The organism is Streptomyces sp. ID05-26A (genome assembly GCF_033794685.1).
Lineage (GTDB): Bacteria > Actinomycetota > Actinomycetes > Mycobacteriales > Pseudonocardiaceae > Lentzea.
Genome location: NZ_JARAYZ010000001.1, coordinates 1 through 457,705 on the forward strand (window position 1 = coordinate 1; position 457,705 = coordinate 457,705).

Annotated in this window: 445 protein-coding genes, 1 tRNA gene, 2 pseudogenes and 3 riboswitches (1 of these 451 cut by a window edge); of the genes and pseudogenes, 170 read left to right on the forward strand and 278 right to left on the reverse strand. The window is 69.0% G+C overall.

Annotated features, from left to right (window positions below):
• Positions 1–535: 535 nt before the first annotated feature.
• Positions 536–1,810 carry a tyrosine--tRNA ligase gene (tyrS, locus tag PV646_RS00005; protein WP_500339363.1) on the reverse strand — a complete coding sequence of 425 codons (1,275 nt, stop codon included), beginning with the start codon at positions 1,808–1,810 and terminating at the stop codon, positions 536–538.
• Between the two features lie 137 nt (positions 1,811–1,947).
• Here tyrS and PV646_RS00010 point away from each other — a divergent pair, with 137 nt between their 5' ends.
• Complete coding sequence (locus PV646_RS00010) at positions 1,948–2,340, forward strand: hypothetical protein (protein ID WP_500339364.1); 393 nt, start codon at positions 1,948–1,950, stop codon at positions 2,338–2,340.
• Between the two features lie 12 nt (positions 2,341–2,352).
• A complete protein-coding gene (locus PV646_RS00015; protein WP_500339365.1) occupies positions 2,353–3,396 on the forward strand; it encodes a toll/interleukin-1 receptor domain-containing protein in 1,044 nt (347 codons plus the stop codon).
• A 19-nt stretch (positions 3,397–3,415) separates the two neighbouring features.
• On the opposite strand, the gene PV646_RS00020 is transcribed toward PV646_RS00015, so the two are convergent.
• From PV646_RS00020 to argC, 9 genes are read right to left on the reverse strand one after another with little or no spacing between them, the layout of a single operon-like run.
• A complete protein-coding gene (locus tag PV646_RS00020; RefSeq protein WP_500339366.1) occupies positions 3,416–4,024 on the reverse strand; it encodes a DNA-3-methyladenine glycosylase in 609 nt (202 codons plus the stop codon).
• Positions 4,014–5,405, reverse strand: a complete 1,392-nt coding sequence (gene argH / locus PV646_RS00025) for an argininosuccinate lyase (RefSeq protein WP_500339367.1) — start codon at positions 5,403–5,405, stop codon at positions 4,014–4,016. Before argH ends, PV646_RS00020 begins: the two co-directional genes overlap by 11 nt.
• Before the next feature lie 29 nt (positions 5,406–5,434).
• Positions 5,435–5,707 carry a hypothetical protein gene (locus PV646_RS00030; RefSeq protein ID WP_500339368.1) on the reverse strand — a complete coding sequence of 91 codons (273 nt, stop codon included), beginning with the start codon at positions 5,705–5,707 and terminating at the stop codon, positions 5,435–5,437.
• The gene (locus tag PV646_RS00035; RefSeq protein ID WP_500339369.1) at positions 5,694–6,179 is read right to left on the reverse strand and encodes an arginine repressor; all 486 of its coding nucleotides are present in this window, start codon (positions 6,177–6,179) and stop codon (positions 5,694–5,696) included. The genes PV646_RS00030 and PV646_RS00035 overlap by 14 nt, the downstream gene beginning before the upstream one ends.
• Positions 6,176–7,108: an ornithine carbamoyltransferase gene (argF, locus tag PV646_RS00040; RefSeq protein WP_500339370.1), complete on the reverse strand. Its 933-nt coding sequence runs from the start codon at positions 7,106–7,108 to the stop codon at positions 6,176–6,178. The genes PV646_RS00035 and argF overlap by 4 nt, the downstream gene beginning before the upstream one ends.
• Complete coding sequence (locus PV646_RS00045) at positions 7,105–8,238, reverse strand: acetylornithine transaminase (protein WP_500339371.1); 1,134 nt, start codon at positions 8,236–8,238, stop codon at positions 7,105–7,107. Before PV646_RS00045 ends, argF begins: the two co-directional genes overlap by 4 nt.
• A 20-nt stretch (positions 8,239–8,258) precedes the next feature.
• Positions 8,259–9,128, reverse strand: coding sequence for an acetylglutamate kinase (gene argB / locus PV646_RS00050; protein WP_500339372.1), 870 nt, complete (start codon positions 9,126–9,128; stop codon positions 8,259–8,261).
• Positions 9,125–10,297: a bifunctional glutamate N-acetyltransferase/amino-acid acetyltransferase ArgJ gene (gene argJ / locus PV646_RS00055; RefSeq protein WP_500339373.1), complete on the reverse strand. Its 1,173-nt coding sequence runs from the start codon at positions 10,295–10,297 to the stop codon at positions 9,125–9,127. Before argJ ends, argB begins: the two co-directional genes overlap by 4 nt.
• Positions 10,294–11,322, reverse strand: coding sequence for an N-acetyl-gamma-glutamyl-phosphate reductase (argC, locus tag PV646_RS00060; RefSeq protein ID WP_500339374.1), 1,029 nt, complete (start codon positions 11,320–11,322; stop codon positions 10,294–10,296). Before argC ends, argJ begins: the two co-directional genes overlap by 4 nt.
• A 115-nt stretch (positions 11,323–11,437) precedes the next feature.
• On the opposite strand from argC, the gene PV646_RS00065 reads away from it, so the two are divergent.
• From PV646_RS00065 to PV646_RS00075, 3 genes are read left to right on the forward strand one after another with little or no spacing between them, the layout of a single operon-like run.
• On the forward strand, positions 11,438–12,934 hold the full coding sequence (locus PV646_RS00065) for a sensor histidine kinase (protein ID WP_500339375.1): 1,497 nt from the start codon (positions 11,438–11,440) through the stop codon (positions 12,932–12,934).
• Positions 12,931–14,400 carry a sensor histidine kinase gene (locus PV646_RS00070; RefSeq protein ID WP_500339376.1) on the forward strand — a complete coding sequence of 490 codons (1,470 nt, stop codon included), beginning with the start codon at positions 12,931–12,933 and terminating at the stop codon, positions 14,398–14,400. Before PV646_RS00065 ends, PV646_RS00070 begins: the two co-directional genes overlap by 4 nt.
• A gap of 10 nt (positions 14,401–14,410) precedes the next feature.
• Positions 14,411–15,052 (forward strand): response regulator, encoded by a 642-nt coding sequence (locus tag PV646_RS00075; RefSeq protein WP_500339377.1) that lies wholly within the window; start codon positions 14,411–14,413, stop codon positions 15,050–15,052.
• Here the strand turns inward: PV646_RS00075 and sthA are convergent, their stop codons facing one another.
• Positions 15,053–16,468 (reverse strand): Si-specific NAD(P)(+) transhydrogenase, encoded by a 1,416-nt coding sequence (gene sthA, locus PV646_RS00080; protein ID WP_500339378.1) that lies wholly within the window; start codon positions 16,466–16,468, stop codon positions 15,053–15,055.
• Between the two features lie 52 nt (positions 16,469–16,520).
• Positions 16,521–17,522, reverse strand: coding sequence for a hypothetical protein (locus PV646_RS00085; RefSeq protein WP_500339379.1), 1,002 nt, complete (start codon positions 17,520–17,522; stop codon positions 16,521–16,523).
• A gap of 146 nt (positions 17,523–17,668) precedes the next feature.
• Between PV646_RS00085 and PV646_RS00090 the strand changes: the two genes are divergently transcribed.
• Positions 17,669–18,337, forward strand: a complete 669-nt coding sequence (locus tag PV646_RS00090; protein ID WP_500339380.1) for a DNA alkylation repair protein — start codon at positions 17,669–17,671, stop codon at positions 18,335–18,337.
• 217 nt (positions 18,338–18,554) lie between these two features.
• On the opposite strand, the gene PV646_RS00095 is transcribed toward PV646_RS00090, so the two are convergent.
• The 7 genes from PV646_RS00095 to pheS form a co-directional block, all read right to left on the reverse strand.
• A complete protein-coding gene (locus PV646_RS00095) occupies positions 18,555–19,052 on the reverse strand; it encodes a hypothetical protein (RefSeq protein WP_189159646.1) in 498 nt (165 codons plus the stop codon).
• 283 nt (positions 19,053–19,335) lie between these two features.
• Positions 19,336–19,698 (reverse strand): hypothetical protein, encoded by a 363-nt coding sequence (locus PV646_RS00100; protein WP_500339381.1) that lies wholly within the window; start codon positions 19,696–19,698, stop codon positions 19,336–19,338.
• Entirely contained in the window at positions 19,695–20,156 is a 462-nt protein-coding gene (locus PV646_RS00105) for a hypothetical protein (RefSeq protein ID WP_500339382.1), read from the reverse strand. The genes PV646_RS00100 and PV646_RS00105 overlap by 4 nt, the downstream gene beginning before the upstream one ends.
• On the reverse strand, positions 20,153–20,542 hold the full coding sequence (locus tag PV646_RS00110) for a hypothetical protein (RefSeq protein WP_500339383.1): 390 nt from the start codon (positions 20,540–20,542) through the stop codon (positions 20,153–20,155). Before PV646_RS00110 ends, PV646_RS00105 begins: the two co-directional genes overlap by 4 nt.
• Positions 20,543–20,545: 3 nt before the next feature.
• Positions 20,546–20,986 carry a hypothetical protein gene (locus PV646_RS00115; protein ID WP_500339384.1) on the reverse strand — a complete coding sequence of 147 codons (441 nt, stop codon included), beginning with the start codon at positions 20,984–20,986 and terminating at the stop codon, positions 20,546–20,548.
• Between the two features lie 221 nt (positions 20,987–21,207).
• Positions 21,208–23,685, reverse strand: a complete 2,478-nt coding sequence (gene pheT / locus PV646_RS00120; RefSeq protein WP_500339385.1) for a phenylalanine--tRNA ligase subunit beta — start codon at positions 23,683–23,685, stop codon at positions 21,208–21,210.
• Between the two features lie 5 nt (positions 23,686–23,690).
• Positions 23,691–24,758, reverse strand: a complete 1,068-nt coding sequence (pheS, locus tag PV646_RS00125; RefSeq protein WP_439660556.1) for a phenylalanine--tRNA ligase subunit alpha — start codon at positions 24,756–24,758, stop codon at positions 23,691–23,693.
• A 122-nt stretch (positions 24,759–24,880) separates the two neighbouring features.
• Between pheS and PV646_RS00130 the strand changes: the two genes are divergently transcribed.
• The 3 genes from PV646_RS00130 (at position 24,881) to PV646_RS00140 (ending at position 29,952) form a co-directional block, all read left to right on the forward strand.
• A complete protein-coding gene (locus PV646_RS00130) occupies positions 24,881–26,662 on the forward strand; it encodes an HSP90 family protein (protein ID WP_500339386.1) in 1,782 nt (593 codons plus the stop codon).
• Positions 26,663–26,664: 2 nt separating this feature from the next.
• Positions 26,665–29,367 (forward strand): hypothetical protein, encoded by a 2,703-nt coding sequence (locus PV646_RS00135; protein ID WP_500339387.1) that lies wholly within the window; start codon positions 26,665–26,667, stop codon positions 29,365–29,367.
• A gap of 156 nt (positions 29,368–29,523) precedes the next feature.
• The gene (locus tag PV646_RS00140; RefSeq protein WP_500339388.1) at positions 29,524–29,952 is read left to right on the forward strand and encodes a hypothetical protein; all 429 of its coding nucleotides are present in this window, start codon (positions 29,524–29,526) and stop codon (positions 29,950–29,952) included.
• Positions 29,953–29,997: 45 nt separating this feature from the next.
• Here PV646_RS00140 and PV646_RS00145 read toward each other — a convergent pair whose 3' ends face one another.
• From PV646_RS00145 to infC, 5 genes are all read right to left on the reverse strand, one after another.
• Positions 29,998–30,882 carry a S41 family peptidase gene (locus PV646_RS00145; protein ID WP_500339389.1) on the reverse strand — a complete coding sequence of 295 codons (885 nt, stop codon included), beginning with the start codon at positions 30,880–30,882 and terminating at the stop codon, positions 29,998–30,000.
• Between the two features lie 36 nt (positions 30,883–30,918).
• Positions 30,919–31,761 carry a TrmH family RNA methyltransferase gene (locus PV646_RS00150; RefSeq protein ID WP_500342209.1) on the reverse strand — a complete coding sequence of 281 codons (843 nt, stop codon included), beginning with the start codon at positions 31,759–31,761 and terminating at the stop codon, positions 30,919–30,921.
• Positions 31,758–32,147: a 50S ribosomal protein L20 gene (gene rplT / locus PV646_RS00155; protein WP_090067920.1), complete on the reverse strand. Its 390-nt coding sequence runs from the start codon at positions 32,145–32,147 to the stop codon at positions 31,758–31,760. Before rplT ends, PV646_RS00150 begins: the two co-directional genes overlap by 4 nt.
• A gap of 79 nt (positions 32,148–32,226) precedes the next feature.
• On the reverse strand, positions 32,227–32,421 hold the full coding sequence (gene rpmI / locus PV646_RS00160; RefSeq protein ID WP_086663968.1) for a 50S ribosomal protein L35: 195 nt from the start codon (positions 32,419–32,421) through the stop codon (positions 32,227–32,229).
• A 50-nt stretch (positions 32,422–32,471) separates the two neighbouring features.
• Positions 32,472–33,083, reverse strand: coding sequence for a translation initiation factor IF-3 (infC, locus tag PV646_RS00165; protein WP_500339390.1), 612 nt, complete (start codon positions 33,081–33,083; stop codon positions 32,472–32,474).
• A gap of 282 nt (positions 33,084–33,365) precedes the next feature.
• Here infC and PV646_RS00170 point away from each other — a divergent pair, with 282 nt between their 5' ends.
• Positions 33,366–33,707, forward strand: a complete 342-nt coding sequence (locus tag PV646_RS00170; protein WP_090067916.1) for a DUF1844 domain-containing protein — start codon at positions 33,366–33,368, stop codon at positions 33,705–33,707.
• A gap of 19 nt (positions 33,708–33,726) precedes the next feature.
• Here PV646_RS00170 and PV646_RS00175 read toward each other — a convergent pair whose 3' ends face one another.
• The 5 genes from PV646_RS00175 to PV646_RS00195 form a co-directional block, all read right to left on the reverse strand.
• Entirely contained in the window at positions 33,727–34,383 is a 657-nt protein-coding gene (locus PV646_RS00175; RefSeq protein WP_500339391.1) for a hypothetical protein, read from the reverse strand.
• Positions 34,380–34,970, reverse strand: coding sequence for a hypothetical protein (locus PV646_RS00180; RefSeq protein WP_500339392.1), 591 nt, complete (start codon positions 34,968–34,970; stop codon positions 34,380–34,382). Before PV646_RS00180 ends, PV646_RS00175 begins: the two co-directional genes overlap by 4 nt.
• Before the next feature lie 77 nt (positions 34,971–35,047).
• Positions 35,048–35,428, reverse strand: coding sequence for a RidA family protein (locus PV646_RS00185; RefSeq protein ID WP_189159655.1), 381 nt, complete (start codon positions 35,426–35,428; stop codon positions 35,048–35,050).
• An 11-nt stretch (positions 35,429–35,439) separates the two neighbouring features.
• Positions 35,440–36,186, reverse strand: coding sequence for an IclR family transcriptional regulator (locus PV646_RS00190; protein ID WP_500339393.1), 747 nt, complete (start codon positions 36,184–36,186; stop codon positions 35,440–35,442).
• Complete coding sequence (locus PV646_RS00195; RefSeq protein WP_500339394.1) at positions 36,187–37,152, reverse strand: sugar kinase; 966 nt, start codon at positions 37,150–37,152, stop codon at positions 36,187–36,189.
• A gap of 97 nt (positions 37,153–37,249) precedes the next feature.
• On the opposite strand from PV646_RS00195, the gene PV646_RS00200 reads away from it, so the two are divergent.
• The 4 genes from PV646_RS00200 to PV646_RS00215 all read left to right on the forward strand — a co-directional run bounded on the left by PV646_RS00200 (position 37,250) and on the right by PV646_RS00215 (position 43,716).
• Positions 37,250–38,530, forward strand: coding sequence for an amino acid deaminase (locus PV646_RS00200; RefSeq protein WP_500339395.1), 1,281 nt, complete (start codon positions 37,250–37,252; stop codon positions 38,528–38,530).
• A gap of 13 nt (positions 38,531–38,543) precedes the next feature.
• Positions 38,544–40,127, forward strand: coding sequence for an N-acyl-D-amino-acid deacylase family protein (locus tag PV646_RS00205; RefSeq protein WP_500339396.1), 1,584 nt, complete (start codon positions 38,544–38,546; stop codon positions 40,125–40,127).
• Entirely contained in the window at positions 40,124–41,527 is a 1,404-nt protein-coding gene (locus PV646_RS00210; protein ID WP_500339397.1) for a GntP family permease, read from the forward strand. Before PV646_RS00205 ends, PV646_RS00210 begins: the two co-directional genes overlap by 4 nt.
• 98 nt (positions 41,528–41,625) lie before the next feature.
• Positions 41,626–43,716, forward strand: a complete 2,091-nt coding sequence (locus PV646_RS00215; RefSeq protein ID WP_500339398.1) for an alpha-galactosidase — start codon at positions 41,626–41,628, stop codon at positions 43,714–43,716.
• A 45-nt stretch (positions 43,717–43,761) separates the two neighbouring features.
• On the opposite strand, the gene PV646_RS00220 is transcribed toward PV646_RS00215, so the two are convergent.
• Together PV646_RS00220 and PV646_RS00225 are read right to left on the reverse strand one after the other, a co-directional pair.
• Complete coding sequence (locus PV646_RS00220; protein WP_500339399.1) at positions 43,762–44,922, reverse strand: hypothetical protein; 1,161 nt, start codon at positions 44,920–44,922, stop codon at positions 43,762–43,764.
• Between the two features lie 73 nt (positions 44,923–44,995).
• Entirely contained in the window at positions 44,996–46,150 is a 1,155-nt protein-coding gene (locus PV646_RS00225; protein WP_500339400.1) for an FAD-dependent oxidoreductase, read from the reverse strand.
• Positions 46,151–46,225: 75 nt separating this feature from the next.
• On the opposite strand from PV646_RS00225, the gene PV646_RS00230 reads away from it, so the two are divergent.
• Genes PV646_RS00230 through PV646_RS00240 form a run of 3 tightly spaced genes read left to right on the forward strand, consistent with a single transcriptional unit; the run spans position 46,226 to position 49,309 of the window.
• Complete coding sequence (locus PV646_RS00230; RefSeq protein WP_500339401.1) at positions 46,226–46,822, forward strand: TetR/AcrR family transcriptional regulator; 597 nt, start codon at positions 46,226–46,228, stop codon at positions 46,820–46,822.
• Positions 46,823–46,856: 34 nt separating this feature from the next.
• Positions 46,857–48,104: a hypothetical protein gene (locus PV646_RS00235; RefSeq protein ID WP_500339402.1), complete on the forward strand. Its 1,248-nt coding sequence runs from the start codon at positions 46,857–46,859 to the stop codon at positions 48,102–48,104.
• Entirely contained in the window at positions 48,101–49,309 is a 1,209-nt protein-coding gene (locus PV646_RS00240; protein ID WP_500339403.1) for a vWA domain-containing protein, read from the forward strand. The genes PV646_RS00235 and PV646_RS00240 overlap by 4 nt, the downstream gene beginning before the upstream one ends.
• Here PV646_RS00240 and PV646_RS00245 read toward each other — a convergent pair.
• From PV646_RS00245 to uvrA, 3 genes are all read right to left on the reverse strand, one after another.
• Positions 49,306–49,770 carry an SRPBCC family protein gene (locus PV646_RS00245; RefSeq protein WP_500339404.1) on the reverse strand — a complete coding sequence of 155 codons (465 nt, stop codon included), beginning with the start codon at positions 49,768–49,770 and terminating at the stop codon, positions 49,306–49,308. The genes PV646_RS00240 and PV646_RS00245 overlap by 4 nt on opposite strands.
• Before the next feature lie 130 nt (positions 49,771–49,900).
• The gene (locus PV646_RS00250) at positions 49,901–50,083 is read right to left on the reverse strand and encodes a hypothetical protein (RefSeq protein WP_189159666.1); all 183 of its coding nucleotides are present in this window, start codon (positions 50,081–50,083) and stop codon (positions 49,901–49,903) included.
• Positions 50,083–52,962, reverse strand: coding sequence for an excinuclease ABC subunit UvrA (gene uvrA, locus PV646_RS00255; protein ID WP_500339405.1), 2,880 nt, complete (start codon positions 52,960–52,962; stop codon positions 50,083–50,085). Before uvrA ends, PV646_RS00250 begins: the two co-directional genes overlap by 1 nt.
• A gap of 225 nt (positions 52,963–53,187) precedes the next feature.
• Between uvrA and PV646_RS00260 the strand changes: the two genes are divergently transcribed.
• Entirely contained in the window at positions 53,188–53,940 is a 753-nt protein-coding gene (locus PV646_RS00260) for a maleylpyruvate isomerase family mycothiol-dependent enzyme (RefSeq protein WP_500339406.1), read from the forward strand.
• 47 nt (positions 53,941–53,987) lie between these two features.
• Here the strand turns inward: PV646_RS00260 and PV646_RS00265 are convergent.
• Positions 53,988–54,947 (reverse strand): annotated as a pseudogene (locus tag PV646_RS00265) (acyltransferase family protein); the annotation flags it as partial.
• 139 nt (positions 54,948–55,086) lie between these two features.
• On the opposite strand from PV646_RS00265, the gene PV646_RS00270 reads away from it, so the two are divergent.
• Entirely contained in the window at positions 55,087–55,764 is a 678-nt protein-coding gene (locus PV646_RS00270; RefSeq protein ID WP_500339407.1) for an MBL fold metallo-hydrolase, read from the forward strand.
• A gap of 48 nt (positions 55,765–55,812) precedes the next feature.
• On the opposite strand, the gene PV646_RS00275 is transcribed toward PV646_RS00270, so the two are convergent.
• From PV646_RS00275 to PV646_RS00290, 4 genes are all read right to left on the reverse strand, one after another.
• Positions 55,813–56,217, reverse strand: a complete 405-nt coding sequence (locus tag PV646_RS00275; protein ID WP_500339408.1) for a type II toxin-antitoxin system VapC family toxin — start codon at positions 56,215–56,217, stop codon at positions 55,813–55,815.
• Positions 56,210–56,488 carry a type II toxin-antitoxin system Phd/YefM family antitoxin gene (locus PV646_RS00280; protein WP_500339409.1) on the reverse strand — a complete coding sequence of 93 codons (279 nt, stop codon included), beginning with the start codon at positions 56,486–56,488 and terminating at the stop codon, positions 56,210–56,212. The genes PV646_RS00275 and PV646_RS00280 overlap by 8 nt, the downstream gene beginning before the upstream one ends.
• 215 nt (positions 56,489–56,703) lie before the next feature.
• Complete coding sequence (locus PV646_RS00285; protein WP_500339410.1) at positions 56,704–57,849, reverse strand: HIRAN domain-containing protein; 1,146 nt, start codon at positions 57,847–57,849, stop codon at positions 56,704–56,706.
• Between the two features lie 126 nt (positions 57,850–57,975).
• Positions 57,976–58,557 carry a DUF7711 family protein gene (locus tag PV646_RS00290; RefSeq protein ID WP_500339411.1) on the reverse strand — a complete coding sequence of 194 codons (582 nt, stop codon included), beginning with the start codon at positions 58,555–58,557 and terminating at the stop codon, positions 57,976–57,978.
• Between the two features lie 10 nt (positions 58,558–58,567).
• Between PV646_RS00290 and PV646_RS00295 the strand changes: the two genes are divergently transcribed.
• The 5 genes from PV646_RS00295 (at position 58,568) to rnhA (ending at position 61,725) form a co-directional block, all read left to right on the forward strand.
• Positions 58,568–59,518, forward strand: coding sequence for an amidase family protein (locus tag PV646_RS00295; protein WP_500339412.1), 951 nt, complete (start codon positions 58,568–58,570; stop codon positions 59,516–59,518).
• On the forward strand, positions 59,515–59,835 hold the full coding sequence (locus PV646_RS00300; RefSeq protein ID WP_500339413.1) for a hypothetical protein: 321 nt from the start codon (positions 59,515–59,517) through the stop codon (positions 59,833–59,835). Before PV646_RS00295 ends, PV646_RS00300 begins: the two co-directional genes overlap by 4 nt.
• 100 nt (positions 59,836–59,935) lie before the next feature.
• Positions 59,936–60,589, forward strand: coding sequence for a hypothetical protein (locus tag PV646_RS00305; RefSeq protein ID WP_500339414.1), 654 nt, complete (start codon positions 59,936–59,938; stop codon positions 60,587–60,589).
• A 60-nt stretch (positions 60,590–60,649) separates the two neighbouring features.
• A complete protein-coding gene (locus tag PV646_RS00310; protein WP_500339415.1) occupies positions 60,650–61,015 on the forward strand; it encodes a DUF1801 domain-containing protein in 366 nt (121 codons plus the stop codon).
• An 11-nt stretch (positions 61,016–61,026) separates the two neighbouring features.
• The gene (gene rnhA, locus PV646_RS00315) at positions 61,027–61,725 is read left to right on the forward strand and encodes a ribonuclease HI (RefSeq protein ID WP_500339416.1); all 699 of its coding nucleotides are present in this window, start codon (positions 61,027–61,029) and stop codon (positions 61,723–61,725) included.
• 55 nt (positions 61,726–61,780) lie between these two features.
• Here the strand turns inward: rnhA and PV646_RS00320 are convergent, their stop codons facing one another.
• Positions 61,781–62,917, reverse strand: a complete 1,137-nt coding sequence (locus PV646_RS00320; RefSeq protein WP_500339417.1) for an aminotransferase-like domain-containing protein — start codon at positions 62,915–62,917, stop codon at positions 61,781–61,783.
• A gap of 62 nt (positions 62,918–62,979) precedes the next feature.
• On the opposite strand from PV646_RS00320, the gene PV646_RS00325 reads away from it, so the two are divergent.
• Both PV646_RS00325 and PV646_RS00330 read left to right on the forward strand, forming a co-directional pair.
• Positions 62,980–63,291, forward strand: coding sequence for an ArsR/SmtB family transcription factor (locus PV646_RS00325; protein WP_189159674.1), 312 nt, complete (start codon positions 62,980–62,982; stop codon positions 63,289–63,291).
• 2 nt (positions 63,292–63,293) lie between these two features.
• On the forward strand, positions 63,294–64,175 hold the full coding sequence (locus PV646_RS00330; protein WP_500339418.1) for an SRPBCC family protein: 882 nt from the start codon (positions 63,294–63,296) through the stop codon (positions 64,173–64,175).
• Between the two features lie 47 nt (positions 64,176–64,222).
• Here PV646_RS00330 and PV646_RS00335 read toward each other — a convergent pair whose 3' ends face one another.
• The 4 genes from PV646_RS00335 to PV646_RS00350 form a co-directional block, all read right to left on the reverse strand.
• The gene (locus tag PV646_RS00335; protein WP_500339419.1) at positions 64,223–65,815 is read right to left on the reverse strand and encodes a hypothetical protein; all 1,593 of its coding nucleotides are present in this window, start codon (positions 65,813–65,815) and stop codon (positions 64,223–64,225) included.
• Positions 65,816–66,104: 289 nt separating this feature from the next.
• Complete coding sequence (locus PV646_RS00340) at positions 66,105–66,959, reverse strand: helix-turn-helix domain-containing protein (protein WP_500339420.1); 855 nt, start codon at positions 66,957–66,959, stop codon at positions 66,105–66,107.
• 181 nt (positions 66,960–67,140) lie between these two features.
• Positions 67,141–67,320, reverse strand: coding sequence for a DUF397 domain-containing protein (locus tag PV646_RS00345; protein WP_500339421.1), 180 nt, complete (start codon positions 67,318–67,320; stop codon positions 67,141–67,143).
• A 226-nt stretch (positions 67,321–67,546) separates the two neighbouring features.
• Positions 67,547–68,374 (reverse strand): hypothetical protein, encoded by an 828-nt coding sequence (locus PV646_RS00350; protein ID WP_500339422.1) that lies wholly within the window; start codon positions 68,372–68,374, stop codon positions 67,547–67,549.
• A gap of 45 nt (positions 68,375–68,419) precedes the next feature.
• Here PV646_RS00350 and PV646_RS00355 point away from each other — a divergent pair, with 45 nt between their 5' ends.
• Complete coding sequence (locus tag PV646_RS00355; RefSeq protein ID WP_500339423.1) at positions 68,420–69,154, forward strand: class I SAM-dependent methyltransferase; 735 nt, start codon at positions 68,420–68,422, stop codon at positions 69,152–69,154.
• Here the strand turns inward: PV646_RS00355 and PV646_RS00360 are convergent.
• On the reverse strand, positions 69,133–69,345 hold the full coding sequence (locus PV646_RS00360; RefSeq protein WP_500339424.1) for a hypothetical protein: 213 nt from the start codon (positions 69,343–69,345) through the stop codon (positions 69,133–69,135). The genes PV646_RS00355 and PV646_RS00360 overlap by 22 nt on opposite strands.
• A gap of 28 nt (positions 69,346–69,373) precedes the next feature.
• The gene (locus PV646_RS00365) at positions 69,374–70,435 is read right to left on the reverse strand and encodes a DNA polymerase IV (protein WP_500339425.1); all 1,062 of its coding nucleotides are present in this window, start codon (positions 70,433–70,435) and stop codon (positions 69,374–69,376) included.
• A gap of 26 nt (positions 70,436–70,461) precedes the next feature.
• Between PV646_RS00365 and PV646_RS00370 the strand changes: the two genes are divergently transcribed.
• Positions 70,462–70,908, forward strand: coding sequence for an NUDIX hydrolase (locus PV646_RS00370; RefSeq protein WP_500339426.1), 447 nt, complete (start codon positions 70,462–70,464; stop codon positions 70,906–70,908).
• On the opposite strand, the gene PV646_RS00375 is transcribed toward PV646_RS00370, so the two are convergent.
• The 3 genes from PV646_RS00375 to PV646_RS00385 all read right to left on the reverse strand — a co-directional run bounded on the left by PV646_RS00375 (position 70,895) and on the right by PV646_RS00385 (position 73,774).
• Positions 70,895–72,052: an endonuclease gene (locus PV646_RS00375; RefSeq protein WP_500339427.1), complete on the reverse strand. Its 1,158-nt coding sequence runs from the start codon at positions 72,050–72,052 to the stop codon at positions 70,895–70,897. The two genes, PV646_RS00370 and PV646_RS00375, sit on opposite strands and share 14 nt — an antisense overlap.
• A 71-nt stretch (positions 72,053–72,123) precedes the next feature.
• The gene (locus PV646_RS00380) at positions 72,124–73,029 is read right to left on the reverse strand and encodes an NADP-dependent oxidoreductase (protein WP_500339428.1); all 906 of its coding nucleotides are present in this window, start codon (positions 73,027–73,029) and stop codon (positions 72,124–72,126) included.
• A gap of 244 nt (positions 73,030–73,273) precedes the next feature.
• Positions 73,274–73,774 (reverse strand): DinB family protein, encoded by a 501-nt coding sequence (locus PV646_RS00385; protein WP_500339429.1) that lies wholly within the window; start codon positions 73,772–73,774, stop codon positions 73,274–73,276.
• Positions 73,775–73,868: 94 nt separating this feature from the next.
• Here PV646_RS00385 and PV646_RS00390 point away from each other — a divergent pair, with 94 nt between their 5' ends.
• From PV646_RS00390 to PV646_RS00400, 3 genes are read left to right on the forward strand one after another with little or no spacing between them, the layout of a single operon-like run.
• Positions 73,869–74,534 carry a YqeB family protein gene (locus PV646_RS00390; RefSeq protein WP_500339430.1) on the forward strand — a complete coding sequence of 222 codons (666 nt, stop codon included), beginning with the start codon at positions 73,869–73,871 and terminating at the stop codon, positions 74,532–74,534.
• Positions 74,522–75,118, forward strand: coding sequence for a TetR/AcrR family transcriptional regulator (locus PV646_RS00395; protein WP_500339431.1), 597 nt, complete (start codon positions 74,522–74,524; stop codon positions 75,116–75,118). The genes PV646_RS00390 and PV646_RS00395 overlap by 13 nt, the downstream gene beginning before the upstream one ends.
• Positions 75,119–75,122: 4 nt before the next feature.
• Complete coding sequence (locus tag PV646_RS00400) at positions 75,123–76,265, forward strand: cysteine desulfurase-like protein (protein WP_500339432.1); 1,143 nt, start codon at positions 75,123–75,125, stop codon at positions 76,263–76,265.
• On the opposite strand, the gene PV646_RS00405 is transcribed toward PV646_RS00400, so the two are convergent.
• Positions 76,258–77,871 carry a hypothetical protein gene (locus tag PV646_RS00405; RefSeq protein ID WP_500339433.1) on the reverse strand — a complete coding sequence of 538 codons (1,614 nt, stop codon included), beginning with the start codon at positions 77,869–77,871 and terminating at the stop codon, positions 76,258–76,260. The two genes, PV646_RS00400 and PV646_RS00405, sit on opposite strands and share 8 nt — an antisense overlap.
• 83 nt (positions 77,872–77,954) lie before the next feature.
• On the opposite strand from PV646_RS00405, the gene PV646_RS00410 reads away from it, so the two are divergent.
• Positions 77,955–78,140, forward strand: a complete 186-nt coding sequence (locus PV646_RS00410; RefSeq protein WP_500339434.1) for a hypothetical protein — start codon at positions 77,955–77,957, stop codon at positions 78,138–78,140.
• Entirely contained in the window at positions 78,127–79,047 is a 921-nt protein-coding gene (locus PV646_RS00415) for a YihY/virulence factor BrkB family protein (protein ID WP_500339435.1), read from the forward strand. The genes PV646_RS00410 and PV646_RS00415 overlap by 14 nt, the downstream gene beginning before the upstream one ends.
• On the opposite strand, the gene PV646_RS00420 is transcribed toward PV646_RS00415, so the two are convergent.
• Positions 79,018–79,383, reverse strand: coding sequence for a hypothetical protein (locus tag PV646_RS00420; protein WP_500339436.1), 366 nt, complete (start codon positions 79,381–79,383; stop codon positions 79,018–79,020). The two genes, PV646_RS00415 and PV646_RS00420, sit on opposite strands and share 30 nt — an antisense overlap.
• A gap of 103 nt (positions 79,384–79,486) precedes the next feature.
• Here PV646_RS00420 and PV646_RS00425 point away from each other — a divergent pair, with 103 nt between their 5' ends.
• Positions 79,487–80,203: a GNAT family N-acetyltransferase gene (locus PV646_RS00425; protein ID WP_500339437.1), complete on the forward strand. Its 717-nt coding sequence runs from the start codon at positions 79,487–79,489 to the stop codon at positions 80,201–80,203.
• 56 nt (positions 80,204–80,259) lie between these two features.
• Entirely contained in the window at positions 80,260–81,015 is a 756-nt protein-coding gene (locus PV646_RS00430; RefSeq protein WP_500339438.1) for an EI24 domain-containing protein, read from the forward strand.
• Here the strand turns inward: PV646_RS00430 and PV646_RS00435 are convergent.
• Together PV646_RS00435 and PV646_RS00440 are read right to left on the reverse strand one after the other, a co-directional pair.
• On the reverse strand, positions 81,005–82,960 hold the full coding sequence (locus PV646_RS00435; protein ID WP_500339439.1) for a beta-propeller domain-containing protein: 1,956 nt from the start codon (positions 82,958–82,960) through the stop codon (positions 81,005–81,007). The genes PV646_RS00430 and PV646_RS00435 overlap by 11 nt on opposite strands.
• Before the next feature lie 55 nt (positions 82,961–83,015).
• On the reverse strand, positions 83,016–83,828 hold the full coding sequence (locus tag PV646_RS00440) for a S1 family peptidase (protein WP_500339440.1): 813 nt from the start codon (positions 83,826–83,828) through the stop codon (positions 83,016–83,018).
• A gap of 163 nt (positions 83,829–83,991) precedes the next feature.
• Here PV646_RS00440 and PV646_RS00445 point away from each other — a divergent pair, with 163 nt between their 5' ends.
• The 6 genes from PV646_RS00445 to PV646_RS00470 all read left to right on the forward strand — a co-directional run bounded on the left by PV646_RS00445 (position 83,992) and on the right by PV646_RS00470 (position 91,517).
• Complete coding sequence (locus PV646_RS00445; protein WP_500339441.1) at positions 83,992–84,366, forward strand: FKBP-type peptidyl-prolyl cis-trans isomerase; 375 nt, start codon at positions 83,992–83,994, stop codon at positions 84,364–84,366.
• A gap of 144 nt (positions 84,367–84,510) precedes the next feature.
• Positions 84,511–85,074, forward strand: a complete 564-nt coding sequence (locus tag PV646_RS00450) for a YbaB/EbfC family nucleoid-associated protein (protein WP_500339442.1) — start codon at positions 84,511–84,513, stop codon at positions 85,072–85,074.
• Between the two features lie 35 nt (positions 85,075–85,109).
• Positions 85,110–85,415: a type VII secretion target gene (locus tag PV646_RS00455; protein WP_500339443.1), complete on the forward strand. Its 306-nt coding sequence runs from the start codon at positions 85,110–85,112 to the stop codon at positions 85,413–85,415.
• On the forward strand, positions 85,415–89,605 hold the full coding sequence (locus tag PV646_RS00460; RefSeq protein WP_500339444.1) for a DUF8616 domain-containing protein: 4,191 nt from the start codon (positions 85,415–85,417) through the stop codon (positions 89,603–89,605). Before PV646_RS00455 ends, PV646_RS00460 begins: the two co-directional genes overlap by 1 nt.
• Before the next feature lie 22 nt (positions 89,606–89,627).
• Positions 89,628–90,488, forward strand: a complete 861-nt coding sequence (locus PV646_RS00465; protein ID WP_500339445.1) for an immunity 49 family protein — start codon at positions 89,628–89,630, stop codon at positions 90,486–90,488.
• Positions 90,489–90,629: 141 nt separating this feature from the next.
• Positions 90,630–91,517 carry a hypothetical protein gene (locus PV646_RS00470; protein ID WP_500339446.1) on the forward strand — a complete coding sequence of 296 codons (888 nt, stop codon included), beginning with the start codon at positions 90,630–90,632 and terminating at the stop codon, positions 91,515–91,517.
• On the opposite strand, the gene PV646_RS00475 is transcribed toward PV646_RS00470, so the two are convergent.
• Entirely contained in the window at positions 91,501–92,034 is a 534-nt protein-coding gene (locus PV646_RS00475) for a hypothetical protein (RefSeq protein ID WP_500339447.1), read from the reverse strand. The two genes, PV646_RS00470 and PV646_RS00475, sit on opposite strands and share 17 nt — an antisense overlap.
• Before the next feature lie 53 nt (positions 92,035–92,087).
• On the opposite strand from PV646_RS00475, the gene PV646_RS00480 reads away from it, so the two are divergent.
• A complete protein-coding gene (locus PV646_RS00480) occupies positions 92,088–92,633 on the forward strand; it encodes an HdeD family acid-resistance protein (RefSeq protein WP_500339448.1) in 546 nt (181 codons plus the stop codon).
• Here the strand turns inward: PV646_RS00480 and PV646_RS00485 are convergent.
• The gene (locus PV646_RS00485; protein WP_500339449.1) at positions 92,575–93,744 is read right to left on the reverse strand and encodes a glycosyltransferase 87 family protein; all 1,170 of its coding nucleotides are present in this window, start codon (positions 93,742–93,744) and stop codon (positions 92,575–92,577) included. The genes PV646_RS00480 and PV646_RS00485 overlap by 59 nt on opposite strands.
• 156 nt (positions 93,745–93,900) lie before the next feature.
• Here PV646_RS00485 and PV646_RS00490 point away from each other — a divergent pair, with 156 nt between their 5' ends.
• From PV646_RS00490 to PV646_RS00500, 3 genes are all read left to right on the forward strand, one after another.
• The gene (locus PV646_RS00490) at positions 93,901–94,485 is read left to right on the forward strand and encodes a hypothetical protein (RefSeq protein ID WP_500339450.1); all 585 of its coding nucleotides are present in this window, start codon (positions 93,901–93,903) and stop codon (positions 94,483–94,485) included.
• Between the two features lie 27 nt (positions 94,486–94,512).
• Complete coding sequence (locus tag PV646_RS00495) at positions 94,513–95,169, forward strand: RES family NAD+ phosphorylase (RefSeq protein ID WP_500339451.1); 657 nt, start codon at positions 94,513–94,515, stop codon at positions 95,167–95,169.
• A gap of 100 nt (positions 95,170–95,269) precedes the next feature.
• Positions 95,270–95,731, forward strand: coding sequence for a hypothetical protein (locus PV646_RS00500; protein WP_500339452.1), 462 nt, complete (start codon positions 95,270–95,272; stop codon positions 95,729–95,731).
• Positions 95,732–95,776: 45 nt separating this feature from the next.
• On the opposite strand, the gene PV646_RS00505 is transcribed toward PV646_RS00500, so the two are convergent.
• Complete coding sequence (locus tag PV646_RS00505; protein WP_500339453.1) at positions 95,777–97,636, reverse strand: S9 family peptidase; 1,860 nt, start codon at positions 97,634–97,636, stop codon at positions 95,777–95,779.
• A gap of 89 nt (positions 97,637–97,725) precedes the next feature.
• On the opposite strand from PV646_RS00505, the gene PV646_RS00510 reads away from it, so the two are divergent.
• A complete protein-coding gene (locus PV646_RS00510; RefSeq protein WP_500339454.1) occupies positions 97,726–98,928 on the forward strand; it encodes a metal-dependent hydrolase family protein in 1,203 nt (400 codons plus the stop codon).
• On the opposite strand, the gene PV646_RS00515 is transcribed toward PV646_RS00510, so the two are convergent.
• Positions 98,929–99,933 (reverse strand): TerC family protein, encoded by a 1,005-nt coding sequence (locus PV646_RS00515; RefSeq protein WP_500339455.1) that lies wholly within the window; start codon positions 99,931–99,933, stop codon positions 98,929–98,931. It lies immediately after the preceding gene.
• A gap of 529 nt (positions 99,934–100,462) precedes the next feature.
• Between PV646_RS00515 and PV646_RS00520 the strand changes: the two genes are divergently transcribed.
• From PV646_RS00520 to PV646_RS00530, 3 genes are read left to right on the forward strand one after another with little or no spacing between them, the layout of a single operon-like run.
• A complete protein-coding gene (locus PV646_RS00520; RefSeq protein ID WP_500339456.1) occupies positions 100,463–103,135 on the forward strand; it encodes an alpha/beta fold hydrolase in 2,673 nt (890 codons plus the stop codon).
• Positions 103,128–103,316 carry a hypothetical protein gene (locus PV646_RS00525; RefSeq protein ID WP_500339457.1) on the forward strand — a complete coding sequence of 63 codons (189 nt, stop codon included), beginning with the start codon at positions 103,128–103,130 and terminating at the stop codon, positions 103,314–103,316. The genes PV646_RS00520 and PV646_RS00525 overlap by 8 nt, the downstream gene beginning before the upstream one ends.
• A complete protein-coding gene (locus PV646_RS00530) occupies positions 103,313–104,239 on the forward strand; it encodes an ABC transporter permease (protein ID WP_500339458.1) in 927 nt (308 codons plus the stop codon). The genes PV646_RS00525 and PV646_RS00530 overlap by 4 nt, the downstream gene beginning before the upstream one ends.
• A 1-nt stretch (position 104,240) precedes the next feature.
• On the opposite strand, the gene PV646_RS00535 is transcribed toward PV646_RS00530, so the two are convergent.
• The gene (locus PV646_RS00535; protein WP_500339459.1) at positions 104,241–104,633 is read right to left on the reverse strand and encodes a VOC family protein; all 393 of its coding nucleotides are present in this window, start codon (positions 104,631–104,633) and stop codon (positions 104,241–104,243) included.
• Between the two features lie 56 nt (positions 104,634–104,689).
• Here PV646_RS00535 and PV646_RS00540 point away from each other — a divergent pair, with 56 nt between their 5' ends.
• Positions 104,690–105,070, forward strand: coding sequence for a VOC family protein (locus PV646_RS00540; protein ID WP_500339460.1), 381 nt, complete (start codon positions 104,690–104,692; stop codon positions 105,068–105,070).
• Here PV646_RS00540 and PV646_RS00545 read toward each other — a convergent pair.
• The 4 genes from PV646_RS00545 to PV646_RS00560 all read right to left on the reverse strand — a co-directional run bounded on the left by PV646_RS00545 (position 105,067) and on the right by PV646_RS00560 (position 109,641).
• The gene (locus PV646_RS00545) at positions 105,067–105,402 is read right to left on the reverse strand and encodes an MmcQ/YjbR family DNA-binding protein (protein ID WP_500339461.1); all 336 of its coding nucleotides are present in this window, start codon (positions 105,400–105,402) and stop codon (positions 105,067–105,069) included. The genes PV646_RS00540 and PV646_RS00545 overlap by 4 nt on opposite strands.
• 23 nt (positions 105,403–105,425) lie before the next feature.
• On the reverse strand, positions 105,426–105,857 hold the full coding sequence (locus PV646_RS00550) for a MarR family winged helix-turn-helix transcriptional regulator (protein WP_500339462.1): 432 nt from the start codon (positions 105,855–105,857) through the stop codon (positions 105,426–105,428).
• Positions 105,858–106,309: 452 nt separating this feature from the next.
• Positions 106,310–108,472, reverse strand: a complete 2,163-nt coding sequence (gene uvrB / locus PV646_RS00555; protein ID WP_500339463.1) for an excinuclease ABC subunit UvrB — start codon at positions 108,470–108,472, stop codon at positions 106,310–106,312.
• Positions 108,473–108,528: 56 nt separating this feature from the next.
• A complete protein-coding gene (locus PV646_RS00560) occupies positions 108,529–109,641 on the reverse strand; it encodes a DUF5685 family protein (protein WP_500339464.1) in 1,113 nt (370 codons plus the stop codon).
• 50 nt (positions 109,642–109,691) lie between these two features.
• Between PV646_RS00560 and PV646_RS00565 the strand changes: the two genes are divergently transcribed.
• Positions 109,692–110,201 carry a ribonuclease FAU-1 family protein gene (locus PV646_RS00565; RefSeq protein WP_500339465.1) on the forward strand — a complete coding sequence of 170 codons (510 nt, stop codon included), beginning with the start codon at positions 109,692–109,694 and terminating at the stop codon, positions 110,199–110,201.
• A gap of 88 nt (positions 110,202–110,289) precedes the next feature.
• Positions 110,290–110,808 carry a ribonuclease FAU-1 family protein gene (locus tag PV646_RS00570; protein ID WP_500339466.1) on the forward strand — a complete coding sequence of 173 codons (519 nt, stop codon included), beginning with the start codon at positions 110,290–110,292 and terminating at the stop codon, positions 110,806–110,808.
• Here PV646_RS00570 and coaE read toward each other — a convergent pair.
• The 5 genes from coaE to rpsA all read right to left on the reverse strand — a co-directional run bounded on the left by coaE (position 110,784) and on the right by rpsA (position 117,303).
• Positions 110,784–111,932 carry a dephospho-CoA kinase gene (gene coaE / locus PV646_RS00575; RefSeq protein ID WP_500339467.1) on the reverse strand — a complete coding sequence of 383 codons (1,149 nt, stop codon included), beginning with the start codon at positions 111,930–111,932 and terminating at the stop codon, positions 110,784–110,786. The genes PV646_RS00570 and coaE overlap by 25 nt on opposite strands.
• 10 nt (positions 111,933–111,942) lie before the next feature.
• Positions 111,943–112,413: a hypothetical protein gene (locus PV646_RS00580; RefSeq protein WP_500339468.1), complete on the reverse strand. Its 471-nt coding sequence runs from the start codon at positions 112,411–112,413 to the stop codon at positions 111,943–111,945.
• A 202-nt stretch (positions 112,414–112,615) separates the two neighbouring features.
• Positions 112,616–114,901 carry a CHAT domain-containing protein gene (locus PV646_RS00585; RefSeq protein ID WP_500339469.1) on the reverse strand — a complete coding sequence of 762 codons (2,286 nt, stop codon included), beginning with the start codon at positions 114,899–114,901 and terminating at the stop codon, positions 112,616–112,618.
• A 1-nt stretch (position 114,902) separates the two neighbouring features.
• Entirely contained in the window at positions 114,903–115,562 is a 660-nt protein-coding gene (locus PV646_RS00590; RefSeq protein WP_500339470.1) for a DUF6338 family protein, read from the reverse strand.
• Between the two features lie 250 nt (positions 115,563–115,812).
• Positions 115,813–117,303 carry a 30S ribosomal protein S1 gene (gene rpsA, locus PV646_RS00595; RefSeq protein ID WP_189159748.1) on the reverse strand — a complete coding sequence of 497 codons (1,491 nt, stop codon included), beginning with the start codon at positions 117,301–117,303 and terminating at the stop codon, positions 115,813–115,815.
• A 178-nt stretch (positions 117,304–117,481) separates the two neighbouring features.
• Between rpsA and PV646_RS00600 the strand changes: the two genes are divergently transcribed.
• The 6 genes from PV646_RS00600 to PV646_RS00625 all read left to right on the forward strand — a co-directional run bounded on the left by PV646_RS00600 (position 117,482) and on the right by PV646_RS00625 (position 122,994).
• Positions 117,482–118,315: a class I SAM-dependent methyltransferase gene (locus tag PV646_RS00600; RefSeq protein ID WP_500339471.1), complete on the forward strand. Its 834-nt coding sequence runs from the start codon at positions 117,482–117,484 to the stop codon at positions 118,313–118,315.
• Between the two features lie 11 nt (positions 118,316–118,326).
• Positions 118,327–119,247, forward strand: coding sequence for a GNAT family N-acetyltransferase (locus tag PV646_RS00605; RefSeq protein ID WP_500339472.1), 921 nt, complete (start codon positions 118,327–118,329; stop codon positions 119,245–119,247).
• A 79-nt stretch (positions 119,248–119,326) separates the two neighbouring features.
• Positions 119,327–119,974 (forward strand): ATP-binding cassette domain-containing protein, encoded by a 648-nt coding sequence (locus tag PV646_RS00610; protein ID WP_500339473.1) that lies wholly within the window; start codon positions 119,327–119,329, stop codon positions 119,972–119,974.
• The gene (locus PV646_RS00615) at positions 119,971–121,887 is read left to right on the forward strand and encodes a YhgE/Pip family protein (RefSeq protein WP_500339474.1); all 1,917 of its coding nucleotides are present in this window, start codon (positions 119,971–119,973) and stop codon (positions 121,885–121,887) included. Before PV646_RS00610 ends, PV646_RS00615 begins: the two co-directional genes overlap by 4 nt.
• Positions 121,884–122,459, forward strand: a complete 576-nt coding sequence (locus PV646_RS00620) for a TetR/AcrR family transcriptional regulator (protein WP_500339475.1) — start codon at positions 121,884–121,886, stop codon at positions 122,457–122,459. The genes PV646_RS00615 and PV646_RS00620 overlap by 4 nt, the downstream gene beginning before the upstream one ends.
• Before the next feature lie 67 nt (positions 122,460–122,526).
• Entirely contained in the window at positions 122,527–122,994 is a 468-nt protein-coding gene (locus PV646_RS00625; RefSeq protein WP_500339476.1) for a hypothetical protein, read from the forward strand.
• Between the two features lie 3 nt (positions 122,995–122,997).
• On the opposite strand, the gene PV646_RS00630 is transcribed toward PV646_RS00625, so the two are convergent.
• From PV646_RS00630 to PV646_RS00645, 4 genes are all read right to left on the reverse strand, one after another.
• Entirely contained in the window at positions 122,998–123,510 is a 513-nt protein-coding gene (locus tag PV646_RS00630; protein ID WP_500339477.1) for a hypothetical protein, read from the reverse strand.
• Positions 123,507–124,079 carry a P-loop NTPase family protein gene (locus PV646_RS00635; RefSeq protein WP_500339478.1) on the reverse strand — a complete coding sequence of 191 codons (573 nt, stop codon included), beginning with the start codon at positions 124,077–124,079 and terminating at the stop codon, positions 123,507–123,509. The genes PV646_RS00630 and PV646_RS00635 overlap by 4 nt, the downstream gene beginning before the upstream one ends.
• Positions 124,080–124,154: 75 nt before the next feature.
• A complete protein-coding gene (locus PV646_RS00640; RefSeq protein WP_030476842.1) occupies positions 124,155–124,358 on the reverse strand; it encodes a cold-shock protein in 204 nt (67 codons plus the stop codon).
• 170 nt (positions 124,359–124,528) lie between these two features.
• Positions 124,529–125,044, reverse strand: coding sequence for a hypothetical protein (locus PV646_RS00645; protein WP_500339479.1), 516 nt, complete (start codon positions 125,042–125,044; stop codon positions 124,529–124,531).
• A 137-nt stretch (positions 125,045–125,181) separates the two neighbouring features.
• On the opposite strand from PV646_RS00645, the gene PV646_RS00650 reads away from it, so the two are divergent.
• Entirely contained in the window at positions 125,182–126,744 is a 1,563-nt protein-coding gene (locus PV646_RS00650; protein ID WP_500339480.1) for a hypothetical protein, read from the forward strand.
• Between the two features lie 4 nt (positions 126,745–126,748).
• On the opposite strand, the gene PV646_RS00655 is transcribed toward PV646_RS00650, so the two are convergent.
• Both PV646_RS00655 and PV646_RS00660 read right to left on the reverse strand, forming a co-directional pair.
• A complete protein-coding gene (locus tag PV646_RS00655) occupies positions 126,749–127,795 on the reverse strand; it encodes a Gfo/Idh/MocA family protein (RefSeq protein WP_500339481.1) in 1,047 nt (348 codons plus the stop codon).
• Between the two features lie 167 nt (positions 127,796–127,962).
• Complete coding sequence (locus PV646_RS00660; protein ID WP_500339482.1) at positions 127,963–129,228, reverse strand: Gfo/Idh/MocA family protein; 1,266 nt, start codon at positions 129,226–129,228, stop codon at positions 127,963–127,965.
• A gap of 63 nt (positions 129,229–129,291) precedes the next feature.
• Between PV646_RS00660 and PV646_RS00665 the strand changes: the two genes are divergently transcribed.
• Complete coding sequence (locus tag PV646_RS00665) at positions 129,292–130,197, forward strand: nucleoside hydrolase (RefSeq protein WP_500339483.1); 906 nt, start codon at positions 129,292–129,294, stop codon at positions 130,195–130,197.
• Between the two features lie 57 nt (positions 130,198–130,254).
• On the opposite strand, the gene PV646_RS00670 is transcribed toward PV646_RS00665, so the two are convergent.
• Positions 130,255–131,721, reverse strand: a complete 1,467-nt coding sequence (locus PV646_RS00670; RefSeq protein WP_500339484.1) for a DUF8189 domain-containing protein — start codon at positions 131,719–131,721, stop codon at positions 130,255–130,257.
• 151 nt (positions 131,722–131,872) lie between these two features.
• A complete protein-coding gene (locus tag PV646_RS00675) occupies positions 131,873–132,382 on the reverse strand; it encodes a GNAT family N-acetyltransferase (protein ID WP_500339485.1) in 510 nt (169 codons plus the stop codon).
• A gap of 77 nt (positions 132,383–132,459) precedes the next feature.
• On the opposite strand from PV646_RS00675, the gene PV646_RS00680 reads away from it, so the two are divergent.
• A complete protein-coding gene (locus PV646_RS00680; protein ID WP_500339486.1) occupies positions 132,460–132,906 on the forward strand; it encodes a winged helix-turn-helix transcriptional regulator in 447 nt (148 codons plus the stop codon).
• Between the two features lie 9 nt (positions 132,907–132,915).
• Here PV646_RS00680 and PV646_RS00685 read toward each other — a convergent pair whose 3' ends face one another.
• Entirely contained in the window at positions 132,916–133,515 is a 600-nt protein-coding gene (locus PV646_RS00685) for a TetR/AcrR family transcriptional regulator (RefSeq protein WP_500339487.1), read from the reverse strand.
• 63 nt (positions 133,516–133,578) lie between these two features.
• Between PV646_RS00685 and PV646_RS00690 the strand changes: the two genes are divergently transcribed.
• Entirely contained in the window at positions 133,579–134,025 is a 447-nt protein-coding gene (locus PV646_RS00690; RefSeq protein WP_500339488.1) for a DUF1453 domain-containing protein, read from the forward strand.
• Complete coding sequence (locus tag PV646_RS00695; RefSeq protein WP_500339489.1) at positions 134,012–135,229, forward strand: aminotransferase class V-fold PLP-dependent enzyme; 1,218 nt, start codon at positions 134,012–134,014, stop codon at positions 135,227–135,229. The genes PV646_RS00690 and PV646_RS00695 overlap by 14 nt, the downstream gene beginning before the upstream one ends.
• Here PV646_RS00695 and PV646_RS00700 read toward each other — a convergent pair.
• The 5 genes from PV646_RS00700 to polA all read right to left on the reverse strand — a co-directional run bounded on the left by PV646_RS00700 (position 135,210) and on the right by polA (position 141,829).
• Complete coding sequence (locus PV646_RS00700) at positions 135,210–136,271, reverse strand: Hsp70 family protein (RefSeq protein ID WP_500339490.1); 1,062 nt, start codon at positions 136,269–136,271, stop codon at positions 135,210–135,212. The genes PV646_RS00695 and PV646_RS00700 overlap by 20 nt on opposite strands.
• Before the next feature lie 41 nt (positions 136,272–136,312).
• Entirely contained in the window at positions 136,313–137,059 is a 747-nt protein-coding gene (locus PV646_RS00705; RefSeq protein WP_500339491.1) for a hypothetical protein, read from the reverse strand.
• Positions 137,056–137,682: a SecDF P1 head subdomain-containing protein gene (locus PV646_RS00710; protein WP_500339492.1), complete on the reverse strand. Its 627-nt coding sequence runs from the start codon at positions 137,680–137,682 to the stop codon at positions 137,056–137,058. Before PV646_RS00710 ends, PV646_RS00705 begins: the two co-directional genes overlap by 4 nt.
• Positions 137,683–137,723: 41 nt before the next feature.
• Positions 137,724–138,881, reverse strand: coding sequence for a glycosyltransferase (locus PV646_RS00715; RefSeq protein ID WP_500339493.1), 1,158 nt, complete (start codon positions 138,879–138,881; stop codon positions 137,724–137,726).
• Positions 138,882–139,048: 167 nt separating this feature from the next.
• Positions 139,049–141,829 carry a DNA polymerase I gene (polA, locus tag PV646_RS00720; protein WP_500342211.1) on the reverse strand — a complete coding sequence of 927 codons (2,781 nt, stop codon included), beginning with the start codon at positions 141,827–141,829 and terminating at the stop codon, positions 139,049–139,051.
• On the opposite strand from polA, the gene PV646_RS00725 reads away from it, so the two are divergent.
• Positions 141,828–142,187: a hotdog fold thioesterase gene (locus PV646_RS00725; protein WP_500339494.1), complete on the forward strand. Its 360-nt coding sequence runs from the start codon at positions 141,828–141,830 to the stop codon at positions 142,185–142,187. The genes polA and PV646_RS00725 overlap by 2 nt on opposite strands.
• Before the next feature lie 76 nt (positions 142,188–142,263).
• Positions 142,264–143,436 (forward strand): alpha/beta fold hydrolase, encoded by a 1,173-nt coding sequence (locus PV646_RS00730; RefSeq protein ID WP_500339495.1) that lies wholly within the window; start codon positions 142,264–142,266, stop codon positions 143,434–143,436.
• A gap of 523 nt (positions 143,437–143,959) precedes the next feature.
• On the opposite strand, the gene PV646_RS00735 is transcribed toward PV646_RS00730, so the two are convergent.
• From PV646_RS00735 to PV646_RS00755, 5 genes are all read right to left on the reverse strand, one after another.
• Positions 143,960–144,676 carry an ABC transporter ATP-binding protein gene (locus tag PV646_RS00735; protein ID WP_500339496.1) on the reverse strand — a complete coding sequence of 239 codons (717 nt, stop codon included), beginning with the start codon at positions 144,674–144,676 and terminating at the stop codon, positions 143,960–143,962.
• Positions 144,673–145,491 carry an ABC transporter ATP-binding protein gene (locus tag PV646_RS00740; RefSeq protein ID WP_189158544.1) on the reverse strand — a complete coding sequence of 273 codons (819 nt, stop codon included), beginning with the start codon at positions 145,489–145,491 and terminating at the stop codon, positions 144,673–144,675. Before PV646_RS00740 ends, PV646_RS00735 begins: the two co-directional genes overlap by 4 nt.
• On the reverse strand, positions 145,488–147,203 hold the full coding sequence (locus PV646_RS00745; protein ID WP_500339497.1) for a branched-chain amino acid ABC transporter permease: 1,716 nt from the start codon (positions 147,201–147,203) through the stop codon (positions 145,488–145,490). The genes PV646_RS00740 and PV646_RS00745 overlap by 4 nt, the downstream gene beginning before the upstream one ends.
• Positions 147,200–148,114, reverse strand: a complete 915-nt coding sequence (locus PV646_RS00750) for a branched-chain amino acid ABC transporter permease (protein WP_500339498.1) — start codon at positions 148,112–148,114, stop codon at positions 147,200–147,202. Before PV646_RS00750 ends, PV646_RS00745 begins: the two co-directional genes overlap by 4 nt.
• Before the next feature lie 78 nt (positions 148,115–148,192).
• Positions 148,193–149,419, reverse strand: coding sequence for a branched-chain amino acid ABC transporter substrate-binding protein (locus PV646_RS00755; protein WP_500339499.1), 1,227 nt, complete (start codon positions 149,417–149,419; stop codon positions 148,193–148,195).
• A 450-nt stretch (positions 149,420–149,869) separates the two neighbouring features.
• Here PV646_RS00755 and PV646_RS00760 point away from each other — a divergent pair, with 450 nt between their 5' ends.
• Positions 149,870–151,276, forward strand: a complete 1,407-nt coding sequence (locus PV646_RS00760; RefSeq protein WP_500339500.1) for a hypothetical protein — start codon at positions 149,870–149,872, stop codon at positions 151,274–151,276.
• 1 nt (position 151,277) lies between these two features.
• On the opposite strand, the gene PV646_RS00765 is transcribed toward PV646_RS00760, so the two are convergent.
• From PV646_RS00765 to PV646_RS00780, 4 genes are all read right to left on the reverse strand, one after another.
• Positions 151,278–151,889, reverse strand: a complete 612-nt coding sequence (locus tag PV646_RS00765) for an ANTAR domain-containing response regulator (protein WP_500339501.1) — start codon at positions 151,887–151,889, stop codon at positions 151,278–151,280.
• Between the two features lie 42 nt (positions 151,890–151,931).
• Complete coding sequence (locus PV646_RS00770; RefSeq protein WP_500339502.1) at positions 151,932–152,753, reverse strand: hypothetical protein; 822 nt, start codon at positions 152,751–152,753, stop codon at positions 151,932–151,934.
• A gap of 204 nt (positions 152,754–152,957) precedes the next feature.
• Positions 152,958–153,362: a signal protein gene (locus PV646_RS00775; RefSeq protein WP_500339503.1), complete on the reverse strand. Its 405-nt coding sequence runs from the start codon at positions 153,360–153,362 to the stop codon at positions 152,958–152,960.
• Between the two features lie 194 nt (positions 153,363–153,556).
• Complete coding sequence (locus tag PV646_RS00780) at positions 153,557–153,913, reverse strand: PLDc N-terminal domain-containing protein (RefSeq protein WP_500339504.1); 357 nt, start codon at positions 153,911–153,913, stop codon at positions 153,557–153,559.
• Between the two features lie 432 nt (positions 153,914–154,345).
• Here PV646_RS00780 and PV646_RS00785 point away from each other — a divergent pair, with 432 nt between their 5' ends.
• The 5 genes from PV646_RS00785 (at position 154,346) to PV646_RS00805 (ending at position 158,950) form a co-directional block, all read left to right on the forward strand.
• Positions 154,346–155,932 carry a thiamine pyrophosphate-binding protein gene (locus PV646_RS00785; protein ID WP_500339505.1) on the forward strand — a complete coding sequence of 529 codons (1,587 nt, stop codon included), beginning with the start codon at positions 154,346–154,348 and terminating at the stop codon, positions 155,930–155,932.
• A 29-nt stretch (positions 155,933–155,961) separates the two neighbouring features.
• On the forward strand, positions 155,962–157,341 hold the full coding sequence (locus PV646_RS00790; protein ID WP_500339506.1) for an ArnT family glycosyltransferase: 1,380 nt from the start codon (positions 155,962–155,964) through the stop codon (positions 157,339–157,341).
• Positions 157,342–157,450: 109 nt separating this feature from the next.
• Positions 157,451–158,284, forward strand: coding sequence for a helix-turn-helix domain-containing protein (locus tag PV646_RS00795; RefSeq protein ID WP_500339507.1), 834 nt, complete (start codon positions 157,451–157,453; stop codon positions 158,282–158,284).
• A gap of 13 nt (positions 158,285–158,297) precedes the next feature.
• Positions 158,298–158,468, forward strand: coding sequence for a DUF397 domain-containing protein (locus PV646_RS00800; protein ID WP_500339508.1), 171 nt, complete (start codon positions 158,298–158,300; stop codon positions 158,466–158,468).
• Complete coding sequence (locus PV646_RS00805) at positions 158,465–158,950, forward strand: DinB family protein (RefSeq protein WP_500339509.1); 486 nt, start codon at positions 158,465–158,467, stop codon at positions 158,948–158,950. The genes PV646_RS00800 and PV646_RS00805 overlap by 4 nt, the downstream gene beginning before the upstream one ends.
• A gap of 3 nt (positions 158,951–158,953) precedes the next feature.
• Here the strand turns inward: PV646_RS00805 and PV646_RS00810 are convergent, their stop codons facing one another.
• Positions 158,954–159,175, reverse strand: coding sequence for a hypothetical protein (locus PV646_RS00810; RefSeq protein WP_500339510.1), 222 nt, complete (start codon positions 159,173–159,175; stop codon positions 158,954–158,956).
• Positions 159,176–159,240: 65 nt separating this feature from the next.
• Complete coding sequence (locus PV646_RS00815) at positions 159,241–160,158, reverse strand: LysR family transcriptional regulator (RefSeq protein ID WP_500339511.1); 918 nt, start codon at positions 160,156–160,158, stop codon at positions 159,241–159,243.
• Positions 160,159–160,239: 81 nt separating this feature from the next.
• On the opposite strand from PV646_RS00815, the gene PV646_RS00820 reads away from it, so the two are divergent.
• From PV646_RS00820 to PV646_RS00845, 6 genes are all read left to right on the forward strand, one after another.
• Positions 160,240–161,724, forward strand: a complete 1,485-nt coding sequence (locus PV646_RS00820) for an aldehyde dehydrogenase family protein (protein WP_500339512.1) — start codon at positions 160,240–160,242, stop codon at positions 161,722–161,724.
• Between the two features lie 43 nt (positions 161,725–161,767).
• Positions 161,768–162,865 (forward strand): NAD(P)/FAD-dependent oxidoreductase, encoded by a 1,098-nt coding sequence (locus PV646_RS00825; RefSeq protein ID WP_500339513.1) that lies wholly within the window; start codon positions 161,768–161,770, stop codon positions 162,863–162,865.
• 5 nt (positions 162,866–162,870) lie between these two features.
• Positions 162,871–163,992 carry a Glu/Leu/Phe/Val family dehydrogenase gene (locus tag PV646_RS00830; protein WP_500339514.1) on the forward strand — a complete coding sequence of 374 codons (1,122 nt, stop codon included), beginning with the start codon at positions 162,871–162,873 and terminating at the stop codon, positions 163,990–163,992.
• A 265-nt stretch (positions 163,993–164,257) separates the two neighbouring features.
• Positions 164,258–165,343, forward strand: coding sequence for a CaiB/BaiF CoA transferase family protein (locus PV646_RS00835; protein ID WP_500339515.1), 1,086 nt, complete (start codon positions 164,258–164,260; stop codon positions 165,341–165,343).
• A gap of 1 nt (position 165,344) precedes the next feature.
• The gene (locus PV646_RS00840) at positions 165,345–166,505 is read left to right on the forward strand and encodes an acyl-CoA dehydrogenase family protein (protein WP_500339516.1); all 1,161 of its coding nucleotides are present in this window, start codon (positions 165,345–165,347) and stop codon (positions 166,503–166,505) included.
• A 103-nt stretch (positions 166,506–166,608) separates the two neighbouring features.
• Complete coding sequence (locus PV646_RS00845) at positions 166,609–167,151, forward strand: TetR/AcrR family transcriptional regulator (RefSeq protein ID WP_500339517.1); 543 nt, start codon at positions 166,609–166,611, stop codon at positions 167,149–167,151.
• Between the two features lie 10 nt (positions 167,152–167,161).
• Here the strand turns inward: PV646_RS00845 and PV646_RS00850 are convergent, their stop codons facing one another.
• From PV646_RS00850 to PV646_RS00865, 4 genes are read right to left on the reverse strand one after another with little or no spacing between them, the layout of a single operon-like run.
• The gene (locus PV646_RS00850) at positions 167,162–167,857 is read right to left on the reverse strand and encodes a peptidylprolyl isomerase (RefSeq protein WP_500339518.1); all 696 of its coding nucleotides are present in this window, start codon (positions 167,855–167,857) and stop codon (positions 167,162–167,164) included.
• 59 nt (positions 167,858–167,916) lie between these two features.
• The gene (locus PV646_RS00855) at positions 167,917–168,249 is read right to left on the reverse strand and encodes a hypothetical protein (RefSeq protein WP_500339519.1); all 333 of its coding nucleotides are present in this window, start codon (positions 168,247–168,249) and stop codon (positions 167,917–167,919) included.
• 60 nt (positions 168,250–168,309) lie between these two features.
• Entirely contained in the window at positions 168,310–168,978 is a 669-nt protein-coding gene (locus PV646_RS00860) for a response regulator (RefSeq protein ID WP_500339520.1), read from the reverse strand.
• A complete protein-coding gene (locus PV646_RS00865; RefSeq protein ID WP_500339521.1) occupies positions 168,933–170,006 on the reverse strand; it encodes a sensor histidine kinase in 1,074 nt (357 codons plus the stop codon). Before PV646_RS00865 ends, PV646_RS00860 begins: the two co-directional genes overlap by 46 nt.
• A 108-nt stretch (positions 170,007–170,114) precedes the next feature.
• Between PV646_RS00865 and PV646_RS00870 the strand changes: the two genes are divergently transcribed.
• The 5 genes from PV646_RS00870 to PV646_RS00890 all read left to right on the forward strand — a co-directional run bounded on the left by PV646_RS00870 (position 170,115) and on the right by PV646_RS00890 (position 175,732).
• Positions 170,115–170,798 (forward strand): ABC transporter ATP-binding protein, encoded by a 684-nt coding sequence (locus PV646_RS00870; protein WP_500339522.1) that lies wholly within the window; start codon positions 170,115–170,117, stop codon positions 170,796–170,798.
• Positions 170,795–172,570 carry an FtsX-like permease family protein gene (locus PV646_RS00875; protein WP_500339523.1) on the forward strand — a complete coding sequence of 592 codons (1,776 nt, stop codon included), beginning with the start codon at positions 170,795–170,797 and terminating at the stop codon, positions 172,568–172,570. Before PV646_RS00870 ends, PV646_RS00875 begins: the two co-directional genes overlap by 4 nt.
• Positions 172,571–172,624: 54 nt before the next feature.
• Entirely contained in the window at positions 172,625–172,819 is a 195-nt protein-coding gene (locus PV646_RS00880; protein WP_090067680.1) for an antitoxin, read from the forward strand.
• Between the two features lie 125 nt (positions 172,820–172,944).
• Positions 172,945–174,981 carry an NACHT domain-containing protein gene (locus PV646_RS00885; RefSeq protein WP_500339524.1) on the forward strand — a complete coding sequence of 679 codons (2,037 nt, stop codon included), beginning with the start codon at positions 172,945–172,947 and terminating at the stop codon, positions 174,979–174,981.
• Positions 174,982–175,033: 52 nt separating this feature from the next.
• A complete protein-coding gene (locus PV646_RS00890; protein WP_500339525.1) occupies positions 175,034–175,732 on the forward strand; it encodes a hypothetical protein in 699 nt (232 codons plus the stop codon).
• Between the two features lie 9 nt (positions 175,733–175,741).
• On the opposite strand, the gene recQ is transcribed toward PV646_RS00890, so the two are convergent.
• Positions 175,742–177,718 carry a DNA helicase RecQ gene (gene recQ / locus PV646_RS00895; RefSeq protein ID WP_500339526.1) on the reverse strand — a complete coding sequence of 659 codons (1,977 nt, stop codon included), beginning with the start codon at positions 177,716–177,718 and terminating at the stop codon, positions 175,742–175,744.
• 39 nt (positions 177,719–177,757) lie between these two features.
• The gene (locus PV646_RS00900; RefSeq protein ID WP_500339527.1) at positions 177,758–179,608 is read right to left on the reverse strand and encodes a Xaa-Pro dipeptidyl-peptidase; all 1,851 of its coding nucleotides are present in this window, start codon (positions 179,606–179,608) and stop codon (positions 177,758–177,760) included.
• Between the two features lie 101 nt (positions 179,609–179,709).
• Here PV646_RS00900 and PV646_RS00905 point away from each other — a divergent pair, with 101 nt between their 5' ends.
• The 4 genes from PV646_RS00905 to PV646_RS00920 all read left to right on the forward strand — a co-directional run bounded on the left by PV646_RS00905 (position 179,710) and on the right by PV646_RS00920 (position 186,752).
• Positions 179,710–180,648: a maleylacetate reductase gene (locus PV646_RS00905; protein ID WP_500339528.1), complete on the forward strand. Its 939-nt coding sequence runs from the start codon at positions 179,710–179,712 to the stop codon at positions 180,646–180,648.
• A gap of 91 nt (positions 180,649–180,739) precedes the next feature.
• On the forward strand, positions 180,740–182,038 hold the full coding sequence (locus PV646_RS00910) for an alpha/beta hydrolase (protein ID WP_500339529.1): 1,299 nt from the start codon (positions 180,740–180,742) through the stop codon (positions 182,036–182,038).
• Positions 182,035–184,485 carry a bifunctional lysylphosphatidylglycerol flippase/synthetase MprF gene (locus PV646_RS00915; protein ID WP_500339530.1) on the forward strand — a complete coding sequence of 817 codons (2,451 nt, stop codon included), beginning with the start codon at positions 182,035–182,037 and terminating at the stop codon, positions 184,483–184,485. Before PV646_RS00910 ends, PV646_RS00915 begins: the two co-directional genes overlap by 4 nt.
• 119 nt (positions 184,486–184,604) lie before the next feature.
• Positions 184,605–186,752: an ATP-binding protein gene (locus PV646_RS00920; RefSeq protein ID WP_500339531.1), complete on the forward strand. Its 2,148-nt coding sequence runs from the start codon at positions 184,605–184,607 to the stop codon at positions 186,750–186,752.
• Here the strand turns inward: PV646_RS00920 and PV646_RS00925 are convergent.
• The 3 genes from PV646_RS00925 to PV646_RS00935 form a co-directional block, all read right to left on the reverse strand.
• Entirely contained in the window at positions 186,749–187,357 is a 609-nt protein-coding gene (locus PV646_RS00925) for a LysE family translocator (RefSeq protein ID WP_500339532.1), read from the reverse strand. The two genes, PV646_RS00920 and PV646_RS00925, sit on opposite strands and share 4 nt — an antisense overlap.
• Before the next feature lie 19 nt (positions 187,358–187,376).
• Positions 187,377–187,985: a LysE family translocator gene (locus tag PV646_RS00930; protein WP_500339533.1), complete on the reverse strand. Its 609-nt coding sequence runs from the start codon at positions 187,983–187,985 to the stop codon at positions 187,377–187,379.
• Positions 187,986–188,047: 62 nt separating this feature from the next.
• Positions 188,048–188,575, reverse strand: coding sequence for a DUF4232 domain-containing protein (locus PV646_RS00935; protein WP_500339534.1), 528 nt, complete (start codon positions 188,573–188,575; stop codon positions 188,048–188,050).
• A gap of 135 nt (positions 188,576–188,710) precedes the next feature.
• Here PV646_RS00935 and PV646_RS00940 point away from each other — a divergent pair, with 135 nt between their 5' ends.
• Together PV646_RS00940 and PV646_RS00945 are read left to right on the forward strand one after the other, a co-directional pair.
• The gene (locus PV646_RS00940) at positions 188,711–189,301 is read left to right on the forward strand and encodes a PadR family transcriptional regulator (RefSeq protein ID WP_500339535.1); all 591 of its coding nucleotides are present in this window, start codon (positions 188,711–188,713) and stop codon (positions 189,299–189,301) included.
• On the forward strand, positions 189,298–190,425 hold the full coding sequence (locus PV646_RS00945) for an FAD-dependent oxidoreductase (RefSeq protein WP_500339536.1): 1,128 nt from the start codon (positions 189,298–189,300) through the stop codon (positions 190,423–190,425). Before PV646_RS00940 ends, PV646_RS00945 begins: the two co-directional genes overlap by 4 nt.
• On the opposite strand, the gene PV646_RS00950 is transcribed toward PV646_RS00945, so the two are convergent.
• A complete protein-coding gene (locus tag PV646_RS00950; RefSeq protein WP_500339537.1) occupies positions 190,410–191,081 on the reverse strand; it encodes a response regulator in 672 nt (223 codons plus the stop codon). The genes PV646_RS00945 and PV646_RS00950 overlap by 16 nt on opposite strands.
• Positions 191,078–192,586 carry an ATP-binding protein gene (locus tag PV646_RS00955; RefSeq protein WP_500342212.1) on the reverse strand — a complete coding sequence of 503 codons (1,509 nt, stop codon included), beginning with the start codon at positions 192,584–192,586 and terminating at the stop codon, positions 191,078–191,080. The genes PV646_RS00950 and PV646_RS00955 overlap by 4 nt, the downstream gene beginning before the upstream one ends.
• Positions 192,587–192,790: 204 nt before the next feature.
• On the opposite strand from PV646_RS00955, the gene PV646_RS00960 reads away from it, so the two are divergent.
• From PV646_RS00960 to PV646_RS00970, 3 genes are read left to right on the forward strand one after another with little or no spacing between them, the layout of a single operon-like run.
• Positions 192,791–193,765: a Bug family tripartite tricarboxylate transporter substrate binding protein gene (locus tag PV646_RS00960; RefSeq protein ID WP_500339538.1), complete on the forward strand. Its 975-nt coding sequence runs from the start codon at positions 192,791–192,793 to the stop codon at positions 193,763–193,765.
• Positions 193,762–194,253: a tripartite tricarboxylate transporter TctB family protein gene (locus PV646_RS00965; protein WP_500339539.1), complete on the forward strand. Its 492-nt coding sequence runs from the start codon at positions 193,762–193,764 to the stop codon at positions 194,251–194,253. Before PV646_RS00960 ends, PV646_RS00965 begins: the two co-directional genes overlap by 4 nt.
• Positions 194,246–195,742 (forward strand): tripartite tricarboxylate transporter permease, encoded by a 1,497-nt coding sequence (locus PV646_RS00970; RefSeq protein WP_500339540.1) that lies wholly within the window; start codon positions 194,246–194,248, stop codon positions 195,740–195,742. Before PV646_RS00965 ends, PV646_RS00970 begins: the two co-directional genes overlap by 8 nt.
• On the opposite strand, the gene PV646_RS00975 is transcribed toward PV646_RS00970, so the two are convergent.
• Positions 195,739–196,329 carry a TetR/AcrR family transcriptional regulator gene (locus tag PV646_RS00975; protein WP_500339541.1) on the reverse strand — a complete coding sequence of 197 codons (591 nt, stop codon included), beginning with the start codon at positions 196,327–196,329 and terminating at the stop codon, positions 195,739–195,741. The two genes, PV646_RS00970 and PV646_RS00975, sit on opposite strands and share 4 nt — an antisense overlap.
• 10 nt (positions 196,330–196,339) lie before the next feature.
• Entirely contained in the window at positions 196,340–197,131 is a 792-nt protein-coding gene (locus tag PV646_RS00980; RefSeq protein WP_500339542.1) for an SDR family NAD(P)-dependent oxidoreductase, read from the reverse strand.
• A 110-nt stretch (positions 197,132–197,241) separates the two neighbouring features.
• Between PV646_RS00980 and PV646_RS00985 the strand changes: the two genes are divergently transcribed.
• The gene (locus tag PV646_RS00985; RefSeq protein ID WP_500339543.1) at positions 197,242–200,241 is read left to right on the forward strand and encodes an AfsR/SARP family transcriptional regulator; all 3,000 of its coding nucleotides are present in this window, start codon (positions 197,242–197,244) and stop codon (positions 200,239–200,241) included.
• Here PV646_RS00985 and PV646_RS00990 read toward each other — a convergent pair.
• On the reverse strand, positions 200,213–200,950 hold the full coding sequence (locus tag PV646_RS00990) for a hypothetical protein (protein WP_500339544.1): 738 nt from the start codon (positions 200,948–200,950) through the stop codon (positions 200,213–200,215). The genes PV646_RS00985 and PV646_RS00990 overlap by 29 nt on opposite strands.
• A gap of 78 nt (positions 200,951–201,028) precedes the next feature.
• Positions 201,029–201,832: a calcium-binding protein gene (locus PV646_RS00995; protein ID WP_500339545.1), complete on the reverse strand. Its 804-nt coding sequence runs from the start codon at positions 201,830–201,832 to the stop codon at positions 201,029–201,031.
• A gap of 143 nt (positions 201,833–201,975) precedes the next feature.
• On the opposite strand from PV646_RS00995, the gene PV646_RS01000 reads away from it, so the two are divergent.
• On the forward strand, positions 201,976–202,323 hold the full coding sequence (locus PV646_RS01000; RefSeq protein WP_500339546.1) for a helix-turn-helix domain-containing protein: 348 nt from the start codon (positions 201,976–201,978) through the stop codon (positions 202,321–202,323).
• Here the strand turns inward: PV646_RS01000 and PV646_RS01005 are convergent.
• The 8 genes from PV646_RS01005 to PV646_RS01040 all read right to left on the reverse strand — a co-directional run bounded on the left by PV646_RS01005 (position 202,320) and on the right by PV646_RS01040 (position 207,748).
• Positions 202,320–202,910, reverse strand: a complete 591-nt coding sequence (locus PV646_RS01005; RefSeq protein ID WP_500339547.1) for a ClpP family protease — start codon at positions 202,908–202,910, stop codon at positions 202,320–202,322. The two genes, PV646_RS01000 and PV646_RS01005, sit on opposite strands and share 4 nt — an antisense overlap.
• Positions 202,907–203,521, reverse strand: a complete 615-nt coding sequence (locus tag PV646_RS01010) for a ClpP family protease (protein ID WP_500339549.1) — start codon at positions 203,519–203,521, stop codon at positions 202,907–202,909. The genes PV646_RS01005 and PV646_RS01010 overlap by 4 nt, the downstream gene beginning before the upstream one ends.
• Positions 203,522–203,578: 57 nt before the next feature.
• On the reverse strand, positions 203,579–204,409 hold the full coding sequence (locus PV646_RS01015) for an SMP-30/gluconolactonase/LRE family protein (RefSeq protein WP_500339550.1): 831 nt from the start codon (positions 204,407–204,409) through the stop codon (positions 203,579–203,581).
• Positions 204,406–205,311 (reverse strand): sugar kinase, encoded by a 906-nt coding sequence (locus PV646_RS01020; protein WP_500339551.1) that lies wholly within the window; start codon positions 205,309–205,311, stop codon positions 204,406–204,408. Before PV646_RS01020 ends, PV646_RS01015 begins: the two co-directional genes overlap by 4 nt.
• Complete coding sequence (locus PV646_RS01025) at positions 205,308–206,075, reverse strand: hypothetical protein (RefSeq protein ID WP_500339552.1); 768 nt, start codon at positions 206,073–206,075, stop codon at positions 205,308–205,310. Before PV646_RS01025 ends, PV646_RS01020 begins: the two co-directional genes overlap by 4 nt.
• 75 nt (positions 206,076–206,150) lie before the next feature.
• Positions 206,151–206,906, reverse strand: coding sequence for a cellulose binding domain-containing protein (locus PV646_RS01030; protein WP_500339553.1), 756 nt, complete (start codon positions 206,904–206,906; stop codon positions 206,151–206,153).
• A 435-nt stretch (positions 206,907–207,341) separates the two neighbouring features.
• Positions 207,342–207,415: transfer RNA gene (locus PV646_RS01035), tRNA-Leu, on the reverse strand.
• 51 nt (positions 207,416–207,466) lie between these two features.
• Positions 207,467–207,748: a metal-sensitive transcriptional regulator gene (locus PV646_RS01040; protein WP_045314461.1), complete on the reverse strand. Its 282-nt coding sequence runs from the start codon at positions 207,746–207,748 to the stop codon at positions 207,467–207,469.
• A 324-nt stretch (positions 207,749–208,072) separates the two neighbouring features.
• Here PV646_RS01040 and PV646_RS01045 point away from each other — a divergent pair, with 324 nt between their 5' ends.
• Positions 208,073–208,414, forward strand: coding sequence for a histone-like nucleoid-structuring protein Lsr2 (locus PV646_RS01045; RefSeq protein ID WP_093597089.1), 342 nt, complete (start codon positions 208,073–208,075; stop codon positions 208,412–208,414).
• Between the two features lie 99 nt (positions 208,415–208,513).
• Here the strand turns inward: PV646_RS01045 and pabB are convergent, their stop codons facing one another.
• The 3 genes from pabB to PV646_RS01060 form a co-directional block, all read right to left on the reverse strand.
• Positions 208,514–210,499 carry an aminodeoxychorismate synthase component I gene (pabB, locus tag PV646_RS01050; RefSeq protein WP_500339555.1) on the reverse strand — a complete coding sequence of 662 codons (1,986 nt, stop codon included), beginning with the start codon at positions 210,497–210,499 and terminating at the stop codon, positions 208,514–208,516.
• A gap of 94 nt (positions 210,500–210,593) precedes the next feature.
• Positions 210,594–211,448 (reverse strand): hypothetical protein, encoded by an 855-nt coding sequence (locus PV646_RS01055; protein WP_500339556.1) that lies wholly within the window; start codon positions 211,446–211,448, stop codon positions 210,594–210,596.
• A complete protein-coding gene (locus PV646_RS01060) occupies positions 211,445–211,942 on the reverse strand; it encodes a SigE family RNA polymerase sigma factor (protein WP_500339557.1) in 498 nt (165 codons plus the stop codon). Before PV646_RS01060 ends, PV646_RS01055 begins: the two co-directional genes overlap by 4 nt.
• Before the next feature lie 90 nt (positions 211,943–212,032).
• Here PV646_RS01060 and PV646_RS01065 point away from each other — a divergent pair, with 90 nt between their 5' ends.
• The 4 genes from PV646_RS01065 (at position 212,033) to PV646_RS01080 (ending at position 215,767) form a co-directional block, all read left to right on the forward strand.
• Complete coding sequence (locus PV646_RS01065; RefSeq protein WP_500339558.1) at positions 212,033–213,217, forward strand: metallophosphoesterase; 1,185 nt, start codon at positions 212,033–212,035, stop codon at positions 213,215–213,217.
• 108 nt (positions 213,218–213,325) lie between these two features.
• Positions 213,326–214,492 carry a type III PLP-dependent enzyme gene (locus PV646_RS01070; RefSeq protein WP_500339559.1) on the forward strand — a complete coding sequence of 389 codons (1,167 nt, stop codon included), beginning with the start codon at positions 213,326–213,328 and terminating at the stop codon, positions 214,490–214,492.
• Between the two features lie 34 nt (positions 214,493–214,526).
• The gene (speD, locus tag PV646_RS01075) at positions 214,527–214,922 is read left to right on the forward strand and encodes an adenosylmethionine decarboxylase (RefSeq protein ID WP_500339560.1); all 396 of its coding nucleotides are present in this window, start codon (positions 214,527–214,529) and stop codon (positions 214,920–214,922) included.
• Positions 214,919–215,767 carry a spermidine synthase gene (locus tag PV646_RS01080; RefSeq protein ID WP_500339561.1) on the forward strand — a complete coding sequence of 283 codons (849 nt, stop codon included), beginning with the start codon at positions 214,919–214,921 and terminating at the stop codon, positions 215,765–215,767. Before speD ends, PV646_RS01080 begins: the two co-directional genes overlap by 4 nt.
• Positions 215,768–215,820: 53 nt before the next feature.
• Here the strand turns inward: PV646_RS01080 and PV646_RS01085 are convergent, their stop codons facing one another.
• The 3 genes from PV646_RS01085 to PV646_RS01095 form a co-directional block, all read right to left on the reverse strand.
• Complete coding sequence (locus PV646_RS01085) at positions 215,821–217,869, reverse strand: S9 family peptidase (RefSeq protein ID WP_500339562.1); 2,049 nt, start codon at positions 217,867–217,869, stop codon at positions 215,821–215,823.
• Positions 217,870–218,082: 213 nt separating this feature from the next.
• Positions 218,083–218,853 (reverse strand): DUF1295 domain-containing protein, encoded by a 771-nt coding sequence (locus tag PV646_RS01090; RefSeq protein ID WP_500339563.1) that lies wholly within the window; start codon positions 218,851–218,853, stop codon positions 218,083–218,085.
• On the reverse strand, positions 218,850–220,076 hold the full coding sequence (locus PV646_RS01095) for a class I SAM-dependent methyltransferase (protein ID WP_500342214.1): 1,227 nt from the start codon (positions 220,074–220,076) through the stop codon (positions 218,850–218,852). Before PV646_RS01095 ends, PV646_RS01090 begins: the two co-directional genes overlap by 4 nt.
• A 154-nt stretch (positions 220,077–220,230) precedes the next feature.
• Here PV646_RS01095 and PV646_RS01100 point away from each other — a divergent pair, with 154 nt between their 5' ends.
• Entirely contained in the window at positions 220,231–220,905 is a 675-nt protein-coding gene (locus tag PV646_RS01100; protein ID WP_500339564.1) for a COG4315 family predicted lipoprotein, read from the forward strand.
• 168 nt (positions 220,906–221,073) lie between these two features.
• Here PV646_RS01100 and glyA read toward each other — a convergent pair whose 3' ends face one another.
• The 8 genes from glyA to PV646_RS01140 all read right to left on the reverse strand — a co-directional run bounded on the left by glyA (position 221,074) and on the right by PV646_RS01140 (position 227,984).
• On the reverse strand, positions 221,074–222,339 hold the full coding sequence (gene glyA, locus PV646_RS01105; RefSeq protein ID WP_500339565.1) for a serine hydroxymethyltransferase: 1,266 nt from the start codon (positions 222,337–222,339) through the stop codon (positions 221,074–221,076).
• 13 nt (positions 222,340–222,352) lie between these two features.
• Positions 222,353–223,447 (reverse strand): glycine cleavage system aminomethyltransferase GcvT, encoded by a 1,095-nt coding sequence (gene gcvT / locus PV646_RS01110; RefSeq protein WP_500339566.1) that lies wholly within the window; start codon positions 223,445–223,447, stop codon positions 222,353–222,355.
• 96 nt (positions 223,448–223,543) lie between these two features.
• Positions 223,544–223,635: riboswitch (glycine riboswitch) on the reverse strand.
• Positions 223,636–223,726: riboswitch (glycine riboswitch) on the reverse strand.
• 45 nt (positions 223,727–223,771) lie between these two features.
• Complete coding sequence (locus PV646_RS01115) at positions 223,772–224,074, reverse strand: DUF3817 domain-containing protein (protein WP_266041676.1); 303 nt, start codon at positions 224,072–224,074, stop codon at positions 223,772–223,774.
• 14 nt (positions 224,075–224,088) lie between these two features.
• Positions 224,089–224,457, reverse strand: coding sequence for a hypothetical protein (locus PV646_RS01120; RefSeq protein ID WP_500339567.1), 369 nt, complete (start codon positions 224,455–224,457; stop codon positions 224,089–224,091).
• A 98-nt stretch (positions 224,458–224,555) separates the two neighbouring features.
• On the reverse strand, positions 224,556–225,047 hold the full coding sequence (locus PV646_RS01125; protein WP_090012227.1) for a transcriptional regulator: 492 nt from the start codon (positions 225,045–225,047) through the stop codon (positions 224,556–224,558).
• Positions 225,048–225,211: 164 nt separating this feature from the next.
• Positions 225,212–225,391 carry a hypothetical protein gene (locus tag PV646_RS01130; RefSeq protein WP_030476968.1) on the reverse strand — a complete coding sequence of 60 codons (180 nt, stop codon included), beginning with the start codon at positions 225,389–225,391 and terminating at the stop codon, positions 225,212–225,214.
• A gap of 335 nt (positions 225,392–225,726) precedes the next feature.
• Entirely contained in the window at positions 225,727–226,851 is a 1,125-nt protein-coding gene (locus PV646_RS01135; RefSeq protein ID WP_500339568.1) for a CaiB/BaiF CoA transferase family protein, read from the reverse strand.
• Complete coding sequence (locus PV646_RS01140) at positions 226,848–227,984, reverse strand: acyl-CoA dehydrogenase family protein (protein ID WP_500339569.1); 1,137 nt, start codon at positions 227,982–227,984, stop codon at positions 226,848–226,850. The genes PV646_RS01135 and PV646_RS01140 overlap by 4 nt, the downstream gene beginning before the upstream one ends.
• Positions 227,985–228,090: 106 nt before the next feature.
• Here PV646_RS01140 and PV646_RS01145 point away from each other — a divergent pair, with 106 nt between their 5' ends.
• From PV646_RS01145 to PV646_RS01155, 3 genes are read left to right on the forward strand one after another with little or no spacing between them, the layout of a single operon-like run.
• Positions 228,091–228,525: a GNAT family N-acetyltransferase gene (locus tag PV646_RS01145; RefSeq protein WP_500339570.1), complete on the forward strand. Its 435-nt coding sequence runs from the start codon at positions 228,091–228,093 to the stop codon at positions 228,523–228,525.
• Positions 228,526–228,580: 55 nt separating this feature from the next.
• Positions 228,581–229,783 (forward strand): acetyl-CoA C-acetyltransferase, encoded by a 1,203-nt coding sequence (locus tag PV646_RS01150; protein ID WP_500339571.1) that lies wholly within the window; start codon positions 228,581–228,583, stop codon positions 229,781–229,783.
• A 3-nt stretch (positions 229,784–229,786) separates the two neighbouring features.
• Positions 229,787–231,814 (forward strand): 3-hydroxyacyl-CoA dehydrogenase NAD-binding domain-containing protein, encoded by a 2,028-nt coding sequence (locus PV646_RS01155; RefSeq protein ID WP_500339572.1) that lies wholly within the window; start codon positions 229,787–229,789, stop codon positions 231,812–231,814.
• Positions 231,815–231,995: 181 nt separating this feature from the next.
• On the opposite strand, the gene PV646_RS01160 is transcribed toward PV646_RS01155, so the two are convergent.
• Both PV646_RS01160 and PV646_RS01165 read right to left on the reverse strand, forming a co-directional pair.
• Complete coding sequence (locus PV646_RS01160; protein WP_500339573.1) at positions 231,996–232,931, reverse strand: AraC family transcriptional regulator; 936 nt, start codon at positions 232,929–232,931, stop codon at positions 231,996–231,998.
• Positions 232,932–233,161: 230 nt separating this feature from the next.
• Positions 233,162–233,686: a DM13 domain-containing protein gene (locus PV646_RS01165; protein WP_500339574.1), complete on the reverse strand. Its 525-nt coding sequence runs from the start codon at positions 233,684–233,686 to the stop codon at positions 233,162–233,164.
• Between the two features lie 62 nt (positions 233,687–233,748).
• Between PV646_RS01165 and PV646_RS01170 the strand changes: the two genes are divergently transcribed.
• A complete protein-coding gene (locus PV646_RS01170; RefSeq protein ID WP_191302757.1) occupies positions 233,749–234,099 on the forward strand; it encodes a hypothetical protein in 351 nt (116 codons plus the stop codon).
• A 10-nt stretch (positions 234,100–234,109) separates the two neighbouring features.
• Here the strand turns inward: PV646_RS01170 and PV646_RS01175 are convergent, their stop codons facing one another.
• From PV646_RS01175 to PV646_RS01185, 3 genes are all read right to left on the reverse strand, one after another.
• Entirely contained in the window at positions 234,110–234,619 is a 510-nt protein-coding gene (locus tag PV646_RS01175) for a hypothetical protein (protein WP_500339575.1), read from the reverse strand.
• Positions 234,620–235,098: 479 nt separating this feature from the next.
• Complete coding sequence (locus PV646_RS01180; protein WP_500339576.1) at positions 235,099–236,130, reverse strand: LacI family DNA-binding transcriptional regulator; 1,032 nt, start codon at positions 236,128–236,130, stop codon at positions 235,099–235,101.
• Between the two features lie 72 nt (positions 236,131–236,202).
• Entirely contained in the window at positions 236,203–237,225 is a 1,023-nt protein-coding gene (locus tag PV646_RS01185; RefSeq protein ID WP_500339577.1) for a GNAT family N-acetyltransferase, read from the reverse strand.
• A gap of 72 nt (positions 237,226–237,297) precedes the next feature.
• On the opposite strand from PV646_RS01185, the gene PV646_RS01190 reads away from it, so the two are divergent.
• Positions 237,298–238,491 carry an esterase-like activity of phytase family protein gene (locus PV646_RS01190; RefSeq protein WP_500339578.1) on the forward strand — a complete coding sequence of 398 codons (1,194 nt, stop codon included), beginning with the start codon at positions 237,298–237,300 and terminating at the stop codon, positions 238,489–238,491.
• 78 nt (positions 238,492–238,569) lie between these two features.
• On the opposite strand, the gene PV646_RS01195 is transcribed toward PV646_RS01190, so the two are convergent.
• From PV646_RS01195 to PV646_RS01245, 11 genes are all read right to left on the reverse strand, one after another.
• Positions 238,570–239,991 carry a GH1 family beta-glucosidase gene (locus PV646_RS01195; RefSeq protein WP_500339579.1) on the reverse strand — a complete coding sequence of 474 codons (1,422 nt, stop codon included), beginning with the start codon at positions 239,989–239,991 and terminating at the stop codon, positions 238,570–238,572.
• A 36-nt stretch (positions 239,992–240,027) separates the two neighbouring features.
• Complete coding sequence (locus PV646_RS01200; RefSeq protein ID WP_500339580.1) at positions 240,028–240,852, reverse strand: carbohydrate ABC transporter permease; 825 nt, start codon at positions 240,850–240,852, stop codon at positions 240,028–240,030.
• Positions 240,853–240,856: 4 nt separating this feature from the next.
• Positions 240,857–241,837, reverse strand: a complete 981-nt coding sequence (locus PV646_RS01205; RefSeq protein ID WP_500339581.1) for a carbohydrate ABC transporter permease — start codon at positions 241,835–241,837, stop codon at positions 240,857–240,859.
• Entirely contained in the window at positions 241,834–243,096 is a 1,263-nt protein-coding gene (locus PV646_RS01210; RefSeq protein WP_500339582.1) for an ABC transporter substrate-binding protein, read from the reverse strand. The genes PV646_RS01205 and PV646_RS01210 overlap by 4 nt, the downstream gene beginning before the upstream one ends.
• A 498-nt stretch (positions 243,097–243,594) precedes the next feature.
• Positions 243,595–246,111: an ABC transporter permease gene (locus tag PV646_RS01215; protein ID WP_500339583.1), complete on the reverse strand. Its 2,517-nt coding sequence runs from the start codon at positions 246,109–246,111 to the stop codon at positions 243,595–243,597.
• Between the two features lie 7 nt (positions 246,112–246,118).
• The gene (locus PV646_RS01220; RefSeq protein ID WP_191302766.1) at positions 246,119–246,871 is read right to left on the reverse strand and encodes an ABC transporter ATP-binding protein; all 753 of its coding nucleotides are present in this window, start codon (positions 246,869–246,871) and stop codon (positions 246,119–246,121) included.
• Positions 246,872–246,990: 119 nt separating this feature from the next.
• On the reverse strand, positions 246,991–249,963 hold the full coding sequence (locus tag PV646_RS01225) for a helix-turn-helix transcriptional regulator (protein WP_500339584.1): 2,973 nt from the start codon (positions 249,961–249,963) through the stop codon (positions 246,991–246,993).
• 11 nt (positions 249,964–249,974) lie between these two features.
• A complete protein-coding gene (locus tag PV646_RS01230; protein WP_500339585.1) occupies positions 249,975–250,136 on the reverse strand; it encodes a hypothetical protein in 162 nt (53 codons plus the stop codon).
• 90 nt (positions 250,137–250,226) lie between these two features.
• Positions 250,227–253,061 carry an AfsR/SARP family transcriptional regulator gene (locus tag PV646_RS01235; protein WP_500339586.1) on the reverse strand — a complete coding sequence of 945 codons (2,835 nt, stop codon included), beginning with the start codon at positions 253,059–253,061 and terminating at the stop codon, positions 250,227–250,229.
• Between the two features lie 321 nt (positions 253,062–253,382).
• Positions 253,383–253,574, reverse strand: a complete 192-nt coding sequence (locus tag PV646_RS01240; RefSeq protein WP_500339587.1) for a DUF397 domain-containing protein — start codon at positions 253,572–253,574, stop codon at positions 253,383–253,385.
• 21 nt (positions 253,575–253,595) lie between these two features.
• A complete protein-coding gene (locus tag PV646_RS01245) occupies positions 253,596–254,444 on the reverse strand; it encodes a helix-turn-helix domain-containing protein (RefSeq protein ID WP_500339588.1) in 849 nt (282 codons plus the stop codon).
• A gap of 148 nt (positions 254,445–254,592) precedes the next feature.
• Here PV646_RS01245 and PV646_RS01250 point away from each other — a divergent pair, with 148 nt between their 5' ends.
• Positions 254,593–254,910, forward strand: coding sequence for a hypothetical protein (locus PV646_RS01250; protein ID WP_089917134.1), 318 nt, complete (start codon positions 254,593–254,595; stop codon positions 254,908–254,910).
• 398 nt (positions 254,911–255,308) lie between these two features.
• The gene (locus PV646_RS01255; protein WP_500339589.1) at positions 255,309–257,522 is read left to right on the forward strand and encodes a SulP family inorganic anion transporter; all 2,214 of its coding nucleotides are present in this window, start codon (positions 255,309–255,311) and stop codon (positions 257,520–257,522) included.
• Between the two features lie 55 nt (positions 257,523–257,577).
• Here PV646_RS01255 and dacB read toward each other — a convergent pair whose 3' ends face one another.
• Positions 257,578–259,107, reverse strand: coding sequence for a D-alanyl-D-alanine carboxypeptidase/D-alanyl-D-alanine endopeptidase (gene dacB / locus PV646_RS01260; RefSeq protein ID WP_500339590.1), 1,530 nt, complete (start codon positions 259,105–259,107; stop codon positions 257,578–257,580).
• Positions 259,104–260,534 (reverse strand): NADP-dependent phosphogluconate dehydrogenase, encoded by a 1,431-nt coding sequence (gnd, locus tag PV646_RS01265; protein WP_500339591.1) that lies wholly within the window; start codon positions 260,532–260,534, stop codon positions 259,104–259,106. The genes dacB and gnd overlap by 4 nt, the downstream gene beginning before the upstream one ends.
• A 121-nt stretch (positions 260,535–260,655) precedes the next feature.
• On the opposite strand from gnd, the gene PV646_RS01270 reads away from it, so the two are divergent.
• Complete coding sequence (locus PV646_RS01270) at positions 260,656–260,958, forward strand: DUF2218 domain-containing protein (RefSeq protein WP_189158634.1); 303 nt, start codon at positions 260,656–260,658, stop codon at positions 260,956–260,958.
• Here PV646_RS01270 and PV646_RS01275 read toward each other — a convergent pair.
• On the reverse strand, positions 260,941–261,534 hold the full coding sequence (locus PV646_RS01275) for a LysE family translocator (RefSeq protein WP_500339592.1): 594 nt from the start codon (positions 261,532–261,534) through the stop codon (positions 260,941–260,943). The two genes, PV646_RS01270 and PV646_RS01275, sit on opposite strands and share 18 nt — an antisense overlap.
• Before the next feature lie 60 nt (positions 261,535–261,594).
• Here PV646_RS01275 and PV646_RS01280 point away from each other — a divergent pair, with 60 nt between their 5' ends.
• A complete protein-coding gene (locus PV646_RS01280; RefSeq protein ID WP_500339593.1) occupies positions 261,595–262,101 on the forward strand; it encodes an Lrp/AsnC family transcriptional regulator in 507 nt (168 codons plus the stop codon).
• A gap of 203 nt (positions 262,102–262,304) precedes the next feature.
• On the opposite strand, the gene PV646_RS01285 is transcribed toward PV646_RS01280, so the two are convergent.
• The 4 genes from PV646_RS01285 to pyk all read right to left on the reverse strand — a co-directional run bounded on the left by PV646_RS01285 (position 262,305) and on the right by pyk (position 265,989).
• Positions 262,305–262,826 (reverse strand): Uma2 family endonuclease, encoded by a 522-nt coding sequence (locus PV646_RS01285; RefSeq protein WP_500342215.1) that lies wholly within the window; start codon positions 262,824–262,826, stop codon positions 262,305–262,307.
• A gap of 63 nt (positions 262,827–262,889) precedes the next feature.
• Positions 262,890–263,447 carry a Uma2 family endonuclease gene (locus tag PV646_RS01290; RefSeq protein ID WP_500339594.1) on the reverse strand — a complete coding sequence of 186 codons (558 nt, stop codon included), beginning with the start codon at positions 263,445–263,447 and terminating at the stop codon, positions 262,890–262,892.
• A 105-nt stretch (positions 263,448–263,552) separates the two neighbouring features.
• On the reverse strand, positions 263,553–264,461 hold the full coding sequence (gene tesB / locus PV646_RS01295; RefSeq protein ID WP_500339595.1) for an acyl-CoA thioesterase II: 909 nt from the start codon (positions 264,459–264,461) through the stop codon (positions 263,553–263,555).
• A 103-nt stretch (positions 264,462–264,564) separates the two neighbouring features.
• Positions 264,565–265,989 carry a pyruvate kinase gene (pyk, locus tag PV646_RS01300; protein WP_500339596.1) on the reverse strand — a complete coding sequence of 475 codons (1,425 nt, stop codon included), beginning with the start codon at positions 265,987–265,989 and terminating at the stop codon, positions 264,565–264,567.
• 64 nt (positions 265,990–266,053) lie between these two features.
• Between pyk and PV646_RS01305 the strand changes: the two genes are divergently transcribed.
• Positions 266,054–266,398: a VanZ family protein gene (locus PV646_RS01305; protein ID WP_500339597.1), complete on the forward strand. Its 345-nt coding sequence runs from the start codon at positions 266,054–266,056 to the stop codon at positions 266,396–266,398.
• On the opposite strand, the gene PV646_RS01310 is transcribed toward PV646_RS01305, so the two are convergent.
• Positions 266,346–266,993 carry a DUF2461 domain-containing protein gene (locus tag PV646_RS01310; protein ID WP_500339598.1) on the reverse strand — a complete coding sequence of 216 codons (648 nt, stop codon included), beginning with the start codon at positions 266,991–266,993 and terminating at the stop codon, positions 266,346–266,348. The genes PV646_RS01305 and PV646_RS01310 overlap by 53 nt on opposite strands.
• A 76-nt stretch (positions 266,994–267,069) precedes the next feature.
• On the opposite strand from PV646_RS01310, the gene PV646_RS01315 reads away from it, so the two are divergent.
• The gene (locus PV646_RS01315) at positions 267,070–268,989 is read left to right on the forward strand and encodes a helicase-associated domain-containing protein (protein ID WP_500339599.1); all 1,920 of its coding nucleotides are present in this window, start codon (positions 267,070–267,072) and stop codon (positions 268,987–268,989) included.
• 80 nt (positions 268,990–269,069) lie between these two features.
• A complete protein-coding gene (locus PV646_RS01320) occupies positions 269,070–271,934 on the forward strand; it encodes an NACHT domain-containing protein (protein WP_500339600.1) in 2,865 nt (954 codons plus the stop codon).
• On the opposite strand, the gene PV646_RS01325 is transcribed toward PV646_RS01320, so the two are convergent.
• The 7 genes from PV646_RS01325 to dctA all read right to left on the reverse strand — a co-directional run bounded on the left by PV646_RS01325 (position 271,924) and on the right by dctA (position 283,559).
• Entirely contained in the window at positions 271,924–272,736 is an 813-nt protein-coding gene (locus PV646_RS01325) for a DNA/RNA non-specific endonuclease (RefSeq protein WP_500339601.1), read from the reverse strand. The two genes, PV646_RS01320 and PV646_RS01325, sit on opposite strands and share 11 nt — an antisense overlap.
• Before the next feature lie 131 nt (positions 272,737–272,867).
• Positions 272,868–274,196, reverse strand: a complete 1,329-nt coding sequence (locus PV646_RS01330; RefSeq protein WP_500339602.1) for a SulP family inorganic anion transporter — start codon at positions 274,194–274,196, stop codon at positions 272,868–272,870.
• A 13-nt stretch (positions 274,197–274,209) separates the two neighbouring features.
• A complete protein-coding gene (locus tag PV646_RS01335) occupies positions 274,210–274,782 on the reverse strand; it encodes a carbonic anhydrase (RefSeq protein ID WP_500339603.1) in 573 nt (190 codons plus the stop codon).
• A 58-nt stretch (positions 274,783–274,840) separates the two neighbouring features.
• Entirely contained in the window at positions 274,841–275,158 is a 318-nt protein-coding gene (locus tag PV646_RS01340) for a hypothetical protein (RefSeq protein WP_500339604.1), read from the reverse strand.
• A gap of 475 nt (positions 275,159–275,633) precedes the next feature.
• A complete protein-coding gene (locus tag PV646_RS01345; RefSeq protein ID WP_500339605.1) occupies positions 275,634–277,139 on the reverse strand; it encodes a glutamate synthase subunit beta in 1,506 nt (501 codons plus the stop codon).
• Positions 277,132–281,655, reverse strand: coding sequence for a glutamate synthase large subunit (gene gltB / locus PV646_RS01350; protein WP_500339606.1), 4,524 nt, complete (start codon positions 281,653–281,655; stop codon positions 277,132–277,134). Before gltB ends, PV646_RS01345 begins: the two co-directional genes overlap by 8 nt.
• Before the next feature lie 545 nt (positions 281,656–282,200).
• Complete coding sequence (gene dctA / locus PV646_RS01355) at positions 282,201–283,559, reverse strand: C4-dicarboxylate transporter DctA (RefSeq protein ID WP_189158652.1); 1,359 nt, start codon at positions 283,557–283,559, stop codon at positions 282,201–282,203.
• 110 nt (positions 283,560–283,669) lie between these two features.
• Between dctA and PV646_RS01360 the strand changes: the two genes are divergently transcribed.
• Positions 283,670–284,569: a TAXI family TRAP transporter solute-binding subunit gene (locus tag PV646_RS01360; protein WP_500339607.1), complete on the forward strand. Its 900-nt coding sequence runs from the start codon at positions 283,670–283,672 to the stop codon at positions 284,567–284,569.
• On the opposite strand, the gene PV646_RS01365 is transcribed toward PV646_RS01360, so the two are convergent.
• Genes PV646_RS01365 through lgt form a run of 3 tightly spaced genes read right to left on the reverse strand, consistent with a single transcriptional unit; the run spans position 284,538 to position 287,665 of the window.
• Positions 284,538–285,911, reverse strand: coding sequence for a sensor histidine kinase (locus PV646_RS01365; RefSeq protein WP_500339608.1), 1,374 nt, complete (start codon positions 285,909–285,911; stop codon positions 284,538–284,540). The genes PV646_RS01360 and PV646_RS01365 overlap by 32 nt on opposite strands.
• A 49-nt stretch (positions 285,912–285,960) precedes the next feature.
• Positions 285,961–286,617, reverse strand: a complete 657-nt coding sequence (locus PV646_RS01370; protein WP_500339609.1) for a response regulator transcription factor — start codon at positions 286,615–286,617, stop codon at positions 285,961–285,963.
• Positions 286,618–286,627: 10 nt separating this feature from the next.
• Entirely contained in the window at positions 286,628–287,665 is a 1,038-nt protein-coding gene (gene lgt, locus PV646_RS01375; RefSeq protein ID WP_500339610.1) for a prolipoprotein diacylglyceryl transferase, read from the reverse strand.
• A gap of 846 nt (positions 287,666–288,511) precedes the next feature.
• Here lgt and PV646_RS01380 point away from each other — a divergent pair.
• Positions 288,512–289,660, forward strand: a complete 1,149-nt coding sequence (locus PV646_RS01380; RefSeq protein ID WP_500339611.1) for an FAD-dependent monooxygenase — start codon at positions 288,512–288,514, stop codon at positions 289,658–289,660.
• Here the strand turns inward: PV646_RS01380 and PV646_RS01385 are convergent.
• The 6 genes from PV646_RS01385 to PV646_RS01410 all read right to left on the reverse strand — a co-directional run bounded on the left by PV646_RS01385 (position 289,657) and on the right by PV646_RS01410 (position 295,526).
• Entirely contained in the window at positions 289,657–290,217 is a 561-nt protein-coding gene (locus tag PV646_RS01385; RefSeq protein WP_500339612.1) for a Uma2 family endonuclease, read from the reverse strand. The two genes, PV646_RS01380 and PV646_RS01385, sit on opposite strands and share 4 nt — an antisense overlap.
• 394 nt (positions 290,218–290,611) lie before the next feature.
• Entirely contained in the window at positions 290,612–291,400 is a 789-nt protein-coding gene (gene trpA / locus PV646_RS01390) for a tryptophan synthase subunit alpha (RefSeq protein WP_500339613.1), read from the reverse strand.
• Positions 291,400–292,620: a tryptophan synthase subunit beta gene (gene trpB, locus PV646_RS01395; protein ID WP_500339614.1), complete on the reverse strand. Its 1,221-nt coding sequence runs from the start codon at positions 292,618–292,620 to the stop codon at positions 291,400–291,402. Before trpB ends, trpA begins: the two co-directional genes overlap by 1 nt.
• Before the next feature lie 35 nt (positions 292,621–292,655).
• Complete coding sequence (trpC, locus tag PV646_RS01400; RefSeq protein WP_500339615.1) at positions 292,656–293,465, reverse strand: indole-3-glycerol phosphate synthase TrpC; 810 nt, start codon at positions 293,463–293,465, stop codon at positions 292,656–292,658.
• Positions 293,466–293,596: 131 nt separating this feature from the next.
• Positions 293,597–293,998, reverse strand: a complete 402-nt coding sequence (locus PV646_RS01405) for a Trp biosynthesis-associated membrane protein (RefSeq protein ID WP_500339616.1) — start codon at positions 293,996–293,998, stop codon at positions 293,597–293,599.
• Positions 293,988–295,526 carry an anthranilate synthase component I gene (locus PV646_RS01410; protein ID WP_189158662.1) on the reverse strand — a complete coding sequence of 513 codons (1,539 nt, stop codon included), beginning with the start codon at positions 295,524–295,526 and terminating at the stop codon, positions 293,988–293,990. Before PV646_RS01410 ends, PV646_RS01405 begins: the two co-directional genes overlap by 11 nt.
• A 46-nt stretch (positions 295,527–295,572) precedes the next feature.
• Between PV646_RS01410 and PV646_RS01415 the strand changes: the two genes are divergently transcribed.
• The gene (locus PV646_RS01415) at positions 295,573–296,175 is read left to right on the forward strand and encodes a TetR/AcrR family transcriptional regulator (protein ID WP_500339617.1); all 603 of its coding nucleotides are present in this window, start codon (positions 295,573–295,575) and stop codon (positions 296,173–296,175) included.
• On the opposite strand, the gene PV646_RS01420 is transcribed toward PV646_RS01415, so the two are convergent.
• The 5 genes from PV646_RS01420 to hisF are packed head-to-tail and all read right to left on the reverse strand — an operon-like array spanning position 296,172 to position 300,174.
• Positions 296,172–298,331 carry a caspase, EACC1-associated type gene (locus tag PV646_RS01420; protein ID WP_500339618.1) on the reverse strand — a complete coding sequence of 720 codons (2,160 nt, stop codon included), beginning with the start codon at positions 298,329–298,331 and terminating at the stop codon, positions 296,172–296,174. The genes PV646_RS01415 and PV646_RS01420 overlap by 4 nt on opposite strands.
• The gene (locus PV646_RS01425; protein ID WP_500339619.1) at positions 298,328–298,681 is read right to left on the reverse strand and encodes a hypothetical protein; all 354 of its coding nucleotides are present in this window, start codon (positions 298,679–298,681) and stop codon (positions 298,328–298,330) included. The genes PV646_RS01420 and PV646_RS01425 overlap by 4 nt, the downstream gene beginning before the upstream one ends.
• 31 nt (positions 298,682–298,712) lie before the next feature.
• On the reverse strand, positions 298,713–299,063 hold the full coding sequence (gene hisI, locus PV646_RS01430; RefSeq protein WP_189158664.1) for a phosphoribosyl-AMP cyclohydrolase: 351 nt from the start codon (positions 299,061–299,063) through the stop codon (positions 298,713–298,715).
• The gene (locus PV646_RS01435; protein WP_500339620.1) at positions 299,060–299,419 is read right to left on the reverse strand and encodes a hypothetical protein; all 360 of its coding nucleotides are present in this window, start codon (positions 299,417–299,419) and stop codon (positions 299,060–299,062) included. The genes hisI and PV646_RS01435 overlap by 4 nt, the downstream gene beginning before the upstream one ends.
• Complete coding sequence (gene hisF / locus PV646_RS01440; protein ID WP_500339621.1) at positions 299,416–300,174, reverse strand: imidazole glycerol phosphate synthase subunit HisF; 759 nt, start codon at positions 300,172–300,174, stop codon at positions 299,416–299,418. The genes PV646_RS01435 and hisF overlap by 4 nt, the downstream gene beginning before the upstream one ends.
• Before the next feature lie 45 nt (positions 300,175–300,219).
• Between hisF and PV646_RS01445 the strand changes: the two genes are divergently transcribed.
• Positions 300,220–300,600 (forward strand): PPOX class F420-dependent oxidoreductase, encoded by a 381-nt coding sequence (locus tag PV646_RS01445; RefSeq protein ID WP_500339622.1) that lies wholly within the window; start codon positions 300,220–300,222, stop codon positions 300,598–300,600.
• 373 nt (positions 300,601–300,973) lie between these two features.
• Complete coding sequence (locus tag PV646_RS01450) at positions 300,974–301,675, forward strand: Clp protease N-terminal domain-containing protein (protein ID WP_500339623.1); 702 nt, start codon at positions 300,974–300,976, stop codon at positions 301,673–301,675.
• Here PV646_RS01450 and priA read toward each other — a convergent pair.
• The 6 genes from priA to PV646_RS01480 form a co-directional block, all read right to left on the reverse strand.
• Complete coding sequence (priA, locus tag PV646_RS01455; protein ID WP_030477030.1) at positions 301,641–302,372, reverse strand: bifunctional 1-(5-phosphoribosyl)-5-((5-phosphoribosylamino)methylideneamino)imidazole-4-carboxamide isomerase/phosphoribosylanthranilate isomerase PriA; 732 nt, start codon at positions 302,370–302,372, stop codon at positions 301,641–301,643. The two genes, PV646_RS01450 and priA, sit on opposite strands and share 35 nt — an antisense overlap.
• A complete protein-coding gene (locus PV646_RS01460; RefSeq protein WP_500339624.1) occupies positions 302,369–303,913 on the reverse strand; it encodes a hypothetical protein in 1,545 nt (514 codons plus the stop codon). The genes priA and PV646_RS01460 overlap by 4 nt, the downstream gene beginning before the upstream one ends.
• A gap of 42 nt (positions 303,914–303,955) precedes the next feature.
• Entirely contained in the window at positions 303,956–304,591 is a 636-nt protein-coding gene (gene hisH / locus PV646_RS01465) for an imidazole glycerol phosphate synthase subunit HisH (RefSeq protein ID WP_500339625.1), read from the reverse strand.
• A 10-nt stretch (positions 304,592–304,601) separates the two neighbouring features.
• Positions 304,602–305,414: a hypothetical protein gene (locus PV646_RS01470; protein WP_500339626.1), complete on the reverse strand. Its 813-nt coding sequence runs from the start codon at positions 305,412–305,414 to the stop codon at positions 304,602–304,604.
• 211 nt (positions 305,415–305,625) lie between these two features.
• The gene (locus PV646_RS01475) at positions 305,626–306,519 is read right to left on the reverse strand and encodes a transketolase family protein (protein WP_500339627.1); all 894 of its coding nucleotides are present in this window, start codon (positions 306,517–306,519) and stop codon (positions 305,626–305,628) included.
• On the reverse strand, positions 306,519–307,184 hold the full coding sequence (locus PV646_RS01480) for a thiamine pyrophosphate-binding protein (protein WP_500339628.1): 666 nt from the start codon (positions 307,182–307,184) through the stop codon (positions 306,519–306,521). The genes PV646_RS01475 and PV646_RS01480 overlap by 1 nt, the downstream gene beginning before the upstream one ends.
• Positions 307,185–307,257: 73 nt before the next feature.
• On the opposite strand from PV646_RS01480, the gene soxR reads away from it, so the two are divergent.
• Complete coding sequence (gene soxR, locus PV646_RS01485; RefSeq protein WP_500342216.1) at positions 307,258–307,704, forward strand: redox-sensitive transcriptional activator SoxR; 447 nt, start codon at positions 307,258–307,260, stop codon at positions 307,702–307,704.
• Here soxR and PV646_RS01490 read toward each other — a convergent pair.
• Positions 307,648–308,109, reverse strand: coding sequence for an alpha/beta fold hydrolase (locus PV646_RS01490; protein ID WP_500339629.1), 462 nt, complete (start codon positions 308,107–308,109; stop codon positions 307,648–307,650). The genes soxR and PV646_RS01490 overlap by 57 nt on opposite strands.
• A 455-nt stretch (positions 308,110–308,564) precedes the next feature.
• Between PV646_RS01490 and PV646_RS01495 the strand changes: the two genes are divergently transcribed.
• Positions 308,565–309,089 carry an RNA 2'-phosphotransferase gene (locus tag PV646_RS01495; RefSeq protein ID WP_500339630.1) on the forward strand — a complete coding sequence of 175 codons (525 nt, stop codon included), beginning with the start codon at positions 308,565–308,567 and terminating at the stop codon, positions 309,087–309,089.
• Positions 309,086–309,691: a class I SAM-dependent methyltransferase gene (locus PV646_RS01500; RefSeq protein WP_500339631.1), complete on the forward strand. Its 606-nt coding sequence runs from the start codon at positions 309,086–309,088 to the stop codon at positions 309,689–309,691. Before PV646_RS01495 ends, PV646_RS01500 begins: the two co-directional genes overlap by 4 nt.
• Here PV646_RS01500 and PV646_RS01505 read toward each other — a convergent pair.
• From PV646_RS01505 to hisD, 4 genes are read right to left on the reverse strand one after another with little or no spacing between them, the layout of a single operon-like run.
• Positions 309,688–309,843, reverse strand: a complete 156-nt coding sequence (locus PV646_RS01505; protein ID WP_170176337.1) for a CG2302 family histidine operon protein — start codon at positions 309,841–309,843, stop codon at positions 309,688–309,690. The genes PV646_RS01500 and PV646_RS01505 overlap by 4 nt on opposite strands.
• The gene (gene hisB / locus PV646_RS01510; protein ID WP_090067543.1) at positions 309,843–310,442 is read right to left on the reverse strand and encodes an imidazoleglycerol-phosphate dehydratase HisB; all 600 of its coding nucleotides are present in this window, start codon (positions 310,440–310,442) and stop codon (positions 309,843–309,845) included. The genes PV646_RS01505 and hisB overlap by 1 nt, the downstream gene beginning before the upstream one ends.
• A complete protein-coding gene (locus tag PV646_RS01515) occupies positions 310,439–311,545 on the reverse strand; it encodes a histidinol-phosphate transaminase (RefSeq protein WP_500339632.1) in 1,107 nt (368 codons plus the stop codon). The genes hisB and PV646_RS01515 overlap by 4 nt, the downstream gene beginning before the upstream one ends.
• Positions 311,542–312,858, reverse strand: coding sequence for a histidinol dehydrogenase (gene hisD, locus PV646_RS01520; RefSeq protein WP_500339633.1), 1,317 nt, complete (start codon positions 312,856–312,858; stop codon positions 311,542–311,544). Before hisD ends, PV646_RS01515 begins: the two co-directional genes overlap by 4 nt.
• 132 nt (positions 312,859–312,990) lie before the next feature.
• On the opposite strand from hisD, the gene PV646_RS01525 reads away from it, so the two are divergent.
• On the forward strand, positions 312,991–314,286 hold the full coding sequence (locus PV646_RS01525; protein WP_500339634.1) for a M14 family metallopeptidase: 1,296 nt from the start codon (positions 312,991–312,993) through the stop codon (positions 314,284–314,286).
• On the opposite strand, the gene PV646_RS01530 is transcribed toward PV646_RS01525, so the two are convergent.
• Positions 314,270–315,391, reverse strand: a complete 1,122-nt coding sequence (locus tag PV646_RS01530; RefSeq protein ID WP_500339635.1) for an aminotransferase class V-fold PLP-dependent enzyme — start codon at positions 315,389–315,391, stop codon at positions 314,270–314,272. The two genes, PV646_RS01525 and PV646_RS01530, sit on opposite strands and share 17 nt — an antisense overlap.
• A 27-nt stretch (positions 315,392–315,418) precedes the next feature.
• Here PV646_RS01530 and PV646_RS01535 point away from each other — a divergent pair, with 27 nt between their 5' ends.
• Both PV646_RS01535 and PV646_RS01540 read left to right on the forward strand, forming a co-directional pair.
• Positions 315,419–315,907 carry a hypothetical protein gene (locus PV646_RS01535; protein WP_500339636.1) on the forward strand — a complete coding sequence of 163 codons (489 nt, stop codon included), beginning with the start codon at positions 315,419–315,421 and terminating at the stop codon, positions 315,905–315,907.
• Between the two features lie 10 nt (positions 315,908–315,917).
• Positions 315,918–316,409 carry a hypothetical protein gene (locus tag PV646_RS01540; RefSeq protein ID WP_500339637.1) on the forward strand — a complete coding sequence of 164 codons (492 nt, stop codon included), beginning with the start codon at positions 315,918–315,920 and terminating at the stop codon, positions 316,407–316,409.
• Between the two features lie 4 nt (positions 316,410–316,413).
• On the opposite strand, the gene PV646_RS01545 is transcribed toward PV646_RS01540, so the two are convergent.
• Positions 316,414–317,913 carry an ABC transporter substrate-binding protein gene (locus PV646_RS01545; protein ID WP_500339638.1) on the reverse strand — a complete coding sequence of 500 codons (1,500 nt, stop codon included), beginning with the start codon at positions 317,911–317,913 and terminating at the stop codon, positions 316,414–316,416.
• Between the two features lie 25 nt (positions 317,914–317,938).
• Between PV646_RS01545 and PV646_RS01550 the strand changes: the two genes are divergently transcribed.
• On the forward strand, positions 317,939–318,718 hold the full coding sequence (locus tag PV646_RS01550; protein ID WP_500339639.1) for a carbon-nitrogen hydrolase family protein: 780 nt from the start codon (positions 317,939–317,941) through the stop codon (positions 318,716–318,718).
• A 22-nt stretch (positions 318,719–318,740) separates the two neighbouring features.
• Positions 318,741–319,166 (forward strand): hypothetical protein, encoded by a 426-nt coding sequence (locus tag PV646_RS01555; RefSeq protein ID WP_500339640.1) that lies wholly within the window; start codon positions 318,741–318,743, stop codon positions 319,164–319,166.
• Between the two features lie 13 nt (positions 319,167–319,179).
• On the opposite strand, the gene nadC is transcribed toward PV646_RS01555, so the two are convergent.
• From nadC to nadA, 3 genes are read right to left on the reverse strand one after another with little or no spacing between them, the layout of a single operon-like run.
• Positions 319,180–320,028, reverse strand: a complete 849-nt coding sequence (gene nadC / locus PV646_RS01560; protein WP_500339641.1) for a carboxylating nicotinate-nucleotide diphosphorylase — start codon at positions 320,026–320,028, stop codon at positions 319,180–319,182.
• Positions 320,025–321,638, reverse strand: coding sequence for an L-aspartate oxidase (locus PV646_RS01565; protein WP_500339642.1), 1,614 nt, complete (start codon positions 321,636–321,638; stop codon positions 320,025–320,027). Before PV646_RS01565 ends, nadC begins: the two co-directional genes overlap by 4 nt.
• Positions 321,638–322,657 carry a quinolinate synthase NadA gene (gene nadA / locus PV646_RS01570; protein WP_500339643.1) on the reverse strand — a complete coding sequence of 340 codons (1,020 nt, stop codon included), beginning with the start codon at positions 322,655–322,657 and terminating at the stop codon, positions 321,638–321,640. The genes PV646_RS01565 and nadA overlap by 1 nt, the downstream gene beginning before the upstream one ends.
• Before the next feature lie 73 nt (positions 322,658–322,730).
• Between nadA and PV646_RS01575 the strand changes: the two genes are divergently transcribed.
• From PV646_RS01575 to PV646_RS01590, 4 genes are all read left to right on the forward strand, one after another.
• Positions 322,731–323,426 carry an NUDIX hydrolase gene (locus PV646_RS01575; RefSeq protein ID WP_500339644.1) on the forward strand — a complete coding sequence of 232 codons (696 nt, stop codon included), beginning with the start codon at positions 322,731–322,733 and terminating at the stop codon, positions 323,424–323,426.
• A gap of 10 nt (positions 323,427–323,436) precedes the next feature.
• Positions 323,437–324,117 carry an LON peptidase substrate-binding domain-containing protein gene (locus PV646_RS01580; RefSeq protein ID WP_500339645.1) on the forward strand — a complete coding sequence of 227 codons (681 nt, stop codon included), beginning with the start codon at positions 323,437–323,439 and terminating at the stop codon, positions 324,115–324,117.
• 689 nt (positions 324,118–324,806) lie between these two features.
• Positions 324,807–326,051, forward strand: a complete 1,245-nt coding sequence (locus PV646_RS01585; protein WP_500339646.1) for an MFS transporter — start codon at positions 324,807–324,809, stop codon at positions 326,049–326,051.
• The gene (locus PV646_RS01590; protein ID WP_500342217.1) at positions 326,015–326,770 is read left to right on the forward strand and encodes a putative hydro-lyase; all 756 of its coding nucleotides are present in this window, start codon (positions 326,015–326,017) and stop codon (positions 326,768–326,770) included. The genes PV646_RS01585 and PV646_RS01590 overlap by 37 nt, the downstream gene beginning before the upstream one ends.
• Positions 326,771–326,791: 21 nt before the next feature.
• Here PV646_RS01590 and PV646_RS01595 read toward each other — a convergent pair whose 3' ends face one another.
• The 4 genes from PV646_RS01595 to bioD all read right to left on the reverse strand — a co-directional run bounded on the left by PV646_RS01595 (position 326,792) and on the right by bioD (position 329,402).
• The gene (locus PV646_RS01595; protein ID WP_500339647.1) at positions 326,792–327,385 is read right to left on the reverse strand and encodes a DUF2567 domain-containing protein; all 594 of its coding nucleotides are present in this window, start codon (positions 327,383–327,385) and stop codon (positions 326,792–326,794) included.
• A 13-nt stretch (positions 327,386–327,398) separates the two neighbouring features.
• Positions 327,399–327,596, reverse strand: coding sequence for a biotin synthase auxiliary protein BsaP (bsaP, locus tag PV646_RS01600; RefSeq protein WP_500339648.1), 198 nt, complete (start codon positions 327,594–327,596; stop codon positions 327,399–327,401).
• Entirely contained in the window at positions 327,596–328,612 is a 1,017-nt protein-coding gene (gene bioB, locus PV646_RS01605; protein WP_189158691.1) for a biotin synthase BioB, read from the reverse strand. The genes bsaP and bioB overlap by 1 nt, the downstream gene beginning before the upstream one ends.
• Before the next feature lie 70 nt (positions 328,613–328,682).
• Positions 328,683–329,402 (reverse strand): dethiobiotin synthase, encoded by a 720-nt coding sequence (gene bioD / locus PV646_RS01610; RefSeq protein WP_500339649.1) that lies wholly within the window; start codon positions 329,400–329,402, stop codon positions 328,683–328,685.
• Between the two features lie 36 nt (positions 329,403–329,438).
• On the opposite strand from bioD, the gene PV646_RS01615 reads away from it, so the two are divergent.
• On the forward strand, positions 329,439–329,681 hold the full coding sequence (locus PV646_RS01615; RefSeq protein WP_500339650.1) for a glutaredoxin family protein: 243 nt from the start codon (positions 329,439–329,441) through the stop codon (positions 329,679–329,681).
• On the opposite strand, the gene PV646_RS01620 is transcribed toward PV646_RS01615, so the two are convergent.
• The 5 genes from PV646_RS01620 to PV646_RS01640 form a co-directional block, all read right to left on the reverse strand.
• Positions 329,654–330,856, reverse strand: coding sequence for an adenosylmethionine--8-amino-7-oxononanoate transaminase (locus PV646_RS01620; RefSeq protein WP_500342219.1), 1,203 nt, complete (start codon positions 330,854–330,856; stop codon positions 329,654–329,656). The two genes, PV646_RS01615 and PV646_RS01620, sit on opposite strands and share 28 nt — an antisense overlap.
• 227 nt (positions 330,857–331,083) lie before the next feature.
• On the reverse strand, positions 331,084–332,289 hold the full coding sequence (locus tag PV646_RS01625) for a cytochrome P450 family protein (RefSeq protein ID WP_500339651.1): 1,206 nt from the start codon (positions 332,287–332,289) through the stop codon (positions 331,084–331,086).
• Between the two features lie 36 nt (positions 332,290–332,325).
• A complete protein-coding gene (locus tag PV646_RS01630; RefSeq protein WP_500339652.1) occupies positions 332,326–332,730 on the reverse strand; it encodes a VOC family protein in 405 nt (134 codons plus the stop codon).
• 1 nt (position 332,731) lies between these two features.
• Positions 332,732–333,376 (reverse strand): SDR family oxidoreductase, encoded by a 645-nt coding sequence (locus PV646_RS01635; protein WP_500339653.1) that lies wholly within the window; start codon positions 333,374–333,376, stop codon positions 332,732–332,734.
• A complete protein-coding gene (locus PV646_RS01640) occupies positions 333,373–334,212 on the reverse strand; it encodes a DUF427 domain-containing protein (RefSeq protein WP_500339654.1) in 840 nt (279 codons plus the stop codon). Before PV646_RS01640 ends, PV646_RS01635 begins: the two co-directional genes overlap by 4 nt.
• Positions 334,213–334,296: 84 nt before the next feature.
• On the opposite strand from PV646_RS01640, the gene PV646_RS01645 reads away from it, so the two are divergent.
• Entirely contained in the window at positions 334,297–334,773 is a 477-nt protein-coding gene (locus tag PV646_RS01645) for a CGNR zinc finger domain-containing protein (RefSeq protein WP_500339655.1), read from the forward strand.
• Entirely contained in the window at positions 334,773–336,365 is a 1,593-nt protein-coding gene (locus PV646_RS01650; RefSeq protein ID WP_500339656.1) for an MOSC domain-containing protein, read from the forward strand. Before PV646_RS01645 ends, PV646_RS01650 begins: the two co-directional genes overlap by 1 nt.
• 6 nt (positions 336,366–336,371) lie before the next feature.
• Here PV646_RS01650 and dnaE read toward each other — a convergent pair whose 3' ends face one another.
• A complete protein-coding gene (gene dnaE / locus PV646_RS01655) occupies positions 336,372–339,929 on the reverse strand; it encodes a DNA polymerase III subunit alpha (RefSeq protein WP_500339657.1) in 3,558 nt (1,185 codons plus the stop codon).
• A gap of 242 nt (positions 339,930–340,171) precedes the next feature.
• Between dnaE and PV646_RS01660 the strand changes: the two genes are divergently transcribed.
• Positions 340,172–341,011 (forward strand): Lrp/AsnC family transcriptional regulator, encoded by an 840-nt coding sequence (locus tag PV646_RS01660; protein WP_500339658.1) that lies wholly within the window; start codon positions 340,172–340,174, stop codon positions 341,009–341,011.
• A 160-nt stretch (positions 341,012–341,171) separates the two neighbouring features.
• Here PV646_RS01660 and PV646_RS01665 read toward each other — a convergent pair whose 3' ends face one another.
• Positions 341,172–341,975 (reverse strand): inositol monophosphatase family protein, encoded by an 804-nt coding sequence (locus PV646_RS01665; RefSeq protein WP_500339659.1) that lies wholly within the window; start codon positions 341,973–341,975, stop codon positions 341,172–341,174.
• A gap of 24 nt (positions 341,976–341,999) precedes the next feature.
• Between PV646_RS01665 and PV646_RS01670 the strand changes: the two genes are divergently transcribed.
• Positions 342,000–342,896: a LysR family transcriptional regulator gene (locus PV646_RS01670; RefSeq protein WP_500339660.1), complete on the forward strand. Its 897-nt coding sequence runs from the start codon at positions 342,000–342,002 to the stop codon at positions 342,894–342,896.
• On the opposite strand, the gene PV646_RS01675 is transcribed toward PV646_RS01670, so the two are convergent.
• The 5 genes from PV646_RS01675 to PV646_RS01695 all read right to left on the reverse strand — a co-directional run bounded on the left by PV646_RS01675 (position 342,885) and on the right by PV646_RS01695 (position 348,360).
• On the reverse strand, positions 342,885–343,475 hold the full coding sequence (locus PV646_RS01675; RefSeq protein ID WP_500339661.1) for an NAD(P)-dependent oxidoreductase: 591 nt from the start codon (positions 343,473–343,475) through the stop codon (positions 342,885–342,887). The two genes, PV646_RS01670 and PV646_RS01675, sit on opposite strands and share 12 nt — an antisense overlap.
• 73 nt (positions 343,476–343,548) lie before the next feature.
• The gene (locus tag PV646_RS01680) at positions 343,549–344,433 is read right to left on the reverse strand and encodes an RluA family pseudouridine synthase (RefSeq protein ID WP_500342221.1); all 885 of its coding nucleotides are present in this window, start codon (positions 344,431–344,433) and stop codon (positions 343,549–343,551) included.
• A gap of 100 nt (positions 344,434–344,533) precedes the next feature.
• Positions 344,534–345,313, reverse strand: a complete 780-nt coding sequence (lspA, locus tag PV646_RS01685; RefSeq protein WP_500339662.1) for a signal peptidase II — start codon at positions 345,311–345,313, stop codon at positions 344,534–344,536.
• Positions 345,314–345,336: 23 nt separating this feature from the next.
• Positions 345,337–346,668 (reverse strand): aminotransferase class V-fold PLP-dependent enzyme, encoded by a 1,332-nt coding sequence (locus PV646_RS01690; protein ID WP_500339663.1) that lies wholly within the window; start codon positions 346,666–346,668, stop codon positions 345,337–345,339.
• A 34-nt stretch (positions 346,669–346,702) separates the two neighbouring features.
• Positions 346,703–346,817: riboswitch (SAM riboswitch) on the reverse strand.
• Positions 346,818–346,890: 73 nt separating this feature from the next.
• On the reverse strand, positions 346,891–348,360 hold the full coding sequence (locus PV646_RS01695; protein ID WP_500339664.1) for a potassium/proton antiporter: 1,470 nt from the start codon (positions 348,358–348,360) through the stop codon (positions 346,891–346,893).
• Positions 348,361–348,507: 147 nt separating this feature from the next.
• Between PV646_RS01695 and PV646_RS01700 the strand changes: the two genes are divergently transcribed.
• A complete protein-coding gene (locus tag PV646_RS01700; RefSeq protein ID WP_500339666.1) occupies positions 348,508–349,440 on the forward strand; it encodes a M28 family metallopeptidase in 933 nt (310 codons plus the stop codon).
• Here PV646_RS01700 and PV646_RS01705 read toward each other — a convergent pair whose 3' ends face one another.
• On the reverse strand, positions 349,441–349,974 hold the full coding sequence (locus tag PV646_RS01705; RefSeq protein WP_500339667.1) for a TetR/AcrR family transcriptional regulator: 534 nt from the start codon (positions 349,972–349,974) through the stop codon (positions 349,441–349,443).
• Positions 349,975–350,036: 62 nt separating this feature from the next.
• On the opposite strand from PV646_RS01705, the gene PV646_RS01710 reads away from it, so the two are divergent.
• Complete coding sequence (locus PV646_RS01710; RefSeq protein WP_500339668.1) at positions 350,037–350,495, forward strand: SRPBCC family protein; 459 nt, start codon at positions 350,037–350,039, stop codon at positions 350,493–350,495.
• Here the strand turns inward: PV646_RS01710 and PV646_RS01715 are convergent.
• Positions 350,482–351,420, reverse strand: coding sequence for a hypothetical protein (locus PV646_RS01715; protein WP_500339670.1), 939 nt, complete (start codon positions 351,418–351,420; stop codon positions 350,482–350,484). The genes PV646_RS01710 and PV646_RS01715 overlap by 14 nt on opposite strands.
• Before the next feature lie 124 nt (positions 351,421–351,544).
• Positions 351,545–354,649: an isoleucine--tRNA ligase gene (gene ileS, locus PV646_RS01720; RefSeq protein ID WP_500339671.1), complete on the reverse strand. Its 3,105-nt coding sequence runs from the start codon at positions 354,647–354,649 to the stop codon at positions 351,545–351,547.
• Between the two features lie 249 nt (positions 354,650–354,898).
• Between ileS and PV646_RS01725 the strand changes: the two genes are divergently transcribed.
• From PV646_RS01725 to PV646_RS01740, 4 genes are all read left to right on the forward strand, one after another.
• Positions 354,899–355,243, forward strand: a complete 345-nt coding sequence (locus tag PV646_RS01725; protein ID WP_500339672.1) for a DoxX family protein — start codon at positions 354,899–354,901, stop codon at positions 355,241–355,243.
• Positions 355,240–356,388, forward strand: coding sequence for an AfsR/SARP family transcriptional regulator (locus tag PV646_RS01730; protein ID WP_500339673.1), 1,149 nt, complete (start codon positions 355,240–355,242; stop codon positions 356,386–356,388). Before PV646_RS01725 ends, PV646_RS01730 begins: the two co-directional genes overlap by 4 nt.
• A 75-nt stretch (positions 356,389–356,463) precedes the next feature.
• Positions 356,464–356,937 (forward strand): hypothetical protein, encoded by a 474-nt coding sequence (locus tag PV646_RS01735; RefSeq protein WP_500339674.1) that lies wholly within the window; start codon positions 356,464–356,466, stop codon positions 356,935–356,937.
• Positions 356,937–357,389, forward strand: a complete 453-nt coding sequence (locus PV646_RS01740) for a hypothetical protein (protein WP_500339675.1) — start codon at positions 356,937–356,939, stop codon at positions 357,387–357,389. Before PV646_RS01735 ends, PV646_RS01740 begins: the two co-directional genes overlap by 1 nt.
• 6 nt (positions 357,390–357,395) lie before the next feature.
• Here the strand turns inward: PV646_RS01740 and PV646_RS01745 are convergent, their stop codons facing one another.
• From PV646_RS01745 to ftsZ, 7 genes are all read right to left on the reverse strand, one after another.
• A complete protein-coding gene (locus PV646_RS01745; protein ID WP_500339677.1) occupies positions 357,396–357,884 on the reverse strand; it encodes a hypothetical protein in 489 nt (162 codons plus the stop codon).
• Positions 357,885–357,899: 15 nt separating this feature from the next.
• Entirely contained in the window at positions 357,900–358,715 is an 816-nt protein-coding gene (gene wag31 / locus PV646_RS01750) for a DivIVA-like cell division protein Wag31 (RefSeq protein WP_500339678.1), read from the reverse strand.
• 48 nt (positions 358,716–358,763) lie between these two features.
• Positions 358,764–359,048: a YggT family protein gene (locus tag PV646_RS01755; RefSeq protein WP_500339679.1), complete on the reverse strand. Its 285-nt coding sequence runs from the start codon at positions 359,046–359,048 to the stop codon at positions 358,764–358,766.
• 9 nt (positions 359,049–359,057) lie between these two features.
• Positions 359,058–359,711 (reverse strand): cell division protein SepF, encoded by a 654-nt coding sequence (locus PV646_RS01760; protein ID WP_500339680.1) that lies wholly within the window; start codon positions 359,709–359,711, stop codon positions 359,058–359,060.
• 67 nt (positions 359,712–359,778) lie between these two features.
• On the reverse strand, positions 359,779–360,477 hold the full coding sequence (locus tag PV646_RS01765; protein ID WP_500339681.1) for a YggS family pyridoxal phosphate-dependent enzyme: 699 nt from the start codon (positions 360,475–360,477) through the stop codon (positions 359,779–359,781).
• Positions 360,474–361,178: a peptidoglycan editing factor PgeF gene (gene pgeF / locus PV646_RS01770; protein WP_500339682.1), complete on the reverse strand. Its 705-nt coding sequence runs from the start codon at positions 361,176–361,178 to the stop codon at positions 360,474–360,476. Before pgeF ends, PV646_RS01765 begins: the two co-directional genes overlap by 4 nt.
• A gap of 649 nt (positions 361,179–361,827) precedes the next feature.
• Positions 361,828–363,150: a cell division protein FtsZ gene (gene ftsZ / locus PV646_RS01775; protein ID WP_500339683.1), complete on the reverse strand. Its 1,323-nt coding sequence runs from the start codon at positions 363,148–363,150 to the stop codon at positions 361,828–361,830.
• Positions 363,151–363,482: 332 nt separating this feature from the next.
• Here ftsZ and PV646_RS01780 point away from each other — a divergent pair, with 332 nt between their 5' ends.
• Complete coding sequence (locus PV646_RS01780) at positions 363,483–364,370, forward strand: RICIN domain-containing protein (RefSeq protein ID WP_500339684.1); 888 nt, start codon at positions 363,483–363,485, stop codon at positions 364,368–364,370.
• Here the strand turns inward: PV646_RS01780 and PV646_RS01785 are convergent.
• Together PV646_RS01785 and crtI are read right to left on the reverse strand one after the other, a co-directional pair.
• Positions 364,367–364,861, reverse strand: coding sequence for a DinB family protein (locus tag PV646_RS01785; RefSeq protein ID WP_500339685.1), 495 nt, complete (start codon positions 364,859–364,861; stop codon positions 364,367–364,369). The genes PV646_RS01780 and PV646_RS01785 overlap by 4 nt on opposite strands.
• A 28-nt stretch (positions 364,862–364,889) precedes the next feature.
• Positions 364,890–366,305, reverse strand: a complete 1,416-nt coding sequence (gene crtI, locus PV646_RS01790; RefSeq protein WP_500339686.1) for a phytoene desaturase family protein — start codon at positions 366,303–366,305, stop codon at positions 364,890–364,892.
• Positions 366,306–366,400: 95 nt separating this feature from the next.
• Between crtI and PV646_RS01795 the strand changes: the two genes are divergently transcribed.
• Both PV646_RS01795 and PV646_RS01800 read left to right on the forward strand, forming a co-directional pair.
• On the forward strand, positions 366,401–366,526 hold the full coding sequence (locus tag PV646_RS01795; protein ID WP_500339687.1) for a hypothetical protein: 126 nt from the start codon (positions 366,401–366,403) through the stop codon (positions 366,524–366,526).
• 217 nt (positions 366,527–366,743) lie between these two features.
• Complete coding sequence (locus tag PV646_RS01800) at positions 366,744–367,145, forward strand: hypothetical protein (RefSeq protein ID WP_500339688.1); 402 nt, start codon at positions 366,744–366,746, stop codon at positions 367,143–367,145.
• On the opposite strand, the gene PV646_RS01805 is transcribed toward PV646_RS01800, so the two are convergent.
• From PV646_RS01805 to PV646_RS01840, 8 genes are all read right to left on the reverse strand, one after another.
• The gene (locus PV646_RS01805) at positions 367,142–367,891 is read right to left on the reverse strand and encodes a cell division protein FtsQ/DivIB (RefSeq protein ID WP_500339689.1); all 750 of its coding nucleotides are present in this window, start codon (positions 367,889–367,891) and stop codon (positions 367,142–367,144) included. The genes PV646_RS01800 and PV646_RS01805 overlap by 4 nt on opposite strands.
• On the reverse strand, positions 367,888–369,255 hold the full coding sequence (gene murC / locus PV646_RS01810) for a UDP-N-acetylmuramate--L-alanine ligase (protein ID WP_500339690.1): 1,368 nt from the start codon (positions 369,253–369,255) through the stop codon (positions 367,888–367,890). Before murC ends, PV646_RS01805 begins: the two co-directional genes overlap by 4 nt.
• On the reverse strand, positions 369,252–370,355 hold the full coding sequence (murG, locus tag PV646_RS01815; RefSeq protein WP_500339691.1) for an undecaprenyldiphospho-muramoylpentapeptide beta-N-acetylglucosaminyltransferase: 1,104 nt from the start codon (positions 370,353–370,355) through the stop codon (positions 369,252–369,254). Before murG ends, murC begins: the two co-directional genes overlap by 4 nt.
• Before the next feature lie 33 nt (positions 370,356–370,388).
• Positions 370,389–371,855 carry a putative lipid II flippase FtsW gene (gene ftsW / locus PV646_RS01820; protein WP_500339692.1) on the reverse strand — a complete coding sequence of 489 codons (1,467 nt, stop codon included), beginning with the start codon at positions 371,853–371,855 and terminating at the stop codon, positions 370,389–370,391.
• Positions 371,856–371,922: 67 nt separating this feature from the next.
• Positions 371,923–373,296, reverse strand: coding sequence for a UDP-N-acetylmuramoyl-L-alanine--D-glutamate ligase (murD, locus tag PV646_RS01825; protein WP_500339694.1), 1,374 nt, complete (start codon positions 373,294–373,296; stop codon positions 371,923–371,925).
• A gap of 4 nt (positions 373,297–373,300) precedes the next feature.
• Positions 373,301–374,386: a phospho-N-acetylmuramoyl-pentapeptide-transferase gene (gene mraY, locus PV646_RS01830; protein ID WP_500339695.1), complete on the reverse strand. Its 1,086-nt coding sequence runs from the start codon at positions 374,384–374,386 to the stop codon at positions 373,301–373,303.
• Positions 374,383–375,843, reverse strand: a complete 1,461-nt coding sequence (locus tag PV646_RS01835; RefSeq protein ID WP_500339696.1) for a UDP-N-acetylmuramoyl-tripeptide--D-alanyl-D-alanine ligase — start codon at positions 375,841–375,843, stop codon at positions 374,383–374,385. Before PV646_RS01835 ends, mraY begins: the two co-directional genes overlap by 4 nt.
• The gene (locus tag PV646_RS01840) at positions 375,840–377,366 is read right to left on the reverse strand and encodes a UDP-N-acetylmuramoyl-L-alanyl-D-glutamate--2,6-diaminopimelate ligase (protein WP_500339697.1); all 1,527 of its coding nucleotides are present in this window, start codon (positions 377,364–377,366) and stop codon (positions 375,840–375,842) included. The genes PV646_RS01835 and PV646_RS01840 overlap by 4 nt, the downstream gene beginning before the upstream one ends.
• Positions 377,367–377,642: 276 nt before the next feature.
• Here PV646_RS01840 and PV646_RS01845 point away from each other — a divergent pair, with 276 nt between their 5' ends.
• A complete protein-coding gene (locus PV646_RS01845) occupies positions 377,643–378,392 on the forward strand; it encodes a universal stress protein (protein ID WP_500339698.1) in 750 nt (249 codons plus the stop codon).
• Here the strand turns inward: PV646_RS01845 and PV646_RS01850 are convergent.
• The 5 genes from PV646_RS01850 to mraZ form a co-directional block, all read right to left on the reverse strand.
• Positions 378,389–379,576, reverse strand: coding sequence for a putative glycoside hydrolase (locus PV646_RS01850; protein ID WP_500339699.1), 1,188 nt, complete (start codon positions 379,574–379,576; stop codon positions 378,389–378,391). The genes PV646_RS01845 and PV646_RS01850 overlap by 4 nt on opposite strands.
• 160 nt (positions 379,577–379,736) lie before the next feature.
• Positions 379,737–381,638, reverse strand: coding sequence for a peptidoglycan D,D-transpeptidase FtsI family protein (locus tag PV646_RS01855; protein WP_500339700.1), 1,902 nt, complete (start codon positions 381,636–381,638; stop codon positions 379,737–379,739).
• Positions 381,638–382,216, reverse strand: coding sequence for a cell division protein FtsL (gene ftsL, locus PV646_RS01860; RefSeq protein ID WP_500339701.1), 579 nt, complete (start codon positions 382,214–382,216; stop codon positions 381,638–381,640). The genes PV646_RS01855 and ftsL overlap by 1 nt, the downstream gene beginning before the upstream one ends.
• On the reverse strand, positions 382,213–383,166 hold the full coding sequence (rsmH, locus tag PV646_RS01865) for a 16S rRNA (cytosine(1402)-N(4))-methyltransferase RsmH (RefSeq protein ID WP_500339702.1): 954 nt from the start codon (positions 383,164–383,166) through the stop codon (positions 382,213–382,215). Before rsmH ends, ftsL begins: the two co-directional genes overlap by 4 nt.
• Positions 383,167–383,331: 165 nt before the next feature.
• A complete protein-coding gene (gene mraZ / locus PV646_RS01870; protein ID WP_030479478.1) occupies positions 383,332–383,763 on the reverse strand; it encodes a division/cell wall cluster transcriptional repressor MraZ in 432 nt (143 codons plus the stop codon).
• Positions 383,764–384,380: 617 nt separating this feature from the next.
• Here mraZ and PV646_RS01875 point away from each other — a divergent pair.
• Genes PV646_RS01875 through PV646_RS01885 form a run of 3 tightly spaced genes read left to right on the forward strand, consistent with a single transcriptional unit; the run spans position 384,381 to position 389,126 of the window.
• On the forward strand, positions 384,381–385,382 hold the full coding sequence (locus tag PV646_RS01875; protein WP_229693250.1) for an AAA family ATPase: 1,002 nt from the start codon (positions 384,381–384,383) through the stop codon (positions 385,380–385,382).
• Between the two features lie 2 nt (positions 385,383–385,384).
• Positions 385,385–386,650, forward strand: a complete 1,266-nt coding sequence (locus tag PV646_RS01880) for a DUF58 domain-containing protein (protein WP_500339703.1) — start codon at positions 385,385–385,387, stop codon at positions 386,648–386,650.
• 1 nt (position 386,651) lies between these two features.
• Positions 386,652–389,126, forward strand: a complete 2,475-nt coding sequence (locus PV646_RS01885; protein WP_500339704.1) for a transglutaminase TgpA family protein — start codon at positions 386,652–386,654, stop codon at positions 389,124–389,126.
• 72 nt (positions 389,127–389,198) lie between these two features.
• Here the strand turns inward: PV646_RS01885 and PV646_RS01890 are convergent, their stop codons facing one another.
• Positions 389,199–389,594, reverse strand: a complete 396-nt coding sequence (locus PV646_RS01890) for an SCO2097 family morphological protein (protein WP_329789677.1) — start codon at positions 389,592–389,594, stop codon at positions 389,199–389,201.
• A 282-nt stretch (positions 389,595–389,876) separates the two neighbouring features.
• Here PV646_RS01890 and PV646_RS01895 point away from each other — a divergent pair, with 282 nt between their 5' ends.
• On the forward strand, positions 389,877–390,383 hold the full coding sequence (locus PV646_RS01895; RefSeq protein ID WP_500339705.1) for a phosphoesterase: 507 nt from the start codon (positions 389,877–389,879) through the stop codon (positions 390,381–390,383).
• On the forward strand, positions 390,383–391,921 hold the full coding sequence (locus tag PV646_RS01900; RefSeq protein WP_500339706.1) for an alkaline phosphatase D family protein: 1,539 nt from the start codon (positions 390,383–390,385) through the stop codon (positions 391,919–391,921). The genes PV646_RS01895 and PV646_RS01900 overlap by 1 nt, the downstream gene beginning before the upstream one ends.
• A 43-nt stretch (positions 391,922–391,964) precedes the next feature.
• Here PV646_RS01900 and PV646_RS01905 read toward each other — a convergent pair whose 3' ends face one another.
• Positions 391,965–395,123: a S8 family serine peptidase gene (locus tag PV646_RS01905; protein ID WP_500339707.1), complete on the reverse strand. Its 3,159-nt coding sequence runs from the start codon at positions 395,121–395,123 to the stop codon at positions 391,965–391,967.
• Positions 395,124–395,388: 265 nt separating this feature from the next.
• Here PV646_RS01905 and PV646_RS01910 point away from each other — a divergent pair, with 265 nt between their 5' ends.
• Together PV646_RS01910 and PV646_RS01915 are read left to right on the forward strand one after the other, a co-directional pair.
• Positions 395,389–396,894 carry a M48 family metalloprotease gene (locus PV646_RS01910; protein WP_500339708.1) on the forward strand — a complete coding sequence of 502 codons (1,506 nt, stop codon included), beginning with the start codon at positions 395,389–395,391 and terminating at the stop codon, positions 396,892–396,894.
• An 18-nt stretch (positions 396,895–396,912) separates the two neighbouring features.
• Entirely contained in the window at positions 396,913–398,013 is a 1,101-nt protein-coding gene (locus tag PV646_RS01915) for a hypothetical protein (protein ID WP_500339709.1), read from the forward strand.
• 650 nt (positions 398,014–398,663) lie between these two features.
• Here PV646_RS01915 and PV646_RS01920 read toward each other — a convergent pair.
• The 3 genes from PV646_RS01920 to PV646_RS01930 form a co-directional block, all read right to left on the reverse strand.
• Positions 398,664–399,323, reverse strand: a complete 660-nt coding sequence (locus PV646_RS01920) for a hypothetical protein (protein ID WP_500339710.1) — start codon at positions 399,321–399,323, stop codon at positions 398,664–398,666.
• A gap of 85 nt (positions 399,324–399,408) precedes the next feature.
• Positions 399,409–400,683: a DNA polymerase IV gene (locus PV646_RS01925; protein WP_500339711.1), complete on the reverse strand. Its 1,275-nt coding sequence runs from the start codon at positions 400,681–400,683 to the stop codon at positions 399,409–399,411.
• Positions 400,684–400,718: 35 nt separating this feature from the next.
• The gene (locus tag PV646_RS01930; protein WP_500339712.1) at positions 400,719–401,813 is read right to left on the reverse strand and encodes an amidohydrolase family protein; all 1,095 of its coding nucleotides are present in this window, start codon (positions 401,811–401,813) and stop codon (positions 400,719–400,721) included.
• A 12-nt stretch (positions 401,814–401,825) separates the two neighbouring features.
• Here PV646_RS01930 and PV646_RS01935 point away from each other — a divergent pair, with 12 nt between their 5' ends.
• On the forward strand, positions 401,826–403,136 hold the full coding sequence (locus PV646_RS01935) for a type I glutamate--ammonia ligase (protein WP_500339713.1): 1,311 nt from the start codon (positions 401,826–401,828) through the stop codon (positions 403,134–403,136).
• Here PV646_RS01935 and PV646_RS01940 read toward each other — a convergent pair.
• The 6 genes from PV646_RS01940 to PV646_RS01965 all read right to left on the reverse strand — a co-directional run bounded on the left by PV646_RS01940 (position 403,117) and on the right by PV646_RS01965 (position 407,377).
• Positions 403,117–403,836, reverse strand: coding sequence for a sigma-70 family RNA polymerase sigma factor (locus PV646_RS01940; RefSeq protein WP_500339714.1), 720 nt, complete (start codon positions 403,834–403,836; stop codon positions 403,117–403,119). The genes PV646_RS01935 and PV646_RS01940 overlap by 20 nt on opposite strands.
• Positions 403,837–403,841: 5 nt before the next feature.
• A complete protein-coding gene (locus PV646_RS01945; protein WP_500339715.1) occupies positions 403,842–404,519 on the reverse strand; it encodes a sigma factor-like helix-turn-helix DNA-binding protein in 678 nt (225 codons plus the stop codon).
• Between the two features lie 103 nt (positions 404,520–404,622).
• A complete protein-coding gene (locus PV646_RS01950) occupies positions 404,623–405,189 on the reverse strand; it encodes a sigma-70 family RNA polymerase sigma factor (protein ID WP_500339716.1) in 567 nt (188 codons plus the stop codon).
• Positions 405,190–405,274: 85 nt separating this feature from the next.
• Positions 405,275–405,946: a class I SAM-dependent methyltransferase gene (locus PV646_RS01955; protein ID WP_500342226.1), complete on the reverse strand. Its 672-nt coding sequence runs from the start codon at positions 405,944–405,946 to the stop codon at positions 405,275–405,277.
• Between the two features lie 41 nt (positions 405,947–405,987).
• Positions 405,988–406,557, reverse strand: coding sequence for a sigma-70 family RNA polymerase sigma factor (locus PV646_RS01960; protein WP_500339717.1), 570 nt, complete (start codon positions 406,555–406,557; stop codon positions 405,988–405,990).
• Between the two features lie 100 nt (positions 406,558–406,657).
• Positions 406,658–407,377, reverse strand: a complete 720-nt coding sequence (locus PV646_RS01965) for a class I SAM-dependent methyltransferase (RefSeq protein WP_500339718.1) — start codon at positions 407,375–407,377, stop codon at positions 406,658–406,660.
• Positions 407,378–407,410: 33 nt separating this feature from the next.
• Here PV646_RS01965 and PV646_RS01970 point away from each other — a divergent pair, with 33 nt between their 5' ends.
• The 4 genes from PV646_RS01970 to PV646_RS01985 are packed head-to-tail and all read left to right on the forward strand — an operon-like array spanning position 407,411 to position 411,295.
• Positions 407,411–408,256: a ParA family protein gene (locus PV646_RS01970; protein ID WP_189153631.1), complete on the forward strand. Its 846-nt coding sequence runs from the start codon at positions 407,411–407,413 to the stop codon at positions 408,254–408,256.
• A 31-nt stretch (positions 408,257–408,287) separates the two neighbouring features.
• Complete coding sequence (locus tag PV646_RS01975) at positions 408,288–409,139, forward strand: DNA-formamidopyrimidine glycosylase family protein (RefSeq protein WP_500339719.1); 852 nt, start codon at positions 408,288–408,290, stop codon at positions 409,137–409,139.
• Positions 409,042–410,280, forward strand: coding sequence for a cytochrome P450 family protein (locus PV646_RS01980; protein ID WP_500339720.1), 1,239 nt, complete (start codon positions 409,042–409,044; stop codon positions 410,278–410,280). Before PV646_RS01975 ends, PV646_RS01980 begins: the two co-directional genes overlap by 98 nt.
• A 37-nt stretch (positions 410,281–410,317) precedes the next feature.
• Positions 410,318–411,295 (forward strand): quinone-dependent dihydroorotate dehydrogenase, encoded by a 978-nt coding sequence (locus tag PV646_RS01985; protein WP_500339721.1) that lies wholly within the window; start codon positions 410,318–410,320, stop codon positions 411,293–411,295.
• A gap of 4 nt (positions 411,296–411,299) precedes the next feature.
• On the opposite strand, the gene PV646_RS01990 is transcribed toward PV646_RS01985, so the two are convergent.
• From PV646_RS01990 to PV646_RS02030, 9 genes and pseudogenes are all read right to left on the reverse strand, one after another.
• Complete coding sequence (locus PV646_RS01990) at positions 411,300–412,487, reverse strand: uracil-xanthine permease family protein (RefSeq protein ID WP_500339722.1); 1,188 nt, start codon at positions 412,485–412,487, stop codon at positions 411,300–411,302.
• 236 nt (positions 412,488–412,723) lie between these two features.
• Entirely contained in the window at positions 412,724–413,545 is an 822-nt protein-coding gene (gene pspM / locus PV646_RS01995; protein ID WP_500339723.1) for a phage shock envelope stress response protein PspM, read from the reverse strand.
• Positions 413,546–413,670: 125 nt separating this feature from the next.
• Positions 413,671–414,438 (reverse strand): annotated as a pseudogene (locus tag PV646_RS02000) (PspA/IM30 family protein); the annotation flags it as partial.
• Between the two features lie 357 nt (positions 414,439–414,795).
• Entirely contained in the window at positions 414,796–415,218 is a 423-nt protein-coding gene (locus PV646_RS02005; RefSeq protein ID WP_360048063.1) for a helix-turn-helix domain-containing protein, read from the reverse strand.
• A 105-nt stretch (positions 415,219–415,323) separates the two neighbouring features.
• Entirely contained in the window at positions 415,324–415,800 is a 477-nt protein-coding gene (locus PV646_RS02010) for a CinA family protein (RefSeq protein WP_500339724.1), read from the reverse strand.
• Positions 415,797–416,375, reverse strand: a complete 579-nt coding sequence (gene pgsA / locus PV646_RS02015) for a CDP-diacylglycerol--glycerol-3-phosphate 3-phosphatidyltransferase (protein ID WP_500339725.1) — start codon at positions 416,373–416,375, stop codon at positions 415,797–415,799. Before pgsA ends, PV646_RS02010 begins: the two co-directional genes overlap by 4 nt.
• The gene (gene rimO, locus PV646_RS02020) at positions 416,372–417,784 is read right to left on the reverse strand and encodes a 30S ribosomal protein S12 methylthiotransferase RimO (protein WP_500342230.1); all 1,413 of its coding nucleotides are present in this window, start codon (positions 417,782–417,784) and stop codon (positions 416,372–416,374) included. Before rimO ends, pgsA begins: the two co-directional genes overlap by 4 nt.
• Before the next feature lie 30 nt (positions 417,785–417,814).
• Positions 417,815–418,369: an RloB family protein gene (locus PV646_RS02025; RefSeq protein WP_500339726.1), complete on the reverse strand. Its 555-nt coding sequence runs from the start codon at positions 418,367–418,369 to the stop codon at positions 417,815–417,817.
• Complete coding sequence (locus tag PV646_RS02030) at positions 418,356–419,567, reverse strand: AAA family ATPase (protein WP_500339727.1); 1,212 nt, start codon at positions 419,565–419,567, stop codon at positions 418,356–418,358. Before PV646_RS02030 ends, PV646_RS02025 begins: the two co-directional genes overlap by 14 nt.
• 200 nt (positions 419,568–419,767) lie before the next feature.
• On the opposite strand from PV646_RS02030, the gene PV646_RS02035 reads away from it, so the two are divergent.
• From PV646_RS02035 to PV646_RS02065, 7 genes are all read left to right on the forward strand, one after another.
• Positions 419,768–420,277 carry an amino-acid N-acetyltransferase gene (locus PV646_RS02035; RefSeq protein ID WP_500339728.1) on the forward strand — a complete coding sequence of 170 codons (510 nt, stop codon included), beginning with the start codon at positions 419,768–419,770 and terminating at the stop codon, positions 420,275–420,277.
• Positions 420,278–420,340: 63 nt separating this feature from the next.
• The gene (locus tag PV646_RS02040; protein ID WP_500339729.1) at positions 420,341–421,192 is read left to right on the forward strand and encodes a MerR family transcriptional regulator; all 852 of its coding nucleotides are present in this window, start codon (positions 420,341–420,343) and stop codon (positions 421,190–421,192) included.
• Positions 421,176–421,970 (forward strand): hypothetical protein, encoded by a 795-nt coding sequence (locus PV646_RS02045; protein WP_500339730.1) that lies wholly within the window; start codon positions 421,176–421,178, stop codon positions 421,968–421,970. Before PV646_RS02040 ends, PV646_RS02045 begins: the two co-directional genes overlap by 17 nt.
• Positions 421,971–422,064: 94 nt before the next feature.
• Positions 422,065–422,475, forward strand: a complete 411-nt coding sequence (locus PV646_RS02050; RefSeq protein ID WP_500339731.1) for a hypothetical protein — start codon at positions 422,065–422,067, stop codon at positions 422,473–422,475.
• Positions 422,472–423,626 carry a YcaO-like family protein gene (locus PV646_RS02055; protein ID WP_500339732.1) on the forward strand — a complete coding sequence of 385 codons (1,155 nt, stop codon included), beginning with the start codon at positions 422,472–422,474 and terminating at the stop codon, positions 423,624–423,626. The genes PV646_RS02050 and PV646_RS02055 overlap by 4 nt, the downstream gene beginning before the upstream one ends.
• A gap of 5 nt (positions 423,627–423,631) precedes the next feature.
• On the forward strand, positions 423,632–424,285 hold the full coding sequence (locus tag PV646_RS02060) for a nitroreductase family protein (protein ID WP_500339733.1): 654 nt from the start codon (positions 423,632–423,634) through the stop codon (positions 424,283–424,285).
• Positions 424,286–424,368: 83 nt separating this feature from the next.
• On the forward strand, positions 424,369–424,836 hold the full coding sequence (locus PV646_RS02065; RefSeq protein ID WP_500339734.1) for a phospholipase: 468 nt from the start codon (positions 424,369–424,371) through the stop codon (positions 424,834–424,836).
• A 1-nt stretch (position 424,837) separates the two neighbouring features.
• Here the strand turns inward: PV646_RS02065 and PV646_RS02070 are convergent, their stop codons facing one another.
• Entirely contained in the window at positions 424,838–427,099 is a 2,262-nt protein-coding gene (locus PV646_RS02070) for an FtsK/SpoIIIE family DNA translocase (protein WP_500342231.1), read from the reverse strand.
• Between the two features lie 235 nt (positions 427,100–427,334).
• Here PV646_RS02070 and PV646_RS02075 point away from each other — a divergent pair, with 235 nt between their 5' ends.
• On the forward strand, positions 427,335–428,108 hold the full coding sequence (locus PV646_RS02075) for a lysophospholipid acyltransferase family protein (protein ID WP_500339735.1): 774 nt from the start codon (positions 427,335–427,337) through the stop codon (positions 428,106–428,108).
• On the opposite strand, the gene PV646_RS02080 is transcribed toward PV646_RS02075, so the two are convergent.
• On the reverse strand, positions 428,005–428,685 hold the full coding sequence (locus PV646_RS02080; protein WP_500339736.1) for a hypothetical protein: 681 nt from the start codon (positions 428,683–428,685) through the stop codon (positions 428,005–428,007). The two genes, PV646_RS02075 and PV646_RS02080, sit on opposite strands and share 104 nt — an antisense overlap.
• Before the next feature lie 48 nt (positions 428,686–428,733).
• On the reverse strand, positions 428,734–431,538 hold the full coding sequence (locus PV646_RS02085) for an AfsR/SARP family transcriptional regulator (protein ID WP_500339737.1): 2,805 nt from the start codon (positions 431,536–431,538) through the stop codon (positions 428,734–428,736).
• A 104-nt stretch (positions 431,539–431,642) separates the two neighbouring features.
• Here PV646_RS02085 and PV646_RS02090 point away from each other — a divergent pair, with 104 nt between their 5' ends.
• Complete coding sequence (locus PV646_RS02090) at positions 431,643–432,257, forward strand: class I SAM-dependent methyltransferase (protein ID WP_500339738.1); 615 nt, start codon at positions 431,643–431,645, stop codon at positions 432,255–432,257.
• A gap of 11 nt (positions 432,258–432,268) precedes the next feature.
• Here PV646_RS02090 and atpB read toward each other — a convergent pair whose 3' ends face one another.
• The 4 genes from atpB to PV646_RS02110 form a co-directional block, all read right to left on the reverse strand.
• Positions 432,269–433,015, reverse strand: coding sequence for a F0F1 ATP synthase subunit A (gene atpB / locus PV646_RS02095; protein WP_500339739.1), 747 nt, complete (start codon positions 433,013–433,015; stop codon positions 432,269–432,271).
• Between the two features lie 159 nt (positions 433,016–433,174).
• Positions 433,175–434,854 (reverse strand): ribonuclease J, encoded by a 1,680-nt coding sequence (locus PV646_RS02100; RefSeq protein WP_500339740.1) that lies wholly within the window; start codon positions 434,852–434,854, stop codon positions 433,175–433,177.
• Positions 434,851–435,747 carry a 4-hydroxy-tetrahydrodipicolinate synthase gene (gene dapA / locus PV646_RS02105; protein WP_500339741.1) on the reverse strand — a complete coding sequence of 299 codons (897 nt, stop codon included), beginning with the start codon at positions 435,745–435,747 and terminating at the stop codon, positions 434,851–434,853. The genes PV646_RS02100 and dapA overlap by 4 nt, the downstream gene beginning before the upstream one ends.
• A gap of 19 nt (positions 435,748–435,766) precedes the next feature.
• Positions 435,767–436,378 (reverse strand): TIGR03085 family metal-binding protein, encoded by a 612-nt coding sequence (locus PV646_RS02110; RefSeq protein ID WP_500339742.1) that lies wholly within the window; start codon positions 436,376–436,378, stop codon positions 435,767–435,769.
• Between the two features lie 54 nt (positions 436,379–436,432).
• On the opposite strand from PV646_RS02110, the gene PV646_RS02115 reads away from it, so the two are divergent.
• Complete coding sequence (locus PV646_RS02115; protein WP_500339743.1) at positions 436,433–437,107, forward strand: Crp/Fnr family transcriptional regulator; 675 nt, start codon at positions 436,433–436,435, stop codon at positions 437,105–437,107.
• On the opposite strand, the gene PV646_RS02120 is transcribed toward PV646_RS02115, so the two are convergent.
• From PV646_RS02120 to thyX, 6 genes are all read right to left on the reverse strand, one after another.
• Positions 437,089–437,532, reverse strand: a complete 444-nt coding sequence (locus PV646_RS02120; RefSeq protein WP_500339744.1) for a hypothetical protein — start codon at positions 437,530–437,532, stop codon at positions 437,089–437,091. The two genes, PV646_RS02115 and PV646_RS02120, sit on opposite strands and share 19 nt — an antisense overlap.
• Positions 437,533–437,571: 39 nt before the next feature.
• Positions 437,572–438,207, reverse strand: coding sequence for a hypothetical protein (locus PV646_RS02125; RefSeq protein ID WP_500339745.1), 636 nt, complete (start codon positions 438,205–438,207; stop codon positions 437,572–437,574).
• A gap of 55 nt (positions 438,208–438,262) precedes the next feature.
• On the reverse strand, positions 438,263–438,676 hold the full coding sequence (locus PV646_RS02130) for a hypothetical protein (RefSeq protein ID WP_500339746.1): 414 nt from the start codon (positions 438,674–438,676) through the stop codon (positions 438,263–438,265).
• A gap of 2 nt (positions 438,677–438,678) precedes the next feature.
• The gene (locus PV646_RS02135; protein ID WP_500339747.1) at positions 438,679–440,121 is read right to left on the reverse strand and encodes a serine/threonine-protein kinase; all 1,443 of its coding nucleotides are present in this window, start codon (positions 440,119–440,121) and stop codon (positions 438,679–438,681) included.
• Between the two features lie 71 nt (positions 440,122–440,192).
• Positions 440,193–440,594, reverse strand: a complete 402-nt coding sequence (locus tag PV646_RS02140; RefSeq protein ID WP_500339748.1) for an ACT domain-containing protein — start codon at positions 440,592–440,594, stop codon at positions 440,193–440,195.
• Between the two features lie 4 nt (positions 440,595–440,598).
• Positions 440,599–441,303 (reverse strand): FAD-dependent thymidylate synthase, encoded by a 705-nt coding sequence (gene thyX / locus PV646_RS02145; protein ID WP_500339749.1) that lies wholly within the window; start codon positions 441,301–441,303, stop codon positions 440,599–440,601.
• 68 nt (positions 441,304–441,371) lie between these two features.
• Here thyX and PV646_RS02150 point away from each other — a divergent pair, with 68 nt between their 5' ends.
• Both PV646_RS02150 and PV646_RS02155 read left to right on the forward strand, forming a co-directional pair.
• A complete protein-coding gene (locus PV646_RS02150) occupies positions 441,372–441,884 on the forward strand; it encodes a toxin-antitoxin system HicB family antitoxin (protein ID WP_500339750.1) in 513 nt (170 codons plus the stop codon).
• Between the two features lie 5 nt (positions 441,885–441,889).
• Positions 441,890–442,816 (forward strand): DUF4097 family beta strand repeat-containing protein, encoded by a 927-nt coding sequence (locus PV646_RS02155; protein ID WP_500339751.1) that lies wholly within the window; start codon positions 441,890–441,892, stop codon positions 442,814–442,816.
• A 29-nt stretch (positions 442,817–442,845) separates the two neighbouring features.
• Here PV646_RS02155 and PV646_RS02160 read toward each other — a convergent pair whose 3' ends face one another.
• Genes PV646_RS02160 through PV646_RS02170 form a run of 3 tightly spaced genes read right to left on the reverse strand, consistent with a single transcriptional unit; the run spans position 442,846 to position 444,956 of the window.
• Entirely contained in the window at positions 442,846–443,340 is a 495-nt protein-coding gene (locus tag PV646_RS02160; RefSeq protein ID WP_500339752.1) for a hypothetical protein, read from the reverse strand.
• Positions 443,341–443,358: 18 nt separating this feature from the next.
• Positions 443,359–443,976 carry a TetR/AcrR family transcriptional regulator gene (locus PV646_RS02165; RefSeq protein ID WP_500339753.1) on the reverse strand — a complete coding sequence of 206 codons (618 nt, stop codon included), beginning with the start codon at positions 443,974–443,976 and terminating at the stop codon, positions 443,359–443,361.
• Positions 443,973–444,956 carry an aldo/keto reductase gene (locus PV646_RS02170; RefSeq protein ID WP_500339754.1) on the reverse strand — a complete coding sequence of 328 codons (984 nt, stop codon included), beginning with the start codon at positions 444,954–444,956 and terminating at the stop codon, positions 443,973–443,975. Before PV646_RS02170 ends, PV646_RS02165 begins: the two co-directional genes overlap by 4 nt.
• A 128-nt stretch (positions 444,957–445,084) precedes the next feature.
• Here PV646_RS02170 and PV646_RS02175 point away from each other — a divergent pair, with 128 nt between their 5' ends.
• On the forward strand, positions 445,085–445,627 hold the full coding sequence (locus tag PV646_RS02175) for a helix-turn-helix domain-containing protein (RefSeq protein WP_500339755.1): 543 nt from the start codon (positions 445,085–445,087) through the stop codon (positions 445,625–445,627).
• Positions 445,624–446,499: an SRPBCC family protein gene (locus PV646_RS02180; RefSeq protein WP_500339757.1), complete on the forward strand. Its 876-nt coding sequence runs from the start codon at positions 445,624–445,626 to the stop codon at positions 446,497–446,499. Before PV646_RS02175 ends, PV646_RS02180 begins: the two co-directional genes overlap by 4 nt.
• A 171-nt stretch (positions 446,500–446,670) precedes the next feature.
• Here PV646_RS02180 and PV646_RS02185 read toward each other — a convergent pair whose 3' ends face one another.
• Both PV646_RS02185 and PV646_RS02190 read right to left on the reverse strand, forming a co-directional pair.
• Entirely contained in the window at positions 446,671–447,177 is a 507-nt protein-coding gene (locus tag PV646_RS02185) for a hypothetical protein (RefSeq protein WP_500339758.1), read from the reverse strand.
• A 21-nt stretch (positions 447,178–447,198) separates the two neighbouring features.
• A complete protein-coding gene (locus PV646_RS02190) occupies positions 447,199–447,741 on the reverse strand; it encodes a GNAT family N-acetyltransferase (protein WP_500339759.1) in 543 nt (180 codons plus the stop codon).
• A 70-nt stretch (positions 447,742–447,811) separates the two neighbouring features.
• Here PV646_RS02190 and PV646_RS02195 point away from each other — a divergent pair, with 70 nt between their 5' ends.
• Positions 447,812–449,017, forward strand: a complete 1,206-nt coding sequence (locus tag PV646_RS02195) for a winged helix-turn-helix domain-containing protein (RefSeq protein WP_500342232.1) — start codon at positions 447,812–447,814, stop codon at positions 449,015–449,017.
• Positions 449,018–449,239: 222 nt separating this feature from the next.
• On the opposite strand, the gene PV646_RS02200 is transcribed toward PV646_RS02195, so the two are convergent.
• From PV646_RS02200 to PV646_RS02240, 9 genes are all read right to left on the reverse strand, one after another.
• Positions 449,240–449,677: a hypothetical protein gene (locus PV646_RS02200; RefSeq protein WP_500339761.1), complete on the reverse strand. Its 438-nt coding sequence runs from the start codon at positions 449,675–449,677 to the stop codon at positions 449,240–449,242.
• The gene (gene dapB / locus PV646_RS02205) at positions 449,674–450,411 is read right to left on the reverse strand and encodes a 4-hydroxy-tetrahydrodipicolinate reductase (RefSeq protein WP_500339762.1); all 738 of its coding nucleotides are present in this window, start codon (positions 450,409–450,411) and stop codon (positions 449,674–449,676) included. The genes PV646_RS02200 and dapB overlap by 4 nt, the downstream gene beginning before the upstream one ends.
• Positions 450,408–451,811 carry a M16 family metallopeptidase gene (locus PV646_RS02210; protein ID WP_500339763.1) on the reverse strand — a complete coding sequence of 468 codons (1,404 nt, stop codon included), beginning with the start codon at positions 451,809–451,811 and terminating at the stop codon, positions 450,408–450,410. Before PV646_RS02210 ends, dapB begins: the two co-directional genes overlap by 4 nt.
• Positions 451,808–454,048 carry a polyribonucleotide nucleotidyltransferase gene (locus PV646_RS02215; protein ID WP_500339764.1) on the reverse strand — a complete coding sequence of 747 codons (2,241 nt, stop codon included), beginning with the start codon at positions 454,046–454,048 and terminating at the stop codon, positions 451,808–451,810. Before PV646_RS02215 ends, PV646_RS02210 begins: the two co-directional genes overlap by 4 nt.
• A gap of 247 nt (positions 454,049–454,295) precedes the next feature.
• The gene (gene rpsO, locus PV646_RS02220; protein WP_045318466.1) at positions 454,296–454,565 is read right to left on the reverse strand and encodes a 30S ribosomal protein S15; all 270 of its coding nucleotides are present in this window, start codon (positions 454,563–454,565) and stop codon (positions 454,296–454,298) included.
• Positions 454,566–454,852: 287 nt separating this feature from the next.
• Positions 454,853–455,356 carry a helix-turn-helix domain-containing protein gene (locus PV646_RS02225; protein ID WP_500339765.1) on the reverse strand — a complete coding sequence of 168 codons (504 nt, stop codon included), beginning with the start codon at positions 455,354–455,356 and terminating at the stop codon, positions 454,853–454,855.
• Between the two features lie 61 nt (positions 455,357–455,417).
• Positions 455,418–456,350 (reverse strand): bifunctional riboflavin kinase/FAD synthetase, encoded by a 933-nt coding sequence (locus PV646_RS02230; protein WP_500339766.1) that lies wholly within the window; start codon positions 456,348–456,350, stop codon positions 455,418–455,420.
• A gap of 65 nt (positions 456,351–456,415) precedes the next feature.
• The gene (locus tag PV646_RS02235) at positions 456,416–456,649 is read right to left on the reverse strand and encodes a DUF7683 domain-containing protein (RefSeq protein ID WP_500339767.1); all 234 of its coding nucleotides are present in this window, start codon (positions 456,647–456,649) and stop codon (positions 456,416–456,418) included.
• Positions 456,649–457,705, reverse strand: the 3' portion of a protein-coding gene (locus PV646_RS02240) for a colicin E3/pyocin S6 family cytotoxin (RefSeq protein ID WP_500339768.1). It continues 8,063 nt past the right edge of the window; 1,057 of the gene's 9,120 nt are visible here — the last part of the coding sequence; its start codon lies off the right edge, out of view; its stop codon occupies positions 456,649–456,651. Before PV646_RS02240 ends, PV646_RS02235 begins: the two co-directional genes overlap by 1 nt.

Genomic DNA, 457,705 nt, shown 5'->3' on the forward strand with positions numbered 1-457,705 from the left:
AATCTAGTCTTGCCTCAAAGGAACTACCTCGACGAGGAGGTAATTCATATATTACTGGCTGTGTTTCGGCACGCTGTTGAGTTCTCAAAGAACACGCGCACACCGTAGCTAATCTCCGAAGAGACGTCGCTTCCGGGGCTGTGTCGTACTTAAGCTTGTATTTGAAACTTCCGACGCCCTTGGCCTCTGAGCTCAGAAGAGCTACCGGCTGGGTCTTCGTCGTTTCCAGGTCACCCACTCTACCACAGTCCGTGGAAGCTTGGTTCGTGATCTGTGTCGCGCTCCGTTCCGGTGTTCCCGGCCCGTTCCTCGCTGACATGGAGAAAGTTACACGCACGCCAACGCAGGGTCAAATCGGGGGCATCGCGGTCACCCACGGTTAAGAAACCGCAGGTCAACAGCCCCGTACAGGACCCATGAACAAGCTATCGCAGCCCCCACGCGTGCACACTGTGACCGCGATCACACGGATAAACACCGAAGGCCGCCGGCCCCGAGAGGGACCGACGGCCTTCCAGCACCAGGAACGTGCAGGTCAGAGCTCTACGTGGACGCTTGCGTTGTTCCGCTTGCCGCGCCGGAGCACCAGCCACTTGCCGTGGAGCAGGTCGGACGCCGCCGGCTTCCACTCCTCGTCGGTCACCTTCGCGTTGTTCACGTAGGCACCGCCCTCGTTGACCGTCCGCCGCGCGGCACCCCGGCTCTCGGCCAGGCCCGACGCGATCAGCAGGTCGACGATCGTGGGCTCGTCCGCCAGCCTGACCTGCCCCTTGGGGGCCTCGGCCAGCGCCGCTTCCAGCACCGGTGCGTCGAGGTCGCGCAGCTCGCCCCGGCCGAACAGCGCCGACGACGCGAGGATGACCTGCTGCGTCGCGCGCTCCCCGTGCACCAGGTCCGTGAACTCCTGCGCGAGCCGCTTCTGCGCGGCCCGCTGGTGCGGGGCCTCCGCGGTCTGCTTCTCGAGCTCGTCCAGTTCCTCACGGGTGAGGAACGTGAACAGGCGCAGGTAGTTGAGCACCGTGACGTCGTCGACGTTCACGAAGTACTGGTACCAGGCGTACGGCGAGGTCATCTCCGGGTCGAGCCACACGCTGCCGCCACCGGTGGACTTGCCGAACTTGCGGCCCTCGGCGTCGGTGACCAGCGGCGCGGTCAGGGCGTGCACGTGCTTGCCCTCTACCCGGCGGACCAGGTCGACCCCGCCGACGATGTTGCCCCACTGGTCCGAGCCGCCGACCTGAAGCGCGGTGCCGTACTTGCGGTTGAGCTCGAGGTAGTCGTTCGACTGCAGCAGCAGGTAGCTGAACTCGGTGTAGGACATGCCGTCGCCCTCGAGGCGGCGCTTCACCGTCTCCCGCGACAGCATGACGTTGATCGAGAAGTGCTTGCCGACGTCGCGCAGGAACTCGAGCGCGCTGACCTGGCCGGTCCAGTTGAGGTTGTTCTCGACGATCGCGCCCGTGGGCGAGTCGTCGAAGTCGACGAAGCGCTCCAGCTGGCCGCGGATCCGGTCGGCCCACTCGGCGACGGTGTCCAGCGAGTTCATCGTGCGCTCACCGGTGTCGCGCGGGTCGCCGATCATGCCCGTCGCCCCGCCCGCCAGCACGATCGGCCGGTGGCCCGCCTTCTGGAAGCGCCGGAGCATGAGCAGCGGGACCATGTTGCCCGCGTGCAGCGACTTCGCCGTCGGGTCGAAACCGCAATAGAGGGTGAGCGGGCCGGCGTCCAGGTCCTTCCGGAGTGCGTCGAGGTCGGTGGACGTCGCGATCAGGCCGCGCCAGGCAAGTTCGTCAAGGATGTGCTCGCTCACGGCACTCATCATCCCCTACCTGGTCCAACAAGTTTCGACCTGGTACTCGGACGGGTACGCACGTGGACATGACGGACCCACGTGATGCGGAGTTACGGCGGCCTACGGAACACATGCCGCGCGTCAACGAGCCCCCTATGCCGCGTGTGAACGAGCCGGTGGTCGAAGAGGTCGTCCAACGCGACGACGACTACCGCAGGGTGCGGACGGTGCGGACCGTCTGCGCGATCATCGACATCGTGTGCTGGACCTTCGCCATCGTGCTGTTGGTGCACATCTTCCTGGTCATCGCGGGTGCGAACGCCAGCAACGGCTTCTTCCAGTTCGTCGCCGGCTGGGCGGACGGGATCACCCTCGGCCTCGACGGCCTCTTCACACCGGACAACGCCTCGCTGGCGACGCTCCTCAACGAGGGCCTGGCCGCTCTCTTGTGGTTGGTCATCGGAGCGTTGCTCACCAACCTGATCGCTCGCGTCGCACTGCCCTCGGGTCACCGGCGTGCCTGGTACCGCAGGACGGTGCGTCACTAGAACAATGGCGGGGTGGCCGAGTACGAGTTCGACGTCGCCCCGTCCTTCGCCGAGGAGGATCGGGAGCGGGTGCTCCCGATCGTCCAACGTTTGAAAGAGCTGGACGTCAAGGTCTTCTACGACGAGGACCAGGTGGTCGAACGGTGGGGCCTCGACCTCGTGGCACACACCTCGGACACCTACAGCCGTCGGGTCCGATACGTGCTCTTGTTCGCGTCTAAGGACTACGTCGAGCACCGGTGGGCACGGCTGCAACGTCAGGCCGCGCAGGCCCGTGCGCTGGAGCAGCAGTCCGAGTTCCTGCTGCCCGTCAGGATCGACAACACGGAAGTGCCCGGTCTGACGCCGACCATCGGATACCTGGACCTGCGCGTCCACGACGCGGACACGATCGCGGACGCTGTCGTGCAGAAGCTGGCGCAACACCGCGCGGAGTTCACCGCCCACACTCCGATCACCCCCAAATCGGTGGCCGCGCTGACGCGCGAGAAGCCTCAGGGCTGGGAGTACCTGCTCTACGTGACCGTTGTGGCGCAAGGGCTGACGGAGCTGGAACCGAAGTACTGGGAGCACTTCCTGCGGTACGCGCCCCGCAACGGGCTCGTCGAGCACGGCAACGGCATCGACCTCATCCGCGATCGCAACGTGCTGCTGAGCGAGATCATCAAGGTCGCCGTGGACGCCGTGTTCACCTCACGCACGCAAGAGGCCGCGTTCGGGAGTCCCGGAGCGCACGGGCACGCGGACCGGATCGTGCATCTCGGTCAGCTGTTCGTGCGCACGTTCGACGAGATCCTGGAGTGGGCGCGGGAGATCCGCGGCACGAGCTACGCCAACGAGCACGCCCGGACAGCCGCGCTCGTGCAGGCCCAGTTCGCTGACCAGCAGCTCGAGGCCATGTACGAGGTCGCCCGGGCACTGCGCGAGGTCGCGGACACCCTGGTCGAGCGCCTGGCCGCCCGTGAGCAGATCAACCTGACCGTGCCCCTCGTCTTCGAGGTGGACCCCGCCCTGGAGCGCGAGTTCCGGACCGCGCTCGACAAGTTGACCAGATGAGTGGTGCGGATCGGCCTGGTCAAGCGGCGCCGGTGGGGCGTCGCTTGCCGCCTCTCTTGTAGGTCGACACGGCCGGGGAGTCGATCCAGAACCGCCACGGCACATCCATCGCCACAGCGACACCGACGCGTGGCCCCGCGTGCACCTGCGAGACGGGATCACCGGCGTAGAGACGCACGGGCGAGGAGGCGGACGTCAGGTCGACGCCGTTCTGCGAGCGGTCGAGCCCGAGGACCTTGCACAGCCGTGCGGGTCCCTTGCCCAGCTCGGCCGCGGAACGCGAAGCAGGACGGCGAGAGAAGGCGATGTCCTCACCGGAGACAACCTCGCCCGCGCGCAACAGCACTGCACCGGGCACGCCGTCGGTCAGCGTCACGACGTTGGCGCAGAAGTGCATGCCGTAGACGAAGTAGACGTACAGGAACCCGGCCGGGCCGAACATGACCTCGTTGCGCGGGGTCTTGCCGCGGTAGCAGTGCGACGCGGGGTCGTCGCCGCCCCGGTACGCCTCCACCTCGACGATGCGCACGCGCACACCGCCTGCCTCCAGGTACGACCCGAGGAGGAGCCGGGACGCATCGACCGGGTCGATGGCCAGCTCCTCCCTGGTCAGCAGCCTAGAACTCACGCGCTGAGGCAGCCTTCGCGACGAGTGCGTCCAGCTGTTCGCGCACGCGCACGGGTGCGGTGCCGCCGTGGGCGTCGCGCGAGGCGATCGAGCCCTCGACGGTCAGCACCGAACGGACCTCGGCGGTCAGCGAGGGCGAGATCGCGAGGAACTCCTCGTCGGTCAGGTCCTCCAGGCCGACGCCGCGGGACTCGGCCGCGCGGACGCACGCGCCGGCGGCCTCGTGCGCCACGCGGAACGGAACGCCTTGGCGCACAAGCCATTCCGCGATGTCGGTGGCCAGGGTGAAGCCGGCGGGAGCGAGCGACGCCATGCGGTCGACGTCGAACTTCAACGTCGCCACCATGCCCGCGAACGCCGGGAGCAGGAGCTCCAGCTGCCCGACGCCGTCGAACAGCGGTTCCTTGTCCTCCTGCAGGTCGCGGTTGTACGCCAGCGGCTGCGCCTTCAGCGTCGCGAGCAGGCCCGCGAGGTTGCCGATGAGGCGGCCCGACTTGCCGCGCGCCAGTTCGGCGACGTCCGGGTTCTTCTTCTGCGGCATGATCGAGCTGCCGGTGGACCACGCGTCGTCGAGCACCGCGAAGCGGAACTCGGCCGTGGTCCAGATGATGACCTCCTCGGCCACGCGGGAGAGGTTCACGCTGATCATGGCCAGCACGAACGCGATCTCGGCGGCGAAGTCGCGCGAGGCCGTGCCGTCGATCGAGTTCTCGACCGGGGCGTAGAAACCGAGGTCCGCGGCCACCTTCGCCGGGTCCAGTCCCAGGGACGACCCGGCGAGAGCACCCGAGCCGTACGGCGAGAACGCGGCGCGCTTGTCCCAGTCGTGCAGGCGGTCGACGTCGCGCAGCAACGCGTGGGCGTGCGCGAGCAGGTGGTGAGAGAGCAGCACGGGCTGTGCGGACTGCAGGTGCGTGCGGCCCGGCATGACGGCACCGAAATGCGTCTCGGACTGCGCGGCCAGGGCGTCGACGACGTCCAGCACACCGGCTGCGACCCGGCGGGCCGCGTCGCGCAGCCACATGCGGAACAGGGTCGCGACCTGGTCGTTGCGGGACCGGCCCGCGCGCAGCTTGCCGCCCAGCTCGACGCCGGCACGGTCGATCAGGCCCCGCTCCAGCGCCGTGTGGACGTCCTCGTCCTCCAGCACCGGGGTGAACGCGCCGGACTCGACGTCGGCGAGCAGCTCGTCCAGCGCCTTCTGCATGCCGGCGAGCTCTTCGTCCGTCAGCAGACCCGCGGCGTGGAGCACACGGGCGTGCGCGCGCGAGCCCGCGATGTCGTACGGCGCCAGCACCCAGTCGAAGTGCGTCGACAACGACAGCCGTGCCATCGCCTCGGCCGGTCCCGACTCGAACCGGCCACCCCACAAAGAACTCATTGCTGCGCAACCTTCATTTTGGCTAACTCTCAGCTAGCGAAGTCGTAGAGCGATTCTTCCGAACGGGCCACCAGCCCGACGACGCGCCCCTCGTACAGCGCGACGTCGACCTCGCCGGACCCCGACGGCAATGCCATCCGCGCGACCCGCACGGCCACCGAGCCCAGACCGGACCTGACCACACCGGCGCGGAAGTTGAGCTCGCGGACGGCCTCGGCGACGGAGACGGTCTCGCCGTCCACCGCCACGGCCACACCCGCGTCGAACGTCAGAACGGCGTGCACGGGCTCATTCATCGACATCGCCCGAGGCGAGCGCGGTGATCCGGTCGGCGAGCTCGGCACCGGTCATCGGCTCGCGGGCGACGACCAGGATCGTGTCGTCCCCCGCGATCGTGCCGACGACCTCGTGCAACGCGGCGCGGTCCAGCGCGGAGGCCAGGAACTGCGCGGCGCCGGGCGGAGTCCGCAGCACCGCGAGGTTGCCGGAGAAGTCCGTCGAGACCAGCAGTTCGCCCAGCACGCGGACCAGGCGCGTGGTGCCGCCCTGGACACCGCGCACGGGGCTGCCGTCCTCCGGGATCACGTAGACCGGCGCACCGCCGTCGGGGCCGCGCAGCTTGACCGCGCCCAGCTCGTCGAGGTCGCGCGACAACGTGGCCTGCGTGACGTCGATGCCTTCCGCAGCAAGCAGTTTCGCGAGCTCGGACTGGCTGCGCACGGCCTGATGGGACACCATCTCGACTATGCGGCCCTGACGAGCGGTGCGGGTCATGACGACTGCTCCAGCAACCAGACGAGCAACGCCTTCTGCGCGTGCAGCCTGTTCTCCGCTTCCTGCCACACGAGTGACTGCGGGCCGTCGAGCACGTCGTCGGTGATCTCCCAGCCGCGGTGCGCGGGCAGGCAGTGCAGCACCGTCGAGTCCGGCTTGCCCGTCGCCTCGAGCAGAGAGGCGTTCACCTGGTACGGGCGGAACGGGCCGACGCGGTCCTTGCCGTCGTTCTCCTGTCCCATCGACGTCCAGGTGTCGGTGACCAGCACGTCCGAGCCGTCGACCGACTCACGCGGGTCGCTGATCAGCGCCACCGAGCCACCGGTCTCGGCGGCCCGCTTCTTGGCGTCCTCCAGGAACTGCGGGTTCGGCACGAAGCCGCGAGGCGCGCCGATGCGGACGTGCATACCGGCCGTGGCACCACCGAGCATCAACGAGTGCGCCATGTTGTTGGCGCCGTCGCCCAGGTACGTCAGCGTCAGACCGGCCAGCTTGCCGTAACGGCGGCGGATCGTCTGCAGGTCCGCGAGCACCTGGCACGGGTGGAACTCGTCCGTCAGCGCGTTGACGACCGGAATGCGCGACACGGAGGCCATGGCCTCCATGCGTGCCTGCGCGAACGTCCGCCACACCACGGCGTCGACGTAGCCGGAGAGGATCCGCGAGGTGTCCTCGATCGTCTCCTCGCGGCCCAGCTGCATCGACCGGCCGTCGATGATCACCGGGTTGCCGCCGAGCTGCGCGATGCCGACCTCGAACGAGAGCCGGGTGCGCGTGGAGTTCTTCTCGAAGATCACGGCGACGGACTTGGGGCCCGCCAGCGGCTTCGCGGTGAACCGGTCCGCCTTGTACGCGTCCGCCAGGTCGAGGACGGCCGCCTGCTCCTCGGTGGACAGGTCGTCGTCGCGCAGGAAGTGCCTGAGGCTCACGGCGTCTCCTCGAAGAAGGTGGGGAGCGCGGCGACGAAGGCCTGCGCGTCGGACTCTTCCAGAACCAGGGGCGGAGCGAGTCGCAGCACGTCGGGCTGGATCGGGTTGATCAGGTAGCCGGCCTTCTGCGCGGCCGCCGCGGCCTTCGCCGAGACCGCCTCGCGCAGCGTGATGCCGAGCAGCAGGCCCGCTCCCCTGACTCCGGAGATCATGGGGTGGTGCAACGCCTCCACACCCGTGGCGATCTCCTTGCCCACGGACGAGACGTGCTCCAGCAGGCCTTCCGAGGCGATCGTGTCGAGCACGGCGAGACCGGCCGCGCAGCACACCGGGTTGCCGCCGTACGTCGTGCCGTGGTGGCCGGGCTTGAACAGCTCCGCCGCCGCGCCGAAGCCGATGGTGGCGCCCAGCGGCAGGCCGCCGCCGATGCCCTTGGCCAGCGTCATCACGTCCGGCACGATCCCGGCCTGCTGGAACGCGAACCACGTGCCGAGGCGGCCGATGCCGGTCTGCACCTCGTCGAGGATGAACAGCGCGCCGTGCTCGGAGGTGATCCGGCGGACCTCCTGCAGGTAGCCCGCGGGCGGCACCATGACGCCCTGCTCACCCTGGATCGGCTCGACGATGAACGCCGCCGTGTCGTCGTCGATCGCGGCCTCGAGTGCGGCGACGTCACCGAACGGGACGTGCGAGACACCGGGCACGAGCGGCTCGAACGGCGCGCGCTTGGGCTCCTGGCCGGTGAGCGTCAGCGCGCCCATCGTGCGGCCGTGGAACCCGCCGAGCGTGGAGATGATCTTGGTGCGGCCGGTGAGGCGCGCCATCTTCAGCGCCGCCTCGTTGGCCTCGGCGCCGGAGTTGCAGAAGAAGACCTTGCCGGGCTCCCCCGCGAGGTCCAGCAGGCGTTCGGCGAGCTTCAGCGCGGGCTCGTTGACGTACAGGTTACCGGTGTGGCCGAGCTTCGCGATCTGGGTCGAGACCGCCTCGACGATCGCCGGGTGGGCGTGGCCGAGGGCGTTGACGGCGAGGCCGGTCAGCAGGTCGACGTAACGGTTCCCGTCCGCGTCCCAGACGTGCGCGCCCTCACCTCGCTCCAACTGCAACGAAGGTGTGCCGTAGTTGTCCATCATGGACTGTTGCCACCGCGTGGTCACTTGTCCCCCAAGACCATCGTTCCGACACCTTCAGTGGTGAAGACTTCGAGTAGAACGCTGTGGGCCAGCCGGCCGTCGATCACGTGCGCCTGCGGGACCCCGCCGCGCACCGCGCGCAGGCAGGCCTCCATCTTCGGCACCATGCCGCTTTCCAGGTCCGGCAGGATCTTCTCCAGCTCGGAGGCGCGGATCTGGTTCAGCAACGACGTGCGGTCCGGCCAGTTCGCGTAGAGACCTTCGACGTCCGTGAGCACGACGAGCTTCTCCGCGCCGAGAGCGACCGCGAGAGCGCCGGCCGCCGTGTCCGCGTTCACGTTGTGCGGCACGCCGTGGATGTCCGGCGCGACCGACGACACGACCGGGATGCGGCCCGCACGCACGATGTCGAGCACCGCGTCCGGGTTGACCTCGGTGATGTCGCCGACGAGGCCGATGTCGACCTCCTCACCCTCCACGATCGCGCCGCGGCGGGTGGCCGTGAACAGGTGCGCGTCCTCGCCGGAGATGCCGACGGCGTACGGACCGTGCTGGTTGATCAGGCCGACGAGCTCACGCCCGACCTGCCCGACCAGGACCATCCGCACGACGTCCATGGCCTCGGGCGTCGTGACGCGCAGGCCGCCGCGGAACTCGCTGTGGATGCCGAGCCTGTCGAGCATCGACTTGATCTGCGGGCCGCCGCCGTGCACGACGACCGGGCGCAGGCCGCACAGCCGCAGGAACACCATGTCCTCGGCGAACGCCTTCTTCAGCTCGTCGTCGACCATGGCGTTGCCGCCGTACTTGACGACCACGAGCGCGCCGCGGAAACGCTCCAGCCACGGCAGCGCTTCGACGAGGACTGCCGCCTTTTCTTGTGCGTTCATGAGGAGTACGCGCTGTTCTCTTCGACGTAGTCGTGGGACAGGTCCGTGGTGAGCACGGTGGCTTCGGCCTCGCCGACGTTGAGGTCGATGACGATCTCGATGTCACGGCCCGACAGGTCGGCCTCGCCGCGGTCGCGGTCGCGGGTTCCGTTGCGGTAGAGCGACACTCCGTTGATCAGGATCTGGAGCACGTCCGGGTCGATCTCGGCGTCCGCGCGGCCCAGGGCCATCGCGATGCGGCCCCAGTTCGGGTCACTGCCGAACAGCGCCGTCTTCACCAGGTTGTCCTCGGCGACCGTGCGTCCGATGTGGACGGCCTCGGCCTCGGTGGCGGCCTGCCTGACGGTGATGCTGATTTCCTTCGTCACGCCCTCGGCGTCCCCCTGGAGCTGCTTGACCAGGTCACCCGCGACCTCGGTCAGCAACACGACGAAGTCGTCGAACGAGGGCTCGACACCCGAGGCGCCGGAAGCCAGCACCAGCACGGTGTCGTTGGTGGACGTGCCGCCGTCGACGTCGAGCCGGTCGAACGTCCGCGAGGTGGCCAGGCGCAGCGCCTTGTCCAGCGCGTCTCCGGAGATCTTGGCGTCGGTCGTGATGACCGACAGCATCGTGGCCATGTTGGGGGCGAGCATGCCCGCGCCCTTCACGAACCCGCCGACGGACCAGCCCTGCTCGGAGGCCTTCCACGACTGCTTGGGGCGGCTGTCCGTGGTCATCACGCCGGTGGCGGCGTTCAGGCCGGCCTCGACGGACGAGTCCAGCTCCTTCGCGACGTTCTCGACGCCGGTCAGGATCTTGTCCATCGGCAGGCGCTCGCCGATCAGGCCGGTGGAGCAGACCGCGACGTCGACCGCGCCGGTGCCGAGCACCTCGGCGACCTTCTCCGCGGTGGTGTGGGTGTCCTGGAAGCCCTCGGGGCCGGTGCACGCGTTGGCGCCACCGGAGTTGAGCACGACCGCGGTGAGGCGCCGGGACTGGATGACCTGCTGCGACCACAACACGGGCGCGGCCTTCACCTTGTTCGTGGTGAAGACACCCGCGGCGGCGTCGGACGGCCCGTCGTTGACGACGAGGGTGAGGTCCAGCGCGCCGGATTCCTTGATCCCGGCGGCGATCCCGGCGGCCCGGAAGCCCTGGGGTCCGGTGACGCCCTTGTTGCGGTTCACGGAGCGACTCCAACGGTCGAGAGGCCGGTCGTTTCCGGCAGTCCGAGAGCGAGGTTCATGCACTGGACAGCGGCACCGGCGGTGCCCTTGGCCAGGTTGTCGACGGCGGCCACGACCACGAGCCGGCCCAGGTCCTCGTCGACGGTCACTTGCAGTTGGACGGCGTTCGACCCGAGCACGGCGTTCGTCGTCGGCCAGAGGCCTTCGGGCAGCAGGTGCACGAACGGCTCGTCCGCGTACGCCTTCTCGTAGGCCGCGCGAACGTTTGCTGTGACGTTCAAAGCGGCTGTTTTGAGCTGGGCCGAGCAGGTCGCGAGGATGCCCCGCGACATCGGCGCGAGCACCGGCGTGAAGCTGACCTTGATCGGCCGGCCCGCCGCCGCGGTGAGGTTCTGGGTGATCTCGGGCGTGTGCCGGTGCGCGCCGCCGACGCCGTACGCGCTGGCGGAGCCCATGACCTCGGAACCGAGCAGGTTCGTCTTCAGCGACTTGCCGGCGCCGGACGTGCCCGACACGGCGACGATGACGACCTCGTCCTCGATCAGGTCGACGGCCGGTGCGAGGGCCAGCGAGGAGACCGTCGGGTAGCAGCCGGGCACGGCGACGCGGCGGGCGCCGACGAGCGCGTCCCGCCCGTTGGGAAGCTCGGGAAGTCCGTACGGCCAGGTGCCGGCGTGCTCACCGCCGTACCACCGCTTCCAGTCGTCCGCGCTGGTCAGCCGGTGGTCGGCGCCGCAGTCGATCACGACCGTGTCGTCGCCGAGTTGCTCGGCGAGCGCGGCTGAGTGACCGTGGGGAAGTGCGAGGAACACCACGTCGTGGCCCTTGAGGGTCTCGACTGTGGTGTCTTGTAGGTCTCGGTCGGCGAGCGGCAGGAGGTGCGGCTGGTGCTTCAGCAACTTGTCACCGGCGCTGCTGTTGGCCGTCAGCGCGCCGATCTCGATGTCCGGATGGCCCAGTAGCAGGCGGAGCAGCTCGCCACCCGCGTACCCGCTGGCGCCCGCGACCGCGATCCTCACTGTCATACGCATGATTATGCACGGTCATGCAAACTCACTCAACCGAGTATGGCCACCTGGCCACCCGATCGGGGCCACCTGGCGCTGGGGAGGGTGAGCGGGGTCGACCATGATGATCAGCGTGAACGTGAAGGTGCGCGACGGGCTGTGGGCGGCGGGCGTCCTCCTGTTGGCGCTGGTGACGCTGGCGGCACCGCTGGGCAGGCCCGCCGCACCGTGGCTGATCGTGCTCTCGGCGCTGTGGGCGGCGGCGCTCGTGCCGATCAGCGCACGCTGGCCGAAGTGGGCGATCGTGCTCACAGCTCCCCTCAACGGGGTCAGCAACCTGCTCGCGATCGCCCCGACGTCACTCGTGATCTTCCGCTCGACCCGGTCGATCCGGTCCCAGGGGCAGCTGTGGGCGCTGGTGGGCGTCACCTCGGCGCTGCAGGCGGCGTTCGGCGCGCTGCACTCGTGGCGTGCCGGGGACAGCCTGCTCGAGTACGTCCTCGGCACCGCGTTCTCGATCGTGTTCCTGCTGGTCTTCCCCGCCGTGTCCGGGGCGCTGATCGGGCGGCGCAAGCCGTTGACGCAGGTGCTGATGGAACGCAACGACTACCTGGAACACGCGCGCGCGTTGACCGCGAGCACTGCCCGGTCGGCTACGCGCGCACACATCGCCAGCGAGATGCACGACATGCTCAGCCATCGGCTCCGGCAGCTGACCGCGCACGCGGGCGCGCTGGAGCAGTCCGCTGCCGAGCAAGCCCCTGAGCTGCGCGAACAGGTCGAGCTGATTCGCAAGACGTCCGCGGTCGCGATGGAGGAACTGCGGGAGATCCTGGGTGTGCTCGGTGCTTCCTCCGAACACGACGAGGACGCCGGTACGCGCGCAGACGTCGAACGGCTCGTGGCGGCGTCTTCTGCTGCCGGCCTCTCCGTCTACCTCGACTGGTCCGGCGCTGATCTGGCCGATGCCGACGCACGCCTTCGCAGGGCGGTGCACCGGGTCGTGCGTGAAGCACTCACGAACGTGCACAAGCACGCGCCGTCGGCTCGCACGCAGGTCTCCGTGGCCGTGGCCGACCGGGTGCGCGTCGAGGTCGTCAACGGTCCCAGCGCCGCGCCCCGGGGTGCCGGCACCCGTCGCGGGCTCATCGGCCTGGAGGAACGCGTCGAGCTGATCGGCGGGTCGTTCCTCGCCGAGGTGCCGACCGGCGAGGGGTTCCGGGTCACGGCCAGCCTGCCGTTGCACCCGGTCGTGCAGGAGGAGACCGGCGCGGCGGGTGCCGTGACGGAGGCACCTCCGCCGATCACCGCCGAGGTCCTGACCGTGCCGCGCGTCGTCGGCGGCGGTTGTCTGGCCACGCTCTCGCTCGTTCCCGCGCTCGGCACGGCGCTCGTGCTGCTCGTCGTCGCGGTCTTCGGCCGCCAGGAGGTGAGCCAGGAGGAGTTCGACGGGTTCCAGCTGTCGGTCACGCACGAGCAGGAAGTCACCGAGACGTTCGGCTTCGGTGTGCCGTCGGACAACGGCGGGTGCTTCCGCTACCACGTGCGCGACTCGGACGACCGCGACTTCGAGTTCTGCTTCGACCGGAACTCCGGCCTGATGACCGCGAAGAAGGAGCTCGCCCGATGAGGTTCGTCTGGCCCGCGCTCGCGTTCCTCGTGGGCCTCGTGCCGTTGATCGCCCCGCTGGCACCGACGCCGCACCCGCTGCTGACCACCGCCAGCGCGCTGTGGGTCGCCGCGCTCGTGTGGTTCGCCCCGCGCAGGCCGGAGTGGGTGTTGCTGCTGACGGCGCCGCTCTTCGCGGTCAACAACCTCTGGGCGATGGCCACCACGATGTTCGTGGTGTTCGCCGCGTCCCGGAGCATTCCCCGGCTCCGGCGGTTGTGGGCGTTGCTGGGCGTGACCACGCTCCTGCAGACCGCCTTCGGCCTCTTCCAGGTCCACGAGGCGATGCCGCTGTGGGAGAGCCTGGCCGGCGGGATCCTCGGAGCGGTCTTCTTCGTGGTGTTCCCCGCCGTCTCCGGCATGCTGCTCGGCCGCCGCAGGCCGATGGTCCGGTTGCTGCAGGAGCGCAACGAGTACCTCGAACGCGCCCGCGCCCTCACCGCCGCGTCGGCCCGGTCCGACGAACGCGCGCACATCGCCGGCGAGATGCACGACATGCTCGGCCACCGGCTCAGCCTGATCTCCATCCACGCCGGGGCGCTGGAGCTGACCACCGCGAAGAAGGCCCCGCAGCTGCACGAGCAGGCCGAGCTGATCCGCACCACGTCGTCGCTCGCGATGGCCGAACTGCGCGAGATCCTCGGCGTGCTGCGGACGAACCCCGAACCCGAGTCGCTCGACGAGGACACCGGCACCCGGTCCGACATCGCCGCGCTGGTCGAGGGTTCCGGACTCGCCGCGACGCTCGACTGGTCCGGGGACGACCTGCACGGAGCCGACCCGCGCACCCGCCGCGCGGTGCACCGGGTGGTCCGCGAGGCCCTGACCAACGTCGGCAAGCACGCACCGTCCGCACGCGCTCGGGTGCAGGTGGCGGTCCAGGGCGGCCGGGCGCGCATCCAGGTGCTGAACGGGCCTACGTCCGCGGTCGAGGGCAAGGGCGCCCGGCGCGGTCTGATCGGCCTGGAGGAACGGGTCGGCCTGCTCGGCGGGTCCTTCAGCGCGGGCCGTCCGGTCGAGGGCGGGTTCCGGGTGGCGGCGGACGTGCCGCTGCACCCGCCCGCCCAGGCCGACCAGGCGGCCGCCGAGGTCGGCGAGGTGCCTCCGCCGCTCGCCGCCGAGGTCCTGACCGTGCCGCGGGTGCTCGGCGGCGGCTGTCTCGGTCTGCTGGCGTTGCTGCCGATCAGCGGCGGTCTGGTCGTGCTGCTGCTGTTCGCGTTGTTCAACCCGACGCAGATGAACGCGCCGTACTTCGACTCGCTGCAGGTGGGCGTCACGCCCGAGGGCGAGGTCATGGAGCAGTTCGGCGTGGGGCAGCTCGGCATCGACGGTTGCTCGCGGTTCCAGACCTCGCACAGCCCCGACCTCGTCTACAAGCTCTGCTTCCGCGAGGGGAAGTTGGACTCGAAGGAGCAGGAGAGGCCGTAGGGTGCGGGGCGTGATCCGAGTGCTCATCGCCGATGACGAAACGCTCATGCGCGCCGGCATTCGGCTGATCCTGGAGAACGATCCCGAGATCACCGTGGTCGCCGAGGCCAGCGACGGCAGGCAGGCCGTCGAGCTCACCCTCAAGCACACGGTCGACGTCGCGTTGCTCGACATCCGCATGCCGGGCGGTGACGGGCTCAAGGCCGCCGAGCAGATCGCGTCGAGGGCCCACGTCGTCATGCTCACGACGTTCGGCGAGGACTCCTACGTGGCGCAGGCGATGAAGGTCGGCGCGACCGGGTTCCTGCTCAAGGACACCCCGCCGCAGGAGCTGATCAACGCCGTCCGCAAGGCCGCGCGGGGCGAGCCGATCCTGGCGCCGCAGATCACCAAGCGCCTGATCGAGAAGCACCTCGCCGCACCGGACGACGGTTCGGCGGCGCGCCGCAAGATCGACGCGCTCACCGAGACCGAGCGCAACGTGCTCAAGCTCGTGGGCGAAGGCCTGTCCAACACCGAGATCGGTGAGCAGCTCTTCATGGCGACCGGCACGGTGAAGGCGCACATCAGCCGGATCCTGCCCAAGCTGGAGGTCACCAACCGCGTGCAGGCCGCCATCGTGGCCCACGACGCCGGACTCACCCGGTCGTGATCACCGGGTCGTGAAGCGGTCCAGCGCCCGGATCTTGTTGGTGGCGTCCAGTGCCGCGATCTTGTAGGCCTCGGACAGCGTCGGGTAGTTGAAGACCGTGTCGACCAGGTAGTCGACCGTGCCACCGCACCCCATCACGGCCTGGCCGATGTGCACGAGGTCCGTGGCGCCGGTGCCGAAGACGTGCACACCGAGGATCTTGCGGTCCACAGTGGACACCAGCAGCTTCAGCATGCCGTACGCGTCGCCGATGATCTGGCCGCGCGCGAGTTCGCGGTAACGGGAGATGCCCACCTCGTACGGCACCGCGGACGACGTGAGCTCGGTCTCCGTCGCGCCGCAGTACGAGATCTCCGGGATCGTGTAGATGCCGATGGGCTGCAACGCCGTCAGGTCGTGCACCGGCTCGCCGAACGCGTGGTACGCGGCCAGGCGGCCCTGGTCCATCGACGTCGCGGCCAGCGCCGGGAAGCCGATCACGTCACCCACGGCGTAGATGTGCTCGACGGGCGTGCGGTAGTGCTCGTCGACGCTCAGCCGGCCGCGGTTGTCCGCCTCCAGCCCGGCGGCGGCGAGGTCCAGCTTCTCCGTGGTGCCCTGGCGGCCGGCCGAGTACATGACTGCGGCGGCCGGGATGCGCTTGCCGGAGGCCAGGGTCGTGATGGTGCCGCCCTGGGAGACCTCGACGTTCACGACCTTCTCGCCGAAGCGGAACGTGACGGCCTGGTCGCGCAGGTGGAACTTGAGCGACTCGACGATCTCCGGATCGCAGAAGTCCAGCATCCGTTCGCGCTGCTCCACGACCGTGACGCGGGTGCCGAGGGCGGCGAACATCGACGCGTACTCGATGCCGATCACGCCGGCGCCGACCACGACCAGCGACGACGGGATCTCGGTGAGCGCGAAGACCTCGTCGGAGTCGAGGATGCGTTCCTCGTCGAAGTCCACGACGGACGGACGCGCCGGCGTCGTGCCCGTCGCGATCACGATGAACTCGCCGGTGATCGTCGTGTGGTCGCCGCGGTGGGCCCCGTCGACCGTCACGGTGTGCTCGTCGACGAACCGGCCGAAGCCGTTGAGCAGATCGATGCCGTTGCGGTGCAACTGCGCGCGCACGACCTGCACCTCGCGGCCGATCACGTGCTGTGTGCGGGCCATCAGGTCGTTGATCGTGATGTCCTGCTTGACGCGGTAGCTGGCGCCGTACAGCTCGCGCTGGCTCATGCCCGTCAGGAACATGACGGCTTCGCGCAGCGTCTTCGACGGGATGGTTCCCGTGTTCGCGCAGACGCCACCGACCATCTCCTGCTTGTCGATGATCGCCACGCGCTTGCCCAGTTTCGCACCCGCGATCGCCGCTTTCTGGCCGCCAGGACCAGAGCCGATGACGATCAGGTCGTAGTCGTACGGCGTCATGGTCGACAGCCTACGTCGCGGAATGCGATTCCACGGCTGAACGAAAATGAACTCAGCGAACTCCGGCCCTGGCCTCGCCGCTCCGGAACGGCAGCAGGTCGAGCAGACGGCCGGTGGCGCGGTAGTCCGCGACCCGTTCGGCGAACGGCCGCTGCACGATCCGGTGCACGGCCTCCTTGCTCAGCCGCTCGTAGGCGGGAACCGTGTCGTTGCCCAGGAAGTCCCAGCGCGCCACCCGGTCCGCGTAGTTGAACGCGGGCAGCGGGCCGCCGAACAACGGCCGGTACTGCGCGGGGGTCTTGCCTCCCGGCACGGGCATCGGCCCGGCGACGGTGATCGCGTACGTGACGATCTCGCCGGGCGGCAGCAACCGGGACCGCATCCGGTCGAACTGACCGGCGATCACCAGGTTCTGCTCGCGGGACGAGAACTCGAACACGGCCTGCGCCGGATCCGCCCACGCCGCCGTGGTGTCCGGGTCGATGATCCCCGCGTCGCGCAGCTCCTGGACGGCTGCGATCCCGCCGTGCAGGTAGGCGGCGTGCATCGCGCCCAGGTCCATGAAGATGTGCTTCTGCATCGACATCAGCATCGACGAGAACCAGCGCAGCTCCGGGATCGAGCCGAGGTCGAGCATGCCGGCGGCGAACGCGGGCGCGCCGATGTTCGCGAAACCCATCCACCGCAACGTGTCCGGGTACGTGAGGTAGAGCTTCGCGTAGAAGTCGTAGACGGCGAAGATCACCGCGCGGTTCGACTCGGCGGAACGCTGCGGGTCCCACTCGGACAGGTTGACGCCCGCGTCCTCGGCGGCGCGGACGATCCAGTACTGCCACAGCAACGCCTTGAACCTCGTCGGCGCGAGGCCCCTGGCCCGGTAACCGGCGAGCGCGGCCTCGATCGTGGCACGGTCGGACGGCAGGTCGGGGTGCACTCCACCCCGCTGTTCGCCGTTTCCGTTCACCAGCGGCAGATCCAGGTAATCCACCGTGTCCGCTTTGGTAGCACCCATGCTGCCGAGCACGAGCGCCGCCACGACCATGAGCACGCGCATGAACGCGAACTGTATCCGGATCAAGCACCCTTTCCGTTCACAGGAGCACCCGGTCAAGTGATGTTTTGCGGGTTCGTTAGCACTTTCGGCACCAAAGGGGCCATCAATCTCAACAGGGCTACTCCTAATGCCTATACCGTTTGGGTGTGAGTCTTAAGGTTTCCTTGATCGACGCGGTTCGAACGGGACTCGAGGAGCTCGCGGATCCGGTGAAGGCACTGGAGATGCAGGCGTACATGAAGTCCGACATGCCGTTCCTGGGCGTGCAGAAACCGGGACGCGTGACGTTGCTGAAGTCGCTGCCGCAGTTGCACGACCGGGACGAGTGGCTCGACGCGATCCAGGCGTTGTGGCGCGAGGCGACCTATCGCGAGGAGCGCTACGTCGCGTTGTCACTGAGCGGTGATCGCCGATTCCAGTCCGTCGCCCTGATGCCGTGGTTCGACGAGATGATCGTGACCGGCGCCTGGTGGGACTACGTCGACGAGATCGCGTCGAAACGCGTCGGACCACTGCTGCGTTCCTCACCGGAGGTGGTGCGGCCGTTGATGCTGCGGTGGTCCGTCGACGGCGACAGGTGGCGGCGGCGGACGTCGGTGATCTGCCAGCTCGGGTTCAAGGGCGCCACCGACGCGGACCTGCTCACCGCGTGCGTCGACGCCAACGTGGACGATCCCGACTTCTTCCTGCGCAAGGGGATCGGCTGGGCACTGCGCGAGTTCGCGAAGACCGAACCGGGCTGGGTGCGCTCGTTCGTCGAGGCGCGGCCGGGGTTGTCGCCGTTGTCACGGCGCGAAGCGTTGAAACACCTTTAGCGTCAGTACACATGAGGGGGAAACTCGTAAAACTCGAACCGCCCGGCGGCATGCGTGGATTACCGAGGCTTTGGCTTCACGCGAGGCGTTCGCACAAATCGAAGTCTCTTCGGGACGAGTGGGACGGCACGGCGATCAACCCCGGAGCCAAACTGCTGTTGCTGACCGAGGCCTTCGACGTGCGCGGCGCGTTGGGGTGCTGCGCGCGAACGACTCGCTAGCCGTGTTTCGCGCGACCTGAGTAGGTGAGCGGGAAGACGAGCTCGGCGCACGCCGCCGGAACGTCCTGGGCGACCTCGACCCTCATGGCGACCTCGACCGCGCCACCGGCGGGGATGTCCACGATGTCGGTGAGCGGCACGACCGTCAGCACACCGGACGGACACCCCTCGACGCGCTGCTGGGTGGCGTCGAGCGGCTGACCGGGCACCGCGGACAGGCTCTCGACGATGATGCCGACGGGGTTGGGGTTGGACAGCCGCACCTTGCGCTCACCCACGGCACCCGGCGTGAGCTCCACGGGAGCGCCGGAGATGTCGTTGATCTCGAACGGCTTGAGCTGCTGCATGCCCGACTCGCCGCTGCTCACGGAGTAGGCCATCGCCGGCGTCACCGGTTCCGGCCACGTCAGGTGCATGGCCGCCACGACCGCCGCGCCGACCATGAGGATCGTCAACGACACGGCGATCTCAAGGCGCGGACCCAGACTACGCATGGCGCAACTCTCCAGAGTCGTTGCTCCCAGGCGGTGGGTTCGCCTCTAGCTCCCCACCGGACCGGCGACCATACTCGCCCGGTGGTTCATCGCTTCGCCCCTCGGCCCTAGCGGGCCGCGTCGCCAATCTTGGAGAAGCTTCACGTACTGCGCAAGCGTCCGACGGGCGCCGATTTCCCCTTGTAATGAGGGACCTTTGGCACCTTGACAGCTACGCAGGGCTACCACCTGCTGATTTGATCCCAAATCCCAGTTCGGGGGATTCAGCCGATCGAGCGAACTTTCATGGGCAATTTATCTGCGTGTAGCTCGTGAGCCAGCTGCCGACCGTGGCCTGGACTCGAATGCGGTCGATCGAAGCGGTCACGCCGTACGTCAGGGAGGAGGTCGTGGCGCTCCGGTTGAAGTCGGCACCGGCCCCGTTTCCCTGTTGCCACAATACTGTGTACATAGTGGCGCCCGGCACCGCCTCCCACTTGACGACGGTGGTGCCGCCCTTCACGCACGACGTGATCACCAGCGGCTGGACGGTCCCCGCCTTGGCCGTGGCCACACCGTTCTTGGAGGTCTGCCACGCCGCTGACGCGGGCTGTGCCGCCACCACGAGCAGACACAGCGCCGCGGCGGCGGTCACGTAGCGCTTCATGCCCCGGTCCCGCTCGCGATCGTCACGGTCACCGGCACGTTGATCGTCGCGCCCTGGCAGGTGCTCGGCGCGCTCGCCGCCATCGACACGGTGATCTTGATGGACGTCGCGGCGCTCTGTGCCGGCAGCTGGACGCCGGGGTTCGACGCGATGGCCGTGACCCCGCAGTCGCTGCCGTTCGACGTGATCGACGTGACCGTCACCGGGTAGGGGTTGGGGTTCTGGACGTTGACGAACGCGTCGGCGCTGAGGCCGGGGTAGAGAAGGCCGGTGGGGACCGCGCCGCCGGTCACCACCGGAGCCTGTGCGGTACCGGCCTTGGTGGTCGCGGTACCTGTTCCGGAGCTCGTCCAGGCCGCGTAGGCGACGCCCGAGCCGAGCACCGCCGTCGTGACCGCGAGGACGATGACACCCCTGCGGACGTACCGCCGGCGGACGAGTTCCCTGAAGCTGATCATGGCTTGATCGCCGTTCCCGAGTAGGTGAGGGGGAAGGTGAGGTTTTTGCAGGCGTCGGGCGCGGACGCGGCCATGCGGACGGTCAGCGCCACTTCGGCGGAGCTGTTCTTGGCGACGACGACCGGCGCCGCGAGAGGGGCGACGGTCACGGCGTTCGCCGGGCAGTTCGGGGAGGGCCTGCCGACCGAGGTGTCCAGCCGGGAGACCTTGATGTCCTGGTTGTTGGGGTTGGTGACCCGCACCTTGCGGGTCACCGTCCCACCGGGGACCAACCCCGTCGCTGTGCCGGCGTCCGCGATCGTGAAGGCCTTGCCGGGGCTGTCCGCCGCGCTGCCGACCGGGGAGAGGGCCAGCAGCGCGACGAGCACGATCAGGGCGCGGCGCACGACTCAGGCAGCCGAGACGAGCGTCGCGGTCAGCGGCAGGGTGAACACCTTGGCCTGGCACGCGTCGCCGGCGTTGGCGTTCATGGTGGCCTGCAGCACGTAGGTGCCGGACTGACCGGTGGTGATCGTGCCGGCCGGGCTGCTCACGGCGACGCTGGTGACCGAGCCCTCTGCGCAGCCTTCGATCTCCGCGGACGCGCCGGCGCTGATCGAGGTGACCTTGACGGGGTAGCCGTTCGGATTGTTGATCGTCACCGAGAAGCTGACGGTGTTGCCGGGGTACAGGCCGCCCGCACCGTTGACCGGGCTGATGGTCGAGTTGACGCTCGTGGTGGAGCCGATGGTGCCGGAACCGGAGCCGTTGCTCGACCACGCGGCGTAGGCGATGCCGCCGCCCAGGGCGACGATGGCGACTGCTGCGATGAGGGCGGTGCGCTTGCGCATGTGGTTCTCCTGGGGTGGTGCTCGGTGGGTACGGCACCAAGTTTGGAGAACGCTCAACCACTACACAGCGTGCACAAGACATGAGAACGAGGGCCCTGGCGGCACTGTTGTCAACCAGCATGGAACCGCTACACGCACACGCGGACTACAGGTCAGGACTGTCCTTACGCGAAAAGGCCCGGGATTCTCAAAGAATCCCGGGCCTCACCAAGTGTAACCGATCAGGCGCGCAGAGCCGCGCCCACGCGTTCGCCGGCGGCGGCGACGGCGGCATCGCGGGCCGAGGTCGCCTCCTCCACCGTCAGCGTGCGATCCGCCGCGCGGAAGCGCAAGGAGTACGCGAGCGACTTCTTGCCCTCGCCCACCTGCTCGCCCGTGTAGACGTCGAACAGGCGAATGTCCTCGAGCAGGTCGCCCGCGGACGCGCCCAGGACCTCGGACACCGACTGCACCGGCACGGAGTCGTCGACGACCAGGGCCACGTCCAGCAGCACCGGCGGGTACGCCGACACGATCGGGGCCGGGCGGTGGTCGTCGAGCGGCAGCGCGTCGAGGTCGAGCTCGAACGCCACGGTCCGCTTGGGCAGACCCAGCTTCTCGACCACCTTCGGGTGCAGCTCACCGGCGTGGCCGACGGGCCAGTCGCCGACGCGCAGCTCGGCACAACGGCCGGGATGCCACGGGAGCAGGTCCGACGCCACGACGCGCAGCGTCACGCCGTACGCGGCACCGACGCGGCGGGCTGCCTCGACGGCGTCCGACCAGCCGGCGATGCGGCCCTTGCCCCACCAACCGGCCAGTTCGCGGTGACCCGTGAGCACACCCGCGACGTGCAGCGGCTGGTGCGGCAGCGAGGCCAGCAGCGAGGCCAGTTCGGCCTCGGTCGGCCGGCGGTCGACGCCCAGCGCCGGCACCGGGACCTGCTGCGCGCGCGGCAGCGTCACCTGGGCGATGTTGTAGAGCGAGACGTCCTTCGCACCGCGGGCGAGGTTGCGCTGCACCGTCTCCAAGAGCCCCGGCAGCAAGGTCGTCGCGAGGACGTTCTTGTCCGCCTCCAGCGGGTTCAGCACGCCGACGGTGTTGCGGCGGATGTCGTCCGCCGCGAGACCGAACGCGTCGAACACCGACGGGTCGATGAACGGGAACGGCTTGACCTCGACGAAACCGTCCTCGGCGAGCGTGCGCCACACCGTGCGGCGGCGGCGCTGCTGCTCGGTCAGGCCGCGGCCGGCGGGAGCGGGCGGCAGCACCGACGGAATCGTGTCGTAGCCCTCCAGGCGCAGCACCTCCTCCACCAGGTCGGCGGGCTGCACGAGGTCGGCACGCCACGTCGGCGGCACGGCCGTGACGATCGTCTGGCCCTCCTCCGACGTCGTCACCGAGACCTGGCAGCCGATCTGGCCGAGCCGCCGCGCCGTGACGCCCCGCGCGTAGCGGACGCCGGCGACGCGGTCCGGCAGGTCGATCGGCATCGACACCGCCTCGGGCAGCGTCGGCACGCCCACGTCGGTGCGGCCGGGCTTGATCTGGCCCTCGGCGTAGTGGTTGAGCAGCTTCGCGGCGCGTTCCAGCGCGACCGGGGCCAGCGCCGGGTCGACCGTGCGCTCGAAGCGCTTCGCGGCCTCGGACGGCAGCTTGTGGCGGCGGACCGTGCGCGCGATGGACGCCGGGTCCCAGTTCGCCGCTTCCAGCAGGATGTCCGAGGAGGTGTCGCCGACCTCGGTCGACGCACCGCCCATGACACCGGCCAGCGAGATCACGCCGGAGTCGTCCGCGATCACGATGTCGTCGACGTCGAGGGCGCGGACCTGGTCGTCGAGCGTCGTGAGCTTCTCGCCCGCGAGCGCGCGGCGGACCGTCAGCGCGCCGGACAACGCCGAGGCGTCGAACGCGTGCAGCGGCTGGCCCAGTTCGAGCATCACGTAGTTCGTGACGTCGACCGGCAGCGAGATCGAGCGCATGCCCGCGAGCATCAGGCGGCGGCGCATCCACCACGGCGTGGGCGCGGTCGGGTCGACACCGGTGACCCGGCGGGCGACGAACCGCGAGCAGCCGGGACGGTCCTCGATGTGGACCGGCCACGCCTCGCCCTCGGGCTCGGGGACCTCGACCGTGCCGGGGTCGCCGAACGGCACGTCGAGCGCGCAGGCGATCTCCCGGGCGAGGCCGCGGACCGAGAACGCGTAACCGCGGTCCGGGGTCGGCGCGAGCTCGAGGACGCTGTCGTTCAGGCCGAGCAGCTCCATGGCGTCGTCGCCGGGCTGCGCGGTGCCGGTGGGCAGCACGAGGATGCCGGAGTGGTCGTCGCCGATGCCGAGCTCGTCGGCGGCGCAGATCATGCCCTGCGACACGCGGCCGTACGTCTTGCGCTCGGCGATCACGAAGTCGCCCGGCAGGACGGCGCCGGGCAGCGCGACGACGACCGAGTCGCCCTCGACGAAGTTCGTGGCGCCGCAGATGATCTGGTTGACCTGCTCGGGGCCGACCTCGACCTTGCAGTAGCGGATCGGCTTCTTGAACTCGGTGAGCTCCTCGATCTCGACGACGCGACCGGCGACGATCGGGCCGGTCACCGGTCCGAGCGGGGTCACCTCCTCGACCTCGATGCCGATGCGGGTGAACGCCTCGGCGAGCTCGTCGGGCGTGGGGACTTCGTCGAAACCGAGGTGTTCGACCAGCCAGCTGACCGGGACGCGCATCCGGATCAGGCCTCCGTTCCGAAAGGCTGGGTGAAGCGGACGTCGCCCTCGACCATGTCGCGCATGTCGGGAAGGCCGTTGCGGAACTGCAGGGTGCGTTCCAGGCCCATGCCGAACGCGAAGCCTGAGTAGACGTCCGGGTCGACGCCGGTGGCGCGCAGCACGTTGGGGTTGACCATGCCGCAGCCGCCCCACTCGACCCAGCCGGCGCCGCCCTTCTTCTCCGGGAACCACACGTCGACCTCGGCCGACGGCTCGGTGAAGGGGAAGAAGCTCGGGCGCAGGCGGGTCTTCGAGTCCTCGCCGAACATCGAGCGCGCGAACGCGTCGAGCGTGCCCTTGAGGTGGCCCATGGTCAGGCCCTTGTCGATCGCGAGGCCCTCGACCTGGTGGAACACCGGGGTGTGCGTCGCGTCGAGCTCGTCGGTGCGGAACGTGCGGCCGGGACACACGACGTACACCGGCAGCTCGCGCTCCAGCAGCGTGCGGGCCTGCACGGGCGAGGTGTGCGTGCGCAGGACGAGCTGCGAGTCACCCGGCGCGATGTAGAACGTGTCCTGCATCGAGCGGGCCGGGTGGTCCTTGCCGAAGTTGAGCGCGTCGAAGTTGAACCACTCGGTCTCGAGCTCGGGGCCTTCGGCGATCTCGTAGCCCATGGCCACGAAGACGTCACCGATGCGCTCGGCGAGCGTGGTGATCGGGTGGCGCGCGCCGCGCGGGAAGCGGTCCCAGGGCAGCGTGACGTCGACGGACTCCTCGCGCAGCACCCGCTCGTCGCGTTCGACCTGGAGCACGGCGAAGCGTTCGTCGAACGCGGTCTTGATCGCGGACTGCGCCTCGTTCACCCGCTTGCCGGCCTCGGCCTTGGCCTTGGGGGGCAGGGCGCCGATCTCGCGGCGGGCCAGCAGGACGGGAGACCGGTCACCGAGGTGGCCGGGCTTGACCGCGGCGAGCGCCTCGAGGTCGGCGGCTCCGGCGAACGCCTCGCGCGCCTTCTGCACGGCCGCGTCGAGGTTCTCGGCCGACAGCGCCGCGACCTGCTTCGGGTCGTACGGGTCGTTGGCTCCGGACATGGTTGTAGTACAGCTCCCGTCACGGACATCAGTAATGAACAGGCCGATCCTAGTCGGTGCGCTGGTGACCGCTCCGGAGCGTTCCGTTAAAGGGCGGCACCGGCTCCCGTGTCGTCTCTAGGATGGGCGGCATCATGGGGCACACCTTCCGCGTCGACCTGCGCGGCATCATCGACCTGCTCAGCCACCACCTCTACAGCAGCCCTCGCGTCTACGTACGTGAACTGCTGCAGAACGCCGTCGACGCGATCACGGCCCGGCGGGAGCTCGACCCGTCCTGTCCCGCCGACATCACGATCACCTGCGGTCCGGCGCTGACGATCACCGACACCGGCGTGGGGCTCACCGAGGCCGAGGTCCACGAGCTGCTGTCCACGCTCGGCCGCACGTCGAAGCGGGACGACCTGGGGTTCGCCCGCGAGGGGTTCCTCGGCCAGTTCGGCGTCGGCATGCTGTCGTGCTTCCTCGTCGCCTCGTCCGTGACGGTGATCACGCGGTCCGCCCGCGGTGGTCCGGCCGTGCGCTGGGAGGCGGACTCGTCGGGCAACTACACGGTGTCCGAAGTGGACAGCGCGGACGGCGTGCCGGTCGGCACGTCGGTGCGGCTGAGTGCTTCACGCGGCAACGACCACTGGCTGGAAGCCGACGTCGTGCGGCCGCTGGTGAGCGACTACGGCGATCTGCTGCCGGCCGTCGTGACGCTGGACGGCACCCAGGTCACCCGTGGCGTGCGCCCGTGGGACGGTGTCGAGGACGGAGAGGACGCGGACCTTTCCGAGTACTGCGAGCAGGTCTTCGGGTTCACGCCGTTCGAGTCGATCCCGATCGAGGTCGAGGCGGCGGGACTGACCGGTGTCGCGTTCGTGCTGCCGTCCGGGGTGCATCCGGGCACGCGCCAGACGCACCGGGTGTACCTCAAGCGGATGCTGGTCGGCGACAACGTCGAGGGCCTGCTGCCGGACTGGGCCTACTTCGTGCGGTGTGTGGTCGACGCGTCCGCGATCAGGCCGACGGCGTCGCGCGAGTCGCTCTACCAGGACGAGATGCTGCTGGCGGTGCGCGAGGAGCTGGGTGAGCAGATCCGCGACTGGCTGATCAGGCTGGACGCGATCGAGCCGCGCCGGGCCGGTGAGCTGCTGGCCGCGCACCACCTGGGCATCAAGTCGCTGGCCCGCTCGGACGACGAGATGCTGCGCCTGGTCGAGCGCTGGCTGCCGTTCGAGACGACCGAGGGCGCGATCCCGCTGCGGCAGTTCAAGCGCAAGCACGGCGCGATCCTCTACATCCCGGACGTCGACGAGTTCCACCAGCTCGCGCCGGTCGCGGCCGCGCAGGGGCTCGGGCTCGTGAACGCGGGCTACGCCTACGACATGGAGCTGCTGAACCGGCTCAGCGCGCTGGACGGCCCGGCCGTCGCGCGCCGGGTCGCGCCGTCGGAACTGCTGGCGGCGCTGGCCGATCCGGAGCCGGACGTCGAGACGGCGCTGCGGCTGCGGCTCTCCGAGGCCGCGGCGGTGCTGGACCGGCACGACTGCGACGCGGTGATCCGCGACTTCGACCCGGTCTCGTTGCCCGCGCTGCTGATCAGCAACGCGGAGCAGCAGCGCAAGCTCGACACCGAGCAGACCGCCGAGGAGGTGACGGACCCGTTGTGGGCGGAGCTGCTCGGGCAGCTGACCGCCGGGTCCGACTCGTCGCGCGCCGAGCAGCTGGTCCTCAACTGCCGCAACCCGCTCGTGCAACGGCTGGCGCGGCTGGGCGACCCGTCGCTGGTGGAGCTGACGCTCGAATCTCTTTACGTGCACGCCGTTCTGCAGGCTCGGCGGCCGATGCGACCGAAGGACACGGCGGCGCTGAACCGCTCGTTCCTGGAACTTCTCGACCGCGCCGTTGGGGGCAAGTGAACATGGCCGACTTCACCGCCGAGGACGCGGAACGGGCGTTCCTGGAGGCGTACAACATGCCCACGGGCATGCCGAAGCACGAGGCGCTGGAACGGGCCGCGCGCATGTCGGACGCGCTCGGGCACCTGCCGCTCGGCGTCTCGTGCCGGACCGCGCTGATCGACTCGGCGTACTACCTGTCGCGCTACGACCTGATGCTCGCGCCGTTCGCGTGGGTGCGGGCCGCGGAGGAGAAGGACCCCGAGGCGTTCAACGAGTACGAGGTCCACTCGCTGAACTGGGCGCACAAGTGGATCGCGACGGGGCTGCGCCGCGACCCGAAGTTCTCGCTGGAGCAGCTGCAGGCGGTGATCGGGCAGCTCGCGGACCGCTACGGCAGGCTCGGTTTCTCGGTGCAGCCGGTGCACGGCGCCCGCGCCGAGTACGCCTACCACGTCGGTGACATGACGGGCCTGGCCGAACAGCTCGGGCGTTATCTCGCCACGGAACGCGGGCCGATGGCGGACTGCGAGGCCTGCGTGATCGAGGAGCAGGTCTGGATGCTGGCGCGGCTCGGCCGTCACCAGGAGGCCGCCGCGCACGGCTGGGAGGGCCTGTCGGGCAACACCGGCTGCGCGACGCAGCCGCAGGGCATCCTGTCCGCGCTGCTGTGGCCGTTGCTGGAGACCGGCGAGCTCGAGAAGGCCGCGCACGCGCACACCACGGCGTACCGGTTGATCAAGGACGACGAGATCACCTCGTACGTGCACGAGCACATCCGGTTCTGCGCGTTGACGGGCAACCTGTCGCGCGGCGAGGACATCCTGCGCCGCACGCTGCACAAGGTGAAGGGCGTGCAGCTGCCGGCCGACGAGATGTCGTTCGCGGAGTGCGCTTCCGTGCTGTTGCAGCGACTTCCGGCCGACACGGTGTTCGAGGTCCCCGCGGTCGGCACCCGGACGGCCGCCGAACTGCTCGACCGGCTGTCGAAGCGGGCCCTGCAGCTCGCGCGGCAGTTCGACGAGCGCAACGGCACGGCCGCGTGGGTCGACCGGATCACGAAGTCGCTGGAGCAGAAGGACTACCCGCTGGTCGAGCTCGCGGTGCCGGCCGCGCCGGTGGTCGCGGTGCCCGAGCAGTCGGTGCTGTTCGGCGACCCGGTGGAGATCGCCGAGTCGATGGTGGCGCTGTACGACCAGGGCGACTTCGTGAAGGCGCGGCGGATGCTCGACTCGCTGCCCGCGGACATGGACTCGTTGCTGCCGCCCGATCTCGCCGCGCACGCGGGCATCCGGCGGATGACGACCGGGCTCGTGCCGTTCGACCCGGAGGTGTTCGACGGACTGCTGGCGGCACTGCCCGCCGACCTCGCGCTGCGCTACCAGGCACGGCTCGCGATGGGGCTCCCGGCAGGCCGGGAACTCGCCGAACGGTGCCTGGCCGAGGCGACGACGGACTACACCCGGACGGTCGCGGCGCTGACGCTGGCCGAGCTGTACGACGACGCGCACGAGCACGAGCGCGGCAACGAGATGATCGCGCTGGCGTCCTCTTTGGACGTTCCGGAGCTGCGCGGCCGGGTCGCGGTCGAGACGGCGGAGCACAAGGCGAGGCAGCAGGACCTCGACGGCGCGTACGCGGACGTCCTGACGGTCCTGGCGGGTGAGCTGCCGCTGAACGCCCGCTTCGAGGGTTACCGGCTGCGGCTGCGGCTGGAGACGTTGCTGCGCAAGGTTCCCGAGGCGGTGGCGACGGCACGTGAGTTCGTGTCGGCGTTCCCGCTGCCGGAAGCCGCGGAGGCCCGCTGGTACCAGGTCGCGACGATCCAGGAACTCGACCAGGAAGGCGCCTGCCTGGGTGATCTGCGCGAGGCCGTGGCGATCTCGCGCGTGCACCTCTCCCCCGGCCACACCGCGCACTTCTGCTTCGCGCTGAGCGGCGGCTACGTGCAGACCGACCGGTTCGTCGAGGCCGCCGAGGTGCTCGAGGAGTCGTTGCGGCTGGTGCAGGACGGCCAGGAGGACCTGCGGCTGCAGGTCGTGTTCCGGCTCGGGCAGGTGTGCCGCAAGCTGGGCGAACTCCCGGCGGCCGAGCGCTACCTGCGTGAGGCGGCCGGCCTGTTGCCTCCCGAGGAGGCGGGGCGCCGGGCGTTCCTGCTCGACGCGCTGGCCTCGGTGCAGGGCCGCCTCGACAAGCACGACGAGGCGATCGCGTCCTGGCGGGCCGGTGCCGCGCTGTGGCAGCAGGAGGGCAACCTCTCGGAGGCGATCGGCTCGCTGGTCGAGCTGGCCTCGAGCCTGCCCGACGACGAGATCACCGAGACCCGTGCGGCGGTGAACGACGCCGAGGCGTTGCTGCCGCTGCTGGACGAGCCGACGGAGGTCACCCGGCGGCAGGCGGAGATCGCCGCGATCCGCGCGTGGGTGCACGGCCAGGCCGGCGAGTTCGCGCAGGCGATGAAGCAGTACCGCGACGCCGAGGCGTTGGTGGTGTCGCTGGGCGACACGGGCTGGCAGGTGTTCGTCGTGCTGAAGGCGGCACACGTGCTGCTGGTGGCCGACGACGCCGCGGGCGCGGAGGCCGAGGCGCGCCGGGCGGCATCACTGCTGCCCGACGACAACCAGGTCTCCAACGTGCTCTCGATGCTGTCGGAAGCGTTGCGGCGCCAGAACAAGCCGTCCGGTACCGATCCGCTGGTGCGCGAGCTGACCGCCCGTCTGGACTAGCCGGTGAGGGGAGCTTTCGGCCTGACAGGGCGAAAGCTCCCCTCAGAGGCGATCAGCGCGTCCCCTGGAGGATCGAACGCCCCTGGCGCGAATCACTCGAGTGTTACCGTTCTCGCGCGGTTCGACCTGCAACGCCGTACTTCTTGGGGGTTGATCATGGTGGACATGTGGATGTTGTCCGTTGCCGCGGCACTCGTCGGTCGTGTGGAGGAGTGGGACTCCGCGGCTCTGACGCAGCTGGAGGAAGCGGTCCGTGCGGTTCCCGGACTGGGCGACGCACTGGATGCGGCTCGCGCGGCAAACGAGTCCGACACGATCGACCTCGCGGTGGAACTGGCGAACGGTCTCAAGGCCGCCTACGACGGTGACGGCCACTTCTCCAGTCTGCTCGACACCGTCTGGCCCGAGGTGCTGTTCGGCCCCAAGGCGAAGAGGGTGGGCAACGTCAACGTCGGCGTCGTCAACGGCACCCTGATCCAGCTGGGTGTCGTCGGCACGGTCAACTTCGACGATCGACCGAAAACGGTCCGGTCGCGATTCCCGTTCTTCGGCGCTGAGCGACGCGCCAAGAAGCAGCGCCCGTGACCACCGACGTGCCGTCATCCTGTCGAACCCGGTGTCAACGCGCGCTCATCGGCTAGACCGCGCCTTCTCGTAGGCCACCGCGAAGGCCTCGTCCTCGGGCACCGCGATGTGCGGGACCACTCCGACGCCCTCCCAGTTGGTGCCGGAGACCGGGTTGATGGCGCGGCCGTTGGGAACGGCGGACTTGAGGTGCGGGCCGACCCGGTAGCGCTCGCCGGGGTGGGCGCCGCCCTTGGTGGTCTCGCCGATGAGCATGGCGCGCTCGTTCTGCTGGAGGTTGTAGCTCAGTTCCTCGGCGCCGGAGAACGTGCGGCTGCTCGTGAGGACGTAGACGGGCTTCTTGCCGCCGAACTTCGGACCCGGCACGTGCGCGAGCGTCCAGAACTGCTGGGTGACGTCTTCCGGGCGGTTGTAGATGTCGTTGAGGTGCACCGGTTCGTCGAACAGGTAGCTGCAGATCAACGCGACCGTGTGCGGGTCGCCGCCGCGGTTGTTGCGCAGATCGATGATCAACGCGTCGGTGTGCGCGATCAGGTTCATCGCGGCGACGTAGGCCGGCGTGGCGATCTCGGCGTCGTGCAGCAGGCGGAGGTCGAGCAGGCCGACGTTGCCTTCCAGCCGCTCGACCTTGTGGATGCCGAAGGCGTCCTGCTCGGCTTCTTTCCGGTAGGCCACCGGGTCCCAGGCCGAGTCCTGGCCGGTCTCGGGCACCTCTTCGACGCTGTGGAGCAGGCGCAGGTGCTTGTCGCCGTTGACCGACTGCAGGTCCTCGGTCACCTTCGCCGCGAACTGCTCGTCATCGTCCACATCGGAGTAAGCGCCCTCTTCCAGACGCTCTCTCAGGACCTTGGCGATTTCGGCTGCCGTGTCGGGGAAAACGTAGTAGGAGGCGAGCTGGGAGCACAGGATCTCGATCTCGGGTTCACGCACGGGCGCACAGTAACCGCGCGCCCGGCACCCGTCAGCTCAATTCCTCTGGTCCCTGGCGGAGGCGTAGAGGCACACCGCCGCGGCCGTCGCGAGGTTCAGGCTCTCTGCGGCGCCGTACAGCGGCACCTTCAGCGAGGTGTCCAGCTTCGCCACGACGTCGTCGGGCAGGCCGTGGGCCTCGCTGCCGAAGACCCACGCGGTGGGCTGAGCCAGGTCGCCGTTCGCCGACGCCTCGACCAGGTCCTGCTTCGCGTACCCGTCGGCGGCGACGAGCCTCAGCCCGGCCCGGCGGCACGCGGCGAAGACCTCGTCGGCGTCACGGGAACGGGCGATCGGCAGGTGGAAGAGCGAGCCGGTGGAGGCGCGCACGCACTTGCCGTTGTGCGGGTCGACCGTGTCGCCCGCGAAGATCACCGCGTCCGCTCCGGCCGCGTCGGCCACGCGCGTGACGGTGCCCGCGTTGCCCGGGTCGGAGACGCCGTACAGCACGGCGACGAGGCGGGGAGTGCCCCGCAGCGCTGCCTCGAGAGGCTGCGGCACGACGTCGCAGACCGCGACGATGCCTTGCGGCGTCACGGTTTCCGACAGGGAGGCTGCGGCCTTGTCGTCGACCTCGCTGATCCGGACGCCCTGGTTCGAGGCGGTCTGGAGCAGCTCGGTGTTGCGTTCCGCGGCCGTCGCCGTGACGAAGAGTTCGTGCACCTCGCCGGACTTCCAGGCGAGTGCCTCACGCACGGCCTGGGCGCCCTCGACGAGGAAGCGACCGGCCTTGTCACGGCCCTGGCGGCGGGTCAGGTGGCGAGCAGCAACGACCCGAGGCGTCCGTTCGGTGAACGGAGCTGCCTCGGGTCGGTTGTGCTCGCGTGCGTGCTGGCTCAGGCCTGGTCCCCGGCCGGAGCGTTCACGTCGGCCGGGAGCGCCTTGCGGGCGATCTCGACGAGCGCGGTGAAGGCGGTGGCGTCGTGGACGGCGAGGTCCGCGAGGATCTTGCGGTCGACCTCGACACCGCCCAGGCGCAGGCCCTGGATGAGGCGGTTGTAGGTCATGCCGTTCGCACGGGACGCAGCGTTGATGCGCTGGATCCACAGCTTGCGGAAGTCGCCCTTGCGCGCACGGCGGTCGCGGTACGCGTAGTTGAGCGAGTGGAGCACCTGCTCCTTGGCCTTGCGGTACAGCCTCGAGCGCTGGCCGCGGTAACCGCTGGCGAGCTCGAGAACGGTACGACGCTTCTTCTGGGCGTTTACAGCCCGCTTGACGCGTGCCACGGGTACATCCTGTCGATCTCATGGGGAAACCGGCGTCGGGGGCCGGTTTCCCGAGTTAGCTAGGGGGTGTCGAAGCGGGTCAGAGACCGAGCAGCTTCTTGATGCGCGGGGCGTCGTTCTCCGACACGACCGCGGTGCCGCTCATGCGACGCGTCACCTTGCTGGACTTCTTCTCCAGGATGTGGCGCTTGCCGGCCTTCTCCCGGAGGATCTTGCCGCTGCCGGTGACCTTGAAGCGCTTCGAGGTCCCGCTGTGCGTCTTGTTCTTCGGCATTTCCGTCCTCGTCTCGTGCTACCCACCGGAGTCGGGGGCGGGCGTGCGTCCTACGCCTCTTCCGAAGCGGTGTCGTCCGCCTCGGGCGCGTCGTCGTCGCTCTTGACCACGCGCGGCTTGATGTTCTTGTGCGGCGCCAACACCATGATCATGTTGCGGCCGTCCTGCTTCGGGTTCGACTCGACGAAGCCCAGTTCCGCGACGTCCTCCGCCAGCTTCTGCAGGAGCCTGTAGCCGAGCTCGGGGCGCGACTGCTCGCGACCGCGGAACATGATGGTCACCTTGACCTTGTTCCCGTGCGAGAGGAAGCGGGCCACGTGGCCCTTCTTCGTCTGGTAGTCGTGCGGGTCGATCTTCGGGCGGAGCTTCTGCTCCTTGATGACCGTCAGCTGCTGGTTCCGACGAGATTCGCGAGCCTTCTGCGCCGTCTCGTACTTGAACTTGCCGTAGTCCATGAGCTTGCAGACCGGCGGGCGAGCCTGAGCGGCGACCTCGACGAGGTCGAGATCCGCTTCCTGCGCGAGTCGGAGCGCGTCCTCGATGCGAACGATCCCGACCTGCTCACCATTCGGCCCGACCAGACGAACTTCCGGCACCCGAATGCGGTCGTTGATGCGCGGCTCGGTGCTGACGGGTGCACCGCGGTTCGAGGGACTTGTCATTCACGTCCTTTGAGACTCGGTTGCGCCAAAAACAAGAGCCCCGTCGTCGATGACGACAGGGCCCGCTTCCGACCGATCTCACACCCGACCTGCTGACACCCGTGTGCCTGCGATCTGATGGACCGGACCCGGCCACCTCAAGAAGCGGTGAACGCGGGTGGGAGCGGGGCTCCACTTGCCGCTCTCGCACTCACGAGAGCTGGTCGCGTCGGAAATACTAGCAGACGCTCTTGTCAACCCCCGAATCGAGGCTCTGTGACATGCGCTTGCTTGAATGTCGGGGTGACTGATCCGCTGGAAGACAGCATCCGTGACCTGGGCGATGTCCCGAGCATCGAGGTCATCAGCCGGGCGGCCGTGATGCTGCTGTCCGCCGCAGCCGAACGCCTCGGCCTCGCGGACCCGGACCCCGACAACTCCCCGCGCCGCGACCTCGACGAGGCCCGCCGCCTGATCACCGGCCTGGCCGGCCTGGTCACGGCCACCTCCGAGTACCTCGGCCCGCACGCCGCGCCGCTGAAGGACGGCCTGCAGTCGGTGCAGCGCGCGTTCCGCGAGGCCTCGGCCGTGCCGGACGAGCCGGGCCAGGGTCCGGGCGAGAAGTTCACCGGTCCCGTCTACTGACCAGCGTGGTGCGGGCCGATCACTCGGCCCGCACCACGACCGGTTCCCACGGCTCGGCCTTGACCTGGAACACCGCGCTGGCCCGTTGCCCGGTGGCGGCTCGGAAGCTGACGGTGGAACCGTTGTGCAACGGCCCGACCTCCAGGTGCTCGACCGGCGGCTCGTCGTCGTACTGCTGGAGCCCGAGCACCCTCGAACCCGGCACCACGGACACGGTGAGCTGCTCGATGACCGCGGGCCCGCCGAAGTAGCTGAGCCGGAACTCGTCGGGCGCCCCGGGCGTGATCGCGAACGTGGGCATCCCCCGCTTGCTGCGCTCGATCGCGATGAGCTCGGTGATCTCGTTGATCTGGGCCGTCGCCTGCTGCGCCGTGAACTGGGCCTCGTCCGCGAGCATGCGCGACGCCGTGGCCTCCTCGGCCGCCTTCCCGACAGCCTCCTCGGCCTTCATGGCGGCCTTCTTGGCCTCCTCGGCGGAGTTCTTCGCCTGGAACGCGCTGGCCGTGGCCTGCTCGACGGCCCGGCGCGCGGCCTGCGCCTCCTCCTGAGCCTTGCCGGCGGCCTGTTCGGCGGCCTTGGCGGCCGTCTGCGCGTGCTTGGCCTCCCGCGCCTGCCACAGGGCGACGGCCATGGCGCACATCGCCACCACGGCGGCGATCACCGCGATCGCGATCATGCCCGCACCCCCAGCGCCGCGAGCTGCCTCCTGGCGAGCTCGTCGATGACGTCGGTGTCGCCCGTCCGCCAAGCCACGGCGGGATCGCCGTCGAACTTGGCGAGCTGCCTGGGACTGAGGCTTGTGAGCGCTCTCAGGGCGAGCAGGTCGGGCTTGTCCCGGAGCCTCGCCGTGTTCGCGGCCTTGCGCGCGTACCGCAGCCGGATCGGCAACCACGTGATCAGCAGGAAGAGGACGGGGATGACGACGATGGCGGCGGCGAGCCAGAACGCGGAGTCCTGGACCACGCCGATCTGCGCGTTGCCCGCACTGGTCAGGGTTTCGCCGGCCTTGCTGCCGTTGCCGAGCGCACCGGCCAGGTCCTCGCCCACGAAGGGCACGCCCTTGGCCTTGGCGGCCGCGTTGGTGAAGACGTCACGGATGCTGCCGCCCGCGTTGACCAGGCCGTCTCCCGGTGCCCTGAGTTCCAGGACCCAGTCGTGGACCGTGGTGGCCACCCAGATCCAGAGGGCGACCCAGCCGACGGCGAGGAGGTCGGCGATCAGTTGACGCGTGAACCTTGCCGGTCTGTCCGCGTACCACTTCATGGTGCGGATCGTGTCACAACGTCAACAGCGGCCCGGCGCGCCGCTGGGCACCCCGGACCGCCGTTGCGACGAACGGATCAGTCGACGACGGCGAGCGCGTCGATCTCCACCAGCAGGCCTGCCGGCAGTCCGACGTAGACGGTCGTGCGGGCGGGCGCCGGGTCGGTGACGAACTCGCCGTACACCTCGTTCAGCTCCGCGAAGTGCGCGGTGTCGGTGAGGTAGACGCGGATCATCACGACGTCGTCGATGGACGCGCCACCGGCGGCGAGGACGGCGTGCAGGTTCGCGAACGTCTGGCGCGTCTGCTCGGCGACGGTGGTGCCGACGATGTCGCCGGACTTCGGGTCGAACGCGACCTGGCCCGCGACCTGCAGGATGTTCCCCTTGCGCACACCCTGCGAGAAACGGGCCACCGGCTGCGGCGCGTCAGCGGTCTTGATCTCAACCTTGGACAACGGAACTCCCTTTATCTCGGAACATAACCGCATTCGACTGATGCAGCTTCGGCGGTGGCCAGCAGGTCGGGCAGGTGCGACAGCAGGCCTTCGTAGTCGAGCAGCACCTTCGGCACGGACATCGACACGGCCGCGAGCACCTCGCCGCGGGCACCCTTGATCGGGGCCGCGATGCAGTGGATGAAGTCCTCGTGCTCGGAGTTGTCGACTGCGTACCCGTTGGCGCGCACGCGGTCCAGCTCGGCCAGGTACGCGGCCGGGCCGAGGATGGTGTTGTCGGTCAGGCGCGGGAACTCCATGCCCGCCAGCACCTTCTGCAACGCGGTCGCGGACAGGTCGGCCAGCAGGATCTTCGCCACGGCCGTGCAGTGCAGCGGCGCGCGGCGGCCGATGCGCGAGTACATGCGCATCTGGTGCCTGGACTCGTACTTGTCGATGTAGATCACCTCACCGTCCTCGTAGGACGCGAGGTGGACGGTGTGGCCCAGGCGGGAGTTGAGGTCTCGCAACGCCGGTTCGGCGGCGCGGCGGACGTCGCGTTCCTCCAGGGCGAGGTTCGCGAGGTCGAAGAGCGCGGTGCCCAGGCGGTAATGGTGCACACCGTCGCGTTGCACGAAGCGGTGCGACTCCAGCGTGCGCAGCAACCGCAGCGTCGTCGACTTGTGGACGCCGATCACGCCGGACAGCTCGTCCAGCGTCTTCGGGCCCGTCGCGAGCTGGTTCACCAGGGTGAGCGCTCTGTCGAGACTCTGGCTCATTCAGACCTCCAGGCGGGCGGACGCCCAGGTTCGCGGGTCGGCGTGCAGCAGCGGAACCGTCACGTCGTCCGCCAAAGGATCTCCGACGTCCTCGGCGGTGAGCAACGCGGACGCCGCCTGCAGGTGCCCGGCGCGCAACCGCACCGACGGGGACTCCCCCGCCAGGGTGGCCGCGAGGAAGCCCGCCGCGAACGCGTCGCCCGCGCCCACCGGTTCCACGACCTCGACCTTCAGCGCCGGCTCGAAGTACGACGACCCGCCTTCGAGCAGCGTCGCGCCGTCCGCGCCCTGCTTCACCACCAGTGAGGCGGGACCGGGCAGGAGCTTGCGCAGCCGGGACGGGTCACCCGTGCCCCAGACGAGTTCCGCCTCGTCGGAGCCGGCCAGCACGACGTCGGCCATGTCCGCGAGTTCCCGCAGCACGCGCGGGTCGCGGTCGGTCCACAGCGCCGGGCGCCAGTTCAGGTCGAACGAGATCCGGAACCCGTGCCGCGGCCGGCGCAGCAGCTCGCGCATCAGCGCGAGGCACGAGTCGGACAGGGCGGGCGTGATCCCGCTGAGGTGCACCAGCTTCACCTCGTCCAGGCCGAGCCGGTCGATCATCTCGAGGCCCATGCCGGACGCCGCCGAACCGCGCCGGTAGTAGCGCACCGGACTGCCGTGCGGCGAGGCCTCCTTGACGTACAGGCCGGTTGGGCGAGTCGGGTCGACCCGCACCCCGGACACGTCGACGCCGAAGCCGCCCACGGTGTCGAGCACCGCCAGCCCGAACGAGTCGTCGCCCACGGCGCTGACCCAGGACGACCGCACGCCGAGGCGCGTCAGGTGCACGGCGACGTTGGACTCGGCGCCCCCGACGGCCCTGTGCCAGGTTCGCACCAGGTGCACGGGACCGGGTTCTGCCGGAACCATCATCACCATGGTCTCGCCGAGACACACGACACCGCCGACGTGATCGAACCGCATGCGCGCTCCAGAGGTGTTCGTTGACGGCGGCGAGACCGAATGCTACACAACTCAGCATCACATCGCGCAATGGGAGTTGCAAAATATGCAACATCTGATGGAGATGGACCTCACGGCCGTCGCGGACATCAGGTCGGAACGGATCAACTGGCGCTTCAAGGGCCTGCCGTCGAGCACGTTCGGCTCGACCATCGGCGAGGTCGCGGACCAGCGTCTCGACCTGTTCGCCGACGAGTTCGTCGGACCGCTCGTCGTGCTGGACGCCGACGCGTTGACGCACAACCTGACGACGATGTCGAAGTGGTGCGACAACCACGGCGTCAAGCTGGCACCGCACGGCAAGACGACGATGGCACCGCAGCTCTTCCAGCGGCAGATCGAGCACGGCGTCTGGGGCATCACCGCCGCCAACGCGTCGCAGTTGCGGGTCTACCGGGCCTTCGGCGTCTCGCGGATCCTGCTGGCGAACCAGCTGCTCGACCCGGCCGCGCTGCGCTGGCTCGTCCGCGAGCTGGACGGCGATCCGGGCTTCGAGTTCAGCTGCTGGGCCGACTCCGAGGCCGGGGTCGCGCTGATGACCGAGACGCTGCAGGAGTTCCAGCCGTCACGGCCGGTCGACGTGCTGGTCGAGCTCGGTGCGCCAGGCGGCCGGACCGGCGCGCGTGACCTGGAGACCGCAATGGCGGTCGCACGGGCTGTGGACCAGAGCCCGGTGCTGCGCCTGGTGGGCGCGGGCGGTTACGAGGGCGCGCTGGCGCACGACGCGTCCGAGACGTCCAAGTCCGTTGTGGGCGGTTACCTCGACGACCTGCGCACGCTCGTGCTGCGCCTGTCCGACGGCGGCCTGCTCGACGAGTTGGACTCGGTGATCGTCACGGCGGGCGGCAGCGCGTACTTCGACCAGGTGGCGGCGACGCTGTCGCAGCCGTGGCCGATGCCGGTGACGCCGGTGCTGCGCAGCGGTGCGTACATCACGCACGACGACGGGTTCTACCGCGGGATCTCGCCGTTCTCCCGGATCGACGGGGTGGAGCCGTTCCGAAGTGCCCTGCGAGCCTGGGCCCAGGTGACGTCACGGCCGCAGCGCGACCTGGCGTTGCTGACGATCGGCAAGCGCGACGCGTCGTTCGACGAGGGCCTGCCGGAACCGCAGCTCGTGCGCCGCGGTGACGGCGCGATCGCCCCGCTGGCCCAGGCGGAGGTCACCGCGCTGAACGACCAGCACGCGTTCCTCAAGCTCGGTCCCGAGGCCACGGTCCGCGTCGGCGACTGGATCGGGCTCGGCCTGTCGCACCCCTGCACCGTGTTCGACAAGTGGCAGCTGATCCCGGTCGTGCAGGGCACCACCGTGGTCGACCTGATCCGCACCTACTTCTAGAAGGAGTGCACCGATGGACGACGTCGTCCTGCGCGGACCACTGATCGCCGACGGCACGGGCGCACCCGCCTACCAGGCGGATGTGGGGATCAAGGACGGCAAGATCTCCTCGATCGGTGACGGGATCTCGGCCACCCGCTCGATCGACGCGGACGGGCTGGTGCTCGCGCCGGGGTTCATCGACATGCACTCGCACTCGGACCTGCGGATCCTCGCCGAACCGGATCACCTGGCGAAGGTGTCCCAGGGTGTCACGACCGAGGTGCTCGGCCAGGACGGCCTGTCCTACGCGCCGGTGAACGACGAGGTGCTCGCGACGTTGCGCGGCCAGCTCGCCGGGTGGAACGACGACCCGCCGGGCTTCGACTGGAACTGGCGCTCGGTCGGCCAGTACCTCGACCGGCTCGACCAGGGCATCGCGGTGAACGCCGCGTACCTGGTGCCGCAGGGGACGCTCAGGATGCTCGCCGTCGGCTGGGACGACCGGCCGGCGACCGAGGCCGAGATGCTCGTCATGAAGAACAAGCTCGCGAAGTCGTTGGTGGAGGGCGCTTTCGGCATGTCCTCCGGGCTGACCTACACACCGGGCATGTACGCGGACACGTCCGAACTCGTGCAGCTCTGCGAGGTCGTCGGCAACTACGGCGGCTTCTACAGCCCGCACCACCGCAGCTACGGCGCGGGCGCGCTGGAGGCGTACGCCGAGATGGTGGACGTCTCGAAGCGCTCCGGCTGCCCGTTGCACCTCGCGCACGCCACGATGAACTTCCCGGTGAACAAGGGCAGAGCGCCCGAACTGCTGGCGTTGCTGGACGACGCGATCGCCGGGGGCGCGGACATCTCGCTCGACACCTACCCGTACCTGCCCGGCGCCACCTACCTGAGCGCGCTGCTGCCTTCGTGGGCCACGGAGGGCGGTCCGGACAGCGCGCTGGCAAGGTTGTCCGATGTGGACACCCGCGAACGCATCCGCGAGGAGATCGAGGAGACGGGTTCGGACGGCTGCCACGGCGTGCCGGTCGACTGGGACTCCATCGAGATCAACGGCGTCCGCAACGACCGCAACGCGCACCTGGTCGGTGCCAGCGTGCTGCAGTCCGCGGCACGGCTCGGGCGCAACCCGGCCGATCTGTACTTCGACGTGTTGGTCGACGAGCGGATGGGTACCTCGTGCCTCATGCACGTGGGCCACGAGGAGAACGTGCAGGCGATCATGAAACATCCGGCGCACACCGGTGGCTCCGACGGGCTGCTGGTCGGCGACCGGCCACATCCGCGCGCGTGGGGGACGTTCCCCCGGTACTTCGCGCGCTACGTCCGCGAACTGGGCGTGCTGAGCCTGGAGGAGTGCGTCGAGCACCTCACCGGCCGCGCGGCCCAGCGTTTGCGGCTCACCGACCGGGGTCTGGTCCGCGAGGGCTACGCGGCCGACCTGGTGCTGTTCGACCCCGAGACGATCGCCGACACGGCGACGTTCGACGAGCCGCGACAGCAGGCCGCCGGCATCCCGTACGTGTTCTGCAACGGGGTGACGGTGATCGACGACGGAACCGCCACCGGCTCATTGCCAGGCCATTCACTCAGGAGCCGCCCGTGATCGACTGGTTGCAACACTCAACAGGGGGCTTGCTCACCCTCGCGGTAGTCAGCATCGCGGTGCTGCTGCTACTGATCATCAAGTTCAAGGTCGAGCCGTTCATCGCGCTGATCGTCGTCGCGCTGCTCGTCGCCCTGCTGGCGGGCGTGCCGGTGGAGCAGCTGGTCGGGTCGGCGCAGAAGGCCTCGGACTCGTTGCTGGAGAAGGGCTTCGGCTCGATCCTCGGGCACATCGCCGCGATCATCGGACTCGGCACGTTGCTGGGCGCGATCCTCGAGGCGTCCGGTGGCGCACAGGTCCTGATGGACAAGCTGATGAACGCGTTCGGCGAGAAGAAGGCGCCGGTCGCGATCGGTCTCGCCGGCCTGATCTTCGGTGTGCCGGTCTTCTTCGACATCGGCATCTTCGTGCTGGCGCCTCTGGTCTACGTGGCGGCGAAGCGGTCCGGCAAGTCGATCGTGCTGTTCGCCATGCCGTTGCTGGCAGGCCTCTCGGTCATGCACGCGTTCATGCCACCGCACCCCGGACCGGTGGCGGCGGCCGGTCTGCTGGGGGTGTCCCTCGGCTGGATCATCATCATGGGTCTCGCGGTGGCGCTCCCGTCCTGGTTCGTCGGCGGTGTCCTGTACTCGTACTGGATCGGCAAGCGCATCAACGTGCCCGTCCCGGAGGAGATGCTGGCCGCGGCCGAGGCCGCCCGCTCGGAGAACGGCGGCGACGACCGCGACCCGCCGTCACTCGGCCTGGTGCTCTCGATCATCGGCCTGCCGCTGGTGCTGATCCTGGCCGGCACGTTCGGCTCGATCCTGCTCACCAAGGGCTCGAAGCTGTACTCGATCGCCACGTTCTTCGGCACGCCCGCGGTGGCGCTGACGATCTCGGTGCTGCTCGCGTTCTGGCTGCTGGGTTTCCGGCGCGGCATGACCCGCGAGAAGGTCGCGGAGCTGTCCGCCGCGTCGCTGAAGCCGGTCGCGATGATCCTGCTCGTGGTCGGTGCCGGTGGCTTCTTCGGCGCCGTGCTGGCCGCGACGGGCATCGGCAAGACGCTGGCGAACGAGCTGTCGGGCATCGGCCTGCCGGTGATCGCGCTGGCGTACGTGATCAGCTGTGTCATCCGCATCGCGCAGGGTTCGGCGACGGTCGCGATCGTGACGACCGCGGGCATCGTGGCACCGGTGCTGGCGGACCTGAACTACTCGCAGCCGCAGCTCGCGCTCGTCGTGATGGCCATCGCGTCCGGTTCGATCATCGCCTCGCACGTGAACGACGGCGGGTTCTGGATCGTGTCGCGGTACTTCGGGCTGTCGGTGAAGGAGACGCTGCAGTCGTGGACGGTCCTCGAGACCATCCTCTCGGTGGTCGGTTTCGTGGTGGCCGCAGTGCTCAGCCTGATCGTCTAACCAGACAGAACTCAACAATCTCCAACGCTTGACATCGCGAGTTCCGCACCTGAGGATCGGCACAATGTTCATTTGTGTTTGATGTGGACGGGGCCCGCATGAGCAACACGGAGGTCGTGCACCTGCACGACGACACCTCCAGCGTCGTCATCACCCTCGCGGGCGCGAGCCTGCCGGTCGTGACGCACTGGGGGCGCACGCTCGGAGACGTCGGCCAGACCGCACTGCGCGGTCTGGCCGACGCCGTGTCGTGGACCAACCCGAACAACGCGCCGGACGCACCCGTGCCGCTCGCGCTGCTGCCCGACGCCGGTGCCGGGTACGTCGGCCGGCCCGGACTGCGCGGCCACCGCGGCGGCTCGGACTTCGCGCCCGCGCTGACGGTGACGTCGTTCGGCGTCGAGGACGACTCGATCTTCCGGTACGTGGCGTCGGACGAGGCCGCTGGACTGACCGTGACCGGCACCTTGGAGCTGCTGCCGTCCGGGATGCTGCGCCTGCGCCACGTCGTCCGCAACGACGGCGAGACGCCGTACTCGTTGGAGGGCCTGGAAACCGCGCTCCCCATCCCCTCGCACGCCACCGAACTGCTCGACTTCACCGGCCGCTGGAGCCGCGAGCGCGCGCCACAACGGCAGGCGTTGCAGTACGGGTCCTGGGTGCGCGAGAGCCGGCGCGGCCGCACCGGGCACGACGCGACGATCGGGTTGCTGGCGGGCACGCCGGGGTTCTCGTTCCGCGACGGCGAGGTGTGGGCGCTGCACGTGGCGTGGAGCGGCAACCACGTGACGTACGCGGAGAACCTGGTCGACGGTTCTCCCGTCCTGGGCGGCGGTGAGCTGCTGCTGCCGGGCGAGATCCTCCTCGAAGCGGGCCAGGAGTACGAGTCGCCGTGGATCTACGCGGCGTACTCGAGCGAGGGCGTCGACGGCATCAGTGCCGCGTTCCACCAGCAGTTGCGGGAACGCAAGCTGCGCCCGCGCCCGGTCGTGCTCAACACGTGGGAGGCGGTCTACTTCGACCACGACCTCGCGCGCCTGACCTCGCTGGCCGACACCGCCGCCGGCATCGGCGTGGAGCGGTTCGTGCTGGACGACGGCTGGTTCCGGCACCGCCGCGACGACTCCGCAGGTCTCGGTGACTGGTTCGTCGACGAGACGGTGTGGCCGGACGGGCTGACTCCGTTGATCAAGCACGTCCGCGCGCTGGGCATGGAGTTCGGGCTGTGGTTCGAGCCCGAGATGGTCAACACGGACTCGGACCTCTACCGCGCCCACCCGGACTGGGTGCTCGGGCCACGCCCCGGTGTGCTGCCACCGCCGTCGCGCAACCAGCAGGTGCTGAACATCGCGCATCCCGAGGCGTACGCGTACATCCTCGACCGCGTGTCGTCCGTGCTGGCGGACAACGACATCGCGTTCGTGAAGTGGGACCACAACCGCGACCTGATCGGCTCGCGCGTCCACGAGCAGACGGCCGCGTTCTACCGGTTGCTCGACGAACTGCGGCTGCGGCACCCGCACGTGGAGATCGAGAGCTGCTCGTCCGGTGGCGCGCGGATCGACCTCGGGGTGCTCTCGCGCACCGACCGCGTGTGGACGTCGGACTGCAACGACGCCCTGGAGCGCCAGCTGATCCAGCGGTGGACCGGCGTGTTCCTGCCGCCGGAGCTGATGGGCGCGCACGTCGGGCCGACCAAGTCCCACACGACCGGACGCGTGCACGACCTGTCGTTCCGGGTGGCCACGGCGATGTTCGGGCACTTCGGGATCGAGTGGGACATCAACTCGGCCACCGACGAGGAACGTGCCGGGCTGCAGGCCTCGATCGAGTACTACAAGGACGTGCGGTCGTTGGTGCACACCGGTGTCACGGTGCACTCCGACCACCCGGACCCGGCTGCCTGGGTGCACGGGATCGTCGCCCCCGACCGGTCCGAGGCGCTGTTCGGGTACGTGCAGCTCACGACGTCGACGCAGAACAAGCCACGCCGGGTGCGGCTGCCCGGGCTCGACCCCGCGCGGACGTACCGGGTGTCGTTCGACGCTCCGGCCGGACATCCCTCGCTGTGTCAGCGCCGACCGGCGGACTGGACGTCGGTGGACCTGCCCGGCTCCGTGCTCTCGGAGGTCGGGATCCAGCTGCCGGTGCTCGAACCGGAGCAGGCACTTCTGCTGCGCCTCAAGTGAAAGAAGGGCCCCGGCGGAGATCCGCCGGGGCCCTTCCTCTCCCCTCTACTGGCCGGCGCGACCTCCGTCGGCCTTGGTGGCCCACCACTTTCCGCCAACACCCTGCCCGTTGGCATCACCGCAGACCTCGTCCCCTGCGAACAGGTACTGCGGCCACCCCGCGATGGTGAGCTGTTTCTTCCCGTCCCGCTCGATCGTCCCCACGAGCGAGGCGTCCACGCCCTGCACCTGGAAGCCCTCGCTGACGAAGGCGGGCGGCCACTGCACCGCGCAGTCGCCGGAGCAGTTGCTCGTCGGCGGTTCCGCGGTGTCGTCGTCGAACCGGTAGAGCGTCATGCCGTCGGAGTCGGTGGCGACGACGCCGAGATCCGCGACGGTCGCGCTGGTCAACGCGATCGCCTTGTTCTGCTGGGCCTTCTTGCCGTCCGTGGCGGTGGCGAACCACTTCGGCACCGTGGCGCCCTTGGCCTCACCGGGTTTGCTGTCGTTCTTGAACGTGTACTGCGGCCAGCCCGCGACCGTGAGCTGCTTCTTGCCGTCCTCGCGGTCGACCGTGCCGAGCAGCTTCGGGTCGACGCCCTTCACCCGCGGCGTGCCGCCCTCCACGACCACCGGAGGCCAGGCCTCGGCGCAACCACCGTCGCAAGTGGACGTCGGAGGCTGGGCCGTGTCGCCGTCGAACCGGTAGAGCGTGAGGCCCGCGTTGTTGGTCAGCACCGCGCCGAGCCCGGCGACGACACCGGTTCGTGCCGCGAGCTGGGTGCGGGCACCGTTGGAGCCGGTGGCGAACCACTTGCCCTGCAGGCCCTGCCCCTTGGTCTCGCCGGGCTTGGTGTCCTTGGCGAACCGGTACTGCGGCATGCCGTCGACGGTGAGCTGACGGCTGCCGTCCTTGCGGACGATCGACCCGACCAGTCCCTGGTCGACGCCTTCCACCGAGAAGTTCTCACCGGAAACCGTGGCGGGCGGCCAGTTCGCGGCGCACTCACCCTCGCAAGTGGACTCTCCCGGTTTGTCGCCCTCGAAGCGGTAGAGGGTGAGCCCCTGGTCGTCGGTGACGACCGGACCGAGGTCCGCGATCTCCGCGATCTTCAGCGCCACAACGCCTTCCTGCTGCTGTGCCACCGGCTTGCTCTCCGGTGTCCCCGCGCAGGCGGTCAGCGAGATCAGCCCCAACGCGACGACCGCAACGCTCTTGCGGATCATCTTGAACCTCCTGGCTCGTGGCCCTCCAACGCCCAACACACGCAGAGGAGGCCAGAACGGTTCAAACTTTTTTCTAGAACATCGCGCGCTTCAACGCGGGCACCGCCGCGGCCGTCCTGAGTACCGTGCGGAACAGGGTCCGCGAGACCGGGCCGCCCTCCGCGAACTGCTTCGCGGCCCGCAGCGAGTCACGGACCGCCGCGAACCCGTACTCGTACATCTCCGCCTCGTACCGGGCGATCGCGTCACCGCCCTCGGCGATGCACCGCGCGAGCAGCTGCGCGTCCCTGAGCGCGACGTTGGCCCCGACACCTCTCATCGGCGTCATCGCGTGGATGGCGTCGCCGAGCAACGTGACGTTCGTGCTCTCCCAACGCCCGATCGGTTTCGAAGACCTGATGCGCCACTCGCTGACCGTGTCCGGGTGCGAGGACTCCACGATCCTGCGCAGGTCAGGACTCCATCCGTTGATCCTCCTCAGCACCTCGGACTGCATGCCGTTGGTGATGTCGAGGTCCTTGGCGGCGTACGCCCACATCAGGTACGGACGCACGTTGTCGAACAGGACGCCGTCGTCGTCGGAGTAGCCCAACCCGTCGTGCGCCACCAGGAACATGCCGCACGGGCTGGTCGGGATGATCGAGTTGGCCCTGATGAGCAGCCGCCCGGGAATCCAGTCGTGCTCGTCGAGGAAGAGCTTCCCCGCGACCGCGGTGATCCCGACCTCCTCGGTTCCCGCGTGCGGCAGGTACTGGCCGCGCACGCGGGAACGGATGCCGTCCGCGCCCACGAGCACGTCGCACTCGGCGGTCGTGCCGTCCTCGAAGTGCAGGGTGATGGCGCCACCGTTGTGCTCGTAGCGCTCGAACCGCTTGCCGAACCGGACGTCCAGCCCGTCGAGCAGCACCTGCCGGAGCGTGATCCTGCTGGCGGAGTAGTGCTTCTCCTCGTCCGGATCGAGCACGAGCAACGGCGTGAGCTGCTCGGTCAGGAAGCCGAACCCGTTCTCACTCGCTCCCGCGCTCTGCTCGAACCGCGCCCAGTTCTTCGCCGGTAAGCACTCTCTCAACGCAGCGGCACCGTGCGGGTTGATGTGCACCCGGTACCCCTGCAGGCGGTCCGTGCGCGAGAGATCGCGCTCGTACACCGCCACGTCCACGCCGGCCTTGCGCAACCCGTGCGCCAGGCACAGCCCGCCGATTCCCCCACCGATCACTGCGATCCTCATGCCTCCGAGTTTCAACCGCTTGGTTGATTAAGTCAACCCGTTGGTTGAAAGTAGGCCGTCGGCTACCGTGTCGCCGTGGATCAACGCCGCTCTCCCAGCGCCTCGGAACGCAAGCGCGACCCGGAACGCACGCGGGCCCTGCTGCTGGAGGCGGCCGCGGCGGAGTTCGGCGCGAAGGGGTACGCGGCCACGCGCACCACGGACATCGCGGCGCGGGCGGGTGTCAACAAGCAGCTCATCTCGTACTACTTCGGTGGCAAGGAAGGCATCTACAAGGAGCTCGCCACGAGTTGGCACTCCTCGGCGGCCGAGCTGGCGAGCCGGAGCCAGGCGCTGGACGAGGTGGTGGCGGGGTTCGTGATGACCACGCTCACCGACCACGGCCGCATGTGGGCGTGGGCGAACCTGGCCGGCGACAGCCCACCCACCGACGAGGAGTTCTTCCAGGCTCAGGTGGAGCAGATGCGCGCGCGTCAGGCCGCCGGCGAGCTGCCGGACGGGATGGACCCCGCGTTCCTGCTGCTGGCCCTGATGGCGGCGGCCTCGGCGCCGTTGACGCTGCGGCAGAGCGCGGGCCAGATCACCGGCGAGGATCCCGCGACGCCCGAGTTCGCGGCGAAGTACGCGCAGCAACTGGGGTTGCTCGTGCGGCACCTGTCTGCGCGAACCTGACTTCCTTTCCCCCCAAACTCTGTACCGTTTTCGCATGGACGAGATCAGGCATCCCGTCGACGCGGCCAACAAGCTGCCTACGACGACGTCTGATGCGATCGAGAAGGCGCACGGGGAACTGGCGGAACCCGCCGACTCCAAGTACACGGTGAACCTGGGCAAGGCCAAGGGCGTCATCGTCGGCGACAACGCCCGGCAGTGGAACACCTTCTGGGAACTGCCGAAGAGCGTGCGGCGGCTGCTGGTCGTCCTGCTCGCCGGAGTCCTGATCGTCAGCACGAGTTTCGTCGTGGTGCGGTGGATCGTCCCGATGTTCGCACCCATCTACAAGACGACGTTCCTGATCGACGCCGCCGAAGGCGACCTCGCCAGTGTCACCAGCGCGTTGACGACCGTCGTCGGGAACTCGGGTGAGCGCGATTCGCAGTCGTTGCGCAGTTTCGGCGGCGAGTGCGGCTCCGCGGAGAACACCACGCAGCTCGTCGGGTTCGGCACCGGCAACAGGCAGGAGATCGCGGAGGCCGCGCGGTCCGTGCGGCAGGGCACCAAGGCCACGTTGCAGCGCGGGATAGTCGAGGCGGTCGCCGACTTCACCACGCCGCTCTCGCTGAAAGCCAGGCAGGTCAACAGGATCATCGTCGTGACCAGGCACGGCGAGGACGCCTGCGACCCCGACTCCGAGTTCGTCCAGACCCAGATCCGGGACCGGGTCGAGGCAGCCGGGCTGTCGATCGAGTTCCGGTTCATCGGCTACCAGGTCAGCGACGACGGCGACGAGCTGACGCGGCTGGCCACCCAGCTCGAGCAGCAGGAACCGACGTTCACGAACTCACCGGAAGAGCTGAAGCGCGTCTTGGCCTGGTTCACCACGATCGAGCCGGTGCTGCGGTCCTCGCAGGCGGTCGTCAGCGTGCTGAACCCGACCGTCGACGAGCTCAACTCGGCCACCGAGGCGATCAAGAACGGCCGGTTCGACCTCGCCGACGCCGCGATGACGGAGGCCAGGAACGCGGTCGTCGACATCCAGATCGAGGACCTCGACGGCCGCACCGGGTCGTCCGACGCGGTCCGGATGCGGGACATGGCGGTCCGGCTGCGCGCACTGCAGGAGAAGGTGATCGAGGCCGCGGAGGCGTTGCTCGGCGCGGCCCGTTCGGGGCGGAACCTCGCGGAACCGCTCGCCGTCTACTCCTCGGCCGCCAACGCGTACAACGCCGAGGCGCGGAACATGACGGACGCGCTGACCGCACTGCGCGCCCTGGGCCCGGGAGGAACGCGGTGAAACGCTGGTGGCTGGCGGCGGGAGCCGTCGTGCTGGTGCTGGGCCTGACCACCGGCGGGCTGTGGGTGTTCCTGACTCCGGCCCACCGCACGACCTTCCTCGTCGACGCCTCCGAGTCGTCCGCCGACTTCCGCGAGGTGGCCGAGGCCGTCGGCGCGGCCGCCTCGAACATGTCGGCCGACGACTCGCTGGCGCTGCGGAAGTTCGGCGGCTCGTGCGACTCCGCGAACACCTCGGAACTGGTCACCCCCGGCACAGGGCAGGCGACCGAGATCGGTGACGCCGTTCGCGCGATCACCCCGAGCGGCAGGGCGACGTTGCTCAGCGGTGTCCTCGCCGCGATCGACGACTTCGCGCGCACCTACCCGTTGCGCGGGTCCGAGACCAACCACGTCGTGGTGATCGCCCGCGGCGACGCCGACGCGTGCGGCAAGAGTGCCGACGAGGTGCGCTCGATCATCGCCGACCACACCGCGCGGGCCGGCGTGAAGATCGGCTTCCGGTTCGTCGGGCACCAGCTCACCCCGGAGCAGGCCAAGGTCCTCAGTGCGATCGCCGAGGCGTCCGATGCCGGGCAGCCCCGTCTCACCAAGACCTCCGCCGAACTCGTCACCGCGGTGAAGGAGGTCTCCATCCCGACGGGTCTGGTGGCGCAGCAGGTGAAGGTCTCCGCGTGCGACGAGGTGACCCTGGAGGTGCTCCAGCCCTTGCACCCGTTGAAGGACCAGCAACAACTCCCCGCACGCCTCACCTCGCTGAACTGCCGGCAGGACCGTTTCGTGCTGGCTCAGGCGGATATCGCCCCCGATCTCGGCGGCATCGTCCAGCCGGTCCTGTTCGAGTTCAAGGACGAGGCATGGCACTTCGTGGAGTCCAGCTTCCACATCTCCTGCGGCGCCGTGCCCGAGGAGGTGTGGAAGCAGTGGGGTGTGGGCTGCGTGCGTGAGCCGGTCATCTGCCGTGACAGCCTGCCGAAGGTGATCGATGTCGACGGGGTCGGGTGTCCTGCGGCCCTCGACATCACCCAACGCTACGAGGCGGCGATCAAGGCAGGTGAGCCTCAGGGGCAGGGCCTGTTCTGGGGCACCGCCGAGTGGTCGTGCGCCTGGCCCTACGAGGACGGCTACTCCCACGCCGGCACACCGCTGAAGTGCACGCGGACGACGGACCAGAAGGTCGTGCGCATCGGTGAGTACGAGCGTTAGGACTCGCGGCTCGCGGCCTTCTCCTCGAGGGCCTGCTTGAGGCCCTTGAAGCCGCCGCGCATCATCATGTCGTGGTTGCCGCGGAAGAACGGCTTGGCGATCAGCACCAGGCGCCTCAGCAGCGCCTTGTTGACCACCACCTCCTGGTCGAACAGGAGGTCGGTGCCCCCGTCGCGGCCGGTGATCTCCCAGCTCGCGTAGCCCTCGAGGTCGCCGGACAGCGTCGCCCGGAGCAGGCCCGCCTGCTGGTTGCGGATGCTGTGCCTGACCTGCACGACGAGGTCGAACGGCAGGAACGACCGGCATCTGATCTCGCCGGTCTCGTCGTCGATCTTCGTGGCTTTCCGGACCTCGCGCCACCACAGCGGGTAGTTCGCGATGTCGGACAGCACCTCGTACACATCGGCTGGAGGCGCGTCGACGTGCCACACGCTGTGGAAGCGATAGCGGTTGAGTGGCACGGCCGCCATCATCCCGGATACCTCGTCCGAGTGACAGGTCCTCGACCAATCTCACAGACGACCGGGAAATTCCCCACCGGGTGTACTACGGCTCTAGCGGGACTCCAGGGCCCCACTAGGCCGCAGGTGTTCACTTGTCGACTAGATGAGGAAGCCGTTCCAGGGTCCGCAACCAGCTGACAGCCGCGACGCGACGGAGTGCCTGCTCCGACGAGTCGAGCGCCTCCACGAGGCTGAAGGGGTACGCCACGGGCTCCCCGCGCGACGCCTGAAGGGCGCGCTCGCGGTGGGCCAGCGCATCGAGTGGAATCATCACCCTGCTGCCGACACCTCCTCGTTTTCGAGCACCTGCAGCAAGAACTGCCCCGTGTAGCTCTTCTCGACCTGCGAGACCTGCTCGGGCGTGCCCTCTGCTACGACCATACCGCCGCCGGAGCCCCCTTCGGGACCCATGTCGACGATCCAGTCGGACGTCTTGATGACGTCGAGGTTGTGCTCGATGACGATGACGCTGTTCCCCTTGTCCACCAGGCCGTTGATCACGCCCAGCAGCTTGCGGATGTCCTCGAAGTGCAGGCCCGTCGTGGGCTCGTCGAGGATGTACACCGTCTTGCCCGTCGAGCGCTTCTGCAGCTCTGAGGCGAGCTTCACGCGCTGCGCCTCACCACCGGACAGCGTCGGCGCCGGCTGGCCCAGCCGCACGTAGCCCAGACCGACCTCGACCAGCGTCTTCAGGTGGCGGTGGATGGCGTTGATCGGTTCGAAGAACGTCGCGGCCTCCTCGATCGGCATGTCGAGGATCTCGGAGATCGTCTTGCCCTTGTAGTGCACTTCCAGCGTCTCGCGGTTGTACCGCGCGCCCTTGCAGACCTCGCAGGGCACATACACGTCCGGGAGGAAGTTCATCTCGATCTTGATCGTGCCGTCGCCCGCGCACGCCTCGCAGCGGCCGCCCTTGACGTTGAAGGAGAAGCGGCCCGGCTGGTAACCGCGGACCTTCGCCTCCGTGGTCGCCGCGAACAGCTTGCGGACGTGGTCGAACACGCCGGTGTAGGTGGCCGGGTTCGACCGCGGGGTGCGGCCGATCGGCGACTGGTCGACCCGCACCAGCTTGTCGACCTCGTTCAGGCCGTTGATGCGGGTGTGCCGGCCCGGCACCTGGCGCGCGCCGTTGAGCTTGTTCGCGAGCACCGTGGCCAGGATGTCGTTGACCAGCGTCGACTTGCCCGAGCCGGACACGCCCGTGACCGCGGTCAGCGTGCCGAGGGGGAACGAGACGTCGATGCCGCGCAGGTTGTGCTCGCGCGCGCCGATGACCGTGAGCTGGCGCTTCTTGTCGATCTTGCGGCGCTTGGCGGGCATCGGGATCGACTTGCGGCCCGACAGGTAGGCGCCGGTCATCGACTCCTTGTTCGTGAGCAGCTTCTTGTACGGGCCGCTGTGCACGACCTTGCCGCCGTGCTCACCGGCGCCGGGGCCGATGTCGACCACCCAGTCCGACGCGCGGATCGTGTCCTCGTCGTGTTCGACGACGATCAGCGTGTTGCCCAGGTCGCGCAGCCTCGTCAGCGTCTCGATGAGGCGGTGGTTGTCGCGCTGGTGCAGGCCGATCGACGGCTCGTCCAGCACGTACAGCACGCCGACCAGACCGGAACCGATCTGCGTGGCGAGCCGGATGCGCTGCGCCTCACCGCCGGACAGGGTGCCGGACGCGCGGTCGAGCGAGAGGTAGTCGAGGCCGACGTCGAGCAGGAAGTGCAGGCGGGCCTGGATCTCCTTGAGCACCGCGCCCGCGATCATCGACTCGCGCTTGCCGAGCTTGAGGCCGTCGAGGAAGTCGGAGCACTCCGACACGCTCATCGCGCAGACCTCGGCGATCGAGCGGTCACCCTTCTTGCCGTGGTGCAGCGTGACGGCGAGGATCTCGGGCTTCAGGCGGGTGCCGGAACACGCGGGGCACGGGACCTCGCGCATGTAGCCCTCGTACTTCTCCCGCATGTAGTCGGACTCGGTCTGCTCCTGGCGCCGTTCGAGGAACGGGATGACGCCCTCGTAGTTGGCGTAGTAGGAGCGCTCACGGCCGTAGCGGTTCTTGTAGCGGACGTGCACCTGCTCGTCGATGCCGTGCAGGATCGCCTTCTGCGCCTTGGCGGGCAGGTGCCGCCACTGCGTGTCCATCCGGTAGCCGATGGTCTCGCCGAGCGACTGCAGCAGCCGGGTGAAGTACTCCGCCGTCTGCCCGCCGGCCCACGGCGCGATGGCGCCCTCTTCGAGGCTCAGCTCGTCGTCGGTGACCACGAGCTCCGGGTCGACCTCCTTGCGCACGCCGATGCCCGTGCAGACCACGCACGCGCCGTACGGCGAGTTGAAGGAGAACGACCGCGGCTCCAGGTCCTCGATCGCGAGCGGGTGGCCGTTCGGGCACGCCAGGTTCTCCGAGAAGCCCCTGATCCGCTTCGGGTCGGTCTCCGGGAGGTCGACGAACTCGAGCTCGACCAGGCCGTCCGCGAGCCGCAGCGCCGTCTCGACCGAGTCGGTGAGGCGCTGCTTGGAGGAGGCCTTGACGCTCAGGCGGTCGATGACGACCGCGATGTGGTGCTTCTCCTGCTTCTTGAGCTTGGGCACGTCGGCGAGCGCGTAGACGACACCGTCGACCTTCGCGCGCGAGTAGCCCTGCCCCTGCAGGTTCTGGAACAGGTCGACGTACTCGCCCTTGCGGCCGCGGATGACCGGCGCGAGCACCTGGAACTTGACGCCCTGCTCCATCGCGAGCACCTGGTCGACGATCTCCTGCGGCGTCTGCTTGCCGATCGCCTCGCCGCACTGCGGGCAGTGCGGCTTGCCGGCGCGGGCGTAGAGCAGGCGCAGGTAGTCGTAGACCTCGGTGATGGTGCCCACGGTCGAACGCGGGTTGCGGCTCGTGGACTTCTGGTCGATCGAGACCGCGGGCGAGAGGCCCTCGATGAAGTCGACGTCGGGCTTGTCCATCTGCCCGAGGAACTGGCGCGCGTAGGCCGAGAGCGACTCGACGTACCGGCGCTGCCCCTCGGCGAAGATCGTGTCGAAAGCCAGGCTCGACTTGCCGGAGCCGGACAGCCCCGTGAAGACGATCAGGCTGTCCCGCGGCAGGTCGATATCCACGCCGCGCAGGTTGTGCTCGCGGGCGCCGCGAACAACAAGACGGTCTGCCACTGGGGTCCCTTCGGCTGCGATCGGCGGGTCACTCACGCCACACTCTCCCGAACAAGCGTTCGAAGAGTACTAGCATCGGTTCGGAGGCTGCGACCGACCCGCCGACCATGCTAGGTCGCACCCCCGACAAAAACGGTTCCGGTGGCTATCGCATTCCCCTGAGCTGGGATTACCCATAGGCTGGACGCTTCGATCACGAGCCTCAACGTCGGGGAGAGGCAGCACATGACCTACACGCCGTCCACGCAGCACACGTCCGTACCTGCGCCGCGAGGGGTGCCGGATCGGCACATCACCGCGGTGCGCGAGGCGACGGACGTGCTGTACGAGGTCGTCGAGGAACTGGACGAGGCCGCCGTGCGCGGCGCGTCGCTGCTCCCCGGCTGGACCCGCGGACACGTCATCACCCACCTCGCGCGCAATGCCGACGCGTTGGTGAACCTGCTCACCTGGGCCAAGACCGGGGTCGAGCACGAGGCCTACGCCTCGCGCGCGGACCGGGACGCCGACATCGAGGAGGGTTCCCACCGGCTGCTCCAGGTAATCAGGGCCGACCTGGACTCCGCCTGCCAGCGGTTCGACGTCGCGTGCCGCGAGTTCCCGGCGCACGCGTGGCGTTCGGAGGTCACCGCGCCCAAGGGCCAGACGATCCCGGCGTCCGCGGTGCCGTGGTTCCGGCTGCGGGAGATCTGGATCCACCTCATCGACCTGAACGCCGGCGTCGGCTTCGGCGACCTGCCCGCCGACTTCGTGGAGGAGTTCCTCGACGACGCGGTGAAGCAGTTCGAGGGCAGGGTCGACCCGTTCGGCATCGAGGTGACCCTGCCCGACGGCAGTCAGCGCATCTGGGCGCTCAACGGCCCTGCCAGCCGCAACTCCGTCAGCGGGTCGGCGAGCGCCGTCCTGGGGTGGCTGACCGGCAGGACCGACGGGTCCGACCTGCGCGGAGAGTTGCCGGACCTGCCCGACTGGGTCTGAGTGAGCAGCCTGTAGGCGGGGCGTTCGACGAACTTCGTCATCGCCCAGCCGAGCACCAGCGCCGAGGTGACGAAGCCGGCCAGGAGCCACCAGGACCGCAGCCCAACGGCGTGCATGCGGTCCATCACCACGGTGCCGATCTGCTGGTGCACCAGGTAGACGCCGTACGAGATGCCGGCGAGCCACGTGATCGGCTTGGCGACCGGGCTGAAGAACACCCAATCGGGCCCCGCGGCCGCCGCGCACACCATGAGCAACAACACGGCGAAGCCGAGCGTCGATCCGTACTCGGTCGTGTGAATCGCCTGCGCGATCAGGGTGGCCACGAGGAGCGCGGCCAGGTGCGGCGTCTTCAACCTGTCCTTGTGCCACAGCCAGATCGCGATGCCGGCGGCGAACAACTGCGCGCGGTGCAGCGCGAACCCGTTGTAGATGGTGAACAACGTGTGCGAGTGGTCCAGCAACGGCCGCAGCAGCAGCGGCGTGACGATGAGCGCCCACAGGAAGACGCGCAGCCGTGTGCCTCTCAGCACCTTCACGAGCACGGCACCGGCGATGAACGCGGCGATCTGCACCGGCACGGTCCAGTAGGCGAAGTCGACGATGTTGACGTCCGGCATCCACTGGTTGATCAGCAGCAGGTTGTAGACGACGTCCCTGGCGTCGAGCTGGCTCCACCCCTCGGGCGCGATCCATCTCTGCACCGCGTAGGTGAGCAGCACCGCCGCCATGTACGCGGGCAGCAGTCTGGCGAGTCTTCTCCACAGGAACCGCCCTGGTCTGCCGCTGTCGAGCGAGGCACAGGCGAAGAACGCCGAGACGACCATCAACGTGCTGGCGCCCATCGACATCGGGAAGGTGAACGGCAACGGCCCGAGATCGGGGTGGCTGCTGACGCTCGTGAGCGTGGCGTGGTGGAGCAACACGCACCCGATGGCGACGACGCGAAGGACGTCCCAGCTGACCCTGCGGGCCGTCCGGGGCTGCTGTCGTTGCGCTGGAATCACGAGAGGCGGGGACCTGTTCGTTTGGTGCTTTCGGAGTACTCGGGCTTGAAGGCTTGATCCTTACTTACCCTATGAGTGAGACCTGTATGCAACCTGAAGGTGTGCGTCCCGCCGCATCGAGCGACTACCGTCAGCCACCGTGGACGTACTCGAGAACTACACCGGTCACGTCGATCCAGAGGGCCCCGCGTCCCGCCGCACCCTGGACGCCCTGACCATCACGAAGATCTCCGTCGGTCCGATGGACAACAACGCCTACCTGCTGGTTTGCCGGTCCACGAACGAGGCGTTGCTCATCGACGCGGCCAACGACCACGAGCGCCTGTCGGACCTGCTGGGCTTCAGCCCGGACCGCCCGAGGCTGCGCACGATCGTGACGACGCACCAGCACGCCGATCACTGGCAGGCACTCGGAGCACTGGCGGGAGCCCACGGCACCAACACCGTGGCGCACGAACTGGACGCCGCCGTCCTCCCGGTCCCACCGGACGTCCTCGTGGACCACGGCGACACCATCAACGTGGGAGAAGTCCCGCTCTCGATCATCCACCTGCGGGGCCACACGCCGGGCTCGATCGCCGTCGTCTACGACGACCCGGCGGGCCACCCGCACCTCTTCACCGGAGATTCACTCTTTCCGGGGGGTGTGGGGAAGACCACGTCCGCCGACAACTTCGCGTCGCTGATCAACGACGTCGAGGACCGGCTGTTCGCGGTGCTGCCGGACGACACGTGGTTCTACCCCGGTCACGGCGACGACTCGACGCTCGGCAAGGAGCGTCCTTCGCTTGCGGAGTGGCGTTCGCGAGGCTGGTGACTCTTGGCGCGGAGAGCCCGATTCGTTCGGGCTCTCCCACAGCCGCGTTCAGACCTCGATGATCGTGACCATGCCATCAAGTCCGGTGAAGTCCGCGGCGTTCCGCGTATAGAGCGGCAATCCGCGTGACGACGCGACAGCTGCGATCATCAGATCCATCCGCCGGGGCTTCGGATTCCGGTTCGCCTCCATCGTGAGCGCGACCAACGTGCCGTATCGGGCGGCCGCCTGACCGTCGAACGGCAGCGGCTCGAAGTCCACGATCGCCGCGCCGAGCTTCTCAGTGCGTGCGGCCCTGGACGCCGCGTCCTTGGCCATCGCAACCCCCTGGTGCAACTCCGCCATCGTGACTGCGGTGAGTTCGGGGATCTCCGGCAGTCCGGCCGGGTCAAGAAGACCGAGGTCGATGTAAACACAGGTGTCGAGCACACCGGATTCGGGTCGTTCAGCCACGGTCGCGCTCCAACGGATCGAAGTCGCCCACGCGGTCTTCGTAGCCGAAGAACTCATCGGCTTCCTGACGCATGCGGCCGTGGTCGACCCGAGGCAGGGTCCGGTGCCGTTCGACGAGTTCCTCAGCCGTCAGCCGACGACGGCGAGGCAAGGGCCGGAGTTCGGCGACCTCAACCCCGTTCCGCGTCACGTGGTACGTCTCGCCCGCCTCCACTGCGTCCATGACCGCCGCGGAGTGGTTGCGGAATTCCCGCTGGCTGATGACCTTCACACGTTCAAGTGTAGCCCTGTGTAGCACGTGGTGCTACACAGGGCTGGATATGTTCACCGCCGCGTGATTCACTTTTCCGGGTGTTGGGAAGACCACGTCCGCCGACAACTTCGCGTCGCTGATCAACGAGGTCGAGGACCGGCTGTTCGTGGTGCTGACCGACGACACGTGGTTCGACCCCGGTCACGGCGACGACTCGGCCCACCCAACTGTGGTCAGGCCTGCTGGACCGCACGCTGCAACTGCTGCACGAAGTCCTGCGGCAGTTCTTCCGGCGGAGAGACGATGAGTTTCGCCTCGACGGCCAAGGTGTTACCCGTCAGCACGACATCGGCGTAGCACGTGATCCCGGCGTTTCGAAGCGGCCGCACGATCGGCAACAGCTTCGCGGAAGTCTGCTTGGTCAGCTCACCGATTTCCTCGCCGTCGAGGTGGACGACGACGATTTCGCTCTTCGAGCGCGGGCCCGCGCGTTCCACGACTTGCAGGCTGGCGACAACCAACGCCTTTCCCAGCGGATGGACACGGCCCATGAACGCACCGAGCACGTCCAGGTGCTCGTTCTCCCGTGTCAATTGATAACTGCGGCGCCCCGCTGGAATGACCAAGTGGCGTGAACGTTCGTCAGCGGCGTTCATGGGGAACAGCAGCGCCGGATCGGCCAGGTCGAGCGATACGCTCGCCATGAAGTCCCCTCCGGTGCGGCGCCACCAGACTCGTGCGCGACATCTGCCGGTCTTTCCCGACCGTTCCAACATCGTCAGTGAAGTCGAGTACTCGGCGGCCGACTCGCGGGGGAGGTAGCCGACCACGCTGCCGTTGATCAGCACCTGAACCGCGTTGCGGTCGTGGCGGTTCGACGGTTCGCGCCGCAGATGAGCCACCATCTCTCGCTCACCCGTTGACCCCGCACCGGCCAGGCGGCGCAGCTCCTTGGAGTAGTGCGACTCACCGACGACCTCCTGACCGAACCACCCAGACCCCCGCAGCAGGAGCGACGGCCCGGACGAGGATTCGCCCGCAGCGGGACGAGACGGCTTCGGTTTCGGCTGGACGCGAGGCGTTTCGGGAGCCTTGTCGGCGTCGGCGTCGGCGCAAAGAGAAAGCAGTCCGCTGTGCAAACGCTCGAACTCCGACTGCTGTCGCCGGGTGAAGTGCAGCTGACAAGGGTGCCCGTCTCGAACGACGAGGTCCAGACGTCCATTTCGAAACAAACCTGCTCTGGACATCGAGACCGAGACCAGTTCCGCACTGGTCACAACGAGCCTGCTCCTGCCCAGCGCCGCCTTCGCGAGAACGTTCTTGGGCGTGACGACGAGCTGGATTCCGTCGAAGTCGACAGAGATTCTGTAACCGTCCACCGATCACTCCTGCCGATTCGTGGCGCTCGTCGGCGCCGGTTCATCGGCATAGTCGTTCTGGCAGCGGATCGCTGTTGCAGATCACTCCAAAACCACCCAGGAGACGCAATGGTGAATGTCCCGCGGTCAGCCGACCTCGTCGAGCAGATCGAGATACCCGGTGGTCGCACGCCACAGGGCGTCCGAGTACGGGGTGAGCTTGCCGGGGCTCCAGCGGTGATCGGTGTAGGCCTGGTTCTCCCGCCGCACCGCCCGGAGGCTCACCTCGAACTCGTCCTCGACGCGCTTGCGCAGTTCCTCGGGCGACGGCGCGGCCTGGCGCACCAACTCCCCCGTGCCGTCGCTGATGGCGACGAGCGCTTCCTCGTTGATGCCTTCCGCAGCGCTCCACAGGAGTGCGGGCCGTTCGATGCGGTGGTTCCACACCGGGGCGTCCTTCGAGCGCCAGCGCGCCTCGAACGGGTTGCGCGACAGCCGCGTCGAGTTCGCCCAGTGCTCGGCGCCGACCGGCTCGCTCATCCACGGCACCTCGTCGACCGGCAGGTCGGTGACCAGCGCCACCTCGATGGTGTCGACGTCGCGGGGCACGTCGAGCAGCGCGCCGAAGACCCACACCTCTACCACCTGGAACCGGAAGAACGAGGTCGGCAGCTCGCCGCACTTCTCGGCGAGTTCGGCCAGGTGGTGCACAGCGCGAGTCCATTTCACGAGGTGGATCATGCCTGACCGCGTGGCCGAGGCTCTGGCGCGGCTGGACGAAGTCGAACCCACGCTGTGTGCGTTCCACGAGGTGTTCCGCACTCCCTCTCTCGACGTGGACCCCTCGCTGCCGTTCGCGGGCATGCCGGTCGCGGTGAAGCGAGGCGAACGCCGAAGCCACCGCGAAGCGTTGGTGGCCATGGGCTGCATACCGATCGGCCTGACCACCACACCCGATGGCAGCACCCCGTGGCAGACGTGGGGCCGCAACTCTCGCGGCCTCACACGCAACCCATGGAACCTGAACCGCACGCCAGGCGGTTCGTCGGCGGGCTCCGCCGTCGCGGTGGCGTCCGGTGTCGTGCCGCTGGCCACGGGTGTCGACGGCGCGGGCTCGATCCGCGTCCCGGCCGCGTGGTGCGGTGTGTTCGGGCTGAAGACGACCTCGTTCGAACGGGCCGCGGTCGGCGTCTTCGTTCGCGACCCCTCGCTGCTCGCCACCTACCTGGGCATCACCGGGGTCGGCTCACCCTCCGCGGTCTGGTCCACCGACCTGGGTTTCGCCGAGGTCGACGACGAGCAGGCGTCGATCGCCTGGCAGGCCGCCGTTCCCCTGCGCCCGAGGCCGGTCTCGTTGTCGTTCGAGGAACCGGCGGACGACTGGTTCGCCGGCCGCTGCGGCCCGAATCCCGAACTGGACGCGGTGTTCGAGACCGCTGACCTGCTGCTCACCCCGACCACGCCCGGTCCACCGCACGGCCACGAAGGGCCGGGTTCGCGCATCAACACGGCGTTGACCTGGGCGTTCAACCTCAGCGGACATCCGGCGATCAGCATCCCGGCCGGGTTCGACTCGTCCGGCCTGCCGGTCGGCCTGCAGGCGGTGGCGCGGCACGGCCGTGAGACGGACCTGGTGGCCGCCGCGCTGTTGACCTCCAGTGCGGTGGAGGTTGCACCCTGGCCGCCATGAACCTCGTCGTACGCGCGGAACAACAGTCGCTCTGGTTGTGCTTCGAACCGTGGGCCAACCAGTACACGCTCCTGCCGGGGACCGCGGTCCTGGTCAGGTTCCCACCGGACACACCGGTCGAGGTCACGCACCACCGCGACGGCATGACGTTCTTCTCGCTCGGCCCGCACCCCGACCTGTACGCCGAGGACGGGAGTGCCGTGGAGATCTACAGCGAGTACATGCCGGTCTTCGGCGAGGACCTGCCGATCGCGGCGCTGAGACACGTCATGGAGGCCGTCCCGCCGATCCGTGACGAGCCGGACCGGCTGAACTGACAGAGGGCCTGCCAGCGTCACCCGATCGAGTGCTTTGGATCCAATTCACCTCGCTGATCAAGGTTCGTGCCGTGTCCTCGTCACCCGAAGGAGGCCACGGATGGCGCGGAGAATCGGTGGGGCCGGAGGCGGATCGGATCCCGGTGCCGGCAAGGCGGGCGCGGTGGTCGCGGCAGGGGTGCTGGCGGTGTCGCTCACCGCCGGCGGCGGACTGTCGCTCGGCGGAGGCGCGTCCACGACCGCCGTCGACTCCGCCGGCGTGAATCTGAGCAGAGCCAAGTCCGAGGGCAGGAAGTCCGCCCGCAACGGTGACGCCGACGGCGCGTGGCGTCGGCTGAACATGCGGACGCTCAAGCGCACGGCCAGACCGGCTTTGGAGTGCGTCTCGCATTCGTTCGGTCAGGTGCGGGACCACTTCGTCCGCAACCCGTGCAAGTCGCTCGACCGCACGCTGTTCGCCGTCGGCGACGACCAGGGCACCATCGCGGTGGTGTCTGTCGCGTGGGTCGGCTTCCGCAGCCGGCGGGACGCCGGAGAGTTCAAGAAGCTCATCGACGTGCACGGCACCGGCGACGTCAGCCCGCTCGCCACCCCGCTGCTCGGTCTGGCGGACGTCCGCTTCACCGGGCTGCACTACCAGTCGCGAACCGAGGGCAGCACGATCGTCATCGCCGAGACCGAGTCCGCGTCCGGCCAGGTCAGCGATGAGACGCTGGACGCCATGGCGGACATGGCTAGCTGGCTGCCGCGTTGAGCCGCAGGCACGATGTCGAGAAACGGCGAGAGGCTGCGACATAGGGCTATGGACACACGCGTGGACGACTACATCGCAGGGCTGCCCGACTGGCAGCAGGACATCTGCCGCGAGGTGCGCAGGCTCGTGCACGAGGCCGACCCGGACGTCGAGGAGACGATCAAGTTCACGAACCGGCCGTACTTCGTGCTGGACGGCAACGTGTGCGCGTTGCTCGGCACCAAGGACCACGTGAACGTGATGCTCTACGACAAGGCGATCGTGCCGGACCCGCACAACATCATCACGAGCGGCCACGGCAACAAGACCGCGCGCATGATCTCCGTGTACCGGGACCAGCCGATCAACGCGCCGGCGCTCGTCGAGATGTTCCGCCACATCATCGCGAACAACCGCCGTCGCAAGGGTGCCGGACCGCGTCGGTAGCCTCATGCCGCATGGAGGTCGAGATCTACACCGACGGTGCGTGCAGCCCCAATCCCGGGCCGGGCGGCTGGGGCGCCGTGCTGCGTTACGGCGCGCACGAGAAGGACATGTACGGCGGTGACATCGGCCCGACGACGAACAACCGCATGGAACTGATGGCGCCCATCATGGCGTTGGAGAGCCTCACGCGTGCTTCCACCGTGAACCTCTACACGGACAGCACGTACGTCCGGAACGGCATCACCTCGTGGGTGCACGGCTGGAAAGCGAACGGCTGGCTCACCAAGGCCCGCGAGCCCGTCAAGAACTCCGACCTGTGGCGTCGCCTGGAGGAGGCCGCGAACCGCCACGAGGTCGAGTGGCACTGGGTCAAGGGCCACGCGGGTCACCCGGAGAACGAGCGCGCCGACCGCCTCGCCGTGCGCGGCGTCGAAGAAGTGACGGGCCGCAAGACCGAACAGCCCGGCACGAAGCCGAAAAAGGCCGCGAAACCCAAAGCGCAGCCCCGTGAACTGAGCGGTGAACCGTGTGGCGCGCCTACGAAGAAGGGCACGCCCTGCCCGATCACCGCGGGCGCGAACGGCCTGTGCCACGTGCACGACCCGGGATTGCAGTGCGGTGCCACCACGAAGAAGGGCACGCCCTGCAGCATCGCGACCGGCGGCGGCCGCTGCGAACACCACCAGGACGCGCTGGAACTGTTCGCGTAGCAGCCGGCGCAGCGTCGCCGCCATGCTCCCAGCGCGCCTCAGTCGTCCAGCAGGCTCACGACAGCACCTTCGCCAGGCGCGCCATGCCCTCCCCGATCTCCTCCACCGCGTTGCTGGTGAACGACATCCGCAACGTGGCGTGGTCCGGCTCGGTCGCGAAGAAGGCCGCACCGGGCACGAACGCGACGTCGTGCCGCAAGGCCTCCTTGAGCAGCACGGCGCTGTCCACGTCACCGGGAAGCCGCAACCACACGAACATCCCGCCGTCCGGGTCGCTCCACGTCGTGCCGGCGGGCATGGTGGCGGGCAGCGCCGCGATCATCGCGTCGCGGCGGGCGCCGTACTCGACGCACAGGCGGGTGATGTGGGCGTCGAGGTCGTTGTGCGCCAGGTAGGCCGCCGCAGCGGCCTGGTCCACTGTGGACGTGTGCAGGTCGGCGGCCTGCTTCACGATCGTCAGCGTGCGCAGCAGGTCGGCAGGAGCCCTCAGCCAGCCCAGCCGCATGCCGGGGGCGCCGACCTTCGAGAAGCTGCCCAGGTAGATGGTCCTGTCGTTGACCGAGGCGAGCGCGGGCACGGCGGAGCCCCGGTAGCGCAGTTCGCCGTACGGGTCGTCCTCGACGATCCACAGGTCGTGAGCCGCGGCGATCTCGGCGATCTCCACTCGACGTGACGCCGAGAGGGTGCGGCCGGTCGGGTTCGCGAACGTCGGCACCAGGTAGAGCAGGTCGGGCTTCTCCCGTGCCACGACGGACCTCAGCGACTCGGGGACCAGGCCGTCGGCGTCGCTCGCGACGGACACGATCCGGGCGCCGGTCATCCGGAAGCACTGCAGTGCGGCCAGGTACGTCGGTTCCTCGACCGCCACGACGGCGCCGGGGCCGAGCATCGCGGTGGCCACGAGGGCGAGCGCCTGCTGGGAGCCGGTGGTGATCAGGACGTCCGAAGTGGGCAGTCCGCGGCAGGTCAGGCGGGCCGAGACCAGGGCGCGCAGGGCCGGATCTCCTTCCGTGGGCGCGTATTGCAGGACGGCGCGGTCCCTCAGGGCGAGGTCGTAGGCGGCGCGCACACCGTCCAGGTCGAACAGTTCGGGGGCGGGAAGGCCGCCGGCGAACGAGATGACCTCGGGACGGGAGGTCAGCGCGAGCAGGTCGCGCACCGGGGAACTGGCCACGGAGAGGGTGCGGTGCATGGACTTCACGTTAATCGGCGGACCGGGTGGCGCCTATATGCCGGTCGAGCTATATTGCCGTCATGGCATCTACGTTCGCTGTCCTGGCGGATCCGAGTCGCCGGGAGATCCTCGACCTGCTGCGTGAACGCGAGCGGCCGGTCGGCGACCTCGTCGACCGGCTGACCCTCACCCAGCCGACCGTCTCGAAGCACCTCAGGGTGTTGCGCGAGGCCGGTCTGGTCGAGGTCCGCACCGACGCCCAGAAGCGCTGGTACCGGGTGTCGCCCGAGCCGCTGGCGGAGATCGACGCCTGGCTCGCGCCGTACCGGCGGATGTGGGAGAAGAGCCTCGACGCACTGGAACGCCGACTCGACGAGATCGAAGGGGACTGACCGTGGACGCGGAACTGCGGATGATCGAGGGCAAGCCCGTGCTGCGCTTCGAGCGCACGCTGCGGCACTCGCCGGAGAAGGTCTGGCGGGTCGTCACCGATCCGGCCGAGATGAAGCACTGGTTCCCGGCCGAGGTCGACATCGACGGCCGCAGGATGCGCTTCACGTTCCCGGACGAGGCACCGGTGGACGCCGACGGCGGCGAGGGCGAACTGCTCGAGTCCGACCCGCCGAAGGTCTTCGCCTTCCGCTGGCTGAACGACGTGCTGCGCTTCGAGATCCTGCCGCGCGACGAGGGCTGCCTGCTGGTCTTCACCGCCGTCGTGACGAACAGGCTGTCGATCGGCCGCGACGCACCGGGCTGGGCCACCTGCCTGGACGCGCTGACCGCCCACGCCGACGGCACGGAGTTCGAACCGCCCGCGGAGTGGCTGCCGCGCATCGAGCACTACATCAGGCATTTCGGCCTCGACGAGGGCACCGACGAACCGCAGGGAGTGCGCTTCGAACGGGACCTGGTGTGGACACCACTGGACGACGTCTGGAAGGTCCTCACCGAGGGGGACGAGACCGGTGTTCCGCCCCGGGCCGCACATCCCGGCATCACCCCGGGCGAGATCACCAGGTCCGAGGCACCGCACCTGCTGGAGTACGAGTGGCTGCGGGACGGCGAGCCGCAGGGCAAGGTGCGCTGGGAGTTCGACCACGTGCCGCTGCAGGGCACCACGGTCACGCTCGTCCAGGAGAACGCCCACGGCCCCGAAGCACTCGCGGCGTGGCACGTGCACCTGGAGCTGTTCTTCGCCGCCACTCAGGGCGAGATCCGCTGCCCGTGGCCCGAGGACCGGGAGGCGGAACTGGCCGAGCGCTACGCCGGCCGCTGACGGTCGTCGCGGACGCGGCCGGACCGGGATCCGGCCGCGCCAGGGCGTCAGTCGTGCTGCACGCGATCTATGAGGCAGACCCAGTCGGGCGTGCTCCGCCGGACCAGCCGTCGCGGTGTCCTCAACTCGTGTTCCAGCACCGCGCGCCGCCGGTCTCCCGGGTTCGGCGCGAGCTCTTCGAGCTTGTCGAGGTCGGCGGCGGTGAGGCGGACGTCGGTCACCTTCGAGGCGTCGGACCTCGCGATCGTCCACCAGCAGGTGTCCGCGGCGTGCTCGCAGCCCAGTCGCCGGTACGACTCCTCCGCGGCGAGGAGGTCGCGCAACGCGGCGGCCTTCTCCCTGGTGGCGAAGAGCAGGTCCGCCCGCACCTGACAGGACTTGGCGACCACCTCGGGAAAGTCCGCGGTGGTGATCACGCCCGTGACCAACTCCTTGCCCTCGTTGTACTTCTTGTCGGCAAGGCACAACCGCGCCTGCAGCACCGCGAGCCAGTGGTAGGGCTCGGTTCCCGGTGTCAGCACGGTCTCGGCCGCGTGCGCCCGCCCCACCGCTGCCGCGAGCTCGTCGGGACAGCGCGTCGATTCGTACCGCAGCAGTTGCAACTCCGCGTGCAGCGAGGCGCACACCCCGAGCTCCTCGCTGGTCGGACCTCCGACCAAGCGGAACAGGTCCTTCGCGATCATCAGCAGGTGCTCGCACTTGCCGAGGAAGTACATGCGGTCGTACCCGACCGCCTCGGCGGCCTGGTGCAGGAAGACCCTGGCCTCGGCGCGCTTGCCCCTCGCCGCGGTCTTCAGGTCCCGGCACTTCTCCGCGATGTGGGTCCCGTCCTGGGCCATCAGGATCGCCTCGCTGAAACGGTGCTCACGCAGCAGATGCCACGCCTGCCCCGCGACGAGCACCTTGGCCTTCAGCTCTTCGTCACCCCTCACCGGCGGCCCGGACGCGAGCGTCCGCAGACACACCTCGGCCAGACGCCGGACCAACCCGACGTCACCGCGTGCCTTGGCCACGGCCACCACCGACTCGAACCCCCGGACCAGTTCGAAGTCACCGGCACCGCGCTCCACGAGCTCACCGGCCAGCAGATAGGCCTTGTCCGAGAAGAGCGGCTCGGCCTGCAGGTCACTCAAGATCGCACGAGTGCGGTAGACCTCGTCGCACTCCTGCACGGCGACCGGTGGGCGGCCGACGCTGTCCTCCTCAAGCGCTTTGAGACTCCGCACCAGTGCCTCCTCCCCGTCGCAGGTGCTCGGATCGAACCGATGAGCCACGAGCTGTTGCAGCACGGCCGGCAGCGAGTTCATCTCGATGCCCGGCGGTACGACCACGACGATCGGGCATCTGTCCGCCCCACCGTGGTGGTAGAGCTTCTGCCGGATCAGCCCCAACTCGTAACGGACGCCCAGCCGTTCCCTGAAGTCGTTGGACAGCAACGCTTTCAGGTACGACTCCGACACGACGACCACCACGATCCGTTCGCGGACCGCGTTCTCCATCCAGGCCTGGATGGACATCGGATGAGAGGAGCTGAGGTCGGCGTCCCAGAGCACGTCGAAACCGTGCCTGCGCAACACCTCGACCACCGGCCCGGCGATCTGTCCTCCGTCGCTACAGCTGTAGCTAGCGAATATGCCCATCTTGGTGACCTCCCCCACCACGCGCACAGGGGATCAGGGGAAGGATGGGATTTCTGGTGCTGCCGTCCATGGTGTGCCTCCTGGGGACCGGGTCGACGAACAGATCCGTGCTGGATCAGTGCGGCGAGGACCAATCACCTGAAGGGAACCTGGATGGTGGAACTCATCAGGGGTCGAACGTCATACGCTGACGACGGCGACATTGCCTCGCCTCATGGGCTTGGGGTCGGGTTATGGGTTGCCATCGGGCAGGTGGCTGTTCCAGCAGCCACCCGCCCGGCCACAGCGATCAAACGCCTCCCAGTTCTTCCAGTCGCCGGTCGATCACGTTGGGGGTCTCACTGGCCGGCAGGGCGAACTTCTCCAGCTGGTAGAAGTAGTTCAGGTACTCCTTCAGCTCCGGCCCCGCGGTGAGCAGGTTGTCCTTGTACGGCTGCTCGATCAGCAACGCGAAGTCGTCCTCGTCGTCGGAGAAGTCGAGGATCGAGAACGAGCTCTTCATCGCCGGGTGGATGCCCTTGGCGAACGGCAGGACCTGGATCGTCACGTGCGACAGTGCGGCGATCTCCTTGATCCTCACGAGCTGGCGCCGCAGCACGTCCTCGCTGCCGATCACCCGGTACAGCACGGCCTCGTCGAGGATGATGAAGATCTCCGGGCCGTCGGGCGCCAGCACCGACTGGCGGTGCAGGCGGATCTCCACACCCCGCGCGATGCTCTCCTCGCTGGTGGCGTTGCCCGCCACCAGGACGCGGGCGTAGTCCGAGATCTGCAGCAGTCCGGGAACGACGTTGAGCTGGCACTGCCGGAAGCGGATCGCAGACGTCTCCAGCTCCAAGAACCTCGCGAACTGCTCCGTGAAGAAGCCCTTGTACTTGTCCATCCACGCGGAACGTGACCGCTTGATGGCCCTGGCCAGCCCGACGAGCTCGTCGACTCGCGCCTTGTCCGTGACCCCGTAGTAGAAGAGCAGGGCCTGGACGTCGGTGACGGAGATCTTGTTCTCGCCCTTCTCGACCCTGATCAGCTTCGAGACCGACCAGTCGAGCGCCTCCGCGACAGCCTGCTGGGTGAGTTCTAGATCATCCCGCATCTGCCTGAGCTCGTCGAGCAGGCGTTTCTGCAGAACAACGGGGCTGTTCACGGCGGTAACACGTCTCCCTTCATTCTGCTATGTAGCAGAATGGTAGCGCTCCAAAAGCGCATACTCGTAGTGCTGTCAACCATTTGGCAGACAGCAGAAGGAGATACACCAAAAAGGAGTGACCACCGCAGGGGCGCACCCAGATGTGATCAAGACTTGACCACACGGTCGGGTGATTGACTCAGAGACGAGCCACTGATTTGACGAACGTCAGCCAGCTTGTGAGCGATATTTCGAATCGTCGGCTGGTGTCCTTGGAGTCCCTCACCCACGCAGCCACGCCGTTGCTCGCACATTCGACGCAGGCCTCGGCACCGCCGCTGCTGTACGAACTGCGGATCCACCTGAGCTCTGAAGCCATTCGCCGCTCCCATCACACGGGTCCCCGACCGAACCCACCCACCTCGGCCTGGCTCACCCGCGCGCACCCCGGGAGAGCGGCGGAGGGAACGCCTCCAACCCGACGAGGCCACGGTTCAGAATAAATCAACGACGACGGTCATCAACACCGCCAGAGGTACGCCGTAGCAAGGGAAAGAGGACATATCAAGGACAGGTCCACGCGAACCTGTTGATATGACATGGAATCAGAGCGTGGCGAACCGGTCGACGCCTACACCACTGATCAGCAGGCGTTCCTTGCGGTTGCCTGTCAACCGCTGAGTCCAGTCGACGAACCCGCCGTCACCGATCTCGACGCCGTCGCGGAACACCTTGAAGCACAAGCCCTTGTAGTACCCGGTGTGCCGCGACGGGTCGGCGGGCAGATCACCGCGCACCACCTCGAACCGCGGATCCAGCACCGTCACGCGGAACTCGACGTCACCACAGGCGGCACGCAGGAACGCGACGTGCTCGGCGAAACTCTCGACCTCGAAGGCCAGCGAACCGCGGTCACGCCCCGCCGACACCGCCGCGAACAACGTGAAGTGCGCGAACCTCCCGGCACCGCTGAACATCTGCGCACGCACGACGCGCTGCACGGCGGCAAGACGCACGTCGCCCGGCCCGGACTGTCGCCGCAGTGCGGCTTCCAGCGCCAGCGCGTTCGTCGGATCCGCGGCCACCTCGGTGCCTCGCATGGTCGACAGGACGTTGTTCTGGTCCATCTCCGCCACCGCGGAACACGTCCCCAGCGGCGCGACGGGAGCGAGCCCGAGCACCGAGAACGACGGCGGCAGGGCGGCCAGCAACCGGTCCTCCGCCGCGCGCAGCACGGCGAACGGCACGGGAGAAGGCGCCACGAACCGGTCGGACCGGTACTGCCGCAACACGTCCGGGCCCGACAACGCGCCGGCACGCCGCCGGGCCAGTGCGAGCAGGAGGCTCGTGAGATCACTGCCGGGCAGACGCGCGAGGCGGTCCAGCACCTCCTCGCCACCCACCGATCGCAGTACCCGTGCCAAGACACCCATGCCTGCCATGATCCACCTCCCCGCCAGCGGATTAGGGTCGTGACCATGACCGAAGTCGAGGAGGGCGAACGGTGGGGGCGCAACGCGGCGCAGCGAGCGGCGCTCGGCGCGAAGATGTCCCTGCCCGCCTGGAAGACCGCGATCGAACGCACGGGCATCACCGAAGGCACCAAGGTTCTCGACCTGGCGTGCGGCAGCGGTGAGTTCTGCGCCGCAGCAACGGACGCGGGCGCGGAGGCGACCGGCATCGACATCTCGCCGGCCATGATCGCGCTGGCACGACAAACGAGCACCGCCGAGTTCCACGAACTGCCGCTGGGCCGGTTGCCTTGGCAGGACGGCACTTTCGACGTCGTGACGGCGTTCAACGCGCTGTTCTTCGCGCAGGATCCCGACGAGGCGTTCGCGGAAGCGGTGAGGGTCAGCAAGGACTACGTGGTCGTGTGCCAGTGGCACCCGGCACTGCCGAGCGACCTCATCACGATCGGCAGGGCTGTGCGGGGGCCGAGTGCGCGCAAGGGCGCGACGCTGCCCGAGCCGCAGGAAGAACTCACGATCGACATTCCCCAGGTGCACCCCGACGAGGCCACGATGCTGCGCAGCTTCCTGAGCGTGGGCAGCTATCAGCGCATCATCGAAAACGAGGGCGAGGAAAAAGTCGTGCAAAAAATCAAGACAGCCGTTGAACCGTTCCGAACCCCAGACGGCGCTTATCGGTTCTCGAACAAGTACCTGATGTCGGTCTTCCGCAAGAACGGTCAGGCGGCGAGGACCTCGTAGCCGGCGCTGGTCAGCGCCGCAGGGCCGGAATGGGCGCTGATCAGGCCCGCAGTCCTCAGGCGCAGACCGGCGAACTGGTCTGCACAGCACAGGCCGTCGACGAGCAACGCGCTTCCGGCGATCTCGCACCGGCCGTCGGCGACTGCTCTGAGAACGGCGCGGTCGCGGTGGGTGAGCGATGTGTCGGTCATCTTCTTCTCCTAGCCGTGAATCCTCTACTTACTGATACGTCGAAGAAGAAGGCTTCGGTTCGACATCTTCGTCAGAGAATTCCGCGCGTACTCCAAGAAGACGAACGGACCGGCCGTGTTCGAACCGGTCCAGCACGACCAGAGCGGCCGCCGCCAACTCCTCGGCGGAGGACGTCGGCGCAGGTAGCTTCATCAGCCGGACCTTCGTGAAGAACGGCACGAACCGCACCTTGACGCCCACACGCACCACAGGGCGCCCCTCGGCCACCACGTCCGCGGCGACCTGATGGGCCAGCGCCACGACCTCACGCCTGATGTCGTCCAACGACGCGAGGTCCTGCTGGAAGGTCTTCTCGTGCGACCGGGACTTCGGGACCCAGGGCGTCGCGCTCACGACCGTGTCCCCCGCGCCCTGACCAACCGTGCGGTAGTGCGGACCCATCCGCGGGCCGAACCGGGCGGCCAGCACGTCCACCGGCGCGGAGGCCAGGTCCGCGACGGTCACGAGCCCCAACTCGGCCAGCTTGCGCTCGGTCTTGGCGCCGATCCCCCACAGAGCGGACGTCGGCCGGTGCCCCATCACCTCGGCCCAGTTCTCCCGCGTGAGCCGGTAGACGCCGGCGGGCTTGCCGAACTCGGTCGCGATCTTGGCGCGCAGCTTCGTGTCGCCGATGCCCACCGAGCAGTGCAGGCCCGTCGCCGCCAGCACCGCCGCCTGCAACGACCGCGCGAGCTCCAGGGGATCGTCCACGGACGCCCCGACGAACGCCTCGTCCCACCCCATCACCTCGACGACCACGGGGAACGAGCGCAGCACGGTCATCACCTCGGCCGACGCGGCCTCGTACAGCGCGTGGTCCACCGGCAGGAACACGGCGTCCGGCAGCTTCTTGAACGCGGTCCGCAGCGGCAGCCCCGAGCGCACGCCGAACTCGCGCGCCTCGTAGGACGCGGTGGCCACGACCGCGCGCTCGGTCGGGTCGCCGTTGCCACCCACCACCACGGGCAGGCCGCGCAACGACGGATCGCGCAGCACCTCGACCGCCGCGATGAACTGGTCGAGGTCCACGTGGAGGACCCAGTCCGCCATGCTGGCCAGAATAGATAATGGGGAGCATGAAACGGTCGGCCGGAATCCTCCTGTTCAGACGAACCACCCAGCTCGAGGTGCTGCTGGGGCACATGGGCGGCCCGTTCTGGGCCCGCAAGGACGCCGGAGCGTGGTCGGTGCCCAAGGGCGAGTACACCGACGACGAGACGCCCGAGGCGGCCGCGCGCAGGGAGTTCGAGGAGGAACTCGGGCTGCCGGTGCCGGAGGGCGAGCTGATCGAGCTCGGCGAGGCCAAGGGGTCCGGCAAGGTCATCACGGTCTGGGCACTCGAGGGCGACCTGGACCCGGAGGCCGTCACACCGGGCACGTTCGAGATGGAGTGGCCGCCGAAGTCGGGTCAGCGCAAGAGCTTCCCCGAGGTCGACCGCGTCCAGTGGTTCAGCGTGGAGGAGGCGAGCGCGAAGATCGTCTCCGCGCAGCGCCCCTTCCTCGAACGACTCACGGCCAGATAGAGGCGACCCACTCCGGGTGGTCGATGAACGGGTTGCGGTTGTGCTGGTAGTTGCTGAAGATCAGGTCGTTGCGGCGCTTCTCGAACGCGTCCGGCGGATCCCCGGCACTCCACTGCTTCAGGACCGAGAGCTTGCCGATGTAGGGCTGCGAGCCGTTCGACACCGAGTTGTTGATCTCCAGGTTCACGTAGCCGTCGTTGCCCTCGTAGCGCACGGCCATGTAGAAGATCATCCGCGCGACGTCGCCCTTCACCGCGGCGCGCGGCTCGAACGAGTCGCCGTCCGCGAGGCTGCCGCCTCCCTGGCTCACCGCCGAACCGCCGTTGTCGAAGTCCAGGTTGCCGCGGGCGGAGTTGACCGAGACGTCCTCGGGCCGCAGGTGGTGGATGTCGGTGCCGGGACCGGTGGCCGTGCCGAAGTCACCGTGCGACTTGGCCCAGACGTGCTCGCGGTTCCACTGGTCGGCGCCGCCGCCGTTCGCCGACTTCGACAGCGACAGGCCGCTGTAGAGGAGCTTGACGTTGCTCGCGTTGGCCGGGTCCTGGTCGGTGACCTTCAACGCGTCCCAGACCTGGTCGTAGTTCAGCTTGGTCTGGGTGCGGATGATGCCGTTCAGGGCCGACTTCAACGCCGCGCCGGACTTGCCGCAGGCCGTCGCGTAGTACGTCTCGCAGTTCGACGAGCCCGTAGTGGTCGTCGTGGGCGGAGTCGTCGTGGTCGGCGGCGGTGTCGTGCCGGCGAACGCGAACGCCGTGGACGAGGTCAGGCCGGGGTGCGAGAAGTACGCGCTCAGGGAGCCGGTCACGTCGATCTGCCTGCCCAGCAGCGACGGGTTCGACTTCATGCCCCACGCCGAGCGGAACGACGACGGGATCTGCACGTAGACCATGCTCGACGTGCTGGTCGTCGACGCCGAGTCGGCGAGTGCCAGCGCGTAGTCGTTGGGATAACCCGAACGGATGACGGTCGTCGTGGCCGTGGGTTGGCCGACGACATACCCGCGCACAGTCGCCGACGACCCGTTCTGGGCCGCGATCGCCTGCGCGACAGTGAGCGGAGCAGCTGCGACAGCGGCGGTCGACCCGTACAGGCCGACCGCCGCCAACAAAACGGCCACTAAAGCAAGTGGACTCCACCGCGCCATGAGCACTCCCCGATCGTGTGGGTGTTTTGCACACGATCGGTGTACATGGTCAACGCTCGGTTAACGAGGGGTCACGGCAGCAGGACGACCTTGCCCGTGGTGCGCCCCGACTCGACCAGCTCGTGGGCCTTCGCGGCCTCCTCCAACGGCACCGCGTGCTCGATCTGCACCTTGAGCTGCGGCAACGCGGCGAGATCGGCGCCCGACGCGGTCACGCCCAGGAACAACTCGAACCGGATTCCCGCCGCGGAAGCTCGGTCAACGTCAAAACCCGGGTTGCCGGGGATGATCGACACCAGCACCCCGCCGGGCTTCAGCACCCGCGCGGACCGTTCGGCGTACTCACCGCCGACCGTGTCCAGCACGACGTCGACCGGCTCGATCCCGGTGAAGTCCTGGTGGCGGTAGTCGATCACCTCGTCCACGCCGAGCGAGCGCAGGAAGTCGTGCTTGGCCGCGGACGCCGTGCCGATCACGTACGCGCCCCGCGCCTTGGCGATCTGCACCGCCACGTGCCCGACACCACCGGCGGCGGCGTGGACCAGCACACGCTGACCAGCGGAGACACTGCCACGTCCGACGAGCGTCTGCCACGCCGTCAGCGCCACCATCGGCGTCGCGCCGGCCTGCTCGACGGTCAGCCACGACGGCTTCTTCACCAGGTTGGCGGCCTGCAGCACGGCGTACTCGGCGTAGCCACCCCCGGCACCGGGGAAGTCGAGCAGCCCGTAGACCTCGTCCCCGGCTGCGAACCCCTCACCGTCCTGCTCGACGGTGCCCGCGACGTCCCAGCCGAGCGTGAACGGCGCCTCGCCGAGCGCCGGGAACCCGCCGGAGCGGATGTAGGTGTCGACCGGGTTCACGCCCGCCGCACTCACCCTGACCAGCACCTGACCCGGACCGGCCACCGGCGTCGCCACCTCGGCGACCTCCAGCACGGCCGCGTCGCCCACGGTCTTCTGCGTGATGACTCGCATGATGATCCCCTTCGACGTCCTCGATGGGCACCATCTTGCAGTTAGCGCAAACTTCTAGAAAGTAGGCACTTGGAGGTGCCTAGTGCGGTGACCACTAACCTTTACCGCGTTTCCCGGCGCTCAGACGGGTGCATCGTGGTGTCGCCCCCACGTCCTCATACTGGACGTATGGGGGCGTGGGGGCGGCACCGCGAGGTTGCCCTGCTGAGCGCCGGGAAACGCGGTGAAGATTGTGGTCACCGCGCTAGCTCTCCCTCAGATACAGGTCTCGGAGCAGCGCGATCTCGGCGAGGTGATGGATCACCTCACGGTTGATGTGCAGTACGAGAGTCGCCATGGGCTCTTCGGCGAACGGTCCTTCCGCCGGACCGACCGCAAGAGAGAGGTCCGCCTTGCGCGCGCCGGCCATCCACGTCTCGTACGCGTCGTCCAGCTGCTTCAACGCCTCGTCGGCTCCCTGAGCGAACCGCCAGGTCCCGTAGTCGGCGGCCGGACCGCCGAAGTGCGAGGCCGACCGCATCGCGAACACACCCACGGTGATGTGCGCGAGCCGCCACGCGATCGTGGTGACCGGCGCGGGCTCGGGCGGCGGGTACTCCCAGTCGATCGAGTTGCCCCGCACGCTCCACGCGTCCGGCACCGGCTCCCAGAAGAGCTCGTCGTCCGTCAGACCGTCGAGCCGCGGCCTCGCCTGCACGTTCCAGTGGAACTCGAGCTGGTCCGTCAACTGCTTGTTCCAGTCCATGCGCCTGACCGTAAACGCGTTTGCGGACAACCACCGCCCTGCTTCCTCCACCGAAAACCAGAATAAACCGAGCGCTCGGTCTAGTATTGGGCGCATGACGACTGTGCAGGAGGCCGCAGCGGTCCGGTACGGCATCTGGGTCGCGTGCCCGGTCGCCGGAGCCGCCGCGGCATGGGGGCTCAAGCTGGCAGCCGGGTGGATCACGACACTGGGGTGGTTCCCGTTCCAGGGCGTGTTCGAGCTGGTCACGGACATGCCGGAACCATGGGCCACGCTCACGGCCATCGCCGTCGGCGCCGTCGCGGGCTTCGTGTTCGCACTGTTCTGGGCGAGCGAGATGATGTCGGTCGAGGTCTCCCACGCACGGGTCACGCTGCGCAAGGACGACAAGACGTTCGCCTTCGGCCGCGACGAGGTCGAGTCGGTGTTCGCGGACGGCAAGCAGCTCGTGCTGCTCTCCCCGGCGGGCGCCGAGCTCGTCCGCGAGAAGTCCGACCTGAGCCGGGCGAGGCTCGAACGGGCCTTCACCGAGCAGGGCTACCGGTGGCGCGCCGCGGACCCGTTCGCCGGTGAGTTCCGGATGTGGATCGAGCACGCCCCTGACCTGCCCGCGGACGTGAACGCGCTGTTCACGGCCCGCCGGAAGGCCATCTCGGAGTACGAGACCGAGGAGGCCGCAGAATTGGCGCGGGAGATCCGCAAACGCGGCGTCTCCGTGCGGGACGAGAAGAAGAGGCAGTACTACAGGTGCGAACGGTAGATCCGGTCAAGCACGCGGAGAAGAAGCGGCACATCACCGACACCGCGGCGGGGTTGTTCGCGCGGAAGGGCTTCGAACGCACGACCGTCGCGGACATCTGCCGGGCCGCGGACATCAGCACCGGCAGTCTCTTCCACTACTTCCCCACCAAGCGCGCGATCTTCCGCGAGATCTTCGTGCAGGACGCCGACGACAACGCGGCCATGTTCGCCAGAGCGCGCGCGCTCAGCCCGTGGGACGGCGTCCTGCTCATGGTCGACCATCTGTGCGCGCCCGCCTTGGACCGGTCCGTGGCCGGGCTCGTGCTGGAGGTCGTGGCGCAGGCCAGCCGGGACGCGGAGCTGTGGGAACTCGTCGGCCGCAACGAACAGGTCGTGCGCGACGAGCTGGCCGTCCTGCTCCAGCAGGCGCACGACCAGGGCCAGATCGCCCTTCCGGTCAGCGCGCCGCACGCCGCGACCTGGGCGCAGGGACTGGTCGACGGCCTCTTCGGCAGGTTGATCGACCCGGACTTCGACGCGAACGAACAGGTGAGCACCCTCCGGTTGATCCTTTCCCGATTCGTGGGTGCTGAAGCACCATGAGGGCATGGCTTATGACGTCGCTGCGGTCCGCGCCCGGTTCCCCGCGTTGCGCGAGGGTGCCGCGCACTTCGACGGACCGGGCGGCGCGCAGGTGCCCGACGTCGTCGCCGAGGCGGTCAGGAGCACGCTGACCTCGGCGATCTCCAATCGCGGCAGCGTCACGGCCTCCGAACGCAGGGCCGAGGAGGTCGTGCGCACCGCACGGCGCACGATGGCGGAGTTCCTCAACGCCGGCAGCATCGTGTTCGGCCGCAGCATGACCCAGCTGACCTACGACTTCGCCCGCACGCTGTCGAAGAACTGGCGGCCGGGCGACGAGATCATCGTGACCAGGATCGACCACGACGCGAACATCAGGCCGTGGGTGCAGGCCGCCGAGGCGGCCCGCGCCACGGTGCGATGGGCGCCGTTCGACCGCACGACCGGTGAGCTGCCCGTCGAGGCGGTGACGAAGCTGCTGTCCGACCGCACCCGCGTCGTCGCGATCACGGCCGCGTCGAACCTGCTCGGGACCCGTCCGGACGTCGCCGAGATCGCACGGGCGGCGCACGAGATGGCGGCGTTCGTGTACGTCGACGGCGTGCACTACACACCGCACGTACCGGTCGACGTCGAAGCGTTGGACGCCGACTTCTTCGTGTGTTCGCCGTACAAGTTCCTCGGCCCGCACCTCGGCGTGCTGGCGGCGGCGCCGGAGCTGCTGGAGACGTTGCGGCCGGACAAGCTGCTGCCGTCGAGCAACGCCGTGCCGGAGCGGTTCGAGCTGGGCACGCTGCCGTACGAGCTGCTGGCCGGGACGACCGCCGCGGTCGAGTTCATGCGCTCGCTCGAAGGCCTGGAGGAGTACGAACTGGGCCTGCGCGAGAAGATGGAGAGCGGCCTGAGGGAACTCGGCGTGCGCATCTACAGCAAGGCCTCGTCGCGCACGCCGACCGTGCTGTTCTCCGTCGACGGGCTGGACCCGGCCGAGGTCTACCGCCGCCTCGGGGCCGAGGGCGTGAACGCGCCCGCCGGCCACTTCTACGCGCTGGAGTGCTCGCGGTGGCTCGGCCTGGGTGACAAGGGTGCCGTGCGCGCGGGCATCGGCCCGTACACCGACGAGTCCGATGTGGACCGTCTGCTCAAGGCCGTGGCCAAGCTCAGATGAACAGGATCAGCGCGGCGTAGGCCGCGCCGACGAGCACGCTGATGTTGAGCCTGCGCGTCACGCGTTCGCCTGGATGTTCGGCGATCAACGAGCGGGCGCGGCCCCACATGAGCTTCTCGCCCGCCTCCTTGTCCGGCAGGTGCGGCGTCGTGAGGACGTCGCCGTGCGGGCCGAACGCGAGCATGAGCTGGGGGCCGGACCGGCGCACGCCGTGCAGCTGCGCCCATGGCACGCGGTAGGTGAAGATGCCCGTGTAGAGCACGACCGCGTTGTGGTCGAGGCGCAGCATCGGCTGGAACCGCGTGACCGCCGAAAGCACGCACTGCACGCCGATCAGCCCGAGCACGATCAGCTCCGGGTAGTACTTCAGCGCGATCAACGCCCCGGCGGCGCCGAGCAGCAGCGCCGCGCCCTCGATCCGCCGCCGGTCACCGGGCCAGATCGCGTGCGGCAGCTCAACCGGCGTGCCCGCGGTGACCGGCACCCCCGGCAGGTGTGCACTGTGGACGGTGTGGCGCGGGCGGACGCGGTTCAGCGTGCTCGTCGCCACGACCTCGCCCTCGATCAGCAACGCCACCTGCCCGCCGTGGTGCCACTCCCCCGCGACGAGGACCTCGACGGGGTCGTGCTGCAGCGGCGGGTCCTCCTCGCCGCGCCACACCCGGCCGAACTGGTCGGTGTCGTGGTAGAGCGGCTCCTCCAGCCCGAGGTCGGCGAGCGTGGTGACCGTCGCGACGTCCTTCTTGCCGTGCCGCAACAGGATCCGGTGCGGTCCGATCTGGTGGGCCTGCACCCGGATCGCCTTCACCGGGCCCGTCCACAGCGAGCGGCGGCGACGTTCCCGCGCGGCCAGCATGACCGCGAAGAACACCGCGGAGCCACCGATGGTCAGCCACCACGTGACGTCCTCGGGTTCGTTCGCCATCCTCACCCACGTGCCGTCCGCGAGCACCGGCACGTCGTCGCCGACGTGGTAGGTCTCCGGCGCGAGCGGCTGGAACGAGGCGCGCTGCCGGTCCGGCAGCTCCACCCACACCTCGTAGGTGTTCTTGACCTCGACGACCTCGGCCTCCACGCGGCTGGCGTTCGCGATGTGCTGCTCGATCGCGTCGTTGGTGAGGCTGTACTGGACGAACGTCAGGAACCCGAACACGACCAGCAGCACGGCGACCACCCGCAGAACTCCGCGCTGCGGTGGCAGGTCCGGCAGGGAGACGAGCGTCGCGCCCGCGGCGTCGTGCTGATCCGTGCGCGACCTGATCGTCCACAACGCCACCAACGCACACGCCACGGCGTGCAGCCCGAACGCCACGTTCGCCACCGCGCTGCCGTCGAGGGCGAGGTCCATCGCGCCGAACAGCACGCCCATCGCGCACCCCGTGAGCACGCGGTTGAACAACAGCAGCAGCGGCGTCGCCAGCAACGGCACCACCGCGAGGGAGAACAACGGGTCCGGCAGGCACGGCTGCGCGGCCGTGCACGGCGCCTCGTTCGCGCTCACGGCGAAGTAGAAGGCGACGATCCACCCACCGACGAGCGCGACCTTGGTCACCCACCACGGAACGGCGGCTGCTTGCCAGCGCTGGACGTCCACGGGACCGATCATGACACGTCCATTGCTCCGAACGGCGCGATTCACCCCCGTGAAGCCGGGTATCCGCCCCTCACCTAATACGGAGGTGGACACAAATGCTGGCCATCATCGCCGCGGTCTCGTTCGGCTTGGCGCTGATCCTGGACCTGGCCAAGGCAGCTCTCGGTGGAGTCATCACCGTGAACACGCTGGTCGTGCTCGGTCTGTTGCTGCTCGCGTTGCACCTCGCCGGTGTCGGTACCGGCACCCGTTCCTTCAGCTGGCGCCGTGCCCGCAGGTAACAACGTCGAAGGCCCCACCAGGTTGCCCAAGGGCGCCTGGTGGGGCGTTCTCAAGCGGACGGTCAAGGAGTTCAGCGACGACAACCTGACGGACTGGGCCGCCGCGCTCACCTACTACGCGGTGCTGTCGCTGTTCCCCGGGATCATCGTGCTGACGTCCGCGCTCGCGCTGCTCGGCGACACGACGACGCAGGAACTCCTCAAGTACGTCGACCAGGTCGCGCCGGGACAGGCGGGCGACGTGGTCAAGTCGTCGATCGAGGAGCTGCGGAAGAGCCAGGACGCGGCCAGCCTGCTGGGCATCATCGGCCTGCTCACGGCGCTCTGGACCGCTTCGGGGTACCTCGGCGCGTTCATGCGCGCGTGCAACGCGGTCTACGACGTCGAGGAGGGCCGGCCGTTCTGGAAGACCGTGCCGTTGCGGCTCGGACTGACGCTCGGCTCCGTGGTGCTGGTGTCGCTCACGCTCGGCGCGCTCGTGCTGACCGGTGGCGTCGCGGACACCGTCGGCGACGCGATCGGGCTCGGCGACACCGTCGTCACGGTGTGGGACATCGCGAAGTGGCCGGTCATCCTGCTGCTCGTGAGCCTGGCGTTCGCGGTGCTGTACTGGGCCGCGCCGAACGTGCGGCAGCCCGGCTTCCGCTGGGTCTCCCCCGGCAGCCTGCTCGCGATCGTGCTGTGGGCGCTCGCCACCGTCGGTTTCGCGATCTACGTGGCCAACTTCGCGTCGTACAACAAGACCTACGGCTCGCTCGGTGGCGTGATCGTCTTCCTGGTGTGGCTGTGGATCTCGAACATCGCCGTGCTGCTCGGTGCCGAGTTCGACGCGGAACTGGAACGCGGCAGGCGGATGGCCGAGGGCGAGAAGGACCCGTCACCCGAGCCGCGTGATCTCCCGGGGTAGCTCGGCCTCGACCGCGGTCCACACGCCGTCCGGCCCGGCCTCGATGCGCTCACTCGTGTCGCCGGGGACGAGCACCCACAACTGGTCCTTCGCGGACAACCAGACGACCCCGATGCCGTCCGCGCGGGAACTCGTCGCGTACTCGTAGGACTTGCGGAAGACGTCACCGCCGTTGCGGTCGGTCACCCGCACCTCGCTCGCGCTCTCGGCGTGCGCGACGAACTTCCCGCTGGGTGACTGCTTGGGCGCGCCGGGCCGGGCGAACCGGTCCTCGCGGTCGCCGCCGCAGCCGGTGAGGACGAGGAGCAGGGCGACGAGCGCGGCCAGGACCCTCATGACAGCTCGAACGCGCTGGGACGGGAATTGCCGTGCGTCATACCGCCAAAGGTAGCTAGCGTGATCGTCCGTGTGGGACGTTCTCGAAAGCTTTTACGACTCTGTGCCCCGACCGGGATCTCGCGTTGAGGAACACGGCGAGCTGGTCCTGTTCGTGCAGGCGGGCGACGGCTATCCGTACTACGCCCGGCCGAGGTTCCCCGGCGGGCGGCCGACTGTCGCCGACGTGCTGAAGATGCGCGAACGGCAGCGCGAACTCGGTGTGCCCGAGGCGTTCGAGTGGGTGCACGAGACGACGCCGGGCCTGCTCGACGTCGCCGTCGAGGCCGGCTTGGAGGTGCTCCAAGCACCGTTGCTGGTACTCGATCCGGCGACACTGCCAGAGCCGCACCCGCACGTGCGGGTGCTCGGCACGCGGCCCGTCGAGGTGGATGTCGTGGCGCACCTGGCGTTCTCGTCGCCGGGCACCGCGTCCGGCGAGGCCGGGACGGCGGAACGGGACGCGGAGGTGGCCGGCGCCGTCGAGGGGAACACCCGGCACCGGCACGCGGTGGCCGATCTGCCGGGCGAGGGCGTGCTGGCGGTGGGCACGGCGCAACGAGCGGGTGACGTGGTGGAGATCGCGGGCATCGGCACGTTGCCGGCCGCACGACGGCGTGGCCTCGGCGGCGCGGTCACCGCGGAACTGGCGCGGGACGCCCTGGCACGGGGCGCGGAGCTGGTGTTCCTGTCGGCCGGCAGCCTGGAGATCGCGCGGGTCTACGAACGCGTCGGGTTCCGGCGGGCGGGCACGGCCTGCATCGCCGCCCCTCCCGGTTAGGTCGCGAATCACCGCACCTGGCCTCGGCACCGGACGAAACCGACTATCCTGCGGCCGTGATCAAGGACTTCGGTGCCGGTGTCGGTCTGCTGCTGCGTGGGTTCAGCCTGGTGTTCAGCTCGCCCAAGCGCGTGCTGATGGGAGCGCTGCCCGCGGTCATCACGGCGGTGCTGATGATCACCGGCTGGATCGTGCTGTTCACCAACATCGACTCGGTCGCCGACTGGCTCACCGGTTTCGCGGACTCGTGGAGCGACACCTGGAAGGGCATCGTCGAGGTCGCCGTCGGGATCTCGGTGATCGCGGCCGGGCTCGGCCTGAGCGTGCTGCTGTTCACCGCGATCACGCTGATGATCGGCGGCCCGTTCTACGAGTACATCTCCGAAGAGGTCGAGGACGAGCTCGGCGGTGTGCCGGACGCGGAGCAGATCGGCTGGTGGCGCGGGTTCGTCGTCGGCCTGCGCAGCACGCTCCTGCTGGTCGGCACGTCGATCCTGTTCGCGATCCCGCTGTTCTTCTGCGGGTTCATCCCGATCATCGGCCAGACCGTCGTGCCGGTGCTGGCCGTGTGCATCAACGGCTACCTGCTCGGCATCGAGCTGACCGGCATCCCGTTCACGCGCCGCGGCCGGACGTTCAAGCAGCGCAGGAAGATCCTCGCGACCCGCCGCGGGCTGGTGCTCGGGCTCGCCGTGCCGACCTACCTGCTGTGCCTGGTCCCGCTGGCCGCGCTGATCGTGATCCCGGCGGCGATGGCAGGCGGCACGGTGTTGTCGCACCGCCTGCTCAACGGGGACCGCGCTACCGCGTGAACGGCAGCCAGGCCTGCTGGGCCAGGCCGTTGCGCGCGTTGACCTGCACGCCCGCGTTCGAGATCGACCACAGCTGGTCGCCGATCACGATCGTGCGCCGCTGCCCGCCGCCGTAGTCCTGACTGGACGGTTCGACGATCCTGCCGCCGTCGCGCAACTGGTTGCCGTCGAGGCGCAGCACCAGCGACGAGACCTCGTAGTGCGACCGGTAGGACGCCACGGGGATCACCAGGGTGCCGTCCTGCGGCCAGAACAGGAACGCGTGCGGGTCGAACTGGGCCTCGGAGTTGGTCTCCGGCAGGTGGTACTGCGCGATCCGTTGCGGTGACGCGGGGTTGGCCACGTCGAACAGCGACACCTGCGTGCCCGTCGTCCTGCCCTGGTCGGTCGCCTCCTGGCCGACGCCGATCAGCTTCCCGTCGCCTGCCGGGTGCAGGTAGGCGGAGAACCCGTTGATCTTCAGCTCGCCCATGACCTTGGGCTGCGCGGGATTGCTCAGGTCGAGCGTGTAGAGCGGGTCGGTCTGGCGGAACGTGACGACGTAGCCCATCTTGCCGATGAACCGGACGCTGTAGATCCGCTCGCCCTTGCCGAGGCCACCGACCTGGCCGGCCTTCGTGAGCTGGTTGCCGTCGCGGCGCAGTGTCGTGACGAAGCTCTCCGACGGTGCGGGTCGCTGCGGTGGCGCCACGTCCGTGGGCATCCGCCAGCAACACCGGGTCTCGGTGCCCGTGGTGGTGGCGACGCGCAGCACGCCCTCGTGCTCGGACAGCGAGTACTGGTTGAGCAGCGTGCCGTTGACGTCCCCGGACGCCACGTGCTTCGGCGGACCCGGCTTGCTGATGTCGAACTGGTGGATCGCCGTGGAGATCGGGCGCTGCACCGGTGGCCTGGAAGGGAGTTCCGGCAGCAGGCGGTGGTCGTCGGCGATGTAGAGGTTGCGGTCGGTGCCGTAGACCGTGTCGCCGTCGGCCACGATCGAGACGGGCCGGCCCGTACCCAGCTGACCGGAGAGCTCGAACGTCAGCACCGTCAGCATCGACGTGCCCGAGTGCACGACGGGATGGCTGACGTTCGCGCAGTCGACCAGGGTTCCGCTCGACTTGGCGCCGCTCTCGTTCAGCTCGTACTGCGGCAGCCACGACGTGATGGGCTCGTTCTGCAGGATCTCCTTGTTGCGGCGCAACGATCCCGCTTCGTTCGTCGTCTGGTCCGGGTACGCCCACGAGATGCGCGGCTGCGAACGGACGACGACGCGGGCGGTACCGCCGATCTGGCGGGCGTCGAGGTAGAAGCCGTCGGTCTTGAGGCTGCTGATCTCCTTGAGCCCCTTGAGGTCCACGAGCACCAGCTCGGTGCCGGACTCGGGTGCGAACGACGGGCGGTCGGGCGGCAGCGTCGGTTTCATCATCGGCACGGGGCTGTCCGTGACCACCAGCGCGCGGTCGCCGGAGACCAGCAACTGGCTCGCGCGGCGTTCGCCCAGATCAACGGTGCCGGTGATGGCCCTGCTCGCCACGTCGATCACGCGCAGCTTGCCGTCGGCGATGGAGACGACGCGTTTTCCGTCCGTCTTCACGATGTCCGGTTCGTCGACGCCCTGCTCGTGGACGTTCGTCGTCGAGTGGCCCTGCTGCTGCGCGGGCGGCGTCGCGGTGGGCGCGTCGGGCACGGACTTCTGCGCGACGCCCGCGCTGCTGTCCGTCGCCATGCCCTCGGCGAACATGATGTTCGCGCCCCCGAGGCCGTACGCGGTGACGTACGGGGCCATGGCGCTGCGCAGTTCGGCCACTGCGCTGTCGCACGAGTCGAACGCGACGAGACGCACCGGCCCGTAGTCCACGATCGGTGGTGGCGCGAGGGTTTCGTCCCGCACCGCGGAGCTCACGCACACTCCGGCGACGGCCAGCACGGCGGCACCGGCCAACAGCTTCTTGCCGTTCATGCTGTGAGGACGTAAGTGGGGCCGGGAAGGGTTGCCACCCTTCCCGGCCCACTTTTTACAGCTGTGCCTGGATCTGCGCCGCGTACGCGGAGACACGGGCGTAGACGCCGGGGTAACCGGCGGCCGCACACCCCTCGCCCCACGACGTGATGCCGATCAGCTTGCCGCCGGCCACGAGCGGGCCGCCGGAGTCGCCCTGGCACGTGTCGGTGCCGCCCTGGGTGTAGCCGGCGCACACCATGTGCGCGGACTTGTAGTCGCTGCCGTAGGAGCTGGTGCAGCTGGAGTTGCTGGTCAGCGGCACGGTGGCCCGCAGCAGGTAGCGCGAGGCCGAGCCGCCGGAGGACGTGGTGCCCCAGCCGAGGATCGTCGAGCTGGTGCCCGCGTTGTAGAGCGCGCTGTCCGACGAGGTGGCGAACGGGATCGGGGTCTGCGACAGGTTGCGGTCGAGCGTGAGAACCGAGACGTCGTAGCCGAGGGTCACGTCGCGGTAGCTCGGGTGGATCCAGATCTTCGTGACGCGCGCGACGGTGCCGGCGGTGGAGTTCTTGTCGTCGCGGCCCGCCACGACCCGGACGGCCGACGCGGCGTCGCCCACGGTGCAGTGCGCGGCGGTGACGACCTTGTTGGGAGCGACGAGAGTGCCGCCGCAGTACTGGAAACCGCTGCTCGTGGCCAGGTAGACGACCCAGGGGTAGGTGGACGTGCTCGCGCGCGTGCCGCCGACGATCTGGGTGCCGAACTCGCCGTCGGCGGTCGGAGTCGGAGCTGCTTCGGCCACGCTGACGCAGGCCATGGACAGCGTTGCCGCCGCCAGTGCCGCGCCGAGCAGAGACCGGAGGCGGTGCAGGGTTGCCGCCATGATCATCTCCTTCTTCTGTTGTGCCCCCGGCTGCAGGGCCGGTGGTCATTAAAGAAAGACATGACTCCGTGCGGACCGGGTAGGGCTGGTCCGCGTAGGCCATTCGGCCGCGCGCGCCCGCGCGTGATTGGATCGACCGCGAACAACCCCGTTCCGAGAGGAAGTTGTGATGGCCCCCACGAAGCCTGAGGTCGACCCGCACGACGGCCCGGCGCCCGCCGACCTGCTGATCGAGGACATCACCGTTGGCGACGGTGCGGAGGCCACGGCCGGCCAGTTCGTGTCCGTGCACTACGTCGGTGTCTCGCACTCGTCCGGCGAGCAGTTCGACGCGTCCTGGGACCGCGGCGAGGCGTTCCAGTTCCCGCTCGGCGGCGGCCGTGTCATCCAGGGCTGGGACCAGGGCGTCCAGGGCATGAAGGTCGGTGGCCGCCGCAAGCTGGTCATCCCGCCGCACCTGGGCTACGGCGACCGCGGCGCCGGTGGCGTGATCAAGCCGGGCGAGACGCTGATCTTCGTCGTCGACCTGCTGGGCGTGAACTAGTAGGTCAGGACCGAGCGGCGTCCCACTGGTCCGATCAGTGGGACGCCGCTGGTCTTTTCAGCCGATTTGACTTTCGGGCGGAACGAGATCGGATCCGCCTGCGTCATCCTTTGAGTCCGCCGCAGCTTCAGGAGGGAACCACCGGTGCCCGAGGACATCGCCGGGTCCGAGCAGATGCTCGCGAACTGGAACCAGAACATCCAGGAACGCGCCGCGCGCTACCAGGAGATGGCGACGCGCGTGCAGGGGATGACGATCTCCGAGCGGTCCTCGGACGGTTCGATCGAGATCCTGGTCGGGTCCAACGGGATCCTGCAGAACCTCGTGATCAACGAGTCCGCCTCCGGCAAGCGCATGTCCGAGGTGAGCGGCGAGATCATGAAGCTGCTGCAGCGCGCGCAGTCCCGGATTCCCGAGCTGTTGCAGGAAGCCATGGCCGAGACCATCGGCACGCAGGACGAGACGGCCAACGTGTTGTTCAACGAGGCCAAGAAGAACTTCCCCGCGCCGCCGGCCGAGGAGCCGACGCGCACGCCGTACGACCGCAACGAGATCAACTTCCGGGTCGACGACGACGCACCGCCGCCGTCCCGGCCCGTACCGCCTCCTCCGCCGCCGTCCCGGCCCGTACCGCCTCCTCCGCCGCCGCGTCGTCGCCCGCCCAGGGATGACGACGACGACTTCGGCGGCGAGTCCGTGCTCACCTGATCTTCCTGTCCGCTGCTCGAACTTGAGGGGGTTCGATGACTTCCGGTTTCAACGTCACCTCGGACGTGCTGGAAGCGCACGCCAAGGCCTTGGAGGGCCTGCACGGGCGTTTGCAGGGGGCGATGGACGCGGCGAACACCGTGTCGATGCCGACCGACGCGTACGGGATCATCTGCCAGCCGTTCCGGATGCTCCTCGACCCCGTCGAGCAGTGGGGCATGGACGCGCTGAAGGGCGCGGCGGAGGCCATGGACGCCACCGCCAAGAAGGTCACCGCGACCGCCAAGCACTACCAAGAGGTCGAGGACCAGATCGCCCGCACCCTCAAGGGCGGCATCTGATGTCGACTCCGAACCCGTTGGTGGCACAGGCTCCCGCGGAACCGTCCGGTTTCTTCAACGCCGGCACCGGTGACAACGGCTGGGCGACCGGCTTCTCCATCGCAGACTCGGCGATGGACGCGTACAAGGGCATCTCCGAGGGCAGCTGGATCGAGGGCGGCCTCGGCGTCGTCGGCCTGGTCGCCGATGCCGCCTCGATGGCGATCGACCCGTTCGGCACGCTGCTGTCGTCCGCGGCCTCGTTCCTGATGGAACACATGCAGCCCTTGAAGGAGGCGCTGGACTGGCTGGCGGGCGACCCGCCGGTGATCCAGTCGTACTCGACGACGTGGGGCAACGTCTCGCAGGAGCTCGGCAAGATCGCGGGCGACTACAAGTCCGCCGTCGACGGCACCGGCGAGTGGACCGGTGCCGCGGCCGACGCCTACCGCAAGGCCGCCGGCGAGCAGCTGGACGCGTTGTCCGGCGCGGCTTCCGCCGCGGGTTCGGTCGGCACCGTCGTCGGCGTGATGGGCATGGTCGTCGGGTTCGTCCGCGAGATGGTGCGCGACCTGATCGCCGACCTGGTCGCGAAACTGATCACGTGGGTGCTCGAGGCCGTCTTCACCCTCGGCTTCGGCACGCCGGTGATCGTCGCGCAGGCCGTCACCGCGATCTCCAAGTGGGCGACGCGCATCGGCGAGCTGATCCAGAAGCTCATCAAGACCATCAAGAAGGTCTCGCCGCTGCTCGGTCGTCTCGTCGAGATCTTCACGAAGATCATGAAGGTCGTCGGCAAGCTGGTCGGCAAGGTCACCGGTCTCGACGTGATCTCCACGAAGTCCATCAAGCCCGGTGGTCTGTTCCACAGCACCAGCACACCGGACCTCCCTTCCGGTGGCCGTGGCACGCCGTCGTCCCCCGACGGTTCACCTTCGTCCACTCCGGACAGTTCGCCGTCGTCGAACTCCCCGTCCTCGCCGACGTCTCCGACGTCTCCGTCCTCACCGGACACTTCGCCTTCTTCGCCTTCTTCACCGTCGTCGCCGTCGTCGCCTTCTTCACCGTCGTCGCCTTCCTCGACGCCGGACGCCCCTTCGCGCGCTCCCGACAGCTCGTCGCCGTCCTCCGCGACCCCGCCGTCGGCACCGTCGCGCACGCCGGACGGCTCTGCTCCCGACGCCCCGACGCGCATCCCGGACACCGCCTCGCCCACATCGGCACCGCGTTCACCCGACAGCGCGCCGTCCTCCCCCGCAGGCCCGGGCGGTCCTTCCGCCAGCGCCCCGCACGCCCCGGCCGCCCCGTCGTCCACCCCGGACGCGCCCGCTCCCCGCAACACCGGCCAGACCGTCCAGTCCTCGGTGGCACCGCCAGAGGCCCCGGCCCGCGCGGACGTCCCGACCGCCCCGCCCGCACCGCGATCCCCGGACGGCTCACCGTCGTCCCCGGCCCAGTCGGGCCCGATGGGCGGCGCCCCGAACGCGGGCGGCAACGCCCCCTCCGCTCCGGCGGCAGGTCGTCCCACGGCCGGCGGCCAGGGCTGGACCGGCACCCCGGGCAGCCGAGGCGACCTGGGCTCGGGCGCCCCCGCCCCACGCACACCGGACGCCTCGACGTCAGCGGCCCGAGCAGACGCCCCACCCCGCCCGTCGACGCCGTCCGCACCGCAGATGCCCCACTCCCCGTCGACGCCGTCCGCGCCGTCGATGCCTTCCAGCGGCGCACCGTCAGGCGGCATGCCGCACGCACCGTCGGCAGGAGCTCCGCACGCACCTTCGGCGGGCACCCCGCACTCCCCGTCGACCGGTGCCCCGAACGCGGCGCGCCCCGACGCGACGCCACCGAGCCGCGCCACCTCCCCCTCGGCCGCGGCACCGACCCACACCCCGTCCGCGGCGCCCCCGCACGCTCCTTCACCAGGGACCCCGCACTCCCCGGCCCCGCACTCCCCGTCGGCACCGCAGCCGCGCACGGACGCCCCGCCCTCCCGCCCGACCGGCGGCCCCAACGCGCCGCACAGCCCCAACGCACCACACGGCGGCCCCAGCGCACCGTCACGTCCGGACGCTCCTCACCGCCCCGACGCCCCGTCCCGCCCGGATGCCCCGCAGAACCGCCCGACCAGCCCGTCCGGCCCCCACGGCGGCCCTAACGCTCCGCACAACAGCGGTCCCAGCGCACCGTCGCGTCCTGACGCGCCGCACAGCCCCAACACGCCGCACGGCGGCCCAGCGCGCCCCGACGCACCTCACGGCGGCACCACGGCGCCGTCGTCGCGTCCAGACGCGCCACACGCTCCGTCGCGCCCGGACGCACCGCACAGCGGTCCCAACGCACCGACGCGGCCCGACGCACCCAACGCGCCGCACAGCCCCAACGCGCCGCACGGCCCCAACGCGCCGCACGGCCCGAACACCCCGCACGGCGGCCCCAACTCGCCGTCGCGACCGGACGCTCCTCACCGCCCCGACGCCCCGTCCCGCCCGGACGGCAGCGGCCCCGGCAACCGTCCCGACGGCAACCGGCCCGACGGCTCACGCCCCCAGAGCCCCCACAGCCCTCAAAGCCCGGACGCCCCCCGCTCCCGCGGCACCGACACAGCAGCACCCCCACACCGCCCGGACGCCGACGCCCCGCACCAGCCGGACGCGCCCCACCACGGCCCGGACGCCGACAAGCCGCACGACAACACCCCGCACGACAACACCCCGGACAAGCCGCACGACGGCGACTCCCCCGGCAACAACGACCCGGACGCCCCGCCCGCGGATCGCCCCACCCCGGAGGAGGCGCACGCCCGCCACGCGGAGAACACCCCGGCCGGCGTCTCCCACCACGGCGGCGACCGGGACATGGGCGACCTGCCCCACCGCGTCCCCAACGACCCGCGCTACTTCACCGCCGACGTCCACATCACCCCCGACGGCAGGGCTCGTGTCGGCGGCCACGACTACACCCCGGCCGAATACGCCGACATGCTCCGGCGGGCCGGCTACGACGGCAGCAGGCCCGTTCGCCTGATCGGCTGCGACGCCGGCAGCAACGACTTCGCCCAGCAGCTCTCGCGGCACCTCGACGCGCCGGTGCTCGCCCCCACCAAGCCCGCCTGGACCGACAGCCACGGCCGCGTCTTCACGAGCGACCCCGAGATCCTCCCGGACGGCACCCGCCAGCCGAAGATCCCGCCGAACGGCGAGTGGGAGACCCACCACCCCGACGGCTCCAGGTCCAGGACGGGTGACGACGGCTTCGCGCCCGGCACCCACGACAAGGACAAGGACGTCGACCCGTCCGACGCGCGCGACCGCATGGCGCAGCGGCAGATCCCGGACACACCGGTGCACATCGAGACCCGGAATCCTCCCGCCCTGATGGAGGAAAAGCTCAGGGACAAGGACTTCCGGGACAAGTACTACGACGGCCCGAACAGCAACGGCGACTACAGCCGCAAGAACGCCAACCAGGTCGACGCCAACGGCGAGACCGTGCCGAAGCTCGTGGAGAACCCGCGGGGTTCCGGCAACTTCGAGGCCTCTTCCGACGCGTACACGCCCGCGCAGTTCCGCTCCGACATGCCCGAGGTCAACCACTCGGCCACGCCGGACCAGAGGACCGCCGCCCAGGACATCATCGACCGCCGCGAGACCTCGCTGGAGCGCACCAAGACCGCCGAGGCCGAGTACCAGAAGGAGATCGCGGGCGGGAACGACGCCGACCCGGCGACCACCGACGAACGTCGTGCGGCGCACCACGAACGCACCGAGGTCGGTGAGGAACTCGGCGAGCACGCCGCGGCCGACGCGATGCGCGACAGGTACCCGGCGGAGGACTTCGACGTCACGCCGAGGCACGACCCCGACGTGAAGGGCGCCGGTCGCTTCGACCAGGTCTACGAGGTCACCGACAAGAAGACCGGCGAGACCCGGATGGTCGTGGTCGAGGCCAAGGGTCCCAACGCCGACCTCGGCACGCGCAAGGGCCTCGACGGGCAGAACTACCAGCAGGGCCACCCCAAGTACGTCGAAAGCGTCATCGCGAACATGGCCGCGCACGGCACCCCCGCCGAGAAGGCGCTGGCCAAGGAGCTCGAGATGGCCCAGATGGCGGGTGAGCTCGACTTCACGGTCGTCAAGGCGAAGGTCAACGGCAGCGGCCCGACGGCCGAGTACGGTGGCTACAACGAGAAGCACTTCGACATGTCGCTGTGAAACGAGAGGACGGTTCGGGCCCGTGGTCACCATCGCCCGGCATCAGGTCGATGTCGAGAAGGCAGAAGCGCAGGCGGAGTACTACGCGGACCCTCTCGACGTCCGGCTCAAGAGTGTCCAGCGCAACCCGCACCTGGTCTTCTCGTACCTGCACCGCAACTCCAAGAACGAGGCGGCCTGCCGCACGGCGGCCGATCCTCTGGCGAACAGCGCCGCGACGTGGAACGCCGTGGCGCTGTCCATGCAGGCCGGCGGCGCGATCTTCGCGGTGACCGGCCAGGCCGAGGGTGAGGTGGCCGTCCGGATCGACGACCGGGACCTCGTCGTCCCGGCGACCGGTCCGAAGTCCTCGGCCGACGTCGGCAACTGGACCAGCGCGATGGCGATGGCGATGATCTGCCGCGACCGGGCGCGGATCGACCTCCTCGCCGGCTTCCCCGTCGAGGTGCTGCGCGCCTCCGGCGGCCAGGCCGACGAGTTCCAGTACGACTGGGTCAGGGCCCTCCAGCTCTACTGGACCTCCGGCGAGGGCCTGATCGACACGCTGCTGAACGCGATGCGGGGCGCCGACCCGGAGGCCGACACCATCGCGGGCCCGGAGATGGTCGCCAAGCTCTTCTACCCGCCCATGGAGCTCTTCTACCTGCTCACCCAGCGCGAGGATGCGAGGTTCAACGAGTCGCTCGCGAAGGCCCTCGAGCTGTACCGCGACTACTGGACCGCGACCGAGGAGCGCGCGGGCACCCCCGAGGAGCTCGTCGCCTGGCGCGTGCTGTCCATCGCCTGCCTCGCGAAGGACGCCGGTGTCGAGATCACCGTCGAGTCCGACTACCTCCCGAAGCGCCTCCTCGACGGCGTGTGGGTCGGCGAGAAGCAGCTCTGAGAGCGCACGCACAACGGGGAACCACGAGGCCCGGCACCCACTCAGAGTTGTGTGAACGGCGCGGGTGCCTGACCGTCCCGCGCGCGTCGCGACGGCCCGATAAGATCAGCGGGCTTTCACGGGGAGAGGGGCGAGGACCACATGAGCCAGCCGGCGACACCGCTGAGCGAGCAGGACCAGCAGCAGTTGGTGCGGCAGATCGGCCGTGCCATGCTGCCGGCCGTACCTCAAGGCTGGCAGCGCATCCGGGCCGAGTACCGCGCGGCGGGCAGGCACATCGAGGTCGACCTGGCGTTCGCCGGACCTGATGGCCAGCTGCGTCCGGTACGGCCGCCGATGGACGTCGTGCAGATGTTCGGGCACCTGCGCGGAGGGATGTACCACCCCGAGCGCGGCACCTGGCTGAGCGCGACGTACGAGATCGAGGCGCCCGCGGCGTTCACGGTGGACTTCAACGCCGAGGACGAACCGCGCTGGCGCAACGCGCCGCCACCCATCGGTTTCCGCGACGAGCTGCAGACGTTCCCGCGGCCGGACCGGCAGATCCCGGACTGGTGGCGCCAGCGCGTCGGCCTGCCGCCGCTGCCCGCGCCCGAGCCGGAACCCCAGCAGCCACAACAGGAGTTCCAGGCGCCGGCCACGCCGCAGGCGGGCAGTGACGAGCTGCGCACCGCGCGCGTGTACGACGGCAAGAACGACGACGGCCGCATCATGGTGAACCGTCAGCCGGTCGACCCGCAGATGCTCGACGGGCTGCTGAACTACCTCGAGTCGGCGCCGGTCGTGCTGGCCGCGCGCAGCTACGACCTCGACGAGTTCTCACAGAGCGGCGAGCAGGACGTGCCGCTCAACTTCCGCACCGACGGCACGTGGATCTGGGCCGGTGCCGTGCCGCACTACCTGCGCAAGTACGGCCTGCCGCCGGAGCCCGAACTGGTGGCGCACGCGGTGGCGCGTGGTTTCCAGATCGCCGAGGTGAACGAGCAGACGCAGGACCGCGCCGTCTCGATCATCACGGGTCAGGGCTAGCCAGGGTTCGGAGGTACGCCTCTCCCCGCGGGGAGAGGCGGTACCCCACCTCGAGGGACTCGGTGAGCCCCTTGGCCTTGAGCTTGCGGACGTCCGCCTTGAACGGCAGCTTGTCGCGGCCGACGGACGCCGCCAGGTCCGCGGCCCGCACACCGGGGTTCGCCGCGATCAGGCGCAGCAACGCCAGCGCGTCCCCCTTCAGCACCAGTCCGTCCACATCGGACGACGAGCGCAGCTCGATGCGAGGGTCCTCGCCCGCGAAACGCAGGCGGATCCGGTAAAGCGAGCCCTCACGTCCATCCACTGAGGACTTCAGCGCCGCCACGGTCGGAAAGCCGGCCGCCACCGCCTCGGCGCGACTCACCCTCGTCACGACGTCCACCGCGTCGATCGCCAGAACGCCCTGCGACGTCCGCAACGTCCCTCCGGCGCGCACAGTCGGCCGTTTCCAGCGCCGGAACTGCAGCGTGATCTCGCCGGACCGGATGCGTTCCCAGTCAGCCACTCGGATCAGCACCGGACGAGGGTCTCAGGTTGCCTGTCCCCGCGACAGCCGAGACGATCCTGACCATGCAACGGTGGTGGCTCTTCACGGTGCGCGGAGTGTTCGCTGTCCTGTTCGGTGTGGCCGCCCTGATCTGGCCGGGCCTCACCCTGCTGGCGCTGATCATCCTCTGGGGCGCCTACGCGTTCTTCGACGGCGCGATGATGCTGTACCTGACGCTGGCCCACAAGGAGTGGCCCGCGCGCTGGGCCCTCGGTCTCATCGGTGCGCTGGGCCTGGTCACGGGCTTGATCGCGTTGTTCTGGCCGGGCATCACCGCGACCGCGCTGCTGCTGCTCATCGCGGTGTGGGCGATCGTCACCGGCGTGCTGCAGATCGTCGACGGCATCCGCCTGCGCAAGGTGATGACGAACGAGTGGTTCTACGTCGTCACGGGCGCGCTGACGGTGCTGCTCGGCGTCATCCTGGTCGTGAACCCGGCCGCGGGCGCGATGGCGTTCGTGATCACGATCGGGGTGTTCGCGATCCTGTGGGGTGTGGTGCTGGTGCTGTTCAGCCTGCGGTTGAAGCAGCTCGACGGCGGTCTCGCACGACCCGCACAGCGAGCGTGACCAGCACGACGATCCCGACGAACACGTAGAGGTTGCCGATCACCTGCTGCCACCACGCCCAGTCGCGTTCGACGTCGTTGTCGCGCGGGAAGAGCCAGTGCGGCCCGATCGCGAACACCGCCACGATCGCCCACGACGCCCAGTGACGGCGCAACGCGGGCCGTGAGAGCAGCACGAGCGCGGGCGCGATCCACACCCAGTGGTGCCCCCACGACACGGGCGAGATCAGCAGACCGCCGATCGCCACGACGAAGAACGCCTCGATCTCCCCCACCTGCGACGCCAGCCACCACACCGCCGCCACGACCAGAAGCGCCAGCACGAGCCACACGCCCACCTGGGCGCCGTTCTCGAGGCCGAAGCGCGCCAAAGTGCCGCGGATGGCCTGGTTCGACGCGTAGGTGAGACGTCCGACGCGGCCCGGGTCGAGCAGCGCGTGCGTCCAGTACTCCTTCGCGTCGCCGAACGAGACGAGGAACCCCACGAGCACGAAGAAGAAGAACGACCCGATGGACACGAAGACGGGCTTCCACTGTCGTCGTGCCACGAAGAACAACGCGAAGAACGCCGGCGTCAGCTTGATCGCGGCCGCGAGCCCGATCAGCGCGCCACGGGGCCACCAGCGGGTGCGTTCGAGCAGGCAGTCGGCCATCACCAGCAGCCCGAGCAGCAGGTTGATCTGGCCGAACCACAACGTCTCGCGCAGCGGGTCGAAGATCGTCGACACCGCCGCCGCGCCCAGCCCCCACTTCACGGCCTCGGGGCCCCAGCCGAGCACGCGCTGCGCCGCGATCAGGCACAACCCGGTGAGCATGGCGAGGTTCAGCGCCGCCACCGCGAAGATCGCGACGACGACCGGGACCAGCGCGAGCAGGCTGAACAGCACCGCGGCGATCGGCGGGTAGGTGAAGGGCAGGTCGGGCCCGCCGAGCGGTTTCGCGAAGCCCTCGACGTAGAGCGGGAGGCCCTCGAGGAAAGCCGCGCCGCCGTTGCGGTAGACGCGCAGGTCGAGCGACCACCCCTCGGGGCGGTACATGACGTAGGCGAGCGTGGCCACCATGACGGCGGCCCAAGCCACCACGACCCGCTTGGCGGTGCGGTCGAGTTGCATCCGGGAATGGTATCGATGTGCCAGATGAGGCCCACGTCACCGGTCCGGACCGGCACATCTCACGTAGCGTCGTCGCGTGAGCGCACAACGTCGAACGTTTGTGGTTGAGCCGTTCGTAGGGCGCACAAATGCGCACGCGCGGGCTATTCTGTGCGCATGAGTCCAGCCTTGGAGACGGTGCTGGCCAAGGCCGGCCTGCAGGTGAGTCCCGACGAGTTCCTCGCCCTCGTGACCGACGCGGCGCGAAGGCTCGCCCCACCGCACCCGGAGCCGGCCACCTACTTCACGCCGGACCAGCAGGCGGCCCTGACCGACGTGGGCCTGGACCTGTCCCCGGCGGGCCCGTCCGACGCCAAGCCCCGCACCCGCACGGTCGTGGCGCACGCGGTCCTCCGCGACTCGGCGCTGACCGTGAACGAGGCCGCGCGCCAGCTCCAGGTCGACACCAGCCGCATCCGCCACCGCCTCGGCGTGGGCAGGCTCGTCGGCTGGAAGGACAGGGGCAGCTGGCGCCTTCCCGCGTGGCAGTTCGCGGGCACCGGCGTACTACCCGGTCTCGAGACCGTCCTCACGGACATCCCTCAGGACCAACCGGCACTGGTGGTGGCCGCGTTCATGACGACCCTCCAGGAGGACCTGCCCGTGGACGGCGAGCCCGCGACCCCGCGCGACTGGCTCCTCGCCGGAGGAGACCCGCGCCGGGTGGCCACCCTGGCGTCCACGCTCGGCACACCTGCCTGAGCGTTCCCGAACACCGACAGGACCCGAATGTCACGGCTTCCGCAGCCGCCTGCCCCTGCCGTGCTCCAGGCGCACCTGCGCCGCACCGAGGACGTGGTGGCGGTACACCGGGCCACCCGCCTGGTGCGCGTCTTCACCGCGAAGGGCTCGCACCCCCAGCGCTGGAACACGTTCCGCTACACGGGCCCCCTCCCTCACGCACGCTTCGACGCACAACAACCGGCCGACGACGGCTCGCCAGCGCAGGACCACGAGAACGGCGTGCTGTACTTCGGCCTGTCCGTCCGCACGTCGATCGCCGAGGTCTTCCAGGCGACGTCGATCGTGGACCGCCGCACCCGCTCACCGTTCCTGGTCGTCCTGCGCCCGCGCCGCACGCTGAGGCTGCTGGACCTCGGCGGTTTGTGGCCCACGCGCGTCGGGGCGTCGCAGGAGATCTCGACCGGCCCGAAGCTGGTGACGCAGGCGTGGTCGCGGGCGATCCGGGCGGCCTATCCGGAGCTGGACGGGCTCTGGTACCGGTCGTCGATGGACTCCGGCGACCCCGCCATCTGCCTGTGGGACCCGCCTGGGGCTTCCGGGTTGCCGGCAGCTCCCGACGTGTTGCTGCCGCTGGACCATCCGGGTCTGGACCTGCCGCTGGCGAGGGTGTGCGAGGAGCTCAACTACACGCTGCTGGGCTGACCTGGGCATTGCAGAAAAGCTGCAAGCGTTCCGCACGACCCACCTCCCATGATCCCCCCAGCCGCCGCCGACCACGGCGCGGCGAGGGAGGGAACCGAAGATGGTCAAGGGAAAGCAGGGGGCGATGCGCGCGGTGGCCAGGCTGGCCGTCGCCGCCGCGTTCGTGACGGGGGCCCTGATCACGGGCACGGCCGGAGCCCAGGCGGCACCGGCACCGGCTGCCGCGGCGGCGTGCACCCAGGTCGGGAACGTGTCCGGCACGGTCAGCGCGTTCACGCTCTACGACAGCAACAACTACACCGGGGCGTGCGTCACGTTCTGGAAGTACGGCGCGTGTTCGGCGTCCACCACCGACATCGAGGGGTTGTGGAACCTCTCCGGCTGGGGCTGGGACAACCGCGCCAACTCCGTGCGCACCTACAACAAGTGCGACCTGAAGCTGTTCGACGTGCGTGACTGCCCCGGCAGCGGCACCCGTTCCACCTGGATCGACCAGAGCGCCGACCTCCGGCTGGGGTCGATCAACTGGCAGAACCGCGCGTCCTGCGTCGAGATCAGCTGACGGTGAGGGGCTGCTCCGGCGCAACGGCCGGAGCAGCCTCGCTCGTCAGGCCTTGAGGTAACGGTCCCACCACTCCAGCACGGCCTCGAAGCGCTGCTTGCGGTGCCGCGGCTGACCGGAACGGGTCAGCTCGTGGCCCTCGCCCGGGAAGATCAGCATCTCGGTCTCGACGCCGCGCCGCTTCAGCGCCACGAACATGCGCTGTGCCTGTTCCAGCGGGCAACGCCAGTCCTGCTCGGAGTGGACGACGGCGAACGGCAGGTTGATCTTCTCGGCGTAGGTCAGCGGCGACATCGCGCGCTGTGCGTCGGGATCGGTGCCGCAGTAGGCGTCGGCGAAGAAGTAGCCGATGTCGGACGAGCCGGAGAACGAGTCCCACGCGTTCACAGCGCGCTCGGACCACGCGGCGCGGAACCGTTCACCGTGGTGCGCGGACAGCCACGACGTCATGAAGCCGCCGTACGAGCCGCCCATCACGCCGACGCGTTCGGAGTCGGTGTCCTCACGGGCCAGTGCGACGTCCAAAAGGGACAGGACGTCGTCCACGTCGACGGTGCCGAACTTGCCGATCACCGCCTGGCCGTGGGCCTGGCCGTAGCCTGCCGAGCCGCGCGGGTTCGGCAGCACGACGGCGTACCCGGCGGTGGCGTAGACCTGGGCCTCGTCGAAGAAACCCCAGCTGTGGTACATGAACGGGCCACCGTGCACGGCCATGACGACCGGATGCGGGCCGTCGCCGTCGGGCAGCACGAGCCAGCCGTGCACCGGGTAGCCGTCCGAGGCGGAGCCGGTGAGCTCGACCACGCGGCGGGCGGGCACCGACGAGAACGCCGTGCGCACACCGGTTCCGACGAACTCGACCTGTCCGACGCTGTCCGGAGTGGACACGACGGCGACCACAGTGGACCCGTCGGAGGCGAACGACCGGACCGCGGCCGAAGAACCTGCCAGCACCTCGCCGGGGCCGCCGTCGAACGGGATCCTCCGCAGTTCGAGGGCTCCGCGGTTGCGCACGACGAGCAGCACGCCCGACGCGTCGGCCACGGGCTGACCTGAAAGCCGTTCCACGTCGACCGTCTCGCCGTCGGTGAGGCGAACGGGATCGGAACCGTCCAAAGGCGACTTCCACAGGCCGAGGTTGCGCGCCACGGCGTCGATGCCGGTGAACTCGGTGCCCAGCCAGAAGAGCGAGCCGTCGGCCACGAACGGCATCGTGACCTCACCGGCCCCGCGCACCAGCAGCGACGCCGTGCCGCCGCCGGCGGGAACCGTGTAGAGGTCGGACTTCAGGGTCTCGGAGACGCCCAGTTCGTGCGGTGCGACGAACACCAGCGTCGAGTCGTCGAGCCAGGCCGGGTCGGAGACGTCGTGCGTGCCGTCGGTGACCTCGGTGACGGCGCCGTCCAGCGTCACGACGTGCAGGCGCGGACGGCGGTCGCCGAGGAAGCCCACGTCGTCGGCGCGGTAGTCGAGGCGCGTGATGCGGCGCGGCGCCTCGGACTCGGGGCCGTCGTCCGTGGTCCCGTAGCGGCCGGCCTCGGGCACGCGGGCCACGAACACGATCCGCGACGAGTCCGGCGACCACACCGGCGCACCGGCGCCCAGCGGCAGATCGGTCAGCCTGCGGGGCTCGCCGCCGTCCACCGGGACGACGTGGAGCTGCGGCTTCGACTTTCCGCTGACGCGCAAGAACGCGACCAGTTTGCCGTCCGGAGAAATGCGCTGCGCATTGTCACGATCACCGTGCGTCCACGGTGTTGTCGTGCCATCCGGGAACACCCGGTGCAGACCGCCCCGGTAGGTGTTCTTCTCGAGGTCGGGCGTGGTGATGCTGACCAGCACCAGGTCTCCGGACACGGCGACGGTGCCGGGCGTGGTGAGCAGCTGCAGGTCTTCAGGGCGCACGGCGTGGACGCTAACAGAAGTTGTTAGCAACGCTCAGAGTTATTTGTTGACCGATCACAAAAATTGACTCGCCGCATAGATTCCCGCGTATGACGCGCATCGTGTTCTCTGGGGGCAGGATCTTTACCGGCCGGGCGAGCGAGCCCGGCGACGTGGTGGTCGAGGGCGACCGCATCGTCGACGTCGGCATCGGGCTGGACGGCGACACGGTGGTCGACGCGACCGGCCACACGATCCTGCCGGGACTGTTCGACTGCCACGTGCACTTCATGTTCAGCGGCGCCGATCTGGTGCGGTCGCTCAACACCCCGTTCTCGCTGCCGTTCTACGAGGCGATCGGGAACATGAAAGCCACGCTGCAGTGCGGCATCACGACGGTCCGCGACGCGCTCGGCGCCGACCTCGGTGTCGCGGAGGCGGTGCGGCGCGGCCTGGTCCAGGGCCCGCGCATGCAGATCGCGGTCAACATGGTCTCGCAGACCGGCGGCCACAACGACGACTGGATGCAGTGCGGCGCCCACGTCTCACCGCCGTTGCACCCCGGCCTGCCGGACACCGTCGCCGACGGTCCCGAGGAACTGCGCAAGGTCATCCGCACGCTCGTGCGCCACGGCGCCGACATCATCAAGATCGCGTCGAGCGGCGGCGTGATGTCCCCGCGCAGCAACCCCCGTCACGCGCACTTCCGCGACGAGGAGATCGCGATGATCGTGCAGGAGGCCAATGCCGCCGGCATCGCGGTCATGTCGCACGCGATGAGCGGCGACGGCATCCTCACGGCCGTGCGCAACGGAGTCCGGTCCATCGAGCACGGCGTGTTCCTCACCGACGAGGGCGTCGAGGCGATGCTCGAGAACGGCACGTGGCTCGTGCCCACGCTGATGGCCCCGCGCATGGTGCTCGACCAGGCCGCCGCCGGCATGGCGATCTCGGACGTCATCCTCGCCAAGGCCAACTCCGTTGTCGCGCAACACACCCAGGCGTTCCAGAAGGCCCACCAGGCCGGCGTGAAGATCGCGATGGGCACCGACTCCGGCGTCGGCCCGCACGGCGACAACCTCAACGAACTCACGCTGATGGTCGAGTACGGCATGTCACCGGCCGAGGCGCTCCACGCGACCACCAGGTCCGCCGCCGCGCTCATGCGCCTGGAGAACGAACTCGGCGAGCTCGCACCAGGCAAGCTCGCCGATCTCGTACTCGTGGAGGGTGACGCCGAACAGCACGTGAAGGCCGGAACGCTGAAGCAGGCCGTCCGCGCCGTCTACCAGAACGGCGTTTCCCTGTTGTGACTAGTGGTTCGCGTCGGCGCCGATGTGCTTCGCGGCGTCCGGGTCGCGCCGCACCTTGAGGAGGCTGGCGATCGTCGTGATCGCCAGCACGCCGATGATCACCGACAGCGAGACCTCGATGCCGATGGTCGGCACGTGGAAGGGCTCGCCGCCGTTGAGGAACGGCAGGTTGTTGGTGTGCAGGGCTTCCAGGATCAGCTTGACGCCGATGAAGCCGAGGATCACCGACAGGCCGATCGACAGGTAGACGAGCTTCGCGAGCAGTCCGCCGAGCAGGAAGTACAGCTGCCGCAGGCCCATCAGCGCGAACGCGTTGGCCGTGAAGACCAGGAACGGTTCCTTGGTGAGGCCGAAGATCGCGGGGATCGAGTCGAGCGCGAAGAGCAGGTCGGTGGAGCCGATCGCGACCATCACGATGAACATCGGGGTCACGTAGCGCTTGCCGTCGATCTTGATGAACGAGTTCGAGCCGTGGTAGTCGTCGGTGACCGGGAAGACCTTGCGCACCATGCGGAGCATCAGGTTTTCCTTGTACTCCTCTTCCTCGTCGTGGTTCTCCCGCGCCAGCTGCCAGCCGGTGTAGATGAGGAACGCGCCGAAGATGAAGAAGACCCAGCTGAACTTGCTGATGAGCGCCGCGCCGGCCGCGATGAAGATGCCGCGCATGACGAGCGCGAGCAGGATGCCGATCAGCAGCACCTTGTGCTGGTGGATCGAGGGCACCTTGAACGTCGTCATGATGATCAAGAAGATGAAGAGGTTGTCGACGCTCAGCGAGTACTCGGTGATGTACCCGGCGAAGAACTCCGTGGCGTACTGCCCACCGGAGAAGTACCAGATGCCGAGACCGAAGACGGCGGCCATCGCGACGTAGAAGATCACCCAGCGGGCGGCTTCACCGATCGTCACCTCATGGGGTTTTCGATCGACGATCACGAGGTCCACGGCCAGGAGGAGGAGCAGACCACCGATCGTCGCGAGCCACATCCATGCGGGGACGTTCACAACCCAACCTCCGGGATTCTCAGCGCATGCCAGATAAACCCGGAGGTCTCCTCCGCCGCCGAGATGATCTCTCGAACGACCGACGGCACCGGGAGCTCCATGCCGAGCTCCGTACTGACGACACCGCCGCTTAGGGAGTACTCCCCTCCATGCTGCGTCAATATTGTGCTCTACGAAGAGCGGTTAGCGCCACACAGGGTGAGCAGACCCACGCAACCAGGTGCGATGGGAATACACAGCGTGTCGTTCGGGTTGGAACCGTCCACTACCTGAAGGCGTGCTGAAGATCCACTGATGCTGAGACCGCCACCGGATCCCAACAGGTCGTTCTCAGCAAAACTCGCATATCGTCATCGCTGTGTCCCGCCTATCCCGCCTTCGCGGCAGGTGGACGATCCCCGCATTGATCGTGGTACTCGCCCTCGTCGCAGGTGGCGTGTACTTCACTCGATCCGGAGACGACCCTGTTGCCGTTTCCTTCAAAGAAGCGAACATCGACGCACCCGAGAGCCCTGACAGCGCTCAGACGGTGACGATCGAGACCCGCCTCTACCTCCCCCAGCAGACGCCCGCGCCCGCGATCATGCTCGCGCACGGTTTCGGCGGCAGCCTCCGCAGCGTGCACACGCAGGCCGAGGAGTTCGCCCGGCGCGGTTTCGTCGTGCTGACCTGGTCCGCGCGCGGTTTCGGCCGCAGCACGGGCCAGATCGCGCTGAACTCCGTCGACCGCGAGGTCCGCGACGCGCAGAAGCTCCTCGACTTCCTCGGCACACGTGACGAGGTGGAGAAGGACAGCGGCGGCGACCCCCGCGTGGGCGTGACAGGCGCGTCGTACGGCGGTGCGCTGTCACTGCTGCTCGCGGGCGTCGACAAGCGCGTCGACACGATCGTCCCCGTCATCACGTACAACGACCTCGCCCAGTCGCTGCTGCCGAACTCGGCGCTGGCGACACCGCGTGCGGACGCCACCCCGTCCGCCACCGCGTTCGGTGAGGACGGCGTCTTCAAGCGTTCGTGGGCGGGCATCTTCTTCTCGGCGGGCATGACGTCGATCGACCTCTCGTCGCCCACGGGTGAAGCACCCGAGCAGGGCCAGCGGGAGTCGAACCAGAACTCCGGCCAGGCGCCGCAGGCACCCGGAGGCAACTCCGGGGCCCAGGGCCAGCAGCCGCCCACGCCGTCCTTGGGCGCGTGCGGCCGCTTCACGCCCGAGGTCTGCACCGCCTACACCGAGGTCGCCACGACGGGCCGCGCCTCGCAGCAGACGCTCGACCTGCTGCGCAAGTCGTCCCCCGTCGCCGTGGCGGACCAGATCAAGCAGCCGACGATGCTGGTGCAGGGTGAGCAGGACACCCTGTTCGGCCTCGACCAGTCCGACGCCACCGCGCGGCAGATCGCCGCGGCGGGCGGCCAGGTCAAGATGGTCTGGTACGCGGGCGGCCACGACGGCGGCAACCCCGGCACCGCGCTGCGCGGCGAGATCGCTGACTGGATGGACTTCCACCTGCGTGGCAAGGGAACCGACCCCGACACCGGCTTCGAGTACTCGGTGCAGGGCGCGTTCCGCTCGTCCGGCCAGCCGTCGCTGCGCACGGTCGTGGCGCCGTCGTACCCCGGCCTCGCCCAGGGCTCGTCGACCGAGCGCAAGACGCTGAAGCTCACCGGACGCGAGCAGGTCGTCGTGAACCCGGCGGGTGGCAATCCGGCGTCGGTCAGCAACCTGCCGGGCCTCGGTTCGGCGCTGTCCCGGTCGTCGGCGATCTCGTCGCGGCTGTCGCTCGACATGCCCGGCCAGGCCGCCGTGTTCACCTCGGAGGAGCTGACCTCGCAGGTCCTGCTGACCGGGTCGTCGACCGTGAAGTTGAAGGTCGCCCGCGGTGACCAGACCTCCGGCGAGGCGATCCTGTTCGCGAAGCTCTACGACGTCTCCAAGGACGGCACCCGGACGCTGCCGGGCTCGATCGTCGCGCCGTTCCGCGTGGCGCTGCCGACGGACGGTTCCGCGGCCGAGGTGACCGTGACGCTGCCGGGCGCGGTGCGTCCGGTGGAGAGCGAGCACAAGCTGGCTCTCGTGGTGTCGACGACGGACCAGGCGTTCGCGAACGCCGAGCAGCCCGCCGCGTACCGGATCTCGCTGGCCTCCGACGAGATCTCGGTGCCCGTCGTGCCCGGTCGCAACGTCACCGAGGGCTTCCCGATGGAAGCTCTCTGGGGCATCGTGATCGCGCTGCTCGTGCTGATCGGCTCCGGCATCATCGCGATGTTCCGCCGCCGCATGGCGCAGGACTCGGACCCGGACCTCGCGGACGTCCCGTTGGTCATCTCGAACCTCACCAAGGCCTACCCCGGTGGGGTGAAGGCGGTGACGGACCTGTCGTTCCGCGTGGAGCACGGCATGGTCCTCGGTCTGCTCGGCCCCAACGGCGCCGGCAAGACCACGACGCTGCGCATGGTGATGGGCCTGATCCACCCCTCCGAGGGCCACATCCGGGTCTTCGGCCACAAGGTCGTGCCGGGCGCTCCGGTGCTGTCGCGCATCGGTTCGTTCGTCGAGGGTTCCGGCTTCCTGCCGCACCTCTCCGGCGCCGCGAACCTGCGCCTGTACTGGGCGGCCACGGGCCGGCCGCTGGACGAGGCGCACGTCGAGGCGGCGCTGGAGATCGCGGGCCTCGGCAAGGCGGTGCACCGCCGCGTGCGCACGTACAGCCAGGGCATGCGCCAGCGGCTGGCGATCGCGCAGGCGATGCTCGGCCTCCCGGACCTGCTGATCCTGGACGAGCCGGCCAACGGCCTCGACCCGCCTCAGATCCACCAGATGCGCGAGGTCCTGCGCCGCTACGCCGCCGCGGGCCGCACGGTCGTCGTGTCGTCGCACCTGCTGGCCGAGGTGGAGCAGACCTGTTCGCACGTGGTCGTCATGCACAAGGGCCAGCTCGTCGCCGCCGGCGAGGTGTCCGACATCGCGGCGGGAGGCGGCGAGGCGACGTTCCGCGTCGACTCCCCCTCGAAGGCAGCCGATGTCCTGCGGGGCCTCGAAGGCGTGCACGACGTGCACGAGGACGAGGACTCAGTGCACGCGTCGATGAACGGCGTCCCGCGCTCCGCCGCACTCACGGCGTTGGTCGCCGCCGGTGTGGCAGTGGACCAGGCGGGCCCGCGACGCAGGCTGGAAGACGCGTTCTTGGAGCTGGTCGGTGAATGACTTCCTGATGGCAGCGGCGTCCGCCACGGCGGACGCCCCGAGCCCCACCGCGATCGAGGTGCTGGCCGACGCCGGCCTCGACGTGACAGACGAGATCGCGGTGACCCCCGCGTTCGCGCCTGTGCGGACCGCGAACCCCAACCGCACGAAGGCACCGATCCGGCAGGAGGTGGACCGATGAACGAGAACGGCGTCCACACCGACCCCGGCGCGCTCAACGACCTCACCGACGCAGCCGCCCAGCAGCACACCAAGGTGGCGCCGGACGGCTCGTCGGTCGGGTACAAGGCGCGCCGCACGCTCCGCATCCGCGTGGAGCTGCAACGGCAGATCCGCCGCCGCAGGACCCAGCTCGTGCTGGGCTTCCTGGTGCTGCTGCCGTTCATCCTCGCGGCGAGCTTCGAGATCGGCCAGTCCGACCCGAACCGCCGCTCCGGCGGCTTCGTGGACCTCGCGACCGCCAGCGGCATCAACTTCGTGGTGCTCACGCTGTTCGTGAGCAGCAGCTTCCTGCTGCCGATGATCGTGGCGCTGTTCTTCGGCGACACGATCGCGTCCGAAGCGTCGTGGTCGAGCCTCAAGTACCTGCTGGCCGCACCGATCCCGAGGCACCGCCTGCTGCGCCAGAAAGCCATCAGCAGCGGCATCCTCAGCGTCTTCGCCCTGACCCTGCTCCCCGCGGTGGCCTTGGGCGTCGGCGTGGCCTGGTACGGCGCCGGCGAGGTCGTCAGCCCGACCGGCGAGGCCGCCCCGTTTGGTGACGGCGTGCTCGGCATGGCGCTCGCCGTCGTCTACATCTCGATCAACCTGTTCTGGGTCGCGGGCCTCGCGATGTTCCTGTCCGTGTCCACCGACGCACCTCTCGGCGCGGTCGGCGGCACGGTGCTCGTCTCGATCGTGTCGCAGATCCTCGACCAGATCGAGCCGCTCGGGGACCTGCGCAACTACCTGCCGACGCACTACGCGATGGCGTGGGCCGACCTGCTCTCGACCGACATCGACTGGTCGGAGATGACCCGCGGCACGTTCTCCGCGCTCGTCTACGGCGGCATCTTCACGCTGCTCGCGGCGAGGGTGTTCAAGACGAAGGACATCACGAGCTAGCTCACTGCACGCAGAACTCGTTGCCCTCGGGGTCGAGCATCACGACCCAGTGGCCCTTGGCGTCGTTGAACTCCTGGACCTTCGTGGCACCAAGGGAAACGAACCGATCAACCGCCTCCAGCCCGGCGTTCACGTCGAGGTGGAGGCGGTTTTTCGCTGTCTTGCCCTCGGGCACGCGCTGGAAGAAGAACCGCGGGCCGCCGCCCTCGGGATCGATGATCGCCGAGTAGTCGTTGATCGACTCGAACGGGATGCCGTTCTTGACCGCGAAGTCCTCCCACGAGTCGAACCCGGGAGGCGGCGGCTGCACCACGTAACCGAGTGCCTCCGCCCAGAAGGCAGCCAGCTTGCCGGGGTCCGCCGCGTCCATCGTGACCTGGATTCCGATAACCATGAGGCCACGGTAGAGACCAATGCGGACAACCACTGTCCGGAGTAGCGTGCCCTCCCATGTCACGTCCTGTGCACTTCGAGATCCACGCCGCAGATCCCGAGCGAGCGCGGAACTTCTACACCTCGGTCTTCGGCTGGAAGATCGAGCAGTGGGGCGACATCCCCTACTGGACCATCGTCACCGGCGACGACGACCAGCCGGGCGTCAACGGCGGCCTGCTCCCCCGCCGCGGCCCGGACCCGGAGCCGGACGCACCGATCCACGGTTACGTCATGACGATCAGCGTGGTCGACATCGACGTCACCATCGCCGCCATCGAGGTCAACGGTGGCACCGTCGCGCTGCCCAAGGACAAGATGCCCGGCGTGGGCCTGCTCGCCTACTACAAGGACACCGAGAACAACATCTTCGGCATCATCCAGCCGGAAGACCGCTAGACGGCGGGCCGTTTCCCCTTGGGCAACCGCGCGACGACGGCGTCGTAGGAGCCGTCGACCAGTTCCAGCAGGTCGTCGTCGGGCACGGCTCCCTTGAGCGCGACGGTGTTCCACCCGTACCGCCCGATGTAGCCGCTCACCGTGACGTCAGCGGGAAAGCGCTCTCGCCACACCGCGGCGGCCTCGGCGTCCGTGCCGCACTTCAGACCCACGGTGTGCACGTCGAGGCCGATGAAGGCGAACGCCTTCCCGCCGACCTTGCACACCAGTTCGGTCTCGCCCCACGGATACGTCTCCTCCGCGCCGGGCTTGCCGGCGCAGTAGACGATCAACTCGTCAAGTGTCACAACAGAAACTAGCGCGCGCCGAACACCGCGACAAAACGCGTGAGCAACCGGGCGAACTCCACCCGTTCCTCCTCGCTCCAGTCCGCCATCGCGACGGCACAAGCACTCTGCCGGGCCCGGTGCAGCTCAGCGGACGTGGCCCGGCCCCGAGGCGTCCGCACGAGCAACACCCGCCGCCCGTCGGCCTTGTCGGCGACCCTCGCCACCAGCCCGGCGTCGACGGCACTGGTGACGAGCTTGCTGGCCCGAGGCTGATCAACGTGCAAAGCCAAGGCAACACTGGAAACCGTGGCCTGGGCCCCAGTCCGCTCAGCCGTCTCCACCACGTCGAGCACGTCGAAGGCCGGTACAGCCAACTCGGCCAGGGCTCTACGAGACTGACTGCGCCGCACAGCGATCAGCGCCTGCTCCACCGCGGCAAGGTGGGAGTCCACATCCACCCCGAGATCATGGCCGCCCGAGGCCCTGACGAAAGCAGTCCGCGCACATCTCACCCCAGAGGGCGATTTACGGCGGGCGCGCAAATCGTTATGCGGCCTCGGGATTACGCACCGCACACGTCGATCTAACTCAACGCGACACGACCCGCTCCACTATGGACAGGCCGGTCCCGCGACGGTGACGGTGACGGAACGCCGAGACGGTCCAGCTCGGCCACGCACACCCGCACCGCTTCGGTGGCGTCGTAGTAGGCGTCGAGGCGGCGATGCGAGAGCAGAAGCCGCGCTGACGGGCCGAGTTGCGCAGCCATGCAACCGCCCGGAGCTTCACGCAGCTCGAAATCGCTACCGGGACACGCCTCCCGGAGCACGATTTCGAGACCGCCTGCGGCAACAACGTCCTGCTACAGCCCTCGCCCCGTGCAGACGAAGCTACGTGCGTAATTCACCTGTCATTTGACCCCCGCGGCGTCCATGCCCCTGAGTTCCTTCTTCAGGTCCTGGATCTCGTCGCGCAGCCGAGCCGCCAGCTCGAACTGCAGATCACGGGCGGCGTTCATCATCTGGTCCGACAGCGACTGCACCAGGTCCGCCAGCTCCGACCGGGCCATCCCTGCCCGCTCGTGCGACGCGACCACGCCCGAGGAACGGCCACCTTCTCCGGTGGCTCGCTTGCCGCGGGACTGGTTTCGGCCGGACCCGCCGACCGGGACCTCGTCCTCGATCTCGGAGTACACCGCCTCCAGGATGTCGGTGATCTTCTTCCGCAGCGGCTGCGGATCGATGCCGCGCTCGGTGTTGTACGCGACCTGCTTCTCGCGCCGCCGGTTGGTCTCCTCGATCGCGTGCCGCATCGAGTCGGTGATCCGGTCCGCGTACATGTGGACCTCACCGGACACGTTGCGAGCGGCGCGGCCGATCGTCTGCACCAGCGACGTGCCGGAGCGCAGGAAGCCTTCCTTGTCCGCGTCCAGGATCGCCACCAGCGACACCTCGGGGAGGTCGAGACCCTCCCGCAGCAGGTTGATGCCGATCAGCACGTCGAACTCGCCGAGCCGGAGCTGCCGCAGCAACTCGACGCGGCGCAGCGTGTCGACCTCGGAGTGCAGGTACCGGACCCGGATGCCCAGCTCCAGCAGGTAGTCCGTCAGGTCTTCCGCCATCTTCTTGGTCAGCGTGGTGACCAGCACCCGCTCGTCACGCTCGGCCCGCTCGCGGATGGAGTGCACCAGGTCGTCGATCTGGCCCTCGGTCGGCTTCACGACGACCTCGGGGTCGACGAGGCCGGTCGGCCGGATGACCTGCTCGACGAACTCGCCGCCGGCCTGGCCCATCTCGTACGGGCCCGGGGTCGCCGACAGGTACACGACCTGGCCGATCCGGTCGGCGAACTCCTCCCACGTCAGCGGGCGGTTGTCGAGCGCGGAGGGCAGGCGGAAACCGTGCTCCACGAGGTTGCGCTTGCGAGACGCGTCGCCCTCGTACATGCCGCCGATCTGCGGCACCGTCACGTGCGACTCGTCGATGACCATCAGGAAGTCGTCGGGGAAGTAGTCGATCAGCGTCGCCGGCGCCGTGCCCGCCGCGCGGCCGTCGATGTGGCGCGAGTAGTTCTCGATGCCGTTGCAGAAGCCGACCTGCTTCATCATCTCCAGGTCGTACTGGGTGCGCATGCGCAGGCGCTGGGCCTCGAGCAGCTTGCCCTGGCGTTCCATCTGGGCGAGCGACGTCTCCAGCTCGGCCTCGATGTCGCGGATCGCGCGCTCCATGCGCTCCGGGCCCGCCACGTAGTGCGTCGCGGGGAAGATCCGCAGCTCGGAGACCTCCTTCACCACGTCGCCGGTGAGGGGGTGGAGGTAGTAGAGCTTGTCGATCTCGTCGCCGAAGAACTCGACGCGGACCGCGAGCTCCTCGTAGGACGGGATGATCTCGACCGTGTCGCCGCGCACGCGGAACGAGCCGCGGGTGAACGACATGTCGTTGCGGGTGTACTGGACGTCGACCAGCAGCCGCAGGAACGCGTCGCGGTCGACCTCCACACCCGTCTCCAGGTGGATCGAGCGGTCGAGGTAGGACTGGGGCGTGCCCAGGCCGTAGATGCACGACACCGACGCGACCACGATGACGTCGCGCCGGGTCAGCAGCGACATCGTGGCCGAGTGGCGCAGGCGCTCCACGTCCTCGTTGATCGAGGAGTCCTTCTCGATGTACGTGTCCGTCTGCGGGATGTACGCCTCGGGCTGGTAGTAGTCGTAGTAGCTGACGAAGTACTCCACCGCGTTGTGCGGGAAGAGCTCCTTCAGCTCGTTCGCCAGCTGGGCGGCCAGGGTCTTGTTCGGCGCCATCACCAGCGTGGGGCGTTGCAGCTTCTCGACCAGCCACGCCGTCGTCGCCGACTTGCCGGTACCGGTGGCGCCGAGCAGCACCACGTCGCGCTCGCCGGAGCGCACGCGGCGTTCGAGGTCGGCGATCGCAGCCGGCTGGTCGCCTGCCGGCTGGTACTCGCTGACCACGCGGAACTGACCGTCGGTGCGCTCGATGTCGCCGACGGGACGGTGCTCGGAGTGCGCCTTGACGGTGCTTTCCTCTGGCGGGAGCTCGGTTGCGAAAGCCACGGGAAGCACGTTACGCCGGAGGTCTGACAATTTCCGATTAGCCCTGTTCAGAGCCCTTAATCGCAGGGGCAGCAGCAACAGTCGCAGCCGTTGCAGTCGCAGTTCGGACCGCAGTCTCCGCCGTCGCACCCGTCCCGCCGCTTGTCGCTCCACGGGCCCGGGAACGGGTCGCGGCAGCAGAACTGGCACGTGCCGCACATGTAGAGGAACGCCCCGCACCCCTCGAAGCACCCGCGCGGCTGCCGCTGCCAGTTCAGCCTCGGGTACGCCCACAGCCCGCTGCCCGGATCCGACCAGCGGGGCTTGCCCGGCGGGTACTCGTGCCGCTTGCGCTTGCCGAACACGCGGATGACCGACTCTTCCAGCTCGTGCACCATCAGCTTGTGGACGAGTCGCGAGTCGGTGAACTCCACGTCGCCGAGCGCCAGCCTGACCCCCGCCACGGCGTCCAGGCACAGCCGGTGCGCCTCGGCGACCGACGTCCCCGTGGAGAGCAGCGGGTTCCACGCTCCCGAGGCCCGGTCCTCCTCCAGGTCCTCCGCGGCGTCGATGAGGTGCGCGACCCGCCCGAACAGCCGGCCCACCTCGCGCAACGACTCGGCGTTCTGCGGCCTCCCGGCGATCACGGCGGTCTGCGCGAAGGCGAACCCCGTCGCGGTCTCGGTCGGCTCGGTGACCACGAGCACGGAACTGCCCAGCCCGGCTCCGGCCTCCACCTCGGGCTGCCGCCGGACCGCGTCCACCATCACCGACGCGTCGAACCCGAGCCCGGACGCCGTTTCGAGGCCCTTGGCGGCCCAGCGGCGGGCCACCACCCGCCCCGCCCACGGAACCCTGCCCGCGAGCCCGTCGCCGTCGTCCACGTGGTCCTGGATCTTCAACGACGCCAGCACCAGCGACACCGACGCCGCGAGCCGCGCCCCGTCACCGATGGCCACGTCCGCGGACTTCATGCCGCGCAGCGCACACGGCCCGGCTGTCCGCCGCGAGACGCTGGACTGCGCCTCCACCACGGCCGAGATCATCAGCCCGTCGTAGTTCGTGACGAGACGCGAGAGATGACCGTGCTCGTCGCGCAACGACAGGCACATTCCACAAAGGTGTGAGAGCCACGAGGACTGCAGCTCAGCGCCCAACCTGTTGCGACAGGGGCGGATGATCCCGAACATGCGCGGCATCCTAAGTGGCCGCGGGGCCCGGCGATGGCAGTATCGCGGACGTGGCACACATCCATCCGCCGAAGATCGAGTACTTCGACCTGGACGCCAAGAGCAACACCGACCCCAAGGGGCAGCTGAGGAGCGTCGACGAGTTCCGGCTCACGCCGACCGGCCTCTACATGTTCCGGCCGCTCGCCGGGCATCCGAAGATCAGCCACTTCGAGAGCTGGTTCCTGCCCAAGCTCAACATCCGCGTGACGCGTCAGTCCTGGCACCCCGGTCATCAGCTCGACTTCGACTTCTACGTCGACGTCGTGGAGATCAACGCGATCGGCAGCGTCTGGAAAACAACCGATCTGTACCTCGACCTGATAGTCCGAACGGGCCACAGCGTGACTGTTTTGGACACGGACGAGTTGATCTCCGCAGTTCAACACAAGTTTCTCTCCCCGGAACGCGCGCAATGGGCGCTGGAAACCACCTACTCGGCGGTGTCCGGCATTTCAGCGCACGGTCACGATGTGGTCAGGTGGCTCACCTATTCGGGTTGTCCTACGACCTGGCGTTGATACACAGAGCGTGTTCGTCACCTGACCGTGACGTAACAAATCGACCCAGCGTGTAACTGGGAGCACATATTTGACTACGCTCGGCGGCGTGGGAGCGGTCACTACACCTCAGTTGGTCGATGTCGTCGACACCATTTCGGGCGTGCGCTCGTATTCGTCGGGTGGCGCGCGAACTCTCAGTTCGTGCTATGTCGAACGGTGGGGTCTGCGAATCGAGCATCCCACTCCGGAAGACCCGTTCTCGGACTCCGAGGTCACCTGGCTGATGCCCGAACTGGGCCTGCGCCTGACCACTTACCGCCCGCGTTCCCGGCACGCGCGCAGCAGCCCGAGCGTGCTGTCCGCGGTGCGGGTCGAGCGCGACCACCGCCACTGGCAGACCACGGACCTGCTGCTGGGCCTGGCCGTCCCCGGCGGCACCACGGCCCGCATCGTGCGCAGCGAGGACTTCGCCGCCGCCGTCGCGGGCCGCGTGCTGCGACCGGGCGACGCAGACCAGGCGCTGCGCACGGTCCACCGCACTCTCGAAGAGCTCAGCAACGTCAACCACAACCTGACGTCGTGGCTGACGTGGCAGGGCATCTACGACTCCTGGCCGCCCCTGTAGGCCTGGACGCGCTCCACGGCCGTCTCCATCCACGGTTCCTTGGCCTCACCGTAGGCGAAGGCACCGGCATCGCCGGCGAACCGCTCTGACAGCTCGAGCTTGACGTTCGCGTACTCCTCACGCGCCTGCGCGTCGTGCCGCAACCAGTCCCGGAAGTCGACGGCCCACCGCCAGTTGGCGGCCCCCTCGACCCGCAGGTGCAGGTTCACCCGACGCCCGGGGTCAGACCCGGCGTGCAAGCGCTTGCTCCAGTCCCCGTCACCACGAGGCGTGTCCTCGTACGGCCCGACGTACGGAAAACCGGCCTGCCCCAACGCCTCCCGCAGGCCGTCGGCGGTCTCCATGTCCTCGACGGCGAGCTGGAAGTCGAGCACGTCCTTGGCCGCGAGCCCAGGCACCGCAGTGGACCCGATGTGCTCGACATGCCGCCCACCGGCAGCCAAACTGATCCGCCGCGCGATCCGCCGGGCCTGCGCGGGCCACCGCCCGTCGTAGGGCACCACGATCGGCGACCCGGACGCGTACGACTGCGTCCGCAGGTTCTTCTCGAACCCCACCAACCGATCCCACAACGCGGTGACGTCCGGAACCTCACCACTGTTGTCGAGCCACACGTCCGCAACGGCCCGCCGCTGCTCGTCAGTCGCCTGAGCGGCAATGCGCTTCTCAGCGTCCTGCCGATCCATCCCCCGACTCGTGACAAGCCGCTCCAGCCGGGTGGACGAGTCCGCGTGAACCACGATCACCAGGTGGTACACGGCCGCCATGTCCCGCTCCACCAGCAACGGGATGTCGTGCACGACGATGGCGTCCTCAGGAGCCTCAGCCATCCGCTGCCCGGTCAACGCACCGATACGAGGGTGCGTGATCCCGTTGAGCGTCTGCCGAGCCTCCTCACTGGCAAAAGCCTTGGCAGCCAACGCGGCCCGATCAAGCGAGCCGTCAGCCTGAAGCACGTCCTCACCGAACGCCTCGACGACCTCAGCGAGCCCGTCACTCCCAGGCTCGAGCACCTCACGAGCAAGCTTGTCCGCATCGATCACCACAGCGCCGTTCTCCACGAGCAACCGCGCGATCGTCGACTTCCCGGACCCGATTCCCCCGGTCAACCCCACCCTGAGCATGCCGGTCAGATTAGACCGGAGGCGTCATGGACTGCGCGGCCAGCACGGGAAGGATCGCGACGAGCTTCTCCTTGGGGATGAAGTTGTTCCGGTTGCGCACCACGAACGTCGACTTCCCAAGGGACCCGATGAGCAACTGCTCGTCCTTGCCCTCGACCAACGTCCCCTTCTGCTTGCCGACGTCGACCTCGGAGACCTTCGCCCCCTCACCCCGCTCAGCCTCGACGCTCTCGGTGACACGGGTACGAGCAGTCAGATCGTCGGTGTACGTCGACAACCCAATGACGATCTTGGCGTCCAGGAGCCCCTTCTTCTCGGGAATCCCGTAATAACAGTCGATCTTGCCGGTTCGCCCGATCCCAGGCTCCTTGATCCCGACGATGATCCGGGGCTCCCCGGGCAACTCCTGCCCGAGAGCCGCGTTCATGACATCAACGGGCACCACGAGCTCACAGTCGTCCGGCAACGCCCGATCCACCATCACCGGCACCCGAGAGGGAACTGTGGAAGGGGTGATCCGAGGAATCTGCGGCGGCGGCGCCTGAGTCTGAGGCACGGCAGCAGAGCAGGCGGCAGCACAGACAACCAGCACACCCGCACCGACTGCGACGAAGAACCTGTTCCCACGCATAGGTTTGTCAACCTACACAACGAGGTTCGGCCTCCACCACAGAGTGAACGGGTTACAAAGCGCCGTTCGACATGGCCGTGAGACTCGCCCACGCGAGCGGACTCGTCATCCTCCCGGAACGCCATCTCCGTTGTGCGGAGCGCAGTGCCCACGGCGCCGGTTCCCCTTCGGCCAGCCGCACGTAGAGGTGACCGAGGATGCCGGCGGTCGAGTGACCGGACGCGGCTCCGTCGGGCAGCGGGAACAGACCACCGATCACCGTGGTCGCTCCCTGGCAGGGCATGACCGACGGAATGCCGGTCGGATCCGTGCCGACCCGACGGTCGAGACTGCCGGAGAAGCAGGCGCCCACGACGACCGTCGCCGGAAAGCGCAACCCGATCATCCGTCCCGCCGACAGCCGGACGGACCGGCGCGGGTCGAGGATCAGCGAATGGGCGAGGCCGGCCCTGCCGTCACCGTGCACGGACAACGCGAGCACCTCGTACTCGTCACCGCGGGCGAGCGCGTCGACCAACGCATCCGGGCCGCCGGCCTCGGTGACCGCGTCCGGCCAGGCGTAGCCGAGCGCCGACCGTTCGACACCGAGCCCGGACTCGTCGACCCCGCTCAGGTAGCTGAGCACTCCCCTGCCCTCGGCTGCGCCCGGATACTGGCCGAACAACGAGCACGAAGGCACAAGCGCCACGGCCGCGTGGTCGATCAGCGCCGTGTCCGCGGTGATCGACAGGGCAGACCAGGGCAACGACCACAGACCGCTGTCCGGTGAGAACAGCACGAGAGGAACGTCCGAGTCCGGGGAGACGCGGGCGAAGTGGTCGCCGAACCCCGGTGGCAGCACCCGCGGGCCCAGTTCCGTCCAGCCCGCGGCGTCCGACAACGCACGGCACTGGAGCGTCTTGTGCCAGTTCTTCGCCGACGTGCGAGGCGGGTCGCCCGCGCCGATCACCTCGCGCAACGTGCTCGCCTGCGCCTGGGTGAGCACGTGCCGGTACGGCTCCGGGTCCTCGCCGGGGCGGATCCAGCTGCCGTAGACGACGGTGCGGTCCTCCTCGTCCTGCACCAGTCTCACCATGACGACGTGGTGGGCGACGGGCACGCTCAGCTGACGCCGGATCGACGGCGCCGCGACGAGCTGGCGGAACCGCGCGGACGCGGCGACCTCGAGGCGCTCGTACACGTCGAGCGCCGGTGCGCGCGTGGGCGCTTCGGGATCTTCCAGCACGGCGAGGTCGGCCAGCAGCTTGCTGATGACGGCCGGCAACCCCGCCTGCTCCTCCTCGTTCGCCAGCCCCGCACGCAGCACGTGCGCGATGTCGCTCTCGCGCAACATCTGCAGCGTCGCGGTGTAGGTCGCGTTCGCTCGCTCGTCGCCCGCCAGGGCGAGCGCCGCGCTGAGCTCCAGCACGCGCTGCTCGACCTCCGCCGTCTGCGACATCACGTCTGCCTGGTGCTGACGCCAGCCCCTGCCGACCTTCATGTCGCAGATCGCCCGCAACAGCTCGAAGCCCACGCCCAGTTCCGCGGCCACGGCGCCTTCGATTCGTTCTAGTGCGAAGCGGGCAGACAGCAACTGCACGCGCAGGTACAGCGGCGAGTCAGGAGCAAGGAGGCCGTCCGCTTCGTCGAGCAGCCGGCGGCACCCGGCGAGGTCACCGAGGGCCGACACAGCGACGGCCTCCCAGTACAACGCCTCCGCAGCCATCATCGGGACGCGGTGTCTGCGGGCGAGCCGCAGCGCCTCACGGGCATGGTCAGCGGCGAGCGCGTCGTTGTCGAGCGCGAGGTGGGCTCTCGCGAGCGACAGTTCGACCCGCACGACGGTCTGGACGAACGCTCCGCGCTTGTTCACCCGCTTGACCTCGGTGAACGTGTCGAGCGCGGCGGCGAAGTCCTCCTGCTGCAACTGGATCTCGCCGACCTGGTTCATCATCTCGCCGAGTGCGGCGGAGTTCCTGCCGTTGCGCTGCTGCGCGTACACGGCCCGGTAGAACTCAAGGGCTTTTCGCGCACTCGGCACGGCTACGTCAGCGCGTCCGAGCACGTGGGCGATCCGGGCGCGGTGGAACTCGACCTGCGCGCCGAGCGCCGGGATCTCCTCCAGTTCCGGTCGCGCCCCCAGGTCGTCGAGGAGCAGCATCGCCGTACCGAATTCGTTCGCCCGCACGAGCTCATCCGCACGCTGCAAGCCCTTCAGCACGGCCTGGGTGCGCTCCAGCATCGCGCCGGACGGGTTCCGCACGCCGAGGCTGACACCCATCCACCTGTTGATCAGCTTCGGGGCGAGGAAGAGCAGGACGGTGATCGCCAGCCCCCAGGGCCAGAACGGGTCGAACACGTCATTCCTCCTCAGCCTGCTTGACGCGCAGATCGTGGGTGCCGTGCACCAGGCGGATCGCGGTCCGCGGAATCAGCACGAACTCCTCGTTCACCCGCGTCAGCGGGACGTTGCCGGGACCCGACAGCGAGATCGGCCTGCGCAACACCACCGCGTCACGGTCCGGGTCGTCGACGTCGGACACCGCGCGGAACACACCCTCGACGACGCGGCCGTCGTCGAGCTCGACCGCCAGGTAGGCGGGCTTGCCGTTCTTCTTGGCGGACAGGACTCCGCTCCACACCGAGCCCTGCCGGATCTGCGCCGGCTGTTCCCGGGAACGCCGGGTCCACAGCCAGCCGGCCAAGGTCGCGAGGCCGAGGCTCAACGGCAGCACCAGGGCGAGTGCGCGGAGGACGTCCCACGGCCGGGCCCGCAACGCGTTGGCGTCACCGAAGACCTCGGCCGCGCTGAGCAGACCGGGTACCAGCTCACCGACGCCGAGCGTCGCCACGACAGCGACGGCCGTGGCGAGTGCGCCCGCGGTGGCCATCTCGACGAGTTCGACCACCGGGCTACGGCTGTCCCTGGAGTGGAACCGCGCGATCATCCGATGGAAGACGAACCCCGGTGACAGCGCCGCGATCAGGAAGATGAAGCCCGCCACCGTTCCCGGGGGCATGCGCGGTCAGCTCGACTTCGGCTCGGGCGGCTTCGGGGCGAACGGGTCCGGCGGCTCGTACTCGAGGTCGTCGTCGCCGTCCACATAGGACCGCCACTCCGGGTCAGGCTCATGAGGAGTCATGTTCATCCTCATCGACCACACGCGCGCGCTCGTTAGCCGGGACGCAAGCGGCATCCGGGTGAACCGACAACAAAGACCCCCACACCCAAAACGGGTGCAGGGGCCTTCGAAGGGTCTAACCAGCGACTCACATACCGCCGGACAGCTTCTCCCGCAGAGCAGCGAGCTGCTCGTCAGAAGCGAGCGTGCCACCGGACTGAGCCGGCGCGCCAACCGAAGCGGAAGGAGCGTCGCCACCGGAGGTGTAGTTGCCCGCACCCTCGGCCGAAGCCTCTTCCTCGGCCTCGGCGGCCTTGCGGATCTGCTTCATGTGGGCCTCGTAACGAGTGTGCGCCTCGGCGTACTGGCGCTCCCACTCCTCACGCTGCTTGTCGAAGCCCTCGCCCCATTCCTGCGACTCCGGGTCGAAGCCTTCGGGGTAGATGTAGTTGCCCTGGTCGTCGTACTCGGCGGCCATGCCGTACTGGGTCGGGTCGAACTCGGAGTCGACCGTGAAGCCCTCGTTGGCCTGCTTGAGCGACAGCGAGATGCGGCGACGGTCGAGGTCGATGTCGATGACCTTGACCATGACGTCGTCGCCGACCTGCACGACCTGCTCCGGGATCTCGACGTGGCGCTCGGCCAGCTCGGAGATGTGGACCAGGCCCTCGATGCCCTCGTCCACGCGGACGAACGCACCGAACGGAACCAGCTTCGTGACCTTGCCCGGCACGATCTGACCGATCGCGTGGGTGCGGGCGAACTGGCGCCACGGGTCTTCCTGCGTGGCCTTCAGCGACAGGGAGACGCGCTCGCGCTCCATGTCGACGTCGAGGACCTCGACGGTGACTTCCTGGCCGACCTCGACAACCTCGGACGGGTGGTCGATGTGCTTCCAGGACAGCTCCGAGACGTGGACGAGACCGTCGACGCCACCCAGGTCCACGAAGGCACCGAAGTTGACGATCGAGGACACGACGCCCTTGCGGACCTGGCCCTTCTGCAGCTGGTTGAGGAACTCGCTGCGGACCTCGGACTGGGTCTGCTCGAGCCACGCGCGGCGGGACAGGACCACGTTGTTGCGGTTCTTGTCCAGCTCGATGATCTTCGCCTCGAGCTCACGGCCGACGTACGGCTGGAGGTCGCGGACGCGACGCATCTCGACGAGCGAGGCGGGAAGGAAGCCACGGAGGCCGATGTCGAGGATGAGACCACCCTTGACGACCTCGATGACCGTGCCCTTGACGGGCTCGTCCTTCTCCTTGAGGGCCTCGATGGTGCCCCACGCGCGCTCGTACTGGGCGCGCTTCTTGGAGAGGATCAGACGGCCTTCCTTGTCCTCCTTCTGGAGAACAAGCGCCTCGACCTCGTCACCGACCTTGACGACCTCGTTGGGGTCGACGTCGTGCTTGATCGACAGTTCGCGCGAGGGGATGACGCCCTCGGTCTTGTAGCCGATGTCGAGCAGGACCTCGTCCCGGTCGACCTTGACGATCGTGCCCTCAACGATGTCGCCATCGTTGAAGTACTTGATCGTCTTGTCGATAGCTGCGAGGAAGTCCTCCTCCGTCCCGATGTCGTTGATCGCGACCTGCTTGGGAGCAGCGGCAACGGGGGCGGTGGTGGTGTCGGTGGACATTAGGTAGGTGGCTCCGGTACGGATTGGCATCGATGGCTTGGAGTGGTGCGCGCGCAGCGTCGCAGCGACCTGGAATCCGGCGGGTCTGGATCATGGGCAGCACTAACCCACTACGCACGCGATATCGTACGCGGCCGCAAGACGCGCAAGCAAACCAGCCCCCATGTGAAGGAGCAGTGTGTCCAACCAGCACGCGAGCGCGGAACACGCGCTCGGCACCGCCGGCATCGTCAAGCGGGGGGCGGACGCCGCCGAGTCGAGGGTGGCGAACCGGATCTGGTGGGACGCGGACGCCGACGACTACCACCAGACGCACGGCGATTTCCTGGGCGCGGCGGACTTCGTGTGGTGCCCGGAGGGACTGCGCGAACAGGACGCCCGGTTCCTGGGTGAAATCGCTGGTCAGCGCATCCTGGAGGTCGGCTGCGGCAGCGCGATGTGCGCCCGCTGGCTCAAGGACAACAAGGCTGACGCGACCGCCTTCGACATCTCCGAGGGCATGCTCCGGCACGCCCGCACCGCCAACGCCGAGACCGGCATCGACGTGCCGCTCGTGCAGGCCAGCGCCGACCAGCTGCCGTTCCGGGACGACTCGTTCGACGCCGCGTGCTCCGCGTTCGGCGCCGTCCCGTTCGTCGCGGACGTTCAAGAGGTCTTCAGCGAACTCGCCCGCGTGTTGCGGCCCGGCGCGCCCTGGGTGTTCGCGGTCAACCACCCGATGCGGTGGATCTTCCCCGACGACCCGGGCCCGCTCGGCCTCACCGTCACGCAGTCGTACTTCGACCGCACGCCCTACGTGGAGGTCGACGAGGAGGGCAAGGCGACCTACGTCGAGCACCACCGCACCCTCGGCGACTACGTCCGGGCCCTCACGAACACCGGTTTCGTGCTCGAGGACCTGGTCGAGCCCGAGTGGCCGAAGGGCCACACCCGCAACTGGGGCCAGTGGAGCCCCCTGCGCGGCAAGCTCTTCCCCGGCACCGCGATCTTCCGGACCCGCCTGACGTCGTAATCTCAACGGCCATGACCTCGGCACGCGGACTAGTGGCGGCCCAGTCAGCCCGTTTCGCCTCACTGGACCCCCTGCTCCCGCCCGCCACCGAACCGCCCGCGGACGGCCACGTCCTCACGGCGGCACTGGCGGACGGCACGCGCGTGGCCGGGGTCGTCAGTCACCAGAGCTTCGAGCCGCACACGACCACGCGGCTGTGGTCGGCGGCGGAGGTGTGGGAGATGCTGCCGCTGGTCGGCGGCTCGCAGGGCATGGACGCGCTGCTCACCCGCTTCCGCCGGCACCTCGACGCGCAGGAGCTCCACGAGGACACGGCGTGCGTCGTGCACTGGCCGAGCCGCGACACGAAGGCCGCGCGGGCGTTCCTCGACCACGGCCTGGTGCCGCTGTCCGTGCTCGCCGTGCGCCTGCGCACCCCGACGCAGCACATCTCCCGCACGCTCACGATCCGCCGTGCGACCCCGCACGACCTGGAGACCGTGCTGGAGCTGTCGCTCGCCGAGTTGGAGTACTCCTCTTATGTCGGCTCCACGATCGTGCGCCCGAACGCCGCCGTGGTGAAGCGTCGCGCGCTGACCGAACGCCTCAAGAACGCAAGCCCGATCTGGCTCGCCGAACGCGACGGCATCGCGGTGGCGCTCGCCGAGTGCGCGGTCGTCTCGTCCGAACCCGGCACGATGGCGGCCGCCCGGCTTCCCCAAGGCCGCTGGGGGTACGTGAACTGCGTCTCGGTGCTTCCCGGCGCCCGCGGCACGGGCATCGGCCAGCAGCTCCTCGCCCACGCCCACCAGGAGCTCCACCGGATGGGCACGGTCGGCACGTACCTCTACTACAACCCGCCGAACCCGTTGAGCAGCGTCTTCTGGCCGCGTCAGGGCTACCGGCCGCTGTGGACCGTCTGGGAAGTACGCCCCGCGTCCGCCCTTAGGTGACCTATGTCCGAGTTGCCAGCGGCAGCAGACTGCGAGAGAATTTGTACTGACCGGTCAGTTTAAAAGAAGGGTAAAGGCCGTGGAAATCCACGCAAGTCGCGCAGGCGTCAACGGGGGCCATGGTCCCCTGCTCCGGCCGACTTCGCTGACCGTGAAGCCCGGCGAGCTGACCCTGGTCGCGGGTGAGCCCGGTGCTGGTCACACGGCCCTCGCCCTCCTTCTCTCCGGTCGCATGAAGCCTTCGACGGGCACCGTGTCCCCGGACGCGAAGACGCTGCGCAAGCGCGTCGTGATCGTCGACGCCCCCGAGGTGAACGAACCGGAAGAGGCGCTGACGTTGTCCGCCGTCGTCGGCGAGGAGCTCGCGATGAACGGCATGCCCTCCGGCAAGAAGGCAGTGCACGACTGGTTGGTGGAGCACGCCGCCGATGAGCACGCGGACAAGCGCTTCGAGCACGTGCCGGCGCAGACGCGGTGCGCCGTGATGCTCGAACTGGCCGTTGCACGCCCAGGCGTCACGGCGCTGATCCTCGACTGCCCCGACCGGTACCACCCCAACCCGCGCGAGTGGTTCGCCCTGGCCCGCGACCACGTGACCCCCGAACGGTCCGTCGTCGTCCTGTGCTCGAACTCCTCCGCGCAGATTCTTCTTTCGGTCAACATCCTCGACACCCCGCACGCGCGCCTTGGTGAGGACAACAACACCAAGATGGAGATCACCGCATGAGCGCCCTTCGCATGGCCTTCAACGAGATCCGCCGGATCACCTCCGGCAAGCTCCCCAAGCTCGCCGTCCTGGCTCTGGCGCTCGTGCCCCTGCTGTACGCATCGCTCTACCTGTACGCCAACAAGGACCCGTACGCGAACCTCAACCACGTCCCCGCCGCGCTGGTCGTGAAGGACAAGGGCGCGAAGGACCTCAACGCCGGCAAGGACGTCGCGGACGAGCTGCTGAAGGGCCAGAAGTTCAACTGGAAGGTCGTCGACGAGGCCGACGAGGGCGTGCGCAAGGGTGAGTACATCTTCGCCCTCACGCTCCCGGAGGACTTCTCCGAGGCGCTCACGTCCGCGGAGCAGAACAAGCCGCGCCAGGGCGTCCTGACCCTGACGACCAACGACGCCAACAACTACCTCGGCTCCACGATCGCGAACCAGGTCGTCTCCGAGGTGCGCCGCGCGGTCACGGCCAAGGTCTCCACCGAGGCCGCCGACAAGCTCCTGCTCGGCTTCTCCACGATCCGCCAGGAGACCACCAAGGCCGTCGACGGCGCGAAGCAGCTCGCGGACGGCAGCGCGACGCTGCGCGACAAGCTCGGCGAGCTCGACAGCGGCGTCCAGCAGCTCTCCACGGGCGCGGTGACGGCGGCCAACGGCGCCGCGCAGCTCCGTGACGGCACGCACGAACTCCGCTCGCAGACCGCGGCTCTGCCCGACGGCGCCAAGAAGATCGCCGACGGCGCGCGCCAGGTCGCGACCGGCAACGAGACCGCGGCGACCCAGGCCGAGGAGTACGCGAAGAAGGCCCAGGCCCTCGTCGGTGTGCTCGACCAGGCCAACGGTGACATCGCGACCCGCTTGCGCACCTTGGGTTTCACCGAGGAGCAGGTCCAGAACGTGCTGACCACGCTCGGCCAGGTCCGCAAGCCGGTGGACGACGCGAACGGCAAGGTCCAGGGCGCCGCGGGTGATCTCCGCAAGCTCGCGACCGGCGCGGACCAGGTGGCCGCCGGCGCCGAGCAGCTCAGTTCCAAGATGCCCGGACTGGTCGCGGGCGTCGGGAGGCTCGACGACGGCGCGACGAAGCTCGCCGACGGCAACGCCCAGCTGCGCGACGGCCTGCAGAAGGCGGCGACGGGCACCCCGCAGCTCAAGGACGGCGCCGCGAAACTCGCCGACGGATCGACGCAGCTGTACGACGGCCTGTCCGGTGGTGTCGACAAGATCCCGAACCAGGACGACCCGACGCGCGCCGCGATCGCGCAGGCGATCGGTGACCCGGTTGCGGTGCGCGGCCTGTCCCAGACGAAGGCCGCCACGTACGGCGCTGGTCTGGCCCCGTTCTTCCTCGGCCTGGCGACCTGGATCGGCGCGTTCGTGCTCTTCCTGCTGCTGCGCCCGCTCTCACGGCGTGCGCTCGCCGCCGGCCAGTCGGCTCTGCGCGTCGCGTTGGGCGGTTGGCTCCCAGGTGCATTGCTGGGCATCGTGCAGGTGTTCGTGATGTTCACGGTCGTACGGTTCGTGGTCGACATCGAACCGTCGAACCCCTTCGGCACGTTCGGGTTCCTCGCGCTGATGTCACTGACGTTCGTGGCGATCCTGCACGCGCTGAACGCCGCGTTCGGCGCCGTCGGCAAGTTCCTCGGCCTGATCCTGCTGATCCTCCAGCTGGTCAGCGCGGGTGGCACGTTCCCGTGGCAGACGATCCCCGTGCCGCTGTACCCGCTGCACTACGGCCTGCCGATGGGCTACGCGGTCGACGGTCTGCGCCACCTCATGTACGGCGGTGACCTCGGCAGCGTCGGAAAGGACGCGCTGATCCTTCTCGCCTGGCTGGTCGGAGCCCTAGCCTTGTCGTCCGTGGCGGCCTACAAGCAGCGCGTGTGGACAGCGTCCAAGCTCAAGCCGGAGCTCGTGCTGTGAGCGCCCGGACGACGGCGACCAAGCAGAAGCTCTTCGACGCGGCGTTGAAGCTGGTCGGTGAACGGGGCGCGGCCTCGGTGACGGTCGACGAGATCGCCGCGGAGGCGGGTGTCGCCAAGGGCACGATCTACTACAACTTCGCCTCGAAGGACGCCCTGGTCGAAGCGCTGCTGCACCACGGCGTGGAGATCCTCGCGGGCAGGCTTCGGTCCGCGGAGGGGTCCGAGGACTCGCTGGAGGCGCTGGTCGACGAGATGCTCGGCTTCTGGGCCGAGTACCCGGCGTTCGGCCAGCTGCTCGTCTCGGAGTTGTGGCGCACCCCCGGCCAATGGCACGGCACTCTCTCGTTGCTGCGCGACGACATCGTGTCGATCGTGCGCGGTCAGATGAAGCGCTTGTCCGACGCGGGCCGTCTGCCCGCCGGGGTCGAGGTCGGCACCGCGTCGGCGGCGTTGTTCGGCACGTTGCTCGTGATCGCCCTGGACTGGCAGGTGTTCCAGCCGGAACGGTCACGGGCGGAGGTGCGCGAGTCGGTCATGCTGCTGGTGCGGGGGATGCGCTCGGCCCGCTGACCGAACGACCCGATCGAGCGATGCATTTGGCCGAGCGGGGCCAAAACCCCGCCGGTACGAACGAAAGATGCCGAAACTGCTGAGCATCGCCACCGTCCTGCTCGCGACCATCGCCCTCACGGCGTCCCCCGTGCTGGCCGAGCCGGACCCCGTGCCCGCGAAGGCCACCGCCGACTTCCAGGAAGCGCTGTTCACCCCGGTCGACGGAGTCCTCGACCTCGAGGAGACAGCCGACGGCATCAAGGTCACCGGCAAGTTCCAGAAGGGCTTCGCCTCCGACCTGCCGTCGGACTACCAGCTGGTCGTCCTCGACGACGCCGAGGTGGTGCTCGACTTCAGCAAGGACTTCCAGAAGGTCGCCGAGATCGAGGCGGCGGAGGTGGCGGAGTTCGAGTTCGTCACGAAGACCAAGCAGAAGATCGCCGACATCCGCAACGAGGACGTGGTCGTCCGTCAGCTCGTGAACGTGGCGGCCGGCATCAAGGTGCAGGCGGAGACGGGCCGGGCCAAGATCGTGAAGACCGAGACCCGCTAGACGTCAGCGGGCGTCCTCGTGATGCAGCGAGGGCGCCCGTCCTTCCAGTCCGCGCTCCACGGCCTCCAGCACCGCACGGCTCGTGCGCTGCATGGCGTCGTGGGCGAAGTGAGCGAGCAACACCTGCTGTGTCGGGTGTGGGAGCACAGGGTCTGGCACCGGCGCGGACGTGTGCACCTCCACCACTGGCGCGCCCTCTGCCAGAAGGTGCCGCACGGCATTGAGCACGCTCACGCGATAGTTGACGTGCACCCACGCGACCAGCAGGTTCACCAGGTGTCCGCCGAGCTCGTACTCGACCTCCGCCGCCAGCTTCACGGGATCGGCCCAGTCGGCCCTGACCCACGTCGGACGGTGCCCCTGCGAGATCGACGCCCGCGCCGCCCGTCCAGGACCGTCGTCGGCCATCAGCGGTTGGGTGCGCGACGGCAGCACCACGCGCCATCCGCGTGCCACGAGTTGTCCCGCGCAGCCGGCCAGCATGCCCGTTCCACCGAGCACCAGTGCGGTTCTCACCGAGCACGCTCCTCCCCGACCGAGGCGAGCGGGCCCGAGAGCCACCGCTCCACCTGTGCCTGCCCGCGCAACCGCACGACCACCACGTCGTCGACCAGGGCGAGCACCCTGGCCCGGTTGCGCCGGTAGCTCTTCCAGCCCCATCGCAAAATGTGCCCGGAGTCGGTGAACGCCGACCACAGCGACGGCTCCTGGTTACCGTTCCACAACTCCACCCCTGCCGCGCGACGTCTGATCGTGCGACTCACGAGCCGTCCCATCACGACCGGGAACCGGTGGTCGAGCCACACCACCGTGTCCGCCCTCGCGAGCAATGCGGGTCGCGCCACCTTGTACTGGTACTCGGTGACCCAGTGGTCCTCGCGGGCGAACGCGGCGACCTCGGTGTGGAACTCCGGCCGCGGGGTCCACCGCGGCCCCCAGTAGAGGCTGTCCAGTTCGACTCGCCGCAGGTCGTGCTGCTCGGCGATGCGCAGGCAGAGCGTCGACTTGCCGGATCCGGCGTTGCCGGCGACGAGGACGCGCCGGGGCACGTGCGGCAGCGGATCGGCTGGTCCGAGCAACGGCATCAGGCCAGGCTAGCGGCCCTGAAAAGGCCGTTGGGCCCCCGGAGAGACTCCGGGGGCCCAACGGATGAAACAACGTCAGAGAGCGGTGACGTTCGTCGCCTGCGGGCCCTTCTGGCCCTGCGTGATGTCGAACGAGACCTTCTGGTTCTCCTCGAGGCTGCGGTAGCCGCCACCGTTGAGGGCCGAGTAGTGGACGAAGACGTCAGCGCCGCCGTCCTCGGGGGCGATGAAGCCGAAGCCCTTTTCAGCGTTGAACCACTTGACGGTGCCGTTTGCCATGTACTGCTTCTCCTTGATTACTGAAGAGCGAGCCGCACTGTGCGGCCACTCCGTGGTTGGTCATGAGCCTTGCCCCAACCGTGAAGAAGGAGAAGCACTCGCAACTGAAGTTTGGCGAGCGTGAAAGACACGAACACGAAACTGCAACCAACGAAAGAGTCTACCCCAGATCAGGAGCGTTTGCGCTGAGGTACCGCGAACCGCTGCTGCATGAGCGAGATCCGGAAGACGAGGAAGCAAGCAAGAGCGCCCGCACCGATCGCCAGGAGCGTGGACAGGGTCGAGAACACGACGTAGAGAGGTGTGTCGAGAAGCATCGACTCGAACACGTCACACAGCACCATGGCGAGGAACGCGTACTGCCAGGGCTTGATCAACGGACTCGCGACCCGCTGGCCGAACGGCACCTCGCGCTGCGCCGGATCGCTCGCCTTCCACACCTGCGACACCGTCCTCACGCCGTGCAGCGCGATCGCCTCCGCGTTGTGGGTGACCCCGCGGAACCACAGGACCGACGCGACGGCGGCGGGCAGGATCAGCACGATCGCCAGGAAGCTCCACGACGACGAGCCGCCCTGCCAGTCGTTGATCGTGCCCCAGATCGACTCCACGGCGACCAGCGCGATCAGGCCCATCGTGACGTAACCGGTGACCTGGACGTCTTTCAGGTCGATGTAGGCGCTCACGACCACCCCCGAGAAGTACGGACCTGGGCGCGGAGGGTACTCGGCGAGCAACTGGCGCTGTCCGAGGCCTGCTGGCCTGCGCCGATCTGGCGCTGCACCGTGTCACGGCCGTGATCGGCGCAGCGCAGGCTGTACCCATGCGAACTGGGGGGTTTCTGCGCTGGGTGGCACATCCGCTGACAATCTGCGCCACCGTCGTGCTGCTGCTCAACGACCACGTGTTCAAGCAGGCGTGGCCGGGGTTCGTCACCGGCAAGCTCAGCGACGTGGCCGGACTGGTGGTGGCACCACCGGTGCTCGGGCTGCTGTTGAGCCTGTTCCTCGCCGGCCGGATCGCCGCCGGGGCGTCGGTGCTGCTGACCGGCGCCGGATTCGCGGTGGTCAAGCTGACGCCCCCGGGCGCCGAGGTCGCGTCGGCGGCGTGGTCGGTCGTCAACGGGCCCTCGGGCGTCCTGGCCGATCCGACCGACCTGGTGGCGCTGCCCGCGCTGGGCCTCGCCTGGTGGGCCTGGCGCCGGGTGTCGGCGGCCCCGCCGCTGCCGGACGGTCTGGTTTCCAGGGTGCGGGTGCTGGTCGCGGTGCCGTTCGCGGTCCTGGCGATCGCCGCGACGTCGGCCCCCGGCGACACGGTCGAGTCGGTCAACTCCGTGACCGTCGCGGACGAGGACGGCACGCGGGTGCTCATCCAGACGGACATGCGGAGCTACACCTCTCCCTCGGGCGTGGGCGACTGGACGCCTGTGCCGGAGACTCCGGAGAGTCCGCCGACGGTGCGTCCGCGGAAGACCGAAGCCTGCGTACCCGATGACCCCGCACACTGCTACCGCGTGCACGGCGACGGCCTCTCCGATCATGCGATGTCGGCAAGCGAGGGCCGTCTGCTCGGCGTCGACGAGACGACCGACGGCGGTCAGACCTGGCGCACCGCGTGGGAGGTGCCCGCCGGCCGGTGGTCGTTCGTCCTGAGCCAGCACCGGTTTCCCCGTGGGTTCGAGCGCCCTGAGGAGCTCACCAGTGTGGAGGTCCTCGTCCGTGCCGTCCCAGGTGGACACGAGGTGTTCGTGGCCAACAGGGCGGAGGGACTGGCGGTCCGCGGCGTCGACGGCACCTGGCGCCGCGTGCCGGTCGTGGTCGCCGAGACCGGGCTGGAAATCCGGCCGGTGCCGCTCACCGCGTTCGGCCGCGGGCTCGGGGAGGAGGTCACCGTTGCCGGACTGATCGCCCAGTTCGCCCTGCTGATCGGGATGTCGGTGGCGGCCGGCCGGGCTCGTGCCCGTACCGGACGTGGGCTCGTCGCCGTACTTCCAGCCGGCCTTCTCGTCGTGTGCGCTGTCCCGCTCGCCGGGCTGGTGTCGTTCCTCAGCAGCTCCAACGCGACGGTCGGGCCGGGGTTGGTGGTGGCACTGTTCCTGGTCGGCGCCGGTATCGGTCTCACGATGACGGTGGGGGTGCTGCGCCGATCACGCGTGCTGGCGGTCGGCGCCGCCGCCGTGCTGACCGGACTGGCGTTCCTCCGCCCCGTCTTCGGCTGGACAGCAGGCCAGCCGACCGAGCGTGACCTCGCCATCGGACTCGGTCTGGCCGGCGCGGCGGTGGGCCTGGTCCTGGTCGTCGCAGCCGGGTGGTGGGCGGGGCGCGACCCGGCTCGGCCGCGGGTTCTGGAGGACCCCGGCTGGCCTCCGCTGCCGTCTCCCCAATAGCCGGCTACCTGCCGAATCCACAGCCCAGTTCGGTGAAGGTCGCGATCTTCTCGGCGGCCCTCACGACGACCTCGTCGATACCGTCGAGCAGCACCCGGTCACCGACGCGGCGAGCGGGCAGCAGCGGCACGTCGGCCTTGCCGCACTGCTCGGCGACCGACGTGAACGCCCGCGCGGCGGCGAGCGGCGCGACGAGGGGCTCGCCGGTCTGCCGGTGCCGGATGAGGTTCTCCAGGAGGTCGACGGACGGTGCGACGGCCATGCGGTGGTCGTTGACCGTCAGCCTGTCGTCGTCGTACCACCACACGGCCTGACCAAGCGTCCCGTGCACCAGGACCACCGGTGGCAACGATGTCGTGGCGCAGAGCGTGGTGGCGACGACGACCGGTGGCGCGCCATCGGCCGTGACCCGTACACACGCCGTGTCGTCCGCCGTGATCGTGTCGCGACACCGGTACAGCTCCAACTCGACAGCGATGTCGGTCCGTTCCTCGACATCGGCGAGCAACAGCGCGTTCTGCAGGGCGTGCGCGAACGGGTTCACGAGCGTCCCGTCCTCACCCTGCCTCCCGGCCCATTCGGCGCGCTCGTAGTACGAGTCCGTGCGCACCCAACGACCGGCGGCGCCGATACCGGTGATTTCACCCAACGCGCCGGAGCCGATCAACGAGCAAAGCCGCCGGTACGAGCCCGTGCCCTGCGTCTGGAAGCCGGCCTGGCACACCAGCCCGCGTTTGACCGCCTCGGCGGAGATCTCGTCGAAGTCGGTCAGCGACAACACGGCCGGCTTCTCGACCAGCACGTCGCAGCCCAGTTCGAACGCCGTGAGCACGAGGTCGCGGTGCGTCGCGGGCGGCGAGGAGATCACGACGACCTCCGGGTGCAGTTCGTCGGCCAGCGACGGCAGATCCGGGTAGGACGGCACCGGCACGTCGACGTCCGCCACGTCGACCACCCCGACGAAGGTGGCGAGGCCGTCGTGGCCCAGCCTGACCAGGTTCTCCACGTGCCGCGCCCCGTGCCCACGAGCGCCGACCAGCGCAACACGCATCGCTCTCACCCTTCTCGGGCGGACTCCACCGCGCCCACCAGCATCAGCCGACGTGCGTGGAATTTCAATGCGCCGCGCCAACCAAGACTCGTTTGCGACAGCATCCGGCCACCGCGGTCACCGGAACGGGCAATGGCGCCGGGGGTGTGGCGACCGCTAAGGGGTCCTCACCGGAGGTCGATGACGTCGGTGACGCGGACGGCCTCCCCGGTCTCGAAGCTGCGGTTGGCGGCGAACCCGGTCAGCAGCGAGAGCGCGCCGTCGTAGTGCGTCGCCCGGCGTCCCAGCGGGTCCTCCTGGCCGGGCGGCCCGTACAGCGCGTCGACCATGCGCTGGTCCGCGCCGCCGTGCCCGTCCCGGTCGAACTCCAGCGGGACGTCCTCGCGTTCGGCGAACAGCCGCTGCACGGACAGCTTCGCCCACCCCTGTTCGGGGTTCGCGGCGACGCCGTGCACGGACGGGTCCTGACCCGACACCCACGAGTTCTCGACGACCTCCAGTTCGAGACGGCCCTTGCTGCCGTTGACCATCAGCCGGTAGCCCTCCCACGGCGAGTAGGCCGTGAGGTGGTACGTCAGGTTCGCGCCGCTGGCGTAGCGGACGAGCACGGACATGTCGTCCTCGATGGACACGCCAGGTTCGAACGGGTTTTGGTCGCGGCGATAGCCGTCCTCGTGCTGTGCATCGACATAGAGCTTCTTGAGCCAGGCGTTCTGCTCCAACTTGATGTCGAACCGGTCATCGCGCGCGTAGCCGTGCCGTTCGCCGTTCTCCTTGCCGTAGAAGAACAATCGTCCGTGCGCGTACACGGTCTCGGGCACCGAGCCGACCCACCAGTTGAGCAGGTCGAAGTGATGCGTCGCCTTGTGCACCATGAGACCGCCGGAGTTGGCCTTGTCGCGGTGCCAGCGGCGGAAGTAGTCGGCGCCGTGACGGGTGTCGAGCAACCATTCGAAGTGCACGGACCCGATCTCACCGACGGCGCCGTCCGCGAGCAGCGCGCGCACCTTCTCGTGGATCGGGTTGTAGCGGTAGTTGAAGGTGACCGTGACGTTGCCTTCGTTGCGGTGCACCGCGTCCAGGATCTTGCCGGCCGACGGGACGTCCGTCGTCATCGGCTTCTCCGTCACGACGTCACGCCCCGCGTCCAACGCCTCGACGATGTAGGTGTCGTGGAAACGGTCCACGGTGGTCACCACCACCACGTCGACCCGTTGCTCCTCAAGCATCTTCAGGAAGTCTTCGGCGTCGTACGTCGGGACCGGCTCGACGCCTAGTTCCGCGAGCCGTTCGTTGTGGACGTCCATCCTGGTCCGGTTCACGTCGGCGAACGCCACGAGCTCGCAGGTCTCCGCGTGTTCGACCGCGATGGCGTGGACGTGCCGTTCCGCCCGCGCTCCCGTGCCGACCACCGCGTATCGCCTGCGCGCCATCCCCGGACCTCCCCTGAAAACGTTTTCGGTCGTGTCACGATACGCGAGCGGCAGGATGAGGACATGCCGACTCCTGTGGTGCTCGACTGCGACCCCGGCCACGACGACGCGATCGCCATCCTGCTCGCGGCCGGGTCCCCCGAGATCGACCTGCGCGCGATCACCACCGTGGCCGCGAACCAGACTCTGGACAAGGTCACCACGAACGCGCGGCGGATCTGCTCAGCCGCCGGGATCTCGGTGCCGATCGCCCGCGGGTGCGCACAACCGCTGGTGCGACCGCTGTACGTGGCCGAGGACATCCACGGTGAGTCCGGAATGGACGGTCCGTCGTTCGGCCCCCTGACCGTCGGCGTGGTGCCGGAGCACGCGATCGACGTGATGCACGCCCACATGCCGGCGACGCTGGTGGCGACCGGCGCCCTGACGAACGTGGCGATGTACCTGCGGCGGTACGGACCCTCGGCGGTGCGCGAGATCGTGCTCATGGGCGGGTCCACCGAACGCGGCAACACCACGCCGTACGCGGAGTTCAACATCTACGTCGACCCGGAGGCGGCCGCGATCGTCTTCGGCAGCGGTGTGCCGATCACGATGATCGGGCTGAACGTGACTCACCAGGCGTTGGTGACGCCGGAGGTCGTGGCGCGGTTGAACGCGCTGGGGCCGCTCGGGCGGACGTGCGGGGAGCTGATGACGTTCTTCGCGGCGACCTACCGCGAGGTGTTCGGGTTCGCGGCACCGCCGTTGCACGACCCGGTCGCGGTGGCGCGGGTGATCGATCCGACGCTGGTGACGTGCGTCGAGGCGTTCGTGGGGATCGAGACGACGGGGACCTTCACCCGCGGCGCGACGGTCGTGGACCTGCACGGCAGGCTGGGCCGGGAGCCGAACTCGCTGGTGGCGGTGGGCCTGGACGTGGACCGGTTCTTCGATCTGGTCGTGGATGCCGTAGGCCGGCTCACGTGACGGGAACGGGGCGGCGACTCCGGTGAGTCGCCGCCCCGTTCCACGCAAAAGCCTGACCTAGCTGATGCTCTTGCCGCTCAGCACGGCCCACTGGCTCCAGCCGGCCTTCTCCTTGTAGAAGCGGCGGATCAGCTTGCCGTCGTCGGTGCGGGCGAAGACCTCGACGGTCTTCGTCTGCGCGTGGTACATCGCGGTCGGCGCCTCGGAGGCCTTGGTGGTGCCGAGCTTGGCCCACGAGCTCCAGCCGCTGTCGATCGCGCGGGAGTGCTCGACGATGCCGCCCTCACCGAGCTGCACGACGTCGATGGACCCGGTCGTCGAGTTGAAGACCGCCGACGGGGCGCCGGTTCCCTTGCCGCCCATGGACTTCCAGACACCTGCCGCGTACTGCTCGACGCTGCCGGACTCGGTGCGCACGAAGACCTGGTCGACGGCGACGCTCGGGTCGCTGACGATCTTCTTGTCGCCCTGGTCCGCCCAGGTGCTGCCGTCCCACTTGATCAGCTTGCCGTCGGCGGAACGCGCGTAGACGTCCTTGTCGGCGACGGCCGGGTTGCCCTCGATCTTGCGGTCGCCGACCGGGGCCCACTTGTCCGTGAAGCGGAGCAGGAGGCCGTCCGTGCCGCGAGCGAGGACCTCGACGGCCTTCGTCTTGTCGTTCCAGAACAGCGTCGGGTCGCCCGCGACGGCCGTGTCGCCGACCGCGAGCCACTTGCCGTCGACGCGGCGGTAGACCTTGTCGTCCGTGCCGCGCGCGAACACCTCGACGATCTTCGTCTGCGGGTTCATCAGCGCGACCGGGTCGCCGGCGAAGAGCTCGGGACCGAGCTGCTGCCAGCCGCTCCACCGGCTCGTCTTGTGGAAGTTCGTGATGATCGTGTCGTCCGCGCCGCGCACGAAGACCTCGAGCTGCCCCGTGCCGGAGATCTGCGGACCGGCGTTGACGACGAGCTTGTCCGTCACCGGCGTCTCGCTGCGGGTGGTGCCACCGCTGCCGGCCTCGAGGATGTTGTTGTAGCGCAGGGGCACGTACCTGCGGGCGTTGCTGGCGCTCCACACGCGCTGCACGGGCCTGCTGCCGTCCGGCCCGGCCTGCTCGCGCACGATGGGCCGCGTCTTGGCCGCGTCCGCCCAGCCGATGAACAGCGCGACGTGGTTCTCGCGGTCGTTGAGCGCGTCGCCGGGACGGAGGTCCTCCCAGTCGATGCGGTGCGCGACCTGCTCGAGGATGTGCGTGGTGTAGGAGATGCGCAGGCCCCAGGCCATCGAGACGAAGCCGGAGCAGTCGGTGCGGTAGGCGCCGTACTTGTTGCCGAAGCAGTCGCTCTGGCTGTAGGGAACGCGGGCGCTGATCCACGTCCGCGAGCGCGCCAGGACCTCGCTGCGCGTGATCTTGGAGTTGGCCTCGTACGTCCCGCAGACCACCCCGCCCTCGGCAGCGGCGACCGCGACGTCAGGCATGGCCAGCGTCGAGCCGAACGTGATGGCCGCCGCGGCGACCGCCAACATCCCCCACGATCTCATGCCGGTCACCGTAGCAAGGGGATGTGAAGTTTTGGTCCGGTCGAACGTCCTGTGTTCCGGCCATCACTGACTTGTTCGTGCCGTTCAGACCGTCAACCGTGAACACGAGGCCGGACGCACGGGCAGTGAAGTCGACCCTTGTGGACGATCGTCACGTCCGCAGGCTCGCCACGAGGTCGGCGTCGCTGATCTCGGCGGTGACCCAGGCGAGCGGGTAGCTCAGCTCGATCGTGTCGACCTCCCTGGTCAGCCGGACGCCGGGCAGCACCTTGCGGACCAGCGCGAGCATCGCGTGGTTGTCGGGCAGGACGTTGCCGTGCAGTTCCGCGACGCCCATCCTGGCCGCGACCGCCGTGAGCTCCTCCAGCAGGAGGCGGCCGACGCCACGGCGCTGCCACAGGTCGACCACGGCGACCGCGATCTCCGCGCCGCACTCCCCCGTCCTGATCACCCTGGCGATGCCGATCGGTTCGCCGCCGACCCTGGCGCACACGGCCCCGTGTCGTTGCCCGTCCACGTCGGTCAGCACCCGGCGCGCGGAGGCGGTCAGACGGGGCGTCGGCGAGTGGAAGCGCAGGTAGCGGCTTCGCGCGGAGAGTCCTTCGAAGACCGCGTCGACAGCTTCCGGCGCGGTGTCGCGGTTGAGCTCGGTGACGCGCATGAGGATCTACCCCTCTGAGTTCGGAATCCGAACTGTAGCTGAGTTCGAAAATCGAACGCAAGGGATATCCTGGGTTCATGCCGTACTCGAACTTCGCGAGCATGCCCTGCACGCTGAGCCGCCCCGCCGCGCTGCTGGGCGAGCGCTGGACGCTGCTGCTGCTCCGCCAGATCTTCCTGGGCACCCGTCGCTTCGAGGACTTCCAGGCGACGATGGACATCTCGCGCAGCGTCCTGACGGATCGACTGAACGTGCTGCTGCAGGAGAACGTGCTCAAGCGCGTGCCCTATCACGAGGACGGCCGCACACGGCACGAATACCGCCTCACGGAGAAAGGCCGCGACCTCTACCCCGTGCTGATGGCACTGCGCACGTGGGGCGAGAAGTGGATGGCCCCGGACGAAGAAGAGACGTTCCAGTTGCACCACCGCGACTGCGGCGGGGGCGTGCGGGCGAAGGTCGAGTGCACCGAGTGCGCCGCCGAACTGACCGCGCGCGACGTCGAGGTGACGGCCAGGCGGTGAACTGATGCCCTAGAGCGAGTCGAGGTGCCTGCGCAGCAACGACACCGCGAGGTCCGGCGTCATCCGGTCCGGGTGGAGCACGCCGTCGACGGTGAGGCCGTTGAGCAGCGACGCCAGCCGCTCGGACTCCAGAGTGACGTCGTGCGTCGCCGCGATGGTGCCCGCCTCGGTCATCACGGTCAGCGCGCGGCGGCAGAGCGCGCGCAGGCCGTCGTAGAGCCGTTCGGCGTGCGGCACGAGGGACGGCCGGGTGCGCGAGGCGGTGACGAAAGCCAGCCACAGCACGGCTTCGTCGCGCCGGCGGTCGTCGAGCGGGAGCACCTCGGAGAGCACGCGTTCGGCCGGCCGGCGTGGATCACTGCGATCTCGGAGTGACTGCACGTGGGCCATGACGCGCTGGTCGATGGAGTGGATGAGGGCCTCGACGGCGAAGATGATCATGTCGTCGTGGCTGTCGAAGTAGTGGCGGATCGAGCCGATCGCGAGGCCCGCCTCCACCGCCACGTTGCGCAGCGAGGCCTGCTCGACGCCGTCGCGCACGACCACGCGGAACACCGCCTCGGCGACGGCCTGGCGGCGGGCGATGGGATCGACGACTCTCGGTGACACCTCCCTTTTGTAGCATGACCCTGCTAATTTAAGTAGCATGGTCATGCTACTTAGGGGGATGCAATGACATACGCGCTGATAGCGGCCGGTGTGCTGTACGTGCTCGTGCGCCGGTTCATGGGGGAACCGCTCAACGCCAGGGACCTGCTGGCGCCGCTCGCGTTCCTCCTGTTCTTCGGCGTCCGCGCGGTGGACGAGTTCCACCTGGTCTACCTGCTGCCGCTCGCCGCCGGGTTCGCGTTCGGCGCGGTCCGGGGCCTGACGATCAGGCTGTTCGAGCGCGACGGCCACCTGTGGCAGCGGTACACGCCGTGGACCTTGCTCGTGTGGGTGACGTCGATCGGCACGAGTGTCGGGTTCGCGCTGCTGCTCGACCACCACGCACCCACGCAGCTGTCCATCGGGGTGAGCATGCTCGGCGAGCTGTGCGCCGTGGGGGCGAAGGCGTTGAACACGGGGCTGCCGTTCGCACCGCAGAAGCTGTCCAATGGAAGGCATGGAACGTCGTGACTTCCTCGTGGGGGCAGGGCTGCTCGCCGTCGCGCCGACCGCGTCGTCGGCCGGGCAGGGAGTGGACTGGGGCGCCGTGCGCCGCGAGTTCCGGCTGGACCCGGCGCTGACCAACCTGGGGCTCTTCTACCTCGCGTCGAACCCGCGCGAGGTGCGGGACGCGGTCGACGACTTCCGCCGCAGGCTGGACGCGAACTCGCACGACCTGATGCCCGAGCAGGCGCAGGAGGTCGCCGTCGCGCTGGGCCGGTACGTCGGCGGCGCGGCGGACGACATCGCGTTCGTGCCCAACACGACCATGGGGCTCTCGATCGTCTACGGCGGCCTGAAACTGCGTGCCGGCCAGGAGTTGCTGCTCAACGACCAAGACCACGCGTGGCACCAGCAGGCCGCCCGGCTCGCGGCGGGACGGGCGGGCGCGAAGGTCAGGATCGGCACGCTCTACGAGAACCCCGCGAAGGCCACCGAGGACGAGATCGCGACCCGGCTGCGGAACTCGATCACGCCGCAGACCCGTGCGGTCGGCATTACGTGGGTGCAGTCGAGCACGGGCCTACGCATGCCGGTCCGCGCGTGCGCCGCGGTTGTCGCCGAAGCAAACCGGGGCCGCAAACAAGAAGACCGCTGCCTCCTCGTCGTAGATGGCGTGCACGGACTTGCGGCCGTGCACGACGATCCAGCACGCACGGGCGCGGACGTGTTCGTCGCCGGCACTCACAAATGGCTGTTCGGGCCGCGCGGCACCGGCATGGTGTGGGTGAACCCCGAGGTGAGCGGCGAGATCGTGCCGATGCTGCCGAGCCTGAGCAACCGCAGCGAGACGGCGCTGCTGGGACCCGGCGGCTTCCACGCGTTCGAGCAGTACTTCGGCGTGCAGGCGGCGGTGCGGTTCCACCAACGACTCGGACGCGACCGCGTGGCGTCCCGGATCACCGAGCTCGCCGGTCGTTTCAAGGACGGGCTGGCCGACGTCCCCGGGGTCGTCGTGCACACGCCACGCGACCCGGCCACGTCCGCGGGCCTGGTGTGCTTCGACGTTCCCGGGCACACCGGACCCGAGGTCGTGGAACTGCTGCGGCAGAAGCAGATCCAGATCACCACGGCGTCCTACCGGATCCCGTACGCACGCGTCGGCACGTCGATCCTCAACACCCCGGAGGAGATCGACCGGACCGTCCGGGAGATCAGCGCCCTGGCCCGATGACGGTCGGCAGTTCCGCCACTCCCGGCGGTTCGAGCTGCACGCTGGTGTTCTCCATCCTCACCTGCGGCTGGTTCATCGCGTCGTGCGCGAACCACCCTCCTCCGAGAACGAGCACGAGCAGCCCCGCCGCGATGAACGGCGTCGTAGGAATCCGCTTCTTCGGCTCTTCCTGACGCGGTACGGGCACCTCGACCGTGGCTTGCTCGGCGGGTTCGGGTTCCAGCTGCACGGCTTCGAGGTAGGCACCCGTCGCGGCCGCACCGTCCGGCGCCCTCATCACCGGGATGCCCAGCCGTTCCGCGATCTCCTTCGCCACCAGCGGAATCCGCGCCGACCCGCCCACGAGCAGGATGACGTCGGGCAGGCACAACCCCGCGCTCGTCACGACCCGTTCCAGCGCGTCGATCGTCAGCTCGACCGACGGCCGGATGATCGCCTCGAACTCCAGCCTGCTCAGCCGGACCTCGCACACCTCGCCGTTCGTTGCGACGTAGGGAATGCGCACCTCCGGATAACTGCCGAGCAGTTCCTTCGCCTCGACGCAGCTCCGCACGAGCTCACGGCTGTGCGTACCGATCTTCGTGATCACGTGCTCCGCCACCAGCCCGTCCAGGTCGAAGCCGCCGACCTCGACCCGTTCCGGCTGCCCGGCCAGCAACAGCACACCTTGCTTGCGCAGCACCGTGATGTCACATCCGGTGGCACCGAAGTCGAACACCGCCACCGTGCTGTGCTCGGGCATCTGCACGTCGGCGTCGAACGCGATGGCGGCGGCATGCGGTGCCGGCACGAACAACACGTCCGCGCGGCCTTCGTTGATGAGGTCGTGCCTCAACTGCTCGAGATGCTCGTGCGGCCAGCACAACGGATGCGTCATGGCGACACGGCTCGGCGGCTCCCCGTGCCGCTGCGCGAGGTCGTCGAGAACGCTCGCGATCTCCCTGGCCGCCGACTGCTCACGCCGGCCGTTGGTCGTGACGCCACGGCTGGTGGCGACGGTGGTGCCTGCGGATCCGAGATCGAGCCCAACCTGGTACGACATGCGGGTCACCCCTCACTGCGGACACCCACCACACGTACGTCTCAGTTGGCCCGGTTCAGATTTTCTCGTCGCCCGTGCGAAACCCGCGCCGTGTGCGGCTCTCCCACCGGAGTCCAGCGGAACGTGCGGATCGAGGTCAGTTCGCTGAACCCCTGTCCTGCGACGAGATCACGCACGTCGCTGGTTGCCTCGACGAGCAGGTAGCGCTGGTAGAACGGCCAGGCCGGCGCGACGCGCTGCAACAACGGCCCGAACTCGTGGTGTGCGCCGGTCATGCCGAACTCGATGAACTTGTCGCTGGTGGCGGCGTGCCACCACAGAACGCCGGTCAGCTCCTGGTCACGGCGTAGCGCGTACCAGGCGGCCTGCACGGCCTCGTCCTCCCGGACACGGTGCGCGGCCGACGCCGCCGATCGGGCCTCGTCGAACTCCTCCTCGTCGAGGAGGGCGCTCACGTTCTCCGGCAGCTCGTCCGATGCCAGCGCGCGGTCTCGTGCGGCGATCATGACGTGGGTGGGCTCGTCCTCGGTGAACCCCACCTCGGTCAGGTGCTCGGCGAGCGCAGGCGTGGCGCGGTGCCGGTGGATCCGCCACTCGACGGGCTCGGACCGTTGCGCGGCAATGCTCTTCTGGCGTTCTACCAACGCCCTTGGGTCGCCCGTGATGGCGTCTGAGTGCTCGATCGTCACGTGCGTGCCGAGGTGCAAGCGGGTGAGTGCGCCATCCTGCTCTCTCGTGGCGCCGCACGGTGTTCTGCTCAACCTGCGTTCGTCGTAGTCCTGGATCACCGGCCGACCAACTGCCTCGCGAGCTGATCAGCCTCTTCCCTGGTGAAGTTGCCGGAGATCTGCGTGGAGCCACCGGTGATCGGCGACTGGATGCTGGGTGCGCTGAGCACCCGTCCGTTGATCAGGATCGCGATCTGCTTGCCCACGTTGGCGGTCGTGAAGTCGCTCCAGGTCCGGGCGCCCTCGGGGTCGAACTCGATCGTCACGACGTGGCCGCCGTACTCGCTGGGGCTCGCCGTGGCCTTGACTACCCGGTCGCCGTCGAGGGCCACCGGGCCCAGGTCGTACTTGAACTCACCGGCGTCGCAGGTCACCAGTGGTGCGGCCGGGTCGTCGTTGCCGACCAGCGGGTCCGGGGCCGCGCAGTCGAGTGTGCCGAGCGCCTGCTCGCGGACGGTGGCGTCGGTGCTCTGCCTGGTCGCCCGCGCGGTCTGGACGGCCGGGTCGCCGGGCTCGTTCTGCGGCGCGGGGAAACCGGACGACGGCTTGGTGGTGGGGGCCTGGCCCTTCACCTCGCGGAAGGTCAGCTTGCCCGTGAGCCATTCCGCCGTGACCGGGGTGCCCGGCTCGGTGGCCGTGCAGGCGGCGACGGCGAGGAGCAGCACCACAGCAAGGATCTTCATGCCGTTGGCTTACCACGTGGCCACCGCCCGCATGGGGCGAATCAGAGCGCCATCAACCGTTCCGCCGCGTTCCGCGCACCGTCCGTGCTCACCTGGGCGGAAAGCTTCTCGGCCTGGTCCGCGAGGTGGAGTGCCTCGGCGAGGGTTTCGACCGTCACCGCCTTCGCGGAGCGGCCGATGTTCAGCCTCTCGACCTGGCCGCCCCAGTAGTACTGGTCGTACATGTGCGGCAACACGACCTGCGGCCTGCCCGCCGCCGCGGCCGTCGTGGTCGTCCCGGCACCGCCGTGGTGCACGATCGCGGCGACACGGCGGAACAACGCCTGCTGGTTCACCTCACCGATCGCGATGCAGTCCGGGGCGGTGTCGGCGAGCTCCAGGTCTGCCCAGCCTCGTTGCAGGACAACGCGTTTGCCCAGTTCGCGCGCGGCCTCGACGGCCTCGTGCGCCGTGTCCGGGGCTCCACGCATGCTGCCCAGTCCGAAGTAGACCGGTGGCTCGCCGTCGTCCAGGAACGCCTGCAGGTCCGGGCCGAGCGGGCGTTCGTCGTCGATCAGCCAGGCGCCGGTCTGGACGAGGTCGCCGGGGCCTGGCCACGGGCCGAGCACCGGGTCCGCGGCGAGCCACGGGGCGTCGCCGAAGATGTGGTCGCGGACGTCGTCGATCGGGCCGAGGCCGAGCTTGGCCCGCTCGGCGTTGAGGGTGTCGCGCGAACTCGTGAAGTAGTGGCGGTGCTGGTCCCACTGCGCGAGGTTTTCCTCGGGAGTTCCGTTCACCGGCACGCGGCCCAGCAGTGCGGGTGGGGCGTGGTGCGGTGAGGGCAACGTGTTCGCGCAGAAGCTCGCATACACGTAGTGGGCGCCGATGCTTTCCGCCACGGAACGGGTCGCGTGCTGCAACGCGCCGCCCGCCACCAGGACGTCGGCCCGGCCTGCCGCCCTCGTGACGACCCGGAACTGTTCCCTGACCGACTCCTCGACGAGCCTGCGGAGGTCGTCCGGCGTGGTCCCGATCGCCGTGGCCTCACGCAGGTTCGGGCCCACTGGCGTGAAGGTGACGCCGTTGCCCGTGACGAGTTCCTCGAAGTCCGGCGGCGCGACGACCTCGACGTCGTTGCCCAGTGCCTTCAGCCGCACGGCCAGCGCGGTGACCGGCTGCGCCTCTCCCCGCGACCCGATGGTGGACAGCAGAAATCGCATGCTCGAACCCCTCAATCCCCTGGTCAGGCCACGAAGTGTGCGGCCGGCACCGGGTCTTGCGGCAAGTCCCCCCACGCGCTATAAGTTCCAACGGGGAGAACAGTTCTCCCCAGCACACAGCCCGCCCGAGCACTGCGCCTCGGACGGGCTGATTCGCGTTCTGGGCCCTAGTGGGCGGCGTCGTCCCAGGAACGACCGACGCCGACGGAGACCTCCAGCGGCACCTGCAACTGGTAGGCGTTGCCCATGTGCTCGCGCACGAGCGCTTCGACGGCCTCGCGCTCGCCCTCGGCCACCTCCAGGACCAGTTCGTCGTGCACCTGCAGGAGCATCCGCGACCGCAGGCCGGACGACTCCAGCGCGCGGTACACGCCCAGCATGGCCACCTTGATGATGTCCGCGGCGCTGCCCTGGATCGGCGCGTTGAGGGCCATGCGCTCGGCCATCTCGCGGCGCTGGCGGTTGTCGGATGTCAGGTCGGGCAGGTAGCGGCGGCGCCCGAGGACGGTCTCGGTGTAGCCGTCCTTGCCGGCCTTCTTCACGATCTCGTTGAGGTAGTCGCGCACGCCGCCGAAGCGGGCGAAGTACGCCTCCATCTGCTCGCGGGCCTCTTCGGTCGGGATGCGCAGCTGCTGCGACAGACCGAACACCGACAGGCCGTACGCGAGGCCGTACGACATCGCCTTGATGCGGCGGCGCATCTCCCCCGTCACCTCGGAGGTGGGGATCGAGAACGCCTGCGACGCCACGTAGGTGTGCAGGTCCTCGCCGCTGTTGAAGGCCGCGATCAGGCTCTCGTCGCCGGACAGCGTCGCCATGATCCGCATCTCGATCTGGCTGTAGTCCGCGGTCATCAGCTCCGCGTAACCCTCGCCGACGACGAACGCCTGCCGGATGCGGCGGCCCTCGTCCGTGCGGATCGGGATGTTCTGCAGGTTCGGGTCCGTCGAGGACAGCCGGCCCGTCGCCGCGATCGTCTGGTGGAACGTCGTGTGGATGCGGCCGTCGTCCGCCACCGACTTCAGCAGACCGTCCACAGTGGACTTGAGGCGCGTGACGTCGCGGTGCGACAGCAGGTGCTGCAGGAACGGGTGCTCGGTCTGCTCGAACAGGTTCTGCAGCGCGTCCGCGTCCGTGGTGTAGCCGGTCTTGGTCTTCTTCGTCTTCGGCATGTTGAGCTCGTCGAAGAGGACCGTCTGCAGCTGCTTCGGGCTGCCGAGGTTGATCTCCTTGCCGATGACGGCGTACGCCTCCTGCGCGGCGTTCTTCACGCCGGCCGCGAAGTGCGTCTCGAGCTCCGTGAGGTGGTCGACGTCGATCGCGATGCCGACGGCCTCGACCTCGTCGAGGACGTTCATCAGCGGCAGTTCGAGGTTCGCGAGCAGATCGGTGCCGCCGATCGTGACCAGTTCCTCGTCGAGGCGGTCGGCGAGCTCGGCGACGGCACGCGCGCGCAGGATCGTGCTGGTGGCGACCTTCTGGGCTTCCTCGGACTCGTCGGTGAGCAGCGACAGCTGACCGCCGCCCGACTCCTCGGCCCGCAGCTCGCGCTTGAGGTAGCGCAGCGCCAGGTCGTCCAGGGCGAACGACCGCTGGCCGGGACGCACCAGGTAGGCGGCCAGGGCCGTGTCCGAGGACAGGCCGCGCAGCTTCCAGCCGCGGGCGCGCACGCGGCGCAACGGCAGCTTCAGGTCGTGGCCGGCCTTGGACACCTTCTCGTCGGCGAGCCACGCGGCGAGCGCCTGCTCGTCGGCCTCGTTCAGCTCGGTGACGTCGACGTACCCGCCCTCACCGGTGGCCGTGCAGAGCGCGACGCCCTCCAGGTCGGTCGTGATGCGCAGCGCGACGCCGACCCGCGTCTTGCGGGCGTTCGTGTCGAGCCACTTCTCGAGCGTGCCCGCGGGGATCGCGCCGCCGGAGACCTCGAAACCCTCCTCGGCCTCGGGCTCCGCCGTCGTCAGCGTCTGGAAGAGACGGTCGCGCAGGACGCGGAACTCCAGCTCGTCGAACAGGCGGTGCACCGCGTCGCGGTCCCAGACCTGGACCTCGAGGCCGTCGATCGTGTACGGCAGCTCGACGTCCTTGATCAGCTCGGTGAGCTGGCGGTTCATGATGATGTTCGCCAGGTTGCCGCGCAGGGCCTCGCCGACCTTGCCCGGCACCTCGTCGATGCGGTCGACGAGCTCGTTGAGGCCGCCGAACTGGTTGAGCAGCTTGATGATCGTCTTGGGGCCGACACCGGGGGTGTTCGGCAGGTTGTCCGACGAGTCGCCGCGCACCGCCGCGTAGTCCGCGTACTGCTCCGGGCGCACGCCGTGCTTCTCCTCGACGTACGCCGGGGTGAAGCGGCCCATCTCCGAGACGCCCTTGACCGGGTACAGCACCGTGACCTTGTCGTTGACCAGCTGGAACGCGTCGCGGTCGCCGGTGACGATCTCCACCTCGACGCCCTGTGCCACGGCCTGCGTGGTCAGCGTCGCGATGATGTCGTCCGCCTCGTAGTTCTCCTTCTCCATGGTCGGGATGGCCAGCGTGGCCAGCACGTCCTTGATCAGGGAGACCTGGCTGCGGAACTCGTCCGGCGTCTTGGTGCGACCGGCCTTGTACTCGGGGTACTGCTCGGAGCGGAACGTCTTGCGCGAGACGTCGAACGCCACCGCGACGTGCGTCGGCTTCTCGTCGCGCAGGATGTTGATCAACATGGACGTGAACCCGTACACGGCGTTCGTGACCTGGCCCGTCTTCGTCACGAAGTTCTCGGCGGGCAGGGCGTAGAACGCTCGGTAGGCCATCGAGTGACCGTCGATGAGCAGGAGCCGCTTCACGTCTGAGGTAGTCACGGGCCCGAGTCTAGGGTGGGGGTCTGACAGTTTTGCTTGAGCCCTTGGAGCCCGCGTGACCCCCGACCTGCCAATCGAGTTCGCCGACGAGCAGCTGCACGTCCGCATGGGCATCGAAATCACCCGATGGGATGTCCAGGAGATGACCGGCACGATGCCGGTCAAGGGCAACCGCCAGCCGTTCGGCCTGCTCCACGGCGGCGCGAACGCGGTGCTCGCCGAACAGCTCGGTTCCATCGCCTCCGCGATGCACGCCTCGCAGTACAACCTCATCGCCGTCGGGCTCGAGTTGTCCTGCACCCATCATCGAGCGGCGCGCGAGGGCACCGTCACCGGCGTGGCCCGCCCGATCCACCTGGGCCGCAGCACGACGACGTACGAGATCGTCGTGACCGACGAGGACGGCAAGCGCACCTGCACCGCCCGCCTCACGTGCCTCCTGCGCCCCAAGCCCCCCGGCGCCTGACACTGGGGTAAACCACACCCCTTTCGTACGGTAAGCCCCAGTGCGCGGCCAAGATCATCCCGAGATCGTGGACCGCATGACCTTCACGACTCGACTGACAGCAGCGGCCCTGTGCGGCGCGCTGGTCGCGGCCACGGTCCCGGCCACCGCGTCCGCACACCCGGCCCGCGGCAGCCTCCTCGACGTCGTCCCGGTGTCCACGATGGACACCAGCCAGCTGGTGAAATACCTGGGGGACCACGCCTTGGACGCCTCGCGCGTCCGCTTCGCCGTAACCGCGAAGCGCATCACCTACCGCACCATCGACGCCTTCGGAAAACCGACAACCGCAAGCGCCCTGATCGCCCTGCCCGACAACGCCGACCGCACCCCGCGCCAGGCCACCTGGCTGCACGGCACGACGGGCTACCGGGGCTCGGTCGCCTCGGTGGCAGACGGCAACGACAGAGCCGCCACCTACCTCTTCGCCGCCGCCGGCTACCTGACCACGGCCCCGGACTACCTGGGCCTGGGCACCGGCCCGGGCTTCCACCCGTACGTGGACGCGAAGTCCACCGTCACAGCCTCGATAGACGCCTTACGGGCAACCCGCGAATACGCCACCTCAAGGGGCTTACGCCCAGACCGCCGCGTCATGATCACCGGCCACTCCCAGGGCGGCCACGCGGCCATGGCCCTGGGCCAGGCCCTACAGCGCGGCGCAGACCGCAACCTGAAAGCAGGCGCACTGGCCCCGATCGGCGGCCCGTTCAAGCCAAGCCTGCTGGTAACCAAGGCGCTGAACGACGAAATCGCCAACGGCGTCGCGTACATGGCGTACTGGACGGTGGCCTGGAACCGCCTGTTCGACCTCTACGACACCCCGGCAGAAGTCTTCCGCGACCCGTCGATCGAGTCCCTGTTCGATGGCGAGCACCGCAACGAGGAAATCTTCCAGCACCTCCCCGCCACCATGCGGGAACTACTGACCGACTCCTACTACCAGCGCATGCAGCACCCCACAGGCATCCTGCGAGCAAAGCTCCGCGAGGCCGACAGCTACTGCGACTGGCGCCCGACAGTCCCGGTGACGATCTACTCGTCGTCCGGCGACAAGGACACCCTGCTGGAAACCTCCGCTTACTGCGCCCAACGCCTGAAGCAGCACCACGCCCACAGCAACTTGGTAGACCTGGGCGCAGACGTGAACCACGGCAAGGCGGCCAAACTGGCCCTACCCCGAATCCTGGCCGACTTCGACCGCACCTGACCGCAGCACAACTCCGCTCCACAGCTCCACAGCGATGCCGCAGGCGAGCCGTCCTGTCCTTGGTCTTTGGCCTTTGGCACAAGGTCAGGGCGGTGGGGTCCCATCACGAGTCGCGCCATAGCTCTTGCTGCACCTGAGGGGTGAGGTCAAGTCGACACGCTTTTCGTCGACTTGACCTCACCCCTCAGGTGTGGCCCGCTCTTGGTGGGACTCGTGATGGGACCCCACCGCCAACGCACCCACGTACGCAACAGGCAGCCGCCCAACGCAACAGGCGTGCCATCTACCTACGGGCGGCGCGGGCCCCCTGATCAGATTGCCGGGGGTCTGGGGGCAGAGCCCCCAGGGGAAGCACGCAACAGCAACCCGCCACTCGCAAGGCGACCACCCGCAAGGTCGCGGAACGCAAGGCGACCACGAGACAAGGTCAGCGGATCGCAAGGCGACCACAGGACAAAGCGACACCCAAGACAAACGAAAACGGGACGGAGGAAACCCCCGCCCCGCTCCCACAACCCAACCCTCAGTGAGCCTCACCCAGATAAGCGTCACGAACCCGCTGATCAGCCAGGAGCGAATGCCCAGGACCGTCCAAAGTGGTCTTACCAAGGTCGATCACATACCCGTGATCCGACAACGCCAACGCAGCCAACGCGTTCTGCTCCACCAACAAAATGGTGGTGCCGAGCGACTGCAACTCCTTGATGGTGTCGAAAATCTTCTGCGTCATGATCGGCGAAAGGCCCATGGAGGGCTCGTCGAGCATCAGCAGACGGGGCTTCGACATCATCGCGCGGCCGATGGCGAGCATCTGCTGCTCACCACCGGAGAAGAGCCCGGCCTTGTTGGTCCGGCGCTCCCCCAGCACGGGGAACAGGTCGTACACGCGCTGGATGTCCGCCTCGACACCGTCGTCCTTGCGGACGTAGGCGCCGAGCTGGAGGTTCTCCTCCACGGTCATCCGAGGGAAGAGCCGCCGCCCCTCGGGGCAGTGCGCGATGCCCTCACCGAGGATCGCGTGCGCCGGGTCGTTGTGGATTTCCTTGCCCTGAAACCGGATCGACCCGGACGTCGGCCGCAACAACCCGGAGATGGTGCGCAGAGTCGTGGTCTTGCCCGCACCGTTCGAGCCGATCAACGACACGATCTGGCCGGCCTCGACGGTGAACGAGATGTCGCGGACAGCCTCGATCGCGCCGTAGGACACGGAGAGGTTGCGGACTTCGAGCAGCGCGGTCATGCCTGCTCCTCCTCAGCAGCAGCGGCGGCCTCGACGTCGTGCTGGACTTCGTCCGGGGGCTTGCCGAGGTAGGCCTCGACCACCCGCGGGTCCGCCCGCACGACCTCGGGGCTGCCCTCGACGAGCAGCTCGCCCTGCACGAGCACGGAGACCGAGTCGCACAGACCGAAGATGAACTTGATGTCGTGCTCGATGACCACGACGGAGACACCCGTCTCGCGGATGCGGAAGATCAGCTGCTGCGTCGCTTCCGTCTCCTGCGGGTTCATACCCGCCGTGGGCTCGTCCAGCAGCAGCACCGCCGGGTCCGTCGCCAACGCACGCGCGATCTCCAGACGGCGCTGGTCGCCGTACGGGAGGTTGCGCGAGAGCTCGTCGTCGACGTTGTTCAGGCCGACGAACGCGAGCAGCTCCCGCGACCGCTCGCGAGCCGCCTTCTCACCGCGCTGGTAGGCCGGGCCGTGGAACAGCGAGGCCAGCGGGCCCTGCTTCATCCGGACGTGGCGGCCGACCATGACGTTCTCCAGCACGGACATGCTGGGGAACAGGCGGATGTTCTGGAACGTGCGGGCCACGCCCGCCTCCGTCACCTTCGCCGGGTCACCGGGCAGGACGTTGCCCTTGAGCAACACCTCGCCGGTGGTCGGCGTGTACAGACCCGTCAGGCAGTTGAAGAACGTCGTCTTCCCCGCGCCGTTCGGGCCGATCAGGCCGACGATCTTGCCTTCTTCGAGCGTCAGGGTGACGCCCTTCAACGCTTTGAGGCCACCGAAGACCATCGAGACGTCACGCGCCTCCAACACCGGCGTGCTCATGCCTTCTTCGCCTCCACATGCGCCTCTTCGGCATTTTCGTCGGCGCGTTCGACCATCTCAGCGCGCCTGTGCGCATCGGGGATCAGGCCGACCGGCCGGAACCGCATGATCAGGATCAGCGCGAGGCCGAAGATCATAAGGCGGTAGTCCTCGAAGTCTCGAAGCTTCTCGGGCAGCACGAACAGCAGCGCGGCACCGAGAACGGCACCGGGGATCGAGCCCATGCCGCCGAGGATGACCGCCGCGAGCAGCGTGACCGACTCGAGGAACTTGAACGACTCGTAGGACACGGTGCCGTTCTTGTGTGCGAACACCGCGCCCGCGAGACCCGCGAGCATGGCACCGATGAGGAACGCGAGGATCTTCATCTTGCCGGTGCGGATGCCCATGGCGCGGGCGGCGTCCTCGTCCTCGCGGATCGCGATCCAGGCACGGCCGATGCGGCTGAACTTGAGGTTCGCGAACACCGCCATCGTCGCCGCGACGAGCAGCACGATGAGGACGTAGTACAGGACACCGGCGGGCAACTTCACCGAGCCGATGGTGAACGACTTGTTGAACTCCGCCCCGAACAACGACAGCGCCGGGATGCCCGGGATGGCGTTGGAGCCGTTGGTGAAGCCACCGATGTCGTTCTGCGCGGAGCGGGTGAAGATCTCACCGAACGCCAGCGTCACGATCGCCAGGTAGTCACCGCGGACCCGCAGCGTCGGCGAACCGACGATGGCGCCGAAGATGCCGGCCACGACGGCCGCGATGACGGCGGCGACGGGGAACGGCAGGTCGAAGCCGAAGTACGCGGTGGCGGCACCGGAGAAGTTCGCTGCCACGAGGGCACCGATGCCCATGAACGCCACGTACCCGAGGTCGAGCAGACCCGCGAGACCGACGACGATGTTGAGGCCGATCGCGGTGGCGGCGTAGATGCCGATGTTCGCCGCGACCGTCATCCAGTACTCGTTGCCCGCCTCGGTGAACGGCAGCAGCAGCGCGCACGCCGCCAGCACGATCACGCTGAAGACGCGGTGCTGCTCGGACAGGGCCGAGATCCAGCGGACGAACCCGACGCCGCTCAGTGCGCCGAGCAGACCGCCGGCGAACCCGAGGAACGACAGGAAGATCGCGCCCGCGTACGGGTTGGCCGAGCCGACGCCACCGGTGGTGAGCATCGCGGCGACGGCGTAGAGCACCGCGCCGAACGAGACCAGCAGCACCAGGTACGCGACCGGGGTGGAGATCTTGAACTTCCACTCGCCGACCGGCGTGATGCCGATGCCGTAGCCCGCGAGGATCGTCAGCACACCCGCGACGAGGCCGACCACGCCGCCGAACGCGGTGGCACCGTCGACGGCCGTGATGGCGCCGAGGCCACCACCCTTGACCGTGATGTAGATGGCGTTGACGAACGAGACGATCGTGAGGCCCCAGCCGAGCGCCCGGACGACCCGGCCCTTGGACGGAACCGGTGCGAACGCCGCGACCAGGATGAGAACGCCCAGCAGGAGGACGTGCCAGCGGAAGCCCGTGAGGGCGAACGGCGCGTCGAAGAACTGCAGCGTGGACTTGTCCGGCCAGTTGCCGTCGTTGAGGCTGAACGTGACCCACGGCAGGAGCGCCGCGACGATGCCCAGCACACCACCGGCCGCCGCGAACGGCTTGCCGAGCGAGGCGAGCGGAGAAGGCTTGCCAGAAGTCGTGTCGACCGTACTCATGCGCGCACCCTTTCCGGCTCACCGAACAGACCCTGCGGGCGGAAGACGAGCACGAGGATCAGCACGACGAAGATCCAGACGTAGTCGTACTGGGTGCCACCCGGCATGTACTGACCGGCGATGGTCTTGATCAGACCGATGATGAACGCGCCGATGACCGCGCCGCGGATGCTGCCGACGCCACCCAGGACGGCCGCCGTGAAGGCGAAGATGCCGTTCTGGAAGCCCATGTCGATGTTGATGTTGTTCAGGTAGCCGCCGAACATGATGCCGGCAACACCGGCGAGCACGGCGCCGATGATGAACGTCAGCACGATCACGCGGTCGGGGTTGACGCCCATGAGCTTCGCGGTGTCGGGGTCCTGCGCGGTCGCACGCATCGCGCGGCCCATGCGCGAGCGGTTGATGTAGGTCTGCAGGATGATCGCGAGGCCGACCGAGAGGGCGACGAGCAGGATCCCGGTCCAGGAGATGTTGACCGAGCCGATCGTCAGGTTGCCCTCGGGGAAGACCTTCGGGTACGGCAGGTTGGACTTCGCGTTCGGGTAGAAGACGCGCACAGCCTCCTGCAGGAACACGGACACGCCGAGCGCTGTGATGAGCGGTGCCAGCCGGGGTGCGTTGCGCAGCGGCCGGTAGGCGAACCGTTCCATGATCACGGCGACGATGACCGCCACCGCGATGCCGCCGACGAACATGAGCGGCAGGGCCACGGCAGGCGACTTCTTGAGGTCGTCAGGAAGAAGCGTGAACGTGGCGAGGCCTCCGTACGAGGCCACCATGAAAACCTCGCCGTGGGCGAAGTTGATCAGCTGGATGATGCCGTACACCATCGTGTACCCGAGGGCGATCAGGGCGATCAACGCACCCTGAATGACCCCGTTGGCCAGCTGTTGGAACAGGACTGACACGACTACCTCCGTAGACGGCGGGGGCGAGCAAAGAACGCCCGCCCCCGCCGTGGCTTCAATCAGTGTTTAGGTAGTCGATCAGCCGGTGAAGGTGCCGGTCTGAACGTCCTTCCACTTGGCCGAGGTGACCTGGTAGACGGTCAGGACCTTGTTGGTGCTGTCGCCGTACTGGTCGAACTTGACCTCACCGGTGGCACCGGAGCCGCTGTACTTGCCCACGTTCTGCAGCATGGCGTCGCGCTTCGACTCGTCCCAGGCAGCGCCGTCGACGGTCGCGGCGAGGCCGCCGATGATCGCGTTCGCGGCGTCGTAGGAGAACGCACCGTAGGCGGCGTAGTCCTCCTTGCCGAACTTCGCCTTGTACGCGTCGACGAAGGCCTTGGCCGTGGCCAGGGACTCGGTCGGGGCACCGACGGAGGTGGCGAGGTCGCCCTCCTTGCCGCCGAGCTCGATGTACTTGCCGTCGAAGATGCCGTCGCCGCCCATCAGCGGAACGTCGAGGCCGTTGTCCTTCATCTGCTTGGACAGCGGACCGGCGACGGGGTACTCACCGCCGTAGTAGACGGCCTCCGGGCCGAGGGCCTTGATCTTGGCGATGACGCCGGAGAAGTCGGTGTCCTTCTCGCCGACCTTCTCGGAGCCGACGATCGTGCCACCCTTCTTGGTGACCTGCTTCTGCAGCTCCGCCGCGAGGCCCTCACCGTAGGTCTTGCCGTCGGTGATGATGGCGATCTTCTTCTTGCCGGCCTTCTCGACGAGGTAGTTGGCCGCGTACGGGCCCTGCAGGTCGTCGGTGGTGCAGACGCGGAAGTAGTTGTCGAACTGGCGCTTCGGGGCCGTCAGGAAGTCGTTGCCCCTGGTGAGCGACGGGTTCGTGTTGGCCGGCGACACCTGGGGGATCTTCTTGTCCCGCAGGATCGGCTGGACCGTCTGGGCGACCGACGAGTTCAGCGTGCCGACGACACCCACGACGTTGGGGTCGGTCGACAGCTTCGTGGCGGCCTGGGCACCCTTGGCGGGGTTGGCCTCGTCGTCCTGGGCGGACACCGTCAGCTTGTAGCCCTTGACCGTGCACTTCTTGTTCGCCTCGTCCACGGCGAGCTCGGCGGACTGCTTGATGCCGACGCCGAGAGCGGACAGGTTCCCGGACAACGGGGCGACAACACCGACGGTCAGAGTGCCCTTCGACGTGTCGCAGCTGCCCCCGTTGTTACCGCTGCCCTCATCCTTGTTCGAGCCACAGGCTGCAAGAACAAGCAGCGAGGCACCGACGATCGCTGCGGACTTCACAGAGTGCTTACGCACGTGATGTCCCTCCTCTATCCCTGCTCCCGGCTACGCGAGATCTCCGCGCGCCGCTCCATCACCCTCTCCTGAGGGATGGCCGGAACCTAGGCGATGACTGTGACCGCAGTCATCAAAGCCAATGGGCTCGTGACCATAACGCAACGCGGCGTTATGTTTCACTTAAGCAATCTCACAGACTGTAACCTTCGTTCACTCTTTGGACGGCTGCCATAACGTGGACGTATGACTCCGCGTCGCCGGGTGATCACGGCGGTAGGCGCTGTCGCGATCATCGTCGCGGCGGTGCTGGTTCTGCGTGCCACTGATGATGCCTCGAAGAAGCCCAGTTCAGAGGCCGTTCGCTTAACTAAGTACACGGCAGATTTCGTCAAGGTTTCGTCTCCGCCGGCGCAGCCCAGCCCTCCACCCACCGTTTGGAGCAGCGACGGTCGGGTCCAATGGACTCCCGTGGACGGCGCGGCCGGCTACGAGGTCTACGGGAAGCTCGTCGTGGCGCCCGAGATCGCGGGCTCCGGCCGGCCAGAGGTGCGCGCGGTCGACGCGTTCGGCCAGCGATCTTCGCCGGTCAGGGCGGAGGAACGGCCGAGCGACGACGGTTGGCGCCGAACGATCAACGGCTGGCTCGACGACTTCGACGACACGTTCTTCGAACGCCGTTACCACCTGAGCGGACGGCGCGGGTGCGTCAACCCGAGTTCGGGTTCCGGCGGCCGCCTTGTGCTCGACATGCCGTGCGGGAACGACACGGCCGTGTTGCGCGCACGGACGCCGATGCAGCTGAACGAGTCGGGCGAACGGGGCCGGGTGGCCGTCGTGACGGACGCGGCCGGGCCACGCGGAAGGCTCGTGCTCGACCTGGTCCCCGGAACGCCCGACCGGCTCGGACCCATACCTCCTCCTGATGCGATCCGCGTGGTGGTGGACGACTCGGTCGCCCCCGGAACGCGGGGAGCAGGCGTTCTGCATCGATTCGAAGCGGTGCTGACAGATAACGATGTGCGCGTCATGCAAGATGGCGCCCAGATCGCGTCGCTGCCGGTCGTGCCGAAGTGGCGTGAAGCGAGTGTGTTGGTCAGCGTGACCCCGCCGCCGAGCTATCCCGGACGTGTGGAGATCGATGCCATCGGCTTCACGGGTGGCCTTCAGCCCATGGCCGAGGTGACCGAGACACCGGTCGTCGCGGGCACGTTGCGCGTGCTCGCACCCGACGAGGAGGCGCCGAACATCGGTATAGCGCGCGCACCGCTGCGTGCGGCGTCTTCAGCACGGTTGCGGACGACGGTGCGGTTCGGCGACGGCGGTGATCCGAACGGCCTGGTCGCGGAGCTCGGACCGGCGAGGGTGCCGCTGCGGCCGGAGGTGAGCGGCTGGTCGGCGGCGGAGGACAGCGAGTTGACGCTGGTGGGAGACGTGCCCGCCGAGTTGCTCGGAGAAGCCGGTGCGCACGCGCTGACGCCGTTCGTGCTGCGGATGCCCGGCGCGTCGCAGGCCCAGGTGCTGGAGAGCTATCTGGAGGTGCCCGGCCAGTCGCCGGCAAAACTGGAGAACGCCCCGGCCGAGCCACCGCCCGTTTTGCCCGTCATGACCGCTGAGTTCACCGCTAAGGGCCCGAACGAGGTGACCTTGGTCATCACCCTCGACGCCGCCCATGCACGCTCTGTGGCGCCGATAGCGGGCTTCGAGGTGTACGTCGACAGCTCTCTCGCGGCGACCGTGCCGATACCCGGTGGCGTAGGTGGCCGGCACGAGTTGCTGATCGAACTGAAAGGCAGCCACAACGTCGAAGTCCGCCTGCGCCCCGAGGATCCGGGGCGGCAGACGGACTCCGTGTTGCTCGAACTCAGCAGAAGCTGACTCAGCCGAAGTTCTCGATGACGGCCTCGGCGACGGCCTTCATCGTCGTGCGGCGGTCCATGGCGGTGCGCTGCACCCACTTGAACGCCTCGGGCTCGCTCAGACCCTGCTTGGTCATGAGAATGCCCTTGGCGCGTTCCACGACCTTGCGGGTCTCCAGGCGCTCGGTGAGCCCGGCGACCTCCTGCTCCAGCGCGGCCAGCTCGTTGAACCGGCTCATCGCCAGCTCGATCGCGGGCACGAGGTCCCGCTTCTGGAACGGCTTGACCAGGTAGGCCATCGCACCCGCGTCACGGGCGCGCTCGACCAGGTCGCGCTGGCTGAACGCGGTGAGGATCACGACCGGCGCGATCCGGTTGCCCGCGATGTGCTGCGCCGCTTCGATCCCGTCGACCTTGGGCATCTTGACGTCCAGGATCACCAGATCGGGGTCGAGTTCGGTCGCGAGCTTGATGGCCTCTTCACCATCTGCGGCCTCGCCCGCCACGTCGTAGCCTTCTTCGCGCAACATCTCCACGAGGTCGAGGCGGATCAGCGCCTCGTCCTCGGCGACGAGCACGCGAGGGGCCTTGCGCGTGGCTTCGGACTGGGCCTCGGCAGCCTGCTGGGTCACCGGGGTCCTCCTGACGATCGTTCCTGCGGGCGAAAGCGCAGTCTAGCGGTGGTCAGGCCGCTGATCAGGCTCACCGGCCGTGACGGCAGACACGAACTCCTCAGGCCACGGATAGGTCCGCAGGCCTTCCTCGACGTCCTCGGTCGGAGCGTCGAGGCGGCGCAGCACGATCTGCCGGGTGGTCCCGAACTGCGGGTGGCCGAGCCTGTGCCGGATCTCGTCCTCGGAGGGACCACCGGCCCACTCGGTGAACCAGGCCCCGCCCATCGGGAGTGCGCGCAACCAGCTGGCGTCATGCCACAGGTGTACCCGGCGCAGCAGGGCGCTCCCAGTGGCCGATTCGGCGATTTCGTCGTCGTTGCCGCCGCCGTCGGTGTACTCGACGCCGCGGTGCTCGTGCATCCAGCGCACGTACCGCATGCCGAAGTCCCAGGCCTGCTCGTCGACCCCGGCCAGCACGACCCCGGCGTCCCCGGTGGCCAGCTCGGCCGACCTCCGGTACTGCCGGTGCGCGAGACCGGCGACGCCCATGCCGAACCCGCCCTCGGTGCGCGGCAGCAGTTCGAACAGCAGCGGGCCGAGAGCCCTGGTGTTCAGGTGCAGCCTCAGCGTCTCCCCCGGTTCCACGCTCCGGAACGCGTGGGCGGGCCTGATGAGGCTCGCGGGCGGCATCAGCTGGAGCATGCTCGCGGCGGTGCAGCCCGCGAGCAGCACCTTGGCCTCCAGCTGACGCTGGGCCTCGGTGGTGGCGTCGGGCAGCAACGCGGCCCCGTCGCGGACGGCCGGAACCGCCTGGGACAGGTTCTCGCCCGTGTAGGCGCGCCGGAGATCGGCGAGCTGGTCCGTCGTGGACAGACGTGCCATGACAGCAGTCCTCGTTTCCGCCGCCCGGCTCGGCCGACAAGGACGCATGTGCACGCGTCTAGGTGGTCGGGTTCGCTTCAGCGAGCAGGAGTTGCTGAACACTGCGGCGGAGAATGCCACTCGCTGCCGGGGAGTGGCTCCAGCCTCACGTCTGCTCGGACGCCACTGACCACGGTACCGGACCGGCGCACCTGCTTTTCCCGGCTAGTCGGCGCCGACTATCAGCTTGTACCTCACGTCGACCTCCTTGCCGCCTCCCGAACCGCGGATCAGGAGCTCGTGCTCACCGGACGCCGGCGCGGGGATCCACGCGTAGAGGCCACAGCCCACGGAGTTGATCCGACCGGCCGCCGTGCCGTACGGGTTGCCCGCGCGCGCCTCGTAGGTGAACGGCGTGGCGGACACCTTCGTGAGCGTCTGCGTCGAGCCGTCCAGCAGCACCTCGCCCTGTGCGCGCTTCATGAACGTCTCGCAGGAGGTGACGTCGCTCGCGAGGTTCACGACGGGTGCGAGCAACGGCTTGGAGGCGGGGACCCGGCACTGCCGTTCGACCGGACCTTCAGCGAGCGTCCCGGCGAGCAGCCAGACCTCGACGGGCTGGTCCCGCATGCAGAAGCGTCCGGAGGTGTCGGACACCGGATTGCTGCCGGACGGCTGGGAAGCCCAGGTCCACCAGCGGGCCTGGAAGTCGGCCGGCGCCAGTTTGTCCGATGTGGACGATTGAGAGGTGGGGGGTTGTGCCGCCATTTGCGCGTTTCCGCCACAACCGGCGAGCAGAACAACCAAGAACAGCAGGACAATCCTCACTGGTTCTCGCGTCCCTTGCGTCGTTGTTCCTCCGCGCGCTCACGACAGCGGCGCAGGAACTCCTGATCGTCGTCAGCTTGAGTGGCCGCGAACCGTCCCGGCCGGTCGTACTCGGGAAAAGCAGAAGCACTCCGCTCGTGCGCCCCGAATCGCGCGCGCCCGGTCCCCACCACCGGACGGCCCGCGACGAACCAGGCGATCGAGCCCACCAACGGGAACAGCAAGACCAGGAGAAGCCACATCATCTTCGGCAGATTACGAACAGAACCCTCGTCCGTCGTGATCACGTCCACGACGGCGAAGATCGTCACGCCGAGCATCACCACTCCGAACAGCCCACCGAAGTACAGCATCTCCTACCCCCAGGTCGTGCGGTCGCCGCACATATTGACACAAGAGCCACTCCAAGAACACAGTTCACACGTCAATCATCTCGCAGCCAATTCACGAAGCTGTGAATCCGCCGAAACAAAAGCCCCATTGACGGCGTCTCGCCTCGTGCGGCCATCAGGCCCACAGCAGCTGCCCGCCGACCTGAGCAACCAATTCACCCCGCTGGAGGAAAAGGAGCAACAACAGGCCCCAATTCCGAACTCCGCCGCGTCGTCCCGAATTGCCCCCACTCGATTCGAACGACGTTTCGCGGGCCGGAACGTTCACACCGTCCCAGTTGGACTGGACCACTTGAACGAACACGCCGCCGAGCCGTTCCGCGCCTGACGCTGAGCACCAGACTTGCTGCACGTCCGTTGTCCAGGCCGTAAGCAGGCCTTAGCGTCGGAGGTATGCCCCAGGGTGCCGAGAGCTTGCTGGACGTGCTGGCCGCGCACGACGTCGAGGTGGTGTTCGGACTGCCCGGCGTGCACAACCTCGCCATCTGGGAGGCGCTGCAACTACACCCGGGCATCCGCATGATCGGCGTGCGCCACGAGCAGACGGCTGTCTACGCGGCAGACGGCTACGCACGTGCCACGGGCAGGCTGGGTGTGGCGATCGTGACCACCGGCCCCGGCGCGGCGAACACCCTGGGCGCCACCGGCGAGGCGTGGGCGTCCGGCAGCCCGGTGCTCGTGATCGCCACGGACATCCCGTCCACGCTCCGGAGGCCCGGCGTCCATCGCGGCGTGCTGCACGAGACGCGCGACCAGAAGGCCATGTTCGTCCCGGTCACCAAGGCGTCGTTCGACGTTCCCTCCGCTGTGGACGTGGCCGCGTACACGGACAAGGCCGTGCAGCAGGCCACCCGGAGCCCGCACGGTCCGGTCTATCTGGGCATCCCCACTGACTTCCTCTCCGCCGAGGTCCCGCACCACACCGTCACGAGGGCCGAGCCCGCCCGCGCGATCGTCGACCTGACCGAAGCCGAACGCCTTGTCGCCGCGGCGACGAGACCGTTGATCTGGGCGGGCGGCGGCGCGGCACGGTCAGGAGCCGGCGACGCGATCAGCGCGTTGGCCGCGAAACTGCAAGCACCGATCATCACGACGTACGGCGCGCGCGGCCTGACGGACAGCCCTCACGTCGTGCGAGGCCCAGTGCACGCACCGCCCGTAGGCAAACTGTGGGACGACGCCGACCTCGTCATCGGCATCGGCACCGACTTCGACGGCATGATGACCCAGAACTGGTTGCAGCCGCAGCCGTCCGCCCTGCTCGCCGTCAACATCGACAAGGCCGAGGCGAACAAGAACTACCAGGCGGACGTCACGCTGGAAGGCGATGCGGCCGCCGTCACCGCCGCACTCGCCGCCAGGGTGACCGCCAAGGAAGCCTCCGTCGACGTCGAAGCCGTGAACGCCGAGGTGCGCGCGCTGGCCGAAGCCGACTCCCCCGAGGCCCTGAAGTTGTTGCGGGCGCTGGAAGGCACGGACGCCACGATCGTCGCCGACATGTGCATCCCGGGCTACTGGATCGGCGGCTTCCACCACGTCACGAAACCCCGTGGCCTCGCCTACCCGGTCGGCTGGGGCACGCTCGGCTTCGGCTTCCCGGCGGCCATCGGCGCCGCCGTCGCACACCGCACGATCGCAGTCGTGGGCGACGGCGGCTTCCTCTTCGCGTGCGGCGACCTCGCCACGCTCAGGCAAGAAGGCCTGCCGCTCACCATCGTGCTCGTCGACGACGGCGGCTACGGCATGCTCCGCTACGACCAGCGGATCGCGAACCACGCGATCAGCGGCGTCGACCTGACCCGCCCGGACTTCGCCAGGCTCGCCGAGAGCTTCGGCATCCCGGCCGTCACTCTGAACGGATTCGACGGCCTGGCGGACGCACTGGCCGCGGCCTCCGGTCCGAACATGATCGTCGTCAACGCGCACCTCGACCCGCCGATCACCACGTCCCCGCGCTGGTACCGCAAAAACGCCACTTGATCAGGCATCTCCTCGGTACCTTCCCGTTCATGGGACGTGGCCTGGGGATCGTGCTCGTCGTGCAGGCGGCGGTGCTGACGGCGTTGTCGGGCCGCTACGGCTTCCACCGCGACGAGCTCTACTTCATCGCGGCCGGCAAACGCCCGGACTGGGGCTACGTCGACCAGCCGCCGATCACGCCGATCCTCGCCCGCCTCACGACCGAGGTGTTCGGCGAGACCCCGACGGGCCTGCGCGTCACGGCAACGCTTTTCGCACTCGCCATCACCGTCGTCGTCGCCCTGACCGCGAAAGAACTCGGTGGCGGCACCACGTTCGCCGCCGCCGCCTCCGCGACGTCGACGTTCGTCCTGGCCGTGAGCCACATGCTCTCCACCGCCACCATCGATCTGCTGATCTGGGTCCTGATCGGCTACTTCGCCGTCAGACTCCTGAAATCCGGCGACGGCCGCTGGTGGCTCGCCCTCGGCGCGACGGCAGGCGTGGGCCTGGCCAACAAGTGGCTCCTGCTGTTGCTGCTGGCAGCCCTGGGCGGCGCGCTCCTGGCCGTGGGCCCGCGCACCGTCCTGCGCACGTGGTGGCTCCCCGCAGGCGTGGCGGTGTGCGCGGTCATCGCCGCTCCGGTGGTGGTGTGGCAGGCGTTGCACGACTTCCCGTTGCTCACGGTGGCCCGCGGCATCAGCGAGGACGACGGCACCGAGAACCGCATCATGTTCGTCCCGATGCAGCTCCTGATGCTGTCCCCGCTCCTCGTCCCGGTGTGGCTGATCGGCCTCCGGAACCTCTGGCGCGACAGGACCTTCCGCTCGATCGCGCTCGCCTACCCGATCCTCTGCGTCCTGTGCCTCGTCACCGGCGGCAAGCCGTACTACGCGGTCCCGCTGCTGCTCGTCCTGATGGCCGCAGGCGCACGCCAGGCCCAGGAGTGGTTGCAGAGCAACAAGAAGCTCGGCAGCGTCCTGGTGACCTTGAGCGTCGTACCGGCCCTGGTCGGCTCCCTGCCGATCCTCCCGCCGAACGCCCTGGGCCCGGTCATCGCCATCAACCCGGAACAGGGCGAACAGGTCGGCTGGCGCGAACTGGCCCTGACCGTCCAGGACGCCTGGCAGGACAACGACCGCCCCGTCGTCATCACCCGCAACTACGGCCAGGCCGGCGCGATCGAGGCCTACACCGAGATCCACACGTACTCGGGTCACATGTCCTTCTACGACTGGGGACCTCCCGAGTCCACCAGTTCCAAAGTCCTGCTGGTCGGGTTCAGTCAGCCACCGTTCGACGACTGCGGGGTCGTCGCCACGCACCACAACCCCGTGGAGAACGAAGAAGACGGCACGGAGATAAAGGTCTGCACGGCACCAACGGAACCATGGGACTCCTTCTGGCCGAAGCTGCGCCACTACTACTGAGCAGCACCGGCCACTTAGGACGTTGGAACTGCTCCACCACGAACCCCTCTTCGGCTGAATTCGCCCGAACCTGGTGGAAACACAGGTTGTGTGGCTCTAACTTCATTTCATGCCAAAGAGAGACTCCACGGTCCGAGGTCGGGAGTTCGGCGCGGGCATACGCGCGGCCCTCGAGAAGGCGGGCCTGACCGGACGCGGCGCCGCCCACCTCGCGGGCTGGGACCCGGCCAAGCTGTCCGACCTGCTCAACGGCAAGGGAGGTATCAGCGAGCACGACCTCGTCCGGCTGCTGGGCGTCTGCCGCACGCCGATCGAGGAGTCCGACCACCTGCTGGCGGTGTTCCGCGAGGCCGACCGATCAGGCTGGCTCCAGGTGCACGGCGAGAGGCAACCGGTGCTGCCCCGCACGCTCAGCGAACACGAAGCGGTAGCCACCGAGAGCATCTGCTGGAGCATGAACCTCATCCCCGGACCTCTCCAGCTGCCGGACTACTTCCGCGCGTTGATCGCCAGCAACCCGAACACTCCCCAGCGTGAGGCGGACGAACGCGTCGCGGCTCGTGCCGCTCGTCAGCAGCAGTTGTTCAGACGCCGCTGCGACATGACGTTCTACATCCACGAGCAGGCACTGCGGCTCCCGGTCGGCAGTTCCGAGGTCATGTCCGACCAGTTGCACCACCTCGTGACCATGGGAGTCCGCCCGTACATCACCTATCGAGTTCTGCTCACATCGCTGGGGGCACACGCAGGCCTGGCGGGATCCTTCACCCTCATGACGTTCGAGAAGCTGGAACCCGTCGTGTTCATCGATGCCGAGAACCACGCCGTCTTCCTCGACGACAGAGGCTCCGCCAAGGCGTACAAGAACATCGTGAGCTCGCTCGACCAAGCCGCGCTGGATGCGGAACAATCGAAGGAGTTGATCGAACGCTTGACCTCATGAGGGGGCACGTCAGATGACCGAGTGGCGGAAGAGCACCTACAGCGTCAACGGCACCGACTGCGTGGAGATCGGCCACGGCGTCGGTGTGCGGGACAGCAAGGCTCCAGCCACCCACATCGCGCTCGGACCAAGCACGTGGACCGCGTTCCTCACGGCGACGAAGGCTGACAAACTCACCCGGTGACCCGATCCTGGCCCACCAACCTCGCCCACGACGAAGGCGTTCTCGCCTGGGAGTTCCTGGACTTCCTCCGCAAGACCGCGGTCATGAAGGTAGAGGGCCTCACCCGCGACCAGGCCGCGACGGCCCCGATCGCCACGTCCCCGAAGCTGACGCCCCTCGGCCTGCTCAAGCACCTGACGGCCGTCGAGCGGTACTGGCTGTGCATCGCGGGCGCGGGCCTCGACCTGCCGTCGCTGTGGCAGGGCGACCCGGACCCGTCCTGGAACATCGAAGACGACGACACCCCGGCGTCGCTCATCCAGGCCTACCGCGAGGAATGGGCGAACGCCGAAGCGCTGAAGAAGCTGGACCCGGACGCGACGGCAGCGGACGGCAAGCGCACCGTGCGGTGGATCCTGGCCCACGTGGCTCAGGAAACCGCGCGCCACGTGGGCCATCTGGACCTGCTCCGCGAACTCGCGGACGGTCAGACCGGCGAGTAGAGCTCAGCCGGTGCGACCGCGACGGGCGCGCCACCGGTCACGCAGCTCGACGAACGCGATACCGGCGAACAACATCACGTGCTGGCCCACGAACCACGCGAACGCCAACCAGAAAGTGGTCTGCAACCACAGCACCAGGCTGGTGATCAACGCGAACCCCATGTAAAGGCCGAACGCGAGAACCCGCTCGACGAAGAACTTCCTGAAGCGTTGAACAGCACCCATCGCATCCTCAACCAGTGACCTCACCCGGCCACACCGGGATCAACTCCACGATCGCACGGCGCTGGTCATGGCTGGTCTATGTAGCCGCCCACGGTGTTCTGGCAGACCTCCTGCAGTGCGTTCACCGCGTCGCGCAGCAACGGGTTGGTGTTCGCGGTGCGGTGGACGACGTGCACATGCCTGCGCAAAGGTTTGTGCCGCAACGGCATCGCGTGCGTGCCGGCCAGCTCCTTGTACCCGAGCGCGGGCACCAGTGCGACACCGACACCGGCCGCCACCAACGACTGCACGACCTCGTAGTCGTTGCTGCGGAAGGCGATCTTCGGTGCGAAGCCCGCCGCCGCGCACAGTCGCGTCAGACACGTCGCGCCGGCGGTGCCGTCGCGAGAAGCGATCCAGCGTTCTTCTTTCAGGTCTTCGAGCCTGACGTTGTTCTTCGCTGCCGGATGCCCGCTCGGCACCATGACGAGGAGCGCCTCGTCGAGCAGCGGCAGCACCGTCAGCTCGTCCGGCCACGTGCGCGGGACGAGGTCGTACGCGTAGACCAGCGCCAGGTCGAGTTCGCCGGTCAGCACCAGCGGCAGCACAGCGTCTGGCTCCGCCTCGTCGAGACGGATCTCGGCGCCCGGCAGCTCCACCTGCAGCCTCGCCAGTGCTTTCGGCACCACCCGCGAGCTCGCCGTGGGGAACGTGCCTATCCGCAGGCGCCCGCGCAGGCCCTGCACCATCGCCTTCACCTCGTGCTCGAACCCGTCGAACGCCGCGAGCAGCTCGCCGCCGCGGTCGGCGATGAGCAGGGCGGCGCTGGCCGGCCTGATCGAGTGCGCCTCGCGTTCGAACAGCGTCACGCCGACCGCCCGCTCGAACGCCGAGATCTGCTGGGACACGGCCGACGACGTGTAGCCGAGACGGCGGGCGGCCTCGGCGAAGGAACCCGTCTTCACGACCTCGACGAGTGTGCGGAGATGAACCGGGTTGAGCACCAGGTCAGCTTATGCTCGACGTCGCGAGGTTTCATTCTGCGACCTCTGGCGCATCCATCCCACAGCGACCAGGGTGGAGGCATGCCCTACATCTCCACGAACCCGTCGAACACCTCTGACGTGGTCGCCGAGATCGAGCTCGGGACCAGCAGCGCCTTCGTCGACGCCGCCCGGCGGGCCAAGGCAGCCCAGCGCGCGTGGGCACGCGTACCCGCGCCCGTGCGCGGCCAGGTCATCGGCAACATCGGCCGCCTGGTCGAGGCCAACTTCGAACCCCTCTCCCAGCTCGTGACCCGCGAGATCGGCAAGCCGATCGCGGAGGCCCGCGGCGAGGTCCAGGAGATCGTCGACACGGCGAACTTCTTCGTCGGCGAGGGCAGGCGCCTCTACGGGCAGACGGTCCCCTCGGAGATGGCGGACAAGCAGCTCTTCACGTTCCGCAACCCGGTCGGCGTCGCGGCGATCATCACCGCCGGCAACTTCCCCGTCGCCGTGCCCTCCTGGTACATCATCCCCGCGCTGCTGTGCGGCAACTCGGTCGTCTGGAAGCCCGCCGAGTACTCCGCCGCGTCGGCCCAGGCCTTCTACGACGTGTTCCAGGCAGCCGGCATCCCCGCCGGGGTGTTCGAGATCGTCTTCGCCGACGGCTCGGAAACGTTCGACGGCCTCGAGCAGTCGTTGCAGCAGGGCCTCGTCGACAAGGTCGGCTTCACCGGGTCCAGCGAGGTCGGTGTGCGCATCGGCGAACTGTGCGGACGCCACCTCCAGACGCCGTGCCTGGAACTGGGCGGCAAGAACCCGATGGTCGTCACCGAGGACGCGGACCTCGACCTGGCCGTGCAGGGCGCGCTGTTCGCCGGCTTCGGCTCCGCGGGCCAGCGTTGCACCTCGCTCGGCACGGCGATCGTGCACGAGTCGGTGTACGACGAGTTCCTGACCCGGTTCGTCGAGGCCGTCGGCGGCGCCACCGTGGGCGACCCGACCGGCGATGTCCTCTATGGACCGTTGCTGGACGAGAAGTTCGCGCTGGCGTACGAGAAGTACCTCGGCTGGATCGGCGAGCACCACACGGTGCACGGCCCGACCGGCCGCATCTCGGCCGCCAGTCCCCGCAACGGCTTCACTGGTGAGAACGGCTTCTTCTACCACCCCGCAATCGTTTCCGGTGTGCGCGACGACGACGAACTGTTCCTGCAGGAGACGTTCGGCCCGATCGTCGGCGTCATGAGGTACTCGGACCTGGACGAGGCGATCGAGCTCGGCAACAAGCCGGGCTACGGCCTCTCCTGCTCGATCTACACCACGGACCCGAACAAGGCCTTCCGGTTCCGCGCCGGCATCTCCGCCGGAATGGTCAGCGTCAACAACTCGACGTCCGGGGCCGAGGCGCACCTGCCGTTCGGCGGTAACGGCAAGAGCGGCAACGGCTCCCGGCAGTCGGGCGTGTGGGTGCTCGACCAGTTCACCCGCTGGCAGTCCATGAACTGGGACTACTCGGGAAAGCTGCAGAAAGCGCAGATGGACACTCTCGCGATCGAGGCGAACCTTGACTACCGCCTCGCCTGAGCTGCCCGCTCGAGCAGAGGTGGTCGTCATCGGCGGCGGGGTGATGGGCACATCCATTGCCTTCCACCTCGCCGAGGCAGGAGTCCGGGACGTCGTGGTCGTGGAGAGGGATGACCTGGGGTCCGGCTCCACCTGCAAGGCAGCGGGTGGAGTGCGCGCCCAGTTCTCCGACGAACTGAACATCAGGCTCGGAGCTCGCTCACTCGAACTGTTCCAGCGCTTTCCGCAGCGTCCGGGGCAGGAGATCGATCTGCACCAGGTCGGCTACCTGTTCCTCCTCTCTTCTCGGGAACACGTCACGGCGTTCGAGCGCAACGTCGATCTCCAGAACTCCCTCGGCGTGCGCAGTCGCATGCTGACTGTCGAGGAGGCTCGGCGGATCTCGCCGCTGATCGAAACGGACGGTCTGCTCGCGGCGACCTACTCGCCCGACGACGGGCACTGCACGCCTGAATCCGTCGTCTTGGGCTATGCCACCGCGGCCCGCCGGTTCGGGGTCCGCTTCCACACCAGAACAACCGTGAGATCGATCGTAGGGACGGGGTCCGACAGTTTTCGCGTCGAAACCGACCGCGGGGCGGTTTCGGCGGGAACTCTGGTCTGCGCGGCGGGTGCCTGGTCGCGGGAGATCGGCGAGATGGTGGGCGTCGACCTGCCGGTTTCCCCTCTGCGACGGCAGATCATGTTCACCGAACCCATGCCGGAGCTACACGATCGGGTGACTCCCTTCACGATCGACTTCGGCAGCACCTTCTACTTCCACCGCGAAGGCCGGGGACTGCTGTTCGGCATGTCCGATCCCGACGAGACACCGGGCTTCAAGCTGGACATGTCCGACGCGTGGCTGCCCAGGCTCACCGAGGCGATCGGCAGGCGGGCGCCGAGGCTGCTCGACGTGGGCGTGCGCGAGGGGTGGGCCGGGCTGTACGAGGTGACGCCGGACCACAACGCGCTGATCGGCTCGGCGGGAAGGTTCTTCTACGCCACGGGCTTCTCCGGGCACGGCTTCCTGCAGGGCCCCGCGGTCGGCGAGGTCGTGCGCGACCTCGTGCTGGACCGCGAGCCCTTCGTCGACGTGTCCAGTCTGGACGCCTCCAGGTTCGCCGCCGACCAGGCGCGGCCGGAACTCAACTGCGTGTGAGGAATGTGATGGACGTTCTCGAGCTCATGGACGAGTGGGGGCCGGAGAAGGTCGTCTGCGTGTCCGACCGGCGCACCGGCATGAAAGGTGTGCTCGTCATCGACAACACCGCGCGCGGCATGGGCAAGGGCGGCACGCGGATGAGCCCGCACGTGACGGTCGCGGAGATCGCCCGTCTCGCGCGCGTGATGACGTGGAAGTGGGCCGGCGTCGACCTGTTCTTCGGCGGCGCGAAGGCGGGGATCGTGTTCGATCCTTCCTCTCCCGACAAGGAAGCGGCGCTGCGGGCGTTCGCGCGCAAGCTCTCCAACGAGGTGCCGCGCGAGTACGTGCTCGGGCTCGACATGGGCCTCACCGAACGGGACGCCGCGATCGTCCAGGACGAACTGTCGGACCGCGGCGCTATGATGGGCGCACCGGCTCAACTCGGCGGTCTTCCGTACGACGAGCTGGGCGTCACCGGGTACGGCGTGGCCGAGGTGGCGGACGAGTTGGTGGAGCTGCGCGGCAAACGCGTGGCGGTACAAGGGTTCGGCGCGGTCGGCGCCGCGGCGGCGAAGCGGTTCGCCGAACTGGGCGCTGTCGTCGTCGCCGTGTCGTCGGTGCACGGGGCGCTGGTGGATGCCGGCGGCCTGGACGTCGCACGACTGCTGAAGCTGCGGGCCGAGTTCGGTGATCTCGCGGTGCGGCAGTACGGCGGGGTCCGCGCGCTCGGTGCCGAACTACGGGTGCCGTGCGACGTGCTGGTGCCGGCCGCCCTGCAGGACGTGATCGACGCGGAACTCGCGGGCGAGCTCGACACCACCCTGGTGGTCGAGGGTGCGAACCTGCCGACTTCCGTTGCGGCGCAGGAGGTTCTCGCACAGCGCGGGATCACGGTCGTGCCGGACTTCATCGCGAACGCCGGCGGCGTGGTCGCGGCGGCGTTCGGGATGGACGCGCGGTACTCACCGTTCCCGGTGAACCCCGCGACGGTGCTGGAGGCCGTGTCCTCGAAGCTGAGAGCCAACGCGGTGAACATCATCGCCGAGGCACGAAGCCGGGGCACCACGACGCACGTGGCGGCGCGCGAGCTGGCGCAGGAACGCGTGCTGGCCGCGATGAAGCTGCGGGGGCGGGTCGCGTGAGCCCGCTCGCAGGTGCGGCGGTCGCGGACTCCGGCGGCAGGTCTGCGGTGGCACGCGTGACGGTGGCGCGCACGAAGGTGGTGCCCGCAACGGCTTTGCCGTGTGCGACGGCGGAGGCGCGTCCACGGACGGAGGCGCGCGCAAAGGCAGTGGTGTGCAAGACGACGCGTGCAACAGCGGTGCCGTATCCAGCGGTGACGTCACACGCTTCGTCGTCACACGCGACGTCGTCGCGCACAACGACGAAGCAGTGGAGGCAGGGCGTATGAGCTCCCTCGAAGGCGTGGTGATCGCGGACTTCAGCAGGGTGCTCGCGGCGCCGTACGCGACGATGATGCTGGGTGACCTCGGTGCCGAGGTGGTCAAGGTCGAGCTGCCCGGCAGGGGCGACGAGACCCGCGCGTGGGGTCCGCCGCACTACGAGGACGAGGCGACGTACTTCCTGTCCGTCAACAGGAACAAGACGTCCGTGCAGATCGACCTGTCGACCGAGGCGGGTCGGGAGGAGGCGCGCGAGCTGATCGCCCGGGCGGACGTCGTGGTCGAGAACTTCAAGCCGGGCACGATGAAGAAGTTCGGGCTGGACTACGAGTCGCTGGGGCGGGACGACCTCGTCTACTGCTCGATCTCGGGGTTCGGTTCGGGCAAGGGCGCGGACCTGCCCGGCTACGACCTGCTCGTGCAGGCCGTGGGCGGGTTGATGAGCGTGACCGGACCCGGTCCGTACGAGCCGGTGAAGACCGGCGTGGCGCTGGTCGACGTGCTGACCGGGTTGCACGCGTGCGTCGGCATCCTGGCGGCGCTGCGGCACCGGGAGGCGACGGGGCTGGGTCAGCTCGTCGAGCTGGACCTGCTGACGGTGTTGTTGTCGAGCATGGTGAATCAGAGCGCCGGGTTCACGCTGGCCGGTTCGGTGCCGAAGCCGATGGGCAACCGGCATCCGTCGATCGCGCCGTACGAGGTGTTCCCGACGGACGACCAGCCGATCGTGCTCGCGGTGGGCAACGACCGGCAGTTCCGCCGGTTGTGCTCGGTGCTGGACGTGCCGGAGCTGGCGACGGACTCGCGGTTCGTCACGAACTCCGATCGTGTGGAGAACGTGGACGAGCTGTTCGAGCTGCTCTCGGTGAGGTTGCGGGCGCGGCCCGCGCAGCACTGGTTCGAGACGCTGACGCCGCTGGGCGTGCCGTGCGGTCCTGTCAACGATGTCGCGCACGCGTTCGCGCTGGCCGAGTCGCTGGACCTCGATCCCACCGCGACGATCGGCGACATGACCCTCGTCGCGAACCCCATCCGCCTGTCGCGCACGCCGGTGACGTACCGGCTGCGCCCGCCGAAACTGGAGCAGTGACGTGCAGGACCCGTTGGAGTTGCTGGACATCCCGTCGTTGCTGAGCGACGAGGAGCGTGACATCCAGGCCACGGTCGCGGCCTACCTGACCGACCACGTCCGGCCGCACGTCGCCTCGTGGTTCGAGGCGGGCATCCTGCCGCGCGAACTGGCCCAGGAGTTGGGCAAGCTCGGCGTGCTGGGCATGCACCTGGAGGGGTACGGGTGTGCCGGCACGTCAGCGCTCGCGTACGGGCTCGCGTGCCTGGAGCTGGAGGCCGTCGACAGCGGCATCCGCAGCTTCGTGTCCGTGCAGGGGTCGCTGTCGATGTACTCGATCTGGAAGTACGGCTCGGAGGAGCAGAAGCAGGAGTGGCTGCCGCGCCTGGCCGCCGGTGAGGCGATCGGGTGCTTCGGGCTGACCGAGCCGGACTTCGGCTCGAACCCGTCCGGCATGCGCACGCGGGCGGTGCGCGACGGAGCGGACTGGGTGCTGAACGGCACGAAGACGTGGATCACGAACGGTGGTCTCGCGGACGTGGCGACGGTGTGGGCGCGGACGGAGGAGGGGATTCGAGGTTTCCTCGTTCCTCGCGGCACGCCGGGATTCTCCACACAGGACATCAAGCAGAAGCTGTCCATGCGAGCATCCGTCACTTCCGAGTTGGTCCTGGAGGACGTGCGGCTGCCGGAAAGCGCGCGGCTGCCGCTCGCGACTTCCTTGCGTGCTCCGCTCACATGTCTGAACGAGGCCCGGTTCGGGATCGTGTTCGGCGCTGTCGGTGCCGCGCGGGATTCGTTGCAGACGGCCCTCGCCTACTCCGGCACGCGCATCCAGTTCGACCAGCCGATCGCGTCGTTCCAGCTCACCCAGCGCAAGCTCGCGAGCATGACGGTGCAGGTCAGCAACGCGATGCTGCTCGCGTTGCACCTCGCGAAGCTGAAGGAGGCCGGCACGCTCAAGCCCGAGCAGATCAGCGTCGGCAAGTACAACAACGTCGAGTCGGCCATCGCGATCGCCCGGGAGAGCCGGACCGTCCTCGGCGCGAACGGCATCTCGCTCGAGTACTCGCCCTTGCGTCACGCCAACAACCTGGAATCCGTACTTACTTATGAGGGCACTTCCGACATCCACCTGCTATCCATCGGCCACGCGTTGACCGGAATCGCAGCATTCCGTTGATCGTTCGCCCTATCCTGCACTCCGCAACGGGGTTCGCGGGTGGGAGGACGTTCTGCCGGAGGAGACAAACAGCCGCAGTGACGCGCGTCGCAACCGCAAGCGATTGCTGGATGCCGCGACGCACGTCCTGCGGGCTGAACCAGCAACGGCGACGATGCAGTCGATCGCGCGCAAGGCAGCGCTTTCCCAAGCGACGGCGTATCGGCACTTTCCGTCCGTGGAAGCGCTTGTGGCGGCCTACCAGGAAGACGTCATCGCGTCGTTGGTCGAACACGGCGAACGGTCTCGCAAGACCGGCAAAGAACTGTTCGAGCACCAGGTCGCGCGCTGGGTGAAGCTGCAGAACGTGCACGGCCCCGTGATAGTGCGTTTCGCCTCGCAGCGCGGGATTCTGGCACGCCTGCACAACGCCGAGGAGATGGCGGCGCTGACGTGCAGCGCGTGGGACCAGGCGTTGCGCGGTGTGCTGATCGACCTGGCGCTGCCGGACGCTTTGCTGAACGTGGCGCGGTTCCTGCACAACGCGTTGTTCGACCCGCGGGAGATCCTCGACCTGACGAAAACCGCCGGACTACCTGACGAGCAGGTGGTCCGGCGGCTCTCGGACGCGTTCTACGGCGCATTGAACGGCTGGGCGTCTCACTGAGCCCTGGGCACTAGATCCCGAGCGGGAGCACCCACTTCAGCTCGGACTTGACGTTCGGGCGGCCGTCGAGCGGGTTCTCGCCCGCGATGCCGCCGGCCGCGATCTTGTCCAGGGTCTTCAGGCCCTCGGGCAGGATCTGGCCGAACACGGTGTAGTTCGGGCGCAGGATCGAGTCCGACTGCACGAGGAAGAACTGCGAGCCGTTCGTGTCCGGGCCGGCGTTGGCCATGGCGAGCGTGCCGCGCGGGTAGATGCGGCGCTGACCGGTCGGGTCGTTCGGCGCGGGCTGCAGGTCGGTCGGCAGCTCGTCCTTGTACTTGTAACCGGGGCCGCCCTCGCCCGTGTTGGACGGGTCGCCGCACTGCAGCACCTTCAGCGTCGGGTACGCGGTGAGCCGGTGGCACTCGGTCTGGTTGTAGAACCCGCGGTGCGCCAGGTGGATGAAGCTGTGCGCGGTGCACGCGGCCTTGGCGCGGTCGAGCACCAGCGGGATGTCACCCTGGTTGGTCTTCACCTTGACCAGGACCTTGCCCTTGGTGAACCACGGGTCGTGCGGGATGGACACCGGACGAGCGGCGGGCTCCTCGGGGGTCGCGGTGTAGCCGCAGTCGGGCCGTGCCGTGCCGGCGTCGGCGGACGCGGTGCCCGTCGTGCTGAAACCGACGACCAACGCCGCCACTGCCAGTCCCGCTGCGATTCGCCTCATGCGCGTTTCCTAGTGGAGCCGGGGGCAGGCGGCAAGTCTTAACGGATCACACGGGTCGCTCAGTTGTCCGTGGACTCGGTGATCTCATACTCGCACTTCGCTTCCGCGCCGGAGCTGGTGATCTCCTTCTCCTTCTCCACGCGGAGCTTGCACGTCGCCTGGCCGGTCTGCGGCTTCACCGTGAGCGTGACGCGGCCGAGTGCGTTGGCGAGCAGGGCGCGGTCCTTCACCGGCAGGTCCACGGTCTCGGTCTGGAACGCGCCGCCGGGGACGCTGAGCGTCATCTCGGCCTTGCCGTTGCCCTCGATGTCGTAGAACGCCTCGTAGGTGTAGCTCTTCACGCCGCACGCGGTGAGCGCCAGCACGGGGATCAGCAGGAGGAGTTTCTTCATGACTCGAATTCTGGTGGTGTGCGCGGGGCGGGACTTCTGCCGCAAGACCGGTTGTGGGTCCTACTTTTGGCCGACGAGCCTGGTTTCCCAGGCCCAGGCGGCGATCTCGACGCGGTTGCGGGCGTCCAGTTTGGTCTGGACGCTCGCCAGGTGCGTCTTCACCGTGCCGAGGGAGATGAACAGCTCTTGGGCGATCTCGGCGTTCGTCTTGCCCACGGCGGCGAGCTTCACGACGTCGAGCTCTCGTGAGGAGAGCTTGTGCGGCTGTCGCGGCTCAGGCGTGTTCATGTGCTGCAACAACCTGACGGTGATCGACGGGCTGATGAGCGCATCACCCGTGACGGCCGCACGAACCGCTTCCACGAGCAGGTTCGGACCGGCGTCCTTCAACAAGAACCCGCACGCGCCGTTCTTCAGCGCTGTGTGCACGTACTCGTCGTGGTCGAACGTCGTGCACACCACCACGTTGACGTCGTTCGCGATCTGTTTGAGCGCTTCGAGTCCGTCCATGCGCGGCATGCGGATGTCCATCAACGCGACGTCCGGCTTGGTGCGGCGTGCTTCCGCGACGGCCTCGACGCCGTCCTGCGCTTCCGCCACGACCTCGATGTCGGTCTCGGCACCTAGAATCATGCCGAACCCCGTGCGCACCATCGCCTGGTCGTCCGCGACGAGAACCCTGATCACGCGGTCGCCCTTCCTGTTGGGAGCGCGGCGTCGACGACCCATCCGCCGTCGATGCCCGGCCCCGCCTTGATCCTGCCACCGAGCGCCTGCACGCGTTCGGTGAGTCCGACGAGCCCGAAACCGTTGCCCTGTCTAGCGGACTTGCCGTCGTTGGAGACCTTGACCGTCACCCAGTCGGGTGTGGTCTGGATCTGAACGTCCACTGTGGTCGCTTCCTGGGCGTGCTTCCTGATGTTGGTCAACGACTCCATGACGACGCGGTGGACCGAGCTGGCCACCTCGAGCGGCAGCGTGCCGGTGTCGCCGTGGATCTCCAGGGTGGCTCGCGGCTCGGCGGCGACCAACGGCTCGATGTCGACGATGCCCGCGACCGGTGCCACCGGGGCGTCGTCGCGGAGCATGCCGATCATGCGGCGCATCGCGGCCATGGCCTCGCCGCCGGCCTCCTCGATGCGGTCCAGGGCCTGTTTGGCCTGCGCGGGGTTGCGTTCGACGATCCGGCCGGCGCCCTGGGCGAGCACGACCATGCCGGTGATGTGGTGGCCGACGAAGTCGTGCAGGTCGCGGGCGAACTCGGCCTTCTGCTCGGCCTTCACAGCCATGACCTGCTTCTCCCTGGCGTTGCCCAGCAGGCGCAGGTAGCCGACGCCCGCGACCACTCCTGTGGCGACGACCAGCAGGGCCATCATCATGGCCAGGTCGGTGCTGCCCAGCGGGTACTCGTACGGCTGGGTGACCAGCGCGATCACGACCCAGGCGAGCAACGGCGCGTCCCGCCACGACCTCGCGCGGCTGGTCGTGACGGCCAGCACGCCGGCGAGCGCCAGTGACTCTGCCAGGCCGAACTCCTTGTCGACCGGGGTGACGAGGGTCAGCGTGATGCTCGCGGTGGCAGCGAGGGCGGTCAGCGCCCGGTGCGGACGCAACCAGGCGAGCGCGGGCAGCACGACGCACGCGAGCGCGGCCCAGCCGGTCCACGGGTAGAGGCCCGGGGACCTGAACAGGCCGTAGTAGAAGTCCACGAACGCCGCAGCGAGCAGAGCGGCGATCGCGCCGAACCTCCAGAGCATGGCCATGACCCTATGCAGTCGGACGCGGTCCGCAGATCGGCCGAAAGACAGAGGCGGACCGTGCGCAGGACCGAGGTTTTCGCCTCCGTCGCGGACTTTGCTGGCCATGTGAACAACTTCGCTTCCGCCGCCGTCGACCTCGTGAAGGTGTACGGCTCCGGCGACACCGCGGTTCGAGCACTCGACGGGGTGACGGCCGGGTTCCGGCCGGCCGCCTTCAGCGCGATCATGGGGCCGTCCGGCTCCGGCAAGTCGACGCTCATGCACTGCCTGGCGGGCCTCGACACGGCCACGTCCGGCGCGGCGCTGCTCGGCGGGAAGGACCTGACCAGGCTGTCGGACACCGCGCTGACGAAGGTGCGCCGGGACCGCGTCGGGTTCGTGTTCCAGGCGTTCAACCTGCTGCCGACGCTGACGGCCGAGCAGAACGTCCTGCTGCCGTTGACCCTGGCAGGGCGGCGGGTGGACAAGGCCTGGTTCTCGCGGCTCGTGGAGGAGCTGGCGCTGTCGTCACGGCTGTCACACCGGCCCTCGGAGATGTCCGGCGGGCAGCAGCAGCGCGTGGCGTTGGCTCGTGCGCTGGTCACGCGTCCCGAGGTGATTTTCGCTGATGAGCCGACTGGGAACCTGGACTCGCGATCGTCCTCTGATGTGCTCAACCTGCTTCGACAAGCCGTGCGCGAGTACGGCCAGACGATCGTGATGGTCACGCACGACGACAGGGCCGCCTCTTATGCCGACGCCGTGGTGCACATGGCCGACGGCCGGGTCGTTCAGGCGGTCGCCGCATGAGGAGGTTCCTGCCCGTCCTGTCGATCACGATCGCGGCGTTCTTCGCCTACTCGACCGTGCTCGCCAAGGACATCACCGAGCGCTCTCTGACGGTCGGAGCCGCTCGCCTGGTCGAGGTGTTCGCGCTGCTCGGAGCGTTCGTCACGGTCGCGATGATCGTGGCGGCGCTGGTCTCGACGTCGACCTTCCGGATCGTGTTCGCGCAGCGGATGCGGGAGCTCGCGTTGCTGCGGGCCGTGGGCGCCACACGGGGACGGCTGGCGCGGGAGTTGGTCGTCGAGGGAGCGCTGACCGGGTTGCTGGCCTCGGTCGCCGGGGTCGCGCTGGCGGCGGGCGCCGGACAGCTCGTGCCGCTGGCGGGGCTGGTGGCGCCGGGGTTCCCGCTCACCCCCGCGCTGGTCGTGGTGTTCGGGTCGTTCGTGCTGACGACGCTCGCCGTGCTGGCACCCGCCTGGTCCGCGGCCAAGGTCTCGCCGCTGGAGGCACTGCGCACCTCGGCCGTGCAGGACGCCCAGAGCCGGATCGGCCGGGCGCGCTGGATGCTCGGGCTCCTGATGGTCACGGGTGCGGGTGCGTTGCTGGTCCTTGTCGTGGTCGACGGCCTTGCCACCGAACAACGGCCGAGCGGGATGACCGAAGACCTGCTGCTGCGCACGACCATCAGCGGTGCGCTGGCGTTCGGTGCGTTGATCACGCTCGGGCCCGCGCTCATCGCACCGGTGCTGCGGTTGGTCGGACTTCCGTTGCGGCGCAGCACCATCGGGACGCTGGCGGTGAGCGGTGTCGGTGGCGCACCCCGCCGAGCCGCCTCGGTCACCGCGGTGGTCGCGCTGGGGGTCAGCCTCGTCATCGCGACGCTGACGGGCGCGAACACCCTGCAGGGGCTCGGGAAGGCCGAGATGGCGAGCGCCTACCCGGCCGATCTGGAGATCACCGGGCCGGTCGGCGCCGAGGCGTTGGAAGCCACCGGGCTCACGAACGTGCTTCCCTACCGCCGCACCGAGATCACGATCAACGGCACGCTCACCATGCGCGGCACCGACCTCGACATGACCAAGCTCCGCGACCTCACGGACTTCCAGGTCGACGCCGGCGCTCTCGACGAGATGGGGCCACGCAAGATCGTCCTGTCGACCGCCACCGCGAGCAGGCTCGGCCTGACCGCCGGATCCCGGGCGGACGTGAACGGCGTGCCGATGACCGTGGCGGCGACGTTGTTCGGCGGGGTGCCGCTCGGCAGCGCGTTGCTGCACTCGTCCGATGTGGAGGGCGAGCCGGTCGGTGTGCTCGCCAACGGCGCCAAGGAAAGCGTGCCGGCGGGGTTCGAGGTCGAGTCGCTCGCGGACCACCGCCGGGCGCAGGAGAACTGGTTCACGTCGCTGGTCGCGGTCGCGGTGGGACTGCTGTTCCTCACGGTCCTGATCGCCGTCGTGGGCGTGGGCTCGACCACGGCGTTGTCGGTGCTCGAACGGACTCGTGAGTCCGGTCTGCTGCGCGCGATCGGCCTGACCCGCCGGGAGCTCGGCCGCCTGGTCCTGGCCGAGGCCGGCCTGTACGGGATCGTCGGCGCGATGACGGGGCTCGCCATCGGCATCCCCTACGCGTGGCTCGCGATCATCTCCCTCGGCATCGAGTGGCCCCTGCAGGTGCCTTTCGGGTCGGTCGGCGTGGTCGTGCTCGTCCTGACCGCACTCACCGCGGGCGCGGGACTGCTGCCCGCCCGTCGCGCGGCTCGGGTGAGCCCGGTGGCGGCACTTCACTCGATCCAGTGAGGTGTGCCGGATCCGAGACGGGGTACCCGAACTCCATAGGGAGGTAATACAGCTATGGGATTCGACGAGTTGAAGAACAAGGCCAAGGACCTGGTCGGCCAGCACGGTGACAAGGTCGACGACGGTGTCGAGCGCGCGGGGCAGTTCGCCGACGACAAGACCGGCGGCAAGCACAGCGAGCACATCGACAAGGGCGAGGACAAGCTCAAGGAAGGCCTTCGCAACTTCGGCGGCCAGCAACAGCAGTAGGAGACCTACTCAGAGTGGGTTCCTGAGGCGGCACAGGCGACTGGTTCGCGTGTGGGTTACGCCTGCTCGGATTCACTTCCGCGATCCCGGCGACACGGTTACCGTCGTTCGCCGGGATCGCGGAGGTGAAGGTGGATCCGAGCGGGGTGACGAGGGCGGCACGGCTGACCGCTTTGGCCGCGTTGTGCCTGGTCACCGTCGTACTTCTGCTCCCGGCCGCCATCAGCGTCAGCACCGGCGGGGCCGTGCCGGGGTTCATCGGCGAGTTCGGCCGGTGGTTGTGGCCCGCGGTGGGCGCGATGGTGCTCGTCGCGGTCGGTCTCGCGATCTGGGAACGCTTCCGGGGCCACGAGACCAGCAACCGCACCGCTGCCCTCGCGCGGGTCGAGTCGCGGGTGAAATCGCTGATCGCCGCCTCGCTGGCGGCCCAGACGCAGATCAAGCTGGGTGTCCTCAAGCAGCCCCGGCTGTCCGTGCGGGTCGAGGGTGAAGAGGTCTCCTCGACGGACCTGGAGGCCGTCTACGACCGCCTCGGCCAGACCATGGTCCTGATCGGACCGGTCGGCAGCGGGCGGTCGACGTTGCTGCGCGAACTGTGCCTGGCACTGGTCGAAAGGGCACGCAACGATCCGGAGGCACCGATCCCGGTCGTCGTGGACCTGGCGACGTGGCGGGCGTACGGCGCGCGCAAGCCGACCGAGTTCACCGCCTGGCTCCTGCGCGAGATGAACCGCCGCTACGGCATCAGCCGCTCGGCCGGCACGATCTGGCTTCGCCGCGAGCGGGTGGCCGTGCTCATCGACGGCCTGGACGAGGTGCCGCGCGTCGACCGCGCGCACTGCGAGTCCGAACTCGCGCCGTTCGCGTCGGTCGTGGCCTCGACAGGACCGATCGAGAACCTGCCGTCGGTGGTCGTCGAGCCGTTGTCACGCGGTCAGGTCCTCGAGTACATCGCGTCGGTCAGCCCTCGGCTCGACAGCCTGGAATCAGCCCTGACCCCGGAGATCTGGGAGCGGCTGGACTCGCCACTGGCGTTGAACCTGCTGGCGCTGACGCATCTCGACAAGCAGGTCGACACGATCGGCACCGACTTCGTGGGCTCCTTCGTCGTAGAACGGCTTTCCGGCCAACGCGGCGCAGGGCCCACCATTCGCGCGTTGAAGTTCCTCGCACGGTTGGGGCGGCCTGACCTCGGCGCACCCGTGCACATGCCTCACCGCCGTGCGTGGCTTCCGCTGCTGCCGACACGTCCTCTGTGGTTGCTGTTCGTGCGCGCGGTGCCTGCGGCCTATGCAGGTGGTGTGTGTGCCGTGGCGTTCATGACGGGTCTGCGCCTCGGGTTGTGGCCTGCCGCGATGTTCGTGGTCGCCGCTTCTTCTTTGCTCGTGCTCGTGAACAAACTGCCCCGCGTCTTCCACCCGCCTGGACGCGCGCACGGCATCGTGACTGCCGTGCTGGGATTCCTGGCCGGTGTGTTCGCGGGACTGCTGGTCGGGCTCGCGGGTTTGTGGCTGGGCGACATCGGTACGCCGTGGCCGTACGCCGTCGCGTACGTGTTCGTAGTGGTGGCGTCGTTCTTCTTGGCGTTGGGCTTCATACCGGGTGACGCACCCGTGCCGTGGGCGTTGCTGATCGCCGCCACCCCCGGCGTCTCGATGATCTGGACCGGTCCCTACGCGGTGCTGACGGGCATGGGGGTCGGCTTCTCAGCAGGCGTGGCGGGCGGAATTTTCGCTGCCGCCGTGGGACGTGTGTGGCGCACGGTGCGTCCGGGACAACAGCAACGCATGCGACAAGGACGCCCGTGGTGGGTGCAGCCGGTCGTCCCGGTCCTCGGCACGGTCGGTCTGCTGGGTGGGATCGGCTCGCTCGGCTCCTGGGGCACGGCACTGGGAGTGGCACTGGGTTTGCTGGTGACACCCACCGCCGCCCGCGACTACGTGTGGCCGTTCGACGCGCTCGCCGAAGTCGCCGCCGAGGCGGTGACGCGCCCCCTGTCGCTGGGCGAGTTGTCGTTCCGCCGCAAGGCTTTGCTCCACCTCGCGCAGGACCGGCTGCTGCTCACCCGAGTGGACGGTGAGTACCGTTTCGCGCACGTCGCACTGCGCGATCACCTCGCGTCGTGCGACCCGACGGCGCTGGTCCGGGCCACGCGCCGTTGAACCTTCCCGTTCTGCGGGCCGTACGGCCTGACAGAAAGGTCGGGTGTTGTGCATGCGCTGGTCGAAGGGCTGGATCGCGGCCGCCGGGGTTTTTTCGGTCGTCGCGGCCATCGGGGGTACGGCCTTCGCTCTCGCCGGATCCGGTGCCTCCTCGTCGCAGCCGGGGGTCGCGGGCAAAGAGGTGTGCGGCGGGCAGCAGGTGAAGACGACGAACGCCAAGGGGCCGGCGACCGTGCTGTCGGACAAGTTCCCGGTCGGCACCTTGTTGCGCGTCACCAATCCCGGGAACGGACGGGTGATCACCGTGACCGTGACCGGGAAGTCGACCGGTTGCGCGGTGCTGAACACCGCGGCGCTCGATTCGCTGTGGTCCGCCGACACCGGTGAAGGCGGAGTGGACAGCGTTCTCAAGCGCATCCGGGTGGAGATCGTCGGGAACGCACCGGCGCCGACGACCACCACCCGCACCTCCACGGCACGGGTGCGGGCTTCCGGCACAGTCGGTCAGGTCGTCTGCGACGGTGCGACCGTCGGGTTGTCGGCCGTCGGCGGGGCGCCCGGCGCGTTCTCGGCGCAGCTTCCGATCGGGACCTCGGTGCGGGTGACCAACCTGGACAACGGGAAGCAGATGACCGTCCCGATCGTCGGCGTCGGGACGGGCTGCGTCGTGCTGAACAGCGCCGCCTTCGAGTTCCTCGGAGAGTCCGGCAAGAACCTGATCAAGCGCGCCCAGATCGAGATGGTGACCTGACCGAGCCGGTCACCAGTCCATCGGCTCGTCCGGCTCCTCCGGCTCCGGCCACTCCTCTGCCGCCGCGCCCGAACCCCAGGCCGCGCCACCTGTGTTCGTCGTCCTGGACTTCGGCCTGGGGGCCTCCGCGGGGACCGGTGCCGCTGCGGGACCGCCGGCCGCCACCACCTCCAGGATCTGCTCGCCGTACTTCGTGAGCTTGGCCTGGCCGACACCGCTGACCGCGCCCAGAGCCGCGAGCGAACCGGGCCGTGACGCCGCGATGGACTTCAGCGTGGCGTCGTGGAAGATCACATAAGCGGGCATGCCCTGCTCACGGGCCTGGGTGGCACGCCACTCGCGCAACGCCTCGAAGAGCGGGCCCGCGTCGGCCGGGAGGTCGACCTTCACCTTGGCCGCGCCGGACAAGGAGGACGCCGTGCGCGTCGTCGAGCGGACGGGCGTCGGGTCCTTGCGCATCTTCACTTCGCGCTTGCGGCCGAGAACCTCGGCGCTCGCCTCGGTGAGCACCAGTGTCGAGTACTCGCCCTCGACGGCCAGCAGGCCCTGCGCGAGCAACTGGCGGACCACGCCGCGCCACTCGCCCTCGGCCAGGTCCTCGCCGATGCCGAACGTGCTGAGCTGGTCGTGGTCGAACTGGATGACCTTGGCGGTCTTGCGGCCCAGCAGGATGTCGATGGCCTGCCCGGCCCCGAACTTCTGGTTCCGCTCCTTGCGCAGGCGGTAGACCGTGGAGAGGACCTTCTGCGCGGCCACCGTGCCGTCCCACGACTCGGGCGGGCTCAGGCAGGTGTCGCAGTTGCCGCACGGGACGCCGGACTCGTTGAAGTACTCCAGCAGCCTGGTGCGGCGGCACGAGACCGTCTCGCAGAGGGCGAGCATCGCGTCGAGGTGCGCCTGCGACCGGCGGCGGAACGCCAGATCGCCTTCCGACGACTCGATCATCTTGCGCTGCTGCACCACGTCCTGCAGGCCGTAGGCGAGCCAGGCGGTGGACGGGAGGCCGTCGCGGCCCGCGCGCCCCGTCTCCTGGTAGTAGCCCTCGACCGACTTCGGCAGGTCGAGGTGGGCGACGAAGCGGACGTCCGGCTTGTCGATGCCCATGCCGAACGCGATGGTCGCGACCATGACCAGCCCGTCCTCGCGCAGGAACCGGGCCTGGTTGCGCTGGCGGACCGACCCGTCGAGACCCGCGTGGTAAGGCAGCGCGGGGATCCCGTTCGCCACCAGGAACTCCGCCGTCTTCTCCACCGACGCGCGGGACAGGCAGTAGACGATGCCCGCGTCGCCGGGGTGCTCACCGCGCAGCAGGTCCAGCAGCTGCTTCTTCGGCTCCTTCTTGCCGACGATGCGGTACTGGATGTTCGGCCGGTCGAAGCTGGAGACGAACTGACGCCCCTCGCCCAGCTCCAGGCGTGTGAGGATCTCCTTGCGGGTCGCCTCCGTGGCCGTGGCGGTGAGCGCGATGCGCGGCACCTTCGGCCAGCGTTCGTGCAGGTGCGTGAGCGAGAGGTAGTCGGGCCGGAAGTCGTGGCCCCACTGGGAGACGCAGTGCGCCTCGTCGATCGCGAACAGCGCGATCTCACCCTGCTCCAGCAGGCGCAGCGTCGCCTCGGACGTCAGCCGCTCCGGCGCCAGGTAGAGCAGGTCGAGCTCGCCGTTGACGAACTCGGCCTCGACCATCCGCCGTTCGTCCCACGACAGCGACGAGTTCAGGAAGCCCGCGCGCACGCCGAGGGCACGCAGCGCGTCCACCTGGTCCTGCATCAGCGCGATGAGCGGGGAGATCACCACGCCCGTGCCGGGCCGCACCAGGGCGGGCACCTGATAACACAGGGACTTGCCACCGCCGGTCGGCATGAGCACGAGCGCGTCGCCACCCGCGATCACGTGCTCGACGATGGCGGCCTGGTCGCCGCGGAACTCGGGGTACCCGAAGACGCGCTGCAGGACCTGCAGCGCGTCTCCGTGCTCGGTTGAACCCATGGCGCCGATGCTAGCGAGCAGCACCGACAGTCCGGAGTGCTAGCCCAGCTCGCTCTTCGTACCAGCGGAAACGCTGCCGGCGACCAGCGGGGCGGACGACGCGGCCGGCACCGAGCCCTTCAGCGGGATCCGCACCGACGTGTCCGCCAGGTCGACGGTCAGCCTCGGCAGCTGGCTCGGCCGCACGATCGCGGTCGAGTCGGTACCACCGATCACCAGGCCGAGCCGGTGCCCCGCCTTGAGGAGATGGTCCGTTGTGGACAGTCGGAACGTCATCCGGTACTTGGTCCCCGGCGTGATCGTGCGCGGCGTCGAGAGAGACTGGTAGTTCGCGAGATCCGCCCAGCCACGGGCGATGATCTGCGCGTCCACGTTGCCCGTCGTCGCCTCCGTGTTGCGGTAACAGGCGTCATCGCCCGTACGGCTCTCGCCCCAGCACGACTCCGTGGTCAGGGTCCGGATGCCCTCGCCGGTCCGCACCGTCGCCGGTCCGTAGTCGACCAGGTACGCCGTGAGGTGCGCGGTCGGCGTGGACGACGACACCCCCACCGTGATCGAGGACGTACCCGCGACGCGCAGGTCCGAGGTCAGCGGGGCCGTCGAGTAGATCGCCCTGCCGGTGTTCGAGCCGGAGAGCCAGTTCGTCGGCGTGCCGCTGCCGTTGTCGGTGAACGCCGACGTGCCGGTGCCTGGCGTCGTGCCGAGTCCCGAAGAAGAAGGACGCAGCACGGTGCTGACGGTGCCGGCAGGCGGCCACGTCTGGTCGTCCGCCCACTGGTTGGGCGCGCGTTCCGCCGACACCTGCGCTTCGTTCTCGATGCCGTTCTGGACGTTGAGCAGCCAGCGGTCGAACCACCGGTGCAGCGTCGGGACCCACTCGCTGCGCCGGAAGTCGAACGGGTCGACGTGCGCGGTCTGCGAGAACCACAGCTTCTTCGGGACCGTCGAGGGCACCGCGTCCCAGAACTGCCCGTACTGCAGCGTCTTCACGTTGAGGTCGTTCAGACCGTGGATCGCGAAGATCGAAGCCTTCACCTTCGACGCGTTGCGCACGAAGTCCCGTGTCTGCCACATCGACGTGTAGTCGCCGTTGGCGGGAGAACCGTTCGTCATCTGCGAGCGCACGGCACCACACCGCGAGCGCGCGTTGGAGTTCTCGAACTGCGACCCGAGCCCGGTCGGCGAGCTGTAGCCGGGGTACGCGACGCCGTCCGAGCGGAACCAGTCGTACCAGGAGCTGATGGCCGCGATCGGCACGATGGTCTTCAGCCCGTCGATGCCGGTCGACGCGACGCCGTTCGCGATCGAGCCGTCCCACGACTTGCCGATCATGCCGACGGCACCGGTCGACCAGGAGGCCGACTTGGTGGCGGAGCCGGTCAGGGTCGAGTAACCGGTGCGCCGGCCGTTCAGCCAGTCGATGACGGCGGTGCCGGAGGCGATCTCCGACTGACCGCCCACGTCGACGCAGCCGCGCGAGCGGTTGGAGCCGAGGAAGTCGACCAGCACGACGGCGTAGCCGCGCGGGACGAAGTAGTTGTCGTAGAAGAGCGGGAACTTGACCGGCACCCCGGCGGAGTCGTAGGTCTTGACCTCGCTCTCGTTGCCGCGCCCGGCGCTCTGGTAGTAGGGACTGGCGTCCATGATCACGGGCACGCGCCCGGTCGTGGACGGCCTGATGACGTCGGCCGCCACCCGGTCGCGGGTGCCGTCGCCGTCGAGGTCGAGCCCGGAGTCGACGTACACCGTCTCGCGGACCGCGTCGGCCATCGAGTGGATCGGCGCGGTCACACCGCCGGACAGGCTGAACGCTGGTGTCGCCGCTGTGGCAGGGATTGGCGTCAGGGTCAGGGCCCCTGCTAACGCCACTACAACACGAACACGCTTCATGAAGATTCACGCTAAGGAGTGACGAAGTCGCCCCGTCAGAGCCGAAAGGCTTGACCCTCTGCTGTTGCGCCGTGCGGTTCTCTCACGAATATTCGTCACTCGTGAGCTTCACCTTCGAACCCGGCCGCACCCGCGTCGTCTTCGGCCGCGGCACCGTCACCTCCGTGCGCGCGGAGGCCGAGCGGCTCGGTGCGACGCGGGTGCTGCTGATCGCCCGGCACGGCGGCGACAGGGTGGCGGCCGAACTCGGCTCGCTGCTCGCCACCCGGTTCACCGGCGCGGCCATGCACACGCCGGTCGAGGTCACGGAGCGCGCGCTCGCGTCGTTACGCGAACACGGAGCGGACTGCATCGTGTCAGTCGGCGGCGGGTCGAGCACGGGGTTGTCGAAAGCGCTCTCGGTGCGTGCGGACGTACCGCAGATCATCGTCCCGACGACCTACGCGGGTTCCGAGGTCACCCAGGTGCTCGGCGAGACGTCGTCAGGGCTGAAGAAGACGCGGCGCGACCCGGCGATCCAGCCGGACACGGTGATCTACGACGTCGACCTCACGCTGGACCTGCCGCTCGACGTCACGGTGACGAGCGCGCTCAACTCTCTCGCGCACGCGGTCGCAGCGCGCGGCAACGAGAACCCCTTGATCGACGCCATCGCGACCAAGGCGATCGAGGGCGTTTTGCACGCTTTGAGCGGAAATCCCTCCACTGTGGACAACCGAACCGCTCTGCTGTCCTCGGCGTGGCTCGCCGGCACCTGCCTCGCGTCCGTCCCCATGGGACTGCACCACAAGCTCGCGCACGTTCTGGGCGGTACGTTCGGATTGCCGCATGCCGCCACCCACACCGCGTTGCTCCCCCACACCGCGCCCGCCGACCTGACCCGGCGGATCCACGACACGGCCACGCGATTCGGCGCGGCGACCTCGTTGCGCGAACTGGGGATGGCGGAGTCCGATTTGTACCGTGCCGCGGAGATCGCCGAGCACCCGGACGCGCTGCGGGTGCTCACGAACGCCTGGCGCGACGCATCATCCGACTGATGGGTTGTCATTCTTAAGGCTGATGTTCACGGCTCTGAACTCAGACGAACCTCCGATGTGCTTCCTGAAGACTTCCTGAAGCATCGGAGGCATGCTCAGCCCGTTGGATCTGTCTCTGATAAACGGACCGATCCCCACGGCCGCGACAGTGGCGGCCGCACTCGCTCTCACGTACCTGGCGATCCGGAAGAACCGGACCTGGTGGGTCCGCGTGCTGCCGATCGCCGTGCTCGCGTGCGCGCTCGTGGTGACCGGGCTGGTGCTGCTCATCGACCACGTGTGGAAGCCGTGGCCGGAGCCCTTGCCGACGATCCTGGTGGTCTGGCTGGGCGCGGCCCTCGTCGCCCTGACGCTCGCGGCCGTCAGGCTGCGCTCAGGTCGATGGTACGGCCGGGTGTTCGGTGTGCTCCTCGCTCTGGGCGTGACGATGAGCGCGGCGGTCGCCACGAACGCCCACTTCGCGCAGTACCCCACCACGCGCGCGGTGCTGGACGTGTTCCGCAACGACCACGTCGACCTGAACGCCGCCGCTCCCCCGCCCTCCGCGTTCGTCGACGTGCCCGCCGGCAAGACGCTCGCCGACGTCTGGAAGCGGCCCGTGGACCTGCCGGACAAGGGCACGGTCTCCGAGTCGGAGATCCCCGGCGCGTTCAAGGCGCGGCCGGCGTGGATCTACCTGCCTCCCGCGTACAACACGACCCCGCGCCCGAAACTGCCCGTCATCGTGCTGATGGCGGGCCAGCCGGGCAGTCCGCGCGACTGGTTCGACGGTGGCCGCCTCCTCGACAACCTGGACGCGTACGCACGGCAGCACGACGGGATCGCGCCGATCGTCGTGGTGGTCGACCAACTCGGCACGTCCACCGCGAACCCGGTGTGCTTCGACTCGAAGCTGGGGCAGGTCGAGACGTACCTGGCACGCGACGTGCCCGCGTGGATCAAGCAACGGCTGAGCGTCGACGAACGCCGTGAGGCGTGGACCATCTCGGGCTTCTCACAAGGTGCCACGTGCTCGTTGCAACTGGCCGTGCGCGCGCCGGACGTGTACGGCAACTTCATCGCCCTCGCCCCTCAGCACGAGCCCACCCTGGGCACGCGGCAGGAGACGGTGCAGACGGCTTTCGGCGGCGACGAGGCCGCGTTCCACCGGGTCAACCCGATGGACGTCCTCACGCGCCAGCGTTTCCCGCAGACCGCAGGCGTGGTCGTCGCCGGACGCGACGACGCCGCTTACCGCAACGCGGACGCCGAGTTGTTCGAGGCGTGCCGCAAGGCCGGAATGGACGTGCAGTGGAAAGAACTGCCGCACAGCCACGACTGGAACATGGCCCGGGAGGGCCTCTTCGGGTCGCTGCCGTGGCTCGCGCAGCGAACAGGGCTGGGCAGATGACCGCCCGGCTGTTCCGCACCGCACCGCTGACGTGCTCGTTCCTGATCGCCTTCTGGACGGCCGGAGCGCTGACCGGGGCGATCGGCGGTGCGAGCGACGACCTGCTCGCGCGCACCGGGTTCGGCACCGGCAGTCCGTGGTGGACGGTCCTCACCTCGGCGCTGTGGTCGATGGACCTGCTGGGGTACGCCGCGACCACCGTGCTGCTGCTCGTGGCCGGGCCGCTCGCGGAACGCACGTTCGGCGCGCTGAGGACCGCGGGGATCTTCCTGGCCTCGCACGTGGTCGGCTCGTTCCTCGGGCTCGGACTGGTGATGATCGGCCGTGACCTGCACTGGGGCTGGCTCGAGTCGCTCGTGGGCGAGGTGGCGGCGGGGCCGTCGACCGGCGGCGTGGGCCTGGTGCTCGCGCTGACGTTCCGGATGCCGCCCCTGTGGAGGCGTCGCGTCCGGCTGATGATGATCTTGTCGGTGCTGGTCCTCACCCTGTACTCGGGTTGGCTGGAAGACCTGCTCCGACTGTCCGGTGGCGTGGCCGGGTTGCTGATCGGAGCGTTGCTCCTCAAGAGCGGGCCGGTGCACAAGGCGCGTTCGCTGCAGGAGACGCGGGTGCTGGTGGCGCTGCTGCTCGCGGCTTCGGCGCTCGGGCCGGTGGTGTCGATGATGTCGCCGTACCCGAACGGGCCGCTGTGGTGGTTCGCCGACGTCGTGGCGGTCGCCCAGCCGTCGCAGGAGGACGTCGACGCGATGTGCTCCTCGGACGCGGTCGAGCTGTGCCGGACGATGGTGGTCCAGCTGTCGTACGGGCGGTTCCCCGCGCTCGTGATGTCGTTGCTGCCGGCGTTGCTGTTGCTGGTGCTGGCGGAAGGGCTGCGGCGCGGGCGGCGGTTCGCGTGGCGGGCGGCGCTCGTGTTCAACGTGGCTTTCGCGGCGTTCATCGGTTCGTACGTCGTGTACGTCGCGCAGTTCCCGGACGCGAGCGTGCTGGAACTGTCGGTCTCGTTCGGTGTGCCGATGCTGGCGCCGCTCGCGATCATCGTGGTGCTGTTGCTGACGCGCGGGCATTTCGACGTGCGTCTGCCTCGGCGTGCCGTCGTGAAGTTCTGGCGGTTCACGGCGATCAGCGTCGCGTCGCTGTCGGCGCTGTACGTCTTCGGCGGGTACCTGGTCCGCGACCAGTTCACGCCGGAGCCGGGGTTCGGTGCGCTGCTCGCGGACCTGCCGACGCGGTTCCTGCCGCCCGGCTACCTCGACCTGGTGCCGTTGCGGTTCTCGGCCGAGGGGTTCGTCGGCACGCTGCTGATCGAGTACACGGGCGTGGTGTTCTGGCTGATCGTGCTGGCCGGGCTGCTGATGGCGTCGTGGCGGACGTGGCCGTCCTCGTGCGAGGAGTCGGCTGCGCACGCCCGCGAGCTGATGCGGCGCCACGGCGGTTCGTCGTTGTCGTACATGACGACGTGGCGCGGCAACCAGTACTGGTTCACGCCGGACGGCGAGACGGCCATCGCGTACCGCGTGGTGGCGACCATCGCGCTGACGGTCGGCGATCCGATCGGCCCGGCGCGGGTGGACGCCGTGCGCGGGTTCGCGGAGTTCTGCGCGCAGAACGGCTGGACGCCGTGCCTCTACAGCGTGGGCGCGGAGACGCGCGCCGCGGTGGAGGGGCTCGGCTGGTCCGCGGTGCAGGTCGCCGAGGACACGATGATCGAGCTCGACCAGCTGAGCTTCACCGGCAAGAAGTGGCAGGACGTGCGCACGGCGTTCAACAAGGCCGCCAAGGCCGGGATCACCGCCGAGTGGTGCACCTACGCCGACGCGCCGTACGCGATCACGGACCAGATCCGGTCGATCTCGGCGGAGTGGGTGGCGGACAAAGGGCTGCCCGAGATGGGTTTCACTCTGGGAGGCCTGGAGGAACTGACCGGTGACGGGGTCCGCTGCCTGCTGGCGGTGGACGAGGACCGGACGGTGCACGGCATCACGAGCTGGCTGCCCGTGTACGAGGGCGGCGAGGTCGTCGGGTGGACGCTCGACTTCATGCGCCGCCGTTCGCACGGCTTCCGCGGCTCGATGGAGTTCCTGATCGCCTCGGCGGCACAACAGCTGCAGGCCGAGGGAGCGCGGTTCCTGAGCCTGTCCGGGGCACCGCTCGCCCGGCTCGACCGCGGTGAACGACCGCGGGCGTTGCAGCGCGTCCTGGACTTCACCGGGCAGGTGCTGGAGCCGGTGTACGGGTTCCGCTCGCTGTTCGCGTTCAAGGCGAAGTTCCAGCCGACGTACCAGCCGATGTTCATGGTGTACCCGGACTCGGCGGCACTGCCGCGCATCGCGAACGCGGTGAGCCGCGCGTACCTGCCGCACCTCAACGCGCGTCAGGGGCTCAAGCTCGCGAGCAAGATGATCATCCGGACGCGCGAGCGCGTGACCACGCAGGGCGGAACTCGCTAGCGGTCCGGAGTCTCGCACCGCGCACCACCCACCACCTTCTGGGTCACGCCGCTAGACCGAAAGGGTGGTGAGGTGATGCTCGTCATCACACTCCCACGCTACTAGGCGAGGATGCGCCGATGACCGTGCGGGGCACTCTGCCTGCCCAGACCACGACGTTCATCGGCCGCGCCGGGGTGCTCGCGGACACCGAGGCACTCCTGCGGCGCTCCCGCCTGGTCACGCTCACGGGCCCTGGCGGCGCGGGCAAGTCCCGGATCGCCGTGGAGACCGGGCGCGCGCTGGCGGACGCGTTCCAGCACGGCGCGTGGCGGGTGCGGCTCGCGGACCTGAAGGACCCGGCTGCGCTGGTCCGCACCGTCACCTCCGAGCTCCGGATCGTCGACAACTCGCCGGAGGCCGGGCTCGGCAGGCTCATGGAGTCGTTGCACGACAAGCACTTGCTGCTCGTCCTGGACGGCTGCGAGCACCTGCTGGAGGCGGTCCGGCACCTCGTGCACCACCTGCTGCGCGACTGCGAGGGGCTGACGATCCTCGCGACCTCGCGGGAACCACTCGGCGTCTACGGCGAGCAGCAGTCACCGGTGGGTCCGCTGAGCGTGGACGAGGCCGTGGAGCTGTTCCTGGATCGGGCAGAGGCGGCCGGATCGACCGACGCCGCGCTGTGCCGGGCCGTCGAACGGTTGCCGCTCGCGATCGAACTGCTGGCCGCGGCGCCCGCGGACGAGGTGCCGCACCAGCCCGAGCCCGCCACGCTGGAGCAGGTGCTCGAGTGGGCGGCGCGGCGGTGCACGGACGAGGAACGGCGGCTGTGGGCGCGGCTGTCGGTGTTCCCGGCGGACTTCGGCCTCGCCGCCGCCGAGGCCGTGGCGGACGCGGACGTGCTGAAACCGTTGTCCGCGTTGGCTCTCAAGTCGATCGTGTCGACGACGACGAGCCCGATCACCGGTGAGACGCGTTATCGGCTGCTGGACACCGTCTCCCAGTTCGGGGCGCGGCTGCTGGGCGACGCGGACGACCCGTCGCGCCGCTATGCCGTGCACTACAGCGAGTTCGTGAACGAGGCCGCCGACTCGTGGTTCTCGCCGGACGAAGCGTTGTGGATGGGCAGGTTGTGGGAGGAGTGGCCGAACGTCCGCGCTGCCGCCGGGTACGCGCTGCGGACTCCTGAACTCGCCGCGACCGGCGCCGCCGTGGCGATGAACGTGCAGCGGGCGCGCTTCACGTCGTTCGCGGGGATGCTCGGGCAGGCGTCGGACCTGCTCGCGGCCGCTCGCGAGGTGATCACCGAGGCGCCGCTGCGGACGTCGTTGCTGGCACACGGCGCGTACATGGCGCAGGTGCGTGGCGACGCGGCAGCAGCGTTCCTGCTGATGTCCGAGGCACGCGCGTTACCGCGGTTACCGATCACCGACGAGCACCTCGTTCTTGCCGAGGCCACGCATCTCTTCTTCGTCGAGGGCTCACCGGACTGCGTGCCCTTGTACGCGCACATCGTCGAACAGTGTCGTCAGTGCGCGTCTCCGGGCGACACCTACATCGCCGAACTGATGCACGCGATGGCCACGTGTTTCCTGCTCGACGCCGAGGCCGCCGACAAGGCCACGACGGCGTTGGCCAGGCAGGCGGAGAGCAACGGCGTGAGCTGGTCGCACGCCTGGGGACTGTGGCATCGCGGCCTCTACGAACTGCTGCACGGCGACCCGGCGCAGGTGCATCCGCTGGTGATCGAGGCGTTGCGGATCCAGCTGAAGCTCGGCGACACGTGGAGTGCCCCGTTCAGCCTGTGGCTGCTCGCCTGCACGTGCGCCGAACTCGGGGCCCTGGACCGCGCGGCACGGCTGCTCGGCGCGCTGCGGTCGCAGGAACGGATCTCGCGGATCTCGTTCGGCGGCATGAGCCCGTTCCACCGGCTGCTGGACCGCGCCGACCGGACCGTCCGCCGCTCGCTCGGCGACGACTACCAGGTGATCACGACGCTCGGTGCGGACCTGCGGCCCGAGCAGGCGATGGCGTTCGCGCTCGAACCGGTGCCGGATTCCGAACGCCGGCCGGCGAGGCCGCTGCTGCCCGGCGGCCTGACCCGGCAGGAGTTCACCATCGCCGGACTGGTCGCGGAGGGGTACACGTCGAAGCAGATCGGGGCACGGCTGTACATCTCACCGCGCACCGCGGACCGCCACGTGGTCAACATCCGGGTGAAGCTCGGCCTGCCGAGCAGGGGCGCGCTCGCGGCCTGGCACCGCACGGCCTCCGGCGAGCGTTAACGCGCCTCGAACGCCAGCTTCAGTCCCAGCGCGACGAACACGGACGCCGTCAGCCGGTCCAGCAAAGCCCGCTGGCGCAACAGGAACGCCCGTGCGTGCCCGGCCACCACGATCAGGACCGGCAGCCACACCAGGCCGAGCCCGAGGTGGATCGCGACGAGCACCGCACCCCACGCGGGTTCACCGGCGGGCATGAACTGCGGCAGCAGCGACAGGTAGAAGACGCCGACCTTGGGGTTCAGCAGGTTCGTCAACAGCCCCACGCGCAACGACGCCCCGGCGCCCGGAACCGGACGTGAGTCTTCGAGCGACACCGCCTTGCGCGAGAGCCACAACGCCTTGACGCCCAGGTAGATCAGGTACCCGGCGCCGAGCCAGCGAACGACGTCGTAGGCCAGTTCGGACGCCTGCAACAACGCGGTGAGGCCAGCGAGGCTCGCCACCGCCCACACCAGACACCCGAGCGTGATGCCGAGGACCACGCCCATCGCCGCGCGCTTGCCGCTCAGCAACGCCGTGCGCAACACCATCACCGTGTCCAGGCCGGGCGTGAGGACGGTGAGCAGCGCGACGAGCGAGAAGCTCAGGAGTGCGGCGGTCGGCATGCGCACATCACATCACACGTCAGCGCGCGTCCGCCGCCGTTTTCAAGCCGAACGCGATCAGCGCCGAAGCGGACAGCCGGTCCAGCAGAAGCCGTTGCCGCAGCAGGAAAGCACGGGCCCGGCCGGCCGCCGTGATCAGGATCGGGAACCACACCAGCCCGATGCCGAGGTGGACGGCCACGAGCACCGCGCCCCACGCGGGCTGGCCGACCGGCAGGAACTGCGGCAGCAACGAGATGTAGAAGACACCCGGCTTGGGGTTGAGCAGGTTCGTGAGCAGCCCGACCCGGACGGCCGCGCGCACCGACGGCACCGGTGCGGGTTCGTCGATCTCGACCGGCCGCCTCGACTTCCACAACGCGGTGACACCCAGGTAGACCAGGTAGCCCGCGCCGAGCCAGCGGACGATGTCGTAGGCCAGTTCGGACGCCTGCAACAACGCCGTCAGCCCCACAAGTCCCGCGGCCGCCCACACCAGACACCCCAGCGTGCTGCCCACCACGACGCCCATCGCGGTGCGGCGGCCGACCAGCAAGGCCGTCCGCAGCACCAGCAACGTCTCCAGGCCCGGCGTGACGACCGTGAGCAGCGCGACGAACGTGAAGCTCAGGAGCGCGGTGGTCGACATGACGCCATGAGAACACGGAAAGCCAGCGCCACCAGAAGATTTAACACGCCTGACACGTTCGGCTAGCGGTACCAGGCCCGCACGCCGATGCGTCCGGTGCTGCCGAGGTCGATGAGAATGCCGCTCTCCGGCGACGTCGCCACCAGCGGCCGCCAAGCGTCGCCCGGCACGGCCGCGATGTCGACGTGCTTGCCGACCAACGGCGGATCGGCCGACGCGTGCGTGTTCCGCCACACGAACGCGCTCTTCGCGGTCTCCCCCGGCAGCACGGTGATCGGCTGCGGCGCGTCGTCGAACCCTTCGACCGCCGCGATGCCACCAGACCCTTCGAGGACAGCGATGTCCAACTGCCCATGCTGCGCGTCGAGCACCTTCACCTGCGGATAACCGTTGAGCTGCAACGGTTCGCTGCCGCAGTTGGTCACCCTCACCGACATCACGCGCAGCCCCGTCGCCGCGCCCGTTCCGCCCGTGGTGAAGCGCAAACCGTTGTCGCACAACGGCTCTTCCGCCGCCTGCGAACCTGTTGCGCTCGCGACCAAGCCGGCGAGCACGGCGACCATGACGAGAATTCTGCCCCCAGATCCCATGTGGCCGATGGTGCCACAGGTCGTGGATCTTGCGGCGAAACCTTCACAACCGGAGCGACGCCCGCTTGTGAAGGCAAGAAATAGTTGACACTGACTAGTTGGAGCTGGATAGTCGATATCAACCAAGGAGGACGCATGCGGCGCAAGGTGTCGAACCCGCTGGCACTGGCGGTGCTGGCGCATCTCGTGATGGACCCCATGCACCCCTACGAGCTGGGCAAGAAGCTCAAGGACACCGGCAAGGACCGCAACATCAAGTTCAACCGCGGTTCGCTCTACATGGTCGTCGAGCAGTTGCTGAAAGCCGGCTTCATCGTGGAGCAGGAGACCGTCAAGGACACCCAACGGCCCGAACGCACCATCTACGCGCTCACCGACACCGGGCGCGAGGAGATGCACGACTGGATGCGCGAGCTCGTCCGCGACCCGGCGCACGAGTACCCGCGGTTCGGCGTGGCGCTGTCACTCATCGCCGTGCTCGACCCGGCGGAGGCAGTGGACCTGCTCCGCGCCCGGATCGAATCGCTGACGAAGGACCTCGACGAGACGCGCGCGATGGTCAGCAAGGCGACGGGCGATGGCGTCCAGTGGATCTTCCTCGTCGAGGAGGAGTACCGGATGTCCTTGGTGGAGGCCGAACTGCGGGTGGTCGAGAAGCTCACGGGGGAACTGGCGAAAGCCGAGTACCAGCAGACCTGGCGGGAAATCTTCGGGAGGGAACGATGAAGGCGTTGATCATCGGGGGCGGCATCGCGGGGCCTGTCACCGCGCTGGCCCTGCGCAGAGCGGGCATCGACTCGACGGTCTTCGAGGCGTACGACACCACCGCGGACGGCGTGGGCGGCGTGCTGACCGTGGCCCCCAACGGGTTGGCGGCGCTCGAGATCGTGGGCCTGGACTCCGGCTTCGGCGATCCCCTGCGGCACATGGTGATGGCCGACGCCCAAGGCCGCACGCTCGGCCGCATCACGGGCGGCACGAGCCGTGTCGTGACACGGGCCGAGCTGTACCAGCGGCTGCGCGAGAGGACGGTGGCGGAGCAGATCAAGGTGGAGCACGGCAAGCGGCTCCTGGACGTGGAGTGCCGCGAAGACGGTGTCACAGCGGTGTTCTCGGACGGCACCAGCGAGTCTGGTGACGTGCTGATCGGCGCGGACGGCATCCGCTCGACGGTGCGCCGGATCATCGATCCGGACGCACCGGAGCCCGAGTACGTCGGCCTGATGGGATTCGGCTCGTACGCGGAGAACAGCGGTGTGCGGGGCGACCCCGAGACGATGTACTTCGTGTTCGGCGGCTCGTTCCTCGGCTACTGGGAACAGCCGGACGGCACCATCGCGTGGTTCAACAACCTCGCGGTCCCCGAACCGACGGCCGCGGTTGAGGCGCACACGTGGCTGGAACGCCTGCGCGAGGCCTACGGCGACGACATGCCCGCGAAGCAACTACTGGCCCACAGCCACGAGATGGTCGCCGCCGGGCCGCTGGAGATCATGCCCTCTGTGCCGCACTGGTACCGCGACCGCATGGTGCTGGTCGGCGACTCCGCTCACGCGCCGAGCGCCAGTTCCGGTCAGGGCGCGTCACTGGCCGCCGAGTCCGCAGTGCAACTGGCCCGCTGCCTGCGTGACGTCCCCGACCTGGCCCAGGCCTTCGCGGCCTACGAACGGCTGCGGCGCCCACGGGTGGAACGGATCGCGGCGCGCGCGGCCAGGACCAACAGCAACAAGCGCGGCATCGGCCCCATCACCCGGCTGCTCATGCCGCTCGTGATGAAGACCTTCGGGGCCAAGGCGTTCACGAAGGACCAGGACCACCGCATCGACTGGGACGCTCAGGTCAGCCGGTAGCCGTGCGCTGGGCGGTTCGCCATGCCGTACCGCGGCTGCACCTCCGCCTTGCCGATCGTCACCAGGTGCTCCAGGTACCGGCGAGCACTCACGCGGGACAGTCCCGCCCGGTCCCCGACCTCCTGCGCCGACAGGTCGTTCTCGCTGTCCCGCAACGCATCGGTGACCAGCCGCAACGTCACCGCCGACAGCCCCTTGGGCATCGCGAGGGTGCGCGGGCGGTGGTGCATCAGCGAGTCGACCTCGTCCTGGTCCAGCACCTGCCCGAGCCGCTGCACCTCGATCCGCTGCGCCAGGTACTCGCGCATCCGGTCCAGGAAGGCGGTCCGCGTGAACGGCTTCACCAGGTAGTTGTCGACGCCGCGGGACATGGCCTGCCGCACGGTCTCGCGTTCTCGCGCCGCCGTCACCGCGATGACGTCCACCGGCGGTCCGCCGCGGGCACGCAGCCGCGACAGCACCTCCAGGCCGGACATGTCGGGCAGGTGGATGTCGAGCAGCACCAGGTCGGGCCGCAACGCCTCCACGGCCCGCAACGCCTCTCCGCCGCGGTGCGCCTCGCCGACCACCTCGAACTCGGGCATCGCCTCCAGGAACCCGCGGTGGATCGCCGCCACGGCGAAGTCGTCGTCGACCACGAGCGTCCGGACGCTCATCGGTTCCCCGTTTCCGGCAGCCACACGTCGAACGACGCGCCGCCGAGTTCCGAGTCGGTGATCGCCACCCGGCCACTGCGCCGGGTCACCACCCTCGACACCAAAGCAAGACCTATTCCTCTGCCGTGCGCGCCCTGGACGTCCTTCGAACTCACGCCCAGGTCGAAGATGCGGCCGCGCTGCGACTCCGCGACTCCCGGTCCGTCGTCGTCCACGACCACCCGCACTCCGCTGACCGACGAGCGCACCAGCACCCGCACGGTTCCGCCGGTCTCCACGGCGTCGACCGCGTTGTCGACCAGGTTTCCCAGCACGGTCAACGCGTCGTCGCCCGCACGAATGTCGACGGAGCTGCCGGGATCGAGCCGGAGCTCCACACCTCGTTCGTGCGCGGTGGAGGATTTTGCCAGCAACAAGGCCGCGAGCGCGGGATCCGCGTTCGCTCCGTCGATGATGTCGGCCGTGAGCGAGCCGGCGCCGCCGACGCGTTCGATGTAGGCGACGGCGTCCGTGCCTCGATCCAGTTCCAGCAGACCACCGATGACGTGCAGGTGGTTCGAGAACTCGTGGGCCTGCGCGCGCAGCACCTCGGTGACGGTGCGCTGGCCGTCGAGCTCGCGCAACGCGTCGTGCAGTTCGGTCCGATCGCGCAGCGTCAGCACGACACCGACCGCGCGGCCGTCCGTCTTCGCCGTCATCCGGTTCGCGACCAGCACCCGTTCCCCGGCGAGCACGAGCCGGTCCGCGACGTCGTCGTCGTCCCGGGCCAGGTCCAGCAGGCCGTCGTCGAGGACCTCCGCCGCCGGCCGTCCGCTCGGGTTCTCGGCCAGGCCCAGCAACCGCAGCGCCTCGTCGTTGACCAGCGCCAGCTTCTCCTGGTCGTCCAGCGCGACCACGCCCTCGCGGATGCCGTGCAGCATCGCGTCCCTGGTCTCGAGGAGCTGCGCGATCTCCGCGGGTTCGAGCCGGAACGTCCGGCGGCGCACGTGCTGCGTGATCAACGCGGCCCCGAGCACGCCGACCAGGGCGGCGGCGGCGAGCCAGCCGATCAGCTCCGGCAGGTCCTCGGCGAGGTCCGCGGAGAGCTGGCTCTCCAGGATGCCGACCGACGCCATGCCGATGATCCGCCCGTCCGCCGCCCGCACCGGCACCTTCGCGCGGAGCGACGTGCCGAGCGTGCCCGTCTCCGTGCCGACGAAGACCTCGCCGGACAACGCCGACGTCGGGTCCGTCGACACGCGTTCGCCGATGCGCTTCGGGTCGGGGTGGGCGTAGCGGACCCCGTTGAGGTCGGTGACCACCACGTACGTCACGCCGGACGCCTTGCGGATCAGCTCGGCGAGCGGCTGGATCGTCTCGGGTGGGTCAACGGAATCGAACGCCTCGATCACCGTGGGTAGCCGCGCCACGCTTTCCGCGACCGACAACATCCGGTCCTTGTAGGAGTCACGGATCCGGTCGCTCTGCAGTTTGGCGGCGAGCAGCCCGGCCGCACAGGTGGTCATGAGCACGATGACCACCTGCAACGCCAGAAGCAGCGCTCCAAACGAAACAGATCGACGGAACATGGTTGGAATTCTGACGCATCAGCTGTGAAACAGGTCACGAACTAAACGACCAATACGGAACTTACGACCTAACCCTTACGAGCCGCCCGGCAGTTACCTAGCGTCCCCGCCCAACGTTCGCGACGAAGCGAGGAGTCCTCGATGGGTACGGCCTGGAGACGAGCAGTGGCGGTCGCCGCCACTGGACTGGTGCTCGCCGGATGCGGTCAGGGGGCGAAGAGCGCGAGCAGCGGTGACTCCATCGCGAAGCTGGAGATCATGGCTCCCGCCGACCCCGGTGGCGGCTGGGACCAGACGGCGCGGTCGATGCAGGCGGCGGTGAGCGGCGCGAAGCTCGCGAACTCGGTGCAGGTCAGCAACGTCGGCGGGGCGGGTGGCACGGTCGGCCTGCAGAAGCTCCTCAACGAGCGCTCCGAGTCGTTCCTCATGATCACCGGCCTGGTCATGGTCGGCGCGGTGGAGACCAACGCGTCGTCGGCCCGCCTGGAGGAGACCACCCCGATCGCGCGCCTGACCGCCGAGGACGAGGTCGTCGTCGTGCCGGCCGACTCGCCGCACAAGACGATCGACGACCTGCTGAACGCGGTCGCCGAGAAGGGCAAGGGCGTGTCGATCACCGGCGGTTCGGCCGGCGGCACCGACCACATCCTCGCCGGCATGCTGCTCAAGGCGAAGAACATCGCCCCGGACAAGCTGAACTACGTGCCGTACTCCGGTGGCGGTGAGTCGCTGGCCGCCCTGCTGGGCAAGAAGGTCGACGCGGGCATCTCCGGCGTCGGCGAGTACAAGGAGCAGATCAAGGCCGGCAAGCTGCGCGCGCTGGGCACGTCCGGCCCGAACCCTGTCCCCGACCTGAACGTGCCGACGTTCAAGGAACTGGGCGTCGAGCTGATCAACTGGCGTGGCGTCGTGGCGCCCGCGTCGATCTCGGCCGAGGCCAAGACCAGGCTGACCAAGCTCGTCACCGACATGCACGCGAGCCAGCAGTGGAAGGAGGAGCTGTCCAAGAAGGGCTGGACGGACACCTTCCTCACCGGCAGCGAGTTCTCCACGTTCATGGCCAAGGAGATCGGCCGCGTGAAGCCCGCACTGCAGGACATCGGGCTCGTCAAGTGATTGCTGCAAAAGCCGAGGAGTACGCGTTCGGCGGTCTGGTCGCGGCGGTCGGGGTCTTCACCCTGGTCGACGCGACCACGATCGCCGGGCGTGACGACAACGTCGTAGGACCACGCGCGTTCCCTTACGCCGTGGGGATTCTGCTCGTCGTGACGGGCATCGCGGCCATCATCGCGACCGCCCGCGGCAAGCTCGGCCAGGCCGAGGAGGCCGAGGACGTCGACGAGAACGTCCGCACCGACTGGCTGACCGTGGCCAAGCTGGTGGCCGTGCTGGTCGTGCACCTGGTGCTGATCGACGTGATCGGCTGGCCGGTCGCGGCGGCGCTGCTGTTCTTCGGCGCGGCCTGGACGCTGGGCGCGACCTGGTGGCGGGCACTGCCGATCGCGGTGGTGCTGGCGCTGGTCGTGCAGGTGATCTTCGCGTACGGCCTGGGTCTGTCGCTGCCCGCCGGGATCTTCGAAGGGGTGCCGTTCCTCGATGGATAGCATCACCATGCTGATGGAGGGCTTCGCGACGGCCGCGCAGCCCGAGTTCCTGCTGTACGCGCTGCTGGGTGTCACGCTCGGCACGGCCGTCGGTGTGCTGCCGGGCATCGGACCGGCGATGACGGTGGCGTTGCTGCTGCCGCTGACCTACACGCTGGAACCGACCGCGGCGCTGATCATCTTCGCGGGCATCTACTACGGCGGCATGTACGGCGGTTCGACGACGTCGATCCTGCTGAACACACCGGGCGAGTCCGCGTCCATCGTCACCGCCCTAGAGGGCAACAAGATGGCGAAGGCCGGACGCGGTGCCGCCGCGCTCGCGACGGCGGCCATCGGCTCGTTCGTGGCGGGCACGATCGCCACGGTGCTGCTCACCCTCCTGGCGCCGACCATCGCGGACGTCGCGGTCAAGCTCGGCCCCGCCGACTACGTGGCGCTGATGGTGGTGGCGTTCACGACGGTCGCCGCGTTGCTCGGGTCCTCCCCCGTGCGCGGTCTGGCGTCGTTGGGGCTCGGCCTGTTCATCGGGCTCGTCGGCACCGACACGCTGACCGGTCAGCAACGGTTCACGCTCGGCATCACGACGATGGCCGACGGCATCGACGTGGTCGTCGTCGCGGTCGGTGTGTTCGCGGTCGGCGAGGCGCTGTACGTGGCGTCGCGGCTGCGGCACGGGCCGATCGAGGTCATTCCCGTGGGCGGCAAGTGGATGACGGGCGAGTTCTGGAAGCGGTCGTGGAAGCCCTGGCTGCGCGGCACGTTCATCGGCTTCCCGATCGGCACTGTGCCGGCCGGTGGCGCGGACGTGTCGACGTTCCTGTCGTACGCGGCGGAGAAGAAGCTCTCGAAACGGCCCGAGGAGTTCGGCAAGGGCGCGATCGAGGGCGTGGCGGGGCCGGAAGCGGCCAACAACGCCGCCGCGGCAGGCGTTCTGGTGCCGCTGCTGACCCTCGGTCTCCCCACCACGGCCACCGCGGCGGTGATCGTGGCGGCGTTCCAGAGCTACGGCATCCAGCCGGGTCCGTTGCTGTTCACCAACAACGGACCGATGGTGTGGGCGCTGATCGCGTCGCTCTACATCGGCAACGTGATGCTGCTCGTGCTGAACCTGCCGCTGGTGAAGATCTGGGTGAAGGTGCTGCAGATCCCGCGGCCGTACCTCTACGCGGGCATCCTGCTGTTCGCGGCGCTGGGCACCTACGCGGTGAACTTCGTCGTGGACGACCTGATCGTGCTGCTGATCATCGGCGTGATCGGCTTCTTCATGCGGCGTCACGGTTATCCGGTCGCGCCGCTGGTCGTCGGCCTGATCCTGGGGCCGATGGCGGAGGAGCAGGTCCGGCGCACGCTGCAGATCAGCGAGGGCGACCTCAGCGCGTTGGTGACGAGCCCGTTCGCGGCGGTCGCCTACATCGTTCTGATCGTGCTGCTGGTGGTGGCGGTCGCGCTTCGGTTGCGCCGCAGGAAGTCCGAAGTGAAGGTCTAACCGCGCACGGCGGCAAGCGCTTGTTCGTACAGTTCGAACGCATCAGCCTTGCCGCCGTGGCGGACCCACAACTCCGACGCGGCGTCGACGCACGCGAACACCGTGGCGATGACACCCATCGCACGGGCGTCCGGGATCTCGCCGGACTCGATGCCCATCCGCTTCTCGATCGCGGGCACGAGCGCCCGCTGCCACCTCAGCCGCTTCTCGGAGTACCGGGAACGCAGCGGCGGGTTCGCGAAGATCAGCGTGGAGATCTCCAGCACCCGCTGGGGCGTGTGGTCCGAGGCGGTCAGGATCGTGGTGAACCCGGCCCGCAGAGCGTCCCAGGTGGACATCCCGGGATCCTGCGCCTCGACGGTGGCGACGAGCAGGTCGCCCAGCGCCTCCTGGTCGCCGCAGACCAGGTCCTCCTTGGTGCCGAAGTACCGGAACAGCGAGCGCTGCGACACACCGGCCCGTGCGGCGACCTGGGCCATGGTGGTGGCCTCGTACCCCTGCTCGGCGAACAACGTCAGTGCCGTCTCGACGATCTCCGCGACCACGGCCTGACGCGACCGGTCCCACAGGGTCGACGGCTTCTCCATGCATCCCACTCTAGCTTTGCCGAACCATCCGGCCGATCATCCTCGCGCCCATGGCACGCGAGGCGAAGTGGCGTCCGGCGAACGCGAGCACCCGGTTCATCCGTCCCGAGATGACGCCCACGGGCGTGACCCTCCTGTCCAGCGCGCGCAACGCGGTCGCGACGACCTCGCCGGCGGTCTGCATCCGCAGGCCACCCGTCATCTCCTCGCTGCCGGAGACCTCGAAGAACTCGGTGCGCGTCGCGCCGGGTGACAGCACCATGACGCGCAGGCCCGTGCCGCGCGACTCGACCCACAGCCCCTCGGTGAAGCTCACCACGAACGCCTTCGTCGCGCCGTAGACCGACGACCAGGGCGTCGCCTGGTAGGCAGCCATGCTCGCCACGTTCACCAGGAAGCCGTGTCCCTTGGCGCGCAACGACTCGATGAACGCCCTGCTGATCTCGACCACGGCGTTGACGTCGACCGCGACCTCCTGCCGCAACCGCTCGGGCTCCTCCTCGTGGAACGCCCCGAAGTTCGCGAACCCGGCGTTGTTGATCACGCTGGTGACGCCGAGCCCCGCGACCTCCGCCGCCAGCCTCTCGCCGATGCCCGGCTGGGCCAGGTCCGCGGCCACGACGTGCACGGTCACACCGTGCGCCGCCCGCAGCTCACTGGCCAGGTCCTCCAGCCTGTCCTTGCGGCGCGCGACCAGCACGAGGTTCGATCCCCGCGCCGCCAACTGGCGCGCGAACTCCGCGCCGATGCCCGCACTGGCCCCGGTGACCAGCACCGTCTGCTTCCCGAAGTCGATTCCCATGACGACACCGTACGCCAGCCTGGCAGTCACTGCCAACCGGTCGTTATCTGCCCCGACTCATCCGTAACGTTGCCGGGACAGCGACGATCTTGGGGCGTGCGAGGACAACGGTGATCCGGCGGCCCCGGCTCGAGGGGCTGCTCTGCGCGACGAGGCTCACGGCTCTCGTCGCACCCGCCGGTTACGGCAAAACGACTCTGCTGACCCAGGCGCACACCGACCGTCCGGTCGTGTGGCACACCTGCCAGGAGGCCCAACGGTTGTTGCAGCCCATGGCTTCCGCTTTGGCGGCCGGGTGGACCAGCGTGCCGTCGGTGTCCGGAGAGGACGATTCCGGACGTGCGCACGCCTTGGCGGGACTGCTGGCCGACGCGTGGCCGGAGGACGTGCTGATCGTCGTGGACGACATCCACGTTCTCCGGCAAGGAGATTCCGCCGTTCAGCTGCTGGAGGCGCTCTGCCTGCAGCTGCCGCCGAGCGCGCGGCTGGTGCTGTCCGGACGGACACCCGCGCCGTTCTCGTTGCGCCGCTTGAAGGTCGACGGGCACCTGACCGAGATCAACGCGGCGCAGCTCGCGTTCACGACGGAGGAGACGACCTCGGTCGCCGGGCACGACGTGCACGAGGTCACCGGCGGCTGGCCGATCGCGGTGCGGCTGGTCGCGGAGACGGGAACGGTCGAGGAACTCGGAGATCTCGTGGACGAGGTCGTCGGCAGGGAGCCGCTGCAGACCCGTGAGCTGCTCAGGACCGCGGCCGCGTTCGACCGGTTCACGATCGACCTGCTGACGTCGCTGGGACACGTGAAGGCCGCGGTGATCCTGCCCGACCTCGCCCGGCGCGGGCTGTTCGTGGAACACGTCCGGGCCGAACCGGGGTGGTTCGCGCTCGTACCGCTGGCGCGGGAGTTCCTCGAACCGGCGACGGGCGTGCACGCGGCCGCGGCGCGCTGGTTCCGGTCCCGCGGCGAGTACGTCCGCGCGGTGGGTTCCCTGGCCGCACTGGAGGACTGGGCCGGTGTCACGACGTTGCTCGGTGACGTGCTGCGGACGGGAGGCGCGGACGCCGTGCTGACCGCGACAAGCCTGGTGCCAGAGGACGAACGCACGGCCGAGGTGTGGCAGCTCGAAGGCGTGGCGCACCAGCTCAGAGGTGAGTGGCTGCAGGCGGCGGACCGGTTCACCCGCGCCACCGCGGACGGCCTCACCGCCGAACTGGCCTGGCGCATGGCGTGGATCCAGCACCTGCGCGGCGGGCCGCAGGACGCGCTGAGGATCTGCGACGAGTACGTGCCGGACGGCGACGACCCGGCGGCGGAGTCGATGCTGCTGAGCACCGCCGCCAGCGCTCACTGGGCGTTGGGAGACCTGGAGTCGGCGACGGTGAAAGCCCTTGCGGCACTGGAGACCGCGACGACCGGCAGCGGCCTGGGAGCCGCGCACACCGTCCTCGCGATGGTCGCGGCGGCGCAGGGAAAGCGCGACGAACTGACCGAGCACTACGACATCGCGCTGGACCACGCGCAGAAGGCCGGCGACGTGCTCGGTGTCATCCGCATCCGCTCGAACCGCGCGTCCCACCACGTCGAGGCCGGTGAGCATCGAGCGGCGTTGCGGGAGATCGAGGAGATGCTGCCGCTGGCGGACGTCACCGGCTTCGCCACCTACCGGGCGATCGGGCTGCACAACCGCGGCGAGGCGTTGCTCGGGCTCGGCCGGCTGGACGAGGCCGCGGCGGATTTCCACGCGGCGCAGAAGGTCTTCGACGCGGCCGGCAGTTGGCTCGCGGCGGCACCGCTGGTCTACCTGGGCGAGGTGCACCGGCTGCGCGGCGACCGGGCGCTGGCGGGATTCGCGCTGCACGAGGCACTCCGGCTCGCGTCGGCCAAGAACACCGTGCCGCACCTGGTCCTCGCGCACGTCGGGCTCGCCGAACTGTTCTCCGACGACGATCCCGATCTCGCCCGTGAGCACGCCCGCAAGGCGCTGGAGCTGGGTGAGAGCGTGGCCGCGTTGCTCGTGCTGGGGTGGCTCGACCACGACAAGGGCCTGTGCCAGGAGGCGGCGGAGATCGCGACCCGGCGTGGCGACCGGGCCGGGTTCGCACGGTCGTTGCGGCTGCGGGGAGTGCTGGAACGCGACCCGGTGCTGCTCGACCAGGCGCTGACGTTGTGGCGCGAGATCGGCAACCCGCTCGGCGAGGTCCGGGTGCGCACCGCGCAGGCGATGCTGATCGGTGGTGCGGCGGGAGAACGGCTGGCTCTCGACGCACGGCAGCAGGCCGCCGAACTGGGCGCGCGGGTGCTCGCCGAAGCCGCCGCGGCCGTCGCCGAGTCGTGCCGCAAGGAGAGCAGGCCGGCGTTGTACGTCCAGACGCTGGGCGGGTTCCGGGTGCTGCGCGACGGCGAACCGCTGCCGCCCGCCGCGTGGCAGTCGCGCAAGGCCAGGGACCTGGTGAAGATCCTCATCGCCCGGCGCGGACGGCCGATCACCCGGGAGGCGCTGGGAAACCTGCTGTGGCCGGACGAGGAACCGGAGAAGGTCGCGAACCGGCTCGCGGTGGCGTTGTCCACGGCCCGCAGCGTTCTGCGCGCGGGCACGGGGATCGTGGCCGAGGGCGACGCGATCCGGCTCGACCCGGACGTGCTGCCCGTCGACGTGGTCGCGTTCCTGGCCGACGCACGGGCCGGACTCGCCGCGGCACAACGGGGTTCGTCCGAGGCGCAGTCACTGCTCGCGGCCGCCGAGTCCGCGTACCACGGGGACTTCCTGGAGGAGGACCCGTACGAGGACTGGGCGGCGCGGCTGCGCGAGGAGGCCCGGCTGATCTACCTGCAGGTGGTGGCGGTGCTCGCCGCACGGGCCGAGTCCGGAGGGGAGCACGCGCTGGCAAGCAGGTATTGCCTTCGCGTGCTCGAACGCGACCCGTACGACGAGCCGGCGCACCTGGTGCTGGTGCGCGTCCTCGCCGCGGCAGGGAGTCACGGCGAGGCTCGGAGGAGCTACCAGACCTACGTCACGCGGATGCGGGAGATCGAGGTCGACCCGCACCCGTATCCCGGCGTTCTCACTGGGAACATTCTCACTGGGAACACACGACGTAGGGCGTGATCGACCAGCGGATGGCCTGGCCCTGCGCGTTCGTCCCCTCTCCGGTGACGGTCGCGCCGGGTCCGGCCGGGGTGACGTCCTCGATGATCCCGCCGCCCACCGCGCCGCCGGCACTGACGACCTGCTCATCACCCTGGCACGCAACGGACTTCGAGGCCGTCTTGGTCATCACGACGGTCGGGGTGCCGCCGCGCAGCACCAGTCCCGGACGCGTGCCGCAGATCGCGTGCGCCGTGACGCCGCCGGACCCCTCGACCAGCCCGCCCTTGAGGTTGCTCTTCGGCGCCATCTTCGTGAAGTGCCCGCCCGCGGTCTCCCCCGCGACGCCGAGCGCCTTCTGACCGCCGGGACAGGCCGCCTCCGCGTTTCCCGTACCGCTCTTGGACACCAGCGTGAACTCACCGGGCGCGCAGTTCGCCCGCACCGTCACCGTCCACGGCTGCACCGTCCCCGCGCCGTGCTCGACGGCCGTGACCTCGACGCTCGCCAGGTCGTCGCCCGGCCGCACGCGCGTGATCGTCGTCCGCTCGCCCGTCACCGCGCCGCCGGTGCCGACGACCTTCGTGCCCTCGGGACAGCTGACCGACACGGACTTGCCGGACGACGTCGGCGCGCTGGTGGCCTGCACCGCCACCACCTCCGTGCTCGCGTGCGCCACGGCCGGACCGGTCAAGCCCAGGACGAGCAGGGTCGCGCCCAACACCTTCACGTTCATCCCCCTTCGGGTCCGCGGGCGGACTGCCCGCGGACCCGAAGGATGCCGCGCTCGATTAAGGCCGCCTTAAAGTCAGGGGCAGCTGACCAGGACGTCGCCGTCCGCCGCGTCGAGGCAGGTGTCCACGCCGAGGCCGCCGTTGAGCGTGTCGTTGCCGGCCGCGCCCCAGATGAGGTCGTTGCCGTTCAACGCCGTGATGCTGTTGGCCAGGGCGTTGCCGACCAGGTGGTCGACGAAGTTGGTGCCGGTGAGGTTCTCCACGTCACCCGCGACGTAGTCCTTGAGCGCCAGGGTGTCGTAGCCGTCGTCCGAGCCGGAACCGATGGTCACCGAGACACCCGAGTTCGGGTGCAACCCGCTGCCGACGCTGTAGTCGACGCGGTCGACCCCGGTACCGCCGTACACGTTCACGCCACCGCGCTTCGGTCGCAGGTGGTCGATGCCGTCACCACCACTGATCGTGCCCCTGGCGCGGGTCTCGATGACGTCGTTGCCCGCCTCGCCGTACACGTGGGCCGGCATCGCGTCGGCGTTCGTGTTGTCGTAGGCGATGTTGACGCGGTCGTTGAGGTCGTTCGCGCGGATCTGGATGGACGTGATCAGCTTCGTGGCACCGGACTCGTAGACGCAGTTCGCGTTGGCACCACCGAGCGAACAACCGGCGCCGACGGCGATCAGGTCGCCGGAGTCGGTCACCGTCAGCCGGTGCAGCGCCGGGTCCAGGCCGACCGTGATGTTGTTCGTCTTGCCGGGCTCGGCCTCGACGATCAGCACGTTGTTCTGCACGTACACGGTGGTGTGCGGTGCGGCGTGCGCGACGGCGGGCATCGCGATCGCGGCGAGAGCGGCCGCGCCCAGACCGATGAGCAGTCTCATGTTCTCCCCTTGGTGGTCGGTGCCTTGCGGGGAACAGCCTGCTCAGCGCTCTTTCGGTCACCTTCGGGTCGTTTTAGGGCCGTCTTTCTGCTCTTGGCAGAACGGCCCTTTGCGGTGGTCGCGCTGCTGTCACCATGAGGACCATGGCGGAGATCCTGGACTTCACACGGAACCCGGAGCCCCTGTGGCGGGAAGCCCTGGGTCGCAAGCTGCGCGAGACGCGGGAGGAGCGCGGCGACCGGCTGGTCGACGTGGCCGAGCGCGCGGGCATCTCGGTGCAGTACCTGTCCGAGATCGAACGCGGCCGCAAGGAGCCGTCGAGCGAGATGATCGCGGCGGTCGCCGGCGCGCTGGGCGTCGACCTGGCCGACCTGCTGATCGGGGTCGCCGGCCAGGTCCGCCACCTCCGCGTCCAGCAGGTCAGCCACTTCCACACCTCGCGCCCGACGGGTCGTCCGTCCGGTCCCGTGGCCATGGCCTTCGCGGCCTAACCGCGCTGGTCCAGCACCTGGTCCACGAGTCCGTACTCGACGGCGCCCGGTGCGTCGAACACGCGGTCCCGGTCGGTGTCGTGGCGCAGTTCGGCCACGGTCCGGCCGGTGTGCCGGGCCAGGATCGCCTCCAGCTGCGTGCGCACCCGCACCACCTCGTCCGCCGCGAGGATGAGGTCCGGGATCGTGCCACGCCCCTGCGCCGCGGGCTGGTGCAGCACCACGCGGGAGTGCGGCAGCACGGACCGGCGTCCCTCCGCACCCGCGGCCAGCAGCACGGCACCCGCCGCCACCGCCTGCCCCACGCACGTCGTGGCAACGGGTGCCTTGATGTAGCGCATCGTGTCGTAGAGCGCGAGCATCGCGGACGGGTCGCCGCCCTCGCAGTTGATGTAGAGGTTGATCTCCAGGTCCGGGTTGTCGGCCTCGAGGTGGAAGAGCTGCGCGATCAGGGCGTTGGCGACGCCGGAGTCGATTCCGGTGCCCAGGTACACGATCCGCTCGGACAGCAGGTGCGAGTAGACGTCCATGACGCGCTCGCCCCGCGCGTCCCGCGTGATGACGTTGGGAATGGTGTAGGTGCTCATGCGACGGCTCCCGAGTGCAGTCCCAGCTTGTGCATGCGGACGGGGACGACCTGCCCCAGATCGGTGACGACGTGGTCGATGAACCCGTACTCGCGGGCCTGCTCGGTGGTGAACCACCTGTCGTGCAGCGAGTCGGTGAAGATCCGGTCGAACGGCTGCCCGGTGTCCTGCGAGATCAGGCCGAGCACGGTGTCCCTGGTGTAGCGCAGGTCGTCCGCCTGCACCTCGACCTCGACAGCACTGCCACCGATGCCCGCACTCCCCTGGTGCATCAGGATTCGAGCGTGCGGCAACGCGAACCGCTTGCCCGGAGTGCCCGCCGACAGCAGGAACTGCCCGGCGCTGCAGGCGAGTCCGAGCGCGAGGGTCGCCACGTCGCACGGCACGAGCCGCATCACGTCGCGGATGGCCAGCATCGAGGGCACCGAACCACCCGGCGAGTTGATCCACAGGGCGATGTCCTGCCGCGGGTCCTCACTCGCCAGCGACAGCAGTTGTGTCGCCAGCACCGTGCCGTTGTCGTCGTCGAGCGCGCCGTCGAGAATCAGCACCCGCTGACCGAAGAACCGTTCTCGCAGCCCTGGGCTGAAGAGCTTCTCGCTGTTCGTCATGGAACCGACGATGCCGTCCGGTGCGAGCGGTCCGCTGCTTTCTCTGCTCTGGGCAGATCAGCTCACAGCAGGCACGAACTCGTTCGCGGGAAAACCCGGGACGTCGACGTCGATGGCGAACAACGCGCCGTCGTGCAGCGAGGGGCGACGCAGGCCGTACTTCGCGGTGGTGATGAACAACCGGCTCAGGTCCGGGCCGCCGAGGCAGACGCTGGTGGGTTGGCGGGCGGGCAGCGCGACCTCGCGGTCCAGGCGGCCGTCCGGGCGGTAGCGGCGCACGACCGACGCTCCCCAGAACGCGACCCAGAGGTTGCCCGCGACGTCGGTGGTCATGCCGTCCGGCGTGTGGTGCGGGGTGTGCAGGAAGACGCGGCGGCCGCCCGGTTCGCCGTCGCGGTCGACGTCGAACCGGTGGACCACACCTCGTGCGCTGTCGGCGAGGTACATCAGCGAGCCGTCCCGGGAGAACGCCGGCCCGTTCGGGATCGTCAGTCCTTTGAGGACGGGAGACGCGGAACCGAGGCGGTGCAGGGCTCCCGTGCCGGACTCGGTGTCGTAGGCCGTGGTCGTGACCCAGAAGCGACCGGCCGGATCGGCCACCGCGTCGTTGACGCGCATGCCCTCACCCGCGAAGGACTCCAGGAGCGGACCTCCCAGCAGGCCCGCTCCGGTGCCGGACGCGGCCATGAGCTCGCCGCTGCCCCGCACCGGTGCCACCGCGCCCACCGGTACCGGCAGAGCGGCGATCTCTTTGAACGGCGCGGGAACGTCGCCGGGGGTCTCCAGCACACGACCGGCCAGGAGGTCGACGACGACCAGCCTGCCGCCGATCCAGCGAGCGCCTTCGCCGAGTTCGAGCCGCTCGAAGTTCCACTGCGTCAGCGTCATCGGATCGTGCTCCCTGGTTGCAGGTCCAGCAGGTCGAGATCGGTCCGGGTCGGCAGGCCCTGCCAGTCGCCCGGCGTCGCGACGGCGAACGCGGCCACGGCGTTGCCGCGCTGCAGCCGTGCCTGGGCGTCCACTCCGTCGAGGTGGCCGGAGAGGTAGCCCGCGACGAACGCGTCGCCCGCGCCGGTGGTGTCCGCGACGGTGAGGCGATGAGCGGCGACGGACCAGGTCCCGTCCGGTGTGTGCACGGCGGCGCCGTCCGCGCCGTGCTTCAGCACGACCTCGGGAACGTGGTGATCACCGGCGATCGGAAGTTCGTCGTCGGAGGCGATCAGCACGTCCACGCGCTCGAGCAGTGGCTGGATCACTTCGGCCGCTCGCGCCCGCGACCACAGCTTCGAGCGGAAGTTGATGTCCAGGCTGACGGTGCTGCCGGCCTCGTGGCCGAGATGGACGGCCTCAGCCACGGCAGCGCGCGCGGACTCGCTGAGAGCAGGAGTGATGCCCGTGACGTGCACGATCCGGGGCACACCGGCGGCGAACGAGCGGCATACGTCCTCTGTGGACAACAATGACCCGGCAGACCCGCTGCGGTAGTAGAGGACGCGCGTGATGTCGGCGGTGCGCGGTTCGAAGAGGATCAGGCCCGTCGTCGCGTCCGGGGTGATCCGGGCGGCGGTGACGTCCACCTGCTCCGCCAGCAACGTGCGGCGGACCAGCGACCCGATCTCGTCCGCGCCCGTCACCCCGGTCCAGCGCACGGCGTGGCCGAGGCGGGCGAGCCCGATGGCCACGTTCGACTCGGCGCCCGCGACCGTGAGCTCCGCGGTCCCTCCCAGGCGGAACGGACCGGCGGCGCGGAACGCACCCATGGTCTCGCCCAGGGTGAGCACACCGGTCATTCCGCTCCCTCCACGTGGGCGGTGATCGTCAGGCGCCAGCGCACCGATCCCGACGCGGGCACGACCGCCACCGGACGAGTGCCGTCCCGACGGTCGAAGGTGCGGCCGATCATGGGTTCGACGCCGATGCTGCGGTACGGGTCATCGTCCGGCCAGCCCTTCAGGTTCCGCCACAACGCGATCGAGACGGGTTGGCCGGCGCACTCGACGCGGAGGTCGAGCTGCTGATCCCCGTCGATCACCCGGATCCGGCCCCGTTCGAGCACCGCACCGGCCGCCGTGCCGTCGTCGGGCCCCAGCGAGTCGAGGCCAGCGGGCCACGAGCGCAGCACCGGAACCGGGTCGGTGATCAGCACGGGTGTGCCGGGAGGAGCGTCCAGTCGCGCACCCTGGCCGACGTCGAGCAGGGCGTGCGCGGCCCACACGAACCGGTAGCCGGGCTCGGCGACCAGCTCGTAGTCCGCGACGACCGCGCCACCCTCAGACCCGAGCGACCGGGTCAGCGTGAAATCGGGACAGTCCACACCGGCCCCGTGCCACGGCCGGCTCCAGGCATCGCCATGGTCGGGCACCCCGCGAACGGTCGGGACGCACTCCTCGAGACCGCCCACGTCGACGAACGGCGAGCCCGGCGTCACCCCGGCACGCGCGGGATCGGCCCGGTGCCACAGCCACTCGCGCCCGGCCGTGCGCAGTGAGGTCCAGCGACCGCCGAGGCTCTGATCGACCTCGGCGTACAGCGGCACAACCCTTGTGACCTGCACAGCACATCCCTGGCATGATCAATCAGCAGTTAATTACTAATTTATCTTGCCACGGCCTGCCGCCAGGACCAACAGTCAGCTCGTCGAGCACGCCGTCCCGTTGAGGGTGAACGACGCGGGCGCGGTGTTCCGGTCGCGGAACGACCCGAGGAACCCGATCTCCACCTGACCTCGCGGCGCGATCGTCCGGGTGTGTTCGGCACCGGTCACGGTGACGGCCGAGCCGCGCTGCGACACGGACGCGTTCCACACCTGCCGCACGGACTGCCCGTCGGCGAACGACCACCGCAACGCCCACCCGTTGACCGGCGCCGCCCCGGTGTTGCGGACCGTGATCGTCGCCTGGAACCCGCCCTGCCACTGCCCGTCGAGCCGATACCCGACCACACAGGTCGGCACCGGCGGAGTGGTGGTCACAGCGGGAGGCGGCGTCGTCGTGGTCGTAAGCACGGGCACCGAGGACTCAACACGCTGCAGCGGAGGCGCGACGACAGCCGTGGTGGTCACCGGCGGAGCGTCCATGCCGTTGCACGGCGCTCCCCAAAGCCCGCGATCCTCCTTCGCGGCACTGAGTTCGGCATCGGCGAGCGCCCCGGCCGCGGTCTGGGCCCGCAGCACACCCTCGCGCACAGCGAGCAACGCGTAGTCGGTGCCGTCCTCGAGCCGCAGGTTCACCTCGCCGGGCACGAGCGCGCTGACCCGAACACTCTTGGCCAGCAACCACTTCTCGGCGAACGCGCGCGCACCACCAGCCCAGCAGTCAGCAGGCTGCGCCAGCAACGAGACCTGAACCCGCTCCCCGTTCTCGAGCTCGACAGTGCGCCCATCCACCACCGAACGAACAACGGCCGCCACGTCCCCACGAGAGTCGTTGACCAACGTCGGCTGCCGCACCGATGCAGGAGCGGAAACAGGCCGCGAAGGACTCTCGACCGAACACCCGCACACCAAAAGGACCACAAGCAAAGACAAGGACTTCAGCAACACCAGGGGACTCCCACACGATCACGCAATCCAGCACGACCGTAACGCCCCCAACCACCGCTCACATCCACCGTTCGGCCTTGATCAACCGCAGAAAACCCCAGCACACCCATTCCACAATGGAATGGGTGTTACACCAGGGCGGGGTCAAGCGAAGCGATGACCCGAAGCGGGGGTCCGGGGGCGCAGCCACCGGCTGGGGTCTGGGGGCTCGGCCCCCAGAAAACACCACGGGCGAGGTACGGTCTGCGCTTTCTGCAGACATACCTCGCCCGAAGTCCGTGCCCCCGGTGCGACTCGAACGCACACTGGACGGATTTTGAGTCCGCTGCCTCTGCCGATTGGGCTACGGGGGCGTAGCAGGGTGAACTGTAGCGGATCACCCCAGCGAGTTTCTTGTCGGGCCCCTACGACTTGACCAGCCTGCCGATGGCCGCCGACGCCTCTGCCAGCTTGGCCTCCGCAACCGGCCCGCCCTCGGCCGCCGCCTGGGCGACACAATGCTTGAGGTGCTCGTCGAGCAACCCCAGCGACACCGCCTGCAGCGCCTTCGTGGCGGCGGAGATCTGGGTGAGGACGTCGATGCAGTATTCGTCGTTCTCGACCATGCGCTGGAGGCCGCGGATCTGTCCCTCGATGCGGCGCAGTCGCTTGAGGTATGCGTCCTTGTCCGCGGTGTACCCGTGCATCGGCTCCTGACCTTCCCTACCCCTGGCGGGTATGTCGAGGATACCTGCACCGGATGGGGGTGCGTTATGTGCGACGCTGCTCCGTCAGCGGGAATGGGGAAGCGTCCGGCAAGCCCAGCAACGGGTCGAAGTGAGACGACTAGCTGCACATTTTGGACCCATAACACCCGTGTGGTTTACCGGGTAAATGCCCCGACCGGGCGGTTGGGGTCACATTTTAGCGGCGAAAGGTTCGCCGTTTTTCCTCGTGTGTACTACGGTGTTGTCGAAGCACGTGGTTACGTCGAGGATCCGCGTGCTATGTGAGTACCCAACGGAGGAACAGTGGCACAGCAGACCGTCGTCCAACTCATCGACGACCTCGACGGCGGAGAAGCCGACGAGACCGTGACCTTCGCTCTTGACGGTGTCGAGTACGCCATCGACCTGTCGAAGGGAAATGCGGAGCGGCTTCGCGAGTCGCTGTCGGACTTCGTCGGCAAGGCTCGTCGTGCGGGTGGCCGTAAGCAGCGCAAGGGCACCGGCAAGTCCACGGTCAAGGCCACCGACAAGGCTGAGGCGCAGCGCATTCGTGACTGGGCTCGCGCGCAGGGGCACCAGATCTCGGACCGCGGTCGCATTCCGCAGAACCTGGTCGTGCAGTTCCAGGAAGCGCACGCCTCCTGACCTGCGCGAACTCGCGAGGTTTCCACACGTCGGCCGGTTCGCCGGCCGACGTGTTAACCGCATAGACCGGTTCGTTCACACTATCCCCGGAACGCTGGATCAACGGCCGGGAAAGTGCGCTCCGAACAGGCGTGACACAGCAGTGGCCTTGACCGCTGTCTCCTCGAATTCCTCGTCCGGGTCGGACAGCGAGATCACCGCTCCACCCACACCGAAACTCACCTGGTCGCCGTTGCGGACCAGCGTTCGGATGACGATGCTGAAGTCGGCTGCTCCGTTGAGCGAGAAGTAACCCAGCGCTCCCGAGTACACCCCGCGTGGACCGGCTTCCAGCCCATCAAGGATCTGCATGGTCCGGATCTTCGGAGCACCGGTCATCGATCCTCCGGGAAACGCGGCTCGAACACATCGGACAGCAGAACTGTCCGGTCGAAGTCGAGCCCGCACGGTGCTCACCAATTGGTGTACGGTCGCGTAGGTCTCGACGTCGAACAACCGCGTCACCTCGACCGAACCCACTTCCGCGCACGTGCCGAGATCGTTGCGGACGAGGTCCACGATCATCAGGTTCTCCGCGCGGTCCTTGACCGATCGCGCCAGCGTTGTGCGCAACATCTCGTCGTCCGCCGCATCAACGCCCCGTGGCCGCGTGCCCTTGATCGGCGATGACTCGACGACGCCATCTCGGTCCACCTTGATAAATCGTTCGGGTGACGTACTGAGCACGGACAGGTCACCGAATCGCAGCAACGCCCCGAACGGAACGGGATTTGCGGCACGAAGCAGCCGATATGTGTCCCACGGGTCGAGCGAGGCACGCCACGACATCATGTTCGTCAGGCACACCTCGTACGTCTCTCCCGCCGTGATCGCTTCCTGGCACGCGCTGATCAGCTTCAGGTAGTGCGCGCGCGGATGCCGCAACGTCACGTCGGACACGACCGGCGGGGAAGGTTCGGCCAATGGCGTCAGCCGGGCCAGAACGTCCGAAACCTCCCCGAACCAGTCGTCATCGGACAGCGACAGCAAATAGACGCAATCATCTGTGTGATCGATGACGACGGCACGGTCCGCGAAGACGAACGACGCGTCCGGCTGTTCCGCGCGGTGTGCGAAGTCTCCGCCGCACTCCGCCTTCAGCTCGTAACCGAGGTATCCGACCCACCCGAGGGCGAATTCGAACGGCACGTCGGGCTGCTCGACGTGCCACGACGCGAGGTCGTCGTCCATCCAGGAGAAGAAAGACGGGCAGTGCCGCGGTGCCCCGTCGAGGGTGAGCACCTGGTCCTGCACCGAATACTGCGCGACGCGCGAGAGGGGCCCCGAGGCGTCCCCCATGAACGAGAACCGTCCACTGGAGCCGCTGTCCAGCCAGAACGCGGCCTCAGAGGCTCCGTGGAGCGCCGCGAACGCCTCTTCCGCGTTCACGGCCACGGCGAGCTTCCGGACGTGCACAGGGCGCTTCTGAGGCGGTGAACGAACCAGCGCCGGCTCGGGCACCGCGGCCGTCCTCGTCGGCGTCAGCGCGGCGAAGTTCGCGAGCATCTCGCGGCCGAACTCGGTGCAGATGGATTCGGGGTGGAACTGCACACCCCACGCGGGCCGGTCGAGAGCGCGCACGCCCATCAGCACCCCGTCGTCACTCCACGCGATCGCCTCCAAAGAAGAAGGCAGTTCCGTGACGGCCAACGAGTGATAACGCACGACGTCGAAGGGCGAGGGCAACCCCGCGAACACGTCGACGCCCGTGTGCGTGACCGGAGAAACGATCCCGTGGCGCGGCACGGGTGCGGGACCCACGACGGCGCCATACGACTGGCACAACCCCTGATGTCCCAGACACACACCCAGCAACGGGATCTCGGCGTGGTCGATCACCGCGCGGCAGATGCCGAAGTCGGCGGGATTGCCGGGCCGGCCGGGGCCGGGCGAGATCACGACGTGGTCGAACAACCGCAGCCAGGACAGCCGGAAGCGCGGGTCGTCGTTGTGGACGACCACGGGCTCGGAACCGTTCACCTCAGCGAGGTGCTGGAAGAGGTTGAACGTGAACGAGTCGTAGTTGTCGATGAGCAGAGTCCGCATTGCAACGCGGCACTCTACCTGGCAAAACACCCGAAAAGAGCAACGAGAGAGGGCGGTCACGAATCGTGACCGCCCTCCGGACCCACCCGCGAACTCAGCTGCCGAGCAGGAACTTCGGATCCGCCGTCAGCGCCGCCAGTTCGGGCGCGAAGAACGGCTGCCTGTCCAACTTCGGGTAGCCGGAGTACGAGTACTCCTCCTGCTGCGTGATCGTCACCGTCCACCCGTTGGCCGCCCGGTAGGCAGCCGTCGTCGAGTAGCCCTGGGCGGGGTTCGCGGGAGAGGCGACCCCGACCTGGGTTCCAGCGACGTCGTAGGTCTTGCACCCGGTGGCCGTACCGCCCTGGAACCGGTTGGCCAGCACGCACGGATCAGTCGGACCGTTCGGGTCCGGCGTCCGCACGGTCACGGTCAGCTGACCGACCTTGGCGTCCTTGCGCACCGGCACGTACGCCGTGTACTCCCAGATCTCGGGCGTCTCGCCCTTGTTGGACGAGATCTGCGCCTGGGCGCGGAGCATGCCGCCGTGCATGGCCGGGTCCTGGTACTTCAGGTCCGGCGCGTCGTACCCCGCCGGCACGGACGCCTTGGCCAGTTCCAGCAACTGCGTGCCGCGGTCGGCCTGGGGCCCGTTGGTGGCCGTCCGGTCGGACTGCCCGACCGGCCAGTCCTCGCCCCACTGGCTGTCGGGCACACCGCCGTTCGAGCTGCTGCTGCTCGGCCCCGCGCCCATGATGTAGTCCTTCGTGCCCTGCGGGTTCAGCGCGAACGCCGACCCGAGGCCCACTCCGACGACGAGCACGGCGACGAAAGCCCCCGTGATCGACGCCCGCCTCCGAGACCTGGCCTTGTGCGCCCTGTCCAGCGCGATGCCGGGGTCCATCGCGGGCGGCGGGCTGCTCGCCACCACCACGTCCTGGAAAGCCCGCTTGAGGTCCTCTTCGTTCATCGAACCCTCTCCTGCTCCGAGAGCAGACCGCGCAGCGTCTGCAGCCCCCGCGCGGCCTGGCTCTTCACGGTTCCTTCCGAACACTTGAGGACGACGGCCGTCTGCTCGACGGACATGTCCTCCCAGTACCGCAGGACGAGGCACGCGCGCTGCTTCGGAGGCACCTTCGCCAGAGCCTCCAGCAACACCATGCGCTCCTCGGGGTAGACGCCGGGCGGAGCGGCCGAGTCCGCCACGTCGTCCGTCGCCGACTCGAACCGGAACCACCCGCGCCGTCGCTCGGACAGGAACGTCCGCACCAGGATCTGCCTGGTGTAGGCGTCCAGCGCCTCGTGCCGCTCGATCCGCCGCCAAGCCAGGTAGAGCTTGGTGAAGGCCTGCTGCACGAGGTCTTCCGCGCGATGCCAGTCGCCGCACAACAGGTATGCCGTGCCGCGCATGACGTCGGAACGGGCCGCGAAGTACTCCTGGAACGCGGCGTCCCGATCACTCATCAGGTTTCCCCCTAATCTGCGGTGCCGGGTTAGTCACGCCACCCGGGGCCTGGCGGGTTGCATCGAGTTCTCGAAACGCATACTGATGTCGTGATTTTCCTTTTGCTCCTCGGCGTCCCCACCGCGTTGGGCCATCTGTACCTGTGGCGGCGGCTGGTCGTGGACACGACGCTGCCCCGCACGCTGGGGCGCCGCGCGGGCACGGTGGCGATCGCCGGCCTGTTCGTGATGATGATGAGCGCACTGGTCGTGACGCGCAGGGTGCCGCCGGAGTACGGGAAGTTCTTCGCCTGGCCGGGGTTCATCTGGCTCGCCGTGCTCTTCTACCTGGCGATCGTGCTCGGCATCGCGGAGGTGCCGCGCCGGATCCTGCTCAGGCGCGCCTCGCTCGCGCCGGTGCCCGTCGCCGCCGGTCCCGCGCCCGCCGAGCCCGTCGAGATCGTGCCGGACCCGTCGCGGCGGCTGTTCATCTCGCGGTCGGTGGCGATCGGTTCCGGCATCGCCGCGGGTGGTGTCGTCGGGTACGGCATGACCCAGGCGCTGGGCGACCCGCAGCTGCTGCGCGTGCCGGTGACGCTCGACAAGCTGAAGCCGTCGCTGTCGGGCTTCCGGATCGCGGTCGTGAGCGACATCCACCTCGGACCGCTGCTCGGCCGTTCGCACACCGAGCGGATCGTGCGGATGATCAACGAGCAGGACGCCGACCTGGTCGCGATCGTCGGTGACCTGGTCGACGGCACCGTCGCCGAACTGGGCGAGGCCGCGGCGCCGTTGAAGGACCTGGTGTCCAAGCAGGGCAGCTTCTTCGTGACGGGCAACCACGAGTACTTCTCCGGGCACGAGCAGTGGATCGCGGAACTCGACAGGCTCGGCGTGAACCCGTTGCGCAACGAGGGTTTGACGGTCGCCGGCGGCATCGAGGTCGTGGGCGTGAACGACGTCACAGGCAAGTCGTACGACGACGGTCCGGACTTCGGCCGCGCCCTCGCGGGACGAGACCGCAACAACCCCGTGGTCCTGCTGTCACACCAGCCGGTGCAGGTGACCGACGCGTCTTCACACGGCGTCGACCTCCAGTTGTCCGGTCATACACACGGTGGACAGATGGCACCGTTCAACTTCCTTGTACCGCTGCAGCAACCCAGCACGGCCGGGTTGTCGAAGGTGGACGACACCTGGCTCTACACCAGTCGTGGCGCGGGTTTCTGGGGTCCGCCGGTGCGCGTCGGCGCGCCACCGGACATCACGATGATCGAACTGCGTTCTGCTGGGTAAATCACACTCGCCTGGACTGGCTTGCGCACTTCCGGTGTCCAGGCCGTAGAGTGGACGGCCGTGCCCGCGTACGGAACGCGAGGCGGATGAAGGGGGACCCCTGGGGAAATGACCGAGAGCTTCGCCGTTCACCGGCGCAACGAGGCAGAGGCTCGTATTCGGCGTTTCCTGGACCAGGAGAACCCGTCGACACCATGTCTGGTGATCGACCTCGAGACGATTCGCGCGCGCTACCAGGCGATTCGCGCGGCACTGCCGTCCATTGACATCTTCTACGCGGTGAAGTCGAACCCGGAGTCCGACGTGGTCGCCACGCTGGTAGCGGAGGGTTCGCACTTCGACGTGGCCTCCCCCGCGGAGATCGACCTGTGCCTGGCACGCGGCGCCGAGCCGTCGTCGATCTCCTACAGCAACCCCATCAAGAAGGCCGCTGACATCGCGTACGCGTACTCACGTGGCGTGCGGATGTTCGTGTCCGACAGCGAGCAGGACGTCCGGTTCGTCGCTTCCCACGCGCCCGGCTCGTCGGTGCTGCTGCGGATTCTTGTCCACAGCAAGGGTTCCACGTACCCGTTCGGCAACAAGTTCGGTTGCGATCCGGAGATGGCGACGGATCTCTTGCGGCTGGCACACGAACTGGGGCTCGTTCCTCTCGGTGTCGCGTTCCACGCGGGCTCGCAACAACTCTCCGTCGAGGGCTGGGACTCCGGCATCGCCGACGCGGCCGTGATCGCCGCGAAGCTGCGCGCGGAGGGCATCGAGACGACGACGGTGAACCTGGGCGGCGGGCTTCCGGCCGTGTACCAGGAGTCCACGCCGTCGCTGGAGGCTTTCGGCTCCGCCATCGAGGCTTCGGTCGCGCGCCACTTCGGCGCGGTGCGTCCGAGGGTCATGATCGAACCGGGCCGGGCGATCTCCGCCGAGGCCGGGATGATCCGCTCGTCCGTCGTGCTGGTGTCGCGGAAGTCCTATTCGGACGAACGCCGCTGGGTGTACGTCGACATCGGCCGCTACCAGGGCCTGGCCGAGACCGAGGGCGAGGCGATCGCGTACGCGCTGAAGACCTCGCGCGACGGCGGTCCCGTGGGCCCGATCGTGCTGGCGGGCCCGACCTGCGACGCGGACGACGTGATCTACCAGCACACCCGCTACGACCTGCCGCTCGACCTGCAGGCGGGCGACCACGTGGACATCCTCCACGCCGGCGCCTACACCTCCTCCTATTCGTCCGTGTGCTTCAACGGCTTCCCGCCGTTGGCCACGTACTGCATCTAAGACCGTTTGCACATCACATAGTTTGGAGTGATTGATGTCCGAAGCGCCCTGTCAGACCGAGGAGACCGTCGGTTTGTTCGCGGGACAGCACGTACTTGCAGAGCTTTCGGGCGTGAGTGCCGATCTGCTCGATGACGAGCAGTTCCTGAAGCACGCCCTTGGTGAGGTTCTCACGCAGGCCGACGCAACCGTGCTGGAGGTGATCTCCAAGAAGTTCGATCCCCAAGGAGTCACCGTGCTGGCCCTGCTGTCGGAATCCCATGCGTCGATCCACACCTATCCCGAAGTGGGATCGGTGTTCGTCGACGTCTTCACCTGCGGTACACGTGCGAAACCCGCGCTGGCCGTCCAGCTACTCGCTGACGCCCTGGGCGCTGCTCACGTGAGCACGGACGTCGTCACTCGTGGCGTCAAGGAGCATGTCGCGTGAACACGATCAACGAGCCGCTCGCCGAGGGCATGACCCGCCACTGGCAGGTGGACGAGGTGCTGGTCGACACCAAGACCGACTTCCAGCACCTGGTGATCGCCCGCACGGCCCAGGGCGTGTCGCTGTTCTGCGACAACGACCGCCAGTCGACGGAGTTCAGCCAGCTGACCTACCACGAGGCCCTGATGGTGCCGGCGCTGCTGCTGGCCGACACCGTCGAGCGCGTGCTGGTCATCGGCTCCTCCGAGGGTGTCGTGTGCCAGATGGCCGTCGAGCACGGTGCGACCGTCGTCGACCACATCGACATCGACGAGCAGGCCGTGAAGCTGTGCGCCGAGCACCTGCCGTACGGCTACACGCTCGAGGAACTGGCTGCCGCGGAGAAGGGTGACGGCCCGATCCGCGTGCAGTACATCGACGGGTTCGAGTACATCCGCACGACGTCGGAGAAGTACGACATCGTGCTGGTGGACCTGCCCGACGAGCGCGAGGAGGAGGCGCAGCACAACCGCCTGTACGGCGCGGACTTCCTGCGCATGTGCAAGGCGCTGCTGCGTCCCGGTGGCGTCGTCGTCAACCAGTCCGGGTGCCAGACGATGTGGCGCAACACCACGCTGATCCGCTCCTGGCAGCGGTTCAACGAGGTGTTCGACACCGTCGCGTACTACGGCTCGGACGAGCACGAGTGGGCGTACCTGTTCGGCCGCGCGGACGTCGTCGAGGACCCGACCGCGCTGATGGTCGAGCGGTTGAAGACGGCCGGGTACGAGCCGGAGTCGATCGACGACCTGGCGCTGGTGGGCAACAGCATTCCGCCCTACCGGGTGCGGCAGTCGCTGGCCTGATCCAGGGTTTGTGAGAGGGGCGCTTCCCGTTCGCGGGAAGCGCCCCTTTCGCTTTATGCCAGTGACTGCTTGAGGAAGTCGACCTGCAACAGGAGCAGGTTCTCGGCGACCTGTTCCTGCGGGGTCATGTGCGTGACGCCCGAGAGCGGCAGCACGGTGTGCGGCCGGCCGGCCGCGAGCAGGGCGTTGGACAGGCGCAGCGTGTGGGCGGCCACGACGTTGTCGTCGGCCAGCCCGTGAATGATCATCAACGGGCGGGAGAGCTTGTCCGCGTCGGCGATGAGCGAGTTCGCCTCGTAGACCTCCGGCTTGTCGTCCGGGTGGCCGAGGTAGCGCTCGGTGTAGTGGGTGTCGTAGAGGCGCCAGTCGGTCACCGGGGCGCCGGCGATGCCCGCGTGGAAGACGTCCGGGCGGCGCAGCACCGCCAGGGCGCTCAGGTAGCCGCCGTAGGACCAGCCGCGGATCGCCACTCGGCCTAGGTCGAGGTCCGGCTCGATCGCCGCGGCCGCGTGCAGGGCGTCCACCTGGTCTTCGAGGGTGGCGCCGGCGAAGTCGAACGCGATCGCGCGTTCCCAGGCCAGGCCCCGGCCCGGGGTGCCCCGGCCGTCGGCGACGAGGACCGCGAAGCCCTGGTCCGCCAGCCACTGCGAAGCCAGGAAGACGTTCTGGGCCGCCAGGACGCGCTGGGCGTGCGGGCCGCCGTACGGGTCCATCAACACCGGGAGCTTGGTACCGGGGACGTGCCCCGTGGGCAGCAGGAGCGCCGCACGGATGGACCGTTCACCCAGGGTCAGCATGCGCGGGGACGCCTTGAGGACCGGCGTGTCCGCCCACGACTCGATGACGTGGTCGCCGACGCGCGCCCGTGCGCCGAACCAGTCCAAAGTGGCCGATACGAGGACAACCGTGTCACCGCACCGAACAGCGGAGTGCACACCGTCCTCAGAGGACAGTTGTTCTACGCTCTCACCGACCGAGTAGACGTGCACCTGGGTCGGGTCGGCGGCGGAGGCGGCCACCAGAATCGAGTCGTCGGTGATGTCGAGCACCCGGCGCACCTGCAGGCCCCGGGTGAGGACGTCGTCGCCCACCTGGAGCGCGTACTCGTCGGCCTGGCCGACGATCCGCACGAGGCGGCCGTCCGGGGTCCACGCCGGAGCGCCGTCGCTGACCTCGAGCCACGTCGGGTCGGTCTCGACCGCGAGCTCGGTGACGGCGCCGGTGTCCGGGGACAGCGTGTAGATCCGGCGAGTGCGCTGGTCACGGGTCTGCGTCGTGATCAGCGGGGCGCCGCCGGACGACCAGTGCACGTCGTTGAGGTAGTCGAACTCGAGCAGCACCGGGACGAAGGTGCTGTCCAGCGACACCACGTGCAGCGACACCGTGGCGTTGGCCGTGCCGGCCGCCGGGTAGGCGATCTCGGTGGCGGCCGTGCCGGGGTTCGCCGGGTCGGCGATGTACCAGCGCTGCACCGGCGCGTTGTTCACGCGCGCGGCGATGAGGCGGGTGCCGTCCGGCTCCCACCAGTAGCCGCGGTAGCGCGACATCTCCTCGGCCGCGATGAACTCGGCCAGCCCGAACGTCACGTCCTCGCCGTCCGGGGCCGCGACCTCGTAGTCCTCACCCGAGGACAGCTCGACCACCCGCAACGCACCGCGCGTGACGTAGGCCACCCGCCGCCCGGTCGGGTCGACCCGCGGGTCGATGACACCGCCCCTGGTCGGCAGCTCACGGACCTCACCCGACGCCAGGTCGGCCACGAACAGCCGGCCGGACAGCGCGAACGAGGCCACCGAGGCGTCCCGGGAGAGCGCGTAACCGACGATGCCCGCGCCGGACTCACGCGTGCGCTCGCGGCGCGCCTTCTCCTCGGCCGGCAGGTCCTCCGGATCGGACAGCAGCGTCGCCGGGTCGGCGAGCAGCCGTTCGACGCCGGTGGCGGTGTTCAGCTCCCAGAGCCCGTTCGCACGGCTTGTGGCCGTGGCCGGGCGGAGGAAGAAGACGCGTGCGCCGTCCGACGACACCGCGAAGGTCCTCGGTGCGCCGACGGTGAACCGCTGGGTGCGCGCCTGTTGGCGCGGGAAGGAGATGTCGTTGCCCACGAGCCCAACACTAACCCGCGCGAGTGCGCCATATGGGTGCTGTGACGTGCGCTGCCTCGCACGATGCAGCTTGAGGGGGTTCACGCGCGTTAGCGGGCGTGCGGGAGGCCACGCGTTCTCGCGGCGTGCGGGAGGCACGCGTGCTTTGCACCGTGACCGGGCGGCGCGGGCGGGCGCAAGCGTTCGCGCACCGCCCGCCCGAGTTCCCGGCCGCTACCCCACCCGGCTCTTCGGAGGCAGCGGGAAGAAGCCGCTGGTCCGCTGCACGTACTCGGCGTACCCAGGACGGCGCGACACGATGTCCTTCTCCAACAACGGTTTGCCACTGCCCTTCGCGAGCAGCCACGTCATGACCACCGGGCCGACGATCGTGAGCGCGCCCAGCCACGAGTGCAGCGCGAACAGGTACAGGCCCCACCACACGACCGAGTCGCCGAAGTAGTTGGGATGCCTCGTGTAGCGCCACAACCCGCGGTCCATCACGGCGCCCTTGTTCGCCGGGTCCGCACGGAACCGGGAGAGCTGCCAGTCACCCACGGCCTCGAAGGTGAAGCCGACCAACCACACGCCAGTGCCCAACCAATCCAGCACTCCGAACGGGGCCGAAAGGTGCTGCGCGGCCTGGACCGGCAGCGAGACGATCCACATCAGAACGGCCTGCAGGAGGTACACCCGATACATGCGCAGGCGCGGGTTTCCTTTGGCGCGCCTCAGAATGTCCTGGTATCGCGGGTCCTCGTCCTTGCCCCGGTTGCGCGAGTGGATGTGCACACCCAGGCGTACGCCCCACACCACGGTCAGCGCGGCGACCACCGACTTGCGAACGGGGTCACCATCCGCGAGCGCCAGCGTGACGGCCGCGATCACAGCGAAGCCCGGGCCCCACACGGAGTCGATCAGGTCGTAGCGCTTGCGGGAGTCCGCGTACAGGAACAACAGGCTCAGCAGCGCTACGACCGTGAGAAAGCTGATCAGGAAGCTCATCGGGCCACCAGCTCACGGCGCACGCGCGGCATTCCGCTGCGGCCGGTCTCACTGCGCCGCACCGCCAAGATCTGGTCCACGCCCATCCTGCCCTCCTCGAACGTCAGCGCGCCGCCCGCGAGGTACAGGCGCCAGACCCGCGCCTGACCCTCACCGACCAACGCGACGACGTCGTCCCAGCGCTCCTCAAGGGTGTCGGCCCAGGCACGCACTGTCCACACGTAGTGCTCGCGCAACGCGTGCACGTCACGGATCTCCAGGCCGGCGCCTTCGAGGAAGCCGGTCGTGGCGCTGACGGGACGCATGTGCATGTCCGGCGCGACGTACGACTCGATGAACGCGCCGCCGCCCGGTGCGTTGTGGCCGCGCGACATCTGCTGCAGCAGCAGGCGTCCCTCGGGCTTGAGCAACCGGTGCAGCGTCGCGGCGTACTCCGGGTAGTTGCTCTCGCCGACGTGCTCACCCATCTCGATCGTCGAGATCGCGTCGAACGGCTCGTCTTGCACCTCGCGGTAGTCCTGCAGCCGCACCTCGACCCGACCGGTCAGGCCCTCGGCCTCGATGCGGCCGAGGATGTGCGCGCGCTGCTGGGCGGAGATCGTCACGCCGGTCGCGTGCACGCCGTAGTGCTTCGCCGCGTGGATGATCATCGAGCCCCACCCGCAGCCGACGTCGAGCATGCGCATGCCCGGCTGGAGGCCGAGCTTGCGGCAGACGAGGTCGAGCTTGTTGTGCTGGGCCTGCGCGAGCGGTTCGTCCTCGGACGTGAAGTACGCGCACGAGTAGGCCATGCTCGGGTCGAGCACGAGCCGGTAGAAGTCGTTGCTCAGGTCGTAGTGATGCGAAATGGCATCACGGTCGCGGCTCTTGGTGTGCAGCGCACCCCGCAGCCGCGCTTCCTCCTTCGGCGCGTCGGGGTTCGGCCCCAGCACCTTCAACCGCATCGCGAGTTTCGCGACCTCCGTGAGCCGGGGCCGCCGCGTGACACCACGCCGCACGAGTCCCCAGATCTGCGAGAGACCGGTCGCGAGATCACCCTCGACGTCGAGCTCCCCGCTCACGTACGCGCGCGCGAGCCCCAGCTCGTTCGGACTCCAGACGAGCCGCCGCAACGCGTCGCGCGAGCGGATCACGAGCACCGTGCCGTCCTGCGGCCCGGCGACACTTCCGTCCCACGCGCGAAATCCGATCGGCACCGGCGCACCCAGCACCCGTTCGGCCATTCCCGCCAGCTGACCAGCGACGACCACCCTGCACCTCCTGCGTTACCTGGCTCCGCCAGACGTTCGAGACGGCAAGAGGTTCGGTTCGTTTCTGAACCGAGACGCAACCCCGGCCGTATGGCCTGGATAGAGCGAACGGATGGACAAGGAGGACATGAGTGTGATCCGACGTAACCGCATTGCCATCGGGCTCGCAGCGGGACTCGCAGTTGTGCTGGGTCTGGGTGTCTGGAGCGCCACGGGCGGTGGCACGAACTCCAAGCCGGTGGCACAAACCGAAACCGACCTGGGCGTCCTCGGTGACTACGGCGACGTGGGTCAGCCCCCCGTGCTCCAGGAACCCGCCGCCGTCCCCGAGGCCCCCGTGCAGCAGCAGGCTCCTGAAACCCCTGCCGCGCAACCGGCCGCGCAACCCCCGGCGGCTGCTCCGGTCAGCACGTTGAAGCTGGTCGGCAAGCCCGTGGACAAGATGGGCCTGGTCGTCCAGGACGGCGACGGCCGCACGATGTACCGCTTCGACAAGGACGTTCCCAAGCCTGAGGGCAAGTCGAACTGCAACAACCAGTGCGCTACGACGTGGCCGCCGCTCTTCGCGGACGCGGTTCCGCAGGTCGAGGGCATCGACTCGAAGCTGGTCTCGCTGATCACCCGCGCTGACGGCAAGAAACAGGTCGCGATCGACGGCTGGCCTCTCTACGCCTACTCGCAGGACCCCAAGCCGGGCGCGTGGAAGGGCCAGGGTGTCGGTGGCACCTGGTTCGTCATCCAGCCCGACGGCAAGCGCAACGTCGAGTGCCTCCCGCCTGGTGTGACGGCTCCCGCTGCGTAACCCCACAGCATCCCGTTAGGACGGTCCATCTGAGACACACAACACCCTGACACGGTGAGACCCCGGCCCTGGGGAAGGGGCCGGGGTTCCCGTCGTTTCGCTCCAGGGTCGCAGAACACGAAGGGGCGCCACCGGATCTCTCCGGTGGCGCCCCTTCGTCGTTCAGCTTCAGAGAGTCGAGTACAGCGGGTGCTTGGCCGCCAGCACCTCGACGCGCGCACGCAGCTCGTCGATCGCCGCGTTCGGCTTGAGGGCCTCCGCGATCACGTCGGCGACCTCGGTGAAGTCGACCTCGCCGAACCCGCGGGTCGCGAGCGCCGGCGTGCCGATCCGCAGACCGGACGTCACCATCGGCGGACGCGGGTCGTTCGGAACGGCGTTGCGGTTGACCGTGATGCCGATCTGGTGCAGCACGTCCTCGGCCTGCTTGCCGTCGAGCTCGGAGTTCACCAGGTCGACGAGGACCAGGTGCACGTCCGTGCCGCCGGTCAGCACCTTCACGCCCGCAGCGGCGACGTCCGCCTGCGACAGGCGCTCGGCCAGGATCCGCGAACCTTCGAGCGTGCGGCGCTGGCGGTCCGCGAACTCGGGCGACGCGGCGTGCTTGAACGCCACCGCCTTCGCCGCGATCACGTGCTCCAGCGGGCCGCCCTGCTGACCGGGGAACACCGCCGAGTTGATCTTCTTGGCGATGTCGGCCTCGTTCGACAGGATCACGCCGCCACGGGGACCGCCGAGGGTCTTGTGGGTCGTGGTCGTCGTGACGTGCGCGTGCGGCACGGGCGACGGGTGCAGGTCGGCGGCCACGAGGCCGGCGAAGTGCGCCATGTCGACCATCAGGTAGGCCTCGACCGAGTCCGCGATGCGGCGGAACTCGGCGAAGTCCAGCTGACGCGGGTAGGCGGACCAGCCCGCGACGATCAGCTTCGGCCGGTGCTCCTGCGCAAGGCGCTCGACCTCGGCCATGTCGACGCGGCCGTCGGAGTCCGCGACGTGGTACGGCACGACGTTGTAGAGCTTGCCGGAGAAGTTGATCCGCATGCCGTGCGTCAGGTGACCGCCGTGCGCGAGGTCCAGACCCAGGATCGTGTCACCGGGCTGGAGCAGCGCGAACATCGCGGCCGCGTTGGCCTGCGCGCCCGAGTGCGGCTGGACGTTCGCGAAGCCGGCGCCGAAGAGCGACTTGATCCGCTCGATGGCGAGGCGCTCGACGACGTCCACGTGCTCGCAGCCGCCGTAGTAGCGGCGGCCGGGGTAGCCCTCGGCGTACTTGTTCGTCAGCACCGAGCCCTGTGCCTGCAGCACCGAGACGGGCGTGAAGTTCTCCGAGGCGATCATCTCGAGCGTGCCCTGCTGGCGAGCCAGCTCGGCCGCAACGGCCTCGGCCACCTCGGGGTCGTACTCCGCGAGGGAAGCGTTGAACTGGTCGGACATCTGGAAGATCTCCCTACTTGGCGCGCTTGTAGAACGGAAGTGCGACGACCTCGACCGGCTGCTTCTTGCCGCGGACGTCCACCAGCAACTGGGTGCCCGGCTCGGCACTGGCCTTCGTCACGTAGGCCATGGCGACGGAGTAGCCGAGGGTCGGGGACAGCGCGCCCGACGTCACCTCGCCCACGACCTCGTCGCCGTTCAGCACCGCGTACCCGTGGCGCGGGGCACGGCGCTCGGGGGTCTTCAGTCCGACCAGGACCGAATCCACACCGGACTCGGCGACCTTGGTCAGCGCGTCGCGACCCACGAAGTCACCCGGCTTGTCGAGCTTCACGACGCGGCCCAGGTTCGCGTTGTACGGCGTCAGCGACGTGGTGAGCTCGTTGCCGTACAACGGCATCCCGGCTTCGAGGCGCAACGTGTCGCGGCAGCCGAGACCGCACGGCTTGAGCTCGTGCGCCTCACCCGCGGTCAGCAGCGCCGCCCAGACGGCCGGCGCGTCGGCGGGCGCGACGAACAGCTCGAAGCCCTCCTCGCCGGTGTAGCCGGTGCGGGCCAGCAGCGCGTCGACACCGGCCACCGTGGACGGGTACGAGGCGTAGTACTTGACCGTCGCGAGGTCCGTGTCGGTCAGGCCGGAGAGGATCTCGACCGACTTGGGGCCCTGGATGGCGATCAGCGCGTAGTCCGTGGACTTGTCGGTCACCACGGTGTCGAAGTCCGCGGCGCGCTCGACCAGTGCTTCAGCCACCACTGAAGCGTTGGAGGCGTTCGCGACGACCATGAACTCCTGGTCGCCCAGGCGGTACACGATCAGGTCGTCGATCACGCCGCCGTCGGCCTGCGTGATCATCGTGTAGCGGGCCTTGCCGACGGCCAGCGCCGAGATGTGGCCGACGAGCGCGAAGTCGAGGGCCTCCCCCGCCTGCGGACCGGTCAGCACGATCTCACCCATGTGCGTGAGGTCGAACAGGCCCGCGGACGTGCGCACCGCGTGGTGCTCCGCGAGTTCGGACGAGTAGCGCAGCGGCATCCGCCAGCCCGCGAAGTCGGTGAACATCGCGCCGAGCTGCTCGTGCTCGGCGTTCAGAGGCGTGAGGCGGGACATCAGAACGCTCCTCCAGGGTGCGCCAAAGGGCCGGACGCGGCCGGCTGAGGCATCAGAAGAATGACACGGTCCATCGGAGACTCCTCACTAGAGCGAGCCTCCCCCTCTGTCATGAGCCTGAGAGCTTCACCACCGCAGTGGTTTGCACCGTGGGCGAGGCTGCCGAGCAGCCTGCTTTTCAGAGTTGCCTGCGTCGCGCGGTACCTGTACCTGAGAGATTCCGGGGAGGAGTTGCTCCTACGGTGCTCCCACTCAAGGGAGCTCTCCCGCGCGACATCGACGGCCGTGTTCAGTTGGTAGCCCCAGACGCTAGCAGGCCAAACGTCACAGCGGCACGCCCTGCGCAGTCTTCTCGACCACCTTGCGCTCCGCCCAGAAGGACAGGAACGGGATCGTGCCGGCGATCAGGACCAGCAGGGTGCCCTTGATCGACCAGCGCAGCTTGAGCGCCAGGTCGACCGAAATCACCAGGTAGATGGCGTAGAGGAAGCCGTGGATCGGGCCGACGACCTTCATCGCGCCACCCATGTCCGCGGCGTACTTGAGCACCATCGCCACGACCAGCAGCAGCAGGAAGACTCCGACCACGTAAGCCATGACCCTGAACCGGGTCAACGCACCCTTCATCTGCCCGCCTTCGCTCAACGACCGTCCCGCGCGTTGAGGTCCGCGAGCATGCGGTTGTAGGCCGCGAGCTCCGCGTCTTCGTCATCGTCGAGGTGCTCGACAGGCGCGGGTTTGACGGCGACAACGGTAGCCACCGGGCGTGGAGCAGGCGCAACCGGCTCCTCGTCACGACGCTCACGCGCCAGACGGCGGAACCGCCACACCATGAAGAGGGGGAAGAGGCCGAAGAGCGGCCACTGGAGCACGTACCCGAGGTTCTGGAACGTGCCGCTGGCGGACTCGAAGCGCTGCCACTGCCACCACGCGAGCCCGCAACAGGCGACCAGCGCCGCCAGACAGGCGAACGCGATCAGCACACGTTGGGGAGTAAGGAGGCCGCGCACGACCTCCAGAGTACTTGGGTGAGGCCTCCAGTCAGGAGGCCGCCCTTGAGGGGAAGAAGTGGATACAGGGCTGCCGCCTCCGACAGCCCGTTCCGCTTCTACGCCACGCCGTCCCGGCGCTGCCTCTGCAGACGAGCAACACACCAGGCCGCAGCGGAGCCACGACGAAGGTGCTGGAGAACCGTCATCGGTCCCAGGCGCCTCCCGAGATCGGCAGGAGACAGGCCGGCCGCGCGGTAGTCGAGCGCGCGCTGGTCCAACGGGCTGATGCCCGCGTCCCACCACTGCTCGGCCTCGGCGACGTCGCCCACCAGCTGCCAGTAGCTCGCCGCGGCGGCGAGCAGTGCCTCGGGTGCCTCCGGCGCCCGCTTGCGCATCGCGGCCACGTAGGCCGGATCCGCCGAGTCGACCTTGACCAAGCCACGCGACCCACTCCTGCCTCCCCGCTGCACGGGGATGCCTGGCGCCGAGGGGGGAGCCTCCGCGAGCCACGCGTTCTTGATCCGGTTCACCTCCTGCATCTCTGCGTCATCAGACCGTTCAGCCGCCCACTGCTGCAACAGCTCGTGGACCCCGGAGTCCTCGACCATATGTGCCTCCTCGTCGGTCGGGGATCGGCCATTGCAGCGGAAGGTATTCGGTAGGTCTGACAATCGCCAGACCCTGAATCACCAGAACACCCGTTACCAGTGCGTGATTGGCCTCATTCCACCCATCCGGCTCAACGCAGATGGCCGAGGATCACCGTCCGTCACTAGCTGAGCGGGGTGGCCGTCCCGAAGAGGCTCCTGATGAAGGTGATGATCGACTCCGCGCCCTGACGCAGCCAGCCGAGGACCTGCTGGACCGCCGAAGCGGACTGCTCGGGCTGGGTGATCAGGAGGAACAGCACCAGCGCGACGCCCGCCAGCACTAGCACCTTCTTGAGGTTCACAGGTACCTCTCCGTCCGTGTGGTTCACCGTCGGGCGGCTGACCGCCCGTGTCACCCGTCATGGTCCCTCATTCACCCGGCCGATGAACAACGACCACGCCAAACTCCTCCCAGGTTCTGCCAGCGGCGCACGCCTGCACAGCGGCCAACGTCACCCGAATGGCGGCTAAAGAGGGGCTTCAACAGCGCCGATGTCCTGGGCACGAGGTGAACACGGACTCCCTCACATCCCACAGCTTGGAAGAGAGACTGTTGCACCGGGCCTCACCCGGATGCCGATCGTCCCCCATCACGCACCGTCACGCCTTCGTGGCGCAATTAATGCGCTCCAGAGCATTATCCAATTACTCCAGACCGCCGCAGTTCTGTAATTCGAGCCTCTGCCACACCCATGTCGGCAAGCACTTCCCCGGTGTTCGTCCCGGTCGAAACCGGAGCCGTGGGAACGCCCGCCGGGGTGCGGTCGAAGCGAGGTGCCGGCGCCGGGTGCGGTGAACCGGACACGTCCACGAAAGTGTCGCGGGCTGCGTTGTACGGGTGATGCGCCGCCTCGGCGGGCGTCAGCACCGGAGCCAGGCACGCGTCCGTGCTCTCGGCCAGGTCCGCCCACTCGTCGCGCGGCCGGGTCTTCACCGCCGCCGCGATGTGTTCCCGCAGCTCAGGCCAGTTCGCCGGGTCGTTGCGCGACGGTGCGTCCTCGAGTCCCAGCACGCGGACCAGGTCGGCGTAGAACTTCTCCTCCAGCGCGCCGATGGCCACGTACTTGCCGTCGGCGGCCTCGTAGACGTCGTAGAACGGCACTCCACCGTCGAGCATGTTCTCGCCGCGCCCGCCCTGCCACATGCCCGCGGACCGCATCCCGTGCAGGAACGTCGTCAGCAACGCCGCCCCGTCGACCATGGCCGCGTCGACGACCTGGCCGCGCCCGGAGCGTTCCCTCTCGTACAGCGCCGCGAGCACGCCGAGGGCCAGCAGCAGCCCTCCCCCACCGAAGTCGCCGAGCAGGTTGATCGGGAACGACGGCGGCCCACCGGCCCGTCCGAGAGGCTCCAGCGCCCCCGCGACGGCGATGTAGTTGATGTCGTGGCCGGCGCGGTCCGACAGGGGCCCGTCCTGGCCCCAGCCGGTCATGCGTCCGTATACAAGGCGCGGATTGCGGGCCAGGCACTGCGCCGGGCCGATGCCCAGCCGTTCGGTGACGCCCGGCCGGAAGCCCTCGATCAGCACGTCCGAGCGTTCGACCAGCTGCAACACCAACTCGGCGCCCTCGGGCCTGCGGGTGTCGACGGCGATCGAACGCCGGTTGCGGCCCAGGAAGTCGCCGGGGACGGTCGAGCGGCTCCCCGGCTTGTGCACCTGGACCACGTCCGCGCCCAGGTCGGCGAGCACCATGCAGCCGAACGGCGCGGGCGCGAGGCCCGCGAGCTCGACGACGCGCAGTCCCGCGAGAGGGCCGCTCACAAGGACCTCGCGATGATTTCCTTCATGATCTCGTTCGTCCCGCCGTAGATCCGCTGCACGCGGGCGTCGGACCAGGCACGTGCGATCGGGTACTCGTTCATGTAGCCGTAGCCGCCGAAGAGCTGCACGCACTCGTCGACGACCTTGCTCAGCCGGTCGCTGGCCCACCACTTCGCCATCGCGGCGGTCGGGACGTCCAGCTCGCCCTTCAGGTGCTTCTCGATGCACTCGTCGATGAACGCCCTGGTCACCGACGCCTCGGTGGCGCACTCGGCGAGCTTGAAGCGGGTGTTCTGGAACTTGATCAGCTCCTTGCCGAACGCCGTGCGCTCCTTCACGTACTTCAGCGTGAGGTCGACGGCCGCCTCGATGCCCGCGATGCAGCAGACGCCGATGATCAGGCGTTCCTGCGGCAGCTGCTGCATGAGCTGGACGAACCCGAGGCCCTCCTGCCCGCCGAGCAGGTTCGCGGCGGGCACGCGGACGTCGTCGAAGAACAGCTCGGCGGTGTCCTGGCCCTTCATGCCGACCTTGTCGAGCACGCGGCCGCGCCGGATGTCGTTCTCCACGACCAGCAGCGAGATGCCGGTGGCGCCCTGCGCCGGGTCGGTCTTGGCCACGACGATCACCAGTTCGGCGTGCACGCCGTTGGTGATGAACGTCTTCGAGCCGTTGATGACGTACTCGTCGCCCTCTCGGATCGCCTTCGTCCGGATGCCCTGCAGGTCGGACCCCGCACCGGGTTCGGTCATGGCGATCGCGCCGACGAGCTCGCCGGACGCGAGCTTCGGCAGCCAGCGCCGCTTCTGCTCCTCGGTGCCGTAGGAGTTGAGGTAGTGGGCCACGATGCCGCTGTGGACGCTGTTGCCCCACGCGCTGTCGCCTGCCCGTGCCTGTTCCTCCAGCAGCACGGCCTCGTGCGCGAACGTGCCGCCACCGCCGCCGTACTCCTCGGGGATGCTCAGGCACAGCAGCCCGAGCTCACCGGCCTTGGTCCACAGCTCCCGGTCGACCTGCTTCTGCTCGGCGAAGCGTTCGACGTTCGGCGTGACCTCCTTCTCGAAGAACGTGCGCGCGAGCTGGCGCAACTGGTCCAGGTCGCTGTCCATCCACCGCGATCGACGCTCAGCCATGCGGTCCACGAAACCACCGGGCGGTGATCCACGCCATGACCGCCGCGCCTGTGGAGCCGGAGAAAACTGAGCGAAATTCCCACCCCGTTCGGTCAGACTGCTCGGTATGCAGATCCACCAGGTCATGCCGGACGACTGGGCGCTCTGGCGCGACGTCCGCCTGGAAGCGCTGGCCAGCGACCCCGACGGGTTCGGCTCGACGCTGGTCCGCGAGCAGGCGTTCACCGAGGACGACTGGCGGGAGTCCGTCGAGCGCGGCCTGAAGTTCGTGGCGCTCGCCCCGGAACCCGCCGGGCTGGTCGGGGCGGACTCCAAGCCGACCGGCCTGGAGCTGTACTCGATGTGGGTGCGGTCCTCGCACCGCGGGCGCGGCGTCGGGGAGGCGCTGGTGAACGCCGTGCTGGCGAAGGCGGCCGAAGAGGGCTGGAAGGTCGTGCGGCTGCGCGTGTACGACGACAACGAACCGGCCCGGCGCCTCTACAAGCGGCTCGGGTTCGTCGACGCCGACGAGCCGGAGCACATGGAGTTCGTGGTGAGCTAATCGGTCACCCTTCACGGTCATGGCCAGCTCTCACGCGCGGGCCTAGCGTGGTGCCATGAGCGAAGCCTTGATCTTCGACGCGGTGCGCACGCCGCGCGGCAAGGGGAAGCGGGGGTCGCTGCACAGCGTCAAGCCCGTCGAGCTGGCCGCCGGTGTGCTGCGCGCGCTGTCCGAACGCAACTCCCTCGACACCTCCGCGGTGGACGACGTCGTGCTCGGCGTGGTGTCCCCGCTCGGTGAGCAGGGCGGCGACATCGCCCGGACCGCGGTGCTGGCCGCCGGGTGGGACCAGCGTCCCGCCGGGGTGCAGCTCAACCGCTTCTGCGCGTCCGGCCTGGAATCCGTGAACCTCGCCGCGGCCAAGGTCGCGTCCGGGTTCGAGGACCTGGTGGTCGCGGGCGGCGTCGAGTCGATGTCGCGCGTGCCGATGGGCTCCGACGGCGGCGCGTGGGCGATCGACCCGCAGACGAACTTCGACCTGTCGTTCGTGCCGCAGGGCGTCTCGGCCGACCTGATCGCGACGCTGGAGGGCTTCTCCCGCACGGACGTCGACGCGTGGGCCGCCCGGTCGCACGCCCGCGCGTTCGAGGCGCAGAAGAACGGCTGGTTCGAGCGGTCCGTCGTGCCGGTCGTCGACCAGAACGGCACGGTGGTGCTCAAGGAGGACGAGACGATCCGTCCCGAGTCCACCGTGGAGTCGCTCGGCAGGCTCAAGCCGAGCTTCCAGTTCCACGGCGACCTCGGCTACGACACCGTCGCGATCGACCGCTACCCCACCGTCGAGCGCATCTCCCACGTGCACACGCCGGGCAACTCGTCGCAGATCGTCGACGGCGCCGCGGCGATGCTGATCGGTTCCCCGGCCGCCGGCCAGTCCCTCGGCCTGACGCCACGCGCCCGGATCGTCTCCGTCGCCGTCGTGGGCACCGAGCCGACGATCATGCTCACCGGCCCCGCGCCGTCCGCCCGCAAGGCGCTGGACAAGGCGGGGCTCTCGGTCGAGGACATCGACCTGTTCGAGGTCAACGAGGCGTTCTCGTCGGTCGTGCTGAAGTTCCTGCGGGACATGGACATCCCCGAGGACAAGGTCAACGTCAACGGCGGCGCGATCGCGCTGGGCCACCCGCTCGGCGCCACCGGCTGCATGATCCTGGGCACGCTGCTCGACGAGCTGGAACGCCGGGACCTGCGCCGGGGCCTCGCCACGTTGTGCGTGGGCGGCGGCATGGGTATCGCGACGATCATCGAGAGGGTCTGAGGCATGCCCTTCCACTACGACAAAGACTCCGACGGCATCGTCACCCTGACGATGGACATGTCCGGTTCCGCCAACGTCATGAACGACGAGTACCGCGAGCTGATGGGCGACGCGGTCTCGAAGCTCGAAGGTGACGAGATCACCGGCGTGATCATCACGTCCGCCAAGAAGACCTTCTTCGCGGGCGGCGACCTGAACGTGCTGATCGCGATCACGCCCGAGAACGCCTCGCAGGCGCTGGAAGGCGTCGAGGAGCTCAAGTCCCAGTTGCGGCGGCTGGAGAAGCTCGGCAAGCCGGTCGTGGCGGCGATCAACGGGACCGCGCTCGGTGGCGGGTTCGAGATCGCCCTCGCCTCACACCGCCGGATCGTGTTGAACGACAACAAGATCCGAGTCGGCCTGCCCGAGGCGACGCTGGGCCTGCTGCCCGGCGGCGGTGGCGTCACGCGCATGGTGCGGTTGCTCGGCGTGCAGAAGGCGTTGCCGTTGCTCATGGAGGGCAAGCAGCTGCGGCCGGAACGCGCGCTGCAGGCCGGAATCGTGCACCAGGTCGTGGAGACGCGCGAGGAGCTGATCTCCGAGGCCCGCGCGTGGATCAAGGCGAACCCGGCGCCGACGCAGCCGTGGGACGTGCAGGGCGCGGGCGTGCCGGACCTGAAGTTCGGTGACCCCAACAGCTACGGGCTCCTGGCGGCGGCCCCGGCCGTGCTGAGCAAGAAGTCGCACGGCGTCTACCCGGCGCCGGAGAAGATCATGGCGACGGCCGTCGAGGGCGCCTACGTCGACTTCGACACGGCCCTGCAGATCGAGGGCCGCTACTTCGTGGAACTGGCCTCCGGTCAGGTCTCCAAGAACATGATCACCGCGTTCTGGTTCAACCTCAACGAGGTCAACGGCCGCGCGTCCGCCACCGGCAAGCGCGTGGCCAAGCTCGGTGTGCTGGGCGCGGGCATGATGGGCGCCGGAATCGCCGAGGTGTCCGCGAAGGCGGGCATCGAGGTGGTGCTGAAGGACGTCAGCCTCGAAGGCGCCCAGAAGGGCGCTCAGGGCCTGGAAGGCATCACGCCGACCGACTCGGACGACGACCTCGCGGGCTGCGACCTGATCATCGAGGCCGTCTTCGAGAACCGCGAGCTGAAGAACAAGGTCCTCCCCGCGGCCGAGTCGAAGGCGTTGCCGGACGCGGTGATCGCGTCCAACACCTCGACGCTGCCGATCACCGGCCTCGCGTCCGCGGTGACGGCGCCGGAGCGGTTCATCGGCCTGCACTTCTTCTCGCCCGTGCCGAAGATGCGGCTGGTGGAGATCATCCGCGGCGAGAAGACGTCCGAGGAGACCCTCCAGCGCGCGCTGGACTACGTGCGGCAGATCGGGAAGACGCCGATCGTGGTCAACGACTCGCGCGGCTTCTACACCTCGCGGACGTTCGGCACGTACGTGATCGAGGCGATCACGATGCTGGCCGAGGGCGTGGCGCCGGCGTTGATCGAGAACGTCGCCAAGAAGTCCGGCATGGCCGTCGGCCCGCTGGCGGTGTCGGACGAGGTGACGCTGTCGCTGCAGCTCAAGATCCACGACCAGACGCTCGCCGACGACCCGTCGCTGGTGTCGGAGAGCCCGGCCTACGACCTCATCCGCGAGCTGGTCTCGTTGGGGCGCAGCGGGAAGTCGACCGGTGCGGGCTTCTACGAGTACCCCGAGGGCGGCAGGAAGTTCCTGTGGCCCGAGCTCACGACCCGGTACGCGAAGGCCGACGCGGGTGTGTCCGAACAGGACGTGCGTGACCGGCTGCTGTTCGTGCAGTCGCTGGAAACGGTGCGGTGCCTGGACGAGGGCGTGCTGACGTCCGTGGCGGACGCGAACATCGGCTCGATCTTCGGGTTCGGCTTCGCACCGTGGAGCGGCGGCACGCTGCAGTTCGTCAACTCCTACGGCGTGCAGGCGTTCGTGGAGCGCGCGGACTACCTCGCCGACACGTACGGGGAGCGGTTCCGTCCGCCCGCCTCGCTGCGGGAGCGCGACAGGTTCTGACGTTTTGGCCAGGTTTTGGAGTGCTTGCGGCCGTCCTCCGGGCGGCCGCATTCTCGTTTCATGAAAAAGTTGTTCACGACTCTGGTGTCGGCCGCGGCCGTGATGCTCGCGCTCGCGGGTCCGGCCTCGATCGACTCGTTGCTGCCCACCACCGACACGGTCGCGGGCTGGGAATGGTGAGTCAGGCGCGGTAGGAGCCGGGTGAGGACCCGGTCCACCGCTTGAAGGCCCGGTGGAAGGCGCTCGCCTCGGAGAACCCGAGGCGCAGCGCCAGTTCCTCGACCGACTCCCCGCCCCGCACGAGCGAGGCCACCGCCTGGTCGCGCAGCAACTGCTCCCGCACCTCGCGGAACGACGTGCCCTCCCCCGCCAGCCTGCGCCGCAACGTCGGCGCCGACACCCCGAGCTGAGCCGCGACGGCCTCCAGCCCGGTCACCCCGCGCCCGAGCAACCGCCGCACGTGCCCGGCCGTGTCCGCGCCGTGGTCCCGGCGCGACAACAACTCCGCCGGCGAGTGCCGCAGGAACCGCTTCAGCGCCGCCTCGTCCTGCACGACGGGCATCCGCAGGAACTTAGGGTCGAACGCGATCGTGGTGGCGTCCGCCCCGAACCGCAGCGGGCAACCGAAGATCAGGTGGTACTCGGCGGCGTGCGCGGGTTCGGGATAACCGAACTCGGCGCGCTGCAACGGGATGCGGCGGCCGATGAGCCACGACGAGAAGCGGTGCCACAGCACGAGCAGCGACTCGGTCAGGAAGTGGTCCGGGTCGCCGGGGATGTGCAACGTGAAGCGGCCGTCGTCGAGAGAGAGTTCCAGCGGTTCGTCGAAGAGCGCGTAGAAGGCGAGCCCTCTCTTGAGCGCCGCTTCGAGATCCGGGCAGTGCACGGCGAGAAGGCACATCATCGCGAAAGTGCCGCGCTTGGACGGCCGCGGCCCGAAGCCCATGAACTCGTCGTCGAGGACTTCCCAAAGCGTCTGGATGAACTTCGTGTACTGAGCGGGCGTGACGCGCGCACGGTCGTCCGCGAGAAGACTGGGAGGAATGCCCGCACCGAGCAGGACGACAGACGGCTCCGAGCACGCGCGGAGCGCCGCACGCACGTAATGGATGGCCACGGTCCTGGTGTGCACAAACCACAGTAAACGCCACCGGCGGTGACGCGGCTCCGGGGAGAGTTGGAGCCGCGTCACCGCCGCAGTGGGCCCACCCAGTGAGCCGTACTCCTCGCCAACGGGGCTTCCGCACGCCCGTCGGCAAGGGACGATGTGGTGTTCGTTCACGTTAACGTTATGTGGTCTAGACCAGGAAAGTCAACAGCGAAAGAAAACTGCCGGTTCTTGATGTTTCAGGCTTGTTCCAGTGGCGCTACGGCGAAGCCCGCACTGAACCTCTGGCACCAGATCACGACACTCCGAATGGCGGACACGTCAACGCCGGCGGGAATTTCGTACACCTGATCGCCACGGTTTCCCTTCAGCTTGCCGAGACTGGTGAATCCCTCACCAAACGTTTTCTCGGACGAGCTCGACACGTGCGGAGACAGGTAAACGTACAGGTCAGGGCCATCACTGGTGTCCAAAGCAGCAAACTGGACCGAATGCGCGCCACCCGGCAACCTGACGAGGCTCGCCTTACCCGTCGTCGCATGCTCAAGAGAGCGCCACTGCCCCATCGCCACCTCCTTGGCCGTTTCGACGGGCGCCTCGGCGGAGGTCGAGACAGGCGCCGTCACGGACGCGGTGGGCACGAGCAACGCCTCGTGCGTTTCGCGAACCGTGAGCAGCCGCCACGGCTGGAACAGGTACAACCCGACCCCGAGCGCGACGACCAGGAAAACTGAGACGGGAATCAGGAATCGGCGAAGGCGCATACCGAAAATACTGGCCCAAACCGGACCGAAAAGAGCTTACGGAGTTGTTAGGGTGCTCAGCCGTGGCGACCCAGGCGAGGATCGGCCAGGCCGTGCTCGGCGTCCTGATGGTCGGCTGCGCGCTGACGGGCCTGTTCCCCAGACCGGTGCCACTCCTGTTCGCCATCGCAGCAGTAGGCACGGCCAACGCCGCGTTCCCCCTCATGCGCACGTTCGGCTCAGCACTCCTGGGCGGCGTGGCAGCGGCCTCGATCGCCCTCTCCTCGGTCCCGTTCGTCACGTGTTCCACGGAACGCTTCACCGAGGTGTTCACCTGCTCGGGTGACGCTCCGACGTGGCATCTGACGGGAACAGTGCTGGTGGCAGGCCTTTCCGGGGCCAGTTTGGTACTCGCCCGCATCACAGTTCAGTGACGGCGATCACTCAACCGGGGCCATCAAGGAGCCGATAAGGCATCCAGGTGAGCGTTCTCCTGCGACCGGCCCAGCCGATACGCTGCCGAAGAGCGTGATCGCCCGACTTCACACCGTGAGCATCAAGGAGGACAGCCGTGCGCGCACTGTGGGCGGCAGGCGGTTCCGCCGTGCTCGGGTCAGCGTTGCTCGGCGTGCTGGTGGGCATGGCGATCCACGGAGCGGCGGGCGAAGACCCGTTGAGCAGAACACCCGCATCCACCTGGATCACCTCCACCCCAAGCACCCCGCCGAGCTCAACGGAGAGCTCAACCGCGAACAGCAGCAGCGCGCCATCAAGCTCCAGCAGCGAGACCCCGAGCACGCAGCAGCCACAAAAGACCACCACCCCACCCCCAGCGGCACCAAACCCGGCGCAACCCCCACCCCCACCGGCGGAAACGACGACACCGGCGCCATCCTCGTCAGGCTGGCCGTGCAGCCCGCTGAACCCACTGCCGCCAGCAACCTGCAAAACCATGGGCAGCTAAGCGAGGCACAAACGCACGCGATGCCGAAGGCGAGCAGTCAAGTCCTCGTCTTTCGCAGAAGCTAGGGGCGGTGGGGTCCCATCACGAGTCGCGCCACAGCTCTTGCTGCATGCCTGAAGGGGTGTCAACTCGACGCGCTTTTTGTCGAGTTGACACCCCTTCAGGCATGTGGCCCGCTCTTGGTGTGACTCGTGATGGGACCCCACCGCCGACGCCACCCTCTAAGCAACCGGCGGCCGCCCAAAGCAACAGGCGTGCCATCTACCTACGGGCGGCGTGGACCCCCTGATCAGATTGCCGGGGGTCTGGGGGCAGAGCCCCCAGGGGACGCACACAACGCAAGGTCGCCGCCCGCAAGGTGACCACCCACAAGGTCGCGGAACGCAAGGCGACCACCCGCCAAGTCGCGGATCCCAAGGTGACCACCCGCCAGGTCAGCCACCCGGCAAGGTCAGCCACCCCACAAGCCTCAAGCAGACTCGCGCCGCACCAAAACGGTAGGCAACATCTGCTGCTTCCTCTTCACAGTCTCATCCCGAAGCAACCGGACAAGGTGCTCAACCATCACCTTGACCTGCTCATCAGAATCCTGCCGAACCGAAGTCAACGGCGGCGAAGTGTGCTCGGCAATGGCCACATGATCGTCAAACCCGACCACCGCGACATCCTCAGGCACGCGCCGCCCAGCCTCCTGCAACGTCTCCAACGCCCCAGCGGCCATCAAATCCGAAGCCACGAACACAGCATCCAAAGCAGGAACCCGAGCCAGCAGCGCGGACATCGCCTTCCGCCCACCCTCGCGGGTGAACCCACCGTCCTCGGTCAACCGAGCGGCCCCCTTGTCGTCCAACGACAAGGCAGACCGGAACCCGTTCAACCGATCTATGGCGGACAGTTCGTCCAAAGGCCCGGAAACGTGGACGATCTTCCGGCGCCCGAGGGACTTCAGGTGCTCGGTCGCCAGAACCGCGCCGCCCTCGTTGTCGTTGTCGACGAGGTGCATCCCCCGCAACGACCCCCAGGGCTTGCCGGCGTACACCACCGGCAGCGGCAGCTTCTTCACGACCGAGACCAGCTCGTCGTTGCGGTGCGGCGCGAACACCAGGGCACCGTCGACGTGACCGCCGGCCAGGAACCGGTGTGCACGGGCCTGGTCGTCAGGCGAGTGCACGAGCATCAGGACCATCTGCACGTCGACGTCGGCCAGTGCCCGTGCCCCCGCACGGATCAGGCGCGCGAAGTGCGGGTCGTCGAAGATCTTGGGCTCGGGCTCGGAGAACAGCACGGCCACGGCGCCGGTGCGGCGGGTGACCAACGCCCGCGCGGCGCGGTTGGGCTGGTAGCCCAGGGCCGAGACCGCGGCGTTGACCGCTTCCAGCGCTTCAGGGCTGACGCGCGGTGACGCGTTCAGCACTCGTGACGCTGTGGCGCGGGAAACCCCTGCCCTCGCGGCAACGTCTTCCAACGTCGGACGCGCGTGGTTGGACACGAGCACCACCACTCCTCGATGAAAACCTTTGATCCGCTAAGCAGCTTAGCCCCAAAGGATCTCCGAGGTAGGTTTCCGCGCTGTTCATCGTGTTTTTTCGACAACGTCGTCCATGGCCGGTGTCGTCGCCGCACGCCCGCGGGGCTTGATCGAAACACGGAGCAGACCGTCCTCCCGGCGTGTCGTGACGGCGAGGCCGGCGCGGGTAGCCGTGCGCACCAGGGCGGTCTCGGAGGGCAGGCACCACGCGACGAGTTCCGTGAAGCCGGCGGCGCGGGCGTCCGCGGCCAGCGCGCCGAGCAGGGCCGAGCCGACTCCCCGGCGTTGCCAGGCGTCCTCGACCAACAGCGAGACCTCGGCGCAGTCCGGTGTGCCGGTGTGGATGAGCTGACCGAGTGCCACGACCTGGTCGCCGCACTGGCCGAGGACCGTGGTGCCGCGCGGCGGCTCGAGCAGGCGGTGCAGCCAGCGGCGGGGCACGGTGCGCATGCCCGAGTGGTAGCGGTTGAACATCGTCCTCATCGAACAGCGGGAGTGCAGGCCCGCGACGGCGTCCTCGTCCGACGATGAACCGGGGCGCAGCACCAAGGCCACACCGTCGTCGCTGAGCATCGCCCGCATCGACGGTGCCGGAGCCTGCACCAGGTCGAGCAACGCCTGCGCGCGCGTCAGTTCGACCTGGGTGAAGGGAGCCCAGCCGCGCCGGGCGACCCACTCTCCCACCTGGGCCTGCCCGTCCACGGCCTCGCCGGGCGTCACCGAGTCCGCGGCCAGCACCTGGCGGAGCGCGTCGGCGGTCTGCTCGGGATCGGCGAGCGCCGTGCGGGCGGCGCGCAGCACGGCCGTCGGCGCGTCGACGAGGTCCCTCATGTCCGCGAGCGTGATCCTGACGCGTTTGCCGCCCTCGCAGCGCACGGCGTCGACGAGGTCAGCGGGCAGCACTCCCTCGCCTGCCCGCACGACGATCTCGTCCAGCACCCCGCCGGGCACGGGCATCACGTGCAGCGCGAGGACGTTGCAGTCGGCGGCGGCCAGCCGGACGGTGACGCGGGCGAGCGCGCCGGGGCTGTCGCTGAGTTCGAAGCGCAAGCGCCAGGTCGTCGTCATGCCGTCAAGAGTTCATGGAAGTTGTTGCCGCGAGACGAACCACGGGTAAAACGCTCGTCATAGGGTCGCCCGATGAGGAGAACACTGGCCGTAGGCCTCACTTTGCTCACCGTCACTGCCTTCACCTCGCCCGCAGCGTCCCAGGCAGACGGCCAGAAGGCCCCCAGGCGGGCCACGCTGACGAACTTCGCCTTCCTCCCGGCGGAGACCTACCTCCCCGGCAGCGAACCGAGCGGCGCGGCACTGGGGACCGCCCCGATCAACGGGGTCACGCCGCCGTTCGCGGACCAGCCGATCCAGGGCTTCAGCGGCCTCGTCCGCAACAGCGACGGCACGTTCGACGCCATCTCCGACAACGGCTACGGCACCAAGGCCAACAGCGCGGACTTCCTGCTGCGCATCCACCGCATCGCCCCGGACTTCGCGAAGAACACGGTCGACGTGCTCGGCGGCGTCACGCTCACCGACCCGAACGGCCACATCCCGTTCCCGCTGACCAGGCCGGACCGGGTGATCACCGGTGCGGACATCGACGTCGAGTCGGTGACCAGGGGCGCCGACGGCACCTACTGGATGGGCGACGAGTTCGGCCCGTACCTCCTGCACTTCGACCGCACCGGCCGCCTGATGGCACCGCCGGTCCCGCTGCCGGGCGTGCGCGCTCCCGAGAACCCCGCCGGCAACCCGAACCTGGGCGGCAGCAAGGGCTTCGAGGGCCTCACGCTCTCGCCGGACGGCAAGAAGATCAACGCGCTGCTCGAGGGCACCGTCGCCGGTGACACCCCGGGAACCCTGCGCCTCAACGAGTTCGACATCGCGTCCAACTCGTTCACCGGCACGACCTGGCGCTACCAGTTGGACGACCCGAACTTCGCCATCGGTGACGCCATCGCGGTCGACGACAACCGGCTGCTCATCATCGAACGGGACAGCGCCCAGGGCGCCGACGCGATCGTCAAGCGCGTCCACCTCGCCGACAAGCGTGACAGGAACAAGGACGGCAAGCTCGACAAGACCGTCGTCGCCGACCTGCTGAACCTCGCCAACCCGAAGCACGTCGGCGGCCAGGCGGATCCGTTCAAGTTCCCGTTCGTGACGATCGAGGACGTCACGATCCTCGACGACCGCACGATCGCGGTGCTCAACGACAACAACTTCCCGTCGTCGTCGGGCCGCACGCCGGGCAAGCCGGACAACAACGAGTTCATCACCATCAGGCTCGCGGACAACCTGCACGCCGACCCGAGGGTCCTCCGCCGGCGCTGAGACAAGAGAGCGCTCTCACCTGAGGACACGAGTATCCGCAGGTGAGAGCGCTCAAGGCCCCCTCGGCCCGTCTCTGGACTAAACGGTGTAACCGTGCGCGGGAAGCCCGTTCTGCCCGATGATCCGGGACAACGTGGCCGCGCTCTCCTTGACCGTGCGCGCCTGCGTCTCGAAGTCGACGTGCACGATTCCGAACCGCTGCGAGTACCCGGCGGCCCACTCGAAGTTGTCGAGCAGCGACCACGCCAGGTAGCCGCGGATGTCGGCGCCTTCGGAGATCGCCCTGTGCACCGCGCGGACGTGGTCCACCAGGTACTTCGTCCGCGCGACGTCGTGCACCCGGCCCGAAGCGTCCACCACGTCCGGGAACGCGGACCCGTTCTCGGTGACCACCAGCGGAATCCCGTCCACGTCACGGGACAGGCGCACCAGCAGTTCGGTGAACGCGTCGGCGTTCTGCTCCCACCCGAACCCGGTGAGCTCGCCCTGCGGCGGCTGCAACGCGACCCCGCGCAGGCCCGCGTGCGGACCGGCCGCCACGAAGTCGGGGTCGGCGGGCGCGACGCGGGTCGGGTTGTAGTAGTTCACGCCGATCCAGTCGATCGGGGTCGCGATGGTCTCCATGTCCCCGTCGCGGACCACGTTCGTCCAGTCGCCCAGCCACGTCGTGTCCTGCAGGACGTCGAGCGGGTAGCCCTTGCCGAGGATCGGGTCGAGCAGGATGCGGTTCTGCAGGCCGTCGACCTTGCGGACGGCCTCCTTCGACGCCTCCGAGTCGCTGTCGCCCCAGATGGTGCTGAAGTTCAGCACGATCGAGAGGCGGTGCGTGTCGGGTGCCTGCGCGCGCAACGCCTGGGTGGCGAGCCCGTGGGCCAGCAGCAGGTGGTGCGCCGCCTCCAGGGACGCCACCGCGTCGGTGATGCCCGGCGCGTGGATCCCGTTGCCGTAGCCCAGGAACGCCGAGACCCACGGCTCGTTCAGCGTCGTCCAGGCCTGCACCCGGTCGCCGAGGCGTTCGTGCACGATGGCGGCGTACTCGGCGAAGCGGTACGCCGTGTCGCGGTTGCGCCAGCCGCCGAAGTCCTCCAGGACCTGCGGCAGGTCCCAGTGGTACAGCGTGGCGAGCGGCTGGATGTCCTTCTCCAGCAACGAGTCGACCAGCCGGTCGTAGAACGCGAGCCCGCGCTCCTCGACCTGGCCGCTGCCGCTCGGCTGGATCCGGGGCCATGCGATGGAGAACCGGTAGGACGCCAGCCCGAGGGACTTCATCAGGTCGACGTCGGAGGAGTACCGGTGGTAGTGGTCGCAGGCCGGGTCGCCCGTGTCTCCGGCGAGCACCTTGCCGGGCGTCCCGGCGAACGTGTCCCAGATCGAGGGGCCTCGACCGTCCACAGTGGTCGATCCTTCGATCTGGAACGCCGCGGTGGCGGCCCCCCACAGGAAGTCCGGCGGGAAGGTCAGCACCTCCCGCCCGACCTCGACGTCCGAGTCGGTCGTCATACATTCACATCCTTGTGGCTTGATCCCTGCTGAGGGTTATCCCTTTAGGGCGCCCTGCATGATGCCGCCGACGATCTGGCGCGACAGCAGGACGAAGATCGCGATCACCGGCAGCACCGCGATGGAGGCGCCGGCGAGCATCAACGAGTAGTCGGTGTAGTAGCCGCTGGCCAGCGTCGACAGGGCGACCTGCACAGTGGGGCTGTCGTTGGGGTCCAGCACGATCAACGGCCAGAAGAAGTCGTTCCAGGCCGTCATGAACGTGAACATGCCGAGCACCGCCGCCTGCGGGCGCACCGCGGGGAACCCGACGTGCCAGAACGACCGCAGCACCGAGCAGCCGTCGACGCGCGAGGCCTCGATCAGCTCGTACGGCACGGTCTCCTCGCACGCCTGGCGCATCCAGAACACCGCGAACGACCCGATCAGCACCGGCACGATGACCGCCTGCAGCGTCCCGTACCAGTCGAGGTCGGACATCAGCATGTACAGCGGGATCACGCCGAGCTGCGTCGGCACCATCGCCGTGCCGAGCACGACGAGGAACAACGAGTCGCGGCCCTTGAACCGCAGCCGCGCGAACGCGAACCCGGCGAGCGTCCCCAGCACGACGTTGGAGATCGCCACGCTCGACGCCACGATGAACGAGTTCTGCATGGCGAGCCAGAAGTCGACGGTGTCGAAGACCCGCGTGACGTTCTCGACCAGGTTGCCGCCGGGAACCAGCGGCGGGACCTTCTCACCGAGGACGGAGTTGTCCTTGGACGCGACGATGAACGAGTAGTACAGCGGGAAGATCGACGCGGCGAGCACGGCGACCAGGAACCCGTAGAGCAGCGGCCCTGCCTTGGCGTTCTTCACGCGATCACCCCTTGCCCGCGATGCGGCGCGTCAGCGTGAAGTTGACGACCGCGACGATCAGGACGACCACGAACAGCATCCACGCGACGGTGGCCGCGTAGCCGGCGTCGAACAACCGGAAGCCCTTCTCGTACATGTAGAGCACCAGCGTCTGGAACTGCCGGTCGGAGCCGCCCGTCGAGTTGTTGGCGGCGAACCCGGGGTCGAACAGCGCCGGTTCCGCGAACAGCTGCAGACCACCGATCGTCGAGGTGACGACGGTGAACAGGATCGTGGGACGGATCGAGGGCACGGTGATCGACCAGAACATGCGCCAGCGCCCGGCACCGTCCAAAGTGGCCGACTCGTACATGTCCTTGGGCACGGACTGCATGGCCGCCAGGTACAGCAGCGCGTTGTAGCCCGTCCAGCGCCACATGACCATCGTGGACACCGCGAGGTGCGAGGCCCAGGTCTCGGCACGCCAGTCGATCGGGTCGATGCCGACGAACCCGAGCAGGAAGTTCACGATGCCGAAGTCGCGGCCGAAGAACTGCGCGAACACCAGCGCCACCGCGGCGACCGAGATGACGTTGGGCAGCAGCACACCCGCGCGCCAGAACGCACTGCCGCGCAGGCCCCGGTCGAGCAGCGCGGCGAGACCGAGCGCGGCCAGCAGCTGCGGCACGGTCGAGAGCACGAACAGGCTCAGCGTGTTGAACAGCGCGTTCCAGAACTTGGCGTCACCGAAGAGCTCGACGTAGTTGGCGAGACCGACGAATCCCTGGTTGCCGTCGATCAGCTGCCAGTCGTGCAGCGACACCCACGCCGTGTAGACCAACGGGTAGAGCCCGAAGATCCCGAACACGAGGAAGAACGGCGCGATGATCAGGTACGGCGTGTACTTGGCGTCCCAGTTGCTCAGCCTGAAGCGCTTCGGCGGTGGAATGGAAGGCGAAACCGAGGCGGCCGGAGCCACCTCGGTCTCTGGACGAGTCACCGTCACTTGGCGGCGTCCGTCGCTTCCTTCAGGGCCTGCGTCCACGCGTCAGCCGCGGACTGCTTGCCCTGCTCCACACGGGTCAGCGCGGTGCCGAACACCGGTCCGACCTTCGAGTCCTTCGTGCCGCGGTAGGTCGGCTTCAGCGACTCCGCCGAGGTCGCGAAGATCTGGCCCACCGGAGCCTTGTTGAAGTACTCGTTGACGGTCGCCTGCACCTCGGCGTCCTGGTAGACCTTCGGCTGCGACGGCAGGTTGCCCGTCTCCTTGAAGATCCGCTTCTGCTGCTCGGGGGCCGTGAGCCACTTGGCGAGCTCGTAGGCCTCCTTCGGGTGCTTGCCCTGCTTCGGGACGGCGAGGAACGAGCCACCCCAGTTGCCGCCACCGCCGGGCGCCGTCGTCACGTCCCACTTCCCGGCAGCCGCGTCACCGGCACCCGCCTTGATCAGCGCGAGCGCCCAGGCCGGGCACGTGGTGGTGGCGAACGAACCCTGCTTCAGCGCGACGTTCCAGTCCTGGCTGAACGGCTCGAGGGCACCGGTCTGTCCCTTGGTGCCGAGCGCCGCCGCCTGGTCGAACGCCGTCTTGACCTTGTCGTTCTTCTCCGCGATGTACGAGTCGTCCTTCGCGAAGTAGCCCTCCTCGGTCTGGTCGAGGATCGCCTTGTAGACGTTGCGGCCGGTGTCGACGAACTTCACGTTCGGCGTCTTGGCCGCGAACTGGTCGGCGACCTTCGCGTAGTCGGCCCAGGTCGGCCACAACTTGGCGACCTCGGCCCGGTCCGTCGGCAGGCCAGCCGCCGCGAACAGGTCGGCGCGGTAGCAGAGACCCAGGCTGCCCATGTCCGTGCCCAGCCCCAGCACGAACTCACCGCCGTCGGCGGTGCCCTGGTTCCACTTCCACCCGGCCCACTGGTCCTTCAGGTCCTTCGCGCCGTACTCCGCCAGGTTGACGAACTTGTCCTTGGAGGCGCGGAACTGCGAGACCACGCCTTCCTCGAGGGCGACGATGTCCGCGGCACCACGGCCACCCGCGAGCTGCGTCGCGAGCTGCGTGTTGTGCTGCTCCATCTTGACCTTGCGCTGCTCGATCTTGATGTTCGAGTGCGAGGCCATGTACTCCTCGATGAGCTTGTCGTACCCGAAGTCGGAGAACAGACCCAGCGACAGCTCGATCTTGCCGTCGGCCCCGGAACTCCCGCCGCATCCAGCGACCAGAACCATCGCGAGGGTCGCAGCGACGCTGCCGACCAGTCTTGTGCTCATCCGTCCTCCTCGACGACGCCGTGAGCGGCGCTTAACTGTGATGAGAGCGCTCTCACACTCAACCGGTGACGCGCGGGTGTCAAGCGGTCGACATCGTTCCGTAACTTTGTGGAGGCAGGCAACAAAAACCTGGACCGGAACGCCGAACGTGTCAGCCGGGGCGGTCGGCGGACCCCCGGGAACGACGAAGAGGGACGACCGGGCCCTCGCTCCGGTCGTCCCTCACCCCAGGTAGAGAGGGTTGCGGGCCAAAAGTGACGCGTGCCGTCCAAAGTTTTTTCGCGAGATCACGATCGGGGCACGCGGAGGCGGTGGCGGAGCGCGCGTTCATGCAGGTGAACAACAAACCGGTCCGGCACGCGCAGCGGAGGCCCGGTGCCCCGACGGCACCGGACCTCCACCGATCCCCCGGTCGTGCGGCCCCTGTTTCCGCACTCCCGAACCCGCCCGGCCGTGGCCCCCGACAGCGAGGCCGGGCGGGGTGTTCCGCGAGGTTCGCTACGCCTCCGCCATGCCCGCGACCACGGAGTTCTTCGCCGCACGACGGGCCGGCAGGGCTGCCGCGACGATCGCCGCGACCACGGCCAGGCCGAGCATGATGCCGATCTGTCCGAACGGGATGGAGAAGCTGATCGTGAACTCCGAGTTGGAGATCGCCTCGACCAGCAGCCACCCGAACCCGGCGCCGAGCAGCACACCCACGACCGCGCCGATCAGTGCCATCAGAATCGATTCGACCACCAGCATCTGCCGCAGCTGGCCCCTCGTCAGGCCCAGTGCCCGCAGCAGGGCGGACTCGCGGGTCCGCTCCAGCACCGAGAGCGTCAGCGTGTTCGCGATGCCGAACAGGGCGATGATCAGCGCCAGGCCGACGAGGGCCCAGATGAACATCAGGATCTGGTCGATCTGCGCGTTCAGCTCCGCCTTGGTCTCGGCCGCGGAGTCCAACACCGCCACCGGGGAGGTCGCGATGAACCGTTCCAGGTCGGCGCGGGCCTGCGTGATGTCCGTGCCGGGGGCCAGCTTGACCAGGATGTTCTGGTAACCCTTCGCGGGCTCCTTGACCAGGGACTCCGCGGTCTTGAGCGTCACGATGCCGGTGCCGTAGCTGTTGTCCTTGATCAGCGCGACGACCTTGAGGTCCTTGCCGCTGATCGGGACGGTGGAGCCGAGGGAGACACCCGCCTGCTTCGCCTCCTTCTCCCGCATGGCGATCTCGCCGTCCTTGAGACCGGTGAGCGTGCCGCCGGCGAGCTCGGGACGCACCAGGGATCCGAGCGCCTCGGTCGGGTAGCCGGTGACGTCGGCGTACTCGAGCTTCGGCGACTCGCCGAAGGCCCTGAGCTCGGGGGCGATCTGCGCGACGTTCTTGACCTTCGCGAGCTCGTCGGTGAACTTCTGCGAGAGCGGCTGGCTGTAGACGTTCGACTTGACCGCGTAGTCGGCCGGGAACCTCTTGTCGACCTGCTCGTTCATGGTCGCGCGGCCGCTGCCGGCCACGACCGTCACCATGGCGACGATGGTCACGCCGATCATCAACGCGGCCGTGGTCGCGGCCGTGCGCTTCGGGTTGCGGCCCGCGTTGGCCGAGGCCAGCTTCGCCGGGACACCGCGCAGCGCCTTGCCGAACAACCGGTTCACCAGCGGCACGTAGAGCGGGCCGAGGAGCAGCACCGCGAGCAGCAGCACCATCGTGGCACCACCGGTGATGAACATCGCCGGCTCTTCCTTCTCCTGCTGGAGTCCGAAGTAGACGGCGGCGCCACCGACGAGCGCGATCAGTGCCGCGGCGACGATCCGGACCTTGCCGGTGCGGGCGACGTCGTCGGAGCTGTCCGGCTGCGAGCGCAGCGCGGCCACGGGGGCGACGCGGGTGGCACGACGGGCCGGCAGCACGGCGGACAGCACCGTCACGACCACACCGACACCGAAGCCGGCGGCGATGGTCACCCACGAGATCGGCAGGCGGATCGGGGCGTCCTCGCCACCGGGGCCACCGACCGTGCTGATGAACGCCTGCAGGCCGGCCGAGACGCCGATCCCGCCGAGGAGTCCGAGCACCGATGCCGCGAGGCCCATGAAGAGCGCCTCGGCGAGCACGCTGCGGAACACCTGGGAGCGGTTCGCGCCGACGCAGCGCAGCAGCGCGAGTTCCTTGGTGCGCTGGGCGACGAGGATCGTGAAGGTGTTGTAGATGACCATGCCCGCGACGATGAGCGAGATCGCGGCGAACGCGAGCAGAAAGGTCTTGATCTCCCCCGCGGCGTCACCGACCTGGGCGAGCGTGGCCTTGGTCAGCTCCTCACCGGTCTGCACCTGGTAGCCGGAGCCGATGGCCTTGGTGATGTCGGCGACGAGCTGCTGCTGCGTCACACCGGGCTTGGCGACCGCGACGATCTCGTAGATCCGCTGGTCCGGGATGACCGTGCGCAGGCCCTCCGGCGAGACGACGACGTGGTCGCTGCCGGACATCGAGATGCTGCTGGCGCCCTGCTGGTAAGTGCCGACGATGGTGAACGCGTGCTCGGCGTTGTCCTTGTCGAGCAGCTTCAGCTTGTCGCCGACCTTGAGCTTCGCGATCTGCGCGGTCTTGACGTCGATCGCGGCCTCGTCGGCCTTGACCGGGAACTTGCCGTCCTTGAGGTTGAAGTCGCGCAGCTTCTCCGTCGTCGGCAGCGGCTGCACCAACGCGTCGCGCGCCTTGCCTTCCCCGCTGAGCAACGCGGCGCTGCCGAACTCCCGCGAGTCCGCGCCCTCGACACCGGGGGTGTTGCGGATCTTCTGCAGGAAGTCGGCGGGGATGCCGTCCTCCCGGTTGGGGCTGTTCTCCGCCGTGTGCACGGCCGCGTCGACGTTGCGGGCGCTGCGGGCGAAGTTGTCCCTGGTCTGCTCCCCGACCGCGTCGCCGAGCACGAGCGTGCCCGTCACGAACGCGACGCCGAGGGCGATGGCGATGCTGGACAGCACCAGCCTCGCCGTACGGGCTCGGAGGCCCGCGAGGATCGTCTTCAGCATCGGTAGCTCACGCCCCCAGGTGCGTGAGGGCGTTGACGACGGACTCGGTGGTGGGCTGGTGGATCTCGCCCGCGAGCCGGCCGTCGGCGAGCAGCACCACGCGGTCCGCGTAGCTCGCGGCCACCGGGTCGTGCGTCACCATGATCACGGTCTGGCCCATCTTGCGGACCGACATGCGCAGGAAGTCGAGGACCTCGGCGCCGCTGCGCGAGTCCAGGTTGCCGGTCGGCTCGTCGGCGAAGATGACCTCGGGACGGGCGACCAGGGCACGGGCACACGCCACGCGCTGCTGCTGGCCACCGGAGAGCTCGGTCGGGCGGTGCGTGAGCCGGTCGCGCAGGCCCAGCACGTTGACGATCGTGTCGAACCATTCCTTGTCGGGCTTGCGACCGGCGAGCTCCAGGCCCAGCAGGATGTTCTGCTCGGCGGTCAGCGTCGGCAGCAGGTTGAACGCCTGGAACACGAAGCCGACGCGGTCGCGGCGCAGCTTGGTCAGGTCCTTGTCGTTCAGCTTGGTGATCTCGGTCTGTCCGATGTGGATCGCGCCACCGTCCACCGTGTCCAGTCCCGCGAGGCAGTGCATCAGCGTGGACTTGCCGGAGCCGGACGGGCCCATGATCGCGGTGAAACGGCCGGCCTGGAAGGCGACGCTCACGCCGTCGAGCGCCCGCACCGCGGTGTCACCCTTGCCGTAGACCTTCACCAGGTTGTGGGCCGCCGCGGCGGTCCGGGTGCCGACCTCGGACACCAGTGCAGACATAGCGCTTGCCTTCCTCACAGGGGACGTTCCTTGATGAGGAAGAAGCTATTTCGACGGTCCGTGCGCGGACATCAACTCCGCGACGCGTTGCGCGTCAGCCTGAGGTATGACAACCGCGGCTATTCCAGCAGACCCCGGTCGTACGCGATCGCCACGGCCTCCGCACGCCGGGAGGCCCCCAGCTTCGCCATGATCCGGGAAAGGTGCACGGACACGGTCTTCTCGCTGATGTAGAGCTCCTCGCCGACCTCGCGGTTCGTCCGTCCCGAGGCCACCAGGCCGAGCACGTCCCGTTCGCGCGGGGTGAAGAGGTCGACCCGCTCGCGCACCGGTTCGTCGGCCCTGAGGGTGATGCGGGCCCGCTTGGCGCACGACGCGACGGCCTCGGCCAGCGGCACGGCCTTGAGCCTCGTCGCCACCTCGTCGGCCTGCCTGAGCTGGTCGGCGGCCTCGTCGCGGCGGTCCGCGCCCAGCAACGCCTCCGCGAGCCGCCACCGGCACAGGGCCTGCTCGAACACGACGCCGTACGCGAACTCGTCGACGGCGGCCTGCCACAGCCCCGGGTCGCCCGCGCCGGTCAGCCTGGACTCCTCGGCCAGCGCACGGGCGAGCCACGCGCGTCCCTCCGGGCCGAGGACCCCGGCCCGCGGCTTGCCGTTCCGCGCGGTCAGCCGGACGTGTTCGGCCAGCTCATGACCGGCCTGGACGGCGTCGGCCTCCGCCTTGGCGTCTCGCTTGCGACGGGCCTTCGCGGCGATCTCCGCGTGCGCCGCGATGCCGATCGCGCCGATCCGGATGCCCGCGAGCATCCACGGGCCGCCGAGCTTGCGCGCCCACGCCAGCGCGTCCGTGACCCGCTCCACGGCCAGTTCCGGACGGCCGCGCCACAACGCCAGTTCGGCGCCGGTACCGCCGTTGATCAGGGCGATCTGGATGTCGCGGTGCCAGTCGCTGCGCAGCTTCGTGATCATCCGCTCGGACTCGGCCAGGTCGCCGCGCGAGACCGTGAGGTGCGTGCTCGCCGACGCCAGCCGCGCCAGCACCGTCGACGACACCGACATGCCGGGCGGTTCGCTGGCCCACGCCGCGTAGTCCCAGTCGCCGATGTAGTAGTGCACGAGCACCTGGAGGATGCGGATCTCCAGCCCGTACATGCTCCAGGTCAGGCCGGTCTCCTTCGCCCGGTTCCCCGCGAGGGTGTAGACGCGCGCCGCCTCGGCCAGATCGCCGCGGTCGTAGTGCATCATTCCGTAGTAGTACCAAGCCCTCAGCTCGTTGTTGAACGCTCCGACCTCGCGCGCGCACTCGATGGCGCGCTCGAAGCTGGCCTTGGCCTCGGCCGGTTCGCCCGCGTGGTCGTCGAGGATCGCCAGCGTGCCCAGGCCGTCCGCGACCGCACCCGGCGCGTTCGCCGTCTGCCCGTTCGCGATCGCCAGCTCAGCTGCTTCGCGTGCCTCGGCGTCCTTGCGTTCCTGGCGCAGGGAGGAAGCCTTGCCCGCGAACACCCTGGCCCGCGTGGGGCTGGGTTCGCGGTCACGCACGAGCTGGAGTGCCTTCGCCAGCACCAGGTAGTGCTCTTCCTCGTTGCCGTCGAGGATCGAGAGCGCCTGCGAGAGCCGCAACCAGATCTCCGCGGCCTCCTCCGGCGTCTGCTCGGCGCTGATGGCCTTGGTGGCACTGCGGGCGAACGCGACCGCGCGTTCCGGCTGCCCGGCCGTGCCCGCGACCCAGGACGCGCGCCGCAGCAGCACCGACTCGTCCACATCGGACGGACGGTCCGCCTTCGGCACCGCGTTCCACAGGTTGAGCGCCTTTTCCAGGTACCGCAACGACTCCGCGGGCGCACCGGCGCGTTCAGCCTCTTTCGACGCGATGATCGAGGCGTTCAACGCCTGCGGCAGGTCGTGGCTTTCGAACGCGTGGTGGGCCAGCGCCGCCGCGGCACCGCGCTCCTCCAGCCGCTGAGCCAGGTGGTGGGCGTACGCGGCGTGCAGCCGCACCCGTTCGCCGGGAAGCAGGTCTCCGTAAACGGCTTCGCGGACCAGGGCGTGGCGGAACGTGTAGACCTCGTCGTCGCCCACGACGAGCAGGTGGTGCTGGACCAGTTCGCGCAACGCCGTGTCGAACGCGAGGTCCGCCATGCCCGCGACCTCGTGCAGCCGGTAGTGCCGGACGCGGCGTCCCCAGGCCGACGCGACGCGAACGGCGTGCTGCGCCTCGGGACTGAGGCTCTCGACCCGGCTGAGCAGCACGTCGGCGAGCGCGGACGGCAACGACCTGGCGTCGTCACAGGTGGCCACCGCGATGAGTTCCTCGGCGAAGAAGGCGTTGCCCTCGGAGCGTTCCGCGACCTGCTGGAGGACGTCCTGCGGCAGGTCGTCGGACAGCGCCTCGACGAACCGGCGGGCGTCCGCGGCGTTGAACGGCGTGAGGTCCATGCGGTCGACGGCGGGCAGCCGGACCAGCTCGGACAGCAAGGGGCGCAACGGATGGCTGCGGTGCAGGTCGTCCGCGCGGTAGGTGGCGACGACCAGCAGGCGCTGGGAACGCAGGCGGGACAACAGGAACGACAGCAGGTACCGGGTGGACGCGTCCGCCCAGTGCAGGTCCTCGACCACGAACAGCACGCGCTGCCGTTCGGAGAGATCACCCAGCAACCCGAGCACGGCGTCGAACAGCTGGAGCTGCCCCACGTCCTGCTCGGGCCTGCGGCCTGGGATCAGGCTCGGCGCGATCATGCCCTCGGTCCCGGGCTCGCGTTCGGCCGGCAACGCCAGCTGCGGCAGCAACATCGCGAGCGCGGGCCGGTTCAGCACGTCGGTCTTGAGCTTGCCCAGCGCCTCGGCGAACGGCAGGTACGGCAGGCCGGTCTCGCCGGCGTCGAGACACCGTCCCATGAGGACGAGGGTGTCGTCGGCGCTGGCGGCCAGTTCGTCGATCAGCCGGGTCTTGCCCACTCCGGCGTCACCCGCGACCAGCACGGCTCCCGCGGCGCCCTCCCCGGCCTGAGCGAGGGCCGCACGCAACCGGTCGAGTTCCCGATCGCGTGCGACGAGCGGAATTCCGGAACCGAGGCGCGCCACAAGGGGCATGCTGTCACACGTCATGAGCCGGTGCTGCTGTGTTTTCCAGAGGTGCGGTGCATCACCCGGCTCAGCCACGACGGCATGTCGCGGTTGGCCCGGCGCCAGTTGCACACCGCGTTGCCACGTCGGTAGTCGATTTCCGCCTTGATCGCCTCAGGGGTCCATTCGTTCATGGTCATGAGGTTCGTCCTGAGGCCCTGCCTCAGGCATCGGGCGATCACGTGGTTCCACGCCCCGGAACCCTTACCCGGCGGCGGTGCGCGAGTCCCTTACCCGACCGTCACCGCACGCGCCCGTGCCAAGCGGGCCCGGACCCCGTCCGCTTCCGGCGCTCCCAGTTCCGTGAACAACGCCAGCGCCCGCTGCCAGTGCGCCGCCGCCCCCGCCGCGTTGAGCTTCTCGAACACCGCCGCAAGCCGGTCGTGCGCCAGCGCCTGGTGGTACGGCGAGACGGCATCGCACGCCACGGCCAACGCCGTACGCGCCGCAGACAACGCACCGTCCGTATCGCCGGTCTCCAGCAGAGCCGTGGAGATGTCGGTGTGGCAGGCCGCTTCCCCGCACTGCTCACCGACCTCGTGGTACATCCGCAACGCCACACGCAGCCACGGCATCGCGTCGTCGAAGCGCTGGGTGCTCAGGTACAGCAGGCCGAGGTGGTGGTGGGCGTTGGCCTCGGCCCACTTCGAGCCCGCGATCCGGGAGATCTCCATCGCCTCGCGGTAGTGCTCCTCGGCCTCGGCGGCACGGCCCAGGTCCTGCAGCGTGCCGGCGACCGTCGTCAGGGCACGGGCCTGCTGGTGCACGTCCTCCTTGCGGCGGGCCGTTTCCAGCGCGCCCTGCTGTGCCTGCAACGCCTCTTCGAAGCGTTCGAACTGGAGCAACGCGACACCCAGGTTGAACTGCATGACGAACCGGGCGTCGTCGTCGTTCAGCGCGATGGCGGCCTGGAGGGCGGCTTCGGTGAGGCGCAACGACGTCTCGCGCTCGGTCCGCAGCCACAGGTAGCGCGAGAGGGTGTACGGCAGCTGCCACGCGTGGACGTGCCAGCCCGCACCCGACGCGAGCTCGGCGGCGGCGATCAGGTTGGCGCGCTCGGCGTCGAACCAGGCCGTCGCGTCGGCGGCACCGGAGATCGCGGGCACGTGGGCGGGCCGGTGCTCCGGCGCGACCAGGACGCTGCCGCGGTTGATCGGCAGCAGGCCGTCGGCGAGGTCCGCGCAGTGCAGGTAGTAGTCGAGCATCCGGCTGGTGGCGGCCCTGCGTTCCGGTTCGGACAGCTCCCCCGCCAGCGTCTTGGTGTAGACGCGGACGATGTCGTGCGCGAAGTGCCGGCCGGGTTCGCTGACGGACAGCAGGTTCGCGGCCGTCAACGCGTCCAGGGCTCGTTGGGCCTCCAGCAACGCCACGTCGCCCATCGCCGCGACCACGTGCGGGGTGAGGTCCGCGCCGGGATGCAGGCCGACGATCGCGAGCAACCGCGAAGGCTCCGCGGGCAACGCACGGCGCGAGGCGTCCAGGGCAGCTCGTACGGTGCCCTCACCGTCCTCCAGACCGAGGGCGGCCAGCCGGCCCTGCTCGTCCTGGAGTTCCTCGACCAGTTCGGCCACGCGCAGACGTGGGGACACGGCGAGACGGGCGGCCGCGATCCGCAACGCGAGCGGCAGGCCGTCGCACAGCAGGGCCAGTTCACGCAGGGCACCGGCCTCGATGTCCGACCGGCCGGCGATGCGGCCCAGCACGTCGACAGCCGCCTCGGGGTCGAGCATGTCCAGCTCGATCAGCTTCGCCTCGACCTGCGCGACGAGTCCGACGAGCCGGCGCCGGGACGTCACGACGACGCACGAGGGCGCGCCCGGCAGCAGCGGTAAGAGGTCCGCCGAGCTGCGGACGTTGTCGAGCATCACCAGCATCCGGCGGTCGGCCAGCAACGTGCGCAGCAGGGCGGAGCGTTCGTCCACCGAGACGGGCGTGTCACCGGCCGGGACGCCCAGCGCGCGCAGGAACCGGTTGAGCACCTCGCCGATCTCCAGCGGCTCCCGGTTCGGGTCGTACCCGTGCACGTCGACGTAGAGCTGGCCGTCCGGGAACTCCTCGCGCACCCGGTGCGCCCAGTGCAGCGCCAGCGCGGTCTTGCCCACCCCCGCCGGGCCGGTCACGAGCATCACCGGGCCGTCGTGGCCGCGCAGCAACGCGTCCATGTACCCGAGCTCGACGTCCCGGCCGATCAACGCGACGGGCGCGCGCGGCAGCTGCGCGGGGATCGTCACCGGCGCGGGTTCGGACGCGACCTGCGGGTGCGACACGCGGACCGGCGCGCGTTCCGGTTCGGGACTGTCCCCCGCGAGCACGGCCTGGTGCACGCGGCGCAGCTCGGGACCCGGCTCGACACCGAGCTCCTCGATCAGCACGGCGCGGGCCTCGCGGTACGCGGCGAGCGCCTCGGCCTGCCGGCCCGCCTGGACCAGCGCGCGCATGAGCAGCCCGTGGCCGCGTTCGCGCAACGGGTGCTCGGCGACCATCGAACCCAGCTGGGAGAGGAGTTCCGGGCCCTGCCCGATCGCGAGACCGAGCTCGGCGCGTTCCTCCAGCACCGCGAGCCGCCGTTCGACGAGCCGGCCGCGTTCGACGTCGGAGAAGAGACCGGACACACCGCCCAGCGGCTCGGCGCGGGACAACGCCAGCGCGTCGTCCAGCTCGACCGCGGCTCCGGCCAGGTCACCGGCGGCGCGCATGCGGTTCGCGAGCAGCACTTGACGTTCGAACACGTCGAGGTCCAGGGCGCCGGGCTCGACGCGCATCAGGTACCCGTCGCCGACCGAGGTCAGCAGCTCGGCGGGAGCCCTCCGCGCACGGGTCGGCTCGAGCGCGCGACGCAGGCCGGCGACGTAGGTCTGCACCAGGTTGACGGCACTCGAGGGCACGTTGTCGCCCCAGACGGCCTCGATGATCTGCCCGCGACTGACCGGCGTGTTCCGCGCCAGCAGCAGGACCGCGAGCACGGCGCGTTGCTTCGCCGCACCGAGATCGACCTCTTGACCTGCGCGAACGACTCGGAGAAGGCCGAGAACCTCGAACCGAAGGGGTTCCTCGCCGTGCGTCACCGATCTGTCCTTCGCCTGTGGGCCACCTGGAGCTTGAAGATCACTTCAGTCGGGCTCCAGTCGTGCTGTAGAAGGCATTCTTACGCTTAGCGTGTCCAACCAACCACAGACCGCGAGATCAACGGAAACCCGGGATCACGCAGTCGGAACAGGTTGGACCGGACAGCGGAACACCCGCTGCTCCCCATGATCGACGTGGGTCGGCCGGCGTGCAAGGGGCATCCAGCCCGCGGCGGCGGAACGCCGGCCGGCCCACGTCCCCTTACGCGAGAAGGCCCCGGCTGGGCGAATCCAGCCGGGGCCTTCTGCTGTGTCTGTCGATCAGCTGACAAAAGCGCCGGTCTTCGCGGCAGCGAGGAAGGTGTCCCACCCCGCTCCGCCGAACGCCAGCCTCACTCCGTCCGCGTTCTTGCTGTCACGGACCGCCGCACCTGATGGGACGAGCGCGATCTCCACGCAATCGGGCCCACCGGCCGACGACCTGCTGCTCTTGCGCCAACGCAAGCTTTCCACTCTGTTCACTCCCGGTCGCAGTCACGCGAGCGTGCGAGCGATCTCACGAATCAGGGTTGCCGATTCCCGCGGGGTCTGGGCGGAACTCACGAGCCGCTCGAACATCTCTGCGTAGGAATGGACGTCCGACTGTTGTTCCAGGTAGACGCCACTTCTGGTGCTTTCGATGTACACCACGTCGGAGTCGAGCTGCTCAGGAAAGCTCAGGATGACGAACGGGCCGTCCATCGCAGCATGACCACCAGCGCTGAACGGCACGACCTGCATCGTGACGTTCGGCAGTGCACCGACTTCGAGAAGACGCGCCATCTGCACGCGCATCACCTCGGCGCCGCCGACGAGCCGGCGCAGGGCGGCCTCGTCGATCACGACGTGCAGACGCAACGGGTCGTCCTCACTCAGCAAAGCCTGCCTGGCCTTGCGCAACCGGACGCGCCGGTCGATCTCGGCGGTGCGCGCGTCCGGCAGCACCTGGGAGATCAACGCCCTCGTGTACGCCTCGCACTGCAGCAGGCCAGGGATCATCAGCCCTTGATAGGTCCTGATCGAGTCCGCGTCGGCTTCGTACCCGACGTAACGACCGGGCACGATGTCGCCGAACTCGTCCCACCACGCCTTGCGACGGGCTTCCCTCGCCAGCTGGACCAGTTCTTCGAGGGTGGCGGCGTCCGCGTCGTAGGCGGTGAGCATGTCCCGCACGTCGCGCGGGCTCACCCCCACACGCCCCGTCTCGATGCGGCTGATCTTCGAGGCCGAGCACTCGAGGCGCTCGCCCACCTCTTCGATCGTCAGCCCGGCCGCTTCGCGCAACCGCCTCAGCTCGCTCACGAGCCGGCGCTTGCGCAGGGTCGGGCTGCTGCCCCGTGACATCCCACACCTCCTGGTCGTTCTCAGTTTGAGAGCAAAGGAGCGTGTCGCAAAGAGACGTCATCCATTCGTGTACTGCAACTTGCAGATCGCAGGTTCGGCGCGACAGTCTGCATGGGCTGCTTACGTAAGGACTGGAGCTCTGAGCCTGATGGCCGTCACGGTGTTCAGCCAACTGGACAAGTCGCTGCACTCCCACCTGGCCACACTCACCGATCTCGCCGAACGCGGCGACGACCAGACCGCTCTCGTACTCGCCAGGGTTGAGTTGCCGAGGGTGGTCGCGGTGGTGAAGGCGTTGCTCGACGAGCACCAGCCCGACGAGCACGGCCGGTGCGCGACCTGCAAGCGCGGCTGGTTCTCGAGGCGAATGCCCGCACCGTGCCGTGCTTATCTCTCGGCGCAGCTGATCCTGACCGTCGTCGGCCAGGAGACTTCGCACGGCAAGCACCTGCGCTCGGTAGGCTGAATTCCGGAACTCGATAGTTCTTCAGTTCCGTCCCGACCTGGGCCGGCTCCGCACCCCCCGACCGGAGCCGGCCCTTCTACGTCATCACCTCGCGTGACGGTGCCGCTCAAGATCAACACGGTTGGCTGAAAGATCTGTCACAGCGCCGATTCCGGCCTCATGATTGAGGGCGACGCGGCCTGATCTCGACCCCCTCGATGCCTGTGCCGACACGGAGGTGTTCCCGTGCCGACCCCGCATGACCGCGCCGACGCGCTCGCAGCCGTCCGGCCGCGCCGTCTGCTGCCCTTAGAGCGCCACGAGAGCGCCCTCTCCTAGCTCGCTCCCCTTCCCCGCCGTGCCCTGCCCTGTGCATCCGTCGCACAGGGCCAATTCGCTGTTCAGCAAAGGGAAAACACGTGAACCACCAACCCAGGACCAACACCGGCGAGCACACCCCGCACGGTCCTCCGCTGCTCTTGAGGCACGACCTGCCCGCGAGCTTCGTGCTGTTCCTCATCTCGATCCCGTTGTCGCTCGGCATCGCGCACGCCACGGGCGCACCGCTGATGGCGGGCATCATCTCCGCGATCGTCGGCGGCGTGGTCGTCGGCGCGATCAGCGGAGCACCGTTGCAGATCAGCGGGCCCGGCACCGGGCTCGTCGTCATCGTCGCCGGCCTGGTGGCGCAGTTCGGGTGGGCTGCCACCGCGGCGATCACGCTCGCCGCGGGCGTGCTGCAGCTCGCGCTGGGGCTCACCGGGATCAGCCGCCTGGTGATGTCGCTGTCCCCCGCCGTCGTGCACGGCATGCTCGCCGGCATCGGCGTCTCGATCGCCGTCGGGCAGCTCGTCGTGCTGCTGGGGGGCACGGCGTCGTCGACCGTGCCCGCGAACCTCGCGTCGCTGCCCGGCAACCTGGTCGGCGCCTCGCTGGGCTCGGTGCTCGCCGGCGCGGTGGCGGTCGCGGTTCTCCTGCTGTGGCACCGGATTCCGCGTGTCTCGCTGATCCCCGCACCCCTGGTCGCGGTCGCCGCGGCGACCGCGCTGGCGTTCGTGCTGCGCCTCGACGTCGCGCGCGTCGACCTGCCGGACAGTCACGCGCTGACGTTCCCCGAGATGCCGCAGGGCAGTGTCGGCACGATCGCCACGGCCGTCGTCACCGTCGCGCTGGTGGCCAGCATGGAGTCGTTGCTGTCGGCCGTCGCCACGGACCGGCTGCACGACGGGCCGCGTGCCCGGCTGGACAAGGAACTGATCGCGCAGGGCACCGGCAACGTGCTCACGGGCGCGCTCGGCGGGTTCCCGATCAGCGGTGGCCTGGCGCGCAGTTCGACGAACGTCGCGGCGGGCGCGAAGACCCGGTACGCCGCGATCTTCCAGGGCGTGTGGATCGCGGTGGCGGTGCTGGCGTTCGCACCCGCCCTGGAGCTGATCCCGCTGGCCGCGCTGGCGGGTGTGCTGTTCGTCGTCGGGCTCAAGCTCGTGTCGATCGAGCGGATGCGGAACCTGGTGCGGCACGGGGAGTTCACGGTCTACGCGGCGACCGCTCTCGGTGTTGTCCTCTTCGGACTGCTGGAGGGCGTGGTCGCGGGTCTGGCGATCGCGTTGCTGCGCGCGTTGTACCGGTTGACGCACTGCTCGGTGCGTGTCGAGGGCAACCGGGTGTGCGTGCGGGGATCGTTGGTGTTCCTGGGCGTCGGGCGGCTCGTGCGCGAGCTGCGCAGGATGCCCGCGGGCGAGACCGTCGTGCTGGAACTGCACGTCGACTACCTGGACCACGCGTCCTACGAGGCGATCAACGACTGGCGCGAGGGCTACGAACGGCTCGGTGGCCGGGTGCGGGTCGACGAGGTGCACGACACCTGGTACGACCAGGCGAACCAGGGCAAACCGGGGCGGCGCAAGACGTTGCCCGGCCCGCTGCCTCGCTGGTTCGCGCCGTGGTCGCACTGGCAGGGCACGCCGGACGCCGTGACGCTGCCCGCCCAGCGCTCGTCCGTGGAGGGCGACCCGATGCTGCGCGGCATGCACGAGTTCGAAAGCCGCTCCGCGCCGTTGGTGCGCCCGTTCCTGCACGAGCTCGCGGTGCACGGGCAGCGGCCCCAGCAACTGTTCATCACGTGCGCGGACTCCCGCGTGGTGCCGAACCTGATCACCACGTCCGGGCCGGGCGACCTGTTCTGCGTGCGCAACATCGGCAACCTGGTGCCGATGTCGTCCGCCGACGACAGGTCGGTCGGGGCGGCGATCGAGTACGCGGTGGAGATCCTCAACGTCAGCACGATCGTCGTGTGCGGGCACTCCGACTGCGGCGCGATGAAGGCGCTGGTGAAGGGTTCCGCGTCCCGCGGGTCGCACCTGCACTCGTGGCTGCGCAACGCCGAACCGTCACTGATCCGGTTCCACGCGCCGACCGCGCCCGGCTGCGCGGACCTGCCGGTGGCCGACCGGCTCGCCGTCGCGAACGTCGCGCAGCAGCTCGACAACCTGCTCGGCTTCCCGAGCGTGCGGGAGGCGATCACCGCGGGCACGCTGACGTTGAAGGGCATGTACTTCGACATCTCGAACGCCCGGGTGTACCTGGTCGACCCGGACCGCAACGGGCTGGAGCCCGTGCCGTCACCGGCGTAGAAAACGAGGAGCCGCCCCGAAAACACTCCGGGGCGGCTCCACTTGCGACTGCTGACTAGCAGGTGCCGATCCAGGAGCACTCCACGTCGAAGCGTTCCTGTGCGGGAACCTTGACGCGCTCCTGCGCCGGAGCCTTGCGCTGCTGCGGCACGGACTGGACCTGCGGCGACACGGTGCCGCCGTCCGAGGCCAGGCGCACGGCGATCCTGTCCTCGATGTTCTTCGGGCTGTTGAACAACAGGACGTTGTTCTGCACCACCGAGAACACGAGATCCCTGCCGGCGGCCGTCTTCACGTAACCGGACAGGCCGGAGACGCCCGAGAGCGACCCGGTCTTGGCCTTCACGTTGCCCGCCGCCGGGGTGTTCTTCATGCGGTTGACCAGCGTGCCGTCGACACCGGCGACCGGCAGCGAGGCCTGCCACGCGGAGAACCACGGCTTGGTCTTCGCCTTGATCAGCACCGACGTGAGGTCGTCCGGCGAGAACTGGTCGAGCCGCGACATGCCGGAGCCGTCGAAGACCTCGACCGCGTTCGGGTCGACGCCCAGGCCGGCCCACTTGGTGCTGAGCTGGTTGACACCGTTGGTGAACGAGCCACCCGCGGTCTTGACCAGCACCTCGGCCAGCATGTTGTTGCTGTCCTTGAGCAACGGCACCATCAGCTCGCTGAGCTTCGGCGACGTGTCGGTCGCGAGGACCGCGGCGCCGGCCGGCGCCTTCTGCCTCTTGACCCCGCCGGTGACGGTGATCCCGCTGGCCTGCAAGGCCTTCTGGAACACCGACGTGACGAGGCCGGTCGGATCCTTGACCGTCGAGAGCCTGGTGGTCTCGACGGACGTGGAACCGCTGACGACGATGCGGTTGGTGCCGTGCTCCCGTTCCACGGTGACGCCGGCGTTGCCGGTCGTCGCCGTGGACACGATCTGCACGTGGTCGTTCGCCGGTTCGGTCGTGACGACAGCCGGAGCGCCCGCCGCGGCGCCCGGCTTGACGCGCACGACGACCGTGCCCGCGCTGAACTTCGCGTCCGGCGAGAGCGTGAGGGCCGACGTCTCCGCGCTGTAGGAGAACGGCTCGTCGTCCCACGCCCAACCCGAGCCGTACGGCTGCGAGTCGAACTTGGTGTCGTCGATGACCAACGAGCCGTTGACCGTCGTGACACCGCTGGCCTTCAACGTGTCCGCGAGCTGCTGGTAGCGCAACCGGGACATCGTCGGGTCGCCGCCGCCACGCAGGGCCAGGTCGCCGTCGAGCGCCGTCCCGGTCCTCGTCCCGGCCGACACGAGCTCGGTCTTCCAGCGGAAGTCCGGGCCCAGCAGGTCCAGCGCCGTCGTCGTGGTGAGCAGCTTCAGGTTCGACGCCACCTGGGAGCGCCTGGCGCTCTGCCTGGTGTAGATCACTTCTCCGGAATTGGCGTCCCGCACGACCAGGCCGACGTCCGCGCCCTTGAGCGCGTTGTCGGCGAGGATCGTGTCGAGATCAGCCGTGAGGGCCTCGTTTCCGACCGCCACAGCGCCGCCGCTGGACGTCAGGGAAACCCCTGCCGCCACAGCGACGACCGCCCCCAGAACACGAAATTTCACGCTTCCACCTCTGATCGATCACCCGACCACAACGTGTGGAAGCTACCGGGCTTGTCCGTGCGCCTGTACGTGTGCGCCCCGAAGAAGTCGCGCTGTCCCTGGACGAGCGCGGCCGGCAGACGCTCCGAGCGGAGTCCGTCGTAGTAGGCCAAAGCGGACACGAAGCCCGGAGTCGGCACACCGGATTCGACCGCACGGACCACGACCCTGCGCCAAGCGGCCTCGGCGTTCTGCACCGCGTCGCGGAAGTAGTTGTCCACCAAAAGAGACGCGATGTTCGCGTCCGCGTCGTAGGCCTCACGGATGCGGTTGAGGAACTGCGCGCGGATGATGCAGCCACCGCGCCAGATCGTCGCCATCGCGCCGAGGTCGATGTTCCAGTCGAAGTTCTTCGACGCCTCGCGCATCATGTCGAAGCCCTGCGCGTACGCGACGACCTTCGACGCGTAAAGCGCCTGGCGCACGTCGTCGACCAGTTCGGCGTCCGGCTTCGCGACGACCTCGCTGGGGCCGAACGCGGCGCGCACGGCCTTGCGCTGGTCGGTGTGGCCGCTCAGGCTGCGGGCGAACACGGCCTCGGCGATACCGGTGACCGGGACACCCAGTTCGAGCGCCTCCTGCACGGTCCAGCGGCCGGTGCCCTTCTGCTCCGCCGCGTCCTCGATGACCTGCACGAGCGGGTTGCCGTCGGCGTCGACGTGCTTGAGCACCTCGGCGGTGATCTCGACCAGGTACGACTCCAGGTCGCCCGAGTTCCACTGGGTGAAGACCTCGGAGATCTCCGCCTGCGTCTGCCCGCCGATGCGGCTCAGCAGGTCGTACGCCTCGGCGATCAGCTGCATGTCGGCGTACTCGATGCCGTTGTGGACCATCTTCACGAAGTGCCCGGCGCCGTCCGGCCCGACGTGCACGCAGCACGGCTGACCGTCCACCTTGGCCGCGATCTCCTCGAAGACCGGCCCGACGTGCTTGTAGGACTCCGCGGGACCACCCGGCATGATGCTGGGGCCGTTGAGAGCGCCCTCCTCACCACCGGAGATGCCGGCACCGACGAACAGCAGTCCCTTCTCCTTCAGCGCGGCCTCACGGCGGCGCGTGTCGTTGAAGTGGGCGTTGCCGCCGTCGATGACCATGTCGCCCGGCTCGAGGATCCCGCTCAGCTCGTCGATGACGGCGTCGGTCGGGCCACCCGCCTTGACCATGATGATGATCTGGCGCGGCGTCTGCAGGCTGTCCACCAGGTCCTGCAGCGTCTCGGCGCCGACGAAGTCACCCTCGTGGCCGTGCTCGTCGAGCAGGGCCTTCATCTTCGCGGGCGTCCGGTTGTGCACGGCAACCTTGAACCCGTGACGCGCGAGATTGCGCGCGAGGTTGCTGCCCATGGTGGCAAGACCGGTGACCGCGATACGTGCTTTGCCTTCCGTCATGCGCCACAGCCTGCCGTGTTCTCACTGATTACGCGAGACGTCACAGGGTGTTCTCAGACTCCGTTTTGCCAGGTGAACCGCGTCACGTGCCGGTACGTATTGCTAGGCGTAAGTTGGCTTCATGACGGAATTCACGAGCGTGGGACGCTCGGCGACCGACCGTGCCCCCAGGTACGGATCGCAGCTGGTGAAGCACTTCACGGCCAAGGACCTCGAAGGGTCCTGGGAGGACACCCGCGGCTTCGTCCGCTTCTCCGCCGGCCTGGCGGAGTTCGAGGCCGCCGACGACGCGTTGATCATGCGCGTGGTGTGCACGTCGGAGGAGGACGTGGCACGCCTCCGCGACGTCGTCGAACGGCACCTCGTCCGCTTCGGAACGCGCGACGAACTGTCCGTCACGTGGGACTCAGGTAGCGAGAACTGACGCCGCGAGCCCGATGAGAGCGGTCCCACAGACCCGTTCGAACACCGCGCGGGTCTTGGGCTTGCTCAACAACCGTCCCAGCTGACGCGCGGACGGCACCACGATCACCCAGAACACCGCGAACACGCCGACCGTGACGGCACTCAGCATCGCCGCCTGGGGCAGTGGCGCGGCGTGCGGGTCCATCGCCTGCGGGATGAGGCTCAGGAACGTGAGCATCACCTTGGGGTTCAACAGATCGCACAGCATGCCGCGCAAGAACACGTTCTTCTGCTGCGGCTGCTCCTCAATGGGCTTGCTCGCCGATTTGAGGGTCATGAAGCCGATGTAGGCGAGGTAGACCGCGCCGATCGCCTTGACGACGAACAACGCTGTAGGCGCCGCCGCCACGAGCGCCGACAACCCGAGCGTCGCGAGCGTCCCGTGGATCAGCAGCCCGGTGAGCACCCCGAGCGCCGCCTCGACGCCTTTGCGGAGGCTGCGGACCGCGTTCCCCATGACCAGTACGAAGTCGGGACCGGGCACGACCGTGATCACCACGAGTGCCAGCAGGAACGACGTCCACGCGATGTGCATGGGACAGATCGTCTGTGGTTAGTTCGTGTGCATTCCAGCAGGTCAGTACGATGTTCGGTTATGCGCGAACAAGCCGAACTGGATTCGGTCGACTGGCACATCCTGGAGGAGTTGCAGAACGACGCCACCCTGCCGAACCGCACGCTGGCGGACATCGTCGGCCTGGCACCCTCGTCGTGCCTGCAACGGGTGCGGCGGCTGCGCGACCTGGGCGTCATCACGGGCTGCCACGCGGTGGTCGACCCCGCGACCACCGGCCTGCCGCTGGAAGCCGTGATCTCGGTGAACGTGCGGCCGCACACCCGTCTGGTGGTGGCCGGTTTCCGGGCGTTCGTGATGGCGCAGCCGGAGACGCGGTCGATCTTCCACGTGTCCGGTCAGGCCGACTTCCTGATCCACATCGCGGTGGCCGACTCGACGCACCTGCAGGCGTTCCTGATGGACAAGATCGCGTCTCGGACGGAGGTGCGGAACCTGACCTCGTCGGTGGTGCTGGAGCGGGTGGAGACCCGTGCGCTGACGCCGCCGGCGAACCTGCGGCCGACCCATCGGCGGCGGAAGGTCTGAGCGTCACTCCCAGCGCGACGTGCCGGACCGCCACGTCCCGTTCGGTGGTTGTTCCTACATCAGGATGCAGCGTTTCTTACGCCTTAGGTGCAGGAAACGCTGTCGTGCCCCATCGGACGACCTCAGTTCGGTGACGCTTGAGCGGGTGGAGACCCGTGCGCTGACGCCGCCGGCGAACCTGCGGCCGACCCATCGCCGCCGGGCTAGCGGGTCAGCTCATAGAGGTTGAGCGTCATCGGCGACGGCCGCAGCACGTCGATCGTCCCGCTGCCCGCCACCGCGAGCTCGTACCGCCCCTCCGCGAGGGTGTACGCGGCCATGCTCGCCGGATCGTCCAGCGCGACGATCCAGTAGTTCGCGATGCCCGCCGCCGCGTACTCGCGCAGCTTGACCGCGAGGTCGACGTGTTCCGACTCCTCGGACATGATCTCGACGACGAGCGGCACGTCCTTGGCGTCGAAGCGGGTGACGTCGTCCCGCAGGTCCCGGGTCACCACCAGGTCCGGCTTGCGCAGCAGGGGCCACGGGCCGTCCTTCAGCAGGACGTCGAAGGAGTGCACCGCGTCGAGGTGGGCCGGTAGCTGGTCGAGCAGCATGCGCAGGAGCACCATGAGAGCGCGTTGGTGACAAATGGAGCGCCCCGGCATCTCCACCAGTTCGCCGCCGACGATCTCGTGGCGCTTGCAGTCTTCGTCGGGCATCGCGTCGTATCCGGCCAGCGTCATGATCACGCCACGGTCATCGGCTGGTGGGTTCGCACCCTTGATCACTCGAGGGTGCGAATGGGTCTACCGGCGACGCGCAAGCTTGTCGAGGTCGAACGCCAGCGGGGCGGGTCGAGTCAGCCGGACCTCACCCACGACGTCCTCCACGAGTTTGTAGACGCCGTCCACGAGTTCGAACGCGGTCAGGCTGATCGGGGTACCGAGCTCGACGAGCCAGTAGTGCGCGATCCCAGCTTTGGCGTAGAGGGTGGGCTTGGTGACGCGGTCGGCGCGCTCGGAACCAGGGGACACGATCTCCACTGCGAGAACCACGTCCTCGACGTCGAACCGTTTGGGGTAGCGGTCCGCCGCTTCCGCCGTCACCACGGTGATGTCGGGCTTGCGCACGGTTGGCCGGTTCGAGCTGTCGATCGTCACGTCGACGTCGTCGTAGGCGACCATGCTCGGCGGCAGTTGCTCGTCGAGCCAGTAGGCCAACCTGTTCTGTGCCATCTGGTGCGAGGGTATGGCTGCGGCCACCACGTGCAGGACTCCATCCACGAGCTCGAGGTTCTTGTCCTCTGGCATCGCGTCCCACTCATCCAGGCTGATCAGGTGATCCGGCCACGCTTCAACGCTCACATGATCACCCTTCTCACGCCTCGTTGGAGTCTCTTCCGCCACCAGCTCCCACCAGCCTCCCGATTGGAGATCCTCCATGCCATCACTCGCAAGCGTGGTTCGAACTCACTCCTCAGGCGAGGACTTGATCACCCGGATCAGCCCTTCCTGCACCACGGTCGCCACCAACTGCCCGTCCTGCGTGAAGAACCGCCCGGTCGCCAGCCCGCGATTGCCCGAAGCCGACGGCGAGGTCGTGTCGTACAGCAACCACTCGTCGGCCCGGAACGGCCGGTGGAACCACATCGCGTGGTCGAGCGAAGCCCCGAGAACCTTGTCCAGTCCCCAATAAACCCCGTGCCGCGCCAGAACTCCGTCCAGCAGCGTCATGTCCGACGCGTAGGTCATCACGCACAGCTGCAGCATCGGGTCGTCCGGCAGCTTGCCGTCGGCCTTCATCCACACCTGTGACGCGGCCGCGCCCGGACCGTCCTCACGCGACTCCCACGGCGGCTCGGTCACGTAGCGGACGTCGATGGGGCGCGGGAACTTCAGGTTCACCAGCGGGTAGCTCTTGGCGGACTCGCTCCACGTCGGCAGCGACTCCGGGTCCGGCACGGCGGGCATCTCCGAGGAGTGCTCGACGCCCTGCTCCTCCAGCTGGAAGGACGCGGACAGCGAGAAGATCGCCTTGCCGTGCTGCACGGCCACGACGCGGCGGGTGGTGAACGAGCGGCCGTCGCGGATGCGGTCGACCTCGTAGACGATCGGCACGCGCGGGTCGCCGGGGCGGATGAAGTACGAGTGCAGCGAGTGCACGCGGCGCTCCGGCGGGACGGTGCGGCCGGCGGCGACGAGGGCCTGGCCTGCCACCTGCCCGCCGAAGACGCGCACCGGGGACTCCGCGGGCGACACGCCCCGGAAGATGTTCTCCTCGATGCGTTCCAGGTCCAGCAACGCGACCAGGTCGTCCACTGCGGATTGTCCACTCAGGCCCGACGGGCTCGAAGCGGCGGCACGGGCGGCCTCAGTCACGGCAGCAACACTCCTCTGAGTCTCAGCAAGGCACCGGCCCTGCTCCCCCAGTATGCGGGAGCAGGGCCGGCATCACGACAGGCCTGACTGAGAGTCAGCGCACTTACGCGTGGTCGTCCTCGCCCAGGCGGTGCACCCGGATGAGGTTGGTCGAACCGATGGTGCCGGGAGGCGAACCCGCGACGACGACCATGAGGTCACCGGCGGAGTAGCGGCCGATCTCGATCATGGCCACGTCGACCTGGCGGACCATCTCGTCGGTGGACTCCACCTTCGGGACCAGGAACGTCTCGGTGCCCCACGTCAGCGACAGCTGCGAGCGGACCGAGGGCTCCGGCGTGAAGGCGAGCAGCGGCAGGTGCGTGTGCAGACGAGCGAGACGGCGGACCGTGTCACCGGACTGCGTGAACGCGACCAGGGCCTTCGCGTTGAGGCGCTCGCCGATGTCGCGGGCCGCGTACGAGATCACGCCGCGCTTGGTGCGCGGGACGTGCGTCAGCGGCGGCACGACGACCGACTCGGTCTCGACGGCCTCGATGATGCGGCCCATGGTCTGCACGGACTCGATGGCGTAGCGGCCGACCGAGGTCTCACCCGACAGCATCAGGGCGTCCGCGCCGTCGAGCACCGCGTTCGCGACGTCGGAGGTTTCAGCGCGGGTCGGGCGGGAGTTCGTGATCATCGAGTCGAGCATCTGGGTCGCGACGATGACCGGCTTGGCGTTCTCGCGAGCGATCTGGATCGCGCGCTTCTGCACGAGCGGCACGTGCTCCAGCGGCAGCTCGACGCCCAGGTCACCGCGGGCGACCATGACGCCGTCGAAGGCGAGGACGATGGCCTCGAGGTTGTCGACGGCCTCCGGCTTCTCGATCTTCGCGATCACCGGGAGCCGCTTGCCGCCCGAGCGGTCCATGATCTGGTGGACCAGGTCGATGTCCGCGGGCGAGCGCACGAACGAGAGTGCGATGAAGTCCACGCCCAGCGAGAGCGCGAACTCGAGGTCCTCGATGTCCTTCTCCGACAGCGCCGGCACGGAGACGTCCATGCCGGGCAGCGAGAGGCCCTTGTTGTTGCTGACGGGTCCGCCCTCGGTCACCTCGCAGACGACGTCGGAACCTTCGACGTCGACCACCACGAGCGCGACCTTGCCGTCGTCCACGAGCATGCGGTCGCCGACCTTGGCGTCCTTCGCGAGCTCCTTGTACGTCGTCGACACGCGGTCGTGCGTGCCCTCGACGTCCTCGACGGTGATGCGGACGACGTCGCCGTTGTTCCAGTCCACGGGACCCGCGGCGAAACGGCCGAGGCGGATCTTGGGGCCCTGGAGGTCGGCGAGGATGCCCACGGCGCGGCCGGACTCGTCGGCTGCGGCACGGACCATGTCGTAGACCTGCTTGTGGTCGGCATGGCTGCCGTGGCTGAAGTTCATCCTGGCCACGTCCATACCGGCTGCTACCAGGTCACGGACCTTTTCCGGCGTGCCAGTGGCGGGGCCGAGGGTACAGACGATCTTTGCGCGTCGACTCACGTGTAGAGAGAGTAGACCCCGTTCCTGGACCGATCCCGAACTACTCCTCGGTAATGTTCTGACAATGGGTCGAGTACTGCCTTTCGTGATCGCGGCGTCGCTCAGCGTCGTCGTGTTGTTCACCCCCGAGTCAGGTGTGCCGAGCTCGCCTCCTGGTACGGACAAGGTGGTCCACACGTTGCTGTTCGCACTGCTGGCGCTCACCGGCTTGTACGCGAAGATTCCTCGCGTTTTGCTGTGGCTGGTGCTCTACGCAGGCGTTTCGGAGGTTCTCCAGCAGCTGATCACGCCGTTGCACCGGAGCGGTGACGTGCTGGACGCGCTGGTGGACGTGCTCGGGATCGGCCTCGGCTGGGCTATCGCCTCGGCTGTTCGCTCACGCCGACGTGGTCCTCGCACCACAGGTTGAAGTCCTTGAGCTGCCTCCAAGACTTGCGCACCCGGTCGAGACAGCCCGGCTCGTGCAGCACGTCGTCCGGCTCCCAGACCTTGCGCACGTAGATCGACCGGTGCCGCAGCAGGTCGAGGTGCGGGTGGTCGTCGGCGAACCCGCGCGGCTTCGACTTCATCACGTCGCCCGCGAGCTGCCAGCCCTGCTTGACCAGCTTGTCCACGATCTTGCGCAACAACACCCCGTGCGCGTCCACCGAGGCGCGGTAACGGGCCAGCTGGTCGGACTGCATGTGGAACGAGCCGCCGCCGGTCATCAGGCCCTCGGGGCTGAGCTGCACGTAGTACGCGCCGCCGCCGCGGCCTTTCTCGATCACGCCGCCGCAGTGGTCCTTGTACGGCGTCTTGTCCTTGGCGAACCGCACGTCGCGGTACGGGCGGAACACCTTGCCCTCGCCGAACTCCTTCTCCAGCGCGAGCAGCAGGGCCTCCATCGGGGCCCGCACGTCGCGCAGGTAGGTCTCCTTGTTGTCGTCCCAGTACGCCTTCGAGTTGTCCAGAACCAGGCCGTCGTAGAAGTCGATGGCGTACTCGCCGAAACCGCTGAACGTCACCGAGTCAGCCTAGGCGGATCGCCCATGTGCGTGAAAATTCGTTTGAGGACACACAACCAAGGCCATACTCCGATGAATGCCACGCCGTATCAACGCGCTCGCGACCTGGCTCCTCCAACTGGGGCCGGACGAGGTGGCCGCGATCCTCCTGCACCGCCGCGACGTCGCGGACCGCTACCTCCGCACGTTGAAGGACCTCGCGACACAGCTGACCGACTCCGACTCGGTGCACGCCGTCGAGGACTCGCTGGACCAGGGCGCGCTCGACGTGCTCGGGGCGATCGTCACGCAGGGCAACACCGGCACGATCGACTCGGTGTGCGCCGAGCTGCGGTGCACGGTCGGCGACTTCGAGCGGGCCTTCGGCGAGCTGAAGCAACGGGCGCTGGCCTGGCCGGAGGGGCCGCGGCTCGTCGCGGTGAACTCGGTGCGGGCGACCGGGGCGACTCAGGGGCAGCTGACGTTGCGGCCGAAGGCCCCCGGCCTGCGCCGGGCGTCCGCGATCTCGCCGATCGTCGCCGCGATGTCCACTGTGGACGGTGTCGCGCGGCTGCTGGCGCACTGCGAGCAGGACAACTTCGACGCCCGCTACACCGGTGGCGTGGCCACCGTGGAGATCCGGCGGGTCGCACGGGCTTTGCGGGTCGCGGACGGGGTGCTGCGGCTCTGGCTGGAGCTCGCGGCCGAGGCCCAGCTGCTCGGGGTGGAACGGTCCCGGCTGCTGCCGACCAGGCAGGGTGACGCGTGGCTCGACTCCCAGCCGGGGCCCCGGCTGTCCGCGCTGGTCGCGGCGTGGCGGCGGATGGACTGGCGCCCGGAGCCGGACCTGGCGCGGGCCGCGTTGCGCGACTACACGGGCGCGGCCGGGCTGGTGCTGCGCCGGAGCACGCTGGAGCGGTTCTCCGCCGAGGAGGCCTTCACCAGCACCGCCGAACTGGTCGAGGACCTCGCCTGGGAACGTCCCGGCGTGCACGACGTGCGGGCGACGGCGGCGGTGATCGGTGAGATGGAGTCACTGGGTCTGGTGGCCGGCGGCGCGCTCACGCCGCTGGGAGTGGCGGTGCGGCACGACGGTGACGTCGACGCCGCCGCGAGTGAGTTGATGCCGCCGGCGACGGAGAAGGCCGCGTTCCAGACGGACATGACCGCGGTGGTGAACGGGCTGCCGTCGCCGGAGCTGAGCGCGACGCTGAACCTGGTGGCGGACCTGGAGGACAACGACGCGGCACGGGTGTGGCGGCTGTCCGCCGGGTCGGTGCGGCGCGCGCTGGACTCGGGGCTGTCCGCCGACGAGGTGCTCGCGAAGCTGAACGCCGTGTCGGAGGCCGCGATGCCACAGGTGATCGAGTACCAGGTGCACGACGTGGCGCGCCGGCACGGGCAGCTGACGGTGACGGACGTGGCGAGCTGCGTGCGGGCCACGGACCCGTTGCTGCTGCAGGAGATCGCGAAGTCGAAGCGGCTCGGCTCGCTCAAGCTGCGGTTCCTCGCGCCGACCGTGCTGGCGTCGGCCCAGCCGATGGCGGAGACGCTCGCGGCGCTGCGCCGGTGCGGGTACGCGCCGACCGGTCTGGACGGCGGCGACAAGTCCATTGTGGAGACTGTCGGGCGGTTGCGGGCGTCGGCTCGCGGCGAGCGGCGCTCCGAACGCTGGTGGCGGACCGAGATGGACGACCTGGAGCTGACGCAGCTCGCGGTCCGGCTGGTGGAGCAGGAACGGCCGAGCGCCGGGCGTGGCACCCCGCGGGCCAATGCGGCGCGGATGCTGCGTGACCAGAACGTCTTCCTGCGCGACGAGGAAGTGGTGCTGCTGTCGTCGGCGCTGGTCGACGGGAGCCGTGTCGAGATCAAGTACGCGAGCGGGCCGCGCCGGACCGAGACGCACGTGATCGTGCCGACCAAGCACCTCGAAGGGGTGCTAAGCGCGGACTGCGAGGACGGCACGAGCCGGGAGTTCGACATCGGGCACGTCCGCAAGGTCGCCCTGCCCGAATGACATCGCCCGAGTGACGCGGCCGGGATGAACAGCTGGTGAAGTCCCCCGGCGGCCCGTGATCACGCGCTGATACTGGGAGCGTGGCCGATCCGTTTTCCGCCGGACTGCTGATGGTGCTGGAGACCGTGCTGGAGCGCGTGCTCCTCGGTCTCTTCGACGTCGTGCACAAGGGTGCCAGGGACAAGAAGCGCCGGCGTGAGCTGACCAGACCGGGTCCGCTGGTGGAACGGGTCAGCGCCGAGCTCGCGCGCGGCGAGCTGAGCACCGTCGAGGAACACGAGTGGCAGGCCGCCGTGGACGCGGTGCGCGAGTCCATCGAGGCCGCGCTGCCGTTGCGTCCGGACGAGGCGCTGCGGATCATGCTGACGCCCGAGTCGTTGCGGGCCCACGTGCTGTCCAGGTCGGTGGCGATCCGGCGGGCGGCGGGGCTGTCCGACCAGGCGACGGCGGTCTACGAGGCGTTGCTGCTGCGGGTGTGCGTCGCGATCGTCGAGCTGGTGTGGTCGCAGCCGGAGTACGCGCGGCGGCTCGCGGTGGAGATGTACCGGATGGGCCGGGCTACCGCGGACGCCCTGACGCGGCTGGCGGACCAGCGGCAACTGGAGCTGACGGCGTCACACCGGGACTTCGAGGACCGCTACGCCGAGCAGGTGGCGCAGGCGCTGGGCGGGCTGGAGCTGTTCGGCGTCTCACGCGGGCGGGCGCCTCGGCGGCAGTCGTTCGACACCTCGTACGTCTCGCTGGCGGTGGCACGGGTCGGGGACACCGACGAGCTGACCGGCGCCGGGCTGCCGGTGGCGGCGGCACTCGCGGACACGCATCGTGTTCTGATCAGGGGTGGTGCGGGCGCGGGCAAGACGACGTTCCTGCGCTGGCTCGCGATGAACGCGCTGGGCGAGACGCGGGCCTCGGGCGACGAGTGGCTCGGGCTGGTGCCGTTCTTCGTGCCGTTGCGCCAGTACTCGACGCTGCCGAAGCCCGAGGAGTTCATCTCGCCGACCGCGTCGATGATCGAGGAGGAGAAACCGGCCGGGTGGGTCACCGCGCGACTGCGGGAGGGACGCGCGCTGGTGCTCGTCGACGGTGTGGACGAGCTGGTGTGGGAGAGGCGGGCCGAGGCCCGGCTGTGGCTGGAGAAGCTGGTCAGCGCCTACCCGGACGCCCGGTACGCGATCACGACCCGGCCGGCGGCGGTGCCGGAGGACTGGCTGGAGGACCTGGACTTCGCCGCGTTCGACCTGTTGCCGTTGAGCGACAAGGGCGTGCGTGACTTCGTGGAGGCCTGGCACACCGCGGCGCGCGACGAGCCAGGGCTGACGCGGGACGCACGGGTGTGGCTCACCGAGTGCGAGGCGCGGCTGGTGGCGACGCTCGCGAAACGGCCGGACCTGCGGCGGCTGGCGTCGAGTCCGTTGCTGGCGGGGCTGTTGTGCGCGTTGCACCAGGACCGGAACATGCACCTGCCACGCGATCGGCGCTCGTTGTACGAGGCAGCGCTGGACCTGCTGCTGGTGCGGTGGGACGAGGACCGGGGACTCGCGCTGCCGTCGTTCTCCAAGGAGGAGCAACTCGTTCTGCTGCAACGGTTCGCGTACTCGCTGGTGCGCAACCGGGAGCTCATGGTGCCGCGGGAGGAGGCCGTGCACCGGCTCGGGAACGCGATGCGCGGGCTGCGGTCGCACGACATCGACCCCGGCGAGGCGATGCAGCGGTTGCTCGAACGGGCCGGGCTGCTGCGGGAGGTCAGCAACGAACGCGTTCAGTTCGTGCACCGGACGTTCCGGGACTACCTGGCGGCCAAGGAGGTCGTGGACGCGGGTGACCTGAACCTGTTGGTGGACAGGGCACATCTGGACGAGTGGCACGACGTCGTGGTGATGGCGGTCGCGCACGCCCGTCCGCGGGAACGGGCCCGAGTGCTGATGGACCTGCTGGCGGGCAACGACGACACCCGCAAGGACGAGCGCGGACGGGACAAGCTGCGACTGCTCGCGCTGGCGTGCCTGGACCAGGCCGACGTGATCGAACCGGAGACCGCGCGGGCCCAGGTGACGGCGGCGGCCGCGTCGTTGATCCCTCCGAAGAGCTTCGCGCACGCCGACGCGCTGTCCGAGGCGGGGTCGTTCGTGGTGGACCTGCTGCCCGGCCCGGAGGCCTCCGGGGAAGCCGCGTACATCGTGCGGACGCTGGCCAACATCGGCGGTGAGGGCGCGTGGGAGCGGATCGCGGAGTTCGTGGCCGTGGACCACACGATGGTCATCGACGAGTTGCTGCGGGCGTGGCGGAACACGCCGGACGCGGAGAAGTACGCCAGATCCGTGTTGTCCAAGGTGGACTTCGGCGACCGGCGGGTGGACGTCCGCGGCTGGCACCGGATCCAGTTCATCATGCACCTGGAGAAGCTCCGGTACGTGCGGTGCATCGGCAACATCAACCCGCTGGACCCGTTGGGCGCCATGCCGTCGCTGCACCGGCTGGAGCTGTGGCAGAACGAGGTGCTGCGCGACCTCTCGCCGCTGGCCCCGTCGCGGTCGCTGAAGGAGCTGCACCTGAGCCGGTGCCGTCCGCTCGGGCGGATCGACCTCACGCCGGTGAAGGACCTGGACGAGCTGCACCTGCACTTCAGCCGGGTCGACCTGGCCTCTCTGGAGGGCGGCACGCTCCGGCGGCTGCAGCTTCGCGACTCGGCGACCGACGAGGGGCTCGGCGCGCTGCCGTCGTTGCCCGGTCTCCGCGCGCTCGCGATCGACCACCGCCCGCCCTACCCGCTGGCGGGGCTGGAGCGGTGGCCGACCATCACGACGCTGGAGGTGTTCGGGGTGCCCGCGGCGGACGACCTGCGCGCGCTGCCGAGCCTCGGACACCTCGTCGTGCATCAGCCGGAGTCGTTGTCCCGGCTGGAAGAACTGCGTCAGGCACTGCCCGGCGTGACGATCACCAGTTGATGTCGTCGAGGCTGTCGAGCGGCTTGCGCTCGGCCTCGTCGAGCAGCTGCACCGACGCCGTGTCGGCGGCGTGCAGCTCCGCCGGGAAGGTGAAGCTCACCCGCTTCTCGATCTCGGTCAGCGACACCTGGAACACCCGGAACTCGTCCAGGTCGAGGGCCTCGGCCAGGACGATGTTCTGGGTGAGCAGGAACGCGCTGCAGCGCAGTACGCCGTTCACCACGAACGCGATCGCCTTGTAGAACTCGCGCGGAAGCGCGACGCCCCGGAACACCCTGTCGTCGGCGTTGAAGACCGGGCCGCCGTAGACGCTGACCTTGAGGTTGTCGACGTCGACGTCCGCGAGCACCGCGTCCTCGAGCCGGCCCCAGAGCCCTTCCTTGGTGCTCTGGTTGAAGTCGTCCATCTGCGGCGTGATGTTCGTGAAGAAGAACGAGTCCCTGTTCGCCTTCTGCGCCTCGGCCTTCGGGCCCCAGCACAGGTCGGCGCGCCGGGCGAGGTGGCCGCGGTCGAGCCGGTTGTCGCGGTAGAGCTCGTCACCGGTCTGGAACTCGGCCGGGATGCGCTTGTCCTTGACGAACGGGATGCCGGTGCGGCTCAGCGCCTTCATCTCACCGCCGTCGATGTTCCACGCGACCCAGCTCGCGAACTTGCGCGACTTGCTCATCGCGAGCGAGAAGTGCGTGTAGTCGATCGTGGCCGAGCCGTCGAGCTCGACCGCGTCGGCCGCTCCGGACTCGGTCAGGACGGGGATCCCGGCAGCGGTGCCGAGGAACTTCGAGTCGAATCCCGCACTGGTCATGTGTCGCCCCCTACTGGTTCACCTGCAGGGTCGACATCTTCCAGCGGGCCGTTAGCCGCGTACACCCGAACAGCCCAATGTTCACGAACTGGACGGAAGGCGCCGCGACCCCTCGGTCGCGGCGCCCTCCCCTATCGGCCGACGAGGTCGACGGTCTTGCCAGCCTTGCGCGACTCGTCCACCCACTGGTCGATCGCCTGCCCGCAGGCCTGGTCGAGGTGCCGGACCCCGCTCAGGTCCATCCGGACGTGCTCGCGGTCCACGCGGTCGAGTTCGTCCAGCAGCACGGGCAGCCGCAGGAAGGTCGCGTTGCCGCGCAGCGCGACCCCCTCCGGCGTCACCGTGACCTGCAGCCTCGACACGTCCCAGGCCGTCTTGACGACCGCGGCCAGCAGCCCGGCCACGGTGCCGGTCAGGAGGTCGGTCGCCACGATGAGACCGGCGGTCAGGACGAAGACGAAGCTCTCGGCCTTGTCGGTGCGCCACGACGCGACGACCTCGCGCAGGCCCAGCAGCTTCCACCCGGCGTGCACCAGGACCGCCGCGAGCACGGCGACCGGGATGAGCGTCAGCAGTCCCGGCAGCAACACCACGAACAGCAGCAGCCACACACCGTGCAGCACCCTGGACGCCTTCGTCCGGGCCCCGGCGGACACGTTGGCCGCGCTGCGCACGATCACCGCCGTCATCGGCAACGCGCCGAGCAGACCGCAGATCGTGTTGCCCACGCCCTGCGCGACCAGTTCCTTGTTGTACTGCGTGCGCGGGCCGGAGTGCATGCGGTCCACGGCGGCAGCGCTGAACATCGACTCCGCGGAGGCGACGAGGGCGAACACCACCGCGGTTCCGATGATCCCGGTGTTCAGCAACGAGAAGTCGGGCAGGTGCACGTCTGTCGACAACGTGCCGACCGTGATGCGGTCGACCGAGGACGCGAACAACGCCGCGAGCGCGGTGCAGACGACCACGCCGACGAGGATGCCGGGGACCACGCGCATCGGCGTGCGCTGCCAGAGCAGCATGATCAGCACGGTGAGCAGGCCGAGCGCCAAGGCGATCGGCGAGACCAGCAGGTGCTTGAGCTGACCGAAGATCAGCACGAGGCCGATGCCCGCGAGCATGCCCTGCACCACGGCCGGCGAGATCGCGCGGAACCACCGCCCGCACCTCGCTAAGCCCAGTGCCACCTGCAAAAGACCCGCGCCGAGCACGATCACGCCCAGCGCCTGAATCCCGTGCTTGCCGACGGCGTCCGCCACCAGCACCGTCAGCCCGGCGGCCGGTCCGCTCACCTGCATCGTGCTGCCCGGCAGCAGGCCGACGACGATGCCGCCGACCACGCCGGTCACGATGCCGAGTTCGGCCGGCACCCCGGACGCCACCGCCACACCCACGCACAGCGGCAGCGCCACGAGGAACACGACGACCGACGCGCCGAGGTCGGTCCAGTACTTCTTCATCACGTCGGAACCCCTACAGCGGAAGGAAGGCGTGCTCGGCACACGCGGAGACCTCGCCGGTCTCGATGTCGTAGAACCAGCCGTGGACGCGCAACGAACCCGAGGCGACCTTCTCGGCCACGAACGGGTACGCCAGCAGGATCTCCAGCTGGGCGCGCACGTGCTCCTGTCCTTCCGGGCGCATCGCGGGCCCGGACGCCTGGCGCGGTTGCCCGGGACGCAGCCAGCCGCGCATGGCGGGCAGGTGGTCGATGCCGCCGCCGTTCAACGCGCCGACCGCACCGCAGTGCGAGTGGCCGCAGACGACGATCTCGCTGACGCCGAGTTGCAGCACGGCGAACTCGATCGTGGCCATCTCACTGGACGGCGCCGTGAGCGAATAGGGCGGGATCACGTTGCCCGCGGTGCGGAGTTCGAACAACGAACCGGGCTCGGCGCCCGTGATCGCGGCCGTCACGATGCGCGAATCGGCGCACGTGATGAACATCGTGGTGGGTTGCTGCCCCGCGGCGAGCTTGCGGCCGAGTGCGCTGGAACGCGATGCGGCGTGTGCGCGGGCATGCTGAACAAAGCGATGGAAGTCCATGGGAATCCCTCACTGCTGGAGAAAAGGTGTTCGGTTTCGATCGGGGAGAGAGGACCGATCAGTTGCGGAACACCTGCAACGCAGGAGGTGTTCGCCAGACCACCATCGGTTCGGTGCTGGACACGAGAACGAGAACACCGGGAACGGCACGCGGCAGGAACAGCGTGACGAAGGACGGACCGGTCACCCTGGTCGTGCGGTCGACGGACGCGACCAGCAGGCGCAGGCGGCTCGTCTCGCGCTCCTCGCGGGGCGCTTCCTCCTTGGGGACCGAGGTCTTCGACTTCGGCGGCGGCGCGCCGATCGACGGGGTCGACACGGCCGGGGCGAGCACAGCGCACAGGGCGACGACGACAGCAAGAAGAACGCTGCGCATGCTCACACCCCCGACCGATTGATCTACAGCTATCAGTTTCGCCCGAAGTGGACAACCTTCGCGATAAACGAGACTGACTTCGCCCGCATCACACAGCAGTTTCACCCGAAAGGGTTTCTGTTATCACGGAAAGACAGGTATGCGCAGAGTGATCATCGGGCGGTTCGACTATGCCGAAAGAGTGCGCCGGACCGGCGATCCATTGGCCGACAATACATACCGTCACCAAAGACCAAATGAGACTCCGGTGGCGAAGCGCTTCGCTGTCGCACCATGTGGAATGTGGCGATCGCGACACCAATCCGCCAGAGGCTACTCGGCGCGCGACATATTTTCCCGGAAGTTCACCCGGTGGACAGGATTGAACTCGAGAAGTGCGGGACGCGGTGCGAAGACCGGGAAAAGGCGAACGCCCCGCGCGACTCCGTTGTCGCGCGGGGCGTTCATGTTGCTCTCCGCAGGTCGAACGCCGTTGTCAGACCACAGCGAGCGGAAGCTGGTTCGGGATGACGGGCGAAGGCAGGTTCGAGGAACCCGTGAGGAACTTGTCCACGGCGTTCGCCACGGACCGCCCCTCCGCAATCGCCCACACCACCAGGGAAGCGCCGCGGTGGGCGTCCCCGCAGACGAACACGCCGGGCGCGGTCGTCTGCCAGTCGGAGCCGCACGAGATCGTGCCGCGCTGCGTCAGCGAGATGCCGAGGTCGTCCAGGAGCCGCATGTGCTCGACGCCCTCGAAGCCGATCGCCAGCAGCACCATGTCCGCGGGCAGGACCTCGACCTCGTCGGACAGCGGCACGACCGAGCGACGGCCGGACGAGTCCCTCTCGACGCGCACCTGCTGCAGTTCGATGAACCGCACGTGGCCGGCCTCGTCACCCACGAAACGCTTGACCGCCACGGTGAAGCGGCGTTCGCCCGCCTCCTCGTGTGCGGGGTACGTGCGCAGGATGTGCGGCCACACCGGCCACGGCGAGCGGTCGTCGTCGCGCACCGACGGCGGCATCGGGTACTGGTCGAGCTGCGTCACGGACAGCGCGCCCTCGCGGGTCGCGGTGCCGTAGCAGTCGGCGCCCGTGTCGCCGCCACCGATGACGATGACGTGCTTGCCCTCGGCGGAGAACGACGACGGTCCGTCACCCTCGACCGCGCGGTTCGCGGGGACCAGGTGGTCCATCGCGAGGTGCACGCCCTCGAGCTCACGTCCCGGGGTCGTCTTGTCGTCACGGCCGCGCAGCGCGCCCACGGCGAGCACGACCGAGTCGAACTCGGCCCGCAGCTGCTCGACGGTGATGTCGACGCCGACCTCGCAACCGGTGACGAACTTCGTGCCCTCCTTGCGCAGCTGCGACAGCCTGCGGTCGAGGACCTTCTTCTCCATCTTGAACTCGGGGATGCCGTACCGCAGCAGCCCCCCGAGACGGTCGTCGCGTTCGTAGACGACGACCTCGTGGCCCGCGCGGGTCAGCTGCTGCGCGGCGGCGAGTCCGGCGGGACCGGAACCGACGACCGCGACGCGCTTGCCCGAGGACACCGTCGCCTGGGACGGCCGCACGTAGCCGTTCTCCCAGGACATGTCCGCGATGGTCTCCTCGACCCGCTTGATCGCGACGGCACCACCGGCGTCGTTCGAGATCGACAGCACGCAGGCGGCCTCACACGGCGCCGGGCACAACCGGCCCGTGAACTCCGGGAAGTTGTTGGTGGCGTGCAGGCGATCCGAGGCCAGCTCCCAGTCGCCGCGGCGCACCAGGTCGTTCCACTCGGGGATGAGGTTCCCGAGTGGACAGCCCGCCGTTCCGCTGTGGCAGAAGGGAATGCCGCAGTCCATGCACCGCGTCGCCTGCGTGCGCACGGCGGCGTTGCGTTCGGCCGGCTCCTCGTGGAGGTAGACCTCGTTCCAGTCCTGCAAGCGTTCCGGCTTCGGACGCTTCGGCGCGTCGGAGCGGGTGTGCTTCATAAAACCCTGTGGATCAGCCACGAGACGCCTCCATGACAGCCGCGTCAACGTCCCGGCCCTCGGCGCGGGCGAGGCGCATGGCCTCGAGAACGCGCTGGTAGTCGCCGGGCATGACCTTCGTGAACGCACCGGCCCGACGGGTCCAGTCACCGAGCAGCGACGCGGCGACGGCGGAACCGGTCGCGTCGTGGTGCTTGGTGACCGCGTCCTTGAGCCAACGCAGGTCCTCGGCGCTGAGGCGCTGCAGATTCACCATCTCCTGGTTCACCGACAGGGGATCCAGGTCCAGCACGTACGCGATGCCGCCGGACATGCCGGCCGCGACGTTGCGCCCGGTCGGCCCGAGCACCACTGCCCGGCCACCGGTCATGTACTCGAACGCGTGGTCGCCCACGCCCTCGGCCACCAGCAGCGCTCCGGAGTTGCGGACGCAGAAGCGTTCGCCGACCCGGCCGCGCAGGAAGACCTCACCGGAGGTCGCGCCGTAGCCGATCACGTTGCCCGCGATCACCTGCTGCTCGGCGCGGAACGGCGCGTCGTCGTGCGGCCGGACGATGATCCGCCCGCCGGACAGGCCCTTGCCGACGTAGTCGTTCGCGTCGCCGACCATCTCCAGCGTGATGCCGCGCGGCAGGAACGCGCCGAGCGACTGACCGGCCGAACCGGTCAGCTTCACGTGGATCGTGTCGTCCTCGAGGCCCTCGCCGCCGAAACGGCGGGTGACCTCGGCGCCGAGCAGCGTGCCGACCGTGCGGTTGACGTTGCGGACCGGCAGTTCGAGGGTGACCTTGTGCGCGTCCTCCAGCGCCGCCTCGGCGAGCTGGATCAGCGTGCGGTCCAGGGCCTTGTCGAGGCCGTGGTCCTGGTCGCGGATCTTGCGCTTCGCCGTCGGGTACGGGGTCTCCGGCACCTCGAACACGGGGTCCAGGTTCAGGCCCGCGATCTTCCAGTGCTCGATCGCGTCGTCCTTGTCGAGCAGCTCCGCGTGGCCGACGGCCTCGTCGATCGTGCGGAAACCGAGCTCGGCCAGGATCTCGCGGGCCTCCTGCGCGATGAACTCGAAGAAGTTCACGACGTGGTCGGCCTGACCGGTGTAGCGGGCGCGCAGGTCGGGGTTCTGCGTGGCGACGCCGACCGGGCACGTGTCCAGGTGGCAGACGCGCATCATCACGCAGCCCGCGACGATCAGCGGTGCCGTGGCGAAGCCGAACTCCTCGGCGCCGAGCAGCGCGGCGACCACCACGTCACGGCCGGTGCGCATCGCGCCGTCGACCTGCACGGTGATGCGGTCGCGCAAACCGTTGAGCAGCAACGTCTGCTGGGTCTCGGCGAGGCCGATCTCCCACGGCGTTCCCGCGTGCTTCAACGAGTTCATCGGCGAGGCGCCGGTGCCGCCGTCGTAGCCCGAGATCAGCACGACGTCCGCGTGCGCCTTCGCCACACCGGCGGCGACGGTGCCGACGCCGATGGACGAGACGAGCTTCACGTGAACCCGCGCCTGCTCGTTCGCGTTCTTCAGATCGTGGATGAGTTGCGCCAGGTCCTCGATCGAGTAGATGTCGTGGTGCGGCGGCGGCGAGATGAGACCGACGCCCGGCGTGGAGTGCCGGGTGCGCGCGACCCACGGGTAGACCTTGAAGCCGGGCAGCTGACCGCCCTCGCCGGGCTTGGCACCCTGCGCCATCTTGATCTGGATGTCCGTGGAGTTCACGAGGTACTCGCTCGTGACGCCGAACCGTCCACTCGCGACCTGCTTGACCGCCGAGCGGCGCTCCGGGTCGTACAGGCGCTCGCGGTCCTCGCCGCCCTCACCGCTGTTCGACCGGCCGCCGAGGCGGTTCATCGCGATGGCAAGGGTTTCGTGCGCCTCGGCCGAGATCGAGCCGTAGGACATGGCGCCGGTGTTGAAGCGCTTGACGATCGAGCTGACGGGCTCGACCTCGTCGATCGGGATGGGCGTGCGGCCCTCGTTGCGGAACTTGAAGAGCCCGCGCAACGTGCCGCCCTGCCGCGAGATGCGCTCGACCTCCGCCGTGTACTGGCGGAAGACCTCTTCCTTGCGCGTCTTCGTGGCGTGCTGCAGCAGGAACACCGTCTCCGGCGTGAACAGGTGCAGCTCACCCTCGCGGCGGTACGTGTACTCACCGCCGACCTCGAGCCTTCGGTGCGCGCGGTCGGTCGGGTTGTCCGGGTACGCGCGGCGGTGGCGCAGCGCGACCTCCTCGGCCAGCACGTCCAGGCCGGCGCCGCCGAGCTTGGACTGCGTGCCGGTGAAGTACTCGTCCAGCAGGTCGTTGGACAGGCCGACGGCCTCGAAGATCTGCGCCGCGGTGTAGGCGCCGACGGTCGAGATGCCCATCTTCGACATGATCTTCAGGACGCCCTTGACCAGCGCCTTGACGTAGTTGCGGACCGCCTTGTGCGCCCGCACACCGGAGATCGCGCCCTGGTTGATCAGGTCCTCGATCGTCTCGAACGCGAGGTACGGGTTGACCGCGGCGGCGCCGTAGCTCAGCAGGGCGGCGACGTGGTGGACCTCGCGGCAGTCACCGGACTCGACGACGAGCGCGACGCGCAGGCGTTCCTTGGTGCGCACCAGGTGGTGGTGCACCGAGGAGACCAGCAGCAGCGACGGGATCGGCGCCATGCGGTGGTCCGAGTCGCGGTCGGACAGCACCAGCGTGCGAGCGCCGTTCGCGATGGCCTCCGACGCCTCGCGACGCACGCGCTCGATCGCGGCCGTCAGCGCCTCGCCGCCGCCGTCCACCTCGTACAGTCCGGACAGGACGGTGCAGGCGAAGCCCGGCAGGTCGCCGTCGTCGTTGATGTGGATGAGCTTGGCGAGCTCGTCGTTGTCGATGACCGGGTAGTCGAGCGTCACGTGGCGGCACGACACCGGGCCGGGGTCGAGCAGGTTCTGCTCGGGACCCATCACGCGCTTGACGGACGTGACGATCTCTTCGCGGATCGCGTCCAGCGGCGGGTTCGTGACCTGGGCGAAGTTCTGCACGAAGTAGTCGTAGAGCAGCCGCGAACGCTGGCTGAGCGCCGCGACCGGGGTGTCCGTGCCCATCGACGCCAGCGGCTCCATGCCCATGATCGACATGGGCGTGAGCAGGATCCGCAGCTCCTCCTCGGTGTAGCCGAAGGTGAGCTGGCGGCGCACGACGGACTCGTGGCTCTGCACCACGTGCTCGCGATCCGACAGGTCGGCCAGGTCGAGCAGGCCGGCGTGCAGCCACTCGTCGTAGGGCGACTCCGAGGCGAGCCCCGACTTGAACTCCTCGTCGTCGACGATGCGGCCCTGCTCGGTGTCCACCAGGAACATGCGGCCGGGCTGCAGGCGGCCCTTCGCGACGACCTGGTCGGACGGCACGTCGAGCACACCGGTCTCGGATGCCAGCACGACACGGCCGTCGGCGGTCTGCCACCAGCGGGCAGGCCTGAGGCCGTTGCGGTCGAGGACCGCGCCGACGAGCGTGCCGTCGGTGAACGTGACGCAGGCCGGGCCGTCCCACGGCTCCATCAGGGACGCGTGGAACTGGTAGAACGCGCGGCGCTTCGGGTCCATCGTGGCGTGGTTCTCCCACGCCTCCGGGATCATCATCAGCACCGCGTGCGGAAGGCTGCGGCCACCGAGGTGCAGCAGTTCCAGCACCTCGTCGAACGACGCCGAGTCCGAGCCGTCCGGGTTGCAGATCGGGAACAGCCGGGCGAGGTCGCCCGGGATGAGTTCGCTGTCCAGCAACGCCTCGCGGGCGCGCATGCGGTTGCGGTTGCCGCGGACGGTGTTGATCTCACCGTTGTGCGCGACGAACCGGAACGGGTGCGCGAGCGGCCACGAGGGGAAGGTGTTCGTGGAGAAACGACTGTGCACCAACGCGATCGCCGTGTAGAGGCGCTCGTCGTGCAGGTCGGGGAAGAACGCCGGCAGCTGCGCGGTCGTCAGCATTCCCTTGTAGACGATCGTGCGCGCCGACAGCGACGGGAAGTAGACGCTGCCCTCGTGCTCGACCCTCTTGCGCAGGCAGAAGGCCAGGCGGTCCAGGGCGATCCCGGACTCCTCGCGGGTGCCCTGCACGAAGAGCTGCGCGAAGTGCGGCGCCACCGACATCGCGGTCGGGCCGACGTCGGCGGACTCCGGGTCGGTCGGGACGTCGCGCCAGCCGAGGACGACGAGGCCCTCCTGCTCCGCGATGCGCTCGATCTCCTGCATCGCGGTGGCGCGTTCTTCGGCTTCAAACGGCAGGAACGCGATTCCCGCCGCGTACTGCCCGCGCTCGGGCAGGTCGAACTCCACGACAGCACGCAGGAACTCGTCCGGCAGCTGCAGAAGAATGCCAGCACCGTCGCCCGACGTGGGCTCGGCGCCCGCGGCGCCCCGGTGCTCCAGGTTCGCGAGCGCTGTCAGGGCATCGACGACGATGCCGTGGGAGCGCCTACCCTGGATGTCGGCCACCATGGCGACGCCGCACGCGTCGCGCTCATCAGCCGGGTCGTATAGACCCTGGGGGCCGGGGATGGCGGAGAAGATCACTTCGCAGACCTCCTTCGTCGTCCTCGCTAAAGAACAAAGTCCTCGTGCTCAGACCTCGAACCAACAGGTGGGAGCACGGGACGACGATGGCCCGCGTGTTGACGCGACTTTAACAGCCGCGAAACCCAGGGACACCCGCCAATGGGTGATCTAGGTCATGGATGTGTAACGATTCCCGGCTGCGGAACGACATTGCGTCCAACATCGGCGTTCGTTACAGCCGGGTAAGCGTAACCGAACGTTCAACTCCGGCCAGTCCGATGAGAGTTGCGCGACATTCCCGGTTTGCCACTGGTTGAGCTGGGTAGGCATACGTTTTGGCTGATCAACCGCCTGCCGTCCCAGTTAGCGGACGCTCACCTCGCCGGAACCGGTCGCGCGCCGCACCGTCCATTCGGGCAGATCACCGGTTGTTCCCCACCAAACGAGACCGAGGCCCCGTTCACCCCACGCCGCATGCGGGGAGAGCGGGACCTCGGCATACATGGAGGTCTGAGGTCTCGTGGCCGGAGGTGGGGAAGAGCCGCCTCCGGCCACGGACGTTCTCAGTGAGCCGCGACGGGCTCCTTCTTGTCGTCGTTCTCGCCGGTCGCCTTGGCCAGCAGGTCGTCGACGTCGACGCTGTCCGGGTTGTTGAGGACGTGCGTCAGGCGCTCCTTGTCGAGGCCCTTCTGCCAGGCGGCGACCACGAGCGACCCGACACCGTTGCCGATCACGTTGGTGATGGCGCGGGCCTCGGACATGAAGCGGTCGATGCCGACGATCAGCGCGATGCCGACCGCGGGGATGGCCGAGTGGGCCTCGAAGGCCTGCAGCGAGGCGGCCAGGGTGACGAGGCCGGCGCCGGTGACGCCCGCCGCGCCCTTCGACGCGATCAGCATGAACAGCAGCAGGCCGATCTGGACGCCGATCGACACGTCGTGGCCCGTGGCCTGGGCGATGAAGATCGCGCCCATGGTCAGGTAGATGCAGGTGCCGTCGAGGTTGAACGAGTACCCGGTCGGGATGGTGAGGCCGACGACCGACTTCTGCGCGCCCGCCGCCTCCAGCTTGACCATCATGCGCGGCAGCACCGACTCGGACGACGAGGTGCCGAGCACGATCAGGATCTCGTCCTTGATGTAGCGCAGGAACTTGAAGAGGCTGAAGCCCGCGAACTTCGCCACGAGGCCGAGCACCACGATCACGAACAGGATGCACGTGGCGTAGAAGGAGCCCATCAGCCAGAGCAGCTTGCCCAGGACGCTGCCGCCGAACTTGCCGACGGTGTAGGCGATACCGCCGAAGGCGCCGATCGGGGCGACGTACATGACGATCTTGATGATGCCGAACATGACCTTCGACAGCGTCTCCATGGCGGAGACGACCTTGGCACCGCGCTCACCCATGCCGGCGACCGCGACGGCCACGAGGATGGCGACCACGAGCACCTGGATGAGCTGACCGTCGGTGAAGGCGCTGACGAACGATTTCGGCACCAGGCTCAGGATGAAGCCGGTGACACCGGTCTCCGCGGTCGACGCGGACTTCAGCGTCGCGTCGGCCTGGCTCGCGTTGAGCGTGATGTCGCCGCCGTGGTGACCCGGCTGGACGAGGTTCACGACGATGAGGCCGATGGCGAGCGCCACCGTGGTCATCGCGGTGAAGTAGAGGATCGTGCGGAGTGCGAGGCCGCCCGCCTTGGCGAGGTTCCCGAGGCCCGCGATGCCGACGATGATCGTCGCGAAGATGGTCGGCGCGATGACGACCTTCACGAGGTTCACGAACAGGTCGGCGAGCCACTTCATCTCGGACGCCTGTTTGGGGAACAGGAAGCCGACGGCAGCGCCCAGAACGATGGAGACGAGCACCCAGAAGTAGAGGTGCTTGTAGATCGGTTTGCGCCCTGTGGTCGTGGTGGCCACTGTTCCTCCTTGAACTACGCGTTGGGGAGAGAGTGAGCCGCGCCACCTGGCCCGACAACCCGGCGTGAGGAAACTTCAGACAGCCCTGACGTAACAGCTAGGCTTCGCTGGTGTCGCTCAGCCGTCGCACGCTTCTGGTAGGGGCCGGTCTGGCTCTCGCGGGATGCACCCCGCGCAGGGTCGAGGCCCCCGCTGAGCTGGTGCTCGCGACCGGTCCGGAAGGCGCCGTGTTCCGCGAGGTGGGAGGGGCGCTGGCGGCCGCGCTGGCCGAACAACTGCCCGGCACCAAGGTCACCGCGATCCCCACGGCTGCATCGGTTGAGAACCTCCAGCTGCTGCGGTCGGGTGAAGCCCAGCTCGCGCTGTCCTCTTTGGACCCCATCGACGACCCGCAGAGCGTCCGCGCGGTCGGCCGGCTCTACGACAGCTTCATGCAGATCGCGGTCCCGGCGGCGTCCCCGATCCACACCTTCGGTGATCTCAGGGGCAAGCGGATCTCCTTGGGGCCCATCGGTTCAGGCACGGAGTTCACCGCCGAGCGGATGCTGGAGTTCTTCGGTCTGTCCGCAAAGGACGAACGCATGGCGCACGCCGAGGCGTCCCGCCGGGTCGCGGAGGGCTCGCTGGACGCGATGCTGGCGCTGACCGGCATCCCGACGCCCGCGATCACCGACCTGCAGGGCAACGTGCGGCTGGTCAACATCCCGGACGAGGCGATCAGGCTCGCCGAGAAGTACAAGGGCCCGTACATCCCGGCGACGATCCCCAGCACCACCTACGAGGACGTGCCGGCGAACCAGACGTTCGCGGTGCCGAACCTGCTGCTGGCGCGCGAGTCGCTGAGCGCGGACGTCGTGGAGGTCGTCACGCGCACAGTGTTCACCGAGACCGCCCGGATCGTGGAGGGGCACCCGGAGGCGTCGCGCATCAACGTTCGCACCGGTATCGCGACCGGCCTCGTGCCGCTGCACGACGGCGCTATGCGCTGGTTCCGTTCCGTGAAGCGCTGAGGGCGACCTTCACGTCCAGGCCGGGCTCGGCGTCGTGCAGGGTGAGAGTGCCGCCGGCCGACTCGATCAGCTCGGCGCAGATCGCGAGTCCCATGCCGGTGCCCGCGATGTTCTGGTGCTTGGTGGCGCGCCAGAACCGTTGCAGCGCGAGCTCGCGTTCCTCGGGGCTCAGGCCGTCGCCGTTGTCGACGACGTGCAGCTCGCCGTCCTTGCCGGTGATCGCGACCTCGGTGGCGTTGGCGAGCCGGATGGCGTTGCTGACGAGCTCGTCGAGCACGCTGCCGAGGCCACCGGGCGGTTCCTGCATCGTCAGGCCCGCCGGCACGTCGACCTTCAGCGTGACACCGGACTTGGTGGCGAGCGCCTGCCAGGCCGCCCGGTGCGTCGCGAGCAGCTGGTCGATCTCGACGGGCTCGGTCTGCCGCGCGCTGTCGAGCCGGGTCGCGGCGAGCAGGGTGTCGAGCACGCGCCCCATCTCCTCGGCCTCCTCGACCGCGATCTGGTGCGCTTCCCTCGCGAGCTCGCCCTCGACGTGCGGTTCCAGGTTGTCCACGGCCAGCCGCAGACTCGCCAGCGGGTTCCGCAGCTGGTGCGACGCGTCCGCGACGAACGCCTTCTGCCTGTTCAGGGCTTTGCCGACGACGTCGACCATGGTGTTGAAACTGCGCGCGAGCCTTCGGAGCTCCTGAGGACCGCCGACCTCGTCCGCCCGGACGTCGAGGTTGCCCGCGGCGACGGCGGCGGTCGCTTCGTCGAGCCGGCCGACCGGCCTGAGCACCCACCGCGACATCGGCCACGCGGCCGCGACCACGGCCAGCATCGGCGCGAGCCCGGCCAGTGCCATCAGGCCCCACTGCCGCAGCACCTCGTGCCGCAGGCCGCGCGTCTGCGAGATGGTGACGACCGCGGCCACGACCTCGCTGTCCCGCCCCACCGGTTCGACGACGACCATCGGCCCGGTGCGCCACGGCCAGCCCGTGTACTCGGGCTCGGGCCGCACGCCACCGTTCAGCGCCGTGTTCAGGGCCTTCGTGACCTCGGGGTCGTTGCTCGGGTCGAACCCCTGCCGGGACGCGAGCAGGATCCGCTTGTCGGCGCTGACGAGCGCGACGGGGATGTCGTAGAGGTTGTCGTAGCGCTGGATCTCCTGGCTGAGGGCTTCCAGCCGGTCCGACTGCAACGCGCTCTCGCCGAGACTCGCGAACCGGCTCGCGTCACCGAGGCGGTCGAGGTACGTCGTCTGCGTCTCGCGCTGCACGACCGCGGACGCGAGAGGGATGCCGAGCGCCGCGACCAGGGCGACGAGCAGCGGAACGGTGATGACGAGCAGTCGGCGGAGCATCGGTGACGATTGTTCCGCAACTGGCTGCGGATTGTCTTCCGGACGCTCGTCACGTGGCGAGCCGGTAGCCGACTCCCCTGACCGTCTCGATCTTGACGTGGCCGCCGAGCTTGTTCCTGAGCGCCGCGATGTGCGTGTCCAGCGTCCGCGACGGCGCCTCCCAGTGCGCCTGCCACACCTGGTCCACGATGAAGTCGCGGCTCACCACCTCACCCTTGCGGGCCGCGAGGAGAGCGAGCAGGTCGAACTCCTTGCGGGTCAACGACAGCGGCTCACCGTCCAAAGTGGCGGCGCGCGTCGAGGCGATGATCCGCAGTGGACCGATCTGGAGCGGCCCCTCGGCCTCGGGTTCCGCGCGGTGCGTGCGCGTCCTCCGGAGAACGGCCTCGATCCGGGCGAGGAGCTCGGACGTGCCGAACGGCTTCACCACGTAGTCGTCGGCCCCCGCGCGCAGGCCGAGCACGCGTTCGCGTTCCTCACCGCGCGCCGTCACCGTGATGACGGCGGTGCCCGGACGGTGCCGCAACTCGCGCAGCACGTCCAGGCCGTCACCGTCGGGCAGACCGAGGTCGAGCAACACCACGTCAGCGGGTGCGGCACGCAGCGCGTCGGCGGCCGTGGCCACCCGATGCACCTCGTAGCCCGCGTGCCGCAGTGCGGTCAGCAGGCCTCGGGCCACCCGGTCGTCATCCTCGACGACGAGCACGCGCACAGGTTCACTCCGGTTTGACGGACTCCGCCGGGGAGTCCTTCTTGTCCTTCTCGACGGCGTCGTCCACGGTCTCCTCGACGACGCTCTTGTCCTCGGCGCTCTTGTCCTCAGCGCTCTTGTCCTCAGCGCTCTTGTACTCGGCGGCTTCGTCCGCTTCGGCTTCGGTGGGCCCCGCAGCCGGTCGCAAGGCGGCGACGTCCTCCCGTTCACCGCGAGACCTGGCGATGACGAAGTACGCGACCGCGCCGAAGAACACCAGCGCCGACACGAACACGTTCACGCGCGTGCCGAAGATCAGCGTCGCCTCGTCGGTGCGCATGAGCTCGATCCAGAACCGACCGGCCGTGTAGCCCGCGACGTACAGCGCGAACACCCGCCCGTGGCCGAGCCGGAACTTCCGGTCCGCCCACACGATCAGCAGCGCGACACCGAGGTTCCACAGCAGCTCGTAGAGGAACGTCGGGTGCACGACCTGGATCGGCGTGTGGTCGATGGCGACACCGGCCAGCGCGTCCTCACGCCCCTCGGGCGTGACACGGCGGTAGATCTCCAGCCCCCACGGCAGCGTCGTGTCGCCACCGTAGAGCTCCTGGTTGAAGTAGTTGCCGAGCCGCCCGATGGCCTGCGCCACGACGATGCCGGGCGCGAGCGCGTCGGCCATCGCGGGCAGCGGAATCCCGCGGCGCCGACAACCGATCCACGCACCAACGGCACCGAGCGCGATCGCACCCCAGATGCCGAGGCCACCGTTCCAGATCTCCAGCGCCGCGAGCGGGTTCTTGCCCGGCCCGAAGTACTTCTGGTTGTCGGTGATGACGTGGTACAGCCGACCGCCGACGAGACCGAACGGAACGGCCCACACGGCGATGTCGGTGACCTCGCCCTTGATACCGCCGCGAGCGATCCAGCGACGTTCACCCCACCAGATGGCGACGATGATGCCGGCGATGATGCACAGCGCATAGGCCCTGATGGGGAGCGGACCGAGGTGCCACACACCTTGGTCGGGACTCGGGATCGTGGCCAGAAGGGCGTCCAACACGGCGCCCACCGTACCGGTCGCCTTGTGAGCGCCTCGTGGGGACGCTCGATCGTTACCGAGCCCGAACCCTGTCGGTGCCGATCACTAGAATGGAAATTGGGGGTACCCGGCCAGGCGCGTGTGTGTGGTGGCTGCGCATAGGCGCGTTGAGCACGCATTCTCAGGACGCCGGATCGCGCGCTTGTGGTCCGTCCGTCGGACGACGGCGACGCGGCGGGCGGCCTCGTCGTTCGGACGACGGAGACCAGGGGTAGGCCCTCGGCGTTCGATGACGGAGACCGCAGGGTGAGGTCTCGGCGTTCGGTTGAGGAAACCGGCGTGGGCGTCGTCGTTCGATGACGGAAACCACAGAGTGGTGCCTCGGCGTTCGGTTGAAAAGGACCGGCGTGGGCGGCCGCTTTCGATGACGGAGACCGCGGGATGGGGCCTCAGCGTTCGGCTGAAGGAAACCCGGGGTGAGCGTCGTCGTTCGATGACGGCGACCGCAGAGTGGGGCCTCGGTGTCCAGTTGAAAGAGACCGGGGTGGGCGTCGTCGTTCGGTCGACAGGAGACCGCGGTGGGGCCTTCTCGTTCGGATGACAGCGACCGGGTTGGGGCCTCGGCGTTCGGCCGACGGAGACCGGGGTGGGCAGCCTCGTTCAGCCGACGGTTGCCCTCGGTTCGGGAGGTTCGGGGCGCGATGCCCCCCGGATCGAACGCACCCGAGCCCGGCGGAGGCCATCCCTCACCCCCGCCACCGAACTCGATCGCCGAGCCTGCCGACTCCTGCGCGGGCGCCCGGCGGTTCGTGATCGCCGACCCGAGATACTCGGACCCGGTCTGGGCGGACTCGCGAAAGGTCGGACATGACGGTCCTGGTGGTCGGCGGTGGCATCGGCGGACTGGCTGCGGCGCTCGGGCTCGCGCGGGCCGGGGTGCGGGTCACGGTGCTGGAGGCCGCGTCGGAGTTCGCGGAGATCGGCGCCGGCATCCAGGTCGGGCCCAACGGGTTCCGCATGCTCGACTCGCTCGGCGTGGGGCCTGCTGTGCGTACTCGGGCCGTGCACGTGGACGAGTTGCGGTTGCGGTGTGGGGTGTCCGGGCGGTTGATCGCCGGGTTACCGGTCGACGCCGGCTTCCGGGAGCGGTTCGGCACCTACGCGGTGGTGCATCGCAACGACGTGCTCGCGCCGTTGCTCGATGCCTGTCAGAAGGACGCACGGATCGACCTCCGCGTGAACAGCGGCGTCGAGGCCTACACGCAGGACACCGACGGGGTCACCGCGGTGCTGCGGTCGGGCGAGTTCGTGCGCGGCGAGGCGTTGGTCGGCGCCGACGGGTTGCGGTCGGCGGTGCGGCGGCAACTCGTGGGCGACGGGGATCCGCAGGTGTCCGGGCACACGACCTTTCGCGCGGTCATTCCGTCGCAGGACGTGCCGCGGTCGTTGAAGGAGAACGTCGTCACGCTCTGGGCCGGGCCGCGCTACCACGTCGTCTGGTACGTGATCGCCGGTGGACGGTTCGTGAACCTCGTGGCCACCACGGACAACGGCGCCACGGACCCCATGAGCGGTAAGCCCGTCGAGCACGCCGAGGTGGTGAAGCACTTCACGCCGTTGTGCGAGGACGCGAGGCGGATCATGGAGCTCGCCCATGAATGGCGTGCGTGGGTGCTGTGCGACCGCGAGCCGATCGCGAACTGGCAGGACTCCCGCGTCGTGTTGCTCGGGGACGCCGCCCACCCTGTGCTGCAGTACGCCGCGCAGGGCGCCTGCCAGGCGTTGGAGGACGCCGTGTGCCTCTCGTCCGTCTTCGACTCCCGGGACGTGGCCGGCTCTTTCGCGCGGTACGTGGCACTCCGCTCGGAGCGGGCCGCGCGCGTCCACCACGCTTCACGGTGGATGGGGCGGGAGGTCTACCACTCGGCCGGGGAGGCGGCGCGGGCACGCGACGCGATGTTCGCCTCGTGGAGCGTCGCCGACCTCCACGAACGGCTGGAGTGGCTCTACAACTAGAACTTGATGGTCACCGGGAAAGGTCGCTCGATCGTCAGCACGCCGTCCTCGCTGGTGGCGACCTCGACGTACTCGTCGCCCTGAAGCTCCAGCAACGTGGCTTCGATGACACCAGGCTCAGGGTCGACCATCATGTAGTACTGAATGCCCGCGTTGGCGTAGAGACCGCGCTTCAGACCCACGTCGTTCAGCCGTGTGCTGGGTGAGAACACCTCACCGACAAGCACCACATCGGAAGCGGGGAACATGACGCCCGCTTCCCTCGGCCTGACGATCGTGAAGTCGGGAATCACCAGACGTCCGGTGGCGAGCAGCACGTTCAGCTCAATGGTCGTCTTGAAGTAGGCCGGACATGCGGCGCGAAGTGCGGCTGCGGCGTCGAAGACGACGTCCTGGTGCCGCACCGACCCGAGCGGGCTCACGAGAAGCATCCCGTCGACGAGTTCGATGCGTTGGCTGTTGTCCTCGGGCAACGACAGGACGTCATCGAGCGACCAAGGGCCCACGTGCCTCGGCAACAGGTACTGGTCCGGCGCCGTCTCTGCTGGAGCTGCCACTGGGCATCACCTCCGAAAACCGCCCGGCGAGTACCAGTGTGGCACGCCGGGCGAATAGCTGGCTTGTGCATAGAGCCACGATCGCAGGTCAGACCGACGGCCAAAGGGGGTTTTGACCCCAACCGACCCGGATTCACTCGATCAGGTGTTCGAATCTGCGTCATGCTCTTGGCGTAACGCCAACGACTCCGAACGGAGGCAATCTTCTCCACAACTTCATACCCGCCATCCCGACAACCACTCGATGGCGAGCACGGTGTTCGACCTTCACAAACCAACCGCGCCACCCGACAACCATGAGGTGGAGCCGTCGCTGCAGAGGCGGCTTCCTCCAGCGCCACAAAGCAAAACCGCCCGGCCGGCAGGCCGAGCGGTGTCACCGAGCAGAGGAGGTTCAGACCGTCGCAGGAGCCGATCGCACGCCCTTGGCGAGGTCCGCGGCCAGCGCGCGCACCGCGGTGTCGCTCTCGCCTGCGGCCGACACGAACGCCGACCCGACGATCACGCCGTCCGCGAACCCGGCGATCTCGGCGGCCTGCGCACCGGAGCGCACACCCAGCCCGACGCCGATCGGCAGCGTGGTGTGCTCCCGAACCCGCGCGACGAGCGCGGGAGCGGCGGACGACACGACGTCACGGGCGCCCGTGACGCCCATGACCGCGGTGGCGTAGAGGAAGCCGGACGAGGCACGCGCGGTCATCGCGATGCGCTCTTCGGTCGACGACGGCGCCACCAGGAAGGTCCGGTCGAGGCCGTGCGCCTCGGACGCGGCCATCCAGTCCTCGGCCTCGTCCGGGACGAGGTCGGGCGTGATGATGCCGAGCCCACCGGCCGCGGCGAGGTCACGCGCGAACGCGTCCACGCCGTAGCGCAGCACCGGGTTCCAGTACGTCATCACGACCGCACGCCCACCGGCGTCGGAGACAGCAGCCACCACGTCGAACAGGTCACGCACGCGGAAGCCTGCGGACAGCGCCTGCTCGGCGGCGGCCTGGATCGTCGGGCCGTCCATCACCGGGTCGGAGAACGGCAGGCCGACCTCGACCAGGTCACACCCGGACTCGACCATCGAACGGAGGTAGCCCTTGGAACCCTCGATCGTCGGGAAACCCGCGGGCAGGTAGCCGATCAGCGCGGCACGGGACTCGGCCCGCGCGGCAGCGAACACGTCGGACAACGACATCAGGCCTGTCCCCCGTCAGCGAGGCCGAAGTACGTCACGGCCGTGTCCATGTCCTTGTCACCGCGGCCGGAGAGGTTCACGACCAGGAGTCCGTCCGGTCCGAGCGACGGTCCGAGCTTCAGCGCGCCCGCGAGCGCGTGCGCGGACTCGATCGCCGGGATGATGCCCTCGGTGCGCGAGAGCAGGGCGAACGCTTCCATGGCCTCGGCGTCGGTGACCGGGAAGTACTCGGCGCGGCCGATGTCCTTCAGGTGCGAGTGCTCGGGACCCACGCCGGGGTAGTCGAGACCGGCGGAGATCGAGTGCGCCTCGGTGATCTGGCCGTCGTCGTCCTGCATGACGTACGACATCGCGCCGTGCAGCGAGCCGGGCGTGCCGGCCGTCAGCGTCGCGCCGTGGCTGCCGCTGTCCAGGCCGGAGCCACCGGGCTCGACACCGACCAGGCGGACGTCCGCGTCGTCGATGAAGCCGTGGAAGATGCCGATCGCGTTCGAGCCGCCACCGACACAGGCGACGACGGCGTCGGGCAGGCGCCCGGCCTTCTCGAGGATCTGCTCGCGCGCCTCGATGCCGATGATCCGGTGGAAGTCGCGGACCATCAGCGGGAACGGGTGCGGGCCGGCCGCCGTGCCGAGCAGGTAGTGCGTCTCGTCGACGTTGGCGACCCAGTCGCGCAACGCGTCGTTGATCGCGTCCTTCAGGGTGCGCGACCCGGACTTCACCGGGATGACCTCGGCGCCCAGCAGACGCATGCGGGCGACGTTGAGCGCCTGGCGCTCGGTGTCGACCTCGCCCATGTAGACGACGCAGTCGAGGCCGAGGAGCGCGCACGCGGTCGCCGTCGCCACGCCGTGCTGGCCGGCGCCGGTCTCCGCGATCACGCGCTGCTTGCCCATGCGCTTGGTCAGCAACGCCTGGCCGAGAACGTTGTTGATCTTGTGTGAACCCGTGTGGTTGAGGTCCTCGCGCTTGAGCCACACCCGCGTACCGGCGTGCTCCGCGAACTTCGGGGCCTCGGTCAGCAGGGACGGGCGGCCCGCGAAGTCGCGGAGGAGGCGCTTGAACTCGTTCACGAACTCCGGGTCGAGCCGCGCCTTGTCGTACTCGGCGGCCAGCTCGTCCACCGCGGCGATCAGGGCCTCCGGGACGAACCGGCCGCCCCACGGACCGAAATGGCCACGTGCGTCGGGATCATGCGGTGTGGGCGTGAACTGGCCCATCGGGTAGCTCCTCTAGCGCTTGGATCAACCGTGCCCTACCGGCTGGGCCGGGGGCACGCGGGGTGTGAGCCCGCGGTCACGAGCTTGTTCACGGCGGCCTTGGGGTCTCCGCTGGTCACCAGGCTTTCGCCGACGAGCACCGCGTCAGCACCCGCGCCGGCGTACGACATCAGGTCGCCGGGCCCGGTCACGCCCGACTCGGCGATCTTGATCGTCTCGAAGGGTAGTCCCGGAGCGATCCTGCCGAAAACGTCTTTGTCGACCTCCAACGTGTGGAGGTTGCGCGCGTTCACGCCGATGACCGACGAACCCGCCTCCAGCGCACGGTCGGCCTCCTCGGCCGTGTGCACCTCGACGAGCGCCGTCATGCCCAGCGACTCGACCCGGTCGAGCAGCGACACGAGCGCGTTCTGCTCGAGCGCGGCCACGATCAGCAGCACCAGGTCCGCGCCGTGCATCCGGGCCTCGTGCACCTGGTACGGCGACACGATGAAGTCCTTGCGCAGCAGCGGGATCTTCACCGCCCGGCGCACCGCGTCGAAGTCCGCCAGCGACCCGCCGAAGCGGCGCTGCTCGGTCAGCACGCTGATCACCGACGCGCCGCCCGCCTCGTACGCGGACGCGAGCTCGGCCGGCTCCGGGATCTCCGCCAGCGCGCCCTTCGAAGGGCTGCGTCGCTTGACCTCGGCGATGACACCCACGTTCGGCCCGCGCAGCACCGACAGCACGTCGAGCGGCGGCGCGGACTTGGCCGCGCGCTCCTTCACGACGTCGAAGGGCAACTGGGCCTCGCGAGCGGCGAGATCCTCACGCACACCTTCGAGGATCGACTCGAGAACCGTCACAGTGTTGTTCCCCTTCCCGCTATGGGGATGCTAACCCCGGCGGAGTAACGCCCCAGCCACCGGGGTTCATGTGTCCCCGCAGCTAACCAAGGCTGTGCACGTGTCACATGCAGGAACGCGGATAATGATCTTCACTCGTTCGAGATCGTCCCGCCGGGGCTCTTATCGTCGGTCGGATCATCTCCGCGCTCCAACGCGCGCCACATGTCGGTCTCGGGGTCGTGCGCGCGGGCCTTCTGCCCGCCCATCCCGATCTTCGGCATCCGAGCCCCGAGCGCTACCTGGAGCACGCCGGAGGCCACCACGAGCACGCCGCCGGCGATCGCCAGCCAGTGGCCAGAGAGCGCACCCGCGACGCCCACGACGACCAGCAGCGCGCCGAGGACCCGGCGCGCCACCCCGCTGAGCGCCACGGCCGCCGCGACGGCGGCGAGGCACAGCAACGCGATCGGCACCGAGCCGGCACCCCAGAAGGCACCCGCCGCGCCCACGAGCAGGAGCGCGGCGATCCACAGCGGCGAGCTAGCCTTCAACTGCCGGCGCCATCGTCTGCGCGGTCGCGATCGCGGCCAGCACCGCTCCCGCCTTGTTGAGGCACTCGTTGTCCTCGGCCAGCGGGTCCGAGTCGGCCACGATGCCGCCACCGGCCTGCACGTACGCCACCCCCTCGCGCACCAGGGCGGTGCGGATGGCGATGGCGGTGTCCGCGTCCCCGGCGAAGTCGAAATAGCCGACGACGCCGCCGTAGAGGCCGCGGCGCGTGGGCTCCAGTTCCTCGATGAGCTCCATCGCGCGCGGCTTGGGCGCACCGGACAGGGTGCCCGCCGGGAAGCAGGCCGCGACCGCGTCGTAGGCCGTCTTGCCCTCGGCCAGCTCACCGGTCACGGTCGACACGATGTGCATGACGTGGCTGTACCGCTCGACCTTGAAGAAGTCGACGACGTGCACCGAGCCTGGCTTGCAGACGCGACCCAGGTCGTTGCGGCCGAGATCGACGAGCATCAGGTGCTCGGCACGTTCCTTGTGGTCCGCGAGGAGGTCCTTCTCGAGCAGGGCGTCCTCCTCGGGGTCCTCGCTGCGCCAGCGGGTGCCCGCGATGGGGTGGGTGGTCGCCTTGCCGTCGCGCACCGTGACCAGCGACTCCGGGCTGGACCCGACGATGTCGAACCCGTCGAGGCGCAGCAGGTACATGTACGGGCTGGGGTTCGTCGCACGCAGCACCCGGTAGATGTCGAGCGCATCGGCGTCCGTCTCGATCTCGAACCGCTGCGACACGACGACCTGGAACGCCTCACCCGCGCGGATTGCCTCCTTGGCCTTCTCGACGGCCGCGAAGTGCTCGGCCTGCGAGCGCCGGCGCCGGAACTCGGGCTTGGGCCTCGAGAACACGGCGGCCGTGGGAGGCGCGGGCGTGTGCAGCGCCGTCGTCATCTCGTCGAGGCGGCGCACCGCGTCGTCGTAGGCGGCGTCGACCCGCTCGGTCGAGTCGTCCCAGTTGATCGCGTTCGCGATGAGCGTGACGGTGCCCTCGTGGTGGTCCAGCGCGGCGAGGTCGGTCGCCAGCAGCATGACCAGCTCGGGGATCTTGAGGTCGTCCTCGGCGATGACGGGCAGCCGCTCCAGACGCCGCACCGCGTCGTAGCCGATGTACCCGACCATGCCGCCGGTCAGCGGGGGCATGCCGGGCAGCGGGTCCGTGCGCAGCACCTCGATGGTCTCGCGCAGGGCCTGCAGCGGGTCACCACCGTCAGGCAGGCCGACGGGCCGCGTGCCCGTCCAGAACGCCTCACCGCCGGTCGCCGTGAGCGCCGCCGTGGACCGCACGCCGATGAACGACCATCGCGACCAGGAGCGGCCGTTCTCCGCCGACTCGAAGAGGAACGTGCCCGGTTGGTTGGCCCCGAGCTTGCGGTACAGGCCGACCGGGGTCTCCGCGTCCGCGAGCAGCTTGCGGACCACCGGGATGACCCGGCGGTTGACCGCCAGCTCGCGGAACTCCTCACGCGTGGGACTCACGGCCCCCAGACCAGCGGCGGCCACAGCCCCGATGACGCTCACCATGCCGTCATTGTTGCATAAATTCAACATCTGTTGAACTATGACCCATGTGGAGCGAGTGAACCAGAAACGACGAGGCCGCCGCGCCGCGGGCGAGGACACCAAGGCCGCGCTCGTCGCAGCGGCCCGCGAGGTGTTCGTCGAGAAGGGCTACGACGGTGCCACGGTACGCGCGATCGCCGCCAAGGCAGGCGTGGACGCCGCGATGGTCAACCACTGGTTCGGCGGCAAGGAGGGCCTGTTCGCCCAGTCCGTGCTGCAGCTCCCGTTCGACCCGGCCGAGATCCTCAAACGCCTGCTGGACGGCCCCGTGGAGGAAGCCGGCGAACGGATCATCCGCACGTTCGTGACGGTGTGGGACGCGACCGGCGGTGGTGTGTTCGCGGCCCTGATCCGCAGTGTCACCAGCCAGCCGGAGGTGGCGGGCGCGCTGAAGCAGTTCCTCGTCAACGCGATCTTCAAGAAGCTGCTCGCGGAGATCGGCGCCGAGCAGCACGAGCTCAGGGCCACGCTGTGCGCGACGCAGATGGTCGGGCTCGGCATCGTCCGCTACGTCGTGCGCTTCGAACCGCTGGCGTCGACCGACATCGAGACGGTGATCAAGGCCATCGCGCCGAACATGCAGCGCTACCTCACCGGCGACCTCGACTAGCCGAGCCGTAAGAAACGTTGCGCGGTCTGAACGGCGCTGTCGACGACAACGCGCAGGACACCCACCGACTCGATCACCGCATCAGGGCCGAACCCCTCGATGAACACTCCGTCGTGAGCGTCGAACCCACCGGTCTGCTCGCCGAGAGCGTCGAGCTCGAAGCCGGCGTTCGCCGCGATCTGGCGCAGAGGTTGCTCCAGCGCGTCCCCCAGCGCCACGTGAGCCGGGTTCGCGTGGTCCAGCCTGTTCTTCGCCCAGAACAACGTCGCCCCGCCACCCTCGGTGATGCCTTCGCGTGCCGCCGCGCTCACCACGGACACAGCTCGTTCCACCTGGCGCCGTTGGTCGGCCAGGTTGGCTTCGTCCAGGGCTCCAACAGTCACCAGCACGGTCTCGGTCCAACCTGTCTGGGCGTTGTCGACGACGACGATGCCGTCGTGCTCGCTCAGCACGACCTTGGTCGCCTCTCCTAGCACGCGCGGGTCTATCGCCACGGCTGAATCGGCGTCGGCCAGCTCGGCACCGACCGCGTTGGCGAGCGCGACGAGTTGCTCGCCGTCCTCGGGAGCCCGCATCGCGACGAACCTCGACCGGACGTTCATGATGCGGTCGTCGGGGAACAAGGCCAGCACCTCGTCACTGACGTCAGGCGCGACGACGACCAGGTGGCGCTGATCACCGATGACCTTCAAGCTCACAGATCTGAGCGCGTCCTGGAACCTGATTCCGCTTCGGCACACCAGCACCCGCGGGTGATCGAACTCGAGGAGCTTGCGGACCTTGTCGGTGAGGAGTCGCCCTGTCAGGTAACCACTGCCGACGAATCTGGCACCGTGATGCAGCCCGAACCTCACCCCAAGACGCTCGTTGACGCTCACGACGATCATCGCGTGGACACCCGCCATCCTCACCGCGTTCCCCAGCAGCGCGCCGACCTCCAGGCTTCCCGAGGCGGAAGTCGCGAGATGCGCGGCTTGGCTCCAGTCGGTGAGTTCCACCTTCCGGTCGTCCAGGTAGTCGATCACCAACGCGCGCGCCTCCTCGAGGCTGCGCATGAGCTGGGCGGGACCGGCACCGGCCCTCATCGCGTCAAGCAGGTTCATGATCAGGCGCTGGGCGACGACCACCGCCGTCGCCGCGCCATCCCCGGCATTCCGATGCACCAGGTGCACGAGATCCCTCACGTGCCGGGCACCGAGCTCATCACGTGGATCACGAGCCCGAAACGCGTCGGCGATCGCGGACGTCTCGACGAGTTCCTCATAGCGGCCGCGTTCCCCGGACACGACCGCTCGCCGCCCAAACGGCCCCAGCGTCCTGCAGATCGGCTTGGCGGCGGCGGTAAAGCCCCGGGACACCAGGATCTGCTCCGGCGTGTAAGTGGCCTTCACCGTGTCCGAAGCGGCTGTTTTCGCCCGGCCCGCTCGCGCGATGGGGATCATCGCGTCCGCCGCGTGGGCGAAGAACTTGGGCGTCTGATGGCGGCGGCGTGCGGTGACCTCGCGATGCACGTAGTCGAACAGTTCGCGCACGTCGATCCACCCGTCGCCGTTCAGATCCGCCTCACCGCTCGTCAGACCCTCCAACATCACATCGGTGAACACGGAGGCGTGGGGAGCTTCGCCAGACAGCTCGTCTTCCTCGAAGGCGTACTCGAACGCGTTCGAGGCCGTCAGCACCACGTACCCCTCGCCGACGCGCTCGTCGTCCAGCACCGCACCGCCAAGGGCGGCCTTGATGCCTTTGCCGTACGCACCGCTGAAACAACAGTCCAGCAGCAGAACCCGCGCCGCCGCGCGACAGTCCTCGAACAGCTCGTTGAGGTACGTCCTGGCCACCGCTGTGCCCGCGGGGCGGTCCTGCACCGAGTTCGACGCCGCGAAGAACAGGCGTCGCTGCGGCGTGACGATGCCGTGGCAAGAGAAGTAGACGAGCACGAGGTCTTCGGGCGCGCGCGACGTCAACGTGCTCTCGAGCTCACGCCGAATCGTGTCGTCAGTGGCATCGATCAGAACCCGCACGGAGTCGAAGCCGCCGATCGCGGAGTCCTCCAGGACGGCGGCGAGACGCGTCACGTCCTGCTGCGGCGCGCGCAGGGCGTTGAGGCGCGGATCTTCGTATTCACCGACGGCAACGAGCAGCGCGTGCCGGCTCATCCGCGCTCACGCAGCCACTTCTCGACCAGTTCCTGCTGAGCACGGGTCGGCGTGCCGTCGATGACGATCTCGTCGTCGACGGACTTCAGGGTGACCTTGCGCTCGGCGCGTCCCTGTAGCCACGAGACCAACACAGAAGCCCCCGCACGAACCGAGGCGGCGGACAGCACCCCGCTCACGACGAGTTCCCCGACGGTGAGCCCGGTACCGGACTTCGCACCACCTGGTACCTCGGAGGCAACCTGGCGCACGTCGAGGCGCGCGTCCGCGCTCAGGAGTTCGAGAAGCTCCGCGGTGACCTTCGCAAGGTTCTCACCCGACGCCTCTACTCGGAGCGTGATGTCAGCCATGCAGACCACATCGTGATCCGCATGCCGAGCGTCACACGTCGGCGAGCAGCACCGTGGCGTCGAAGCACGTGCGGTCACCGGTGTGGCAGGCGGCGCCGACCTGGTCGACGGTCAGCAGCAGCGTGTCGCCGTCGCAGTCGAGCCTGACCTCGTGCACGTACTGGGTGTGCCCGGAGGTCTCGCCCTTCACCCACAGCTGCTGGCGGCTGCGCGAGTAGTACGTCGCGCGGCGGGTGGTGAGGGTGCGGTGCAGCGCCTCGTCGTCCATCCACGCGACCATGAGCACCTCGCCGGTGCCCCGCTGCTGGGCGACGGCGCAGACGAGACCGTCCGGGGTGCGCTTGAGGCGTTGGGACACGGCGGGATCGAGCGAAGCGCTCAACGGGGACCTCCCAGGTGTTCACGAGCCGGTCCGGTGTTGAGCAGGACCACTCCGTAGATGTGCACGGCGGACAGCACTCCGGACGCGACGCGCGCCCACGCCGGCCCTTCGGCAAGCACGATGACCAGGTGCAGCAGCGCGACGAGGATGAACACGATCATCGCCGGGTAGTGCATGAACCGGAGTCTGATGAGCAGCGCGGCCGCGATCGGCAGTTCGAGGATCGCGAGGAACGACGGCAGCTTCAGCACGTCGGGGTCGCCGGTCGAGCGCCACAGGATCAGGCCGACGACCAGGAACACGAGTGCGCCACCGAACGCGACCGCCGAGGCGACCCGCACCTCGACGGGCTTCACCGCACCACGACGCCCGCCTGGCGCAGGCCGTCCTTGACCTCGCTGATGCGGAGCTGGCCGAAGTGGAAGACGCTCGCGGCGAGCACGGCGTCCGCGCCCGCGGCGACGGCCGGCGGGAAGTGGTCGATCGCGCCGGCGCCGCCGCTCGCGATCAGCGGGACGTCGACCTCGCGGCGCACCAGTTCGAGCAGTTCGAGGTCGAAGCCGGCCTTGGTGCCGTCGGCGTCCATCGAGTTCAGCAGGATCTCGCCGACGCCCAGCTCCTGGCCCTTCGCGGCCCAGGCGATCGCGTCGATGCCGGTGCCGGTGCGGCCGCCGTGCGTGGTGACCTCGAAGCCGGTGCCGCCGGGGATTCGCCGCGCGTCGACCGACAGCACGATGCACTGCGCGCCGTACCGCTCCGAGCACTCCTTGAGCAGTTCGGGACGCGCGATGGCGGCGGTGTTGAGGCTGACCTTGTCCGCGCCCGCGCGGAGCAGCTTGTTGACGTCCTCGGGGCTGCGCACGCCGCCGCCGACCGTGAGGGGGATGAACACCTGCTCGGCCGTGCGCCGGACGACGTCGAACGTCGTCTCCCTGTCACCGCTGCTGGCCGTCACGTCGAGGAACGTCAGCTCGTCCGCGCCCTCGGCGTCGTAGGCCCTCGCGAGCTCGACGGGATCACCCGCGTCGACGAGGTTGGTGAAGTTGACGCCTTTCACCACCCGGCCGCGGTCGACGTCGAGACAGGGAATGACACGGACCGCGACTGACATGCGGGAAAGCCTACAAGGGAGCCCTGAGGACTACGCTGCGGCGCCATGATCACCGAACTGGGCCGCGGCCAGTACCTGCTGCTGACGACGTTCCGCAAGGACGGCACCCCGGTGCCCACCCCGGTGTGGGTCGCGCCGGGCCCCTCCGACGACGTGATCTACGCCTGGAGCGCCAAGGAGACCGGCAAGGTCAAGCGGATCCGGCGCAGCGGGGACGTGGAGATCGGGCCGTGCGACCTCCGCGGCAACCCCCAGGGCCCGTCGGTCAAGGCGCGGGCCCGGCTGCTGGACGACTCCGCCAGCGACGACGTCCGCTCGCGCATCGTCAAGAAGTACGGGTTCATGGGCTGGTTGACGATGACCGGCAGCAGGCTGCGGCGGGGGCGGGCCGGGACGATCGGCATCGAGATCACGCCGGCGAGCTGACTCGTCGACGTCGAGACCGTCCGGATCGAGACTGGTCGACATCGAGTCGACGTTGATGCCGCCGGTCCATGTTGATCCCGTCGATCCACGTCGATGGAACTGGTCCATGTCGACTGCGTCGGTCCATGTTGATCCCACGTTGACTCGACATTGACTACCGACTGATCAACATCGAAGCGCGCCGAATCAATGCATGGTTGACGCTGTCCACAGCGATGACAACGTTGTCTTCCGTCCACATCGATGATGCACGTCCATGTTGATCGTGGCCCTCAATGTCGACTCCACATGGACCGAGTGCGTCAACGTTGAATCCACGTCGACCGTCAACTCGAGGTTGACCCGCAACTCAGCGTCAACCTAGAGTTGACGGATGATCCAGTTGACCGACCTCATCGTCACGGTCGCTCAAGAAGCAGACGACGCCCTCGTGCGCCTGGCCAGGGCGGTCGAACTGAGCGGTCAGCTCAGCGAACTCGGCGACCACCTGATCGGCCACTTCGTGGACGAGGCGCGGCGGGGCGGGGCGAGCTGGGCCGAGATCGGCGAGAGCCTCGGCGTCACGAAGCAGGCCGCGCAGAAGCGGTTCGTGCCCAGGGAGTCGCCGGAGCTGGGCAAGCCGAGCATGGAGCGCTACACCCAGCGGTCGAGGCGGGTCATCGCGCTGGCGCGGCACCACGCGCGGTTCAGCGACCGGATCGGCACCGAGCACCTGCTGCTCGGGTTGCTCGACGAGTCGGCCGGGCTCGCGGCCAAGACGATCGCGAAGCTGGAGTCGGGCGACGGCAGCACGCGGATCGCGACACTCAACCGGCTCGACTCAGAGGCCCGGCAACGGCCGGAGAAGCAGCCGTACACGACGCACTGCAAGAAGGCCCTCGAACTGGCCGTGCGCGAGGCGCTGCGGATGGGCCACATGTTCATCGGCACCGAGCACATCCTGCTCGGCGTGCTGCTGGAAGCCGACGGGACCGCGGCCGACGTGCTGCACAACACAGGTGTGACGCACGCGGCCGCGGCCACTCACATCGAGGCCGTGGTCAACGGACCGCAGCAAGTGCTTCCGGGAGCGTGAAGGCGCCGGCGTACAGGGCCTTGCCGATGATCGAACCCTCGACGCCGTCGCGCGACAGCTTCGAGAGCGCCACCAGGTCGTCCACAGTGGACACGCCGCCGGACGCGATCACCGGGGCGTCGGTGCGGGCGCAGACCTCGCTCAGCAGCTCCAGGTTCGGGCCCGTCAGCGTGCCGTCCTTCGACACGTCGGTGACCACGTAACGGGTGCAGCCGTCGCGGTCGAGCCGGTCGAGGACCTCCCAGAGGTCGCCGCCGTCCGACGTCCAGCCGCGGCCCTTGACCCGGTGGCCCTGCTCGGTGATGCGGACGTCGAGGCCCACCGCGATCTTCTCGCCGTACGCGGCCAGCGCCTTGGCACACCACTCCGGGTCTTCCAGCGCGGCCGTGCCGAGGTTCACGCGGGCGCAGCCGGTGGCCAGGGCGGCCTCCAGCGACGCGTCGTCGCGGATGCCGCCGGACAGCTCCACCTTCACGTCGAGCTCGCCGACGACACGGGCGATCAGCTCGCGGTTGGAGCCGCGGCCGAACGCGGCGTCGAGGTCGACGAGATGGATCCACTCCGCCCCGTCGCGCTGCCACTGCAGGGCCGCGTCGAGCGGCTCGCCGTAGTTCGTCTCGGTACCGGCTTCGCCCTGCACGAGCCGGACGGCACGACCGTCGGCCACGTCAACAGCGGGGAGGAGTGTGAACGTCACCCGAGCAGCCTAGCGTCCCCCAGCACGAGGGCGGCCACGCGCTCCTGGGCCTCGGTGGCGCGCGGGAACTTCGACGGGACCGGCGTGCCGGGGCCCGTCGCGGCAGGTCCGACGCCCGTCCACGGCCCGAAGACCATGATCCCGACGAACGCGGGGTGCTCCTGCGCCAACGCCATGTGCAGGTACTGGGTGCTCGCGAGGTCCGCGTCGGTCCTGTCCGCGCACCACGACTGCGGCGCGGCCTCGGGCAGCAGGAACAGCTCCTTGCCCGGCGCACGCTCCTCCAGCTTGGTCATGCGCGCGTCCAGGGCCTCGTATCCGACGCAGTACTCGTCGAAGCCGACCCAGTCGACGGCGGCGGGCACGCGGAAGGAGTCGTCGACCCGGACGCCCGCCTCGATCAGCATGACCTTCCTGTCCGGGAACGTGTTCTTGATCTGCTGAGCGGAGAACTCGACGTCCTCGAAGCGCGCGCCGTGGTGGAACGGCTCGTCCTGCAGCACGAACCCGGCCACCCGGTCGAGGTACGGCCGCACCTTCTCCGCGAGCACCTGCCAGCGGGCGGAGGCGTTCGGGTACAGCGAGCAGCCGGCGGCGTCGCAGTCGAAGAACTCGTTGCCCGTGTGGACGACGCACCCGGCGGGAGCGCAGTCCCGCAGCACCTCGGGGCGGTAGGCGTCGACGTCGCTGATCTGCACCCAGTTCAGGTTGCTGCGACCGCGCACCTCGGGCAGGTGGTTGCCCCCGGCGGCGTTCAGCCGCGCGCCGAAGTAGCCGTAGTAGCGCAGTTGCGAACCGGGACGCTTGCGCAGGTCGTCCGAGTTCATCCGCTCGACGCGGAGGTCGTCGACGAGGCTGACGGTCTTGTCGCTGTCCGAATAACGCCCTAGGTAGATCCACAGCCGCTCGGTCGGCACCGCCGTGCCCAGCGTGATCGTCTTGCGGGTGCCGTTGACGGACAGGTCGAGCGTCGACCCGGCGAGCTTCAACGTCACGTCGAACGAGCCGTCGTCCTTGGCCGCGGCGAACGCCGGCAGGGTCACGACGGGCTTGCCCGGCTGGAAGAGCTGCACGCCTCCGTTGGCGCGCACCAGGAACCCGAGGTCGATGTCCTGATTGGACACGTAACCCCAGCTGTTCGCCGAACGTCCCAAAGCGATCGACGACCAGTCACCGGACGTGCGATCGCCCGCCACCGGAGTGAGCGTCGCCGAGATCGACGAACCCGTGGACGGCGCGTCGAGCCGCACCGCCGTCGTGCCGAGGTGCATCGACAACGCGCCGCGGTGGTTCGGGTGACCGACCTGCGAGTACCACGGGCGTGGCACGTCGCCGGTGTTCCACCTGCCCGACACCCGGCTGTACGTGACAGCGCCGGTTTCCTGGCGTTGCTTCAGGTTGTCGTTGAGACCGTAGGTCGGGTCGGCGTCCACGGCACCGTCGAAGGTGTCGTGGAACGGTGCCGGTGCGGCGTGCGCGCCCCCAGGCACGGCGACAGTGGCAGCCAGCAGAGCGGCTACCGTCAGCAGTCGTGTGATCACGAAGAGGTAGTCAACCAGCTGGAGCGGGAAATGCGCTCCAGCTCACGACAACGTGTTCAACCAGTTCTTCAGGAGGTGCGCTCCGGCGTCACCGGACTTCTCCGGGTGGAACTGCGTCGCCCACAACGGCCCGTTCTCGACCGCGGCCACGAACTCGTCCCCCGCGTGGTCCGCCCACGTCACCAGCGGCGGCCTGAGGTGCTCGGCCGGCTCCAGCTCCCAGCGGCGCACGCCGTAGGAGTGGACGAAGTAGAACCGCGTGTCCTTGTCGAGGCCCGCGAAGAGCTTCGAGTCCTCGGGCGTGCGCACCGTGTTCCAGCCCATGTGCGGCACGATCGGCGCTTCGAGGCGCTCGACGGTGCCCGGCCACTCACCGCAGCCCTCGGTCAGCACGCCGTGCTCGATGCCGCGGTCGAACAGGATCTGCATGCCCACGCAGATGCCGAGCACCGGACGACCACCGGCGAGGCGCTCACCGATGATCCGGGCGCCGCGCACCGAGTTGAGGCCTTCCATGCACGCCGCGTACGCGCCGACGCCGGGCACGACCAGACCGTCCGCGTCCCGGGCGGCCTGACGGTCCGACGTCACCTCGACATCGGCGCCGACCCGCTGGAGTGCGCGTTCGGCGGAGCGGAGGTTGCCGGATCCATAGTCAAGTACGACGACACGTGCCACGCCGACCAGGTTAGTCGGTCGGGACCGCCCCCTGCGTGACCGGGATGACCGGCAGCACGGTGTTGATCGGTTTCGTGCGCACGAGCCGGCGCCTGAGCACGACGAGCAGCGCGCACATCAGCACCAGGAGCACGCCGCCGATGAGGTAGTAGACCACCGCCGGGATGTGGAGCAGCACCGTCACCAGCGCCGTCAGCACGAGCAACGGGAAGATCAACGCGAGCGGCCACAGCTTCGCGTGCGGTGCTTCCAGCGTCCGCAGCACGAAGTCCGCGCGGCCCTGCTCCGCGAGCTCGGCGACCTTCGCGACCTCCGGCAGCCCCGCCGAGCGGAAGAACTCCGGGATCGCGGCACGGCCGTTCTCGAAGTCGCGGATGCGTTCGAGCGGGCCCTTGCGACCGGCCGCCGGGTACAGCGCGGTGAGCTTGTCGATGGCGTCGAGCTGCCACTTCTCCTTCTCCCGCAGGTTGACCATGCCCGCGGTCATGCGGTCGAAGGACAGTCCGACCGGCCCCGACTGCTTCGCCTGCGCCGACAACCGCAGCACCGCCTCGCGCGAACCCCACATCGAGGCACGCCCGATCGTCGACGTGAACAGGTAGAGCAGGGCGGCCTCGTCGTTCCACACGGCCAGGGCGGCGCCGTTCCCGATCTTGCGGACCCGGTTCGCCATGTAGGCGGCCTCGTTGAGCTTCGTGCCCGGCGGAGGCAGCAGCACCGTGCCGGACTGCACCGGGACGAGCGCCGCGGGGCCCACGTTGCCGCTGTGCATGGACTTCTGCAGCTCGGCGGCGTTCACCGGGGTCCAGATCAGCATTCTCACGACCAACATCATTCCTGGTCCGCTTCGCACGCCGGTGCGGACATGCCAATCCCGGAGGATCCAGCGGGAACCAATGCAATTCCCGACGTGCCCGTGCCGCCGACTCCGTCCACATCAGACCGACCCGGCGGCACGAGACGCCGCCTCACCCCTAAACCGCGCGAGAAGGCGCGCCGGTCCAGTCATCCCCCATGACCGCGAACATGTTCCTTCACCCCCTGAAGAAACTCCGCACAGCACTCCCCAGCCCCACCACGTCGAGATCATGAGCCGCGTCATGGTCCTCGGCCGTGCCGTAGTTGCGGAGCTCTGCGTGCCGTTTGACACCTGTAGAACGAATGCGGTGCGGGATTTGTTGCAGCGTCTCGGACACGAGATGAGAGGAAGTTCCCTCCAGGTACGGCTCCACCACCATCACGTCGGCGTGGTCGGTGTTCTGCACGGCCTTGCGCAAGCCGTCCGAGTCGAACGGACGGACCGTGGCCGCGTACAGCACCGTGACGTCGGCGTTCTCCGACTCGACGGCCTTGACCACGCGGTCGAGCATCGGCCCCACGGCGAGCACCACACCGCGTTTCCCGTGCCGGATGGTCGTGAACCCCTCGCCGACCGGATGCGCCTGGGTGTTCTCGTGCAGCGAAAGCCTCAAGTAGACGCGGTCGTCGTCCTTCAGCGCCTGCCGGAGCAACGGCGTGACCTCGTCCGGATGACCGGGCACGTGAACAGTCCAGCCGGGAAGCGTGTCGAACAACGCGACGTCGCCCGGCGACTGGTGCGTGCGGCCCCACGCCGGGTCGTCATAGGACGCTCCGATGCTCACGAACACCGCGCCCACGTCCTGATGCACGATGTCGAGCTTGATCTGCTCGTACGGCCGTTCGACCAGGAACGGCGCGTAGCTGTGCACGACTGGACGCAGGCCCGCCAACGCCAGGCCGCTCGCCACACCCACCATGGTCTGCTCGCGGATCCCGACGTCCACGACGCGTTCGTTCTCCCGCGGGAACTCGTTGCTGGAGATCACGGCCGTCACGACGGCGATCCGCGGGTCGGCGGCGATCTCGTCGTTGACCGTCTCGACGAAGGCCTGGCGCATGGTGGTCATCAGTGGTGGCCCTTCTCGATCCTGGCGACCACCGCGTACGGGCGGTCGTGCGGCGCGGTCAGCGCGGTGAAGACGGCCTCGTGGTCGCGGCCGTCGATCTCGGCGGTCTGCCACCCCTCGACGGCGAACCGCCGCGCGATGCCACCGGGCCAGCCGTACATCGCGGACTGGTTGTCGATCACGATCGCGGTGAGGTTCGCGACCCTGAGCCGGGCCGCCACCGCGATCGCCTCGTGGTTGCTGCCCTCGTCCAGCTCACCGTCGCCGACCAGCACGAACGTGCGGCCGCGGCTTCCGGCGATCCGCTGCCCGATGGCCGTGCCGACCGCGATCGGCAGCCCGTGGCCGAGCGAGCCGCTGCTGATCTCCACACCGCGCACGAGCACCCGGTCCGGGTGCTGGCCGAGCGGGCTGTCCCACGACGTCCAGTCGTCCAAAGTGGACTCGTCGATGAACCCCTTCTCCGCCAGCACGGCGTAGTAGGCCATCGGCCCGTGCCCCTTGGAGAGCAGGAACCGGTCGCGGTCGGGGTCACCGACCGTCGCGGGTGTGACGTTGAGGACCTTGTCGTAGAGGACCCAGAGCACGTCGATGGTGGAGGCCGCCGCCCACTCGTGCTTCTCGTCCCCGGTCATCCTCGCGAAGAGCTCCGGTATCCGTTGCATGGCACCAACTGTTCAACCTCGACCAAGCTGGAGGTCAAGCGGTTACGATGATCCGGTGAGCAAGTTGCCGGAAATGCTGACCATCGGCCAGGTCGCCGAGCGCAGCGGCGTCCCCCACACCGCGCTGCGCTTCTACGAGGACAGGGGTCTGATCACGTCGGTTCGCACCACGGGCAACCAACGGCGCTACCTGCGCTCGGTGCTACGCCGCCTGGCCTTCATCCGCACCGCGCAACGCGTGGGCCTCACGCTGGAGGACGTCCGCGACGCCCTCGCCCAGCTCCCGGACAACCGCACGCCGACGAAGTCCGACTGGGAACGCCTCTCCCGCTCGTGGAAGACGGAGCTCGACGCCCGCATCGACGCCCTGTACCGCCTGCGCGACCGCCTCACCGGCTGCATCGGGTGCGGCTGCCTGTCGCTGCGCAGCTGTGCCCTGCAGAACATCGACGACGAGCAGGCCTCACACGGGCCGGGCGCTCCCCAGCTCAAGCCCGCCCTCGAAGGGGGCACCATCTAGGAACCCCCGCACGGCGCGCACGTAGCCCTCGGGGTCGTCGACGTGCAGCATGTGTCCCGTGTCCTCCAGCACGACGGCACGTGCCCGCGAGATCAGGTCGAGCGTGGGCTCGACCAGGCTGACCGGGAACGTCATGTCGTGGCGGCCGTGCAGCAGGAGCACCGGGACGTCGAGTTCGGCGATGCGGTGAGCGGCTTCGGGAAACCGTGACGTGCCGAGGGGCCCGCCTGGAGCTGACGCAGCCACTCGACGCCGACCCGCACGCCCTGCGAGCGCCGCAGTCAGCCGGGCATCGATTCGGGTCGCCTGATGTCGGCGGGTGTCGCCGCGAACGCCTCGGCTCGCACGTGCGCTGGCGTCAGGCCTCACGCTGCCACGGGCCCTTGTGGCCGTGCAGGACCTCATCGCGCTCGGCCCATCCTTCGAAGGCCTCCGGCGTCACCGGCGACACGCTGTTGCCCGGACACGATCAGGCTGCGCACGCGAGATGGGTAGGTGATCGCGAACCGCCGCGCGATCGTGCCGCCGCGCGGGCCCGAGCGCGTCGGCGCGCTTGACATCGAGCGCATCCGGCGCACACAGGTCACCGGTCGCCCGGCTGGCCTTCGACGTCTGGCCGGGCCGGTCGCACCCTTGAAGGTCGGGCAGCAGCCGACTGTCCGTTCGCCCGACTCCGTCGGTCCGCATCCCCGCGCTCCGCATACTTGCGGGGGACGCCAATCACGGTTTCAGGACATCTAGTAGACGGCGTCAGGCGTGAATCCGGACGAAGACCACTCGTCCGAGTGAAGCCGTCGGTCGGCTCGGGTCGGCGTGAAATCGCAAAACCGGTGGACGCGCTGTGGTTTCCTGGGAACGAAATGGAAGACGAAAGAATGATCCGCCTCTCGAAGCGGATGTCCAAGGCGCTCCGGCACAAGCCCGAGCGCGTTGGCCTCACCCTCGACCCCGCGGGTTGGGTGCCGGTGGCCGACCTCCTGAACGCACTCGGCATCTCCGAGGCCGACATGCACGAGGTCGTGGCACGCAACGACAAGAACCGGTTCACGGTCGTGGGCGACCGCATCCGGGCGAACCAGGGCCACAGCGTCGAGGTCGACCTCGGGCTGCCCACCGCGACCCCGCCGGACCAGCTGTTCCACGGCACCGTCGCGCAGTACCTCGACGACATCATGCGCGACGGGCTGCGGCCCATGTCACGCCACGACGTGCACCTCTCGCCCGACCGCGAGACCGCACGGCGGGTCGGGGCCCGGCGTGGGCGGCCGTTGATCCTCACGGTCGACGCGAAGGCGATGCACGCGGACGAGCACGAGTTCCAGCTCAGCGCGAACGGCGTGTGGCTCGCCCAGCACGTCCCGGCCCGTTACCTCGGTACGGCGTGAAGCACACCGTCGAGGCCGGCTACGACGCCATCGCGCAGCGGTACCTCGACTGGTCCGCGGGCATCACCGACGATCCCCGGCTGCGCTACCTCGCGGCGTTCGACGAACGACTGCCCGACGGCTCGAAGGTGCTCGAACTCGGCTGCGGCGCCGGCATTCCCTGTGGCCGGAAGCTCGCCGAACGGCACGACGTGCTCGGCGTCGACCTGTCGCGGAAGCAGATCGACCTCGCTCGCGTGAACGTGCCGGGTGCGCGGTTCGAGAAGGCGGACATGACCGCGCTCGACCTCCCGGAAGGCGAGTTCGACGGCATCGCCGCGTTCTACTCGATCCTGCACGTGCCGCGCGCCGAACAACCGGCGCTCCTCGCGAAGGTCGCGCGGTGGCTCAAGCCCGGCGGCCTGTTCCTGGCCTCGCTCGGCGTCGGCACACCGGACGTCACCGAGACCTGGCTCGGCGTGGAGATGTTCTTCGGCAGCAACACACCCGACGTGAACCGGGGTCTGCTCGCGGAGCACCTGGAGATCGTCGTCGACGACCTGGTGACCATGCACGAGCCGGACCCGGCGACGTTCCACTGGGTCCTGGCCCGCAAGCGCTAAAGCAGCCAGAGAACGGCGCCGCCCACCGCCACCAGGAGCAGCACCAGCAGGATGATCGCCAGGACCTTGGCGGTCTTCCACGTGGTGTAGACGCCACCGGCCAGGAAGCCCGCGAGGGCCAGCAGGCCGATGACGACGACTTCCTTGGGCATCAGAGGACGCCCTTGGTCGACGGAACGCCGGCGACGCGCGGGTCGGGCTCCGTCGCCACCCGCAGGGCGCGGGCGATGGCCTTGTACTCGGCTTCCGCGATGTGGTGCGGGTCGCGGCCGTACTCGACGCGCACGTGCAGTGCGATCTGGGCGTGGAAGGCCAGCGACTCGAAGACGTGCCTGTTGAGCACGAACGGGTAGTTGCCGCCGATCACGAAGCTGTTGAACTGCTCCGGCTCGCCCTTGTGCACGGTGTACGGGCGGCCCGAGACGTCGACCGCGGCGTGCGCGAGCGTCTCGTCCATGGGGATCCAGCAGTCGCCGAAGCGGCGGATGCCCTTCTTGTCCCCCAACGCTTCCCTCAGCGCCTGGCCCAGCACGATCGCGATGTCCTCGACCGAGTGGTGGGCGTCGATGTGCGTGTCGCCGGTGGCCCGGACGATCAGGTCGAAGCTGCCGTGCACACCGAACGCGGTGAGCATGTGGTCGTAGAACGGCACGCCCGTGCTGATCTCGACCTGGCCGGTGCCGTCCAGGTCGATCTCCACGTAGACCGACGACTCCCTGGTGGTGCGCTCCACCTTGCCGACACGACTCACCGGCTGACCTCCTTGCTGGCCGCGAGGAAAGCGTCGTTCTCCTCGGGCGTTCCGATGGTCACCCGCAGGTGACCCGCGATTCCGACGTCCCTGATGAGCACGCCGTGGTCCAAATAGGACTTCCAGATCTCCCGCGCGTTCTCGAACCAGCCGAACAGCACGAAGTTCGCGTCCGAGGGCACGACCTGGAAACCCAGCGCCGCGAGCTCGGACATCACCCGGTCGCGTTCCGCGGCCAGCAGCGCCACCGAACCCAGCGTCTCCGAGGCGTGCCTCAGCGACGCGCGCGCGGCGGCCTGCGTGAGCGCGGACAGGTGGTACGGCAGGCGCACCAGCTGCAAGGCGTCGACCACGGCCGGAGCGGCGGCCAGGTAGCCCAGACGGCCACCGGCGAACGCGAAGGCCTTCGACATCGTGCGCGAGACGATCAGGCGCGAACCGAACTCGTCGAGCAGCTTGATCGCGCTCTCCTGAGGGGAGAACTCCGCGTACGCCTCGTCGACGACGATCATGCCCGTGGTGGACGCGATCAGCAGCCGCAGGTCCTCGAGCGGGATCGACTGGCCCGTCGGGTTGTTCGGCGACGTCACGAAGACGATGTCCGGCCGCGTCTCGGAGATCACCGAGACGGCCTTCTCCACGTCCAGTGAGAAGTCGGGACGGCGCGGGGTCGGCGACCACTCGGTGCGGGTGCCCGCCGCGATGATCGGGTGCATCGAGTACGACGGCTCGAAGCCCAGCGCCACGCGGCCCGGCCCGCCGAACGCCTGCATGATCTGCTGGAGGATCTCGTTGGAACCGTTGGCGGCCCAGAGGTTCTCCGACGTCAGCGGGATCGAGGTCGCGTCGCTCAGGTACGCCGCCAGGTCCTCGCGCAACGCCACCGCGTCGCGGTCCGGGTAGCGGTGCAGCTCACCGGCGATCTCGGCGACCGCCGCGACGACGTCCGCGGCCAGCGCGTCCGTCGGCGCGTACGGGTTCTCGTTGGTGTTCAGGCGGTACGGGACGTCGAGCTGCGGCGCGCCGTAGGGCGTGCGGCCGCGCAGGTCCTCGCGCAGGGGCAGGTCGGAGAGCTCCACCCGTGCGCCGATCACCGGCTTCATCGGGGGAACCTCGCCGTGACGGCCTGCCCGTGCGCGGGCAGGTCCTCCGCGTTCGCCAGCGCGACGACCTTGTCCGCCACCTCGCGCAGCGCTTCCTCGGAGTAGTCGATCAGGTGGATGCCGCGCAGGAACGTCTGCACGGACAGCCCGGACGAGTGCCGGGCGCAGCCACCGGTCGGCAGCACGTGGTTCGAGCCCGCGCAGTAGTCGCCCAGCGACACCGGCGCGTACGCACCGACGAAGATCGCGCCGGCGGACCGGATCCGGTTCGCCACCTCACGCGCGTCGCGGGTCTGGATCTCCAGGTGCTCGGCGGCGTACGCGTCGACGACCCGGACACCTTCGTCCACAGTGGACACCAGGACGGTGCCGGACTGCCTGCCGCCCAGTGCCGTGCGGATCCGCTCGACGTGCTTGGTCGCGCCGATCTGGCGTTCCAGCTCGACGTCCACCGCGTCCGCCAGCTCGACCGAGTCCGTCACCAGCACCGAGGCGGCGAGCGGGTCGTGCTCGGCCTGGCTGATCAGGTCCGCGGCCACGTGCACGGCGTCGGCGGACGAGTCGGCGAGGATCGCGATCTCCGTCGGCCCCGCCTCGGAGTCGATGCCGATCAGGCCGCGCAGCAACCGCTTCGCCGCCGTCACGTAGATGTTGCCGGGACCGGTGACGATGTCGACCGGCGCCAGTTCGGCCCCGTCGGTGTCCACGCCGCCGTGCGCCAGCAGCGCCACGGCCTGGGCGCCACCCACGGCCCACACCTCGTCGACGCCGAGCAACGCGGCGGCGGCCAGGATCGTCGGGTGCGGCAGGCCTCCGAACTCCGCCTGCGGCGGTGAGGCCACGACCAGCGACTCGACGCCGGCGATCTGGGCGGGCACGACGTTCATGACGACCGTCGACGGGTAGACGGCGAGGCCGCCGGGCGCGTAGAGGCCGACGCGCGCGACCGGCACCCACTTCTCCGTGACGGTGCCGCCGGGGACCACCTGGGTCGTGGTGTCGACGCGCTTCTGGTCGGCGTGCACGCGCCGGGTGCGCGCGATGACCTCTTCCAGAGCCTCCCGCACGGCGGGGTCCAGCGAGGCCAGAGCGGACGAGATCTCCGAAGCGGGCACACGGACGGAAACCGGACGAACGCCGTCGAACTTCTCCGTGTACTCGAGCGCCGCCTCGACGCCGCGGGCCGCGATCGCGTCCACCATCGGCCGTACGTGATGCAGAACCGCGTCCACGTCCACCTCGGCGCGCGGCACGATGGCGCGCAGCTGTGCGGGAGTCGTGGTGCGACCTCGCAGGTCGATGCGGTTCAGCATGTCCCACAGCCTAGTTCCCGCGGAAATCTGTCAACGGTCAGCCCGCTATCGGCGCTACTCAGCCTGTGACGCCCCGGCCACGCTCGGTCGAGCACCACTCCGTCGCAAACCCCTGCTGATGATGGAGGAACCATGTTCACCAAGAGCCGCGGCAAGATCGCCGCAGTGCTCGCGATATGCCTGCCCGTGCTGGTCGCGGGCATGGCGACACCCAGCACGGCCGACTCCGGCCGCTACCTGCTGGAGGTCACCGCCAACACGTCCGCCGAACGCACCCAGGTCGCCCAGATCGGCGTCGACGTGCTCGGTGCGACGAAGCTCACCACGGTCTCGGTCGTCGCGGACAAGTCCCAGTACCGCGCCCTGCAGGCGACGGGTCTGCCGATCAAGTACCTGGGCGACTTCGAGCAGGAGCTCAAGAAGCTCGGCAAGGTCCAGTTCGCCGACCCGCAGCCCGGCCAGATCGGCACGCAGGACTTCCCGGCCGGCTACACCGGCTACCACAACTTCGCGGAGATGACCGCGGAGCTGCAGCAGACGGTCCGCGACCACCCGGCCCTGGCGAGTGTGCGCAGCATCGGCAAGAGCTTCCAGAACCGGGACATCTGGGCGCTCAAGGTCAGCGACAACGTGGCCTCGGACGAGAACGAGCCGGAGGTGCTGCTCGTCTGCGGTCAGCACGCCCGTGAGCACCTGACCGTCGAGCAGTGCCTGCAGATCATCAAGCGCTACACCGACAACTACGCCAACTCGGCGATCAAGAACCTCGTCGACAGCCGCGAGGTCTGGATCGTCCCGATGATGAACCCGGACGGCGCCGAGTACGACATCGCCACCGGGTCGTTCCGCGGCTGGCGCAAGAACCGCCAGGGCAACGGCACCGACCTCAACCGCAACTGGGGCTACAAGTGGGGCTGCTGCGGCGGTTCCAGCGGCAGCACGACGTCCGACACGTACCGCGGTCCGTCGGCGTTCTCCGCCCCGGAGACCACCCGCATCCGCGACTTCGTGAACTCGCGCGTGGTCGGCGGCACCCAGCAGATCAAGACGTTCATCGACTTCCACTCGTTCTCGGAGCTCGTGCTGTGGCCGTACGGCTACACCCGCAACGACACCGACACCGGTCTCAACGCGGACGAGGCGCGCGCGTTCCAGACGCTCGGCCGGCAGATGGCCGCCACCAACGGCTACACGCCGGAACAGGCGAGCGACCTGTACATCACCGACGGCAGCAGCGACGACTGGATGTGGGGCCAGCACAAGATCTGGGCCTACACCTTCGAGATGTACCCGAGCAGCGGCGGCCTCAACGGCTTCTACCCGCGTGACACGGTCATCGCGGCGCAGACGGCGCGCAACGACCGGGCCGTCGACCTGTTCATGAGCTACTCGGACTGCGTGAAGCGGGTCATCAACCAGACCTGCTGATCCGTTCCAGCGCCTGATCGATCTCTTCGTGGGTGACGAAGTAGTGCGGGGAGGCCCGCACTACTTCGTCCAGGCCGCGCTTCGTCATGTCGATCAACGTCGACCCGCTCTGCGACACCGTGACGGCGACGTCGCGCTGCCAGAGACGATCTTTGAGCTCCGTCGCCGCCACCCGGTCGCTCGTGAACGTGACGATGCCCGCCTGCCGTTCGCCCAGGTCCCGCACCGTGATGCCGGGGATGTTCGCGAGCCCCTCGCGCAAGCGCTTGGCGCGGTCCGCGACCTCGGCCTCGATCACGTCCAGGCCCTTGGCCAGCGCGTACCTCGCGGCGGCGATCATGCCGAGCCGGTCCGCGACGCTGTACTCCCACAGCTCGAACACGCGCGCGTCGTCGCGCGGCTCGTAGCGGTCGGGCGCCACCCACTCCGCGGCGCTGTGGTCCATCAGGCGCGGCCGCAGCTTCCGGCGAACCTCGTCGCGCACCACCAGCGCGCCCGTGCCGCGAGGGCCTCGCAGCCACTTGCGGCCGGTGCAGACGAGCATGTCGTAGTCGAGGCCGCTCAGGTCGAGCTGTCCCGTCGACTGGCAGGCGTCCAGCAGCACCAGGGCGCCGGCCTCGCGGGCCTTCGCCGTGACCTCGTCGACCGGGTTGACCAGTCCTCCGTTGGTGGGCACGTGCACGAGCGAGATCAGCTTCACCCGCTCGTCCAGCTCCAGCGCGCCGACGTCGACCTGCCCGTGCCGGTCGGACGCCATCACCTCGATCGTCGCCCCGGTCTCCTCGGCGCGGCGCAGCATCGGCACCGCGTTGCCGCCGTACTCGACCTCGGTGACGAGGATCCGGTCGCCCTTCGCGAGCGGCACGGCGTCGAAGGCCGTGAGCCACGACCGGGTCGCGCTGTCGGTGAACGCGACCTCGGACGGCTCGCAGCCGAAGAGCTCGGCCAGCACGCCGTACCCCGCCTCGACGTCGTCACGGCGTTCGGCGGCGGCCCGGTAGCCGCCGATCTCGGTCTCCCGGCGCAGGTGCCCGACCACCTCGTCCACCACCTCGGCGGGCGGGATCGAGGAACCGGCGCTGTCCAGGAAGATCAGGTCGCTCACCCGCCCCACTGTGCCACCATCGAACTCATGGGGGATCGAACGTTCGACTACAGCGCACAGGTCCGGCCGTTCTTATGGGTGTTCATCGTCGTGACACCGCTGGAAGTCCTGCTCGTGGAGCTGATCGTGCCGTGGTTCTGGCTGCGGGCCGTGCTCCTCGTGTTCGGTGTGCTGGGAGCGGTGCTGCTGGGATGGCAGATCTGGATGCTCCGCAAGTTCAAGCACTCCGTCGACGCCGAGCACCTGTGGCTGCGTTACGCGCGTGAGTTCGAGTACAGGATTCCGTTGGCGGCCATCGAAAGCGTGACGCAGGGCACGACGAGCTGGTCGCTGCATCGGACCCGGTCCGTTGTGGACGGCACGCTCGTGCTGGAGATCTCCAGCTCCACCAACGTTTCGGTGCGCCTGAACGAGCCGCAGGAGGTCGACCTGGGCCGGCGTGGCGCGCACGCCGTGACGAAGATCGAGTTCTGGGCGGACGACCCCGGCGGCATGGTCCGCGCGCTGCGAAAATAGGCTCAGCGCCATGGTGGAGATCCCCTACGGCAAGCGCATGAAGCCGCGGTACGTGCGGTTCCTGATCATCACGGCGGTCGGGCTCGCGTTGGTCGCGTTCGGCCTGGACATCCCGTGGCTGCTCATCACGCTGATCGTCCTGGGCGTGCTGAACACCGTCGTGTGCGTGGGTGCTCTCTACGTGCTGGCGAAGCAACCGCACACCGTGTCCGACGACGAGCTGCGGCTGCGCCAACTGGGGTTCTTCGACTGGCGCATCCCGACGGCGGACCTCGGCACGGCCGAGATCGCCGAGCGCACGCACAAGGGGCAGCGCACCGTCGAGGTGATCGGCGACGCGCTCGTCATCCAGTCGCTGACCAAGACCAACGTGTCCGTGCCGTTCCACGAGCCTCAGCTCGTGAACCTCGGCAAGTCGAGCGTGCAGCGGGTCGAGCGCGTCGAGTTCTGGGCGGACGACCCGGAGCGCGCCGTCCGCGAGATCAACGCCCGGACCACGTGACGGCCTATTTGGGCTCCCACTTCTCCAGGTTCCACCACGGGCCCCAGGCCAGCGCGCCGTAGGAGTTCGGGTCGACCACGGGCTGGTAGCCGTTCCACGAGTCACGCATCACGTACGCGTGCTCGGGGAAGACCAGCACCGCCATCGACGGCGCGGAGACGAACGCCTGCTGGAAGAGCTTGTACGCCACGGCCCGCTGCGCCGGGTCGATCAGCCTGCGGCCGTTCTCGAGCGCGGCGTCGGCGGCGGGGCTGCCCTGGCCGCGCAGGTCGTAGAGCATCAGGTCCGGGTCGAACGGCGAGCCCTCGCCGAACAGCAGCGCGTCCTGGGCCATCCGCGGGCGGATCGCCTCCCACGACAGGCCCGCGAGCTGCACGTCGACCCCCACGGCCTTGGCATCGGCGGCGAACGCCGTGGCCAGGTCCGCGCGCAGGTCGTCGCCCAGCGGGTACATCAGCGTGAAGCGCGCCGCGACGCCCTCGCGCACCCGGATGCCGTCCGAGCCGGGCACCCAGCCGCCCACGTCGAGCAGCCGCGCCGCCTCGTTCTTGTCGAAGCGGAACTTCGCGGTCGGGTCGAACTCCTCGGCCAGCGCGTCCGGCACCGGCGTGTACGCGATGGTGCCCTTGCCCTCCAGCAGGCTGTCGATCATGGCCTGGCGGTTCGCGGCGAAGTTCAGCGCGAGGCGGACGGAGGCGTTGCCGGTGACGGGGTTGGCCGCGGGCAGCCGCACGGCGCGGTAGTCGGCGCTGCGGTGGTAGTTCACCTGCAGGCCGGACTTGCCGGCGAACTGCGTGGCGATCTTGGGCGGCAGCACCGTGCCGTCGAACTCGCCGTCCTGCATGCGGCGGGCGCGCTGGTTGTCGTCGGTGACGAAGACGACCGTCACCTTCTTGACCTTCGGCACGCCGTCGAAATAGCCCTCGTTGGACTCCAGCAGCAGCCGGTCGCCCTTCTTCCACTCGGTGACCTTGTACGGGCCGGTGCCGACGGGTGGGGCGTCCGGTTTCGCCTGCTCGCTGGGCAGGATGCCGAGCACGAGCAGGTGCGGGAACGCGGCCTGCGTCTGCGTGAGGGTGAAGCGGACCGTCGAGGGGCCGGTCTGCTCGACGCCCTTGAGGGTGCTGAACCGGTCCTTGATCGGGTTCTGCAGCGCCGCAGTGTAGGTGGCGACGACGTCCTCCGCGCCGAACGTGCTGCCGTCGGTGAACTTCACGTCGCCGCGCAGCTCGACCGTCCAGCTCAGCCCGTCCGCCGACGGCTGCGGCAGGTCGGCCGCGAGCTGGGGGGTCAGCGACCCGTCCTGGCGGTGCTCGACCAGCCCGTCGTAGATCTTCGAGACGCCCTGCGCGCCGTAGCCGAGCAGCGGGTTCAGCGTCGCCGGCTCGTCGCGGTCGGCCAGCACGATCGAGGTGCCGTTCGACCCACCGTCCGGGCGGGGCGCGGCGGTCTCGGTGCAGCCCGCGACGGCCAGCAACACGACTAGGAGCAGTGGGGAACGCACAGTGTCGGACCCTACAGTGATCCCCATGCGCGTCGCCGTGAGTCAGATCAGCTCGACCACCGATCCCCGCTCCAACCTGGAGCTCGTCCGCGACGCGGTGCGCAGGGCCGAGGGCGCACGCGTCGTTCTGCTGCCCGAGGCGACGATGTGCCGCTTCGGCGTGCCCCTCGGGCCGGTCGCGGAGCCGCTGGACGGGCCGTGGGCCTCGGCGGTGCACGAGATCGCGGTTTCTCACGACGTCGTGGTGGTGGCGGGCATGTTCACGCCTTCCGGTGACCGGGTGACGAACACGCTCCTGGTGACCGGGCCTGATCTGCACGTCGGCTACGACAAGATCCACCTGTTCGACGCGTTCGGGTTCCAGGAGTCGCGGACGGTCGCGCCGGGGTCCTCGCCGGTGGTGTTCGAGGTGGACGGTGTGACCCTGGGGGTCGCGACCTGCTACGACATCCGCTTTCCCGAGCTCTTCCGCGCGCTGGCCGACAAGGGCGCGTCCGCGGTGCTGGTCGGCGCGTCGTGGGGTGCCGGGGCGGGCAAGAAGGAGCAGTGGGAACTGCTGGTGCGGGCCCGTGCGCTCGACTGCACGTCGTTCGTGGTGGCCTGCGGGCAGGCCTATCCCGGGGATCTCGGGTCTTCGGCACCCACCGGGATCGGGTACTCGACCGTTGCCGATCCGTTCGGGAACGTCGTGGTGCAGCTCTCGGACCAGCCGTCCGACACGATCGTGGACCTGGACTTCGACGTCGTCGCTCAGGCACGTGAGGTGTTGCCGGTGCTCGCGAACCGGCGCTTGACCTCCAGTTAGGTCGAGATCACAGGATCGGGGCATGACACTTCCCGAGTTGCCCGCCTTCGTCCGCAACCGCAAGGAACTCGACGGCTACCGGCTCTACCGCTCCGGCGACCCGCGCGACCGCCGGGAACCCGGCTGCGTCGTGCTCGTCACCGTCGACACCGACAGCGAGGCGACCGCACGGGCGTGGGTCGACTCGGTGTTCGTGGCGCTCGCCAGCGACCCGAACCCGCACCCCGGCGGGATCTCCGCCGCCTTCCACATCAGGGAGGACGGCAAGCGCGTCGTCAACTACGCGGAGTGGGTCAGCGCGCAGGACCACGTCGACGCGCTGTCGAGCGGCGGCGGGGTCGGCTCGGCGACGGCCGACTGGCGCCGGGTGCAGAACTTCCCCGGCGTCCAGCACGTCGGTGTCGAGCGGTACGCACCGCGGGTGCGGGCCGCCGCCGAGGTCGAGTGACGGCGGCGGGGCGCTACTTCAGGTCCAGGCCGAGGTCCAACGCCGGCGACGAGTGCGTGAGGCCACCCACCGCGAGGTAGTCCACACCGGTCTCGGCGTACGCGCGGGCCACGTCCAACGTGAGCCCGCCGGACGCCTCCAGCTTCACACCGTCCGGACGGACCTTCACGGCCTGAGCGCACTGCTCGGGCGTGAAGTTGTCCAGCAGCACCAGCTCCGCGCCCTCGGCCAGCGCCTCGTCGAGCTGGTCGAGGCTGTCGACCTCGACCTCCATCAGCAGTTCGGGGGCGTGCGCACGGGCCGCGCGGATCGCGGCGCCCACCGAACCGGCCGCGGCGACGTGGTTGTCCTTGATGAGGATCGCGTCGCCCAGGCCCATGCGGTGGTTCACGCCGCCACCCGCGCGCACCGCGTACTTCTGCAGCAAACGCAGGCCCGGCAACGTCTTGCGCGAGTCGCGGACGGCCGCGCCGGTGCCCTCGATCGCGCTGACCCAGCGGGCGGTCCGCGTCGCGATGCCGGACAGGTGGCAGATCAGGTTCAGCGCCGTGCGTTCGACGGTGAGCAGGCCGCGGGTCGGGCCGGTCAGCACCAACGCGGGCTCGCCTGGCACCGCCTTGTCACCGTCCTGCGCCTCCGACAGGACCTCGACCTCGGGCAGGTAGCGCTGGAAGGCCGTGCGGGCAACGGAAACGCCGCACAGCACGCCGGCCGCGCGAGGGGTGATCTCGGCGGTGGCGACGGCCTTCTCCGGCACGGTCGCCAGCGTCGTGGCGTCGAGGCCGTAGCGGAGGTCCTCTTCCAGCGCGAGCTGGATGACCCGGTTCGCGTCGGCCCAGTCGATGTTCGGGTCGATGGTCATGCGACACCCTCTGCGAGAACAGGATCGGCCAGCACGGGCTGGCCGGTCGGGGTGAGCCGGACGAGCTGACTGCGTTGCCACGCCGGCGCACGCTCGGTGAAGTCCGTGCGGACGTGACAGCCGCGCGACTCGGTGCGTTGCTGCGCCGCCGCGATCAGGGCGCGGGCGGCCATGGTGAGCGCGGCGTCCTCGACCAGTTCGCGCGACTCCAGCTGCTTGTCCACAGTGGACACGTCGAGCACCGAACCGACGACGGCCAGGCCCTCGGCGTCGCGGCCGATGGCGGCGTAGCGGGACATCACGCGCTGGAGCATGTCGCGGTCCGCCACGGGCGCGGTGGGCAGCGAGACCTCCGGAGCGCGGACCGGCGCGATCAGGCCGATGGCGAGGTCGGCGGCGACGGTCTCGGCGGCACGGGTGCCGCAGACCAGGCCTTCGAGCAGGCTGTTGGAGGCCAGGCGGTTCGCGCCGTGCAGGCCCGTGCGGGCGACCTCGCCGACCGCGTACAGACCGGTCACGCCGGTGCGGCCGTCGACGGTGGACACCACGCCACCGCAGGCGAAGTGCGCCGCCGGGGCGACCGGGATCGGGTCCACGGCGGGGTCGACGCCCACCGAGGTGCAGGCCGAGAACACGGTCGGGAAGCGCTTCGCCATGTCGTGCAACGCCGTCGCGTCCAGGAAGACGTGGTCGTCGACGCCACCCGGTTCGGTCGCCATGTGCCGGGTGATCGCGGCCGCCACGACGTCGCGCGGGGCCAGGTCCTCCAGCGGGTGCACGCCCTTCATCACGCGGGCGCCGGTCGCGTCGATCAGCACGGCGCCTTCGCCGCGCACGGCTTCCGTGATGAGCGGGCAACGGCCACGGGCACCACGGCCCGTGTAGAGAACGGTCGGGTGGAACTGGATGAACTCGACGTCCGCGGCCAGCGCGCCGGCCCGCAGCGCGAGCGCCAGGCCGTCACCCGTTGCCACGGAAGGGTTCGAGGTCGCCTGGTACATCTGGCCGAGGCCGCCGGTCGCCAGCAGCACGGCGGGCGCGGTGAGCACACCGGGCACGCCGTTGCCGTCCAGGACCAGGAGTCCGGCCACCGCACCGAGCGGCGTCTTCACCGCGTCGACCGCGACGTGGTTCTCCAGCAGGGGAACCCGTCCGTCCACAGTGGCCTTGAGCAGCGCGCGCTCAACCTCGGCGCCCGTCGCGTCGCCACCGGCGTGCACGACGCGGAACGCGCTGTGGCCGCCTTCACGGGTGCGTTCGAGCAGACCGTCCGGCTTCGCGTCGAACACGGCACCGCGTTCGCGCAGCCGGGCCACGGCCGCGGGACCGTCGGTGATGATCGCCGCGACGGCCGCGTCGTCGCAGAGGCCCGCGCCCGCCGTCAGCGTGTCCCCGATGTGCTTCGCGACCGAGTCACCGGGGTCGTGCTGGTCCTCCATGACGACGGCGACGCCGCCCTGGGCCCAGCGGGTGTTGCCGTCGTCCCCCGCGGCCTTCGTGACGACCAGGACCCGAAGGCCCAGCTCACGAGCCCGCAGCGCGGCGGTCAGACCCGCCACGCCCGTGCCGACCACGATCAGGTCGGCTCGCGCCTCCCAGCGCGCGGCCATCACTCACCGCCGCCGGGCTTGCCGATCTCGATCATGCGCTGCACGGCACCCTGGGCGCGCTTGGCGGTCTCCAGGTCGACGTGCACCTCGTCCAGGCCGTCACGCACGCACCGCAGCAGCGCGGCCGGCGTGATCATCTTCATGTAGGTGCAGGACGCGCGGTCGTTGACGGCGCGGAAGTCGATCTCTGGAGCGGCCTTGCGCAGCTGGTGCAGCATGCCGATCTCGGTCGCGACGAGCACCTTCTTGGCGTTCGTGCTGCGGGCCGCGCTGATCATGTCGCCGGTCGAGAGGATCTTGACCTTCTCCGCCGGGACGATGCCCTCGCCGCTCAGGTACAGCGCCGACGTGGCACAGCCGCACTCCGGGTGGATGAACAGGTCGGCGTCCGGGTTCGCGGCGGCGCGCTCGGCCAGTTCGGGACCGTTGATGCCGGCGTGGACGTGGCACTCGCCGGCCCAGATGTGCATGTTCTCGCGACCGGTCTCGCGCTTGACGTGCGCGCCCAGGAACTGGTCCGGGAGGAACAGCACCTCGCGGTCGGCCGGGATCGACGCGACGACGTCGACGGCGTTCGAGGACGTGCAGCAGATGTCCGTCTCGGCCTTCACCTCGGCCGTGGTGTTCACGTACGACACCACGACGGCGCCGGGGTGCTGCGCCTTCCACTCGCGCAACTGCGCGCCGGTGATCGAGTCGGCGAGCGAGCAGCCCGCGCGCTCGTCCGGGATCAGCACCGTCTTCTGAGGGGCCAGGATCTTCGCGGTCTCGGCCATGAAGTGCACGCCGCAGAAGATGATGGTCTGCGCGTCGGACTGCGCGGCGATCCGGCTCAGCGCGAGGGAGTCGCCGGTGTGGTGGGCGATGTCCTGGATCTCGGGCAGCTGGTAGTTGTGCGCCAGGATGACGGCATCCCGCTCCTTCGCGAGGCGCAGCACCTCGTCCCGCCACGCGGCGTTCGGCTCGACTCCGCCGTACACACCCGACGCGGTTCGCTCCACGATTGCGGTAGCGACCATCACTGCCTCCTCGATCCAGGGTTTTCGCCTGTTGGTCGAAAACGTGGCCGATAGTATCAGCCGGGTGGCAGGTGTGGGGCACGAAGTTCTGGCCGCTGTGTTGCGGGTGAGAGGTGCGTCACTCCAGGTCATGCTGTGGGAACGCGCCCGGGAACCGCACGCTCACCGCTGGTCGCTGCCGGGTGGCGAGCTCAGGGTGGACGAGGACGTCGAGTCCTCGATTCGCCGTCAGCTGGCGGAGAAAGTCGACGTGCGACAGTTGTCACACGTCGAACAGCTGGCCGTCTTCAGCGCGCCCGATCGCGTCCCCGCCCCCCGCGTCGTGGCGACCGCGTTCCTCGGACTGGTCCCTTCGGACGTCGATCCGGAGGTCCCTTCGGACACCGCCTGGCACTGCGTCGAGAAACTGCCCGCGATGGCGTTCGACCACGCCTCCATCGTCGGTCGAGCGCGGCACAGGCTGGGCTCGAAGCTGTCGTACACGAACGTCGGTTTCGCCCTCGCACCACCGGAGTTCACGATCTCCCTGCTGCGCGACCACTACTCCGCGGCTCTGGGGTATCGAGTGTCCGCGACGAACCTGCAGCGAGTCCTCTCCCGCCGGTTGTTGCTGGAGCCCACAGGCGGCACCGCACCCCCCGGCCCGTCCGGCGGCAGACCCGCCGCCCTGTTCCGGTTCAGCGCCAAGGGAATCAAGGTGACTGATCCGTTCGCCGTGCTGAGGCCGCCAGGATCCGGCCGTCCAGCAGGCGGAGGTGGCAGCACGTAACGTTGCACGCGTGGCAGAGACGCTTCCGTTGTTCCCCCTGGGCACCGTGCTGCTGCCAGGGGCTTCTCTGCCGTTGCACATCTTCGAACCCCGCTACCGCCAGCTGGTCGTCGACCTGATGACCGGCTCGCTGTTCGGCAGGACGTTCGGCATCGTGTGCATCAAGCAGGGCTGGGAAATGGGCGCGGACAACGTCCGCTCACTGCAGGACATCGGCTGCTCGGCGGACCTGCTGGACGCCCGGCCACTGCCGGAGGGCCGCTTCGACATCGTGACGCGCGGGGTGCGCCGGTTCCGGCTGCTCGACGTGGACACGACCACGGCGCCGTACCTGTTGGCCCACGTCGACTACCTGGACGACGCCCCGGTGCCGGAGGCGGCTTTAGAGGTCGTGCCGATCCTCGAGCGCGGGGCGCGGGCTGCTCATGAGCGGTACTGCGGGGCTGCCTGGCACCAGGAGGACTGGTCGGCGCCTGGCGATGACGTGCCGCTGGGGGATCTCTCGTACCTGCTGGCTGCCGACTGCCTGTTGCCTGTGGAGGATCGGCAGCGGTTGCTGGAGGAGCGGTCGCCGGCTCGGCGGTTGCGGTTGGTGCGGCGGATGTTGCATCGGGAGACCGGGATTCTGTCGGCGTTGAAGGCTGTTCCGGTGCCGTTGACGGAGTTCGGGCACGTGCCCAGCCCCAACTAGCCGGCGCGGTTCGGAGGGGAGCTTCGGGGTGGGCGGGAGCTTCGGGGCGCTCGGGTTCAGGGCGCTCGGGTTCAGGGCGCTCGGGTTCGGCGGTGGAGACCCAGGCCTGGGAGCCGGGTCCCGGTTGTGCGGGGCTGGCCGAGCTGCCGGTGGGGCACGGCAGGCAGAGCACGGCGGACTCGGCACGGCGGACTCGGCACGGCTGGCAGAGCACGGCGGACTCGGCACGGCGGTCTGAAGCACCGCAGGCCACGAATCGGCGGTCTGGGGCGCAGCGGTCCGGAGTTCGGGTCTGGCGCGCGTGATCTGGGGCCTGAAGGTCAGGTCGACAACCTTGCGGCGCCAGCTTCGCGCCGCCTCCTGACCACCCCACGCGCCACAGAGCCGTCGAAGCCGTTCCTGACCCGGCCGAAGCCATTCCTGCCCCTGCTCCCCAACGCAACTCCCGACAGGCAGAAGCCGCGCGCCCGGTCCGTCCAGCCGCACACCTGAGGCCGTTGAGCCGCGCCCTCAGCGCGTCGAGCCGAACCCCCAGCCCGTTGAGCCGCACCCCGCCGACCCCACCCAGCCCACCCGCACCCTCCGATCGTCGGATCGTTGAATTGTGGCCTTGTGGGATTGTTGAACAATCCTTACTCTGAGGTCCACATCACACTCGACCACTCCTCCACCACGCTGCGAGGTGTCCCATGAGCACGTCCACGACCGAGGACACAGGCCGTTTCGCCTGGTTCCGCAGTCTCGGCCAGAAGGGCAGGCGCGCGTTCGTCGGCGCCTTCGGCGGTTACGGGCTGGACTCCTACGACTACTGGGTCCTGCCCCTGAGCCTGGTCGCGATCACCGGCTACTTCGGCCTCACCAAGGCCGAGGCCGGTCTGCTGGGCACCAGCACGCTGCTGATGAGCGCCATCGGCGGCGCGGTGGCGGGCATCATGGCCGACCGGTTCGGCCGGTCGAAAACGCTCGTCATCACGGTGGCCGCGTACGCGTTCTTCACGGTGCTGTGCGGCTTCGCGACGAACTACGAGACCCTGCTGGTCTTCCGCGCGCTGCAGGGCCTGGGCTTCGGTGGCGAGTGGGCGGCCGGTGCGATCCTCGTGGCCGAGTACTGCAAGCCGAAGTACCGCGGGCGGACGGTCGCGTTCATCCAGAGCGCCTGGGCCGTCGGCTGGGGGCTCGCGGTCCTCGTCAACACGCTGGTCGCCACGCTGGCCGATCCGGCCATCAGCTGGCGGATCATGTTCTGGACGGGCGCGCTGCCCGCGATCCTCATCTTCTACGTGCGCCGCAACGTCGAGGACGCCCCGGAGACCAAGGCGCAGCCTCGGGAGAGCGGCACGTTCGCCAAGATCTTCCAGGGGCCGATCCTCAAGACGACGGTGTTCGCGTCCCTGCTCGCGACCGGTGTGCAGGGCGGGTACTACACGCTCGCGTTGTGGTTGCCCGCCTTCCTGCAGACCGGGCGCGGCCTGACGATCATCGGTACGGGCGCCTACCTCGCGTTCCTCATCACGGGCGCGTGGATCGGCTACGTGTCCGGCGGTTATCTCACGGACTACCTGGGGCGCAAGAAGACCTTCGTCGTGTTCGCGATCGCCAGCGCGTTGCTGATCGTCGCGTACACGCAGATCCCCAACGGTGCCAACACGTTGGTCATGTTCCTCGGGTTCCCGCTGGGGTTCTGCATGAGCGCCATCTTCAGCGGGTTCGGCAGCTACCTGTCCGAGCTCTACCCGACGCGGCTGCGCGGTACCGGGCAGGGCTTCACGTACAACCTGGGGCGTGCGTTCGGCGCGGTGTTCCCCGGACTGGTCGGGTTCATGGCCGACCGGATGGGCATCGGCGGTGCGATGCTGTTCGGGGCGGCCGCGTACGGAATCGGTGTCGTCGCACTGATCTGGCTGCCGGAGACGGTCAACAAGGAGCTCGAATGACGACCGCGGGACGAGCGCCGGGCCAGGCGCAGGCCAACCTGATCGCCATCCCCAAGGACTGGGCGTACGACTTCCTGCTCTTCACCCACCGCAACCCCAAGCCGTGCCCGGTGCTCGACGTGCTGGACGTGGGCGAGACGGTCAGCGCGCTCAAGCAGGACGCCGACGTGCGCACTCATGCGCCGCAGTACCGGATCTGGGAGAACGGCGAACTCGTGGCCGAACCCGAGAACGCCACCGACCACTGGCGCGACGACCTGGTGACGTTCCTGATCGGCTGCAGCTTCACGTTCGAGACGGCACTCACCAACGCGGGCGTGCCGCTGAGGCACGTCGACCAGGGCAAGAACGTCTCCATGTTCGTCACGGACATCCAGTGCAGGCCGGCCGGACGGCTGCACGGCCCGATGGTCGTGTCGATGCGCTGGATTCCGGAGTCCCTTGTGGACATCGCGCACAAGGTCACCGCGCTCATGCCGTCGGTGCACGGTGCTCCGGTCGGCGCGGGAGACCCGAGGATGCTCGGGATCACGGACATCGGCGAACCGGACTTCGGCGACAAGATCGAGCACGAACCCGGTGACGTGCCGGTGTTCTGGGCGTGCGGGGTGACTCCCCAGGCCGTGCTGATGCAGTCGAAACCGCCGTTCGCGATCACGCACGCGCCCGGCCAGATGTTCGTGACCGACATGCCCGACTTCGCCTACCGGGTCGGCTAGAAGGCCAACGGGGACGGCGTCTCAGCCGAGGCGTCGTCCCAGGTCGTCCAGGCCGTTCCACGCCGCGCAGCAGCCGTACGCCAGCGCGGCGCCCAGCGGCCACGCCATGATCCCCCACCACGTCTCCAGGGCGGGCGCGACGAGCAACGTGTCGTTCGCCTTGATCGTCGACGGCATCGGGTACGCGCCCGCGGCCAGCGAACCGCCGAGGAACTGCGCGAACCAGCCCGCCGCGAACGACCCGGCGGTCATCCCCAGCATCACGACCGGCCCGCGCCGCTGCCGCAGCAGCCACGTCGAGATCCCGGTGATCACACCGGCGCCGAGACCGATCAGCACGAACACCATCAGCGCGTCGAGCCGGTGGTAGCTCTCCACCCCGATCGGGTAGAACTTGCTGTCCTGCGCCGAGACGATCTTGAGCTGGGCCGGCGCGAGCCACGACCACAGGTACGCGGCGGGCAGCCCGAACGCGAACGTCGTCAGCGCCACCACGAGGCCCGGCAGCAGATCCCGCTTCACCACCACCTTCGGCCGTGGCCGGAGGTAGTAGTGGTAGACGTACGGCGGCTCCGGCACGGGTTCGATGCGCACCGGCGCTGCTTTCTCGTCCATTCGCGAGAGGTTACTACCGAGCCGACATGGTCTCTCCGTGGCGGCTGCAGCGCGCCGTCCAGCCGTCCGGGGTCACCTGGACGACCATGCGGCGCGCGCACTCCGCGCAGTACCGCGGCGGGTCGATCATGGACAGGCGCTGACGGCAGAACGCGTGGTCGCCGTCAGCTTCCTCTTTGCCGCAGAAGGAGCAGTACACGAGAGCAATCATCACAGGGTCTGGCTCAGCGCCTTGATGGGCATCGACAGCTCTTCGAGCATGTCGAGGTCCTGCTGCGCCGGGCGGCCGAGGTTCGTCAGGTAGTTGCCGACGATGATCGCGTTGATGCCGCCGAGCATGCCCTGCTTCGCGCCCAGGTCGCCGAACGTCAGCTCACGGCCACCCGCGAACCGCAGGATCGTGCGCGGCAGCGCGAGCCGGAACGCGCCGACCGTGCGCAGCGCCTCGGCACCTTCGACGACCGGGTAGTTCTCGTACGGCGTGCCGGGGTTCGGGATGAGGAAGTTCAGCGGGACCTCGTCGGGCTCCAGCTCCGCGAGCTGCACGGCGAACTCCGCGCGCTGCGCCAGCGTCTCCCCCATGCCGATGATGCCGCCGCAGCAGACCTCCATGCCGGCGTCGCGGATCATCCGCAGCGTGTCCCAGCGCTCCTCCCAGGAGTGCGTGGTCACGACCTCCGGGAAGTGCGAGCGGGCCGTCTCGAGGTTGTGGTTGTAGCGGTGCACGCCCATCGCCACGAGCTCGTCGACCTGCTCCTGCGTGAGCATGCCGAGCGAGCAGGCGATCTGGATGTCGTTGCCGTCGGCGCGGATGGCCTTGATGCCGTCGCGCACCTGCGAGAGCAGCCGCTTGTCCGGGCCGCGCACGGCCGCGACGATGCAGAACTCGGTCGCGCCGGTGTCCCTGGTCTGCCGCGCCGCGCGCACCAGGCCGGGGATGTCGAGCCACGCCGAACGCACGGGCGAGGGGAACTGGCCCGACTGGGAGCAGAAGTGGCAGTCCTCGGGGCAGCCGCCGGTCTTGAGCGAGACGATGCCCTCGACCTCGACCTCGGGGCCGCACCAGCGCTCACGGACCTCGTGCGCGAGCGCCAGCAGGTCCGGGATGCGCTCTTCGGGGAGCTCCAGCACCTTCAGCACCTGAGCCTCGGTGAGCCCGACGCCTCGTTCGAGCACCTGCTCACGAGCTTCGTCGAGCACGTCGATCTGTTCCGGCGCTGCGGTCACGGTCTCTCCTCCTCGGTGGCCTGGCGAGCCAGTGTGCCTCACTGAATCCTTCATCGTGGAGCGATGTAGGTCACTGGACCGCGAACTGAGCCGCGAACGTGTCCGGGTCGAACGCGCCCCCGAACCAGGGTGAAAACGATCTCTTGGCGACCGCCAGGAAGTCCACCGGACCGAGCTTCGTCACACCTTGCGGCAGCGCGCCGAGCAACGGGGCGCCCGCCGCCTCCGGCAGATCCGCCAGGTTGGTCAGGGACGCCAGGTCCGGGTGTGACGGCCAGCTGCCGACGACGACACCGATCGCCTCGAGCCCGCGCCGCTGCAACGCCTCGGCGGTCAGCGTCGTCGTGTTCAACGTGCCGAGCCCGGCCTGGGCCACGATCAGCACGGGCGCGTTCACCGCCCACGCGATGTCGGCCAGCGTCGAACCGGCCTCGTCGAACCGGACGAGCAGGCCGCCCGCGCCCTCGACCAGCACCAGGTCGTGGGTCTCGTCGAGCGCGGTGACCTCGGCGGCCACGTCCTTGGGGTGCACGGTGGCCATCCCGGCCCGGCGCGCCGCCGTCGCGGGGGCCAGCGGGTCGGGGTATCTGGCCAGCTCACGGGTCGTCACGTCGCCCGCCAGCCGAGCCACCTCCGCCACGTCGCCAGGCTCGCCGGGCAGCAGACCGGTCTGCGCGGGCTTCAGCACCGCGACCCGTCTGCCTTCTGCCCTGGCCAGCGCCGCGATGCCCGCGGTCACGGCGGTCTTGCCGACCTCGGTCCCGGTTCCGGTGATCACCAGCACGCTCACAGGCACTCACCTTAGAACCTCACCTACGGTGACGGCATGACTGAGCAACCGATCGTGATGTACGGCGCCGAATGGTGTGGTGACTGCCGCCGGGCCAAGTCCTGGCTGACCCGCAACAACGTGCCGTTCACCTACGTCGACGTCGAGAACGACGACGAGGCGCGGGACCGGGCGATCGAGATCTCCGGACGCAAGCAGATCCCCGTCGTCGTGCTCCCCAACGGCGAGTTCATGGTGGAGCCGACCGACACTCAGCTCGCGGCCGCGATCACGCCCTGACAGATCGCCGCGATGTCGTCGTCCGTGCTGACGAACGGCGGCATCGTGTAGATCAGGTCGCGGAACGGCCGCAGCCACACTCCGGCGTCCACAGCAGCCTTGGTAGCTCGTGCCATGTCCACGGGCTCATGCAACTGCACGACACCGATAGCGCCCAGCACGCGCACATCCTGAACTCCGGGCAACGCGCGTGCGGGCGCGAGTCCCGCCGAGAGCCCCGCCGAGATGCGGGCGACCTCGCGCTTCCAGTCCTGCGACAGCAACAGGTCGATCGACGCCAGCGACACCGCCGCCGCCAGCGGGTTGCCCATGAACGTCGGCCCGTGCGCGAGCACCGGCACCTCGCCCTTGCTGATCCCGTCCGCGACCCGTGACGTGCACAGGGTGGCGGCCATGGTCATGTACCCGCCGGTCAGCGACTTGCCGAGGCACATGACGTCCGGGCTGACGTTCGCGTGATCGGCACCGAACAGCTCGCCGGTGCGCCCGAAGCCCGTGGCGATCTCGTCGAACACCAGCAGCACGTCGTGCGTGTACGCGAGTTCGCGCAGCACGTGCAGGTAGCGCGGGTCGTGGAAGCGCATGCCCCCGGCACCCTGCACGACGGGCTCCACGATGATCGCGGCCAACTCGCCCGCGTGCTCCTCGACGAGGTCCGCGAGGTGCTGGACGTACTCGGTGTCCATCTCGGCCGGCGGCGCGTCCGCGAACACCTGCTGCGGCAGGATTCCCCGCCACAACGAGTGCATCCCGCCCTCGGGATCGCAGACGGACATCGGGTTGAACGTGTCGCCGTGGTAGCCGCCGCGCCACGTCAGCAGGCGGTGCTTCTCCGGGCGGTTCCGCGAACGCCAGTACTGCAGGCACATCTTCACGGCGACCTCGACCGACACGGAGCCGGAGTCGCAGAGGAACACGTGCTGCAACGGCTCCGGCGTGATCTCGACGAGCTTCGTCGCGAGCCGGATGGCGGGCTCGTGCGTGAGCCCGCCGAACATCACGTGGCTCATCCGGCCGAGCTGGTCCGTGACCGCCGCGTCCAGCACGGGGTGGCGGTAGCCGTGGATGGCCGCCCACCAGGACGACATGCCGTCGATCAGCTCCCGGCCGTCCGCGAGCTTCAGCCGGACACCCGAGGCCTCGGAGACGAGCAGCGGTTCCTGGGTGCCCGGCATCGGGCCGTACGGGTGCCAGACGTGCGCCTGGTCGAGCTTCAGCAGGTCGTCCACCTGCCGAACATTAGTGCCGCGGCCGACAGCCTTTGCCCCGTGTTCGGCGGTCAGACGGGTGGATCGTGGTGCCGGCCCCACGTCCTCATCCTGGTTGGCTGTGGTCGTGGGGCCGGTGCCGCGAGGCGCCCTGCTGAGCGCCGAAGACGCGGTGAAGGCTGTCGGTCGCGGCACTAGGCGAGGCGTACCGGCAGGGTGTGCAGGCCGCGGATCAGCGTGCTGTCCCGCCACCCCAGCGTTTCCGGTTCGGCGGCGAGCGCCAGGTTCGGGAACCGGGCCAGCAGTTGCGTGAGCGCCACGTCGAACTCCAGGCGGGCCAGCGGCGCGCCGAGGCAGAAGTGGATGCCGTGACCGAACGCCACGTGGCCCTGCGCGGACCGCGTCACGTCGAGCTGGTCGGCGTTCTCGTACCGGGCGGGGTCGCGGTTCGCGGCGATCAGCGACACCATGAGGATCTCGTCGGCGGGCACGGTGACACCACCGAGCTCGACGGGTTCCGTGGTGTAGCGGAAGGTCGCGACGTTGACCGGCCCTTCCAGCCGCAGGAACTCCTCGGTGCTCGCCGGGATCAGCTCCGGGCGGTCCTTGAGGATCTGCAGCTGTTCCGGGTTCTGGAGCAACGCGAGCACGGCGTTGCCGATGAGGTTCACCGTCGTCTCGTGGCCCGCCACGAGCAGCAGGAACGCCATCGAGATCAGCTCTTCGGTGTTCAGCCGGTCGCCGGAGTCGTCGGCGTGCACGAGCGCGGAGAAGAACGTGTCGTTCGGCTCGGCCTCGGCGATGGCCGTGACGTGCCCGTACAGGAAGCCGGCCATCGCTCCCGCGGCGGCCTCGACCTGCTCGGGCGTGCCGAACGACAGCAGCTGGTTGGACCACTCGCGGAAGTCGTCGCGGTTGTCGATCGGGATCCCGAGCAGCTCACAGATCACCGTGATGGGCAGCGGGAACGCGAACACCTCCAGCAGGTCGACCTCGTCGCCGTCGTTCAGCTTGGCGATCAGCTCGGCCGAGATCTCCTGCACGCGCGGGCGCATCAGCTCGATGCGGCGGGCGGTGAAGGCCTTGGTCACGAGCTTGCGCAGGCGGGTGTGGTGGGGCGGGTCCAGGTTGAGCATGTGGACGGCGAGCGTGGGCTCGACCTCGCGGCGCACGTGCGTCTCGGTGGCGTGCTTGGCCATCAGGTGGCCACCGGCCTGGATGTCCTTGCTGATCCTGGGGTCGGTGAGAGCGATCTTCGCCTCGTCGTACCGAGTGACAAGCCAGGCCTTGAGGCCGTGCGGCAGGATCACTTCCCGCACCGGTCCCTCGGCGCGCAACAGGTCGTGCACCTCGTGCGGGTTCTGGATGTAGTCGGCGGGCAACCGGGTGAGTGTCGTCACCTCACCCAGTTAACCCCGTTTACTCAACCCTCGCCACTATTTCTCGAGCGAGCCTCGTTCCTGGACCGTCCACACGTTCCCGTCGAGGTCCGTGAAGTCGAAGAAACTGGCGTAGTTGCGGCGCGCCGGGTCCCTGCCGGGCACGAACCCGCCCTGCCAGGCGGGCATGTCGGCCTTGTGCCGCAACGGACTCACGTCCAGTCCCCGTGCGGCCAGGTCACGATGCGCGGCCTCGATGTCGCTCACCACGAGGTACGCGCGCAATCCCGTGCCGAACTGGATGGAACAGCCGGAACCCGGTGGGGTGAGTTGAACGACGCGGAAGTGGTCATTCGGCCGATAGTCGACATCCAACTCGAATCCGGCCATTTTCGTGTAGAAGGCGATGGCCCTGTCGACGTCGCTGACGGGGATCGTGAGCACCTCGATGCGGTAGTCCACGTCAGACCAGCGCCTCTCCACCGTCGACCGCCAGCGATGTGCCGGTCAGGAACGGATTCGTGAGCGCGAAGAACACCGCGTCGGCGATCTCCTCGGCCCGTCCGACGCGGCCGGCCGGACTGGTGGCCTCGCGGGACGCGAACAGCGCGGCCTTCTTCTCCGCGCCGAGGCCGTCGTAGGCGCCGGTGTCGATCGTGCCGGGCGAGATCGCGTTGACCCGGATCGGCGCGAGCTCGACCGCGAGGCTCCTCGTCACCGCGTCGACGGCGGCGTTGGTGGCACCGACCGCGAGCATGCCGGGCATGACCTTGCGGGCCGAGGCACCGGAGAAGAAGACGAACGACAGGCGCGGCGCGAAGTGCCTGGCCAGCAGGATCGGCCCGATGACCTTGACGTCGAACGAGGTCCGGACGGCGTCGCGGTCGAGGTCGCCGACGGTGCCGCGGGCCCTGGCCGACGCGGTGGACACGACGTGGTCGACGCTCCCGACGCGTTCGGCGAGCGCGGCGACACTGGCCTCGTCGGTCAGGTCGACGTGCTCGTCCTGGTTGCGCCCGGCCAGAACGACCTCGCCACCGGCAGCGCGCACCTTCGCGGCCACCGCCCCGGCGATGCCGCTGTCGCGGCCGATGATCAGCACCTTCATCGCTTGATCTCCTCCGGGGTGAGGCCGCGGTCGACGCCGTGCGGCACGACGCCCTGACCTGGTTCGAGGGCGAGCTTGCGGTCGTCCAGGTACACGTCGACGACGTCCGGTTCGAACGAGACCCAGTCGGAGATCGGCGCGACCTCGGCCCACGCCTCCGGGTACGACCAGGCGGCACGCTTGCGGTCGCCGACGTCGTAGTAACTCGCCAAACCCTTGTAGGGGCAGAAGGTCTCGCCCTCGACGAGCTTCAGGGCCGACGCGTCGACGTCCTCGCGCGGCACGTACCAGCGCGGCGCGAAACCCGACTCGTACAGCACCAGCGCCCTCTTCGTGTCCGCCACGACCCGGTCTCCGTCGCGCACGACGAGATGCCGTGAGGTCTGCCGGATGTCGTTGCGGTGGTACGGATCGGCCGCGTGTCCGACGATCCGCTCGTCCTCCTCGTAGAACGCTTCCATTGCGCGCCAGGCGAAAGCGACCCTGCCCTCCAGCACGCTCGCGTGGCCGGGCAGGTCGACGTGCTGCCACGCCGCGTGCTTCGTCTCACCGACCGCGAACCACGTGGTGGCGCCGAGGTCGCGGTGGTTCGTCGTGCGCGCCTCCTCGTCAAGACCCGTGACATCACCTCTCGGGAAGTACGCGACCGGATAACGGCCCGGTTCGTGCAGCAGCACGACGTCCTCGCTGTCCGCGACCCACCGTCCACCGTGCTTGACGCGCATCCGGCGGCGCAGCGGTTCGGCGAACAACAGCCGCTCCGGCAACGGTTCCGGAGTGAGGAACCGCCCTACCGCCTTCGCACCCAGCGGTCCTTGCTGCCACGACAGACCCATCACCATCTCCTAACCGTTTAAATAATTTTTGATAGTTAGGCAGACTGTCATATAACCTGTCAAGGGTTACTTTGGAGGTTAGAGATGCTGCTTGACCTGCTGAACACGACGCCCGTGCTGGACGACGGGCAGCACGACGTGCTCGCGGAGGAAGGTCTGCCCTGGCTGACGGCGCGCGACCAGCCCGCCTCCGACGACGAGCTGCGCGCGTTGATCTCGGCCCGGGACGCGCTGCAGGCCGTCGTGCGCGGCCAGGAGGACCCGGCTGCGCTGGCCCCGTTCGTCGAGGGCGTCCGGCAACGAGCCGGCGTCGACGCGTCCGGCGTGACGTGGCACCTCGACCTCCCCGAAGGGCGCACCGCGGCCGCGCGGGCCGTGCTCGAGTGGGACGCGCTGCGGGTGTCGAGTCCCGGCCGGTTGCGGCCGTGCGCGAACCCCGAGTGCCGCCTGTTCCTGCTCGACCACAGCAAGCCGAACAGCGCCCGCTGGTGCTCGATGGCGGTGTGCGGCAACAGGATGAAGGCCCGCCGCCACTACCAGCGCACGCGAGGAGACCGGTGATGGCCCGCTTGCTGTCGCTCAACGTCGGACTGCCCGAGGACGTCTCGTGGCACGGCCGGACCGTCCACACCGGAATCTTCAAACGCCCCGTCGACGGACCGTTGATGGTCCGCAGGCTCAACGTCGACGGTGACGGCCAGGGCGATCTCGGCGGTCACGGCGGTGAGAACCGCGCTGTCCTGGTGTACCAACGGGAGTCGTACGAGCACTGGCGATCCGAGCTGGGCCGGGAGTTCGAGTACGGCCAGTTCGGTGAGAACTTCACGGTCGAGGGCCTGGCCGACACCGAGGTGCACATCGGTGACCGGTTCCGCGTCGGCGAGGCCGAGTTCGAGGTCACCCAGCCGCGCGTCACCTGCTACCGCGTCGGCATGCGGCTCGGCGAACCGCGCATGCCGTCGCTGATGGTCGCGCACGGCCGCCCCGGCTTCTACCTGCGCGTGATCACCGAGGGCGAGGTGCGGGCGGGCGACGAGATCGTCAGGACCCGCGTCGGCCGCCACCGGATGAGCGTGGCCGCGATCGACGCCCTGCTCTACCTGCCGGGCAAGGACGAGGACCAGCTCCGCAAGGCCGTGGACGTCCCGGCGCTGAGCCCCGGCTGGCAGGGGTCGTTCCGCGACCTGCTGACTCCTGCGGAAACCACTGGCTGGCAGGGATTCCGGCCGCTGACGGTCTCCGAGGTCGTGCCGGAGAGCCCGAGCGTGACGTCGTTCCACCTCAGCGGTGACGACCTGCCGCACCCACTGCCCGGCCAGTACCTGACGGTCCGCACGCCGGAAGGTGTCCGCAACTACTCGCTCTCGTCGGACTCGTACCGGATCAGCGTCAAACGCGACGGCGTGGTCAGCACCTGGCTCCACGACCACCTTCGAGCCGGCGACGCGCTCGACGTCGCCGCACCGCGAGGAGACTTCATCCTGAAAGCGGGCGCCGAACCGGTGGTCCTGCTGTCAGCGGGGGTCGGCGTCACACCCGTGCTCGCGATGCTGCACGCGCTCAAGGACACCGGCCGCGAGGTCTGGTGGCTGCACACCACCCGTTCGACCGACCACGCCTTCACCGCGGAAGTCCGGCAACTCGCGCCGCGGCACACGCTGATCCACTACTCGGACCACGGCCGGCTCACGCGCGAACACCTGAAAGGCTTGCCCGCCGACGCGAGTGCGTATCTCTGCGGTCCCAGCACGTTCATGGACGACATGCGCGCGGCCCTGGTCGAACAAGGCCTCGCCCCGGCCCGCATCCACAGCGAACTCTTCGGCGCCCGCTCGTCGATCAACCCCGGAATCACCGGCGCCACAACGGTGCCACCGCACCAGCCCGTCCCGGAAGGAACCGGCCCGAGGATCACGTTCGCCCGCAGCGGCCTGACCGCGGCGTGGCGCGACGACGCGTCGATCCTCGACCTCGCCGAAGCCTGCGACGTCCCGACCCGCTGGTCCTGCCGCACCGGCGTCTGCCACACGTGCGTGACGCCGGTGCTGTCCGGGACCTTCACGAACGATCCGGAACCGCTGGCACCACCGGCTCCCGGCACCGCGCTGATCTGTTGCGCGACACCGGAAACCGACCTGGTGCTCGACCTCTGAGAACGGCTAGCGGTGGATGGTGATGCCGCGGATGGTCTTGAGGTCACCGAAGAGCGACGGCGTCGTGCTGACCCGGAAGTTGCCCACCACCATCATCTCCTTCGACTTGTCGCGCTTCTGCACCTCCAGGTGCACGGCGACCTGCCCCTCGTGCGACTTGAACACGCTCTTCAGTTCCTCGATCAGCTCCGGCGTCAGCGTCTTGGTCTGCAGCCCGAGGACGAGGGGCGGGTCCGCGCCGGGGTTCGCCTCCGCGTCGCTGATGTCGAGCGGGACGACGCCGTCACCGAAGATCGCCATCTTGTCCTCGCGCCAGTTCACCCGGCCCTTCACGCACACGGCGGAGTCGAGTTCCAGATCGTCGCGCAGCACCTCGTAGGACTTCGGGAAGAACAGGACCTCGATGGACGCGTCCAGGTCCTCGATGACCACGATCGCCCACGGCAGACCGTTCTTGTTCACCCGGCGCTCGATCGACGAGATCATGCCCGAGACGATCAGCTCGCCTTCCTTGGGCGGGTCGTCGAGCACGACCGCGATCGGGCGCGGCGCGAACTTGCGCAGGATCCGCTCGGCTCCGTCGAGGGGGTGCGAGGACACGTACAGCCCCAGCATCTCCTTCTCCAGGCTGAGCATCTGCTTGCGCGGGTACTCGTCGGTGCCGAACTTGAGGTGCGCCAACGGAGACGTGCTGTCGTCCTGGTCGTCGGCGCTGTCGCCGCCGAACAGGTCGAACTGGCCTTCGGCTTCCTTGCGCTTGATCGGGACGACGGCGTCGACCGCGTCCTCGTGCACCTGGATCAGCGAGAGCCTCGGGTGGCCGAACGAGTCGAACGCGCCGGCCTTGATCAGCGACTCGATCACGCGCTTGTTGCAGGCCACGAGTTCGGACTTGTCCATGAAGTCCGTGAAGGACGTGTAGGCGCCCTTCTCCTTGCGGGACTTGATGATCGACTCGACGACGTTCGCGCCGACGTTGCGGATCGCGCCCATGCCGAAGCGGATGTCCGTGCCGACCGCACCGAAGCGCAGCGCCGACTCGTTGACGTCCGGCGGGAGGACCTTGATGCCCAGGCGGCGGCACTCCGCGAGGTAGACCGCGGACTTGTCCTTGTTGTCACCGACCGACGTGAGCAGGGCGGCCATGTACTCGGCGCGGAAGTTCGCCTTGAGGTACGCCGTCCAGTACGAGATCAGGCCGTACGCGGCGGCGTGCGACTTGTTGAACGCGTAGCCGGCGAACGGGAGGATCGTGTCCCACAACGCCTTGATCGCCTCGTCGGAGAAGCCGCGCGGGTCGTTGCGCATGCCCTCCTGGAAGCCCTCGAACTCCTTGGCCAGGACCTCGGCCTTCTTCTTGCCCATGGCCTTGCGGAGCACGTCCGCGCGGCCCATCGAGTAACCCGCGACCTCCTGGGCGATGAACATGATCTGCTCTTGGTAGACGATCAGACCGTGCGTCTCGCCGAGGATCACCTTGAGCGGTTCCTCGAGCTGCGGGTGGATCGGCTTGACTTCCTGACGGCCGTTCTTGCGGTCCGCGTAGTCGTTGTGCGCGTTCACACCCATCGGACCGGGGCGGTACAGCGCGCCGACGGCGACGATGTCCTCGAACGTCGTCGGCTGCATGCGGCGCAGCAGGTCGCGCATCGGCCCGCCGTCCAGCTGGAACACGCCGAGCGTGTCACCGCGGCCGAGCAGCGCGTACGTCTCCGGGTCGTCCATCGGGAGCGTGTCGAAGTCCGGGACCGCGTCCTTGCCGCGGTTCGCCTCGATGTTCTCGATGGCGTCGCCCATGACCGTGAGGTTGCGCAGCCCGAGGAAGTCCATCTTCAGCAGGCCGATGTTCTCGCACGACGGGTAGTCCCAGCCGGTGATGAACGAGCCGTCGTCGCGGTACCAGAGCGGGATGGACTCGGTGAGCGGGTCCTTCGACATGATCACCGCGCAGGCGTGCACACCCGCGTTGCGGATCAGGCCCTCGAGGCCGAGCGCGGTGTCGAAGATCTCCTTCACCTGCGAGTCGGTCTCGAGCAGCGACCGGACCTCGGCGGCCTCGCCGTAGCGCGGGTGGCTCTTGTTGACGATGCCGTTGAGCGGGATGTCCTTCGCCATGATCGGCGGCGGCAGCGCCTTGGAGATCTTGTCGGCGATCGCGAAGCCCGGCTGACCGTGGTGGACGCGCGCCGAGTCCTTCAGCGCGGCCTTGGTCTTGATGGTGCCGAACGTGATCACCTGGGCGACCTTGTCGGCGCCGTACTTCTCGCTGGCGTACCGGATCATCTCGCCTCGACGGCGGTCGTCGAAGTCGATGTCGATGTCGGGCATGGCGGTGCGCTCGGGGTTCAGGAACCGCTCGAACAGCAGGCCGTGCGGGATCGGGTCGATGTTCGTGATGCCCATCGCCCACGACACGGCGGCACCCGCGGCGGAACCACGGCCGGGACCGACGCGGATGCCCACGCTGCGGGCGTAGTTGATCAGGTCGGCGACGATCAGGAAGTACGCCGGGAAGCCCTTGTCGATGATGACCTGGGCCTCGAAGTCACAGCGCTTGATGTACTCCTCGGGCACGCTGGAGTTGCGGAAGCGCCACTCGAGGCCGCGCCGGATCTCCTTGCGGAACCAGGAGGCCTGGTCCTCGCCCTCGGGGACCTCGAAGTTCGGGATGCGGTCCTTGACGGACCAGATGTCCGCGTACGACTCGACCATCGACGCGACCAGCAGCGTGTTGTCGCACGCCTCCGGCAGATCCTTCCAGATCTGCCGCATCTCCTCGGACGACTTCAGGTAGTAGCCGTCGCCGTCGAACTTGAACCGGTTCGGGTCGGTCAGCATCTTGCCGGACTGCACGCAGAGCAACGCGGAGTGCGTGTCCGCCTGGTCCTTGGTGACGTAGTGGCTGTCGTTCGTCGCGAGCGGCGGGATGCCGAGCTTCTTGCTGATCTCCAGCAGGCCTTCGCGGACCCGGCGCTCGATGTCGAGGCCGTGGTCCATCAGCTCCAGGAAGAAGTTCTCCTTGCCGAAGATGTCCTGGTAGTCGGCGGCGGCCTGGAGCGCCTCGGGCACCTGGCCGAGCCGCAGCCGGGTCTGCACCTCACCGGACGGGCAGCCGGTCGTCGCGATGATGCCGTCGGCGTGCTGCGCGACGAGCTCGCGGTCCATGCGGGGCTTGTAGTAGTAGCCCGTCTTGCTGGCCTCGGTGTGCAGCCGGAACAGGTTGCGCAGCCCGTCCGCGTTGCGCGCCCACATGGTCATGTGGGTGTAGGCGCCGGCACCGGAGATGTCGTCGCTGCGCTGGCTCGGGTCGCCCCAGGCGACCGGCTTCTTGTGCAGGCGGTTGTGCGGGGCGAGGTAGGCCTCGATGCCGATGATCGGCTTGATGCCCGTCTTCATCGCCGTTTGGTAGAACTCGTCGGACCCGTACATGTTGCCGTGGTCGCTCATACCGACAGCCGTCATGCCGAGCCGCTCGGCTTCCTCGAACAGCGGGGCCACCTTGGCCGCTCCGTCGAGCATCGAGTACTCGGTGTGCACGTGCAGGTGCACAAACGAGTCCGCCACGGGCAACCCCCTTGTGTAGCAAGCGTTTTAGCGCGAATGAGGGGAATGGGAAGACCCCTGGCGCTCGTCGAGACTAGCCGACCGGAGCGGGCTTGGACACGTGGGCCCGCCGGTGGGAATCCAAGATCTTCTGCACGCGAAGTCGAGCATTGTACGACCTCCGCACGACAGCGCACGTTGCCTTGATCTCGATCCGGTACGCGGTGACACGGTGATCAGGAGCGGCGGGTAGCGTTCATTTCGTGGTGCCCCCCGATCCCGTAGACGCCCGCCTGCTCGCCGTTCTCGCCGAGTCAGGTCGCGCCGCCGTGCACGAGATCGCGCAACGCCTGGGCATGGACCCGCGCGAGGCCGCCATGCGCCTGATCACCCTCTCGGGCAGCGGCCTGCCGTTGCTCGTCGGGGTGGAGTGCGACCCGAACGGCGTGCGCAGGGCCCTGGCTAACGCCGCCGCCTACGGCAACTACATGGGCGGCCCGCCGTCCGGCCCGTACGCGGTGCACCAGAGCGGCCCACACCCGGTTCAGCAGCAGCAGTACGCACCCCAGGCTCCGATCAGCCAGCCTTTCCCCGCCCAGCAGCCGCCACAGCAGACCTGGGGCCCGCCCCAGTCCGCGGGCTGGGTGCGCGCCGACCAGCCGCAGCCCAAGGCCGTCGTCTCGCGCACCGGCAAGATCGGCACGGCCCTGGAGGCGGACAGCCTCGAGGGCGCCCGCCTCACGATCCAGCTCGTCGAGGTCGTCGACCCGGCGGACTTCCTGTTCACCGCCGCCGGCTACAAGCTCGCCGAGGGCGAAAGGTCCGTGGTCGTGCACACCGAGGTGACGAACGCCTCGCAGGTGCCCTACACCTCGCTGCCGGACATGTACCTGGTCCTGGTGACCAAGACCGGCGAGACCGTGACGAAGGCGCCCGTGTCGCTGTCGTCGCGGCCCGCGCACAAGCTCGGCGTGCAGCCGGGCGAGACGGCGGGCGGGCACAGCGTGTTCGTGCTGCCGGACGAGACCCAGGTCATCCAGGTCCGCTGGAGCGTCCGTCCCGAGGTGGACCAGAACACCCTGGTCTGGACCGTCGAGGACTAGGGCCTGTATCGAAGTCCGGTTCGATGAGAGTCGCGCTTGAGGTGGTTCCTGGTGGTGCGGCCGGACGGCCCGCATACCGGTGTTGTATGTGGGCCGTCCGGCCGTGCCGCCAGGGGCCGCCTCGGGCCCGGCTATCGCGGACCGGACTTCGATACAGGCCCTAAAGCAGTGCCAGTGCCGCCGCGTGCAACCCAGGCGCGGCCGCCAGGTACTCACGGCTCGTCAGCTCCCACGGCTTGCCGTCGAGATCGGTGACGACACCGCCTGCCTCCTGCACGAGCAACACACCTGCCGCGTGCGCGCGCACGTTGTCGTGCTGCCAGTGCACGTCCATCCGCCCGGCCGCGACCAGGGCGAGCTGGTGCGTGACCGGCACCGAGATCCGCACGTAGAGGGCGTGCTTCGCCATCGCGCTGTAGGAGGCGCCGACCCGGTCGGCCATCTCCGGGCCCTGACCGGGCTGGGCCTGGCCGGTGCCCGCCAGCGCGCCGTCCAGCGAGGTCTTGTCCGACACCTTCAACCGCACACCGTTGAGGAACGCGCCCTCGCCCTCGATCGCGGTGAACATCTCGTCGAACAGCGGGAAGTACACGACCGCGAGCACCGGGCGGCCGTCGCGGACGAGGCTCACGCCGATGTTCCAGTCGGTCATGCCCTGGACCGCGTTCATGTTGCCGCCGACGGGGTCGACGAGCCACCACTCACCGGAGTCGAGCGGGCCGGAGCCGTGTTCGTCGTCGAGCCAGCGGGCCTCCGGGCGGATCGCCTCCAGTTCGGGCCTGAGCAGGTCGACCACGGCGGCGTCGTTGGCCTGGACGGCCGCGACTAGTTCCGCGAGAGAGGAGGTGCGGGATTCGGTCGAGTAACGCTTCAGCAAGCGCGCCCCGGCTCGCCGGACGGCGGCGACGGCCGCGGGGAGAGTGGTGGTGGGGAGCGCGGGGGTGGCGGTGGTGGGACCGGACATGGCTGTCCTCCAAGATTGACTGTTATGCAAGCGGATCTGAACCTGTTGACCGTGCTGGACGCCCTCCTCGAGGAGGGCAGCGTGATGGGGGCCGCGGAACGGCTGCACCTGTCGTCGCCCGCGGTCAGCCGGACGCTCGGGCGCATCAGGAAGGTGACCGGCGACGACATCCTCGTGCGGACCGGCCACACGATGACGCCCACGCCGTACGCGCTCGGGATCGCCGACGAGGTGCGCCGGCTGGTGCGCCAGGCGAACGCCGTGCTGGCACCGAGTCGGGAACTGGACCTGGCCGAGCTGGACCGCACGTTCACGATCCAGTGCCACGACGCCCTGGCCTCGTCGGTGGTGCCGGCGTTGATCGGGCGGATCGCGGAGCAGGCTCCCGGCGTGCGGCTGCGCGTGCTCGCCGAGCACTCCGCCGACACCGACGACCTGCGGCACGGGCGGGTCGACCTGGAACTCGGCGGCGGCAGGCCCGAACTGCCCGAGTTCCGTTCGGAGACGCTGGGCACCGACCCGCTCGCCGTGGTCATGCGGTCCGGTCACCCGTGCACCGAACTCGACCTGCGGGCCTATGCGACCTATCCGCACGTGCTGGTCTCACGGCGCGGGCGGTTGAGTGCCCCGATCGACGAACTGCTGGCCGCGGAAGGCCTGCGCCGCAGGGTGATCGCGACCGTGGCGACGGTGCACTCGGCGGTGCAGATCGCGGCCGCGAGCGACGCGCTGGTCACCACCACGACGGTCCTGTGCCGGCCGTTGATCGAAGCGTTCGGGCTGGTCACCCTGCCCCTGCCGGCCGAGTCGCCGGAGGCGCCGATCAACTGCAACTGGCACCAGCGCTACGACTCCGACCTCGCCCACGCCTGGCTGCGCGACCAGGTGCGGACGACCGTGCAGGACGTCCTAGGCCGCTAACGGCAACGCGACGGCACCGGGGAAACGCGGGTTCTCGGCCTCGTCGAGCATCGCGGCGGCCACGGTCTCGCGGCTCACCTTCGCCCCGAGGTCGAACGGCGGCGCGGCGTCCAGGCCGACCGTGCGGCCGGGCTCGAACGGCTCGTCGGTGAGGACTCCGGCGTGGAAGACCGTGCCCCCGGCGGCGAGCACGGTGTCGTCGGCCGCGACCTTGTCCGGGATCCGGTCGCCGAAGAACTTCCAGAGCACCTGGGCGCCCTCCCCCGCCGCCTCGGCCGACGCACCCGTTCCGTACGCGCCGAGCCAGATGATCCGGCGCGGTCCGGCGGCGACGACGGCCTGGGCGCCGTCGAGCATCACACCCGGCCGATCGGTGCCGAGACCGGACAGCACGACCGAGTCTGCGTTGATGTCCAAGGGACCGCTCACGTCGCCCGCGACCTTGCTCAGCAGCGGGTGTTCCAGCGGAATCCGCTGGGGGTCGCGGGCGATCGCGGTGACGGTGTGGCCGCGCTCCAACGCCTGGCGGGTGAGGGCGAGACCGGTGCGGCCCGAGGCGGCGAGAATGGTGAGGTGCATGCCGAGAACGCTATTGAGCACGCCGGTTAACATCAAGTGCAACCTAGCTAACCGGCGATTTACCCAGACGCAATCAGCCTTCTTCGCGCAGCTTCTCCAGAGAAGCGGCCAGGTCAGCCGGGTACTCGGACGTGTAGGACACCCACTGACCGTCGGCCGGGTGGTGGAAACCGAGCTGGCGCGCGTGCAGCCACTGCCGCGTGACGCCGAGCCGCTTGGCCAGCGTCGGGTCGGCCCCGTACGTCAGGTCGCCCACGCACGGGTGGTGCAGCGCCGAGAAGTGCACACGGATCTGGTGCGTGCGCCCGGTCTCCAGGTGTACCTCAACGAACGACGCCGCGCGGAACGCCTCGATGACCTCGTAGTGCGTGATGGACGGCTTGCCGTCCTGCATCACGGCGAACTTGTAGTCGTGCTTGGGGTGCCGGTCGATCGGGGCGTCGATGGTGCCCTTGATCGGGTCCGGGTGGCCCTGCACGATCGAGTGGTAGACCTTCTCGACCGTCCGCTCTTTGAAGGCGTGCTTCAAAGCCGAGTAAGCGGACTCGGACTTCGCGACCACCATCACGCCGGTCGTGCCGACGTCGAGCCGGTGCACGACGCCCTGGCGCTCGGCGGCACCGGACGTGGCGACGCGGTGGCCGCCGGCGGCGAGGCCACCGACGACGGTCGGCCCGGTCCAGCCCGGCGACGGGTGCACGGCGACACCGACGGGCTTGTCCACGACGATGATGTCGTCGTCCTCGTGGATGATGACCAGGCCCTCGACGGGGATCGCCTGGACGGTGATCGGCTGCGGCGGCGCCGGCAGCGTGATCTCGAGCATCGACCCGGCGGTGAGCCGGTCGGACTTGCCGACCACACGGCCGTCGACCAGCACGTCGTCGGCGTCGGCGATGCCGGCGACGACGGTGCGGGACAGGCCGAGCAGCTTCGCGAGGCCGGCGTCGACGCGCATGCCGTCCAGACCGTCGGGAATCGGCAGCGTTCGGTAACCGCTCACGCGGGGGCCTCGACCTTCTTCTTCTTGCAGAACCTGCTGAAACTACCAGGAGCAGCTACTTCGACTCCTGCAGACCGCCGGACTCCACGCCGGACTCCACGACGGGCTCGGCCTTCTTCACGACGGTCCCGTCGTAGTCGTGCTGCAGGAGTGCCAGGACAATGATCGTCACGCCACCGCCGACGATCGCCATGTCCGCGACGTTGAACACCGGCCACACCTGGCCGTACGGGTCGAACAGCGACAGGAAGTCGACCACGTGGCCGCGCATCGGGCCCGGTTCGCGGAACAGCCGGTCGGCCAGGTTGCCGACGGCGCCGCCCAGCACCAGGCCGAGGCCGACGGCCCAGCCCTGCGAGCGGAGGTTGCGCGAGATCCAGAGGATGAACCCGGCGACGCCGAACGCGATCAGCGCGAGGATCCACGTCATGCTCTCGGCCAGGCCGAACGCGGCGCCGGGGTTGCGGACGAACGTCAGGTAGAGCACGCCGCCGAAGAGCTTGATCGGGTCGGCGCCCTCCAGGAACGCCACGGACACGACCTTGGTGAGCACGTCGAGGACCAGCACACCGGCGGCCAGCACACCGAGGATCTTCGTCTTCGGCTCCGGCAGCGAGCCGGTGATCGAGAACTCCTCCTCGGCGTCCCCGGCCTCGACCGGCGCGTCGGCGGACTTCTCCCCCGGCGTCGTCATCTCCGGCTCGGGAACCTCTCCCGACAGCACCGGGGTCGCGACCGTCTCGGGCTCGCTGACCTGCGTTTCCGCAGGCTTGTCAGCGACCTCCCTCGAGGTCTTCGCAGCGGCCTTCTCCGGGGCCTCGGCCTCGTCGCTCACCAGGTCAGTCTCCACTACTGGGACTACGCGAGGAACGGCGGCAGGGTTCGGTTGTCGTCCTGCGGGACCCAGCGGCCGTCGCGCTGCTCGTAGGTCCACTTCGGACCTTCGGTGACGAGAGCGCGCAGTGCCGCGACCAGACGATCAACGTGCTCGGCCGTCGTACCGAGGCCGATCGACGCGCGCACGGCACGTTCCTCGTGCGATCCGACCTGCTTGACCAGGCGTCCCACGATCACGTGCGCGCAGAACGCCCCGTCGCGCACACCGATGCCGTACTCGGCGGACAGTGCGGCGGCGAGGAAGCCCGCGTCGAAGCCGGAGATCGTGAAGCTCACGACGCCGACCTTGTCCGCGTCGGTCAGGATCGCGAGTTCCCGGAAGCCGGGGATGGTGCGCAGCCCGTCCTGCAGGCGGGCCAGCAGCTCCTGCTCGTGCGCGATGGTCTGCTCCCAGTGCCGCGAGAGGATCTCGCAGGCCGCGGCCAGCGCGTGCACGCCGACGACGTTCGGGCTGCCGGCCTCGTGCCGCTCGGGCACCGCGGACCAGGCCACACCGAGGCGGTCGCCGTGGTCGGTCACCTTGGACGTGGCACCGCCGCCGACCAGGTACGGCTGGGCCTGCTGCAACCAGTCCGCGCGGCCGACCAGCACTCCCGCGCCGAAGGGCGCGTAGATCTTGTGGCCGGAGAACACGACGTAGTCGACACCCAGCTCACGGGCGTTGATCGGGCGGTGCGGAGCGAGCTGGGCGGCGTCGAGCGCGATCCGCGCGCCATGCCGGCGGGCGACCTTCGCGAGCTCGGCGACCGGCCACAGCTCCCCCGTGACGTTGGACGCCCCGGTGACGATCACGAGCCGAGGGCCGACCGGGGCGGCGGCCAAAGCCCGGTCCAGCGCGACAACTGCGGCGCCGGACGAAGACGGAGCGAGGACGCGCTGAACGTGGGGGCCCCTCCAGGGCAGCAGCGCGGCGTGGTGCTCGCTGTCGAACAGGACGACGGCGGTGTTCTTGGGAACGCTGCGCGCCAACAGGTTCAGCGAGTCAGTGGTGTTGCGGGTGAAGACGACGGCGTCGGAGGAGTGCGCCCCGACGAACCGGCGGACGCGGTCGCGGGCCTGCTCGTAGACGCGGGTCGAGACCTGGGAGGCGAACCCGGCGCCGCGGTGCACGCTGGCGTACCAGGGCAGCAGCTCGTCGACGGCGTCACGGACCTCCTGAAGACAGGGCGCCGAGGCCGCGTGATCGAGGTTGGCGTAGGTCACGCGCTCTCCGGTGACCAGGGGAACGCGCAGGTCGGCGCCGACGACAGCCGGAACGGTGGTGGTGGTTCCGGGGGTGATCGCGAGCGTCATCGAGGTGCCTCCGAGGCCAGGGGCCCTTTGCGAAGGCCCGCGCTTGACCGGCGCCCCACGCGCCGGACCAGGTCCTCACCAAGGGCACCCCACCGCGGTTGGAGGGTTGCCGGCCAGCAAGCTTGGGCTTGACGCTGGCTCTCATGACCTGCCGACGACGTTAGCGGAGCGTGATCCTCCCGTCGACACCCGATTCACATCGTGAGAAGGCTCGCAGACCGACTAATCGCCGGTCTCGCCCTTCCACCTGGCGTAGCGACCGGCCCTGTCGACGGCACGAACGCGCCGCTCAGCGGCGTCGCGCGCCTCTTCGGTGGTGACGATGAGCAACTGGTCGTCGGTCTGCAGCCGGGTCGTCGGTTGTGGCGTGAAACTCTTTCCCGAGCGCACCACGAGCGAGACTGTGGCGCCCGTGGGCAGCCGCAGCTCGGACATGTAGACACCGTGCAGCTTCGACCCGCGCTGGATGTGCACCTGCAGCAGTTCGGCGCCGAGCTCGTCGAGCGGCGAGGAGTCGACCTGGACCTCCACCGCCTCGCCCGTCTTCACGAGCCCGAGCCGCCGCGCGAGGAACGGCAGCGTCGTGCCCTGCACCACCGTCAGCACGATGACCAGCAGGAACACCACGTCGACCAGTTCCCGCGCGCCCTCGACCCCCTGGATCAGCGGGATCAGCGCGAACACGATCGGCACGGCGCCCCTGAGGCCTGACCAGGAGAGGAACGCCTGTTCCCGCCACGGCACCTTGAACGGCAGCGAGGCCAGGACCACCGACAGCGGCCGGGCGACGAACGTCAGCACCACGCCCGCGACCAGCGCGGGGAAGAGCACGTCGAGCAGCCGTGACGGCGAGGCGTAGAGGCCGAGCAGCACGAAGAGCCCGATCTGGGCGAGCCAGCCGAGGCCTTCGGCGAACGAGAGGGTGTCGGCGCGGTGCGGCAGGCGGGCGTTGCCGAGGACCAGCGCGGCGACGTACGTGGCGAGGAAACCGGAGGCGTGCACGAGGTCGCCGGCCGTGTAGGCCATCACGCACACCGCCACCGTGGCGAGCGGGTACAGACCGGTGGAGGGCAGCGCCGCGCGTCTCAGCCCGGCTCCGCCGAGGAACCCCAGCGCCACACCGATGAGCGCGCCCGCGCCCAGTTCGTAGATCACCAGCAGCGGCGCGGTCCAGGAGATCTGGTCGGAGGAGGCCAGCAGCACCACGGCGATGAACACCGGTGCGTCGTTGAGACCGGACTCCAGTTCGAGCGCGCCCGTGAGCCGCGCGCCGACACCCAGCGAGCGCAGGACGCTGAACACGGCGGCCGCGTCGGTGGACGACAGCACCGCGCCCCACAGCAACGCCATCCGCCAGTCGAGGCCCAGCAGGAAGTGCAGTGCCGTGCCGGTCACCGCGACACTGACCACAACGGCCACTGTGGACAGTGCGACGCCCAGCCACAGCGACGACTTCACCGCGTTCCAGCGGGTCGTGATGCCGCCCTCGGTGAGGATCAGGACCAGCGCCGCGATGCCGAGCGACTGCGTGAGGTCGGCGTCGTCGAACTTGATGCCGAACACCGACTCGCCGAGCAGCACGCCGATGCCGAGGTACAGCAGGAGTGAGGGCAGCCCGAGCCGGGTCGACACCCGCACCGCGATCACGGAGATCAGCAGCACGGCCGCGCCGATGCCCAGAACAGCCGTCACGTCACCCACCTGGACCATTCTGGTTGATCACCACCGATTCCGACGAATCAGACGAGTCAGAAGTCCAGCCGTTCGCCCCTACCGAGCTCATGCACGACGGAGCATGTTGATCAGTGGCTCAATCCCTACCCTGCACGGAGTTGAACCATGAGGATCCTGATCGCGCTGGCGGCCGCCTTGATGGTGACCGGAACCACAGCAGCGCAAGCAGCCGCACCGGCTGCATTGGCGGCGCCGAACATCAACGTCGCGAACGTACAAGCCCACCTCAACCAGTTCCAGTCCATCTCCAACGCGAACGGCGGCAACCGCGCACACGGACGACCGGGATACCTGGCCTCGGTCAACTGGGTGAAGAGCAAGCTCGACGCGGCCGGCTTCACCACGCGGGTGCACTCGTTCACCTACGGCGGCGCCACCGGCTACAACCTGATCGCGGACTACCCCGGCGGCGACCTGAACAACGTCGTCATGCTGGGCGGCCACCTCGACAGCGTCACGGCGGGCCCCGGCATCAACGACAACGGCACGGGCTCCGCGTCCCTGCTCGAAGTCGCCCTGCAGATGAAGGCCACCGGTTTCCAGCCGACCAAGCACGTGCGGTTCGGCTGGTGGGGCGCGGAGGAACTCGGCCTGCGCGGTTCGACGGCGTACGTGAACTCGTTGTCCACCACGGACAAGTCGAGGATCAAGGCGTACCTGAACTTCGACATGACCGGTTCGCCGAACCCCGGCTACTTCGTCTACAGCGCCTCCGGTCAGCCCAGCGGTTCGCTGGCGCTGCAGCAGCGTCTGCAGGCGGGCTTCACCGCGCTGAACGTCCAGACCGAGCTCACCAGCGTCGGTGGCCGTTCCGACCACGCGGCGTTCGCCCGCGCCGGCATCCCGGTCGGCGGCACCTTCACCGGCGCCGAGGGCACCAAGACCGCGGCGCAGGCCCAGAAGTGGGGCGGCACGGCCGGTCAGGCCTACGACCGCTGCTACCACCGCTCCTGCGACACCACGTCCAACGTCAACGCGACGGCGCTCGACCGCAACGCGGACGTGATCGCCAGCGCGCTCTGGGCGACCGCGGCCTGATCATCTGGCCGTGAGCACCTGCACGGCCTCGTCGAGCACCGGTTCGACGAGGCCGGGCAGGGTCACCCACATCTGGGCCTGGCCCAGGTAGAGGCTGAACGCGATCAACGCGCGCCGCCTCGCCTGGGCCTCGCCGAACCCGAGCTGCACGAACAGCTCCGTCAGATAGCCGATCCGCTTCTCCGTGACGCGCTGGAGCACCGGCGCGATCACCTCGTTCCCCGCGCCCGCCTGCAACGCCATCTCCACCGACCCCTTGCGGGTCGTGTCGAGCACCATGGCGAACAACATCCTCAGCTTGTCCCGCGGAGTCTGCTCGGACTCGACGAGCTCGATGACCTTCTCGGTGTGCTCCCGTTCCCACCGCTCGACCGTCGCCTGCAGCAACGCGTCGCGGTTCGGGAAGTGGTGGTAGACGCTGCCCTTCGTGGCTCCGGCCCGCGCCGCCAGCGGCTCGATCGCGACCGCCGGCAGTCCGCCCTCGGCCAGCGCTCTCAGCGCTATCTCAGTCCAGTCGTCACGATTCCGCCGCACCACGCTTCCATACGCTACCGTACGTTCCAGGAACATACGGCAGCGTATGGAAGGGGATTCCCATGATCAGGAACGTCCACACCCGCGACCTCGGCGTGCCCGCCGGTCCGTTCGTCGAGCGCGTCCAGGAACTCTGGCCGCCCGCCTGGGGCAAGCAGGAGTTCGACCGCCCGCTGGGCGTCGGCGCGGACGGCGGGCACGGCCCGATCCGGTACCGCTGCACGGAGTTCGTGCCCGGCGAGTCGATCACCTTCGAGTTCACCGTGATGTCGGGCAGCCACACGCTCTCGGCTTCCGGGGACGTGTTGCGGCACGAACTGGTCGGCGACTTCGGCTTCGCGGACCGGGTGCGCTGGGCGCTGGCGATCAGGTGGCTGCACGACGCGTGCCTCGAGGACCTGTTCGACGCCTGCGAACGCGCGGCGGGCCGGGAACCGAAGTCTCCGGCCCGCTGGTCGTGGTACGTGCGGCAGGTGCGGCGCCTGTTCGCGCCGAAGAAGCGTCAGCTCAGCCGCAGCTGACCTTCACGACACGACCCGAACCCTGGGTGTAGACGAAGCCGTAGACGTCGCCGTTCTCGGTGAGCACCTGGGGCTGGACCTCCTCCGGAAGCACGTCGAACCGGCCGTCGGCCCGCAGGACTCCGTTGACCCAGACCTCCGGCCCCTGCCGGCGGTTCGTCAACAGGTCACCCGCGTCGTTGGCACCGCGGACGTCACCGTCGTGCAGGCGCACGACCTGCCCCTGGAGGTTCCACTCGACCCACCGAGTCTGCGACCAGTCGTTCTCCGGCATCGACATGCCGAAGACGCGGCCGCCGTGGATGAGCAACGGCTGGGCCTCGTAGTCACCCGGCGGCAGCTGCAGCTCGGTGCGGTCGCCCTGCCGGTTCCAGACGTACCCGGTGTCCTTGCTCCCCGGCGCGATGACGTAGCCGATGGCGTTGCCGTCGTCGTCGATGCCACGTGGGCTCCACCACCAGCCGTTGCCCGTGCCGCTGAGCGGCCGCGGCGTCGTCGAGTCCGCCGGCCAGACGACGAGCGTGGAGCCCGAGTGACCGAGTACCTCACCGCCGTCGTTGATCGCCCACGCGAACGACTTCGTCTTGCCCGGCAACGGTTGCAACGATTCTTCGTCACGCCATGCCGCCGTCTCGGTCGACGTGGCCAGGACGCCGGAGCTGTTGATCCCGTTGATCAAACGCTCCTGCGGGAAAGTCACGGTGTGCGGCACGTCGTTCTGCCACACGGCCTGCGCTTCGTCGTACCAGCTGTGGGTGGCGATTCGGCCGTTGCCGGCGCCGGTCAGCCCGGCGACGTAGACGTCGGACGGAACAGGAAGTTCGGTGGTCGTGCAGGTGGTCTCGGCGTGCGCGGTGCCCGGCACCACGACGCTCGCGGCCAGCAGTGCGGCGCCCACGGTCAGGCGCAGTCCCCCAGTGATCACTGATCACTCCTCTCAGAGGAACCCGACATTAGGCACGACCGCTCTCACTTCGGTCACGCGCCTCTGACGCGGAAACGACGAGGGGCCGCTGTCCGAAGACAGCGGCCCCTTCTTGCCGGTCCGGTCAGGCCTTCGCGACCGCGACCTTCACCTTGGCGCCGTCGCCGACCGTGCCCTCGGCGGTGCCCTCACCGAACACCACCGTCGACGTCAGCGTCTCCGACTGCACGAACGCCAGGTGCGGCTCGACCGCGGACTTCACCGCGTCCGGCAGCTCCAGCGTCAACGTGATCCGGTCGGACACGTCGAGCTGGGCGTCCTTGCGGGCCTGCTGCACCACGCGCACCAGGTCACGCGCGACACCCTCGGCCTCCAGCTCCGGCGACACCACCGTGTCGAGCACGACGACGCCGGCACCACCGGGCAGCGCGGAGGTGGCGGCGGGATCCGTTGCCACCAAACGCTGTTCGTACTCGCCCTCGAACAGCTCGACGCCGGCGGCGACGATCCTGCCGTTCTCCTCGGTCCAGTCACCGGCCTTGACTGCCTTGATGACCTTCTGCACGTTCGGCCCGAGCCGCGGGCCGGCCGCACGCGCGTTGACGACCAGCTGGAACTGCCCGAAAGCGTCGACGTCCGTGGACAGCGATACCTCCTTGACGTTGACCTCGTCGCGCACGATCCCGGCGAAGTCCTCCAGCGAACCCGCCACCGGCGACGCCACCGTCAAGCGCGCCAACGGAAGCCGCACGCGCAGCTTGTTCGCCTTGCGCAGCGACAACGCCGTCGAGCAGACGTCGCGCACCTCGTCCATCGCCGCCACCAGCGCGTCGTCCGCCGGCAGTTCCGACACCGACGGGAAGTCCGTCAGGTGCACCGAACGGCCACCGGTCAGCCCGCGCCACACGACCTCGGACGTGTACGGCAGCAACGGCGCCGTCACGCGCGTGACGACCTCCAGCACGGTGTGCAGGGTGTCGATCGCGTCCTGCTCGCCGTCCCAGAACCGCTGCCGCGACCGGCGCACGTACCAGTTCGTCAGCACCTCCAGGTACTCGCGCACCAGCTGGCACGCACCGGAGATGTCGTAGACGTCCATCGCCGCCTGGACGTCGCGCACCAGGTCGTGCGTCTTCGCCAGCGCGTACCGGTCGAGCACGTTCTTCGAGTCGACGCGCCACGTGCCCTCCTTCCCGGCGGCGTTGGAGTACAACGCCAGGAAGTACCAGGAGTTCCACAGCGGCAGCACCGCCTGGCGCACCGCGTCACGGATGCCGCGCTCGGTCACCACGAGGTCACCACCGCGCAGGATCGGCGACGCCATGAGGAACCAGCGCATCGCGTCCGAGCCGTCGCGGTCGAAGACCTCGGTGACGTCCGGGTAGTTCTTCAGCGACTTGGACATCTTCTGGCCGTCGTCACCGAGAACGATTCCGTGCGCCATGCAGTCGCGGAACGCGGGCCGGTCGAACAACGCCGTCGCCAGCACGTGCATGGTGTAGAACCACCCGCGCGTCTGGCCGTTGTACTCGACGATGAAGTCGCCCGGGAAGTGGTTCTCGAACCACTCCGCGTTCTCGAACGGGTAGTGCACCTGCGCGAACGACATCGAACCCGACTCGAACCAGCAGTCGAGCACGTCCGGGATCCGGCGCATGACCGACTGGCCGCTCGGGTCGTCCGGGTTCGGCCGCGTCAGCTCGTCGATGAACGGCCGGTGCAGGTTGTCCGGACGCGCACCGAAGTCGCGCTCCAGCTCGTCCAGCGACCCGTACACGTCCGTGCGCGGGAACTCGGGGTTGTCCGAGGTCCACACGGGCAGCGGCGAGCCCCAGTACCGGTTGCGCGAGATGTTCCAGTCGCGCGCGTTCTCGAGCCACTTGCCGAACTGGCCGTCCTTGATGTGGCCCGGCACCCAGTTGATCTGCTGGTTGAGCTCGACCATCCGGTCCTTGAACTGCGTGACCGCGACGAACCACGCCGACAGCGCACGCTGGATCAGCGGGTTCTGGCAGCGCCAGCAGTGCGGGTACGGGTGGTCGTAGGTCTCGTGGCGCAGCAGCAGGCCCGCGTCCTTGAGGTCGCGGATGATCAGCTTGTTCGCCTCGAAGACGTGCACGCCCTGGTAGGGCGCCACCTCCGCGGTGAACTTGCCGTCCGGCCCGACCGGCACGACGACCTCGATGCCCGCCGCGTCCGTCACGACCTTGTCGTCCTCACCGAACGCCGGTGCGATGTGGACGATGCCCGTGCCGTCGTCGGTGGTCACGTAGTCGGCCGTGAGCACCTGGTGCGCGTTCTCGCGCCCCACGAAGAAGTCGAACGGCGGCAGGTACTTCTTGCCGACCAGGTCCGAGCCCTTGTAGCGGGCGACGACCTCGGGCTCCTCGCCCAGCTCACGCGCGTACGCCGCGACCCGCGCCTCCGCGAGCACGTACCTGTCGCCGTCGGAGCCCACGACCGTCACGTAGTCGACGTCCGGGTGCACGGCGGCGGCCAGGTTGCTCGGCAGCGTCCACGGCGTCGTCGTCCAGACCAGGGCCTTCTCGCCGGACTCGAAGCGCAGCGCCACCGTGACGGCCGGGTCCTGGCGATCCCGGTACGCGTCGTCCATCTTGGTCTCGGTGTTCGACAACGGCGTCTGGCAACGCCAGCAGTACCAGAGCACCCGGAAGCCCTCGTAGATCAAGCCCTTGTCCCACAAGGCCTTGAACGCCCACATGACACTTTCCATGTAGTCGAGGTCGAGCGTCTTGTAGTCGTTGTCGAAGTCGACCCAGCGCGCCTGCCGCGTCACGTAGTCGCGCCACTGGTCCGTGTACTGCAGAACGGACGTACGGCAGGCCTCGTTGAACTTCTCGATGCCGAGCTCGTCGATCTCGTGCTTCTGCGTGATGCCGAGCTGCTTCTCCGCCTCGTACTCGGCGGGCATGCCGTGCGTGTCCCAGCCGAACCGGCGCTCGACGTGCTTGCCGCGCATCGTCTGGTAGCGCGGCACGACGTCCTTGACGTAGCCGGTCAGCAGGTGCCCGTAGTGCGGCAGACCGTTCGCGAACGGCGGGCCGTCGTAGAAGACGAACTCGTTGTCGCCGTTCTCGCCGGCCGGGTTGCGGTCGATGCTCGCCTGGAAGGTCTCGTCGTCCTTCCAGTACCCGAGCACGTCCTGCTCGAGGTTCGGAAAGGACGGCTGCGCCGGGACCTCGTTCTGTCCGGCCCTGGGGTAGGCCATCTCCACTGCTCCTCGCGGTCACGTTGGACACGCGAGGACGACACGCCGATGTGGCTCGGCCCGCCGCGGTACCACCCCGCTTGCTCGCCCTCGTGCGGCGAGCCTCTCGTTCTTCGGCTGTGACGGGCCGGTCCCGTCCGGTTCTACTGAGGTGCTCGCGCACCCGTTCTTCCGGAGGCTCCCCGGTGATGGCCGGATCGGTGCCTGTGATTACAGGGTACGGGGGCGCGCAAACCGTATGCTCGCCGGATGACGTTGACCATCGCGTTGTCGATCCTGCTGGCCCTGCTGTTCGTCGCAACAGGCGCGGGCAAGCTGTTCGGCGCGAAGGCGTCACTGGAGGCCCGCGACCACTTCCGGATGAACCCGGCCCTGTGGCGCACCATCGGCGCGCTGGAGTGGGCCGGTGCCGTGGGTCTGGTCGTCGGCCTGGTCACGTGGCAGTGGGTGGCGCACGCGGCCACCGTCGGGCTCGGGCTGCTGATGGTCGGCGCCACGATCACGCGGCTGCGGTACGACTCGAAGCCGTCGGGCGTGGTCCTGGACCTGGTGCTGCTGGGTCTGCTGATCACGTTGCTGTTCCTGGACCGGTGAAGTTCCACCTCCTCGGCACACCTGAGGTCCGGCGCGACGGAGAGCTCGTCGACGTGGGTCACGCACGCCAGTTGAGCGTGCTGGCGGTGTTGCTGGTCGACGTCGACCAGGTCGTCGGCGTCGACAAGCTGCTGTCCCGGGTGTGGGGTGACGCGCCGCCGCGGCAGGCGAAGGCCGCGCTCTACAGCTACGTGTCGCGGTTGCGGACGGCGTTGGACGGCGTCCCGATCGTGCGCCGTTCCGGCGGGTACGTGCTGGAGGCCGATCCCGCGTCCATCGACTTGCACCGCTTCCGCTCTCTCGTAGCGCTCGGACGGCCTGATGAGGCGATGGCGCTCGTGCGTGGCGAACCGTTCGAGGGGCTGCACGGCGCGTGGTTCGACGGTCTGCGCGAGACGCTCGCCGGTGAGATCACCGCCGCCGAACTGGACCACACCGACGCGCGCCTGGCTGCCGGCGAACACCTCTCTCTCGTTGCCGAACTGACCGCGCGCACGTCCGAACGTCCGCTCGACGAACGGCTCGCGGGACAGCTGATGCGGGCGTTGATCGGCGCCGGCCAACGCGCTGAAGCGCTCGCCTACTACTCGGGGCTGCGTGATCGGCTCGCGGACGAACTGGGTCTCGACCCCGGTCCCGCGTTGCGCGACCTGCACGCGTCGCTGGTGCAGCGTCCACAGTGGAGTCCGCGCCGGCTCCCGCCCGCACCGGCGGATTTCACCGGCATGGCGGCCGAGCTCGAGGCCCTGGACCTGGACGGGCCGATCGTCACGATCACCGGACCGGCCGGCGCGGGCAAGACGCGGCTCGCGTTGCACTGGGCGCACAAGCACGCCGCCGACTACCCCGACGGCCAACTGTTCGTCGCCCTCGACGGCTCCGACCCGGCAGACGTCGTCCGCGAGTTCATCACAGCACTGGGCACCAGCCCGGACGGCATCCCGCCGGAGCCGCACGCGCAGACGGCGCTCTACCGCACGTTGCTGGCCGACCGGCGAATGTTGATCGTGCTCGACAACGCCGCGGACACCGCGCAGGTCGTGCCGCTGCTGCCGGGCACCCCGCGCTGCCGGGTCGTCGTGACGAGCCGCGAACGCCTGCCCGGCCTCGTCACCGCCCACGGCGCGCGCCCGGTCGTGCTCTGAGTAGAAGCACTCATGGCCAGGCCTTCCACGCCTGCGCCAGACTGGCCCCACAGACCATCTCTCTGGGGGGATCAGATGCGTGTCTTAGCTTTGACCTGCGCTCTCACGCTGCTGGGGGCGGGAGTAGCCTCCGCCGGCGAGTCGTCGACGTTCACGTTCGACGCCGAGGCCAACGCCTTCCCGATCTCGTCCGTCAGCGGTGAGTGGACCACGCCGGACGCGGAGTTCATCGTGGGACAGCGGGGGTGGGACGACAACACCCTGCACATCGACGTCGAAAGCCGCCAGGCCAGGACCTACTACGTCGTCGACCTCTCACGCCACGACGGGCAGCCGATCACACCAGGCACCTACACCGACGAGCGGGCGATCGTCATCGAGAAGGGCCTCGGCTGCGTCGACAGCAAGGCGGACTTCACCATCGACCGTCTCGACCTCGACGACCGGGGCATCCTGCTCGCGCTCGACGGCTCCGTCGAGCACCGCTGCGGCGACAAGCCGGACAACGCGTTCCGCGCGAAGATCCACTACGTGCGGGGCGCAGCCTGATGCGCACCGCCCTGCTCGCCGGCGCGTTCCTGGTCGCCACCGCGGCACCGGCGTCGGCCGCCGACACGGACTACCTGATCTGGGACTCCGACCCGAACGCCAATCCGACCCAGGGCCGTTCGGGCAACTGGTACGCACCGGACCCGTTCTCGGTGTGGGAGCACCCCGACCTCGAGCTGCGGGTCAAGGCCACCGGCCCGCACAACGAGTACATGCAGATCGACCTGGCCCGCCACGACGGGCAGCGCATCACCGAGGGCAGCTACGTCGACCAGCGGGTGACCATCGTGAGCGGCGGCTTCATGCACGCCGACGACGGAGCGGAGTTCACCGTCGAGCATCTCGTGCGCGGACCCGACGGGAACATCTCGGAGTTCGAGGGAGCCGTCGAGCACCACGGCAGCGACGAGCCGGACAGCACGTTCCGCGCCAAGATCAGCTATCGGCGCTGACAGCTCTCACGAGGTGGCACGGCTCCTGCGCACCAGCACCGCGTCAGGGGTGCACAGCGCGCATGGCGTGAACTGCAGTTGCCGTGCTTCCTGCACCGGGAGGCCCAGCGTGGGCCTCCCGGCAAGCCAGGAACACGAGCTCAGGTGGTACCGGGGCCGCTCGTCCAGCACCCGGACCTCGTCCACCAGATCGGCCACGACGAGCAGGTCCGCCGCGTCGGTGTCCTCTTCCGGTGGTTCCTCGTCAGCGGGCGGCGTGTCGGCTTCTGCCGAATCCACCACCCGTTGATCATCAGCTACAGCCTGTTGATCTACACTCTGCGCGTCGGCAGCGGGGTCCCCCGGCCGTCTCCGCCACCAGTCCCAAGCAAGGACCAGGGCGGCGAGCACGCTCGCGCCCACGGAAGACCACGCCCAGATCGTGTTGGACGTGGCCAGTGCGGGAACGAGCAACCCGAGGGCTGCCAGCACCAGAAGTAGAACTACGAAGAGCACCTAGCGAACAGTAGTTCAGCCCGCTTCGGCGCGTGCGCCGAAGGAGTAGCCCTGGGAACGACCCTCGGACGGTGCGGCGGGGCCGCGGTCCTGGAGGTCGCGCAGGGACGACTCGAGCATGGTCTTCAGTCGCGTGCGGTACTCGCGCTCGAACGTCTGCAGCTTGTCGATCTGCTTCTCGAGCGTGTTCTTCTCCTGGGTGATGTTGCCCATCACCTCAGCGTGCTTGCGCTGCGCGTCACGGTCCAGCGCGGTGGCCTTCTCACGGGCCTGCCGCTCCAGCGTCTCGGAACGCGTCCGCGCGTCGTTGAGCATGGTCTCGGCACGCGTGCGCGCCTCGTTGACCATCGTGTCGGCCTTGGCGCGAGCCTCGGACAACAGCTGCTCGGACTTCGTGCGGGCCTCGGACAGCATGCCGTCCGCTTCGGCCTTCGCCTCGCCGGTCAGCCGGTCCGCCATCTCCTGGGCGAGACCCAGGACCTTCGCGGCCTGCACGTGGTGGTCTCCGCCACCACCGGGGGACGTCTGCTCCATCACCGAGGGAGGCGGGACCGGCGCCAGGCGGCGCGGCTCCTCCACCGGCATACGGCTCGTCATGGGGCTTGCAGAAGCCTTCGCGCGCGCATCGTCGAGGTCGGCGCGCGTCGTCTCAAGCTGCTGGTCGAGCTGCTCGACTTGCTGACGGAGGTCGTTGTTCTCCTCGATCAAGCGGGCGAGCTCGCCCTCAACCAGGTCGAGGAACGCGTCCACCTCGTCCTCGTTGTAGCCCCGCTTGCCAATCGGCGGCTTGCTGAATGCAACGTTGTGCACATCAGCGGGGGTCAACGGCATCGGATCACCTCTCGCACTCCTGGGCTGCGGTCATCCCACGGTTCCCCGTCACCTGGGATCTGCGAATCGCATCAGAATGATAACGACCAGCCACAGCACAATAATCGATAGGTCCAGCCCGACGCCCCCGATCCGCACAGTCGGGATCACCCGACGGAGCGCACGGACCGGTGGGTCGGTGACCGTGTAGACGGTCTCAAGCGTCACGGCTACGCCGCCAGCTGGGCGCCATTCCCTCGCGAACGTCCGCACCATCTCGACCACGACACGCGCGGTCAGGAACAGGGAGAACGCGAACAGGACGTAGAAGATGACGAGACGGATCGGGTCCACGGGTCAACTCTAACCGTGGTTCCCGAAACCACCCTCCGCCAGCTTCCTGCGGTCCTCCGCCGTGACGTCAACGTTCGGCGGTGAGAGAAGGAACACCCTGCTCGTGATCTTGTCCATGGACCCGCGCAGAGCGAACGCGAGACCGGCCGAGAAGTCGACGAGACGCTTCGCGTCCGCGTCGTCCATGTCGGTCAGGTTCAAGATCACCGGGGTGCCGTCCCGGTAGTGCTCCCCGATCGTGCGCGCCTCGCTGTAGGTACGGGGGTGAAGCGTGGTGATGCGCGCCAACGGGTTGCCTGCCGGCTCGGCCACGGGACGCAGCCTGCTCACGGGCTCGCGCTGCGGCTCGACAGCGAGTGCGCCGTGCACGGGTGCATCGGCACTCCAGCGTCGCGTGCTCGAGGGGCTGCCCCCGCGCCGCGACTCCGGCTCGTAGTCGTCCGACTCGTCGATGTCGGCCCGGTACCCGGAGCCCTGGAGCTCCGACCGGCCCGGAGTGAACACGCGGTTGCGCCGCGGATACGGGTCGTAGTCGTCGGCCTCGGCCGCGTACTCGGACCGGTAGTCGCCGTAGCGACCTCGGTCGTCGTCGTAGCCGGGGTCGTCTGCGTACTCGGCGGGGACCATCCCGAAGTAGGCCTTCAGCTTGTGCAAAGCGCTCATTCCAGCCCCTCCTCGGCGGTTCCCCACTCTTAGGGACGGTGCGGACGGTCCCGAGGTTCCCGACAACCTACGGCGAGGTTAGTCGCCGGCTGCCGAGCAACGCCGTTCCGACACGCACACAGGTCGATCCGTGCGAGATGGCATCTTCCAGGTCACCGCTCATTCCCGCTGACACATGGGTGGCAGTGGGATGATCATCACGTAGGCGAGATACCACCGAAACCAACGCCTGAAACGCCTGCGATGGATTCATCGTCCGAGGCGCGACAGTCATCGCACCTCGGAGAATAAGATCACCCGAACGAGTGATCACGCCAGCCAGTTCAGCCACATCCGCAACAGCAACCCCACCGCGCGACGTGTCCCCGTCGATGCTGACCTGCAACAGGACGTCCAAAGTCGTGCCGCGAGCGCGCGCCGCCTTGGCCAACGCCTCGGCCAGCCGCACGCTGTCCACGGAGTCGACCTGATCGGCCCACTCGACGACGGACTTGGCTTTGTTCCGCTGCAACCGCCCGACCATGTGCCATCTCGCCTCGGCAAGATGTCTCAATTGGCCGACCTTCTCGCCGGCCTCCTGATCCCGGTTCTCCGCGAAGTTCCTCAACCCGAGCCCGTAAAGGATCTCCACATCACTGGCGGGCCAGGTTTTCGTCACCGCGAGCAACATCACTTCCCCGCGCGCCCGCCCCGCCACCTCACAGGCTTTGGCGATACGCTCCTCAACCTCGGCGAGGTTCTCCGCCAACTCCGCGGCGCGACTCACGGCTCAATCCAGATCACCGAGGCAAGCCGCCCGGTAGGAGCCTGCCGCCGATGGCTGAACAGCTCCTTCTCCTCGACCGTGCACCGGGGATCAACCCCGATCTTCCCGACCCCGGCACTGGCGAGCTGATTCCACAGCCCGGCACGAAGGTCCAGCGCAGGCGTACCTTTCCGCGACTTCGAGGCACTACCAGGCAGATGCTTCTCGACGTCCTTCTGCATCTCAGCAGGCACCTCATAACACTCACCACACACCGAGGGCCCCAACAACACCTCGACGCGCTCGAGCTCGGCCCCCAGCGCCATCATCGCCTTGAGAGCCTCGACCACCACCCCGACCCGAGCCCCGACACGCCCAGCGTGGACAGCCCCGACAACACCAGCCTCTTGATCTCCGAGCAAGACCGGCACACAGTCGGCAGTCAACACGACAAGCCCGAGCCCAGCCCGTTTCGTCACAACAGCATCAGTAGCCTCAAGCGGCTCACCCTGAGGCCCGTCCACGGTGGCGACAGTGCGCCCGTGCACCTGCTCCATCCAGACCAACCGGTCGGCCGCAAGCCCGATCCCGGAGGCCAATCTCCCCCGGTTGGCCTCAACGGCAGACAGCTCGTCCCCAACGTGATCGCCGAGGTTGAAGGAGTCGAAGGGCGCCTTGGACACACCACCGGCGCGGGTGGTGACAACACGACGAATGCGCACGCCCACACCCTAGTTCGCACCCAGAACCACGCACCGAGCACGCCCAGCCACCGCGAGGCCGAAGGCGAGCCGTTCGTCTTTCGTCTTTAGCAGGCGGTCCAGGCGGTGGGGTCCCATCACGAGTCGCGCCATAGCTCTTGCTGCATGCCTGGAGGGGTGTCAACTCGACGCGCTTTTTGTCGAGTTGACACCCCTCCAGGCATGTGGCCCGCTCTTGGTGTGACTCGTGATGGGACCCCACCGCCAACGCAACCAAACTAAGCAACCGGCAGCCGCCCAACTCAACAGGCGTGCCATCAACCCGCTCGTGGCGTGGGCCCCTGATCAGATTGCCGGGGGTCTGGGGGCAGCGCCCCCAGGGGAAGCACGCAGCAGCGACCCGCCGCCCGCGAGGTGACCACCCGCCTGGTCGCGGACCGCAAGGTGACCACCCGCCTGGTCGCGGACCGCAAGGCGACCACGAGACAAGGTCAGCGGACCGCAAAGCTGACCACCCGCAAGCTGACGCAGGCGTCCCCCCAAAAGGAAGACCCCCTGAGCCCAAACGCTACTCAGGGGGTCCGACAAGATCAGAAAACCAAAACCCAGCCACCCAAGGCCAAGCCCCGAAGGCACCTAAAGGCACCCAAAGGAGCCGAAAGCCCCAACCTCACCGCCGCATGAACGGCGGCACATCCACCTCGTCATCGGGATCCTCGGTAACCGGCACAGGCCGAGAAGGCAACGACCCGTTCGGAGACAAGGACCGAGGCACCGAGGGCACGTACCCGTTCCCCTGAGCGTGCGACGGCTGCGGCGGAACAGAAGCAGGCGGCTGCTGCACCGGAGGATGCTGCACAGGCGGAGCCTGCCGGATCTCCGGCTGAACCGGAGCCTGCACGACGGGAGCCTGCACGGGCGGAGGTGGAGTCTGGGCCACCGGCTGCTGCACGTGCGTGGGCACAGCGGTGGCGGAGGCGATGGGCCCGGTAGCCGTCCGAGGCGGCGAGGACAACGCCGTCGGCTCCAGCTTCTTGTGCGTGGGCCCGCCCGCGTCGAAACCGGCCGCGATCACCGTGACCCGGACCTCGTCGCCCAGGGAGTCGTCGATGACCGTACCGAAGATGATGTTCGCGTCCGGGTGTGCGGCTTCCTGGACCAGCGACGCGGACTCGTTGATCTCGAAGAGTCCCAGGTCGGAGCCACCCGCGATCGAGAGCAGCACGCCGTGCGCGCCCTCCATCGAGGCTTCCAGCAGGGGCGAGTTGATCGCCTTCTGCGCGGCCTGGACCGCTCGTCCCTCACCGCGCGCCGAGCCGATGCCCATCAACGCCGAGCCCGCGCCGGACATGACCGACTTGACGTCGGCGAAGTCCAGGTTGATCAGACCGGGGGTCGTGATCAGGTCGGTGATGCCCTGGACACCGGACAGCAGCACCTCGTCCGCGGAGCGGAAGGCGTCCATCAGGCTGACGCCGATGTCGCCGAGCTGGAGCAGCCGGTCGTTGGGGATGACGATGAGCGTGTCGCACTCGTTGCGCAGGGCCTGGATGCCGTCCTCGGCCTGCTTGGCGCGGCGCTTGCCCTCGAACGAGAACGGACGCGTCACGACACCGATGGTCAGTGCGCCGAGCTTGCGCGCGATCGAGGCCACGACGGGCGCGCCGCCGGTGCCCGTGCCGCCGCCTTCGCCCGCGGTCACGAAGACCATGTCGGCCCCCTTGAGGACCTCCTCGATCTCCTCGCGGTGGTCTTCGGCGGCCTTGTGCCCGACCTCGGGGTTGGCGCCGGCACCGAGGCCGCGGGTGAGCTCGCGGCCGATGTCGAGCTTGACGTCGGCATCAGACATCAGCAAGGCCTGTGCGTCGGTGTTCACCGCGATGAACTCGACGCCCTTCAGCCCGACCTCGATCATGCGGTTGACGGCGTTGACACCGCCACCACCGATGCCGACGACCTTGATCACCGCGAGGTAGTTGTGCGGGGGCGTCATCGGATCCGCCTTCCTGATCGTGGTCCGCGCTGCAGGTGCTGGGTGTGATGCACCCGGATTGAAACTCTCAACCTCTCATCGAGATTCAGAGTTATGTCAACCCCATATGTTCCTGCTGGACGGTAAGCACCGGCGGTGCGTCGGTCCAGCAGCCACGCCGTAGGGTCCCAACACTGTGCGCTACTACTCCCCGGTCGTGCCGTCAAGTAGTTGCGCGCGGTCCTGAGGACGACGCACCACAAGCCTAGTCGGACGACGAATCGGAGATCGTCTCGCCCATGCCTTCCTCAGTTGCACACCATGCCAGGGTCACCTCTCGCTACTGTCCGTAGATGGGGATGAAGATGCTGAGCGTCGCGCTGGCCGCGATCGCTCTGGGGGCAGTGACCGTCGCACCCGCGGGTGCGGCGCCGGAAGGCAACACGATCGTCGAGATCAAGAGCGCGGCCGACGGGCTGTGCCTCGACCTGAGCAAGCCGGAGACTCTCCGCGCCGGCGTGAGTGCGTGCGACGGCAGCGCGGCGCAGCGGTTCGAACGCGTCCCCGCCGTCGCGGGCGGCGGGTCGTACCTGCGCAACATCGGCAGCGGGACCTGTCTGGACGGGTACAACAGCTCGGTGACGACCTGGCCGTGCGAGACCGTCGAGGCCGGCCAGCGGTTCCAGGAGGTGGCCGACGCCGACGGCACCGTGAAGCTGGCGGTCGCCGGGCGATTCGGCACCCGGTTCGTCGACTCCTACCTCTTCTCGCTGTTCGGCGACGTGAGCATGTTCGAGGCCTCCACGCGGCCCACACAGCGCTGGCTGGTCCGCGAGGTCGGAGTGGTGCCGCCGCCGCAGCCAGGAGCACCGGTCAAGCTGAGGCAGGCCCAGGAGGGCACCTGCGTGTCCGACAGCGTCGAGTACCTCAACGAACTGAGGGCCTGCGACGCCGCTCCGGCTTTCGAGCGGATCGACGCGGGCGGCGGCAAGGTCGCGTTGCGGAGCCAGGCCAGTGGCAACTGCCTGACGGTGATGCCGGAGCCTTCGCTCGCCGTGAAGCTGGAGAACTGCGACGTCGCCCGCCCGGCGCAGCAGTGGTCACTCGTCGGTGACGAACTCGGCAACTACACGATCGTGCACGGTGTCAACCTCCTGACCTCGGGCACCAACGGACGCGTGGTCGTCTTCGACCCCTTCGAGACCAGCCTCCTGCAGCGCTGGCAGCTGCTCCCGGTCTAGTCGCCGACGGTTCCGTCGAGCAGTTCCCGGACGACGTCCAGGTGGCCGGCGTGCCGGGCGGTCTCGTCGATGAGGTGCGCGAGCACCCATCGGGCCGAGATCGTCCGGTCGCCCTGGAACGGCACCTCGGCGTCGAGCTCCAGACCGGCGAGGACCTCCCGGCTCACCTCGCACTGCGCGCGGTAGTCCGCCAGGAACCCGGCGAGCGTCTCGCCCTCCTCGACGCGCCAGTCCGCGTCGGGGTCCTCCATCGTGTACGGCGCCCGCGAGTCACGTCCGGCGAGCACCACCTCGAACCAGTGGTGCTCGGTCCAGCGCACGTGCTTCACCACGCCGGCCGCGGTCGTCAGCTTCGACGGCAGCACCGCCCGCGTCGCGTCGTCGTCCGACAGGCCCTCGACCTTCAGCTCGATCGTCGCGCGCAAGTAGTCCAACAGGGCCGTGTACGTCGCACGTTCGTCGGCGACGAGTGGTGGTGCAGTCCGTGTCATGCGGCGCAGCGTGCACGAGCCTGTGACGTCACCGCACCGCATTTATCCGTTGGGCCGCGAGCCGCCCGGAGATCAGCACCGGCGGCACCCCGACTCCCGGTGTGGTGCCCGCTCCGGCCAGTGCCACGTTCTCGGCGCCCTTCACGACGTTGCGCGGCCGGAACGGTCCCGTCTGCGCGAAGGTGTGCGCGAGCCCGAACGGCGTCCCCGCCGCGTTGCCCCAGTCCAGCGGCGTCACCAACACCTCGTCGCGGACCGCCGCACCGAACCCGTCGAGCCCGCGCTCCTCCAGCGTCCGCACCAGCTCGTCGCGGTACCGGCGCCCGACGCGTTTCCAGTCGACCGGCCCGGTCCGGAGGTTCGGCGACGGCGCCAGCACGTAGTGCAGCCCGTCCTGCGCGTGCGTGACGAGCAGCGACGGGTCGGACATCAACCGTCCCTTGTGGACGATCTCGTCGAACGTCCCCCGCCACGCCGCCCCGAACAGGATGTTGTGGTGCCCGAGGTCCCACGTGCGGTCCGTCGCGGCGTGCAGCACCACCGCGGACGGCGACCACCGGTGCGGCAACACCCGCTTCGGCGACTTGCCGAGCAACCGATAGGCGTCCGGCAGCTCGCACGCCAAGACGACGGCATCACACTCGATGCGCTCCTCAGCGGTATGTACGGCCACAACGCGCGCACCGCGCCACTCCAGCCGTGTGACTGTTGCGCCGTAACGGAACTCCGCACCGTGCTTGGTCGCGGCACCAGCCATCGCCTGAGGCACCGCATGCATTCCGCCGCGTGGGAAGTACACGCCCGCGATGGTGTCCATGTACGCGATGACGGCATACGCCGCGAGAGCCTGCCGCGGCGGCACCCCCGCGTACAAGGCCTGGAACGAAAAGAGCCTGATCAACCGCTCGTCCCGCAGGAACCGCCGCAACTGCGGCTCGAGCCGCCCGAACCCACCGAGAGCCGCGAGCTTCACGAGCTCCGGCCGCACCAGGTCGAACGGCGAGTCGAAGTTCGCCCCGATGAAGTGCTCGCGCTGCACCGAGTACAGCTCACCCAGCCACCGCCGCAGGTCGCGGTACCCGGCCGCTTCCCTTGCCCCGCAGACGGAACGGACCTCGTCCTCCATCGCGGCGCCGTCGGTGTGCACCGAGATCCGCGACCCGTCCGCGAACCGCGCGCGATAGGCGGGCTCCACGCGGTCGAGCGTCAGCCAGTCCGAAAGCCGCTCCCCCACGGCGCCGAACGCCACTTCCAGGTACTCGGGCATCGTCAGCACGGTCGGCCCGTTGTCCGCGACGAACCCGCCGACACGCACAGTGCCGGCCCGCCCACCAGGCCCGTCACCCTTTTCGAGCACCGTGACACGCCGACCGGTCCCCTGCAGGTGCAACGCCGCTGACAGTCCGGCAAGACCGGCCCCCACAACGACAACGCGGCCCGGCATTGAGTACTTCCTTCGGGTGACAACGATCAAACTGGCTAATACCGCGAGTGGTAGCCCGATGAGCACGTTAGTCGTTCATCACCAGGAGGCATGTCTTGGCACCCGCACCCGCGTCCGTGCGTTCGCTCGTCATCGAAGCGATCGTCCTGGAACTCGTCACGAGCAGGCTCGGCAGCCTCGTCGTACGGGTCGCGACGGCGCGGCTGAGGCCGAACGGCTGACGCGCGAAACCCAGGAGAAACCCTTGTGCTCCCAGCCGATTCCCCGGTCCCCGATCCGCAGGGTCCGCCGGTTCCCGACTCCGTCGCGGCCGCCGGCACCGCGGCGCTAGCCCCAGATCGAAGGACCGCCGTGGAACCTCTTCCACCAGTAGTCACCATCGGACCTGCGCCACCACCCGGACGCAGACCGCCCTGGCTCGCGATCGGTTTCGCCCTCGTGGCGCTGACAGCGGGCGGACTCGGGTTCGGGCTGGGCAGAGCCACCGGCCCCGACCTGCTGCGTTCTGCCGACACGAGTGCAGCGGGACCGTCCACGTCGTCATCACCCAAGGGGTTCACGGTCGACGGATCGATGACCGTGAACGGCAACTGCGGCGTGGGTGGTTACAGCGACATCCAACTCGGCGGCCAGGTCGAGATCGTCAACCAGGACAACAGGGTTCTCGGCGTCGGCACGTTGATGACCGGCCTGGGGTCGTGCAAGTTCAACTTCAGCGTGAGCGGTGTCCCCGAGGGAGAACGCCTCTACGGCGCGAAGATCGGCAACTCCAACCGCGGTGTGATCTGGAAGAGCCAGCAGGAAGCCGCGTCCGAAGGCTTCCACCTGACCCTGGGCTAGGAAACCGTGGCCAGGTCGGGCGACGACACGTCGTAGTTCGTGCCTGGCCGCGACAGCAGCACGAGCAGCACGGCCGCCTTGCGTGCCGTGTCCTCGGAGTTGCCCCACTTCACCGTGCGGCCTCCCGACAGCGTCAGCCGAACGTCGGCACTGGTCGTCGCCGCCACCGCCAGCACGTCCGGCCGCAGCTTCTCCGGCAGTTCGTTCACGACCCCGACCACGGCGCGAGTGGCCGGGTCCGAGGACGACGGCAGGGTGAGCACCAGTTCGGGCACGCCCGGTGCGGCGGCCGGGAGGATCGCGTAGTCCTTGCCCGTCGAGTCGACGAGGTGGAAGCCGTCGGGCAGCTTCACCGAGCCGACCGGGACCCGTTCGGTGAGCACCAGGCGGACCGTGCCCGGGAGCTGGCGTTCGACCTCGACGGCGGCGACGCGCGGGATGCCCGCGACCCGGTCGTGGATCTCCTTGAGGTCCAGGCGGATCAGCGGGGAGCCGGTCTCGATGGCGGCCACGGCGCGGACCTCGTCCTCGGTCAGCGCGCCGTTGCCCCGGACGTCGACCTGGCTGACGCCGAGCAACGGGGTGAAGTAGACGCAGTAGACCAGTGCCAGCACGGACACCACTGTCAGCAGCGCGACCAGGCGGCGGCGCAGGATGACCCTGCGCCGCGCCTTGTACTCCGCGCTCTTCGGTCTCCGGTTCGCGGGGCGAACTCGCGTGGACCTGCCGCGAACCGGTGCGCTCATGACAGCGCGCTGACGATCTCGGGGCCGAGCATCGTCACGTCGCCCGCGCCCATCGTCACGACCAGGTCGCCCTCGCGGACCAGCGAGGCCACCAGTGCGGGCACGCGGTCGAACGACGGCTCGTAGTGCACGGAAGCCGTGACCTGGTCGGCGATCAGCGCGCCGGTGATGCCGGGCTCCGGCTCCTCGCGGGCGCCGTAGACGTCCAGCACCACGACCTCGTCCGCCAGCGACAGCGCGGCGGCGAACTCGACGGCGAACGTGCGCGTACGCGAGTACAGGTGTGGCTGGAACACCACGACGACGCGGCCAGCACCGGCAACAGGACGGGCGGCACGCAGCTGTGCGTCGACCTCGGTCGGGTGGTGCGCGTAGTCGTCGTACACCGACACGCCACCGCCACGGCCCTTGAACTCGAACCGCCGCCGCACGCCACCGAAAGCCGCGAGGCCTTCGAGCATCCCGGTCTGGTCGGCACCGAGCTCCAGACCGGCCAGCAGCGCGGCGATCGCGTTCAACGCCATGTGCTCACCCGGCACCGCGACCCGGACCTCGACCGCCACGCCGTCGATCTCGACCGACGCGAGGCCGCCCGACTCGAACGGCTTGTAGTCGACCAGCTTCGCGTCGGTGGCCGAACGCCCGTACTCGCGAACGCGGATCCCGCGCGCACGAGCCTCGGTGATCAGGCGAGCCGCACCGGGATCGTCCGCACAGGACACCAGCACGCCGCCGGGCACGATCCGCTCCAGGAACGAGTCGAACACGGCCGTGTAGGCCTCGACGGTGCCGTGGTGGTCGAGGTGGTCGGCCTCCACGTTCGTCACGACGGCGACGGACGGCGAGAAGAACAGGAACGAGCCGTCGGACTCGTCCGCCTCGGCCACGAACACGCCGCCGGTGCCCTGGTGGGCGTTGGCGCCGGACTCGTTCAGATCACCACCGATCGCGAACGACGGGTCGACCCGGCAGTGCTGCAACGCGACGGTGAGCATCGACGTGGTCGACGTCTTGCCGTGCGTACCGGCGACACACACGACGCGATGGTCGTCCATCAGCGCCGCGAGGGCCTCGGCACGGCGCAGCACGGTGATGCCGCGCTCACGGGCAGCGGCGTACTCGGGGTTCGTGTCCTTGATCGCGGTCGACACCACGACCTCGGTCGGACCGCCCACGAGCTGGTCCAGGTTCGCGGCGTCGTGACCGACGGCGATCCGCGCGCCCTGGGCGCGCAGGGCCAGCACGGTCCGCGAGTCCTTGGCGTCCGAACCGGACACCTGCACGCCGCGCGCCAGCAGGATGCGGGCGATGCCGCTCATGCCGGCACCACCGATGCCGACGAGGTGAACGCGTTCGAGGCTCATTTCCTGATCACATCCAGAACGGTGCGGGCAAGGATCTCGTCGGCCTCACGGCGGCCGGTGCCGAGCGTCGCGCGGGACATCTGCGCGAGCCGCTCGCGGTCCGCCATCAGCGGCACCACCAGCGACGCGACCTTCTGCGGCGTGAGCTCCTCGTCCGGCACCAGCAGGCCACCACCCGCGGAGACGACCGGACCGGCGTTCAGCGCCTGCTCGCCGTTGCCGATCGGCAGCGGCACGAAGATCGCGGGCAGGCCGACGGCCGACACCTCGGCGACGGTCATCGCGCCCGAACGGCAGAGCACGGCGTCCGCGGCGGCGTACGCCAGGTCCATGCGCTCCAGGTACGGCACCGGCACGTACGCCGGGCGGCCCGGAACCTGCTGCACGGCAACGGAGTTCTTCGGGCCGTACGCGTGCAGCACACCGACGCCGGCGCGGGCGAACTCGGCGGCCACGGGCGCCACGGCCTCGTTGATCGACCGCGCGCCCTGCGAGCCGCCGAACACCAGCAGCACCGGCGCGTGCGGGTCCAGACCGAAGAAGCGGCGGGCCTCGTCACGCAACGCGGCGCGGTTCAGCGTCGTGATCGACTGGCGCAGCGGGATGCCGATGATCTGCGCGTCGGTCAGGCCGGAGTCCGGCACGGCCGCCGCGACGTGGTCGGCGAACTTGGCGCCGACCTTGTTCGCGAGACCGGCCTTGGCGTTCGCCTCGTGCACCACGATCGGAATGCGGCCACGCGCGGCCAGGTACGCGGGCAGCGCCACGTAACCACCGAAGCCGACGACGACGTCCGCGCCGACGCGCTCCAGCACCTCACGGGTCTGCTTCACGGCGCCGCGCACGTTCAGCGGCAGCTTCAGCAGGTCCAGGGTGGGCTTGCGCGGCATCGGCACCGGCGGGATCAGCTCCAGCGGGTACCCGCGGGCCGGGACGATCTTGCTCTCGAGGCCGCGCTCGGTGCCGAGCGCGATGACACGCGCGTCCGGCCGCAGTCGCATGACCGCGTCGGCCAGCGCCAGTGCCGGCTCGATGTGTCCGGCGGTGCCACCGCCGGCGACCACGACGCACGGACCACTGGGGGCAGGGTGCCCGGTCAAGACTTCTCCCAAGTTGTCGGCTGAAGATTCACATCAGTTCGATCGCCCGCGACCGCGGGTCGACCGGCCTTGCTCTGAACGGCCCTGCGTGCGCCGCGAGTCGCGGCGACGGTACTCCGAGGGCGGAGCGGACCTTCCCGCCATACGACGTTCATCCACGACCGGAAGTTGCTGTGTCCGCGAACGGCCCGGTGCGCGGGGAGGCGTGGACGGGCGGACCGGCTTGCGCTTGGCCGGCGCCCGGTAGGCCTCCGGAGCGGGCAGCCTGAGCAGCCCGCCGACACGGCCGGGACCGAGCGAACGCAGCGCCGACACGGCTTCGGGCTCGTGCCGGGCGCAGTTCGCGAGGATGCCGAACACCACCATGGTCGTCACGACCGAGGTGCCGCCGGAAGAGATCAACGGCAGCGTGAGACCCGTGACGGGCAGCAGCCGCACGACGTAGCCGATGTTGATCGCGGCCTGCGCGACCAGCCACACCGTCAGCGTCGCGGAGACGATCCGGATCCACGGGTCGGTGTTGCGCGACGCGATCCGCAGGCCGACCCACGCGAGCCCGCCGAACAGCACCAGCACCAGAGCGCACCCGACGAACCCGAGCTCCTCGCCGATGACGGCGAAGATGAAGTCCGACTCGACGTTGGGCAGGTACCGCCACTGCGAACTGCCCCGCGCGAGCCCCTTGCCGAACAGGCCTCCGTCGGCGAGCGCGAACATCGCCTGCCGGGCCTGGTGCCCGGCGCCCTCGGGATCGGCGTCGGGGTTGAGGAACGTCGTCACGCGCTGCAGCCGGTACGTGGCGCCGATCGCGAGCACGACGGCACCCGCCACCGCACCACCGGCGATCACGCCGAACAACCGCATCGGCGCGCCGACGAACCACAGCAGGCTGATCAGCACCACGCCGAGCGTGATCGTGCCGCCGAGGTCCGGCTGCAGCATCACCAGCGCGAACACCAGCATGGCCACCGGCACGACGGGCACCAGCAGGTGCCGGTACTGCGACAGCAACGCCCTCTTGGTGACCAGGACGTGCGCGCCCCACAACGCCAGCGCGAGCTTCACGGCCTCGATCGGCTGGAACGAGACGGGCCCGAGCGTGAACCACGAGCGCGCGCCACCGCGGACGTCGCCGAGCGGCGTCAGCACGAGGGCGAGCAGCAGCACGCCGATGCCCATCGCGGCCGTCGAGAAGTGCCGGAGCCGGCGCAACGGGAACCGCAGCATCACCCAGAACAGCACGGCGCCGATGCACACGTAGATCAGCTGCTTCTGGAACACGCTGTACGCGGACACACCGGACGCGACCTGTCCCGGCGCCGACGCCGACAGCACCATCACCAGGCCGAGCACGGTGAGCATGCCGAAGATCGCGAGCAACAGGTGGAAGTCGGCGAGCGGGCGGCTCAGCCACGAGGTCATGCCGGTGCGCAACGAGGCGACGCGGCCCGCGGGACGAACCTTCCGCTTGCTTCTCGGCTTGTCGGCGACGACGGTCACCAGATCATCGTCTCCTGTGTCAAGCGCTCGAACGGGGATTCCTGGGGCGTGTCGCCCCTTTCGAACCCTACCGGCCACCCGTAAGGCGCTTTACGGCATCCGTGAACGCCTGTCCGCGGTGCGCGTAGTCCGTGAACATGTCCATCGACGCGGCAGCAGGGGCGAGCAACACGGTGTCACCGGACTGCGCGAACTCCTGCGCGGCACGCACCACGGCCAGCATCGGGTCTTCGTCGTCCGCGAGGTCGAGCGCCACCACCGGCACGTCCGGAGCGTGCTTCGCGAGAGCCTCCGCGATCACCGCACGGTCGGCGCCGATCAGCACGGCACCACGCAGGCGATGGGCCTCGGTGCGCACCATGTCCTCGACCGACGCGCCCTTCAGAAGCCCACCGGCGATCCAGACAACGCTGTCGAACGCGCGCAACGACGCCACGGCCGCGTGCGGGTTCGTCGCCTTCGAGTCGTTGACGTACTTCACGTCGGCGGCGTCGACCGTGACGAGCACGGCGCGGTGCGCGGCCGGTTCGAACGCCTCCAGGCCTTCCCGCACGGCCTCGGACGGCACGCCGTAAGCACGCGCCAGAGCCGTGGCGGCCAGGGCGTCCGCGATGCCGGGAGGGCCCGCCGGACGGATCTTCGAGACCTCGATCAGCGCCTCGTCGTCGGCGAACGCGCGGTCGACCAGCCAGCCGTCGCGCACACCGAGCTGGCCCGCCAGCGGTTCTTCCAGCGTGAAGCCGACCTTGTCGCGCGCCGGGGAGTCTTCGAGCAGGTCGACGACGCGGTCGTCGTCGAGCCAGCCGATCGCCACGTCTCCGGTGAGGACCCCGGCCTTGGCCTGGGCGTAGGCGTCCATGCCGCCGTGCCAGTCGAGGTGGTCCTCGGCGAGGTTGAGCAGCGCGCCCGCCTGCGGACGCACCGACGGCGCCCAGTGCAGCTGGAAGCTCGACAGCTCCACGGCGAGCACCCGGCGGCCGGCGAGCAGCGCGTCCACGACCGGCAGGCCGACGTTGCCGCAGGCCACGGCGTCCGCGCCGGCGGCGTGCAGGATCGACTCCAGCATGCCGACCGTGGTGGTCTTGCCGTTCGTGCCGGTCACCGCGAGCCACACCGGCGGATCGGCCAGTTCGGTGCCCATCCGCCAGGCCAGCTCGACCTCGCCGATCACCTCGATGCCGGCGGAGGCGGCGGCCGCGAGCAGCGGGCTCGACGGCTGCCAGCCGGGGCTCGTGACGACGAGGGAGGTGCCGGCCGGGGGTTCCGCCAGGCCGGGCACCAGTTCCACGCCTTCGAGCAGGGTCTCCAGCGCCGCGAGTCGTTCCGGCGACGAGTCCGTCACCACGACCTCGGCACCCGCCGCGAGCAACGCCTCCGCGGCGGACCGGCCGGTCACTCCAGCACCGGCCACCAGCACCTTTGTTCCGGCCAGCTTGGTCATCGTCCTAGAACCCGCCCGTCAGCCACTCGCTGTAGAACACGCCGAGCCCGAACATGCAGCAGATGCCACCCATCAACCAGAAACGGATGATGACCGTGGTTTCCGCCCAGCCCGCCAGCTCGAAGTGGTGGTGGAACGGGGCCATGCGGAACAAACGCCGTCGCGAGGTGCGGAAGACCGCGACCTGCAACGCCACCGACAGGGCCTCGACCACGAACAGACCGCCGATGACGATCATCAGCAGCTCGGTGCGGGTCGCGATCGCGAGACCGGCGACGAGGCCACCGAGCGCGAGCGAACCGGTGTCACCCATGAAGATCTTGGCCGGAGCCGCGTTCCACCAGAGGAAGCCGATGCAGCCCGCCATCGCGGCCGCGGCGATCACGGCGAGGTCCAGCGGGTCGCGCACGTCGTAACACCCGGCCACGGCGTAGCTCGAGCAGTTGTAGCGGAACTGCCAGAACGAGATCACCACGTAGGTGCCGAACACCATCGCCGACGAGCCGCCGGCCAGGCCGTCGAGGCCGTCGGTCAGGTTCACGGCGTTCGACCACGCGGCGACCATGCCGTAGCAGAAGACGATGAACCCGATGGTGCCGAACGAGACCACGGTGATGTCGCGGACGAACGACAGGTTGACCGACGCGGGCGTCAGGCCGTCCTTGTTCGGGAACTGCAGCACGAGCACCGCGAACGTGATCGTCGCGATGAACTGGCCGACCAGCTTCGCCGTCTTGTTCAGGCCCAGGTTGCGGGCCTTGCGGATCTTGATGAAGTCGTCGAGGAAGCCGACGAGCCCGAGGGACGTCGTCAGCATGAGCACGAGCAGGCCGGACGCCGTCGGGGTCTGCCCCGAGGCGGAAGCCGACATCGAGTTCACGAGGTGTGTGCCGAGGTAACCGGCCCACATCGCGACCAGGATGGCGAGGCCACCCATGGTCGGCGTACCGCGCTTGGTCTTGTGGTGCTGCGGACCGTCCTCGCGGATCTCCTGGCCGAAGCCCTGCCGGGAGAAGACCTTGATCAGATAAGGCGTCAGCAGGATCGACACCGCGAGTGCGATCGCTGCCGCGATCAGGATGCTCTTCACTTGGTTCCTGCCTCCAGCAGGGCCTCGGCAATGCGCCACAGGCGATAGGCGTTGGATGCCTTGACCAGCACTACGTCACCGGGCCGGACTTCCCCCTGGAGCAACGCGACAGCCGCGTCTGCGTCCGGCACCCTGACGGATTCGTCTCCCCAAGATCCTTCCAGGTGCGCGCCCTGGTGCATCGCGCGGGCCGCCTCACCGACGACGACCAGCTTGCTGATGTCGAGACGCACCACCAGCCGGCCGATCTCGTCGTGCTCGCGCACCGCGTCGTCGCCCAGTTCCGCCATCGGGCCGAGGACGGCCCAGCTGCGCCGGGCGGGCGTGGTGGAGCGCGCGATCGACGCGAGCGCCTTGAGCGCCGCCCGCACCGAGTCGGGGTTCGCGTTGTAGGCGTCGTCGATGACCGTCACGCCGTCCGCGCGGTCGGTGATTACCATGCGGTGCGCGGAGACCCGTTCCGCCGCGCCGAGCCGTTGCGCGACCTCGGCGGGCGTGGCGCCCAGCTCCAGGGCGATGGCGGCGGCGACCAGCGCGTTGCCGACCTGGTGCGTGCCGTTGAGCGAGAGCTTGACGTGCGCGTCGCCCTGGGCGGTCTTCAGCGTGAAGCTCGCCCGGGCCTGCTCGTCCAGCTCGACGTCCTCGGCGCGGACGTCCGCGTTCTTGTTCTCGCCGACGAGGACGACCTTGGCCTTGGTGCGGCTCGCCATGCCCGCCACCAGTGGGTCGTCGGCGTTGAGGATCGCGACGCCGTCCTCAGGCAACGACTCGATCAGCTCGCCCTTGCCCTGGGCGATGCCCTCGCGGGAACCGAACTCACTGAGGTGCGCGGTGCCGACGTTGAGCACGGCGCCGAAGCGCGGCGGGGCGACCTCGCACAGGTTCGCGATGTGGCCGATGCCGCGCGCGGACAGCTCCAGCACCAGGAACCTGGTGTCCTCGGTCGACCTCAGCGCGGTCCACGGGTGGCCGAGCTCGTTGTTGAACGACTCCGGCGGCGCCACGACGTCACCGACCGGCCGCAACACCTGGGCGATGAGGTCCTTGGTGGACGTCTTGCCCGCCGAACCGGTGACGCCGACGATCGTGAGGTCCTTCAGGCGGTCGGTGACGTGGCGGGCGAGCTTGGCCAGTGCCTCGAGCACCGCCGCGCCCTCGCCGGTCTTGTCCCCGGCGAGCACGTAGGCGTTGGCGTGCCTGGTCTCCACCGGCGGTGCGATCACCGCGGGTGCGTCGACCTCGCGGCCCGCCAGCACGCCGGCCGCGCCCGACGCCACGGCCTCCGCGGCGAAGTCGTGGCCGTCCACGCGTTCGCCGGGCAGGGCCAGGAAGAGGCCCCCCTCGGTGATCTTGCGGGTGTCGAACTCGATGGTGCCCGTCACGACCGGACTGCCATCGGTCGCGTGCAGGCGTCCGCCGACGATCTCAGCGATCTCGGCGAGCGTGAGTGCGATCAACGGTGTGCCCTCCTGATCGCGGCGGTCAGCGTCTCGACGTCCGAGAACGGATGGACCACGCCGGCGATCTCCTGTCCCGTCTCGTGTCCCTTGCCCGCCACGACGACGACGTCACCCGGAAGTGCCAGCTCGACGGCCTTCTCGATCGCGAGCCTCCGGTCGCCGATCTCGAGCACCTCGCCCCGGTTCGCGGTGGCGAGCGCCCCTTCGAGCATGGCGGCCCGAATAGAGGACGCGTCTTCGCTCCTCGGGTTGTCATCGGTGATGATCAACACCTCGGCGCGTGCCGCGGCGGCCTCGCCCATCAGCGGGCGCTTCGCCCGGTCCCGGTCGCCACCGCAGCCGAGCACGATGATCACCCGGCCGTCGGTCTTGGCGCGCACCGCGTCGAGCGCGAGCGCGACGGCGGCGGGCTTGTGCGAGTAGTCGACGACGGCGGTGAAGTCCTGGCCCTCGTCGACGCGCTGCATGCGGCCGGGCACCTGGACGGTCTTCAGCCCCTCGGCGATGGCCTCGGCGCCGATGCCCTCGACGTGCAGGCAGGCGATGGCCAGCAGGGCGTTCGCGATGTTGAAGCTGCCCGCGAGCGGGAGGTGGATCCGGATGTCGCCGCCGGGGCCGTGCGCGGTGAAGCTCTGCTCACCGGTCGGCGACACCTCGACGTCGCTCGCGGTCCAGTCGGCGGGCTTGGTCATGGCGACGGTGATCGTGCCGGCCTTGACCAGCCTGTCGCCCCACTCGCCGTCGACGCAGACGATCTCCCTGCGCGCGCGGCCGTCGAACAGCTGCGCCTTGACCTGGAAGTACTCCTCCATGTCGGCGTGGAAGTCGAGGTGGTCCTGGCTCAGGTTCGTGAACGCGCCGATCTCGAACTCGGTGGCGGCGACGCGCCCCATGTGCAGCGCGTGGCTCGACACCTCCATCGCCACGTCGGTGACACCGCGCTCGGCCATCACCGCGAAGAGCGCTTGCAGGTCCGGCGCCTCCGGCGTGGTGTGGGAGCTGCCGAGCTGCTCGGTGCCGATGCGGGTGCCGACCGTGCCGATCAGGCCGGTCTGCCTCCCGGCGGCCCGGAGCACCGACTCGATCATGTACGTGGTGGTGGTCTTGCCGGACGTGCCGGTGACCCCCCACAACTTCACCTTCGTCGACGGCTGCCCGTAGACGTGCGCGGCGAGCAGCCCCACGACCTCACGGGGGCGCGGGTGGATCAGCACGGGCACGTCTTTGAGGGAGTCGCGCGCGGCTCCGGCCTCGTCCGTCAGCACGGCGACGGCACCGTTCGCGATCGCCGTGTCGGCGAAGTCGGCACCGTGGACGTGCGCACCGGGCAGTGCGGCGTAGAGGTCCCCTGCGATCACGTGCTGTGCACGCAGAGTCACCCCCGTCACCTGGACGTCGGCATGCGCCGGCCTGGTCAGGTGCACGTCGGCCACCGCGGCGAGAGCAGCCACGGAAGCAGGGCGAATGGCGTTGGGGCGGGGCGGGGCGGTCGCGACCTTGCCCTCGAGCTTGGCAGGCACGGGCAAGAGGCTACCGGCGTACGCGGAGTGGTCGAGCGGCGCGTTGGCGTTCGGGTGATGATCGGCGGTTCTGGGCCGTTCGGGTGGCCGTTCGCGCTGGTCCTCGCGGGCGAGCCCGTCCGGCCGAACAAGTTCCTGCCCGCTTCGTGACTTAGTGCCCTGTGGGCACCGGTGCGGCTGCGGTGAGGTAGGGAGCGGCAGGAGGCGGCGATGAGAACCAGCTCGGCGGTGGAACCCAGGAGATTCTCGTTCTGGGCACCGGATTTCAGTCGTTCCGTGACGGTCGGAGTGGACACCTCCGAATCCGCATATCACGCTTTCGAGTGGGCAGCGCGGCACGCGTGGTCACTCAGGACAGACCTCCAGGTGTACCTCGCGGACCCCGGCGACACGACGGTCCAGCGGGTCCTGGAGAGACTCCCCATGCTCACCGCCCACTTCCGCCCGAGCGGAGACGACCCGGTGGCCGCACTGGTGGGGGCGTCGGACTCCAGCGCGACCTTGGTCTTGGGGTGCAAAGGCGAACAGCACCGCGGCCTGGGGCTGGGATCCCTCGTCCTCCCGGTGTTGCGCCGCGCGCGGTGCGGAGTCGTGGTCGTGCGCGGCCGCCCGGAGGCGATCCGCGGTGAACACGGCTGGATCACCGCTGCCGTCGGCGGGTGCGAGGACCCGGTCGTGCTGCGGCGCGCGGTCGAGCTCTGCCGCACCCGCCGAGCGCGGCTGCGGTTGCTGCACCTGCACCTGCCGGCCCAGAACGACGCCTCCGTCCCCCGCGACGAGGCGGCGGTCCGGCGGGCAGTGCTGTTCCTGCGCACCACCGCTCCCGAACTGACGCCCGAGGTCCTCGTGGAGTCACGGCATCCGCACGAGGCGTTGGCGGCACTGGACTCCGACCTCGTGGTGGTCGGGAAGGGCGGGCAGCACGACGGCGTCGGGCTGATCACGCGAGCAGCGCTCTACCACTCGTCGTGTCCCGTGCTGGTGGCTCGGCCCGAACCTCTGCAGGACGACCGGGCGGCGCTCTAACAGTCCTTGCGCAGCACGGTTCCGGTGGTGCCCGCCAGGGCGATGTAGTTGACCGGTGCGCCCGTCTCGTTGGTGTGGATCGAGTCGAGGCGCACGGTCACCGGCCCGGTGCCCGTCCGGTTCGCGTTGACGAGCACCGTGCCGCACTCGAAGTCGCGCTGGTGCACGTTCTTCGCGATCTCGCGGTGGGCGCCGAGCGGGGCGCCGAGGTCCCAGTCGTACTCGGCGCGCCACTGCGACGGGTTGTCGTAGCGGTCGGTCTCCTCGATCTCGGAGATCGCCGCGTGCTCGCCCTTGGCCAGCAGGTAGCTCGCGAAGGCGTAGCGGAACGGCTGCTCGGCGCCGCTGTGGTGCGGCTGGACCCAGGTGATCTTGCCCTTGGCCTCGTTGGCGGTGATCTGCTCGACCTGCCGGCTCCAGCCCTGCGCGTACTCGGAGAGCAGGTCGCCGTCGCCGAAGGTCAGCCACCACTCGTCGAAGCCGCCGTCGAGGTGTTCGACGTAGCTGTCCCAGGCGCCGTCGTGCAGGCGGGCGTTGGACATGTTCGCGACGGTCTTCAGGCCCGCGTCCACGAACTTCTGCCGGGTGTTGGCGAACAGCGAGCGGTACGCCTCGCGCATCGACTCGTCGGTCGGGTACTGGGCCGGGCAGACGCCCTGGTGGTAGGTGTCGCAGGCGAACAGGGCGTTGTCCATCAGGACGCCGTCGAAGACCTTCGCCGAGGACGCGACCACGTTGTCGGCCCAGGCGTTCTGGTACGCCGGGTTGCCGACGTCCATCTGCCAGTGGCCCTCGTAGCCGGAGTACTCGAAGCGGTCGCCGGCGGAGTCGCGCAGGAACCACGACGGGTCGGCCTCGCAGTACCCGACGCCGGTGGGCAGGTCGGCGTCGTCGACACCCTTCGAACACGCGTAGCTGCGCGTCGACGAAAGATCTTTGTAGACGAAGACCTGAATCTTCGGGTTCGCTTTCTTGAGCTTGGCCGCAAGATCACTTTCCCAGGCGTTCAACACCACGTACGAACGTCGCTGCGCTTCGAGTTCGATCATTTTGTCGGACGTGGGCGTGCTGTTCATGTGCAGCCAGTACGACTTCACGGCCGACTCGTCCTCCGGAGTCTGAGCTGCGGGAGCGGGTGCGATCCCGAGCAGAAATGCCAAGATCGAATATACGGTGGCACGCACGACGGATCTCACCTCGTTCAACTCTCCGGTTTCGAAGAATTAAACGTGACGAATTGCGTCTCAACACGAAGAAGTTTTCACAGTCAAGATGACGGAATCACGCCTGGGCGCACCCCGGGCTCTTGCGAATCATCGGCGCACCACCGAGAATGCGCGCCCCTCAGAGCTGCAACTGGACGTACGGCGTCTGCTCGGCCGACATCGGCACCTGGAACCGCTGGGTCAGGAAGGTCGCGATGTCGTGGAACACCGGCGCCGCCGACTGGGCGCCGGACGGTGCGTCGAGCATGATGCCGACCACGTAGCGCGGGTTGTCGGCCGGGAGGATGCCGGCGAACGTGGTCCAGTACTGCGACTGGGAGTAGCACTTGCAGGCCTGGTCGATCTGCTGCGCCGTGCCGGTCTTGCCCGCGATCTGGTAGCCGGGCACGGCGGCGGGCTTGCCGGTGCCGTTCTGGTTCGCGTCGCGCGGGTCGGACTGCGTGACCGAGCGGAACATGTCGCGGACGGTCTTCGCGGTCTCCGGCGACACCACGCGGACGCCGTCGGGGCGCTGCTTCTCCGAGCGCGCGCCCGCCTCGCCGATCTCGGCGCGGACCAGTCGCGGCGGGATGCGCACGCCGTCGTTCGCGATGGCCTGGTACATGCCGGTCATCTGCAGCAACGTCATCGAGAGGCCCTGGCCGATCGGCAGGTTGCCGAAGGTCGAGCCGGACCACTGGTTGAGCGGCGGGACGACACCGGCCTCCTCGGCGGGGACGCCCGACTGGGTGCGCTTGCCCAGGCCGAACTTCTGCAGCATCTCGGCGTAGCGCTCCTGGCCGACCTCCTGGGCGGCCTCGAGCGTGCCCACGTTGGAGGACTTCGCGAACACGCCGGTGAACGACATCGGCACGGTGCCGTGGTTCCAGGCGTCCTTGATGATCCGGTCGGCGACCTTGATCGACCCCGGCACCTGCAGCACGTCGTCCGGCTTGAACAGGCCGTACTCGACGGCGGCCGCGGCCGTGACGATCTTGTTCACCGACCCGGGCTCGAAGCTCGACGACACCGCCGTGTTGCGCTTCTGGTCCTCGGAGGCCTTGCCGAAGTCGGTCGGGTCGTACGTCTTGTCGTTGGCCATCGCGACGATCTCGCCGGTGCGGCTGTCCAGCACGACCGCGGAGCCGTTCTTCGCGCCGAACTTCTTCGTGTAGTCGCTGATGATCTTCTGCACGGCGTACTGCGTGTCGATGTCGATCGTGAGCTCGAGGCTCTTGCCCGGCTGCGGCTTCACGAGCTCGCGCTCGGTGTTCGGGATGACGAGGGTGTCGTCACCCGACATCGTGTCGACCACGCGGCGGCCCGTCCGGCCGGCCAGCACGTTGTCCTGGGCGTTCTCCAGACCGAGGATGCCCTGGACGGTCGGCGGCTTCTCCTCCTGGCGCCAGTTCGCCGCGCCGATGATGTTCGACGCCAGGTCGCCGTTGGGGTAGATGCGCTTGGAGCGGTACTCCGAGCCGATCTCCGCCGGGTACTTCTCGACGATCTTCGCGGCCTTCGCCGGTTCGGACTCGCTGACCAGGACCTCGTAGGTGACGTCCTTGACCAGCTGCTGGTAGACGGTCTCCTCGTCGGTCTTCTCCCCGTTGACCTCGGGGCCCAGCGTCGACGAGATGAACTTCGCCATCTCGCGGGCGTGCTCGTCGTAGGTGCCGGGGTACTTCTTCGCGTCCTTCGCGTGGGCGTCGTCCCAGTTCTTACGCGCGCGCTGCGGAAGGATGTAGAGCGCGCGCACCTCGATCGAGAACGCGAGCTGGTTGCCGTTGCGGTCGAGGATCGACCCGCGCTCGGCGGGGATGTCGATGGGCGTGGTGCGCTGCTTCTGCGCCTGCAGCGAGAGCTCCTCCGCCTGCAGTCCCTGCACCTGCACGAGCTTGACGCCCGCGACCACCAGGGCACCGATCAGCAGGACGCGGCCGACGCCGATGCGCAACCTGCTGTTGCCACCCAGGCGTGCGGCCGGGCGGGGACCGCGCACCGACAACGGGCGGCGCGGCCCCCTCGTCTGCTGACCGGGCATCAGCCACCCGCCGGAGGCGTCTGACCGGCGGGAGGCTGACCTGCCGGAGGCGTCTGACCGGCGGGCGTCTCAGGGGACGGCGGTGGCGGCGGCGTCGACTTGGTCGGCGCGCTCGGCTTGCCGAACTCCTCGATCGAGCCGTCCGGGTTCTGCCGCAGCCGTGCCGGGTTCGACGGCTCGACGAGACCCATCTCCCCCGCCCGGCGCGCGAGGTCGGTCGGCGACTCGAGCAGCGCCACCTCCCGGCGCAGCTGCTCCATCTGCAACGTCAGCCTCTCGGCCTCCGCCCGCGCCTCCTGCAATCGGTACGTGTCGGCGGCGGCCTGGGTGGAGAAGTACATGATCCCGGCGACGCCCGCGCCCAGCACGAGCATCACCAGCACGACGAACGGCGCCTTCGACGCCACCTTCTGCTGGGAACTCGCGGCACCGCCGCGCAGGTTCGAGGCGCGCTGGGCCCGCCGGGCGTAGGCGCGTTCGGCTCCGGCGGAGCGCCGGCGAGCCTTGTCCTGCTGCTCGGCCTTGTCCTTCGAGGGGTCGCGGGGCGACGAGCCACCGACCCGTGCGGGTGCCGTCACCTCGGTGCTCCGATCCGCTCGGCCGCGCGCAGGCGCACCGGCGCCGCCCGCGGGTTGTCCTCGATCTCCTGCTCGTTCGCCAGCTCCGCGCCCCTGGTCAGCAGCTTGACCTCGGGCCCGTGGCCCGGCAGCTCGACCGGCAGGCCCGGCGGCGTCTTCGACTTCGCCAGCTCCGCGAGCGCCTGCTTCACCATCCGGTCCTCGAGGGACTGGTACGACTCCACGACGATGCGACCGCCGATGCCCAGCACGCCCAGAGCGGCCGGCAGCGCGAGCCGCAACGACTCCAGCTCGCCGTTGACCTCGATCCGCAACGCCTGGAACGTGCGCTTCGCCGGATGCCCGCCGGTGCGCCGCGACGCCGCGGGCACGGCCGCGTAGAGCAGCTCGACGAGCCGCCCGCTGTTCGTGAACGGCTCCTTCTCGCGCTCCCGCAGCACCGCGGAGGCGATCTTGCCCGCGAACCGCTCCTCGCCGTAGGTCGACAGGATCCGCGCGAGGTCGCCGTGCGAGTACGTGTTGAGCACGTCCGCCGCCGTCATGCCGGTGCCCTTGGACATCCGCATGTCGAGCGGGGCGTCCTTCGAGTACGCGAACCCGCGTTCCTCCTCGTCCAGCTGCAACGAGGACACGCCGAGGTCCATCAGGACACCGTCGACCTTCGAGAAGCCGAGGTCTTCCACGGCTTCGTCGATGTGGTCGTAGGTGACGTTGACGAGATGAACGCGGTCACCGTGGTGAGCGAGGCGCTTGCCCGCCATCTCGATGGCCTGCGGGTCGCGGTCGAGCCCGATGAGGGTGAGCTCGGGATGGGCGCTCAACAGCGCGTCGGAGTGGCCGCCCATGCCGAGGGTCGTGTCGACAACGATGGCAGGCTTGCCGGAGAGCGCTGGAGCGAAGAGTTCCAGGACGCGGTCCAGCAGCACCGGTACGTGCCGCGGCTGATCCATCGTCCCTCTGCTCCCCTGATGCGCGTTTCGGGTGACGTCAGGTCCCCGCCCGCCCGTCGAACCTGGCGCCGGGGAAGGTGCGCCAGGGCCGATACTCGAGCGGACCGAGGCCTCACGGCACCCGAATCGCGTTGAACATCCGGCCTGTTGCTCGGCTGACCGCCATCAGAAGACGCCCGGAATGACCTCCTCGCGAGCGGTGGCGTAGCCGTCCTCGTGCTCGTCGAGATAGGTCTGCCAGGCCGCCGCGTCCCAGATCTCCATCCTGGTGAACGCGCCGACGACCACGCACTCCTTGGTCAGCCCGGCATACCGGCGCAGTTCCGGTGCGATCAGGACGCGGCCCTGACCATCCGGACGCTGCTCGTCCGTTCCTGCGAACAGATAACGCTGATAGGCGCGTACGGCGTCGTTGGTGAACGGCGCCTCGGCGACCTTCTTCGCCATCTGCTCGAACTCAGCCCGGGGAAACACGTACAGGCAGTGGTCCTGGCCTTTGGTGACCATGAGACCTCCCGCCAGTTCGTCCCGGAACTTCGCAGGCAGTGTCAGCCGACCTTTGTCGTCCAGGCGCGGGTAGTGAGTGCCCAGGAACACGGCATCCACCTCCCTTGCCGGACGACGAGACCGGCAGTGGAGCCCCCGTCTGCCCCACCGGCCGCCACAGTACCCCACTTTTCACCACAGTCAACGTTGAAACAGGTGTTTACACAGCATGTCGAAACTCGTTTTCCCAGGTAGACGCCGTGGGGCAGCGTGGGGGGACGGTGGGGGAAGTGGTCATGCACCACCTTCGCGGGTGAGGGTTCAGGTCCGGATAAGCACTCGAACGGCCTAGAAATTTTGGCCAAAACATGGGGTTGGGAAGCATCGGTGGGGGAAGGTGGACTGAGGTGGAGCGAACCCGATTCAGCCCGCAGGTGGCAGGGCACTCACCAGGAGTCGGGGCGACGTGAGCGAAGGCAGACGAGCATGGGTGCCAGTGGGCGGCGAGCCGGGACCGTCGGCGCGGCCAGCTACCGTGATGACGAAACGGTCACGACCGTCTGAAGACCGTGAGCGCACACTGGTTCACACTTCGGGTAACGGCACTTAGCCGTGGTTTGACACACTGCGTGAAACGCTCACACGTCCGTGTTCCGGACACGGCTGCTGGAGGTTTAGTGACGCCGGGAAGCCCAAGCGCGAACAGTCACGCGCCGGTCGATCAGGTTCTGGGTGAGTTGCACGGCGCCGTCCAGCGGATCGCCGCGAACGTCGAGCGGGTGCTCGTCGGCAAACCCGACGTGGTCCGTCTGGCCCTCGTGACGCTGCTCGCCGAGGGGCACCTGCTGGTCGAGGACGTGCCGGGTGTCGGCAAGACCTCGCTGGCCAAAGCGCTGGCCCGTTCGATCGACTGCACGGTGAGCCGGGTGCAGTTCACGCCCGACCTGCTGCCGAGCGACATCACGGGCTCGTCGATCTACAACCGGCAGGAGAACGACTTCGAGTTCCGGCCGGGCCCGATCTTCGCGAACATCGTCGTCGGCGACGAGATCAACCGCGCCTCCCCCAAGACGCAGTCCGCGCTGCTGGAGTGCATGGAGGAGCACCAGGTCACGGTCGACGGCAACACGTACCCGCTGGGTTCGCCGTTCATGGTGATCGCGACGCAGAACCCGATCGAGATGGAGGGCACGTACGCCCTTCCGGAGGCGCAGCGCGACAGGTTCACCGCGCGCGTGTCGATCGGGTACCCGGACCCGCAGGCCGAACTCGCGATGGTCGACGAGCACGCGGGTCACAACCCGCTCGACGACCTGCGGCCCGTCTCGGACGCCGCGCAGATCCTGCGGCTGGTCGAGGCCGTGCGCCGGGTGCACCTGTCCCCCGAGGTCCGCAGGTACGCCGTCGAGCTCGTCTCGGCGACGCGCCGCCTGCCGGAGCTCCGGCTGGGTGCTTCTCCCCGGTCCACGCTGCACCTCGTGCGCGCCGCGCGGGCACAGGCGGCGCTGGCCGGCCGTGACTTCGTGGTGCCGGACGACATCCACGCGGTGTCGATCCCGGTGCTGGCCCACCGGCTCGTGCTGACCGCGGAGGCCCAGGCCGCCCGCCGGTCGCCCGCCGAGCTGATCAGGGCCCTGTTGCAGCGCGTGCCGGTGCCGACGGCGGCACTCGACCCGAGCGCGGCGTTCGTCCGGAGCATGAACAACAACAACGCAGGGACGCCACGCTAACGATGCGCACCGCACTCTCCGGTCTGACCACACGCGGAAGATGCTTGCTGGCCGCGGGGTTCGCCGCCGGAGTGTGCGCCGCAGTGCTGAACGAACGCGACCTGTTGCGGGTCGCCGCCTTCGTGATCGCGTTGCCGCTGCTGGCCGCGTGGCTCGCGACGAGGGCCCGGGTCGGCCTGCACGCCGCCCGGTACCTCGCGCCGAGTCGCGTGCCGGTGGGGGCCGCGTCCGAGGTGAAGCTCGACCTGCGCAGCACCGGCCGGCTGCCCACGGGCGGGCTGATGCTGGAGGACACCGTTCCGTACGCGCTGGGCGCGCGGCCGCGGTTCCTGGTGGAGCGGTTGCCCCGCAACACGCCGACCTCGCTGCGCTACCCGCTCAAGCCGGTCATGCGCGGCATCCAGCAGGTCGGGCCGCTGATGGCGCGGATCACCGACCCGTTCGGCCTCGCCGAGTTCGACCGCGAACTCGCGGGCCGGTCCCGGCTGGTCGTGGTGCCTCGCGTCGTGCGGCTGGCCGGTCTGCCCGGCGGGTCCGGCATGGGCGCGGGTGACGACGGCTCGGTGCGGCTGCGCGCCGGTCAGGGCGAGGACGACGCGGTCGTGCGGCCGTATCGGCAGGGCGACGACCTGCGGAAGGTCCACTGGCGGTCGACCGCTCGCCGTGACGAGCTGATGGTGCGCGTCGAGGAACGGCCGTGGCGCGGCGGCACGACGGTGCTGCTGGACCACCGGGTGCACGCGCACCGCGGCAGCGGGCCCACGGCGTCACTGGAGTGGGCCATCTCGTTCGCCGCGTCGATCTGCCTGCACCTGCACCACTTCGGCCACCAGGTGCGCCTGGTCTCCGAGGACGGGCGGGTGCTCGCGGGCGGGTCGTCCGACGGCGGGCACAGCGACCACGTGGTGCTGGACTCGCTCGCGGCGTTGCAGGGTTCGCACCGCCGTGAGCTCAGCGGCGGGATGGACCCCGGCGCCGGCCAGGAGGTCATCGCGGTGCTGGGCGGCCTGTCGCCCGCGTCGGCGGAGGAACTGGTCCGGTACCGGCCGCGCGGTACCCGCAGCCTGGCCGTGTTGCTGGACGTGAACGCGTGGGGCGGCGGCACCGACAGCGCCGCTCCCGAGCCCGAGGACGCCCGGCGGTTGCTGACCGGTGCGGGCTGGGGCGTGGCGATCGCGAAGCCGTCCGCGTCGATGCAGCAGGTGTGGCAGGAGTTGTGCGCCTCGGCGGGCACCCGGGGTTCGTCGTTCCGCTCGGAGGTGGGCTGAGATGGGGTCCCGTTCCACTTCCTCGAAGGGCACCGAGCCCGAGTGGTTCACCTCGGCGACGCCGTGGATCGCCGCGCTGGCCGTGCTCTGCGCGTCCACCGCGCTGTCCGGCGTCATCGAGGGCGACCTGTGGCTGGTGCGCATCGGCGTGGTGATCGTCGCGATCACCGTGACCGGCGCGTTCCTGCGGGCGACCCGGCTGACCCCGCCGCTGGTCGCGATCGCCCAGGTCGCCGTGCTGTTGTGCCTGCTCACGGCGTTGCACACGCGGTCGGGCATCTTCCTGTTCATCCCCGGCCCCGACGCGCTGGGAGAGCTCGGCGACGTGCTCGCGGACTCCGTGGCGCAGGTGCAGACCGGTGTTCCACCGGTGCACGCGTCACCGGCGATCCAGGCTCTCGTGGTGCTGGCGATCGGCTTGGTCGCGGTGCTGGTCGACACGCTGGCCGTCGCCGCGGCGGCCCCGGCGGCGTCCGGCCTGGTGCTGCTGTGCGTGTTCGCCGTCCCCGCGTCGCTGGCCGACGAGATGCTGCCGTTCTGGACGTTCATCCTGGGCGCGGCGGCGTTCGCGATGCTGCTCGCGGTCGACGGTCAGCACCGCCACGAGGCGTGGCGGGGCCGGCTCGGTTCCGGGTCGGCGAGCGGGTCCGGCGGGTCCGCGACCTCCGTGGCGGCGATCGCGATGGTGATCGCGCTGATCGTCGGCGCGGGCTTCACGCTCGTCGGCACGGTCGGCAGGTTGCCCGGCAGCGGTGGTGGCGGCGGTGGCAAGGGCGGCATCGGACTGAGCGAGATGACGTCGCTGCGCGGCATGCTCAACCGCGGCCGCAGCGCCGAGGTGTTCTACGTGCGGGGCATGACCGATCCGACGTACATGCGGGCGTCGACGCTCGCCCAGTACGTGCCGAACAAGGGCTGGGAGCGGGGCACCCCTCCTGGCGGCCAGCCCGCGCGCGGGGAGCTTCCGCCGCAGCCTGGCGACCGAGGTGAAGGCAAGATCACCCGGATCAACATCGAGCCGCGCGACTGGCGGAGCTTCTGGCTGCCGACCTACGGCTCCGTCCGCCGCATCGACACCCCGGACGACGACTACCAGTTCGACCCGAAGAAGGGCGTGATCTACACCCAGCGGGAGCGCGAGCCGGAGCCGTACGAGATCGACACGGTGATGGCGACGCCGACGAAGCAGGCGCTGCGGCTGGCACCGACCCAGGCGAACGCGGTCGATCGCGAGTACTACAAGTTCGACGGTGTCGAGCAGGGGGTCGTGGACGCCGCGAAGAAGGCCGTCGAGGGCGCCACCAACGACTTCGACAAGGCGGCCGCGCTCACGGCGTTCTTCAACAGCCCCACCAGCGGGTTCGAGTACAAGCTCCAGACCGGCGGCGACATCACGACGGACGCGCTGAGCGACTTCGTGCTCAGGAGCAAGGTCGGCTACTGCGAGCAGTACGCCTCCGCGATGGCCGTGATGGCGCGCGTGGTGGGCCTGCCGTCGCGCGTGGCGATCGGTTTCACCGCCGGCGTCCCGTCCGCGGACGGCTCCTACCGCGTGGTCAGCACCGAGGACGCGCACGCGTGGGTCGAGATCTTCTTCCCGAACTACGGCTGGATGACCTTCGACCCGACCCCGGTCAACGACGGCCGCGGCATCGTGCCGCCGTACCTGCGCGAGACCGCGCCGGGTCAGGAGGAGGTGCCGACGGCCGAGACGACCACGAACCCGGCGGCGCCGTCGCAGTCCGGTTCGGCCCAGGCGTCGGCCTCGCCCGACGGTGAGGACGGCGACCAGGGACTGCCGCAGGCCCAGGAGTCGGGCCCGCCTCCGTGGCACGTGTGGGCGCTGGGCGTCGTGCTGGTGCTGGCGGCGTTGTTGTCGGTTTTCCTGGTGCTGGCGCTGCTCGGAGTGGTCGGCGCGGGCCTGCTGGGCATGGCGTGGGCGCGCAAGCTGCTCATCCCGGCCGTGGCCGGGCTGTGGCTGATAGGCGCGGGACTCGCGGCCGCGATGTTGTCGTGGTGGCTCGGTGTGGTGCTGGTGCTCGCCGGGATCCTGTTCACGCCGCTGCTGATCCGTGCCGTGCGACGGCGCAACCACCTGCACGCGGTGACGGTGCTCGGCCCCGGATCGGCCACCGCGGCGTGGAGCGAGCTCATGGCGGAGTCGATCGACCGCGGCGCGCCCGTGCCGTCCGCCGAGACGATCCGGGTCGCCGCCCGCCGGCTTGCGCGCGAGCACAACCTGGACGACGCGGGCAAGAACGGCCTGCGGACGGTGATCGGGGCGATCGAGCGGTCCTGGTACAGCCCGCACCCTGCCGCCGACCCGTCGTTGCCGGGCGCGCTGGCGGCGGTGCGCCAGTCGTTGCGGCAGAACGCGCCGCTGTCGTGGAAGGCGAAGTTGTTCCCGAAGTCGGTGCTCAAGCCGTCGCCCGCGCCGGTGGCCGACGCTCCCGACCGCGAGCCCGTCGGGGTGTAGGTCCCGCACGACGACGATGGGCCCGCTCCCCTGCCGGGGGCGGGCCCATCGTCGTGAAGCTGCTCGGGCGGTTTACTGCTCTTCGTCGAAGCGACGGCGGAAGCGCTCTTCCATCCGTTCGGAGAACGAGCTGCGGCTGCGCGCTGGCTTGCCGTCCTCCTGCGTTCCCTCGGCGACCTGGTCACCACGACGCAGCGTCGTCAGGGTGATGAGCGCACCGAAGAACATGAGCAGGAAGCCGAAGACGCTCACCACGGGAATGCTGGCGATCGAGAGCTGCGGCAGCATCACTCCGGTGATGAGCGCGGCCACGCCGACCACGAACAACACGATGCCCTGCACGCGGCGTCGCTTGGACGGCCGCCGCAACTTGGCGCCCCGTACGGTAGATGCGAACTTCGGGTCCTCGGCGTAGAGCGCGCGCTCGATCTGGTCGAGCAGTCGCTGCTCGTGCTCGGAGAGTGGCATCGTTCCTCCTCCGGCACAGCGGTCGCGGGCGCCGGGTGTTTTCGGTTTCCGCCGAACCCGGCGGACGACCCACCCTGGGGACGTCACCCTCCAGGATACGATCCGCGCGCCCCGGCGACTACCCAGTCGGCCTTCTCATACGGTCTGTTCTGTCACCATCATCCTCCTGGGGCAGTGGTGAGGCCTTCGTGAGGCTCCTTCCAGCCCCTTGTGGCCTTGAGTTCACGTGTCGTTCGGCCCTGGTCCTCGCCCGGGAAATCCCCGCTTGCTCGGATCGGTCGCATGACCGAACTGATCGTGAACGGTGCCGCCGAGCAGGGCCTGACCGGCTGGCTCGTCGTCGCGGGCGCCCCCGTCGTGCTGCGGTACGACACGGGGCAGGGGTATCCGGGACCCGGTGATCCCGGTCCGGCGGAGCGTGGCGCGTCGTTCTTCGGTGGCGGCGACACGCCACTGAGCACTCTGCGACAGAACGTGACGTTGCCGCGCAAGTCGTCTCAGTTCGCCGTGTCCGCATGGCTCGGCGGCTACGCATCGCAGCAGGACGGCGCCCGACTGTCCGTGGAGTTCCTCGACGCCGGCGGCACCCCGCGCGGTCTCGTGGTGCTCGGCCCGGTGACGGCGGAGGAGCGGTCCGGCCGCACGGGCCTCGTCGAGCGGTCGGCGCGGGGCACCGTGCCACCGGGCAGCCGCACCGCCGTGGTGACGCTGCAACTGACCCGTTCCGGCGGCGGCACGTCGAACGACGGCTACGCGGACAACATCTCGTTCACGGTCGGAGGCCGCTGATGCTGAACCGACGTGATCTCCTCCGTGCCGCGGCCGCCGCCGGTGCTCTCGGCACCGTGTGGCCGCTCTCGGCCGGTCTGTCCCCCGCGCAGGCCCACGCGGCCGCTCTCGACCTGGGCGCGTCGTGGGACGCGGCGCCGTTCTGCCTGGGCGTCGGCTCCGGGGACCCGTTGCCGGACAGCGTGATCCTGTGGACGCGGCTGGCACCCGAGCCGCTGGCGTTCGAGCAGCCGTTGCCCGAGATCGTCGAGGTCGAGTGGGCCGTCGCGCTGGACCGCACGATGCGCTCGCGCGTGGCGTGCGGGAAGATCGCCGCGTCGAACCTGTTGGGGCACAGCGTGCACGTGCCCGTGCATGGACTTCGTCCCGGCCGCACCTACTACTACCAGTTCTCGGCTCTGGGCAAGCGTTCTCGTGTCGGCCGTACCCGCACCGCTCCGGTCGGCCCGGTGTCGAAGGTGCGTTTCGCGACGGCGAACTGCCAGGCGTTCCACGACGGCTTCTACGCCGCTCACCGCGGGATCGCGGCCGAGAACCTGGACTTCGTCGTGCACCTGGGCGACTACATCTACGAGCACGGCCAGGTCGGCGGCGCACACGTGCGTGATCACGAAGGCCCCGCTGTGCTGTCCCTTGCGGACTACCGGCGCCGCCACGCCTTGTACAAGGGCGATCCGTCCCTCCGCGACGCCCACGCCGCTCATCCCTTCTACCTCACCTGGGACGACCACGAGGTCGTCAACGACTACAGCGGCACCGAGGGCTCCGCACCGTTCGTGAAACGCCGTGCCGCCGCCTACCAGGCCTGGTACGAACACCTGCCGATCCGCTCTGGGAGCGCTCTCGAACCGCAGATCCACCGCCGCCGCGAGTGGGGGTCGTTGCTCGACCTGACCGTGCTGGACCTGCGCCAGTTCCGGTCCGCGCAGAACCTGCCGTCAGGCACGATCCTGGGCGCTTCGCAGAAGAAGTGGCTGCTGGACGGCATCTCCGGCGCCCGCGAGGCGTGGCAGGTGTGGATCAACTCGATCATGCTGTCGCAACTGGCCCGCCAGGGCGGCGGTTACTACTTCACCGACCAGTGGGACGGCTTCCTGGCCGAACGCCGCGAGGTGCTCGGGCACGTGGCGTCCTCCGGCCTGAAGGACCTCGTCGTGCTGACCGGCGACTGGCACTCGGCGTTCGTGGACGACATCCGCCCGGACTTCGACGACGTGTCGTCACCGGTGATCGGCACGGAGTTCACCGCGCACTCGGTCACGTCCGGGGCCTACTCGCCGGAGTGGAACGCGGTGAACGGACCGGTGATGGGGGCGGCGAACCCGCACCTGAAGTACTTCGAGGGCAACAGGTACGGGTACGACGTGTACGAGGTGACGCCCCAGCGGTTCACCACGCACATGAAGGTGATCGGGGACCGGCGGGACGCGGCGTCGCCGGTGTCGACGCTGACGACGTTCCACGTCGACCGGGGGAAGGCCGGGAGTTACGAGGACCCGGCGACCGCGGGCTCGCCTGCGCAGTACCGGCGGCCCTGACCGCCGTGCGGGCGGGGATCGCTCCCCGCCCGCACGTCGTCGGTCAGCTCGCGATCTTGTAGGCGTGGATGATCGTCACCTCGCCCGTGTTGCCCGCCGCGTCCGTGGTCTTGGCACGCAGTGAGGCGAACTTCGCGTTCTTCGGGTGGTGCACGACGGCCTTGTCGCCGGCGACCTGCACCTGCTTCCAGGTCGCGCCGTCGTCGAACGACACCTCGACGGTGACGCGCCTGACCTTCGGCGTGTTCTGGGCCTGCTCGACCTTCAGCGGGACCAGCTGCACGCGGCCGTGGGCGGTGTCCTTGTCGTCGAGCTTCGGCAGGAAGCGGACCACCGTGAGCGGGAGGTGCGTGATGTCCGCGGTGTGCTTGGCCTTGAAGGACCAGGCGCCGCTCACCTTCGACGACAGCTCCGTGTCGCGGCTGTGTTCCATCTCGGCACGGTAAGCGCCTTCCGCCGCCGGGACGTCGAAGATCGCTCCGGGGCGGTCCGACTCGCCGAGCTTGGTGCCGTTGTGGAACAAGGCGGTCTTGGCGGTGCCCGTGTTCGCCCTGCCCTCGCCGCCGTTGCTGTCGGTGAGGAGCGGCACCCTGACCGCGATCTGGTCCTCGAGCCGCGCGAGGCCGAAGCCGGGCGCCGACGGGACGGACGGGCCGAAGACCGCCGCGCCGAACGTCTGCGAGTACTTCTTGCCGCCCTTGAAGGAACGTGCGGGCGTCTCGGTCGAGTACTCGTTGTTGTTGTCCGGGCCGACCCGGTCGTAGATCCAGCTCCACTTGCCGGTCGCGGTCGAGACCAGGTCGACGGCGCGGCCGCCCTCCGGCACCGGGGTGAACCAGCCGAAGCCACCACTGCCGTCGATCGGGTTGGGCATCACGGCGATCCCGTGCTTGCGACCCTCACCCGCGTTGCGGAAGCTCGACGTCATCTCGGCGAGTTCGTTCGCCCCGGCCGTCCGCTCGTAGCCGGTCGGCATGCGCTTTTCGCTGTACATCAAGCGATAGCTGACCGGCGTCTTCTCGTCGCGTGGCGTGCCCTGGAACTGTTCGGCGACCGTCACCAGAAAGCCGGACGCGTCCGGACCGATCTGAGCCGTCGCGATCTGGCCCGCCAGGCCGTCGAAGAACGCCCAGCCGATGCCGTAGCTCCTGCCCGCGACCGAAGCGGTGTAGCCGATCGTGCCGATCATGCCCTTGGCGGCGGCGTCCGGCGTCTTCAGCGCGACCGGTTTGGTGGTGCGCGCGTCGGCCGCGAACGACCCCTTGCCCGTCACCACGAACTTCGGCTGCACCTGGAGGTAGACCTTGAAGTCCTGGCTGACGATGGCGCTGTCCACCAGGTACTCGCCCTTGGGCAGGCGGACGTTCGTGCCCCGCCCCGGATACGCCTTGCCGGTCTTGGTGTTGACGAACACCGTGCTGTGGCCCTCGGCCGGGTTGCCGTCGGGTCCGAGCACCGAGAGTGCGGTGTCGTAGCTCTCGACCTCCCGGTTGACGCTGACGAGCGTGCGCAGTCCGTTCGACGCGACGACCGCACCGCTGTAGGCACCGTCCGGCGCGTTCGCCCTGGTGTCGGCCGTGATCGTGGCCTTCGCCTCGCCGCCGGCCGGAACGGTGACCTTCGCCGGGGACACGGCGAACAGACCAGCGGGCGCGGGCTTGCCGTCCGGTCCCTTGACGTCCACGCTCAGGTCGAGCGTGACGGGCTCCGCGCCGGGATTGCGGTAGGTGACCTCGCGGACGACCTTCTGGTCGTCGTCGTGCGGCCACTGCTGCAGCCCGAAGTTGATGTTCGCCGGGTCGGCGATCACCTGCTGCGCCAGCATCTTCGGTACGTCGACCCGCCCCGCGCCCTGGTCGAACGCCGTCAGCGACTGGTTCGCCTTCGCCGAAGCCATGACGGTCGCCTTGAGCCGCGACCCGGACCAGTCCGGGTGCTGCTGCTTGAGCAGCGCGACGACACCAGCGACGTGCGGCGTCGCCATCGACGTGCCGTCCATCGCGACGTGCCCCTGCGTACCGGCCTCGGCCGCCACGATGCCGACGCCGGGCGCGGTCACGTCCGGCTTCACCGCACCGTCCGCAGCCGGGCCTCGGCTGGAGAACGGCGCGATGCCGTCGTTGCGGTCCACCGCCCCGACGGTCAGCGCGGACTCGGCGCTACCGGGCGAGCCGATCGTCTCCGGACGCCCGGAGTTGCCCGCCGCGATGACGAACAACGCGCCGGTCTCCCTAGAGATCCGGTTGACGGCCTCCTCGATCGGGTCGATCTCCGGGGTGTCACCACCTCCCAGACTCATGTTGACGACGCTCGCGCCCTGGTCGGCCGCCCACTGCATGCCCGCGAGGATCGCCGAGTCCGGACACCCGCCCGGCTGGCACACCTTGCCGTCGAGGATCTCGGCGTCCGGCGCGACACCGCGGTACTGCTCGCCCTTGCTCGCGATCGTCGACGCGACGTGCGTGCCGTGCCCGACCTCGTCGGTGTTGTCCGGCGAGTCGGTGAAGTTCTTCTCGGCGACCTGCTTGCCCTGCAGGTCCGGGTGCTTCTCGTCGACGCCCGTGTCGAGCACGGCGACCTTCACGCCCTTGCCCGTGACACCGGCCTGCCACGCCTGCGGCGCACCGATCTGCCTGGTGCTGCGGTCGAGCGACACCTTGCGGACGCCGTCGAGCCACACCTTCTCCACCGCACCACCGCGCAGCGACTCCCAGGCGCTGCCCGACTTCTCGACGGAGCCCGTCACCAGACCGGCCACGGTTCCCTTGGCCGCCAAGGCGTTGATGCCGCCCGATCGTGCGCCCGCCGCCGGCCGCACGATCACGGGAATGGTGCTGCGCCGCGCATCGTCGTAGCCGAACTCGGCCAGCGACGTCACGTCGAACAACCGCAGGTCGAGCTTCCCGTTGTCCACCAACGCGATCGCGTCCGCGGGCACCACGTGCCGATGCCCGTCCCGCGTGAAGGTGCGCACCGGCAACCTGTCCCGCCCCGGTCCCGGCACGAACCGCACGACGCGGTCGCCCGCCAGTTCCACCCGGTCACCGGTGATCAGCGTGACGCTGCGATCACCCTGCCCGGCCCGCTGCTCGTCCGCGTGCGCGACGGCCGCCGTCCCCGTGATCGTTCCCGCGGTGACGAGACCAGCCGACAACGCGAGCGCGGTGAACCCCCGACGGGCACCTCGCTGTCCTGCTCTCACTGCGTACCTCCAGTGCTCGATGAGGTGTTGCGTCAGTGACCGTAGGGACACCGAGCGTCACCACACCTCCCTCTGGAGGCCGGAGCTGCGGGTGCGGATGTCATCCCGCAGAGGTACCCGCACTGGCCGATCGGCTGGTTGACACACCGCCGCCGGACCGGCGCACCTCCTTTCGGGATTGAGTCGTGACCGGGTTCTCGTGCACACTTCGTCCTGCCGTCGTCTGGGGGCGGCGCGGGGGCTTTGGGGGAAGGTCGCTCTACTCATGCGTGTTTCGTTGCGTGCTGCCATCTCGGTGGCGCTGCTCGTCGGTTTCTACGTCCTCGCCTTCGGGTTGATCGGTGGCCTGCTCGCGCTGGAGACCTACGCCCTGATCGAGCGCCCGTTCGTCGGCGCGAAGCTGGCACTGTTCGTCGTGCCGGTGGTGTACGCACTGGTCAAGGGTCTGATCTCACTGGAGCGCCGCACACAGGACGAGGTGCCCGGCATCCTCGTCACGCCCGCGGAGCAACCCGCGCTCTGGGACCTCGTCCGCCGCCTGGCAGCCGACGTCGGCACCCGCCCGCCGGACGAGATCCGGATCCTCGCCGCGGTGAACGCCGGAGTCGCCGAGGACACCCGATTCCTCGGGCTGCGCGTCCTCGAACGCAGGATGTTCATCGGCGCACCTCTGCTCACCTCCTTGACCGAGAAGCAACTCATCGCCGTGCTCGCCCACGAACTCGGGCACTACGCCAACAGGGACACACGCCTCGCGGGCGTCGTGGTCTCCGGACGCGAGGCGATGCTGCGCGCCGGTTCCCACATGAACACCGAGCGCTGGCTCCAGCGCATGATCACGAAGCTGTTCCGCGGTTACGCCAAGCTGTACCTCCGTGTCTCCCAGGCGATCAGCCGCCGCCAGGAGTTCGCCGCGGACCGCGTCGCCGCCACGCTCGCCGGCTCGTCCGCCGCCGCGTCCGCGTGGCGCGAACTGCCGGTGATCGACGCCGCGTGGAACCTCTTCACCAACCGTCATCTGACCGTCGCGTGGGAACTCGGCTACCTGCCCACGACGTTCTTCGACGGCTTCGCCCGCCTGCGCACCTCCCCCGAACTCCACGAGGAACTGGAGGAGATCCGCCAGCACCCGCACGACCCGGACCGCGGCCCGTACGACTCGCACCCGCCGTTGCAGGACCGCATCACCGCGATCGAGGCCCTGGGCCTCGAACCCGAGCAGGGCTGGGGCGACCGCCCGGCACTGGAACTGCTCACCGACCCGATGCCGCTGCTCGACGCCGCCGTGCTCACCACGCTCGTGTCCGACGCCTCCGCGAAGGAACGCGTCGACTGGGCCACGCTCGGCCACATCGGCGCACGGGCCCGCGTGGTCCGAGGCACCGAACGACTGCTGCAGGCCTCAGCCACGGCGATGAACCAGCCGCCGTCACTGACGACCGTGCTCGACGCACTGGACGCGGGCCACCTCATGGGCCTCGGCACTCACACACCCGGCAACCGCGAGGCAGGCGCCCGAGCCCGCCGCGAGATGGCCCGCGGCGAGGTGCTGCCCGAACTGTCCGCGTTGGTGGCACTGGCGTTCTCCGACGCGGGCCTCGCCCGCTGGGAACTGGACTGGCTGGGACGAACCACGTTCGTCACCTCCTCTCACGACTTCGACATGGCCGAACACCTGGACGCCGCGGTCGCCGACCACGGCAACACCGAGGGCCTGCGCACCGCGCTCGCCACCGCCGGTGTGGCCCCCGACTACCGCCCCGCGCACTGAGCGTTCAGGAGAAACCCCGTGGTGCTCTCACTTCTGTTCAAGCCCAAGGAACTCATCACCGTCATCCGCCTCATGCGCGAGGCGAAGCGGCTGGGCGTCGAGATCGACGAACTCCCGACCGACGTGGTCGCCTCCTTCGTCCTGCCGAAGACCCACCCGGAGCGCTACGGCCTCGTCCCCGACGCCGAGGTGACGACCACCTCGCCGTTGGAGGACCTGGCCCTCGCCGCCGTGAAGGACGACGTCCGAGCCGGCAACTGGGAGAACGCCGCCGACCTCGTCACCGCGACGCACGGCGACTGGGACCGCCGCCAGCGCGTGGTCTCGGCCCTGGCCGGCCTCGCCGCCAAGGACGACGCCTGGATGGACGCGTGGCAGTCCGCCCGCCCAGGCGACCCGCACTGGATCGTCGTGCACGCGATGTCGCTGGTCGCCCTCGCCTGGGACATCCGCGGCAGCGCCACCTCGTCCCAGACCACCCGCGAGCAGTTCGAGGGCTTCCACCGCGTCCTGTTCGAGGCCCGCGAGGCCGCCGCCGTCGCCGCCGCCGTGGTGCCGGACGACCCGACGCCGTGGAACACGATGCTCACGCTCGCCCGCGGCCTGCAGGTGGACCACGACGAGTTCCGCGCGATCTGGGCGGAACTGGTGGCGCGCGATCCCCTGCACCACAACGGACATGCGCAGGCACTGCAGTACTGGTGCCGCAAGTGGCACGGGTCGGACGAGCTGGCCCTGGCGTTCGCGGTCGAGGCGGCCTCGAAGTCGCCCAAGCTGCTCGGGTTGCCGCTGCAGGCTGCTTATGAGGCCGAGGGCACCTCCCCTGACGTGTGGACTTCGCCTGAGGTGGTGTCGGCGTTGGACGCTTTGCTGGCTCGGCTGGCGGATGAGGGTGCTGACACTTATGCGCTCCGGAATGATCGTGGGTATGCGATCTACGCTTTGCTTGAGCTGCAACGGTTCGAGGAAGCTGTGGGGCAGTTCCGGGCTTTGGGGGCGTTGGCGGATGCGGGGCCTTGGGACTACTTCGCGGAGCCTCGGTTGAAGTTCTTGGGGATGCGGGGGATCGCGGTCAAGGCTGTGGCCAAGGGCAAGGGGGTCAAGGCTCCGGTTCGGTAGGCGGCGGCCTTTCGGTTCGGTTGGTGTGGGGGTCGGTCAGCCCGCTTGGTGCGGTGTGGTTGCTGGGGGTGGGGGAAGTCGCGGGTTGTGGCCTGGGTTGCGGCTGCGGCGGGTTGCGGGGTTGCGGACTGCGTGCTGCGGCGGGATTGCGGACTGCTGCCCGGGTTGCGGGTTGCGGGTTGCGGGTTGCGGCGGGGTTGCGGACTGCGGCGGGGTTGCGGACCGCGGCGGGGTTGCGGACCGCGGGCTGTGCCGGGATTGCTGGGGTGAAGGCCGAGGCAGGGTTGCCGGGGCGGCCGCGAGCCTGGGTTGGACGGCACAGCCGGTGCGGAGTCGGGTGACTGCCCTGGGTTCCGCGGCAGCGTTGGAATCCGAGGCCGCACGAGGCCCGGCTGCGGCACCGGGTTCAGGTGTCGCGCGTTGAGGTGGTGTGCCGGCCCGGCGGTTGTCAGTGCAGGCGACGCTGTGCCGCGCGCTGAAGTGATGTGCCGGGCCGGCGGGTGTCAGTACAGGCGACGCTGTGCCGCGCGCTGAGGTGGCGTGCCGGGCCGGCCGTTGTCAGTGCGGGCGACGCTGTGCCGCGCGCTGAGGCGGTGTGCCGGGCCAGCGGCTTTGAGTGCGGGCGACGCTGTCGCTTGGTGGGTGGTCGGTCAGCCGATCGGTAGTGGGGTTCGGGCTTGTGGGACGGATGGCGGGCGGCGGTCCATCACGGCCAGCTCCAGTTGGCGGGCCGGGGAGTCGCCCAGGAGTTTGCGGGCCAGGGTGGTGCCCTTGCGCGGGGCCATGGCCAGTTCGGCTCTGAGGGCCTGGATGCCCACGTAGTGCGACACCTCGTCGAGGATGGCCTTGGTGTCCGGGATCGAGCGGGTTCGGCGGATCGCGTCCACCGCCGCTCTTTCCAGCGGGGCCACGTGGAAGCCTCTGCGCAGGGCTGGTTTGGGGAGGCGGTCCGTTCGTTCCAGGCGCAGGACTGCGTGGCCCCAGGCTTGGGAGTTGCGCGGGGTGAGGACGTGGATGGCGTCCGCTGTGGGCAGGACCGATCTCATGCCGTGCAGGTAGAGGGCGTCGAAGGCGGTGAGCATCGCGCCCTCGCCCGCGTAGAGGAGGGCGGCCTGCACCAGCTGCTCTCGGGACGGGCCCGCTCTGGACAGCAGGAAGATGCTCGGGAAGAGGCGCTGCCAGGGGCCGCCTGGGCGAGCGCGCTGGTCGATCAGGGACGGGGACAGTCCTATGTGGAGCAGGGCTGCCACTGGGGCCACTCGGTGGAGGAAGAGGGTGCCCAGGGCTTCCAGGTCGATGGGGTGGCGCATGGGTTCATGGTGCGCCCGGTGGGGGTGGGGGGATCCGGGTGAGCGGGAAGTTGTGGACAACTTCCGGGTTGTGGACAGGTTGCGATCACTCGGGCTTCGGATCGAAGTCCGCTGTCCTTTCGGGACTGTCGCGCAGCAGTGAGGCGGGGCGGACGGCCAACGAGCCGAAGCGGGAACGGGCCTGGTCGGCGGCTTGTTCGGCTTCGCGCCAGCCTCGTTCCGGGGCGTCGAAGATCAGTTGTTGGGCGGAGTCGGCGTTGTCAAGACCCTCTATTCGGACGCCGATCAGGCGGACGGCGCCGGGTGGGGTCTGGGTGTCGAGGAGTTCGGCGGCGACTCGGTAGACCTCCTGGGTCACGTCGGTCGCCACCGGCAGGGTGCGGGAGCGGGTGATCGTCGTGAAGTCGGAGAAGCGGACTTTGATCGACACCGTCCGGCCGTGCAGACCCTTGGCGCGCAACGAACCCGCCGAGCGTTCCGAGAGGCGGAGCAGTTCCCGGCGCAGCAGGGAGCGGTCGGTCACGTCGACCTCGAAGGTCTCCTCGGCGCCGATCGACTTCTCCCGTGACACCGGCACGACCGCGCGGTCGTCCACGCCGGCGGCCAGGGCGTACAGGTGTTCCGCCAGAGCCACGCCGATCTTGCGGCGCAGGCGCGGGAGAGGCATCGCGGCCACGTCGGCGACGGTCTCCAGACCCAGTTCCTCCAGGCGTGCGGCGGTTTTCGCGCCCACGCCCCACAACGCCGAGACGGGCAACGGGTGCAGGAACTCGAGAGACGCGGAGGCAGGCACGACCATCATGCCGTCGGGCTTGCACATGCCCGAGGCGAGCTTCGCGAGGAACTTCGTCGACGCGACACCCACGGAACAGGACACGCCGTGGTCGGCGAACACGCGGGACCTGATCAGCTCGCCCACGCCGCCCGGTGTCAGACCGAGCCGGCGCAGCGCACCACCCACGTCGAGGAAGGCCTCGTCCAGCGAAAGGGGCTCCACCAGCGGCGTGATGTCACGGAAGATCGCCATGACCCCGCGCGAGACCTCCTGGTAGAGATCGAACTGGGGAGGCAGGTACACCGCATGAGGCGCCAGCCGGCGAGCATGCGCCGTGGGCATCGCGGAACGCACACCGTATTCACGCGCGAGGTAGTTGGCAGAGCACACGACGCCACGCCCACTGACGCCGCCGACCACGACCGGCACGGACTCGAGTTCAGGGCGTTCGCGGATTTCCACCGACGCGTAGAAGGCGTCCATGTCGACGTGCAGCATCCGGCAGCCCGTGTCGTCAGGCCAGGCGCCATCGCGCGCACGGAACCGGTCAACCAGGCCGCGTGGCAGGTTCGCACTGCGACCCATGAACACCCCTCTCGAACGTCCGTTCGAAGCAAATCCTACAGTTTGTACACACGTGCCGCGTTCTCCGACGCAACGAGCCGTGCGATCCGATGCGCGTCCTCCTCCACGAACGCGTCCCGTCGCAACCCATCAGCCAAGAAGTCCGACAACGCCTGCCTGAACAGCAGCGCGCCGAGGTAGTACAACTCGGGCAAAGCGAAGGCGTCAGAGGAGAACAAGAACTTCCCGTAAGGCACGATCTCCAGCGCCTCGGCGAACACCCGCGACGCCTGATGCCCCAGCCCGTGGGTGGCCAGCCCGAGATCGCAGAACACGTGCGGGAACACCTGCGCGAGATACCCGGCCTGCCGGTGGAACGGGTAGTTGTGCAACAGCAGCACCGGCACACCCAGCCCGGCGGTGGCCCGCAGGAACGGCGTCAGCAACGACGGATCGCACCGGTGCAGGTCGATGTCCGAGTCGCCGTAGCCGACGTGGAACTGCAACGGCAGTCCGGCGTCCAACGCCTCCCACGCCAGCCAGGTGATCACCACCGGATCCTCCAGCCGCCTCGACGACCAGGCTGCGACCGCCCGCTCCACGTCCGCGTCCGCAGGCCGCACGCCCGGAAGCCCCAGCCCGATCCGATAGGCCGCAACGGACTTCGCCCCCAGGGCCGAGGTGGAGGCGAGCCGCGACCGGACCGCATCCAGGAACTCCGACGGCGCGACCTCCCGCAACGACTCCGCCAGCACCTCCAGCCGCACGATCTCGTGCGCGACACCTCCGCCCAGCCCGGCCAGCTCAGCCGCCGACAACAGCCGATCAGGCTGGAACCCGCCGTCCACCAGGAACGTGTGGATCCCGGACGCCATCAGGAACGTCCGCGACACCTCGGCGATGTGCAGCGAGTTCCGCCGTTCGAGGTACTCGTCGGCGGACGCGTGCCGAGGCAGGTCCAGCAGCGGCGCACACCACCGCCGCACCGCGAACCCCACGGCGGAGTCGAAGAACGACCCGCCCAGCGGAGAGACCTCGTCGGCCTCCAGCAACAGCGACTCGAACTCCGGACGGGTGCTGTCGGTGCGCAGCACCCCGTGGCAGTGGTGATCCACCAGCCCGAGTTCGGCGACGAACGGCAAGATGCCCATAACCTTAGGATCGTGGACTCTGCGGAACGGGACCAGCGGTTCGAGCGGGCGACGGAGCTCTTCGACGGGCTCAACGCGCGGGACGTGAGCGTCGTGGCGCTCACCTGGGTCGACAACAGCGGCATCACCCGCACCAAGTCCGTCCCCCTGCGCAGACTGGCCCACGCCGCGGCGCAGGGCGTCGGCGCGTCACCGGTGTTCGACGTCTTCCTGTTCGACGACTGGATCATCCAGGGCCGGTTCGCCGGCGGTCCGGTCGGCGACCTGCGCCTGCACCCCGACCTCGAGCGCGTCACCGTGCTCGCGGGCCAGCCGGGCTGGGCCTGGGCTCCGGCCGACCGCCACTACCAGAGCGGCGTCCCCTACCCGATGGACCAGCGCCTGCAGGCCCGCAAGGCCGTCCAGAACCTCGCGGCCGCAGGCCTCACCGCCCAGGCCGGCTTCGAGATCGAGTGGTGCGTCGGCAAGACCGGCACCGAGGACTGGGTCCCGGCGACCAGCGGCTCCGCGTACGGCCACGCCCGTCAGGTCGAGCTGTCCGACTACTGCGTCGACCTCCTCAACGCCCTGGACCAGCAGAACGTCGAGGTCCTCCAGTTCCACCCCGAGTACGCCGCCGGCCAGTTCGAGGTCTCCACCGCACCAGAAGATCCGCTCTCGGCAGCGGACACCGCCGTGCTCGTCAAGGAGACGATCCGTGCCGTCACGATCCGGCACGGCATGCGCCCGTCGTTCTCCCCCAAGGTCGTGAACGGCGGCGTCGGCAACGGCGGCCACCTGCACCTCAGTCTCTGGCGAGACGGAACGAACCTCTTCGACGGCTTCCAGGACGAGGCGAAGCGGTTCAGCGCTGGCGTCCTCACCCACCTCCGCGCGATGTGCGCGATCGGCTGTCCCTCTCTCGCGAGCTACCTCAGGCTCGTGCCGAACACGTGGGCGGCACCGTTCGTGGCGTGGGGAGAGGAGAACCGCGAAACGGCGCTGCGCCTCATCAAGGACAACCTCGAGATCAAGTGCTTCGACCTGACCGCGAACCCGTACCTCGTCGTCGCGGGCGTGATCGCGGCCGGCCTGGACGGCATCAGGACCGAGACCGAGCTACCCGAGGGCCTCAACGTCGACCCGGCGCTGCTCAGCGACGTCCAGCGCCTGCCCACCTCACTCAGGGAGGCCGTCGACGAGTTCGAGAAGGACGCCGTGCTGACCGAGGCGTTCGGCAAGGAGCTGGCCGGCACGATCGCCGACGTGCGGCGCGGCGAGATGGAGCGGTACAAGGACGCGAGTCCGCAGGGCATCGCCAACGTCACTCGCTGGCGGCACTGAGCTCCTTGCGCAGCCGCGAGAGCGCCCGGTGCTGGGCCACCCGCACCGCACCGGGCGTCGATCCGACCGCCTCGGCCGTCTCCTCCGCCGACAACCCCACCATCACGCGCAACACGACGATCTCGCGCTGCTTCTCGGGCAGCACGCGCAGCAGCGTCGCCATCTGGTTCGAGAGCTCCCCCTGCATCGCCCGCTGCTCGGGCCCCGCGGCGGTGTCCATCGACTCCGGCAAATCGGGCACGGCCTCGGCCTTGTTGCGCGAGAAGCTGCGGAACGAGTCCGCCACCTTGTGCGCCGCGATCCCGTAGACGAACGCCAGGAACGGACGCCCCTGGTCGCGGTACGACGGCAACGAGGTCAGCACCGCCAGGCACACGTCCTGCGCAACATCGTCCGCCGACGCGAACGATCCGACGCGCGCACGGCAGTACCTCACGATCAACGGCCGGATGGTGCCCAGCAGCCGTTCGATGGCGGCGCGATCACCGGCGACAGCGCGCGCGACGTGCTCGTCCGCGCTCTGCGGGCGGCTCGAGTAGTAGGAGGGCGCCGGAGGGTCGACAGGCTCCTTGTCGCCACCGGCGGTCCGCTCGACCAACGCGTCCAGGGTCCCCCTCGACGCGGAAACCGGCCCACCGACGGATGAGCCCTGTACGGCTTCCGCGGGCACCTTGCGGTGCAGGCCGGGTGTGAACTCCACGCAGATCACCGTTCCTCTTCTGGACGCCGGCGCACCGCGAGACGCGCCCGCCGGATCCGTCCTTCGACCGCGCGCGGGGTGAGTCGCATCAACTCACCGATCTCCGCATGCGAATAGCCCTGGTCATGAAGGAAGAGCAACCGCTTGCCGTCCTCGCTCAGCGTCGCGAACGCAGCGTTCGCCGCCGCCTGCTCGATGACCGCGTCCTCGGGCGTCGCCTCGGTCACGACGTGTTCGAGCGAGGCGACGCTTTCCACCAGCCGGACGTCCTGCCAGCCGTGCGCACGCGTCTGCCAGCGCCGGTACACGTTCGGGAACGCGAGCACGCACGCGTTGACGAAGTACTCGTCCAACGGCAGTCCGTGCTCCACAGACCACTCCCGGCCGAGCAGACCCCGGTCCCGGAAGTAGACGAACCCCTCGTACACCGCGTCGCTCGCCAACTCCTCGGCCTCCTGCGGCGGGATGTCCTGCCTGTGCAGGTACCGGCCCTGCTGCCCGCAGCGCGAGAACATGGCACCGGACCGCACCAGCTTCGTAACGATCGTGAGTCCGTGCCCGAGAAGCTGACGGTGGAACTGGTCCCAGCGTGGCCCGGTAAGCCCTGACTCACGGAAGTGCTGCACCAGCACTCCGTCGACGCGCAGCCGCTCGGCGGCAAACGCTGAGTCCGAACTTCCCATGCCCCTTGGTCCCTATGTCGGCGTCTTCCTGCCCTCTAGGTATGTCGTTTGGGTGCGTTCTCCCCACGCACTCGCCACGACTCGTAACAAACGCAAACGAATGTCACCCGATCGGGACAGCCAATGACGCGATTTCCTTGCGAAGACGACCGAGCGCGCGGTGCTGAGCAACACGCACCGCACCCGGTGTGGACCCCACGGCGTCCGCGGTCTCCTCCGCGGACAGACCCACCACGACGCGCAGCACGAGGATCTCGCGCTGCTTGTCCGGCAGGACGTGCAGCAGCCGCCCCAGCGTGCCGTTCAACTCGTCCTGGAGGACGAACTCCTCCGGCCCGACCCCCCGCACTTCCTGATCCGGCACCTCGGCGACCGGCTCCGCACGGTTACGAGCCAGGGCCCGGTGCGCGTCGGCGACTTTGTGCGCGGCGATGCCGTAGACGAACGCGAGGAACGGCCTTCCTTGCTCCCGATAGTTCGGGAGAGCCGTCAGCACGGCCAGGCAGACCTCCTGCGCGACGTCGTCCGCAGTTGTCGCGGAACGCCCCACACGCGCGCGACAGTACTTCACCACCAGCGGTCGCAGGTAGCGAAGTAGCTGGTCAGTGGCCCTGCGCTCGCCCCGCACGGCCAGACTGACCAGTTCTGCGGATAACGCTGAACTCTCCATCCGAAGCGTCCCCTCGTTGACGTCCCGTGGAGGAGACGTGCGACGCGTCACTCCTTATGCGGAAAGTAGGGAGAAACTTCAAACGTCACCCGTTTGCAGCAACGAGTAGCGGTTGGTAATAGGCGTGGAGCGACCACTCCACGTAACCGAAACCGGCGCGTTCCACCAATGCGGTGATTTCATGACGAGTAATCGCCCAATACCGTGTCTTGCCCACGACAACGCGCCACGAGTCGTTTTCGTGCAGCCGGAACATCTCCAGTTCGTACTGATCGCCGTCCCAATGCCAGAGCTGGAACCACACGACACGACCCGGCCCCACGGACGGAGGGGTCGACAACGGCCGTTCGGCGCGGATCGCGTCGTAGTCGCGCGTCGAGAGCACGAGCCGGCCACCGGGTCGCAGCACCCGCCGCATCTCCCGCAACGCCACCAGCACGTCCTGGGCGGTCAGCAGGTGCGGCAGCGCGTTGTCCGCGGCCAGTACGACGTCGAACGAGGCATCGGCGAACGGCAGCGAACGCATGTCCGCGGCGAACGCGGGCACAGTGACGCCACGCGCAGAGGCCTCCGCAACGGCCCGAGAAGCCGCCTTGGGGCTCAGATCGGTACCGACGACCTCATAGCCGCGCAGAGCCAGACCGATCGCCTGCGTGCCGATGCCACACGCACAGTCGAGAACGCGCGCGCCCGCCGGGATGAACTCCGCGAGCTGCGACGCCTGCCGGGCCATCGACGCGTCCCAGTCCGGGAACATGAGGTCGTACGTCCCGGACAGGTCGTCGTAGAAGGCACCGGTCAAATCAGCTCCTCGACCCCCACGGACGTGCGCAGCTTGGCCAGCGCACGGTGCTGAGCCACCCGCACGGCACCGGGCGTCGACCCGATCGCCTCGGCCGTCTCCTCCGCCGTCAGGCCGACCACCACGCGCAGCAGCAGGATCTCGCGCTGCTTGTCCGGCAGCACCCGCAGCAACTGCCCCAGCCGCACCGAGAGCGAGCCGAGCAGCGCGTTCTCCTCGGGGTCGACCGTCGTCGACGGACCGTCCGGAACCTCGGCGACGGGCTCGGACCGGTTGCGCGCCGAGACCCGGTGCGCGTCCGCGACCTTGTGCGCGGCGATGCCGTAGACGAACGCCAGGAAGGGTCTTCCCTGCTCACGGTAGGTGGGCAGCGCTGTGAGCACCGCCAGGCAGACCTCCTGCGCCACGTCGTCAGCCGACGCGTACGCCCTTTCGTTGCGACCGACGCGCGCACGGCAGTACCGCGCCACGAGTGGTCGCACGGAGGCCAGCAGCCGTTCGACGGCTTGCCGGTCACCCGCCACGGCCTCGTTGACCAATGAGGCCAGCAGGTCGGAACTCTCCATCGCGTTGGTTCCCTACGTCGGCAGCGGAGCCATTATCTTTCGCCGCCGCGTCGTTTGGGACCACTCATCAGGGTCATAAATCTCCCCGATGTACAGCGTTTCAGCCGGTTCGGCGGGCGAGCACGTGCAGCCGGGCTGCGACGTCTCGGAGCGGGGAACGCGTTGCGGCGGCCAGTTCCAGCTCGGCGAGTGCGTCGGCGGCACCCGGATTCGCGTCCAGCACCACACCGGGCACGAGATCTGAAACTACACCGTGACCTTGCAGGATCTCGACTGACAGACCTGCGTCCAGCACGAGTTTCTCGAGCCCGGCCACGTCGAACCGGCGCTGCAGCGGGTCACGGGTGCCCGCGAGCTGCCCCGCGTCGTCGTCCAGCAACCGCCGCGCGTCCACGATCCGGCCGGCGATCGCGCGGTGCAGGATCGCCGCGAAACGGTTCGCGACCAGCACCGACACCGCACCACCGGGTGCGACCGCGGCGGCCAGCGAGGCGAGTGCGGCCGGTGCGTCGTCGACGACCTCCAGCACGCCGTGCGCCAGCACCAGATCGGCCTCACCAGCGGGAACACCCAGCGAGTCCGTGTCGCCCTGGACCGCGTTGATCGTCACACCGGCTTCGCGCGCACGGGTGTGCAACGTGGCGAGTGCGTTCGGTGAGGGCTCCACGACCGTGACCACGCATCCTGCCGCGGCCAGGGGCACGGCCCAGACACCGCTGCCACCGCCGACGTCGAGCACGCGGGGCTGTTCTCCACCCCTGCGCTCGCGTGCGGCGGACAATTCCGCGTCGAGCAGCCTCTGTACGGCGTCCGGTCGCATGGCCAACAGACTAGGAGACCCTAGAGTAGGTCTGTGCATACGGTGTCCGTGCTCAGCCTCAAGGGAGGCGTCGGCAAGACGACGGTGGTGCTCGGCCTGGCCTCTGCCGCCCTCCGCCGTGGTGTCCGCACTCTGGTGATCGATCTCGATCCGCAGTGCAACGCCACGTCGACGCTGGAGCCCGAGGAGTCCAAGGCGACCATCTACGACGTCCTGCAAGACCCGTCCGAGGAGAACGTCGAGCAGGCGATCCGCCCGAGCAGGTGGGGCGATGGCATCGACGTGCTGTCCGGCTCCGAGGACGCCGAGCTGCTCAACCACCCGGATCCGAACGAGTCCCGGCTGCACCGCCTGAAAGACGCCCTGCGCACGTTGCGGGACATGTACGACGAGTTCCCCTACCAGCTCGTCCTGCTCGACTGCCCGCCGTCGCTGGGCCAGCTGACCCGCTCGGCGCTGGTGGCGGCCGACCGCGCGCTGCTGGTCACCGAACCGACGATGTTCGCGGTGGCGGGCGTGCAGCGGGCGTTCGAGGCGGTGCAGAACGAGCGGGAGAGCAACAACGCCGATCTGCAGCCGCTGGGTGTCGTCGTGAACCGCGTGCGGCCGCGCTCGCACGAACACCAGTTCCGCATCGAGGAGCTGCGCGACATCTTCGGGCCGTTGGTCATGCCGGTGGCGTTGCCGGACCGTCTGGCCGTGCAGCAGGCACAGGGCGCGTGCATGCCCATCCACGAGTGGGGTACTCCAGGAGCGCGTGAAGTGGCGCTGGCGTTCAACCTCCTGCTGGCGCGCATCCAGCGCATCTCGCGGAGCCGGCGCCGGGCCGTGCACCACGACTTCGACGACGACGAGATCCAGGAAGCGGTGGATGCCTGAAGGGGACACGGTCTTCCTGGCCGGTCATCGCATGCACGACGCGCTGGCCGGGAAGACGCTGCGACGCGGCGAACTGCGTCATCCCCGGCTGGCCGCACTGGACCTGACCGGCCTGGACGTGCTCGGTGTGCGGACGTACGGCAAGCACATGTTCACCCACTTCTCCGACGGCAACAGCCTGCGCAGCCACTTCCGCATGGACGGCTCGTGGCACCTGTACCGGCCCGGTGAGAAGTGGCGCCGTCCCGCGCACCAGGCCCGTGCGGTGTTCGAGGTGGACGATCGGCAGGCCATCGGATTCGCGTTGCACGACCTGGAGTTCGTGCCCACCTCCGAAGAAGATCGACTCATCTCGCACCTCGGACCTGATCTTCTGGCGGCCGAGTTCGACACCGCTGAGGCCGTTCGGCGGTTGACCGCCGACCCTTCCCGGCCGGTCGGTCTCGCATTGTTGGACCAGCGCGTGATGGCCGGTGTCGGCAATCTCTACCGCGCGGAAGTTTGTTTCCTGTTGCGGGTTCTGCCGACGGCCCCGGTGTCCGCCGTGGACCCCTCACGTGCGGTCGCGTTGTCGCGGAAACTCTTGCAGGCCAACCAGTGGCGGCCGGAACAGAGCACCACCGGCGACCTGCGCGTGCAGCACTACGTTTTCGAGCGGACCGGCAAACCCTGTTTGCGCTGTCGCACAAGGGTCCGATCGGACGAGATCGACGGCAGATTTGTGTACTTCTGCCCAAAATGCCAAAAGGTTGAACCGAAGCGCTCTCCCGGCCGTGTCCCCCATTATGGCGGTCAATCTGGATGCGTTGCGTCCCGGCTACACCGACGACCCGTACGCGGTGCTGAAGAGCCTGCGCGACGCGGGCCCGGTGCACCGGGTTGAGACCTTCGGCGTGCCCATGTGGCTCGTGACCCGCTATCCCGACGTGCGCGCCGCGTTGGACAACCCGCTGCTGTCCTCGCACGGCTCCGCGCTCACCGAACCCCTGCGCGGCCATCCGCACTTCGCGTCGTGGTGGTTCGGCGACCTGTCCGAGCACATGATGAACAGCGACGAACCCGATCACACCCGCCTGCGCCGCGCGGTGTCGAGCCAGCTCACGCCCCGCCGCATCGCCGCGCTGCGCCCCCGGATCGAGCAGGTCGCGGCACGGCTCGCCGACGACTTCGCCGACTCCGGCGGCTGCGACCTCATCGCGGACTTCGCGGCGCCGCTGCCGATCACCGTGATCATGGAACTGCTCGGCGTCCCCGCCGTCGACCAGGAGAACTTCCGCTACTGGGCCGACGTGGTCACCGGACTGGCCGACGGTGACGCGGCCTCGGCCCGTGAGGAGACATCCGGGTACCTGCGTGACCTGGTGACGCACAAGCGCACGTCCGGTGACGACGACCTGATCGGCGGCCTGGCCCGCGCGACGGGTGAGGCCGCGCTGTCCGACAGCGAACTGGCGTCGCTGGCGTTCCTCCTGCTCGTGGCCGGCTACACGACGGCCGTCGACCTCGTGGGCAACGGCGCGCTGGCGCTGCTGCGCCACCCCGAGCAACTCGAACTGCTGCAACGCTCGTCGTCACTGCTGCCCGGCGCCATCGAGGAGTTCCTGCGGTTCGACGGCCCGACCTCGCACCTGCTGCGGTTCGCCACACGGCCGTTGACGATCGGCGGTGTGCAGATCCCGGCGGGCGACGTCGTGCTGCTGTCGCTCGCCTCGGCCGAGCACGACGGCAACCGGTACCCGCGGGCCGACCAGCTCAACATCGAGCGGGCGGACCGCCAGCACCTCGCGTTCGGGCACGGCATCCACTTCTGCCTGGGCGCGCCGCTGGCCCGGCTGGAGGGCGAGGTGGCGTTCCGGACGCTGCTGGAACGGTGCGCCGGGCTGGCGCTGGACACGTCGCAGCCGTTGGGGTGGCGGGTCTCGCTGGGCAGCCGCGGGTTGCGGACGTTGCCGGTGACGTTCCGGACCAAGCCCCGGATGCCGCTGGACGAGCAAGCCACCATCAAGGTGCCCAAGCCCATGTGACGACGGCTACCCTGAGCTGGCGTTATAGGGTGAGCACGTGGTGTACAAGCAGGTGGTTCGCAGGGCGTTGTTCGGGATGCACGGCGGCGACGCGGAGCGGGTCCACGAGACCACGCTCGACGTCATGGCCCGGTTGAGCCCGCTGGCGAGGTTCGCCCGCAACCAGAACAACCCGCGCACGGTGTTCGGTGTCCGCTTCCCGAACCCGGTCGGTCTCGCGGCGGGTCTCGACAAGGACGGGCGCGCGCTGCCCGCGTGGGGCGCGCTGGGGTTCGGGTTCGTCGAGGTCGGCACCGTCACGTGGCACGCGCAGCCGGGCAACCCGAAGCCGCGGCTGTTCCGCCTGCGCGAGGACGAGGCGATCATCAACCGGATGGGCTTCAACAACGCGGGTGCGCAAGCGCTTGCCGCGAAGCTCGACCGGACGTCGCTGCGAGCGCCCCTCGGCATCAGCCTCGGCAAGTCCAAGATCACGCCGGTCGAGGACGCCGTGCAGGACTACCTGAACTCGCTGAAGGCCCTCCAGGACCACGGCGACTACTACGCGATCAACGTGAGCTCGCCGAACACCCCCGGCCTGCGCAGCCTGCAGGACAAGGGCGCGCTGACCGAGCTCGTCGCGACGCTGACCGCGGCCACGGACAAGCCGATGCTGGTCAAGATCGCCCCGGACCTGACCGAGGACGCCATCGCCGAGGTCATCCAGGTGTGCGTGGACAACGGCATCAAGGGCCTCATCGCCACGAACACCACCCTCGGCCGTGAGGGCCTCACGAGCGCTCACAAGGGCGAGACCGGCGGCCTCAGCGGCAGGCCGCTCACCCAGCGCGCGAACGACGTGGTCCGGTTCATCACGAAGAACAGCGACCTGCCGGTCATCGGTGTCGGCGGCATCGCGACCGCGGACGACGCCAAGCGCATGATCGACGCCGGCGCGAGCCTCGTGCAGATCTACACCGGGTTCATCTACGAGGGTCCCGGGCTCGTGTCGAGGATCAACCGCGCCCTGAGGTGAGCGGTCAGCCGTTGTGGCGAGCGGCCCGGAGCCAGCGCATCACGGGGTGCAGGATCACGACGAGCAGCGATCCCCACACCATGCCGCCCATCTCCAGGTCGCCGATCTCGATGGTCAGGTCGCCGACGCCGGCCACCAGTGCCGCGCCGCCGACCATCGCGTTCGCCGGGTTCGCCAGGTCGACGCCGCGGTCCATCCAGATCCGGACGCCGACCAGCACGATCAGGCCGTAGAGGACCAGCGTGCAGCCGCCGAGCACGCCCGGCGGGATGGTGCCGAACAGCGCGATGGCCTTCGGGGAGAACGCGAGCAGTGTGGCGAACACACCGGCGAAGGCGAACGCCGCCGTCGTGTAGACGCGGGTCACGGCCATCACGCCGATGTTCTCGGAGTACGTCGTCGTGCCGGCACCGCCACCAAGGCCCGACAAGGCGGTCGACAGGCCGTTCGCGATGATCGCGTCGCCGGCGCTGCCGTCGAGGTTGCGGCCGGTCAGCGCCGCGACCGCCTTCACGTGCCCGACGACCTCGGCCACCAGCACGATCACGACGGGCAGCATCAGCAGCACGACCGACGGCCGCAGTTCGGGCTGGTAGAGCTTGGGCAGGCCGACCCACGCGGCGTCGCGCAGCGCGGCGATCCGCTCGGACGACACGGCGCCGAACGCCAGGCCGCCCATCCAGATCGCCACGAAGCCGATCAGGATCGAGAACCGGAACACCAGGCCGCGGCCCAGCACGCCGGCCAGCAGGATCACCAGGGTCGTCAGGCCGGCGACCAGGGGTTGCTCGCCGAAGTTCGAGGTGGCCTGATGCGAGAGGTTCAGGCCGATGATGATCACGACGGCACCGGTGACGACCGGCGGCATGACCGACTCCAGCAGGCGCACGCCGAGCGCCTTGACCGCGATGCCGACGACGATCACCAGCAGGCCCGCGGCGACGACCCCGCCGAGCTGGGCCGCGATGCCCTGCTCGCGCGCGGCCACCAGCGGGGCCACGAAGGCGAAGGAGGAGCCGAGGTAACTCGGCACGCGGTTCTTGGTGATGACGAGGAAGAGCAGCGTGCCCAGGCCGGAGAACAGCAGCGTGGTGGCGACGGGCAGGCCGGTGGCGGTGGGAACGATCACCGTCGCGCCGAACATCGCGACGAGGTGCTGCACTCCGAAACCGATGGTGAGCGGCCAGCTCACCCGTTCCTGGGGTGCGACGGTTTCACTGTCGGTGATCCGACCGTCCCCGTGCACGGTCCACAACGCCAATGCACTGCCTCCCGGCAATTCAGCCGGACTTCCCGCAGACCGGCCCCGGAATCCTGCCACGCCATGTAGCGGCTACGGCTAGATAACAGTCCGATAATCACACGATTGCAGCAAGGATCTCCAGAGAGACTCGCCGAATAGCCGCACGCAACTACGGAGAGTTACTTTCAGTACGCTGAATAGCCTGAGACATCACGCATCGCGGACGCCAGGCCGGCCATGTGGTCGGTGGCGTCGTCCAGCACCTCGCCCGGGTTCTGGAACTGCGTGCTCGCCGCCAGGGCCTTGCCCGCCTCGGCCACCAGCGCACAGTAGCGGTCCACGCCGTCCGCCAGCTGGATCCGGAGCACCCTCACGGCCTCGACCAGTGACGCGCGCTCCAGGTGCGGTGCGGTGTCGCGGGCGCGTTCCACGGCCTGCAGCTGTGCCGACACCGCGCGGATGGCCGTGGAGGCCTCCTGGGCGGTCTGACGGGCGTGCTGGACGGACTCGGTCGGCATCGACGTGAGCGCGGGCGAGTCGAGCTGCACGAGCAGCTGCGTCATCGCGTCCTCGGCGCCGTGGAGCTTCTCCATCGGAACGCGCGCGGACGAGATGTGCGTGGGCAACGGCGGCCGGGGCGGCGGTGGTGGCGACAAGGCCAGCCGCTGCCGAGCGGCTCCCAGTTCCTTCAGCTTGAACCCGCTGCGCACGGCGAGGACGGCGGGCACCGCCGCGCCGACCGCGCCGGTGACGGCGGCCCACGTGCCGAGCACCCCGGTGAAGCCCAGCACCGCAAGGGTGCCGAGCATCGTGATGACGATCAGCCAGAACGTCAGCACGGCATTGGTGCGCTTGCGCTTGCGCTCGAGCTTCGCGAGCGGGTCGTTCCACTTCTGGATGCGGTAGCGCGCCTGCTCGGCCAGCGGGTGGCCCTGGAGCGACGCACCCAACTCGTTGACGACCTTGCGGACGATCTCGTTGTTGGGACGGTTTCTCCAGGGCTCCATGATCACCTGCTGACTCCTCCTGCTCCCCCTGCCTCAGAACCTCAGTTCTGGGCGGGAGGAACCTGCTGCTGCGTGGTCTTCTGCTCTGACTGGACGCGCTGCGCGATCTCGGCCTGGATCTGCGCGGCCGCGCTGTTGCCCGCGGTGACCTGCTGCGGGGTGTTCGCCTGACCGCCGTGCATCGAGGCGCGGATCTGCTCCAGGCGCGACGAGCCGGCGAGCTGGGTGGTCGAGGCCTGGACCTCCATCATCCGGCCCTGAACCGAGTTCTGGGCGAGCTCGGCGGACCCGAGGGCGGTCGAGTAGCGCTTCTCGATCTTGTCGCGAACCTCTTCCAGCGACGGCACGTTGCCCGGCGCGGCGAGTTCGCTCATCTGGTTCAGCGATGCGGAGACCTGCTCCTGCATCTTGGCCTGCTCGAGCTGGCTGAGGAGCTTGGTGCGCTCGGCCAGCTTCTGCTGCAGCATCATCGCGTTGCGCTCGACCGCCTGCTTGGCCTGTGCGGCGGCCTGCAGCGACTGGTCGTGCAGCGTCTTGAGGTCCTCGATGCCCTGCTCGGCGGTGACGAGCTGGGTCGCGAAACTCTGCGCGGCGTTCTCGAACTGGGTCGCCTTCGCCTCGTCGCCCTTCGCGCGCGCCTCGTCAGCGAGCACGAGCGCCTGACGCGCGGAGGCCTGCAGCTTCTCCACGTCGCCCAGCTGGCGGTTCAGCTTCATCTCCAGCTGGCGCTGGTTGCCGATGACGGCCGCAGCCTGCTGCGAGAGGGCCTGATGCTGCCGCTGCGCCTCCTCGATGGCCTGCTGGATCTGCACCTTCGGGTCAGCGTGCTCGTCGATCTTCGACGAGAACGACGCCATCAGGTACTTCCAGAACTTCACGAACGGACTGGCCATCTCCTACGCCTGCCTTCTCGGTGCCGGTGTTGGATCCATCGTCTCAATTGTGCGTCGGCGTATCCACCGACACGGGGAGATATCCGGGAACACCCTGACCCACCCCGGGACTTAGGAGTACACGCCTGACGACGTGCCAATCCTGCCCGCACCCGCGTCCGGAGACGCGGTGACCCAGCGTGCCGATGCCAAGCCGTTGCCTGCCGTCCCGCGCGCTGCCGTCGTTGTCAGTTGAACGTTCGAACACGCAAACTTGTTGCAGACCGTCACGTGGCGGGGGCCACAGCTGGGTGGTGTTCACCCGAATGCAGGCGGCCCCGCACGCCAGAGGGCATGCGGGGCCGGGATGACATGGGATCAAGCCGCAACAACGGCCTTCGGGGTCTCGCCGATCTTGCTCGTGAGCCTGTGACTGAGCATGGGCTGCAGGCGCAGGTCGGACAGGTCGTCCGAGAGCGTGGACGGCAGCACTCGGCCACCTTCCAGCTTCCCGCGGTCCGAACGTCCGTTCGGGACGGTGTCGGGCACCGTGTCCGGCGTCTGCTGGACGGCGCCGATGTCGGAGGCGACGTGGTGCAGCAACTCGGACAGCGGCAGCTCCAAAGCGTCACAAATGGCCGCGAGGAGCTCGCTGGACGCCTCTTTGCGGCCGCGCTCCACCTCGGACAGGTACCCCAGGCTCACGCGGGCGGTCCGAGAGACCTCGCGCAGCGTGCGGCGTTGGTTGGTGCGGGCATGGCGAAGTCGATCACCGATCGCCTCGCGTAGCAGCACGGTCATCGCGCGCCTCCTTCCGGCCGGCCGTGTCCCTACGTTACCGATCGACACCGACAACGGGCACTGACTTCCGAACACGTCCGCCAAGGGCGAACGAACGCGGAGTCATCATTTGTTCCCGCCTCCGGTGGCCAGCAGCTGCTCCGAGAGCAGGACCAGGGCTTTTTCCACGGCAGCCCAACGGACCGCTAAGCGGTCACCACTCACCGTGATTGTCCGCACTGTGGACACTCCAGGTCCGCTCAAGCCGATGTGGACCGTCCCCGGAGGAACTCCGTCCTGCGGATCGGGCCCGGCGACCCCGGTGAGCCCGATCCCCCAGTCCGATTCGCACCTTTTCCGGGCACCTTCGGCCAGTTGGATCGCGACGTCGGGGTGCACGGCACCGTGCTCGTCGAGCAACTGCTGGTCCACACCCGCGAGCTCGTGCTTGAGCTCGGTGGCGTAGACGATCAACCCACCGCGGACCACAGCACTCGCCCCCGGTGTGTCGACGATCGTCGCGCACAGCAGACCCGCGGTCAGCGACTCGGCCGTGGCGACGGTCTGATTCCTCGCTTTGAGCAGCTCGACGACGTTGGTCATGCGACGGCGCGACCTGCCCTTGCCTTCATCTTGAACGCGTGGATCACGTAGTCGATTCCCGTGACGATCGTCAGCACGAGCGCGACGGCCATGATCACCCACGCGATGAGCCCCAGCACGTCGTTCTGCGGGAGCACGAAGAGCCCGATCGCGATGACCTGCGCCAGCGTCTTGGCCTTGCCGCCGCGGCTGGCGGGGATGACGCCGTAGCGGATCACCCAGAACCGCAGCAGCGTGATGCCGATCTCGCGGACGGCGATGGTGATCGTTATCCACCACGGCAACACGTCGAGCATGCTCAGGCCGACCAGCGCGGACCCGGTCAGCGCCTTGTCCGCGATCGGGTCGGCGATCTTGCCGAAATCGGTGATGAGCCCGTGCTTGCGCGCGAGCGTGCCGTCGATGTGGTCGGTGAAGCTCGCGACGGCGAAGATCCCGAACGCGATGAGGCGCCACGTCGTGTCGAAGCCGCCCGCTTCGAAGAGGGAGAACAGGAAGACCGGAACGAGCGCCAGCCGCGCCATCGTGAGGATGTTCGCGACGTTGAGCAGCGGGACCTTCCGGGCTTCCGTCATGTCGGGATTACCTCGACGATCAGGTCCACGCCCTCGGAGTCGACCACGCGGCAGCGCACGAAGTCACCGCGCTGGAGCCCTTCGGCCTCGAGCACGATGCACTCGCCGTCGACCTCGGGGGCCTGGTGCTCGGCGCGGCCGACGCAGTCGTTCTCGTCGTCCTCCTCGGTCTCGATCAGCACGACGACCTCGGTGCCGACCCGGTCCTCGGCGCGCTGGCTCGTGAGCTCCTCGACGAGGTTGCCGATCCGCTGCACGCGCTCCGCGATGACGTCCGCGTCGAGCTTGCCGTCGAGCTCCTCGGCCTCGGTGCCGTCCTCGTCGGAGTAGCCGAAGATGCCGACGGCGTCGAGCCGCGCCTCGTTCAGGAACCGCTCGAGCTCCTGCACGTCCGCCTCGGTCTCGCCGGGGAAGCCGACGATGAAGTTGCTGCGGATGCCGGCCTCGGGCGCGTGCTCGCGGATCTGCCACACGAGCTTGAGGAAGCTGTCGGTGTCGCCGAACCGGCGCATGCGCCGCAGCACGTTCTCACTGGAGTGCTGGAACGACATGTCGAAGTAGTTCGCGACCTTGTCGGTCTTCGCGATGGCGGCCACGAGGCTCGGCTTGGTCTCGGCCGGCTGCAGGTAGCTGACCCTGACCCGCTCGACGCCGGGGATGGACGCGAGCCGCGGCAGCAGCTGCTCCAGCGCACCCTGCTCGCGCGGCAGGTCCTTGCCGTAGCTCGTGGAGTTCTCGCTGACGAGGAACAGCTCCTTGACGCCGTTCTCGGCGAGCCACATGGCCTCGGAGACGATCTCGTCCGGGTGCCGCGACACGAAGGCGCCGCGGAAGCTGGGAATCGCGCAGAAGCTGCACCGGCGGTCACAGCCGGACGCGATCTTGAGCGGCGCCACGGGGGCGTCGTCCAAGCGCTTGCGCTGGACCTTCGTCGGCCCCCACCCGTGCCCGGGCACCTGGACGGCTTGAGCAGCCTCCTGGCGCTTGACCGGCGTGATCGGCAGCAGCGTGCGGCGGTCCACCGGCACGTGCGACTCGACGGGCTTGCCGTGCAACACGTCCTGCAGCCGCTCGGCCAGATCGTTGTACTGGTCGAACCCGAGGACCGCGGCCGCCTCGGGAAGGCTGTCCGCGAGCTCCTTGCCGTACCGCTCCGCCATGCACCCGACCGCGACGACCTTGGCGCCGGTGTCGGACGCGGCGAGCAGGGTGTCGACCGAGTCCTTCTTCGCCTGCTCGACGAAGCCGCACGTGTTGACGACGACGACGTCAGCGCCCTCGTCCACCAGCTCCCAGCCGCCCTCACCGAGGCGTCCGGCGAGCTCTTCGGAGTCGACCTCGTTGCGGGCGCAGCCCAGGGTCAGCAGCGACACGCGTCGCGGAGTGGTGGGAGAAGACACGACGCTCAGAGTAACCGCCCCAGGTACGAGCGCTTGAACTCAGTACTTGCGAACGACCTCGACAAGGCGCCACATGTCGCTCGACGGGTTGCCCGCGCCCAACGCTCTGGCCCTCTCGGCCGCCTTGTCGATCCCCTCGGCGAGCAAGGCGAAGTCGAGCACGCCCTTCGAGTAACCGGGCAGATGCTTGCGCAGCTTCTCGGCAGCGGCCTTGGGGCTGGAGATGCCCGCGGTGCACTCCGCGAAGTGGAGGATCAGCCACACCTCGAAACACGGGTTCGACACCGCCAGCGAAATCCCCGTCGCCTCGGCTTCGGCGACAGCCTCGACGATGTCGAAGTCGTCGACGTCCACGACGCACCAGTACTCGTCGAACCCGCCGCGATCGTGCTCACGCATCTTCGCCGCGTGCCTCACGAGCTGAGCAGGAGAGCCGACCTTGACCAGCGTTTTCACAGTTACAGGCTTGGAGAGCCGCTTCAAACCGTCCAGGTAGGCCTGTTCGGTCTGCCCGCAGCACACCACGAGCACGCGACTGGCCGAGACTCGCGAAGGTGTGCGGCGACGGTGCGACGAATTCTCACGCCGCGCCATCGACACCTCGAAGGAGTGCGGTCACGAAAGTTTCAGCCTGCACGTCGGGAACGGCGCCATAGCTGCCGCCGAGGTACCGGCGCTCGAGGTTCTCGCCTTCCTTCCGCGGCTTGAAGTCGGTCAGCGGGTACAGATCAGACGCACCCTCGGAGTTCTTGTCGACGAACCAGACGTCTTCGCGCGTGAGTACCTCGTCGCCGAGCACAGGGCTGAGGAGGCTTGCGTCGTGGGTGGTGAACACGAGTTGGGCACCGGCCGCGTTGACCTCGGCGTTGCGGAACAGACCCACCAGGGCCGCGGTGAGACGCGGGTGGAGGCTCGCGTCGATCTCGTCGATCGCCAGCACACCTCCGCGTTGCAGCATCTGCAGCACTGTGGGTAGCAGCATCAGCCACGAGAGTGTTCCGGCCGATTCCTCGCCGATGTCGAACGTGCGGTTCCGAGGGCCGTGAGTGAGTCGAACGCGATCCCGGTTCCGGTTCGCATCGTCGAGAATCGCGCGAACGTGCTCGGAGGACACCTTCCATCCACGCGCCATCGCAGCGATCTCGCGATCGGACAGAGGACTCGCGTCGTACTTGATGCCGGTGATACCGAGATCAGCGATCTTGAGCAGGTTCACCAGCTGATCCGTCAACTCGTCGGAGGACTCGAGGAAACGCCCGATCGCGGCGTGACTGAACGGGGCACGAATCTCACTCCGAACGACGAACTTGTTGGCGAACCACCGCTGAACAGGCGAAACGGCCTCCAGTCCAGACTGGGCCGCAAGGCTGAGGAATAGCGCGTTCGGCCTGAGAAGCGCCTTGAGCAGTTCACCCTTGGCACTGCCTTCAGCGACCGTGGTGCCGAGCTTGATCTTGGCGCCGGATCGTTCGAACAGCACTCGCTTCCGCTTCTCCGGGTAGCTGTAAAGCCACTCCTCCCGGATGCGCTGATCGTCCGCCTCGAAGCCGTAGGTGTACCGGACGCCGGCTTCGATCAGTTCGACCACGTAAACGGACGGCCGGTCAGGCGAATCGTCGAGCTTGAACGGCTGCCTCGGCACGCCGCCGTCCGGTGTCCAGACCGCGAACGAGTCGCGCACAGCGTCAGCCATGAAACGCAGCCCGTCGAGGAGGTTCGACTTCCCGGATGCGTTCGCTCCGTAGATCGCCGCCACCGGCAGGACATCGCGATCCCTCGAGTAGGCGGGCATCAGGAGCAGTTCGTGCTCGTCGCGGAACGAGCGGTGGTTCGCCAGCCGAAAGCTTCGTAGCACCGCCTAAACTCCTTCCAGCGGGTTTTAAGGCAACTTATCTGCAAGTAAACCGCATGAAACGGACTGAAGCTCACCCATACGGCGGATTTCACGGTGACGACCACCGCACGTCACCCGGCCGGGGGCGCCGCTCATACTTGACGGTTGTGACCAGTGGGGTAGTCGTGCGGCGCGCCCGCACCAGCGATGTGCGCGCCATGAAGGCGTTGATCGACGGATACGCGGGCAAGGTTCTGCTGGCAAAACCCATGGTCACGCTGTACGAGGCGGTGCAGGAGTTCTGGGTGGCCGAGGAGGACGGCGAGCTGCTCGGCTGCGGCGCCCTGCACGTCATGTGGGAGGACCTGGCCGAGATCCGCAGCGTGGCGGTGTCCCCGGTGGCGCTGGGCAAGGGCGTGGGCCACCGGATCGTGGCGCAGCTCATCGCGACCGCCAGGGAGCTGCAGCTCGCTCGGATCTTCTGCCTCACGTTCGAGACGCGCTTCTTCACCAAGCACGGCTTCGTCGAGATCGAGGGCACGCCGGTGAGTCCCGAGGTCTACGAGGAGATCATGCGGTCGGTCGACGAGGGTGTGGCCGAGTTCCTCGACCTCAGCTACGTGAAGCCGAACACGCTCGGGAACAGCCGGATGCTCCTGGAGTTGTAACTCTTCGAGTAATCACTCGAATAGTCTTGACTCAACTAACGCGGCAAGGCCAGTATCTGTGCCGTGTCCGAATCGCTCACCGTCGACGAGCTCGCCGCCCGGATCGGCCTGCCCAGCAGCACCATTCGCATGTACCAGACGAAGGGTGTGCTGCACGCGCCGAGACGGCAGGGGCGCGTGGCGTACTACGACGCCTCGCACGTCGAGCGGTTGACGTTGGTGCAGCGGTTGCAGCAGCGGGGGTTCTCGCTGCCCGCGATCGCGGAACTGATCTCGGCACGGGAGAAGGGCGAGTCGGTCGCCGCGGTGCTCGGCTTCAGCGAGGCCGAGGGGCCCGACGACTGGGTTCGGATCAAGGTGCGCGACATCAAGCACCTGATTCCGACCGGAGACGTCCAACCGCGACTCCTCCTCCGGGCTATGCGGTTGGGCTTGGTGCGGTGGAAGTACGGCTGGCCGCACACGCGTCGCTGGGCACTCGAAGCGGGCGGCAGGCTTGCCGGCCTCAGGGTGCCCAGCGATGACGTCATGGACAGCTTCACGCGCCTGCGCACGGCCACCGACGCGGTGGCGGCGGACTTCGTGCGGTTGTTCGAACGGCAGTTCTGGCCCGAGCTGGCCCGCAAGGCCGGGGACGAGAACCAACTGGAGAACGTGCGGGCGTTGCTCGTCGAGCTGACGTACACGGCGGAGACCGCGGTGGTGGGGACGCTGCGGGAGTCGATCCGGGACGCGGCGGAGGAGTTCGCGTCGCGGCACGGGTTGCTGCCCAGCGCCGACTACCAGCCCGCGTGGGCCGAGCAGCCGTTGCCGCCGATCGCCGAGAACCTCATGGATCCGGCGGGGGACCTGCCGAGCGAGCAGGAGATCGAGAGTTTCCTGCGCAGAGGGGACGAGGATGAACCTGGTCGCTGATCCCGCCTGGCACGCCCAAGTTCGAGACGAAGGCCTCGTCGTTTACGCGGGTGCGGATCTCGCGTACCTGATTCCAGACCTGCCCAGGGCGGTGGCCGTGGCGCTGGCCGGCCTGTTCGAGCCGGTGTTGAGGGGAGTGGCTCGAACGGTCGACGAGAGCCGGTTGGGGGAACCGGTTCGCCAGTACCTGGCCCAGCTGAGGACCCTGGGCGCTCTCCGCCCGGCCGGGTTGCCGACCGGTGACGCGCACAAGCCGATGGGGGTCGGCACGCGCGTCGTCGGGAAGGCACCCGCCGGGCTGGCAGAGCTGTTGCCGCACAACGAGAATCCGGACCTCCTGCTCGTCGTGCGGACGACCGGCACGCTGGTCGACCTCGTCGAGGTGGCACGCGAGACGAAGGTCCCGCACCTGTTGCTGGACCTCGCGTACCACCACACCGCCGCCGTCGGGCCCTTCGTGGTGCCCGGTGCCGGCGCGTGCCTGGCGTGCCTCGCGGTGCGGGCGGGGCGGCGGTGGGGGGATCCGCCGCCTCCTCCGCACCCCGGGGCGCTCGACCACGAGTTCCCGATCTCCCTTGCCATGCAGGCGATCCAGAACATCCGCAAGGGCTCGCTGGCCCTGCTGGACACGGTCGTGACCGTCGACCTCGACGAGTTCACGACGACGCGCGAGAGCGTGCTGCCCGCGGCTGACTGCGAAATCTGCCCGACGGTCGAGTTCGGGCGCGTGTCACTTCCTTGGGGGAACCATGAACGCGACGGCAGTACGGTTACCTGACCAGTTCTCACCCGGTGCGGCCGCCGCCAACGCCGCCACGCCCACCTGTTGCTGTTGTTGTTGCTGCTGTGCGGTTTCCTCGGTCGGTGCGGCCGTGCACATCCCGGTGGCCCTGCGCCGGGACACCCAGGACCTGCCCGAACCACGCGGTGCGCTGGTCCTTCCCTCCGCGATCTTCCCGTTGCTGGTCCTCGTGCTGCCCTTCGTCACGATGGGCGCGGTCTTCGACCTCCACTGGGGCTGGTGGGCCGGCGCCCTGAGCGCCGCGCTGGGCTGGGCGGTCGCGTCGGGGTTCATCGCCCGGTCACCGAAGCCGTGGATGAGCCTGGTCCGGCTGCTCGGCTGGATGGTGTTGTGGTGCGTCGAGCCGATCTTCGTGGTGCTGGGACTGGGTCCGATCGCCGGCCTCGACCCCGTGGTCGCGGTGGTCGTCGGCGTGCTCTACGTCGGCGGAGCGCTGTGGTTCGGGCACTGGATCTTCCGGTACCACCGGAGCAAGCGGTGAGGACGGTCGCGGAGGCGCTCGCCGAGCGCGCGGTCGGCTGGCGGCAGGGAGTGGTGTCCCAGCTGCATCCCGTGCCGCACAGTCTGTCCGATGTGGACGTCGAGGGCTGGGCCGCGGTGCCGGAGCCGTTCGCCGCCGGCGGTACTTCCGGCGGCACCAGCAAGATCGCCGCGATCGCCGAGGCCCTGGAACGTCACGCCGCCGCACGAGCACCGCTGGAGATCGCCACCGACGGCGAGTGCTGGCCGTTGGAGCACTTCAGCCTGCACACGGTCGAGCAGCGAGTGGCGCCGAACTACCGCTACCGCAAGGGATATGTCGACACCCGGTACACACGGGCGTGGACGTTGCCCGGCAACGAACCGATCCGCGTGCCGGCAGGGCTCGTGGGCCTCGACGCCTCGTACGGCCTGCCCTCGACCTCATCGGGGCTCGCCGCCGGTCCGTCGACGACCAGCGCGTTGCTGAGGGCCACCCAGGAACTCGTCGAACGCGACGCGTTCACCACGACGTGGCTGCATTCCGTCGCACCGCAGAAGTTCGCCGCCGATCTGCCCCGCGGTGTCCAGGCGTTCGACCTCACGCCCGCCTACAGCCCGCACCCGGTGGTCGCCGTCGCGGGCTCGCTGCCGATCGCCGGCAGACCGCGGCCCACGCTCGGGCTCGCGTGCCGGGCGACCACGGCCGAGGCCGTGCGGAAGGCCTACGAGGAGTGGGTCCAGGGCACGGTGTTCATCGAGGTGTGGCTGGCGCGCAACGGAGACGAGCCCGTCGACGACGTCACCGACTTCGACCGGCACGCCGTCTACTACGCCACGCACCCGGACGAGTGGGACGCGCTGCCGTGGTTCACGGGCTTCGAGACGGACCCGCCGCCCGACGCCGAATCCCTTGGCACAACGGCGGAACTGACCGAACTCGTGCACGCCCTCGACCGCGCCGACGTCCGGCTCGCCTACCGCGAGCTCACCACGCCGGAACTGTCGGCCGTCGGACTGCACTGCGTCCGCGTCCTGTCCCCCGACCTCGCGCCGCTGCACTCGGACCACCGCTGGCCGCACCTGGCAGGTCGCGCCCGCGACGTCACCTGGCGCTACCCGCACGCCTCACCGGGCGTGTTCCCCAATCCCGCACCGCATCCGCTGGGGTGAAGCAGATGTTCGACGACTTCTGGGCCGCGAGCCGGTACTCGACGCTGCACCAGCGCAGGCTCGGCGACCGGTTGCGCGACTTCCGGCCGCAACCCGCGTTGATCGACCCGCTGGAACTGCCCACGACCCCGCTGCCGCTCCCCCGCCCGCACGACCGCCTGCAGAAGCTGTTCCAGGCACGCAGGAGCACCCGGGAGTTCTCGGACGAACCACTGACGGACCGGCAACTGGGCGCGGTGCTGGGCGCCCTGTCCGACAACAGTTTTCCGTCAGCGGGCGGCCTCGACCCGTTGCGCTGCTACGTGTTCGTGCGCGGCCGCGCCCTCCGCTACGACATCCGCCGCCACGCGGTGCAGGACATCGGCCCGGCGCCGGCGGACCTCGCGGAGATCCTCGGCACGCCGGACGTGCCCCCGCTGACGATCATCCTGGTGTTAACGGACAAAGACTCGTTCGAGAAGTACGGCGAACGCGCTGGCCGCTTCGGCTTGATCGAAGCAGGAGCCGCCGCGCAGAACGTCTGCCTCCGTTTGGCGGAGCAGAAACTCGGCGGCTATCTGCTCGGTGGAGTAGCGGACCACGAAATGCTCCACTGCCTGGGGTTGCCGCGTGACCTTCGCGTGGCCACTGCGATCGCCTGCGGTCACATGATTGCCTGACGTTCACCAGATCGTGTCTACCGAGGACAGTCGACCACCCGCTACAACTGGCGAGACCCTGCTCACACCCCGAGGAGCTCGCCATGTCGAAGACCCTGCGCTCGGCATTCGTGGGTGCCGCCGCCTCGATCGCCCTGATCTTCACGGGCACCCCGGCTCAGGCCGTGGACATCGTCGCGGTCACCGACGACTACCTCTACACGAAGACCATCGGCCAGTTCACAACATTGCGCGCACAACAGCCCTACGCGGGCCAGCTCGACTGGTCGTCCGACGGTTGTTCGTACTCGCCGGACAACCCCTTCGGCTTCAAGTTCCTGCCGACCTGCCACCGGCACGACTTCGGCTACCGCAACTACAAGCGGCAGGGCCGGTGGAACGAGACGAACCGCCTGCGCATCGACAACAACTTCAAGTCCGACATGTACAAGCAGTGCGGCTCGAACTGGGCCTGCAAGCGCACCGCCGACCTGTACTACGCGGCCGTTCGCGAGTTCGGCAACAGCGCGAGCTCCACGGCCACCAGCATCCAGAACGCCGGCCTGAAGTAGGTCACTCGTCGTCGTCGGCGGGGCCGCCTCCACGCATCAGGTAGACCACGTTCTCGAGCTCGTCCGGCTTGATCAGCACCTCACGTGCCTTCGAGCCCTCGGACGGCCCGACGACGCCACGGGTCTCCAGCAGGTCCATGAGGCGACCCGCCTTCGCGAACCCGACGCGCAGCTTGCGCTGCAGCATCGACGTCGAGCCGAACTGCGACGTCACGATCAGCTCGGTCGCCTGCACGAGCAGCTCCAGGTCGTCGCCGATGTCGGCGTCGATCTCCTTCTTCTCGCCGGCCTTCTGCGCCGTGACGCCGTCGGTGTACTCCGGCTGCGCCTGGTTCTTGGTGAACTCGACGATCGACGAGATCTCCTCGTCGCCCACGAACGCGCCCTGGATGCGCACCGGCTTCGAGGCGCCCATCGGCAGGTACAGGGCGTCGCCCATGCCGATCAGCTTCTCGGCGCCGGGCTGGTCCAGGATGACCCGCGAGTCGGTCAGCGACGAGGTCGCGAACGCCAGGCGCGACGGCACGTTCGTCTTGATCAGGCCGGTGACGACGTCGACGGACGGGCGCTGCGTCGCCAGCACGAGGTGGATGCCCGCCGCACGGGCCTTCTGCGTGATGCGGACGATCGCGTCCTCCACGTCACGGGGCGCGGTCATCATCAGGTCGGCGAGCTCGTCGACGATCGCCATGATGTACGGGTACGGCCGGTAGACGCGCTCGGAGCCAGGCGGCGCGGTGATCTCGCCGGACTTCACCTTGCGGTTGAAGTCGTCGACGTGCCGCACCCGGTTGACCTGCATGTCCTGGTAGCGCTGCTCCATCTCCTCGACGAGCCACGCCAGCGCCGCCGCGGCCTTCTTCGGCTGCGTGATGATCGGCGTGATCAGGTGCGGGATGCCCTCGTACGGCGTCAGCTCGACCATCTTCGGGTCGATGAGGATCATCCGGACCTCGTCGGGCGTCGCGCGCGCCAGCAGCGAGACCAGCATCGAGTTCACGAACGACGACTTGCCGGAGCCCGTGGAACCGGCCACGAGCAGGTGCGGCATCTTCGTCAGGTTCGCGGTGACCATGTGGCCCTCGATGTCCTTGCCGAGGCCGATCACCATCGGGTGCGTGTCCTTGACCGTGGACGACGCGCGCAGCACGTCGCCCAGCCGCACCATCTCGCGGTCGCTGTTGGGGACCTCGATGCCGACCGCGGACTTGCCGGGGATCGGGGCCAGCAGGCGGACGTTGTCCGTCGCCACGGCGTACGCGATGTTCTTGGTCAGCGCGGTGATCTTCTCGACCTTCACGCCGGGGCCGAGCTCGACCTCGTAGCGCGTGACCGTCGGACCGCGGGTGAAGCCGGTGACCTGGGCGTCGATCGAGAACTGGTCCAGCACACCGGAGATCGCCTCGATCATGAGGTCGTTCGCCTTGCTGCGGGTCTTCGGCGCGTCGCCGTCCTTGAGCACGTCCGGCGGCGGCAGCTGGTACTCGCCCTCGACCGCGCGCACGGCCATCGCCGGCGCGGCGGCGGCCTTCTTCTCCTTGGCGGGCTTCGCGGGCACGGGCTCCGCGGGCTCCTCCAGGGGGAGCTCGGCCTGCTCGTCCTCCACGGGTTCGACGGCCTGACGGCGGCGGGACGGGCGGCGCAGGCGAACCGGCTTCGGTTCCTCGGCGGGCTCTTCCTCGTCGGACGGTGCCTCGGCCTTGGTCCCGGGGTGCAGCAACGAGCGGATGCGTTCGGGCGCCTGGCGAATCGGCGTGTGCGTCACGACCAGCAGGCCGTACCCGAAGATCAGGAACAGCAACGGACCGGCGACCCACGGCGTCAGGCCCTGCGCCAGGAACCCGCCGGCCAGGTAACCGAGGGCTCCACCGGCGCTGCGGCGTTCGAGCGGGTCCATCGGCAGGCCGCCGATGAGGTGGAACATGCCGAGCACGCCGATCATCATCAGCACCGAACCGATGATCAGCCGCGGCCGCGCGTCGGGCTTCGGGTCGCTGCGCATCAGCGTGATGCCGATGCCGAGCAGCACGACCGGCACGATCACCGCCGGGAACCCGACGGAACTGCGGACGGCGACGTCGACCCACTGGCCGACCGGTCCGCCGGCCTGCCACCACACGCCCGCGCCCGTGATGACCGCGAGTGCGATCAGCAGGAGGCCGAGGCCGTCACGACGGTGTTCGGGATCGAGGTCCTTGGTACGGCTGACGGTGCGCACGAGACTGCCGACGCCACGGCCCAACGCACCCCACACGGCACTGATGGCACCGCCGCTCTTGCGTGGAGCGGGCTTTCTGGACGCGGTGGATCGCGCCCGCGGCTTGGCTGGTGCTTTGCCGCGTGACGTGGTCTTTCTCGAAGTCCCTGTGCGCCCGGCCATGTGTATAAGGTAGTCCCTTGCGTCTCACCAGCCACGTTTGCAACCGGGACGCGTGCGAATCCTCATGGTTCACCGGATCTGGCACGGTGTCGTTCCGACACGCCGTACGCTGCCCCGCGTGTCCACACCGCTCTTCTGGCGCGTGCTCATGGTGGTCGACCGTGGCCTGATCGCGCTGACCGGCAAGCTCGAGGTATCGGGTGACATCCCGCCGGAGCTGCTCGGCAAGCCGTTGTTGCTGGCCTCCAACCACATCGGCAACCTCGACCCGATGGTGCTGATCGCGGCCTGCCGCAAGATCGGCGTCAACCCGCGCTTCATGCTCGCGGGCGGCCTGCTCGACGCCCCGATCATGGGACCGGCGCTGAAGGCGTGCGGTCACCTGCGCGTCGACCGGCGGTCGGCGAACGTCGGTGAGGCGATGCACCGCGCCGTCGAGGCGTTGCGCCAGGGCGGCGACCCGATCGCCGTCTACCCCGAGGGCAAGATCAGCCTGGACCCCGGCATGTGGCCGGAGCGTGGCAAGACCGGCGTCGCCCGCATGGCGCTGGGCGGCGGCATCCCGGTGATCCCGATCAGCCAGTGGGGCGCGCACGAGGCCGTGTACTGGGGCAACCTGCACGTCTCCGGCTGGAGGGACGCCCTGCCCTACCTGACGTCGTGGCTGCGCGCGGTCCGCAAGCGACCGACGTTCAAGGTCCACTTCGGCAAGCCGGTGGAGCTGTCCGACCTCAAGGCCGAGACCATGGGCGACGCCCGGCGCGCGCACGAGCGGATCATGGTCGCGATCACCGAGGGCCTGGTGCCGTTGCGCCTCGACGAGCCGGACCTGCCGCGCTTCCACGACCCGACGCGCCCGACGACCGGTGTCTCGCCCTGGCGGCCCGCCTGATCGAGTAGCCGATCACGGTGATCAGCATGAGCATCGGCATCGGATTGCCCTGCCACAGGCTGATCACGAAGTCGATCACCGGGATCACCAGCGCCGCGACGAACGTGAACGCGCTCGCCGTGGGCAGCTTGACCTTCGGGTCGGCCCACGGTGTGCGCCCCCACGGCTTCGCGACGCTGAGCCACGCCTGGAACGCGATGGCGCTGATCATGAGTGCCGTCCCGACGGGCATCCACACGGTGACATGCCCGTTCACGGCCTCCTGGAGGTTGCCGCTCAGGATGAAGATGCCGATGTAGAGCTGGCTGATCGTGATCACGAACTTCGCGAGCACCCACCAGTGCTTGAAATAGCCCCACGGTGTCGTGGCGCTGAGCATGAAACCGGTGAACGCGCTGGTGTTGGCCATGATCGCCAACACACCGTGGTCGAGGAAACGCGCCATTTCGAAGGCCTTGAGGTCGCCCGTCCTCATGCCGTAGAGGACCAGGGCGAGCAGAGCGACGGCCTGACTGAGCCAGCCGACCGACGTCACGACGTGCAGCCACACCACCAGGGTCCGAGCGCGTTTCTGCATGACGTGTAGCTTGCCTACGCATCAGCGTCGGCACATCAGGGATCACCCCTAGGCGAGCTCGTGGAGCCTCGCGTGGATCTCCGGCGTGAGCGGGTGGTCGTAGTCCTCGTAGATCGTCAACGCTTCCAGCAGGTGCGTGCGCGCCACATCGGGTTGCCCGGCGCTCGTCTCCCCCAGGCCGTGCAACGCCTCCGCGAGGCTCTTGCGGTCGCCGAGCACCCGCAGGAACTCGATCGCGTGCCGGAACGAGTCGCGCGCCTCGGCCCCGTTGCCCAGCTTCGACTGCGCCCAGCCGATGCTGACCAGCGCCATCGCCTTGCCGTGCACCGCGTCGTGCGAGTCCATCAGCTCGAACGCCGTGCGCGCGGACGCCAGCGACGCGTCGAACTGCCCCGCCGAACGCAGGATGTCGCTCAGGAACAGCCTCGTACCGCCCTCGCCGAACCACGAGCCGACCTCGGCGTGCCCGCGCAGTGCCTGACCGAACCTGTCGACGGCGAGGTCGAACTGGCGAAGGCCGCCGTACGCCATGCCCAGACCCGTGAGGCTCCACGCGGCACCGGCGAGATCACCGATCTCGCGGCGGATGGCGAGCGCGCGGTCGAAGAGTTCGAGGGCGTCGGCGAAGCGCTGGCCGCGGAACGCCGAAAGGCCCTGGCCGTGCACCGCCCACGCGCGGGCGATCTGGTTGCCGTCCCGGGTCGCGGTGCGCTCGGCGACGCGGTACGTGCGCGTCCACTCGTCCAGCGCGCTCGACACGATGAAGTAGTTCCACAGCGCCACCGGGATCTGCCACGCCGTCGGCGAGTGGTGTTCCTCGGCGAGCCGCGCCACCGCCAGCAGGTTCGAGGATTCCGTGCGGCACCAGGTGAAGGCCTCGTCGTGCGAGGCGAAGTCCTGAGTGGACAGTGGCGGCAGCAGGAACGCCGGGTGGTCCGGCGGCGCGATGACGGTGCCCGCGGCGTTCGCGGTGTCGAAGTACCAGCCCAGCAGGCGCTTCACGGCCTCGGCGCACCCCTCCGAGGACTCCTCGGTGGCGCTGAGTTCCGTGGCGTACAGGCGAAGCAGGTCGTGCAACCGGAACCGGCCGCGCGCGACCTCCTCGAGCATGTGCCCGCCCGCCAGCACGTCGAGCAACGTCCGCGCCCGCGACACCGGCACGCCCACGAGCGCCGCCACGGCGTTCAGGCTGATCTCGGCGCCGGGGTGCAGGCCGATCAGCCGGAACGTCCTCGCGGCGTCGGGTTTCAGGGCGAGGTACGACCACGAGAACGCGGCGCGCACGGCCGTGTCCTCGTCGTCGCCCGTGGCCAGCACGTTCAACCTGTCGCGCTCGTCGGCGAGATCGCTCGCGAGATCGGCCAGCGTCAGGTGGGGCCGCGTCACGACGCGTTCGGCCGCGATCCGCACGGCCAGCGGGAGGTGCCCGCACAGTTCGACGAGCTTCGCGGCGGCGGCGGGTTCGGCGGCGACCCGGTCCGGGCCCACCGCGGACGTCAGCAACGCCAGGCCCTCGTCGCGCGTGAGGATCGACAACGTCAGCGAGTGCGCGCCGTCGCGGGCGACGAGCCCTCCCAGGTGGTTGCGGGACGTCACGAGCACCATCGACGTCGAGCGGCCCGGCAGCAGCGGACGGACCTGCTCGGCCAGCCGCGCGTTGTCGAGCAGCACCAGAACCCGTTTGCCCGCCAGCACACTGCGGTACAGCGCGGACTTCGCCGGCAGGTCCTCCGGGATGCGTTCGGACGGCACGCCGAGACTCTGCAGCAGCTGGTGCAGGGCGGTGCCGGGCTGCACGGGCGGTGCCGACGCGTCGAACCCGCGCAGGTCGACGTGCAGCTGCCCGTCCGGGAACCGCGCGGCCACCTGGTGCGCGAACCTCACGGCCAGCGCCGTCTTGCCGACACCACCGGTGCCGGTGATCGCGACGAGCACCGGTGCGTGGTCGTGCGGAACGACCTCGGCGAGCTTCGCCAGTTCCTTCTCGCGGCCGGTGAAGTCGCGGACCTGGTGCGGCAGCTGGACGGGCACGAGCACGGGCGCCGCCGGTTCTGGCTGCGGGTCGTGCCGGCCGACGAGCAGTTGTTCGTGCAGCCGGCGCAGTTCGGGGCCGGGCTCGATGCCGAGCTCCTCGATCAGCAGCCGGCGCAGGTCCGTGTAGACGGCGAGCGCCTCGGCCTGCCTGCCACCGCGGTACAACGCGGACATCAGCAGGCCGTGCAGCCTCTCGCGCAACGGGTGCGCGCTCACCAGCGTCGTCAGCTCCGCCGCCACTTCGGCCTCGTGGCCGAGCGTCAACCTCAACGCCGCACGCTGCTCCACAGCCGTGAGCCTCAGTTCGGCCAGACGCGCGCGCTCCACCGCCGCGAACGGCCCCGGCACGCCGTCGAGGGCAATCCCCCGCCACAGCCCCAGCGCCGCGTCGAACGCGGTGACGGCCTCCGCGGGTTCGTCGCGCAGCCGCCCGGCCTCGTCCAGGTGCGCGCGGAACACCGCGGCGTCCGAACTGCCGGATGGGAGCCTCAGCAAGTATCCAGCGTCCGTGGAGAGCAGCACGGAACTCGGCGCCCGCGACGCCCTGCCCGGCTCGAACAGCCTGCGCAGCCCGGCGACGTAGGTGTGGATGCCGTTGTCCGCGCTGGCAGGTGGATCATCGCCCCACACGGCGTCGATGAGTTCACTGCGCGACACGACGTGGTTTGCGCGCAACGCGAGCACCGCGAGCACAGCCCTCTGCCGCGGGGGACCGAGCGTGAGTTCCTCGCCGTCCACCGTGGCCGCGAGCGCGCCCAGCAAGCTGACGCGCAACTCGTTCTGCACCGGCACTCTCACTTCGTCGCTGTCCGCGTTCACCTAGCAACCTACCGTCAGTTTTCGTCCAGAAGCCATCCAGAAGGTGTGCAGAGACCTTCTCCACACTTCACTCAGGTGGATTGGGTCGAAATGAGGGGCGGGGTATGAACGCGGCCGAGGTCTTCGACACGCTCGGGCTGGAATACCAACGCGCTTGGTCGCACCAGCCCGCACTGCACGGCACTCTCGCCTGGTTCGCCGCGACGCAGCCCTCGGGCTCGCGCGTGCTCGACATCGGTTGCGGCACGGGCGTTCCCGTCGCACGCACCCTCGCCAAGGCGGGCATGAAGGTCACCGGTCTCGACGTCTCCCCGGTCATGGTGGACCTCGCGGCGACGCAGGTCCCCGACGCCACGTTCCACAAGATCGACATCCGCGACTTCGAGTCACCCCCTGGTTCGTGGGACGTGATCTGCGCGGTCTTCTCACTGCTGCAGATGACGCAGGCCGAGATCATCCGGACCCTCGGCCAGATCTCGACCTGGCTGCGCCCCGGCGGTCACTTCTTCCTCGCCACCGTCGCCGTCGACGTGGAGCAGGTCACCCTGCCGTGGATGGGCCAGGAGATCGAGGTGTCGTCGTTCTCCGAGGAGAACTTCGAGGCGCACCTGGGCTCGGTCGGTCTGCGCGTCGTGCGCCGGAGCAGGCCGGTCTTCACCCCGTCCTACCCCGGCGCCATGCCGGAGGAGTCGCTGCACCTGGTGTGCCAGCGCCCCTAGGCCGTACCGCCCTAGTGCTGCTCGGCCAGCGCGCGCCCGATGAAGTGCGCGGACAGCAGCGCGAAGATGTACGCCTGCAGCACCTGCACCAGCGCCTCCAGGAAGAACAACGCGATCGCGAGCGCGAACCCCAGCACCGACACCGGCTTGAGGTAGATCGGCGCGTTGAACAACAGGAACTCGCTGCCGAGCGTGAACACCAGGATCAGCAGGTGCCCGGCGAACATCGCCGCGAACACCCGGATCGCGAGGTTCACCGGGTCGAAGAAGAACTTGAGGATGACCTCGGTCGGGATGAGCAGACCCCACAGGACGGGCTTCGGCACGCCCGGGATGACGAACTGGTTGCGCAGGTAGCCCTTGAGGCCGAACTTGCGGATGCCCACGTAGTGGTAGAGCGGGAAGATGACCAGCAGCGCGACGGCCGCCGGGAACCCGCTGTGCGTGAACGTCGGGAACTGGACGAACGGAATCAACCCGTAGACGTTGTTCACCAGCACGAAGCAGAAGATGCTGACGATCAACGGCACGTACGGCGCGAATTCCTTCGCGCCGATCTGCTCCCGCGCGATGGTGTTGCGGCCGAAGTCGTAGATCGATTCGGCGGCGAACTGCCAGCGGGTGGGAATGATCTTCATGCTCCTGGTCATGACCAGGAAGAAGGTCAGGATGATCACCACCGACAGGACCAGCAGGGCCTGCGGTTTGGTCACCGAGAAGTCGAACGGCAGGCCGAACGGCTCGTGCCACGTGAACATCGGTGGAAGAAGAATGTCGTCTTTGCCCGGTGGGCTGAAAACGTCATTACCGGCCATTGGGCGAACCCCCTCGTCCATGGTCTGGGTACAAACCTTATCGGACGAGGGGGTCGCAGATCACAGCAGGATCACGAAGTGGCCCGTATTCACACTGACGTGTCAGACCGGAATGACCGTGGGAACGATCATCGGCCGGCGCCGGTAGGTCTCCGCGACCCACCGGCCGACCACGCGCCGCACGGCCTGGGCGACCCGGTGCATGTCCGTGATGCCCTCGGCCTCGGTGCGCGCCAGCTCCATCTCGACCAGGGGCACCACGGCCTCCAGCGCCTTCGGGTCGTCGGAGAAGCCGCGGCCTGAGATCGTCGGCGCCGTGACGGCGCGGCCGGAGGTCCGGTCGATGGCGACCGAGATCGAGATGAAGCCGCCCTCGCCGAGCACCAGGCGGTCGGACAGCGTCGACTCGCCGACGTCGCCGACGGACAGGCCGTCGACGTACACGTGGCCGACGACGACGCGGCCGGAGACCGCTGCCTTGCCGTCGACCAGGTCCACGACGACACCGTCCTCGGCGATCACGACGTGGTCCTCGGCGACACCGGTGGCGACCGCGAGGGCCGCGTTCGCACGCAGATGCCTCCACTCGCCGTGCACGGGCATCACGTTCGACGGCCGCACGGCGTTGTAGAGGAACAGGAGCTCGCCGGCCGGGGAGTGGCCCGAGACGTGCACCTTGGCGTTGCCCTGGTGCACGACGGTGGCGCCGAGCTTGGCGAGGCCGTTGACGACGTTGAAGACCGCGTTCTCGTTGCCGGGGATCAGCGACGACGCGAGGATGACCGTGTCGCCCTCGCGGATCGAGATCTGGCGGTGCTCACCGCGGGCCATGCGGGACAGCGCGGAGAGCGGCTCGCCCTGCGAACCGGTGGAGACGAAGATGACCTCGTCCTCCTCCATCCGCATCGCGACGTCGAGGTCGACGAACAGGCCGTCCGGCACGTTCAGGAAGCCCAGGTCGGACGCGATGCCCATGTTGCGGACCATCGAGCGGCCGACGAACGCGATCTTGCGCTTGTACTGCACCGCGACGTCGAGGACCTGCTGCACGCGGTGCACGTGCGAGGCGAAGCACGCGACGATGACGCGCTGGTCGGCCTTGCGGATCACGTTCTCGAGCACGGGGCCGATCTCGCGCTCGGGCACCACGAAGCCGGGCACCTCGGCGTTGGTCGAGTCGACCAGGAAGAGGTCCACGCCCTCGTCGCCCAGGCGCGAGAAGCCCGCCAGGTCGGTCAGGCGGCCGTCGAGCGGCAACTGGTCGAGCTTGATGTCACCGGTGTGCAGCACCAGGCCCGCGGACGTGCGGATGGCCACGGCCAGCGCGTCCGGGATCGAGTGGTTGACGGCGAAGAACTCCAGCTCGAACGGACCGTACGAGCGGCGCTCCCCCTCCTTCACCTCCACCAGGCGCGGGGTCTGGCGGTGTTCGCGGCACTTGGCGGCGAGCAGCGCCAGCGTGAAGCGGGAGCCCACGACCGGCAGGTCGGGGCGCAGCTTCAGCAGGAACGGGACCGCGCCGATGTGGTCCTCGTGGCCGTGCGTCAGGACGATGGCCTCGATGTCGTCGAGCCGGTCCTCGATGGCGCGGAAGTCGGGCAGGATCAGGTCCACGCCGGGCTGATCGTCTTCGGGGAACAGAACGCCGCAGTCGACCACGAGCAGCCGGCCGGCGTGCTCGAAGACGGTCATGTTGCGGCCGATCTCGCCAATTCCGCCGAGAGCGACGACGCGGAGGCCGCCTTCCGGCAGCGGGGGCGGCAGTTCGGTCGATTGGGTCACGCGTTGACTCCCAGTTCGGCCGCGATGGCCTCGATGTCCTCGGCTGCGGCGGGCACCAGCGGCAGGCGTGGGTCACCCACGTCCAGTCCGCGCAGGCGCAGCGCAGCCTTCGTGTACGTCACGCCGGGAACCCGGCGGAAAGGTCGCAGCAGCGGCAGCAGCGACTCGTGGATTTCCTTCGCCCGGGCCACGTCCCCGGCTTCATACGCATCAATGAGATCCCGCAGGCGGTCCGCCGCGAGGTGACCGATGACGCTCACGAACCCGACCGCGCCGACCGACAGCCACGGCAGGTTCAGCGGGTCGTCGCCCGAGTAGTAGGCGAGATCGGTCGAGGCGATCACGCGGCTGCCCGCGTGCAGGTCGCCCTTGGCGTCCTTCACGGCCAGGATCCGCGGGTGTTCCGCCAGGCGCAGGATCGTGTCGACCTCGATCGGCACGACCGCGCGCGGCGGGATGTCGTAGAGCATCACCGGCAGCTCGGAGGCATCGGCGATGGCGGTGAAGTGGGCCAGCAGGCCTTCCTGCGGCGGCCGCGAGTAGTACGGCGTCACGACGAGCACACCGTGTGCGCCGGCCTTCGACGCCTGCTCCACCAGGTGGATGCTGTGCGCGGTGTCGTACGTGCCCGCTCCGGCGACCACGGTCGCGCGGTCCCCCACGGCCTCGACGACGGCCGTGATCAGCGCGGCCTTCTCCCGGTCGGTCGTCGTGGGGCTCTCGCCGGTCGTGCCGTTCACGACCAGGCCGTCGTTGCCCAGGTCCACCAGGTGGTTCGCCAGTTCCTGCGCCTTGGGGAGATCGATCTCGCCGCGCGAGTCGAACGGCGTGACCATGGCGGTGAGAACGCGGCCGAACGGGCGGTTCGGTCCTGCGTACGAGCTTCCTGGCATGCGCAGAAACTACCCGAGTTCACACACTTCGGTTCAACGACCGCACCCGTTGCACGGCGTCGGCGTCACCGCTGTATTCGACCCGGGCCTCGTCGCGCCCGAACGCCAGCATCACCAGCTCGGACACCTCACCGGTGATCACCACTCCGTTCGCGCCCTGCTTCGCGACGATGTGCTCGCCATCAGGCCGTACGAACGTCACGCCCACAGGCGACGACTTGTACGACGTGCGCGCGATGAGCGGCAGCAGCTTCCACAGCGTCGCCTCGCGTCGGGCGTCGTACGGCCGTGGCTCCCAGCCGGCCTGTGCGCGCCGCACGTCCTCGTGGTGCACGAAGTACTCGCCGGTGTTCATCAGCTTGTCGACCGGCTGGATCCAGAACGGCGGCGTGCGCACCAGGTCGAGGAGCTCGCTCCACGCCTTGTGCGTGTAGTCCGCCTGGACCTTCTCGGTCCACTTCGTGAAGACGGGCAGCAGGATGCCGGGCGCGGTGTCGGGACGGCGCTCGCGGATCGCGAGGTGCGCGGCCAGGTCCTTGGTCGACCAGGTACCGCACAACGTGGGCGCGTCAGGGCCGACCTCGGTCATGAGGTCGACCAGGGCCTTGCGTTCGTCGCGAGCGAGACTCACGTCCGGTCGTCCTCCCGATGAGCAACATCTACCGTCAACACGAACCTACTACGCGTGGTCGGGACGTTCGTGAACCTGTGGGAGATGTTGACCGAGGCCCAGCGGGCCCGGTTCCAGGCAGCCGGACGACCGAGGCACTACCCGGCCGGCACGGTGATCATGTGCGAGGGCGACCCCGGCGGCTGGGCGCTGGTGGTGACGAGCGGGCACGTGAAGGTCGTCGCGGTGACCCCCGGCGGTTACGACGCGGTGCTGGCGGTGCGCGGCCCAGGTGACGTGCTCGGCGAGATGGCCGTGATGGACGGCTCGCGGCGGTCCGCGTCGGTGATCGCGATCGACGAGGTGGCGGCGTTGTGGTTGTCCGCCAAGGCATTTCTCGGTGTCGTGGACGACGAACCCGCCGTGTCCGCCGCTCTCGTCCGCATCATCACCGCCCGGCTGCGCTACGCGAACAACCGCCGCAGCGAGTTCGCCGACAGCACCTCGGCCCAGCGACTGGCCGTGCTGATCGCCGAACTCGCCACGAGCTACGGGGTGCCGCAGGAGAACGGCACGCTCATCACGTTGCGCCTGAGCCAGCAGGACCTCGCGGGCCTGGCCGCCACCTCGCGGGAGGCGGTGGCCAGGGCTCTGCGGGCGTTGCGCGACTCAGGCCTCGTCACGACCGGCAGACGCCGTCTGCTGGTGCGGGACGTCGACGCGCTGCGGACTCAGTTCGGGCAACCCTGACGGCCGCTGTCGACCGAGTAGGTCCGGCCGCCCCACTTGATGTAGCCCGTCGCGAGCACGCAGACGTTCGAGGTACCGGTGACGGTCGCGGGTCCGGCGAACTGCGACCAGTTGCCGGGGCCATCGCTGTCGTAGGCGGTGTAGGTGCAGCCCAGCTGGCCTTCTCCGCTGGTCTGGGTGCACTTGAAGATCTCGACGGCCGTCTCCGCGGGCTTGTTCGCGGCAGCGCCGATGTGGTGGAAGCACGCGGTGTTCGAGCCACCGCTGAAGTCGATCCTGAGTTCGCCGACGCCGCCGACGCTCTTCTTGAAGGTGCCGCCGTTGCCCGAGCACGTGGCCGCCGCGCTGAAGTCGGACGCCTGTGCCGGTGCCACGACGGCCAGCATCATCGCCAGCGCGCCGAGCACCGTGAATGCCTTACGCATGAGAACCCCCTCTTTGCGTGTTCACAACGCCACAGAGAGTCACACCGAACGCAGCCGCCGTTCTGCGTCAGATGACACATAGCCGGGAACGTGCACCCAACCGCGCACACTCGACTCCTTCACGTGCACGTCGACGGGGACGTACCGCTCCAGCTCGATGCCTGGGTACCCGTTGCGCACGACGTCGTCGTAGAAGGTGTTCGACACGATGGCGGCCACCGGGCACGAGTCCGGCGCGCCGGCGAGCGCTCCGCGCACCGGCGGGGACTCCAGCAGACGCGCCAGCAGCACCTTGGCGTAGCCGGTGGCCCCGTAGCGGTCGATGTGCACGGAGCCCGCGTGCAGCGCCACCCGCACCCGCAGCGGCGACCGCGCGTACCTGTTGTGGTGCTTCAACTGCGCGGACAGCCGGTCCAGCAGCGGATACGCGAGGCGGTGGACCGGGAACCGCTGCGGGACGACGACCACCATGCCGTCGCCCCGGTCGCTCGTGCGGCACGCCCGCCACGGGACGCCGCTGTCCTCGAACGCCGTTCGCAGCGATTCGAAGAGCGTCGCCCGTGCCCGCACGAACTGCTCGGAGTCCCACTGTCCCGACGACGCGACGTCCACCGCCAGCAAGCCGCAGTGACGGATCCGCGCCGGCTTCCACGCGCCCAGGACGTTCCGAAGCACCTGCACCACCCCTCGCTGAGACACGCAGGAGTGGTTGCTCCGGTTGCCGCCGAAGTCAGGCCTCGTTCGGCTTGTAGCAGGCGGTGAAGCCGGTCGGCTTGGACGAGTTGTCGGAGAGCAGCTTGACCACCTGGTCGCGCTTGAGGTTCTCCGGGTAGCCCGGCCACTCCGGTTCCTGCCCGTTGACGTGCAGTTCGTCGAGCCAGTAGCCGGACTGACCGGAGACCTTGGACATCTCCAGGTCGCAGCCCTTCACCCGGACGACGACCTCGATGATCTTCTCCGAGGACTTGACCGTGCGCTTGCCGATCTTGCGGGACTTCTTCTCCTTCTCGGTGCTGGGCTCACCGGGGTTGCTGAAACCGGCGGCCTTGAGCTCGGTGACGAACTTGTCCTCGTTGCTCGTGCACGCCGACAGGGCGGCCGTGCTGCCGAGGACCAGCAAGGCGGAGATGATCCGTCGCTTCACGTTCAGTTGTCCTTCTTCGCGCTGATGGTGCCGTCGAGTTTGCTGCCGTCCTTGGTGCCGGCGAGGCACCAGATCTTGCGTTCCGCGTTGCCGCCCTTGTCCTTGGCCCACGCGCTCTCGCTCGGGACCAGGGTCGTGACCTTGAGCTTCGACCCGTCCTTGATCCACTCGGAGTTCAGCGTCAGCTCACACCGGGCCACGCCGAGGCTCTTCAGCGCGTCGACGCCCGGATACGCGGTGTCGGGCAGGTTCGAGGCGATCGGCAGGGTGTCGATCACGTCGAACACCTCGAAGTCGTGCGGCTTGTCGCACTCCTCCTTGGTGTCCGAGTTGAGCAGCTTGGTGGGCGCGACCTCGCCGAGGCCGCAGGTGTTCTCGTACAGGCCGAAGACCGGGATCTCGGCGCCCTCGCCGTAGGTCAGCGCACTGCTGCCGCTGCTGCCGCCGGGTGCCGTGAACGCCTTGTGCGCGAAGATGCCGCCGGTGAACGCCGCCGCGGCGATGACCACGGCACCGACCAGCGCGATGACGCGGTTGCGCTTCTTCTTCGCCGGGTCGGCGGCCGGAGCCTGCTGGTACTGCTGGGTCTGCGCGGGCGCGATCCCGGTGGGCGGCGTCGGCTGGTTGCCGATGCTGGAGAGCATCGCGCGGGCCTGCGGGCCGGACAGCCGGGCGTTCGGGTCGGCGATCAGCAGACCGGTGATGACGGCGCCGAGAACACCCGTCGCACGGGTCAGGCGCGGGGTCTCGCTCATGATCGCGTGCAGCGTCGAGGCCGTGGAGGAGCGCTCGAACGGGCTCCAGCCCTCGACCGCGTAGCAGAGGGTCGCGCCCAGTGCCCACAGGTCGGACGCGGGACCGGCCTCGTGACCGTGGATGCGTTCCGGCGACATGTAGGCGGGCGAACCGATGAGGCTGCCGCTCGTCGTCAGGCGCGGGTCGTCCATGCCCTGGGCGATGCCGAAGTCGGTGAGCTTGACCTTGCCGTCCGGGCGGATCATCAGGTTGCCGGGCTTGACGTCGCGGTGCACGATCCCGGCCTGGTGCGCGGCCTCCAGCGCAGACAACGACTGCAGCGCGATCGACACGACCTGGTTCGGCGGCATCGGGCCGTGCGCGCTGATCAGCGTCGACAGCGTGGCCGCCTCGACCAGCTCCATGACGATGTACGTCGTGCCGTTCTCGTTGATCGCGTCGAACACCGTGACGACGGCGGGATCGTTGAGCTTGCCCGCGGTGCGCGCCTCACGCAGGGCGCGCTCTTCGAGCACACGGCGTTCCTCGTGCGCGATGCCGTCCGGCAGGTGGAGTTCCTTGATCGCGACGAAGCGTCCGATGTGACGGTCCTGGGCGCGCCAGACGATGCCCATGCCGCCGCGGCCGAGTTCCGCCACCAGGGCGTACCTGCCGGCGATGACGCGCGGTTCGACTGCCTGTCCGTGCAACGTGCGCTCCTACAACCTCGGAACCGGGGGCGTTGACGGTACTTGAGACCCGCCAACTGGAGGATCGGTTCCTAAGCTTCCGGCGCTACAACCAGTTCGTGACCTGCGGCACGCAAGGCGAGCACCGCGCGCCCCAGATCCTTGTGCTTCACCAACAGGTGGTCCGTGTCGTAAGTGGACAACGCGAACAGGGAGACGCCGGCCGCCGCCAGTTCGCCTGCCAGAGCAGCCATGATGCCGGTGAGCGTGAACTCCAGCGGACCGCGCACGGTCAGCAGCCGCCAGCCCTTCTCCACCGTGTCACCGTCCACTGCGAACGACGCGGGCGCGATGATCGACAGCTCGGCCGGGGTCCTGGTCACGGAGACCAGGACGTCGGTGAGGTCGAGCAGCCCGCTGGGGACCGGTGCGTCCGGTGCCAGGCGCGTGACCGCGTATTCGCCGGGCCGGACGTCCACGATGAGCCGCTTCATGGTGTCAGCCTTCAACCACCAGTGGGCTGGAGGCAACTTCTGTGCCGTCCGGGAGTGTCGAGACGACGAAGTCCGCGAACGCGTTGGGCGCCGCCTTCGTCAATTCGCGCAGGCAGGCGACGGCGAGCTCGCGCAGTTCGACGTTGATGTGCTCGGTCGCGCGCATCGCGATGAAGTGGCGCCACGAGCGGTAGTTGCCCGTCACGACGATCTCGGTGCCCGTGGCGTTGGGCAGCACGGACCGTGCGATCTGCCGTGCGCGCCGCCCGTTGACGGTCTTCTCCAGGCTGTGCACCAGGTCCTCGTACGCCTTGAGGCTCGCCTCGGTCGCGGCGACGAACCGCGCGTGCAGCTCCGGGTCCCGCGCGATCAGGTCCGGTTCCACGACGTCGGTCGGGTCGGTGCGCTGGGAGAGCTGCGAGTACGAGAAGTGCCGGTGCCGGATCAGCTCGTGGGTGAGCGAGCGCGACAGCTCGGTCAGGTAGAGCGACGCGCTGCCGTGCTCGAACGCGGCGAGGTGGCCGACGTCGAGCAGGTGGTGCAGGAACGTCGCGTTGGTGTTCGTCATGGGGTTCGAGCGGTCCCACGACTGGTAGCAGGCCCGGCCGGCGAACTCGACGAGCGCCGCGCCGCCGTCCGCGTCGGTCGTCCACGGCACGTCGTCCGGTGGGATGAACTCGGTTTTCGCCACCAAGCGCACTCTCGGCATGGTGCCGACACTAGCCCTGACGTCAGGCGGTGGTTGCACGATGTCGGATGTGACGTCATAGTGGTGTCATGGATCTGTCGCCGTACATCGCGTCACTGCGCGAGGACCTGGCGACGGCCGCATCTGCGGGGGACGAGAACACCCGTCGAACGGCCGCCGCGTTGTCCGCAGCGCTCGAGCCAGCCGCGCGACTGGCAATCATGAACGCACTGTCCGACCTGGCCGCGGAGGTCACCGCCTCCCTGGACGGCCAGGTCGTGGACGTTCGCCTGTCCGGTCGTGACGTCCAGGTGGTCGTCACGGGATCGGCCGAACCGGAGCCGGAGCCCGCCCCGCGTCACGAGGTGCCGAACTTCGGCATGGGTGACGCCACGGGTGACATCAGCCGCATCACCCTGCGCATGATCAACGAGCTCAAGTCGAAGGCCGAGGCCGCCGCGTCGGCCCAGGGCGTGTCGCTGAACTCGTTCATCCAGCAGGCCGTGGGCGGCGCGGTGCACGGCAAGCACAAGCATCAGCACAAGGGGTGGAGCGGAAACGCCGGCTCGGGCTCGCGCGTCCGCGGATGGGTGCAGGGGTGAGCGGGATGACCGAACCGACTTCAGAACCGACGTCCGAGCCGACGCCGGAACCCTCGGGCGTGGTGCGCCAGCAGAGCTTCGAGTTCGCGGGCGTCGCCGAGATCGACATCTCACTGCTCAGCGGGCGTGTGCAGGTGCAGCTCGTCGACGCGCCGGGCGTGCACGTCGAGGTGCGGCACGACCCGAACGCCGGCAACTCGTGGACCGAGGGCCTGTCCAGCGTGCTGAGCTGGGTCAGCGGCCAGTTCGGCCCCGACAAGACCACTCCCCCGGTGGGTCCGGAGGAGGCCGTGCGCGACGCACGCGTCGAACTGCTGGGCAACCGCTTGCGCATCGAGTCGTCCAAGGCGCTGCCGTTGCGTGCCGTGCCTCTGTCCGTGGTGGTGACGGCTCCCGTGGGGTCGCACGTGGCGTCACGGACCGGTGCGGCCGATGTCATCGTCACGGGCGGTGCGGGTCGTCTGGACCTGAACACCGGCACGGGCAGCATTTCCGCGGACCGCGCGACCGGCGAGGCCAAGGTGAACTCGGGCGCCGGCACCGTCCGGCTGGGCACGATGCTCTCGACGCTCAAGGCCAAGACGGGCGGCGGTGACGTCGAGGTGATGAGCGTCGGCGGCACGTCCACGCTGATCACCGGAACCGGTGACGTGTGGCTGGGCGCCGTGCAGGGCAACGTCCAGGTCCGCACCGGCAGCGGCGACCTGACCGTGGCCGACGCGGCGTCGGGCGAGATCCAGCTCGGCACCGGCTCGGGCCACATCCGCGTCGGCATCCGCCAGGGCGCGCTCGCGCGCATCGACCTGGTGTCGACGTCCGGCACCGCCCGCAGCGACTTCGACGTCTCGTCCGAGCCGCTGGGTGACGCCGTCCTGTCGGTCACGGGCCGCACGGGCAGCGGCAACGCACTGGTGACCGCCGCTTCGAACTGACCGGGGGGTCGGAGGAAAGACGTCCCCGGTCAGGGCTCCTGGAACGGTTTGGAGCCACCGGGGACGTCGTCCGGGAAGATCGGGCAGCGGATCTCACCGGTCAGGAACTTCCGGACGAAGCTCGAGAAGTTCCCGGCGTAGGACCACTTCTCCCGCATGTCCGTGATCAGCACGGTCCACTCGTCCGGCTCGCCCCGGGTGAACCACAGGCAGTGCTCGCCGTTGACCGTCATGCCCCAGGGCAGCAGGCCGGGAGAGTCCGGGTGCGCGCGCAGGCCCGGTTGCCGGCGCAGCGCACGCAGCATCTTGGGTGCTGTTGACATCCAGTTCATGAAACCGGCACGTGCTGTTGGGTGCAGGATGCGAACGTAACCACCGACGATCAGTGGTGGGTAGGCCTCGGCGAGATGCACGAAGTCGCTGGGCAGCGCTGTGCCGACGCGGGCTTTGAGCGCGTCCCAGTCAACCGGGTCCGGACGCCTCTCGGGCGCTCCCAGCAGATCGATCCACTCGTCAGGCGGCACCGTTCACCTCCGTGACCCTCAAGCATCGCCTGTGGCACTAGGGGTTCGGTTGTACCGCAGTCCGGCGGCGACCAGTGAGACGACGGCGTCGAACGCGTCCTGAATGTGAGGATTCCCCCACTCCCGGGCGTGAGCCGGGTGGTGGAACACCTGCGTCGCGTCCCACACCGCCTGTGCCGACTTCCCGACGTCGTCCGTCACGAACTCGCCGGTGTCCACCCCCGCCTGGACGATGCGCGCGATCTGCCCCACCAGGTGCTGGATGTGGTGCTCGACGACGCCGCTGCTCTCGCCGACGAGGGTCTTGTACGTCGTGAACAGCTCCAGGTCGTCGGTGTGCGAGCTCCGCTTCTTGTCGAAGAGCCTCTGCAGCCACTCCCGCAGCACCTCGGAGGCGGGCAGCCCCTCGCCGAACGCCGGCTCCATCTCCCGGTGGATCGCGTCGAGCCAGCGCGTGGTCACCGCCTCCCGCAGGGCGGCCTTGGTCGCGAAGTGGCGGTAGACGCTGCCGTGGCTGACCCCGAGCGCCTTGGCGACGTCGACCACCGTCGCCTTGGCCGGGCCGTACCTGCGCAGCACCTCTTCGGTCGCCACGAGGATCGCCTCCGCGGTCAGCGCCTCCGCCACTTCGCTCACCTCTCGCTGTCCAGCATCGCCATCTGCTCGGCCGCGTAGCGCGTGCCCGCAGCGGCTCCGACGGGAACGACGGCCTCGATCTCCCGCAGTTCCCGTTCGGTGAACGTCACGCCGACGGCACCGATCGCCTCCTCAAGCCTCGCACGTTTGGTCGTGCCGACCAGAGGCACCACGTCCTCGCCGCGCGCGGCGACCCAGGCGATCGCGAGCTGCGCGACCGTGACGCCCTTGGACCGCGCGATCTCGTCGAGCTTCTCGACGAGATCCTGGTTGCGGGCCAGGTTGTCGCCCTGGAACCGGGGCGCGTGACCACGCCAGTCGCCCGCGTCGAGGGTGAGCGGCTTCGAGGAGATCAGGCCGCGCGACAGCACGCCGTACGCGGTGATGCCGATGCCCAGCTCACGGGTGGTCCGCAGGATCTCCCGCTCGACACCGCGCTCCAGCAGGCCGTACTCGATCTGCAGGTCCGCGATGGGGTGCACGGCGTGCGCGCGGCGGATCGTCTCGGCGCCGACCTCACTCAGGCCGATGTGCCGGACGCGGCCCTTGTCGATCTGCTCGGCGATGGCGCCGATGGTGTCCTCGATCGGCACGCTCGGGTCGAGCCGCGCCGGCCGGTAGACGTCGACGTGGTCGGTGCCGAGTCGCTGCAACGAGTACGCGAGGAAGTTGGCCACCGCGACCGGGCGGGTGTCGAACCCGATGAAGGCCCCGTCGGCGTCCCTCATGCCGCCGAACTTGACGCTGAGCTGCACCTCGTCACGACGGCCCTGGATCGCCTCGGCGACCAGCAGCTCGTTGTGGCCCTGGCCGTAGAAGTCACCGGTGTCGAGCAGCGTGACGCCCGCGTCGAGGGCGGCTCGCACGGTCGCGATGCTCTCGTCCCGGTCGGCCGGGCCGTAGGCGTTGGACATGCCCATGCAGCCCAGACCGAGGGCGGACACGACCGGGCCGGTGGCTCCGAGCTGACGCTTCTGCATTTCGAACCCCTTCGTCTCTTCGGTGAGTTCCAGCCTGCCCGATGGACTGACAGATTTCAATATCTGTCAGTCCATAGTTGTCCGCCCGATTGACAAAATAGTTTTGAACGTTCAAAGTATTTTTTGCGATGAGAGACGTGATCTATCTGGACCGGATGGAGCAGGCCGAGACCCTGCTCAAGCCGCAGCGCGTGGAGGTGCTGCGGCAGCTCGCCGCGCCGCGCTCGTGCACCGAGGTCGCCGAGGTGCTCGACCAGACGCCGCAACGCGTGCACTACCACGTCAAACAGCTGGTCAAGGCCGGTCTCGCCGCCCAGGTCTCCGAGCGCAGGGTGCGCGGCGTCCAGGAGGGCCTCTACCAGGCCGTCGCGCGGTCGTACTGGCTGTCGCCGCGCCTGGTCGGCCGGATCGGGTCGCGTGACGAACTGGCATTGGGGCACCTCGTGGACCTCGCCGAACAGATCCAGGCCGACGTGGCCGCGCTCGACAGGTCGAGCGAACTGCCGTCCGTCGGAGTGTCCGGAGAGATCCGGGTGCGACCGGAGGAACGCCAGGAGTTCCTGGCCGAGCTGCAGACGACGTTGCAGGACCTCTTCACCAGATACGGCGGCGCGGAAGGGGATGCGTTCCGCATCGCGCTCGCCTGCTACCCCAAGGGAGAAGACCGATGAGCACCGGAATCGTCCGAGTACGCACCTCCGCCGACCCCGCCACCGCCTACCGCGCGCTGACGACGGCCGACGACCTGCGCGTGTGGCTGGCCGAACACGCCGACGTGGACCTCGAGCACGGCGTGTACGAGTTCTGGGGGCGCTACACGCCCGACGGGGAGCGCGGCCGGCAGAAGCTGCTGGAGGTGACGCCTTCCGCGGTGCGCTTCTCGTGGCTGCTGAAGGGCACCGAGTACACGCTCGAACTCGGCGTGGAAGAGCGTGACGGCCAAACGGTGATCGTGGCGTCGCAGTCCCCGTTCCCGGAATGGGGCGCGGGCGTCGAGGACGAGGGCGGGGCGGGCGTCATCCAGACTTTCTGGTCGCTGGCTCTCGCGAACCTGGTCGAACACGTCGAGGGCCGGCCGGTGTTCGCGCTCTGCGACTTCTCGACGCCGGAGCAGCGGATCGACGTCGACATCGCGGCACCTCCCGCGGCCATCATCAACGCGCTGACCGACACCGAGGTGTTCGCGCGGTACTTCGGGGCGCGGTGCTCGATCGAGCCGCACGTCGGCGGCCGGTGGGCCATGGGGAGCTTCGAGGACGAGCCGAACCCGGCGAAGATCATCGCCCTCGACGAGGAGCACTTCGCGATCGAGTTCGCGGACGGGATGGTGTCGTCCTGGGAGCTCAAGGGATCCGAGGGCAAGACGCGGCTGACGTTCGTGCAGAGCGGCTTCGACCCGGCCGACCCGCCCTACGGCTCGTGGATGGGCTGGCTGTCCGGGTTCGCGGACATGCGCCGCATGCTGGAACTGCCGGACTGGCGTCCGCTGTGGCACTCGTACGAGGCTCCCGGCCTGCCGGACGGAGTCCTCGTTCTCGAATGATCGGGCGCAAAACAGGCGGGTGAGAGCCAGATCATTCGGTTCTCACCCGTTTGCGCCTGGCTTTCATCGGTTGGCGCTCGATAACTTCGGGGTCGTGCTCGAGTCAGCGCGACTCACCGTCGCCGCAGTGTTGATCGCCTTCTCCGTGACCGCGGCGGTCCTGTTCAACTACTAGAACCAGGCCATGACCACGGCCGGTGAGGCAGCGAGGAAGCTGAACCTCACGAACCGGCCCACCATGCCCGTGGCGACGAACATCGTCGTGGACATGCCCGCGAGCCCGGCGAGCACGCTCGTCGCCATGAACGGCGGCAGCCCGACCAGCGCGCTCACCCCGTGCGTGCCGGCCATCCAGTTCGGGTGCGCCCGGCACTTCGCGTGGATCCACTCGCCCCAGCGGTGCATGCGCATGCCCGGCCCGAACCAGCGCGCGAGCTTCGACGGCTTGTCGCTCGGCTTGCGGTGGAAGAACTTCGGCAGGTGGATGTCGCCGCGCGCGGCGTAGAAGTACAGCAACTTGCCCAGCACCTGGCCGACCGCCACCGAAAGGCCGACGATCCAGAACGATGTGTCCGGCCAGCGCGCACACAGTCCCAGCACGAACATCTCGATGCTGATCAGGGGGACTATCGCTGAGCCGAGCGCGACCCCGAAGGTGAGGGCGACCAAGGCGAGCACCCGGCCGAGGCTACACACATCTCACTGGGCGAGTCGGACCTCGAGCGCCCCGGACACCCGGACCTCGCGCAACGGACGCCCGCCCGCGTCCAACGTGCGCACCGTGCCGTCCCCCGTCCAGCCCAGTCGCTCGTAGAAGTTCCTGGATGCCTTGTCCGCCTCCGGCACCCACGCGATCCCCCGCGTCGCACCGGTTTCCGCGAGCCGTTTCACGGCCTCCGCGACGAGCCGCGTGCCGTGCCCGCGCCGGCCCCACCGCGGTTCGACGAGAACACTCAGGAGCGCGGTGGTGGCCGCGTCCTCCGGCAACGTCCCGTCCGCCCTGGCCACCTCGTCGTCGGGCGCCTTGCTCGCCACGACGAACCCGACCGTCCACTCCCCCTCCGTCGCCTTCAGCACCGCACCACCCCGGACGGCGTGCGACCAGGCGTCGTCGGTGTCGAGCGCGTCGAGGACCTCCGGCGGCAGGAGTTCGGCGTAGGCGAGCCGCCACGTCTCCCGATGGATGCGGATGATCTCCGAAAGGTCAGCAGCGGTGGCGGTCTGGACGCCGGCGTCGGCCATAAACGCAGCTTATCGACGCCGTCTCACAGGATTGTCAGGGGTGCGTGGCACCATCGGCGACGTGCAGAGGATGAGTGCGGACGTGGCCCGTCGAATCGCGCTGGGAGCCCAGGGCTTCACCGACCTGAGGCCGTCCGCGGCCACCCGAAGGCACCTGCAACGCGTGCTGTCCCGCGTGCAGTTGCTGCAGATCGACTCGGTGAACGTGGCCGTGCGCGCGCACTACATGCCGCTGTTCTCCCGCCTGGGCTCGTACTCGGCCACCCTGCTGGACGAGGCGGCCTGGACGCACTCCCCGCGCAAGCCCCGCATGCTCGTCGAGACGTGGGCGCACGAGGCGTCCCTGGTGCCCGTCGGCGACTGGCCGCTGTTCCACTCGGGCGCGAAGAAGCGCGGCTGGTGGCAGAACTACCAGACGATCCTCGAACGCTCCCCGCAACTGGTGGACGACGTGCTGGCCGCCGTCAAGGAACTGGGCCCGATCGGCGCCGGAGCCCTGGAGAAGGCCCTCATGGGCGACAGGGGCCGCGCGAAGGGCCCGTGGTGGGACTGGTCGGAGGTCAAGCGCATCTGCGAGGTGCTCTTCGGCGTCGGCGTCCTGACCACGGGCACCCGCCGCTCGTTCGAACGCCTCTACGACCTGACCGAGCGCGTCATCCCGGCCGACGTCCTGGCCCAGCAGTGGACCCCCGACACAGGCGCCCGCGAGCTGGTCCTGCGCTCCGCCGTGGCCCTGGGCGTGGCGACCGAACCCGACCTGCGCGACTACTACCGCCTCGATCCCCGCCGCTCGCAGGCCGCCGTCGCCTCCCTGGTCGAGGACGGCGTGCTCGAACCGGTGGCGGTCGAGGGCTGGAAGGCCGTCGGCTACCGCCACGTCGACGCCCGCGCCCCGCGCCGGGTCATCGGGCGCGCGTTGCTGTGCCCGTTCGATCCGCTGATCTGGGAGCGGGCGCGGACCGAGCGCATCTTCGGCTTCCGGTACCGCATCGAGATCTACGTTCCGGAGCCCCGGCGGGTGCACGGGTACTACGTGTTCCCGTTCCTGCTGGACGGGGAGTTGGTGGCCCGCGTGGACATCAAGGCCGACCGTGCGGCCGGGGTGCTGCGGGTGCAGTCGGCGTGGGCCGAGGCTGGGGTGGAGCGGGGTCGCGTGGCTTCGGAGCTAGCCGCGGAGTTGCGGCACATGGCCGACTGGCTGGGGCTGGAGGACGTGCTGGTGGTGCAGAAGGGGGATCTGGCGGCGGAGCTGATCGCGGCCGTGATCAACGGCTGAGCGGAGCAGCGGTTGGCACGCAAGGAAAACAGGCACGGGCGTGGCGGCTCGTCCTGCTGATCGCGGTGATCTTCGTGTCAGGATTAGGCGCGCTGTAGCTGGTGCCGATGGGCCTGTCGTTCGGGTGGCACTCGTGAAGCCTGTCACCCGCTGAGCGCTCGGACATGAACCTTCCGCGAGCGACGGAAGCAGAAACCCCAGGTCGGCGACCTGGGGTTTCGATCAGGCGTGCAGCTCGATCGCCTTGCGCATCGTCTCGCGCGCCCGCCCGCGGTCCCCCGCGACGTCGTACGCGTAGGCCAGCCGGAACCACGCCCGCCAGTCCTCGGGCGAGGCTTCGACCTCGGCCCGCCGCTCCTCGAACCACGAGTCCGCGGCGTCCCGGTCCACCCGGCCGGACGGCCGGCGCGGCAGGTGCGAGACGTCCGGCAGCAGCCCGTCCGCGTCCAGCTCGCGGGCCATCTTCTCGGTCTCCCAGCCGAAACGCAGGTTGGAGTACACGAGCCAGACCCCGAGCAACGGCAGGATCAGCACGCCGACGCCCAGCAGCACACCCACGACCTCGCCGGTCTGCAGCAACGCCACAGCCCGGCCGGCCAGCAGGACGAAGTAGACCGCGAGAGCCGCGATCAGCACTCCGACGGTGATGCGGACCTTCACAGGTCGAGGTACTTGTCGAGGCCGACGGCCAGGCCGGGGCGCGACACGATCTCCCGCACACCCAGCACGACGCCGGGCATGAAGGACGTGCGGTGCAACGAGTCCTGACGGATCGTCAGCGTCTCGCTCTCGCCACCGAACACGACCTCCTGGTGCGCGATCATCCCGGAGATCCGCAGCGAGTGAACGCGCACGCCGTCGACGACAGCACCGCGCGCGCCCGGCTCCTCCTGCGTGGTCGCGTCGGGCATCGGGTCCATGCCCTCCCGCGCCGCCGCGATCAGCCGAGCCGTGTGCGCCGCCGTGCCCGAAGGCGCGTCGGCCTTGCGCGGGTGGTGCAGCTCGATGATCTCCGCCGACTCGTAGTAGCGGGCGGCGATCTCCGAGAAACGCATCAGCAGCACGGCACCGATGCCGAAGTTCGGCGCGACGAGCACGCCGACGTCGGAGCGGTCCGCGAGCAGTGCCGCGACGTCGTCCAGCTTCGGCTGGTCGAACCCGGAAGTGCCTACGACGCAATGAATCCCGGCAGCAATGCAGAACTCCAGGTTCCCCATCACGACGTCGGGGTGCGTGAAGTCGACGACGACCTGGACGCCGGCGTCGACGAGCGTGGACAACGGGTCGTCGGCGTCGATGGCCGCCACGACCTCCATGTCCTTGGCGGCCTCGACCGCGCGCACCACCTCGGAACCCATGCGGCCCCGCGCGCCGAGAACTCCGACGCGAATCATGCAATCACCTCGTGTACCTGGTCCGGCAGATCGTCGGCGTGATCGTAAGGGCCCACCACCGCCGCGGCGACGGGCCTGCGCAGCAGCTCACGTGCGAGGAGCGCCACTTCGTCGGCGGAGACGGCGTCGATGCGCGCCAGCGTCGCCTCCACGCTCAGGTGGTCGCCGTAGTTCAGTTCGGACTTGCCGATGCGCGACATCCGGGAGCTGGTGTCCTCCAGCCCCAGCACGAGGGCGCCACGCAGCTGGCCCTTGCCGCGCGCCACTTCCGCGTCCGACAGGCCGTCGCGGGCGACGTCCACGAGCACCTCGCGGATGACTCCGGCGGTCTCGCCGAGGCGGTCCGGCTGGCAGCCCGCGTAGACGGCGAACGTGCCGGTGTCCGCGTACAGGCCGACGGACGAGTACACCTGGTACGCCAGGCCTCGCCGTTCGCGCACTTCCTGGAACAGCCGGGAGCTCATGCCGCCGCCGATGGCCGCGTTCAGCACGTTCAACGCGAAGCGCCGCTCGTCGTGGCGGTCGAGACCGCGCATGCCGAGCATCAGGTGCGCCTGCTCGGTGTCGTCGGTGTGCAGCACCAGCTTGCGGGCGTCGGCGATGCGCGCGCGGCCGGCGCGGGGCACGACCGCGCTGCCCTCCCGCGACAGCCGGTCGCCGATGGCCTTGCGCACCAGGCGCATCACGTGCGCGTGCTCGATGTTGCCCGCGACGGCGAACACCATGCGCGGCAACGTGTAGCGCTTCTTGTAGAACGAGTAGAGGTTGTCCCTCTCCATGTCCTGAATGGACTTCTCGGTGCCCAGAACCGGACGCCCCAACGCATGCCCGCCGAACAACGCCTCGGTGAACGCGTCGTGCAGCAGGTCCTCGGGGTCGTCGTCGCGCATCGCGATCTCCTCGAGCACGACACCGCGTTCGGTCTCGAAGTCACGCGGACCGCAGACGGCCTCGAACACCACGTCCGCCACGAGGTCCACCGCGAGCGGCAGGTCCTCGTCCAGGACGTGCGCGTAGTAGCAGGTGTGCTCCTTCGCGGTGAACGCGTTCAGCTCGCCGCCGACCGCGTCGATCTCCTCCGCGATGGCCGCCGCCGTGCGCCGCGACGTTCCCTTGAACAGCAGGTGTTCCAGGTAGTGCGCGGCACCCGCGACCTCGGGCCGTTCGTCACGGGACCCGACCTGCACCCACAGCCCGACCGAGGCGGACCGCACGCCCGGGATGCGCTCGGTGATGACCCGCAGACCCGAGGGCAGCATGCTGCGCCGCACCTCGGACCCCGCGGACATCTCCAGCACGCGCGTGCTGCCGGGCTTCTGGAGGTGCCCCAACGTGGTGGTACGCGGACGGCCGCGGGTGGATGCACCCGCGGCCGTCACGTTGTTGTCAGTCGCACTCACTGCGCGGGAGCCGCCTCAGCAGCAGCGTCCTCGGCGACGGGAGCCTCAGCCGGCTTCGCCGCGTCTTCTTCGGACACGACGATCAGGCTGATCTTGCCGCGCTGGTCGATGTCGGCGATCTCGACGCGGAGCTTGTCCCCGACCGAGACGACGTCCTCGACCTTCGCGATGCGCTTGCCGTTGCCCAGCTTCGAGATGTGGACGAGGCCGTCCTTGCCGGGCAGCAGCGAGACGAACGCGCCGAACGCGGCCGTCTTCACCACGGTGCCCAGGAAGCGCTCGCCGACCTTCGGCAGCTGCGGGTTCGCGATCGCGTTGATCATGCCGATCGCGGCCTCGGCCGAGGGGCCGTCCGCCGCACCGACGTAGATCGTGCCGTCGTCCTCGATGGAGATGTCGGCACCGGTCTGCTCGGTGATCGAGTTGATCATCTTGCCCTTCGGGCCGATGACCTCGCCGATCTTGTCGGTCGGGATCTTGACCGACGTCACGCGCGGAGCGAAGGCGCTCATCTCGTCCGGGTCGGAGATGGCCTCGGCCATGACCTCGAGGATCGTGTAGCGCGCGTCGCGGGCCTGGCCCAGCGCCGCCGCCAGCACCTCGGACGGGATGCCGTCGAGCTTCGTGTCGAGCTGCAGCGCCGTCACGAACTCCTTGGTGCCCGCGACCTTGAAGTCCATGTCGCCGAACGCGTCCTCGGCACCGAGGATGTCGGTCAGCGCCACGTAGCGGGTCTCACCGTCGACCTCGTCGGAGACGAGACCCATCGCGATGCCGGAAACCGGCGCCTTCAGCGGGACACCCGCGTTGAGCAGCGACAGGGTCGACGCGCAGACGGAGCCCATGGACGTCGAGCCGTTGGAGCTCAGCGCCTCGGACACCTGGCGGATCGCGTAGGGGAACTCCTCGCGCTTGGGCAGCACGGGCATGATCGCCCGCTCGGCCAGCGCGCCGTGGCCGATCTCGCGGCGCTTCGGCGAGCCCACGCGGCCGGTCTCACCGGTCGAGTAGGGCGGGAAGTTGTAGTGGTGCAGGTAGCGCTTGTGCGTCTCGGGCGCGAGCGAGTCGATCTGCTGTTCCATGCGCAGCATGTTCAGCGTGGTGACACCCAGGATCTGGGTCTCGCCGCGCTCGAACAGCGCCGAACCGTGCGTCCTCGGGATCACGGCCACCTCGGCGCCGAGGTCACGGATGTCCGTGAGACCGCGGCCGTCGATGCGGACCTTGTCGCGCAGGATGCGCTGGCGCACGAGCTTCTTGGTCAGCGAGCGGAACGCGGCGCCGACCTCCTTCTCGCGACCCTCGAACTGCTCGGCCAGCTTCTCGAGCGTGGCGGCCTTGACCTCGTCGAGCTTGGACTCGCGCTCGGCCTTGCCCGCGATGGTCAGCGCCTGCGCGAGCTCACCCGCGGCGGACGCCTCGACGGCCTCGAACGCGTCGGCCTGGTAGGCCGGGTACGTCGGGTACTCGCCGGTGGCCTTCGCGGCGACCTGGGCGAGCTGCGCCTGGGCCTCGCAGAGGACCTTGATGAACGGCTTGGCGGCCTCGAGGCCCGCGGCCACGACCTCTTCGGTCGGGGCGGTGGCACCCTCGGCGATCATGTCGATCACGTTGTCGGTGGCCTCGGCCTCGACCATCATGATCGCGACGTCGCCGGAGTCGACCACGCGGCCCGCGACGACCATGTCGAACACGGCCTTCTCGAGCTGCTCGTAGGTCGGGAACGCTACCCACTGGCCCTCGATCAGAGCGACGCGGACGCCACCGATCGGGCCGGAGAACGGCAGACCCGCGAGCTGCGTCGACGCGGACGCGGCGTTGATCGCCACGACGTCGTACAGGTCCTTCGGGTTGAGGCTCATCACCGTGATGACGACCTGGATCTCGTTGCGCAGACCGTCCACGAAGGACGGGCGCAGCGGACGGTCGATCAGGCGGCAGGTGAGGATGGCGTCCGTGCTCGGACGGCCCTCACGCCGGAAGAACGAGCCGGGGATGCGGCCCGCGGCGTACATGCGCTCCTCGACGTCCACCGTGAGGGGGAAGAAGTCGAAGTGCTCCTTGGGGTGCTTCGACGCCGTCGTGGCGCTCAGAAGCATGGTCTCGTCGTCCAGGTACGCCACCACGCTGCCGGCGGCCTGACGCGCGAGGCGCCCGGTCTCGAAGCGGATGGAGCGCGAGCCGAACTTGCCGTTGTCGATAACGGCAGTCGCCTCGTGGACCTCGATGTCCGTCATTTACTTGTTACTCCTCGTCTTTTGGACACCGCTCACGCGTTCTGACGAGGCCGGTCTTCGATCGAAGTCCCCTGGGGCACTGCCAGCATTCACTTGGCAACCAGGAGGCCACTACCGAGGACCGGCGCGGAAACTGCTTCGCGCGACGCGGGTCCTGTTTTTCTTCCTCTTTGCAACCAGGGATCTGTATACACCTGGTTGTGCGCCGAGGGGGAGTGACCGGCCGGTCACTCCCCCTCGGCAGAAATCACCTGCGCAGACCGAGGCGCTGGATCAGCGCGCGGTAGCGGTTGATGTCCACCTTGGTCAGGTAGTTCAGCAGACGGCGGCGACGGCCGACCATCAGCAGGAGACCACGGCGGGAGTGGTGGTCGTGCTTGTGCTGCTTGAGGTGCTCGGTGAGGTCGGCGATGCGCTTGCTCAGCAGAGCGACCTGCGCCTCGGTCGAGCCCGTGTCCGAGTCGTGCAGACCGTACTCACCGAGGATGGACTTCTTCTGATCCGTGGACAGTGCCACTAGGTACTTCTCCTACTTGTTCAGGTCCGTGCGGCCCCACGCCCGCCGAATTGCTGGCCGGGGGTAGCCGGTACTGGCCGCCACGGACCGCAGCCAGACCCAACTGCGAAGGCTATCAGGCACTGTGCTCAGCGGCGCGCTGACGTGCGCAACCCCACCCGATCCACGGGCGGCGGAAGTCGTCGGCGCTGCTCACGAGCCACCGTGAGGTGCGTGTCCCATTGTGGTGCGCACCCGTCGACCGTGCCAACCGATTTAACCGGAGGTGAATTCCCGGTCGCGGAAATTCACCTGCTGGCGGCCCGGATGGCCCGGCGGAACAGCTCCGCGATCGCCGGGAAGTCCTCGTGCAGCAGGTCGGCGGCCTGCTGCAGTTCGACGCGGTCCGCGACCCTGCGCAGCACCGGGTACGCGACGCTCTCGTCGCCGTTGACCGGCAGCGAGTCGCGGGACACCGTCGGCTTGGACTCGCGCACGTCGTCGAGCGCGCGTTGCAACGCCTCCGGCGCCCCGGTCGCCACGTCCGGCGTGAGGATCTTGCGTTCCAGCATGATCATGCGGGCGAGCACGGACGGGTTGCCGATCTTGGCGCGGCGGCCGCTCATCACCTGGCTGAGCATCGGCGCGCTGATCCCGAGCACGTCCGCGAGCTGCGCCTGGGACACGTTGAAGGCCACGACCAACCGGCGCACCCGGTCACCCAGAGGCTCCCCGTACCACTCCCGTTGCAGGGCGAGGTTGCGCTGAACGATCTTGTGGTCCTCCACCTTGGCCTCTCCGATAGCCCACACCCTGAACCCGCATCCTGCCAGCACAGCTGCTGTCAGATGCCCACTTCGACCTATCTGACGGTCACGACTCGGTCAGCAGTTCCCTCGTTCGGTCTACATCTCGATGCATTTGTTCGAGCAGGGCCTCGACGGAGTCGTACTTCTCCATCTCGCGCAGCCGCTCGACGAAGTCCACGGCGACGCGCTGCCCGTAGTAGTCCTCGTCGACGTCGAGCACGAACGCCTCGACGCGGCGCTCCCGGCCGGAGAACGTCGGGTTGGTCCCCACGCTGACCGCGGCCTTGAGCGTCTTGCCCTTGGCGTCGGTGAACCAGCAGGCGTAGATGCCGTCGGCCGGCACCGCGGCGAACTTGGGCGTGGACAGGTTCGCGGTCGGGAACCCGAGGTCCTTGCCGCGCCCGTCGCCCTTGACGACGATCCCCTCGAGCCGGTGCGGCTTGCCCAGCGCCTCGGCCGCCGCCCGCACGTCCCCCGCGTCGATGCACGCGCGGACGTAGGTCGACGAGAACGTCACTTCCTCGGCGGACACCAGATCAGCCCCCTCTGTCACGAATCCGAACCGCTGCCCCAGCTGGCGCAGCATCGCGACGTTACCGGCCGCCTTGAACCCGAAGCTGAAGTTCTCACCCACTACGACAGCAGCGGCGTGCAGCTTCTCGACCAGCACCTCGTGGACGAACTGGTCCGCGGGCATCCGGCTGGTCTCGAGGGTGAACGGCACCACCACGAAGTGGTCGATGCCGAGCGCCTCGACCAGCTCGGCACGCCGCCGCAACGTGGTGAGCTGCGCGGGGTGGCTGCCGGGCCGCACGACCTCGGACGGGTGGGGGTCGAAGGTCATCAGCACGCTCGGCAGACCGCGCTGCTCAGCGAGTTCGACGGCACGCCCGATGAGGGCCTGGTGGCCTTTGTGGACACCGTCGAACACACCGATGGTCACCACGCAGCGGCCCCAGCCGCCGGGGAGGTGGTCAAGTCCGCGCCAGCGTTGCACGGTGATCAGCCTACGACGGCGGCCGGGGCTGCTGCTCGCCTGCCTCGAAGCTGTGCGAGCAACCCCTAGTCGATCTTGAAGTTCACGAAGTAGTCGAGGTCGTCGCGGACCTCGTGACCCGCCAGCCTCGCGAACGCTCCCAGCCTCTCCCCCTCGACCGGATAACCACCGATCCTGAGGTCACGGTCCTTGACCACGGAGAGCAAACGCGCCACTTCGGCGTCCTTGGTCCCCGTCAGCTTCTGGTTCAACACGATGAACTCGTCCTGCTTGGAAAAGCCCTCCAGGTACCAGGACATCACGGTTCCACCGTTCGTTCGTTGTCCGCTGGCTTGAGCTGTCTTCCGTCGTTGGGGTCGAACTCGCCTTGGTGCTTGCCCTTCTTGTTGTACTTCTCCACAGTGCCGTTCTCGTAGTCCCACTCGTAGATGTTGCCGTCGTCGTCCTTCCAGCGTTCCCGCAGCTTGCCGCCGCCCTTGACGGTCGTCTTCTTCTTGGAGGGCTTGATGTCGGGGAAGGCGGGCAACTTCTTGTTCGGCGGCGGGTACTGCCGCTGACCTGCGCCGGGCCGGGGGTTCTTCTGCTTCTTGGCGAACCCGAACATGTCCGCGAGGCCGCTCAGGACCTCGTCCGGCACGAGTTTGCCGACTCCCTTGCCGAACATGCCGAACGGGAGAACGCCGACTCCGAGCATGACGCACGCGAAAGTGGACCCGCCTGAGCAGTCCTCCGCGTCACTCAGCGTCGTCAACCCGTAGAGGAACGAGCCCACCTCCCCGAAGCCGGCCCCCAAACAGCTCCAGACGTCGTCGCACACCCCCTCGTGCAGCGTCGTCCCGGGCGGGATCGAACCCTGCAACAGTTCGTGCGCGCACATCAGCGCGACGTCCGGCGGCAGGCTCGGGTCGACGCGGTAGCACTTCGAGAGCAGCTCCGCCTCCGGCGAGGTGTCCGAGTTGGCCGGCTCCTCGGTGAGCCGCAACGGCGACTGCAGCGACCCGGACACGTTCTGCACGATCGGGCCGTTCTGCTCGATCATCCCCGCGTACAGGGCGGCGTACGAGGAGTTCACGTCGCCCACCGGGTTCGCGTAGTCGCCGGCCAGGTGCGACTTGATCTGCGGCGCCGAGGACACCGGCGGGGTGCGGTCGCCACCGAACGACGGCTGCGTCAGGGCCTCCGGCACCGGCAACGGGTTGCGGCGGCCGTAGTCCTGAGCCTGCTGCCGGGCGTTGATGGACGGGTCGGCCTGTTGCTGGTTCCGCTGCTGGTTGCTGTTCTTGTTGTTGTTCTTGTTCCTGTTGTTGCCCGGGTCCTTGCCATTGCCCGGGTCGCCGCCACCGCCTGGCTCGTCG

Coding starts and splice junctions, on each gene's coding strand:
- PV646_RS01650 (WP_500339656.1), top strand. CDS start 334,773: ATGGCCCGCTTGCTGTCGCTCAACGTCGGACTGCCCGAGGACGTCTCG.
- PV646_RS01040 (WP_045314461.1), bottom strand. CDS start 207,748: ATGCACGGGTACACCGCGGACAAGGACGCATACCTCAAGCGACTGCGC.
- PV646_RS02120 (WP_500339744.1), bottom strand. CDS start 437,532: ATGCGTAAGGCATTCACGGTGCTCGGCGCGCTGGCGATGATGCTGGCC.
- PV646_RS00995 (WP_500339545.1), bottom strand. CDS start 201,832: ATGAGACTGCTCATCGGTCTGGGCGCGGCCGCTCTCGCCGCGATCGCG.
- PV646_RS01115 (WP_266041676.1), bottom strand. CDS start 224,074: ATGAAGGGTGCGTTGACCCGGTTCAGGGTCATGGCTTACGTGGTCGGA.
- PV646_RS00455 (WP_500339443.1), top strand. CDS start 85,110: ATGACTTCCGGTTTCAACGTCACCTCGGACGTGCTGGAAGCGCACGCC.
- PV646_RS01505 (WP_170176337.1), bottom strand. CDS start 309,843: ATGCCCAAGGAAGTCGTCGTCATCGGCCTGCTGGCCCTCGCGGGCTTC.
- PV646_RS00675 (WP_500339485.1), bottom strand. CDS start 132,382: ATGCGCGTCACCGAGCTCAACCGCGACACCGCGCCGGAAGCTGTCGAC.
- ftsZ (WP_500339683.1), bottom strand. CDS start 363,150: ATGACGCCCCCGCACAACTACCTCGCGGTGATCAAGGTCGTCGGCATC.
- PV646_RS01410 (WP_189158662.1), bottom strand. CDS start 295,526: ATGGTGAGCGTCATCGGGGCTGTGGCCGCCGCTGGTCTGGGGGCCGTG.
- PV646_RS00910 (WP_500339529.1), top strand. CDS start 180,740: ATGCTCAGCCCGTTGGATCTGTCTCTGATAAACGGACCGATCCCCACG.
- PV646_RS00640 (WP_030476842.1), bottom strand. CDS start 124,358: ATGGCAAACGGCACCGTCAAGTGGTTCAACGCTGAAAAGGGCTTCGGC.
- PV646_RS00975 (WP_500339541.1), bottom strand. CDS start 196,329: ATGGAGAAGCCGTCGACCCTGTGGGACCGGTCGCGTCAGGCCGTGGTC.
- PV646_RS01640 (WP_500339654.1), bottom strand. CDS start 334,212: ATGGGTCTGTCGTGGCAGCAAGGACCGCTGGGTGCGAAGGCGGTAGGG.
- PV646_RS00460 (WP_500339444.1), top strand. CDS start 85,415: ATGTCGACTCCGAACCCGTTGGTGGCACAGGCTCCCGCGGAACCGTCC.
- PV646_RS00410 (WP_500339434.1), top strand. CDS start 77,955: ATGCTGGCCATCATCGCCGCGGTCTCGTTCGGCTTGGCGCTGATCCTG.
- PV646_RS00940 (WP_500339535.1), top strand. CDS start 188,711: ATGCGGCGCAAGGTGTCGAACCCGCTGGCACTGGCGGTGCTGGCGCAT.
- PV646_RS00825 (WP_500339513.1), top strand. CDS start 161,768: ATGGGCACATCCATTGCCTTCCACCTCGCCGAGGCAGGAGTCCGGGAC.
- PV646_RS01910 (WP_500339708.1), top strand. CDS start 395,389: ATGCGTGTTTCGTTGCGTGCTGCCATCTCGGTGGCGCTGCTCGTCGGT.
- PV646_RS00195 (WP_500339394.1), bottom strand. CDS start 37,152: ATGCGGTTCGATCACGTCGGCGGTGTCGTGTGTCTCGGCGAGACCATG.
- PV646_RS00710 (WP_500339492.1), bottom strand. CDS start 137,682: ATGAAGATCCTTGCTGTGGTGCTGCTCCTCGCCGTCGCCGCCTGCACG.
- PV646_RS01220 (WP_191302766.1), bottom strand. CDS start 246,871: ATGTCTGCACTGGTGTCCGAGGTCGGCACCCGGACCGCCGCGGCGGCC.
- PV646_RS00390 (WP_500339430.1), top strand. CDS start 73,869: ATGACGACTGTGCAGGAGGCCGCAGCGGTCCGGTACGGCATCTGGGTC.
- rsmH (WP_500339702.1), bottom strand. CDS start 383,166: ATGGATCAGCCGCGGCACGTACCGGTGCTGCTGGACCGCGTCCTGGAA.
- PV646_RS00260 (WP_500339406.1), top strand. CDS start 53,188: ATGACCTACACGCCGTCCACGCAGCACACGTCCGTACCTGCGCCGCGA.
- PV646_RS01210 (WP_500339582.1), bottom strand. CDS start 243,096: ATGAGCACAAGACTGGTCGGCAGCGTCGCTGCGACCCTCGCGATGGTT.
- PV646_RS01245 (WP_500339588.1), bottom strand. CDS start 254,444: ATGTCACGGGGCAGCAGCCCGACCCTGCGCAAGCGCCGGCTCGTGAGC.
- coaE (WP_500339467.1), bottom strand. CDS start 111,932: ATGCTCAGGGTGGGGTTGACCGGGGGAATCGGGTCCGGGAAGTCGACG.
- PV646_RS01700 (WP_500339666.1), top strand. CDS start 348,508: ATGAGGATCCTGATCGCGCTGGCGGCCGCCTTGATGGTGACCGGAACC.
- PV646_RS02065 (WP_500339734.1), top strand. CDS start 424,369: ATGTCGAAGACCCTGCGCTCGGCATTCGTGGGTGCCGCCGCCTCGATC.
- PV646_RS01445 (WP_500339622.1), top strand. CDS start 300,220: ATGATCACCGAACTGGGCCGCGGCCAGTACCTGCTGCTGACGACGTTC.
- PV646_RS01225 (WP_500339584.1), bottom strand. CDS start 249,963: ATGCCCCTTGTGGCGCGCCTCGGTTCCGGAATTCCGCTCGTCGCACGC.
- PV646_RS02060 (WP_500339733.1), top strand. CDS start 423,632: ATGTTCGACGACTTCTGGGCCGCGAGCCGGTACTCGACGCTGCACCAG.
- PV646_RS01070 (WP_500339559.1), top strand. CDS start 213,326: ATGACCGAGAGCTTCGCCGTTCACCGGCGCAACGAGGCAGAGGCTCGT.
- PV646_RS00650 (WP_500339480.1), top strand. CDS start 125,182: ATGCGAACTGGGGGGTTTCTGCGCTGGGTGGCACATCCGCTGACAATC.
- PV646_RS02175 (WP_500339755.1), top strand. CDS start 445,085: ATGAGAGACGTGATCTATCTGGACCGGATGGAGCAGGCCGAGACCCTG.
- PV646_RS01095 (WP_500342214.1), bottom strand. CDS start 220,076: ATGGCCGAACGGGTGCTGGGTGCGCCGGTGCCGATCGGATTTCGCGCG.
- PV646_RS02190 (WP_500339759.1), bottom strand. CDS start 447,741: ATGGCCGACGCCGGCGTCCAGACCGCCACCGCTGCTGACCTTTCGGAG.
- PV646_RS00250 (WP_189159666.1), bottom strand. CDS start 50,083: ATGATTCCACTCGATGCGCTGGCCCACCGCGAGCGCGCCCTTCAGGCG.
- PV646_RS00470 (WP_500339446.1), top strand. CDS start 90,630: ATGAGCCAGCCGGCGACACCGCTGAGCGAGCAGGACCAGCAGCAGTTG.
- PV646_RS00625 (WP_500339476.1), top strand. CDS start 122,527: ATGCCGAAACTGCTGAGCATCGCCACCGTCCTGCTCGCGACCATCGCC.
- PV646_RS01690 (WP_500339663.1), bottom strand. CDS start 346,668: ATGACGCTCGCGATCACCCCCGGAACCACCACCACCGTTCCGGCTGTC.
- PV646_RS00325 (WP_189159674.1), top strand. CDS start 62,980: ATGGCATCTACGTTCGCTGTCCTGGCGGATCCGAGTCGCCGGGAGATC.
- PV646_RS01780 (WP_500339684.1), top strand. CDS start 363,483: ATGGGGATGAAGATGCTGAGCGTCGCGCTGGCCGCGATCGCTCTGGGG.
- PV646_RS00665 (WP_500339483.1), top strand. CDS start 129,292: ATGCCGACTCCTGTGGTGCTCGACTGCGACCCCGGCCACGACGACGCG.
- bsaP (WP_500339648.1), bottom strand. CDS start 327,596: ATGATTGCTCTCGTGTACTGCTCCTTCTGCGGCAAAGAGGAAGCTGAC.
- PV646_RS01365 (WP_500339608.1), bottom strand. CDS start 285,911: ATGCTCCGCCGACTGCTCGTCATCACCGTTCCGCTGCTCGTCGCCCTG.
- PV646_RS00480 (WP_500339448.1), top strand. CDS start 92,088: ATGCAACGGTGGTGGCTCTTCACGGTGCGCGGAGTGTTCGCTGTCCTG.
- PV646_RS00495 (WP_500339451.1), top strand. CDS start 94,513: ATGTCACGGCTTCCGCAGCCGCCTGCCCCTGCCGTGCTCCAGGCGCAC.
- PV646_RS01100 (WP_500339564.1), top strand. CDS start 220,231: ATGAGTGTGATCCGACGTAACCGCATTGCCATCGGGCTCGCAGCGGGA.
- PV646_RS01635 (WP_500339653.1), bottom strand. CDS start 333,376: ATGAAGGTGCTGATCATCGGCCGCGACAGCGGCATCGCCGGGGCGGTG.
- PV646_RS00780 (WP_500339504.1), bottom strand. CDS start 153,913: ATGCTGTACTTCGGTGGGCTGTTCGGAGTGGTGATGCTCGGCGTGACG.
- PV646_RS02080 (WP_500339736.1), bottom strand. CDS start 428,685: ATGCAGAAACGCGCTCGGACCCTGGTGGTGTGGCTGCACGTCGTGACG.
- PV646_RS02235 (WP_500339767.1), bottom strand. CDS start 456,649: ATGTCCTGGTACCTGGAGGGCTTTTCCAAGCAGGACGAGTTCATCGTG.
- PV646_RS00890 (WP_500339525.1), top strand. CDS start 175,034: ATGCGCTGGTCGAAGGGCTGGATCGCGGCCGCCGGGGTTTTTTCGGTC.
- PV646_RS00850 (WP_500339518.1), bottom strand. CDS start 167,857: ATGAGGCGAATCGCAGCGGGACTGGCAGTGGCGGCGTTGGTCGTCGGT.
- PV646_RS01480 (WP_500339628.1), bottom strand. CDS start 307,184: ATGCAACGGATACCGGAGCTCTTCGCGAGGATGACCGGGGACGAGAAG.
- PV646_RS01735 (WP_500339674.1), top strand. CDS start 356,464: ATGCGTGTCTTAGCTTTGACCTGCGCTCTCACGCTGCTGGGGGCGGGA.
- PV646_RS00855 (WP_500339519.1), bottom strand. CDS start 168,249: ATGAAGAAACTCCTCCTGCTGATCCCCGTGCTGGCGCTCACCGCGTGC.
- atpB (WP_500339739.1), bottom strand. CDS start 433,015: ATGTTCACGTGGCACGAGCCGTTCGGCCTGCCGTTCGACTTCTCGGTG.
- PV646_RS01090 (WP_500339563.1), bottom strand. CDS start 218,853: ATGAGCTTCCTGATCAGCTTTCTCACGGTCGTAGCGCTGCTGAGCCTG.
- PV646_RS02140 (WP_500339748.1), bottom strand. CDS start 440,594: ATGAAGCGGCTCATCGTGGACGTCCGGCCCGGCGAATACGCGGTCACG.
- PV646_RS00010 (WP_500339364.1), top strand. CDS start 1,948: ATGCCGCGTGTGAACGAGCCGGTGGTCGAAGAGGTCGTCCAACGCGAC.
- PV646_RS02155 (WP_500339751.1), top strand. CDS start 441,890: ATGACCGAACCGACTTCAGAACCGACGTCCGAGCCGACGCCGGAACCC.
- PV646_RS00690 (WP_500339488.1), top strand. CDS start 133,579: ATGACATACGCGCTGATAGCGGCCGGTGTGCTGTACGTGCTCGTGCGC.
- PV646_RS01955 (WP_500342226.1), bottom strand. CDS start 405,946: ATGTTCCCGGACTGGGACGCGTCGATGGCCCGGCAGGCGTCGCAGCTC.
- PV646_RS00615 (WP_500339474.1), top strand. CDS start 119,971: ATGAGCGCCCTTCGCATGGCCTTCAACGAGATCCGCCGGATCACCTCC.
- PV646_RS00740 (WP_189158544.1), bottom strand. CDS start 145,491: ATGAGCACGCCGGTGTTGGAGGCGCGTGACGTCTCGATGGTCTTCGGT.
- PV646_RS00955 (WP_500342212.1), bottom strand. CDS start 192,586: ATGACCACCTGTGCGGCCGGGCTGCTCGCCGCCAAACTGCAGAGCGAC.
- PV646_RS00820 (WP_500339512.1), top strand. CDS start 160,240: ATGCCCTACATCTCCACGAACCCGTCGAACACCTCTGACGTGGTCGCC.
- PV646_RS00305 (WP_500339414.1), top strand. CDS start 59,936: ATGGCGCGGAGAATCGGTGGGGCCGGAGGCGGATCGGATCCCGGTGCC.
- PV646_RS01680 (WP_500342221.1), bottom strand. CDS start 344,433: ATGCGCGTCGACGCCGGCCTCGCGAAGCTGCTCGGCCTGTCCCGCACC.
- PV646_RS00970 (WP_500339540.1), top strand. CDS start 194,246: ATGGATAGCATCACCATGCTGATGGAGGGCTTCGCGACGGCCGCGCAG.
- PV646_RS01275 (WP_500339592.1), bottom strand. CDS start 261,534: ATGCACATCGCGTGGACGTCGTTCCTGCTGGCACTCGTGGTGATCACG.
- PV646_RS00695 (WP_500339489.1), top strand. CDS start 134,012: ATGGAACGTCGTGACTTCCTCGTGGGGGCAGGGCTGCTCGCCGTCGCG.
- PV646_RS00560 (WP_500339464.1), bottom strand. CDS start 109,641: ATGTTCGGGATCATCCGCCCCTGTCGCAACAGGTTGGGCGCTGAGCTG.
- pgsA (WP_500339725.1), bottom strand. CDS start 416,375: ATGACGGAAGCCCGGAAGGTCCCGCTGCTCAACGTCGCGAACATCCTC.
- PV646_RS00835 (WP_500339515.1), top strand. CDS start 164,258: ATGAGCTCCCTCGAAGGCGTGGTGATCGCGGACTTCAGCAGGGTGCTC.
- PV646_RS01010 (WP_500339549.1), bottom strand. CDS start 203,521: ATGACGAACAGCGAGAAGCTCTTCAGCCCAGGGCTGCGAGAACGGTTC.
- crtI (WP_500339686.1), bottom strand. CDS start 366,305: ATGCCGGGCCGCGTTGTCGTTGTGGGGGCCGGTCTTGCCGGACTGTCA.
- PV646_RS01670 (WP_500339660.1), top strand. CDS start 342,000: ATGCAAGCGGATCTGAACCTGTTGACCGTGCTGGACGCCCTCCTCGAG.
- PV646_RS00980 (WP_500339542.1), bottom strand. CDS start 197,131: ATGGGAATCGACTTCGGGAAGCAGACGGTGCTGGTCACCGGGGCCAGT.
- PV646_RS00735 (WP_500339496.1), bottom strand. CDS start 144,676: ATGACCGCGCTGCTCGAAGTCCGCAACCTCTCCGTGTCCTACGGCGCG.
- PV646_RS00385 (WP_500339429.1), bottom strand. CDS start 73,774: ATGGACTGGAACAAGCAGTTGACGGACCAGCTCGAGTTCCACTGGAAC.
- PV646_RS00070 (WP_500339376.1), top strand. CDS start 12,931: ATGAGGTTCGTCTGGCCCGCGCTCGCGTTCCTCGTGGGCCTCGTGCCG.
- PV646_RS01450 (WP_500339623.1), top strand. CDS start 300,974: ATGATCCAGTTGACCGACCTCATCGTCACGGTCGCTCAAGAAGCAGAC.
- PV646_RS00795 (WP_500339507.1), top strand. CDS start 157,451: ATGCCAAAGAGAGACTCCACGGTCCGAGGTCGGGAGTTCGGCGCGGGC.
- PV646_RS00920 (WP_500339531.1), top strand. CDS start 184,605: ATGACCGTGCGGGGCACTCTGCCTGCCCAGACCACGACGTTCATCGGC.
- PV646_RS00775 (WP_500339503.1), bottom strand. CDS start 153,362: ATGCGGGACCAGCCCGTCGAGGTCTGGCTGCTCGCCGGGACGCTCGCT.
- hisF (WP_500339621.1), bottom strand. CDS start 300,174: ATGTCAGTCGCGGTCCGTGTCATTCCCTGTCTCGACGTCGACCGCGGC.
- PV646_RS00540 (WP_500339460.1), top strand. CDS start 104,690: ATGTCACGTCCTGTGCACTTCGAGATCCACGCCGCAGATCCCGAGCGA.
- PV646_RS00190 (WP_500339393.1), bottom strand. CDS start 36,186: ATGAGCCAGAGTCTCGACAGAGCGCTCACCCTGGTGAACCAGCTCGCG.
- PV646_RS00375 (WP_500339427.1), bottom strand. CDS start 72,052: ATGGCGCGGTGGAGTCCACTTGCTTTAGTGGCCGTTTTGTTGGCGGCG.
- PV646_RS01020 (WP_500339551.1), bottom strand. CDS start 205,311: ATGACCGGTGTGCTCACCCTGGGCGAGACCATGGGTGCGTTCCGCGCC.
- PV646_RS00400 (WP_500339432.1), top strand. CDS start 75,123: ATGGCTTATGACGTCGCTGCGGTCCGCGCCCGGTTCCCCGCGTTGCGC.
- PV646_RS02030 (WP_500339727.1), bottom strand. CDS start 419,567: ATGCCCGCCTACTCGAGGGATCGCGATGTCCTGCCGGTGGCGGCGATC.
- PV646_RS01175 (WP_500339575.1), bottom strand. CDS start 234,619: ATGGTTTTGCAGGTTGCTGGCGGCAGTGGGTTCAGCGGGCTGCACGGC.
- PV646_RS01155 (WP_500339572.1), top strand. CDS start 229,787: ATGCCCTTCCACTACGACAAAGACTCCGACGGCATCGTCACCCTGACG.
- PV646_RS02170 (WP_500339754.1), bottom strand. CDS start 444,956: ATGCAGAAGCGTCAGCTCGGAGCCACCGGCCCGGTCGTGTCCGCCCTC.
- PV646_RS01325 (WP_500339601.1), bottom strand. CDS start 272,736: ATGACCAGTGCGGGATTCGACTCGAAGTTCCTCGGCACCGCTGCCGGG.
- PV646_RS01515 (WP_500339632.1), bottom strand. CDS start 311,545: ATGAAGCCGGTGATCGGCGCACGGGTGGAGCTCTCCGACCTGCCCCTG.
- PV646_RS00435 (WP_500339439.1), bottom strand. CDS start 82,960: ATGAACGGCAAGAAGCTGTTGGCCGGTGCCGCCGTGCTGGCCGTCGCC.
- PV646_RS00900 (WP_500339527.1), bottom strand. CDS start 179,608: ATGAAGCGTGTTCGTGTTGTAGTGGCGTTAGCAGGGGCCCTGACCCTG.
- PV646_RS00200 (WP_500339395.1), top strand. CDS start 37,250: ATGGAGATGGACCTCACGGCCGTCGCGGACATCAGGTCGGAACGGATC.
- PV646_RS00420 (WP_500339436.1), bottom strand. CDS start 79,383: ATGAGGGTCCTGGCCGCGCTCGTCGCCCTGCTCCTCGTCCTCACCGGC.
- PV646_RS00035 (WP_500339369.1), bottom strand. CDS start 6,179: ATGACCCGCACCGCTCGTCAGGGCCGCATAGTCGAGATGGTGTCCCAT.
- PV646_RS01855 (WP_500339700.1), bottom strand. CDS start 381,638: ATGCCCGGTCAGCAGACGAGGGGGCCGCGCCGCCCGTTGTCGGTGCGC.
- PV646_RS01960 (WP_500339717.1), bottom strand. CDS start 406,557: ATGGAGAGTTCCGACCTGCTGGCCTCATTGGTCAACGAGGCCGTGGCG.
- PV646_RS01495 (WP_500339630.1), top strand. CDS start 308,565: ATGGAAGACGAAAGAATGATCCGCCTCTCGAAGCGGATGTCCAAGGCG.
- PV646_RS00950 (WP_500339537.1), bottom strand. CDS start 191,081: ATGAGCGTCCGGACGCTCGTGGTCGACGACGACTTCGCCGTGGCGGCG.
- PV646_RS01895 (WP_500339705.1), top strand. CDS start 389,877: ATGACCGAACTGATCGTGAACGGTGCCGCCGAGCAGGGCCTGACCGGC.
- PV646_RS00490 (WP_500339450.1), top strand. CDS start 93,901: ATGAGTCCAGCCTTGGAGACGGTGCTGGCCAAGGCCGGCCTGCAGGTG.
- PV646_RS01150 (WP_500339571.1), top strand. CDS start 228,581: ATGAGCGAAGCCTTGATCTTCGACGCGGTGCGCACGCCGCGCGGCAAG.
- PV646_RS01980 (WP_500339720.1), top strand. CDS start 409,042: ATGGCGGTCAATCTGGATGCGTTGCGTCCCGGCTACACCGACGACCCG.
- PV646_RS01490 (WP_500339629.1), bottom strand. CDS start 308,109: ATGAGGTCCTGCACGGCCACAAGGGCCCGTGGCAGCGTGAGGCCTGAC.
- argB (WP_500339372.1), bottom strand. CDS start 9,128: ATGAACGCACAAGAAAAGGCGGCAGTCCTCGTCGAAGCGCTGCCGTGG.
- PV646_RS01195 (WP_500339579.1), bottom strand. CDS start 239,991: ATGACGACCGACTCGGACGTCGAGGTCGGGCGGGAGGTGCTGACCTTC.
- PV646_RS00535 (WP_500339459.1), bottom strand. CDS start 104,633: ATGGTTATCGGAATCCAGGTCACGATGGACGCGGCGGACCCCGGCAAG.
- sthA (WP_500339378.1), bottom strand. CDS start 16,468: ATGACGCCGTACGACTACGACCTGATCGTCATCGGCTCTGGTCCTGGC.
- PV646_RS01165 (WP_500339574.1), bottom strand. CDS start 233,686: ATGCGCCTTCGCCGATTCCTGATTCCCGTCTCAGTTTTCCTGGTCGTC.
- PV646_RS01950 (WP_500339716.1), bottom strand. CDS start 405,189: ATGGAGAGTTCAGCGTTATCCGCAGAACTGGTCAGTCTGGCCGTGCGG.
- PV646_RS01975 (WP_500339719.1), top strand. CDS start 408,288: ATGCACGACGCGCTGGCCGGGAAGACGCTGCGACGCGGCGAACTGCGT.
- PV646_RS00800 (WP_500339508.1), top strand. CDS start 158,298: ATGACCGAGTGGCGGAAGAGCACCTACAGCGTCAACGGCACCGACTGC.
- PV646_RS01965 (WP_500339718.1), bottom strand. CDS start 407,377: ATGCGACCGGACGCCGTACAGAGGCTGCTCGACGCGGAATTGTCCGCC.
- PV646_RS01185 (WP_500339577.1), bottom strand. CDS start 237,225: ATGACGACGACCTGGCGCTTGCGCTTCGAACTCAGCGACAGCCCCGGC.
- PV646_RS01280 (WP_500339593.1), top strand. CDS start 261,595: ATGCGCGAACAAGCCGAACTGGATTCGGTCGACTGGCACATCCTGGAG.
- PV646_RS01890 (WP_329789677.1), bottom strand. CDS start 389,594: ATGCCACTCTCCGAGCACGAGCAGCGACTGCTCGACCAGATCGAGCGC.
- PV646_RS00860 (WP_500339520.1), bottom strand. CDS start 168,978: ATGGGTCGTCGACGCCGCGCTCCCAACAGGAAGGGCGACCGCGTGATC.
- PV646_RS00785 (WP_500339505.1), top strand. CDS start 154,346: ATGCCCCAGGGTGCCGAGAGCTTGCTGGACGTGCTGGCCGCGCACGAC.
- PV646_RS00500 (WP_500339452.1), top strand. CDS start 95,270: ATGGTCAAGGGAAAGCAGGGGGCGATGCGCGCGGTGGCCAGGCTGGCC.
- PV646_RS00355 (WP_500339423.1), top strand. CDS start 68,420: ATGACCGAAGTCGAGGAGGGCGAACGGTGGGGGCGCAACGCGGCGCAG.
- PV646_RS01880 (WP_500339703.1), top strand. CDS start 385,385: ATGCGCACCGCACTCTCCGGTCTGACCACACGCGGAAGATGCTTGCTG.
- PV646_RS00215 (WP_500339398.1), top strand. CDS start 41,626: ATGAGCAACACGGAGGTCGTGCACCTGCACGACGACACCTCCAGCGTC.
- PV646_RS01785 (WP_500339685.1), bottom strand. CDS start 364,861: ATGACACGGACTGCACCACCACTCGTCGCCGACGAACGTGCGACGTAC.
- argH (WP_500339367.1), bottom strand. CDS start 5,405: ATGAGTTCTTTGTGGGGTGGCCGGTTCGAGTCGGGACCGGCCGAGGCG.
- PV646_RS01540 (WP_500339637.1), top strand. CDS start 315,918: ATGGTGGAGATCCCCTACGGCAAGCGCATGAAGCCGCGGTACGTGCGG.
- PV646_RS01525 (WP_500339634.1), top strand. CDS start 312,991: ATGTTCACCAAGAGCCGCGGCAAGATCGCCGCAGTGCTCGCGATATGC.
- PV646_RS01595 (WP_500339647.1), bottom strand. CDS start 327,385: ATGGACGAGAAAGCAGCGCCGGTGCGCATCGAACCCGTGCCGGAGCCG.
- PV646_RS01645 (WP_500339655.1), top strand. CDS start 334,297: ATGCTGCTTGACCTGCTGAACACGACGCCCGTGCTGGACGACGGGCAG.
- hisD (WP_500339633.1), bottom strand. CDS start 312,858: ATGCTGAACCGCATCGACCTGCGAGGTCGCACCACGACTCCCGCACAG.
- PV646_RS00810 (WP_500339510.1), bottom strand. CDS start 159,175: ATGGGTGCTGTTCAACGCTTCAGGAAGTTCTTCGTCGAGCGGGTTCTC.
- pheS (WP_439660556.1), bottom strand. CDS start 24,758: ATGTCCGGAGCCAACGACCCGTACGACCCGAAGCAGGTCGCGGCGCTG.
- PV646_RS00510 (WP_500339454.1), top strand. CDS start 97,726: ATGACGCGCATCGTGTTCTCTGGGGGCAGGATCTTTACCGGCCGGGCG.
- PV646_RS00115 (WP_500339384.1), bottom strand. CDS start 20,986: ATGCGCAAGCGCACCGCCCTCATCGCAGCAGTCGCCATCGTCGCCCTG.
- PV646_RS00100 (WP_500339381.1), bottom strand. CDS start 19,698: ATGAAGCGCTACGTGACCGCCGCCGCGGCGCTGTGTCTGCTCGTGGTG.
- PV646_RS00715 (WP_500339493.1), bottom strand. CDS start 138,881: ATGCGATTTCTGCTGTCCACCATCGGGTCGCGGGGAGAGGCGCAGCCG.
- PV646_RS00730 (WP_500339495.1), top strand. CDS start 142,264: ATGACCTTCACGACTCGACTGACAGCAGCGGCCCTGTGCGGCGCGCTG.
- PV646_RS00105 (WP_500339382.1), bottom strand. CDS start 20,156: ATGATCAGCTTCAGGGAACTCGTCCGCCGGCGGTACGTCCGCAGGGGT.
- PV646_RS00935 (WP_500339534.1), bottom strand. CDS start 188,575: ATGGGATCTGGGGGCAGAATTCTCGTCATGGTCGCCGTGCTCGCCGGC.
- PV646_RS02215 (WP_500339764.1), bottom strand. CDS start 454,048: ATGACGGACATCGAGGTCCACGAGGCGACTGCCGTTATCGACAACGGC.
- PV646_RS01740 (WP_500339675.1), top strand. CDS start 356,937: ATGCGCACCGCCCTGCTCGCCGGCGCGTTCCTGGTCGCCACCGCGGCA.
- PV646_RS01055 (WP_500339556.1), bottom strand. CDS start 211,448: ATGAACGAAGAGGACCTCAAGCGGGCTTTCCAGGACGTGGTGGTGGCG.
- PV646_RS01885 (WP_500339704.1), top strand. CDS start 386,652: ATGGGGTCCCGTTCCACTTCCTCGAAGGGCACCGAGCCCGAGTGGTTC.
- PV646_RS00135 (WP_500339387.1), top strand. CDS start 26,665: ATGGCCGACTTCACCGCCGAGGACGCGGAACGGGCGTTCCTGGAGGCG.
- argC (WP_500339374.1), bottom strand. CDS start 11,322: ATGACAGTGAGGATCGCGGTCGCGGGCGCCAGCGGGTACGCGGGTGGC.
- pspM (WP_500339723.1), bottom strand. CDS start 413,545: ATGGAGCCCTGGAGAAACCGTCCCAACAACGAGATCGTCCGCAAGGTC.
- PV646_RS00880 (WP_090067680.1), top strand. CDS start 172,625: ATGGGATTCGACGAGTTGAAGAACAAGGCCAAGGACCTGGTCGGCCAG.
- dapB (WP_500339762.1), bottom strand. CDS start 450,411: ATGATTCGCGTCGGAGTTCTCGGCGCGCGGGGCCGCATGGGTTCCGAG.
- PV646_RS00360 (WP_500339424.1), bottom strand. CDS start 69,345: ATGACCGACACATCGCTCACCCACCGCGACCGCGCCGTTCTCAGAGCA.
- PV646_RS00440 (WP_500339440.1), bottom strand. CDS start 83,828: ATGATCATGGCGGCAACCCTGCACCGCCTCCGGTCTCTGCTCGGCGCG.
- PV646_RS00130 (WP_500339386.1), top strand. CDS start 24,881: ATGGGCGGCATCATGGGGCACACCTTCCGCGTCGACCTGCGCGGCATC.
- recQ (WP_500339526.1), bottom strand. CDS start 177,718: ATGGGTTCAACCGAGCACGGAGACGCGCTGCAGGTCCTGCAGCGCGTC.
- PV646_RS00370 (WP_500339426.1), top strand. CDS start 70,462: ATGAAACGGTCGGCCGGAATCCTCCTGTTCAGACGAACCACCCAGCTC.
- PV646_RS00350 (WP_500339422.1), bottom strand. CDS start 68,374: ATGGGTGTCTTGGCACGGGTACTGCGATCGGTGGGTGGCGAGGAGGTG.
- PV646_RS01475 (WP_500339627.1), bottom strand. CDS start 306,519: ATGACCACCATGCGCCAGGCCTTCGTCGAGACGGTCAACGACGAGATC.
- PV646_RS01550 (WP_500339639.1), top strand. CDS start 317,939: ATGCGCGTCGCCGTGAGTCAGATCAGCTCGACCACCGATCCCCGCTCC.
- PV646_RS01250 (WP_089917134.1), top strand. CDS start 254,593: ATGGCCGTCACGGTGTTCAGCCAACTGGACAAGTCGCTGCACTCCCAC.
- PV646_RS00930 (WP_500339533.1), bottom strand. CDS start 187,985: ATGTCGACCACCGCGCTCCTGAGCTTCACGTTCGTCGCGCTGCTCACG.
- trpA (WP_500339613.1), bottom strand. CDS start 291,400: ATGTCGTTGTCCGACGTGTTCGCTGCCGCGCGGGCCGAGTCCCGTGCC.
- PV646_RS01140 (WP_500339569.1), bottom strand. CDS start 227,984: ATGGCTGAGCGTCGATCGCGGTGGATGGACAGCGACCTGGACCAGTTG.
- PV646_RS01005 (WP_500339547.1), bottom strand. CDS start 202,910: ATGAGCACCTACACCATTCCCAACGTCATCACGCGGGACGCGCGGGGC.
- gnd (WP_500339591.1), bottom strand. CDS start 260,534: ATGACGGAAGGCAAAGCACGTATCGCGGTCACCGGTCTTGCCACCATG.
- PV646_RS00485 (WP_500339449.1), bottom strand. CDS start 93,744: ATGCAACTCGACCGCACCGCCAAGCGGGTCGTGGTGGCTTGGGCCGCC.
- PV646_RS00175 (WP_500339391.1), bottom strand. CDS start 34,383: ATGATCGCGATCGCGGTGATCGCCGCCGTGGTGGCGATGTGCGCCATG.
- PV646_RS01930 (WP_500339712.1), bottom strand. CDS start 401,813: ATGGGCATCTTGCCGTTCGTCGCCGAACTCGGGCTGGTGGATCACCAC.
- PV646_RS00220 (WP_500339399.1), bottom strand. CDS start 44,922: ATGATCCGCAAGAGCGTTGCGGTCGTCGCGTTGGGGCTGATCTCGCTG.
- PV646_RS00605 (WP_500339472.1), top strand. CDS start 118,327: ATGACCTCGGCACGCGGACTAGTGGCGGCCCAGTCAGCCCGTTTCGCC.
- PV646_RS01425 (WP_500339619.1), bottom strand. CDS start 298,681: ATGGCTGACATCACGCTCCGAGTAGAGGCGTCGGGTGAGAACCTTGCG.
- PV646_RS02025 (WP_500339726.1), bottom strand. CDS start 418,369: ATGGCGCGGCGTGAGAATTCGTCGCACCGTCGCCGCACACCTTCGCGA.
- PV646_RS01315 (WP_500339599.1), top strand. CDS start 267,070: ATGCCACGCCGTATCAACGCGCTCGCGACCTGGCTCCTCCAACTGGGG.
- PV646_RS00655 (WP_500339481.1), bottom strand. CDS start 127,795: ATGCGTGTTGCGCTGGTCGGCGCTCGTGGGCACGGGGCGCGGCACGTG.
- PV646_RS00660 (WP_500339482.1), bottom strand. CDS start 129,228: ATGGCGCGCAGGCGATACGCGGTGGTCGGCACGGGAGCGCGGGCGGAA.
- PV646_RS01925 (WP_500339711.1), bottom strand. CDS start 400,683: ATGGGTCGCAGTGCGAACCTGCCACGCGGCCTGGTTGACCGGTTCCGT.
- PV646_RS01675 (WP_500339661.1), bottom strand. CDS start 343,475: ATGCACCTCACCATTCTCGCCGCCTCGGGCCGCACCGGTCTCGCCCTC.
- PV646_RS01340 (WP_500339604.1), bottom strand. CDS start 275,158: ATGCGCAGCGTTCTTCTTGCTGTCGTCGTCGCCCTGTGCGCTGTGCTC.
- thyX (WP_500339749.1), bottom strand. CDS start 441,303: ATGCCGAGAGTGCGCTTGGTGGCGAAAACCGAGTTCATCCCACCGGAC.
- PV646_RS01760 (WP_500339680.1), bottom strand. CDS start 359,711: ATGAGCGCTTTGCACAAGCTGAAGGCCTACTTCGGGATGGTCCCCGCC.
- soxR (WP_500342216.1), top strand. CDS start 307,258: ATGCTGACCATCGGCCAGGTCGCCGAGCGCAGCGGCGTCCCCCACACC.
- PV646_RS00670 (WP_500339484.1), bottom strand. CDS start 131,721: ATGAGATCGTGGGGGATGTTGGCGGTCGCCGCGGCGGCCATCACGTTC.
- PV646_RS01535 (WP_500339636.1), top strand. CDS start 315,419: ATGGGGGATCGAACGTTCGACTACAGCGCACAGGTCCGGCCGTTCTTA.
- PV646_RS01725 (WP_500339672.1), top strand. CDS start 354,899: ATGACGTTGACCATCGCGTTGTCGATCCTGCTGGCCCTGCTGTTCGTC.
- PV646_RS00680 (WP_500339486.1), top strand. CDS start 132,460: ATGCCGTACTCGAACTTCGCGAGCATGCCCTGCACGCTGAGCCGCCCC.
- PV646_RS00700 (WP_500339490.1), bottom strand. CDS start 136,271: ATGTCGTACCAGGTTGGGCTCGATCTCGGATCCGCAGGCACCACCGTC.
- murD (WP_500339694.1), bottom strand. CDS start 373,296: ATGACCAAGCTGGCCGGAACAAAGGTGCTGGTGGCCGGTGCTGGAGTG.
- PV646_RS02005 (WP_360048063.1), bottom strand. CDS start 415,218: ATGACCGTGCTGCTACGCGAGGCGATCGGTGATCGACTTCGCCATGCC.
- glyA (WP_500339565.1), bottom strand. CDS start 222,339: ATGTCCGACCAGTTCAACGCTTCCCTCGCGGAGTACGACCCCGAGGTG.
- PV646_RS02150 (WP_500339750.1), top strand. CDS start 441,372: ATGGATCTGTCGCCGTACATCGCGTCACTGCGCGAGGACCTGGCGACG.
- PV646_RS01710 (WP_500339668.1), top strand. CDS start 350,037: ATGATCAGGAACGTCCACACCCGCGACCTCGGCGTGCCCGCCGGTCCG.
- rpsA (WP_189159748.1), bottom strand. CDS start 117,303: ATGTCCACCGACACCACCACCGCCCCCGTTGCCGCTGCTCCCAAGCAG.
- PV646_RS00580 (WP_500339468.1), bottom strand. CDS start 112,413: ATGGTGGATCGGGCGTTGCCGGACGACTGTGAGCTCGTGGTGCCCGTT.
- polA (WP_500342211.1), bottom strand. CDS start 141,829: ATGCGGACGTGCAGCTGCTCGTCGGCGAACTCGATTGGCAGGTCGGGG.
- PV646_RS00635 (WP_500339478.1), bottom strand. CDS start 124,079: ATGCCGTTGCTCGGACCAGCCGATCCGCTGCCGCACGTGCCCCGGCGC.
- PV646_RS00335 (WP_500339419.1), bottom strand. CDS start 65,815: ATGGGCATATTCGCTAGCTACAGCTGTAGCGACGGAGGACAGATCGCC.
- ileS (WP_500339671.1), bottom strand. CDS start 354,649: ATGGCCTACCCCAGGGCCGGACAGAACGAGGTCCCGGCGCAGCCGTCC.
- PV646_RS00945 (WP_500339536.1), top strand. CDS start 189,298: ATGAAGGCGTTGATCATCGGGGGCGGCATCGCGGGGCCTGTCACCGCG.
- PV646_RS01000 (WP_500339546.1), top strand. CDS start 201,976: ATGGCGGAGATCCTGGACTTCACACGGAACCCGGAGCCCCTGTGGCGG.
- PV646_RS00365 (WP_500339425.1), bottom strand. CDS start 70,435: ATGGCGGACTGGGTCCTCCACGTGGACCTCGACCAGTTCATCGCGGCG.
- PV646_RS00180 (WP_500339392.1), bottom strand. CDS start 34,970: ATGAAGTGGTACGCGGACAGACCGGCAAGGTTCACGCGTCAACTGATC.
- PV646_RS01920 (WP_500339710.1), bottom strand. CDS start 399,323: ATGCGCCACCCCATCGACCTGGAAGCCCTGGGCACCCTCTTCCTCCAC.
- trpB (WP_500339614.1), bottom strand. CDS start 292,620: ATGGGCCAGTTCACGCCCACACCGCATGATCCCGACGCACGTGGCCAT.
- PV646_RS00790 (WP_500339506.1), top strand. CDS start 155,962: ATGGGACGTGGCCTGGGGATCGTGCTCGTCGTGCAGGCGGCGGTGCTG.
- PV646_RS00225 (WP_500339400.1), bottom strand. CDS start 46,150: ATGAGGATCGCAGTGATCGGTGGGGGAATCGGCGGGCTGTGCCTGGCG.
- nadA (WP_500339643.1), bottom strand. CDS start 322,657: ATGGTCGCTACCGCAATCGTGGAGCGAACCGCGTCGGGTGTGTACGGC.
- PV646_RS02180 (WP_500339757.1), top strand. CDS start 445,624: ATGAGCACCGGAATCGTCCGAGTACGCACCTCCGCCGACCCCGCCACC.
- PV646_RS00030 (WP_500339368.1), bottom strand. CDS start 5,707: ATGTCGATGAATGAGCCCGTGCACGCCGTTCTGACGTTCGACGCGGGT.
- PV646_RS00140 (WP_500339388.1), top strand. CDS start 29,524: ATGGTGGACATGTGGATGTTGTCCGTTGCCGCGGCACTCGTCGGTCGT.
- PV646_RS02195 (WP_500342232.1), top strand. CDS start 447,812: ATGAGTGCGGACGTGGCCCGTCGAATCGCGCTGGGAGCCCAGGGCTTC.
- nadC (WP_500339641.1), bottom strand. CDS start 320,028: ATGACCATCGACCCGAACATCGACTGGGCCGACGCGAACCGGGTCATC.
- PV646_RS01900 (WP_500339706.1), top strand. CDS start 390,383: ATGCTGAACCGACGTGATCTCCTCCGTGCCGCGGCCGCCGCCGGTGCT.
- PV646_RS00725 (WP_500339494.1), top strand. CDS start 141,828: ATGGGCATCGAAATCACCCGATGGGATGTCCAGGAGATGACCGGCACG.
- PV646_RS01015 (WP_500339550.1), bottom strand. CDS start 204,409: ATGACGCTGACGCAGTGGAACTTCGAGCGGCTCGAACTCGGCGAAGGC.
- PV646_RS02090 (WP_500339738.1), top strand. CDS start 431,643: ATGAACGCGGCCGAGGTCTTCGACACGCTCGGGCTGGAATACCAACGC.
- PV646_RS01380 (WP_500339611.1), top strand. CDS start 288,512: ATGACGGTCCTGGTGGTCGGCGGTGGCATCGGCGGACTGGCTGCGGCG.
- PV646_RS00745 (WP_500339497.1), bottom strand. CDS start 147,203: ATGAGTACGGTCGACACGACTTCTGGCAAGCCTTCTCCGCTCGCCTCG.
- PV646_RS01555 (WP_500339640.1), top strand. CDS start 318,741: ATGACACTTCCCGAGTTGCCCGCCTTCGTCCGCAACCGCAAGGAACTC.
- PV646_RS01420 (WP_500339618.1), bottom strand. CDS start 298,331: ATGAGCCGGCACGCGCTGCTCGTTGCCGTCGGTGAATACGAAGATCCG.
- PV646_RS01060 (WP_500339557.1), bottom strand. CDS start 211,942: ATGAGTGATCGGGACGCCGCGTTCCAGGAGTACTTCGCGGCCCGTTCC.
- PV646_RS01215 (WP_500339583.1), bottom strand. CDS start 246,111: ATGCTGAAGACGATCCTCGCGGGCCTCCGAGCCCGTACGGCGAGGCTG.
- PV646_RS00530 (WP_500339458.1), top strand. CDS start 103,313: ATGAACGAGAACGGCGTCCACACCGACCCCGGCGCGCTCAACGACCTC.
- speD (WP_500339560.1), top strand. CDS start 214,527: ATGTCCGAAGCGCCCTGTCAGACCGAGGAGACCGTCGGTTTGTTCGCG.
- PV646_RS02010 (WP_500339724.1), bottom strand. CDS start 415,800: ATGACCAACGTCGTCGAGCTGCTCAAAGCGAGGAATCAGACCGTCGCC.
- PV646_RS01230 (WP_500339585.1), bottom strand. CDS start 250,136: ATGACCATGAACGAATGGACCCCTGAGGCGATCAAGGCGGAAATCGAC.
- PV646_RS00770 (WP_500339502.1), bottom strand. CDS start 152,753: ATGGCACGTCTGTCCACGACGGACCAGCTCGCCGATCTCCGGCGCGCC.
- PV646_RS00045 (WP_500339371.1), bottom strand. CDS start 8,238: ATGATGGACAACTACGGCACACCTTCGTTGCAGTTGGAGCGAGGTGAG.
- PV646_RS01125 (WP_090012227.1), bottom strand. CDS start 225,047: ATGGTCGAGGACTCCGGGGTCCACGAGCTGTTGCAGCAGTGGGCGGCT.
- PV646_RS01330 (WP_500339602.1), bottom strand. CDS start 274,196: ATGAAGAAGTACTGGACCGACCTCGGCGCGTCGGTCGTCGTGTTCCTC.
- PV646_RS00095 (WP_189159646.1), bottom strand. CDS start 19,052: ATGCGTAGTCTGGGTCCGCGCCTTGAGATCGCCGTGTCGTTGACGATC.
- PV646_RS01665 (WP_500339659.1), bottom strand. CDS start 341,975: ATGTCCGGTCCCACCACCGCCACCCCCGCGCTCCCCACCACCACTCTC.
- murC (WP_500339690.1), bottom strand. CDS start 369,255: ATGAGCCTCGAACGCGTTCACCTCGTCGGCATCGGTGGTGCCGGCATG.
- PV646_RS00300 (WP_500339413.1), top strand. CDS start 59,515: ATGAACCTCGTCGTACGCGCGGAACAACAGTCGCTCTGGTTGTGCTTC.
- rpmI (WP_086663968.1), bottom strand. CDS start 32,421: ATGCCGAAGAACAAGACGCACAGCGGGACCTCGAAGCGCTTCAAGGTC.
- PV646_RS00295 (WP_500339412.1), top strand. CDS start 58,568: ATGCCTGACCGCGTGGCCGAGGCTCTGGCGCGGCTGGACGAAGTCGAA.
- PV646_RS01805 (WP_500339689.1), bottom strand. CDS start 367,891: ATGAGCGCACCGGTTCGCGGCAGGTCCACGCGAGTTCGCCCCGCGAAC.
- PV646_RS01585 (WP_500339646.1), top strand. CDS start 324,807: ATGAGCACGTCCACGACCGAGGACACAGGCCGTTTCGCCTGGTTCCGC.
- PV646_RS00085 (WP_500339379.1), bottom strand. CDS start 17,522: ATGCGCGTGCTCATGGTCGTGGCGGCGCTCGTGCTCGGCAGCATGGGT.
- PV646_RS01565 (WP_500339642.1), bottom strand. CDS start 321,638: ATGGCCGCGCGCTGGGAGGCGCGAGCCGACCTGATCGTGGTCGGCACG.
- PV646_RS02045 (WP_500339730.1), top strand. CDS start 421,176: ATGAACCTGGTCGCTGATCCCGCCTGGCACGCCCAAGTTCGAGACGAA.
- PV646_RS00205 (WP_500339396.1), top strand. CDS start 38,544: ATGGACGACGTCGTCCTGCGCGGACCACTGATCGCCGACGGCACGGGC.
- PV646_RS00235 (WP_500339402.1), top strand. CDS start 46,857: ATGGACGAGATCAGGCATCCCGTCGACGCGGCCAACAAGCTGCCTACG.
- gcvT (WP_500339566.1), bottom strand. CDS start 223,447: ATGTCCCGCCTCACGCCTCTGAACGCCGAGCACGAGCAGCTCGGCGCG.
- PV646_RS00915 (WP_500339530.1), top strand. CDS start 182,035: ATGACCGCCCGGCTGTTCCGCACCGCACCGCTGACGTGCTCGTTCCTG.
- PV646_RS01145 (WP_500339570.1), top strand. CDS start 228,091: ATGCAGATCCACCAGGTCATGCCGGACGACTGGGCGCTCTGGCGCGAC.
- PV646_RS01270 (WP_189158634.1), top strand. CDS start 260,656: ATGACGGAATTCACGAGCGTGGGACGCTCGGCGACCGACCGTGCCCCC.
- pheT (WP_500339385.1), bottom strand. CDS start 23,685: ATGCGCGTCCCGGTCAGCTGGCTGGTCGAACACCTCGGTTTCGACGAA.
- PV646_RS00445 (WP_500339441.1), top strand. CDS start 83,992: ATGGCCCCCACGAAGCCTGAGGTCGACCCGCACGACGGCCCGGCGCCC.
- PV646_RS01190 (WP_500339578.1), top strand. CDS start 237,298: ATGAGGAGAACACTGGCCGTAGGCCTCACTTTGCTCACCGTCACTGCC.
- PV646_RS01615 (WP_500339650.1), top strand. CDS start 329,439: ATGACTGAGCAACCGATCGTGATGTACGGCGCCGAATGGTGTGGTGAC.
- pabB (WP_500339555.1), bottom strand. CDS start 210,499: ATGCGGACTCTGCTCATCGACAACTACGACTCGTTCACGTTCAACCTC.
- wag31 (WP_500339678.1), bottom strand. CDS start 358,715: ATGCCGTTGACCCCCGCTGATGTGCACAACGTTGCATTCAGCAAGCCG.
- PV646_RS00925 (WP_500339532.1), bottom strand. CDS start 187,357: ATGCCGACCGCCGCACTCCTGAGCTTCTCGCTCGTCGCGCTGCTCACC.
- rnhA (WP_500339416.1), top strand. CDS start 61,027: ATGGAGGTCGAGATCTACACCGACGGTGCGTGCAGCCCCAATCCCGGG.
- PV646_RS01945 (WP_500339715.1), bottom strand. CDS start 404,519: ATGGGAAGTTCGGACTCAGCGTTTGCCGCCGAGCGGCTGCGCGTCGAC.
- PV646_RS01335 (WP_500339603.1), bottom strand. CDS start 274,782: ATGGACTTCCATCGCTTTGTTCAGCATGCCCGCGCACACGCCGCATCG.
- PV646_RS01305 (WP_500339597.1), top strand. CDS start 266,054: ATGGGTCGAGTACTGCCTTTCGTGATCGCGGCGTCGCTCAGCGTCGTC.
- PV646_RS00875 (WP_500339523.1), top strand. CDS start 170,795: ATGAGGAGGTTCCTGCCCGTCCTGTCGATCACGATCGCGGCGTTCTTC.
- dapA (WP_500339741.1), bottom strand. CDS start 435,747: ATGCCAGGAAGCTCGTACGCAGGACCGAACCGCCCGTTCGGCCGCGTT.
- infC (WP_500339390.1), bottom strand. CDS start 33,083: ATGACAAGTCCCTCGAACCGCGGTGCACCCGTCAGCACCGAGCCGCGC.
- PV646_RS00590 (WP_500339470.1), bottom strand. CDS start 115,562: ATGCCCCCGGGAACGGTGGCGGGCTTCATCTTCCTGATCGCGGCGCTG.
- PV646_RS00320 (WP_500339417.1), bottom strand. CDS start 62,917: ATGCACCGCACCCTCTCCGTGGCCAGTTCCCCGGTGCGCGACCTGCTC.
- PV646_RS01285 (WP_500342215.1), bottom strand. CDS start 262,826: ATGACGCTGGCCGGATACGACGCGATGCCCGACGAAGACTGCAAGCGC.
- PV646_RS00380 (WP_500339428.1), bottom strand. CDS start 73,029: ATGCGAGTCATCACGCAGAAGACCGTGGGCGACGCGGCCGTGCTGGAG.
- PV646_RS01620 (WP_500342219.1), bottom strand. CDS start 330,856: ATGCCGGGCACCCAGGAACCGCTGCTCGTCTCCGAGGCCTCGGGTGTC.
- PV646_RS00960 (WP_500339538.1), top strand. CDS start 192,791: ATGGGTACGGCCTGGAGACGAGCAGTGGCGGTCGCCGCCACTGGACTG.
- PV646_RS00405 (WP_500339433.1), bottom strand. CDS start 77,871: ATGATCGGTCCCGTGGACGTCCAGCGCTGGCAAGCAGCCGCCGTTCCG.
- PV646_RS00865 (WP_500339521.1), bottom strand. CDS start 170,006: ATGCTCTGGAGGTTCGGCGCGATCGCCGCTCTGCTCGCTGCGGCGTTC.
- PV646_RS00345 (WP_500339421.1), bottom strand. CDS start 67,320: ATGGCTTCAGAGCTCAGGTGGATCCGCAGTTCGTACAGCAGCGGCGGT.